Genomic DNA, 461,373 nt, shown 5'->3' on the forward strand with positions numbered 1-461,373 from the left:
GTTTTTTTGTGTGTCCGGATACGTTTGAGCAGGGTTCAGCACTCCTTTCGCCGCAGCTTACTGACAATGAGATCAAGGATGGAAGTTCTTGCGCTCTTCCCGCTCCCGCTTGAACACGACCGTTTCTTCTTTCCCTCCGCCCATGATCTTAACTTCGAAGTCGAGACCATTCAACGTTTGCGGCGGGATATTTTCGATGTCTATCTCGACTTCTTTGCCGATCTCGCCTTCGAGCGCTTGTTCCGAATCCTCAAAGTAAAGCTTGGCCGGGCTGCCTTCGTAGGCTTCCGCATTTTCGTTAAGTACGATTCGAAGCGTAGAACCTTCCGGCGCGGGCTTTGCGGATTCGACAGTTTTCAATTCGATCTCAAAGCTGTCGGACGTGCCGGTGTAAAAGGAACGATAATACGTTTCCGCTCCGGGAGGGGCGCAGGCGGTTAACGATAGGGTCAGTAAAATAAATAAGATGAATAGAATTTTGATTTTGGACATACGATCACCCTGGCATTTGACGTAAGAGAGAAACGAGGTTCCGCTCTGCTAGCTGTTTTGGCTGTAGGGTCAGGTTGTCGGATTAGGATGGGTGTTTTTACACCTTCTATAATTAGAACGTTCGATTCCTATGAAAAATTAGGACTCCTATCGAAAAACCTGAAGCTGCGCCGAAACACTGCTCCAGGTTTGGTTATGTGCTTATACGTTTATGAATCGCTTTTACGTTTCCGTCCTGTGAAAGCCGCGAATACTACGATATATACCAGAACAAAAGCATAAAAATTACGGTTTATCATATGCAAAAAGCCGGAGTCAGAACCGGGATCGATCCAGGTCAACATAAAAGCACCTGCTATAAGCCCCATATTTTCTTTCGCGTGATAATCGACTCCGTGACGCAGAGCCCGATATATGACCAACGCAAGAACGACGATCAACATGATACTAACAAAATAATCCATAAACCCCTCCCATGCAGGCCATTATAGGTGAAGCGTTTCGATTTGTAAAATTGGGAAGAAGACGGACAATTACTTTAAGTATCGAGTTCTTATAGCAGCGTAGATGATGTGTCTAGCCTCTTCCCCATTTCCATAATAGAATAGGAATATAGATGCAGAACAAGCACAACCTATCCTAAGCTGCATAACGGAGGCATTCATGAAAAAACATATTCACGTAGTTGGAGCAGTCATCATCGAAAATGAAAAAATCCTTTGCGCGCAGCGCGGGAATACGAAAACCCTATCTTACAAATGGGAGTTCCCCGGCGGAAAGATCGAAGAAGGCGAGACGCCGCAAGAAGCTCTAAAACGCGAGATCGACGAAGAAATGAATTGTACGGTGGAGATCGGCAAGTTCATCGAAACAACCGTGCACGAATACGAATTCGGCTTTGTTCATCTGTCCACGTTCTATTGTACGTTGATCGACGGACAACCTACGCTGACCGAACATGTCGATATCAAATGGCTAGCCGCTTCCGAGCTGATGACGCTGGACTGGGCTCCTGCGGATATCCCGGCCGTAGAGAAAATCCAGGAGCAGATGAAGAACTAATGGACAACTCGATGCAGCATTTGAACGACTCCCTGAATTGGGGATTCATCAATCATGAACAAGAATCGTTGGATCAATATAAACCTAAGCTGCTGATTAACAATAAAGAAACGGGCGATCACGTCCTTACGCCTTTGCTCGAAGAGCTTCAGCAATGCCAGAGCTTTACGTTCTCCGTAGCTTTTATCACGGAGAGCGGCCTGGCCGTATTAAAGTCTCAACTTGCGGATCTTAACGCCAAAGGCATTCGCGGCAAAATTCTGACCTCTAACTACTTAAACTTCAACCAGCCTAAGATTTTCCGAGAGCTGCTGAAGATTACAAATGTGGAAGTCCGCATTACTTATCTCGACGGCTTCCATGCAAAGGGCTATGTATTCCAACATCCGAACCATTCCACAATCATCATGGGAAGCTCAAACCTGACGTCGGCTGCTTTGAAAACAAACTATGAATGGAACGTGAAGCTAACTTCTTTCGAACACGGTGGATTATTGGGGCAGTTCCATACCGAGTTCGACAAAGCCTGGCAAACAGCGACCCCGCTCACTCCGTATTGGATCGAGGCTTATGAAGTTCTGTATGAAGAAGTTAAAAAAGCAAACGAGCAGATTCAGATTCCCGTTCCTTTCTTGCCGGAAGTCGCGGTCCCTTACAACACGCTTCGACGAATCGAACCCAACAAAATGCAAGTTCAGGCTTTGCAGAATCTCGGCGCATTAAGAGACAGCGGAGCCCGCAGAGGCTTGGTGATCTCGGCGACGGGAACCGGAAAAACGTATCTGTCTGCTTTTGATGTCAGAAACGCCGCTCCGCGTCGAATGCTTTTTATCGTCCACAGAGAGCAAATTCTTAAAAAGGCGATGAGCGATTATCAGAAAATCATCGGCGGACCGGATTCGGACTTCGGCATTTTCTCCGGTAATCGTCGGGAAACGGAAGCTAAATACGTATTCGCCACGATCCAGACCATATCCCGAGCAGACAATCTAAGTCACTTTGCCGCCGATGCTTTTGATTACATCTTGATCGACGAAGTACATAGATCGGGCGCAGATACCTACTTGAGAGTGATCAACCATTTTGAACCCAAGTTCCTGCTCGGCATGACGGCTACGCCTGAACGTACGGATGAATTCAACATCTATGAATTGTTCGATTACAATATCGCGTACGAGATCCGGCTGCAACAAGCTTTGGAAGAAGATATGCTGTGTCCGTTCCATTACTTCGGCGTGACGGATTTTATTCAAAACGGCGAACTGATCGACGATCCGACTCGTTTGACCCAGCTCGCTCAAGAAGAACGCGTGAACTATTTGCTGGAGAAAATCGTCTACTACGGGCATTCCGGAGAAACGGTTAAAGGTCTGATCTTCTGCGCGAACTTGAACGAAGCCGGCGGTTTATCCGATATGCTCAACGCTCGCGGTTATCGTACGGCAGCATTAACAGGCGACCACGATCAAGACGAACGCGAACTTCGGGTGACGCAGTTGGAAAACGGAGAGCTTGACTATATTCTTACCGTGGACATTTTCAACGAGGGAATCGATATTCCTTGCATCAACCAAGTAGTCATGCTGCGCCAAACGCAATCCAACATCATCTTCGTGCAGCAGCTCGGCCGCGGATTACGTAAGCATGAAGATAAAGAGTTCGTTACGGTGATCGACTTCATCGGAAACTACAAAAACAACTATATGATCCCGATCGCCCTCTCCGGAGACAAGTCGCAGAACAAAGATAATATTCGGCGCCATATGAAAGACACCAGCTACATCAAAGGCGTCTCTTCGATCAACTTCGAAGAAGTCGCCAAGCAACAAATTTTCAAATCGATCAGCAATAGCAACCTGACGGCACTTAAGGTGCTGCGCGAAGCATATATTGAGCTCAAAAATCGATTAAACCGTATTCCGCTGCTGCTGGATTTCATGGAGAATAACTCGCTCGACCCGTTGATCTTCGCCGACGAGTTCTCAAGTTATTATCATTTCTTATTGAAGATCAAGGAGCCGGTTCCGAGTTTATCCGAGCAGGATCAACAGTACTTGACGATGCTTTCTTCGGAAGTGCTGAACGGCAAGCGCCGACATGAGATTGTATTGCTGGACATGCTCATGAAGCAAGATCACGTGACCAAACAAGAATACGTCGAACGTCTTCGAGCAGAGAACTGCCGGGTAGGCGTAGACACGCTGCATTCGGTCATGCGCGTTCTGAGTATGGAATTCTTCACCGATCCGACGCGAAAAAAGTACGGTACCACGCCGATAGTCGAGCTGAATGACGATCAAAGGTATAGCTTCCATCCCGTGATGAAAGAAGCGTTGCAGCAACGAGAACACTTCAGAGAGCTTATCGTAGACCTGATCCAAACGGCCTTTTCCAAAAACGAACAGTATGACGGCCAAGCTCCTATGACTTTGCATAACAAATATTCTCGTAAAGACTCCTGCAAGCTGCTGAATTGGGAAAACGACGAGAGTTCGACGATGTACGGGTATAAGACCAAACACGGAACATGCCCGATCTTCGTGACCTACGAGAAACATTCCGATATCGAAGCCAGTACCAAGTACCAGGAAGAACTGATCAATCCGGAAGTCCTAAAGTGGTCGACCCGTAGCCGGCGTACGACGATGTCTCCGGAAGTTCGGATGATTCTGGATGCCGATCAGGAAGGAATCGAGCTGCATGTCTTCGTGAAGAAGGATGATGCGGAGGGTACGGAGTTTTACTACCTGGGCAGAGCGCATTATGACGGGAAAAGCGCCGTAGATAGCACTATGTCGGATAAAGATGGCAATTCAATTCCCGTTGTGCATATGAATTTGGTGTTGGAGAATGCGGTGGAGAGTAAGTTGTATGGGTATTTGGTTCGGAGTTAAATACTTTATTTAAGTAGTTGATAAGGAGATAAAAAAAGATGAAAGATAAAGTAAAAGGTATATTCATTGGGCTCGCAATCGGTACATTGTTAACAGGAGCTACTGCGGCTGCGGCTGGAACAAATATAAACGTTGTAATCAAAAAGCTTACTATGTACGTAGATGGTACAAAAAAGACCTCAGCTAACAGCCTCATTTACAATGGAACTACCTACGTGCCAATCCGCAGTACGGCTACTGCAATCGGAAAGTCTGTTTCCTTACACGACAACAATTTGTATATCGGGAAGCAACCCACTGCTCTGACAGAAGATCAGGCGCTTGATAAGTTGTATAACAAAATCAAAAAAGATGCTGACCGCTATAAGCTTCATTTTATGTTGGAAGAAGAAAACTCTGAAAGTTATTCAATAAGAGCCTTTGAAGATATGGATACTCATATCGCTACATACGGTTTCTATACCATCTACAAATATAGCGGTAAAATTACTAAGTTAGATATTGTCAGCGGAAAAGAAATAGAAATTTAGTTAGTCACAATGAATAAAAATATCTTAACTCAATCATTATAAAAGCAACTTACAAATAGCCAAGAGAATTGTCTAAACCATTCTCTTGGCTATTTCTTTAAATGCTATTGCTTCTTCCATCTTTGTAATTTTTCTAATATGTCTCCTCGTGCGATTACGTCTCCTGTAATCATCGCAATGTATTCTATTTCTTTAGCATCATAAAGAGTTAATTTAAATTTAAATTCTCGATCAGTAGTACCATACTCGTCTAGATTTAATCGAATAGGATCCGAGGATTCAAAACGTACGAATAGTTCCCCTACTGTCTCATGTGCAGGCAAGAGAGAAATTTGAAAATCTCCTCCTACATCTTCTTTCATTCCACATACCATATGCCTTGAAAGCTTGTTTCCTTCCAGGTCAAACACTGTCAGGCTTCCCGCTATGATAGTGACCGGTTTTTTTGTGTAATTGCTAATACGTACTTCTATAGACGCACAGCCTAACCTTTCAACTCGAGCAAATAAAAGATCATTGCGAAACGCTACTTCTACTTGTTCTTTACCTTCATAGATCAAATCCAAATCTCTTCGTTGAAGTCGGCTATTATGGCTTCCTTTTCTGATCCAAGAGTCTCCTACTTGAAGATAAGTCGCTTTTTTCTGAGAAGTAGCTTCTCCTTCCTTATGAAAAATGGCTTTATTTTTCTTGACTACATAAGGTCTATCCGTATTGCCAAAGATTTTGAATATGCCATATGCCTTACCTTTAAGTTCATATTTGAAATATTCAAATGCAATATCAGGCTCTACATAGCTACTTAATATAACAGCATACTCTGCCGAATCTCTAAATTCTTCAGGTGTAATTCCTATAAAATCTTTCCCTTCTTTCCGATCCTTTATTCCAATAATGATATATTTATCTTCGTCAGAAATTACATTGGCCATTGCTATTACATCTTTTATAAAATCTATGGTTTTATCTGGTGAATACTGTGTTTGCTTATAATCCAAGCATTCCCCTTCATGTCCATAAAGAATTAAATCATCTAATTCATTCATATATTCACCTCGTTAAGATTCGAAAATTCAAAAAACATAAGAAGCGTTAGCCTCTTATGTTTTTTAAATCATTTTTCATGTACCCGCCGCTCAAAATGCACATGCAGCCGATACTCGCAAACTTCCCGCGTCCAGCGATAGAGCAGCCCTTTATCTTCCTCCGCTACATCAAACGCCAACCGGAACTTTCCATCTACAAACTCCACCTGACTGCCTTTCGCCCCTGCCCACTTGCTCATCGGCATACCCGCGATCAGCTTCGCCACTTTGGTTCGCGTCTGCTCGCTCCAGTTCCACATCGCTTTCGCTTCTTTGCCCGAGAAGTCGATCCGTTTGCGGTATTCCTTCTCCGTCAAATATTCATGGAAAAAGGATGCTGCTTCCTCAGCCGCCACCGGATCGGTCCAACGCTCCGCGCCGCGCTCCAGCATATAGGCAAGCACGACCATTTTGTAGCTTCTCGCCATCGCTGTTTTTTCCGCGTCGATTAGCCAGGCTTCATACCGCTGGTATACCCGTTGCTCCCGTTCATCCAACAATCCGGCCCAGTTCAAGAACCCGACATACGAACCGAATTCATCCCGATAGCCTTTGCTCACTGACCGTCCCTGCAAATGCAGCTCCAAGTAAGTCGGTATACGCCCTAGCTCGCTTTTGACATCCAGAAAATCGCGGTGCAGCTTCTCCCGGTACGGCGCGCGTTTGCGGCTCAGTTCTTCCAACAGATTGACGACCGCCGTTTCCAGTTGGATCGAGCAGCTTTCCGGCACGGTCGGGATACCGGTCGGCCGTTCCTTTTTCCCGCCTTCGTCCTCGTCCCCGTGTTCCGCAAACAACCGCAGCTTTACGTCCGCATTCCGGTAGTTGCCGATCAGGTCGATAATGACGCAGTGCGACTTTCCTTCCGCCAAACGCAGCCCGCGCCCCACCTGCTGCGTGAACACGGTCAGCGACTCGGTCGGCCGGACAAATAGCAGCGTATCCACGCTCGGAATATCCGTGCCTTCGTTGAACAGGTCCACCGTGAACAGCACGTCCATTTCTCCCGCATCCAACCGACGAATCGCTTCTTCCCGGCTCATTTCCTTCGTGCGCGAGTGCAAGCTCAGCGTACGGCTGCTTCGAATGCGGAAGTAGTCCGACAAATAATCCGCCTGCTGGATCGACGAGCAAAACGCGATCGTACGCGTCTGCCGTCTGTCAATCCAAGCTTCGTACACGCGCTCCGCATACTCTTCCCGAAGCTGCGCCGCAAGCAGCTGCTCCTCGTCGTAATGCGTGCCCAGCCAGCGAATGTCGGAATAGTCCGTCTCATCATGCACACCGTAATACTGGAAAGGCGCCAGCCATTCCCGCCGAATCGCCTCGATAAAATGTATCCGGTACGCCACGTTCCCGCCGCACAATGCATATACGTCCTGCCCGTCCATCCGGTCCGGCGTCGCCGTGATGCCCAGCATGAAATGCGGCCGGAAATAGTCGAGCACCGACCGATACGATCTCGCCGCCGCATGATGGAACTCGTCGATAACGATCAGGTCGAAATCATCCGGGGAAAAGGCTTCGCGATGCTTTTTCATCCCCAGCGTATAAATAGAAGCAAATACGCAGTCGCTTTGGCTGTCTTTGCTCTGCCCATTGTACAGACCATGGCTTCGCTCCGGAAGCACATGCCGAAACGAACGCGCCGCCTGCTGAAGAATCTCCTCGCGGTGAGCGACGAACAGCACTCTTCGATACCGTTTCGCCAAAAAAGCGGCCAGATACGTTTTGCCTAGCCCGGTCGCCATGACCACCATTGCGCGGTCGTATTCTTCCTCGATCGTCGCGTCCAGCGCATCCAGCGCCATGGCCTGAGCCGGTCTGGGCTGGATGGTGGTGTCCGTGCTTTTTTCTTCCGCCGGCGCTTCAATCTGCGTCTCCCTAACGTCCGCTTCGGCTTCCTCCATCTGGATCACCTGACGCTGCAATTCGGGATTTTTTCGGTGATTGAGCAGGTACTCTTCTTCGTACAGCGTGATCGTATCCTCTGTCAGCGGCAGCGTAGCGTCATGATACAGACTCTCCATGAACTGATCCATCGCGTTCTGGAACGTATACGGCTCCGCCTGCGCGTTCATCGCCAGATTCCATTCATACCCCGTCTTCAACGCCGAAAACGAAAAATTGGAAGAGCCGACGATCAGCAGCCCTTCCCCGTTTTCATAGTCAAAGAGGTAAGCTTTGGGGTGAAAAGACGTCCCCATGCTCCGCCACAACCGCGCTTCCAGCCGATTGTCGATCGACAGCAGTTTGCGCAGCCCTTCCGGCTGAGTGATGTACAGATAGTCCCCCGCCAGCATCTTCACCTCGGCCCCGCGATCTAGCGCCTTTTTCAAATGCGGAGCCAGCAGATTAACGCCAGACTGCATGAGAAAAGACGTCATGATGTAGATCCCTGTCGCATGCTGCATCCCCGCAATAAGCTCATCCCCCAGGTTGCGGGTGATGAGCTTGACGTTAAGATTCGTGGACATCGATCAGGTAGATCCGCTGGTCGAAACCGCCGCGCTGGGCGGCTTTATCGGCACGGATCTGCTCTAACTGCTCGGGGTCTGCGCCGTGAGTAGCTGCGAGTGCGCGGATCACTTCGAGCATATCGGCGAGTTCTTCCAGCGCGTCAGCGTCGGAGGAAGCGGCGAAGTATTCGGTGGCTTCCTCGCGCAGCTTGGAGCGGAGTTCTATCGCATATTCGGCTTCGTCCAATATGCGGGTGGCAGTGGATTTTCCGGTGGATGCGATGATGTTTGGGATGAGATTACGGATTAGTTTGTTATAAGTTTTCATTTTAACCTTCTTTCATTGTACTTTTAGTGTTCCAAGAAAGATTTCCTCTTAGCTCTGGAGTATTATTTAAATATAAAAAAGGTGATTCTCTGGCTTCAATAAGATCTTTTTGCTTACTCCTGAAACGTTGAGTTCCTATCATAATAAAACAACAGGAAATCGCTCTGGTTACGCCTACATAAAAAAGGTTCAAAGACTGAGTATAATCTTCCTTTGTAACATGATCACCTTCAAATGGAAAAATCCATCTATAAAGATCCAGCAAAAAAACACATTTAAACTCTAAGCCTTTCGATTTATGTAACGTCATTATATTAATTTGTTCTTTACTAGCTGGCTTAAAACTGTTTAGTTTACTTTTATCACTTAAAATATTTATTAATTCCAAAAAAACTTTTTCATCTTTATGATTAGGGTGAATTAGCTCAGCAAATTTTTTGAAGATATTAGCGTTAAATGACAAGTTTTCCTCTTCTAATTCATAAATTTGAGTCAATAAATCAAGTGCTTTATAAAATCTCCTTTGTTCATATTCTTCATTAACATACACACTCACAAAGTCCAGCTTTGTAGAAGAACCTGACTTGTATGAGAAAAAATTAGACAATAAGTCATTGAAGAGAACTCCCCAATAAGAATTACTATGATCTAATGGTGTTTCAATAAATAGCTTGTTAGGAATATTTAAAAAGAAAGATGCTCTTCTGACGCTTTCATTTCCTCGACACAAAATGGCAAAGTCGCTATTATTCTCTAATCCAAGTCTATTTTTAATCAGCTCTATCTTAGATTCTATGGCACCCATAATAGCTTCGTCGTCTCCTAAAATATTAACTTTAAATACACGTGTTTGTTCTAATGGCTTTAGGTCAGGCACACCCATTAATGCTAATGAATAATTTGCTATACTCTCATGGCACCTATAATTCTTACTCATTCTTAAGTGGGTAAATCTTTTATCTGAGAGAAGTGCAAACAAATATTTCGAATATCGTTTACTAAAACCATAAATGGCCTGATCCAAATCACCTACAGCAATACCTGTAAGCCCTGAATCAACGATTTTTAAAAATATGTCATGTTGAATTTGACCACAATCTTGATATTCGTCTATAAAAACATGAGAATATTTTGATTTTAAATAGAGCATTGCTTCTGGAACGTTACTCAAAATATACATTGCTGTTTCACCGCATAACTCTAAATAAATTTCACCCTTTAACAAGGACTTTTCAAGTAGCTCATCTTTATTCAAAAATTCCTTCTTCTCTTTTAAATATTTGTAGATTGCATCATCTTCTAAGCCTTCTATTACTTCTAGCTCCACGACTTTACCAAGTAAAATTTTAGAAAAAGGAACTATGATCTCTGATATGTAAAATTTATCTATAGTCCCATAGAAATTATTTTTATTATTGATACCTTTCCTTTCGCATCTAGTCTTTAACTCTTCACTAGCCTTTTTAGTAAAAGAAATTGCTATTACTCCCTGATAGTCAAATAAATTTTTAGATATACGATTTATTTTTTCAACTATGGTAAAGGTTTTCCCGCTCCCTGGCTTTGCAGTCACTACTATATTATCATCTAGTTGTACTATTTTTTGCTGATCTGGACTAGGTTGTACAATCTTCGACACTTTCTCTCACAACCTTTTCAGCTAAATTTTTGACCTCCGTTAAAGGCTGAGTGATAGCATCATTTTTTAATACTTCTAAACTATCAAAGTTATCATTTAAATAAGAAAGCATATTTTCAGCTTTAGCTTTTTTCATTTTTTTAATCACCTTATCTCTCATGGTTGTACCATAAAATTCAGATAATGAAGAAAACAATATACTATTGGCAAGATCTTCTTCGAGATCTACTTTTGACAAAAAAATATTTTGTGTTTCCGCTTCTTTTTTCACATTATCCAATAATAAAAGAGTTTCTTTAGGTATTTCATTTTCTTTATTCCATTCATTTTGGTCTTTATTAAGATTCCAATATTCTAAGAGTTTTGGATTTGAATCTTTTAATAGTTCTTCATAAATCCCCATCACTCTTGAAACCCCAGCATAATACAGCAGATCCAAGGTAACTTCCTTAGATATTTTTTTAGTTTTCGAAAATATATCGTTATCTGTTCTAAAAACAAATGGGATATCTAGAGCAAGGCAAATTTTAATGTATGGTTTAAATCCAATACCATCAACTGGAATTATAGAGATATTCAAACGATCAAGGTCAATATCCAGTTTTTTAGATAAAGCTGTATAAAAAAGTTTTTCTGAAGGACCTTCTACTAACAATACAGCGTTCACAAAAAATACATCCGCAGTAATTGCATTCAGCCTATACCCAAAGTCATTAAAATCTATTTTTATTCTTTCACTACAACCTCCTTGAGCAACTTTTGTTTTTCTATTTTTAGAATACAATTTAACAATTTTATCCGGACGAAATTCAGAAGCAATATGTGGTGAGTGTGTTGTAATAAATATTTGATCTTCGAAATTACTTAGTAAGTAACTCGATAGTTTTTTTTGTTGATGGGGATGCAAATGTGCTTCTGGTTCTTCGATTGCAAAAAAAGTTACCTTCTCTATCGTTCTTCTTGTTTTCTGTTTAGCAACCCAAGTAGCAAGGAATATTTGATTACTTCTTCCGTCTCCTCCAAGAGTTAATTCTTCACCATCTGCTGCATAAACAAGTTCTAAGTTTTCTAAAAGTTTAGTCGTATTAGAGCTTGCATTTTTAAAACTCAACTTTTGCCCTTCATTATGAATAGCAAGTCCTTCTAACTCACTATTTACATTCTCTAAAGATTTTTTAACATAATTCAAATTATCAACTTTAGAATTTATAGTTTTAAGATTTTCTTTAAGATCATTTATTACACGCTCATCATCCGCTTTTAAGTCATCTATCAGGCTAATCTTAGCATCATCAAGAATCTGATTTTTCTCACGCTTCATAAAAGAAGATAAATTTCGATTAGTATTAACATACTCCATGTTAAGACGCTTTAAATAAAACCTAGAATTCTTGTTTTCCAGAACATCTTCTGCATGACCTGAGAGGAAAGTATGTTCACCATTTTTAGTGTTTTGGTACTGGATGTACACATTACCCTCTTTCAAGTCCCCTTTAAAAACACTTCTCAAGCAATCTTCCACTACATTTGTTAACTTTACAGTAATTTCTATTTCATCTGTTTTGGCATATACATTATAATCTCCATCTGATAGTTCTAAGTCTCTATCACTTAAGCTTCTATCAAACAAAATACGCAGAGCGTAAATCAAATTTGTTTTACCAACATCATTAGCACCAATTATAAGAGTTTGATTTGCCAGATTTATGCAACAATCATCAAAGTTCCTGAAGCCTTTTATTTTAATCCACTCAATCAACACTGTATTACCTCCATTAATTTTAATTATGAACATATTCATTTAAGATTTTTCAATTCATTAGTCATATCTTTAGACTGATTCGCTTCACACAACCACCCCGCAAACCCCTGCGCCTTACAATAACTCAAAAACAACCACTCCATCGCCCGCGTCATCCCGATATAAAACAACGAAACTTCCCGCTCCACGTTCTCTTCAAACTTAAACGGCATACTCTCCACGTTCACGATAAACACCGCCCGGAAATCCAACCCTTTCGAACTGTCGATCGTCGAGAGTTTCACCGTATCCGCCGTCCGGTCGTAAGCCCGCTTGGAGTGGACGTCTTCCGCGATCCAGTCATGCGGAATCTCCAACCGATCCAGCTCCTTACGCAGTCGATCCACGTAGGAATACGAGTACCGATTCCGCACCCGGTACAGGATCGCGATCTCCGAGTAAGGCACCTTCTTCTCTTCATGCAGCTTGCGGATCGCGCGGGCGACCCAAGCGGCTTCTTCATTGAAGTTCGCACACTGCTTGATGATCGGTTCCGGGCCTTTGCGTTTGGTGCTTTGAGGCGGGATGATCTCGACGCCGTCGACGCTGCTACCTTCTTTGACGCGGTCTTTCAGAGCGGAGTGCGTCCGGTAAAAGTCCCAGGCGAAGTTCACGATCTGCGCCGTATTCCGGTAGTTGATGCTCAGGATCTTGGACCGTCCGCGGAAATCGAGACCGGTGCTGGACGAGAGGCTGCTTTTGCGTCTGAAAATGTTTTGCGCTTTATCTTCAACCAGCAGCAGGGATTGCGTTTCCGGATTGAGCACTTTGCTCAGCAGCTCCAACCAGCTCGGTTCGAAGTCCTGGCCTTCGTCGATCAGGATCGCGTCATACGTCGGGAGGATCGCTTCGCCGAGTTTGACCTTTTCCAGCAGCGGCTCGATTCCTGCATCCGGGATGCGCAGCGTGTTTTTCAACCATTCGTGGAACGTCGCCGTCTCGATGTTATGCTTCTTGGCAGCCGGATTGCCGCTTTCTTCCGCGCTCATCGCCGCAAAGTCGAACAGATCTTCCGGTTCTTCCGTCATATTGTGGATCATGGACTTCAGCACGCGGGACAGCGGAATGCCGTAGCAGAGCACGAGAATTTTCCAATCGGGATGTTCTTTGGACAGCAGGCGTGCGCGGGCGGACAGAATGAGCGTCTTCCCGCTTCCGGCAACGCCGCGGATCAACCGGTTTTTGTCACCGAGCTGACGCGCCAGCGCTTCCTGATGCAGATCCATCGCTCGAAGATTATGTAACGACAACAGCAGTTGATCGTCGTGATGCACGGGAGGCTTGTATTCCGCGCTGATCCGCACTTCGGGGAACAGATGGTAGCGGATCGCTTTGATATCGTCGCGCGTCAGCATGAATTGCGGCTCGATCACCCGATGCAGCTGATGTTTGACGATATGCGTCTCCCGCATCTGGGTGAACACGACGCCGAAGCCGAACCGGAATTTGAGGTTGCCGCGGTACACGCCTTCCAACTGCACGAGGCTTTTATCTTTTTTGAGTTTGCTCGCGATGCGGAATGCATAATTTCGGGCCTGATGCAGCGGGTTGATCACCGTGCTCACTTCGCCCTGCTTGTTATAGATGCGCCATTCTTCGGGAAAAAGTTCGTACAGCGTGCTTTCGGTATAGTCTTTCACTTCCAGCACAAGCATGCCGAGGTCCGGGCCGATCACGACGAAGTCGGGACAGCGGCCGAAGATGCGGGGTTCGTAGTAGACGATGTAATCGTCGGGCAGATGTTCTTTGAGGGTGCCGAATAACAGGCGTTCGCCTGCGGTAACTTTCGCGCCTCGGGGAAGGGTCTCCGGGATCATATAAGCCATAAGGTGTCACTCCTTGATGCGTGCAGATCCCGTAGTAAGTCCGGTGCTTCCGGAATCTGGGCGAGATGGTGTATCGAACTGTCCAAAGACGATCGGTGCGTGAAAAGATACGATGTATAGTTCTATATCAGGAATGATTCGAATGTCATAGGCCGTAAGACTGCTTTGCTTGCTGACCTTATTGTACTTCGTCTGGACACAAATGGGAATAACAAATCAGTGAAGGATTGTTAATTTGTCAATTTGAGTGAGAGGAGTTACTTTCGGTAAAACGTAACTTTAATGATACTGAAGCGTTTAACAAGTAGCTTGAAGTCAATTGCATCTGCACGATTTTTATACCAAACTTGCTCAAGGAGCCTACCCGCTATGACAAACATCTTCTTCCCTCTGATCAGTGTGCTCTTCATTATCCAAATACCGCTTCGACTGTTTATCGTGGAAGGCAAAGCCGAATTCATCGACAAAAACCTGAAAAGGCGTTACGTCTGGACGCACACCGGGCTGACCGCACTGCTGATTATTGCGGCGCTGCTGTGTCTTTACCTGCTGCCAGATCAAGTCGCGCTGCCTACGGCGATTTTGGTGTTTGGCTCGATCTATCTGGCGAATGCTCTGGTCGAATTCAAGTACGTACGCGGCACGAAAGAACATGTCGTATCCGCGATCATGGCTGCCGTATATTTGGTGCTTGGGATCGCGCTGTATGTATTCGGCTGGACGGATTCGTTATAACAAAAACCGGCACCGGTGAAGACTGGCGCCGGTTTTTTGCTGTATTCAAATCGGAGTCTTCTCCGTTTATTTCCGCTTTCTTATCCCTACTTCTTCACCTTCACCAGCAGCGCATTACTCACCGGCCGCCCCGGCTTCGTAATATACTTCCCGTTCAGATACAGCCCGCTTGAAGCGCCGCCGTCCAGGTTCATCGCCTGATATGCCCCCGCCTGCTTCATGATCCGGGCAAGCTGCGGCATGGAAGCTTTCGGCGTCGTCACCATAATCAACTCATGGTTCCGCGTGATCCCGATCGCGCTGCGCGCCGCCTGCCCTCGCAGGATCGCCGGATCGCGGAAGCCTTCTCTCGGCGCGTTCACCGCGACGACGCCGTTTTGCACCAGCAGCGGACCCGCTTGCACGGCTCCTTCCACCTGTCCCGCAGCGTACGCCTGGCCGAATTTCAGACCCGGAATCAGACGCGTCATATGGTTCTGGTCATACGCGAATACCGTCAGGTTGGAACCGCCGTTGACGAACTTCATATTCCCTTTGCTGACCAGATACCCGTACGGCGCTCTATAGATCGCCGAGCTGTATGCGTCGAAATACGTCGCGTTGATCGCCGCATACGCGTAATTTTCCGAAGCGATCCATTTCAGATTCTGCACCGTTCCCGCTTTGTTATGGGCAAAGGCCGCATCGAGCGATACCCGGGGGTGCATCAGCTGCACGGTCACGATATTTGCCCGGAACGCGGCACCGCCGGAGTAGAAGACTTGCTGGCGGTACGTCACCGGCTTGTCCGTCAAGGAACCGCGCGCGATGATCGGCAGATCCATCGATTGTCCGCCGCTCGCGATCCGCATCGAGGAAGTCGATTCGTGCCATTTGACGTTCAGCCCCAGATGCTGCGCGGCAAAACCGAGCGGCACGTAAGTCACCCCGTCATAGGCAAAAGGCGCCGCGTCGATCTTCGTCTTTTTGCCGTCCACTTCCGCTTTCTTTTTTCCCGTATGGAGCACGATTTTCTTGTTGCCTTTCACAATTTCCAACTTGCTCGAATCCTGCGCCGCATTGACTTTCGCTCCGGCGAACGTGCTGAGCACGCGGATCGGAATATACGTGCGGCCCGCCGCCGGATCCGAGTATCCAAAAACTTTAGCCGAGGACGAGGTCGCAGCTGCCGCCGTGGCAACCTCCGTTCCCGGCACCGCGCCTGTCGTGATCGTTCCTGCAACCAGCGCGATCGCCAGCAGCGTTTTTAACCCCTTTTTCATGTGAGCCCTATCCCCTTTGCATCTGCTTATTCGTTGAAGGTTGATTTCCGTCAGCCGTTATGACCCTGTTTATTTCTTCCCTTTTATATATCTGTTTTTCCGGCGGCGGAATGAACCTTTTTCAAGAAAAACCCTCCTTCGGAATTAGATAAAAACCGTAACTTCACCATTCTCCCGAGAGTCTATTCAAAAGTAAGAACAAAGCCCCAAATCCGAAACGCACCGATCCGCTGCCGATAGGAAGATGTAGACGTATCGATGATAGGACGGAACTTTTTACGCAGCAAGGCTACATCTACATAAACTCGCAAAGGAAGGATGTTTCATTATGTTGATTTCTTCAGGTCGAATCGCACTCATGCTGGTTCTTTTCATTTTATTCGTCATTTTGCTTTACAAACAAATTCAAATCCGATCCCTGCATGAACTGCTCTTGTTTTCGATTTCTTTATTGCTGTTAGGCATCGCGTTACGCCTAATTAGCCTACAGCAAGACGTAGCTTTTTATTTCATTAGTTTCGTGTGTATCGTACTAGGTGGATTAACTGCGTTGATCTCGTTTTTTTTCAAAAAAGCACATTGAACGCAAATATGCACCGGCAAAAAGGCAGCACTTCGCGTCCGTGATTTTGTCGGTGCTCTACATCGGAACATCTGCGGCACTCTGCATAAATTTTTGAATCTATCACCCAACTAATTCCACTTATAAAGCGTTTATTAATATAGAGGTGAACGTTTATGGGAGATTACTCGAATTTTATCGTTATTGTATTGATTGTTGCTTTGCGATTTCTGATGGATCGGCTGATCGTTCGCGGCGAAGATCGTCGCAGGCTTACCGATCTGGATAAGCCGCGAATCTACTCGTTTATACTCAACGGAGTCGTGATCGCCTCGATAATCGCATTGATTATTTTCGTCAGAGATATGTCTTTATTCACGGGAATCGCGCTTGGCCTTTTCGCTTTGTACGGTCTGTCTCAATCGTGGCTGGAAAAGAAGTACCTGCCGAATACCAAGCGTCATATCGCAACCTTGCTTTCGATCGGGTGCGCGATAATCGTGCTCGGCTCTTATATGCTGTTTTATCCGATGACTTGATCCGCCAAGCTTATACGCAAAAGGAGGTCCCCTACTATGAACTACGCCGCTTTCCCGATCATCACGTTCGGTAATCTGGTCGTCGTGCTGCTGATCTATTTCGTCTTTCCGCGCTTTATCGTGACGGGGCCGGACCAGCGCAGGCTTCAAGACGTTCCGCGATTGGATCTGGCTGTGAAAATCGCTCTTGTTTCCGTGATCGTCATCCTGCTCATAGCGGCCGCCCTGAATATGAATCTCGACTTTGTCGGATTTCCGCTCGCGATCCTTTTCGGTCTTCTGATCCTGTTCATGGAGAAAAAATATCTGCCCGCAACGCGCCGCCACTTGGTCACGCTGTGCTGGATCGGCTTTACGTGCGTGCTTTTCGGCATTTATTTTGGAGTCTCTTATTTTTAAAAACATCAAATAGGAGGACTGCCGCATGACCCCGATCTTGTTCTCTGTCGTGCTTCCCGGCATCATTATCGTATCGCTACTGGCTTACGCCGTACTGCCGCGCTGGATCGTCGTTACCGGACCGGACAAGCTCACCCACAAAGACGTTCCTAATACCTTATCAACTCCTAATCAGAGGATTACGTTCGGCTGAAACGCACACGCTTTAGGTGTGTTTCAGGTGGGCGTAACCTTACCTTTAGTGTTGACAAGGTACTAAGCTTAATCGTTACCTGAATATCGTGGCTTGGACGCAGCTGGTGCTCATGTTCGTAACGATTGTTTTGGAACTTCCGCGACCGCAAATGGAACTGATCTTCTTCGCGTTGATCGCGGCGGCGGGAATCGCGTTCGCGCTGTTGGAGAAAAAATATTTGCCCGGCACAAGGCGATATTTGGTTACGTTATGCTGGGTCGCAGGGATATGCATCGTGTTCGCCATCTATGGATGGGTCGCTTATTTCTGAACGGCTCGATGATACAAAAATGCTATTCCCTTCGTCTTCTTTGCAAACCAATCCGTCCGAATGATCGAAGGGAGTCAAAAGCATGAATCAGACCGAACTTAAATCCGCGCCTCCGTCCAAAAAGTTAAAAAGAAATCGGCTGCTGTCATTAATCACCATCATCGTCTCCGTTTGCACGATCATCATCATTGCCACGCAGGCCTTCGGAATTCTTCACTCGATGCGCCCGCTCACCGTTACGTTGAAAAATAATACGAATTCCGAAATTATTTCCGTCGAGTTTCGTATGACCCATATGGACACTCCGTACGTATTCGAACGAACCATCCCCGCCGGCGAGAGCCGAAATATCCGACCGGAGTTCGAGAATCTGGTCGAAGGCGAGATGACTTTTACCGCCGCGGACGCCGAAGGGCACCGTTACACAGGCATCGCTTGCGGCTACACGTCAAGGTTGAGCGGGGAATCGACCATCACGATCGACGCGAACGGAGTTGCGATCCAAGCTGAATGCAGTTAAAAAAGGAGGAATATCAATGACACCGGAAGGTACAGCCGCAATGATTCTGCTCGCGATCATCATCGGAGCCCGGCTTTTATTCGGCAAACTGTTCGTCAACCGCAGCGATTCGCGCAAACTGCATCAGACGGTAAAAGGATACATCCTGACTACTCTCGGCAGTCTCACCGTTATCATTTTGGGCTTCAGCTTACGCTTTTGGGAATTGAACGTCGCGACTGCTCAAGGCATTCTGCTTGGCTTACTGCTGGTACTCGGCGGCTACTACGCGTTTCTCGAATGGCGGTATATCCGCGAATCCCGCAGGCATATCGCGACGCTGCTGACGACGGTTGTCGCAGTGGCGGCAGTCGGCGTGTACGTTTTAATACTGCCGATCGTTTGAATCCTAATTTTTTGAGTTATAGGATATAACCCTTCAGGTTTCTAAAATTATGACCGATTTAAAATCTAAAGACATTCGTGTCTTGAAATGGTTAAGTATCATCAAGAGTTTATCTATCTGTATCAGTTTCCTTAGTTATACCTTTGCTAATCAAAGATTTCTGAGTTAATATATGTTTATTGGAATTGATCGGAATTATTTCAAAGGAAGGTGGCATTTCAGATGGCTACCAAGAGTTTTACTTCAGAATTTAAATTTAACCAAAGAGCTAGTTCGAAACTTGCAGATGCAATCGACAATTCTCGAAAGGTTTCTCAGGTGAGTAATCAGACGGTGAATGATGTAGTTCGAACAGAAGCTATTCAAAAAATCATGGATAGCTTTTTAAGCAACACATCAAAATAATGGCACTAAATATCATTTCGCTTTACGACATGCTTCGATCAATTCCAATAGAGAGCGACATTCAAAAACTCCTTTCATCTTTTAAAAGTATGAACGCTCAAGATAGCACTGGAGCAGATGATGTGGAGTTTTTTTTGCATAACAAAGCTATTCAATTCGAAAAGATGGATTTGGCTCGTACATATCTAGTTATGTCTACTTATCAGTCTAAACCTATCCTTGTCGGATATTTCTCCATTTCTAACAAACCACTCACAATGCCTGGTAAGCAGTTTAGAAAACTTTCTAAAAGCTTGCAAAAACGCTTGACCGGAATGGGTAGCAGGGGCGAACAAAGTTCTTATATCATCAAAGGATATCTTTTGGGACAACTCGGTAAAAATTTTAGCACCGAAGCTCTGGCTGCTAATTGTTGTAGCGGAAATGACCTGCTTCAGATTGTATATAAAAAGGTGGCAGAGGCACACCGGATTGTTGGCGGCCGTATTCTATATTTGGAATGCGAAAACGTCCCAAAAATTATTGAATTCTATCGATCAAACGGTTTTAGTCAAATCGAAGGATTTGAAACGGAAAACGGGTACTGCATGATGGTCAAGCAAGTAAAAGATTTACTCTAAAAACTCAGAAACAAGAGACCTTCGATCATCGAAGGTCTCTTGTTCTTTCTAAAATTAAATCTACTCCACTTTCACCAACAACGCATTGCGTCGTGATATACTTCCCGTTCAAATACAGCCCGCTCGAAGCCCCGCCGTCCAGATTCATCGCCTGATACGCTCCTGCCTGCTTCATGATCTGCGCGAGCTGCGGGATGGTAGAGCCGCCGACGGTCAGCAGGATCAGCTCGTGATTTTGCGTGATGCCGATAGCGCTGCGCGCTCCGCCGCCTGTTAGAATCTTCGGATCCTGGAACCCTTCCGCGGCTGCATTTACCGCAACGTTACCGTTCTTGAGCAGCATCGGCCCGGCTTGCACGGCTCCTTCTACTTGCCTTGCATCGAACGCCGTTCCGAATTCGAACCCCGGAATCAGCCTCGCCAATTGATTGTCGTCATAAGCAAATATCGTCCGATTGGTGCCTCCGTTGGCGAACTGCACATCCCCTTTGCTGACCAAATAGCCGTAAGGCGCTTTGTAGGCAGCCGAGCTGTACGCGTCGAAAAACGTTCCGTTGATCGCTGCATACGCACCGTTTTGAGCCGCAATCGCACTCAAATCCTGCACGGCTCCGACTTTATGATTGGCAAAAGCGGCGTCCAGCGATACCTGCGGATGCATCAACTGCACAGTCACGACGTTGGCGGTAAAGGAAGAACCTCCCACGCGGAACGTTTGACGCTGGTGACGCACGGGCGTGTTCGTCAACGAGCCGCGGGCGATGATCGGCAGATCCATCTTCTTCTCCCCGTTCGTGACGCGCATGGAGGAGGTCGAGCTGTCCCATTTCAAACCTACGCCTAAATGCGTCGCGACCAGACCGAGCGGAACGTAGGTCACGCCTGCGTCGCTGAACGGCGCTGCGTCGATTTGGACCGATTTACCGTCGATCGTCGCCTGCTTTTTCCCCATCGTCAGCGTTATTTTCTTTTTGCCTTTTACAATATCGATCTTGCCCGAAGATGCTACCCAGTTCACCTTGGCCCCCGAAAAATCACTGAGTATGCGAATCGGCACATACGTCCGTCCTGCCGCCGGGTCCGAGTAGCCGAATGTTTTGGCCGTTGTCGCCGCTACCGCCGTTGTCGTCGCGATCGGAACCGATCCGACCGTTGTTACTCCCGCCGTCAGCGCAACAGCCAACAGCATTTTTATTGCTTTTTGCATGATGTATGTTCCCTTCTTCCCGGTTCTCCCACCAGATCCGGATTTTTGCTTGCTCACTCTCTATATATCTGCATGTTTCCCTTTAAAATAAACCTTTTGGGAAAGATTTCTCGACCGAATTTCGGGGTGAAAAGAAAGTAAGGGTGCATCTTAAGCCATATCAATAAAAAAGCAGCCATGCCAACCGTAACTTTTACCTGAACGTAGGAGTTATGAATTTATGAAGGGCAAAGGAGGAAGTATCCGATGAACCTGCTGGAACCTAAAGACCTGAAGCAAGAACCCGAAGAGTCGCTGGGCTTGAAGCGTTCGACGTCGTTTGAAGAATCGAAAACAAATCAATCTCCGTCGGGAGCGATTGTGCTCATTGCGGGTGCAGCCGCTTTTCTGCTTACCGCGGCTTTGATGGCTACCGTGAAACGAATCCGGCAAACCCGTGAAATCAAGCGATACTTTAGCGGCGAAACGACCGATCGTTTGGCGGCATCCGCCGATGCCATCGTGCAGCTGATCGAACGCGAATCGAACGAAGCGGAAGCTTTATCCGGGTCGGGTTATCCCGCGTCCTTCCTGCTGGAGTTGGAGAGAGAGCAGCACCGACTGGTCGAAGCTTACGGCAGTCTGTACCAGACGCTTGGCGTCAAGGAGCAGTCGGAACTGATCGATCCGAAACAGCTGCTGATCTTTAACGGAATCGAGGCTTTCGAAGCTCTGCCCGCAGCCGAGGGACGGCCTGCCGCCGTGCATCATCGCGGGCTTGCTCCGGAGGAACCGCAGTTTGCGGCGATAACCGATGGAGCGGCTCAATCGGAGGTTCGTTTTATCCCCGACATCGCTCAGGCGTCTGCGTTGGAACATCTATACGCGATGTGCCTCAACATTCGCGAATTGGCGAACGTGGACAACCGTTCTTCTTACGGCGCCGAACGATCCGAACAGTCCGCCGCCCGTCTGCTGGCTTCGATCGGACAGCAGTCCGAAGCGTGATAGGCAGAAGCCGAAGCAAAATTCGATACAAGAAAGGAAAAACCAAACATGTCCCGACGCATTACGGTGCAAGACAGCCCGGGCCTCGACGAAATCCGGGCCGAATACGACCAACTCTGGACGGACTTGCAGCATGCAAACGCAAAAAAAGCAGCCCGAATATTGAAACGCAGCCGACGCGCCCTATTGCCTTCGGGCCAACGTTTGGCTGAACGATTGCAGCCGTTTCGCAGTCGTCTATTATGGGCAATCCCGCTGGGAACGGCTGCTGCGGTAAGCGCTTCGTATGTGGCGTTTATTTGGGTTGCTTTGTGGGTGGAATAAGAATTACGAGGTATAACCGAATTTATTAGAGGTCGCCCGGTACTTGATGCCGGGCGATTTTTTATGAAGATATCTGTTCTAGAGCGTGTCTTCAAGCCTGCCCATTTGCATCTTTTGCGGCCTTTTCGCTCCTTCGAATCCGTAGTCAAAATGTTGCGAAAATCCAACAAATCGATGCCATCTATGCCTAATCGACGTAAATTGTTGCGAGTATCCATCATTTCAATAGGCAAAAGCTTTAATTCGTTCAAAAGCGTTGAACATGATGGATTCCTACAACATTTTTGATGAAATCGATAAATAAGAGCGAAAATGATGCATATCCGCAATATTTTATTTTAATCCGCGAAGGGTAAAAAGCCAGTAAAAGATACGCGTCAGCAGGCTTAAAGACACGCCCTGAAAAACTCGAAGTCGAATCATGTCTTTAAGCCAATCTAAACGTGCTGAGAATTCCTTATCCTAAAACCAAAAAGGGAAGAAGCTTAATACGCTTCTTCCCTTTTTACCGACAAACTCCACCATCCTACCGAGCCGGAGCGAAATCCTTCACCGGCTCCAAAATCCGCTCCATCTTCTCAAGCGTCTCCTCACTCAATACCACGCCGGATGCCGCCGCATTCTCGCGTACTTGCTCCGCACGGCTTGCGCCAATAATCGCGGAACTCACGCCCTTCTGACGCAAAATCCAGGCCAAAGCCAACTGCGACAGCTTCAAATCCAAGCTTTCCGCAAGCTGGTTCAACTCCTGCGTCACGTTCAACACATCGTCGCGCAAATAGCTGCCGATGACCTGATTCACCGAGCTATCCGCCGCGCGCGTGCCTTCGGCGGGCTTTTGCCCCGGCTTGTATTTCCCTGTCAAAATCCCTTGCGCCAGCGGCGAGAAAACAACCTGTCCCAAGCCGGCTTGCTCCGATACGGACAGCACTTCATCCTCGATATAACGCTCGAACAGATTGTAGATCGGCTGGTTCGACGCGAGCGGGCGCAGGTTGCGGCGGTCCGAGATCGCCGCTGCGGACGCGATCTGCGCGGCGGTCCATTCGCTGACGCCTGCATACAGAATTTTGCCCTGCGCCGTCAGGTCGTCGAGCGCGCGCAGCGTTTCTTCGACCGGAGTCTCATTGTCATAACGATGGCAGAAATAGACGTCGATATAGTCCGTGCCCAGCCGCTTCAAGCTGGCTTCGCACTGTTCGACAATATGCTTGCGCGATAGCCCGCGGTCATTGGGACCGTCGCCCATCGGGAAGAATACCTTCGTGCTGAGCACATAGCTCGAACGCTCGTATTTGCTCAGCGCCGCTCCCATCGCTTTTTCCCCTTCGCCGCGATTGTACGCATTGGCAGTGTCGAAGAAGTTAATCCCCTGCTCAAAAGCCGCTTCGATGCATAGATCCGCCGCTTTTTGCTCGGCTGCCGTGCCATAGGTAAGCCAGCTTCCTAGTCCGATCTCGCTGACTTTAAGACCCGTGCGTCCCAGATTCCGATACTTCATCGATTGTTCCTCCTCGAATCAAATAAGTTTCGTTATTCCTTAATCATTCCACTAAATATTAACGAATCATGTTCCGCTCCGCAACCGCTTTCTTTATTTTTTTGCGCGTTGCGGCGGAATATCGGAATACGCAAAAAGCCGTTCCTTGACACGCGTCTGCGTCCGGAACGGCTTCGGGTCATACCTGCTTGATTCTGCCGACGATTAGGCGATCTCGTCCATGTTGCTCACGAATTCGCCGCCGAAGTTCATCTTCTCCGCCGCTTCGCGAATCTGTTGGCGGGTCGTAGCCGACTTCGATTCGATAACGTACAGCTTTTTAAAGCCGATCGAGCTGTACATCTTGAACGCTTGTTCCAACATATCCAGCAGCGACGGCTCGACATTTTCCAATTTGGACAGATCGGCCACGAACGTGTACTCGCTCGTTTGACTCTGGATTTTGCTGCCTTCCATCAGGAAAGCCATCGCCAGCCCGCCTGCGTCACTTATTTGAAAAGAGCCGCCGACGGTTACCATGAAAAGTTTACGGGACGAGTCTACTTCGATTTTGTATGCGTTTGTCATAGGTTCCTCCTGAATTCATCGCGTAATACGAAGATTAGCTTGCTTTCGCAAGCCCTATTCAGTATACCAGCGGGCATTTGCGAAGACCAGCGACTTGACTCTATAGAAAACGCCATGACGAAAATCCAGCCGACCCGTCTTTTACTCCGTAATCGGCAGCTTGGCTCCGTTTTTCAAATACAAAGGAATTCGTTCCAACGGCGCGTCAACCTGAAGTGTCTGCCCGCCTGCAAAACTCTCCCCGCTATGCGCATCCGTCCATTCCGCCCCTTCAGGCAGATAGACGCTTCGGCTGCGCTGATCCGCGTGCAGTACAGGAGCAACCAGCAGATCCGGACCGAACAAGAACTGATCGTCCACGTCCCATGCCGCCGCGTCTTCCGGGAAATCGTAGAATATAGGCCGCATCGGCGGAGTGCCTTTTTCATGCGCGGCGGTCATCAGCTCGGTAATATAAGGACGCAGACGCTCCCGCAAACGCATATGTTCCGCAAAAATACCGTATGCTTCTTCGCCGTAACTCCAGACTTCGTTGTCCGCGCCGCTGCCCCATAGTCCGCCGCCCGGCAGCCCCGTATCCGCCTCCCGGTAAGGCGAGCGATCGCCGTGCAGCCGCATCACTGGGCAAAACGTTCCATACTGGAACCAACGGATGATACATTCGCGGAATGCCGGATCATCCGGGTTGCCGCCGTGGAAACCGCCGATATCCGTCGTCCACCACGGAATGCCCGCGATCGCCATATTCAGCCCCGCCCGCACCTGATGCCCCAATACTTCGAAGCTCGACGCTATATCGCCGGACCAGGCCAGCGCGCCGTAACGCTGACTGCCCGCCCAAGCGCTGCGCACGAGATTGATCACGTTCTCCTGTCCTTCGTTCGTCATGCCTTCAAAGAACGTGCGGCTGTACTGGCTCGGATACCAGTTGCCGACTTGCAGCGCCGGACCCGCGTCGTAGCGGTAGATATCATGGTCGTATACGGCGAATTCCGGCTCCGCCTCGTCCAGCCAGAACAACTTGATGCCTTTGTCGTAATAATTGCGCTTGGCCGTTTCCCAGACGAACTGCCTTGCACCGGGATGCGTAGCGTCGAAGATTTCATTTTGCCCGAGAAACTGGAACTGCGTGCGTACCCCGCGATCCGAGCGCACCAGATAGCCTTTTTCCACCATCTCGCCGTAGTTTTCGCTCTCCGTTTGCACGGTCGGCCAGACGGAGACCATCAGGTCGATGCCCATCTCTTTCAGCTCGCGCACCATGCCTTCCGGGTCCGGCCAGTATTTCTCGTCGAACTTCCAATCGCCTTGATTCGTCCAGTGGAAAAAGTCGATGACGATCACCGAGATCGGCAGCCCCCGGCGCACATGTTCGCGGGCAACGCTCATCAGCTCGTTTTGATCCCGATACCGCAGCTTGCACTGCCAAAAGCCCATTCCGAACTCCGGCATCATCGGCACTTTGCCTGTCGCATCCGCATACGCTTCCTCGATCTGCGCCGGAGTATCGCCTGCCGTGATCCAATAGTCGAGCTGCTTCGTTGAAGCCGCCGCCCATTCGGTCACATTGGTATTGAAGCTAGCCTGTCCGATCGCCGGATTATGCCATAACATGCCGTAACCTTTATTCGACAGTAAGAAAGGTACGCTGGTCTGACTGTTGCGATGGGTCAACTCCAGACGGCAGCCTTTCAGATTGAGCAGCGACTGCTGATACTGCCCCATGCCGTACAACTTCTCATCCGGATTGCTTTCAAAGCGCAGCGTGACCGCATAATCGCGACTGCCCGGGATCGGCACGATATCGCGGCCCCCGGATTTAAGCTGATAAGTCTTCTCCGTTTCCTTCAGCAGCACTTCGCCTTTGTCGTTAGTAAACGTGATCCGGCCGCTTTTTTCGACATCCGCCCGGATTTTCCCGTTCACGATCCAGGCACTGCGCCCGTCCTCCGCAACCGTAACGCCTGCGCCTAGCGAAGCCGCTCCCGCAGGAAGCAGCGCCCAATCGTCATCGTGCAGCTTGTCCTTGGAAGCCCGTACCCGAAACGAATTCGCTCCCCAAGGCTCAATCCGCAAAATTTCATGGTCATATTCCCAGATCAAAGCTTGCTCTTGCGCGTATAACATATTCAATCGTCCTCCTCCGAATTGTGCAGATCCCTCTGCATCACTGACCGTTAGGATATAATTACGTGCGACCAGCCATTCTTGCAAGCGTTATCTTTTTCTCGTGTCTATTATAGAGCGCCAGCAGGGATAGAGGGCAGAGCGTGGAATACGGAATACTAGGACTAGATTACGTTTTATCGTCAGGAGGTCTAGCAATGAATGAACACGATGAAGGAGCGACCATACACGAGTGGATCGAGGAAAATAAAGCGGCTGCGGACAAAACGGAGCTGCCTGCCGGCGACGGATCGTCAGAATCGGAACGCCCGGCCGGCAGTAACCCGCAACTAGCAGACCCGTCTTCCTGGCGGCGCGAACATACCGATATTCCCGACCGAACCTTTCCGCTTAACGTATTCCATATCCGCGAGACCGACCCCGACATGTTCTGTATTCCTCCGCACTGGCACGAGCATCTGGAATGGGTCGTCGTGCTCAAGGGACGCTTCAGCGTGCAGATCGGGGCTACGTTTCGGGAATTGGAATCGGGTTCGTGTCTATTCGTTAACACAGCGGAGCTGCATTCGGCGTTCCCCTTGGAGTCCGGCAGCGAGCTGTATGCGTTGGTATTCGGCGAGGCGTTGCTGCGCAACCATGCCTTGGATCATACGGAAACCCGTTATATCAGGCCCATGCTCGAAGGACGCTTGAGACTGCCTTCTTTTTATGAGGGAACAAGCGCTGCGGGGATTCGGGAAAGGCTGCTGGAGGCGGTGAAAGAGTATCAAGAAGCACAGCCGGGATTCGAATTGTTGGTAAAAGCAGGTCTGCTGAGCGTGCTCGGCTTTGCGCTGAGACAATCCGAGACTCCGGCAGAACACGCGGCAAAAAGCGGACGACACGCGGAGAGCGCCGTGTATCCGCTGCTGCTTCACCTCAGCGAACATTTTCGCGAACCGATCGGCGTGCGGGAAGCGGCCAAAATCTGCTGCATCACGCCGACGTACTTTTGCCATGTGTTCAAACGCACCACGGGCAAAACGCTGAGCGAATACGTGAATACATTGCGCGTCCACGAGGCCGAATCCCTGCTTCGCAGCAGCGGGCGCTCCGTGCAGGAAGTCGCCCGGCTGGTGGGATACGGCGATCCGGGATACTTTGCGCGCGTTTTCAAAAAATTTAAAGGCATGGCGCCCAGCAGCTTGTCTTAGATAAACGAAAAACCCGCAATCTCCGTTGGCGGAGACTGCGGGCCTGATCCTGTTATTTTCCGTCGCGCAGCAAAGACTTGAGTTTGCGTCCGCTGGCCTTCATGCTGCACTCGGGGTCATGTGCTTCTTCCTCCAGATTCACTTCGACGATTCGGGGCGCCGGATTATGCGGAAGCGGGAAGGGATGCGCTCCGTGTTCGGCTTCCTCGGAGAGTAAAATTCGAGTTCCGTCCGGCAGCAATCCGTACTCGCGCACCCATCCGTCTTCATGAATCGTAACCGTGCGTCCGGGCTTCGGCTTGCGGCGCTGGGCAGATGTTGCAGCCTGATCCGTACCCGGAAGCTTAAAGCGCAAAGCCGCAGCTTGAGCCCGCTGCACGCGTTGGACCGGATGAATCAGGGATGCGTTCCTTGTAGGATCGATCGGTGTAATCGCCATGTCGGCTTCCTCCTTCACGACCCGACCGTTTGGGCAATTTGTCGGGCGATTATGCTTCTGCTTTCTTTATCGACTTACCGAGCAAATATGTTAAATTTTAAATTTCCCTGCGGCTTCGCCGAGCTGTTGAGTCAAGCGCTCGATGCTCTGTACCATATCCGCCAGATGATTCACCATCGCCGATTGCTCTTGCACCGTTGCCGTTACTTCCTCAACAGATGCCGAGACTTCCTCGCCCGATGCCGACAGGCTTTGCGAAGCTTCCAGCACGGCGTCTTTGTCGCGTTCCATCGCTTTGAACTCGGAAGCCATATCGCGAATCTGTCCCGTGATCGCCGTTACGCTGTCCAGAATATCCTCGAAGGATTGACGGGTGCGATCCACGTATTCGTTTTGCGTGGAAGAGATTTGACGGATGGCACCGACGCTCTCGTTGCTCTTGTCGACTTGTTCCAGCGTCTGACGAATAATGCCGCCGATCTCATTGGCCTGATCCGCCGATTGCTGCGCCAGCTTGCGAATCTCGTCAGCAACGACCGCAAAGCCGCGACCGTGCTCGCCCGCTCTCGCTGCTTCGATCGAAGCGTTGAGCGCGAGCAGATTGGTTTGCGTGGAAATCTGGTTAATCGCGTCCGTGATCTGACCGATCCGCTGCGAGCTTTCGGCCAGCATTTCCGTCGTGGACGAGATGTTCTGGATCTCCAGCTCGTTTTTGGCATTGATATCGATCAGGGTGTTCACGACCGTGCTGCTGGATGCGAATACTTGATTGATCGAATCCGCGCTGCCTTGAATCCCGTCCGTTTTGCGGCCGAGGGAAGCGATGCGATCCCCGATCTCGTAGAAGCGGCCTACGATTCGTTCCGTATCATGCGACTGCGATTCCATCGCTTTGGCGATTTCCATCGTCGTGACCGAAGTTTCGCCGATCGAACGGGCCGTGTTTTGCGACGTGCGTTCAAGATCCGTCGTATTGGTGTTCAACACTTCGATCGAATGGTTCATCTGTCCGATCAAGTCTTTGTTGCTATCGACCATCGTATTGAAGCTGTCCGCCAGATCGGCAAACTCGCTCTTGTATTTGCCGTCCGCGCGAACCGTCAGGTCGCCGTCGGCCAATTGCTTGAACAATCCGGTCAACCGCACGATCGGCGAGGTAATGCTGCGGGAAATCAGAGTGCCTACGATGACAGCCAGAATGATCGAAGCGATCAGCGTAATCAGCATTTTTTGCATCAGATCGCCGAGCGGACGCTCGATGTCGGCATAGGAATCTTGCACGATGACAATCCAGTCCGCGACAGGAATTTTGGAATAACGAATATACGAATCCGCGTTATCCACGTTGCCTTGAATAATCGCGCCTTCCGTTTCTCGCGACAACAGATTTTCAAATCCGTCGGCTTCATACGGCTTACCGATCAACGTTTCGTCTTTCGAATGATAAATGATCGTGCCTCCGCGGCTGGTTACGGTGATAAAGCCTTCCGCGTTGATATTGATGTTCTGAAGCTGGCTGACGAAGAAGTCCGCCGCGATCGTGTTGATCGAGACGCCCAGCACCTCTCCGCTTGTCGATTTGACCGGTTGCGCGAAAACGACGATCAGATTGCCGGTCGTTTTCGATACGATTGCGTCGCTGACGAACGGTTCTCCGCTTTCCATTACCTTCTGGAAGTATTCGCGGTCCGAACGATCGCCCTTGAGCGAATCCGGATTGCTGGCGCCGACAACCGTGCCTGTAGTGTCCGCGACCATCATCGATTCGATTCCGTGCGCGCCTGCCAAGGTTTCCTGGAACTGCGTGTTGGCCAGTTGGAGTGCTCGGTTACTTGAAGCAAAAAATTGATCATCCGTCAGCGTGCCCGATTCCCGAAGGGTCAACAGATCGCGCAGCGCAGGAGATACGGAGAGAATATGTGAAAGCTGACCTTCCAAATCGACAGTAGTCGACAGACTTTCGCCGATCCGGTCCGCATTGGCATTCATTTCATCTTTGCTTTTCTTCGTCAAAAGGTCTGCGCCCGACAAATAAATCACGCTGCTGCAAGCCAGAAGAACGACGACCGTTAAAGCGCTGATTAATAATGGGAGTTTGATTTTCAACGATAAACGCTTTGATCCTCCAGGCCTAGTTTGTTGATTTGCATCCTTATTTTTCTTCATGATCAAATTCCCCTCTCTGAACTGGCAAGCCACTCTTGATGCCTATAAGCCGTTTATCGGCCTTTTTCGACAAAAAAATTACACATTTTCGTCAACGATTTTCCTCTTTTTTTCCAAGGAGGTCCTTGACACGCGGCTATCCATGATCGCTAACTTAATCAGTGTCTTCGAATCTTCCGCTGCCTGTCCGGTACCGCCGTCGGAATTTAAAGACGCGCGCCCGCTCCGAACGCCTATTTTTTTATGCAGTCCCGGATTTTCCGATCCTTCCCCCATGCGCGCCGTTTTTTGATACACTGTACAAAGCGATTGTTTTTCATTTTCTATACGGCATGGAGGCAGAACCTTTGAATTATATTGTGTTGGATATTGAATTTAACGGCCGCAAGTTCGCCAGTCCGCATCCGATGGAGGTCATCGAGATCGGCGCCGTGCGTCTGGACGAAGCCTTGCGGGATAGCGATACATTCTCGGCATTCATCAAACCCGTTTATTTTGCCAAGCTCAACTCGTTCATCAAAAAGAAAACCGGCATCCCGCAGGAATCGATCGATAGCGCGGCCCGTTTCCCCAAAGTCATCGCCGACTTCCGGGACTGGCTGGATGCCGTACCCGGACCGCTGACCTTCGTCGTCTGGGGCGGCGAAGATATTAAGCGAATCGTGCAAGACGTGCGCATGCACAAGCTGGAAGAGACGTATTGGGTGAAGACCCCTTCGCTCGATCTGCTCAAAGGCTTCCTGCTCACGCAAAACCTCAAAAACGATGTCAGCGTCGAAGGCGCGCTTGAGCTGCTGGGCATCGAAGCGACGGGTGCGGCGCACCGCGCGCTCGACGACGCCAAGATGACCGCCGATATTTTCCGCGCCGTCTACGACAAGCTCGACCTGACGCTCGCCAAAGAGTACAAAGACATGTTCTCGAACTCGAAGGAGCGGCGCATCGTCCGTTCCGCCGCCAAATCGCTTGCCTCGCGCCGCATCGTGCCGACGTGGGAACTGGCCGTGAAGCACTATCTGGACGGAAAAATCCCGTTCGACGATCCGCGCAAGGAAGCCGAGCTGCACGCTTACTTCGATGCGCTGCCGGAGTTTCCGATGCCGCCGAAGGCGGAGGAAGGTTCGGGAGATCCGGCTTCCGACGCAGAAAAAGCTCCCGTGCAAACGGAAGCTTCGGCGAACGAATAAATGCTCGAATTTCAATGCCGACTTTAATAAGGCAAAAAGCTGACCCGGCTCAAGTTACGAGCGGCGGGTCAGCTTTTTTTAAAGGAAAAGCAGCTTGGGACATGTAAGCAAACTTTGCGAAGCGCAGCTTAATCTGCTTTCCTCGCGGGTTGCCTCATCCATGCCCAAGCCTGGGCTTTATTTGCTGCTTATCGGATTTTTCATAAAGTAGTAACCGCCTTGCTCCGACATGTCGTTCACGAGCGCAACCCCGTTATCGAATTCGCCGACATGCACGTTGTTCGTTTTGAGATCCACGCGCACCTTGCCGAAACGGTCGATCAATACTTTAACGCCGTCCGCGCGCTGCGCGAAAGCTAATCCTTCCTTGAACGAACCGATCTCCGCGCCTTCGTCGCTGAACTGCGCCGGGATGACCAGCTTGCCCGTTACGCCGATATAGCCCCATTTGCCGCTGCGGTCGCTGATGCTGCCGCCGACTTTTACTGCCGCGCGCCCTTCGCTGAAGGCTTGACCGCCGGTGTACTGGGCTTTGACGATCACTTTGCCTTTCGTATTGAGGTAGCCGTACTTTCCGTTTTGCAGGAACAAAGCCATTCCTTCGCTGAAAGGCGCGGCTCCGTCGAACTGCGGCTTGATGACGACTTTGCCTTTTTTATCGATATAGCCCCATTTGCCGTTTTGCATGATCGGAGCCAGACCTTCGCTGAATACGTTCAACATGACGTACTTAGGCTTGACGATTTCTTTGCCTTTCGCATCGATAAAGCCTCCGACATACGACGTGCCTTTCTTTTTCCATACGGCTGCCATTCCGTCGCTGAAATCATGCGCTTCGTCGTAAGCCGCGTTGAATACGACTTTGCCGCTCTTGTTGATGTACGCCCATTTGCCGGAAGAGACTTTAACCGCGGCAAGTCCTTCGCTGAAGCCTTGACCGACCTGCTGATACTTCGGCTTCACGACGACTTTTCCCGTCTTGTCGACAAAGCCCCAAAGCGATTCTTTTTGCACGGCGGCCAACCCTTCGCTAAATGGCTTAACCTCGTCATATTGCGCTTTGATGATCGTTTTGCCGTTCGTGTTCGCGTAGCCGAAAAGCGTCGTTTTGCTGTCCCAGAACGAAACGAGTCCTTCGCTCAAATTGCCGACCATCGGATAGCTCGTCGGCTTTGCCGTTCCGTTCACGATACTCGTTGCGCTGTCTGCTGCATATGTAGTCGGCGTAATCGCTGCCGTCGAGACGGAAGCGGTCAGTGCCAGGGCAAGCAGGATCGATGCATGTTTTTTCAATGTCTTTTCCCCTCTCTGATGTCGATGCGCATAAGCACGATAGTTATTTACCCACGGCCGCCCGGTAAGCATCGATTATCGTCAAATTCTGTAAAAAGCAAAAAGCCCGATCTTCAATGACGAAGACCGGACTTACTTGAAGCCGTCGGTTCGGCTTATTTTTCGAACGGATACTTCAGTCCCCACTGCCCGCGCACGTTATCGAGCAGACGCATGATGCCCAGCGACTCGGCCAGCGTGATGACGGTGCTCTCGTGACGGCCTTCCAGCAGCGCGCGGCCCACTTCTTCCGCTTCGTACGCATAGCCTTTGATGCCGCGGTCTTCGCGATCGTCCGTGATTTTCACCGGCTCTTCGCCGTTGACGTACAGCGTCGCTTCCTTGGCGAACAGGAATTGCGGGATATGGATATACCCCTTCGTTCCGTGGATGAACGCGTCGTTCGGGAAGTTCACGCGCACGCCGCCGTGCAGCGAAGCCGTCTTGCCGTCGCCGTAATCCAGCAGGATCGTGAAGTGCTCGTCGACTCCCGTTTCGCCGATATGCGCCGTGGTCCAGACGTTATTCGGGTTCGGCCCGAGCACCATCGAGGCAAAAGATACCGGATAAATGCCCGCGTCCAGCAGCGCCCCGCCGCCCAGCTCCGGATTCAGCAAACGACCTTCCGGATTCCAGCCCGCATCGAAGCCGAACTCGGCTTTCACGATGCGCACGTCGCCGATCTTGTCGTCGTTCAACCATTGACGCACCTGCTCGATCGGCGGCAGGAAACGCGACCACATCGCTTCCATCAAGAACAGCTTTTTCTCGCGCGCCGTTTCGATCAGCTCGTCCAGTTCGCCCGCGCTCACCGTAAACGGCTTTTCGCACAGTACGGCTTTGCCTCCTTCGAGAGCGGTCAGAACGTTTTCTTTATGAAAAGGATGCGGGGTCGCTACATAGATCGCATCTACATTCGGATCATTCGCCAGTTCTTCGTAGCTGCCATGCGTAACCGGCGCTCCGAATTTTTCCGCAAATTTGTCGGCGCTCTCTTTCGTACGCGAACCGATCGCGTACAGCTCGCCGTTCGAAGCGTGCTTCAAATCGGCGACGAACTGCTCCGCGATCCAGCCCGTACCCAGAATGCCCCACTTGATCTTACCGTTTGCTGCCTCGCTCATCGTGAATCCTCCTTGAAATAGAAATCGTTTTCGGCTTACGTTTCGGCGCGACGCTTCCTTATAAAACCTAATGCGATCTGCGCCTTATGTAAGGCCTTTCCTTGTACACTTTACCAGATCACGACGTGAAAAAACAGCAGCGTGGGGAAAGAGCTTTCTTGTTGGCTTCGCAAAGGCAGGGGGAGCGCTTGGGTGGGGAGTCGTGCGGGGCGCTGCGGAGGGGATTCGTTTCGGTCGCGTGTTGCAATTGGGAAAATGGATTGGATTGTAGTAAGGAATTTTCCCAATTGCAAAGGCGATCGCTGGCGCTCCTACACTGAATCCCCTCCTCCGCTTCTGCGACGACTTATCCAACCACCTTACGGTCCCCCGACAGCAAAAGCCGCCTTGCGGCTTCTTCTTGGGGATAAGAAGAAGGGCAAAGGCGGCTGGTTTAAAAGGGTTCAGGGGATGGGTGAACAGGGAATCGGGATTAAGGTTGTTGCAGTTCAAACGATGTACGACGAACTTCAAGGTTATAAGATCGTAGAACTCTAAGTAGTTAAAGAGATACTTTAGCAAAAGGCTTCCGACAGAAAGCCTCCAGCCAAAGACCCTACCCAAAGATCAAACAGAATCTTCCGCTCTTAACCACTAAGCCCTACCCGCCGAGACGATCGGAAAGTCGAGGCTACTTTTCCCTACCCCTTTTTAAAGAGGTAGGCGGAAGTTCCGGTTTGGCCGAAGCGTAGCGGGCGGCGAAGGGGGAATTCAGTGAGAGACGCCTTTGAGCCGGGAAAGCTGTAAGCTTTCTCGACGAAACAGCGGCTCGAACGAATTCCCCCACAGCCGCCCGCCCAGCTTCCCCCAAACGAACAGGAACTTCAAGCTTACCCTCTTTTGCGACGAGTCATGACGTCGAAGATTACGGCTGCGGCCAGGACGCCGCCGCGGATCATGTATTGGTACGAGATGCCGACGCCCAGCAGGTTCATGCCGCTGGACAGCGACGCCATCACGACCGCGCCGATGATCGAGCCGGTGACTTTGCCGACGCCGCCTGCTGCGGATACGCCGCCGACGTAAGCGGCCGCGATCGCGTCAAGCTCGAACAGCGTACCCGCCGTAGTCGTCGCAGATTGCAGACGAGCGGTGTACATGATGCCGGACAGGGCGGACAGCATGCCCATGGAACCGAACACGATGTAGGTAATCTTTTTCACGTTGATCCCGGTCAGGTGAGCCGCTTCCGGGTTGCTGCCGACCGCGTAGATATGGCGGCCGAGGACCGTTTTGGTCGTCAGGAAGTGGTAGATCGCGACGACGAGCAGCGTGATCACGACCGTCCAGGAGAATCCGTTGTAGCCGGCCAGAATCCAAGTCAGGTACGCGATGATCGCGGATACGAAGATCAGCTTGATCGCGAAAATCTTGTTGGAAGGCACTTCGAATTTGTATTTGATCTTTTGATTGCGTTTAGAGATTTCGGCGTAGACGAAGTACAGGATGACCAGCGCGCCGAGGATCAGCGACAGCAGGTTCAATCCGGCGATGCTGCCCAGCGAAGGCAGGAAGCCGTTGCCGAGCGCATTGAATGTATCGTCGCGGACGATGATCGTGCCTGTTTTCTCCGTCACTTGCAGCAGCGCGCCCCGGAAGATCAGCATCGCCGCGAGCGAGGATACGAAGGCCGGGATACCGACGGACGCGACGAGCACGCCGTTGAACATGCCGATCACGATCCCGAGGACCAGGATGATCGGAATGGTGAAGTAGACGGGAACGCCGAGCTGCGACAGCATGATCGCGGCGATCGCGCCCATGAAGCCGGCAGCAAAACCGACCGACAAGTCGATATGCCGGATGACGATGACGAGCGTCATGCCGACCGCCAACACGGCGATATAGCCGGTAGCGTCAAGCAGGTTACTGATATTCCGCGAGGACATGAACAGTCCGTCGGTCAGAATGGTGAACGTGAGCATGATGACGAACAAAGCGATATACATCCCGTAATCGCGAATATTTACTTTGAGCAAAGATTTGGCTTCTTGAAAAAAGTTCACGGTTTTTCCCTCCTACGATTAGCTTGTCAGACGTGAATCAGCGGATTCGGAACGACTGAAACGCGCACTCTATACTTTTGACTCTGACAAGATGCTACTGCGTTGCAAACTGCATGATTTTCTCCTGATCGGCGTCTTCGGCCGCGATTTCGCCTTTGATCCGGCCTTCGGCCATGACGTAGATGCGGTCGCTCATGCCGAGCACTTCGCCGAGTTCGGACGAGATCATGATGATGCTCATGCCCTGGGCGATCAGCTTGTTCATGATCGTGTAGATTTCAAACTTGGCGCCGACGTCGATGCCGCGCGTCGGTTCGTCGAGAATCAGCAGCTGCGGGCCGACGAACAGCCATTTGCCGAGCGATACCTTCTGCTGGTTGCCGCCGCTGAGGTTGCCGACGAGCTGCTCGACGGAAGGAGCCTTGATGTTCATCGAGCTTTTGTACTCGTTGGCGACTTTGACTTCTTCGTTGTCGTTGATGATGCCGCCCGGCGCGATGCCTTTGAGATTCGCCGCGCTGACATTGCTTTTGATGTCTTGAATCAGGAACAGCCCGTCGCCTTTTCGGTCTTCGGTGACGTAAGCGATACCCGCTTTGATCGCGTCGCTGGTATGGCCGAAGCGCGTGCGCTTGCCGTCCACGTACAGCTCCCCGTCCAGTTTGTAATTTCTCGGATTGCCGAAAATGCTGAGCGCGAACTCCGTACGGCCCGAGCCCATCAGGCCCGCGATACCGACGATTTCGCCTTTTTTCACATAGAGGTCGACGTTCTTGACGATGTTACGTCCAAGCTGCGGATCGTAGGCGGTCCAGTTCTTCACCTCAAGGATGTGGTCGCCGAACTTCTTGTCAGGCCGCTTCGGATAGATGTCTTCGATATCGCGTCCGACCATGTTTTTGATGATCGAAGCTTCGGTGATTTCGCCTTTGGACGCATCCAGCGTGCAGATCGTTTTACCGTCGCGGATGACCGTCGCCTTGTCCGCGATCGCGATGACTTCTTTCAGCTTGTGGGAGATCATGATGCAGGTAATGCCCTGGCTTTTCAGCTCGCGCAGCAGCTCCAACAGGTTTTCGCTGTCGTTTTCGTTGAGCGCCGCCGTAGGTTCGTCGAGGATCAGCAATTTGACGTCTTTGCTGAGCGCTTTGGCGATCTCGACGAGCTGCTGCTTGCCAACGCCGAGATCGCGGATCAGCGTCTCGGGATTCACGTTCAGCTTCACCTTTTGCAGCATTTTCCGCGCTTCGATGATCGTCTCGTTCCAGTCGATCACGCCGCCGCGCTTGACCTCGTTACCCGCGAAAATGTTCTCGTACACGCTGAGATCCGGGAACAAAGCCAACTCCTGATAAATGATCGCGATGCCCGTTTTGACGCTGTCCGTAATTTTGCCGAACTGCTGCACCGTGCCTTCGTAAACGATGTCGCCCTCATATGTGCCGTACGGGTAGACCCCGCTCAACACCTTCATCAATGTCGATTTGCCTGCGCCGTTTTCGCCGACCAGAAAATGAATTTCGCCTTTTTTAACTTGAAAATTCACGTCGGACAATGCTTTGACGCCGGTGAAGTTTTTGGAAATATTGCGCATCTCCAAAATATTGCCGCCCGAACCACCCGATGTCGGCCCGTTCGTTTTTTGTAGGTTGGTTCCGCCCATTTCTATCGCACCCCTTATCGCCCGGTTTACTGAGAAACAGGAACGGGAGCGTCCCCGTCCCTGCTCTACAGCCGGCTGTTTGTTGAACTTACAGTCCTGTGAAGTCTTCCGCTTTGTAGTAGTCGGAATCGATCAGTTCTTTTTGCAGATTTTCTTTGTCGACTACGATCACGTCTGTTTGTTTTGCTTTGACGTCTACGCTGCCGTTGTTGTACGAACCTGTTGTTTCCGGCGTTTTGCCGTCCAGTACTTCGACTGCCATGCCCATTGCGTCTTTAACGAGCGTGCGCACGTCTTTGAACACGGTCATGGATTGCTTGCCGTCGATGATGTACTGGATCGAAGCTTGCTCGGCGTCTTGACCTGTAATCACGTAGCTGGTTACTTCGCTGTCGGAACCGAATACGTCTGCGATCGAGCGTGCCGTGCCGTCGTTCGGAGCCAAGATCGATACGTCGCCTTTCATGTCCGCGGCTGCTGCCGTCAGGTGGGTTTGAGCTTTGTTTTTAGCTTCGTTCGGGTCCCAGTTCGTTGTTACTTGGCCGATGATGCTGCTCATTTGGTCGCGGGACAGGTCTTTCGTGTCTTTCAGTTTTTCAGCTTCCGTGGAGTTCGCGATTTTGAACGTGCCGTCCGCGATTTTCGGTTGCAGCACTTCCCAAGCGCCTTGGAAGAACAAGAATGCGTTGTTATCCGTTGCTGCGCCGGCGTACAGGTACAGCGGTTGTCCGCTTGCTTTTGCGTTGTCGATCAGGTATTGGCCTTGAGCCGCGCCCACTGCCAAACTGTCGAAGGTTACGTAGTAATCGACTGCGTCGGTGTTCGTGATCAGACGGTCGTAAGCGATGACGGTTACGCCGTCTTTTTTCGCTGCTTCGACCGCTGCCGCCGCGGCGTCGCCGTCCTGCGGGCAGATGATCAGGATTTTGATGCCTTTGTTAAGCAGCGTTTCCACGTTCTCTTTTTCTTTCGCGGAAGAGCCCTGGCTGAACAAAATTTCCGTCGTGTAGTCGGTGCCTGCGAGCGCGTCTTTGAAGCGCTGCTCGTCCTGCACCCATCTCGGCTCGTCCTTCGTCGGCAGTACGATTCCGACGCTGACGCTGCCTCCGCTTCCGCTTGTTCCGCCGCCGTTGCCGCAAGCCGTCGCGACGATCGAGAACACCATGACCGCAACCAGGAGCACAATCCCCTTAAACTGTTTTCTCAACTGAACGATCCCCTTTCGGTTTATGTTGCTTAGTAGGTTGTGATACTTTGTTTTCTTCTGGCAAGATCAACTATAGCACCGCATCCGACAGGTGTAAGCGCTTATCATTAGCACTCTTTTGTTACCGTCTGTACTTTTTTAAGGCTAAATAGAAAGCGCTTGCAAAAATGTGCAGACGGGTGGATGGAATGGAGTCGTCATAAGACAATAATCTATTTAACCGAACCTTCGATCCATACGTCGACACAAAGGCTTGGACCCTTCAATATATCCGGGCAGCTTGCACGTGAAAAAGACCGCCGATCTCCATCATGCAGAGAAGATCGACAGCCTTGTTTTGCCACAGATTACAACCCGCACGCGCGTACTTTTTGTCCGATGAAGATAAAGTTACGCTTGTTCGAGATTTTTTTATCTAGGCGTGTACGCAAACCTGCTATTTGAGAGGGTACAGAGCATCGGCAGCTTGAAATGTTGACGTTTTGATCACATTTCAGGCTCGAAATTCGATTTCACTTCAAAATTGTGACGTGACGTCAACAATTTCTGCATCAACAGATGGTTTTGAGCGGATTCGGGCAAAAATGTGCGCAAAACGTCAACAATCGCGAAAAAAAGAGCCGAAAATCCAAGAAATGTTGACGTATTGCGTACATTTTAACGCAGGCGTCCACTTTTGAGACTTACGGTTTTCGAAAACTCAGCGTTCGCCTTTTCATTGATCCGCCGATTCATTAACTAATTCATCGATCCGCCGCCGCTCCATACACCTCTTCCCGCGAATGAAAGCCGTCCGCGATCACCGTTTCGTCGATATTCGACGCATCGACGGCGATCGGCGGCAGCAGGACGGAAGGCACTTCGATCTTGCCGTTGTTCACGCGTCTTGTTGTCGCAGGCTGCTCGCCTTTCGCTAACGCAATCGCAAGCTTCGCCGTCTCCTCCGCCAAACGCCCGATCGGTTTGTACACGGTCATCGTCTGCGTGCCCGCAACGATCCGCCGGATCGCGGCCAGGTCGGCATCCTGACCCGCGACCGGAATGCGACCCGCCAAACCGTTTTTCTCCAATACCTGAACCGCTCCCCCGGCAGTCGCGTCATTGGCGACGATTACGGCATCGATTCCGTCGCTGCCGTTCGCCTCCAATGCCTCGCGCATATTTTCCGACGCATAGACGGGCTTCCAATCTTTCGACCATTGATCGTAGACGACGCGGATATCGCCCCGGTCGATCGACGGCTGCAACGTGTTAAACACGCCTTCTTTGAATTGACGGGCATTGTTATCCGTGTCGGCTCCGCCAATATAGACGTAATTGCCCTTCGGCACAAGCTGCATAATCGCATCGGCTTGCAGCCGTCCCACCTCGATATTGTCGAACGATACGTACAAATCGACATCCGCATTAGTCACGAGCCGATCGTAAGAGAGCACCTTGATTCCGGCCTTGTGCGCTTTGCTGACTATGGCGGCGGTCGCTTCCGCGTTGTGCGGCACGATCACCAACACGTCGACGCCTTGGCTGATCATCGTCTCGGCTTGCGCGATCTGCCTGGCGTCGTCGCCGTTTGCCGATTTGACCACGACCTCCGCGCCAAGCTTCTCCGCCGCTTCCACGAACAGGTCGCGGTCTTTTTTCCAGCGTTCCTCCAGCAAGGTATCCATCGTAAATCCGATGACGAGCGGTTCGCCGGATGGCTTCAGACCCGGCAGCGCCGCGGAAAGATCTTCACCGCCCGAGCGGTTTGCCGCATCTGCCTTTTCGGCCTCTGTCTTTTCGACCCCTTCTTGCTCAACGTTCTTATCGCTTTGTTGCTCCGGCTCGCTGCTTGGACTTTCGGAAGCTTCGTCGATACCGTATCCAGCATCGTTGCCCTCTCCTGTTCCGTACTCTCTAACCGTGGTCGAACGGTCAGTCACGGACGGCGACGAAGGCGTATCGCCCGAGCAGGCTGTCAGCAGCATAAGCATCAGCGCCAGCACCGCCATGAGCGCGCCTAGCGAATATAGGTTGAAAAATGTTCGTTTAGCGTCTCGACCGTCCTGTCCGTTCCTCCGAGCCCCTCCGCTTCCCCGATCCCTCATTCGCCACCTCCCAGCAGCGCCTTCCGATATTCCGTCGGCGACAGGTCGCACATCTTTTTGAACACCTTGCTGAAGTAGTTCGGATCATGGTAGCCCACTTCGAACGTAATCTCTTTCAGGCTGCGCGCCGGGTCGCTCATCAACTTCTTCGCTTTGTCGATCCGGCATTCGGTCAGGAAGTCGATATAGTTCACGCCGACCTGTTCTTTGAACAATTTGCTGATATAAAAAGGACTGAGTTCGAACTTCTCCCCGATCCCCTCCAGCGAAATGTCCTCATGCGAGTGCTCGGCGATATACTGCTTGATCCGCCGCACCGTATCCGGCTTGATCCGCTCCAAATGCTCCGCATACGCCTGTTTGATCCGATCCAAAATCGCTCCCGTTTCCGCCCGCAACTGACGATAATCCTGCGCCTGAAACGAAAACGTCGGCGTTCCGATCTCCACGCCCATCTCCGCCAGCACGCGCGACGATACCCACAGACGTTCCGACACGCGCTGCTGCGCATGCAGGCGATCGGCCCCTTCGCTTTCGCAGCGGCGCAGGAAGTCGAGCGTTTCGGTACGAATGCCGTCCCAATCCCCTACCCGAATCTGCTCGAAAAAGTGCTGCTCCCAGCGCTTGTCCGGCAGGTCCAGCAGCGATTCGCCCGTCCCGACCGCGCCGGGCTCCGGCTTGTCGACATACAACCGATAGCGCACCGGCTGGGTGGGATCGGGCGTCGCCAGCAGCGCTTCGCGGTAGGATTGGCGCACCTGCGACAGCGATTCGCAGACGCTGCCTACGCCGACAAACCACCCGTCCCGAACATGGCGACCGCCTGTTTCGAGCACCATCTTCGCAAGTTCCGACGCCTGCGCGCGGAACGAACGGCTGCCGTCGCGGAACGCGATGATCGGAATCTGGCGGCCGTATAGAGCGCCTACCCATCCGGCGCCTTCCCTTCTCACCAGATCGCGAATCGAACCGTAAGCGCCCTCCGAGTTCTCGGGAACGAGTACCGACAAAGCAAAGGTCTCGCTGCCCGTATCTGCCCCGAGCCACGATACCAACTCATCCGAATGCACTTCGTGCACATGGTCGAACAGCAGCTGCGTCACGATATCCGTCTCGATCACCGGCATTACCCGCTCCAATGCGTTTTCCCGTAAACGGCTATGTTCGCGTTCCCGGTTTTCTTCCTGAATCTGCTCTAACACTCGACCTACGGTTTTCTTGATCTCGGTCGCTTTGCTCGGCTTGAGCAGATAATCTTTCACGCCCAGCTTGAGCGCGCGGCGCGCGTAATCGAACGTATCGTAAGCCGTCACCATCACGATCTTGATATCCGGGTATTTGTCGCCAATGATCTCCGTCGCTTCCAGCCCGTCCATGCCCGGCATTTTGATATCCATCAGAATGAGGTCCGGTCCGAAAGACTCCGCAAGCTCTACCGCCATTTTCCCGTTTTTCGCCTGTTCAATCATCAGATCCGGGAATCCTTTGCGCAAAATCGCTTCCAGCCCTTCACGGCCGACCTGTTCGTCATCCACGATCAATAGCTTTATCATACGTGTCGCTTCTCCTTGTCTTCGGTAATTTGAGCAGAACCCGCACGCCGCGGCCTTGTCCGCTATGAATCTCGATCACGTCCGATATGCCGTAGAATAATCTTAGACGCCTCACCACATTGCCGAAGCCGATTCCCGTCGAATGTCCTTCCGGCTGCATGTCGCGTTCTTCCAGAATGCCGATTATCTTCTCCTCGTTCATTCCCGGTCCGTCGTCGGCAATCTCCACCGTCACATGGTCGCCCGCATCCGCGATCGTCACCGTAATCGTTCCTCCGTCTTCCGCAGGTTCGATCGCGTGAATGACCGCGTTCTCCACGATCGGTTGCAGCGTCAGTCCCGGCATCTGCACCGACAAGCAGCGCTCGTCGATCTGCGTGACCAGATTCAACCGTTCCGTGAAGCGCGCCGACTGGATCTCCATGTACTGCCGCATCACGCGCACCTCGTCGTACAGCGTGACCGCGCGATCCAGCCGTTTGAGATTGTAACGCAGCAACCCGGCCACGCTTACCAGCAAATCGCTCGTCTCTTCCGCGCCTTCCAGAAAAGCCTTTTTGGACAGCGTATCGAGGATATTGAACAGGAAATGCGGATTGATCTGGCTCTGCAAACTGCGAAGCTGGCTTTCTTGAAGCAGCAGTTGGCTTTGTTGCAGTTCGCTTTTCAGCCGGGCTTTTTCTTTCATTTCGAGGATCAGATTGTTGATATTGACCCGCATTCGCTCGAATGTCGTTGCCAGAAAAGAAATTTCGTCCGACGAATTCACGACGATTTGCCGTTCGAATTTGCCTTTTGCCAATTCTTGTGCCGCTTTCGTCAATTGCTGAACCGGCCGTGTGATACTGAGCGAGAACCAATAAGTGAACAGCAGCAGGCCGAACGTGATCGCGAGCAATATCCAGATCCCGAGCTTTTTCAACTCTTCGGCTTGTTCGATGATGCTGCGGTAGAACCGCTCGTACGTATTCAGCTCGATATCGATCAGCTGCAGCGTCATCTCCGAAATGTAACGGGAAATGCGCGTCGCCTCCGCAAAAGCTTTCGACGACTCCTCGGTCTCGCGCTCGGACTTGAACATGACCGACCGGTCCGTTGTCTCGATCAGGCTGTCGATCAGGTTCATGTAGCTGGTTAGCGCAAAATCGTTCTCTTCGTTGCGCAGCACCCCGACCGAACTTTGCGCGTCCCGCAGCTGCTGCTCGCCGCGTCTCAAGCTGCTCAGATTGCCTTCCGTCGGCGTCAACAGATAGATGTTGAGCGCGTTGACGGTCTGGCGGCTGGCCGTTGTGACCTCGTTCATGATCAGGTAACGCTGAAGAATCTCGTTGTACTGATCTTGCGTTTTCTGATTATAGTAGGTGAGCATGATCCAGATCGAAGCCATGATAAACATGACAATCGCCGTCAACGTCCAGATTTTTCGCTGTATTCCGATCATTGGGCGCCCTCCGTCGTCAACATGCGGATATCGGTCAGATAGCCTTCGGCGTCAAGCGGAACGGTCTCGCCTTCCAGCCACTGCATCATCATGCGCACGCCGGTCTCTCCCATCTCCGACGGAGATTGTTGAATAACGCCGTCCAATTTCCCCTGCCGCAGCAAGGCCAAAATATCGGGATTGTCGTCGAACGAATAGATATGATACGGCTCAACTTGCGAACGTCGGCCAATCTCCTGAACCATGGCGGGCGTCAAATTGGCATCCACGGAGATGAAGGCGTTTACATTAGGAAAATAGTTCATCACGTTCTGCGTCGCGGCCACAATCTTCTCTTCTTCGTCCGAGCTGGTCACGTATTCGATGCGAATGCCGGGATGCCGATCCAGCACGCTGCGGATGCCTTCAACCCTTTGCCGCTGGTCATATTCTTCGCGTTGATCGCCCATCAGCACCACCGTGCCCTCGCCTCCCATATCGGCGATCAGCGTATTGGCGATCAGCTTTCCGGCCGCCAGGGCATCCGAGCCGACATACGTTTTGCGCATGCTTTCGGACATCGGCACATCGCTTGCCACGGTGATAATCGGAATTCCGTAAAAAGCAGCTTTCACCTTCGTCAGATTGTCGAACGCATCCTCGTCCATCCCCTGCACGATAATCCCGTCCACCTTCGAATCGATCGCGATCTCAAGCTGCTTCAAAAAGTCTTCCCGGTCTTCGCCGTACGTTCCCCATACTTCCAGGTTCGCGCCCAAGCGCCGGGCTTCCGCTTCCGCGCCCTCGCCTACATCGTTCCAGAACGGCGTGCCGAGATCCTGCGTGACGAGGACAAGCCGATAACGATCCTCTTCCCGATGCTGAAGCTGCGGCGGCTGCCAGGCGGATTGCACGAATCGAATCGCGGAGATCATGGTGAAAAAAAGAAAAATGGCGCAAATCGAACCCAACGCCAAGCTGATCGTCTTATGCAAGCTGTATCCCTCTCCCCTAATCCGGATAATCAAATTATAACATTTTATTCCATTTCACTAAAAGCTATATAAAGCTCATCGCATTATTTGGCAGTTTGTCTACTGTAGCAAATCAGTCGGCGCCTGAATAGATTTTTTTTGCAGAATTGCCTATGAAACTGTTTTTATCATTCGTTTCGGAGTTTTCCTGTACGGGTAAGGTGCAACGAAGAAACAATTGTCGGAACGTTCTCTGGATGTAAGGTAAAAGGAACTTAACCGAGGAGGAACCTGCCATGACGAAAAAGCCTTTAGGCAAAAAGCATCTGGTCGCTTCATTTGCATGCGGCGCCGTATTATTTTCCGGACTTTCCGCCGTAGCGGCCGATACGTCGGTATCCGCAATGATTTCCAAAGCGACTTTCTTCGCGTTCGGCGAAAGACAAGCGGCTCCCGCGCCGACAGGCAGCAACGGAACGACGTCTCCCGCCGCACTGACTTACAACGGCACGACGTACGTTCCGGTACGCGCGATCGGCGACATGCTCGACGTTCCGGTATATTGGGATGCCGCGAATAATGCCATCTCGACAGGCAGCGCCAAAACGATCGTGAAAAGCGCGGACGGAACCGTGCACGGCAGCATCGATTTGATGGAGGAAAAAGGCGGCGTGCGCGTCAAAGTAAGTCTCATGGATATTCCTGCGGGGCCGCATGGCATCCACGTCCATCAAATGCCGATCAAAAACAACGACTTCGCTACCGCGCTCGGTCACTTCAATCCTACTCAGCACGAGCATGGACATCATAATCCTCAAGGCGCCCATATCGGCGACTTCACCAAAAACCTGACCGCGGACAAAAACGGCAAAGCCGTGCAGGAGTTCTTCCTTGAAGGTGCCGACCTGCAACCGGACAGTCCGATGTCCATCGCAGGGCGCTCGATCGTCATCCACGCGGGACCGGACGATCAAAAGACCGATCCGGCCGGAGATTCGGGGGATCGGATCGCGGGCGGAAACGTGCCGAAGTAACGGATCGAATTTGCTTCGAAAAGTCAGCTATTCAGGTAGGCACAAAAAAGGAGACCGCCGATTCGATTCGGCAGTCTCCTTTTTCGCATATTCGGTTTTTCGTTTTCGCGCCGCTTATTCTTCGGGCCAGCCGTCCGAAAAACGACCGTCAGACCGGTCTTCGAAATGCCCGTACCGCTGCCAGCGAAGCTCCATCTCCCGCAAAATCTCCGGCGCCTGTGCGCCGAATCCCTGCATCGGAATATTGACCGGCATCGAGACGAGGCCCCGGTTGGCTTTCATCAATCCCCGCATAAAGCCGCTTCGGCGCGACAGAAAGTCTTGCGCGTTATGCAGATCGATTCCGATATACGGCTGATTCATCAGCACGTACGGTTCGATTTTGCTGATCTCGGTCCAAGCCACGAATCCTGCATTGGCCGCAGCCACCCGATCGTGCAGCCCTTTCTCGTCCAGCGTCAGGATCGGCGAGAAGCGAAAAGCGCGACGTATGCTGAATCCCATTCCCGTCACGCCCATCAGCAGCGCCAAGATGCCCATGATTCCGCCGTAGATCGAATGGTCCGGCCCCGGACTGAAGCCGAGAACCATCAGATAGATGCCGACGACGATAAACAGCAGGCCGTACAAGGCGATTTGCAAGGCTTTGCCCCGTTTCTGGTAAAAATGAAGCGTGCGCCTTCCCTGCATCATCGTATCGTGGTCCATGCCTGGTTCTCCTTTCTAATCATTCGGCCGATTTCAGCAGCCCTTTTTGCGTCAAATACTCCCGGGCCACGTCCCCTGCCGAGCGTCCTTCCGCGTTTACTTCATAGTTCATTTTCCGCATCTCGTCGTCGGTAATCTGCCCGCTCAGCACATTCAGCGTATCCGCCAGTTCCGGGTGCTCATCCAGCGTTTCCTGAAGCATCAGCGGCGCTCCCTGATACGGAGGGAACAGACCTTTGTCGTCTTCCAGTACGGTCAGTTCGTACTGCGCCAATTCGCTGTCCGTCGAGTAGGCGTCGAGCAGATCGATATCGCCGCTTTCGATCGCTTGATAACGCAGCTTCGGCTCCATCGTGGATACCGTATGGAATTGGATGCCGTAGAGCTCCTGTATGCCCAGATAGCCGTCTTCGCGATCCGAGAACTCCAGCGTGAAGCCCGCTTCGAGATTGTTTTCCAACGCCTTTAGATCAGAAATTTTCGTGACCTGATACTGGTCGGCGAGCCGCTTGGTCATAGCCAGCGTGTACGTATTGTTGTAGGCCATCGGTTCCAGATAAGCCATGTTGAATTCGCTTTTCAGACCGTCGCGCGCTTGAGCGTACACTTCGGCAGCATCGGTGCCGACGGCGGTCGTTTTGAGGAATTCGCTGATGGCCGTACCCGTGAACTCGGGATAAATGTCGATATCGCCGTTTTGCAAAGCCGCGAACACGAACGGAGTCTTGCCGAGACCCGGCTTCAACTCGACGGTCAAATCCGTGTCCTGCTCGATCAGTTCTTTGTACATGTTGATCAAAATTTCCGGCTCCGGTCCCAGTTTGGCTCCGAGCACCAGATCCGCTTTGGCGGCTTGACCGAAAAGCGGGATGATCAGGAAAGCCGCGATGATGACCGCAAATCCGCCGAGCGCCGCAAGCGAACGCTTGAGCGACAGCTTTTCCAGAAACCGCAGCGCGAAATCGAAAATGATCGCGAGAAGCGCCGCGGGGATCGCACCGATGAGAATCAAATTCGTATCGTTGCGGTCGATTCCGAGCAGGATCAGTTCGCCCAGACCGCCGCCGCCGATCAACGCGGCCAGCGTGGCCGTTCCGATAATCAGCACGGTCGCGGTACGAATCCCGGCCATGATGACCGGCATCGCCAACGGCAATTCGACCTTGAACAAGCGTTTGCGTCGATTCATGCCCATCGCGTCGGCGGCTTCAATTAATGAAGGATCTACGCCGCGCACGCCCGTATACGTATTTCGAAGAATCGGTAGCAGCGCATAGATCACGAGCGCCACGACCGCCGGTACGCGCCCGATGCCGAGCAGCGGAATCATCAGGCCGAGCAGCGCCAGGGACGGAATCGTCTGAAGCACCGCGGTTACGCCGATGATGCCTTCCGCGGCGCGCGGCGTTCTTGCCAGCAGCAGACCCAGCGGCACGGCAATCAAAGCAGCGATCAGCAAAGAAATGAACGACAAAACAATATGCTCGCCCAGCGTGCTCCATAATTGATCCTGCCGCTGCGAAAGAACGTCGAAGAAGGTATTCATCAGGCTTCGCCTCCTTCTTCAATCTCCCGAGCGATGCGTTTAAGCGTGCGTTCCCGATCCAGCAGGCCGATCACCTCGTCGCCCCGTCTCACCAACAAGCGTTTCTCGGCCGCAAAATGCCATAACAGTTCGCCCAGCGCGGTATCCGCGCCGATCGTCACCGCGCCTTCGTTGGCAATCCGGCTATCCGGTTCCAACGGCTCCGCCAATTCTTCCGCCGTCAGATGCGAAGTCATTTCGGAATGTTTTCCCGATCCGACCGCATCGCCCAAAAACTCCCGAACGAAATCGTTTGCCGGATGCTGCACGATCTCGTCCGGCGAACCGATTTGCACGATTTTCCCGCCGTTCATCAGACAGACGCGATCGCCGAGTTTGATCGCTTCGCGCATGTCGTGCGTCACGAAGACGATCGTTTTTCGAATCGAACGCTGAAGCTCCAACAGGTCGTTTTGCAGCCTTTCCCGCGTCACCGGATCCAGCGCGCTGAACGGCTCGTCCATCAGCAAAATATCCGGGTCTGCCGCCAGCGCCCGAACGACGCCTACGCGCTGCTGTTGTCCGCCGGAGAGCTCGGAAGGAAGCTTGTCGCGATAGACGTCCGGATCCAGTCCAACCATGCCCAACAGGCGATTGACCGATTTTTCGATCTCCTCGCGAGGTTTCTTCATCAGTTCGGGAACCAGCGCCACATTTTCACCCACCGTCATATGCGGGAATAACGCAATCTGCTGAAGCACGTAACCGATATTCCAACGCAGCTCGCTCAACTTGTAATCGTCGACGGGACGACCTTCGATTCGGATCTGTCCGCTACTCGCTTCGATCAGGCGGTTGATCATTTTGAGCACTGTCGTTTTGCCGCAGCCGCTGGGACCGATAAGAACGAAAAATTCTCCTTTTTCGATCTCCAACGATAATGAGTTAACGGCAGCACGGCCGTCGCCATACTTTTTGGTCACATTTTCAAAAAGGATCATATGTAGTCTCCCAGCTCGCTTGTCGTGGAATTGGTCTGTCATTCTTCTCTATCAATACCCGATTGCGGCGGCTTGGTACCACCGGGAGAGAAAAACAAACTTTTGCTACGTTCTAAAAATTACTGTTGTGGGGGGAAGCGAGAAAACTGCGAGAAAAATTCGTTCAAGACGCTGTCTCACTCGGAAAATGGATTCGATTTAACTAAGGAATTTTCCGAGTTCAAAGGCGTCTTTCACTGAATTTTTCTCTCCGTTTTCTCGCTTCCAGGTATGTTTGGTTTTTGGATAGAGAAAAAGCCCCGGAATTTGTTTTCCGGGGCTGCGTAATTTATTTTTATACGTTTAAGGGAGCAAATCTACTGCGTCTTGCGGGACGAAGAATTGTTGGCCGTTGTGGATGACGTTGCCGTTCAATTGAACGGCTTGGCCGTTCCATTCGGCTACGCTTTTGAATACGGACAGGCGCAGCGTGTTGTTGCCTTTGGTAACAACAAGTACAGGGTTGGACGCATCGCTATCGTCTGTTGCGACTTGAGCGCCTTTGGCTTTGAACGCGGCTTCGGCCGGGACGAATAATTGCTTCGTTACGGCTTCAAGATCGACGCCGAGCGCGGAAGCCATTTCGCGAGCAATGTCCGTATTTTCCAGTACGCCGCTAAGCTTCTGGCCGTTCGGGGCATAGGAATACAAGACGACGTCTCCGCCCGTATGGCCGCCGGACGTCCAGCCGATATGCGCGCGTTCGCTGATCATCGGACCGATCACGCCGTTCAATCTTCCTGTGTCCGCGCGGCGGATGGCTTCGACTTCCTTGTTCGTCAGGTCGGAGATTCCGTAGTATTCGGCCATGACCTGCTTGATGTTATTATTCGTGCGCGGCGTCGCAAGCTTCGCTTCCACGCCCTCGCCCGTCAGTTTGGCTTTGAGCAGCGGGGCGATGAACGTCTCCAGCGGCTCCGTGTCGTACGTGCCCGTCGTCGCGCGGTCGCCGATCGAGATGCCGCCGTTGGCGTGGTCCGTCACCGCGATCACCATCGTATTGCCGTCTGCTTTCGCAAATTCAAGCGCCTCGCCTACTGCATTGTCGAATGCGTTCACGTCGCTAATGATGCCGATCGGATCGTTCGCGTGTGCCGCCCAGTCGACTTTGCTGCCTTCGACCATCAGGAAGAAGCCGTCTTCGTTGCGATCCAGCACGTCAATCGCTTTTGAAGTCATCTCCGCCAAACTCGGCTGTTCGTCCGGATTGCGGTCCATCTCGTAGCTCATGGCGCTATCCGCAAACATTCCCCACAGCTTATCCGAGTTGGATGCGTTCAGTTCCTCCGGATTTTTGACCAGGTCATAACCCAGGTCTTCGATAACGGCTTGCAGATCCTCGCCGTCCTCGCGTTCCTCGGCCGTAAAGTATTTCGCTCCGCCGCCCAGAACTACGTCGATGCCAGCGTACACTTGTTGTTCGCTCAGCGCGTCGTAATTGCCGCGATCCGGATAATGGGCGCTGAAGGCTGCCGGAGTCGCATGCATGATTTCGGAGGTGGCAATAATGCCCGTCGATTTGCCTGCCAGACGCGCAGCTTCAAGCACGTTCGCGACCGGCTTCTTCTCGTCGCCGGACGCGATGGCTTCAAGACCCGGCATCGTGTTCTTGTCCGGCAATACGCCCACGTAGCCCGTATGCGACTTATGTCCCGTCGCGAATGCCGTGCCAGCCGGAGCCGAGTCCGCAATAGCCGCGTCGGCGGAGTATGTACGCACGAGTCCGCTCGCCATCTCGTCCATGGCCAAGGCTTCGCCGCCGTTATACCAGCGCGCCAACGTCGTTCCGTCCATGCCCATTCCGTCCGGAATCAGAATGATGACGTTCTGAGCTTCGATGTCCGGCTGTTCGGCGGCAATCGCCGATTGTGCGCCGGTTCCGAGCAGCATGGCTGCCGATAAAGCCCCCGCCATCCAAGCCGCTGCCTTGTTCTTTCCGCGTGCAGATTCAAGCTTTCGCAAATCGCTCCACTCCTCTTATATGATTTCCAAACCTCTCCCAGTTTAGGAAGAGAGCGTTTGCGCAGTATTAAGAACAGTTACGATTTGTGTAAAAAAACCCCCCCTTGCTAACTACTATGACTTACTTTTGCTTAATGATTCACTTCAGCTTGGAAATCATCTTTGTACGATTTGTCGGCATTGTAGAAGACAATATCGCCGTCCTGGACAGAAAATGTGTTTTTCCAGGAATCTTGCACGCTGTGCTTGAACCCTTCCAGTGTCCATTGGTTCATGAGCGGAGCGTTGATGTACTGCAAATGCGGCGCGTTCAGATTGCCGTTGCGAATGCTCTCGATATTGAAATTCAAGATGATATAGCCGTCCCGCAGGAAGATCGGATCGCGTTTGGTCAGCCCTCCGTGTGTGCGTCCATATTCGGCCAGGTTGGTTCCTTTGACGACGACATACGGATCGCCGGGCAGCGTATAATGTCCATACCACTTCTGCATCGCTGCATTGGCACGCGCAAAATCGACCGAACCGGGAAGGTTGGCCTTGGGTCCGATTAACGTGCGGGTTTGCTCCGGCAGCAACAGGAGGTCAAAACCGCCAATCGGCGTTTTTTCTTTGGTAAAGCGGCGGATGTAGTCGGCGATAAACATGTCGCGACTGACGCCGTTCATTTCCGAAAACGTATAATAGTTGTCGTACTTATATCTGGCGGTATCGGTCAATTCCTCCTCGGGTACGTTGCGCAGACGGTCGTTTAGAATGATGTAGCGCTCTTCCGTGTCTTCCGGCGAGCCGACCTTGATGAACGTTCGGTGGTCGTCGTTGTAGTACAGATCAACAGGCGTTTGGGTCTTGCCGTCTTTGCTGACGAACGTGAAGCTTGGGGTGATGCGGATGCCGTCGGTTTTGCCGAACATATTGCCTTTGGTTTTCAGATCGAACTTGATGTGGTAGCCGGTTTTGACCGTGATGTTTTTCATGCCTTCAAGCGGATTGCTGCCGGGCAGAATCGGGAGGGTGAACGGCGGATTGTTGCCGCGCGCGGCTCCGTCAATGCCTTGCAGTCCGGTCCAGTAAGTGTTGCCCGTGTGGACGGCGCTGCCTTCTTGGGTGCGGAAGACCATTTCCCAGTTGTAATCGGCGATATCGGTGATGTGGAAATCGTACAGCCGGCCAATGACTTCAACGTCAACCGTGTCACTTGCTACGTGATTGATCAGATCGAAGTTCGCATCTTGCTGCGTGGGTTGAATCCCCGGCGCATTCTCGGCGGTATTCCGGAACGTGACCGTATAGTCGCCTTCATCAACCCAAACGGGAAGGAAAAATTCCGTGACGATCTGCCCAACCGGGATGTTGATCCAGGTCCCTTTCGGATAGAAAATCGATCGATCGGATGAATACGTATCAAACGGGAAGTAGACTTCTTTACTTCGGAAATACTTCGCGTAATCGCGATTGCCGTACCCCGGATAGTTTTGATGCTGCCCGCTGGTTGGCATCGTGATTGTAAACGGCCGATCTAAGATGAACGCTTGACGACTGTAGTTCGGCGTCGTTTTTTGGTTGTGCGCGGCATCATCGGATGTGGACGAATAGTTGACGACCGGCGTGTGCACCGTAACCGGGTTGATGCCCGGGATTGGATACGTGTCGCCGTCTTCGACGTCGTAATTGTCGCTTAGCCCGGCATACGTGACGGTACCCATGCTCGGAGCCGCCATTCGGTTAGTCTTCGTTCGTGGAATCATATGATTCGGACTATAGAGTACGTCTCGGCTGATCATGGTCCCGTTTGGTATTTTGCTCGGGACTGGCGTTTGGACTTCGGCTTCTTGGTCACTCATAATCGTTTGACCGTTGAAGATGACTTTGTCGTTTTTGCCTGTAATTTGACCGACGACTTTCTCCAAGTATCCTTGTGCAATATCGATATCGTTGGTTGGCGACGGTCTTGATGTTCCACCATTAACGACAATCGGGGGATGTGGTGCGACAAAAGGTGCCGGTGTTTCGGGTTCGGTATACGAGCCATCTTTTTGAAGGACTAACGTTGGCGGTGTATACCCTTCGGGGTAGATCGTAATGCTTTCGCCCTCAAACGCATAGTTTTTGAGTTCGGCGCTATCGATTTGATAGATCCCTAGCTTTTCCACGGTCCAGTAGGAGAATAATCGTTCCGTTCGTACGGGATACGGAACCTCATCCGGTTCTTCTTGAGGGTCAGGGAGTTTAGCTGGAATCGGTGGTGTTGCCGGATTGTCTTTACCGGGGTCCCACTTGAGCGTGTATTGAAGCGTCACGGGTACCTCATAGATGCAAGTAACCTTGTGTTCCAAGAATTTGTACTGATTGAGATAATTTTTCGTTAGGACATTTCCGTATAGGCTTTCCGATGTCGGGATGCCTTGCAGGACGTCAAAGATTTCACGATCGCGCTGATCGGCTTTGATCATTGCGCTTGGCGTAGGTTGCATGTCTTCGCCTTCGATGGTGCGCCCTTCGCGTACGTTGCAGAATCCGATCGGGCCTTGAGTGTCACCTTTTTCGGTGTAGACCCAGTAGTGATCGGGGTATTGGTACGTAAAGGATTTCATGGCGAATTCATACGCCGCGTAGTAGAACGTCATGGCTTGAGCTTGTTTGGTCGTGTATGGAACCATAGGCCCGTTATCTTGACGAAGGTTATACTTAGCGCCATCGGGACCATGTTCTTGTGTAAATTTGATCGTAGCATAATCTAAGTTTCGAACAGCCGCATCTGGGTTTCCGTTTGGTTCTACGCCCAGTGTGAAACTTACAATTTTAGTTGAGTCATCATTTCTTCCTGTTATACCAAGATCGCCAGTTCTGACGTCAACTTGTTTGTTAACTACTACATTTGGATTATTTGTTTCTGGGTTTTCAGCTTTAATTGTTTCTTTGCTGTCATCGATAAAAGGTGTTGTAATTTGAAGTTTTTCCTCTCCGAATGATGCATAGTAGTTTGATGTTCTTGGGTATTTAACGGTTAGCTCAACTTTTTTATAGGGATATGTTTTGTAGTTAAATTCGTAAGGTGTCCCATTATTTACGGTTCTAATTCTTTCTGTTTCAGCACCTGGCATGTTTCCTAACTCTTGCCAATTATCATTTGCTCCGGCAGTCCATTCGGTCGATGTAATTCCTCGCGACCATGCGAACCACGATCCGGCTGAACCGTTTTCTTTGGATATTACAGGTATAGCTTTTCCTGTAAAGGTTTCTGTTCCTGTGTAACGTTGTGCGTTGACGTTAATTGTTTTAATTTCTTCGGTTCCGCGATAAAAAACAATCTTTTGAATTTTGTTGTTGGTACCTGCATTTTCGTTGATGGCTACTGTTGTTGCTGTTTTCTTTTTACCGAAACTCCAAGCGGTTCGTTGGGGTAGTGGTTTGACTCCGGATTCTGATGTGTAGTTTAGTTGTTTTTTCTGAACTGCCGCTTCAATGTTTCCCTGATTCGGAAAAAAAACACTCAGCACGCTGCCCGCTAGGAGTAGTGTGCTGAGTCCGACAATGGTTAAGCGTTGCCGGGTTTTATTCATTAGCGTGTACCACGCAGGCGAATAATGTCTTGATTGAAGAACAGTGATCCACTTGCAGGTGGTTGCAGTTTGATTGAGATGTCACTTTTTTGAACCCACCCCGTTTTCGGGATAATTACGCCTGGAATATCAAACCAGTTGTTTCGGTAAATCATAGCTGTTTGATTAAATTTCCCCGCAGAAAAGGCATCATCATTTGGTGAATCGAAACCTGATACTTCAAACTGCACGCGATTCCGTTCCGTGTATCTCTTCTTGTCTTTGTTGAAGACTTGACCGCCATCGAAATACAGCACGTAGCTGTTCAGGTTGTCCTTAACCATCAGATTCCCCATCGACAGTCGGTTATTCGACCATTTCAACGTATTCACATTCCCCAGCAGCGCGCGGTTCGGATCGTTCGGATCGGCCAGGTCGATCGCGATCAGGGCGTCAAGCTTGCCTTGATACAACCCGTCTTTCGACGTGATCGTCATGTTCTTTTCATTCCACATTTCCTCGATCGACGACTCGCCTTTATTCTTCCAATCCGAATCCGGTGTGACGAACATTTCCGGCATCACCGTGAAGATGTTCGTGCCGTGCCAGAGGATTTCGGCGGCGCCGGTTGCGTACAGGTCGGAATCAAGTTCGCTGCCCGTGTTGACGCTCAGGATGCGCTCGATGATCACGACCGATTGGGCACGCGTCGTGAGGCCTTGCGGAGCCAGTTGTCCTTTACCGACGCCTTGGATCAGTCCGGACTTGGTGGCGAGGTACATCCATTTGTCGTTCTCCGATGTTTTCTCGCCGATCGCACGTGCCGCGACGCGGGCCATTTCTTCGCGCGTCATCGTTTTGTTCCAACCCGAATCGTTGTTTGCGAAGTCGCTGCCGGCATACAGCCCGGCTTTCGTTGCGGCGTTGACGTATTGCGTGTACCATTTGCCGCTTGCCGGCGTGGTTTCCAGCTTCATTGCCGCGACAACCATCTTCACGAACTCGGCGCGGCTGACCGATGTGTCCGGCTTGAACGTCCCGTTGGTGTAGCCGTCGACGTAGCCCTTTGCTACGGCCTTCTGTACGGCGCTGTACGCCCAGTGACTCGACTTCACATCCGAAAAAGACGTACCTGCGGCTTGGACGCCAGAGGAGGCTCCGCTCCCCCAAAAGGCCCCCGCCAGAATTGCCGATGCTGCTGTAGCTTTCATCCATGTACTCCAAATCTTTTTCACTTCAAGTCCCCTTTCCATTCTTTGGTTTTAAATGTTCAGCATCCAGGCCTCCTCAATATGAACACACCCTTCTATTGTCGCTTGGTTGTAACTATTGGGAAAGTCCCATTTTTTTGTTTTCAAAGAACAATTTTATCTGTCGATCTCTTCGGAAACACGCAAAAAAGCGGACGTGTCCCTTCCTTAAAGGAAAGAATGCGTCCGCGTGCTTCGCGAGTATAAACGATACCTCTTTAAACTAATTGTTTTATAGATAGAAAGCAAGCTTTTTGAATTTATTTTCTGGAATTTTGTCTAACCCTTTCTATTTGCAATTTTTAAAAGTGGAAATTTGCTTGACCACTGCTGCAGCAACCTGTACACAAAGTTGAAACAATCTCGCCGGAAACGCATAATAGAAGAAGGCTCGTCGCTTCAATCGAAGAGCCTGCTCATTGAATTTTCAGGATCGATATAGATGGAGGGTCACATGAATCAATCCAAGCTCATTGCCGTGATCGGCGGAACCGGCAGCGTGGGTCGTTATGTCGTCAGCTGCGCGCTGCAACAGGGCTATCGGGTGCGCATGCTCGCGCGCAGCGTAAGAAGCATGCAATTGCCGCCGGAAATGGCAGCCCGGCTTTCTGTCATTCAAGGCGACGCGACGCGCTTCGATTCGCTGCGCGATCTGCTGAACGGCTGCTCCGCGGTGATCAACACCTTCGGACGTCCCCCGCAAGAAGAACCTCTATACAGCAGCGTCACGCGACGGGTACTCGAAGAAATGGAACGAGCCGGAGTTCGGCGCTACATCGGGGTTACCGGGTTGTCCCTGAAGCTTCAGGGCGACCATAAGTCGATCGGCGGACGCGTAGTCTCGCGCATGCTGCGTTCCCTGCATCCTCAGTTTGCCCAGGATCGCTTGGCCGAACTGGCCGTCCTTCAGAGCAGCTCCGTGGAATGGACACTCGTCCGACTGCCGGTCGTCAAGGAAGGTCAGGGCGGCTGCGCGATCAAAGCCAACGCGGATCGAATGACGGGAAACCGGATCTATAACGGAGACGTCGCCCGTTTCCTCGTCAACCAGATCGACGAAGCGGAGTATGTGCGCCGCTGCCCGTTTATCGGAAACTAAACATTTTAGTGCATCGGCTCGTACCCATAAACAAATAGACTTAGGCGCGTGCGCAAGCCGATCTTTTCCGATGCCGCTCCGGACGGAAGCATGTAGATCCGTTCGAAGCGGCGAGTTTGCGTCCGCGCCGATAAAAGGGGAGGAATCGGAGTCATGGACTTTGTGGCAATCGACTTCGAAACGGCCAACTCCAAACGGGCAAGCGTCTGTGCGGTAGGCCTGGTCGAGGTGCGCGGCGGACGCATCGTCGACGAATATTACACGCTCGTCAATCCGCACGATGATTTTGATTATTTTTGTATTGCGGTGCATGGCATTACGCCCGATCAGGTCGAGGATGCGCCTTCATTTGCTGAGATTTGGCCTGAAATGCGAAGCCGGATCGAAGGCCGCGTGCTGGTCGCGCACAACGCTTCGTTCGATATGAGCGTATTGCGCCGCAGCGCCGAAGAATACGGTCTGGAACTGCCTCATATCCAATACATGTGCTCCTTCCTGATGGCGCGCAAGATCTGGCCGACGATGCCGAATCATAAATTGAATACCGTAGCGAGCCAACTGGGTCTCAGCGCATTCAAGCATCACGACGCGATCGAGGATGCGCGAACGTCGGCCAAGATCATGCTGCGTTGTTCAACGGAAGGCGAAGCTTCGGATTGCGATGCCCTCGCGGCGCGTTACGGCTATCGCATTGGACAGATTACGCAAAATGGCGAGCATGTGACGTTCTCGGCTTCGGCTCCGAAAAGCAATCGGGGACGCGCCGGACAAGGCAGCTCTGCTGCTGCGAACGGTTCCTCAACGTCCAAAAAAAAGCCGCTTCCCGCATCCAATCGCGATGCTGACCCAACCAACCCGCTCTATGGAAAACGGATCGTATTCAGCGGCCGGATGAGCAGCATCAAGCGCGAAGAAGCGCTGCGACGTACCGCCAATCTGGGCGCATTCTGCACGGATTCGGTCGAATGGAAAACGGATTACCTGGTCGTGGGGCGCAACGATTATACAAAATACAGAGCGGGCAGCTACTCCAGCAGCAAGACGCAGTCGGCCGAAAAGCTGGCAGCCGGCGGCAGCACCATTCAAATCCTGTGCGAAGACGACTTCACGCCTCTGCTCGAAGAATTGGAATTCGACGCCATACGGGTTGCGAAGGAGCGCCGCGATGGATAATCGTAAACTTCAGATGCGTTTGCAGCAAAAAATGTTTTTCGACGTCGTGTTCGTAGCGCTGGCGATTGCCGCGATTTTCTACTTCGAGTTGTACACGCCGCTCGGGATTTTGCTGCCGCTGCTGCTTGCGGCGCTTCGCACGTATACATTCGCGATGAATATCAGGCGGTTTCGCCGGATTTCGGCGGAGATCCGAAAAGAACAGCCCAAGAGTCGGTTATATCAGCAGGAAGAAGACGATGAGCCGTAGTCGTGCGTGGCGCTGCGGGTTGAATTCGTTTCGGCCGCGTGTTGACTTGGGGAAGCCTGATTAGAATGGATATAAGGAAGCAAATAGAAAAAAAGAACCAGATCCTTTCTCGAAAGGGCCTGGTTCTTCGTTGGTTGTGAATTATTTGTTTTCAAACACATCAGCACGTTGGGCTCGATGGACATACGGTTGGCATCCTTTTACAGCTTCAAGAAATCAGGCTTCGCCGATCGATACCGGAACGCCGTCTTCCGTCGCATCCGGATCGCCGTAGATGAAGTGTTCGACGCTAATAATGTTCTCTTCGAGCGTCCCTTGCGAATTGTCGAAGTACAGAACCGAACGGCCCGGTAGCTCCCATTGGACTTCGGTGCGCTGCATGCGCTGCACGAATTCGTCCCAGTTCGCCAGTTTCCATTCGTCGGCTTTATGTCCGCGGTCTTCAATGCGTTTTTTGTACTGAGCCATGTCTTCCAGATAGACGTAAACGACTTTGACTTCAACGTCGTTCACGGTCGCGCCGATCTTGGCCAGTTCTTCATGAATCCAGTTCGGGTTGCGAATCTCGCTGGTGAACGGGCCGACCGCGAATACGTCGGAACCCAGTTCCAGGTTCTCCAAAGCCGAGTCCATCGTCAGACGATAACCCAAATCGCGGCACAGCAGCTTGTATGCGGCCGAATCTCGGTCATGCGGATCATGTCCCATCAGCTCCATGATCTTCTCGCTCGCCGGACGGGAAGCGGTGTCCATGTCCAGAAAGACCGGATGTTCCTTGATCGTAATGCCTTTGGCGATCGTCGTTTTGCCGCTTCCGGCTCCCCCTACGAAAAATACCAGTTTGCGCATAGCGTCTTTCATCCCCTTCACTTGCCTGCTTCACGGCTGATTTTTGTCATAAAGAAGCGCGTTTCATATTGAAATACGCGCTGCGAATTGATGTGTATTGGATAATTTTCATTTTAACATACTCATTTCGAAATGTTTAATGTTCGTCGAGAAAATGTTTATTCTTTTACCTATTGTATCGCGGATTCACCTTGCACTTGATTAGAGCCGATCGGATTTTTTAAAGTTTGAAAAAAGCTTTCGCCGTCTCTGTCGTCTGTTCCATGACTAATTCTGCGCTTCTGCCCGTGCATTCCGCGACAGCACGCGCAATATGCGGCAGATAAATGGGCTCGTTCCGTCCGTCTTTCGGCTTTGGCACCAGATCGCGAGGCGTCAAAAACGGCGCGTCCGTCTCGATCATGAGCCGATCCGGCGGGATCAGGCGCACCAGCTCGCGCAGATGTTTGCCGCGGCGTTCGTCGCAGATCCAGCCCGTGATCCCGATATGCAGACCCATATCCAGATAAGCGCGCAGTTCCGCTTCCGTGCCGGTAAAACAATGCACCACGGCCGGAAGTTCGGCAGGCTTCATCCGGCGGATGATCCGCGCGAAGTCCTCGTGGGCGTCCCGTTCATGCAGGAACAGCGGCATCTCCAGCTCCTCTGCCAACTCGACCTGCTTCGCGAACCATTCCAGCTGCGTGTCTCGCGGCGAGAAGTCGCGATTGTAATCCAGTCCGCATTCGCCGATCGCCACCACTTCATCTCCTGCTGCCAGGTCGCGGAGACTTTGCAGCGTGCGTTCGCCGCAGCTTTTCGCGTCATGCGGATGCACGCCTGCGGTTGCATAAAGCTGACCGGGATAACGTCGGGCATAATCGGCGGCCGCTTCGCTGCTCCGCACGCTCGTCCCGGTGATAATCATGGGAGATACCCCCGCTTCAATCGCGGCTTGCACCACTTGCTCGCGGTCGTAACCGAACGAGCGGTGCATCAGATTGATGCCGATATCGATTGTCTGTCGCAAAGATGACATATCCAACACTCCTTTTGCTGTTCATTGATCTGTACCTGAATACGTCCAGCCTTATTCGTTTAACGCTTCGAGCGCGGCTCCGGCTTGTCTTCATAGGTCTCGTCCAGTTGGATCAGGTTGGGAGGAATACATTCAGCCAACCAAACTTCGCTGCCCGCATCGTAAAAAATAATGCCTTCGTTCATTGCCGACGCGGAATCGATACGCAGCATGATGAGCTTACCCTTACGCCGTCCTGCCAATGCGGCAAAAGACGTTTCCGCCGACAGATGTACGTATTCCCGGCCCATGGGCAGCAGCCCGTGTTCTTCGATAGAAGGCAGCGCCTGTCGTCCCGTGCCGTGATACAGGACGGTCGGCGGCGTGCCTTGCGGATAAGTCACGCGTCCGAAACTATGACCGTAACGGGCGCGTATACGCGGCTCGGGCGCTTTTTCGGCCGATGCTCCCTTTTCCGCTTCGTCCACAGGCTCCAGGATTTCGAAACGCTGCTTGTCCGAACGACGCACCACGCCGCGAATGTCCTCTTCGGTCGTATCCGCGTAGCCGGTCCGGTTGCGGACGGCCGCCAATAGCTCGTCGAGTCCGCAAGATCCGTCTTCCGGATCAAGCGTCAGTCCGAAATCTTCCGGCGAATGCCGCAGCATCATGGACATCAGCTTGCTGATTTTTTTGTCCTGCTCGGCGGTCGACAACTTCGGTTCCCGGCTTTGTCCCCGGTAAGGATTGCCTCCGCCTTTGTTTTTATTGTTTTTGCTCATTGGTCATTCTCCTCGTTTCTTCTTGCCTTACGCCGGGCATACGCAGCCAACTGGCATACTCATTGCGGAGCCACGGGTCGCTTGCGGTAGCGATCTTCCGATGCAGCTCTTCGATCAAGTTCGAAGACGCGTTTTCATTAATCGCCATAGGGATGAAATCCGTAAGATCGTGCGCACCTGCACACGCCGAAGCCTTCGCATACAAATCAATCAACGCGAGTACGGCCCATTCTTCGTCCAAATGTTCGGTCAGCCGATCCAGACATTTGTACAGCTCGTGAATGTCCGATTCCATGAACCCGAACGCCTCCCTGCTATCTATATCAACGCAAATACAACCCCGTTTGTTTCCCCGGAGCTGCATTTTTGCTTTTTTCGTATCGCTGCGTTCGTCCGCTTCCGTTTAATCTTTATACGGATCAAACTCGTTCGCCCCTGCCATCGCGACGCCGATCGGCTTCAAGGTATGCAGCACGTCGATCGTTTCCGAATGCGCGTCCAGCACCTCTTGAAGCTTCCGATATACAAAAGGACTCTCGTCCGTGCCCGCGCCTCTCAGCTCGACATCGAACTGCTTGACCGCTTTCATCATGCGCTCTTCGGTAATCTCGCCGCCGATTCGCACACGCGTTTTCCAATTCATTTTCCCTGCGGCCTGCGTTCGGCTCATAATGCGACCTGCTCCATGCACCGTGCTGTAAAAGGACTCGCCGTTCTCCGCCGTGTTTTTCCCGCGCACGATCACCGAAATATCCGCCATGCTGCCTCCGATAAAACCGAGCTGACCCGGAGCCGAAGGCGTCGCTCCTTTGCGCACGACAATGCAGTCTTTGCCTTCGTGCTTTTCTTTCCAGGCGAAGTTGTGATGGTTGTGCACCTCGAAATCGCTTGTCGCGCCCAAAATACCCAACACCTGCTCGATGACGTAATCCCGCCCCGCATACGCGTAACGTCCGGCCAGCTTCATCGCGCGGTAGTACATGTCGCCCGTCTCGCTATCGAGATCGAATAGTACAGGGGGCTGATCCATGCTTTCGCCCGGCGCTTTGCCCAAGAAATCGCGGCCCGCCGCCACGTTCAGGAACCCGCTCGCCGTTTTATGACCGAAGCCCCGGCTGCCGAAATGGTTTCCGATCCAGATCCGCCCCGTCGACGGCTCTTCGAAAATATCGACGTAATGGTTGCCGCTGCCGACTGTGCCGAGTTGATCGCGCGCCAGCTTTTTCAGCTTGTCGTGCACATTGCCGCCGATCTGCCGATACACCGACCAGTCGGGATCGTCGAACAGCTCGTGATCCACCTTTTTCTGATTGACGCGGCCCACACCGAACTCCACGCTACGGGCGATCTGATCCATGACGGACTTGATGCGCGGTTTGACGTCTTCGGCCATCAGGTTCGTGCGCACCGCTTTGTTGCCGCAGCCGATATCATAACCGACGCCGCTCGGGGAAATTTGCCCTTCGTACGCGAGGACGCCGCCGATCGGCTGGCTGTACCCTTTATGATGATCGGCCATCAGCAGCGCTTGCACCACGTTCCCATGGTATGCGCAGGTTTGAGCCTGCTTCAGCGCGCTTTCGTCCACTTTTCCCCATACCCTTACCTTATCTATCGTTTCGTAACTCATGATGTTTCATTCCCTTCTTTTTCGTCCGCTAACCGATCCAAATCCATTCTCGCGACATGCGCACTCATGGAATCGAACCCGCGCGCCGCCGCCGAGATATAAGGCAGCACCTGATCGCTCCAGCCGTAGACGTAATGCGTGTTCAGGTCTTCCTTGGGCACCATCGCTCCGCGATACGGCGACAAATCGACGATGAACGCTTTGGCGTCGCGGTTGATTTTGGAACGATAACGCTGAAGTTCGGTATAAAAAGGACTGCCTTCGTTCTGCTGCTCGTCCGTCACGATAATGATCTGGTCGACGTTTTCCCGCAGCTCGTTCAGACGCCGCACCGGCAGGCCCGTATCCGTTCCGCCTCTGGCTTTGATCCGCGATGCTTGTCCCATGATGCTCGCGTTTCGCGAAGGCTGCGGGTCGTGCACTTCATGGTCAAAAGTGAGAAAAATCGAGCGTCCGCCCGTCTTTTTATACAGAGCCAAAGCGAAAACGGAACCCGTCCGCAAATAATCGCCTTCCATCGAACCCGAAATATCGAGCAGAATCGCGGTACGGCCCGGCAGATCCGGCAGGCTGGCGAAGGTCAGATCGACGGCTTCGGCCAATGCTTCCTTGATGACCGGATGTTTCACCTGACCGTAAGCCGTGGCGAACCGCAGCGGCAAAATCTTCGATTTGCGCAGCGCCGCCGCATCGTTCAGACGCTCGACCGCGTAGCGCAGATGCTGCGGATGCTCGAACAATCCTTCGCGCTCGAACGTGTTTAGATGGCGCAGCAGCGCGAAGATCGGCATCTGGTACAGCAGCGCTTCCCAGATTTTTTTGTTCGCCGTTACCGCTCCGGTCACCGTCTCGTACGGCAGCTTGCCTTCGCGGATCAGGCGGATGCGCGTTTTGTCTTTGCTCGCCTTTTTCAACTGTTCGACGGCTTGGATCTGCGGCAACCCTTCGAGCGTCGTCTCATGGCCGCGCAGATAACGGAACAGCGCCTGCTGGCGTTCGTCGGTTGGAATCGGATGCGCGGTCGCGATCGCGTCTCCCAAATTATACCCCCGACCGTGGCCGCCGTATTTGATCGCCCAATATTCCGACGTTTTTTGCAGGAAAGCCGCGATTTGCCGCTTAACCGCACGGCCTCCCTGACCCCGTCCCATGCCGCGCAGAATCGTCAGGAAGTCGGACAGGTCGGGCGGAATCAGAACTAAGTGCAGGAATACTTTGCGGAATAGGTCAGGGCGCGCTTTGGACAGTACCGCCAACCCGTAAATCGGCTGCAAACGCATAAAGCCTTTTGTTCTCGCGAACACCAGTGCCTTGGCCATGAATTCCGGGTTCAGCTCGACCATCGCTTCGTGCGTATCGGCAGCTTGAGCCAGCAGATCGTGAGCGTCCGCATAAAAGGTATTGCCGAGCGTGTTCGTCAGCAGCATCTGCACGTATTCTTCTTCGAAGCTGCGATTATGGGCACGGTACCCTTCGGCGTTGAACAGGGATTCGGTAAAACGTTGCACGGCACGACTCATGTCGATGGCCTCCTTCGGATGTTGGACTGCTTATATTGGATTGTTGGTAAGGGAAACGGATCGTTGTGCTGCTCACACGTGAGACGTTCATGTTTTTGCGCGACGACATGGATGAACGTCTTGCGTTTAAACAGCAGAGAATAGATGAACACGAATCGCCGGCGAAGAAAAACGGAGAAGGTCACGCGGGGCTCGAAACCCTTTACTGCCGTTTTGGTTCTCTTTTATGGTCGAAGGAACCCTCTCCCGCGCCTCGTCGGCGTTACGTGTTCGGTTAGTACTAGGGCATGTCCGAAGAAAAAGGTGGAAAGGAACAAGCTGCTCTACCGCTGAGCTATTCCGCCGCGCATGGCGGAAACCGGATTCGAACCGGCGACCTGCCGATTAAAAGTCGAAGTAACCCTTCCTGGCGCCTCGGACAATTCCGATCACGTTCAAAGCCGTTTGGCCTCGCCGCTCTCGTTTGCCTGGGTTCATCTTCGCATGGCCGGAGGGACTTCAACAGGGCGAAAGTATGGCAAACGGCAAAAATGCAGGGAAGATCCATTATTTTTGGACAGCGGTAACTTAACTCGATCGGATTGCGTTCAAGAAATAATCATTCGAATTTTGACCTTGATCTTCAATAAAGGGATGTGTATACCATGTTCAAAAAGAAACGTCTCGCCTGGACAACCGCCATTCTTCTCGCCGTGATCCTGAGCGGCATTTTGGTTTTTCGTTCGGTGCTGGACATGAACGAATCCGAACTGTCGACAGCCGAAATCGCGTTCAATCAGGTGGAATTGACGCCTAATGCTCTGAGAATCAGCGGAACGCTGGTGGCCAGCGCATTGAGCTATCGGGATTGCGAATACGAACAGGACGGCAGCAATCTGTACATCACGCTGCAAGGCGGATTGGTCACGAAAAAACATCCCGACGGCGATTTCGACATTTCGATCCGAAACGACGATTTCTCGAAGGTCGACCGTGTCTATCTCAAGCACGGGGAAGATCATGTTCTGATTTACCCGCAGCGCTGAAAAGATCATGCACGAAGCCGATCAAGCCATACGTCTTCCGTTCGCCATACTTGCGCCCTTTCCCCCACCCTCCCTTTCCGTTTAAAATATCCGTACCTGCAACACCCGGATTTTTACAAACCCGCTCCCTCTGTCTACAATGGAGAGTGACGAGAAACGGAGGAAAGACCTATGGCCAAAGAAAGTTTCGACAAAGAGATCCAGTTCCTGCGCCTGCTTGCCCTGACCGGAGGCGGTTATGATCGGCAGCAGTTCGCGGGACGCCTCGGCATCTCGGTACATACCTTCGACAAAACGGTCCGCAAACTGCGCGAGATCAGCGGAGACGCGGATTTTGCCGACCTGTTCCGCTACGGATATGCCGATTCGGCCGAGCCGGTGCTGCTGTTCTTGTACCGCGCCAAGTCGATGAAGGAATCGGAAAGCCGCCGCCTGCCGCTCATCCTGACCGCGCTCAAAGGCACGCCGCAGACCGCCGCCGAGCTGCTCGACGCCTGCTGCGAGCGCCTGCCCCTGGATGCCGCCATGCCGGACGAGAAAACGATCCGTTCCGACCTGCGTTATCTGGAAGAGATCGGCGTCGTGCGGCGCGAACCAGGCGGTCGTCCATACCGATATGTGTTGAACAACGACCTGACCGACTGCCTGTCCCAAAAAGAACTGATCGATCTCTACGAGTTCGTCGATATCATGGCTAACACGCAGATTCCTTCCGTTCAAGGATACCTACTGCGCGACAATCTCAAAAAAGCGCTCAAATCCGCCGTACCCGAAGAAGAGTGGGACGACGGTCTACTGGAGCCTTTTTCCTATAAATATCATTACGACGCGCGCATTCTGGACGAAGCCCATCTGTACACGCTGCTTCGAACCATCCATCTGCGCAAACGCATCTCGTTCCAATACTTTTCGCCGAAAAATCGCAAAAGCTACTCGGCCAAAGAAACCAATCCCCTGTTCGGCCGCGAAACGGAGGTTCGACGCGAAAGTACGCTGCCGCTTAAGGTCGTGTACGATCATCAATACGGCAGATGGTATCTGATCGGTGCCGCCGCCAAAGGTCGTTTCGTCAAGTTCCGCATGGAGGGCATGATCGATATTGCGGAAGAGCAGGAAGCGCCGGACGAATATTTCGCGCTCAAAAAGCAGCAGCTCGACGAACAAATGCGCCACAGTTGGCTGATCGATACCGGCGAGACCGTCACGGTACGCGCCAAGTTCTACCGTCCTCGCGGACAAGCCGACTTCATCGCGGAACGCGTGCGGCTGCAGGGCCAATGGGGGCAGATCGTGGAGGAGAACGAAGACTTCTTCATCTATGAGATTCAAGTCAACGGCGTAACGGAAATCCGGCCGTGGCTGCGGGGGTTCGGGTCGAGCTGCGAAGTGCTGGCACCCGCGGATTTGAGACAGTCGTTCATCGACGAATGGAAGGAGATCGGAGACTATTATGAATAATCCTTTCGAAAAAATATTCAACTACCAGCTCTCCTCGCGGCTTGAAGAAACGGGCGTCTACACGCTCACGTCGCAAGAACGCTCCTGGCTGAAGTCGATGCTGGAGCATCCGGCGGCGCACGAAGCTCTGGAGCCGCGCACGATCGCCAAACTGCAAGAGTGCGTGCTGGACGACGAAATCTCGAATCTGCTGGACGGACTGGAGCAAAAAGCGGGCAGCCTTGAAACCCAAATCGTCCATCCGCTGCTGTCTCCGATCCGCCGCATCCTGCGCAACCGTCAAGGAATGACCATCCAATGCCGCACCAAGAAAGGAAAGCTCAACGAGCCTCAGCCGGGCATTCCGTACAAGCTGGAGTATTCGATGGTCAAACGCGAATGGTATCTGCACTGGTACAATTCGTCGACGCGCTCGATCCTGCATACGCGGCTGTGCCATATCGTGTCGGTGGAGCAGTCGCGCGTATCCCGTACCTCTTACGAAGAACAAACGGTTCGCGCGCAGAAGCTGTTCGAAGCGCCGCGGCACGAAGCCGTCGTCGAGGTGATCCGCACGTTTAACGCCGAACTGACGCGGATTCTGCATGCTTTTTCCTGCTTCGATAAAAAGGTCGAGTTCGACGAGGAAGAACGGACCTACCGGATTCACCTGACGTTTACCGATAGCGAAGGCCAATTCGTGCTGACCAAGCTGCGTTTTCTGGGCAAGCGGGTCCGCGTCGTGGAGGGAAATTACCTGAAATACCGGATGCGGGAAACGGCGAGGAAGGCGTTGGCGCTGTATGGAGTGGAAGGAGCGAACGCGGTCGAAACTTCGGACAGCGATCAAAGCAAAGCAGCCGAAGGCTCGGCGGATGCGCAAAAGGCGGAGCAATCTTCGAACTCGAAAAACGCTGCCGATATCATCGCTCGAACGAAAATTCCGGGCTGATCACCGAACAAGATCGGAAGTCCATGCGTTCATATGTTGTAGATCCATCACGAAAGGAGCTTGCGGATGAACGTTTCTTGGATCAAAAAATCGTTGCTTGCCGCTATCGCTTCGGCGCTTCTGCTGAGCATTCTGCCTTATCCCGATGCTCACGCCGAACCTTCGCTGCGAACGCGCGCCGAAATCGCCTACTTCACGGACATCGACGGCATTTGGCTGCATCGGCTGGGGAGCGACTTCACGCCGGAAGAAGCGCAAACGGGCACGTTTTACGACAGTCGCTACGTCCCGGTCAAAGACCTGTTCGGCGGTCAGGTTGAAGCTATCCGTTGGAACGCGGCAGCCAAGACCGTCTTGATCGCAAACGAAGGGCGCACGGCGATTCTGAATTTTTCCGGTAAAAAGATTATAGCCAAAAAAGGAGAAGTCGTGCTCCCAGCCACTTGGTCGAAGATGGAGAACGGCAAAGCGCTGATCGATCTCTATACGCTGACATATGTGCTGGATCGTTACGGCGACGCGTTCGATGACGCGGAGCGCGCGGCCTGGGGCAAGAAGCTGGATTTCTTGGGCATTCAATACGCGGAGACCCTCCCGGTGATCCGCAGCTCGGACGTGATGATTTATGTGACGTTCGAAGATAAGTGATTGGAACATAAACGAGTATGAAAAAAGGACGCCTGCGCAAATTTCGCGCACGGCGTCCTTTTCGAATTTTCACCTTAGAGATCAAACGAACTTAATCTCCCGCTCCGTCCACTCTGTCTCTTCGTAAGCCTGCGCAATCCCGACTTCGCGAATCCGCGCTTTCGGCACATGCTTCTCGCGCAGCATCCCGACAAACTCGCCGTCAAACGGCGAAGGATCGGCCTTGACCGTCTTCTCGTCGATCCAGCTCAGCTGCACCAAGCCGCCACCCCCGAACGGCTCAGAGCCCGGTACGCCGTCTTTGAACCAAGGATGTTCCTCTTCCTTATCGATCCCCGGCGCATTGAGGCAGACATACAGCGACAACCCGTCACAGGTCTGCAAAATCTGGCGGTGGAGCACCAACGTCTCCTGTTGCACGCCGGTATATTTTTGACTGATTCGCTGTTGGCGTTCTTCCTCGTTATGCACGAACGCCACGCAATCTTCGCGCTCCGACGTCTGCAAATCTTCGAACACGCTGTAATACAGACTGCTTAGCAGCGCGGCATACGGATGCATCTCTTCCAATTCGTCGATTCCCATACGATAAAAAGTGACCTTCGGCAGCAGCGGGTACTCGTTGAACGAATACGGCGCATGCAGATGGTCGTCCCAGATCGGCGTATCGTCGGGACGAATCCAACCCCGGTCATGCTCCGTTACGCCGAGCACGATCGCTTCCTTCGTGACCGCGGGCATGCCCGGTGATTCCTCGACCCTCTCCATCATATAAAAACGATCCTGAAACCGAGCCGCGGCTTCTCCTGAAAACGCGGCGTGGTCATGCTGTTGGACAAGTACGAACGAATCTTTCGTTTCGCGTATAATCATCGACAAATCCCCCATTCTGATCGGCGCGGCGGGTGAAAACCTACTGATCTTACGCCGCATTGCTTTTTCTGTGGCTATAATCCCTATTACCCGAATTGCAAGTTGACCGTAACGAATAGCTTAGCCCGAACGTTTATAAACTGCAATGACTATTGAGAAAGGAGACCTGATATGAACCTGGAATCTACCGCCCGCACGTCTCCCAAAGCAACGCCGTGGATTCGCGATCCCAAGCGTTTCCGAAAAGCCATGATCCTAACCGGCATCCTGACGCTTCTATCGATCCGATATCCCGGCGTCAGACCGTTGTACGAGGAGGCACTGCTCCTGATCCGTTTACCCCTAACGATTCCGATCCCGGGAAACGGCAGTATCATGTACGCTAACTTCATCTTCATCGGCTTTGCGTTTCGCGCTTTGTATCTGATCTGGGACTCGCTCAACCGTCACCGAATCATTTTCTGTCTGGCTTTGCTATGGCTGCTGCCCATGCTCGGAAAATCCGCACTACTCGGCTATCAGGCCACCATTCCGCCAGGCGTGTATGCCGTAGCCGTCGATCAGGAACAAGCCGCTTGCAGCGTTAACCTTGAAAAAGGCGTAGCAACAGGCAATTGTAACTTTGTCGTCACCAACCGCGGCAGCCAACCGATCGATCTAAAATCCACAATCACGTTCGATATCGAGCTATCTCCGCGAGGCACATACACAATCGACGTCCCGCTCCAAGATACGCACATCGATACGCGCAGCATCGAAGTCATCGGAGCTCATTTTACCGAACCGATCCCCGAACTAGCCGATATCACAAGCAACATGAGCTGGAGACACGCACTTGATACCGAAACACTGAAGTTAACCATGAACGACGGCAAACGCGAACGCGTATGGGGCAATTAAAAGACGGGATAACCCCGTCTTTATTTATTTCTTCCCGATTTACCCGATTTGATCTATTCCCTCTTCCTTATTTAATCGTTTCGAAAAACGCCAACGTAGCTGGAAGCGAGAAGACGGAGAGAGAAATTCAGTGTAGGAGCGATAGCGTTCGCCTTTGAAATCGAGAAAAACCTATAAAAGTTTCAATCTATTTTCTCGATTTCAACACGCGACCGGAACGAATTTCTCTCGCAGTCTTCTCGCTTCCCCACCTGTGTAACTTTTTTTCGAAAACGATTTCCGAACATTTTATGTCGTTTGTCCGCACCCTATTGTAAACCGCTTACATCCCGATTATACTCGAGTTGTTTATGACCAATCGAGGGTTAATTTGAGAGGAGTTCACACGATGAAATTCGGTTACTTCGACGACGCTAACAAGGAATACGTCATTCAAACGCCTAAAACGCCTTACCCGTGGATCAACTATCTGGGGAACGAGCAGTTCTTCGGCCTGATCTCCAACACGGCGGGCGGCTATTCGTTCTATCGCGATGCCCGACTGAGACGTCTCACCCGTTATCGGTATAATAATGTTCCGCTCGACAACGGCGGCCGTTACTTCTATGTGCATGACGAAGGCGATTACTGGACACCGGGCTGGATGCCGGTTAAGCGCGACCTCGACTTTTACGAATGCCGCCACGGTCTCGGTTATACGTCGATTACCGGCGAACGCAATGGCCTACGTGTCAATCAACTGGCTTTCGTCCCGCTCGGATTCAATGCCGAAGTGTATCGCGTAAAAGTCAGTAACGTCAGCGATTCTCCGAAAAGGGTTTCGTTATTCTCCTATCTGGAATTCTGTCTGTGGAACGCGCACGACGACATGACTAACTTCCAACGCAATTTGAGCATCGGCGAAGTCGAGATCGAAGACTCCGTCATTTATCATAAAACGGAATACCGCGAGCGCCGCAACCATTACGCTTACTACTCCGTGAACCGCCGGATCGACGGCTTCGACACCGACCGCGATACGTTCCTCGGCGCGTTCAACGGACTGGATACGCCGCAGGTCGCTTCGGAAGGCAAGTCCGGCAACTCCGTCGCCAGCGGCTGGTCTCCGATCGCTTCGCACGGCATCAACCTGGAACTCGCTCCGGGCGAAGAACAGTCTCTCATCTTCATGCTCGGCTATGTCGAAAACCCGCAGGAAGAGAAATGGGAAAGCTTGAACGTAATCAACAAAAAGCCGGCCAAAGCGATGATCGAAGCCTTCGCGACGGATGCGCAGGTCGATTCCGCGTTAGCGGATCTGGCTGCTTATTGGGACGGACTGCTCGGCAAATATTCGATCCAAAGCAGCGACGACAAGCTCAGCCGCATGGTCAACATCTGGAATCCATATCAGTGCATGGTGACGTTCAATATGTCGCGTTCGGCGTCGTACTTCGAATCCGGCATCGGCCGGGGCATGGGCTTCCGCGACTCCAACCAGGATCTGCTCGGCTTCGTGCATCAGATTCCGGATCGCGCCCGCGAACGGATCATCGATATCGCCTCCACGCAATTCGATGACGGCGGCGCCTATCACCAATACCAACCGCTGACCAAGCAGGGCAACAACGAAGTCGGCAGCGGCTTCAACGACGATCCGCTGTGGCTGATTACCGGTACGGCCGCTTATATCAAAGAAACGGGCGATTACGGCATCCTTGACGAGGACGTGCCGTTTGATAGCGGACGCCAAGGCAGCGCGACGTTGTTCGAGCACTTGAAACGTTCCTTCGATCACGTGACCAACAATCTCGGCCCGCATGGCCTGCCGTTGATCGGACGCGCCGACTGGAACGACTGTCTCAACCTGAACTGCTTCTCCAACGAACCGGGCGAATCGTTCCAGACGACCACGAACCTGGACGGCAAAACGGCAGAGTCCGTCTTCATCGCCGGATTGTTTGTATTCGCCGGACCGGACTACGCGGAACTTGCACGCAGACGCGGTCTGGAAGACGAAGCAACGCGCGCCGAGCGCGAGATCGAGAACATGCGCAAAATCACCATCGAGCACGGATTCGACGGCGATTGGTTCCTGCGCGCTTATGACTACCACGGCGAAAAGATCGGCAGTCATGAGAACGAGGAAGGCCAGATCTTTATCGAGCCGCAAGGCTTCTGCGTCATGGCCGGTATCGGCGTCGAAGAAGGACTGGCGGAAAAAGCACTCAATTCCGTCCGCGACCGTCTGGAAACGGATTACGGCATCATGCTCCAGCAGCCTGCATATTCGAAGTATTATCTGAACCTCGGCGAAATCTCCACGTACCCGCCGGGCTACAAAGAAAACGCGGGGATCTTCTGCCACAATAACCCGTGGGTAACGATTGCCGAGACGGTGATCGGACGCGGCGACCGCGCGTTCGAGACGTACGCCAAGATCGCTCCGGCTTATCTGGAAGACATCAGCGAAGTACACCGCATGGAGCCTTACGTCTACTCGCAAATGATCGCGGGCAAAGACGCCGTGCGCGAAGGCGAAGCGAAAAACTCCTGGTTGACCGGCACGGCGGCCTGGAACTATGTCGCGATCACGCAGGCAATCCTCGGCATCCAGCCGGATTACGACGGTCTGCGTATCGATCCTTGTATCCCGCAAGCTTGGGACGGTTACAGCATTTCGCGTTCGTTCCGCGGGGCAGAGTATAAGATCGAGATCCGCAATCCGCATCACATCTCGAAAGGCGTGAAATCCGTGACCGTGGACGGGAAAGCGGTGGAAGGCAATGTGCTGCCGGTGTTCGAGGCGGGGACGAGCCATGAGGTTGTTGTGGAATTGGGTTAAAAAATTCTTTAACAACGACGTTAGACTGCTGAATTTCTCGGCAGTCTTTTTTTGTTCACAGAAAAACTCCGACAAAATATGCCGGAGTTACGTAAAAGTTCTTTAATTTTTTATAACTAATCAGCGTGTATTAAGAACTAAATCCACCCATTCTTCCAGCTTTTCTTTCTCCAAAAACTCTTTATCGTGTTTTGAGATTTTTATGTACTGTTGATTAGGTGTGAGTTTTTTAAATGCGTTGAAAACAACTGAATTGCTTTCGGGGCTTTCCAACTTGTCATAAAAATATAGAAGTTCGCTTTTTTTTGTGTACAGAACAACAAAACAAAAAACTGTCCTCGCTCGGCAAATCTCCCTATGTCCAAAATACCCAGAAATTCCAAGCACATGAGTTCCTTTTAGTTTATTAAGCTTATACATAAAACCATCAAGCTGAGCTTGGGTCAAATAATAATCAATCAAAGTATATTTTTGCGAAATCTTATTCGGATTAGTATCAAAGATTTCATAATTCAAAATAAAATCTGCATGCTTTTGAGAATTCGCATAAGGAACTAACAGGGTTTTTACCAAAAAATCCATATTGCTATGATCCAGGTCCGTCCCGTAACTGATGAGAAGTTCACGATGAACGACATTTTCGTTTGTATGATTAATCTGGTGCTCCCCATTTCGGTAAAGTATTATGCTTCAATTCAAAATTTCCTACATGCCAGTCAGAACCTTTTGGGTTATCCATTTCATGCCAGTGCCAGCTGGTAGAATTACCTGACTGGTTTTTGTTGACATGAATTTTTACATACAATCTATCATTACGATCATAAAGATCAATGATATGTTGTCCCTGACTAATATTATTTGGGGAGCCGCTACTTTCAGGTCCTTTACTTCCTTTGTACCCATGACGATCAAATTGCTTTTTAAGACCCGGTTCCATCTTAGGCCAGATTTGAGTATCGAATTGATCTCCGATTAGCTTAACGATTTTAGGACCCATTTTTTTCTTTATTGCAGCTTTAATAATTGCAGCAACTATAGCCCAAATCAAAATGGGAATAGCTTGAGGAGTTATATCACCTTGAATTTGGAGATCATTGGAAAAGAATTGAAGTTGATTAGATTGAATCGCATTTTTTTGAGAAATCTCTTGAAACGCCATGAGAAAAGCCTTTTCTCTGTCTTGTGAATTATATCGGCTCAATGCTTGATTCAATTCATCGTCCAAAAGAGCAGCCTCTTCAAGGAGAGCTAAATTCTCTCTAATTAGAGCAATAGCTTCATATTCTTCGGATGTACCTGAATCATTTTGATCTTGTTTATAAATTTTCGAGGGTTCTTCTGTTTGAATAGTTGCAGAAACCGAAAAAGGAGAGACTAAAACAGTTAATGTTAAAATAAAAGCTGTCAAAGCAGAAATTTTCATTAAAACTTGCTTCAAAACACCACTTCCTTATATGTTTTATTTAACTACAATTTAAACTTTATATGATAACAATTAATTAATTAAGTGTTATCATACCTATTTTTAGATATTAATATTTTATCTGTAAATTTTTTAATAAAAAAACTATTAGATCAATGAAAACCTTTAAAAAATTGATATTTTCTATTCAAAATTAGGTCTAAAGGATTAACTACAACGAGTCTATTTATACATTTTTTTTAAAAATTTTATGATGAGGCAGTACAGTTCATTATTTTTAAAGTTCAAATTGGCTTTTGGAGCAAATAATATAGAAATAGCCCAAGAAACTTATCTCAATTAGAACAAAGTTTCAAGAGAACGAACAGAAAAGCGAACTGAGGAGGATTTAAAATGAAAACAGTCGTCATCGGAGGTTCGGGCCATATCGGAAGTTACCTGATTCCCAAATTGATCTATGCGGGGCACCAGGTCGTCAATATCTCTCGCGGCAAAAGCAAACCGTATACCACGGACCCCATCTGGCGCGAAGTGCAATCGGTCGTGCTTGATCGCGAGCAAGAAGACAAAGGCGTGTTCGAGCAAAAAATAGCCGGATTGAACGCGGATATCGTGGTCGATCTGATCAACTTTTCGTTAGAGGATACAAAAACAATGACGCACGCGCTCCAAAACACGAATCTCTCCCATTACCTGTTCTGTTCGTCGATCTGGGCGCACGGTCAAGCCACCCGCCTGCCGATGCTCGAAGACCAACCGAAGTTCCCGCTGGATGAATACGGACGCCAAAAAGCGCACAGCGAAGAGTATCTGCACGGGCTGTATCGCCTGGAAGGCTTCCCGGAAACGGTCGTGATGCCTGGGCAAATTTCGGGACCGGGCTGGGCGATCATCACCCCTACGGCCAACGCGGATCATCGCACGTTCGGCAAAATCCGGCGCGGCGAAGAAATCGTGCTGCCTAACTTCGGGATGGAGACGCTGCACCACGTGCACGCCGACGACGTCGCTCAGGTCTTTTTCAACGCGATCGCTCATCGTCAGTCGGCTTTGGGTGAAAGCTTCCATGCGGTCGGCGACGAATCGATCACGCTGCTCGGCTACGCGCAAGCCATGTATCGCTGGTTCGGTCAGGAAGAACGGATCAAGCTGCTACCGTGGACCGAATGGTGTCGGCATACCGGCGAGCAGGAGTTGATCGACAGCAGCTACCATCATATCGCCCGAAGCGGTCATTTCAGTATCGAAAAAGGAAAACGGCTAATCGGATACGCGCCGAGACACACCCTATTGGAAACCGTGCAAGAAAGCGTCGGCTACATGGTGCAACACGGCTGGTTCGAAAAGTAACTTGCACGCATTGCCGCCAATATTCAATACTTCGAGCAATCCGCCGGGCTTTGCCGTCTCTATCGATCTTTCGATTGCTTGCCCTTTGCCGGACAGGTTTTCCTCTGACCCGCTATTTGGCTTTTGAGTCTGCTTTGCCCCTTACTTTTTCAAGTTCGGGGCTTTTTCTTTATTTTGAACCCTTCTTCTTTAATTTCAACTCTTTATGTAAAGGCTTTCATCGGATAGCTTAATAGGGAACTCCTTTCCAGTCGTCGGCGCTGCGGTATGTTCGTTTCGCGCTCCCTGCCTGAATGTTTGACCACCCACCGAAACGGAGGAATCTCATGAGCACCCGAAAAAGGATCAAGTCTTCCCGCCGTCCCCAGTCCCGTTTTCCGCGTAAAGCTGCTTCCGCCGCTCTCGCCTTGTCTTTGATTGCGTCCGCCCTGCCGCTGCAAGCCAGCGCCGGAGATACTTGGCCATTCACGGGCGATAGCGCCCAGGGCTTGAACCAACCGAGCGTGCACGGCTACACCAGCGGACATATTCTCGACTGGACGCCGGAGCGCGACCGCGATTCCGAGCTGCTGCGTTCGCGAGTGCCGCTTCAACCCCGGATCTCGCCTTTTGCCGCCACCCAAGCCGACCCGACGATCAGCTCCGACGTACATATGATGAACGTGGCGGGCGATTACGGGAATGCGTTTATCGAAAATGCGCCTTATACCAACAAATTCGCGCAGTACCATTTCAACTTCTGGCAGTACACGGACTATTATTCGTATTGGCACGGCACCGCGACCGCGTATACGCCGCCGGAATACTATGACGAACTGGCGCAAAAAGACTGGCAGCAAAAGTGGTTCGAGTTCGGCATGCTTAATATTCCGAATCCGACTTACACCGACGCGGCGCACAAAAACGGCGTATTGTCGCTGGCCGGCATCTTTTTCTCCAACAACGACCGCGGCCAGCAGACTTACAAGCAGATGATCGTCAAAGACGAAAACGGCAACTTCCCCGTCGCCGAAAAATTGATCGAAATGGCCGAATACTTCGGATACGACGGCTATTTCGTGAATCAGGAGGAGATCGGGCCGAACGTCGCCGTCGCGGATATTCCGGATTATCAAGAATTCGTGAAAACGCTTAAACAATCCGGCCTGTATATCCAATGGTACGACTCGCTTAATACGGATACTGGTTCAAACACGTTCGCACGCACCTTCCGAGCCAACAATATGATGTTCCTGCATGACTCCGAAGACGGGCAGCAGGTATCCGATTCCTTCTTCTTCGACTACGGCATGGGCAAAAGCCAGATCGACGCCGCAACGACCTTCCTGAACAATTGGAACGCGCAGTACGGCACCGATTTCAGTTTGTTCGAAAACGGCTACGCCGGGTTGGAAGCTGGCCGCGACCGGTTCAAAAACGTGCAAGGCTCGGCGCTGAACGCCAAGCTCGATGCCGACGGAAACATGCGTACCAGTCTAGCCACGCTCGGCGCGGACTTTGTGCATGCCGGACTGGACGAAGACATGAATCAAGGCTGGCCGAGCCGCAAACGCAACGAAAACGACTTCCAATGGATGACGGATATTCGCGAACGCCTCTGGTGGTCCGGACCGAACCTTGACCCCACGAACACGAACGTATCGGCACAAAACACGGCTTCCGACGTATATGCGGATACGCGTTATTGGCCGGGCATCGCTTCCGTGGTCGCGGAACGCTCCGTCGTCGGCGGCGATACGTTCTACACCAACTTCAACACCGGGCACGGCCTGGAGTACTACGTGGACGGCAAAGTGTCGAACGACGAAGAATGGTCCAACATGAGCTTGCAGGACATTCTGCCGAGCTGGCAATGGTGGCAGGAAACGTCGGGCAGCAAGCTTGACGTCGCGTTCGATTACGGGCGTTCGTACAAAACGGGCGGGTCCGACAAGTTCGATCGCGCCATGATCGGCGCGTACGAAGGCGGAAGCTCGCTTGCGCTGCGCGGCAAACTGGACGCCGAGACGTTCCTGCGGCTGTACAAAACAGACCTGAACGTCGCTTCCGGCTCCAAACTGTCAGTGACGTACAACAAGACGGTCAAAAGCGACGATTCCCTGATGAGCGTCGGCCTGATCTTCGCGGATGCGCCGAACGACGTCGTGAAGGTGCCGGTACCGAACAGCGGCGGCAAAACGCAAGGTTGGCAAAAGGCTCAGGTCGATCTCGGCGCGTACGCCGGACGCGAAGTCGCCGCTTTCGGCCTCGTATTCGAGCCGGGCGCAAGCCCGATCGCGGATTATCGGATGAACGTCGGCGAGCTGCAAATTTCGAACAGCACGCAAATCGCGCCTTCCGCTCCGGCGGGACTTGCGATCGAAGCCGTCTACCCGGAAAGCGGCGAGATGGTCGTCAATTGGAACCTGGACGACAACTACGATCAGGTCCAGCTGTACAACGTGTACGTCAACGATACATTCGTAGGCGGCAAATACGACGAAACGTTTTATATCAAAAACCTTCCGTCTCAATCCGGCGTCGTGAAACTCAAAGCGGTCGGACCCGACGGCACGGAAAGCGCGGCTGCCGAAGTCCCGTTCAACTTGAACACCGCGCCGAAGCAGTTAAAAGCAACAGCTGCCGAAAACGGCGAATTGACGGTCAAATGGACCGTACCGCGCAGCGTCAAAGGCGATACGACCGTAAACGTCCGCTCCGTCAACTGGACGACCGCGCCGCAGCCGGTTGACGAAACGCTGACGATCCCGCATGGCGATACGACAGCGGTATTCGAAGGTATGCCAGCGAACGGCGACGAGTACATCGTAACGGTGAAAAAAGACGGTTTGACCCCCGTTTCCGTCTCCGGCACCTTTGCCGATACGACAGCCGAGCCGTACGCGGAAGAATGGTCATGGAACGGCAATACGCTGAGCCTCCCGATGCCGAACACCCGCGATTGGCGTTATCTGTACGTGTACGAAGACGGCAAACCGCGCTCGTTCCCGACCACGTACAACGTCGGCGACCGCGATCGCATCATTCGCGGACGCACGACCAAAGCCAGCCTGAGCTTCGCCTCGACGGCGGCGAAAGTCGAAGTCGTGCTCGAAGACTACAGCGGCAACAAATCGGAACCGGTGGTGTTGAAAAACGAATAGACAGAAAGGCAAATAGTCGAAAGCGCATGAAGGTACAACAAAGAGAGTAATCGTGCAAAGAAACGTAGTTTGGTTCTGAAGACAGGGTACAAGTTGAATTCATAAAAAAGGCTGACACGAATACCGTTCCTCGGCGTTCGTTCAGCCTTTTTTGTGTGATGTGTTCGAAAAACAATGAAGGTTACCTTAGGGCGTGTACGCAAACTCGGGCGACGTGCATCTTTTGCTGCCGTCGGAGTTTGCGTACACGCCCTAAATAAATACGAATATGCAGTTATTTCGGTCTGATTTTGCGTTTTGAAGAAACGTACTTATTTTAATATTTGCATGAAAAAGAGATCAAATAACGGCATTCTCGCACTTATTTCATCGAGATCTGCTGCCGGCTAACCATTCGCCTTTCGGTGGCGTTCCGAAAGGCGTCCGGTTGCGGAGCAAGGTATTGAACAACTGCGAATTAAGGCGTCTCCGGAGTTGCCGCGTCGGCGTCTTCGTCCGCGCCGCTCCGTTCGCCGCGAGGGCCGCCGGGACGTTTTTGGCCTTCGGCCGGAACGGCGGCAGGGTCGATCACCCGCGCGATGCGTTCGCCGGCGTGCTCGCGCGCTTCGGCTGCGCGCTCGTCATACTGCGCTTGCGTAATGTCGCCTGCGGCCAGTTCTTCTTTGAGCTTCGATTCGCGGTCGGCTACCAGCAGGTCGATCACTTTCTGCTTGTCCGCGCCTTGCGCGGTCGCGATGGCTTCGAGCGACTCTCCCGCTTCCTGACGGGTTTTCAACTGATCCGACGTCAGGCCGAGCAGCGAAGCAACCGCTTCGCGTTCTTCTTTCGGTCCGATACCGGCACCGGGACCGCCGTGCGGCCTTTTGCCCGGGCCTTTTTTCGAAGCGTCGAAGACTTGTTCGATTTCTTTTTGCGCGCGTTCCTGCGCTTTCGCCAGGCGCTCGTCATACTGTGTTTGCGTGATCTCGCCTGCGGCCAGTTCTTCCTTGAGCTTCGTCTCGCGCTTCGATACGAGCAGGTCGATCACGGATTGCGGGTCCACGCCTTGAGCGGTCGCGATCGCGGACAGCGTCTCGCCCGCTTCCTGACGGGTTTTCAATTCGTCTTCCGTCAGCTTCAGCAGCGAAGAAAGTTCGGCCCGGTCGATTCCCGGACCGCCATGGAGGCCGTGTCCGCCGGGGCCGGGAAGCTTTTTGCCGGATTCGGATTGAAGCGGGTCGGCCGAAGAAACGGCCGGAGTCGTCGTCTTGCTGCCTGAAGACGGAGCTGCGACGGCGTCCGCGTACGTATGCGACACGACGGCGGTTCCTCCTGCCGCAAGAGCAAAAGCCAGTGCGCCGGTTGCGATTTTTTTGTTCATATCGTATTCCTCCTGGAAGATCGTCCGATCTGCGGCATGCCGCTTGGAATGTCCGGACGGATATTGGGGGTCGTGTTTCTTGCGTTACGGTTGCCGACGGGGTAACAAGCACCTTGTCCATATTAAAGGTACAAGGACATCTTATCCGGCTATTTTGTGAAGAACCTGAAGCGGGGCTGAATGTTTGCTGAAAAGTAAAAAACGAAAAAACCGACGCGGTTAAACGTCGGTTTCGATCGTTGCTTATGTCGTTTTTAACGCTCAAGCCCAATACTCATCCGGCTTATACGTAATTTCCGCCCCTGTACGAATCGTCAGCGTAGACGTGGCTTCTTCGTAGACGACATCATGCTCGCCGACATAGAACCAATGCTTGATCGGCGGAGCGCCCGGAGGCTCTTCGAAATGAAAAACGTTAAGCTCGCGCTGCACGCCGCGAATTTCCTCGGCGAGCCAAGGCGCGATCCCTCGGATACTGAGCACGGTGCTCCCGTCTTCGTTCAAACGTTCCAATTCGTACGTTACGTCATCGGTTCCGCTGTTAATGAACATACGCCCGGTAACCGCGTGTTTGACAAGAATACGTTCATGATCTTGCTGCGATTCAGCCATTATCGATTCCTCCTTTTCGCTCACGGCAGGTCGACCAGCATGTAGAAGACCGGACTGGTTCCGGTCAAAGCAAGCTCCGGCGCTTCCGTAATGCGGGCCGTATCCCGGCGTCCCAAATTAACGTCTTCGCCGGCGCCGGATACGGCCAGCTCCCCTTCGATCACGAACAGGAACATTCGGCGTCCGACAGCCTGTTTGAAATCAAGCTGCTGGCCAGCCTCCAAACGGCTCAAATAAATAGTCATATCCTGCCCCATATCGGTCACGCCTTCAAGTCCCTGGCCGGAAGCGACGGGTACCAATGCGCCGTCCAGCGCAGCGGTATCGAATTCGCCCGTCGTGTAGGAAGGTTCTTTGCCGCGTTCGGTCGGTTCGAACCAAAGTTGCAGAATATGCACGTCCTCGTGCTCCGAAGGATTATGCTCCGTATGAATCACGCCCGTGCCCGCGCTCATGCGCTGCACGCCGCCGAATCCGGTGACCGCCACATTGCCCAAACTGTCTTCATGGCGCAAACGCCCGGACAGAATAATCGAAATAATTTCCATATCGCTATGCGGATGCGCACCGAAGCCTTTGCCCGGCGCGATCACGTCGTCGTTGCATACGCGCATCGGACCGAACTTCACGTTCTCCGGATCGTAATATTCGGCGAAAGAAAAACTATGTCCGCCTTTCAACCAGCCTTTGTCATATTCAAAACGCGAACTTGCCGGATAGACCTGAATCATCGCTTGGCGAGCCCCTTTCCGATTACATAAGGATGGCGGATTGCTCCGCTTCTCTTTCTATTATTACTTTTAATTTAAAATTTTCAATAGGAAAATAAAAATAAAGTTAGATACTTTATAAAAATCAGCAATCTCAAAAATGCACGCTCTCGGACATGCGTTCCGTTTTCGCATGACTGCATCATTTCACGCGGAAAATCTCCACGCCGTAAGGCTCCAACTCAATCTCGCTGCCGTAACGTTTGCCGCTCAACAATCCTTCTCCCCGCGCCGCTTCGGCATAGGCCTCGGAAGATAGTTTAACCCGACGCGGCTCGCGTCCCAAGTTCAGCACGAACAGATATGCCCCGCTCTTGCCGCTGCGCACGGATACTTGAACGCCGGCCGGAAGTCCTTCCGCATGCGTCACGCCGCGCTGCTGCGCGATTCGCAGCAGCAGGCTGCGCAAATAATTCTCTTCGGGATGCGTGCCGAGATAATAGGTCTCTCCGCGCCCGAATTCATGCCGGGTAACGGCCGCTTCCCCCGCAAAAAACACAGTGCCGCCGTAACGGGCCAGAACTTCCGTGCGGCCCCCCTCGATCGGATCAAGAATGTCAGCCCACTGGCTGCATGCAAACTGCTCCCCGTCCTGATCGTCGAGCCGAACAACGTCGCTGCCCAGCGGGTCGTACTCGCGAACCTTCACGCCCGCGCAATCGGCCAGCAATCCCGGAAGAGGCTGCATCACGCAGACGTTGTTCATGTTTTTAACCCCTGTCCGCGCCGTAGTAACCAGCGTCCCGCCGTCCGCGGCGAAACGGGACAAGCGCTCTGCGACTTCGTCGTCCAACAGATACAGATGCGGCGCGACGACGACGCGGTAACCGTCCAGCGGCTGGCGCCAGTCGATGACGTCGCAAGTGATGCCGAGCTTGGTCAGTACCCGGTGATACGTCTTCAGGTTCTCGTAGTAGTCGAAGCTGTCCGTTTGTTTTTGCACGCGAAGCGCTTCGAGCTGCTCATGCGACATCAGAATAGCGACTTCGGCCTCCGGCGATGTTCCTTCCAGCAAAGAAGCAAGACGCTGGGCTTCGGCGCTCGTTTGCGCGAATTCCGCCAAGCGACGGCCCGGAACATTGCTGTGATCGATCAAGCCGTGCCAGAACTGCTCCGCTCCGATATTGGCGCTGCGCCAACGGAAGTGGACCACCGTGTCCGCGCCGCGAGCGATCGCCTGCCAGACGTAAGCACGGATATAACCCGGCTGCGGCATGCGCCACATCGGCATCCAGGCTCCCGGAGAGCCGCTGAGCTGTTCCATGATCCAGAAGTTTTTGCGCTTGATGCCGCGCGTCACGTCCAGCGACAATGCGCCGCTATAAGGAGACGTGGCGGCTTTATTCGGCGACGTATTCGGATAATAGTCGAACGAAGCAAAGTCCAAATCCGCGCCGACCTGATACAGATCGAGCCGCTGCGGATACGTGTGGAAATTATGCGTAATAAAATGCTCCGGACAGTGCTTGCGGATCGCGGCGATCTGACCCGCCTGAAAATCCGCGACCGTCTCCCACTGGAAACGCGCGAAGTCCAGCAGGAAAGAAGGATTCTGATACGGAGATCCGCCGAACGGCGGCGTCAATTCGCTCCAATCCGAATATTCGCCGCTCCATACGACCGTTCCCCATTCGCGGTTCAAGTTTTCCAGCGTCCCGTATTTCCGATAGGCCCAATCCCGAAAATCCTCGGCAGCCTGCGGGCTTTGGCTATCCAGCATGCCGAATTCATTATCCGTCTGCCAACCGATCACGGCCGGATGCTTGGCGTAGCGCTCGGCCAGCTTGTCGATCACCCGCTCGCCGAATTTGCGCAGCGAACGGCTGTTGAAGCAGCGATGCCCGCGAACGCCCGGCTGGTACACGCCGCCGCTCGGCGTAATCGGCAGCACGTCCGGATATTTGTCGGTCAACCATCTCGGCGGGGTATGCGTCGGCGTACCGATCACCACGTCGATTCCGTAGCGTCCGAATAAATCAATCGCGCGATCCAACCACCCGAAATCAAATTCTCCTTCTCGCGGTTCCATGCGGCTCCAGGCGAATTCGCCGACGCGCACGAGGGCAACGCCGGAATTTTTCATCAGCGCCGCATCTTCCTCCCACATCGTCTCGTCCCAATGCTCCGGGTAATAATCAACGCCCATGCGAATGCGTTCGTATATTGCTGTTTGCTGCGATTCTGTCATCCTGCCTGCCCCTTTCCGGATTCAAACCTCTGATCGTCTTAAACAGATTCGCGCTTCCTTCGTCGATCCCTGCCCTTCCGCAAACGTTTTCCGCAAACGCAAAAAAGAACCGCACGGAAGCTCGAAGCTCCGAACGATTCTCTGATCGCATGCGAATATTCCGGCGAACCCCTTCCCGAATCGCCCGATCGTCCGGCCGAAATGCGCCGCATGCATCGAAACGGGCAGGAAGGCGGATATCCCGCCGGCTCCGCGCTCCTTACAGAATGCCTTGCGCACCGGGACCCATGTCTATGCAGACCCGGTTGCGCCCTTCGTCTTTGGCCCTGTACAAAGCACGGTCGGCGCCTTCCAGCAGTTCTTCCTTGCTCCGTCCCCCGCTGCTCGTCGTGATGCCGAAGCTTGCAGTGATCCGATATTTGCGCGACGGCGATTCCGACTCCAGGATTTTCCTGATCCGCTCGGCGACGACCGCCGCTTCCTCGTGCAAGGTGTCCGGAAGCAGGATCGCGAATTCTTCGCCTCCGAAGCGTACCGGAATATCGCCGGTACGCACCTGCTGCTGAAGCAGTTGGCCGACGTGCTTGAGCACCAGATCGCCTTCGGCATGTCCCCATGTATCGTTGAATACTTTGAAACGATCGACGTCCAGCAAAATCAGGCTGAGCGAACGCCCGCCCGATTGCCCTGCCGCCTGTCTCGCCAACTGGCTGTCGAACGCCTGATCGAAATAACGCCGGTTCCACAGTCCCGTAAGCCCGTCGCGCATCGCCATATCCCGGATGCGGATCGTCTCGCTGGCGTTCTCCAGCGCGGTGACGATCATCGGCGACAACTTTTCCAGACGCTCCTTTTTTTGCGCGTTGAAAAACCCTTTTTCGTCCGACATTACATTCAGCACGCCGATCACGCGGGCTTCTTTGCGCAAAATGATATGCATGGACGACCGGATTCCGCCGCCGTAAAGCCGCTCGGCGATCGCTCCCTGCGCGCGATGCTTCGACCAATCGTCGTAGATCGTGGAAAACCCGCCGAGCAGCAGCTCTTCCACGTCCTCCGCTTCGTCCGGCAGCGGAAGCTCGTCCAACGAGACGGCGCCGTCGGCGCAGACCGCCTTGATCGTGTACAAGCCGTCGGGATTCTGCGTGATGACGGACATCCGATCGCACGACGTTAAGGCTCCGATCGATTTCAAAATATTGCGGTACGCGTCTTCCAGACTTCGGGATTGATGCAGCGTATTGATCATGCGGTACGTATTTTCCAGCGCCTGCTTTTCTTTTTCCATCTCTTCGTGCATGCGCTTGAAATTGAGAATGAGACGGCCGATCTCGTCATCCTCGCGGTAATCCGGCAATCGCTCCTGCATGTTGCCGTCCTCGTACGAGGATACGGCGCGGTCCAACTGGATAATGGGGCGCGTCAGGCGGAATAATCCTTTTTGCAAATAGTTCAGCATCAGGATCTGGACGACGACGAATAACGTGCCCATCGCCGCGAACAGCGCGTACAAATGGTTCAGCATCTCCGTACGGCGTTCCGCGCGCAGCACTTCGACTTGTTCGAGCAGTTCGGCCGCTTGAGTCCGGAAAAGGTCGAACTGCCGCTTGGCTTCCGTCAATTCCTGCTCCGTAATCGCCTCGCCGGCCATCGCTTTGCGGATCTGCGCGTCGCCGAACTCCGTTTTCCATCCTGTTCCGGCAGCCGTTAATTCAAGTACGGACGTCTCCAGCGAAACTTCGGCGTTCATGCTCCGCACCTGCGCGAACAGCGCTTCCGAAGCGGCATGGTAATTCAATTCGCCCCGATCGAACGGTTCCAGAAATTCCGTGCGCCGGCTGAGCAGATACCCGCGTTGTCCCGTTTCTTGATCGATCATCGCGTTCTCCAGCCGCAGCAGCTGCGTGCGCAGGTCCGCCGTTTGCCGAACTCCCTCATAGTTGGCGAAAAGCGAGTGAACGATGTAAGCGAAGCCCAGCGCCACGATCAACACGAACACGATCATGAAGCCGAGGCTTACCTTGACCAATCCCGATCCGACGAATTTTTTCCCCTGAAAAAGATCCTTGATCATCCTGTTCATTTCCCAAATCTCCTTAAGCCCGGCCGGATCGACGGATGCCCGATATGCCCATGATGCCCGATATCGAAAAGCACCTCCCCGGCGGCGGTTCTTCATTGACGACCCTCCTTATTATTATCTGCGTTTCGGGGGCTTTTGATTAGGGCGTGCATGCAAACTTCGAAGGCGCATCCAAAAAAGCCGCCGGGAACGAAAGTTCCGGCGACTTGATGCGTGCTGGGAAAACGGGACGGATTGAAGCCCGGAAATCAGATCCGTACCATGACCGATACGAATGTTGGATTTAATGCGGTCAAGGTACGAGATTCCAGAACATGACCGTGTTGGCGACCGTCACCAGCGTGAACAAGATCGTGTTCACGAAAGCCGGCAGCCAAACGTTATTGGTTTTCTCGAACAGTTTGCGCGCGTACACGGCCGCGATCACGAGCACCGGAACGAGAGCGAACAGCAGGATGCCGTTCAGCGCCTGCGCCGGGTACAGCGCGACGCCGCGGGCGAAGTCGAAACCGTACTGCGCGATCAGCCACAGGATCAGGCCGCCCACGTTCAGGAAGATCGCGAGCCAGTATCCGCCTTTGCGCGAACGCGTATCGGCGTTCAGCGCGACGGCGCTGACGAAGTAGTAGATCAGGAACAGCGGCATGTAGCGCAGCCCCGTCACGAAATGCTCGAACGTGAACGTGCGGACGGCGAACGTCCAGATGCGGAAGTCGGTGCCGAAGATCGCCTGCACGGCGAACAGCAGCAGGTACCCGATTGCGACGGCAATGACCGCCGTGCACAGGCTCGCGACGATCGCCATCGGCTTCAGGCTGATGCCGTAATCCGCGAAGCTCGCGCCGGAACGCTTTTTGTTGAAGTAATAGAAAGCGAACGTGACGAACGCGGTGATCGAAGCGGACACCAGCGCCCAATACACGATCTGGTTGGTCGTCGGTTCGTTGAAGAACGGGCTGAGCGGCGCGATGCCGTCGGCTTTGGCGAACAGGACCCACATGACCGCGGATACGACCGCAAGAATCAATCCGCCGATGCCCACGTGGCGCATGGCCGGGGAACTGCCGGAACGGGCGAAGCCGATCACCGCAGCCGCGACGGACAGCGCCAGCAGCACGATTGCGACGATCGTCAGCGTATGCAGGCCGCCCGGCTGTTTATCCATGAGCGTCGGGAACAGAATGGCCGGGATCAGGGCGCTGAACGCCACCGCGATCCAATAGGCGGCTTTTTGCCCGCCGCCGAGCGGCTTGGCGAGCGGCGCGGTGACGTTCGTCACGGCACGATTCAAGAAAGGCAGGCGAAGCAGCAGCGCCGACATCGGCACGATCAGCAGGAAGAACCCGATCATGGCCACGAAGTTGAACGCTTCTTTGAGCCACCAGATCTGATTGCCGGACGACAAACCGGCATCGGTCTGGCTCGGCGAAGTGACGCCTTCGAACGCGTGGGCGTAGAAGTCGATCAGGTAACCGGTCGTTTCCGGGGAGAAGTGGTTCCACGGGTGCGTCTGGTTCGGCGTGTAGATAATTCGCTCGCCGGTTTGCGACGGACGCGCGACTTGGTCTTCGACCTTCAGGTCGCCGGCGTCGACGCTGTAATATTGCCCCTGCTGCGCCTGTTCCGGATTATCCGCGCCGAGACCCAGGAAGGCGCGTCCCGACAACGTTTTGACGAAGTCTTTGCGCATGACGGTGCCTGCGACCGCTTTTTCTTCGGCCGACTTTTCCTCGTCCGATTTGTTGAAAAAGAATTCGTCGTAATGGCCCGCGATCATGCCGACCGTGCGGCTGCCGTAAGCGGCAGTCAGCTGATCCTGCGGAGCGACCGCCGCGGCGTACGAATAGTCGGAACCGACCGAGATGCCCGTGTAAATCATCCGGTGCCCGGCTTGCAGCGAATTCATTTCGTCCATGTACATGGCAAGCAGCGTGGAGAAGCCGCCCATGGAGTGTCCGCTGACCGCGAGGTACGCGTTGCCGTCGGCGTCTTTTTTCGTATACGGCTGGTCGTACATGTATTTGGCGGCGTCGAACTGCGAGTAGATCCAGAACGTCGAGAACTGCTCGCCGACCTTGATATCGCCGTCCCAACGGGAATCTCCGTGATCGTACATATCGAGCGCCAGCACGATATAACCGCGTCTGGACATCTCGATCGCCGGAGCGTCCTGCATTTCTTTGGTATTCAGATAACCGTGGGTGGTCACGATGACCGGACGGGGATCGTCCGGCCCGGCGCCTTTGGGCATGTACAGCAGGCCGTTCAGCGTGCCGTGGTCGGCTTTGAACGAAATCTCCTTGACGTTGACCTTGTAAAAGGACGTATTGAACATGCCGGCGAGCCAGCTGCCCAGCAGGATCAAGACCAGGGACAAAGCCAACAGGCCCGTCGGTTTTTTGAACAGATTAGATAAGTTTTTCACGCGTGCGTCTCCCCGCGACCTCTGTCGCATCAGTGTAAAATCAAAGTTGAATAGTTAAAATTTGAACTATAGCTTCTGCCTTCGCCATGCTGTAGAAACGTTTCGAAACGTCCGATCGAACGCCTTCGGAAGCAGGCGAAAAAAGCGGCGAGCCGGGTCATCCGTCTGCCGATTTTTCAAGCATCTTTTTTTGCCGCCGGGCAGTTCGGCCGCCGAACGCCGATCTTGCATGCGGCATCCGGCGGCTGAAAGCCGTTCTTTATTGCTTCGGGCCGAGATCTCGGCCGTTCTTACTTCAAGCTGTCCGACAGCGCCGTGAAGATCACGCCGAGACCGTGCGCGCCCGCGTCCGGATAACCGATGCTGCGTTCGCCCACCGTGCCCGCGCGTCCCATGCGCGCCACGATCTCTTCCGTCTTTTTCGCTCCCGCCACGGCCGCTTCCGCGCCTTTGGCGAAGGCCGTTTTCACGTCGTCCCCGGCAGCGGCGCTCGCCGTCCAAGCGTCCGCGCAAGGCACCAACGCGTCGATCAGCGTCTTGTCGCCGACGACCGCCCCGCGGCCGAAGGACCGCTCGCCGGTCGATTGGATGCCTTCTACCGCGGCCTGCATCAGCTCCGCGAACTCCGATACGTTCAGCTCCGTCTTGTCGCCTGCCGAACGTCCGGCCGCGCGGAACGCGGAACCCCAGATCGGGCCCGAAGCGCCGCCGCAGTATTCCATGATGACGAGCGAGCACTCGTGCAGGAAGCCGCCGATCGACTTGTCGTCATGCGACAGGATTTCTTTCCATTCGCGCTTGAGCTGCTTGAAGCCTTTGGCGATGCTCATGCCGAAGTCGCCGTCGCCCGCATGCGAATCCAGCTCGCAGAACGGAACTTCGTTGTCGATCACGACCTCGCTCATTTTGTCGATCAGATAGACCATATTGTCGCGCGTGATCTTGTCTGCCGAAACCTGGGCATATTCGGCCGGCGTTTCGACTTTGAACGAAGCCGGAACCTCTTCCGGATTGGAGCTGCGCAACTCCTCGTAGGCCGGCTGCACGACCGGGCCGGATACTTTGAACGCCGGCGTGTCGCTTTCGCTCGACAGCAGCGTTTTGAGCTCGTCGTCGAGCTTCATGAACGTGACCGAGATGCCGGCCATGTCGATGCTTGTCATGTAGTTGCCGACGAACGTGCGGTTGATTTTGACGTTTTTCTCCGTCAGTTCGCGCGTGACCGCGTGGTTGAACAGATACAGCTCTTGAAGCGGCGTCGCGCCGAAGCCGTTGACCAGCAGCGCGATCTCTTCGCCGCCTTCGAGCTTCATGTCGCGGATCAGGTCGGAAACGGTATGCGCGGCCAGTTCGTCGGCCGTGACCATCTTCTCGCGGCGGATGCCCGGCTCGCCGTGGATGCCCACGCCGTATTCGATCTCGTCTTCGCCAAGCTTGAACGTCGGCGTGCCTTTGGCCGGAACCGTGCAGGACGTCAGCGCAAAGCCGATGCTGCGCACGTTCGCGGCGGCTTTCTCGGCCGCCGCTTTGACTTCCGCCAAGCTGCGGCCTTCTTCGGCCGCGGCGCCCGCGATCTTGTGCACGAGCACCGTGCCCGCCACGCCGCGGTGTCCGACGGTGTACAAGCTGTCTTCGACCGCGATGTCGTCGTCGACGCGGACGTAATCGACTTCGATGCCGTCCTCGCTCGCCAGATGCGCGGCGTTTTTGAAGTTCATCATGTCGCCGCTGTAGTTTTTGATGATCAGCAGCGTGCCTTTATCGCTCGCGGTCGATTTGATCGCTTGGTAGACCTGGATCTGCGAAGGCGAAGCGAACACGTCGCCGCAGACGGCGGCATCCAGCATGCCTTTGCCGATAAAGCCGGCGTGGGCCGGCTCGTGGCCGCTGCCCCCGCCGCTGATCAGCGTGACTTTGTTCGTGTTCAATTCTTTCTTTTTGACCACTTTATACTTTTGCACGAATTCCAGCTCCGGATGCGCAAGCACCAGTCCGCTGCACATTTCCATGACCAGGTCTTCCGGTTTATTGATGATTTTTTTCAAAAGATGATCCCTCCTTAGTCGGTTTCGTCTTACAGCCCTTTGGACGCTTTGTACGCGCTGCCGATGCGGTCGGCTGCCTGAACGGCTGCCGCCACCTCTTCTACCGTAACCGGGAAAGGCATGGCGTGAATCGACTCTTCCGGGATGCAGGCTTTTTCCGCGACTTCCTGCAGTTCTTCGGCCGTCATCGATTCTACGCCGATATCCGCCAAGCAGACCGGAAGTCCAACGGCGAGGCAGAAGTCCATCACCTGGTTCAATTCTTCGGTCGGCGCGTTTTCGAGCACCAACTGCGCGATCGTCCCGAACGCGACTTTTTCGCCGTGGAAGTAGTGGTGCGTGCCTTCCAAGGCGGTCAATCCGTCGTGGATCGCGTGGGCTGCCGCCAGACCGCCGCTTTCGAATCCGAGTCCCGACAGCAGGATATTCGTTTCGACGATGTTTTCCAGCGCTTGGGTCACGACGTTCGCGTCGCAAGCCGCTTTCGCTTTGACGCCGTCGCGCAGCAGCATCTCGTAGCACAGCGTGGCGAGCGCCATCGCCGCATTCGTGCCGAATGCCGGAGCCGTCAGTCCTTCGCGAACGCCGCTCGGCAGTCCTGCGTTGACGCGGGAATAAGAACGGGACGTGGCGCGCGCTTCGAAGTACGTGGACAGCGCGTCGCCCATGCCGGACACGAGGAATCTCGTCGGCGCGTTGGCGATGACGGTCGTATCGACCAGCACCACGCTCGGGCTTTGTTTGAAGTACGCATAATCGTCGAACGCGCCTTCCGGCGTGTACAGTACCGCCGAGTGGCTGGTCGGCGCGTCGGTCGCGGCGATCGTCGGGCAGATGATCAGGGATTCGCCTTTCGCCACGCATTTGGCCGCGTCGATCGCTTTGCCTCCGCCGAGTCCGACGATGCAGTCGCAGTTGTTGTCGGCCGCGATCTGTTCGAGACGAGCGACTTCCTGACGGGAACATTCACCCATAAAACCGCTTTCAACGAAAGTGACTCCGAATTTTTCCGAAGTGGCATCCAGCTTGGATTTCACGCGTGCCGCGTCGTCCGGGTGCGCGATCAGCAAGGCCGATTTGCCGAAAGAAGCGACGAAGTAACCGAGGTTGAGCAGTTCGTTTTCGCCTTGCACGTATTTCGATGGGCTGATAAAAGCTTTTCTCATGGGAAAGACCTCCGTATATAGGAAATGGATGATGCGATCAAAGTGTCATTAACCGTCTTGGCGGCGCTTTCTTCCATCATAAGCTACAAATTTTAAGTTTACATTGGACTTTTTAAGCAATATATTATAATTTGCAATCGTAATTTGATGTCCTCTCGTAACCGAATGGTATCTTTTTGTCATCGCTTACATAGATTTTTACGATTCGGCTAGCAACCTCTACCCTATTTCCGAAAGAAGGAATGCGCGTGATCGGCGAACATCTGGGCATCCAGAACATTTTCGACCTGCAAAAGTGGGAACGTCTTCAAGACTCCTTGGCCTCCGTCACCAAACTCGCGATTTTGACCGTGGATTATAAAGGAAACGCGGTGACCGGCCATAGCGGCTGCCAGTCGTTTTGCCGGGCGGTACGACAGGACGAAGACCTGCTGCCCTACTGCCAAAAATGCGATTCGCGCGGCGGGTTGGAGGCGGTCCGCTCGAACAAGCCTTATATTTACCTTTGCCATTACAACATTATCGATATCGCCGTGCCCGTCATTATCGACGACAAATACGTGGGAGCCGTCATGGCGGGACAGGTGCGCCTGTCCGACCCTTCCGGCGCGGCCGAGCTGGAGCAGATCCTGACTTCGAAAAACAAAAAGCTGTACAGCGAAAAATGGGAAAAGCTCAAAGACCATTACGCCGATCTTCCCGTCATGTCGTATCAGGAAATCGTCAAGATTTCCGACATGCTGTCGCTGCTGTGCAGCTATATCGTGGAAGAAGCGCTCAACAAAAACATGATCGCGGACCTGTTCGAAAAAGCGTCCGCTTCGGGATCGACTCCGCGCCTGTCCGACATTTTGCCGGGTTACGCGATGCAGAATTTGGAGATTGCCCGCAAAGAAATGACGCATATCCTCGCAGGCGCCCATACGGATTCGGACGAAAGCGAACGCTGCGACAATCCCGTGCTCAAGCCCGCGTTCGACTATCTGTACGCGCACAAAAGCGAATCCGTTCCGCTCAAAAAAATGGCCGAGCTATGCCATATCAGTCCGAGCTATTTCAGCCGCCTTTTCGCCAAAGAAACCGGGGAAAGTTACTCCGGTTATACGGCGAGGCTGAAGATCGAATGGGCCAAGCGCCTCCTCGAAAATACCGATATGCCGATCGCGGTGATCAGCGGCGAATTGGGATTCAACGAGCCGGGCTACTTTATCAAAACGTTCAAAAAATACGAAGAACTCACGCCGGCCGTTTACCGGAAATATTACAAAACACCGCGATGAAAACCCTTGTTTACCACTCTTTACCTCTCTAAAGCGATTTCGCAAAAAAGGTTTTGAAACGCTTACAATTCTGTGTTAGACTACGACTGCGAACAGGAACGTGACCTTTTTTCGGGCGTAACCTAAGCTGATGCCTTGTGCATCGGTTTAGGTTTTTTTTATGCCCAATAGCTTGACCAAACTTATTCAGGGGCTTACCTTCATCTGAAACGCACACGCTTTAGGTTCATTTCAGATGAACGCAACCTTTCGTTTGACTCGGTCAAGATACAGCGCTCCTTTTCCGCATACCAACCAATCTCAAGGAGGGGTTCTTGATGAAACCGAAAAAATGGGGATCTTTGCTGCTTGCGTCCACGCTCGCGGCCGGAGTGTTAAGCGTTTACAGTGCGCCGCAGACATCGTTTGCCGCTGCGACAACTTCCAATCCTGCAACGCAAACGACCGTGCAAGCCGGGGCGTTCTCGCCGCAAACGCTCCAAACGACGCAATTCGGCCAGGTGCAAGGCTACCATGACGAAACCAACCGGGCGCTGATCTGGCAAGGTGTTCCTTACGCGGCGTCGACGGCAGGCGAGCAGCGCTGGAAAGCGCCTTCCGATCCGCAGCCGTGGAGCGGCGTATTGGATGCGACCAAACCGGGCGACATCGCGATTCAAGCTTCGGGGGCGAACATCGTCGGTACCGAGAACGCGTTGAATCTGGATATCTATCGTCCCGACAACGCGAAGGACAAGCTTCCGGTCATCGTCTACATACACGGAGGCAACAACCAGACCGGCAAATCGACCGAGATCACGGGCAGTTCGATGGTGAACGACACCAACGCGATCTTCGTCTCCGTCAATTACCGCCTCGGACCGCTCGGCTTCAACCCGCTTCCGGCGCTGAAGACCGGCACGGACGAAGAAAATTCCGGCAACTACGCCCTGCTTGATATCGCTAAATCCCTCGATTGGGTCAAAGCCAATATCGAACAGTTCGGCGGCGACGCGGACAACGTGACCGTAGCCGGCTTCTCCGCAGGCGGACGCGACGTGATGGCGATGCTGATCTCCCCGATTTTTGAAGGCAAATTCGACAAAGCGATCTCGTTCAGCGGCGGCATGACCGTAGCGGACGAAGGCGCAAGCGCCGCGACATTCGCCAAAGCCATCGCTCCGCTCGCCGTTGCCGACGGCAAAAAAGCAACGGAAAAAGAAGCGTCCGACTGGCTGCTCACCACAGGCTCCGACGTGCGCGACTATCTGTACTCGATCCCGGCCGACAAGCTGTCCAAGCTAATGGGCAACGCCGGCATTCGCATGAGCGTGTTCCCGCATCTGTACACGGACGGAACCGTTCTGCCGAAGGAAGGCTTTGACACGAAAAATTACAACGACGTCCCTCTGCTGATGCTGACGGGCGCCGACGAGTTTTCCTTGTTCGGACGCTTCGATTCGTACTTTGCGAAAAATATCGCGGACGGTTCGATCAACACCGACGCGAACGTTATCGCCAAATACAATTTCATCAACAAATACGGCGGCGAGCTGTACAGCCTGTTCAACGTGGAAGATTCCGCGCAAAAAATGTTCGGCAGCTACGGCGCGGACATTTACGGCATGCAGATCGACTTCGGCAGCGACGCTTACGTAGCCGGAAGCGCGATGAGCCCGCTGGGCGCGTTCCACGGCGTATTCGTACCGCTGCTGTCGCCTGACAACGCCAACTACGATTCGGTCATTGGAAGCGCGTATGATCTGCCGGGAGCGGTCGATCTGGGCAAAGTGTTCCGCAACTATATCTCGAACTTCGTGCATAACGGCGATCCGAACGGAAACGGCCTGACGCAATGGGACACTTGGACGCCGAAAGCTTCGCTCAACGGCGATTCCACGCTGATTCTCGACGCGAACCGCCGAAAAGCGATCGCTTACGCGTCTTCGCCCGAGTTCACTTACGAGCAAGTGCTGGCCGCCATGCGTGCCGACCGCACGATCTCCGAAGCCGACAAAGCCGAGCTGATCTCCAAAGTGTTGAACGGTCGCTGGTTCAGCGGCAAGCTGGACAAGAGCTTCGGCAATGCTTCGATGTGGGTTCAGCAATAAACGGTAACTTGGCGGTTTATCCGAATAAAAAAAGCTGTCCTGCTCCCTCTGTCAAAGGTTACGGATAGCTTTGAAATACAGGCTGCTGCGCCGTCGAGAATTCTCGGCGGCTTTTTTGTATGGGGGGGATGGAGGTGGGCGGCGCTGCGGAAGAAATTCGTTCAAGACGCTGTCTCGCGAAGAAAGCTTTCAGCTCTCCTCGTTCAAAGGCGGCTTTCACTGAATTTCTCCCTCCGCTGGTACCTCTATTTTTGTTTTAGGTTAAAAGATTAAAGTACGGTATTAGCGAATCGCGGCTTCGCTCTTTTGCACGGTGTCCAGCCAGCGTTTTGCCAGCAGGCCGTGGCCGGCTGTGGTGGGGTGGACGCCGTCCCAGATCCAGTAGGAGGCGGGGGCGGTTCGGCAGGCTTCGTCAAAGGCGTCTTGCAGCGGGACGAACAGGGCACCGAATTGTTGCGCGAGGCGTCGGACGGCTTCGGAGCAGGCGTCTGCTGCCGCTCTCCAGGCTTGCCAATCGGAGTCCGTGTGGCCGCCCGGAAGGATGAAGGGTTCGCATAGGATAAGTTTGGCTTCAGGCAGTTCGTTGCGGGTTTGTTCCAGCAAACGGCGATAGCCTTGTTCGTATCCGATCGGGTCGAAGCCGCCCGGTTCCGCGATCGACATTAGAATATCGTTGACGCCGACCAAGATGCTGAGGGTATCGGGCTTCAGTTCAATTGCATCTTCCTGCCAGCGGGCTTCGAGATCGCTTACGCGATTGCCGCTGATGCCGCGATTAATGAACTCTGGCTGGTCGGCTGCAAGTTTTAGGCCCAGTTCTGCGGCAATCCAGAAGGCGTAGCCGTGTCCGAGAATATGATTAGGGTCCGCATCGCGTCCCCGGTTGCCGTCGGTGATGGAATCTCCTTGGAATAAAATTCTGCGCTGCGCGTACTGCTGTTCCGATCTTTCGCTCATGTTGCTCTCTCCTCTTCGAAAACGTTTCAATTCCGAACGCAACATGTATTCGCTCTTTCCTGCTGATTTTCCTGCATGCTGCACTGAATACAAGATTAAGGCCAATAAACATCTATTTTGCTAATCCAAGTTGTAGGATTTGCAATAATATTCGCTAAATAGGACTTAAAAAGACCTGTCTTGATCCGAAATCTTGCATTTGCTGCAACTCCGGTTCAAATCCAGCACTTTTATGCGAAAAATGTTGTATATTGTGCAAGATGATGGCAAGGATCAGAGAAACATGCGCCATATCCTATTCCTAAAAGAAATTCCGCCGCGCTTAAAAGCCCTGTGTTCCCCGTCAAGGGGGCACAGGGCTTTTTCGCCTCCATGATCGAAGGTACGATAATACGCATAATGGCCTCTATTCGTCTTTGCCCCGCCTAATACCCGATCTTGATGGACTGTCCCTCAACCGCAATTCCTTCGGACAACTGAAGAGACAGTTGCTGCTCCGCAGAAAATCCGATCGTCTCTCCGTCTTGCAACTTGGCGTCGCAGTCCACTACATAGCCTGCAATATGGAAGGTGAGCTCAAATACATCGACGAGGTCGCGACTGGAGCGCAGCACTTCAATCTCGTCATGGCCAAAACGGCGCAGCCCTACCGTATACGATGAAATTCCCTGCTGCTCCTCGTATAGCCCGACGAACACCCACAATTGAACCGGAAGTTCGCCCTCCTTAAGCAGCATCGCGTTTTGGATATAAGCCTCCGCCGACATGACCATGGGAGACATGTACATCGCCAGCGCATGTTCCTGTTTCAGCATGCTGCATAATACTTGGGTGAACAACACATGTCCGCCCAGCAAGTCCGACGCGCCGGATACGGAGACGATAACATGAGCCTGATAGCCTTCGATCGACTCTTCCGCTTCCGGCCAAAGCGGATTCACGCCGCAGCATTCCTCCACGGTAGTACCGGGAAGCGGAGCACGCACTAACGAGCAGGTCACGCGCAATCCGTCGGCTTCAAACCCCAAGGATCCATGCTCCGGAAGCGCATCCGCCTCAATATCCCAATCATTTTTCAAATTACGGATAAAACGCGGAAAATCGCATTCCGGTTCGCTCAGCAATACAAATCCAACAAGCGTCTGGCCGGCTTCGGCAGGACGCCGCTTACGCTCCCTGCGTATCCGTTCTTCTCCAGGTCGTTCGAACAGTTCCATCTCCGCGCCTCCTTTTTTCATCGTTCATCGTTATATGTACAATCGAACATTTATTTACCCGATACCGGGCAACATTTAGCCCTAATTTACATAACTCCTGCCTAAGACTCAAAAAAAGCCCCCTCGAACCGGGAACTGGGAGCCGTTTACAGGTATCAAGAATCAGTTTGCGTGTCGCACAAACGCGGTAAAGCAAGATAGTCAATAACCAAAAGTCGAAGGCCGCAAGACGGATGTCCGGCGGCCTTCGACTTTTGGTTATTCCTTTATTGATTAATGGCTAGCCGCGAACCGGCACCACCCGATAAAGAGCTGCTTCTTCGCGTACGGCCTCGCCGCCTTGCGCTTCGATGATCCAACCGATCGACAGCACCGGAGACAGCATATCTCGCTCGGCTTGAGTCAGTTCCACGGCAACGCCCTCGGCCCCTTCTTCGCGCTCCACTTCGGACTCAAGCCCGAAGACGATGCGAATCCAAGTGTTGATGCCGCCCAGCGTATTGTATTTAATCCGATAACCCTGCTTGACGGCTTGCTCCAGAACTTCCGGCTGCTCGCGATGCAGAGTGAGCAGCGGGGCGAAGTCCGTTATGATCGAGCCGTCGGCAGGAGGCAGATTGCCTTCTGCCGCGCGACTCAGCAATTCTTCGCCATCCAACCCAAGCGCGCGGACGCTCTCCAGCACAATGGCATCCCATTGGGATAATCTGACCCGTTCCGTAGTTTGCGTGGTTTCGCTCATTTTCGATCTCCTTTCGTCGGCATGCGGGCATCCTGTTCAACTCCCAATCTACACTCCGCCAATCGGCTTAGACGGAATTGAGTTTATGCTCCAGAACAGATGATTGCCTCGCAGCACGTTTCTCCCTTCACTTTACCGCAAGGAGATCCTCCTTGTATAGAGGAAAGGCTTGCCAATGTACGACGGCGTCTCAAACAGATTATGACGTGCCGCTTTGATTTTTGATGGTATAATGAAACCCAATTCGTCACTATGCGAAAACCCGACCGAAAGAGGCTGAAGCCCTGATGATCGTCGAGATCCTGCTGAACGTCGTTCTTCCCGTATTCGTATTGATCGTTGCCGGTTCGTTAATGCAGCGACTGTTCCAACTTGATCTGTATACGCTGTCCAAGATCAACTTTTACTACATAACGCCTGCGGTCGTGTTCATGAGCTTGTACCAGTCCAATATCTCGCTTGAATTGCTGGGCAGCGTCGCTCTTTTTTACGGATTGTATATCGGGGTGTTGTACATTTTCTGCTTTATTCTCACCCGCTCGCTCAAGTATCCAAGCAGCATGAAGGCCGCCTTCACCAACAGCGTGCTGTTGGACAACTCGGGCAATTACGGGCTGCCGATTAATCAGTTAGTATTCGCAGGTTCGCCGCTTGCCGCATCCATCCAGGCTTTGCTTATGTCTTTCCAAAGTCTTCTGACCTTTACCTACGGCGTCATCTCGATTCAAGGGGCCAGACTTAGCGGCAATTACCGGAGCGTGCTTATCGGCTTTTTAAAAATACCTGTGCCTTATGCGCTGGTACTCGGCTTTCTCTTCCACGCCTTTGCTGTGCCGCTTCCGAATTTCGTCACGCAGCCGCTTGGCTATATTCAAAATTCGATGGTCGCCGTGGCGCTGTTGACGCTCGGCGCACAGATCGTGAAGTATCCGCTGCGGCTCGGACGCCCGGCGATTTACTTCAGCATGATCTTGCGCCTGATTGCGGCTCCGGTAATCGGATATCTGCTGATTTTGGCGCTCGGCTTAAAAGGCATTCCTGCGCAAGCGTTACTGATCGCCTCCGGCATGCCGACCGGGGTCAATTCCGCCATTTTGGCCGAAGAATACCGCAATGAACCGGACTTTGCCGCACAGACGGTACTGGTATCGACGATTCTGAATATTGTGACCGTGACCGTGCTGATTACGATCTCGGGCAATCTGTAAAAACAAACTCAAATTGAGACATCGCTCACAGACTTGCTTTTCTTCCGAATACTACAATAAGACAGTCCGCTACGAAAATAACGAAGCCGCAGCGAATGACCCGAATCATTCACTGCGGCTTCGTTATTTTCCTATCTAAAAGCTTATGCTTACATCCGGAACGCCGTCGTTTTGTCGAGCAGTCGTCCGGTCATCCGGTTCAACTCCTCCGAAGAGGTGGACAATTCCTCCATGATCGCAGACTCCTCGTGGATGGAACTTGCGATGCGCTTGGCCTCTTCCGCGAATAAAATAGCGCGTTCGCTGATTTCGCCGGCATGGCGATGCGCGAGGTCCACTCGGCCCGTTTGCTCGGAGATCATGGTCTCGATGCTGCGAACCGAAGTGACCATTCCATCCACGGCGGCGTCAAGACGCTCCAACTTCGCTTCGACAGCCCCGGTGTGCTGCTCTTCACGGCTTACACGCTCGCTTTGCTGCTGAATAAGAAGCACGGTATCGCGCACCTGATCTTGAATACGACGGATCCGATCGCCGATCTGACCGACCGAATCCGCGCTTTGCTCGGACAACTTGCGAATCTCGTGGGCCACAACGGCAAATCCTGAACCATGCTCGCCTGCACGCGCGGCTTCAATCGAAGCATTCAAGGCCAAGAGGTGCGTCTGCTCAGCAATATCGCGGATCGAACGGTTAATAACTTCGATGTCTGCGGCTTCGCGCTCCAGACGTCCAACCATCTCCTGAGAGCGCACGCTGGATTCGGACAGTTCGCCCATCCCTTCGCGCAGCGCCACAAAGATATTACGCGTAGTGCGTACGGATTCCTCCATGCCGCCCGATAAATCGATCATTTCCCGCGAACTGCTCTTCATCCCGCGGAACGCATCCAACATCTCGTCGGCATTGCGTCTCGAATTTTCGGTCGACTGTTGTTGGTGTTCCACGCCTTCGTGAATCCGGTCCACGCCGCCCGATATTTCTTCGATCTGCTGCGCGGCTTCGGAGATCGCGTCGCTCATCATCTGCACGTTCTCGGACGTGACTCCTGCTCCGGAAGCAATGTCCTCGACCATGTCGCGAAGATTGTCCACCATTTGGCGGAAAGCATCGTTGAGCACCGTGATTTCATCCTGCGCACTGCGCCGGGGAACTTCGACAGCCAGGTTCCCTGCCGAAACTTCTTGCGCGGCATTGGCCAGTTGCACGATAGGCTTTGTTAATAATTTGGAGACTAACCAGCCCAGAACGCCGCTCCAAAACACGCCCATCAGCAAAATGATCGTCGTGTACAACCAATCCGCCATGGAGCTCGCAATATATGCCTTCAAAAAGAAAATAAAAAAGGCGCTTGTTGCATACGTGATCCCGGAGATCAAAACAAACCCGGCAACCATTTTTGTTCCTAAATTAAGTTTCATCTGCGCTTTTCCCCCAACTCTTCGATTCCAGGTCTGTCGTCTGCGACTGCCCCAGTCATGCGCGGCACGCCAATTCCGCCGATCCCCCCGGAACGGCTGCTTTTAGCACGCGGAACGCTTTCCCATTTTCTCTTTATCGATTTTGTAACCGCTTCAATGAATAAAAACATAAAATTCTTTCTTTTTTAATGAACCCCCTTTGCTGCACGCCCCTTGCGCGCCTCTACTTGTTCAAGCAAGCTCTCTTGCCACAACCTGAGACGATTATCCCACATCGGCAGGGTAGTTTGAACCCCTTTGCCAAAAGAAAAAAGGGCCTTCCTCCCGGAAAGCCCATAAATATGGATTTAATCAGCGTTTATCATGCCAAAAATTAACCGGAGTCGAGCCTTGTTCAATTACTTCAAAAGTAAATCCTTCGGCACTCAGCGTTTTTAAAACTTCAGGCAGGACTTTAAGCGTCGCTTTTTGATCGTGCATCAACACAACCGGAACCGTTCCTTGTTTCTCGATTGTTTCGATCTGGTCGAGAACGCTGCGAATGACTTTCTGATGATCCGTTTTGTACTTCCAGTCCTCCGAATCGACGTTCCAGTCCCACAGGCGGAAGCCCGCGGACAACACTTTATCACGGTAACTTTGGGTAAAATAAGGTTTGCTGCCGTAAGGCGTGCGAATGAGAGTCGTCTTGACCCCCGCAGCTTTGTACAGCGCTTCATTGTCTTGCTTCATCTCTTCCAATGCCGATGCCGGAGAAGCGTAAAACTTGTTTTTCACATGGGTCATGCCGTGCAGGCCCGCCGCGTTGCCGGACTCGACGAGACGCTGAACAGCCTTAGGATAGGATGAAATACCAGGACCCAACATGAAGAAGGTTGCTTTGGCGTTATATTGATCCAAAATGTCCAGCAGCTCATTCGTATGCGCGGTCGGTCCGTCGTCGAAGGTCAGATAGATCGGTTTCGACGAAGCCGGTTTCTCCGTCTGCGGCTTCTCTTCCGTTTTCCCGCGATCCTTATTCAAGACCGTACGATTCTGCTCGACAAAACTCTGAAGACTCAACTTCTGCTTGCCGCTGGTGATCCGCACAACGGGAACACTTGCATCGTAAGCAATACCGAAGTTGAATGTCCCTTTAAGCAGCGAAGCGGGGATCATGGTACGGCCTGCGCTCACATAAGTCTTGAGCGGCGTCGATTTTTTGCCGTTTAACGCCGTTTGCTCGGACGGGACGATGACAACGCTATGTTTGCTTCCGGCAAGTACGATCTTATCGGTTGTTCCGCTGACTTTAAGATGCAGCCGCTGCGAAGTTTCGCGAAGCGGCACATATAGAGCGCCTGCGTTCATCTCCGCTTTGATTCCCGTCAGCTCATCATTGTACCCGAGCGGAAGCTCGCGAACGCTCGCCGCTTTCGTGATTTGTGGTACTGCCGCCAATAGCAAGATCGCCATCAACATCAACAAACCGCTTCTTTTCCACGTACGCTGCCATTCGATCTTTTTCATTTCGCTACCTCCGTTGTTTTCCGGGGGATCGGTCTGCCGCCTTGCTTCGAATACCGTCTGCCCGGATGCTACGGAATTTTCATGCGGGTGCTGCATTGCTTATGCCCGGCTCCAACTCCTGCGTCCCAGTATAGAGAATACGGCCGCACAATGTCTTTACACTCCGGTTAAAAAAAGTTACAAATTATTCGGAAATTCGCACTTTTTCGTACTAGGGTTTTTCTTAGTTCAATAGTCCCGAAAAAAATATTTGCAGACGTATCCTAAATGCTATACACAAATGAAAACGAACAGCCGAAATATCTATTAGACACAAGTTAGACACTTTCGAAACACCAAAAATAATCGCCGTCAGTCCGAAAAAACATTTTTAAAAATCGCATTTCCCTTGATTTCATTGATTTCTCTATTAAATTTCATATGTAAATATAGATTTAAGGAAAAATTAATGAACTTTTTGTGAAAGTGTGATATTGTAAATTTACATTCAACGAAGAGGTGACTTCACATGCCAATGCAAAACCGTGTACAAGAACTCAGAGATCTGCTGCCAACCGAGCACAAGGGTATTTCGTCCTATGTTGAGCATGCTCTCCAATCGATCGATCAACTCGTCGAAAAACATCGCTGCGACAACGCTGCTCTCGCCATTTACGGTGAACGGATCAACGGAAACGAAGAGCGTGTTTACTTCGATACTATTTCTCAAATCAAGGCCGATCTGCTGGAAACATTGGAAAAGACGGTTCAAGACGCCCTGCACACCGGCGACAAGAACTGGAGCAAAAACTATAAAGACGGCATCAAGGGTTAATTGCCCATGACAACCGACCCCCGACGTTTGACGAACAAAAAGACCTGACCTCCGAGATGACTTGGAAGCCGGGTCTTTTTATATGTCAAAAATTTAAGATTTTCGCCATTTCGCTTTCGTTGGCGTTCTATACCATCTCCAACGGGACCTTGCGCCCCGGAGCGGGAAAGGCTTCATTCAAGCGCGCTTCGTCTTCTTCGGTCAGATGCAATAAAGCCGCGGCCGCATTTTCGGCAACATGATCCGGGCTTGCCGCCTTGGGAATGGCGATGACGTCGCCGCCGCGGATCGCCCAGGCCAGCAGTACCTGCGCAGGCGTAGCCGACAATCGTTCTGCAATATCCCGCACTGCGGAATCGTTCATGAGTTCCCGGCGCAACGAACCTCCCTGCGCCAACGGACAATACGCCATGATCGGCATGCGAGCCTGCTGCTGCCAAGGCAGAAGATCGTATTCGATGCCCCGCGAGCCCAAATGATACAACACCTGATTCGTCTCGCAGCCTCTGCCGTTCGGCGCTGCCAGTAGTTCCTCCATGTCTCCCCGATCCAGGTTGGACACGCCCCACCGCTTGATTTTACCGTCCCGCTTCAGTTTCTCCATCGCTTCGGCCGTCTCGGCGAGCGGCACTCGGCCGCGCCAATGCAGCAAATACAAGTCAAGCACTTCGATCTCCAGACGACGCAAACTATCCTCGCAGGCTTGCACGATCGCATTGCGGCCTGCATGGTTCGGCAACGCTTTGCTCACGATAAAAGCATCGTCGCGCCGTCCCTTGATCGCGCGCGCGACGACTCGCTCGGCTCCTCCGTTCCCGTACATTTCCGCCGTGTCGATGACGCTCATGCCGAGGTCCAATCCGAGGCGAAGCGCATCTGCTTCGCGCGCCGCTTCGGAAGATATTTCGCCCATGTACCACGTGCCTTGGCCGATCGCGGGAAGCTTGGTGCCGTCGACGAGCTCAATGGTGCGCTGCGCTAAACCTTGATGAATTTGTTCGACTGAATAGGTACTCATGGATGGATCTCCGCCTTTCTTGTTCTCTTCTACTATTTATAAACCTAAATCGCAAACCCAAAATCCTGTTGCGTTAAAAGGGCAAATTTTGAAGATCACTTCTAGGGCGTGTACGCAAACTTCGAAGGAGGCAGATTTAGGCGAATTTTCGTTCTCGGCAAGGAAGGGTTCCGAAGGCGTGCCGCGGCACGTCTTCGGAAAATGACGCCGTCGTTGGCGGATGACTACACGCTTCAAGTAGACATCCGCAGAGGGCGAAAAGGCAGGTCAAGATGCACGGCTAAGCAAGTGTCAGATCTCATTAGGATTACCATTACGTATTAGCTGCAGCATTGTTGCCAACAAGCAACAATTTAGCGAGTTCTGTTCAAAAGCACCTTCATTGTTGCTAAAGAGCAACAATATTTGTCGTTCGCAGCTTTTAAAAGCGTGTATCGAGATTATTGTTGCTTATATGCACGAATGCGCTCGATTATGTCCTGAAACGCCTTAAATTCATGCTTATACGCAACAATCGTCTACGGTGCGATCGGTGTAGGCAACTATGCGTTTAGTACAAAATGAAGTTGAGGGAAGAGCATAACAACAATGACATCCTTCAACTTAATGCCATAATAAAAGGGCTGTCCCAAGCCATCATGTTGGCGTTTGGGGCAGCCCTTTTGCGGAGGGAGAGATTCAGATCAAGACGCCTTTGAAAGAATTTGTCCCGCAGCGCACAAACTTTCCCTCTCGCGAGCAGGAACTGCTCAGGCTCCGCGCTCCGTCATTTCTTCAGTCGATTCTTTTGCAGATTCAACATCCGTCGCGGAAGCTTCCGACGGTTCCGCCGTCATGCCTTGAGACGCATCCTCTTCATTCGGAAACAAATCACCCGCAGGAACCGGTCGGCTGAAGTAGTAACCTTGGAATTCCAAGCAGCGCTGGCCGGTCAGGATTTCGAGTTGGCCTTCGGTTTCGATGCCTTCGGCGATAACGTCCATGCCGAGGCTGTACGCCATCGCGATGATCGTGGTGACGATGGCGCGTTCGTTGCCGCTTTCTTCAAGACGCATGACGAAGGAACGGTCGATCTTCAAGCGGCTGATCGGCAGCATGCTCAGGTAACTCAACGAGCTATAACCGGTCCCGAAGTCGTCGAGACTCAGACGGATGCCCAGACGCTTCAAACGGTTCATGATGGCGATCGACAACGTCGCGTCCATCATCATGCTTTCGGTAATCTCCAGTTCCAAGTATTGCGGCTCCAGTCCGGTTTCGACGAGGATTCGCTCGATATCGAATTCAAGGTCCGGCTGGTGGAACTGTTGGGTGGAGAGGTTGACGGAAACGGGTACCTTCGGTTGTCCCTCCTCGTGCCAAGACTTCGTTTGACGACAAGACTGTTCCAGCACCCAACGTCCAATCTCCATAATAAGTCCGGTCTCTTCCGCAATAGGAATGAAACGGTCCGGCGGAATCATGCCGCGCACCGGATGTTTCCAACGCAGCAGAGCTTCCATGCCGATCAGTTCGCGATCCGGCATCCGATACTGCGGTTGGTAGTAGACCTCAAGTTCGCCGCGCTCGATCGCTTTTCGCAAATCCGCTTCGATCTCGATCTTGAACAGCAATTCCTCATCCAGATCCGGAGAATAGAACCGATATCCGTTTTTCCCTTCGCGCTTGACCTCATACATGGCGGAGTCGGCGTTCTTGATTAATTCTTCGCGATCTTCGCCGTGTTCCGGGTACATCGCGATGCCGATACTGGCGGTTACGTAAAAGTCGTTATCTTTAAGCGTATAAGGCACCTGAATAACGGATACGATCCGCTGCGCCAAGCGCGATACCTCGTCGTCCGACGCAAAGGAATGGTACATCAAAGCGAATTCGTCCCCGCCCATGCGCGACAGCACGACTTTTTCCGCATCGATCACTTCGCAAATCCGCTGGCCCACTTTCTGTAAAAAGGCATCTCCGTACGCATGACCCAGGGAGTCGTTAATCATCTTGAAACGGTCGATATCGAGTACCATGACCGCTATGCGTTCATGGCCTTCGGCGCGTTCGATCCGTTCCTCGACGAGCGAATTGAATTGTCTGCGGTTCGGCAAGCTGGTCAGTTCGTCATGATAAGCCAAATGTTCCACGGTGGCCTGCGTTTTTTTCTGCTGGGTGATGTCGCGCACGATAATATGCGTTCCGGTCGGTTTGCCGTCGAGGCTGATCGGCACGCTGACCACGCCCAAGTGTACGGTTTGGCCGTTCGGATGGAGGATCTGCGTCTCGTAAGCGACCGCGCTTGTCATGAACGCTTCGTCATGCCTCGAGCGGGCTGCGCGATAAGCGTCGGGATCGAAAAACCGCTGCAGCGCCGTGACCGGACGATCGATGAAATCTTCGCGGCATGAACCGGTCAAATCCAGCAAGGCCTGGTTCATGTCGACGATTTTGCCTTTCGTGTCGATCGATACGATGCCGTCAACGTTGTTTTCGTAAAGCGCCCGGTACCACTTTTCCTGCTCGCGGATCATTTGATCCTTCAGATTCAGGCGACCGTTGATGAACGCGCCGTAGATCGTGAAGCCGATCAGCAGGATGCTGCTGAGCGCGATGATCAAAGCCAAGCTATCCATATCGACCTGATCGCTGCTTAGGGAACTGACGCTGTGCTCGTGAATATGGAAACGGGCCGCCGCCATGCCGGTGTAATGCATGCCCGCGATTGCCGCCCCCATGATCAGAGCGCTCGCCCATTTATAAAGGAGGCGGCTGCCTTCCTGCCGAAGCTCCCGCATCAGCGCGAGCGCCGCCATCGAGGCGGTAATGGCAATGATGACCGATAACGTGACCAGCCAAGGATTATAACTGATCTTCATCGCCATCGCCGCCATGCCGGTATAGTGCATATCGATCACGCCCGAAGCAAGCAATAATCCTCCGATCAGCAATGCGCGTCGCGTCAAATTTTTCCGGGTCACGGTCCAGAGCGCGATAAACGAAACAAAGATCGGCACGACCATGGAGAGGATAACAAGCGGGATATTATAGGTCATCTGCATCGGCAACTGGAGCGCCAACATGCCGACAAAGTGCATCGACCAAATCCCGATTCCCATCGAAACCGCACCGCCGGCCAGCCAAAAGACCCGCAATCTGCCGTTCGCCAAGTGAATTCTGCCGGCCAAATTGAGCGCCGAGTATGAAGCGAGTACCGAGATGATGCAGGAGACAATGACAAGTCCGATATTATATGTGCCTTGTACGGTTTCCATGTTCTCCTCCTTTCATGCCTTCCGTTTTAAAAGCGTATATTTTCAACAATACGAAGCTATCCAATATATCGGTAGCCCGAGACTTTTTCTACAGCGCACAACCAATAAATCCCACTTTAGGACTGCCGGTTCGGGCAAAAGGGAAAAAGGTCCGGGTATTCAGTCAGCTAGGGCGTGTACGCAAACTCCGTCAGGAGCAGATTGAGCTGAATTTTCGTTCTCGGCAAGGAATTTTTCCGAAGGCGTGCCGGGGCACGTCAAGGGAAAATGACGCCGCGTCGCTGGAATCGTACACGGTTTAAGTACGAATCCAGAAGAGGGCGAAAAGGCAGGTCAAGATGCATGGCGTTGAGTTTGCGTACACGCCCTAGTACCCTTTCAACTCTTAATCATAGGATTACGTTTAGTGTTGACAAGGTACCCGCTCATCCTCCAGATAGAAGCGAAGCTCCGTGTAGATCCCGATGATTTCCCGCATCGGCATTCGAACCAATCCGCTGGAAGACGGTGCGACGAAGTCGATAACGCCGTCGACTGCCGATTCCGGCTGAAACCCCCAATCGGCTTTTTTGCGTCCGGTGAACTCGGCATAGACGCCTTTTCCTACGTAACAGGCTACTTTGGGCAGATACTCAGTCAGCTTGGCACGCAAAATTTTGCGGCCTTCCCGATATTCCTCGCGGTCGATATCCTCGACGCCGCGCGTCGGGCGGGCTACGATATTGGTAAAGCCGAAGCCGAGTTTCAACAGATCGCGATCCTCGGTCGGCGAGTAGCGGCGCGAGGTTAGCTTGGAGTCTTCGAGGATACGCCAGAAGTTGTTGCGCGGGTTCGCATAATGATGTCCGGTTTCACCCGAACGCAAGCTTGGATTGAAACCAATGAACAATACGGACAATCCGTAATCCAAATGATCTTCGATTTCCGGCATGGCAGCCATCCGCCCTTTCGTCGTTAAAAGTCGGTCAAGAATATTCGGCCGTAACGGCCTTCATGCTATCCGGAAAGTCACGTATGCGGGAGAGGCCAGAAGGCTTCTAGTACCTTGTCAACGCTAGTTGAAAGGCTTCTGGCCGCGTCGGACTTTCTCCGGCATGCTTTGCAAGTCTCCTATTTCGTATAACGCGGCCCGGGGCTCTGCGGTTCACTTTACTTTCGTTATTTTTAGAGTTACCGTTAAAGAATGAATGGCTTCAAATGAATGAACCTACCTATCATACAAGGAGTCGATCGAATGCACCAGCCGGATCAACCACTTCACGACTTTTCCGTTGAAGGCGATGCATCTTCGGCAAAAGTTCTTATCGTAACCGCCGTCGAGGCGGAACGGGACGCTGTATTGGCGGGCCTGGGAGGCGATGAACGCTTCGTTGTCGTCGCGGGCGGCGTAGGTCCGGCAGCAGTCGCTGCCGGAACTTCGCGCGCGCTCATGAACGGCGTTTACAGCCGCGTGATCAGCGCAGGCATAGCCGGCGGCTTCGCGGGCCTCGCCGCGGTCGGCTCGCTCGTCGTGGCGAGCCGAATGGTTGCGGCCGATCTGGGCTCGGATAGCCCGGAAGGCTTTATTTCCGTGGACGAGCTGGGATTCGGCTCGTCGATCATTCAGGCCGAGGACGCGGTCTCGGCCTCTCTTGCAGGCGCGCTTCGAAGCGCAGGGCTTCAAGCGTGCCTGGCTCCGATCGTGACGGTGTCCACGACGACCGGCACGCTTGAAGGCGCGCAATCTCTTGCCGCGCGCGTGCCCGGCGCGGCGGCGGAAGGCATGGAAGGCTTCGGCGTGGCGGAAGCCGCCCGGCAGTTCGGTCTGCCCGCGCTGGAACTGCGGGCGATCTCGAACGCGGTCGGCCCGCGCGATCGCGGAGCCTGGAAGATCGGCGAAGCGCTCGGTGCGCTTCGTCGGGCAAGCTCAATTTTACCGGAGGTGTTTTTCGCTTGAAGATTGCATTTTCCCCTTGTCCCAATGATACATTCGTGTTCCACGCTCTTGCGCATGGTCTTATCGACGGTGCCCCGGAGCTTGAAGTCACCTACGCCGACATCGACGTCACCAATAACTGGGCGGCGGCCGGCGAAGGTCCGGAGGTCATGAAGATTTCCTATGCCGCCCTGCCTTGGGTGCTGAACGATTACGCGCTTATTCCTTGCGGAGGCGCGCTGGGTCGCGGCTGCGGTCCGCTGGTTCTGACGAAGGACGCGGCAGCTCCGAGCGATCTGTCCGGCAAACGCATCGCGGTGCCGAGCGAACGTTCAACGGCTTATCTGCTTTTCCGTCTCTGGGCGGCGCAAAGTATTCCGGGCGGCATCGGCGAAGTGGTCGTCATGCCGTTCGACAAAATCATGCCCGCCGTGCAAAACGGCGAAATCGACGCGGGTCTCGTGATCCACGAAGCCCGTTTCACTTACCAAAATTACGGATTGCATAAGCTTGCCGACATGGGCGACTGGTGGGAATCCGATACCGGACTTCCGATTCCGCTCGGCGCGATTATCGCCAAACGCGGCGCGGTCGATCCGAAGTCCATCGCGGAATGGGTTCGCGCTTCCGTCGAATATGCGTGGGCGAATCCGGAAGCTTCCCGCGATTATGTGCTTGAACATGCGCAGGAAATGGATTCGACCGTGGCCGATTCGCATATTGCGCTCTACGTCAACGAATTCACGGCCGATCTCGGCGAAGACGGCTATGCCGCGATTCGCTCGCTGCTGACGCGCGCCGCTCGCGAAGGCCTGGTACCGGCGTTTGACGAGAAGTTGCTGGACTTCGTTTAATGATTTCATGTTCAAATGAAAAGACCTACGCTCTCCATAGGAGATCGCATAGGTCTTTTTTCAACAAAAGGAATTTTAAGGGTTGAATAAAGCAAGCAGCGTTTATTTATAAGTAGATCCATTTTTATCGAATCCCGCGGGGTGCGAAAGGAGGTAACGCCTCAAGCACGATCGTTTCGAAGTCAATCGACACTTGATCCAAGACGGATGTCGTTCAACTTTACCAAGAAACGGAGGCGTTTATCATTCTTATCCCTATCGTTCGAAATCAACGAAAAACAATACAATTAATTAGCTTTTGCGCACTTTTTTCATTAGTTTCTGTTGGCTTCCCCTTATCTTCCGTTCAAGCAACTGACTCAGCTTCCGCTGAACAACAAGCGAGCGGTTCGAAAACTTACGTTGCGTACATGCAAGGTTATCCAGACGGCATGTTTCGACCGGAAAAAGGACTCATGCGATCCGAAATCGCTTCCATCTTGCACCGCACTCTTATCAGCCCGATCGCAGCCAAGGAAATACGTTTCAACGACGTGCCTGCTACGAATTGGGCTTTCAAAGATATTGCTTTAGTCGTTTCAAACGGCTGGATGGAAGGAACGAGTCGTTCGAATTTTTCTCCCAACCAAGAGGTTACGCGGGCAGAAATGGCTCAGATTTTGATGAATGTGTACGATTGGACATCTGCTTCACCGAAAACTTTCGCTGACGTAAGTGGTCACTGGGCCGAAAAAGCTATCGGTGCAGCGGCCGCACAAGGCGTGCTTCCCGGCTATGAGGACGGTTCGTTTCGTCCGGATCAGCCGATCACCCGCGTTGAAACCGCTAAACTTTTCAACCGTTTGACGCAGCGTCCAGCCGGTCCGCAGTTGCCGATGACCTGGAGCGACGTCCCGGTTTCTACGCCGGATTACGGAGAGATCATGGCCGCTTCAATCGATCATCTCTTACCCGAATGAATCAGTGACCCTGCCTAACTTTCGGCATAAAAATCATATCGTTATTTGAAATAGCACCACTCAAGCCGATCCCGTAAGAGATCGGCTTTTTGATATAGCTTTTAAAAGAATATTTCCGTCTACTCGTACAACTCCGGCCTGCGATCTTCAAACACCGGAATTCTTCCCCGCGCCTTGATCACTTCCGCCATATCGATATCCGCGGTTAGAAATTCGTCGCTCTCGCCGGCTTCCGCAACGATCTCGCCCCAAGGCCCGATCACCATGGAATGTCCCGCGAAAACATTCGAAGGATCGCTGCCGCTCCGGTTGCAGGCGATTACCCAGCATTGGTTCTCGATCGCCCTGGCGATCAGCAAGGCGCGCCAATGTTCCAGACGCGCCAGCGGCCACTGGGCGACTACGAACAACGCTTCCGCTCCCGACGACATATGCGTCCGAATCCATTCGGGAAAACGGATATCGTAACAAACCGCGCCCGCGCTGCGGATGCTGCCCAACTCGAACAATCCTTTTTCGCTGCCGGACCGCAAATAGAGATGTTCGTCCATCAGCTTGAACAAATGGGCTTTGTCGTACTCGCCGATCGGCTGTCCTTCGCGGTCGTAAACGAGCAAAGTGTTATACACGCCGTCTCTTGTGCGCTTGGCGGTAGAACCTCCCACCAGATATACGCCGTAGCGCCGGGCCGCCTTTGACAGAAAATCTTTGGTACGCCCGGCTCCTTCCTCCGCAATCTCGTCCAGCCGCGTAAGATCGTAACCGATCGTCCATAATTCGGGGAGTACGATCACATCCGGCGCATCCTTCATCGCGCGTTCCAGCAATTCTTCCATTTTCGCATAATTAGCTTCCGGATTTCCGAATAGGACATCATGTTGAATACAGGTGACTTTCCGTTTATTCACGACGTTTCCTCCGTTTCGCATCAGGCTTTACTTTTACGGCTGGAGCCTTTATGATCTGGGGCTGTACACACTCTATTCGCAAAGAAGGTGTTTCCGTGAAAACCTTTACGTCTTCGGCTGCTTTGGATCGTCTGCCCCGGCAGTTTTTCGCATCGCTTGTGGCCGACGTCTCGCGCGTTGCTTCGCAAGGACACGATATCATCAACTTGGGACAAGGCAATCCGGATCGTCCCACGCCGGAGCATATCGTCGCAGCGTTGGAACAAGCAGGCCGTGATCCGCTGAATCATCGGTATCCGCCGTTTCGCGGGTTTGACTATTTGAAAGAAGCCGCCGCCGAGTTCTATCGACGGGAATACGAAGTCGAGCTGCACCCGGAAAAAGAAATCGCGATCTTGTTCGGCGGCAAATCGGGATTGATCGAAGCCGCGCAATGTTTGCTGAATCCCGGCGATGTCGCGCTGGTTCCGGACCCCGGCTACCCGGATTATTGGTCGGGCATCGAGCTGGCCGGCGGACGGATGCAGCCGATGCCGTTGTTAGCAGAGAATGGTTTCCTTCCCGATTACGATGCGATTCCGCCGGAAGCTCTTCAGCTTGCGAAGCTGATGTTTCTCAATTACCCGAATAACCCGACCGGGGCGACAGCTTCCTTCGAATTCATGGCCGAAACGGCCTCTTTTGCGCAGCGTCATGATCTCTGCGTCGTCCATGACTTCGCTTACGGCGCAATCGGATTCGACGGCACTAAGCCGCCGAGCTTCCTGCAAGCGCCCGGAGCCAAAGAAACCGGAATTGAAATCTACACTCTGTCCAAAACGTACAACATGGCCGGATGGCGGGTCGCTTTCGCGGCAGGCAATCCGAGCGTAATCGCAATGCTCAATCTGCTGCAAGACCATCTGCATGTCAGCTTATTCGGAGCCGTTCAAGCAGCAGCCGCCGAAGCTTTATTAGGGCCGCAACATTGCGTAAACGAACTGGTTGCTCGGTACGAATCGCGCAGGAATACCTTGATCGAAGGCCTGCGCGGCATCGGTTGGGACGTTCCGATGCCGACCGGCTCGTTTTTTGCATGGTTACCGGTTCCCGCGGGACATAACTCGACTTCGTTTGCTTCGCTGCTGCTCGAACGCGCCCATGTCGCGGTTGCGCCGGGCGTCGGCTTCGGTGCGCACGGAGAAGGTTACGTTCGCGTCGGACTGCTCACCGAAGAGGATCGGCTGCTCGAAGCCGTGCATCGGATCGGCCGATTGGACTTGTTCCAACGTTGACCGGGCCGTTGACAGCTACAGGTCAAGCATGGCATAATTCAGGCATATGCTTTACTTATACGTGATGAATAGAACATCTTATCAAGAGCAGGCGGAGGGAAAAGCCCGATGAAGCCCGGCAACCGACCCTTTACGGGGCACGGTGCTAATTCTTGCTCGTTCATTCGAATCCTGCTTATTTTTTGCGCGGACGAATGAACGGAGAGATAAGAAGAGACCTTCGCCCATTCGAGCCTCTTCTTGATGATAAGAAGAGGCTTTTTGATGTCTTTTTTTCAAAGGGACAAGCCTCTACAATCCGCGTAAGCCCGGCATTGCCGGTTCTTATATCGGGAAAAGCACGCGGTCCCTGCCGCAGGCTTTTCTCCGCGGACGCGTTCGGCTTATGCCGAATGCGTCCAGCTTGCCGAAATGTCACTCCGTCCCTTCACCGACGCGCATCCGGATCGGTCGCTCCGATCCCGGCTGCAAAAAACGACTGATTCCATCCTCAAATGCAATCATCCGGACCGTCGGTGCTTTCGGAATAGAGGCCTGCCCCGAATACGAGCTTTCCCGGCTCGTTTCAAGGCAGGCCTTTTTCCGCTGCTTATGCGTTTTGCCGCTGCTTATGCTTCGCTTTTCCTTTTGCCCGCATGGCCTTGCAAGCCCGGTTAGACTTCCCCCGCCATCTCCCGTTGGAACTTGGCAATGGCTTCGTATTCGTTCTCCAGGCTGCGTGAAACGGAAATGAAGATCGGCAGCAGATGCTTGTATACCCTCGCATGCTCGTCAACCGGCTCATGCCGATGCGTACCGCCGATCATCGACTCGACCACGTCGAGCGACGGCACGCGGCCAAGCGCATACAGACCCAGCACCGCCGCGCCCAAGCAGGAGCTTTCGAAGCTTTCCGGCACCATGACTTCCTGATCGAAAATGTCCGCCATCATCTGACGCCACAGCGGCGATCGGGCAAACCCTCCGGTCGCATGAATCTTTTGCGGGCGCCCGATCTGTTCTTCCATCGCCAACATGACCGTATACAGGTTGAAAATGACGCCTTCGAGAACCGAACGGATCATATGCTCTTTCTTATGATTCATCGTCAGCCCGAAAAACGAGCCTCTCGCATCCGGATTCCACAACGGCGCTCGCTCGCCTGTCAGATACGGATGGAACAACAATCCTTCCGATCCCGGACGAACCTGCTCGGCAATCCGCGTGAGTACATCATAAGGATCAATTCCGAGCCGCTTGGCCGTTTCCACTTCCGAAGCCGCGAACTCGTCCCGCACCCAACGGAACAGCATCCCGCCGTTGTTGACCGGACCGCCGATGACCCAGAGTTCCGGAGCCAAAGCATAACAGAAAAAGCGCCCTTTGGGATCGGTTACCGGACGGTCGACCACGGTTCGGATCGCGCCGCTTGTGCCGATCGTGGCCGCGACGACGCCGGGGCGAATCGCGCCTACGCCGAGGTTCGACAGCACGCCGTCGCTCGCGCCCACGACGAACGGCGTCTCCACGCCCAAACCCAGCTCGCTCGCGACCGCCGGCTGCAAGCCGCTGACCACGTGCGTCGTCGGTACGGGTTGCGACAACCGCTCCGGCGTCACGCCTGCAAGCGCAAGTGCTTCCTCGTCCCAGTCCAGCATTTCCAGATTGAATAGTCCCGTCGCCGACGCGATGGAATGATCGACCACATATTCGCCGAACAATCGGAAAAAGACATACTCTTTGATCGAAATAAACTTATCGCACCGCTCAAACAGTTCCGTACGATCATGCCGCAGCCAAAGCAATTTCGCCAGCGGAGACATCGGATGAATCGGCGTGCCTGTCCGCAAATAAATCTCGTGTCCGTTCAGCTCCGACTTCAGCTTTTTCGTCCAGGCCGCGCTTCGGTTGTCCGCCCAGGTGATGCACGCCGTCAGCGGATTACCCGTCTCGTCGACGCCGATCAGGCTGTGCATCGCGGAACTGAAAGCAACGAGCAGGATCTGATCGGGTTTGGCTTGCGCAACGCGTACGGCTCCCGCAACCGCTTGCACGACTGCCCGATAAATTTCGTCCGGATCTTGTTCAGCGATCGAGGGGGACGGCGTATGCAGCGGATATCCGACCGTTTCCTGCGCAATGACCTCCCCGTTTTCCTTGAAAAGTACAGCCTTCGTGCTTGTCGTTCCGATATCCACGCCGATCATCCATTGTTCGCTCATGCTTCAGTCTTCATCCTTTCGTATGCGGCAACCCGCCTTTTTCTCAAGACAAACTGCGTCCCAATGTTTCATCCGAATCGTCGAAATAAGCGCGAACGATCTGCCCGATTTGCTCTTCGTCGCCCGAACGCAGTCCTTCGATCACGGTCCGGTGCTTGTCCGCGATCCACTCCATTCGTTCGTTGCCCTGCTTAAAACCATTATCCGTCGTCAGCAAAATAACCGTCATGACGATCGGGCGGATATTGTTCCATAAATGCAAAATGCGGGTATGTCCTGCCCCCTGCACGATACGCTCATGAAAAGAAAAGTCTTGATAAGCAAATTCTACGCAGTCGCCGTGCTTGATCGCCAGTTTCATCCGATCGATCCCCTGCTCCAGACGCATGATCAACGCTTCATTGTCTTGCTTGGCCAACCGCTGCTGCGCAAAGCTTTCGATCAGATAACGCACGTCGTAAAGTTCTTTGATCGCCGCGAGATCGAGGCCGATCACGACCGCGCCCATGCGTTCCAAACGGATCAAGCCTTCGCCCGCCAACATTTTAAGCGCTTCCCGAACAGGTGAACGACTGGCGCCGAACAGCTCGGCTACTTTGTTTTCCGAAATCACTTCTCCGGGCCGGATCTCTTCGTTGATAATTTGCAGTCGCAGCCGACTCGCGATCGATTCGCCGAGCGAAACTCCTTGAAGCCAAGCCGAAGGATATTGCATCATTAAACGACTCCTTGTGAACGAAATCAATCCGGCGCGCGATGTGCAGTCGTCGACGCCGGATTTCGTTTTTCGGTTGTTCCCGCTTGTTGCCCGTTGCGGATCAGTCTTCCTTGACTACCGCGTGGCCGCCGAACTCGTTGCGCAGCGCCGCCACGACTTTGCCGTGGAACGTGTCGTTCTCCAACGAGCGGTAACGCATCAACAGCGACAGCGCGATAACCGGAGTGCTGACTTCGAGGTCGAGCGCTTCTTGCACGGTCCATTTGCCTTCGCCGGAGCTTTGCATCACGCCGCGGATTTCGTCCAGGTTGGGGTCTTTGGAAAAAGCGTTTTGCGTCAGTTCCATCAGCCAGCTGCGGATCACCGAACCGTTCGACCAAACGCGGGCCACGGCTTCGTGGTCATAGTCGAACGCGCTTTTTTCCAACACTTCAAAGCCTTCGCCGATCGCTTGCATCATGCCGTATTCGATGCCGTTATGCACCATTTTCAAGTAATGCCCGCTTCCGCTCGGTCCGGTGTACAGGTAGCCGTTCTCGACCGCCAGGTCTTTGAACAGGGGTTCGATCACGGCAAACGCGTCTTTGTCGCCGCCGATCATGAAACAACCGCCGTTTTGCGCGCCCGACATTCCGCCGCTCGTGCCGGCGTCGAAGAAGAAGATGCCTTTGCGCCCCAGCGTCTCGGAACGGCGGATCGAATCTTTGTACTGCGAGTTGCCGCCGTCGATGATGATATCTCCTTCTTCAAGCAGCTCGGACAGTCCGTCCAGTACGCCGTCAACGATAGGTCCGGCAGGAACCATGACCCAAACCACGCGCGGTTTCGGCAATTGCGCAACGAGTTCCGCTACGGATTCTGCCGCTACCGCGCCTTTCTGCGCCAGTTCGCGTCCAGGCTCAGGATTGACGTCGTTCACGACCACGCCGTGTCCGTTCTCCAAAAGGTTCAACACGAGGTTGTAGCCCATTTTGCCGAGTCCGATCATACCGATATTCATAAAAGTCCACTCCCTCTTCTATTTGTATGGTTTGTATACCTGTATACAAGTTACTTGTTTATCTTACTGCTGTATTACCCAACTTGTAAAGAGGGGAGGTCCTATTCGTTGGGTGAAGCGGGGGCGCTGCGAGAGAAATTCAGTTCAATTCGCTGTCTCACTTGGAAAAGTCGATTGAAAGTTTGAGTTGAAGTTTTCCAAGTTCAAAGGCATCTTGAACTGAATTTCTCTCTCCGCTAAGGCTTCAAATTAGAATAGGGTTTGGGGAATGAAATTAGGGCGTGTTTTTCTTCTTTAAGACAATTTCTCGCCTTTGCCGCTCAAGATTTTCATCGTTCCGTTCTCGTAACCGACTTCGTAAACGGATCGATAGGTCGAGTAGGTCATGCCGTATTCGCTGCTTTCCCAAGCCGTAAGGAAAACAGTGACTTCCACGTTGTCCTCGTTTTGCGCCGAATCGATCGAGTCGATCCATACGCTGTACGTATTGTCGTAGCCGGTGACGAAATCCGAATAACCGGTACCTTTTTGCCACCGGCTTCCCAGCAGGTCATACGCGTCGCTGTAGTACTGCATGGATATATGGTCGTAAAAAGCCTGAACCGTATATTCCGCTTGTTCCTGCGCGGCGGCTTGTTCGACGCGCCGGGTTTCTTCGGCCTCGGCCAGACGCTTGGCTTCCGCAGCTTGCGCTTCTTGCTCTTTTTTACGGGTTTCCGCTTCCGCTTTTGCCGATTCGATCAGGCCGTTCAGCGCAAGCAGACCGGAATCGGCAGGCGCATAATTCAACCCTTGTTCGACGGCTTTGGTCGCGGAGGCGAAACTTTGGTTTTGCAGAAGCGAATTGGCTTGCTTCGAACTTACTTCCACGATTTGCTTTACGATGATCGCGCGTACTTCTTCCGCTTCGGTCGTATCGATCTCTTTAATCTTATCGAGCAAAGGAGCAAGCGCCGTCACGTTGTCCAGGCTTTGTGCCTCTTTTCCGGTACGCATAACGGTCAAAAGATTCTTTTGCCGTAAAAATTCCGCTTTTTCACGATCCAACAATACGCTCGAACGTTCGCCCAGCTCCGTCTCAACCGTCTCAAGAAGTTGTTGAGCCCCGTTCAAATCGTCGCTTTCGATCTTGGCGCTTACCTGTTGAAGTTCAATTTGAATACGCTCAGCCGTCTCGAGATAGCCCAGATCCGTATCGACCGAAGCCTCGTCGTTATTTAAGGCAGAAACCTGATTCAGACTATCGCGAGCAGCCGTATAGTCTCCATTTATCGCAAATGCTTCGGCATCCGCTCGGAACTTGGCAGATTGCTCGCCGATATTCGCTTTGTATTGATTCCATGCGTAAATACCCCCAACAATCAACAAAACCAATAAAGCGAGCGAAAACCAAGAACCGTTCCGCGAAAAAAACGACGGTTTCGACTCCGGGTAGCGATAATTTTCGGCATTCGCGGAAGGTTTGCCTTCGGATAAAAGGACGGAAGGCAGAACCGCAGGAATCTGCTCTATAGGCTTCTCCGCAGGCTCGGGTTTCTTTTTGCCGAGATCGATAACGGGCCGTTCCGGCGTACTTGAGTTCAAACGGGTTCCGCATGAAAAACAATACGCCGCGCCTTGCGGCTGCTGCGCTCCGCATTTGTTGCAATACATATTTAGATCCCTCCCGGAAATAGGCGCTTCATCATGGTCGGTAAAGGCATTCCGGGACATAAGACCCCTTGATGCTTGTTCGACTGCTTCTAATGTAGCATATTCATGAATGTTTAGGACAATATTTCCTTACGCCCCAACTTCTTTATCGCCTTCTTCCTGTAGTGTCGCGCATTTTTCCCCTTACAGATTTGGCATGCAATCATAGAGCTGCTCCCTACGTCAAAAAGACTCCTTTTACTCGGCATGTTTGCCGGATCAAGGAGTCTTTCGCATGACTTTCTAATCTTACGTTTCGTACTGCACTTCATGATTTGCCCGGTCGGGTGCTCCTTCATTTTTCAACGCCCGAATCCCAAGCGCCAGCGCGCCTTTCAATCCCGATTGCGTGCCCAGCCCCGGACTGACGATATAATCGTCCAACCCTTCGGCAAGTTCCGGCGCGGCGACGTAGCCGTTCAGCAGCTCGGCGACGCGCCGGCGGATCAGCGGCAGCAAATGCTTCTGCTGCATCACTCCGCCGCCCAGAATGATTTTGCGCGGCGAGAGCAGCAAGATCGTCGTCGCGACGGACTCGGCGATATAATGCGCTTCGATCTCCCAAGCCGGATGATCCGGCGCAAGCTCGTGCCCCGGGACACCCCATCGTTCTTCGATCGCCGGACCCGAAGCCATGCCTTCCAGGCAATCGCCGTGATAAGGGCATCGGCCCGCGAACCCGTCGTTCGGATGGCGGCGAACCGGCACGTGTCCGCCTTCGGGATGCAGAAGACCGTGCAGCAACCGTCCTCCCGCATATACGCCCACGCCGACGCCCGTTCCGATCGTGTAATACGCGCAATCGTTCAATCCCCGCGCCGCGCCCCACATGGCTTCCCCGTAAGCGGCGGCGTTTACGTCGGTATCCCAACCGCAAGGCACGTCGAACGAACGCCGCAGCGTGCCCAAAAAGTCGAAGCCGCTCCAACCCGGCTTGGGCGTGGTGGTCACGAAACCGTACGTCTCGCTGCCCGTGCGCAAGTCGATCGGACCGAACGAACCGATGCCGATCGCCTGCACGTTTTTGCCTTCGAAATAATCGATCACCCGGCGCAGCGTTTCTTCCGGCTGCACAGTAGGAAAACTTATCCGGTCCGTAATATTGCCGTCCGGGGTTCCGATTCCGCAAACGAACTTGGTCCCTCCCGCTTCGATCGCGCCGATGACCGCGGAAGCGTCTATCGCGCGCTCCGTCTTGTTCGAATCTCGATCCGTCACGGGTCAGTCCTCCTTCGAAACCGGCTTGCAGTTGGCCGTTTCGGAAACGGCACCGTTCTCCGGAACGAATCCGGCGGAGCTTTGAATCTTCCGGATCGCGACAGTGCGGAAGACCATGCCGTCCTCGTCGCCGAATGCCGATAAGCGATCCGCTTCGGGTTCCGGAAAGATCAGGTCGGTCATCGCGAGACGTCCGTCGCCTTCGAACGCTTCCACCGAAGAGCGGTCGACGAAGATCCTTAGACACGTATCGGATGCGACCGCTGCGTACGCCTGACCGGATGCCTCCGAAGTTTCCGACTCCGACCGCGCCTTTTGCGCCGAAGCCGAAGGTACGGAAGTCCGAGCCGAATGACGGTCCGCGAAATGCTCGTAAAAATCGCTCTCGCCCGCTTCGCTGCGGTCGATATACAACTCGTTCGCGTCGGCATCGAACCCGACCGACGTGCCGCACCGCTCTCCTTCACGCAGCCGGAATCCGAACGATTGTCCCGCCTGCGCTTGTACCTCCAATTCGAACGCATCCAACCGCAGCGGCTTCAGCGCTCCGCGCAGTTCGCTCAACGATACGTTTTGCAGTTCCAATACCGGCACCCGCGCCGCTTCGACTTCCCGGGCCGGACGCTGCATCAACGTCTCGACGCCGCATACCGTCTCCAGCGTCAATTCTCTCGGCAGCGTCATCGCGCCGCGCCAACCGTCGGTCGGCGTCGAATTCGCGTAGCGCCAATTACTCATCCAGCCCACGTACAGCCGTCTGCCGTCTTCGGCCGGCATGTCCGACCAGCTCACGCCGGCATAATTGTCGCGTCCGTGATCAAGCCAGCGGACTTCGCTGGACGCTTCATCCGGCATGAACGTCTCGCCGTCGAAATCGCCCGTGAAATACTGCGTCCGCGACCCTTCTTTGCCCGATCCGTTGTCGCCGATGCTGACCAGCAGCACCCAGCGGCTGTTCGACGGATCGCCGTCGACGGGCAGCTCGAACAAATCCGGGCATTCCCATACGCCGTCGTGCGAACCGATCCCGTCGCCGAAGTCGCTGCCGAACGTCCAATTTTTCAAATTCGGCGACCGATAGAACGATACGATTTGCCCGCAGGCGAGCACCATGATCCACTGCCGCGTCTGTTCGTGCCAAAATACCTTCGGGTCGCGGAAATCCGGCCAGCCTTCGCGTTTCAGAACGGGATTGCCTTCATATTTATTCCAAGTACGCCCTTTGTCCCGGCTGTAAGCCAGACTCTGCGTTTGCACGGTCGGCATTCCCGGACGCTCGAGATGATGGGTGAAAATCGCGATCAACCCCGGTCCGTCCGGGAAAAAGCCGGTCGTATTGTGCGTATCCACTACCGCGCTGCCCGAAAAAATCGTGCCGTGTTCGTCCGGTTCGATCGCGACCGGCAGCTCCTCCCAATCGATCAGATTGCGCGTCACCGCGTGTCCCCAGTGCATGGGTCCCCATGTCGTGCCGAACGGATGATGTTGGAAAAACAAATGGTACTCCCCGTCGAAAAACACCATGCCGTTCGGATCGTTCATCCAGTGCTTTGCCGGCGAAAAGTGATAAATGCCCCGGTAATCGGGCGTTGTCGCTTGTATCGTCATCGTTGATAAGCCTCCCGTGCTTCTTTTTCTCGGATCTCTTTATCGCCCCGCCGACGATTCTTTAAGGCTGGGCGACGCTGCGGTCATAACCTTCCTGACGGATCTTGAGCCATTCTTGCAATCCCAAACGATCCAGCTCTTGCAGATATTCGTTCCACTCGCTGTCGACTTTGCCGTTCTGGTACCATTCCGTGCGTTTGCGCAGCATGTACGGGAACAGGTCGGCTTCGATCGTGGACAGCCGGTCCAGTTCGTCGATGCTGAAAAAGACGTTCGGATACGTGTTTTCGGCGGTCATATGCGGTACGAGCACTTTTTTCATCAGATCCATGCGCCATTTGGCATCATCCGGCATGGTCGTGTACGTGCCGAAGTATTCGTCGAGAATCGCCAGCGGTCCGCCGATGCTCGTCTTTTGGCGCACTTCGACCGGAGCCGAGCCTTCGAGCGGCAGATGCTTGAGCATTTGCTTGCTTTCGTCGAATTCGAAAATGTTCTGCTGATTCTCGTCGCCGTACGTGCCCCAGTTATCCTGAACGGATTGAAGCGGGTCGTAGAGCGCGTCTACCCATTTGGCCGTCGTTTCCAACTGTTGGTTGGTACTAGTGACGACCATCGAACCCCGCATGAAGCCCATGCCGTTATTGCGCGTCACATTCACTTCGCCGCTCGGCCCCGCCACCGGCGGCATCAGGTCGTATTTGTCGTTCATGCCCGTAATGTTCGCTTTGTCCCAAGTGAAGTACAACCCGTAACGGTCGTCTTTGCCTTTGGCGACGTACGTATTCCAATCCTGCTGGAACGATTCGATGTCGATCAGTCCGTTGTCGTACAGATCGTACACGTAATTGACCGCGTCTTTATAGCCCTGTTCCGTGCCGGTGAAGATCACTTTGCCGTCATCGCTCACGACCAAGTGGTCCGGATTTTCGCCCAGGCCGAACGCCGCGAACAGGAACGTCAGGTTTTCGCCGCCCGGCTTGTCGATAAACGACAGCGGAATTTCGTCGGCTTCGCCGTTGCCGTTCGGATCCTGCGTTTTGAAGGCGACCAGCGTCTCTTTGAGTTCCTCCGTGGTCGTCGGCATCTCAAGTCCCAGCTTGTCCAGCCATTCGACGTTGATCCACGGCATATTGTCGACCGCTTGGATGCGTTCTTTGTCCGCTCCGAGTTCTTCGATCCACGGGAACGCGTAGATATGGCCGTCCGGCGCCGTAATCATCGCCCGGTATTCGGGATTTTCGTCCAGCACTTTTTTGAGGTTCGGCATCTGCCCGTCGATCAGTTCTTCCAACGGCACGATCGCTCCGTCTTTCGCCAGCTTCAGCAGGTCATAGTCGCTATATTCCGCGGCAAAGACGGCATCCGGCAGATCGCCGCTGGCCATTGCCAGGTTGCGTTTTTCCACGAATACGTCGCTGGTGTAGCTGGTCCAATCGATATGCACGCCCGTTTTTTCTTCAAGCCGTTTGACGATCAGCTTCTCGTTCGGGTCGGCAGGAGCGAGCGGCGAGCTGGAGGTCAGCAGGCGCAAAATCGGTTTGCCGTCGGCAGTCTGCTGAGGTTCGGACGATCCGCCTCCGCAGGCGGTGACCAGCAGAACGGTCGACAACGCGGATGCGGCGAGCGCTTGTTTCCAGTGGGGCAGGCGAAGTTTTTTCATAACCAAATTCCTCCTTGGGATGATGGATGCGCAAGCGGCCTTATTTCAGAGAGCCGACCATGACGCCTTTTTCGAAATACTTTTGGAAAAACGGATACATGACGATCAGCGGCAAGCTGGAAATCACGATCGACGAGTATTTGATCATTTCCGACAAGCGCTTCAGTTCCGCCATCGCCTGCTGATCGCCGATCATCCCCGGTGCCGCCTGATTCTGGATCAGGATCGAACGCAGCACGAGTTGAAGCGGGAACAGTTTGGAATTTTCGAGATAAATCATGGCGTCGAAGTACGAGTTCCACTGCCCGACGAACGCGTACAGCGCCAGCACGAACATGATCGGCTTGGACAGCGGAATGACGATGCGCATGAAGATTTTGAATTCGGACGCGCCGTCGACGTTCGCGGCTTCTTTGAGTTCTTTGGGGATGCTTTTGAAAAAAGTCCGGGCCAAAATGATATTCCATACGTTGACGGCTCCGGGAATGATCAGCGCCCACGGCGTATCGAGCATGCCGAGCTGGCGGATCAGGAGGTATGTAGGAATCAGACCTCCTCCGAAAAACATCGTGATGAGGAACAGCGTCATGACCAGCTTGCGTCCCGCCAGCGTATCGTCGGCGAGCGCATACCCCGCGCAGATCGACACCAGCACCGTGAAGATTGCGAACGCGCCGGCATACAGCAGCGAGTTGAAAAATCCGCGGATCATGGCGTCGTTGCTCAATATTTTCCGATACCCCTCCAGGCTCCAGTCGGACGGATTAAGCGATAACCCCCGGTTGAGCAGCACGGTCGGGTCCATGAACGACGCGACGATGATATACACGAACGGAACCACCACGACCAGTACGGCCAGCGTCAGGAACAATCCGTTCAGTACCAGCAGGAAGCGGTCGAACGGCGTATTTTTGACAGTCATCGGATGTTCTCCTTTCCGCTTCTTTTAATAAAGCCCCTGATTGTCGTTGAGCTTTTTGACCACGAAGTTCACGGTAAGCAGCAGGATGACGTTGATGACCGAATTGAACAGTCCCACCGCCGCCGAGTACGAATAATCGCCCGATTGCAGACCGACTTTGTAGACGTACGTCGCAATGATTTCCGAAGACGGAAGGTTCATCGACGTTTGCAGCAGGTACGCTTTTTCGAAACCGATCGACATGATGCCGCCCGCTGCCAGAATGAACACGATCGCCATGATCGGCTTGATCGTCGGCAGGTCGATATGCCAAATTCGGCGCATCAGGCTTGCCCCGTCGAGGCTGGCCGCGTTATGCAGCTCAGGATCGACGCCCGCGAGCGCCGCCACGTAAATGATCGAAGCCCAGCCCGCCGTCGCCCAGATATCCGACAGGATGTACACCCAGCGGAAGTAAGCCGGGTCGGTCATGAACATGAGCGGCTGGCCGAAAATCCAGGTCGCGATCGCGTTGATCGGTCCGGTCGGCGACAAGAAAATGAACAGCATTCCCGCGATAACAACGACCGATACGAAATTGGGCGCGTACAGAAACAATTGAATGTTCTTTTTCGCTCCGGCTTTGCGCACTTGATTAAGCATCAGCGCGAGCAGGATCGGAATCGGGAACCCGAACAGCAATCCGTAAAAGCTCAATTTAAGCGTGTTCATGAAAATGACTTCGAAGTTTGGCGAGAGCAGGAATTTTTCGAAATACTTGAATCCCGCCCATTCGCTGTTCAGAATGCCCCGGATCGGGCTAAACTCCTTGAACGCGATCACGGCTCCGTACATCGGGACATACTTGAAAATCAAGGTCAATAAAAGCGCCGGCATCAGCAAAAGATACAAAAAACCGTTCTTTTTGAACGTTCCCCGTCCGCGGCTTGCCGTTTGTTTTTGTTTGATCAGCGGGCCGCTTTTCCCGGTTTGTGCCGAATTTTGCATTCCCCTTCCTCCATTTCCAGCTAAGGTGCATACGCGAAACTTTTGAAGTTCATCTTCGGCGCCGCGTACAGGCCCGATTAATTTGTCGGCGGAATCAGTAAGGGCTTACATTTCACATTTGACCTATTCCGCGTTTACAATTTACCAGAATAAATATTCATATGTCAATTAATTTTGTAAAAATAATTTTTACATTTGTTTATCCGGATACACATATCCCCTTTTAACAACTTTACAAATGTAACAATCAGATTGCTATTTAACACTTTTTACGATACATTTGACTCATGCGTTAAGCGTATCGAATCTATCGTTCGACGCGGCAAAACCTTCATAACGCGTGAAGGTTTCGATTCGTCCTTGGAAGGAAAGCCATATCTTCGCGCCGCTTTTCGACCGAAAATCCCCGTATTCAACCGAACCGATAAAGGTGGAAAACATCCCATGGCCAAAGAGAAAGTCACGATTCAACATATCGCCGACGCGCTGGGAATCTCCCGCAACACGGCGTCCAAAGCGTTGAACGATACCGGGGGCATTCCTGAAGAAACCCGTGCCCGCGTGATCAAAAAGGCGATCGAGCTGAAATACAAACAGTTCGCCTATATGGAAACCGACGGTCTGCTTCCCAAAAAGACGGGCAATATCGCGCTGCTGACCACGAATATGCCCAATACGTCACATTTCGGCTCTCCGGTCATCAGCGGACTCGAACAGAAGATCAGCATGGAAGGCTATAACCTATCGATCCATATCGTGCGTGACGACGAGCGCGGCGAACGGGCGCTTCCCGTCAACTTCGATGCCGCCGGCGTAGACGGGATCGTCTGCATCGAATTGTTCGACCCCGCGTATAGCCGATTATTGACGGAGCTTGATATTCCCGTCATTTTTATCGACTGCGCGGCCGACGCGTTCTATCCGGATTTCGGCGCCGACGTTTTATTGATGGAAAACGAGCACAGCACCTATGCCCTGACGCGCGATCTGCTTGCCGACGGCTTGACCGAAATCGGATTCGCCGGCGACTATAACCATTGCAAAAGCTTCCGCGAGCGCTGGATCGGCTACGGCCGAGCTTTGGCGGATGCCGGCTTGGACATTCCGCGCGAACAGTCCATTTTGGACGAAGACCGATTTTTCCTGTTCGAGACCGATTGGATGGAACGCAAACTCGAAAGTATCGGGCGGCTGCCGCAGGCCTTCGTATGCGCCAACGACTTTATCGCCGTGCGCCTGATGAAAGCCCTCAAAAACAGCGGCGCGTCCGTTCCCGGCGACGTGCGCGTCTGCGGCTTCGACGACTCGTCCGAATCGCGGATCGTCGAACCCCATTTGACGACCGTGCATATCTACAGCAGCGATATGGGCGTCAAAGCCGGAGAAATGCTGCTATCGCGCATTCGCAATCCCCGGCAGCCGTATCACGTCACGCATGCGTATACGAAGCCGATCTTCCGGGAATCGACGCAGGGCGAACAGATCGGCAATCAAGTTTGACAAGAATTCGGTTGTAACGAAAACTGCGAACAGAAACGGAGCGAATCTTCATGATCAAAAACGAAAAAATAAAAGCTGCCGAAGTCGACGTGACCGGTGTCAACGGCGAGGCGCTCGGCGTCATGCCGACAAGCGAAGCGCTCAAGCTGGCAAAAGAATTGGGCGTGGACCTCGTCTGCACCTCCCTCTACTCCAGCCCGCCGCCGTGCGCTCTTATCTCTTCCGGCAAAGCCAAAGAAGCGAAGCAGCAGGAGAAGAAAGCGGCGCGTCCGGCCAAGATCAAGGAAATCCGGCTGACGGCGAATATCGAAGAACATGACTACGACACGAAAAAGAACCAGGCGCAGCGCATTCTCGAAGGCGGCGATTCGGTTCAGTTCGTGGTCAAGGTATCCGGCAAAGAAGGCGCTAAGGGCAAAGAGCTGCTCGAGGAACTGCTGCGGGATTTAAAAGAAGTCGGCACGAAAAAAACCGGAATTCAAGTCAGCGGCAAACAGGTTGCGGTGCAGGTCGATCCGGTATAAAAGAAAACGAAAAACGCGGCGGCTGCGTCTATGGATTGAGATCAGCCGCTTTTGCTTTTGCATAGGCACAGAAAGGCGGGAGACGAATGAATCACGATCAACAATCCGTTTTGGAGGACGCCCTATATGCGCTGCTCGACGGCACGCGTCTCGGCGAAAAAACACAGATCGCCATGACTCTGCATACCGTCGATGCGAAAGGTTATCCGCATCAGGCCATGGTAAGCGCGGGCGAAGTCGTCGCGGAATCCCGCGAACGCTTGCGCATCGCGTTGTGGATCGGCACGAACACGACAACGAATCTGCTGCGGGACGGCAAAGCGCTGCTCGGCGTCGTTCACGGCGGCGTGTCGTACACGGTCCGGCTTCAAGCCGAAGCGCTGCCCGAGCTGGAAAACGCTAAGCATCCGCGTGCGCGGTTCGCCGCGCATGTGCTCGAAACCCGTGCCGACACCGCCAAATACGCGACGCTGACAAGCGGGATCTCGATTGAATTGAACGACCCGCAGGCCGTTGTCGTCCGGTGGGAAGAAACATTGGAGGAATTGAAAAGCGATGAACGAAACGAATGAAGAGAACGAAAAGACCGTTCGGCAAACGACGACGCCGACGAAAAGCGCCGGCCTGCCGTTCGACTGGAACGGGTTTCCGAAGCTGGACACGCCCCGCCTGATTCTGCGCCAAGCGGTTCACGGCGACAGGGAAGGCTTTTTCGCGCTTTACGCGGACGAAGAAGTAATGCGTTACATGCCGCTCGACCCGTTCGAATCGATTGAGGAAGCGGACGACGAAATGGGCTGGCACGCCCGCATTTTCCGCGAACGAACGGGGCTCCGCTGGATGATCGAAGAAAAGGACACCGGATCTTTCGTCGGCACCTGCGGATTTCTCGGCATCGAGCGACAGCATAACCGGATGGAGATCGGCTACGATCTGGCACGCCAGCATTGGGGCAAAGGCTATATGCCCGAAGCGGTCCGCGCCGTGCTGGGCTTCGGTTTCGGCCCGCTCGCGGCGAACAAGATCGAAGCCCGCGTCGACCCGGACAATGCGGCTTCCGTCCGCCTGATGGACAAGCTCGGGTTCGTGCGGGAAGGCCTGCTGCGCCAGCACGAGTTCGAAAAAGGGCGTTACGTGGACCTTGCGGCTTACGCCATGCTTAAAAGCGATTTCGATTCGCTTCCGTGCTTCTAACCACTTTAACGGTAAAAAACCGGGAACGTTCGCTTGTGCGAACGTTCCCGGTTTTCTTTTTCCACGGAATAACTCTGATTTCACTGTCCGTACCCGTCCGTTCCGCCTTTATATTTCCCGTACGCTCCATAGGCGATGTACGCCGCGCCGATCACAATATAGATATAACGCACCCAACTGAACCAAGTGCCCGGCTCGGCAAGGATTGAAGCCGCGACGCTCACGATGATCGCCATGGCCGCGTTTTCCGCCAAGTGATACTCCGCGCCGTAGCGAACGAGACGGAACGTGATGATTCCCGCCGAAACGAGCATTAATGCCAACATGATATATACGAGCAAATCGATGTTCCTCCTCCGTCTTCTCTTTTATCCCCATTATAGTCGATCTGACGTGCAGGGGCGATGAGCGGGACAGGGAGCATGGATGGATTGACGGCAAAAAAGCATCAAGCCTTTTTGAACCGCCGCTTTTGACCCGTTTGTTATTCGATCACTTCTCCGTGCCAAGCCGTTCGATCAGCGCGGCAAGCAGCTTCGTTCTCGGCACAAGCGTGTCGATGCGCAAATACTCGTCCGCTTCGTGCAGATTCCCTCCTCTTGGTCCCAGCCCGTCGATTGTCGGAATGCCGAGCGCGGAAGTCAGGTTGCCGTCCGAGCCGGAACCGACGTTTTTGCCTATGATCGTTTCGCCGAGCTTGGCCGCTTCTTCAACAACAATCGCGAACAATCGGTCGGAACCTTCCGTCCGGATCGTCGGAGGACGCGTGATGCCGCCGATCAACTCTGTGCTTGTGCCTTCGATGTCGACCGCCGCGGCGATCTCCCGGATGCGTCCATCGTATTCGATCGCCTGCTCCGCCGTTTCCATGCGCAGATCAATCTTGGCAAAAGCGTTCGGCGCGATCGTATTCCCCGATGTCCCGCCTGCCACGATGCCCACATTCACATGCACGCCCGAAGGGGCATCCGTCAGCGCGTGCAGCTTGACGATCTTGTGCGCCAAATCTGCGATCGCACTGCGGCCTTTTTCCGGTTCCGCGCCCGAATGAGCCGCGACGCCGCGGATATGCAGATCGTATTTGCCGCCGCCCCGGCGCCCCGTGACCAACGTCCCTGCGTCGTCGCTCGGCTCTACGATCAAGGCATAACGGCTTAGCTTCGCCTGTTCTTCGATCAGCCGCCTGGAGTGCACGGAACCGATCTCTTCGTCCGTATTCAATACGAGACGCACCCGCCGATACGCTTCGCTGCCGATCGCAATCAAATACTTCAGCGCGTACAGCGTAGTCGCCTGACTCCCCTTCATATCGACGACGCCCGGCCCATAAGCGCGCTGTTCATCCCGGGAAAAAGGTCTTGCCGCTACCGTTCCTTGCGGAAATACCGTATCCATATGCGCAACGATTAAGATATCGGGATCAACGGCGTCTTTATGCGTAATCAGCAAATTATCGCCGCGCTCGGTTTGTTCGTCTTTTTCCACCTTGAAGCCCAGCGCTTCGTAATGCTGCGCCAACACCGCTCTCACCGCATCGACGCCCGGCTTATCGAACGTTCCACTGTCGATATTGACCAGACGTTCGAGCAGCGCCAAAATTTCAGTTTCGGCCGTCTCCCAATTCCATTTCCCCATTGTTTTTCGCCCCTTTTCCGTATTCTCCGTTTCATTATAGGCACGGGTACGTTTGGGTCAGGTTATAGAATTCGTTGGATACGGGAAAAAAGATTCGATAAGCGCAAAGAAAACTTTCCAATATCCACGGTTTATGCCCAACAAAAAAGCCTGCCCGAAGGCAAGCTTTTTAACGTTGCGAGATAGATAGGCGTATCAGCCCGGACAGGTCTGCGTATCGAAACCCGCCAAGAACAGATAACCCACAGCGGCCGACGGTTCAATCTCCGGCTTCGCCTTCGATTCCCTGACCGTGATACAGCCCGCTATAGAACCCGCCCTGCTTCAGCAGCTCGTCGTGCGAACCGTGTTCGAGCAGGCCGCCGTCCTTCAAGACCAGAATCTGATCGGCTTGGCGAATCGTATTGAGACGATGGGCGATCACGAAGCTGGTACGGCCTTTCATCAGGCGTTGAAGACCCTGCTGAATCTTGATCTCCGTCACCGTATCGATGCTGCTCGTCGCTTCATCGAGCACGAGGATCGCCGGATCGGCCAGCATGGCGCGAGCAATGGCGAGCAATTGCTTTTGCCCCTGGCTGATGCCGCTGCCGCCGTTGTCCAGCATCTTGTCGTAGCCGTCCTGCAAACGGGCGATAAACGAATGCGCGTTGGCGAGTTTCGCCGCTTCCTCAATCTCTTCGTCCGTTGCATCAAGCCGTCCGTACCGGATATTCTCGCGGATCGTGCCTTCGAACAAGAACGTCTCCTGAAGCACGAACGCCATATGCGAACGCAGATTTTCCCGTTGGATGCTGCCGATCTCGCGGCCGTCGATAGTGATTTTCCCGCCGCTGGCATCGTAGAAACGCGACAGCAGCTGAATCAGCGTCGTTTTGCCCGCGCCCGTCGGACCGACCAAAGCGATCGTCTCGCCGGGCTTGGCTTCGAACGAGATGTCCGACAGCGTATTTCGCCCTTCGTCATAACCGAACGAAACGCTGTCGAACTTGACCGAGCCTTCGATCTTGTCGAGCTTGGCCGCTTTGCCTTCGTCTTTGTTCTCCACTTCTTCGTCCATGATCTCGAATACCCGCTCCGCTCCGGCAATGGCCGATAACAGCGTGTTCCACTGATTCGCCAGATCGTTCAGCGGACGGGTGAATTGGCGCGCGTATTCGACGAACACGATGATGACGCCGATCGTCACCTGACCGTTGATCGCGAGAATGCCGCCGATCCCGGCAACCAGCGCGAAGCTGAGATTGTTCAGGCTGTTCATCAGTTTCGGAATCATGCCGGAAATGGTCTGCGCCCAAAAGCCGGACAAACGTATGCGCTCGTTGCGGACCGCAAACTCTTTTTTCACTCGGTCTTCCTGGGAAAAAGCTTTGATGATGCGTTGTCCCGACAGCGTTTCTTCAATATAGCCGTTCAGATCGCCGAGATTGCTCTGGCGTTCCTTGAACAGCGGGCCGGTGCGGCGGGTGATCCAGCGCATCCCGACCGCCATCAGCGGCACCACGATAAACGTAAGCAGCGTCAGCAGCGGGCTGAGACTGAGCATGACGCCGAGCGTCCCGAACAGGATCAGCACGCTGGAAAAAATCTGGATTGCCGAACTGTTAAGCGTGGCGCTGACGTTCTCGATATCGTTCGTCACCCGGCTCATCAGCTCGCCTTGCTGGCGTTTGCCGAAAAACGGGATCGGAAGTTTATGCAGATGGGAAAACAGATCGACTCTCATCCGGTACACCGTTTCCTGCGCGATCTCGATCATCCAGATGCTTTGCAGGAACATGGTAATCGGTCCGAGCAGGTACACGACGCCGAGCACGCCCAGGAACCAGACCCAACCCAGTCCCCAGAACGCGCCGTCGCCGCTCAAATAATCGTCGACCGCGACTCCGATCATGTACGGTCCCAGCAGCGACAACGCCGAACTGATTAACACCATGAACAACACGAGTCCGAGTTTCAGCTTGCGCTGGGCTAGGTATTTCCAGATGCGGGCCAATGTCCCGGATACGTTTTTGGCCCGCTTTTTCTTCTTGTATTCTCCGCTTGCTTTCGACGGATCCGCGATGACCGGAGGCCTCGGCTGGCGGAAAGCTTCAGTCCATCCATTAGGCATGCAGCGCTTCCCCCTGTTCGAATTGGGATTCGTAAATATGGCGGTACAATTCCGACACGCGCATCAATTCCTGGTGCGTGCCGCCCGCAATCAAACGGCCTTCGTCCAGCAGCAGGATCAGATCCGCCGCCTGCGTGGAGCTGATCTTCTGCGTGATCAGGAAAGTCGTGCACGAGATGTCTTCCAGCGCGCCGAGCAGACGGCTTTCCGTCGCCAGATCGAGCGCGCTCGTGCTGTCGTCGAGAATCAAAATGGACGGCTTGCGCACCAGCGCCCGGGCAATCGACAGCCGCTGTTTCTGCCCGCCGGACAGGTTTACGCCGCGTTGGCCGAGCTGCGTATCGTAGCCGTTCGGCAGCTTTTCCACCGTTTCGTGGATCTGGGCGATCTTCGCGGCTTCCTCGATCTCTTCGAACGTTGCATCCTCGCGTCCCCAAGCGATATTTTCGCGGATCGAGCCGGTGAACAGCAGTACTTCCTGCGGCACGTAACCGATGCTGCGGCGCAGATGCTCGGTGTCCCACTCGTCAATACTTCGACCGTCGATCATAATTTCGCCTTTGTCCCGATCATACAGATGCGGGATAAGCTGAACGAGCGACGACTTGCCCGATCCGGTCGCGCCCATGATCGCTACGCGCTTGCCCGCGCCGATCTCGAACGAAATCTCTTCCAGCACTTTGATGTCGCTGGTCGGATATTTGAACGAAACGTTGCGGAATTCGACTTTGCCCGCGATCGCGGCGCCGCCGTAATGGGCGCTCGTCGCATCCGTCCGCGATTGCTCGAATGCAAGGGCGGAATCTCCGCTTTCGTGTCCGTAAGCCTTATTTTGCTTGAATTCGCCGTTTTCCGTATCCAGTACTTCCTTCACGCGCTGCGCCGAAGCCCCGGCACGCGAGAAGGTTACGGCGATCCAGGAAAAGGCCGACAGCGCGCCGATGGTACGCAGCGCATAGTTGGCGACCGCGACCACTTCGCCGACGCTGGCGCTGCCGGACGCGATATCCGCGCGGCCGAACCACAGCACGGCGATAATCGAAGCATTCATGACGAGCATGATGAACGGCATCGTCGTTTCGGTCAGACGCAGCGCGGCTACCGTATTCTTCATCAGTTTGCCGCTGGAAGCGGCGAAGCGCCCGTTCTCGTGCTTCATGCGAACGAATACGCGGATCAGGCGGATGCCGGTCAGGTTTTCCTGAATGACGCCGTTCACCTTGTCCAGACGCTTCTGCACGTTCTTGAACATCGCGCCCGCGCGGCGCATGATCCACAATACGAAGACCAACAGCAACGGCACCGTGAGCGCAAGCAGCAGACCCAGCTTGAAATTGACGATCATCGCCATCGCGACGCTGCCGATCACGACAAGCGGCACGCGGGTCATGAAGCGCAGGCTCATAAATATGGTGTCTTGCAGCATCGTGATGTCGCCCGTCATTCGAGTGATCAACGAAGACGTGGCGAATTTGCTGAACACCGAATACGAAAACGATTGCACTTTATCGTACAAAGTCTCGCGCAAATCGCTGGCGAATCCTTGGCTGGCATAAGAAGCGAAGAACGAACTGGCGATACCGGCCGCGAACGCGAACAGGGTACCGAGCAGCAGAACGCCGCCCCACATCCAAACGACGCTGAGGTCCGAATTGGCGATCCCGTCGTCGATGATCTTCGAGATGAGGTACGGCTGCGCCAGTTCGACCGTCAGCTCGATCACCATCATCAGCAGCGCGAGCAGCGATGCGGTGCGGTACTTCTTTAAAAAGGAAAAGACAAGCGACATAATCATTCCTCCGAACCCTACGACCGTATTTTCATAACCTTGCAAACAGACGATATTTCCAGTATACCGGATTCTTCCTGACATGAGCCTGACAGTAAGCCACAAATCGTTAACCTTTTTACAAATTGCTGATCTTCTTCTTACCGACATGATATGTTAAAAATTATTTACCCTTCCCTTAGGCGGAATAACTTGGTTTGCGCAGAGAAAGATAAAATTTCGTATATTTATGCGTGATTGATCAGGGATCGATTGGGTAACTATACCAACGAGCGAAGGCGGCGCGATGATCCGCAAGTACGCGCCGCCCTAAATCTAACTATTCGAAGGAGTGTATCCCTTGTCCTATTCTCCACGAATGAACGGCAAAGTCTCGGTCGTCACCGGAGCCGGTTCCGGCATCGGACGCGCCGCCGCGCTGCGGCTGGCCGAAGAAGGTTCCAAAGTCGCCCTGATCGATCTGCATGCGGACGCCGCCGACAAAGTTCGCGCGGAGATCGAAGCGGCAGGCGGACAAGCGCTGGCGCTGACCGTCGACATCTCCGAGCCGACGCAGTATCGCGACGCGCTGAAGCAGGTTGCGGCTGAATACGGCAAAATCGACACGCTGTTCGCCAACGCGGGCATTCTCGGCGTCGTCGGCCCGATTGAATCCATTGAAGACGACGATTGGGACAAGACGCTGATGAACAACGTCAAAGGCACGTTCACCAGCGTCAAATATGCCATTCCTTACCTCAAAGAAAACGGCAAAGGCAGCATCGTGCTGACCAGTTCCCTCAGCGGCACGCGCGTCTTTTCGCAAAAAGGATTCTCTGCCTACAGTACGTCCAAAGCGTCGATCGCCGCGTTCGGCCAGATGGCCGCTTTCGAGCTGGCACCGTCCAATATCCGGGTCAACATCGTCGCGCCGGGCACGATCGAGACGAATATCTCCGATACCGGCGATCAGGAACCGGAAGTCGAGAACATGAAAACGAAGCCCGTCGAATTCCCGGAAGGCACCGTTCCCCTGCCCGAAGGCAGCGGCAAGCCGGAGCAGGTCGCGAATCTGGTGCTGTTCCTGCTGTCGGACGAAGCGGATCACGTGAGCGGAGCGGTGGTGCATATCGACGGGGCGGAATCGTTGTTCGTGGGGTAAAGCCTGCCTTTAGATAGGCTCGGGATGTCGAGAAAGTCGCGTTGGCGCGCGAAGACAAAAGACTCCGAGAAAAATTCGTTCCGGTCGCGTGTTGAAATCGGGAAAAAAGATTAAAGTTTTATTGGAATTTTCCCGATTTCAAAGGCGAACACTATCGTTCCTTCACTGAATTTCTCTCTCCGTCTTCTGTCTTCCAGCTACGTTAGACTTTCTCGACACGTTCGCCTGCCTTTCGGCAGGCTTTTCTTTTTTCTTTTTCCAAAAATGCTTAGTCATGCCCTCTGGGATCATGTGAGCAGGATCGAAAATTGCCTGAATCAAAACTACGGTACGGTTTATAGCGCGAAGCATGCTTTTGACGTGCGGTATACCGTTCGCAAGGCCGGAGAAGGCTATTCGATCACCATGTCTTTGGACAATCTGACGGATATACGTACTCTGCTTCAGGACGATGGGGAACTGAGCTTGATGTCGCAAACTTATCTTTAAGATTGTTTTCGGACTTCCATAGTCGATCTGTTGAAAAAAGCTGTCCGCCGCAAATGGCAGGACAGCTTTTCGCTTTACTCTTTTTCGGCAGACCTGTCTAGGGCGTGTACGCAAACTCCGCCAGGAGCAGATTGAGCTGAATTTTCGTTCTCGGCAAGGAATTTTTCTGAAGGCGTGCCGGGGCACGTCAAGGGAAAATGACGCCGCAGAGGGCGAAAAGGCAGGTCAAGATGCATGGCGTTGAGTTTGCGTACACGCCCTAGGATGCGTTTGATCAGTGCTTGCTCGGAGCGATCTCTTTGACCGAATTCCGGAATACTCTTCGCCCGATCTCCCGCTTCCCGCCTTCGAACGCCAACCGGAACGTCTCCTCCGCCTTAATCTCCTGCGACGAGAAGCCGAGCATGACGTCAAGCTGAACGTTCTCAAGTACCAGCTTCAGATCGCGATCATGATAACCGATCGAATCGAACGCAATCTCGAATTCGAGCGATACTTTTCCGCCCGACGGAATGCTGACGCGTTTGTATGCTTTCAGCTCGCGTTCGGGTTGCAGCACGCTGGCGTACTTTTTGCGCACGTATACCTGCACCACCTGATCGCCTTCGCGTTCGCCCGTGTTCGCGACGTCCGCCGACACCTTGATCCCGTTTTCCGTCTGCTCGAAGCTGACGTTTTCGGCTTCGAACGTCGTGTAGCTCAGGCCGTAGCCGAACGGATACAGCGGCGCCAGGTCCATCTCCAGATATTTGCCGCGCCAGAATTGCTTATGCCCGGTCGCGAGCTGCGAATAATGTACCGGAAGCTGGCCCAGTGCTTTCGGCAGCGTGACTGACAGCTTGCCGCCCGGGTTGTAGGCTCCGGTCAGCGTTTCCGCGATCGCGTCGGCTCCGCGCATGCCAGGCTTCCACGCTTCGAGGATCGCGTCCATCGACTGGCTTTCTTCCAGCAATTCCAGCGGGCGCGCGTTGCATAATACCAGCACGACCGGGCGTCCGGTTTCGTTCAGCGCGCGCAGCAGCTTTTTCTGTTCATGCGATAGACAGATTTCCACGCGGTCCGTCGATTCGCCGCTGTCGTTCTGTCGTCCCATGCCGCTCGTGTCGCCGCAGACCGCGATGATGACGTCTGCATCTTGCGCCGCCTCGACCGCTTCTTCGATCTGGTAAAAGTCGGCTTCGCCGTTGTAGTCGGTCGTGTCTTTGATGCCCGTTTTGTAGACGACGTCGGCGTTCGGCAGCGCGCTTTTCAAGGCTTCGTAGACGGTCGGCATATCCTGATGGTACAAATCTTCATACCGCGTATCTTTCTTTTTGAAAAAGAGCGTGCGCGCCAATACCTCTTCCTCGGTCAATCCTTCGGAATGGTAGTACATGTCCTCGATATGCGCCGGGTACGAATAATCACTGTAGCCGAATTCCTTCACGTGGGCCAACGGGCCGATCACGGCGACCTTTTTCAAAGACGGATCAAGCGGCAGGATGCCGTTGTCGTTCTTGAGCAGGGTCATGGTTCGCAGCGCCATTTCCTTCGACAGTTCGACCATGTCCGGCGTACAGACGGAAGATTCGGTTGCCGCTTCGTCCACGTACGGATTGTCGAACAGCCCGAGGCGGAATTTAAGATCCAGCACTTTGCGCACGGCGGAGTCGACCAGCTCAAGCGCGACGTCGCCTTTTTCCACCAAACCCTGCAAATATTTCTCGAACATGAAGTCCAGCTCGCATTCAATGCCCGCTTCCAGCGCCAGCTTTACGGCTTCTTCCTGCGTCTCGCAGTATTCCTGGAACGACTGGATCAGCTGGATGCCGTTGCCGTCGGAGACGGTTAGCCCTTCGAAGCCCAGGCGCTCTTGCAGCAGGGTACGCAACACATGCGACGACGCGTGCACCGGCACATGGTCGATCTCGTGGTAAGCCGCCATGACCGACAGCGCGCCCGCGTCGCGGATCGCCGCTTCGAACGGCACGGCGTACTCGTCGAGCAGCTCGCGGTCCGTCACGTGCACCGGGCCGCAGTTGCGTCCGCCGTCGCTGATGCCCTGCGCCACGAAATGCTTGAGCGTCGCAATGATGCCTTGCGTCAGATCGTCGGATTGCAAGCCCTGCACATAAGCGGTTCCGTATTGGCTGACCAGATACGCGTCTTCGCCGAACGATTCCTCGTAACGGCCGTAACGGTGATCGCGAATCACGTCGACGACGGGACCGAGCGCCCAACGTTCGCCGGTGGCGATCATCTCGCGGCGCATCGCGTCGGCCATCCGGCGCACCGGCTCCTCGTCGAACATCGCGCCCGCACCGATGTTTTGCGGGAAGAGGGTGTGGTTCCGGCTGAGCACGCCCGACGTCGCTTCGGTCATGAACAGCACCGGGATGCCGAGACGCGTTTGCTCCACGAAATGCTTTTGGATCGCGTTCATCGCGCGCGCCATTTCCGCCGGGAGCAAATCCGTCGCGCCGCCGATCCGACTGATGTATCCGCAGCCGTGCGGAACTTTCTCGCTCGTCAGCTCTGCCGAGAACACGAAATTTTGCACGTCGGAGATCATGCTGCCGGTACGTGCCGAGGTAAGCTGGGCGACTTTCTCTTCCAGCGTCATCTGCGTCAGCAGGTTGTGAACGCGTTCTTGAGTCGGTCGGGTGTGGTCTTTGTACGTCATATCGGATAGCCCCCTTTGAGTATGTAGCGCAAAAATCCATTTTCATGTAACCGCTTTATTTCGACAAACCTATTATATAAAACCTTTTCGGAGAAAGCTACCGCAGCTTCCTTCAGGCTTGGGCAAACTTCGTATTTCAGTGAACCCGAACGAGGTTCGGCTTCGATAAAAAATGATTCGCAACCCTGTATTGCTAATTGTAACTTTATAAGTTACAATCGATTCAAGCGATTCACTCTACTATTCGAACTCCAAAGGAGCGTTATTCATGACACAGGAAAACAACGAACTCATCTATATATGGGATGCCTATTGCGGTTGGTGCTACGGCTTTTCCTCCACGCTAAGCAAGCTGCATGCCAATCATCCGGAACTGCCGTTGTCCGTTTGGTCCGGCGGTTTATTCACCGGCGACAACGCGCAGCCGATCGGCGCGTTTCCCCATATCGCTTCGGCTAATGCGCGGATCAGCGAAATGACGGGCGCGGAATTCGGAGCCGCGTACGACGAATTGCTCGAAAAAGGCGAAGCGGTGATGGACTCCGAAGCCGCAGCGGCCGGATTCGCGGCGCTTCGCGCTCAGGCGCCGGAGCGTTCCGCGGAACTGGCTTCGGCGATGCAGCGGGCTTTTTATCAGGATGGAAAAAGTCTGAGCGAACCCGATACGTACCGCGAAATCGCCGCACAATTCGGTCTTGACGCGGAAGCTGCCGTAACGTTCATGCATGCGCCGGAAGCGGCCGCTTCCGTCCGCAACGAGTTTATCCGCGTATCGCGGCTCGGCGTGCAAGGCTATCCGACCCTTCTGCTTCGCAAAGGCGATTCGTTGTACCAACTCGGCGGCGGTTCGACGACGCTTGCCGCATTGGAAGAGCGGTTGGCCGGGGTGCTCGGTTAACCAAAAAAATGTTGCGACCATCCATCATCTTGGGTGAATTTCCGCCTTCGCGAACGGAAATCCCAAAAGTAATGGACGATTGCAACAATAGGGGTCGTGGACTAACGCATTAAGGCAGCGTGATGTCTTCTTCGATCTTGATCGGCGTCATGAACGCTTCCTCTTCGAGCAGCGGAGCAATCATGGCGGCCATTTCGCTGCGCGTGACCTTTTTGTTCGGATTCAACGTGCCTGCGCTTGTTACTTCGATCAGACCCGCCGCGTAAGCTGCACCTACATCATCCAAAGCCCAGACCGGAATATTGCCTACGCCGCCGAGTCCTTCCGGAAGCGGCTGCGATTCCAGGTGGGCGGCGCGCGCGACCATGGCGGCCGCTTCGGCGCGCGTCACGGGAAGCTTCGGGCCGAATCTATCTCCTTTTTCCAAATACCCTTCGTAGATTCCGGCAGCAGACAATCCGCCCACGTAGCGAATCGCCCAATCGGGAATCGGGTCGGTGAAATACACATCGAAAATGCTCCCGTTCGCTTTCATCGCGCGTCCCAGGATGACCGTGAAGTCGGCGCGGCCGATTTCGGCTTTGGGACGGAACTTCCGATCTTTCGCCGCTTTGACGATTCCTTCATTATAAAGAGTCATGATCGCGTCGCGGTTAGGGTCGTTCACGATGTCGTAAAAAGGCTCCGGCGCTGCCGGCGTTGCGGCGGGCTGACCCGCGGCAGGCTTCGTCGCAGGCGAAGAAGCGGGCTTGGTCGGCGTAGCGGCCGGCGCTGTCGCCTGTCCGGCTGCTTCGGCGTCCGCTTCTCCGGAGGACGGCGATACCCCGGGCGCTTCTTCGGCTGCCGATTCTGCCGCAGGTTTCGAAGCCCCGGATACTCCGTCCGTCGCTTCGGAAGTCGAAGGCACGGCTGCGCCTTGTGCTTCCGGCTCTGTCGGCGCGGAAGCCGCAGGCGTCGTACTTGGCGCAGGCGCGGCGGTTGCTGCACCGGTAGCAGGCTCGGCAGCACTACTGGTTGCGGAGACGGACGTTTGCTCCGCATGTACAGCAGGCAGGCTAAACGACGGTGCCGCAAGCAGCGATGCCGCCGCCAAAATCAGAATTTTTTTGCGCGTGTTGCGAGTAGTCGATTTGTGCATGATTTCATTTCTCCTCCTTAAAAACGCTGGTTCCCTCTACTACCTTACAAAAAAACTTCTTTTGATGCAAAAGAGAGTTAAAAACCCTGCTTTATCCAAGTTACTTAGCTAGCATTTTTTTTAGTTCGAAATTGTGTTCTTAATGAAAAAAGCGGCCGCACTCCCTGGTTGGAGGCGGTCCGCTTCTTGTCGAACTATTGTGTCGATCCGGGATCGGCATGAATCAGGTTTAACCTTTTACGAGGTACTTGGCAATCAGACCTACCAATTGACCGCGCGTGACTTGTGCGTCAGCAGCGCCGACTTCGATCGTCGACGGCTGAACATTGGCAGCCAATGCGATCAATTCTGCGGCTTCGGCGTTCGTTACCGCTTTTTTGGCGCCGAAGGTCGGACCTTCGAAGCTGCCCAGCAATCCTTGTGCTTCCAGACCCGCTACATAAGCTGCTGCCCATGTTGGAACGTTATCTGTGTACGCGTGCTGCGAAGCGTCGCCTTCAGCGCCGACTGTACGAGCCAGGATCGCTGCGAATTCGGCGCGCGTTACGCTTGCTGCCGGACGGAATGTTCCGTCTGCATAGCCGTTAACGAAACCAGCGGCGTGCAGCGCTTCGATCGAAGCCGCATTCGCGTCAGTTGCGATATCCGAGAAAGCCGATGCCGGAGTTTCGCCCGACGGAGCTTCGGAAGCTGTTCCCGGAGCGTCCGTGATCCGGCCTTCCGTTGCTTGCTTAACCGTACCTACGCTATCGAGGTATTCACGGAATACTTCGTAGTCAACCAGGTTCAGTTCATAGAAACGTCCGTCTTCTTTGGCTGCTGCCATCGAACGGTAGAAGTCGCCGCCGCCTGCGATATACGAGTTCGTCGCTACGATGTAGTACGAGTTCGGCTCGATCGGCGCGTATTGGCCGTTTTCGCCCAGGATTTGAATATCGGTAATACGCGAACCTTCTTGCGTCACTTCGCCCGTTACGGAATCGATCTTCTCGCCCGGTTGCTCGGAATCGTAAGTGAACTTCATGCCGGATACTTGCGGGAAGCGGCCTTCGCCCGTTTCCACGCCGCTAACGCCGTTTTCCAGCGCTGCTTTGATTTCGGTGCCCGTCATTTTCAATGCGCTCAGGTTGTTGCCGAAAGGCATCGTAGTCAGCAATGCGCCCAGCGTAACGTCGCCGGAAGGAATCGTTGCGCGGATGCCGCCTGCATTTTGGATCGTCACGTAGCCTTTAGCGTCGCCGAGTTCTACGATGCTTTCGACTTTGGCTCTCATGCCGTCGGCCATGAAGTCGCCCAGGTTCGTTTCTTGCTTGCGCACGCTGTTACGCTCGCCGTCCAGCGTTACGTCGGACTTGCCGATAACCGTCGTTTTGAGTTCTTCCAACTTGGCCGCATATTCTTTCAGCTTGGTTGCGGAAGCCTCGTCGCCTTTGATCACGTAGGACTCGTCTTCGTTCTTCGCGTCGACGTTGATCAGTTGGCCTTCCCATTTGGTCAGGACGCCTTTGTCGTCGAACGTCGCGTCCAGCTTGCCCAGGTTCACGCCGTACTCGCCCGTTTGCACGATCACGACCGGTGCTTCTCCGCCTTCATATACGGTAGGTTCGTCCAGCTTCGTATGCGAGTGGCCGCCGACGATGATGTCGATCCCGTCCACTTCTTTAGCCAATACTTGGTCTTCCGAGTAGCCAAGGTGCGACAGCGCGATGATTTTGTTTACGCCTTTTGCCGTCAGTTCGTCGACTGCTTTTTGCGCGCTTTCGACGTCGTCTTTGAATTTCACGTTTTCGCCCGGGGAAGCCAGCGCGATCGTGTCGCTTGTCGTCAGGCCGATGATGCCGACTTTTTCGCCTTTGACTTCTTTGATGATCGCCGGATAGATTTTGCCTTCCGCTCCCGGTTCGCCGATCGTGGTGCTTGCGTAGCTGCCCAGGTCCTTATCCGCCGAGAAGTCGATGTTTGCGCTAACGAATGGGAATTTAGCATCTTTTACGAATGGAACCAGGCCTGCCGGCCCTTTGTCGAACTCATGGTTGCCGAACACCATCGCGTCATATTTCAATTGGTTCATGAAATACAGGTCGGCCAGGCCGCCGTATTGGTTGAAGTAAAGCGTACCCGAGAATACGTCACCCGCGTCCAGCAGCAATGTGTGGTCGTTGCGTTCCGCATTGATTGCCGTCACGCGGCGATCGATGTTGTCCAGGTGAGCGTGCGTATCGTTCGTATGTAAAACGCGCAGATCGAATCCGTTTGCCGGCGTCGTTGCAGCAGCTTGAACGGATTGGCCGCCCAGTGCCGGCGACAAGCCGGTTACGAGTACCGCTGCTGCCAGTGCGACGCGGACGTTTTTCTTCGCTTTGAATCTTTTCATGAATCTTTTGCCCCCTTGAGGAAAAGTTGTGATTGTTTTCATTCTATGTCTTTCTTGACAAAACACGAACAAAACTGCTTGTTCTCCTCCTTAATCATATATAAACAAGCAAGCAAAAGTAAATAGCTTTTACATAAAACGCTTTTTTGAAGCTCTTTTTTTACAAAACCCGAACAAAACCGTCTATCCGCATGTTCGTTGTATCCATTGATTTTAGATGTTTTGTGTCCCATAATAAATTAGATATATGTTTGTCGAATCAAGGGGGAATTTTCAGATGACATTAAAAAGCCGTTTTGACTTCCATACGCAAATCGACCGTTTGGAGAGTGCTTCCGAAAAATGGGACGGACGCGAAAAGATTTTCGGAGCGCCGAACGCCCTGCCGCTCTGGGTGGCCGATATGGACTTTGCCGCGCCGCAAGAAGTGTTGGACGCTTTGCACAAACGCGTGGATCACGGAATTTTCGGCTACACGTTCCGCACGCCGGCGTATTTCGAAGCCGTCATGAATTGGATGAAGGAACGCCATGATTGGGAAATCCAATCCGAATGGATCACGTTCACGCCGGGCGTCGTGCCCGCGCTGGCTTTTGCCGTAGAAGCATTTACCAAGCCGGGCGACAAGATCGCGATTCAGACGCCGGTTTATCCGCCTTTCTATAACATCGTGCGCGAAAACGGGCGCCAGTTGGTCACGAATCCGCTGAGCGTATCGGACGAAGGCGACTACGCGATGGACTTCGACGATCTGGAGCGCAAACTGGCGGACGACGTCAAAATGCTGATCCTATGCAGTCCGCATAATCCGGTCGGCAAGATCTGGGCGCGCGAAGACCTGGAAAAGCTGGCCGAGATCTGCTTGAAGCACGACGTGCTGGTGGTAGCGGACGAGATCCATGCCGACCTGATCTTCGAACCGAAAACGCATATCCCGTTCGCTTCCGTGTCCGAAGCGGCACGCGACAACTGCATCGTCTGTACCGCGCCGAGCAAAACGTTCAACCTGGCGGGGTTGTCCGTATCGAATATTATCATCCCGAGCCGCAAGCTGCGCGCGACGTACGAACGCACCGTAGCCAAAATGCACGGTTTGGGCTCGATCAGCACCATGGGCGCGACCGCGACCGAAGCGGCTTACCGCCACGGCGGCGAATGGCTCGACGAGCTGCTGGATTACGTTCGCGGCAACATGGAATACGTGCAGGCCCAGATTGAAGAGCATCTGCCGGAACTGTCCGTGAAGCTTCCGGAAGCGACGTATCTGCTGTGGATCGATTTCCGCGGGCTGAACTTGGACGCCAAGGAATTGATGCAGTTCCTGCTGCACAAAGCGGGCGTCGCGCTCAATGACGGGACGATGTTCGGCGAGGAAGGCGCAGGCTTCATGCGGATGAACGTCGCGTGTTCGCGCATCGTGATCGAGCAGGCGATGGAGCAGTTGAAGACGGCGGTGGGGGAACTGCGGTCAGAAAAATAACGGCTAGTACCTTGACCCAGTTAAAAGTAAGGTTACGTCCGTCTGAACCCCTCTAAAGCGTGCGCGTTTCAGGCGAACGTAAACCTCTGCTTTAGAGTTGACAAGGTATTGGAAAAAGCCTTTTCGGGATATCCCGAAAAGGCTTTTTTGCATACAAAAAACAGTCGTCGTCAACAAAAATCGTTCCGTATTCAAGAAAGCGCGAAACGACCGTTTCCGCGCACCTTCCTCATCTTGAACCGGCTTTCCGGCAGCGCGGGCATCCGCGACAGGCTCAAGCCCAGATCCTGCTCCGGCACTTCGTAATCCAGCCGCTTCGCCAGGAATTCCAGGCCGACTCGCATCGCGTCGATGGTCAGCCATTCGCCGGCGCAGCGGTGTCCGTCGTATCCGCCTCCGCCCTGCGGAATCAGGTCGAACGGTCCGCCGTCCCAATACTCGAACCGCTCCGGCCGGAAAACGTCCGGATTTTCCCACAGCTTCGGATCGTGCGTCGTGCCGTAGATATCGAGCAGCACCATCGTGCCTTCCTCGAATTCATGCCCTTTCCATTGAAAATCGCGAATGACCGAAGCGCCGAGGAACGGCGTGAACGGGTAAAAACGGCGCGTCTCCTGCACGAACCATTGGCGGTACTTGCTTTCGTCGGCAGCCAGCTTTTCGCGGTACTGCGGATGTTCGTGCAGCGCAATCGCGCCGAATACCACGTACCGTCCGATCGCCACGATCGGGCGGACGATATTGATCAGCTCGATCGCCGCCATCCGCGCGTCGAGTTCGCGGTTTTGCAGATCTCGGTGGAACGCCATCGCGTAAGCCGCCGTGTCTTCGGGCACTTTGAACTCGCCGGCCCGCAGGTCGAGGATAAAGCCTTCCAGCCATTCCTCCGTCCGCCGGCGCGCTCTTCGGCCCGCCGCGTGACGGGGACCGACCGCGCCGAACGCTTCGACCATGTCGCCCATATCGTCGGCTTTTTGCCGCACCGTCTCTTCGTCGATCGGCACGCCGGACCAGCGGCAGGCCGCGCGATGCAGCAGCTCCTGCGACTCGCCGAACAATTCGATCTCGTCGAGCTTTTCCCAACGCCGCGCCGCCGCTTCCCATTCTTCGCGCAGCAGCTCCGTGAATACGTCCAGACGCTCGCGCGACATCAGGGACATGAACAGCATTTTGCGGTGGCGGTGCGCGTCGCCGTCCAGCGTCTGAATCGCGTCCACGCCGAACAGCGATTTTTGGATCCTTTTCGGAATCGCGCCCGAGCGCTTGAACTTCGTCGTGTCGTAAAACAGCTCCGCCGCGTCTTTGCCGCCCATGCAGATCGCGGGCTGCCCGAGCAGCCGCGTGCGGAAGATTTCCGTATCCATTTCCCTGCGCCGCTTGAAAATGAAATCGTAGCCGTCTTTGAGCAGGGCGAGGCTGTTGTCCAACGTGTGCTCCTGCGGGGTTTGTTCGTTTTGCGTCATGATCGAAAGCCCTCCTTCGTTTCCGGCCGACCTTGTTTGCGCGACCGAAGAATCTCTTTGTCTATTACCTCTTCCGCGGGGAAAGCGAACCGAAAATTTTATCCGATACGCGCCTCCAAAATGTGAACCAAACAAGCAGCCGATGCGAAAAAATAATTAGCCGCAATACCGGTCATTGATCCGTTCGGCCTTATTTTAGACTATCGAGAAAGAAGGGAATTTCGGCCATGCCGACCAAATTCGAAAAACAAGCTTCCAAACTGATCTTTTATACGCTGGAATCGCTGCTGTTCTCCTTGTATCCGCTATTCGCCCTGCTGTGGCTGATCGGCCTCGTTCCATTGTCCAGCACGCTGGCGATCTTGGGCATCAACGTTCTGCTGATCATCGGCTATTACGCGCTGTACAAGGCTTCGGCCGACCGAAGCTGGGGCAAGTTCGCGCTCGTGATGGGCTGTTTCGTCGCAGGCGACATTTTGTTCCTGTTTATCCCGAGCACCGTCATCTGGGTTCCGATTTTTATTTACATGACGCTGTCGCTGATCTACCTATCCCGCTCCGTGGTAGTTGCGGGCGGAATCGCGGGTTTGCTGTCCCTGACATTCCAGCTGCTGCTTAACCCGCATATTCCGGCTTACGATGCGTTCGACGTGGTGGTCATATATGTGGTGATCGTCATGGTGGGCGTCGCCAATTTTGCGGTCTGCACGATCGGACGCGGCATGCTGGAAGAATCGGCCCGGCAAAAAAATACGATCGAGCAGCTGCTCGGCGAAGTGGAACGTTCCGCGTCCGAGCTTAAAACGTTCGGCGAGTCGGTCGCTTCGGGAGCGGACGAAACGTTCCGGATCGCGGAAGACGCTGCCGCAAGCTTCGACGAAATCTCCAAAGGGATCGAAGTGCAGGCCCAAAGCATTCAGGAAATCAACGAAGCGATGATCCGTTCCGGCGACGGAATCGAATTGATCGGCCGCGAAACCGAGCAAATGAACGAGCTGTCCCTTAGTACGACCCGCCTCACCGAAGAAGGCGGACGCAAAGCCGAAGCACTCCGCGGCGACATGTCGCTCGTTCGCGGCAGCATGAGCGAGACGGCTTCCCAGGTACAGTTGCTGAACCGGTACGCGGAAGAAGCGCAGGCCATTTTGACCGCTATTTCGGAGATCGCCAACCAGACGAACCTGCTGTCGCTGAACGCCAGCATCGAAGCGGCGCGCGCCGGCGAACACGGGCGGGGCTTCGCGGTCGTCGCCGGCGAAATCCGCAGCCTGTCCGGCAACGTGCAGTCTTCCGCGCAGGATATCGCCGGACTGCTTGAGCAGATCCGCAGCCAGACCGGAATCGTATCGGACGCCGTGCGCGGCAACCAGTCGGCGCTCGAAGGATTGGAGCGCCGCACCTACGAGACGGGCGACCTGTTCGAACAGATCACGCAGGACGCGAACCACGTGCTGGACAAATCGTCGGAAATCCGGCAAAACATCGGCAAGCTGCAAGAATTCAACGGAGGCATCGCGGTTCAGGTCGGAGACTTCTCCGCCGCCAGCCAGCAGACGTCGGCATCCGTGGAGCTGGCCGTGAGCGGCGTCTACCGCCAGCGCGATTCGATTCAGCAGATCGCAGGCAGCGTAACGCGGCTCGACGCCATGATTGACGCGCTGCGCGAATTGACGGAGCGAACGGAAACGGAAGACGGCGAAGCGCCCGGAGCGGAACGCATCGCTTGATTTTTTTGAAAAAGAGACAACTTTTCCCTATGCCTCCGCGTCTGAGAAGCAGAGGGGGAATGAGCGTGAAGAACAAGAAAAACCGGTCGGGGCGAACGTTTGCCGCGCTGGCGGTGGTTTGGATGGCGGCTCTGTTGTCCGGCTGCCTATCCGGTCATTCGGGAAACGATTCGGCGCAAGGCACGGTTGCGCGCGAGTTTACGATCTCCAAAAATGCCGAAAATAAAAATCGGACGGAATGCATGCCGACCATCGATTACGTCGACGCGCTTATGCTGAACGACATTCATTACTACAATCGCCAAAGCTACGACGAACGAAACCGTCCTCTTTCTCCAGAGCTGATCGGCGACGAAATTGCCGAAATTGCATACACGATGTCCGACGATGCCTGTACCGATTTTGTCATGCGAAGCGGCGACGCGACCTTCGTTCCGACCGGAACGCCTATTTATGAAATGAAAGATTACGACCCCGACTTCCGAGTCGTCGCGGAAGGACGCATCTTCGAAGTCGGCGACAATCCGCATGCGAAAACGGTCGGCGACCTGTACGATATCGAAGGCAAGGTGTCGAAGATCAGCCGCGTGAGCGGCAATGACGGAAGCGTAATGCGGGAGTTCTCGAAGGAGGATACCGAAGCTTTTATCTCGGACCTGTTGTCGTCGGAGTACGTGGGCTTCGATGCGATTTATAAGGATAACCCGCCGGAATACCGCATTTCGCTGCGGATCGACTTGAACGACGGAACGAATATCCGACTCGGATATTGGCCGAAAGCCAACGCGATCACGGAAGGGGCTTACGGGACGGAGCGGATGTTGGAGATCGTGCAAAAGGAGCCGTAACGCGGAGAAGTTCGTTGAAAACTTTCGTTTCGCCATAAATCCGGATCAAAAAAAGCTGCGGAACGCATCATGCGTTCCGCAGCTTTTTGACATGTTCTATCCGTCAAATGAAATCGAAATCTTGACACCCTCACCGAAAATCACTTCTCTTCGACTTTCCGCAAATCCTCCAAACGGATATCCCCGACGCTGTTCACGATCAGGTCCGCTTGGCTCAGATCCTGGTTGCCGGAGTTCGGATTAACGAAGCCGATGCAGTGCATGCCTGCGGCTTTGGCGGCAGCCACGCCGTGGCGGGCGTCTTCCAATACCGCGCAGCGCGCAGGATTCACCCCCAACAATTCGGCCGCGCGCAAATACACGTCAGGCGCAGGCTTGCCCTTCGGAACCTCTTCCCCGCTGACCACGACCTGAATCTCGTCCCGCAGCCCGAACTTCTCCAACACGGCTTCAATAAACACGGGCGGCGAAGAAGACGCGATCGCCCGCGGAATCCCGCCTTTTTTCAACTCCGCAAGCAATTCCCGAATCCCTTCGATCGGCTCCATCTCCGCTCCGCGCAGCACTTCGATCTTATGCCCGAGCTGGTATTCGATAATCTCCTCCACGGTCTGGCTCATCCCGAATTCCTCGCGGATCGACTTCCACAGCTCCGGATTCGTCATCCCCACGTAATCCTCCAACTTCTCCTGCGTAATCGGATGCCCGTAATACTCCATCACCCGAATATCCACGTCGAAGTGCATCGGTTCGCTATCGATAATAACCCCGTCCATATCGAAAATAAAAGCTTCGATCATGATATATAGCCCCTCTCTATGCTACTTATTTCCTTCACCTTAACTTGGGTAAAGGGTGTTATGCAACTTTGACGAGACTGTACTTGCTGCACTTGCACCTCCTACCACACAATAAAAGCTTGAAGATAAAGCTTTCGGTTTCAGAGAAGTTGTTATTCCGACGAAGCGCCAGGCGTAGGGGGAAATTCAGTGAAAGACGCCTTTGAACGCGGAAAGCCGCAGGCTTTCTGCGCGAGACAGCGTCTTGAACGAAATTCCCCCGCAGCCGTCCAAGCTTCCCGAGCGAATAGGAACTGGTCTGGTTGCGGAAAGCTTACTTTGAAAGCTGACCTTAAAAAAACGCTTTGGCAGCCTGCCTTTTTTCATCCGCACGATGGGTGATGGACCGAAAAAAGGGCAACCCTAGCCCGAGCGAACGGACGAATATTGTCATGGATTGGACAATTGCTCTTATCGGCCGGACTACGTATAATATTTCACATAGGGTATATTCCAAAATTACGTTATTCAAATTTGAAATCCGATCCGAAAGGACTTGAATCATCATGAGATTTTCTATCGGGATGCGGAACATCAAGACGGCGGTTGCCGTGCTGCTCTGCGTGCTGATCTCGTTTGCCTTGAAGCTCGAATATCCGTTTTACGCCGCGATCGCCACCGTTATCGCCATGGAAAGTTCGATCACCAGTTCTTACGCCGCGGGGAAAAACCGAACGATGGGCACGCTGGTCGGCGCCGCGTTCGGCGGTCTGTTCGCGTTTATCGAGCCGCATAACGCGTATCTGTCCGCGCTCGGGATCGTCTACGTCATCGCGGTCTGCAATTTGCTGAAATGGAACAAATCCGTCTCGATCGCCTGCATCGTTTTTCTCGCGATCATGCTGAATCTGCGCGACGGAGAGCCTGCCTTCGCTTATGCGCTGCACCGGGTACTGGATACGCTCCTCGGAATCGGGGTAGCCGTATTGGTCAACTACTTCCTGATCCCGCCCAAGCACGACCGCAATCTGGAAAAAGCGCGTTTGACCGTTCGCCGCCATCTGTCTTCGCTCGCCCGGCAGCTGCTGCGCCAGGGGGGAGGCATTCATATCAGTCCGCTCAAAAAAGACTTGGCTTCCCTGCAAAAAGCTTGCGATACGTATAAAGAAGAATTCGATCTTGCCAAAAATAAAAGTCATGACCTGGTGTCTCGCATCGAACAGGAGCTGGACGTTTATCGAAACACGTACTCCCATATGCGCATGATCCGTCTGCTCACCGATCCCGATCCGCAAGGCGTAGCAAGCCTGGGCACAAGCCTGCTTCAAGCTTCCAATCAGAAAGCCGAAAGCGCGCTTGCTCCTGAATCCCAGGCCGTTATTTATCGGTACCACGTTGCATGCATCCTGGGAGAGCTTCAAACGCTGGGGTTGATGGTACCGACCGATATTGCTTATCCGTTGGAGGATATTGCGCAGTCCGATACGTTTCTTTCAAGCGAGACGAGACAACAAACAAACTCCGAAAAAACCCTTGAAAACGACCGCTCGCCGGTTACCCAACGATCTTAGACCGTGATAACGTGTCGCATGCAAACAGGCCGCCCGATTTCGGACGGCCTGTTTCTTTTCTATTTCTATTTTCATTGGCTTGCGCCTGACCGTCTTACTGATATTGGCTCATGAACCGCTCGGCCATATACGTGAACGGCATATTGTAATAGCTTGAAAAATACATGTCGCTGCCATGCGTACCGAAAGGCATTTCGATCAGCGCCACCCGTTCATTGCCAGCCTCGCGGTATGCCCGCGCGAAGGCCTGGGCCGTTTCCAAACTCACGATACTATCTTTTTCGCCCTGATAAATCAGCGCCGGCGGACTGTCCGCGTTCACGAGCATGGAAGGATCGCCCAAAGCTCCGCCGTTGACGCCGACTTCGTTCGCTAATCCGTTCGCCGGATAATAAGGAATAATGCCTTTGACCGTTAAGCCGGGAGCCAACATATTCGCATAGTCGGCAGTCGTCGGAACCAGTCCGGCTGCCGCCGCCAACTGCCCGCCGGCCGATCCGCCCGCGATAAATACGGAAGCCGGATTCGCTCCGTATTCCTGCGCATGTTGTTCCAGGTAAACCGTGAACAGGCCGATATGCCGAACCATGTCGTCGATGCCGTAATCGCCCACCACTTCTGGCGACACGACAGCCGACTCCACGAACTTTTCGGCGTTGCTGAGTCCGTACTGCACGTCGAATACCACGTAACCGCGCGAAGCAAAATACTTGTTCATTTGAGCAAAATTCTGTGCGCCTTTGTCCCCGATCGTCCAGCCGCCGCCGTGAATCCGAATCAATACCGAACCTTTTCCCGGTAGATCGTTCGAATCTTCAGGCGGCATATAGGCGTCAAAAGCCAGCTTCAACCCGGCATCGCCGGTGCTTTCTTGCCCTTCGTAGTAAACGATGTCCGTCTCGACGCGATAATCGCCATTCGTTGCTCCGTAAAAATAGTCCGGCAGCGAAAAAGCCGTGCGCATGAATCCGTCGCCTTCCACGGTCATGGGATCTTTTCCGAACGCCTGCTGATAAGCATCCCGGGCTTCGCTGACGATCTTTGGCGCAGACGCCAGCGGTAACGCGCAAATCACCAAGATCAGCAGGCCGCATAAGCGAATGACGCCCCGAAATACCGAGATAAAGAAGCCGCGTTTATGCCCGTACATTTTCACCAATAAAGCTGCCGCTCCCAAAAACATCAGACCGAAGAACAATGCGTATTCAGGCAGCACCGTCTCCAGCAGCCCCGCATCGACCGCGCCCAAAAGAATCGCCGAGAAGTATAAGCCGAGCAGCAGATTGAACAGAAACCACAGCGTAAGCAGCACCTTGAGCACGACTCGGAGCCGACTTCCGCCGGAGCGTCCTCCCTGCGAAGAATATGGTGAATATCCCCGGTCTCTCCGCCGCTCCTCTCGCTCTTCCGTTCCGTCTTGAAGCCGTAAAAAAGCAACCCATGCGCCCAACGCAAACAAGGCCAGCATGATGACCATCGTACCGATGCTGCGGGAATCGTAATCGCGAACGGCTGCCGAAGCCAACGTGTTGAGAATCGGAACCGCCGTCAAACCCAATGCATGCAGCGCCAGGTAGCCATATTCCCAAGCTTTATGTACGCCTCTTCCCATCGTCAAATGCAAATTGCCGAGCAGCGTCAGCAGAAGCAACAAGCCGTACATATTCCACCAGCCGCCTGTTGCGTCGACAAGCAAGTAGGTAAGGCCAAGCGCCAATGACAACAGGTTTCCCAATAGTAACGCGATAATGCCGAAAGTTCGAAATCGAGAGCTTCCGCGACCGCCCGCGGAAGCCGAAAATCCGTAACCGCCCGTGTATCCCACTGCACTCTCTCCTTCCTTTAAACCTCTTTGTATCCTATTATCTTCGAACAGATTTGTCGAACCCCAGATTTTAGGTGAGCTATCCGGGACTTTTTGAACATTTTGTGACAAATGAGAAAGCAAGATTATTTAAAATCGCTTCCGACATAAATAATTCCTTAGACCTATCCGATAATGACGACGCAGGGTTTATTTAGTCACCAAAGTTATTCAAGCAAGGAGGGGGACATAAGAAGCTTCATACGGTTACGACAGGGACGATAACAACGCAGAAAAATGGAGATGAATGTATGAAAAAACCGAAAACGTTTAGGCTATCCGTCTGGGTATTGATTTGCTCTCTCTTATTGGGCACTTCCAATATTCCGCTCGCCAGCGTTCATGCAGCAGAACCCCAAGAAACACCCTCGATTACCGCAAACGACCCTCAATCTTCAACGAATACCACTTCAACGCAAAGCGTCACCGTCAATGTTTATTTCACTCCAATCACGGAAGATCAATTCGAATCCCCAGGCCAGACAGCTTCAACTCTGTACGGTCCCGGTATAGGCATTACGGAAGTCGATAATACCAACGGACAATGGCAGTACTATCACCCTGATCTTCACGTATGGTATGCCATAGATAGTCCGAATACGATTAGTGTTTTCGGTGCCAATATTGGGATTCGATTTGTACCCAAAGCAAATTGGAATGGCACAGCGCAGTTCAAATATCGGGACTGGACGCTAGACATCGCACCTGGATATCCAAACTGGCTGGACCTAAATAAAGACTACGCGAGTTTAACCACCCACTTCGGTAATGAAGTCAAAACAGCCGAAATCACAGTAACTCCGGTAAATGATATGCCTTTTGTCACTGAAACAGGCGGCACTTTCCACTATGAATTGGACGGAAAAAGCTATGCGACCTATCCGGATCTCGGCATTTATTCGAAATCCTTCACTTATGAAGGATGGTTGTATCCGACAAGCGCTCCAACGTGGGGACGATTTTTCGATACATCTTACGGCTACGATAACTTCAACGTGTTCTTGGGCTTTGAAGGGAATACAGGAAGAGTAAGCTTTGCCGCCCTTCCTCAAATCGGTCCACGAGCTATTGAATATAAGGTCATCACTAATGAACGGCTACCGCTCAATCAGTGGGTGCACGTTTCGATGGTCTACGATGATACGTTGAAAAAAGTGCATATCTATTGGAATGGCGTGCTTAAAGCTTCCGGCACAGCCGATATGAGTAAAATGGAACCTGCCAGCTCCCAAAATGGTGGCGGACCACGTCCTATCAATTTGATGGGCGAAAGCACCTGGACCCAAGACGCCAACTACACAGGCGGTATGCGAGACGTCCGCTTCTGGAGCAAAGCTCGGACGCAAGACCAAATCCGCAACGAGATGGGCATTCGTCTGAACGGAACCGAATCGGGACTTGCAGCCAACTATCATTTCTCTGATCCAACAGACGGAACCGTAGCCAAAGACTACTCGAATGCAGCTCGTAACGGTGACATCGTTCAAGGGTTCTGGAAGTCGAGCGATGGCTTCAACCGCGGAGTCAAAACAACCGTGAACACTCCGGCGACCAAGACCTTCACGGCTAACGATGTCGACGGCGACGAGATCGACGTTATCGTATCGTCTTCCAATCCGACTCTGATCCCGACAGGCAACATTTCGGTTGTCGGACACGGCAGCGAACGTCAGTTGATTCTGACTCCGAACCCAGATCAGAGCGGCACCTCGCAAATCACCGTTACACTGAACGACGGACAAGGGCTTCCAAATAGCACAAGCTCCGCTACGTTCCAGTTTACTGTTATCCCGGGAGACTACGACCTGACCTCCATCAAGCCTTCTGTCGGCACGATGGAACCCGCATTCAATCAGGCAGTCGCCAGCTATAAAATCCATCTTCCGGGCAAGACCAACAACAGCCCGACCCAGAGCGTCGATATTGACGTAGTGGCTGCTAACCCGGGCGAAGTGGTCGTTACGGCTCAAGCCGATAACGGAAGCGGTCTTACCGTGACCGGCAGCTATCCAACATTCACGGTAACGGGTCTTAAACCGGGCGTTACGCAATCGGTCAAGATTCGCGTCGCGGACAAGAATGGCGCAGGCGGCAAAGATTATCAGCTTGAACTCATTCGTTATCCGGGCAACGATGCTGGCCTCAGCGCAAGCAACGGATTGGCTCTGTTCGACGGCAACACGCCGATCGCCTTAAAGCCAACTTACTCCAACGACACGCCGAACTATACCGCCGAAGTTGAACAGAATGTCAGCAAGATTACGGTGAATGTCGAAAAGTCCGCCGCCGCTTCCACCGTTGAACTTAACGGAAGCCCAATCGGCTCTTCCAACAGTACAACGGCAAACGGCACGGTCGAACTCAAACCGGGACGCAATGTGATCGACGTCAAAGTAATAGCCGAAGACGGCAAAACGGTCAAATCCTACAGCGTAACCCTAATCCGTAAACTTTCTGCGGACGCCCGGCTCGTTAAACTGACAACAGGCCCAAGCGGTTTATCGCCTGTATTCGTCAGCGACAAAAGCGAGTACACGCTGAATGTTCCTTATGACGAGACGACCGCGACTTTCACCCCGACGGCTGTTCAACACGCCAAGATCGAGATCAACGGCGTTGAGCATGAAAGTAGCGAAATATTCACAACGCCGACTTTGAACAGCGGCAGCAATATTTTCAATATTAAAGTCACGGCGCAAGACGGCGTAACCACGCGGACGTATAGTTTGGTTATTGTCAAAGCTCCATCCGACGTCGCCGATCTTACGACTTTAACCGTGACGCCAGGTACGCTGTCTCCGGCATTCGACAATACAAATACGGCCTACAGCGTCACGCTGCCGAATGCCGATGACGAGATTGATATCACGCCTACACTGTCGGATTCGACAGCTACAATCACCATCGACGGAGACGTTCACACCGATGGAACTGCCTACACCAAGCCGTTAGCAGTCGGTATTAATACGGTTACGATCCAAGTTACTTCCGAGAGCTTGAATACGAAAAAGACAACGATCATCACGATCATTCGTGAAGCTTCTTCCAACGCCGACCTGGAATCCCTTGATGTAGACGGCGAGACGTTGTCGCCTGCCTTTGATCGCAATCAAACCGACTATGAAATTACGGTTGATTCCAGCACGGACGAGTTGGATTTCTTGCCGAAGGCCGACGATGATGCCTATGCAGAGGTTCTTCTGAACGGTATCCTGGTTAACGCCGGCGACAAGAAAACAGTGACCCTGAAAACCGGAGTCAACACCATCACTATTACAGTGAAGGCTCAAGACGGTAAAACCACGAAAACCTATACCGTTACGGTCGTGCGTAAAGCTTCTTCCAATGCGGATCTGAAAAACATCTTTGTGGACACCGACCCGCTTGCGAACTTCGATTCCGCAACGTCAGAGGTCTTTACCGATGTTCCTAATACCGTATCCGCAATACTCGTAGGCGCTGCAACCGTTGATCCAACGGCTACTTATAAAGTTAACGGCCAACCTGCAGCTCCACTTCTTATCGATCTTGCGGTCGGCAACAACAAAGTCGAATTCGTAACGCTGGCCCAAGACGGTCAGACGACCAAGACGTACACGCTGAACATCATTCGCGCCGCTTCCGGCAACGCGAATCTGGATGAGCTGTTATTGAAAGACGGCGACGAGGCTCCGATCGACATCGAGCCTGAATTTTCGCCGGATGTTTTCATCTACGATGTGACCATCGAAGATACCACCGAGACGGTCAAACTGGGCTTGCAACCGGAGGATGAAAATGCGGAGATCACCGTGACTCAAAACGGTATTCCGGTGCCTTCGCCGTACATCCTCACACCGACTACGGGACTCAACATCATCGAAATTGACGTCACCGCACAGGACGGCAGCAAGAAACGGTACACGCTCAACCTGATCAAAAACCCGAGCGCCGACGCGACGCTCAAGCAATTGATCGTGGATGCGGAGCTGCAAGAGCCGATTCCTGTTTTCTCTCCAGGGACGCGCGAATATGCTTACCATGTATCCAATAAGGTCGATACCTTCTCTCTCCAACCGAAAGCGAATGCCGATGGCGCCACCTATCAAGTCACTCAGGACGGACAGCCCATTGACCCAAGCAATCTTGAACTGAAAGAAGGAAACAACACCTTTACCGTCACGGTTACGGCTGCCGACGGTATCACAACGCTTGCGTACACCGTTAACATCTATCGTGAAATCCTGCCAAAAGACGCTTCTTTATCGTCATTGCAGGTCATTTCCGCTCGGGGAACGGAGTCGCTGTCACCAACCTTCCCGTCGGATGAACGCACGTATGAAGTTCAGCTTCCTTACAGTTCGAGCAAGGTAACTGTAGAAGCACTCGCCAACGATCCTCTTGCCAAAGTCACGCTAAATGGATTGGCAATCGACGGTAGTCAAGAAGTCGGTCTTCTCGAAGGCAACAATGTATTCGAGATTCGAGTGTTAGCTCAAGACGGCAAAACGCAGCAGGTTCACGCCCTTACAATCGTTCGTCAACCTGCCGCCGCGCCTTCTCCAAACCCTATACCTGTACCTGTACCTGTACCTATACCTATACCTGTACCTGTACCTGCACCAACGCCGACTCCGACTCCGATCAAAGAAAGCGTGACGATTCGTGTGGAAACCGGCGAACTGAATCAAGGTCCTCTGCTGACGCAGATTCCGATCGATCGTACGCGTCAAGGCGATAGCGTGCGCGACGTCATCACACTCAGCGAAGCTTACAGCGCAGAAGCGATCGCCAAACTTGCCGAATCTGGCAACAAGACCGCTCGCGTCGTTGTTCCTGACGACCAGGATGAAGTTACCGACCAACGCTTCAACGTCGATAAGACTGCCGTGCAAGCTCTTGGCGGCGCAGGCGTAGCTTTGGAGCTGTTTACGGAAAATGTTAAAATCATCGTCCCTCAAGGTTCCATGAATCAATTCGACGGCGATCTGTATTTCCGACTGATTCCGATCAAGAAAGAGTCTGAACGTATTGCAGTCGAAAATCGGGCAAAAGTGGAGAAAATCGTCCGCGAAGTTGCCCAAGACGATCGAATTACGGTAGTAGGACGCCCAATGACTATCGAGACCAACATGCAGAGCCGCGCCGTTACTTTAGTCTTGCCATTAACGGGTGTCACACTGCCGAATAATCCTGTCGAAAGAGAAGCCTTCCTGGCTGACCTCGCCATCTTCATTGAGCATAGCGACGGAGAGAAAGCCTTGATTCGTGCCAAAGTCGTCGACTATAAGCCGGGATTGAAAGGCCTTGAATTCGGTGTCAACAAATTCAGTACCTTCACCGTACTCGATATGAACGGTGCTGATCTGGAAAGCCTGCTAGGACCAATCAATACGGCAGACGGCTCCGGCGCAGACGGAAACGGAAGCGGAAGCGCCAATTTCCATGAGGCTTATATAAACGGCTTCACGGATGGCACATTCAAGCCGGAACGCACAATCAGCCGCGCCGAGATGGCTGCCATTCTGGCACGCAACCTGGGTTACTCGGAGAACATCGCTCCTGCCGCTTACCCGGATGTCCAAGCCACCCACTGGGCAGCAGCAGAAATCGCCTTCGTACAAAGCGTCGGCCTGATGGTCGGTGACGATCGCGGCCTATTCCGTCCGAATGCTCCGATCAGCCGCGGCGAAATGGCAACCATTGCTTCCCGCTACAAAAAGCTGGCCGTAACGGATTCCGCTTCCGGATTCCAAGATACAATCGGTCACTGGGCGGCAAAAGAGATCGAAGCTGCCCGTGCTGCCGGTATTCTGAACGGCTATACGGACGGAACGTATCGCCCGAACGGTCGTTTGACTCGCAGCGAAGCCGTTAAGATCGTTAACCGTATCTTCGATCGCGGTCCGCTGTACGGCACGTCGAAGCCAAGCTGGCCGGACGTACCGTCCTCGCACTGGGCTTACGAAGAGATCGAAGAAGCTTCCCGGAACCATAGCTTCGCCCTTCGGCCGGAAGGCGGAGAGAATTTCCAACCTTAGTCCGATCAAGTCGCAAGGGATTCAAGCCGAATAACAAAAACATGCAGAAAGAGCCTAACACCTTGGTGTGTAAGGCTCTTTTTTTATTTCTCTCACTTTTTCTTAAAATCGACCGATAAACTCAGAAAACCGGATTGCAAATTCCACAAAACCTAGTATAATACTTGGTAATAGAAATTGAAGGAGCTGACTTTTGTAATGTCCGTAGATGATTACCTTGACCTGTACAACTATGCCAAGTCCATCGGCGACGCCGAATGGCAGGCTTCCCTTACCGCATCACTGGCCGAACAACTTGCCGCGCCGGCACCTTCCGCCGAGGAAGTCAAGCTTGCGGCTCTATGGGAACGATTCGACCAGATCAACGAAGAATTAAAAGGTCTATTCCTGAAAATGCGCACGCAGTCCGCTTCCGCCTACTCGGGCCGTTTGGAAGAGCGCGTATGGGAACTCAAATTGGAACGCATCATCGTCTCGCAAAGTATCCGTTTCCGGCATGTCGGGGTGTAAGGTTCATTTACGCCCGGCAGCCGTTTCCCCAATAAAAAAGGCAAGCGGCAGACGTGGGTGAACCACGTGCAAACCGCATGCCCGATAGTCGTATATGTGCATTGCGAAGCCTAAAGCATGTGTACGCCTTACTTCGACATTTCCATTTCTTTGCGCATCATGGACATGCAAGAAGTCATCATTTCGTCGCACTCCTGCATTTTCTTCATCATCATGTCCATATCCATGTTCATGTCTTTCATGCTCATGCCGTCCATCCCCGACATTTTCTCCATACATGTCTTCATGGTGTTCATTTTGCACATCATTTCATCCATGCACATCGTCATCATCATTTCCATCGCCATCTTTTCCATTGTTTATTCCTCCTCAAATTATGTGTTGAAGATTTAAACCCAGTCAGACGGAACACCCTCATATATACCCGAAATCACGCTTAGAAACTCGTACGAAACCTCGCATCAAAGAGTTTTATCACCGCACGGAACAGGCAAAAAATACGTAATACCTAAAGTAGCCGGATAGGAATATTTTCGATACAACCCAGATTCTGTTAAGGTTCTTTTTTGTCGTGATCAATATAGCTTCCGATACTCGGTCGGCGTCATATTTTCCCGTGCCATAAATTGCCGATTGAAGTAACTTACGCTCGGATATCCGGCGTCTTCGGCGATCTGGCCGATATTCCGATCCGGATGCTCCAACAGCCATTGCTTCGCCATTTGCAGACGCGAACGCGTGATGAACTCCATCGGGGTCATTTTCATCAAGGTCTTGAACAGTTTGCAAAAGTAATAGTCGCTTACCCCTGCACGCTCCGACCATTCCCTCAGCAAAAAAGGCCGGCATGCTTCCCGCTGCATATCCGGCAAAAGGCTCAATACGCGGTTCTCTGCCTTGCCTGAACGGTTTTTTTTCAAAGGCACGGCTTGGTGCACGAATTCCGCCAAGACCGCATACGTCAGCGTGGATAAACGAGACTGATGCAGCATCCGATTCTGTTCGGCTTCTTCCAACAAATCCAGATGCGCCTGCTCCCAATCGTCGCGCTGCCTGAGCGTCCATAGCAGATGCCGATGGAATCCGCGCTCGATCATGTAATCATGCAGCCTTTCCCCGTAAAAATGTACCCAGCGCACGTCCCACGGATCCTCCTCGCTGCTGTAATAATGTTGACGCTGAAGCGGAAAATAAAGCACCGCTTGTCCGCTTCGCAATTCGTGCACCGTCCCCTCGATCTCCACATATCCTTTTCCCGACGCCACGTAATGGATATTAAAATTGTTCAAAGCTCCTTCTTCGCGCAATACGTGATGCTCCGGTTGGCGGCTGTAATGACCGACCGATTCCGGCAGGCAAAAGTAAGCTTGCCGCTGCAAGGTAAGCAGTATGCTTTGTCTGTGCATATTCTTCTCCTTAATGACAATATCGTGTTAATTCAATTCAATATATTATTATTTTCAAGCTCTCTTTCATTCATTATAATCGCATCATATAACAATATTCGAGTAGTCATAGGAGGAATATCATTCATGCATCCACGAAACAAACTGCGCTGGGGCATTCTCGGTAGCGCTAACATTGCGGTTCGTTCCGTCATTCCGGGCTTGCAGCAATCTGAACTCAACGAAGTAACCGCTCTGGCAAGTCGTACCTTGGACAAGGCAGAGCAAGCGGCCGCCGAACTGGGCATTGCCAAGACGTATGACAGCTATGAGCAACTGCTTGCCGATGACGAGATCGATGCCGTATACATTCCGCTTCCGAACCATCTGCACTACGAATGGACGCTGCGCGCCGCCGAAGCGGGCAAACATATTTTATGCGAGAAGCCGCTTGCGCTGAATGCCGACCAAGCCGCAGAAATGGCCGCTGCTGCTTCCAAAGCCGGAGTTCATCTCGCCGAAGCTTTCATGTACCGCCATCATCCGCGTTATGACCAGATTCGCGACGTGATCGCAAGCGGCGAGATCGGCGACGTGCGCGGGATTCATAGCACGTTCACCTTCAACAACAGCGGCTCGGACGGCAATGTGCGATTCCGCAAAGACTGGGGCGGCGGCTCGCTGTACGATATCGGCTGCTACTCGATCAGCGCGGCACGAATGCTGCTGGGCAAGGAACCGACCGCCGCGACCGTAATCGCCCAATTTTCTCCGCAGCATGACGGCGTCGATATGATGGCGAGCGGTCTGCTGGAATTTGACGGTCAGATCGGCGTGACGTTCGATAGCGGCATGTGGGCGGCTTTCCGCAATACGCTCGAAGTGCTGGGCAGCCAAGGAACGATCGAGGTCCCTTCCGCTTATGTAAGCCCGGGTGACGAACGCTCCAACTTCTTCGTAACCGTAGGCGACCAGCGTCGCGAGGTGCAAGTTTCTTCGCTGAATCAATATGCCGCGCAAGCGGATGCTTTTGCGCGTACGGTGCTGCACGGCGAAGCGCCGCTTTACGGTGCGGAAGATGCCGTGCGCAATATGCGCGTGCTGGATGCGTGTCTGAAGTCCGCCGAGCAGCGCCGACGCGTCACGCTGTGAAGGCAAAGTCCCGTTCTTTTCATAAGAAGCTGATCACGCATTTCCGTTTTTCAAAACCATTCCCGAAAGGATGAAGACTTCTATGAAACATATCGAAATCAAAGGCGCTGGCAAGCCGATCTCCAGACTGATCAAAGGCACGGATTACTTTACCCACGATACGTACGAAAAAGCCGCGACCAATATGAACGCATTCCTGGAGATCGGCGGCAACACGGTCGATACGGCGCACATTTATTGCGGCGGACAAAGCGAGGAAGTGCTTGGCCGTTACATGCAGGAACACGGCAACCGGGATTCCATCGTCATTCTGACCAAAGGCGCGCATCATGATCAGAACGGGCCGCGCGTGAACACCGACGCGATTCGCAGCGATCTGAACACCAGTCTGGAACGCTTGAAAACAAACTTTATTGAGCTGTACGCCCTCCACCGCGACGATGAATCCATGCCTGTCGCCGTGATTGTCGATGCGTTGAACGAACATATCAAGGCAGGCCGTATCGGAGCGATCGGCGCGTCCAACTGGACCTGGCAGCGCTTGAAGGAAGCGAATGATTATGCGGCTTCCAGCGGACTCGTCGGTTTCACGTTCAGCAGTCCCAACCTGAGTCTCGCCAAAGCCAACGAGCCGTTCTGGGCAGGTTGCGTATCGGCGGATCAACAGACGCTGGATTGGCATGCGGAGAGTCAACTTCCTTTGCTCTCCTGGTCGTCCCAAGCACGCGGCTTCTTCACGGGACGTTTCACCAAGGAAGTGCGGGATAACGCGGATCTGGTACGCGTCTTTTACAGCGATGACAACTGGGAACGCCTGGAGCGCGCCAAGCAGCTGGCTGCCGAAAAAAACACGACGCCAATCCAAATCGCGCTCGCTTACGTCCTGAATCAACCGTTCCCGACCTGCGCCCTGATCGGCGCGCAAAACCGCGACGAGCTGCTGTCCTGCGAGCAGGGCGCAACGATTACGCTGACGCAAGACGAGCTTAACTGGCTGGACCTGAGCGCGGCGAATCAACTTCGTTAACCCAGCGTCAAAATTGTTCGCGCACCGTAAATCTTGCCTGCTTTCGCAGTAGCTAGCCGCGATCTGATGGTATGATCCGGGATAAGAAAGCTTTTGCCAGAATCTTATCGAAAAGGGGATTGCCATGTCTCAGCTTGCCGCTTCCAAACCGCCCCGCCGAACTCGCAAAAGAGGGTCGAACGCGGGGCTGTTCCTGTCGCTGCCGGTGCTGTCCTGGGCGCTGTACGACTTTGCGAACACCATTTTTTCATCCAACATCGTCACGATCTTTTTTCCGCTGTATCTGCAACAGGTGCTCGGCGGAGACGCGCGGATGGACCAGATCGCCAGCACCTTTATCAGCTATGCCAACGCCGCGGCGGGGCTGCTGCTCGTCATTTTCACTCCGCTGCTCGGCGTCTGGATGGATCGGACGGGACGCAAAAAAGCTTTTCTTGTTCCTTTTGCGCTGGCAGCCATTATCTTTACGTTCTTGATGGGCTTTACCGCGTACACGAACAGTTCCTCATCCCTGTTCGGCCTGCCGCTTTCGATCGTGGTCGTGCTGATCTTTTTTACCGCGGCCAAGTTCTTCTATAACTCCAGTCAGCTCTTCTATGACAATATGCTGCCGGACATCGCGACCGGTCCTCAAGTTCCTCTCGTCTCGGGCTTCGGCGTCGCGGTCGGCTATATCGGCACGTTGATGGGACTGGTCGTCTACGGCATCGTGGGCAGCAGCGATTACCCGCTTGCCTTTATTCTGACCGCCGTGCTGTTCCTGCTTTTCTCGCTGCCGATCATTCTGCTGTACAAAGAAAAGCCTGCGCCGCCCGTCGCTCCCGCGAGCGGAACGCGCAAATCTTTTTTCAGCGGTTACCGGGATATTTACGAGACGTTCAAAGAAGCGAAGAAGCATCGGGCCGTGTTCACGTTCATGATCGCTTATTTCTTCTTCAACGATGCCGTCGCGACCGCGATCGCCATGATGAGCATCTATGCGACCGCCGTCATGGGCTTCAGCGCCGGACAATTCATTCTGCTGTATCTGGTGGCAACGGTGTTCGCGATTATCGGCTCGTTCGTCTTTGGCCATATTACGCGCAGAGTCGGGGGAAAAGTCTCGTCCGGACTCGTCGCGATCGTGCTGATCGCCGCGCTCGTTCTGGCGGCTGCCGCCTTCTCCGCTGCCGTCTTCTGGGCCGCCGCCTGCCTGTACGGAGTCGCGATGGGCTCGCTGTGGGTCACTTCGCGCACGATGATCGTCGAACTTTCGCCGCCGGAAAAAAGAGGCCAGTTCTTCGGACTGTTCGCGTTCTCCGGCAAACTGTCGTCCGTGCTCGGTCCGCTTGTATACGGCAGCGTGACTTGGGCGCTGGCGGGATACGGAACGCTCGCGAGCCGCGCGGCGCTACTGTCCCTGGTCGTGATGGCTGCCATCGGGCTGGTCGTGCTGCTTCGCGTGCCGTACGCCAAGCCGACCGAAGAAGTTCAAGCTTGATTCATGGCTCTTATCCCAACCGGAAGCTGCGTTTTGATGCGCGGCTTTCGGTTTTTTATATTCCTTTTTGTTGATTGCGATTGAACAAAAATCTGTGGGGTATCTTATACATGGACGCCTATGAAGCCGACCCGGGTTTTGAAGTCCGGTTGGTTGCGCGAAGAAAGTTTGTTATAATAAGTAACTGTATGGCGATGCTTCATTTGCGAAACATCTGCCCAATTTGTTGACGACAGAGGAGGAATTTTTCGATGACGACGAGTTTGAATGCAACCGTGAAACTGAACAATGGCGTGGAGATGCCTTGGTTCGGTCTGGGCGTATGGCAAGTAGAAGACGGCGACGAAGCCAAAAATTCCGTAACTGCGGCGATCAAAGCCGGTTATATCGGCATTGATACGGCAGCCGCTTATAAAAACGAAAAAAGCGTGGGCGAAGCGATCCGGGAATCCGGCGCGAACCGCGACGGCCTGTTCATCACCTCGAAAGTCTGGAACGGCGATCAAGGTTACGAAGAGACGCTGGCCGCTTTCGATGCGACGATGGAAAAGCTGGGGCTCGACGTGCTCGACCTCTATCTGATCCATTGGCCGGTTCAAGGCAAATATAAAGACACCTGGCGCGCGATGGAAAAGCTGTACAAAGACGGCCGCATCCGCGCAATCGGCGTCAGCAACTTCCAGCCGCACCACCTCGACGACCTGCTCGCCGATGCGGAAGTCGTGCCGGCGGTCAATCAAGTGGAATTCCACCCGCTGCTGACCCAAGCCGAGCTTCTGGACTACTGCGCGAAAAAAGGCATTCAAGTCGAGGCCTGGTCGCCGCTGGCGCGCGGCTTGCTGTTCGAAAACGAAGTCGTGACAAGCCTCGGCGAAAAATACGGCAAATCCCCGGCGCAGATCCTGCTTCGTTGGGTGCTGGATAAAGGCGTCGTGGTGCTGACCCGCTCCGTGAAGGAGAGCCGCATCGTCGAAAACGCCGACCTGTTCGACTTCACGCTGACGCCGGAAGACGTAACCGCGCTTGAAGCTTTGAACAAAAACGAGCGCACCGGCCCGGACCCGGACAATTTCAACTTCTGATTCGATCCGAAACGAATTCATTCGAATCGTGCGAGCAAGCCGTTTCCCGAATACGACGGGAAGCGGCTTTTCGACGTGCAATTTTCGGAATGCAGCGGGTGTCGGCCACCGGAACGCATCGTTTTTTCAGATCGGCTAATCCTTGATCCGCTTGCATTGATAACGATTTCGAAAATTTGAGACAAGATTCGACTGCGTCGTTTCACAAAGTTCGGTGTATGTAATAAGCAGTCAACCAAATTCGACAATTCCGCAAACTTATCCGAAACGGAAGTGACAACATTGAAGCAAGCAACCAGTGTATTTTACATATCCGCCTCGATTCTTGTCGTGCTGGTCGCGATCGGCGTTATCGCTCCCGCCGGGCTCGAACAAGGAACGAACTACGTTCAGTCCATTCTTACCGACACCTTCGGCTGGTATTATCTGATCGCCGTGACGGCATTTGTCGGCGTCTGCATCTATCTGCTCGTCAGCCCGCTGGGCCGCATTAAGTTGGGCAAGCAGGACGACACTCCCTCTTATTCGCGCCCGACGTGGCTTGCGATGCTGTTCAGCGCGGGAGTCGGCATCGGATTAGTCTTTTACGGCGCGTATGAACCGATCAACCATTACGCGGTCAGCTCGCCGACCGGAGAAACGGGAACGGAAACCTCCGTGCGCGAAGCCATGCAGTTCACCTTTTTCCATTGGGGCGTTCACGCGTGGGCCGTATACGGCTTGGTCGCGATGTCCCTCGCCTACTTCATGTTCCGAAGAGGAGAACCGGCGCTGATCAGCTCGACGTTGATCCCCGTTCTCGGAAGGCACGCCAAAGGGCCGATCGGCAAAACGATCGATATCGTCGCCGTTCTCGCTACGGTGATCGGGGTCGCGACTTCGCTCGGCTTCGGCGCGGTTCAGATCAACGGCGGCCTTTCGTACTTGTTCGGCCTGCCATCCAATATTTTGACTCAATTCATCATCATTCTGGTCGTGACGGTCATGTTCATGGCGTCGGCGCTCAGCGGGTTGGACAAAGGCATTCGGATTCTCAGCAACGTGAACATGATTTTGGCGGCCGCGCTTTGCGTCTTGGTCTTCGCGTTCGGCGCGTCGTTGTTCACGCTCAACCTGTTCACCGATTCGCTGGGCCGTTATTTGCAGAACTTCATCACGATGAGCTTCCGGATCGCCCCGCTCAATCCGGAGAACCGCGAGTGGATCAATACGTGGACGATCTTTTACTGGGCTTGGTGGATCTCGTGGTCGCCGTTCGTCGGGATCTTCATCGCCCGCGTCTCGAAAGGCCGCACGATCCGCGAATTCGTCGCTTACGTGCTGCTGGCGCCTTCGCTGATCGGATTTATCTGGTTCTCGGTCTTCGGCGGATCGGCGATCTCGCTCGAACGCAGCGGAAAAGCGATGCTGTCCCAGCTGGTTCCTGAAGAAACTCTGTTCGGCATGCTCGGCACGTTCCCGATGGGCATGGCGATTTCGATTCTGGCAATCGGCCTGATCGCGATCTTCTTCGTCACCTCGGCCGATTCCGGCACGTTCGTGCTCGGCATGATGACGACGGGCGGCGCGCAGAATCCGAACAACGTTTTGAAATTAGTCTGGGGAGTCATGCTGACCGCAATGGCGCTGGTGCTGCTGTATTCCGGCGGCCTTCAGGCTTTGCAAAACATGATGATTATCTCCGCCTTCCCGTTCTCGTTCGTCATCATCGCGATGGCGGTCAGCCTGATCAAAGTCTTGAACAAAGATTCGCACGAAATGGGACCAAGCAAACGCAAACCGCCGAAAAAAGCGGAAGCGAAAGCCTGATTCTATTCCGATTCATCATTCGGCCTATCCAAAGAACCTGTCGCACTTCGGCAGGTTCTTTTTTCGTGCATACGCATAAAACCAACTTGCCGGGAGCTGCTTCTCTCGTTGCAATGAGCAGGGATGCGAGGTATATTGAACACATTCACTACATCACGACGCGATATATGAGAAAGGAGCAAGCATGGACCTCGACAAAGTCCGTAAACGATTCCTGCCGATGAGCGAAACGATGTTCTATATTTTGTTTTCGCTAAGGGAGGAGCGCCACGGCTACGGTATTATGCAGCATGTGCAATCTCTGACGTCCGGCCGGATTTCGCTGGGAGCCGGTACCCTTTATCAAAGTCTGGCGAAGCTGGAAGGCGACGGCTTGATTATTCAAACTGCCGAGATCGAACGCAAGAAATTTTACCTCGCCACCGAATCCGGAACGATCATTTTGCAGGAAGAAGCTCTTCGCATCTCGGAACTCTACCGGAACGTCGCAGAACTGCTGCCGCTTGAACACACTTAATTTTATAAGGTAAAAAGGAGGAATTTCGATGTCTACGCTAGCTCGCGCAATCGCTCTTGCCGCTCAATACCATGAAGGCCAGACCGATAAAGGCGGCCGTCCCTATGTCTTCCACCCTCTTCGCCTGATGCTCAAAGCGCTCACCGAGCCCGAACAGATCGCCGCCGTGCTGCACGACACGATCGAGGACACCGACCTGACCCTGGACGATCTGCGCAAAGAAGGCTTTTCAGACGAAATCGTGGAAGCGATCGACCGTTTGTCCCGCCGCGAAGACGAGACTTATCACGAGTTTATTTTACGGATCAAGGAAAATCGGCTGGCTGCACGCGTGAAAATTCTCGATCTTCAGGACAACATGGACCTGACCCGGATCAAGAAGCCGTCGGAAAAAGATCAGAAGCGCCTGCTGAAGTACAGCCAAGCTTTGGATACGCTGCTTTCCCATGACGAGACGCAAGAAGCAGACGAGAAAGATCAGAACCGATTATAAGCGTAATAAAAAGAGCCTTCGACTCCGCTATAAGTGCGGAGTCGAAGGCTCTTCAGATGCTTCATTTTCGGCGCAATATCCTTTCGGAAGCCAGCAGCATAGTGAAACCGAAGATCAAGTCCCATGCCGTCATCGAGTAGACCGAGAGCCGCTCGAACACGGCGGGGTGACCGAATATGCGCGAGACCATGATCCCCAGAGCTACAATGCCGATGATCCCTAAGCCTATACCGCTCCAACCTAATCCGGCACGCGAACGCCGAATCGATACGCCTCCCAGAATCACCGCCAGATTCCCGCCGATGATTGCCAGACCCGCTCCGAGCAAGTGCGGACTTAGTCCGTCGTAAGATACGCCGGGAAAATAACCGATCATGACGTTCCCGATGCCGTGGATCACAGCCGCCGCAAGCGCGAAGAACTTCGCTTTTCCTTCGAGCAGCGGCAGCACGAGCAAGTACCCCAACGCGAATAACAGCCCATGCGCCATAAATCCGGCATTCATGACCCAGGCCAGCGGCGACAACACTTCCCGCCCGTTGATCGTCAGCGGTCCGGCAACGCCCAGATCGCTGATGTAATTATAGGCGTAGCGGTAATTCGGCTCCTGCCAGGCAGAGGCCGAGATTGCTTCCGTCAGCACGTAAACCGCGGCGCCAAGAATGAACAATACGGCACCCAACGCGATTCTGCGCGAATCTTTCTTTTCTTTGACTATAGATACTGGCATGTCAGCTTCCTCCGTCAACTTCGGATAAGGTCTGCGATCAAGTGTCGAAGCTCCTGTTCACACTAATCACAGTCGTCTTACTCATTATAAAGCATCCGTTACCCGTACACCCGCCGAATGATCTCCTCGAAGTCCGGCTCCCGCATCTCCACGTCCTCGATCTCGCCCCAATGCCCCAGCTCGCGCAGTGCATCCATCGTCCGAACCTCCTCCCGATTGACCTCGACGGTCAACGTAGACTCGGTTCGAGACACGATGCGCATCGCGAAGCTGCTGTCGGCCGCATGAAGGTCGCTCTCCTGATTCGGTTGGACATGCGCTCCGGTCTGCATATCGCCCGATACGATCAGATCGTCGCCTTGCCCGGCCAACACATATCCGGCCCGGTACGTCACTTTGATCTCGGTCGGCAGCCCGATCTCCCGCCGCAATCCTTCCACCGTTCCGTCATACGTCAACCGGCCGCCGCCGATCACCATCACGCGGCGGCAAAGCTGCTCGATATCGTCCATGTCATGAGTGGTGAGCAAGATTGTTTTGCCGAATTCCTCGTTCAATACTTTTAAAAAGCCCCGGATATTGCGCTTGGCATTGACGTCCAAACCGATCGTCGGCTCGTCCAGAAACAGCAGCTCGGGATCATGCAGCATAGCCGCCGCGATATCCGCGCGCATCCGCTGACCGAGCGACAGCTTGCGTACGGGCGTATCCCAGAACTCGTCCAAATCCAGCAGTTCCGCGAATTCGCCGAGCCGCCTGACTTTGTCCGCGTCATCCACCCCGTACATATGCGCCAAAATATCGTACGAATCTTTCACCGGCAGATCCCACCACAACTGACTGCGCTGTCCGAATACCACGCCGAGTCTCGAAGCGCAGCGCAACCGGTCGCGATGCGGATCAATGCCGGCCAACTTTACGCTTCCGGAAGAAGGATGCAGGATGCCGGTCAACATTTTTATCGTCGTCGATTTGCCTGCCCCGTTGGGACCGATATAACCGACGAAGTCTCCTTTTTCCACCGTAAACCCGATATCCCGCACCGCTTCCTTGGTCGTATACTCCCGCGAGAACAACGAACGAATCCCCGAGAATCTCCCCTGCGCCACGACCGGCGTTTTGAAGCTTTTGCACAGTCCGACCGCTTCGATTGCCGCTTCGCGTTCAGCTTGAACAGTCGGCATATCCCTACTCGTCATCATTTCCATGCTCATCCTCCTTTCAGCTTCCCGTGCTCTGATATTTGCTGATCCCGAATTTCCAGAAACGCAGCGCCAGCAGGACGGCCAGACACGAAGCAGCGGCGAGCACCGGAAATACCCACAGCCCCAGCTCTCCCCGCAAAATGTACAGCGCAGGCACGTATCCGACCAGTCCGACAGGAACCGCCGTTAACAGCAATCCCGACATCCAGCCCGGATACAGCGTCAGCGGATAACGCGCCGCTGTCTGCGCCGCGTCTTCGGTCATATTTTGAAGCATGGAGATCCGCGTCGTCCAAAATCCGCACGTCGCCGTCGCCATCCCGATTGCGAACAGCACTACTCCGCCCGTCACGATGGCAAAAAGCGTCTGCGGAATCGCCCACCACGTCACCTGTCCGGTGCGCAGCATCTCCCCGAGCGCCCACGCCAGGATCGCGCCGCCTTGCAGCAGTTCGCCGGGCATTAGGCGGAACCCGCGCGGCATCAGCGAAAGCAGCACGGGAAGCGGCTTGGTCAGCAGTTGATCCAACTCGCCTTCCACCAGATAACGCTCCAGGTTGTGCACTTCATTGCCGAACGTGCGGTACAGCGTCTTGGCGAGCGTCATCACGGCAAATAAATACCCGACCTCGTGCATCGTCCAACCGCGCACCGCGCCGAACTTCGCCAATACGATCGCGATCATCAGAAATTCGGACAGTTGAATAATCGCAGCCAATACCGTGCCGAAAGCAAAATTAAACCGATACTGCATCCGACTGCGAACGCTGGTGCGAATCAAAATGAGATACAGCTTTATGTAATTCTGCAGCGCAACCCTTCGATCCCCTATCGTTCGCTCGTTCATCCGCCCTGCACCTCCACCTTATGCCGCAGCAACTTCGTTGCCAGCAGGCACAGCAAAGTCAACGCGGCGCACCACGCCAGCGTTCCGAGCAGCAGCACGGGATCGCCTTTTCCCAAATAAAACTGCGTCGGCGCGTATAACATGAACGGATACGGCGACGCCCATGCTACGGTTTGCAGCCAGTCCGGCAGCCATTCCAGCGGAATAAAGAACCCGGCGAGCAGATTCATCAGCGCCTGATTGCCCCAATACAACCAGGAAGATTCCGTCGTCCATAACGCGCTGATCCCCATCATGTAATTCATGCAGATCGCCATGTACGCCGCGCCCGCGAGAGCCGTCAGCGCCAGAGGCAGCGTGCGTCCGCCGTCGATCGGAGTCAGGCCGAGCGCAAGCTGCATGACGATGTAGATGGGGATCGACTTGTACAGGAACTGATACGCGATCTGCCCCCATTCTTTCGCCATCAGATGCGTGAACAGGTGCACCGGACGCATCAAATCGAGCGCAATCTGCCCGGTGCGGACCGACTGCGGAATCCCGAGTCCCATGGTTGTGAAGCTCGCGACCCATAGGGAGGTCTGAGTAAAGGTGATATAGTGCAGCATTCCGATCGTCCCGTAATCGCCGAGCGAGTGGTCGCGGCCGAGTCCGATCCAGATGCAGGCGTACAGATAACCGAAAGCGGCGCTCGCGAAATTATGCAGCAGATGCGAGCCTCTGTACTGGATGTTGCGCGCGTAAGCCTTGGCGGCCAACGTCTGGTAAAGCCGGGTATTGCTCCTGAAAGAAATCATCTTACACCTCCGATAAGCTTTGTGTTGACGGTAAACGTCCACTTCAGACAAGGTGAGAAAAAAAGAGAAGGTCACTAATATATCAGGAAGAGTTCGGGGAATGCAAGCGTTATTTTCGGGGAAAATGAAAAACGAGCGGCGGCGCAGAGACGGAATCGAGAAGCGCGTCGCGGGCAGAGAGAAGCATTTTTTCCAAGAACTCACCTCATTTTCGCGCACGAAAAAGCCGCCAAAAGCCCATTTTCGACTTCTGCGGCTTGAACGCGCTTCAAGATCGCAAGGCAGTGAATGACGGACGTTGTTCGCTTATCCGATATCGTCTACGACGACATTTCCGTTTCGGTCGAGCAAAGGCGTGATGCCGCCGCTCGAATTGGACACGATCCAGGTATAGACATAATTCACGCCGGTCTCCCGATCGACCAAAATCGCAATTTTAGTATTTCCGGTTTCAGGCAGATATTCCGAAGACTTTTCATAGAACCGGTTCGGACGTTCCTCTTTATTTCGGCTGAACATTCAGATTCCTCCTTAAGTATTCGCTATCGAATAACTATCGGTTTATCGTTCGAATCCTGCCTAGTCTCTCAATCTTCGGGGCCCGCAGATCAGCCGTCCTTCATCGCTTTTCGGAAGCACAGATACGCGATCAATGCAGCTCCGGCCGTCCATACTGCCATAACCCCGAGCGACGTCCATGAACCGCCCTGATGCAGCTCAAGCGCCTGCATCACCGGGAATTGCCCCAATGCGCGTCCCGCGATTCCGTCTTCCGGGACGATATTCAATGCTCCGATCATCGGCGTGAAGCCGAACAGGAACGAGAACGGCATCAGCAGCCCCGTCGTGGCCGCGGTCGATTTCGAAAACAACGCCATCGAGACGCCGAGCAGCAAAAAGAACAGGAACAACAGGATAAGCGCCGCGAGCGTTTTGACGTTCAGGAATGTGCCGATGCCGACAATCAGGGCGGATACGATCAGGGACGCCGCCGTCGCGATCCCCGTCACCATGCTTTTTCCGATCACGATATCCAGCAGCGAAGCGGGCGATCCGATCAAGCCGCGCAGCGTCTTTTTTTCTTTTTCTTCCGACATCATCGACAGGATCGTACCCGACGTGACCACCGCGAACAGGCCTCCGATGATGATGTAAGCCGCCGCCGGCGGAAACTCGGGCGTCCGGGTGACCCGGTCGAACGTCAGCGCGAGAATGACCGGGATCAAGATCGGAATAAGCAGCATCGGATTCTTCAGCAGATCCTTCAGGTCTTTTTCGAAAATGGCGCTTATGCGTCGAGTGCTCATTGTTCCAGCTCCTTTCCCGTTACTTTCAAAAAGATTTGCCCCAACGTCGGATTGTCGGTATGCATCGCTTTGACTTCGCCGGCGGCTACAAGCTCCCGAATTCGATCCGCGCTTGCCGGTCCGTTGTCGATTACCAGCCGCTCGCCCGAAAAGGTCTCCACGTGAAAAGCATGCGTCGAATACTTATATCGAAGTGCTTCGGGGCTGTCCAACTCTTGAAATTCTCCCAGATGCAAAAAGGCTACCCGGTCGCACAGCAGTGCCGCTTCCTCCATATTGTGGGTAGTGAGAAAAATGGTCGTGCCCGCGTCGTTGAGCTTTTGCAGACCGAGATGGATATGCGCCGCGTTTTGCGGATCCAGTGCGGACGTCGGCTCATCCAAAAACACCAGGTCGGGCTTGTGAATCAGCGCCTTCGCCAGCAGCACGCGCTGCTTCATGCCTTTGGACAATTTGGATACGGTTTGTTTGCGCGCGTCCTGCAGGTTGACCTCCTGCAAAATCTCGTCGATCCGCTGAAGCGGGACATCGTACAGTCGGCAAAACAGCTTCAAGTTATCGTAGACGGTCAGCCGCTCGTACAAAGCGCTGTTGTCCGACAACAGGCCGATCCGCGATTTGAAATCCGAACTGCCGAACTCCGCGGGATGCTGGCCCAGCACTTGCACCTGTCCGGCGCTCGCTTCAAGTTCCCCGGTCAGAATCTTGATGGTAGTCGTTTTCCCCGATCCGCTCGGACCGAGCAATCCGAAGATTTCTCCTTTTTTCACATTGAATCCGATGCTTTTGATCGCGGTGCTTTCGCCGAACGCCTTGCTCACTCCTTTGACTTCGATCGCTTGTTCCATGGTGAATCCTCCCTTTCGTTGAACTGCCTTCATCGTAAAGGGAAAATGCCGGAAATGCAGTCATATCGCGGTCAGACGTACCCTGGAGAAGACGAAATGTACCCCGGAACGGCTGAAAAGCATACAGATTTAAGTTTTAAAAAGCGGAATCCTACCCTCTTCGGCCGCAACGACGCCTGCGCTTCGAACGACCGCCGAGGCTCACTCCAAACTGAACCTCTCCTGAATATCCTGAATTTTGGAACGCGAAAGCGGGATCGTGGACTGCTGCTTGTTATCGATTCGGAGCGAATAGGCATTTTTGGACCAAGTGATAATCTCGCGTACCTTTTGCAGATTCACGATATACGAACGGTGGCAGCGATAGAATCCGTACAGCTCCAATTTCTTCTCGATCTCCGCCAGCGTGCAGTCCATCATATACGTCTCCCCGTCCACGATGATCGCGGCTTTCCCGTCCTGGCTTTCGATATAGTCGATCTCCGGCGGATCGAACAAGATCATTTTGTCGTCTACTTTGGCCGGAATCCGGAATAATCTCGCGCTTGCCGGGACGTCGGTTTTGTCCGCGTCGGAAAGTGCCGCCGCCTCTTCGTCCGTCTCGATCGGCCGCAAACCGCTTGGCTGAAGCTTGTACGATAAGTCACCAAGCAGCAGCGCATGTTCCAGATTAGAGAGCAGAAGCAAAGCGGCTGCCGGCCGTTCTTTGATCTTCCTGAGCAGCCGCAAAAACACCCGAATCGTCAGCACGTCCACGCCTTGCACCGGCTCGCGGAACACCATCAAGTCGGCGCTGCGGATATAGGCTTTCGCGTAATGGACGCGGCGCAGCTCGGATTCGGAACATTTGCGCAGCGGACGCTCCGCGCAGCCTTGCAGTTCGAACAAGACCAGAAGCTCGGGTACGGTGACTTCGAACCCGAACCATTTGCGGTAAAAAGCAATATTGTCTGCTACCGTCAGACGTTCGTACAGGCCGTCTTCAAAATCGAAAACCGGGATTTGTCGCCGATGCAGCCCCTCGACCAGTAAAGCCTGCATATCCATGTCGCTGTAGACCGCCGAGGCTTGAGCAGGCCGAAGCTCCAAGGAGAAGCTCGGCAGTCCCTCTTCGTCGACGCCTCCGAAATCCATGTTCATATCGGTCATGAAGAAATCTCGCCCTTTCCGTAAACACGCATATCGGTAACATGACGCTCCAAAATCATTCGGATCGCGCGAATCCGCCGGGGATCGATGGGCGCCGAGGCTTTGCCGTCGAAGCGGGCCGCGGAGCCGATATGAATCCGCGCAGCGCTTGTTACATCGAGAAAAGAAGGTAAATTCTCCGCTGTCAAACCCGCACCGGCCAAAATCTCGGGCGGCTTGCCCGCCTTCGAGCCGCGCAGAAGCTCCGCGAGCCGCTGCGCTCCCTCGGGCGCGTTCGGCGCTCCGCCCGACGTCAGAATATCCGTCACCTGCGGGTAGACGGACAGTACATTAAGCGCGCGCCGGAGGTCTTCGGCCTCGTCGAACGCGCGGTGAAACGTGAACGCGAGGTCGGGCCCCGCGTTCAGCAGTCCCTCCAATGCGGACTGATCCACCGTCCCTTCCGGCGTCAACGCGCCGGTCACGACGTCAAGCCCGCCTGCGGCGGCGATGCGGCGAATATCCCGCCGCATCAGCTCCAGTTCGTCTTCGGCGTAGACGAACCCGCCTCCCCGCGGCCTGACCATGACGCGGATCGGCACTTGAACGGCGCGGCGCATCTCCGCCGCCAAAGACAGGTCCGGCGTCACGCCGCCGACCTGCGGATCGGCGATCCATTCGATCCGGTCCGCGCCTCCCCTTTCCGCTGCCGCGGCATCCTCCGGCGTGCAGGCAATCACTTCAAGCAGCATGATAGTTCCTCCGTTTCAATGATCGGAATCAGGTACTCGTCTTGTTGATGCTTCTTCATTGATTTCATTGTAACGCAAAAAGACTGCCGAAGGTTTGTCCCGGCAGTCTGGATTTTGAAACGTGCATTGATGCGCGCCTTGCTTACGGTTAACGGAATTCGGGCGGGATTCTGCGGGCTACGCCTGTTTTCATGGCGGCTTTGACGACGGCGTCGCGGATGCGGTCGACGACTTTGTCGTTGAATACGCTCGGGATGATATATTGTTCGTTGAGTTCGTCGTCTTCGACGACGGATGCGATGGCTTGGGCGGCGGCGACCTTCATGGCTTCGTTGATGACGCTGGCACGGCAGTCCAATGCGCCGCGGAACATGCCCGGGAAGCACAGTACATTGTTGATCTGGTTAGGGAAGTCGCTTCGGCCTGTAGCCAAAACGCGGACGTGAGGCTCGGCCAATTCCGGGTCGATTTCCGGATCGGGGTTTGCCATCGCGAACACGATCGGGTCGGGTGCCATCGATTTGATATGATCCAAGGTCAGCAGGTTCGGACGGGATACGCCGATAAAGACGTCGGCTCCTGCAACGACTTCATGCAGTTGGCCTTTTTCTCCGTTTGGATTGCAGTTGTCCGCGATCCATTCCCACATCGGATTGTCGTATTTGTCCGCCTTGTGCAATGCGCCGCAATGATCGACCGCGATCACGTTGCGAGCGCCTGCGGATAGCAGCATTTTGATACAGGCCGAACCGGCTGCGCCGACGCCCAGGAGCACGATTTTGGCGTCCTCCAATTTTTTTCCGACGATGCTCAAAGCATTTAACAAGCCCGCTAATACAACAACCGCCGTTCCGTGCTGATCGTCGTGGAAGACCGGAATATCCAGTTCCTCTGCCAGTCTGCGTTCAATCTCGAAGCAGCGGGGCGAGCCGATGTCCTCCAGATTGATGCCTCCGAACGCGGGTGCGATCAATTTGACTGTGCGAATAATTTCCTCGGTGTCCTTCGTATCGAGACAGATCGGGAACGCATCGACGCCGGCGAACTGTTTGAACAGCATCGCTTTGCCTTCCATAACGGGCATTGCCGCTCTCGGTCCGATATCGCCGAGTCCCAGCACGGCCGTTCCGTCAGAGACAACGGCCACAGTGTTGCGCTTGATCGTCAGCGTAAATGCTTTCTGGGGATCTTCATGGATCGCACGACATACCTTGGCAACGCCCGGCGTATAGACATGGGACAGATCCTCACGGTTTTTAACCGGCGTTTTTGATTGAATCTCGATTTTTCCGCCTAAATGCGCCAAAAACGTACGGTCCGATACGTTAACGATCGTTACGCCCGGCAGCGCTTCGACCGCCTCAAGTACCGCTTCGCGCATTTTTTCAGGCAAATTGACGGTTAGGTCGCGGATGGTGTGTTCAGGACTGGCATGAATCACGTCGATTGCGACAACGTCACCGCCGCCATCTCCGATTGCTCCCGCCACTTCACCGAACGTGACCTGTCTTTTATCCATTTGCAAACGTATAATCATGCTCGTTCCAAGGGCCATCGTCTACCTCCTGAGGATACGGAATGGGGAGAAGTCACAACACCTCGCCCGCTAACTGATAACGCTTACATCTAAATCCGCCATTATTATAGCACAACTATGTCTTCTCCGCTCGTACTGGGCCGCGTCAACAGCAAAGGCAAGGGTGCTTGGTTGATCCCCGCAAAAGATTAACGCAAGAATGGAATTATGTATTAGTTTGTTAACTCAAGGTCCGCCCGCCCTCGTCATGCTATAATGGGAGAGACAGAGAGAGCACCTAAACAGATAAATAACACCGCAGAAGAAAAAGCGAAAGCGCGGCAATCCAACATACTTGTCGCGACATCCGCATCCGGAGGGAAACGCACATGGAGAGAAGCATTATCTTTTTCGACCTTGACGGCACACTCCTGAACGACGAAAAGAAGATCAACGAATCAACCCGCGAAGCCGTCGCTTCGCTGAAAGAACAAGGCCACATCGTTGCCATCGCAACGGGCCGGGCTCCCTTCTTTTTCGATCATATCCGCAAAGAACTGGACATCGATACGTACGTCAGCTACAACGGCTCGTATGTCGTGCTTGAAGGCGAAGTCCTGTTCACGAATCCATTGAACGCGGAAGCCTTGCAAAGACTGACAGACACCGCTTTGCAAAATGAACACGCCGTCGTCTACATGGATCATGAAGACATGCGCGCCAATGTACCCGATAACGAACGCGTATCGGAAAGTATCGGCACATTGAATATCGGTACTTTGCCCGCACACGATCCGTCGTACTACAAAGATCGTTTTATTTATCAATCCCTGCTGTTCTGCGCGGAAGGCGAAGAACAACCTTACGAATCGCTGGTCAGCGCTTTCGATTTTGTGCGCTGGCATCCGTTTTCCGTCGACGTGCTTCCTTCGGGAGGCAGCAAGTTTAAGGGAATCGGCAAGATCACGGAGAAACTCGGCATTCCGCCAGAGCGCCAATATGCGTTCGGCGATGCGTTGAACGATCTTCAGATGCTCAAAGGAATTCCGAACAGCGTTGCCATGGGCAGCGGAATGCAAGAAGCCAAGGATGCAGCCAAGTGGGTCACCACTTCCAATAACGAAGACGGCATCGCGCAAGGGCTGAAGCTGGCAGGACTGTTGTAAATCAAGAGCTTATTATACAAAGAAGCGGGGGCGCAAACATGGAGCAAAGCATTATCTTTTTCGATATCGACGGTACGCTGGTAGACGAACAAAAAAACGTGCCGCAATCCGCCAAAGACGCGATCCGCGAACTGAAAAAGCAAGGTCATATCGTAGCGATCGCGACAGGTCGACCGCAATTCATGTTCAAAGAGATCCGCGAAGAGCTGGACATCGACACCTACGTCAGCTATAGCGGTCAATACGTCGTGCTGAACGGCCAAGTCATCTACACCAATCCAATCGACAAAGGTTCGCTCGAGCAAATGACGGATATTGCCATGAAGCACAATCATCCGGTCATCCTGATCGACGACGAGGAAATGAAAGCCACCGTGCCCAACGACGAATTCGTCGCGCAAGGCTTCGGCATGCTGTTCAATTACATCTCGCTCGCAACGCCGGACCCGGAATTTTATAAAACGGGCTTCGTGTATCAGGCTTCGCTATTCTGCAACGAAGAAGACCAAAAACTGTACGACTCGGTCTTCCCTGCTCTGTCCTTCATCCGATGGAGCCCGATCTCCGCAGACGTTCTGCCGGCAGGCGGGAGCAAACTCGAAGGCATCCGCAAAATTACGGAAAAACTCGGCATTCCGCCGGAGCGCCAGTATGCGTTCGGCGACGCGCTGAACGATATGGAAATGCTGAGCGGCATTCCAAACAGCGTCGCAATGGGCAACGGCCTTCCGGAAGTCAAAGCCGTCGCCAAGTGGGTAACGAAAACAAACGAAGATGACGGAATCGCGCACGGCCTCAAATTGGCCGGACTGCTTTGAGATCCTATTCGTTGGTAATGGCTTAGGGGCGCCGTGGGAATTTCGTTTCGGTCGCGTGTTGCAATCGGGAAGCAGGATGAGGTTTAAATGGAAGCTTCCCGATTGCAAAGGCGAACGTTTCACTCCTGCACTGAAATTCCCCCTCTGCCCTTGCCGTTTACCGACTCATAAACCTCAAAGCAAAAGGCGGCGAATTTGCCGCCTTTTTTATATAGGGAAAAGATTTTAAAACAGTTAAGTTCAAGTAGGGCGTGTACGCAAACTCCGCCGGGAGCAGATTGAGCTGGATTTTCGTTCTCGGCAAGGAATTTTCCTGAAGGCGTGCCGGGGCACGTCAAAGGAAAATGACGCCGAAGAGGGCGAAAAGACAGGTCAAGATGCACGTCGTTGAGTTTGCGTACACGGCCTAGAGAAGCGGAGAGAGAAATTCAGTGAAAGACGCCTTTGAACTTGGAAAACAACCCTCTAAAATTCCTATCCAGTTTTCCAAGTGAGACAGCGTATTGAACGAATTTCTCTTGCAGCTCTTGAATGGTTTAATCGAATAGTGTTTTTAAGGCGGCAGAAGAGTGCAACATGCTATACTAACAAAAGAATTACGGACGGGGCTTTGGCGGCCCGGTGGGTATTCGTTTATCAAACCTTTGGAGGTTCCTATTATCTATGCTTACTTTTGAACAAAAAATCGCGATCCTGGAGTCATTCTCGGCGCTTACGCGCAACGACGTGTCGATGGGACGAGTCAATTATCATTTTGAAGGAAGCGCGCACGAAAAGAAAATCGTCGGCTACCGCTTCCACCCGAACGGAAACGGCTTCGTGTTTGCGGGGCTGGTCGGGGATTACGATACGGACGACAAAGGCTTCGTCAACGTGCGCGACTTCACGGAAGCGCAGCTGCGCGAGATTGTCGATGCTTCGATCCGTTCGCTGTCGCCGGTCGGCGGAGCCGCTCCGTCCAAGCCCGTTTCGGCCGCTTCGGCGCAATCGACCGGGGACGAAATTTGGACGGACGGCGACGGGCAGGAACTGATTCTCCGCTTCGAGGACGATACGTTCTTCATCTATTCGGGATTCAGCCTGGAGATGGCGTTCGAGACGCGCGAAGAGACGGAAGAGTACTTGGCGGAAGAAGGCTTTACGTTCAACCGCAAGTAAAATCGGGCAAGTTCTCTCGGCGATCGCGCTTGTCGAACGAATTGCCCCGTAATCGCGAAAAAAGCCGCTTGAAGCACGTTCAAACGTGTCTTCAAGCGGCTTTTCGGCATCCTTGTCCTTCTCTTCCCATATGATCATAAAGGAACGATTCCGCTGATTGCGTTGGCGATTGCTTGCGGCCAAAAAGAACGCTGACCGCACAGCACTTCGATGCCCTGAATCACGGCCACCCATTCGTATTCGCTCACGCTGCCTTCCATCTGATCCTCGGTTTGCAGCCAATATTCATGGCCTTTTAACCGATGCTTTTTCATATCGACGAAAGCCGCTTCCTTGTTCGTTCCTTCAATGCGGTATCCGCCGATGTCTTGCTCGATCCGGTAATAACCGCGCAGGCCGGCATCGTATCCGTAATACGTTTCAAGACCGTTTTTTTCCCGGCTCAGACGCCCGACGACTTCTTCCCGTTCATCCCGGACTACCCATTTTTTCGATGACAGTTCCAGAGAACCCCGGTACAACACGTAATCGTCGCCGTCCAGCACGTACAGACCGTTTTCGCCTTCTCCTTTGTAATCGATCGAGCCTTTCCGGTTTCCGCCGATCTGACGAATGACGCCTTTGCCGAACGGCCTTTTTTGTCCGCAAAAATAAAGTTCCATGCCTGCCTCCCCCTTCGGTTCGATGCTGACAGCGTGTTTCGAATCTAAGTCCAATCGCCTCCGTCGCCATGCGCGTCGGCCAGGTCGGCCTGCATGTCTTCCGCAACCGATTGGATATCCTCCGGCGTAATCTGGATCAGCGGATAGCCTTCTTCTTCCCGCATCTGAAGCGCCGCTTCCCGGAAATAACGCGGACTGCCCGGTGATGCCTCGTCGTCGTAGACGAGCAGCATCCCGTCGCTTTTGCGCAGCAGCAGTCCGTCCCGCGCTTTGAACTGCCACGGCCCGCTGTAAGGCTCCTTGCTGACCAGTCCGTAGTAATCGATCTGTTTCTGCAAGGTCTGCCAATATTCTTTTTTCTCGTCGCTCCACTTCTCGTCCATTCCCGCGAATGCCGCAAGAACCGACAGCTTGAGCTGCGGATAATCTTGTTTGAGTTCGATCACCGCTTCGCACGCCCACAGATCGACGCCGTATTGGCCGGGCGTCAGCACCCACTCCAGCCCTTCTTCGATCAGCGGAATCAACCGGCGCTTGATCGCTTCGCGAATAAACGGGATACCCGGATGCTTTTGGTTGAAGATCCCGAGTTCGTTCGCGCGATAGCCGGTGACCAGCAAATTTTTCACGTTCGTACAGCCTCCCTGATGTCTTTCCCTTCAGTGTATCATATCGCGCGGATCGTTTTGTAGGTACGGTTAACCTCCGGAATTGGCTGACGAACTCTGACGCTTGCGGATCGCGTTGACGCCCATCACGACCGCGACCATCTCGTAATCGGACAGCCGCGAGCGATTGGAGAGCCGATAAGCGCCGCTGCGAATCCAACCGCTCGTACGGGCGAACCGCGCTACCTCGGTCCCGTTTTCGGTAATCACGTACTCTTTGGAAAAGTTCGGCGATTCGATCTCGTATATACCGCGCTCGCCCGCGTCGTATTCGAATTTTTTCGTGAACAAAGTAAATCTGGGACGCAGAAGGCCGATATCCCTCTCCCCCGCGTCCAGCACTCGCCAGCGGCGCAGCATCATTTGGAATCGTCCCGTATACAGCAGTTCGCCGCCCGGTCCGTACACGTCCAACGCCGATCCGATCATGCTTCTCAGATCCAGCCTTCCCGCCGCTTCGCCGGATTGATTCAAAATCTCGGTCTGTCCCGCGTTAAAAAAGTTATCCGAAAAATAAAGTTCCATTATTGTACGCCTCTCTTTCCCACTAACTCATCGTTCCTACGCATCATCGTTTCATGTCGCGCTGTACCTGATCTCGCCATGCTCAATCCCGAAGCAGCGTATTGATTCCCATCGCCACAGCCACCAGTTCATAAGCATCCAGCATCGACTCGTTGTGCAGCCGATAGACATCCGAGTTGCTCCAAAAGTTGTTTGTTTTGACCAATGAGGCCACCTCGCTTGGAGAGTCAGCATCCCCAACTCCTCCTTGGCCGGATTCATCACTTTCCACCAAAGCAGAAACGGCATCAGCTTGGCGGTATAACGCAGTTCGCCTTCCGGGCCGTAAATGTCGACGCGCGCTCGTGCCAGCCCGTGCAAATCCATCATGCCGACGTTCTCGCCCGCCTCATCCAGAATTCCGCTTTCCCCGGAACTGAAGAATGTATCTTTAAAATGCAAATCCGCATGCACGCTCATTGCTGTTTCCCCTCCCGCTTCGGTTCGCGTTCAAAGCTGGTCTTCTTCCCCTTGACACTTTGCTTGCCCGGTACGGTGCGCCCAAGCTTTTTTTACCCCTTTCAGGTTGATACATCACGTATGGACGCCAAACGTCCCAATTACTCGCCAAATCGTTTAACAGGAACAGGGGGTGGTTAATGGTTACTGCCGACCTTACATACTTCGATAGGTTCTGCTCCTTGTTTCTTCTTAGACGGTCGGTCATTACATTTTCGGAAGGATGAATTTTACCATGAAGAAAAAGTTAACTGCTGTCGCACTCGGTGCGGTACTTACGCTAACGGCATCGGCCGGCGTCTACGCAGGTGCCAATCTCCAAGAAATCCGCGCTTCCCTGAACAACGGTCTCGGCATCGTCGTGAACGGCAGCGCTTATACGCCGAAAGACGGCAACGGCAAAACGCTCGCTCCGATCACGTACAAAGGCACCACTTACCTGCCCGTGCGTTCGATCGGCGAAGCGCTGAACACCTCCGTAACCTATGATGCAAAAAATAGCCGCGTGGTGATCGGCGGCGGTATCTCTTCGGGTTCGACCGGCGGAAATACGACGACTCCTCCGACCGGATCGTCTTCCGTGCAACGACCAACAGCGATCCCGTCCGACTTCCCGCTTCCTTCCGATGCCAAGATCTACAATCTGGTGGAAGGCGTAGCAGGCGGAACGGGTACGCCGTCGGCAACGTTCAAGTATACGACGAAGCAGGATCTGCTGTCGCTCGGCAACCAGTACAAAGAATACTTCGCGAAAAAAGGCGCTACCAGCAAATCCGAGGAAGTCAGCGCATCGGCCATCTCTATTGTAGACGCGGGCGGATCGTTCGCCGTTACGATCGATGCCGAACCGGGCACGGGCAGCAGCAAAGGCTTCAACGTCGTAGACGTGGTATGGAGCGGCAAATAATAATCGACTTCGGTCGGTTAACCGCGGCGAATAAAAAGAAACAGCTTCGCTTTCCCAATCAGGAGAGCGAAGCTGTTTTTGCATGGAATCGTCCCATTAGCACGGTATCGTAGTAACGGCCGTCCGCGTGCTTCCGATCGTTTTTCAGTACGCCTTCTTTTTCGAATCCATGTTTGGCATACAGTCGAATCGCGGATTCGTTGGCAGCCAGCACCGACAGATTCACCTTCGCGATTCCGCTTCCGTCCGCCCAAGCCAGCGCATGCCGCAGCAGCTCGCCGCCGATTCCGTGTCCCCAATACGCTTTCGATATGCAGATGCCGAACTCGGCACGATGGGCGAATCTGCGCAAAGTACTCCCTTCGCATCTGGCGTAACCGACAAGGTTTCCGTCCGCTTCAGCGACAAGAAAAAGTCTGACGTCGCTCTCCGAGTCTGCCGCAATCAGCACCTTAAAGTCCTTTTCATCCATAAACCCTTCTCCGGCTTCGCGGTCCATATGTTCGGTCTCGCCGTCGATTTGTACGCGCAAAGCGGATAGCTCGGCGGCATCTCGCCGTTCGGCGCAGCGAATCGCGTATCGCAATCCTTTTCCGGCAAACGTCTTCGGTTCCATTCCTGTTCAGCTCCCCCTGCACAATACTCGGCTCAATCATGTTATTCTAACTTAAAGGATTAAAAGCTGAAAAGTAAAGGAGGCCCTCTCTATGGAACCGCCTGTCAAAAAATATCAAAGCGGCGTCGAAGCCACTCTCGATGTCATCGGCGGCAAATGGAAAAGCATCATTCTGTACCATCTGGTCACCGAAAAACGGCGCTTCAACGAACTGAGACGTCTTACCCCCAATATCAGCCATAAAATGTTGACCCAACAGCTTCGCGAACTGGAACGGGACGGACTTATTCTGCGCCACGACTACAACGAGGTACCTCCCCGCGTCGAGTACGAACTGAGCGAATACGGCCAAGGATTGATCGGCGTGCTGGACTTTTTTTGCTATTGGGGCGAAGCGCATGTGGAGCGGGTATACGGAGACAAAAGTCTCGCGCTGGAAGGCCCGTTCATGAGCGACGAAGAAGCTGCGCAATTCGCGAGCGGAGCAGGATTGAAGCAGGTCTGAGCCGATCCATAAGCGCGGTTACCGAAAAGTGCGTACTTACCAAATTTTTTGAACTCTCCTACAATGAGCCTTGTACCCGGATATCTTGTCAACGCTAAAAGTAAGGTTACGCCCCACTGAAACGTAATCCTCTGATTAAGAGTTGACAAGCTACTGACAACAGAATTCGGAAGGAGTGTTTGAAATGAAAACATTGGTAGTCGCCGCGCATCCTGCCTTGGAAACTTCGCGGATCAACCGTAAATGGCTGGAGGAAATTCGCAAATATCCGGAACAGATTACGGTCAGCTCATTATATGAGAAATACCCCGATAGCGTGATCGATATTGCCGCGGAGCAAGCGCTGGTGGAAGCCCATGACCGGATCATTTTGCAATTCCCGTTCTACTGGTTCAACTGCCCGCCGCTGATGAAGCAATGGCTGGACGAAGTGCTGCTGGAAGGCTGGGCGTACGGCGAAGGTTCCTGGTTGTTCGAAAACAAAAAAACGATCGGCCTTGCGGTATCGGTCGGCGTTAAAAAGCAGGATTACAGCCCGAGCGGCGAATATCTGCATGACATGAACACGCTGCTGCTTCCGTTCGAGATGACGGCGCGTTATTTGAAAAGCGGCTACGAAGAACCGTTTATCCATTACGGCGTGAATTCGCGGACGAGCGAGGAAGAGCTTCGGGAGAGCGCGGAGCGTTATGCGGGGCATTTGTTGAAGGCGACAGAAGTTAACGTTTAAAATTTGTGTTTTGCCGCTTCCTTTTGAATCGACGACAAAAAGACGCATTCCCGAAAAGGAGATGCGTCTTTTCATGTTAAGGCGAGTTCTCGTTACTGCACCTTCGTCTTGACCGACTGCGTCGTAATCAGTTTGCCCTGTTTATCGAAAGCAATGACCTCGATCGTGATGTTCTTGCCTTTATATTTGGAAAAATCGATTTCGGCCGTCCACGGCGGTGTGGTTGTCGCGCCTACCTGTTTGCCGCCGATCTTGTACACGACTTTGCCCAGCGTCGGCGACCAGGTTTTCACGTAGCCGGAGACTTTCAGCTTCTTGGCCGGAACGGTCGTCGTGATCGGATTGTAGGACAAAGTGGTGCTGCCGCCTACCGCGCTCAGGTAATACGGGTTCGCGATCGCTTTTTTGTACGTCGCCAGCATCTTGTCGTTGTTGGACAATCCGTAATATTTGACCCGATCTGTTGTTCCTTTGGCATCGACGTCGAACCAGAAAGCGGCCTTCACCTTCGGATACTTCATCGGCAGCGTCGCGTATAACTGCTGCGTCTGGTAGACGGACCATTCGGTCACGTCGCGCATTTTTTCCGGATACATATACGATACCGAACCTTCCGCGATCATGATCGGCTTCTTGTCGGCGTACCAATTATATACGGCATCCAGCTTTGCGATATGACTGCTGCGGTCGATGCCCTGCTTCAGCGGATCGGCCGTAGGATTGTAGATCGAGTACAAGCTGACGCCGACCCAGTCCACGTACTTGTCGCCCGGATAATAGCTCTGGATGTTGTCGATCGGATTGGCTCCCGGTGCCCACAGCATCGCGACATTGTTCGGCGCTTCCTTGTGGAAGACGTCGGCGACCAAACGGAACTTCTCGATATACGCCTGCGGCGTGCTTTTCCAAGGCGTCCAGTTCCCGTTCATCTCGTTGGCGAAACGCAGGAAGATCGGCACGCCGGATGCGGCCGCGTCTTTGGCGAGCTTGCGCAGATAGGCGTCGTCTTTCACCTCGGCCATCCCGCGAAGCGGCTGCACTCCAAGTTCGATCGCCGTGCCGTTGCGCTTGGCTGCATTGATATGGGATTGAATGGTCGAAAGCGACGTTCCGTAGGTAAAGTAGATCAGATAACCGGCGTGCTTTTTGCCCGTGAAGGTCGGATATTCGTCCGCGTAAAACTTGCCGCCCGCCGAGTTATGTACCTTCTTGTTTTGCTCCGCGTAGGCGCCGAGCAGGATCCCGTTCGCCGGTTCCAAAGGAGCCGAATCGCGGGTGCGGTTTTTGAGCGTCGCCGCGGACAGCCCCGTTTCGTAGTAGAGCTCGACAGAACTGCGCAGCGCGTCGGCTTTGCGCTGAACGGCGATGCTGTCCTGCACCAAGTTGATTTTCGCATAATACATCGCTTCGAGGTCCCAGCTGACGACGGCTTTATCGTATTGCTTCAGCTTGACGTAAGCTTCGCCCGCGTTGCGGTACATGCGTCCGGCATTGCCGTAATCTCGGCTCGCTGCCATTTCTCGTCCGGCCTGCTCGTATTTGGCAATGGCCTGCGCGTATTTCCCCTGTTTGTCCAGCCGCATGGCGTCGTTGTAAACGTTCCAGACGCTCGCCGCCTGCATGGTCTGCGGATGCACCGACGCCGCCGTCCCCGTCAGCAGCGCGGCAGCCAATAAGACGGCTCCCCATTTTTTGAATCCTGTTCGCGTTCCCCTCAACACGTTCATCCCCTTCTTCTCTTTGCTTCCTGCCCGTTTGCTTGCAGGCTATCTTTTCCTTTATCGGCAAAAAGGCCCCTTTCATGAAGGAAGGGGCGGGTTAAAATCCTGTTCGTGGGGGCAAAGCCGGGGGCGCTGCGGGAGAAATTCGTTCGAGACGCTGTCTCACCCGGAAAGTGGATTGGATTTGAATAAGGAATCTTTCCGGGTTCAAAGGTGTCTCTCACTGAATTTCTCCCTCCGCTGCAAGCTTTGCTGTGGAACACTCTTTAAACCGTGGAAGGTTGTAAAAATAACAAAGAGGAGCTATGCAATCAGCTCCTCTCTTTCGGGTCTTTAATAAATCCTGCTTGTAAGAAAGCGCAGAATGGAGGGAGAAATTCAGTTTAAAACGCCTTTGAACCCGGAAAACATACAACTTAAATTTCAATCAAGTTTTCCGGGTGAGACAGCGTTTTAAACGAATTTCTCCCGCAGCGTCCCTCGCTTTCCCGCACGAACAGGATTTTCAAAAGTAAACATCACAGTTTGAACTTGGCGCTCAAACGTTGGAGTTCTTCGGCCATCTCGGACAACGAGACGGCGCCGGCGGACATTTCCTGCATCGCCGCGGCCTGCTCTTCCGATACGGCGGAAACGTTTTGAATTTCTTCGGAGGTGCGTTCCATGCGGGAGCCGCCTTCCATGATCGCCGAAGCGACCGTTTCGACGACTTGAACCATCTCGCCGGAAGCTCGAACGGCCTGCTCGCTTTGCAAGCCGACGCGGCTGACGGTTTCGCGAATATGGCCGAACAGATCGCCGGTGGCATGAATGGCTTCGCTTCCCGCGGCCACGCGGTCCGAAGCTTCCCCGATCGCTTCGCTCAAGCGCGCAGTATCGGCTTGAACCATATCGATCATGCCGATGATCTGCGCGGCGGAAGCCGAAGATTGCTCGGCCAGCTTGCCGACCTCGGACGCGACGACGGCAAAGCCCCGCCCTTGCTCGCCGGCTCTCGCGGCTTCGATCGAAGCGTTGAGCGCAAGCAGGTTGGTCTGCTTGGCGATGCCGGTGATCAACTGGACAATGCCGCCGATTTCGGTCGAACGGCGATTCAGCGCTTCAACGGCCTCAGTCATTTCCTCCATGCCTCGGGAGGTAGACTCCATTTGTTTGACCGCTTCTCCGACGATCTCGACGCCTTGTTCCGACTGGGAGCCGGCACGCTCTGCCGCTTCCGACGTTTCGCCGACACGGTCGCGGATCACGACGATTTTATCCAGCATGCTCCCCATCATCTCGCCGCCCGATCGGGAAGTCTGAAGCTGCATTTCGCTCGATTCGGCCATTCGCTGCATGGAGGAAGCCGCGTGTTCCGCGCCGTCCGCGCTTTCTTGCGCCACCGATTTGAACTCTTCGGCAGCCGTCGCCAACGCTCCGGACGTCCGTCCGACTTCAAAAAGCACGCCGCGCTGATTTTCGCCCATCTGGCGCAGCGCCGAAGACAAGTCCTGCAACTCGCCTTTGAGTCCGGTCGGAAGTTCGTCCATTTTATCCAGCTCCCCGTTCGCCATGTATCCGACTTGACGGGTCAATTGTCCCAGCGGACGAGTGATGCTGCGCGCAATTACAAAAGATAGCAGAACGGACAACAATACGGCCGTGATCAATGCGCCGATCGAAATGACCAGAATTCGGCCGGTCTCGTCTCTTTGCGCAAAAGCGGAGTCGTTCATCGTTTGAATTTTCTGATCCATCGACACGCGCAGCGCGTCCGTCATTTGATTCACGATATCCTGCGTTTGTTTTTGCAGGGCCGCCGCTTCTTCGTCTTTATTTTCTTGAGACAGCAGCAGGATTTGCGTAACCGCCTGCTCGTAACCCGCAGCGGCTTGACGGAACATGTCGGCGCTCTCCTGTTCTTCGGCGGAAGTCAAAGTAGCCGTGTACGCCTCGATGGCCGCATTAAGTTCATCGATTGCTTTTTCGGCAGCCGCACGGCTCCCTTCCATATCGGCATCGTTTGTTTCCAAAATATTGCGCATTGTCAATTGATCGATCGTTTTGAGCCTGTCGTTCACTTGTTCCAACATCACGACATTGGGAATATCCCGGTCTTTCAACTCGTCTGCCCGATCCCGTAAATTCGAAGTCCCGATATTGGTCAAGCTGTTCAAAATAATAACCAAAACAATCATTGCGCCGAACCCGCCGAATAACTTCTGTCTGATCGTAAGCCTCATCTGGTTGCGTCTCCTCTGCTGTCCCTTTAAATTTCCGTAAATTGAATTGCATTCTGTATATTTCGGCAACTTGTTTGCTTTTATTAAGACTAAAGTCCTTGTTTCGACAAAAAAAGACCAAGCGGCTCGCGCCGATTGGCCTGTTTTGCAGGATGTAAATCAAAAGGTTCTTTTAGAATGCCGGATACGTATCCGTGTATTCTTCTTCCAGGAATTTCACGACTTCCGGCCCGCGCATGCGCTCGGCCAGCTTTTGGATCGCCGGGTCGTCTTTGTTGTCTTCGCGTGCCATCAGGGTGATGGCGAAGGCTTGCATGTCTTTTTCGACGATCAGTGCGTCTTTTTTCGCTGACAAGCCGAGAGGCTTCGCGTAAGCCGGGTACATCGTCACCAGATCGGCGTCGTCCATCATGCGGTTGAGGGTCAAGAGATCGACTTCTTTGAATTGGTAATTCTTCGGGTTCGACGTGATGTCTTGCAGCGTGGCTTTGATGCCGACGCCTTCCTTGAGTTCGATCATATCGTTCTGCTCCAGCAGCAGCAAGGAGTGCGCAATGTTCGGCGGGTCGTTCGGAATCGCGATGATCGCGTTATCCGGCAGCTCGTCGACCGATTTGTACTTTTTCGAATACCCGGCGTACAGGGCGTTGTAAACGGGTTGAACCGGCACGATGTTCGCGCCTTTCGCTTCGTTATACGCTTCGGCGTAAGGAACGTGCTGGAAGAAGTTCGCATCGACTTCTTTGTTGGCCAGAGCGTCGTTCGGCTGAATATTATCGGACATCTCGACAATCTCGAGGTTGATGCCGTCTTCGACGAGCAGCGGCTTAACCAGCAGCAGGATCGCGTCCATCGGCGCAGGCAGGGAAGCGACTTTCAGGGTAGTCAGTTCTTTGCTGTCCGTGTTTTCGGTGGCTGCCGTCGGCGCTGTCGTATCGTTTGCGTTGTTCGATGCAGTCCCGCCGCCTTGTCCGCAGCCGGCCAAAACGAGAAACATTGCAGTAAGAATAAGAAGCATGGACTTTTTCATGATCGTGTTGTACCCCCGTTGAATGATGTTTGGACTTGCCAAATTCCTGGTAGCTTGTTAACGTTTATCGATCTTGCGGGAAATCGTGCTGCCAACCACTTGCACGATCTGGACGAGCAGAACCATCAGGACGATCATGCAAATGGTGACGTCCATCTCGAATCGCTGGTAGCCGTAGCGGATCGCGAAGTCGCCCACGCCGCCGCCTCCGACGATGCCGACAACCGTCGAATACGAAATGAAGCTGACGATGGAAGTCGTGAGTCCCAATACCAAGCCCGAACGGGCTTCGACGTAGAGGAACTTCCATACGATCTCCAGGCGCGACGCTCCCATAGAGCGGGCTGCTTCGATAACGCCGCGCGGCACTTCGACCAGCGCTTGCTCGACGAGCCGCGAGTATCCGGCAATGGCGACCACCGCCAGCGGAATGGTTGCCGCCGTCGTCCCGATGGTCGTGCCGACGATCATGCGGGTCAGCGGGAACATGAACACGACCAACAGAAGGAACGGGAATGAACGAATGACGTTGACCAACGTGTTCAACAATACCGAAGCTGCCCGATTTTCCAACATGCCGCCGGGTCTGGTTACAAAGATTAGCGTCCCCAGCGGAATGCCCAGAATTACGGCCGCAACGGTGGACATGCCGACCATGTAGAACGTCTGGCCGATCGCTTCCCAAATCTGTTCCTGATACTGCGTCCAGATCTCCATGATCCGTTCGATGCTCATGGCGCGTCCTCCTTATGTACAAGGCCCAAAATCTGCTCCCGGTACGATAAATTCGGACGAACGCGTTCTTCCGAGCGCTTCGGCAGATCGAACGTATCGACGACCGCGCCCATTTCCATGACGGACACGCGCGTGCAAATTTGCCGAACCACTTCCATCTCATGGGTAACGATGACGATGGTAACGCCCAACGTTCGGTTGATATGCAGCAGGGTATTCAACAGTTCCTCCGTCGTCTGCGGATCAAGCGCAGACGTCGGTTCGTCGCACAACAGCAGCTTGGGATTGCTGGCCATGGCCCGCGCAATCGCGACCCGCTGCTTTTGTCCGCCGCTGAGTTGGGCCGGGTACTGCCGAACTTTGTCCTCCAAGCCGACGAAGCTCAGAACTTCCGTGATCCGACGCTCCCGGTCGCGTTTAGGCGTTCTCGCCAGTTCCAATGCAGCAGCCACATTCCCGTGCACCGTGCGGTTGTGAACCAGATTGAACTGTTGAAAAATCATGCCGATCGACCGCCGTGCTTCACGCAGCTCGCGCTCGCTTACCCGCATAAGGTCGCGTTTTTCGAAAAACACGCTTCCCTCATCCGGCCGCTCCAACAGATTCATCAATCGCAGTAGCGTGGATTTGCCTGCTCCGCTCGTGCCGATGATACCGTGAATACCGCCTGTCTCAATCTCCATACTAACAGGGAGAACAGCTTGAAAAGTCTGACCCTGCGCGGTATACGACTTGCTGACTTTTTGCAGGGATAGAATAGCCATGCCCTCCTTGTACCAGTATTTTAGCTTCACTGTTACATTCTTTAATCGACTAAATTATAAGGTAATCTATGCGCTGTGTCACCATTTTTACACATAATTTTAATATTATTTTTACAATCCGCGCAGTAATGGGCATGCTTGTTTACGCAACAAATCGAATAGAAACGTTTTCCCGGGATTGAAAAAGGCTATCCTTGGCTTTTCACACTTCGAGTGCGCTTTAGACGAATACGGAACACGCCCCCGATCAATAAACCGGACACTGCTCCATAGGCGGCATGAATCAATAACCACCAGGACCAAGCGGGCAGGCTCGCAATCGGAGGCGTGCCGCCCGAAGACAGCAAGGTCGTCGGATACAGCAGAAGACCGATTACGAAGCCGATTCCGGCCGTAACGCCTACCATCTTTTTCGGCGAATACGGCGAGCGGCGGAATTGATACTGCCACAATAGGCCCAGAACGACGCATAATACGACAGAGATCACCAAATGAATCCCAAACTCCGCCCCCTCGCTCAAAGAAAACTCTTTTAACACAGGCACGTAATCCGCATTCAAAAGCAACCGATAGACGCGATGGCCGCTCAAAGCCTGGATCAACTTAAGCACCAAACCGAGCCCGATCCCCGATATGAGCCCTGCAACCGCATATCCGAGCATCCCAAGCGCGGAGGTGTGCCAAGCCTGCTCCTGATTGAATGCGCGATCCGTGCTTCCGGACGTCGAGGCTGTGCGCTTGGTGGTTTTTTGCGAAAATTTTTTGTTCGTTCTGTTCATTCTGCGCCTCCGATCTATTTGGTTGGTAAGTGGATGTCTTGTCTTTCGGCCGCGTTTGCTTTACGTTTTGGAGAAAAGGACGGCTTCGGATACGTTTATCGGCGACATTCCTCTGGATCGTTTTGTAGGCGAAGGCTGCCTGCTGGATGTGTCCGGGCAGCTCCTTATCGACGACAAGCCGGAATATGAGCATTTGATTGTCGAACATAACATCGTGCTGCTGCATACCGGACACGGAAAGCTATTCGGTCATCCGGAATATTTTACCGAGTATCCCGTCCTGACCGAGAACTTTGCCGAGCACCTTGTTCGTAAAAAGGTCAAAATGATCGGCTTCGATACGCCCTCTCCCGATCAAGATCCGTACGCCATCCACCGAATCTTCATGACCAACGGGATTCTGATCGCGGAAAATCTGAAGAATTTGGATAAGCTGCTTGGGGCGGATTCTTTTGAAGTGATCGCGCTACCTCTTCTGATCCAAGCCGATGCCGCAATGGCCCGCGTGATTGCACGATTGAGGACGCGTTCTGCCGCCCAAAAAGGCGAATGACCTGTTCGGGCCATCCGCCTTTTTGCTTGCCAACTATTTCTCGGCAAATCAATTACGAATTCTCTTGTTTTTCCATCTCTTGACTCACCTGCCGCAAATATTCGGGAGCGTCCATATCGTCCGGAACGACCATCTCGATCAGGCACAACTTGTCCGAACGTTGCAGCTCGGCATCTCGGAACGCCCGTGCCAGCTCCCCGATCGTACGAACGCGCTCGGTATAGGCATGGCCGCCGAACGCTTCGATCAGCTTCAGATAATTCCAGCCCGGGATCTCGTTATACGTCTGCTGATAAGGCGGGGTACGGAAATTCAAATGCTTCTCGATCGTATACCCGCGGTTGTTCAGCACGAAAATGATCGGCTTGCAGCCGTATGCCATCATGGAGCTGAGTTCCTGCACCGTCATCTGGAGCGATCCGTCGCCCGTGAACAACAGGACTCGGCGCTTTGGCGTCGCTATGCATGCCCCGAGCGCAGCAGGAGTGGCATATCCGATACTTTGCCAGCCGCCTTGCGCAATATAGGTCGCTCCCTGCGGAAGCTGAACCTGCGAGAGCCCGTAAGCGAGCGTTCCCGTCTCCGCAATGACGATATCGCCCGGTTGCAGCAGACGCTGGATCAACGGGTAATACTCCTTCGCTTTTAACGGATGGCTGCCGTCCAGCTGCGTGCCGCTATTATACGGACGGTCTGCGGCAGGCACGGGCAGTTCCGCCGTCAAACCCAAAGCCGTCAGCTCGCGCAGCATGTCTTCGCCGCGGATGTCCGCATAAGCCTGCCCGCCGATAATTGTAGATTCCGGATGGATCACGATTGTTTTTTTCGGATTCGGCTCTGTTCCTTCGCCGCCCAGGTTGGTATCCGATGGAACGTAACCCGCGATAATCAGGCAGTCGGCTCCGTCTACCGCGTCGCGAACACTTTCGTTCCCCGTTTTGCCTCCATACGTGCCAATATGGTTCGGATGACTTTCGTCGAACCCGCCCTTGCCCATGATCGTCGACGCGACCGGAATCCGCATTTGTTCGACCAACGCACGCACCAACGGCTCCCATTTCCAACTTTTCACCTGAGTATCGCTGAGCAATAAGACTTGTTTCGCCGATTTCAGCAGTTTGCGCGCATGTTTGGAAGCTGATTTTAACGAGGACTCGTTGGTTTTCGGTTCTTCGAGCTTCGGTGCTTTCATTGCCAACGGCTGCTGCACGAGATCCAACGCGACCGATAGATAAACCGGCTTTTTGGTTCGTTTGGCAATAGATATGGCTTTGGGAATCTCGGCCATCGCGTTATCCGGCGTCAGAATCGCCGTATAGGCGGAGATCGGCTCGTATACGCGGCGGAACGCGTCGAAGTCGCCGTCCATCAGCGTATGGTGCATCAGCTTCTGCTGCTTTTGCTTCTGGGACTTCGGCGATCCGACGATATGAATGATCGGCACGTTCTCGCTATAGGCGCCCGCGATCGCATTGACCGCGCTCAACTCGCCTACGCCGAACGTCGTGATGAGCGCGGCGAGACCTTTGACTCTTGCATAACCGTCCGCCGCGTAACCGCCGTTCAGCTCGTTGCGGGCCGGAACCATTTTGACCCCTTCATATTCTTCCAACGTATCAAGCAGCGTGAAATTGTAATCGCCCGGAACGCCGAACACTTCGGTCACGCCTTCTTTTTTCAAACAATCGAACAAATAGGTGCCGAGCGTTGCTCCGCCCTCTCCCTGTGTGTTCGAACGAACTTTTCCCATAATCGTTTTTGCCATGCCGGCACTCTCCTTCCGTGATCGCTCGCTGCCCTCCGGCGCTGCGCCGAACGGTCAGCCTCTAACTATGATTACCCCGGAAGCGGGGCGACAGGTCAGTATTTTACGAAAATTACTCATACTTTGTCCCAAATGAATGTAAGGTTACGCCCGTTGAAACGTAAAGCCATCATAGAAACGGAAACAATGTACGGGTAACTTCTTCCGTAACCTTTTTTCCTTATGGGGCGTCTAATACCTCAGAGACCCTTATTAAAAAGGAGCGATTTCCATTACTGATTCCCCACGCGCCCGCAACCGAAAATTAGTCATCACCTACGGCTCCGATCTGGACCACAGCAACATGGATTATCTGGTCCACTCCCTGCTCGCCCCCTACGAAGGCCAGATGTGGCAAGCCGATCATCTAAATCCGATCCTGCGAAAAGGTGCTGACTTCATTGTAAACCTAGAGACGCTGGAGACCAACCCGAACAAACCTTTCGAAACCTACGTCTTCGCCGACTACCACCTGACTCAAGCGCAATTCGACGGATTTTTATATCAATTGCGAAAACTTAAAGGCAACCACGTTCTCGGTCATCCCAACATCCGCGGCCATGCCGAAGTATTGCGCGGCGATCTGGAATTTCAGTTCTTGGTCGTGCATACCCACAACCAAGAAGAGATCATCGTCTATTACCCGCGCCAGGACTTTGCCGCCGACGAACTTCTTTTCCCGCTAATCCCGCTACTCCCTCCCCAAGACCGCTATGTCCTCTTGCCTATAGGCGGAGACCCGTTCATTAAGCAGCAAACTCTGGAAGCCTGGATCGATCGGTTGCTGTCCTTGTCCAAACAAGACCTTTCCGCTTACATCCATACCACCCAGTAGCCAGTATTTAATATAGGCTTACTTGAAACAAGCTACTAGCGAGTGTTTTCAAGCCTCGATGGAAGCCGATGCATCGATCAAATCTTGACTAAACGTCAACAGTTCGAGGCTAAAAAAAGGATATGCGTGCAAGTGTTGACGAAAAGTCAGCATTTTCAGCGTTTTTCTCATTGTTCTGGCCTATATCTCATAAATTGTTGACCAAACGTCAGCATCTTGGTTCGAATCATCGAATAAAGAGCAAATTTGTTGACGCTACGTCAACATTTCCTGTAAATTCGCGAATATATCCAAATTTCAGGAACTCTTAGACTGAATTTGAAACGGGGGTTAAAACGAGTACGAGATTTGAAAACATGCCCTAGAAATTTTCAAGCTTTTGGATACAGAAAAAGCCTTGCTGAACACTCCATTCATCCGAGTCTTCAACTAGGCTATTTTCCCTCCACCCCCCGGTGAGCGCTTCACGATTTTCCTATTCCTTGAAGCTCCAGGCGGAGGGAGAAATTCAGCGAAAGACGCCTTTGAGCTCGGAAATTCGGAATCGGCATATATGACGATTCCGAATTTCCGGGCGAGACAGCAGCTTGAACGAATTTCTCCCGCAGCCGATCCAGCTTCAACCCACCTGAATAGGAACTGCCGCCGTCAACGCCTCACCCTTTTATCTGCTCCAATATTTGTGGGTCCTTAATCTTCGTATCCTCCGCCAATAACACGATCTTCGACAAAATCTCCGCCGTGCGCGGATCTTCGTCCAGGAACGGCAGGAAGAAACGACCGCGCTGACCCGCATGCACCGGAATAATATTAAGCGCGCCCGTCGCCTGCTTATAGGCGACTCCGCTGCCCAGATGCACCGCGTATTCGCCGAGCGTTCCGTCGACGCGCGCATAGCTTCCTTCCAGCCGCACGTTTTCGATACGAAGCAGAGACAGCGATTCGCGCACGATAGCCGTCCGCAATTCAACCGTCGTCAGACTCGCCTCCGGATCGACGCCGCCTACATGGGCCACGCTCACTACAAGATCGACGTCCCGCATGATTTCGGAGAACAACGTCGGAGGCACGTCGGTCAAAGCCATGGGTTTATGCGTACGGCGGTCCGAAAAGTGGATCGTTTCCAGCGTCGGCGCTTCCGTATCAGCAGGCGAGAACCAATCCGCCATCGCATACAGCGTCGCGATCACGTTATGGGTATAATCGACCTTTTGAAGACCTTCTTCGTAGCTGACCGTCCAGCCGCGTCCGCGCAGCAGGGCAACGGTCTTGCTCGGCTGTACCTGATGCCCAGCATAACGCGAAGACGACGTTCCCGCAGCTTTTTCGTCCGCGTTCGGCAAGTACAGTTCGCGGAAAATCTGTTTGAACGGCTGCTTCGAAGGAGCAAATCGTCCAGTCGCTTCCGCTTGCAGATTGCGTTCGATAAAGTCGCGTTGGAACAAATGCCACTGTCCGCTTGCATGCAGATCAACCGGATGCGCGATAACCAATTCCGCATCTTCGGCCAACGGCGTGCCTTCTCGGCTTTCGATATCGACGAGCGAACGCTCTTGCTCGCGGAAATATCCCAACGTCGGCTTCGTCGGTGAATCTTCTTTAACCCGGAAGACCAGCCCGGCAAGCAGAGGCGCCACGACCGGATTGCCGCACAACTTCACCAGCTCGCCAAGGCGGAAGACCGCTCCGTTCTCCATTGAACGCTCCAACTCTCGCACAAAGCGGCGATTCTGTTCGGTCAACTCGGTTTTGACCTCTTTTAAGCGTACGATATGCTCGTTTTTGTTCAGGCGCGAAGGGACGGACTTGAGTGCTTTTCCTCCCTTCGTCACCTCGATCTCAGGCAGGCCGCGGTCGTTGATCGCCAACTTCACTTCGACGTCGTCGACCTGGTGCAGCTCCGTATAGACCTTAAGCTCGTCCATCTTGCCCGCTTCCATATCCCATTGCAAACGGGTCGAGTCCGCATAGCCCGCGCTTCTCGCCAGATTGCCGAGCGCGATCTGACCCGCCGCTCCTTCACTGGCACGGCGCTGCGCACCGAACTGACGGCTTTCGAGCAGGAACTTCTGAATGAAATCGTAACGTCCGCGCAGATCCGGCTCCCGTTTTTTCGCGAGCGGAATCAGGCTGTACGCCAGAAGTTGGTCTTTGCCGCGCTTGGATTCCACCTGCTTGCGCGTATCTTCCAGCTTCAGCTTGCCTAATACCGCATCGGCAAACAGCTGCGACCGACGGTGGTTCGCGCCGCCCGAGATATACTTGGCGCAATCGTACAGCAGCTTGAAGCGTTCGGCTCCGATCTCCTGATACGCTTCCTCGAACCATTGCACGTCGAACGCCCCGTCGTTGAACTCTTGAGGCGTAATCGGCGAATAATGCGCGACGATCGTTTCTTTTTCCGCCGAGAAGCTTTCGTTGATATGCGCATGGAAATACCAGGCGGCGCTGCGCAGTCCCGGCCAATTCAGGTGCGCCGATACGATCTCGATCCACTGCGGGGCATACATGGCGGCTTCGAGCAAACGCTGCTCCGAAATTCCCGTGCCTTCGAGCTTTTGCGCAAGCGCGGCCGAGTCGTCGCCTTCCGCCGGATGGCAGACCTTAAGCAGGTGGCTGAGCGATTCCTTTTTCGTCTGGTTGTCGCCGTAACCGTAAATATACCCCCGCACGAACGTTTCCCCGCCGAGACTGACCAGAATGCGGATAAAAGCATCCAAGCCTTCGATTCGCTGTAAAGCCATCGTCAGCGGAGTCGCTTCGGTTGCCAGATCGCCGCGCGCCAGCTCGATCTCCAGCAGACGGCCCACGATGGACGCCATGATCGCTTGCAGCGATTCGCTTCGCTCCAGCTCTTCGGGCGGATGGCTCGTCAGATGGCGCATCATGTAATTGGCATTTTCGCCCAAAAGCTGCTTGTACACCTCGTTGTCGCCGATGAAGCCAAGCGTATGCGCTTTGAAAACCATTCGGATATCCAGCATCGAACGGAAATGGACCGCATCGAATTCCTGTTGTCTGCGGTCGTAACGGTAACACAGCGATACGTAACGTTTGAACGACGCATCGTCGTGCACGCTCCGGCGCAGGACGATCATCCAGTCGCCCGCAAGCGCCGCCCAAACCGGCTTTTCTTTTTGCGGCGCTTGCTCCGGAAACTCCGCCAAAAGCCGTTCCATGGCGGAAGCCGCCGTCTCGAAAACAGGTGCCGGGGCAGCGTCCGCGTAAAAGGCGCCGATCAGCGTGCAAACGGCATCCGCGTAACGGCACTTGTCCAACACTTTCCACAGATTTTTCAACCGTTCGAGCGGGTACAGACCCGAAACGAATTCTTCCCGCCAGCCGTCGAGCAGACGAATCCGCTGCATTTTCTGATAATCGTAATAATCGGAAAATTCGCTGTAGAAGTCGTCCAGCGTTCCCGACAATTCCTTGGTTTCCACGATCATGTACAGGTTCAGCAGCTCTTCCGCTCCGAATCCGCTGTTTTCCAGGTAAGCCGACCATTTTTCGGCCAACGGGTACAGTTCCAGCGCAGGGTCCCGGGCATAATCCGGTTCCAGCATCGGAATGTTCGAACCCGTGTTGTAAGCCGTCTGGCGAAGCTCGGTGCCGAGCAGCAGCTTCTCTTTGGAACCCGCGTAATATTGCACTTCGTACTCCGTATCTCGCAAGCTGTGCACCAATTCGTCCAACCCGCGAATGAACCCGGCCGCCCTCTCCTCGTCCAACGAAAAAACCCGATCGAAATCCGCCTGTTCGCCGCCCGGCTGCATCAGCCACTCTTCGGTCGCGTCGGGATCATACAACCCGAATCCTTTGGCCGCCGAGTATTCGCTGCGCGTGCCCGGAGAGTCCAACTTTTTAAGCAATTGCGATTCTTTCGGCGTCGGATCGCTCACTTTTTGCGCCAGCGGCAGCAATCGCTCATAGTCCTCCGCGCGCTCCTCGTCAGCCGACAGCTCGGTCAGCAGTTCCAAGCCGGCCAGACGCTGAAGTTCGGTTTTCGCGCCGAGCAAGCGGTCCAGAGCGTTTTCGAGCGAAGCCTGCGGTTGGCTCAACAACAGGCCGATCGCGCTTTGACGGAGCGATCCTGTTTTGAGCTTCAGCAGCGCTTCGACCCGCTGCAGCTCGGAATCGCTCAAATCGAGGCCGCGAGCGCGTTTCAAAGCCGTTTCGCGGTTATGCATGTTTTTATCCGACAGCATGGAGAAAATGAACTCCCGCTGCTTCACTTCTTCCGGATGGACCAAGAAGAATTTTAATAAATCATTGCGGCGGTCGGCATTCATCAGAGGAGACAAGTCGATCAGGCGGGATACCCATTCGCGATCCATGTCGTACGCCGTCAGATACATCATTTTGCGCAGGATTCCCGCAGGGTCGTAAGTGTAGGACAAGAAGTCGAGCGCACCCGACTTTTTGCTGATCGGCTTGGTCAGCCCATCGCTGAGCACCGAGGCCAAAGCTTCAAACTGCTCGCGGCGCGCTTCTTTGTCGTCGAGACCGGGAGCGCGATGGACCTTCAGTTTTCTCCGCTCATTTTCCATCCAAGAAATGGATTCATTTTCTTCGTCTTCGCTTATCCACTCCAAGGCGTAATCGTATGTATAGTTGTTCATCATCCAATACAGCAGCTCGGGATCGCGCTCGCCGCCGAGCAGAACATGCAGCGCCGAGACATATTTGAAATGTTCGTATTGGCTCATGGAAATCACGTATTGCGCCGCTACTTTGCGATAATGCGGTCCGTTTTCCATGATGCGGTTCACGCGCGCCGGAAGCTCGCTTTCTTCGATCAGCCCCTGGGTGAACAGCCCGACGAACACGTCCTGAGCGTTGCTCGAATCCAACCATTCCTCGCGCAGCTTGGCATCGTTCATTCCCGAGTAGATCTTTTCCAGCATCTTGGCGACCGCTCGTTCGTCGGACACGTCAAACGGCATTCCCGTCCATACGGCGGCGGCGCGCACGATCGAAGCGTACCGAACGAATCCGTTATCCAGAATCAATTTGAGCAAATAAGCAAAAGCCTCTGCCGTGCCGAAGTCCATGCTTTCCACGATCGATTGGCGCAGTCCTTCCTGCAGGCGCGCGGCGATCAGCAGATCCCCCACCAGCGCGTGCATATCGGATCGGTGACTCATCAGCATGCCGGAAATCATCTGCCGGGTAAGCAATGCAGTCTGGTTCTCGCCGAGAATAATGTCTCTCAGTGCCGCTTCGACTGTCGGATCATGGTCGTCCAGCTGCTGAGCGATCAGATCGGGCAGAACATGGCTGACGCGATAAAAATTGCTCGTATGGGCATTCGAATATTCGCGCTCCGTCAGGTACTTCTCCAACGTAAAGCCTGCCGCTTCCATCCATAACAAGCCGACGATCTTCGTCAGAACGCGAACCACATGCACAGACGGCTCAGAAGTGCGGAACGGACGTCGCATATACCCGTTGGCATACGGATATTCGGCGGCCTGATCGATCATTCGCTTCGCCCGCGAAGAGATCGCTTCTCCGGCCAATGCAAAAACGGCTTGTTCCAGCGGCTTCAATAAGGCATGCGGCTGCGTTTTGGATGCGTCGCCCAACAGTTGGCGCATTCGCTGCACGGGCTCGTAATGCTCATTCACGTAACCGTACTCCGCAATCTCCAACAGGCAGGCCGCAATCGATGCCTCCGGGCCTCCCATTTTGCCTGCGCGTTCTTTCAGCGTTTCAAAATACTGCTCTTCCCGCTTCTGCTGCAACTCTTCGTTCATCTTTCGTTCGCCTCCCTAAGTTTTGATTCGCCCTATGCGATGCGCGATTCAGATTACCTGCCCCATAGCCCGCCCGTCAGCATCGTAAAGCGCATGAACACAACTTCGTCGCCGTCTGCCAGTGTTAACGGAGCATCCAATCCGGTGACTTCTTCCTGACGCACAAAAACCCGATACAAACCATCCTCAAAGCCCAATAGCGCAGCCGCTACAGCCGAATCCTCATTAACCGGCTGCTCACCGTAAATCGCCTCAAAGCCGACTTTCCCGTCCTTTGCGCCACTGTCGATCTGCTGCTCGGTTAGCGCCCGAAGCAGATCGTCGCCCGTGCGCCGTTCTTCGTATTCACTTACCGTCAGTCGTACGATTTGTTCGATCAACTCGCGCAATGTGCGCGGCATGCCGGGCAAGTCCAGCTCGCGCCCGGCTATCCCGCGCTTGCGACCCGGACTTTTGACCAATGCGGTCAGCTTCATCGTTGTTCCTCCCTCGCAATTCGACTCCGTATGATCTTGCCTGGTCAAGAGTATCTTATCCAAAAAAGCGAATGCGTGTTCCCGTATTACTTAAGCTCTATTCTACCAGAATTCGCCACGCAAAAAAACCCGCCGCAAGAGCGGTCGGGTCTTAGGCGCAAAGTCTTGGATCTTGGAGAAGGTCTGCAAAAAGCCAGGTCTTCTGTCGTGAAGCCAAATTTCCTGTTCGAAAAAGCCGATCGAAGATTCCAAGCTTATTCGTCCAAAGCCGTCCGTGCCAACGATTGAAGAACCGCATCTTCCATCGGCGGATTATGCAAACCCGCCCGCACGTCCCGATAATACCGCTCCAACGGCACGCTTCTCGACAAGCTGGCTCCGCCCACGATCTTCATTGCTTTATCGACGACTTGCGCGGCAAGATGGGTCGCATTGTATTTGACCCAGCCGAATTCCGGCCGCATCGTCGCGCGTTCATCGGGCAGCCGATCCCAGCGATCGGCAATATCGTACAGAGCCGTACGGGCCAGGCGCAGCTCGCTATCTATCTGTCCGATCCATTGGCGAATATGAGGAAGCGTCGCGATCGGCTCCTTCAAGCTGTTCGGCGTATAGTTTTTGGCAAAATTCAGGGCATAATCGCGCGCAGCGTAAGCAATGCCCAAGTAGCAGGCCGGAATATGCAGCATCCAGCCGTCTCCGTCGTCCACGCCGCCTTTTTTTTCTCCGGGCGCGTAGATTCCCATCACCTGCTCATCCGGTACAAAGACCTCATTAAGCACAATATCGTGACTGCCTGTTGCCCGCATGCCGAGCGTATCCCAGGTTTCTTCCAAGGTCACGCCTGCCGCAGAGCGAAGCTCGGCCGCACGCCGCTCGGAAGCTTGCGCGCGGCGCACGATTTCCTCAAGCTCCGGCAACGACGTTCCGTCCGCATCGAACGGAGATCCGGCCGCGTATGCCGGTTCGTCGGCTTCGCCTCCCAGGCGAACAATGAAATCTCCGACTTCCGGTGAATTCTCAATACCCGCGCTCACGATATAATCCGTCAGCAGCGGACTAAGCGTACTGTACGTTTTACGCCCGCTCAGCTTCCAGCCGCCTTCAACGCGAACCGCCGTCGTCTGCGGGCGACCGCCGCGCGTCGGACTTCCGGTCGCGCGTTCGCTGGCGAACTTGTTGATCATCGCTCCCGAACCCGCCGCATCCCGGCAAAATTTTGAGTAGCTCGGCTCCGGCCAGATATCCGTCTCCCGGTAATGCAGCATCATCCCGCCGTGCCAGCCCGCGCTGAGCGCCGTCGAACCGTCGCCGCGCGCGATCCGCTCTTGCACCAACAGCCATTCGTACAACGATGCGCCGTCGCCGCCCTGCTCCTCGGACAGCGTCAGCTTGGCATATCCGGCCGCTTTCAGCTCTTCGAAGTTTTCGAACGGAAACGAACCTTCCTGGTCGTGCTTGGCGGCCCGTTCCGCAAAACGTTCGGCCAGTCGATCGGCCCACGCTACAAGCTTCGCTTCACGTTCGTTTCTGACAAATGCGTCTATCGCTTTTTTCCTCAATTCCGCTCATCCCTTCCGCTTTTCCGCTGTACGATTTCTTTCTCTCTATTATAGAGAAAAAAATACCCGCAAAGCAAAGCGAATGACTCGGATTTGTGAATGCGACCGATAAAATCCGTCGGCTCGGCTAACGGATTCTATGTCCCTTAGAAGCCGAAATCAAACCTCTTCGCGATTTTAACGGATCGTATTGCCGTTAGGTGCTCATTTCCCCGCTTTTTCCAACAAAATCAAGCCAATTCCTGCTCTAAGCGTCATCTGAATCCGTTAGAATTTTCAAACTGCTCAAAACAGCTTCTAAGCGTTATCTCGATCCGTTAAAACTACATACGACCGTGCCGCTGCAATCTTTTCGCCTCGTCTTCGCCCTCTTGCGAATTCGCACCGGAGCTTGCAGCGGTCGGAACGACGCCGATCGGCATCCTCCAAACGCATGTTGTTCATCCGCCGAGGGCTGCGCCGCCATCCCGCTTGACCCGCCGAGGCTCAGGATCAATCACAAAATGCTGGCTGTTTTTTCACAGCTTTTTAGCCATCGTATAATCCGTAATCGCATATCCGGCTTTCTGATACACATGCAGCGCCGTCTGGTTATGACCGAACACGTGCAACCCGATCGTCGCCGCTCCGAGCGAACGCGCCGTGTCATCCAACGCCTTCATCGCCGCCTGCCCGAACCCTTGGCCCCGATACTCGTCTTCAATGATAATGTCATACAAAAAAGCCCGCACTCCCGTCGGCTTATCCGAAACATCAAGCCAAACATAACCGACGCTCGCCTGCTGTCCTTCTTGGCGCACAACATATAAATATTGCTCTTTGCTATGTATCCCGTCCGGCAAATACTTCCGATACGTCTCTTCCGAAAGCTCCAACGCTTCCTCTTCCGTCCAACTCCCCGCCTTAACCTTATCCTCCGCATACTCCACGACCGAACGCGCCCGATACACACCGAACTCTTCCTCCGTCATCAACTCCAAAATCACTTTCCGCTCCATCTTTCCGCTCCTTTTTGTTTATATATTTTGTTTATGTATTCAGATACAACAAAAAACCGCCCTTCGAGCGGTTTAATCTTTTGAACTTCCTTACTTCTAAAAAAACGAGCGTACCCAGCGGAGGGAGAAATTCAGTGAAAAACGCCTTTGAACCCGGAAATTCAGAAACGGCATGTATGCCGTTCCTGAATTTCCGGGTGAGACAGCGTCTTTCACGAATTTCTCCCGCTGCGCCTAGTCACGCTCCAAACCGTGTCCGATACCCGCACTTCCGGCACAACTCCTCAACCGCCTCACGGCGAGAGAACCCGTACACGATATCATTGGCGCGCTTGCTTTCCACGATCTCGGAAAACTCCTGCTCCAGCACGTTGCCGAGCTTCATCACGCCTTCGCCGTCCAGGCAGCAAGGCACCACTGTGCCGTCGACCAGAATAGCCGCATGATTGCGCAGAGCGTGACAGAAGCCTTTTCCGTCATCCTCCGGCGCGCTCAGACTCGGCCATTGGAATTCATGATCCTGGTTGAGATAAACGTTGCCGGACACTTTCAATCCTTTGCCCCGTTCCACCTTTTCCTCGATCCGGTAATCCAAATTGTATTCGCGCTCGATCAGCTCCAACGTCTCGCGGTTGCGGCTGCGTGCGGCGTTGGTCATATTGTCCTCGGTCAGATTCCAGAGCCGGAACGAGAACAGCACCTTATTGGCCGCATCATCCCGGGACGCCTCGCGCACGAACGACAGAATCTCGTTCAGATAACCGTCGCGATCCGTCGAGCCCGCATGGCCGTCGAAACTGTGCAGCGAGAAGTTCATCTGGCGCAGCGCCGGCTTGCCGAGCAGCTTGTCGCGGTTCTTTTTGATCAGCGTGCCGTTGGTGGTGATATTGACTTTCAAACCGCGCTCGTGCGCCGCATCCAGCAGCAGATCGATCTTCGGATGCAATAGCGGTTCTCCTTTTACATGCAAATAGATATGGTTCGTATGCGGGTCGATCTTATCCAAAATCTGCTCGAACGTCTCCGGCTTGATAAACTTGGCTTGACGCTCCGTCGGCGGACAAAAGTGGCAGGACAGATTGCATACGCTCGTAATTTCGATATACACTTTTTTGAATGTTCGCAAAGGTTGACGCTCCATTTCCGGGTAAAATACATGTTCCACGATCCTTATGCACGATACGGATCATGTAAAAAGGTTCTGTGTCTATTATGTGTCCCGAGAAGCAAAAGCTCAACCCCGAATCCTTTTAAAAACGATCCATCCGCGCTCCGACCAAGCCTTCGACGATGATCGAGACCGCCACGACCGGCATTCCCGCCAGCTTTTCGACGCTTGTCTCCACATTGCTGCGAAGCTCGCGGCATACTTCCTGAATCCGTTCGCCGAAGCGCACATCGATGCGCAGTTCGACGTCCACGCCGTCTTCGAGCACCTTCAGCAGTATTCGGCCGCTTTTTCCCGCCGCGCGCAAACGCTCCGACAGATCAGCGGAATCGCCTGTTCCCAACGCCACGCCCTCCGTGTCTACCACCGCTCCGGCCACGATCTTGTGCAGCACTTTCTCCGTCATCGTGATGCGTCCGACTCCCGTTTCGATACTCATCGCCATTCCTCCCCTGAATATTCGTTATGATTGACGTTCGCCGGCTCCGAAACCCCTGCGTACCGTGCTTTCCACTAAGGCAGCTGCCTCGCTTGGAGTCAGGTTACCGCCGGCCATTCGTTCCCAAGCCAGAAAAAGCACCGACTCCGTTACGCTCCAAATCCACTCCGCATCGCAGTCTTGCCGCAAAATCCGCTGTTGCTGAAGCAGCTCGATCTTTTCCAGCACAGGCTGGCGAATATCCCGGTACGTATGCTCCATATCCGGATTACCGTCAATCGTGGCATCTCGGGTCAAAAAGTAAATCCGATCCCCGAGCGGAATCAGCGTCTCGATCAATCGGGGAATGTATCGCTCCGGATTGACCGCGTCTTTTTCCACCGATTCGAAAGCTTTCCGCAGCACATCCATCGCCCGAAATCCCAGATGCAGCATCAATTGTTCCCGGCTCTCGATATAGCGATGCAGCGTGGCAATTCCGATCCCGGCGCGCGTCGCGATTTCATTCAGCGAAGCCGTCGGCCTTTCCACCAACAACGACGTTGCCGCATCCAAAATCGCGTTCAACTTGGCTTGTTTGGCGGGCATCTGTTCCTTTTCCATTTCCGGCCCCCTGACCCGATCCTGTTGAGAACTGACAAGAACACGAATCACCGCTTTTTTTGATAGAACATTCTATCATCTCTACATCAATTTTAACCGCTGCTTCACGGAAAAACAAACTGGAATGTAGGCGTCAATCAATATTCGAGATTCTCGAATCGTTCCGCTTGATCGATATCGTAAAACATAAATTTCTGACCTTCAGCCTTGAAAAAGAAACCTAATCCTCTACTTCTTCGTCAACAACAGCGTAAAATTTCAAGAAGCACAGGCCATTATCAGCCTGTGCTCTATATTGCTTCTATTAAGATAATCGTTTATCTACACCATATTGATAGGGCACACCCAGATTTGCTCTTAATGTCTCTCCCTCATAATCTTTATGGAACACACCGCGTTCCTGTAAGATAGGGACCACTTCTTCCACAAAACGTTTCAAGTCGGTTTCATAAGCATCCGGTAGTATCCAAAAGCCATCTGCCGCGCCGCTTTCAAACATTTCGGTTAGATAATCCGCAGTTTCTTTTGCATCGCCTAATGTTGCAGGATGGTAATCAATCACAGAATGATAAATGATATCGCGTAATGTCCAGCCTTCGCGCGCCACCTTTAAAACATTCTCGGCGCGAGGATCAGAGTAACGGCCGATCTTTACCTTGTCTAAAAGTTCCGGTGCGATCGGACGCTCTAAATCTTCGGGGGTTAAGCTGATTCCTAATACCATTCCGATGTGATATGCACGTTGTTGTATTGTTTTTTCATCCATAAAACTTGCGTGACGATCTATGGCTTCACGTTTGGAATTTGCAACAACCGGCATGAGTCCTGCGATAAATTTAATCTCATCCGGATTTCGACCCGCGTCTATCGCAACTTGGCGTAGTGCATTTCTTGTAGCAATACCTTGTTCCATCGTCCACACTTCACCAATCATTGCACTCGCATAGCGTCCTGCAAACGCAATACTATTTGGAGATCCACCAGAGTGAAAAATGACCGGTTGTCCTTGCGGTGAAGGCGGAATGGGCAAAACTCCAATTGCCTGTATATATTTACCGGATATATGAACAGGTTTTACTTGGCTATAATCCGCAAATACACCGGTTTCTTTATCGGCTTTTAGAGCATCTTTTCCCCATGTTGCCCATAAGTGCTGTACAGCTTCTACGAACTCGTAATGACTTTCATAACGTGATCTATTATCCATTAGTTTTACACCAAAGTTCTCTGCTACCTTCGGACTTGATCCCGTAACCGCATTCCAAGCAATACGTCCACCACTCATTAAATCTATCCCTTTGAATTGACGTGCCAAAGTAAAAGGATTATTCCACTGAGTATGTACAGTTGACGCTACACCAATGTGTTTTGTTTGTTGTAATATTGCAGTGGCAGTAATGATAGGTTCAAGCGTCATCGATGGCACTTCCCTGTTATCATCGGGTATCGCTCCAGGGAAATCGCCTACAAATAGAAATTGAAATTTACCTTTTTCAGCAAGTTGAGCATAACGAATATCTGCATGAATATCTGGATAAGTAGTCACATGGACACCTTCGCTTTTCCAAGCTTTAGCATTTGCACCGTATGCCCCTGTAAACCCTAAACCAAGCAGCATTTGTTTTTTTTCAGGCATAACTTAATCCCCCTAATTTATTTTCGTTTTGATTAGGGCGTGTACGCAAACTCAACACCGTGCATCTTGACCTGTCTTTTCGCCCTCCGCGGCGTCATTTTCCCTTGACGTGCCCCGGCACGACTTCGGAAAAATTCCTTGCCGAGAACGAAAATTCAGCTCAATCTGCTCCCGGCGGAGTTTGCGTACACGCCCTAGACAGCGCTTGGGATATGTTTGTTTAATTGAAGTCTTGCATTAAAGTAACCACCACTTCTTTTACCGTCTTGATTTCTTTAATCGACGTGATTCCCGTACCCACGGAAATATAGCCGTCATCTAAATTGCCTTCTAGCATGCCGATCCGCATGCCGATCGATCCGCGCATAAGTTTTGCCGTTTCTTCGCGACTGGCGCCTTGTTCATCCATTTCGACTAGTTTTTTCGCCAACTTAGTGGGTAAAGAACGGTAGTATGCGGGTAAGGTACGGAACATTAGCAAATCTTCTGCCGTAGCGTCCACAATCATCTTTTTTACATTTTCGGCTGTCGGATTTTCTTTTGTCGGAATAAATACGCTGCCGGCAAATACACCTTCAGCACCTAAAGCAAATGCGGCACGCACGCCTCTAACGTCACCGATGCCGCCCGCTGCCAATACAGGAACATTTACGGCATCGACAATCATAGGAACAATCGAAAACGTTCCGATGACTTGTTCCGGAACCGTACCGCCTTCGTCAAATCCAGTCGCCACGTAAACATCTACTCCGAATTCTTCTGCCGCCCTTGCATTCTGGATAGTAGGAGTAATAGGCCTATAAACGATCTTAATGCCGTTTTCTTTCAATGGTTTAAAAATTCTTTCATCCAGCACATCGTTTATAAGAACAACAGGAACTTTCTCTTCAATAACTATTTTGATAAGCGGCCACGTATAATCCAAATCGCGATTGATAATCAAAGGTATGCCAAAAGGCTTATTTGTTAAGGCTTTTATTTTTCTTATCTCGAATTTCATTCTTTCCGTACTAATCTCAGGAGAGCGAGTTACCTCAACTTGTCCGGCATTAGGTCCCAAAAACCCCAATCCGCCCGCATTGCTTACGGCCGCGACAAACTCAGCGTTCGTAACCCAAGACATGGGACCCTGTATAATCGGCTTATCTATATTCAATGCTTCGCATACTCTGTTATTCATCTATATATTCTCCTTGTACGACTCGGATTTTATTTAGCCCGCTAAATATTTTTTCGAGAAAAATTCAATACAAATTTTTCTCCATCCGTTGTAATAAGTCTTTCATGATCAATCGCTCTTCATCCGAAATAGAGTTCAGCAATTTCTCTTGCTGTTGCTTCCATCTAGATCGCACCGGTTTTTCCAGCTTTTTTCCTTCATCCGTTAAATAAATGCGCATAACCCTTCCGTCTTTTTTATCGCGTACACGCAAGATGAAGCCGTTTTGCTCCAGCGATTTAACCATGTTTGTCACAGTAGGCGGTTCACATTTTAAATGTTCGCATAACTGCATTTGCGTTATTCCGTCACTGGTCCATAAGCGCGAAAGTAAATTATCTTGGCCTACGTAAAGATTAAGTTCCCTGAGATTCTCGTTATAATCCCGGCGCATTTTAGCAGAAATTTTATCTAAGGACATACGAATCTCACAGTCAAGACTAATCTCCAAGACTTATCCTCCCTTATCCAAAACATTTAGCCCGCTAAATATATCATGATCATTTTTCTGTGTCAATTTGATTGCATAACTTCTATCAAATTTTAAAAGCCTGCCTTTTCGCACATCCGCTATTCCATCTGCCTCACTGTTGATTTTCCCAACACCCAACCGATCAACTCCGTGCGCAGCGTCTGCGCGGCATCTCTGCGGTCCATCCGCATCTGCCGGCTCAGTTCCTCGATATCCGGTTCCAACAATTCGACGATTCGGCGCAACGCTTCCCGGTCTCCTTCGCGTGAACGCTTTAACAGTAACTCGAATTCAGCGTCCGCCGCAGATGATCCAACGATTTCCGCTTCCATTTGCTCACCCCCTGTTGGCTCATCCGCATCATCTCCGCCGTTTCCGCTTCGGTCCTGCCTTCGATAAATATCGATTCGATGATCTGCCTGCCTTTGTCAAAAGGAATAAGCTCGATATATTCGTCCAGTTCGCGCCTTGTTTCCCGCAAGTCGGGTTCCGCCTCGGCGCGTAAATATTCGACTTCAATGCCTATTCGTTCTTTTCGATACTGTGCCCTCTGATGATAAGCGACCCGCCAAGCGGTTCGTTGAAGCTCGCGACGATAGTTTTGAATGTTTTCCGACATTATTGTTTTCCTCCTCTTGAATCACTTCCAGAACACTTGTTCTTATTATTTATACTATAACCTTTGCCATTTGGATAGAACCATTTTCTAAAAAGGCACAACTATTGCGAAATAAGCGGCGTACATCGTAGTAGCTTGTCAACGCTAAAAGTAAGGTTGCGCCCGTCTAAAACGCAGCTAAAGCGTGTGCGTTTCAGCCAAACGTAATCCTCTGATCAAGAGTTGACAAGTTAGCATTATAGGGGATTTTACAAAAAAATTTGGGTGAACGGTTGTAAAACGTCCCTCCGTTTCTCCTTATCAAGTAACGGCGGAAAACAGCGAGTTTCGGCACGCTTCCGTCAAACCAAGCCAAAGGAGCGATACTGATGAAAAAGATCGTATATATCCCGCTGGACGACCGTCCGGCAAATCTCGACGACGTGATTGTACAAGGACATGCAGCAGGACTGGAGGTCGTGACGCCGAATGCTTCGATCATCCGCAACCGAATGGACGACACAGGGGAGATCGTAGGCACGGAGGTGGTCGGAACAAGCGGAGCCGTCTACGGCGATCCGGCAGCGGCCGGGCAGTTTTTGCAAAGCAAGGCGGCCGAAGCGGACGGGTTCATCATCTCGATCGATATGTTGGCTTACGGAGGCCTGATCGGCAGCCGACGCCTTCGTGCGGACGGCGGAGCCGATTATCCGACTTATGATCCGCAAACGACGTCGCTGCTCGATACCATTGTCGGTTTGAAACGCGATTATCCGAACAAGCCGATCTTCCTGCTGGATACGGTCATGCGGTTGGCGACGACCACGATGGCCGAAAGCCTCAGCATCGAAGCCTATAACGAATCGCGGGCGCTCATGATGAAGCCCCGGCTTCCGCAAACGGAATTCGATGCCATTCTCGGCGGTTACGATCTCCAGCCGGACGGAACGAATTATGAAGATACCGTTCATTTCGACAAGCAAACGTACTACAATGCCCGTCAACATAAATTCAAAACCAACCGTTACGTGCTGGAAGCTCTGGTACGCGATGCCGGCGTGGATTTCGTGGCTTTCGGCGTGGATGATGCTTCGACCCAAGGCGTGCAGGCCAACGAGATCGATTGGATCGAAGCCCATATCGATACCTGGCTCAGCGGCAGCGGCGGACAGAATCCGGATCGAGCGATCATCCTGCCGGACGCCGACGGTCTCGGCCATTCCCTGATGGCACGCATGGCAGCCAAGCTGCATGCGGAGGATTCGACGCAGCCGGTCAAACCCGTCGTGGCCGTTCGCTATTTCGGTCGTGACGGCTCGGAGATCGTGAACACTTACGAATACATGGATGTGCATACCAATATTCTGCGGCATATCGACATCGTGGGCGGTACGTATACGGGCGATGGTCGTTCGGTATCGAATCCGGATTACGAGTTGGAACTTGTAGCGTTGACGAGCGAGGATCAGATCGGTGCGGCGATTGCTCATATCGAAGACAACCGCGCGGCCAAGCTGCCGACGCTGGTCGTGGACTTCACGCGCGGCGGCTCGGCAGGCGTAGTCGTGACCCCGGAACTGCTGAACTCTCCGGCCACGGGCACGTTGTTCGGCTATAGCGCTTGGAATACGGCGGGCAATAAGATCGGCATGTCGCTCGGCATGGCGCTATCCCGCTTCTTTTTCCTCAAAAAAGAAACGCAGGAACGGGCGCTCGGCCTCGCATTGGATGCGCACGGCTCGCTGCTGTTCAAGCGTTTCCTGAAAGATTACTCGTACAAAACGATTGAGATCGCGAATATCCGTACGGAATCGCGTGCTCGTACGCCTTATACGAACGTGACGGCCGATCAGAACATGAAGATTTTCAACACGCCGCAGGACTATGATTACCTCGTGCAGCTGCTGCGTACCGATATGCAGACGCGTACCGCCGAATTGGCCGCGACGCCTGCTTTCGGGATCGGCACCGATGCTCCGACCTGCGCGGTTCGACGCTTTGGCGTTCCTCAGGGCGAACCCGGTCCGAACTCGCGCGACTGGCGCTTTGCGCAGTATGCCGGCGTCGTGCTTCCGCAAGACGACCCGGACTTCATCTGGTGGCGGGCGTTCGAGATTACGCTGAATCCGCAGATCGATCTGGAGCGGACTTCGCAGGGTGCATGTGAGTAACGCGTCAAGACGTGCTTAGCGTTTCGGGAAAGGCACGTAGGCGTGGGAAGCGAGAAGACTCCGAGGAGAATTCGTTCCAGTCGCATGTTGAAATGGAGAAAAAGATTGAATTTCCAGCGGAATTTTCTCCATTTCAAAGGCGAACGCTATCGCTCTTTCACTGAATTCTCCTCTCCGTCTTCTCACTTCCAGCTACGTTGGGCTTTCTCGAAACGTTCAAGCCCCTCTTTCTTCTAAGAGAAAGAGGGGCTTTTTTATGTGCTTATTGAAATAGGATGATTTCTACTTGGCATATAACCTTCGAGGATTTGATTCAAGAACTTTGATCGTATCCCTTACAACCGCGGATCGATCTCTTTCTCTCCGGCCACTTCGAACAGCAAATCTGATGCGGCTTCGCGGTATTCCGTATGATCCGGCGAGATTTCGTCGATCGGGACGTTCAGCATGCGCTGTCCCAGCTTATGCTCCGCGATCGAAGTACGCAGTTTGCGTTGAATGCTTTTTTGCTTGATGAGCTTGGCGTATTTGTGCGGGAAACGGTAATCGTAGCCGTACACGATCGTCAAATAATCCGGGTTGCGGATCTTCATGTTGGGCGCGACGCCGTCGGCCGGAAGCTCAGGCTTGACGACGACGCCTTCCATGCCGCGATCCAGCGTAAGCTTGCCGAAGAAGTCGGAAGCCTGCTCGTAAGCGTCAGCCGCCGACAAGTCGAGCGTCAAAGCTTCGTCGTCGGACAGCCATGCGTACAATTCGGACTGCTTGCGCGTCTCGCCCGGAAGCTCTTCCCGTCCGTCTTCGTAGACGATCTTGAGCAGTCCGAACGGCTTGTATTCGGCTTCGCCTTCGCCCGCATAGAGTCCGAGCTGACGGTCGTACACGGCGTAAGCTTCTTCATGCGCTTCCAGCGGCATACGAGCCTGGCGGATCTCATGCACGTATTTGTAGTTCTGGTAAGCGCCGTTGCCGTATTTGTCGATCAGCTTGCTTTTGGAATCGTGAATCCGGTCTTGCCCGAAGCCGCTATTGTCGTAGTCCTCGTTCAAGCGGTCGAGCGCCTGCTCGAAGCCGTGCTCTTTGAGGAATGACAACTCGCTGCTCAGCGCCGCGCCGATCGGACGGAACTGGCGCTCGATCAGACCTTCGCCAAGCGTGTGCCACGGCATCAACTCTCCGTCGAGAATCAGGATGTGGATACCGTTTTGCGCCATGTATTCGCCGAAACGTTCCAGCAGCTTTTCATACACGGCCGTCAGGTCGACCTGTTTGATCTTATAGCCGTTGCGGCTGACCGCGAAACTTTCTTCCGCCGTCCGATGCAGATACAGATTACAGCGCGAACCCATGTATTTCGGCTGCAAAATGACTTCGTTCACGCCATTTCCCCGGAAATAATCCAGCCCGCGGCGCAGCGATTCCAGTTCTTCCGCATTCATGTCTTTGTCCGAAGGAGACATGGTGCCCGAGATAAAATTGATTTTATGCCGCGAAATATAGCGCAATCGACGCACGTCGTCCTCGCTCAACTCGCGCGGCTGAACACGTCGTTCCTGACGGAACAATGTCGGCAGCTCATCCGGTACGCCGGCGACCGCCGATTTATGCGATTTGAAAAACGGCTTGTAGCCCATGCTGACCGAAGTGAGCATATTGCCGTGCGCCGCTCCCGTGTCCAGATGCAGTTTGTTGCGGATACGAAACGCCTGCTTCGCCGCCACGTGGCCGAACAGATGATACGGATTATTGCCGACCGCGTCGCGCTGCAAAAAGGACAATTGATCTTCTTTCGGCACATCAGGCATTAAACGGAACGTGCGCTGGTGGCGCTGCGCGTAGTTATCCAGCTTGCCGATGTATTTGTTCTCGCACGGCGCATGGGTCACGTAAAAGGACGGCTGACCTTCGCCTACGCCGACCCGGCGGTAAAACGGTTGGGATGCCTCCACCAGCTCGTCAAACTTGGCACGCAGCGCTTCGTCTTTTTGCAGAACCGGGATCGAATCGAAGTAATTGTCCAACAGTTCGCCGTCCACGCCCGCGATTTCGCCGCGCATGTATTTGTAAACGAAGTTCTCGTGGTTGCCTTTGACGAACAGGAAATGCTCCCGGTTCGCGTGCAAAAACTCGATGGTATCGCGCGTCCGTTTGCCTTTGTCGATCCAGTCGCCCGCCAGGATGAACGTCGTCCGTTTTAATTTATCGGGCAGTACCAACCGTTCGTCGTCCAGCTTGCAGCCGTAATCGAGCAGCAGGCCTCTAAGCGCATCCGTGCTTTCATGCACGTCGCCGATTACGATATAATCGCGTCCTTGCGGCAGAATGCAGTCGACGTACTCCGCTTCATTTTCAACGATAACGGAGTAGACGGTCGGTTCGTCCGATTGAAGATCGGCCTCGGAACCGGTGTTCGGCGGATCGGACTTCCGCGCGGACACGCCGCCGAAATCTTTCGCTTTTATCCGGTGGACCGCATCGTACTGCTCTCTCGCGAGCACCGGCAGAACGTCTTTTTTCAGCCGGTTGATATGGTTCGAGATCAGCCGCTTGGAGCGTTCGGACGCGTAATAGTCGCTGCGTTTGCGGTAATCGAACACGACGGCTTCCACGCGGTAATGATTGGCTTTCGCGATCGAACGTACCTGCTGACGGAAATCTTCGGACAATCCCGTCGTATCGACGATGACGAATTCGGCATTGATCGGGAACGTCGTGGCCAGCTTCAAGCGTTCGAACAATAGCGCAAAGGTCTGTTCGCTCGCCTCCAGCATCACCGAATCGTATTTGTCGTAATCATACCCGAGCATCTCCTGCCGAATCCGGTCGGACGCCAGCAGCTGCACGTTGCCTTGCAGGCCGCGTTCTTCGTTTTTCAGACGCAGCTTCGGCAGCAGAACGCGTTCGGCAAAGGTTGTTTTTCCGCATTCCGTCGGGCCGACCAACATCAGTACCGTATGCACCTTCGTGCGGATTTCCAGCGTTTTAGGCGTGGATTCGCTCATTGTTTTCTCCTCCTTTTCCCGTCGATTCAAGTTTGGTTTCCCGCACGAACAATACGCCCTGCGTCGTCGTCACGTCATTGACCCGGTCGCCGATCTCCAGCCATTCCGTGTGCAATCCGCGTCCTTTTTCCAGCTGTTCGATCCAAGCCCGGAACTCGGCCTGCTCCATCTCCCAATCGTGGTCGTCGTGCCTCATGCCTTCCAGCTCGTAAAAACGGTTGAAATCGGCATTCGGCGTCGTGATCACGAAACGGTCAAAGTCCACCTTGTCCAGCACCTGCCGAATCAGCGCCGCCGCTTCGTCTTTGCCCATATGCTCGACGACTTCGGTGAGAATGACGTCGACCTGCTCGCCGTTGTAGGTTTCCAAAAACAGCCCAAGCGAAGCGAACGGAACCAGGTTGTCGAGTTCTTTGCTTTCGGCTTTGCGGACGGTCTGCTGCAAGACTTCTTCGTTCACGTCGATCGCGTAATAGTTGTAGTCGTCCTTGATCCGGTCCGCGTAAGGAATGGCATAAAAGCCTTCGCCGCAGCCAATATCGAGAATGGATTTGTCGAAAGACAATTGCTCGGAAATGACGCTGCGCCGCTGATAGGCCGTGCCGCCGAAGTCGAATGCGATCTTGTAGCGGTCCGTCCGTTCCAGCTCGCCCACGTATTTGCGGAAACGCGATCGGGAACCGAGGAAGTTGCGGACGAACAGGCTGCGGATATAAAACGGCGCGTCGATGATATTCACGCTGCGCGCATACTTTTCCAATACCGCATCGCTGACGTCCAGAAATTCTTTGCCGAACATGGACAGGAATAAAAATAATACGCTCGCCGAGTGCAGCAGATAGTGAAGATTGCGCTCGGTCGTCATTTTCAACGAGTAACTTTTATGAGCCAGATGCGTGAGTTCGAATTGAATATCCGGCAGATGCTTGGCAAAAAAGTGAATGTAGCGGTCGCGCTCCACATGCACCATGTTGATGAACAGCGTCGAGGTGGCGCCGTCCGTGTCCCGTTCGTCGGGCTTGAGCGGATGCGAGAAAAACTCGTTGATCGCGTTCAGCGGAAACAGCGGCGTATTATAACGGGAAACGTTAAGATACTCGAACTCTTCCAGCTCGCTGCGTTTGTACGAAACTTCGTTGTCCGCGTCTTTGAAATACACGTTGAACGTCTGCGGATCGCTGTACCAGCCGTAGGCCAGACCTTTGCGGATCGGACGGATCAACATGCCGGTCGACGGATTTTTGCGGATTAAAAAAGAAAAATCAGGATGAGTCGAGCTTAGTTGGACGATAGCCATATTGATTTACGTCTCCCTCCAGGCCGCTCGCAGTACGGAAATAAATAACGGATCGAGCCGATCGTCGACCGACTGTCCGGAATCCGGCATGCGCGGGGCTTGCTGTTCATAATAAAAAATTTGAGTTTCCAGATATTGATTAATAACCCCGATTCGAGGCTCTGCTTTCAGTTCGATGCCTGATTTTTTGCGTTCCAGCAGTCGGTCGATCGCCGTTCGAAGTTCGCCGGGCTCCAGGATCGTGTCTTTGAGCGCGTCGAACTCCATAGGCGGCATATCGCCGAAACGTTCGATCCAGGCACAGGCGAGCAGCGGGCGCAGTACATAAAAATACTTTTTGCTGTGTACCGTCTCCCCTTGCAGGTAGTCCCGGTAATTGCCGCGAGCCATGTGGAGATAATGGAACGTGCAAGCTTTGGCGGAAAAGGATAGACCGGATAAGCTGCGGATTGGATTCGTCGCTTCCGGCTGATCTTTGTACACGATCGGCGATTGCAACCATTCAAGCAGCGGTGGATTGCTTTTACGGAATAAACGTAGTGCTTTGCGCAGATCCCAGCCGTTCACGTCGAGCAGATCGCTGATCGGCCGCTCGATCACGTCGCGACGGTTGAATACGGACAGATACCAATCGGGTTCGTGCACATATAGAAAACGCACGTCATAATCACTATCCTGCGAAGGAAACCCCCATGCGCGGCTGCCGGATTCGCAGGCGTACAGGATACGAACTTTTTCTTCGCGTTCGATCCGGGACAGCTCGGCTTGGATGTTGGACAGTACGACCGAATCAGTTAGGGTCATGTTCGGGTTCCTCCTTTTATTTGGTTAAGATTGTGTTTGATTGTAAAGGATCGGCGCAAGCCGCGGAAGGGCAAAAGTATGGCGATAAAAAATGAACGCATGCAAAAAAGCCCCGAACCGCTATGCGGTTCAGAGCTTCTTATACCGGAGATATCCGGGAGTATGATTAGAATTCAGAACAGACTTTTAGCGTTGACAAGGTATTATTCCGCTTTTACAGCCGTTTCGCCTGTTACTTTCGCGCCGTCTTCAAGTTTGAAAGCGTCCAGTTGTTCTTGCGTCGAGAAGTACAGGTTGCCTTCGACCGTAGCATCCACGACTTGGAAACCGTTAGCCGTTACGTATACGTCGCCTTTGAACGTTCCGCCTTGAATACGCGCGTTTTCGCTGTTTACCGTCAGTTTTGGAGCAGTCAGCGTGTAGCGTGCGGTTACGTTGCGATCGGCGTCTTGCGCGTACAGCGCGATTTTACGTGCAGGCGCGTCTTTATTTTCGAATTGTCCGTCCAGAACCAGATCCTGATCAATCGTCATGTCGTTCAGAACCGCGATGATCCAAGTTCCTTTCGCGCTAATTGCATTCAAGAATGCGTCGTTGTCGTTGACAATCGAAGCCGTTGTTTGTACGTCTGCTGCCGGAGTCTCAGTCGTTGCCGCCGGAGTTTCTGTTGCTGCTGGTGTTTCTGTCGTTGCGGCGTCGTTGCTTCCGCATCCTGCCAAGAGTGCAACTCCCAATACCAGGCCCATGCCTACTGCTGCTTTTTTCATGCGTAATTTCTCCCCTTATGAATGTCTTCTCTTTACTTTGTTCAATATATCACAATGTTAAATTTAATAAAGTAACATTTTTCACAAAGTTTTATCTATTTTTTGAACATCACAAATTCAGGGCGGCCTAGGGCATGTTTTCAAACCTGCCAATGTGCATCTTTTGCTGAGGTTTGAAGACACGCCCTAGCAGCCGATCCGAATTTCAAATAAGGGTTGCGATGAGCCTAACCCAACAATAAAAACCGGAATCCGTCTGTATTGAACGAATTCCGGCTCAGTATGAGCAGTGGCAAAGATTAAGCGTATAGCGCGTTCAAAATCACTCTCAACTCCGCTACCGCCAGTTGTCCGGGCGCAGAGGCATTTTTCGCCGCTCCGAAAGTCAACGCAGACCCGAAAGTCCCTCCGGCGATGCGACTCACTACGCCCGTCTGAGCCATCGACATCGTAATGATCGGGCCGTGTTCCTCGGAACTGACCTCGTAAGTTACCGCCAGTAGCGTCAATACATCTCCGGGATTCCGAGGCATCACCGCAATCTTCGGAACATCGGCGCCAAGCTCTCGTGCCAGGCGAAGCCGCGAAGCTAGTTCTTCCTGCGAAGGGGTCGCGTTAAAATCATGATTCGACACGATCGAAACGGCACCCAGCCGACGCACCTCCGCCGTTAATTCGCGCACGACCTCATCCCCGGTAAACAGCTCGATATCGATCACGTCCGCATGACCCGAAGCAGCCGCTTCGCGATTCAAGCGGGCATATGCTTCCGCATTCAGTTCACGCTGCCCGCCTTCGCGAGCACTGCGAAACGTAAAGATCAGCGGAATATTTCCGAGCAGATTGCGCAGTTCCGCAAGCTGCCCCAGTACGGCCTCTACCGAATCCGCCTTTTCAAAAAAGTCTACTCGCCACTCCGCAAAATCCAAATCGACCGTACGCAGCAGCCCGGCCTCCTCGCGCAGCTCTTCCTTCGTCCGTCCGGTCAGCGGCACACAAATTTTAGGTACGCCTTCGCCCAGACGTATCCCTCTGATTTCCACAATGCGGCTCATTCCCTTTTGCTCCTTTCACCAACGATCTTCCTGATGCTTATTCTTCTACGGTAACGCATATCCGCGTTAATTACTAGAGACAGTTGCAGGATGCGTTCGAACGCGATAACGGATATTTGGGTTTAAATACTTCTCAAGTGTCAAAAAGTCTTTACACCTTTCTGTTTTTTATCTATACTCAAAGTGTCAAATATATTTGACACTTCTTGATCCTACTATAGAAAGCGGTCCTGCCATGCAAAATCGTATCAAAGAACACCGGGAACAACTCGGCTTGTCTCAGGGACGCCTGGCCGAACTATGCGACGTCAGCCGTCAAACGATCAACGCGATCGAAAACGACAAATACGATCCCGGCCTCCAGCTTGCCTTCGACCTTGCCCGCATACTCGGACTTACGATGGAGCAATGCTTCATTCCGGAAAGGAAGGAATAAACCATGACCACCAAACGCATCCTCAGTTGGGTTGCCGGAACAACCGCCATCATTATCACCAGCTATACGCTGTACAAAGTGTTCTCCGGACAACCTACAGGCTTCAACGAAATACTCGCGATCGGCTCTACCCTAATGCTGTTCTTCTCAGTTGTAACCTGGGGTCGCAAAGGCGAAGACAACGGCATCCGCCAAGACGAGGAGTTGGGCAAGCGCATCTCCGAAAAAAGCGGCATGATCGGCTACTACATCCTGCTCGCCCTGCTGTTTCTTGCGTGCGTCAGCGAACAATGGTTCTACGGTACCCAGTCGCCTTTCCTCCTGATCCTGCTCGTGATCGGCCTGTTCCTGCATCCGATGATCGAATTCGTGCAAGTTCGGAAATACCGTTAAACAGAAGACCCGACTCAACGACTCACCCTCCATCTAAGAAAAATACCTTAAACAAACCGCAAACCTGAACCCAATACCTGCATACATCCATCTATTTCGCCCCAAACATCCTGTCCCGAAAAATTAAATACATATATACAGTTAATCACCGAGAATACGCAGAAAAACAGAACAACCAGACCCATTAACTGTATATATGCACTTATTCCCCGATCCTCTTCCCATACTCCCGAAAATAAATGTACATATCCACTTAATCAAAAAAGCCCCGATCCCACCGAAGTGGAAACCGAGACTTTTGATCTTCGTTCTTCTGATTTCTTCTCATTCACACATCAGAATCTGATTTAGGGCAATGCCCCTAAATCTCTTTCCCTTTCACCAACCCGAGAATGTTATTCTCCTGCCGAAGTCCCAGCGTAGCGGAGGGAGAAATTCAGGTCAAAACGCCTTTGAACCCGGAGGGTGAGACAGCGTTTTGACCGAATTTCTCCCGCAGCGCAGCGCCCTTACTTCGGCGCGATCAGAGAAACAACGTTCTCTTTCCCATACCATTTTACCGTATATCCCGACAGCTTCGACACGTCGCGCAGCGGAACGTACAACTTGTTGCCCACAAAGCGCGAAGCCGTCATGTTAACCGACTTGCCGTTCACTTTCGCAGTCTTGGACTTTGCGGTGTGAACGATCGTTTTTTTGCCGACCGTCGCGGTAACCGTCATGTTTTTGGCATTCCAGTTCACTGTTCCGCCCAGCATCTCGAACCCTTCGCGCAGCGGCACGTACAGCGTCGAGTCGATGTTCATGATCTTGTCTTCCATCTTTTGCAGTTTGCCGTTCACGAACACGCTGCCCGTGAATTCGCCGCTGCCGCTGACCGAGTAACCGTTGTTGGCCGCGATTTGCTCGAAGCTCAGGCTCGAAGTCGTGATCACGGCGTACGTGCCTTTATCGACTTTCTCGAACAGCCCGCGAATCTCTTCGTTGTGCATGCGAATGCAGCCCGCGCTCACATATTTGCCGATCGAATTCTCGTTGCTGTTGCCGTGGATCGCGTAAGTAGTGCCGTACGTGCTGCCTACTTCAAGACCGAGCCAACGATCGCCCAGCGGATTTTTCGGATCCCCGCCCGGAATGTTATCTTTATAGTAAGGACGGTTTTTGATTTTGTTGACGATCTTGAATTTGCCTTCCGGCGTCAAATCGTTCGTCTTGCCGGTAGCTACGGAGAACGTGGCATTCAGCTTGCCGTTATCGAAAAAGGCCAATTTGTTCGTCTTTTTGTTGATAATAATCAGTTGCCCCGTACTTTCGGCGGCCTGCGCGGCTCCTGCAAACGAAAAGCTTCCTACGAACAGAGCCAATAAAGTCAGCGCCGCCATCCATCTTTTTAAATTTTTCATGATGATCCCCTTCCTGGTGCGTCATGCGCTTCTGCGTTGCGAATCGGACGCTCTTCTTTACTTTAGACGTTAGCTATGCGAGACAAGTTGCACAAATCGACAAGGTTTTCCTCAATTGCTCATATGTTCACGTTTCGCAAAACGTCCTCGCCTTATTTTACCCGAAACTAAACCGCTTGCTATTGTTTTGCGCAAAAGCGTCAAAACTGTATCTTTTCTCATAACACCCGTCCGCTGCAACCCTTATTTTAAAGATTCGTTATTTCGAAAAGGCCGCTGAATTGTATCCGAATCGTAAACATTTTACCGGAACCATTCACGGAATTGATCGGCGATCGGCTTCAGCACTTCCTTTTTCAACCAGGATAACGGAGGCAAAAAAACGGTTCGCCACAGCCAGCGCAGCGGACGAACCACGATCATGCGCCATAACGCCGCCAACATTTTCCCGATCCATACCGCCGCAATCTCGCAAGCGCGCAGCACCGGTTTCAAAATATGCACGTAAAAACCCCGAAGCAGATACACCCAGAGAAATCGTAGCGGAACATAAAGAATATAGTAGAAAAACGGATAAACGATTCCTTTCCATATGAAAAGAAGCAGCGGCTTCAGCAGGTTTTTCCACAGCCAACGCCCCGGAATTTCAAACACGCACCGCCACAGCGGCTCCAGCAAAAATCGCCAGACCCAAGCCGTAATCGGCATTACGATCCGCAGCATGAGCCAGGAGGTTATCGGTTCCAACACTTTGTTCCACAACCAGCCGAATGCCGTTTGGATCAGATAGATCGGAAAGTACAGCACGAACACGAGACCTTTGAGCAGGTTTTTCATCAAATGCGGGACAGTCATGCGCCTTCTCCCTTCCTTTCCGATATCTAAAAGAAAAAGCCCGTACGGCCACTAAGGCTATACAGGCTTCAATTATACCGCTGTTCGTCGATCAGAACCAAACCAGGTAAATGATCGCCGCCAATACGATCCGATAGATCGCGAACGGAATCAGCTTGACCCGGTTGATCAGCTTCAGGAAGAAACGGATCGAGATGATCGCGAATACGAAAGCGCTAATGAATCCGACGATAAAGTACGGCAGCGCGTCGATCGTAAAGTACTCCCAGTTTTTCACGATGAACAACAGGCTCGCGCCCGCCATGATCGGCACGGCCATGATGAACGTAAAATCGGCGGAAGCGCGGTGGCTCATCCCGACCAGCACGCCGCCCGAGATCGTCGCGCCGGAGCGCGAAAAACCCGGCCACAGCGACAAGCATTGGAACAGCCCCATCGAGAGCGCTTTGCCGTATGTAATCTCGTCCACGTTCTCGATCACCCGACGATTCGATCGGCGCATCACGAGGTCGGCCACGATCATCAGGATCGCTCCGGCCACCAGCGCCCATAATACCGTTTTGAGCGAAAACAAATGCTCGTCGATGTAATCGTCGAACAGCAGACCCAGTACGGTCGCAGGCAGCAGACCGACCAAGATATGCAGCAGGTTCAGTTTCGGCGTGCCTTTGGGAGCGCCGGAATGCCGTCCTTTCAATCCGAGCAGTTCATAGAACTTTTCGCGGAACAAAATAACGACGGCCAAAATCGAGCCCAACTGGATCACGACCTTGAACGTGTTGGCCACGTAAGGAGAACCCAAAAACTCTTTCGACTTCAACCATAGATCGTCGACGATAATCATATGCCCGGTCGACGATACCGGCGCAAATTCCGTCATCCCTTCGACGAAGCCCAGAATCAGTGATTTAAATAATGAAAATAAATCCCAATCCACACTCTCACGCCTCTCTCCACTTTCTTTTGTCTGATTCAATTCAACTCATCTTAGCACGGCGGCAGCGGAATAAACCAGCGCGCGTCGAAAGGACTGAAAGCCGGAATTTTTCCGGTTTCCAGTTTTCTTTTGCCAAAGCCGACGACATCGTTAAATTCGTTACTTCGCGTACTCCAACAGCGCTATTGCCGCACGTGCACGAAGCTCCGAATTATCGCTGCGAAGCATGTCTCGCAAGACGGTAATCGCTTCACGAAGCGTCTCCTCATCCACCTGCGCACCCGAGCGTTCTTTGGCATGCGCGCCCGAACGATTCACGGCAGATTGAAGAGAGTGTATGCCGTGTGACTCAGCTTCTACTGCATTCGCAAAGCCAGAGACGTTGCCTCCGGGCGATTGCGCCGCGAACAATTCTAACCCAGCCAGATCAACCGGCAGCGGGAAAGAAGCGATATTCGCGACTTCTGCTTCATTAGATGTCGAGACGAAGTCTCGCAGCAACGGGTTCAGCGAAGATTCCGGCAGCACGCCGAGCCAGGTGACACCCCGCCGATGGCAAGTCGCTTCTTCCGGGCTATCGTAGTCGTCTCGGTAATAATAGTCGCCGAGATCGCCCAACCAGACATTCCCTTGAGTCGAAACGACCACGTAATCGCCGTCCTCCATGCCTTGTACGAAGATGTCCACGTCTGCAAGGGCACGCCGTAATCCGGTCCCTTCATATCCATACACCCGTTTAAGCCGCTTAGAAACCTCCGATTCGTCCGCATGTTCAAGATTCCCGATTCCCGGGTATCCCATGCTGACAAAACAGTCTCGCAGAAAGTCCTCCATACGGCTTCGTCCCTGCACGAACGGCGAGATTCGAAACAGATTCATGACCGCCACCTCCGCTGATGAATTAGACGTTCAAGCTTGCTTTGGCCCTGCGCGATTCTTGAATGGCGACTCCGATTCTGGAAATGATGTCATCCAACGAAGAAGGATCGTTTACGTCGTATTCGTCGATATTGAGACGCAATACCGGGCAAGCGTCGAAGCTGCCGATCCAATCCGCGTAACGTCCGTGCATCTTTTCCCAGTACGTCACTTCGGTCTGAATCTCCATCTCGCGGCCGCGCTCCGTAATGCGTCCGAGAATGGAGGGCAGACTGCCTTCCAGATAAATAAGGACATCCGGATGCGGGAAGTAAGGCGTCATCACCATCGCTTCGAACAGGCTCGAATACGTCTCGTAATCGACCGCGGACATCGTGCCTTGATCGGCGTGCATTTTGGCGAAAATTCCCGTATCTTCATAGATCGAGCGATCCTGCACGAAACCGCCGCCGGCTTCGAAGATCGCTTTTTGTTCTTTAAAACGCTCCGCGAGGAAGTAAATCTGCAAATGGAAACTCCAACGTTCGAAATCGTGATAGAACTTTTCCAGGTAAGGATTATGGTCAACCTTCTCCAGCGAGGTCCGGAAATCAAGGCGCTGCGCAAGAGCAGCTGTCAGCGTCGATTTGCCTACGCCTACTGTACCGGCTACCGTAATCAGGGCATCGGAGGGAATAGAGATTTGTGTCATCGTTAAAGTCAGACTCCTTCTGTTTGAATAACTTGAAATAGTACCTTGACCGCATTAAATCCAAGGTTTCCGATGAGCGTAACCTAACATCTTAAGCGGTCATGGTAATAGGCTCTACTTCCGATAAACGGCAAGCAGGCAATCAGCGGGGATGACCGCTGGAGATCCGCGATTTGACTTGTGAGACAATATGGGCAAAATGTTCCGGGTCCGCAACGAAATCCGTCGAATCGCCGTCAACCGTGATAATCGTAGTCTCCGGCTCCGTGACCGCAAGCGAAGACATGGCCGATTCGTAATCTTCGATCAACTGCTCCAGATAAGCGTGATCCATATCCTGTTCGAATGAACGACCGCGTTTGGCGATTCGGGCGAGCAGCGTTTCCAGGCTGGCCTTGATGTACACGATGATATCCGGCTTCGCCAAATCGTCCGTCAGCACATGATAAATCTGCCGATACTTCTCGCGTTCGCGCCCTTTGAGCGTGCGTTCGGAGAAAATCAGGTTTTTGTAAATATGATAATCCGACACGACGGGCTGCCCCTGCCGGATCAACTTGGATTCGGTATCGCCGAGCTGCTTGTACCGGTTGCACAGAAAGAACATCTCAAGCTGAAAACTCCACTCGTCCAGGTTCTGGTAGAACCTCTCCATGAACGGATTCTCCTCGACGATTTCTTTGAGCAAAGGCATATTCAACTCCGCGGCCAACATCGAAGCAAGCGTGGTTTTGCCCGCCCCGATCGCGCCTTCGACCGCGATAAAAGGAACTTGATTCATAAAAAGCCTCCTGCCTCCGCTACCGCCTTTGAACTTGCCTTGATCGGCGGCTTTCGTTTCGAAAAAATAAGGCGTCGATCTACTACCCTTAGCGTTGACAAGGTACTACAGACCGAACACCGTACAACATTGTATCACAGCCGACTACCAACCGGACCCCCCAATTCAAAAATCAAAAAAAGACCCTTCCGGGTCTTGGAAGAGTCGTAGAAGATCCTATTCGCTTGGGAAGAGCAGCCGGCTGCGGGTGAAAATTCGTTCAAGCCGCTGTCTCGCCCAAGAATGTATGATTTGAATATATTCAAATCATACATTCTTGGGCTCAAAGGCGTCTTTCACTGAATCTTCACCCTCCGCCTACCTCTTCGCCAAAACTCAAATCTTTCTACCTCTTCTTTTGAGTTAGCATTCAAAAATCTTTTTTCCCACCCAAAAAAAGAAATTCCTGTTCGCTTTTTCGAGCGTACTAGCGGAGGGGGAAATTCAGTGAAATACAGGATTTCGAAGAAAAACTGCGGTAACATTCAGTACGATGTTGACGCCTTTGAACGCGGAAAGCCGTAGGCTTTCTGCGTGAGACAGCGTCTTGAACGAATTTCCCCCGCAGCGCCTCCACGCACGAAACCTCCCCGAACAGGATATTCCTACCCCCCGAACCGACATATGAGCACGCTATCGTCGCGGTCGAAGTCCCAATCGATGTACAAGTCCGTCATCTGCCGCCCCAAGGCATTGCCGATTCTGGCGTCTTGCCATAGTAATTCTTTTTCCAGCTTGCGCTTGGCGGTTTTCAGAATGTCGGACTGTCCCAAGTCGTTGAATTCTTTTTCGAGCAGGATAGCAAGTCCTTTACGGAAAACGAACAGGTTATCCGGGTCGATCCACCAGGATAGAATAAGGTCCGGCGTTGTTTGCACTTTGCCCAACAACTCGGCGATCTGCTTGTGCACCGATTCCCGACCCGGATAATCCTGCGCGGCTTTCAGAATTTCAGACTCGTCGCGGATCAGACCTGTAATCATTCCCGAAGCCTGCCCAACATTCCAATCATAAAAGAAGTTCATGGGCGGAAGTCCAAGCTCCTCTTCAAAAAAGGTCTGGATATCCGGAACCAACGACTTTATCAACAGTTCGCGCGTGTATCGAAAGGTCTTCTCGTCTTCCCGGGCGAGCAGTTCGTCTTCGACCGGATTGGTGAAGCGATTTAGCGTAAGCACGACACTTTGTTTATCCAGAAAAACACTCAGCGCTTCGGGCCCCTTACCGAAACGGGCTCTGAGCAATTTTCCGACAAATCCGGTAATCGACTGTACGATTTCTTTCTTTTCCATAGTTCAAGCACCCGCATTCGTTTTCCGAAGATATACCCGGCGTTCAGAATCCAGTACACAGACGCATTCAATAAATCTTGCGAATCGTGATGTCCGGTGCACTTGGCTGCGGCAGTGTGGCAGAACGTGAGCATTCACCGCCATTATACGCCGATACCTTCCGATAATCGACTCCCCGCGCTACTGATCGTCCGCGGCTAGCAGGCTTTCCCGGATTTGGTGAACAAAGCTTTCCATGGCCAACGGTTTTTTCAGATATTTCCGAAATCCCGCATCAAGGCCACGCTGTACATCGTCATTCAGCGCACTGGCACTGATTGCCCATATTGGAATCATCGCTGTATTCGAATCGGAACGCAAACGTTCAAGCCCTTCGTATCCGTCCATGCCGGGCAACTGAATATCCATGAGGATCAGGCTCGGCCGATGCAGGTCCATGAGCATGATGCCTTCTTCCATCGTGACGGCTTCCAGCAATTGGAGTTCAGGCAGTTTTTTTCTGAAAATATGACGCATAAGCAGCATACTGGAGCGATCGTCTTCGATGTAAAGCACATATTCCGCATTTTTCCGCATTTCGACCATCCTTTCCGCATAAAAATAGGCCGAAGAAGAGGTGCGCGCACCTCTTCTTCGGCCCGATTAATCAGCGCATCCCGAAGGAGTCTGAACCGTTACCGATCCTATACGTTGTCGAATCTGTACCTGGTCAATACCAAAGGTACTATTCCTCAAATATGTAAATGACGATGCTGCGATCGAGATTGAAATCCCAATCCGCATACAGATCCGTTAGCTTCTTGTTCAAAATAATTCCCGCATCGGCGTCCTGTTCCAGCATCCGCTTTTCAAGTCTTCGCTTAGCCGCTTTTAACACTTCCGTATAACCGAGCTCGACCATTTCCTTTTCCAGCAGTACGGTTATACCCTGTCGAAAGACGGCAAGCATCCGCGGATTGACCCACCAAGAATCGATATGTTCCGGAACCTTTTGAATCGCGGCCGTCACTTCGGTCACTTTTTCGTGAACGTCTGCTTTACCCGGATAATCAGGCGAATCGGCAGGCGTAGGATCGAACATTCCGATGATCGCGCCCGAAGCGTTATGCACGCCCCAGTCGTAATAAAATTCGGATACGTTCATCCCTGTGTTTTCTCGCAAAAAATCGCTTAATTCCGGCAGCAACGACTCCATCAGAAGTTCGCGCGTGTAACGGAACGCTTTCTCTTCTTCCTGCGTGAGCAGAAATTTTTCGACCGGTCCCATGAAATTGCGCAAATGGAACACGATGCATCGCTCACTCAGGAAAACGCTCACGGATTCGGGGCCTTTACCGAAGCGCGTTCTCAGCAGCTTTCCGACGTAACTCGTCACCAGGCTGATTGTCTCTTTTTCGTTCATCAATAACACCGGCCCAGCTTATCAAGATATGCCCAGAATTCGGACACATCGGCTCTACGACCCAATAATGAGGCAGCCGAATATGAGCATTCCAATCAAGTATACTGGATCTTGTTTCAATATGCGATAGCAAAATGTGGGAAATAAAAAAATCAAAACACCGGTTATAAGCCAACATCGCGTTGCTTGCCTAAGATGTCGCAAGAGGCTTACAATAAAAATAGAGAGAATGCAACCCGGGTACGGACAAGCGAATCATCCAACACAGCTAGCGAGGTGAACGAATTGAATAGGGATAATCGGTATGGAACGAGCGCAGAAGGCATCCGTTATCTGGTGTCGGGAGATTCGATCTCCAAAGGCGTCATTTACGATGAAGCTCGCAGCAAGTATGTGATTTTAAAAGAAAATTACGTCTCCCTGTTGCAAGGCCGCCTTAAAGGTCCGGTCCGCAACACAGCCAGATTCGGCAACACTGTGCTCAAAGGCGTCGGCCATCTCAAGCGCGATGCGCTAGAAGATCGCCCTAATGTCGTATTGATCGAATACGGAGGCAACGACTGCGACTTCGATTGGGATGAAATTGCGCGCAACCCGGAAGCGGATCATCGACCGAAGACCGGATTCGACGAGTTCAGAGTGATGCTGACCGAATCGATCGAGTATCTCAAAAGCCTACAGATCACTCCCGTTCTCATGACCCTGCCGCCGCTGAATGCCGAGAGCTATTTTAAATGGGTTAGCAAAAACGATCCCGAAACGCAGCGCAATATTCTGCAATGGCTGGGTAGCGTCACTAAAATCTATTGGTGGCAGGAGCGCTACAATTCCACGATTCTCAAAGTATCGGCCGCAACCGGGACTCGATTCATCGATGTGCGCGGCGCTTTCCTGGAGCATCCGGATTTCACTCGCTTCCTCTGCTCGGACGGCATCCACCCCAACAAGGAAGGCCATCAGTTGATATGTGACAAAGTATTGGATTTTATGCGGACGGATTACGGACACCTGATTCATCAACGTTGAAAACGACTCGAATTTTGAACCTTTATGCCGAAAAGCAGGCTTATGCCCTGCTTTCGGCTTTTTTTATCGGCAAAATGTTTGAATTCTTCGCGAATCGGCAAATAAAGTATGGATTCCCGTGCCTGTCAGAATTAAAGTATTACTTATGGGACACTTTACGGGCAAGTTACGCGCAACATCGTTTCGCTTATCGCCGACATGGTCGATTTTTTTGCTTCTACTACTTATTTTGATGATGCTGTCGGGGCTTCGATTGATTTTGACAAATCCGTATTCGATGCAAGAAGCGCCGCGCGCTTCGCAAGGTATATTGGATCTCAGAGGAACGAAGCTCGACAACTGGCATACGCTGCGATTGGACGGCGAATGGACGTTTTACCCGGAACGATTTATCGGCACCGATCCTTACGGGTCAGCAGATCCTTCATTTATTCGGGTACCCGGGAGTTGGCAGGGAGCGCTGGAGACGGGCAAGCGTTCCCCCGAAGGTTACGGCAGCTATCGCCTTCGTATTTTGTTCGATCCGGTGCCGGACCGCTCCTACAAATTAATGATCAAGGACATCCAGACTTCTTTTCGGATTTATGCCAACGGGGAGTTGGAAGCGCAGTTAGGGCAACCGGGCGCAACTGCAGATTCCCATGTGGCCGAGGTGAACACCGAATTGGTATCTCTTCCGCGCGCAGCAGAGATTGACCTGATTGTGGAAGCTTCGAATTTCGAGAACGCGTACAGGGGAGGCATCGCCCGTTCGATCAAGTTCGGCTCTTCCAATGCGGTCAATTCCGAGCGTACGTACAATGTAGCAATGCAACTGATCACATTGGGCATTTTACTGCTTCACGCGATCTATATCGGCATTATTTATTTGTTCAGCCGAAAAGACAAAATCTTTTTGATGTTTACGCTGCTTCTTGTCGCGGCCGTATTCAGTATCTCGCTGGACGAGGACAAAGTGCTGCTTGCCGTCTGGCCGTTCGATTATGCCGCAGCCAAAAAGATTTCGTTGTTCGCGTATGCAGCCATGACGACGCTGATGCTCAAGATCGCCGTATCCTTTTGCTTGGAAAAAGCACGTCAGCGAAAATATAACGTTTACTTCGCCTTGGCCGGCCTTTACGGGCTGTTCATCGCGGTTGCTCCGATCGAAGCCGTGCTGCTTTCGGCCAAATTCGGAATTTTCACGATTGCGACGTTGTTCCCTTCGATCTGGGTTCCGTTGCTTCTGGTCCGTTACGTGCTTCAAAAAGACCGAAACGGCATTTTCTTGTTGATTGCCGCAGCCGGCATGACTTCCACGATGATCTGGGGCGGCTTCAAAAATTTGGGGTGGGTTGAACCGGGCTTCTACGCTTTCGATATTCTGCTTTCCTTCTTGGGAACCGTTGCGTACGCGGTGGGCCGATACTTCCGCAACAATAGGGAACTGGCCTCGCTCGCCGAACGGCTGCAAAAAGCGGATAAAGCAAAAGACGACTTTCTTGCCCAAACCTCGCATGAGCTGCGCACGCCGCTGCACGGCATGATCAATATGGCCGACGGCGTGCTGGCTATCGAAGGAGACGCCTTGACCGAACGTTCCCGCAAAGATTTGCAGCTGCTCGGTCAAGTGGGACGCCGCATGAGCCTTCTGCTCGGCGATCTGCTGGATGTCACTCAAATCCGGGAAAACAGGCTTTCTTTGCGCCTTGAATCGGTCAAAATCCAGTCCGCGGCCGCAGGCGTGCTCGATATGCTTCGATACATGACCGCAGGCAAGCCGTTGGAACTGATCTTGGACATTCCGGATGATTTTCCCTCCGTCTATGCGGACGAAAAGAGGCTGACTCAAATTCTGTTCAATCTGGTGCATAACGCGATTAAATTCACGCCTTCGGGTCAGGTCATCGTGAGGGCGAACATTGTCGGCCACCGCGCAGAAATTAGCATTGCCGACAGCGGAATCGGCATCGCAAAAGAAGATTTGGATCGAATTTTCCTGCACTACGAACAAGGCGATTCTCTTCAGAATGCCGCAGGCATAGGCCTCGGACTTGGAATCAGTCGCAGCTTGGCCGATCTGCACGGCGGAAAGCTTGAAGCCGAGTCGGAAGCCGGAAAAGGTTCTACGTTCTTTTTCTCTCTTCCTTTGGCGGAAACATCCGCTTGGGAAGCGGGTCTTGCGGAAAAAGCTTCGGCCTTAACCGCGCATGACATACAGAAGGATTCGAGAAGCGGAAAGCCGGACTCCGGCACCGCTGACGGGGCGCTTGCCTCCTATCCGGCAAGTTCGTTCGAATATCCGGATTCCGACGGATGGACCGACATCGATCAGCGTCCCCGAGTGCTGGCAGTGGATGACGATCCGGTCAATCTGCGCGCCCTTCGGAGCATGCTGCCGGAAGAACGGTACCAAGTCGATTTTGCTTTAAGCGGCGCGGAAGCGTTGAAACTGCTGGAAGAACGTCCCCGCGACCTCATTATCGCGGACGTCATGATGCCTCAGATGTCGGGATACGAACTATCCACCCGTATCCGGGAACGCTACTCCCGCGCAGAGCTGCCGATCTTGCTCCTTACCGCCCGAAGCCGTCCGGAAGATATCTATGCCGGCTTCGCTGCCGGCGCAAGCGATTACCTCGCCAAACCGGCGGATGCGCTGGAATTGAATTACCGGGTCAAAGCGCTCACGGATCTCAAGCGTTCGGTCAGCGAACGCTTGAGCATGGAAGCGGCCTATTTGCAGGCTCAGATCCAGCCGCACTTTTTGTTCAATGCGTTGAACTCGATCACGGCGCTGAGCGGCATCGATATCGATAAAATGAACGAAACCATCGAGGCCTTCGGCTCCTATCTCAAAATCAGCTTCGATTATTGGAGCGCCCGCCCTCTGGTTCCGTTGGAACGCGAGCTCGAATTGGTTCAATCCTATTTGTATATTGAATCCATGCGCTTTGAAGATCGGCTTCGGACCAAGGTGACGATCGCTGCTGACTTGGACACGGAATCCGTCTTGCTGCCTCCCCTCTGTATCCAGCCGCTTGTCGAAAATGCCGTTCGCCACGGTGTGCTCAGCCGCTCCAAAGGAGGCTCGGTCTCGCTCGATATCCGAATCGAAGGCGAAAGCCTTGCCGTTACCGTTCAAGACGACGGGGTCGGCATGGACCAACAAACGCTCGACAGCCTGTTAACTCCTGTCAGCAGCGGACGCCAAGGAATCGGAACCTTGAACACCGACCGTCGCTTGAAAAGAATGTACGGTTCCGGTCTGCTCATCGACAGTCTGCCCGGTGCGGGCACTACCGTATCGTTCCGTATTCCGCTGACGGGTTCGGGCTTGCCGCTCTCCGGCACGGCATCCGACTAAACGGAAAATCGCTAAAGAGGTGAATCAATCATGATGAAGGCTCTGCTGATCGACGATGAGAAGCTAGCCGTAATGCATATGGAAAAGCTGCTTCGCGAGCTGCCCGAATTCGAAGAAATCACGGCCTATACAGACCCGTTGGCGGCGATTGAAGCGGCGCGTCAAAGCCAACCGGACGTTATTTTCCTCGATATTGTCATGCCGGACCTTAACGGCATGCAAGCCGCGGAATTGCTTCAGCAGGCCAGTCCCGATTCGGATATCGTATTCGTGACGGGTTACGACCGCTACGCGATCGAAGCCTTTGAGCTGAATGCCCTGGATTACGTGCTCAAGCCGGTTCAACGGGCTCGGCTTGCCAAGACCGTGTCCCGTCTGAACGGAAGGCGAACGGAAAGCGAGAATTCGGAAAAGTCCGTTAAGGAGCTCATGATCGGCAGCTTCAAAACGCTTCGGCCTTCCGCGAATCCCGGAGCTTCGGCTCCGGCCTTTCGCTGGCGTACCAGCCGTGCCCAGGAAGCGTTCGCGTATCTTCTGCACCATCGGGAACGCTTTGTCGGCAAAGACGCGCTGATCCAGCACTTTTGGCCGGATTCGCCTTACAAGCAGGCATCTACGTACCTGTACACCACGATCTATCAGATCCGGCAATGCCTCAAACAAAGCGGTATTCCGGTCGAGATCGCGAATGCCAGCGGCGGAGAAGGCTATACGCTGCGCTTGAACGCAGTGGTGCTCGATACGGACCGCTTCGAATCGGGCATCCGATCGCTCGGCCCGGTAACGGAAGAAAACAGTGCGGAGCATCTGCAATTATCCGGGCTGTACATCGGCGACTACCTAGCCGACTACGACTACCCTTGGTCGGAAGGCGAAAAACAGCGGCTCCGGGCTATTCAGCTGCATCATGCGTCGGGCCTTGCTTTATTTTTGTTGGAAAACGGAAGAATCTCCGAAGCTACGGCCGAGTATAAAAAATTGACGGACATCCATCCTTACTCCGAGCATGCCCACCTGGGCCTGCTTCAAGCTTACGCCCTTTCAGGCGACAAAGGTGCCGTGGACGAGCATTACCGATTGGCGGAGCGTCTGTTCGAACAAGATTTGGATGTAGAGCTCCCCATCGTTTTGTCGGAGTGGTACGAGCGTTGGAACGCAGGCGTTTTTTCGTCTACAGACCTACAGATAGCGGCGTTACGCCCGCACGGGAAATAAGATTCCAGCTGATCTCCTCCTTTTTATGAATGCCGAAAAGCCATCCTCGACGCGCATGCACGCGTCGAGGATGGCTTTTTATTACTCATGGCTTGCCTGGTTAAAAGGTGGGGTTCGAACGTCATTCGGGTTTGCGGATCATTTTTGTTCGTTGAGATTTTTCTTTCGGATCATCATGAAGCCGATCGCTCCGACCAGAATCATCGCGAAGCCCAACGCCCGCATCGGGAACGCGCCGGTTTCGCCGGTTTGCGGCAGCAGACCGTTCGTAAATTCGGGCGATCCGGACGGAACCGAAGAATCCGGCGACTGCGTCGGCACATCAGGGACGGCCGGGTCCGGGTCGATATCCAGACCGCCTCTAGGCGTCTCGTCAAGCAGATTCAAGTCGCCATCCGGTACAGGCTGCGGAACCGGTTGAACCGTGGAAGGAACTTCGACCGGCACAACCGGAGCCTCCGGAGTCGGCGTAACCGGGTCCGGATCGACTTCAAGTCCGCCCGAAGGCGTACCGTCTTCCGGCAATACGATCAGAGGCGTCGGAAGCGGCAGTTGCGGGAAATACAGCCCCGGCGGCTTAGGCGTCGGCGTTTCCGGCGCCGGATCAACCGGAGGCGTTACCGGAGGATCGACCGGTGTCTCCGGAGGCGTAATCGGAGGACCAGGCGGCGTTACCGGAGTTTCCGGCGTGATCGGCGGGCCCGGAGGTGTTACCGGAGTTTCCGGAGTGACCGGAGGACCCGGCGGCGTCACCGGAGGTTCCGGATTTTTTTGATTGGTAACGGTTCGCAGGCTGTTGGCTTCTCCTCCGTCGCCGACGCTTTTGATCGTCAGCGGAAGCGGCTCGTCATCGAGCACGTATCCTGCGGGAGCTTTCGTTTCCGTCAACAGGTAGTCGCCCAACAACAGATTGTTGAATTCGATTTTCCCTTCCGAATCGGTCGTTTGGATGCCGATCAGACTGATCTTTCCTTTTTTTACGCGTTCAAGTTTGAATTCGGCACCCGCCAGAACGGTGCTTTCGGAACCTTCTTGAACTTTGAGGACGGTCAATCGGTAGTTTTCGCCGCTGCCCGTTCCTCCTCCGACGGATCTCATCACTTTTACTTTGCCTTCGTCCGTGCCGCTGATCTTGCGCGCGTTTTCCCCGCTGAAGACCGCATTGTTGAACACTTCGACTCCGCTCTGGGCGGTGGTCAACGTTTGATATTCCAACACGTAAGCCGTAGTGATGGTGCGAAGGAAACTCAAGGTGAAGGTTTCGGCTCCGTTTTGATCGGTTTTGAACTCGATCGTATAGTCTTTGCCGCGTTCGAGCATTTGGCTATCGTCTTTGGTCACGACTCCTTTTTCCGATACCTTCGTCGCGTAAAGCTTGAATGCATCCAGATCTTTCATAAACAATTGGTTGGCACTAGGTCGGTCTTCGAGCACGGCTTTATCTACCGTGGATTGTCCGCGGTTGATCCAGATGGTCCAGTCGATAACGTCCTCGTCTTCCGTGTTCTGCTTGCCTTCTTTCTTCACGAATTCTCCGCCCGTCGCTACCGGAGCGGAAGCTTTCAATTGCTTGGAAACCGGATTCGTACCGCTGTTCAGCACGGCCGTATTCGGTATGGAAGCCGTCGTCACGAGGTTTTCAAGGCTGGTGTCGAATGTAAGGATATAGCCTTTTCCTGCCGGGATGGCATTTTTGAACGTGACGGTCAGCGTTCCGCTTACCGTATCCTTTTCCGGGTCGTAATCGACTGCCGGAACGTATCGGACGGTGTATTCCGTATCTTCCACAAGATCGCCTGCGGCGATTTTATTGCCGGAGGAATCCTTGGCGTCGATCCGCATTTCGTGAATTCGAATGCTGCTTGGATCGGGTTTTTGCCCGTGAGTCAGCGTATCTACGATCGAAGCCGAACCCACTTCTTTCAAATTGTAATTGACGCCGATCGTCCAACTGATCTTTTTGTTGATCGCGTTATAGCTTCCGGACTTATAACCGTTGTTCAAAGCTTTTGCGTTCGGTTCGAAATCGTCTCCCGTGTTGACGGTATGGGATCCCGATTCGTCCGTCCAGGTTACGACGGCGTCGTTAAGAAACTTGGTCTTTCCGGAACTCAAACGATCCGTGTCGAACTTCGTCAAGTAAGTCAGGGTGTAGCTGTCCGAAGTTGTTGCATGGTCTCCGGTAAAGACGATATCGAATCCTTCAGGATTCCCTTGAGCATCGTTGCGCAAGGCAAACGTATAATCGTCTCCCACCTTAAGTTCGCCGTCCGGACCTTCGATCACGAAGGAGTTTTCGACCAGTTCAAGTCCCCGGTTCGTAAACGTATCTTGGATCGTTACGTTTTCCATCGTTCTTTTCGGATCGTTTTTATTGATTTCGATTTTCCATCCGATCGTTTTGTCTACGTAATTCGCGCTTTTATCGACGTAGTTTTTGATTCCGTAAACTTGGCCGATACCGACTTCGTCGCTGGCTGTCTTCCCGCCGCTTTCGACGGTATTGACGAATTTTCCGTTGTTGTTGTATACGGGATCGATCGCCTGCGTGGCGTATTCGATCATGTAAGCGGAGATAACGTCTCCTTTGAATCGGAGCTCGAAACCGTCCGAGCTTTCGTCGACCGTATACGCATCGTTAAGATCGACCTCGATTTTTCCGGACTCATCGCCGTTTTTCGCAGGAGCGTCGATCCGGTAAACCGTGATGCCGTTCGCGCCGTCGACCAGCTTCTGCTGCCCGTCAAACGTGTCTTTGAGCACGGCGTCGGCTTCGGCAATCGTGTTCAATCCGTAGTTATAGTAGATTTTCCATGTTGCGCTCTGCTTGACAGAATTGTAGCTGTTATCTACGTAAATCTTGTCCAGCAGCTTGCCGAATGAAGTCGAGACCGTCGCTGTAGCGGTCGGCGGCTCTGCCACTCCGTCTCCGTCGAGCGTGGCGGTATTGGTATAGCTCTGTTCTCCTTCGACATTTTCCGTGATGTTTGTTTTGTACACGACCCGGTAAGCCGAATCGATAGTTCCGAATTTCAAAACAAGATCCGATCCGTCTTCCGGAATCATGCTCGATACTTGTTCGCCCTGAGAGACCGAGCCGTCGAGGCCGACATTCAGTTTATAAATCTCGACCGAACTTTTATCCAATTCCAACCCGGACGGAATCGGATCGTTCAGGACGGCGTTTGCCACATTATCCTGCGTTTTATTGAAGTCGACCGTCCAGGTGATCACGCGACCGGCGAACTTTTTGTCGACCTCTCCTTTTTTCTCGATCGATTCTTTTACCGCCGATTTGATTTTGAATGTAAAAGGAGGCAGGTTTTCGTTAACAGGGAAAACGACGGTCGTTTCTTTGCCGCTTGAAAACTCCTGCAAATTGAAAGTCGTGCGTGCAAACAGTTCGCCTTTGATATTGTTGTAGTCTTTGACGAACCCGTTGAAAGTCATTTTGATTTTGCGATCAGACTTGCTCATTTCGAAAGTACCTACCGAATCACTGCCGAATTTCAGATCCCCTTGCAAGTCACGCTCAAGGATGAATTCTTTCGGCAGTTCGAACTCGTACCAGTCGCCTGCCTGGTACTCATGATCGTCAGGGATCGACCAAGTATATGCCAAATCGATAACCGCATTTTGCTCATACAGCGTATCGGGATCGTAGGCGATGAATTCGCCCTGCCCGTTCATAATTGTCAAGGACACGCTGTCGATCAGATTTTTTTCGATCGCCTGCGCAGGTCGTTCCTCCGCAGCTTCTTCAGCCTGAGTTTCCGCATCAGTATCTTTTTCCTCATTAGCGACATCTTCATCCGGCAGCGCATCGGCGTCTTCTTCGCCGAGCTCATCCGAACCCGGATTGTCGGTTGAGCTTTCTTCTTCCTGTGCATTTGGCGCAACCTCTGCATTCTCCGGCGCGACTTCTATCGATTCCGCCGTGATTGCCTGTTCTGCCGTCGCGGATTGCTCGGTCGTCGCTGCCGTTTCTTCGGCGCTTGCGATGCCCCCAAATCCGAACCCCTGCAAGATCTGCACCACGAATAACAGGCCGATCAGCAGTAGGCTGACTCTCCTCTTCATGTTCAAAAAACCTCCCTGGTCTATGTAAAAGTGCTTGCTCGGCTTTGCCTGAAAAACAATATAGCCCACGCACATATACAAAAAATGAACATGCAAGCAAGGAAGTCGAATCCGAGAGCATCCATGCAAAAAATTCAGAGCAAAATGAAGAAAAAGACATGATCTTCCATAGGCCGAAGGCCGGTTTCAGCAGAAGAATCCGACCGAAAAAAACCGCTAAATCACCGCAGCCGGATAGGGACTGGTGATTTAGCGATTCGCCTATAATGCATTAACGTCCAATTCAGCTTGGGCCAGCGCGCGTGCCGTTCCTCCCGCTTCTTTGAGAGCAGCCTCTTGCCGGGAACGGATTCCTGCCGAGAGACGTGTCAGCTCCGAAGCTCCGAGACTGAGCCTGCGCTCCAAGTCGCGCGTACGAGCTTCGACTGTCCGTTCGAGCGCGAGTATTTCGGCTTGGGGAATTTGACCGACTGTCGGATCGAATACGAATCGACGTTCGATTCGATCACGCCAGGCGAGCAGCATCCGGGTATTTGCCGGACCGAAGCCCGGAACGCGTGCCAGACGGTGCGTCTCGACCTCAAGCGCCGTCTCGATGCCGAACAAGGCGAGAGAAGCTTTGCGGCCCGGTCCGATTCCGTCGAGCTGAGCTTGTTCGATCCGGTGACGGCGCAAATGGATCTGCATCTGGCCGCTGCGCTGCTTGGCTTCGAGACGACGCAGTTCCGTCGCCTTGAAGACTTCCAAATCCATATACTCGCGCTTTGCCTGTTCCAACTCTCGCAACTTGCCCGCGAATGGCGCGAGGCGGCTGGCTTCCGCGTAGCGGAGGGATAATTCGTTCCAGCGCTCGCGCAGCCGATCGCGCTCTTCGCTGCGCGCGGAACGCAGCGAACGGCGACCGACGCCGGCAATCAACAAAAGCAAATTGACGCCGACCAATCCGCCGGCCGTGATCATCCAAAAGCCCGGCAGGAAAATCCATACCCCTGCCGCCGATAACAAAGACACTAACGAGAACGCGCCGCGCCATTTGCGCCTTCTCAGATAAGCAGCGACCGGAGCCGAAGGTTCTGCCGCGAGCGTTGAAGGTTCGGGCAACGTACGTGCCGGAGCCGGAGTCGGCACACGTTGGATTTGTGCCCAAATCTGATGCAGTTGGAACCCGGCGGCCGAATCAGCGGCAGTCCCTGAACCCGTTCCACCCATGGTTCCAGCCTGCGAAGCCATACGTTGCGAGGAGTCCGCCGGTCGGAATAAGAGTCCTCCGGTAGCGGCTTCCATCGCGCACCACGGGCAACCTTTCGCCTGCGAAGGATATTGATGGGCGGAATTGCGGGAACAAGGCATCAAAACGCCGCCCATGTCTTGCAGAGCAGCGATCCATTCTTGCGCGTCAGGCCTGCGCGTCATGGACTCCTGCGCAAAAGCACGCTCGAACAATGCCTGTACGGCAGGCGGAAGAACTTGCAGCGGCAGTGCTCCGGGGGGCGGCTGCATTTGTCTTGCGGACGCAGAAGAACCATAAGCAAAACGGAATTCGCGAATGGCTCGTTCAATCGGCATATCGCCTGTTCCCGAATATTTGCCGGCAAACGGATGGCGCCCCATGAACAACAGCATGAAAATAAATACGGCCAGTCCGAAGTTATCGTGATTGCGGCTGCGCACGACGCCTCGGAAAGACGTTACGCCCTGAAGCTCCGGCGGCATATACATCGGAATTCCCACGTCGCAGCCGAATCTCGTGCCTCCGGACTGCACCTGAAAGCTATCGCAATCCAGCATCAGAATCGTAGCCTGGTCGGTCACGTAAAAGTTGCTGTGATTGATATCCCCCACCACATGCCCCGCTTCGTGCACGGCGGCAAAGGCACGCGCCAAGTTGGCCGCGGTATGTACCAAAAACGAATAGCCTGCCTGCGGAAATTCCGCCAATCTTGTTTTAGGCCCATACAGCTTGTGAATCTCCTGTCCGCTTAGGCACGGCATCAAAAACCCCACCACTCGCCTACCGGCATCGCGCATCACGTCAACCGGCCAAACCGTAAAGCGAAGCAAGCGCTCCGTCTTCAGTCGAACCATCGCTTCGATCTTATCCTGCTTTTCTTTGGACAGCGGCTTATGATACAACTTGGCAACGAGATCGGAACGACCTTCGATCTCGAATACCGAACCTTCGCCGCCTCGACCCAACTCCCGACCGAAACGAATCTCTACGCCGCTTCCATTTACGATCCGGGCCGCCCGCTTCATGATCGTTCGTCCCGAGCGTCGATCCGGGTTGCCAACACCAAGGTTTTGTCGTCATCCGTGCGCTCGTTTACCCGCCCGGAATCAAGAAACGCTCGAAGCGAGTCGTCATAACGGTCATTCTGCGCCGTTTCCAGCTTTCTTAGCACCGAAAAGAAGGGACGGAAAAAAGGCTCGTAAGCCGTTTTCGTCTGATAGTGCAGCGCCAAACGCTGAAGACCATCCGTAAATACGGCGACTTCCTTGCAGGAACGACCGACATGCACGCTATGCTGCAAAAATTTCTTTGCGCTGCTTTGCGTCGCGAAATACGTCGTATTTTCATATTCGCCTTGCTGAGGCCAAAATTCCCACATGTAGGCACCCTCCTTCTCCGAGCATACGATTGCGCCGTCTCCGATCTGAACGAACACCGCCGTCTCTCCGCTGATGACCGCCGCCAAGAACGTACAGGCAAACTCACGGGAGCGACAGCCCGCCTTCGCCGCTCGGGTCCGTATCGCTCGCTGGAAACGGCCAAGCCAAGCCTCGCAGAACTCGCGGCTGAGCGCTTCGACGCTTCCTCCGTTTTTCAAGTGGCGCTCGATCGCATCCGCAAACGACGAACAAGCCAGTTCCGACCCTGCATCCGAACGCGAAGCGCTGCCTGCGCCGTCCGACGCAGCAGCGAGCAGCACTTCCGACCCCTTCGAATCGATAAACGTCCGACAGATCGAAAAGTCTTGGCAAGGTTTATCCGTCTTCGCATGCGAGGTACCGCGTACGGATGCATTTGCATACCGCCACATCAGATCAGTGCCCAGCCTTCGGGCGATGCCGGATTCTCCAAGCGAATCTGATCGCCGGGCGTCGAATGCGAGACCGAATTGAGCGAGTTCGACAACCAGGAGAACAGATCGGCAAACCGCAATCCTTTAAGTTTCAAAGGCGCGCGCGTCGCAATCTGGTTCAGCACGTTCATATCCGCATTCTCGACGCCGACCGCGAAGAACATAAACGACTTTGACGCTTCGCCTTCGCGAACGAGCGAAGCCGCGCGCTGCCAGTCGTCGGTCGGCGCGCCGTCGGTAATCAGGAAGATCCACGGACGGTAATAGGAAATTCCGTTTTGCTTGTATACGTTTTTGCGTTCTTCGAGCATCGAGACCGCTTTTTCGATCGCTGCGCCCATCGGCGTATTGCCGCTGGCAGTCAGCATCGGCGGATAAAAGTCGTCCGGCGTTCCGAAATCGGACGTCGCCTGTACGGGTCCAAAGCTGACCACGGCCAATTCCACGCGTTTAACCGACATGCTATCGGTCATCAGCTCTTCTTTAAACGAGGAGAGCCCGCGGTTCAGCTCATTGATCGGCTGCCCGCTCATCGAATACGAAGTGTCCAGCAATAAAATGCAGGGACATCTCGGCTCGGGATTTTCCGCAAATTCCGCGGCAAACGGTATCTGGTCGAATTCAAACATCGAAAGCAGCCCCTTCACTTCTGTAATTGTAGCCTTTTTCACCACTTTACCACGTATCGTCCACTTTGCGGCAGGTTATCTTGTCGGGAAGTTACTTAGGGGGAACTTCTATGCCCAGCGCTTCCGACAACCCTTCCAGCTCCTCCGCCTCTAAATCGCGCCACCGTCCGATCGCAAGACCGCCTAATCGGATATTCATGATCCGCTCCCGCCTCAGCTCTAACACCCGATAGCCCAATTCTTTGCACATGCGCCGAATCTGACGATTCAATCCTTGCTTAAGCACGATGCCGAAAACCTGCTCCGCGATGCGGTAAGTCCGGCATGGAAGAGTCACCGTATTCATAATCTCCACCCCCGCCGCCATCCGCTCCAGAAACTCTGCCGTAATCGGCTTATCCACCGCGACCGCGTACTCCTTCTCGTGCCCTTGCTCCGCACGCATCATGCGATTGACGATGCTCCCGTCATTGGTAAGCAAAATCAAGCCTTCCGAATCCTTGTCCAGCCGCCCGATCGGAAAAATGCGCACCGGATAATTCACGTAATCCGCAATATTCCCCGTAACGCCTTTGGCATGCGTGCAAACGATCCCTCTAGGCTTATTGAGCGCCAGATAAACGGGAGCTTCTTTCCGCGGAATAGGTTGTCCGTCAATCTTCACCTCATCAGAGGCTTCCACTTCCGCCCCGGCTGCGCATGTCTCTCCATTGATGGTGATCCTTCCCGCCGCGATCAATCGATCCGTTTCCCTGCGCGAACAATACCCCGTCTCGCTGATATACTTGTTGATGCGCATGCGATTGACCAACTTTCTAATGTTTCTTCTTATTATAGTAATAACCGCCGCTTGCCTTCTTAACTCCTTATTCCTTAAAAAGCGAAAGCGCCCCTATGAAGGAGCGCTTGTTGTTCGAATGATCCTAATTTGAAAGAGAAGCTTAGGCACTGCGGGAAAAATTCGTTCAAGACGCTGTCTCACCCGGAAAGGTCGATTGGAATTTAATAAGGAATCTTTCCGGGTTCAAAGGCGTCTTTCACTGAATTTCTCCCTCCGCTAGGGCTTCGCTGCCCTCAATAAATAGGATTTTCGAGAAAAAGTTTACTCGTAAACTTGATTAAATGCTTCCTCAACCTGAGGAATGATATCATCCCAACTTGCGTCAGGAAGCTTACTTACTGTAACAAAATCGCGCATACCGAAAATGTTGTCTACGCCGTCAATCGCAACAAGCGCTGCCGCAAGTGCATGGTCCGTAGCTTCTCCGGCTTTGACGGATGTGCTTTTCGGACCTTCGAAAAGAACGGAATCCGCTCCGATCCGGACCGAATTAGGATTAGGCGTCTGTTGAATATGAATTTGAACTGCGATGATCCTCACCTCTTTCAAAAGTATAATTGCCCATCTCATATGGATTGGCTTTATTGTAACATAGGCATGTGGGCCGATGCAGTGATCGTATCCATGAAATGTGCATCAAGCTCGATTTTGCAGCTCTTTCCATACCTTTTTATTGCTATACTCGCGCTTCGAACTGATATCTTCGCCGAACCAATCCGGAGGCGCGAAAGATTCCGCGTCCTCCATCGAATCGAATTCAACCTCGGCTACGGTCAGATTCAATTGATCGTAGCGATCCAGTTCGACTGTCAGACCCTGCCACTCCCCGGTCGTGCGCGTTTTGGTTAACGGTACAGCGCCCGAAGCCCGGAAAAGCTGCTCGTAAATGCTCTCGGTAATGGAATATTCGATCTCTTCCCGGCTCATTCCGTTCCCTTGTTTAAAGGTATGCGTATATTCAACTTCGCCCGTGTCTTCGTCCACCAATCGACGGACACGAACCTCCTGCTGTTCATCGAGTGCCAGATACGTCTGATCGATCCGATGCTGGGAAAGCCGGTTAAACGCGCCTTGGGCAATCAGTTCTTCCGGCGTGCGGTCCAACAAAAACTTGCGCTCAATTTCCATCGCCATATGAATATCCTCCTTCGATCCATCGCTCTCTGTTCCAGTATACCCCGAAAGCTTCAAGAGTCGAAAGCAGCAAGCAGCGAATCCGGAAAAAGCAAAAAGCGCGCAAAACGAGATGCGCGCGCAAAAGATGATTATGTATTTAGCCATTCAGCAAATATTCGCATAGAAAAAGAGAACCGTCCGTTGCCTTAATTATTTTTATGGCGCTCGTACTCGTTCAACCATTCGTCCAGCTTCTGCGATTGCACCAGAACCCGTTCATCCAAAAAGCCGAACTCGTCCGCCAACTGATGAAGAATCAGGCGTTGGCGCTCCATCTCGTTTTGAATATCTTGGCTGTTCATCGCTACGCCCTCCCGATCGAATCCTCTATACCTTAGAATCGGTAAATCAGCGTCTCTCCGAGAGAGAATTTTTAAAGTTTTATCCAATTTTTCTCTACTGCATCTCTTTATAAATCCGCTGAAGGTGCCGAAGTAATAAAAGGTTCAACAGAAACAAAAGTTGCAATCGCACTGTATTCCATGATTTCCCGCGTTTTCATTTTAACTTTTATAGATCCGCTCATCATACATGAAGTTGTAGAATTTGGACGAAATTTGAATCGTTTCGACTCAATTGTAACAAATTCGCACGTTTTTCCTAGTCTTAATTACAAATTTGTCACTTGTGTTTCATTTTTAGGCTGTTATAATCATGCGGTGTCGAGAAGTTGCGTGAAGGGTTTGACAAATCAGCAGGCAATAAGGTAGAGTATCAATAGTTACAAAATCTTAATAAATGCCGAATTTCTTTTTTGCAAGAAAACGGGGGAACCATTTCGGGTGAATTATTCTTGTTCCAGAGGGAGTATAGGGAAATTCCTACCACCGAACCCTTAGCTAACTCCGTAGGCATCAGGGGGAAAAATTTTTGAAGAAGCTTGTTATTTCCGTATTGGGTGCAGCAATCGTATTTACATCTGGGGCAGCAAGTACATACGCCGCCAGCTCCACTCCGATCAATTCCGCAGTCAGTCAAGTATCGGGAACGCCTTATAAATATGGCGGTACAACCACAGCAGGTTTCGATTGTTCCGGATTTACCCGGTACATCTTCGACAAATTCGGTGTGACCCTCGCCCGCACGGCGGCAAGCCAAGCACAGCAAGGCACAACGGTATCCAAATCCAATCTTCGTGTCGGCGATCTTGTTTTCTTCAATACAACGGGACGCGGCATTTCCCATGTGGGATTTTATGTAGGTAACGGCAAATTCGCAAATTCGTCCAGCAGCAAAGGCGTCAGCATTGCAAGCCTGTCCAACTCGTATTGGGCCAACCGTTATGTCACTGCCAAGCGCGTCACCAGCGAATGGACGTACGGACAAATGACGGACAGCTAACTTCAACGAAAATTTTAACCTTTCCATTTACCCGTTCCTTTCGGCGCATGAGCCGGGGAACGGGTTTTATCGTTTCCGGGAACCTTTTGTTATCTATAAGACGCGCGGGTTTCGGATTTAGTTGCATGTTTACGAAATTTTTTTAATTATTTTTCGGCGCGCAAAATCTGATATAGTAAACCTAACTTTTCCAAACGGGGTGAATCGGAGAATGTTCTGCCGCATCGTTCGAAGTAACTGAATTTCGGGCCGGATCAAAACGCGTACCGGCTATCAAGGGGGTAGTGGGCCTTTCGGGCCGCTCTGCCTGGTACCTTGTCTCGGATTCAGTTCTTTGTTCGACGTTCGACAGTCATTCTCTTTTTGCTGCGCCTTTTTTCGGTTCGCGGCGTCCCATCCTGTTTCGAAAGGCGGCTTTGCCATGTTAAAATCTTCGGTTTTCGCATTCAAAAAACTAATTCTTCTATATATACTTCTCGGATTCGCTTTGCAGTTCTTCAGTGCTTACGGTGTCCAGGCCTTTCAACGCTTGTTGGATTCCGTCTCCGCGTCGGCGGGGCTTGGCGAGCTTCGCGGACTGCTGGTCCTGTACGGTGCCCTGCTGGCGGCGTGCGCAATCCTCAACTATGCGTTGGAATATCCGGAGACGGCTCTTCCCAAAGGCATCGCCGAACGGCTCAAACTGCTGGCGCTCGGCCGCATTTCCCGCATGGATTACCGTGCTTACGGCAATCTCGGAACCGGTGAGCTGATCCAGACCATCGACAACGGCGCGCTCGCCGGATCAGGCATCGTGCATGGGTTCTACCTGCGCATTTTCTCCGAGCTTTTGCCGACTTTGCTGTTCAGCCTGCTCTTCATCGGCCTGTATAGCCCTCAGCTAATGTGGGTGATCGCGGGCGGCTACGCGGTAGTTTTCTTTTTGACGCGTATCCTGCTCCGCTTTCTCTATTCCATCAAAGAATCGCTGTTAATCAGTCAAGAAAAGTCGTCCCGTTATTCGGTACGCGGCTTTATGGAGTTGGTCGTATTCCGACTGAACCGTCGGTACGAACGAGAGATCCTGAAGCTGACCGGGACCGCGGAAGACATCGTGCGCAAAAATGTACAGATCCGCATGATCCATGAATCTTTTTTTGCCCTGTTCGAGTTGTTGGTCATTGTAGTCAAGATTGCGGTATTGGCGATTGGAATCACTGACATCGCTGCGGGACGTTCCACTATCGGGATTACGCTGGCGCTCCTGCTGCTGATCGACAAGGTGTATTCGCCCATCGCCATCTTCAACGTGATCTACGTCGACTATAAGCTGGATCGGCTCGCCTACGACCGTTTCGAGCGTCATATGGATGCGCCTTCGGACTCCAATCTGGAGCAAGGGGTCGACGTTGCGCGGATCAAAGGCGAGATCGTTTTTGAAAAGGTTTCTTTCGGCTATGGAGGCGATCAGCCTAACCTTTTGCGCGACGTCTCCTTCTCGCTGCCCGCGGGTTCGTCGACCGCTATCGTGGGACTCAGCGGCAGCGGGAAATCGACTTTGGTCAAACTGCTGCTGGGCCTGCTCAAAAAGAATTCCGGAAGATTGACGATCGATGGGACGGACATCGACGAAGTGAAGCTGGACAGCCTATATGCGCATCTCTCCTACATTTCGCAGGATGCTCCTGTGTTCGACGATACGCTGCGGGGGAATCTGGCGTTCGACGAGGCGATTGGAGACGCGCAGCTGTACGAGGTGCTGGACGACGCGCTGCTGGGCGAGAAAGTCCGCAGTTTGCCCGAAGGACTGGACACGCAGGTCGGCGAACGAGGCATGAAGCTGTCGGGCGGGGAAAAGCAGCGACTGGCTTTTGCCCGCGTGTTGGCGCAGAGTCGCGACATGATCGTGCTGGACGAGCCTGTCTCCGCACTGGACAACATCAGCGAGCGGCGGATCATGGAGACGGTATTGGATCGTTTTCGGGGGCGGACGCTGCTTGTCGTTGCCCATCGGCTGCACGCGATTCGGCAGGTGGATCGGATTCTGCTAATGCGCGGGGGCGAGCTGGTGGACCAAGGAGGATTTGAAGAGCTGCTGGGGCGGAGCGTTTATTTTCGGGAGTTGTGGAGTAAGGACGGGGAAAGTCCTATTCGTTAGGGAAGCTTGAGGGCGGAGGGGAAAATTACCAGCATAGGCTTCCGAAGTGCATTTCTTCGAAATGCTTCACAAGACGCTGTCTCACTCGGAAAAGTTGAATTGGATTTAAATAAGGAGTTTTCCGAGTTCAAAGGCCAACATTTTCATATATGTTACCGCAGGTTTTCTTCGAAAACCTGTATTTCACTGAATTTCTCCCTCCGCTTGTCGCTTATCTAGCGAAGGAACGTTTACCGTTCGATAGATAGGTCCGAAGGATAGAAAAAAGCTTCCGGCTGCTGCCGGAAGCTTCTTTCTTTTCCCGATCAATCGATCAACGGTTCCGCTTAAATCTTGAACTTCTCCACGATCTGCGACAGCGAATCCGCCATGTCGTTCAACTTGGCCGACGTGTTTTCCATCTCGATCATCGACGCGGACTGCTCTTCGCTCATGGCGGATACTTCCTGCGTGAGCGCGGCCATTTCTTCGGTCACGCGCGTGATTTCGCTCACCGATTCGCCGACGCTTTGCGAGCCTTGGGACATTTGTTCGACGTTCGCCGCGACTTCGGCCACCTGGGCGCTGAGCGAACCGATCCGCTCGACGATCGATTCGAACGAACTGCCTGCTTCGCCCAGCGATGCGACGCCGTGCTCCACGCTGCCGGTGCTGGATTCGACCAGCTCCACGATATCGCGGATGCCGGACGTCATGGCCGTAATGATCCGGCTGATCTCGCCCGTCGAACGCGACGACTGATCGGCCAACTTGCGAATTTCCGAAGCGACGACGCTGAAGCCGAGACCGTGCTCTCCCGCGCGGGCCGCTTCGATCGCGGCGTTCAGCGCCAACAGATTGGTTTGGCTGGACGTCTCGGAAATGTAGCCGGTAATCGACAGCACTTCGTTCGAGCGCTCCGCCAGTTCCGAGACGCTGCCCCGAATCGACGAGAAGGCGTCGGCGACGCTTTGCACTTCTTCCACGCTCTGCTTGATGCGGTATTCGCCGTCCGCCGCCATGCTCTGCGTCTGCTGCGCCAATCCCGCGACTTCCGCGGCGGCTTCGGCTACCTGCTCCAGCCCCGCGATCGTTTCTTTCATGACGGCGGTAATGTCTTCCGTTTGCACGACCTGCCGCTCCGAGCCTTCCGCCACGCGTTGGATCGACGTCGTGACTTCTTTTACGGCTCGCGAATTTTCCTGCGCGCCTTGACGCAGCGAAGACGAAGCGCCGGCCAACTGCACCGTATTGTTTTTCAGATCGCGAATCATATCCTGCAAACTGACCAGCAGCAGGTTGGTCGCTTCGCCCAGGTCTTTGACTTCGTCGTTGCTGCGGACTTCGATCCGTTTGGTCAGGTCTCCTCCCGAAGAAGCGATGTCGCCGATCGTGGCGGTAACGGATTTGAGGCTGCGCGCGATTCTCGAAGAAGTGAACCATGCCAGAAGCAGCGCCGCGATTACCACGACGGCGAGCAGCACGAACAGAAGATTTTTCAAGGTCTGATTGCTGTTATGCAAATCGTCGACGCGCTGGGTCGTCAAATTCTTTTCCGTAGTCGCGAACGTATCCACCAGTTCCCGGAAAGCATCCATGTCCGCCTTACCCGGATCATCCACGAAAAATTGGTCCAGAGCCGCGGAATCGTCCGCCCGCTTCATCGCGATCGTGGCTTCGCCGGCGACCTGAATCCAGTCTTCGATCTTCGCTTTGATCTGGTCCAACTTGTCCTGCTGGGCCGGATTGTCCGAGACCAGCTGATACAGCGCTTCATAATTTTCGTCCCATTGCGTTTTGCCCGCATTGTACGGATCCAGGTATTTGTCCTCGCCCGTGATAATGAATCCGCGCTGCCCGGTTTCCATATCGACGGCATTTTTAGCGATCTGATTGATACGGTCATTTACGTCTATATCGTGACCGGCGATAAAGTTCATTTCATCTTCCAGTTTGTCGATCTGGCCGCGGACGACCAGAATTATCGCCGCCAGAGTCAATATAACGAGCAAATAACCGAGACCGATTTTGGCTCCGATCGTGAACCTGACCTTTTTCATCTATGCTGCACGCTCCCTGTTGTAAATAAGTTCTATAAAACGATAAACAAATTGCAGTAATTTGTTTATCGGAAAAGCCTCCCCGAAAATAAAGCCCCTGCTTCAGATTTTTAATAAGCCTCTTTTTACATAGATCAAAACGACTTTTCAAAAATATTTCTTTTCCCGATAACGTTTTAAGTTCAGCGGCACGCTGTCGGGGTAAAGGATAAAGCGGTTACAAAATTTTGATTTTATACCGCCCATTTCTACATACCAAGGAGGCTCACATGTTCAAAAAAAGCTTTAAGCCCGCTTTTTCCATGCTGCTTGCCGTTATCCTGCTCCTTCCGCTTCTTCCGGCAGCGTCAGGCACGGCTTCTGCCGCGGAAAATCCGCCGAAAAGCAAAATGCAGACCTACGTGAACCAAATGCAGCCCGGCTGGAACCTCGGCAACACGCTGGATTCCGTAGGTGAAGACGAGACGGCCTGGGGCAACCCGCGCGTGACGCGAGAGCTGATCAAGCAGATCTCCCGGCAAGGTTTTAACAGCATTCGGATTCCGGTGACCTGGGACAACCATATCGGACCCGCACCCGAATACAAAATCGATCCCGCTTATCTCGACCGCGTCGCGGAAGTCGTAGGCTGGGCGCGCTCGGAGAATCTGTACGTGCTGATCAACGTTCACCATGACTCATGGGTATGGATCAGCAAAATGGAAAGCAATCATGACGAGACGCTGGCCCGCTACAATGCAATCTGGACGCAGGTCGCCGACAAGTTCAAGAACGAATCGGATAAAGTCTCGTTCGAGAGCGTCAACGAGCCTCGATTTACCGACGGCGGTACGACGGACGAAACGGTAGCGCAGGCGATGCTGGATGAACTGAACCTCTCTTTCCACGAGATCGTTCGTAATTCCGGCGGCAAAAACGCGACTCGCCCGCTCATTCTGCCGACGCTCGAATCGTCGCCGTCGCAGGAGCGCATGGACGAGCTGTACGAAACGTTCGAGCAGCTGAAAGACGACAAAAACCTGATCGCGACCGTGCACTACTACGGTTACTGGCCGTTCAGCGTCAATATCGCGGGCACGACGACATTTGACGACACGACGCGAAACGATATCATCACGACTTTCGACAATGTGTACGATACCTTCACCGCTCGCGGAATTCCGGTTATTCTCGGCGAATACGGACTGCTCGGCTTCGATAAGAATACCGATACGATCGAACAAGGCGAAAAGCTGAAGTTCTTCGAATTCCTGACCTATTATCTGAAAGAAAAGCATATCACCACGATGTGGTGGGACAACGGGCAGCACTTCAGCCGCACGCAGTATACTTGGTCCGATCCCGAACTGTACGAAATCATCCGCTCCGGTCAAAAGCAGCGTTCGTCCGTAGCCGAATCCGATCTGATTCAACTGCGAAAAGGCGAAGTCGTGACCGACAAAGTCGTGCAGCTCCAACTGAACGGCAACAAGCTCACTTCGCTGAAGGCGGACGGCAAACGTTTGACGAAAAACAAGGATTATAAACTAAGCGGCGAAACGCTGACGATTCCGGCAGCAACGCTCGAACGCTTAACCGCTTCAGGAAAGCTTGGCGTGAATGCCGTGCTGACCGCCGGCTTCACCAAAGGCCCGGATTGGAACTTCTACCTCACCGTTCATGAGACACCCGTACTGAGCGCCGCGACAGGCACGAACGCGGACTTCGCGATTCCGACCGTCTGGAACGGCGACAAGCTGGCGACGATGGAAGCCGTGTACGTGTCGGGTGGCAACGCGGGTCCGAACGACTGGACTTCCTTCAAAGAATTCGAGTCGACATTCAGTCCGAATTACAATGCGGGTGCAATCATCCTGCGCCCAGCCCTTCTCGATACGCTGCGCGACGGAGAAGCCGTGAAGCTGACGTTCTACTTCTGGAGCGGAGACAAGCTGACGTATACGGTGACGAAAAACGGTACAAGCGTAACAGGGCAACCTGCTTCGTAAGTTTTTCCATTGCATGCTAGCGATTGAACACTTCTTCCGAACAGAAAAGCCCCATAACGCAAAGCCAAAAAAGCCAGCCGCCCGATCCCGGATTTCCGGTTCATTCGGGCGGCTTTCTTTTTATGGGAAGACAACAGGGGCTTTTTATTTTATGATTAAATGAAGAACCCTTATTTCCGAATACGAAATCACCCATTTCCGTTCCGGTAGCGCTCCTCCTCTTTGCGGGGCCGGCCCGAAGAACGGATGCCCAGGAGGAACTTTTACCATGACCGATCCACGATTACGACAGCTTGCACGCACCGTCGTGCATTATTCGGCAAGTGTCCAACCCGGAGAAAAGGTACTCATCCGGGCGCTCGACGTGCATGATGCTGCGATCCTTGCTCCTTTTATCGACGAAATTCATTCAGCCGGGGGACATGCTTTTATCGACTATACCGATTATGCCGTAAACCGCCGGATGATGCTGAACGGCACAGAGGAACAATTCCGGATCGATGCCGCCATGAAGCTGGAGCAAATGAAGCAAATGGACGCGATCGTTCTGATCCTCGGCGAAGACAATATTTCCGAATACGCGGACGTCCCGGCAGCCAAACGCGACGCGTTCCGCAAATGGTATCGTCCGGTTACGGATGAACAAACGAAGAAGAAATGGATTTTGTTCAACTACCCGACCAAAGCCTATGCGCAATTGGCAGAGATGAGCACGGAAAGCTACGCTCAATTTCTCTATGACACCTGCACCATGGATTACAGCAGGATGTCCGCAGCCATGGACCCGTTAACCGAGCTGATGACGAACACCGACCGCGTGCGCATCGTCGCTCCCGGCACGGATTTGAGCTTCTCCATTCAAGACATTCCGGCTATCAAATGCGACGGAAAAGTAAACCTGCCCGACGGCGAAGTCTACTCGGCTCCCGTCCGCGATTCGGTCGAAGGCACAATCACTTTCAATACCCGTGCCTCCTATCTCGGTCAAAACTTCAGCGACGTCTCCTTCACCTTCGAAAAAGGGCGCATCACAGGCTGCCGCAGCGACAATGACGCCAAGCTGAACGAACTGCTGAATACCGACGAAGGCGCACGATATATCGGCGAATTCGCGATCGGCGTCAACCCGCATATCGACCGCATCATGAACGATATCGGCTTTGACGAAAAAATTAACGGCAGCATCCACTTCGCCCTCGGCCAAGCCTACGAAAACGCCGACAACCAAAACCGTTCCGACATCCACTGGGACATTGTCCTGCTGATGAAATCCGAATACGGCGGCGGCGAAATCTACTTCGACGACGTCCTGATCAGCAAAGACGGCCTCTTCGTCCTTGATTCCCTGAAAGGCCTGAACCCGGAAAACCTGATGTAGATTCCGCAAATCCAGCACCATTTCCTATCACAACCCCGTCCCTATACGTAAAACCCCAACTCTCCGGAAGCTGTTCCTCAAACGAACAGCTTCTTTTCTTTTGCCTTTTTCCTTGTGCCCTCTATTTTGTATATTTCTTCTTTCTTCTCCTCCCCACCATAAAATACGACTGGCGTCTTCTTCCGTGCGCGGAAGTTCTGTTCACCGGGAAGCCTAGCACCTTGTCAACATTAAAGGAATGGTTACGCCCACCTGAAACGCACCTAAAGCGTGTGCGTTTCAGTCGAACGTAAACCTCCGATCAAGAGTTGACAAGGTACTAGCGGAGAGGGAAATTCAGCTCAAAACGCCTTTGAACCCGGAAAGCCACTCCCTGAATTCCCTCCAGTCGCTTTCCGGGTGAGACAGCGTTTTGAGCGAATTTCCCTCGCAGCGCAGCCCCGCATCAAACAGAACTCCCCCGCACCGAACCCAAAGACACAAGACGTATTTTTTACATAACCCTCTAATTTTCACATGATTTTGTAGCTAATTCTCAGGGTGTTTCCAAATTATTTAATATGATATTTTAGTATCAGCAAACGCTTACATTTACATATTCGTTTGCATTACCTAATTACAAAGGAGATCGATCATGAAAAAAAGATCCGTTAAACCGATCGCTGCACTGGCTCTCGCTGCGGTTCTGCTCTTCTCCCTGCTTCCGATATCTTCCACGGCATCAGCCTCAGCCCCGCAAAGCGCTATGCAATCGTACGTCGAAGCCATGCAGCCCGGTTGGAACCTGGGTAACTCGCTCGACGCGGTAGGCGCCGACGAAACGGCTTGGGGCAATCCTCGCGTGACCAAAGAACTGATTCAGAAAATTGCGGCGCAAGGCTACAAAAGCATCCGGATTCCGGTAACCTGGGATGCTCATATCGGTGGCGCGCCGAACTATACGATCGACGCGGCTTACATGAACCGGGTCAAAGAAGTCACGCAATGGGCGCTCGACGCCAATCTCTACGTCATGATCAACGTGCACCACGACTCTTGGGTCTGGCTGAGCAAAATGGAAAACAACCATGACCAAACGCTGGCACGTTACAATGCGGCTTGGACACAAATTGCAAATGCCTTCAAAAATAGTCCGAACAAACTGATGTTCGAAAGCGTGAACGAACCTCGCTTCACGGACGGCGGCACGACAGACGAAGGCAAGCAGCAAGCACTGCTCAATGAGCTGAACAATTCGTTCCGCAATATCGTACGTTCTTCCGGCAGCGGCAATACGACCCGTCCGCTCGTCATCTCGACGCTGGAAGCTTCGCCTTCGCAGGAGCGCATGACGGCAACATACAACGAAATCTCCAAATGGAACGACAAAAACATTATCGCGACCGTCCATTACTACGGCTTCTGGCCGTTCAGCGTAAACATCGCCGGTTATACGACCTTCAATCAAGAAGTACAGAACGACATCACAACAACCTTCGATAACGTCTACAACACCTTCGTAGCTAAAGGAATCCCGGTCATTGTTGGTGAATATGGCTTGCTGGGCTTCGACAAAAACACCGGAGTCATCGAACAAGGCGAAAAACTCAAATTCTTCGAATTCTTCGGTCAGTACCTGAAACAAAAACAAATTGCGACTATGCTGTGGGACAACGGTCAACACTTTAGCCGTACCCAGCACACCTGGTCCGATGCCGATCTGTTCAATATGATCAAGACAAGCTGGAGCGGACGCTCCGCCACGGCTTCCAGCGATCTGATCTACGTTAAAAAAGGAGCTGCCGCGCAAGACAAAAATGTAACGCTCAACCTGAACGGACGCACGCTCTCTTCGCTGACGGTCAACGGCACGACGCTGCAATCCGGCACGGACTATACGCTGAGCGGAAGCAATCTGACGTTCAAAGCTTCCCGTCTGAGCCAACTCACCTCCTCCGGCAACCTGGGCAAAAGTGCTGTAATCACGGCCAAATTCAACGGCGGCGCGGATTGGAAGTTCAACGTCGTGCTGTACCAAACGCCGAAACTGTCGAACGCAAGCGGCACGACTTCATCGTTCTCGATTCCGACGGCGTTCAACGGCGATCAGCTTGCTACGATGGAAGCCGTGTACGCAAGCGGCGGCAACGCCGGCCCGCAAAACTGGACGTCGTTCAAAGAATTCGAGACGGCTTTCAGCCCGACCGGCAATGCGATCAAGCTGCAACCGGCTTTCTTCAACGAAACGAATAACGGCACGGTCAAACTGACCTTCCACTTCTGGAGCGGCGAAAAAGTGACGTACACGATCAACAAAAACGGCTCGAACGTAACAGGAACGGCTTCTTAAACCCGGCCATTCGATTATGAAAAAGAAAAGCGTAACGTTTCCGGCGGCATCCGCCGTTCGAAACCGTTACGCTTTTTTGTCATGCTTGGCGTATGGCCGTCGATACAAGGGTAATAAACGATAGCTTGCAGCATTTTCCAATCCATCAATCGAAGCCGCAACCAGGCAACCCCATCTACGAGGAGCTGAGCATGATGAACGACCGCAATCCCCCGACCACCGTCCCGCGCACGATCGGACGTATTTTGTTCGCGCTGTTATTCGTGGCGGCAGGCATCTATCATTTTCAGGAAACGATCGGCTTCGCCGCCATGCTGCCCGACTTCGTTCCGCTGCGAAAATGGATCATCTGGATCTCGGGCGTAGCCGAATGGATCTTGGCTATCCTGCTGTTCGTGCCGCCGATCCGCAAAAAGATGGGCATCATCATCTCGATTTTCCTGATCGCGATCTTCCCGGCCAACATCTACTCCGCGATCATGAACATCCCTATGCCGGGCCAGCACTATACGCCGCCGATTTATCTGTGGCTCCGCCTGCTCGTGCAGCCGCTGTTCATCTGGTGGATCATGTGGGCGACCTCGGTTCCCAAAGATAAGCGTTGAATAAAGCTTAGATCAAAAAAGCTGCCGGGCAGCTTGGGGCGTGTCTTCAAACCTCGACGGAAGCAGATTTTGCCGAATTTTCGTGCTGAACAAGGAACTTTTCCGCAGTCGTGCCGGGGCACGTCAAGGGAAAGTGACGCGGCGTTGCCGGAATCGTACACGCTTTAGGTACGAATCCGGAGCAGCGCGAAAAGGCGGCAAAAGATGCACGTTGGCAGGTTTGAAGACACGCCCTAAGCCCGGCAGCTTTTTATTTAAAACTGATTGTCAATTCTTTATCCATGGCTGCCGCGATTTCATCCAACAATTTCACGGATACATTCATGCTTCCATTTTCGATCCTGGCAATCGTAGACTGAGGTTTTCCTGTCTTCTCTGCCAACTCCCGTTGAGAAAGACCTTTTTCTTCACGGAGTTTCATTAAAGCTACGGCCGCTTTGAGACGAGTATCTTCCGTTCTGAACTCACGCTCGAATACAGCACTATCCTTTTTCCTCTGTTGAATTAATTTGTCGATTCTGCTCATTTTGATCCTCCTTATACGTTGCACGTAAATTTTTGGCATGCTCGATTTCAGAACGAGGCGTTTTCTGCGATTTTTTTGTGAATCCGTGTGTAATCACATAATGTGTTCCGACTTTCTGAAAGTAAATCGCTCTTTGAATATTCTTTCCGATTTGCGATCTTAACTCGTACAAGTCGCCCTCTAACTTTTTTACCCACTCCATTTTAATCGCTACAGCAAGTCCATGTTCCTCTGTATTTTTAATGACAGCCAACAATTTTGCTTGATCTTTTTCAGGTATCGAATCAAGAAAGTCTTCAAATTCACTTGATCCGTCTTCGTTGCGGATATAATCGAACTCCACTTTTTTATTCATACACCCATGATAGCATATACGCTATCAAAATCATCAAATAAACCTTAAATTTTCATACAAAAAAGCTGCCGGACAGCCTAAGCCCGGCAGCTTTTTATTTCAACGTCTCCCAGCGCTGCCACAGCTCAGGCGGGTTCAGTTCGTAAATCCCGTCCTCGCGGAACATGTACTGGTGCATAATGAACTCCCGTCGTAACGTAGCAAAGTCTTCGTGGAAAGTCTTGATAAACTCGTTAATCTCTTTCTCCTCGTACTTGCACCCCGGCTCAAGCCGCTTGACCATTTCTTCGAGCACGATCAGCTTTTTCTTGAGTTGCGCCGGGATGCTCTTCAGACGTCCGTCGGACGCGATGAAGCTTTTCAGCACGGAGGCACGGGTCTTCTCCTGCTGCTCGGTGATCGTAGGATCGACTTCGGCCGAAACTCCTTCCGCACCGTGACGATAGATCAGATCCGCCGTGGCCGAACCGCTGGTGCGAATAAAATAATCGTCCAGCGAAAAGTAAATCGTATTTTTATCCCGCCGCTCCCGGATCAGGCTCGCTGCCCTAAGCTTGGTTGCGTGATGCGTAATGGTAGCCGGCGTGACGCTTAACCGCTGAGCCAGCGCCTGCCCGTTCAATTCGCCTTCGCGAAGCAGGATCAACATTCGGATACGCGTGGGATCGGCCAGCGCCTTGTGATACGCGACCAATTTTTCTAATTGCATGCCAACCGAACTCCTCTCGGGTGGATTTGGTTCCCCTTCAATTAGAGCATGAATCCGACGAAGGAAGCAAGTTGGTCAGATGGCGCGTATCCGCGAAGATCCCTAAGCGATACCGGCCCTTTTCGACGATCAATTCCGTGACGGAGCATTCGGGAATCAAGAGGCTTTGGACAACTGTAAAATCGGGGTTTACCGCATTCAACTGCTCAACATCCAGCGTCAAAGCCAGGAAATCAGTGATCAATCCGCCGTGCGTGAAAAATACAATCTCGCTGCCCGTCGTATAACGTTCTGCCCAATCCTTAAGCGCTCTCTGCATTCGCTTTGCCGCCTGCCGAGCCGAATCGCTACCGTCCAGCGGCATATGATCCGGCTCACGTGTACAACGTTCCCACTCTCTAACAAAGTCTTCAAAAGACTGCCCCGGTACATCCCCCCAATTCGCCCGTTCACGCAAGCGGATATCTTCGAAAGGTTCAATCTGAACTTCGCGAGCCAGAAATTCCGCCGTTTCTCGGGCTCGTGTCAGAGGGCTAGTGACGATTGCGGAAATCGACTTACTTTTTAAAAAGGTGGCTGTTTCTTGGGCTTGGCATCTTCCTGTCGAGGTCAGCGAAACGTCACCGCAAAACGCTTCTTTTAATCCATGGCGAACCAACCAAAACGTAACGCTCATCCTGTCTTGCTCCTTTCAATTCCCGGATGACCTGTAGCCTGCGCATTCAATTGCCTTCGAAGCGGAAGCAGTACCAACGACGGGATGCAGGATGCGACGATCAAAAGTCCCGCGATCAATCCGATGACTCTGGCAGGCAGGTAGTCAAGCAGAACCCCCGCCGCCAGCATCGAAACGCCCATGGAGACATTGGATAACGTCTCGTTCAGCGCGAAGGCGCGTCCGTGCACCTGCTGCGGCACGGCTCGCATCATGAGCGTCGCCAGTGCCGTGTTGCCGACACCTCCGCCCAGCGTCGCAAGCAGGATACACGCTGCGCCCCAGAACAGATTCGGCGCACCGCTGACCCCGATATGCGCCAATCCTTCCACGGCAGCACCGAGAATGACCGCTTGTACCGGCCAACGTTTGAACGACGGCGCCAACAGACCGCCCAAAATAAAACCGATGCCCAGCGAACCGTACAAAACGCCGACTCCGCGATCGCCTGCGCCAAATACTTGATACCCGTAAACGCTGATCAGCACATTGATCGCCCCTCCGCCGATCGGCCAGGCGATAGACTGGACAGCAACGACCTTCATGAAGGACGAACGGCGAAACGTTCGCCAGAACGCGGAAGGATCATCTTCGGCGTTCCTTGAGTCAAACCCCTTTCCGCGGAACCGTCTATCGAGCTTATTTCCGAACTGTTGCCCGTCGTTTCCGTTCACCGGCTTGTACGGCATGCGCCAGACCCACAACCCGGAAATCAAAAACGTCGTCGCGTTCAGCAGAAACGACCACTGCGGCCCGAACGCTGCGCTCGCCACGCCGCCAAGCATCGCCCCGAGCGTCATGTTCATACCGCCGAGCGTCTGGTCGAACGCATTGGCCGCCTGAAGATTTTCGCCCCGTACGATCCTCGGAATAAGCGACTGCCGCGCGGGCAAAGACAGCGCCGAGAATACCACCAACCCGACCGTCGCGACATAAGCGATCCATACCTCATCCGGCGAATCGACCAATAGCAGGGACAAAGCCAGCACGATCCGCGAAAAGTCCGACACGATCAGGATCGCTTTTTTATTGCGTCGATCGGCAAGAATCCCTCCGACCGGACCCATCACGAGAAAAGGCAGCGTTCTTGCCGCCAAGGTGATGCCGACCGCCATTCCCGAGCCGGTCAATTGAAGCATAAGGCTCAAAATCGCCACGCTGCTGAACCAATCGCCGATGCCGCTGACGAAGTTGGCTGCGGCAAGCTTGCGGTAAGCCGGTTCTTTTTTTAACACTCCAATCAGTTCGTTCATTCTTCCCTCCTGCAAGCTTTCTAAGAAAGCTCCTCCCAGCGGCGTGCGGCCGACCGGGCATTGCGCCTATATACGTCATTTTCTCGGGTCATGAAGCCTTGCACGATGAATTCCCGGCGAATCGTGGCAAAGTCTTCGTGATACAAGCGGACATACGCATTGATCTCGCTCTCCTCGTACTCTCGTTCCCTATCCAGACGGTCAACCAAGTGCTCCAGCACGATCAGCTTCTTTTTCAGTTGGGACGGGATGCTTTTCAGTCGGCCTTCTTTATCGAAAAAGTTCCGGATAACGGAATCTCGTAACTTATGCTGCTGTTCGGACAGACTGATTAGGCTGGGAGAAATCGCTTGATTCGAATATTTTTCTACCATCTTGCTTACCTCCTGGGTAATGCGGATTGATCAAATCCGCCTATTTAATTTAACAATTATCTAATTAGTTATTTGTTAAAATAGATCATAATAGCTGTCCCCATGTTTGTCAACGCAAAAAAAGCGCCGGCTGCATCGCAGCCAACGCTTTCTTCTCTTTTTCACCTGCATGCCGTGCAAGATTTACGCTTCCGGCAGTAGCATCCGCCAGAACTGCCAAGCCGCTACGTATTCGTTCAGCTCGCTTCGATTCTCCGCAGCACACTGGCCCATCCGGCAGTAGACGCGCAGCAGCGCTTCCTGCACCAGTCGCTCTTGATCCACGGCTTTCTCGTCCAGCAGCGAATAAGCTTCGAACAGCACTTCCAGCGACAAATCATCCGGCGTCGAGCAGAAAGCCTGCACCAGATCGTACAGAACCGGACCCGCCGTCGGCTTCGCTTCCAACACGCCTGCCAGTTCTTTGTCTTGGAAAACGAAGCTCGATGCGTCCATGTTGCCGTGCAATAAGAATTTGCTTCCCGTATTCGCCAGCGGCTCAAGCAGCAATGCTACGCGTTCGCAATCTTCTGCGGGCTGCAAGCCGTTCAAATTCTCGCGCGCCTTCGACAGCTCGCGCTCGTTGAATTCGCTCCAAGACGAGCAGGGCTCGGTCAATCGCCCCCATTTGCCTCCGGCTTCGTCCGCTTCGTAACGGTTCAGCAGCTCGGTCACGAGCAGCGGCAGCCAGACTTTTTTCGAACCGCGGCCTTCCGCGTCGTGTCCCGTCGTTCCGGCAACGTAAGGCTGAACCAGATACCCTTTGACCGGATCGGCGTACAGAATCTTCGGCAGCAAAGCGCTGTCCGGATAAGCTTTGTGCAGCTGCTCGGTCATCGCGACGTTCTCCGGCGTGTCCATGCGCAGCGCGTACTTCGGCTTCCCGTCCGCCGTGAGCAGATACGTGCGCTTGCCTTCTTCGTCTTGTTCCGGCTTTTCCCGAAGCTCGACGGTCTCGATGATGCCTTTCATAAACAAATGCTGAATCGTGGCGTAAATGCGTGGTGCGAGTGTCATGCTTTCTTTTTCCCCCTAGTGCTTGGTTGCCTGTGTGTGTAGATAACTGACCCATTCTAACACGTAGAGGGAGGTTGGAAAAGGAATTTGTCTGCTGTTTGCGCTTGCATCACTGCACGATGATATTCTGGCTGTTTAAGCTGATCGAGATAACATCTTCTATAGGCAGTGTTTCGGGCGCCGTCCATATGACTGGGCCACCATCGTGTTGCGTAAAACCAGCCGTCGCCGAAATTTCAGTGCCGTCTTTAAAATGGACCACCAAATCGAGCTTCTGCACACGATCCGAAGTTGTCCAGTCGATTTTGTCAAAGTGATTTCCGCTCAATGTGACCCCAAGCGGCGATACTTCGACTTCGCGTACCTCCACGCCGTCCCAATCGAACTCTGTTCGCCCTTCAAGCTTCTGCGAAATTTGATCCAGATCAAAGGTCACTTCCCAATTCCCTTGAACCCAATCCTCATATTCGACGAAATAACCTTGAAGCTTCAGCTGTTCCAACTGTTTCATGCTCGAAATATCGAATACGTACTCTTCATAATCTCCAGCCCAACTCCCGTCAGCGTTATTATAGCGTCCTCTCGATATGGAATAGTCGTAATCCGTTTCTGAGCTTGTTTCTTTGTCAGAAAAATAGAAGTAGCCATGATTATACGGTGCCATCTTCCCTTCTCGATTCACTTGAATATGCAACTTGCCATCTACAAAGCCTATATTCGAAATCTTAATCCAAACCATTCCCGGTAAAGGCACGGACACCTTATTCAGTGGAAGTACATGCAGTTCGTCCATATCCTTTGCTTCGGGCATTTTCGGTCCTCCCATTCCTACGACGCCGTCCAAGTTTTTCAATACCTCATAAGACTGCGAAGATTGCGATTTCAACAAATGGGTTAGATCCAGCCGGGGATCATAATTTTCGTCCTTATGGGCTCCCCGCAAAAAAGAGGTGATTCGCAAGGTCATCCGATTTTGCATCTTTCCCGTAACCAAAAAGCGTACGGTTGCCTGTCCCGTTCGGGAATCATAATGAATAGTTTGCGCATTGTGTGAGGAAGCTCCTTCGACAAAGAAATCATAGATATCCAATGTGGGATCTATACGATGGCCGGCTTTATCCTGCAAACTCACGTAAATTTCTGCCGACTCTCCGTCTCGCACAGCTCCAAGCACATTCATTACGATTCCCTGATCCTCACTACTTTGATTGATCGATTTTAATAATCCCACTCGGTCTGCACCGATATACCCAAGAACGCGGCTAAGGTCGATCCAACCGGACGCATTGGCGGCTCCAGCTGCTACGACAAGTGCGAGCACGACTGACCCGGCAATTCCGGCTTTTCGACCTAAATTTCGTCTTGTTCGTTTAGATCGTACCGGTAATTTTACAGTGACCAGACCCGCACGTTGATAAACATCTTGCTTAATACGTTTCAGGTTTTCTGCCGAAAATTCTGCTTCTTTCCTTGCGCTCATAGATCCTACTCCTCTCCTCTTTGTTTCTTGACCCACCAATGCCTTAGTCTTTGCTTGGCTCTATACAATCGATTTTGCACCTGCCTGACGTCCAATGACATCATGTCGGAAATTTCTCCGGCTTTTTGCCCCTGGTAAAAACGTCGATTCACGATTTCCCGTTCCGGTTCCGGCAGTTCCTGTACAGCTTGTTTCAACGCTTTCGCTTCTTCTTCACGTTCCAAAGCCTCTGCAATATTCTCATTGTAAATGTCATTTTCACGCAGCGAAAAAGTAGAGTCGCGGCTCAATTTACGGCAGCGGTCGATCGCTTTGTAACGGATTGCCGTCGCCAGATAGGTTTTCAGGCTTGCTTTGGCGGGATCGTAAGCCTCCGGCTTTTGCCACAATTCGAAAAAGACGTCCGCCGCGCATTCTTCAATCTCTTGCGCCGAATCGGTATGTAATACGGATTGCGCCACGGACCACAGCAGTCCTGCATAAGCATCCATGACCTGTTCCAAAGCCTGCGGCTCCCGCGCAATTAGCGCCTGCCTGATTTTTTGATCATCGATCACTGGCCGACCTCCTCTCCTGTTCCTGTATCATCGTGCTCGTTTATGTATTCGTTCGCGTTTTTCCTTTTTCTCAATGATTCCCGAAAAAAGTTCGAAAAGCAAAAAAGACAGATTCTCGCTGATGCGAAAACCTGCCTTTCACGCGTTCTGCCGATTTACGACTCGAACAGTTCGGGATAATGCTCGGGGCATACGCAATTCCGGCTTGCGTCGGGCGGCTGGATCAACAGCTCCCGCAGCGGATGCAGACGGTCTTCCAGCCCTTCCGCGGCCGCATCGACGGTAGGCGCGCTAACCTCGTACGGATCGTCCGGATCGGACACGCTGATCGTCAAATTGTCGCGATAAATCCAGACGAAAGCCGGCACGCCTCCGATCTCCGTATGTCCGGGTTGTCCCAGATCGGGGTAACCTTTGACGGAGGGACGCCACACCGGATCTTCCTCGCCCGGCGCGAGCGGATGCAAAACGATTCCGAGCGCTTCGCAGACCGACTCCAACTGCTCGCGTCCTTCGAAGCGAATCGCCGCGGCAAGCCGGTCTCCGTCGCCCGCGTGTCCGCCGCTTGCCCGGCGATAGCGCAGATAACGCAGCTTTTTCCCCCATTGTACCAGCTCTTCCGGCGAATGCCGCTCGTACAAATAACGCAGCCAACGCTCCTCCGGCGAGACTTGGAAGTCGCCGCGCGGGTCGTCGGACCTTTTCCATAATCCGCTCATTCCGCGCCACTCTCCTTTTCTCCGGTTTGCTGCAAGGACAAAATAATCGCTTGCTGCACCGTCAGTAGGTAGCGCTTGAACGCATACCCAACGAACCGCTCAGACTCGATCGCATCGCCAGATACTTCTTCTCCTCGGTAAAAAGGAGGGCAAGGATTGAGCAGCACGCCCGGATTCGCAAGCCGCAAGCGTTCTGCCGTGACCTGATATTTTCCCACATAACCCGGCGTACGCAGACCATCCGGCAGGGAATCGGTCAGAATCACGTCGCTACCGTTTAACGCCTGTTCGATATCCGTGTAAAAAGCATAATTCCGAAGACTGGCGACTTCATTTCGGCACGCTTCGCCGGGTTCAAGCTCATAGCCTTCCGCGCAAACATGGCGAAACTCCAAATTCATCGCCTGTGCCGCTTCCGCCCAGCTTCGTCCAATATTGTTCATCGGCCCCACGTAAACGTAAATCAGGTTCCGATAATCCGGACGCCGCTGCTTTAACGCATACAGGTCGGCCAAAATTTCGCATGGATGGCTTAAAGAGGTCATGGCGTTGACAACCGGGATCGGCGAAGATTCGGCAAGCTCGCGCAGACGCGGCTCATCCGCATGCCGCACGATCAAGCCGTCCGCCCAGTTGGCAGCATACCCGGCGACATCCCGCAATTCTTCGCGTTTATCCAAAGTGGACGGCGGGAACATTACGCAATCCCCGCCCAGTTCCCGAATGCCGCGCTCGAACGTCAATCGGGTGCGCAAACTGGACTCCGGGAAAAACAGCAAAAACGTTCGCCCTTCCAGCAGTCGCTCACGCTTCGGGTGCGAACGCAAACGATCCGCCGACTCGAACAACGCTTCGATCTCGTCGGCGGTCCAATCGGACAGGTTAATCAGATGTTTCGTCATCCGTTCCTCCTTTTCGCCTATCCCCCAGGAACGGGTTCAAAGCCGCATCAAGAAAAATATTCGGGATAAAACTTCGGAGCCAGGCAGTGCTTGTCATTCAAAGGAGGATCGACGATCTGACTCGCCAGACCCAATTCCCCGAGTTTGACTTCGATCTTCTCCACGGCCTTGATCGTGCGCGGCGTGACGTCGAACGGCTTATCCGCATCCGAGATCGTAATCACCAGACGCTCGCGGCGAACCCAGACATGCGCGGGCAATCCGAACAGCTTCAGATGTCCGGGTTGACGCAGGTTGATATAACTCGGAATACGGAATCCGTCCGCCGCCGCACTCGCTTCGTCCGTCTCCGGTAGTTGTTCTAATGTAATGTCCAACTTCGCGCAAGTCTGCTCCAATTCCTCCAACGAGGTGATACGAAGCGCTGCCATCAGTCGATCGCGATCCCCCGTCTGGTCGGCATTGGCGCGGCAAAAACGAAAGATATGCAAACGGCGTGCCCATTCCTTCAGTTCGAGCCGGGGATGGGTTTCATAGAAATAGCGGAACCACAATTCTTCCGTCTCTTCCTTCGTTGGCACATGACGCTTGGGCTTCTTTTTCTCGGGTCTGATAAACAATCTCCACATGGACGATCCCTCCCGTTTCGGTTGATTCGGAAAAGGGGCCGGAGCGCCGACTCGCCTTCTTCCTCTTACCGTTATTGTACCCGCTACAGAGCGGATTACGAGGTTCTGCGCTCAATTTTACACAGAATATCGAATTTTCATGTTCTTCGATCATTGACCGTTCCAAGCCGTAAGCGTATTCTATTCGTGGAATCGAGACCCATCCATACAAAAGGCAAGCTTGGATTATATGGATTCAACCTAAAGCTTGCTCAACCAAGGAGGCTTTTATGACTATCAGTTTGAACCTTTTTCCCGGCGGACGGCACAAAGCTTTGACGTTCAGCTATGACGACGGGCGCGCGCAGGATCGGCGGCTCGTCGAGATTTTCAATCGCCATAAGCTAAAAGCAACCTTCCACCTGAACTCCGGTACATTCGATGAACCCGGCTATGTGACGTATGAAGAGATGGCTTCGCTGTACGCGGGTCATGAAGTGTCGGCTCATACGGTAACGCATCCGTTTCTGGAACGGATTCCGCGTGAGCGATTGATTATGGAAGTCATGGACGATCGCGGCGCGCTGGAGGAATTGGTCGGCTATCCGGTGCGCGGCATGTCGTATCCGTTCGGCACGTATACGGAAGAAGTCGCTCAGTTAGTCGGGTCGCTGGGAATTCGCTACTGCCGGACGGTCGAGTCGACCGGACAGTTCAATGTGCCGGTGCGTCCGCTGACGTGGCACCCGACCTGCCATCACAAGCAAATGCGCGAGCACGGAGAAAAATTCTTAGAGCTGTCGCCGCCTGCCCACTATGCGAATCTGACTTTGCTTTACGTATGGGGACATAGCTTCGAGTTCGACAACGACGACAACTGGCAGGAGATCGAACAATTCTGCGCCGATCTGTCTGGACGCGAAGACATCTGGTATGCGACGAATATCGAAATCGCGGATTATTTGGAAGCGCTGCGGCGATTGGAGTTTTCGGTAAGCGGGTCGATCGTACATAATCCGTCGGCGATTGCGGTATGGATTACGGCGGACGGGCAAGCGGTTGAGATTCAGGGCGGGGAAACGAAACAGTTGGACAACTAAAAGCGGAGAGGCAAAAGGCGTGACCGACACGCAACTTTTTCGCTTGGGCAGCGTCTTTTATGGAAGAATGTTCCTGGTACGAATTTGAACGTAAAGGAGTCTTCCTACATGATCGCTGCCAAAAGAAAAAAGATATCCAAAGCTCGCCTTGTGCTGATTGCCAGTCTTGTTTTGCCCGGTTCGTTTACCCAGGACTTTTCCGTAAAAGCTGCGACGCTCCCTTCTGCCATAACGGCTGCAGGAGCCGGAGCTTCTTCCGTGTTCGAGACCGAAGGCTTATCTTTGAACGGGCGCACTTTCGTTCCGCTTCGTACGGTGTCCGAGCATTTAGGCGCTAAAGTATTATGGAATGCGCCGGAACGAATGACGGAAGTTCGTTACGGAGGCACTCTTATTGCGTTTAGCGTCAATTCCAACCGGGTTCGCATGGGCAACCGCAGCGTATCGCTCGATACGGCTCCTCGAATCGTCGATAATCGTTTGTACGTGCCAATCAAGCCGTTTGTCCGTCAATTCGGCGGAACTTTGGCCTGGAACGCCAAAACTCAACAAACGATTTATACCTTGGGAGGGCGCACGGTACGGGTCAATTTTGCTCCTCGGATTTACGCGCCTAAAATTACCGATTCCCGCATCCAAGCATTGACTCAAGCCGCCGATCGAATCGCCGATCCTTCCGAATACACTCAGGTGCGCCGAGAATTCAGGCCTTATTTTACGGATCGTTATCTCAACAAAGTGATTCGTTCGGGCGGAACGGGCGGCTCCAAAGAACCGTTTACCGGCAAAGCCGAATTGATCGAATACGACGGACAGCCGGTGATCCGGCAAGGCGGGTTTCAAGATGATGCCGGAGGATTGTTCGTGGATCGGATGTTAAGGCTCGTTTACGAAAACGGGAAATGGGTGATCGAGGAAGTAAGCTTCCGGTCTTGGATGCCTTAAGGGATGAGGGGAAGCGTGGCGGGCTGCGGGAGAAATTGCCAGCATAGGCTTCCGAAGTGCATTTCTTCGAAATGCTTCACCAAACGCTGTCTCACTCGGAAAACTGGAATGAAATTTAAATGGAAGTTTTCCGAGTTCAAAGGCGTTTTGACCTGAATTTCTCCCTCCGCCTTGCGCTTCGTGGTGGGAGTTAGGAAAAAGAAAAGGCAAAAGAAATATAAAATCAAAAATTCAAGGGCGGCGTTCTAACGCTAGTTTCACGCCGAAGCCGAGAAGGACGAAGCCGGTGATGCCTTGCATGACGTTTTGTACGGTTGGGCGTTTGAGCCAGGCGCCGATGCGGTCGAGCAGGCACACGTAGAAGACCATCCAGATTACGGTCATGATCGTGTAGGTCAGGCCCATCAGCAGGAAAGGCAGCAGAGGCTTGGCTCCGGCGACAAGGAATTGGGGCAGGAACGTCAGGAAAAAGACGGCGACTTTCGGGTTCAGCACATTGGTCAGCATGCCCTGGAGCAGCGGCGAACGGCCTTGATGGCGGTTATGGCTTGCTGTTTGCGGGGTTTGTTTGGCTTTCCGCAGCGCGAGCAGCGACATGATGCCGAGATAGATCAGGTATAAGGCGCCTGCGTATTTGAAAATGGAGAACAGCAGCGCGGACTTGACGATTAAGGCGGATAGGCCAAGCACCGCAGCGACGGTATGCACAAGCGTACCACCCGCGCTACCCAGTACCGTCTGAAGCCCCCCTTTTCGACCGTATAAAATCGTATTCTGCGTAGCCAGCCCGGTATCGGGTCCCGGCAGCAGGATCAGCAGAAACGACATCAACATAAATAAGAAAAAGTGTTCCATCTCCGTACCTCCTATTAGCTTGTCTTGAATAAATCGAAGGTTTACGTTCGACGGGCGAAACCATTCATTAATCCGAAACAAGGTCAAAGTAGTGGTGAATTTTATCTGGTAGCATTTTATCACAGGAAAGCGAGAAAAATACGATCCGCGACGTGGTGAAGAATCGAAGATTGAGCAGTCCGCAAGACATACTTACAGAGAGATTGACCCCTTTGACGTCGGAAAACTGCTACAGCCCGCTCGTTTGTCCGGTTCAGGATTCGTCGCCGAGTACGCGCAAACTCTCCGGAAAAGCAGCCAACAGCTCCTTATTCGCCTGTACCAACTTGTTCTGATACTCCCGATAATCCGGGCTAAGCACGATCAGATTGGGAATGAAAACCTCTGCATATCCGCTCCGACGCTGGAACTCCCGCATCGCGCGCATCGCCTGCCCCGCCGGACTTGCTTGATATTCCGGGCTTTGTCGATAAACCAAATAGGCTTCGATGCTTTCACGTTGCTCTTCCAACTGTTGACGGGGATTGTCCAGCGTCCGCTTCATCGCTGCGTCCTGCTCACGCCATCCCTCTTCACTCCAGCCTTCCGACACGATCTGAACATGTTCCTCCGCTTCGTCAAACCATCCGTTCTCCTCCACCTGCTCCAGAAATTCGATGATGCGCAAATAAGCAGACGTCTGCTCGACGGTCGTCATTTTTATATCCAAAAAAGGACCGAAATGTACATCCAAATAGGCTCCGAACGCACCGGGAAAAGCTTGACGCAGCCGCTCCCGAACAGGGAATGCGTGATCCAACCGCTGTCTTATTCGCTCCTGCTCCTCCGCCGAAACAGACTCGTATCCATGCGTCAGCATTTCATCGAACACGTCTCGCTGGACCTGAAGACTACGCAGCGCAAGTTCTACACGATCTCGACATTGCTCCAGTACCATCCGTCGCTCCTCGCCTTCGGCTGCCAACACTTTTCGAATCTCCGCACTCCCGAGTCCCAACCGCCGAAACAGCGCAATCTCCCGCAACCGCGCTACATCCGATTCCGTAAAATTCCGATACCCGTTCTCCGCGTATTGCGGCTGAATCAGACCTTGCCGTTCATAATAATCCACCGCTTTTCGAGTCAACCCGCAAGCCTCGCAAACTTCGCGTAACTGCACATCGTCACCCCCATATCGAGTCTACTTTCATCCTAAACCCACTCCCCGGGGACAGGTCAATATCCAAAAAACCAACCAAAAAAGGAGCCGGATAACCGGCTCCTAGAGTGTCGAGAAAGTCCACGTAGCTGGAAGACAGAAGGCGTAGAGAGAAATTCAGTGAAAGACGCCTTTGAACTCGGAAAATTCCTTATTAACATTCAATCCATTTTCCGAGTGAGACAGCGTCTTGAACGAATTTCTCTCGGAGCCTTCTGTCTTCCCCCGCACACGTAACTTTCGAGAGCAACCTCAGAGCCGGTTGTCCGGCTCCTATCCCCCTTCAACGGTCGCGCTCCGCTCAAACGTCCACGTGCGCCCTTCAACCGTGATCGACCAACTGCGACCTACTCCGTCGGAGAGGCGCTTGGTTTTCCAGATCAGTCCGTTCAGTTCGCCCTGCTCGCTTTGCAGCGGATCGGACCAAGTCGCTCCGCCGTCGGCGGTTACATAGAATAATAACGGATTAACGTCATGTCCATCAGCGGCATAGCCGGTCTGTGCAATAAACACGCCGAGCTTCGTACCTTCAAACAGGATCGGAGTCTTCGGTTCGAACCAAGCTCCACGAAAATCGGCAGGAATTTTCAGTTCAGTCTTGTTCCAGTTGGCTCCGCCATCGTTCGTCTCGTAAAGATTCGGGTCACCCGACTCAAGCGCGTCGACCGCCACCCAGCCTCGGTTCGTATCTGCGAATCTGACGGCTCTGACTGCACCGGACGGGAATGAACCTGTTTGCGAATCGCCAATCTTTGCCCATGTTGCTCCTGCGTCTTCGGTTCGGTAAATCGTATTGTCTACATCCAATGCGTCATCCGCTTGCGATTCTATTTTCCAACCGGTAAGGCCGTTATCTAAATATATTTCTTGCGAAGGCTCCGGCTTGGCTGCCTCGGTCTTGCTTGATGTGGACGGTGCTTCTTTTCCTGCGGGTTCGTAGACCACCGAAGAAGGGGGGACGGGTAACGGCGAGGTGCTTTTTTGCGAAAGTCCGTCTCCAACCGTACAGCCTGCGAGCAGACCTCCTGCAAGAACCAAAGCGGCCAGCCAGCTGGCATTTATCGAAAAGCGATGTGGTGTATTCATGATGTTTAACCTCCTCGTTCGCCGCCAGTATAGCAAACTATGGAAGCCGGAAAGTGACAGCACGCACCTACATTGTCATTTTGAGGTTAAAATTCGGTAACAAGTGCCCAATACCTCATAACTTTTGAACCCGAAAGAGACGTTGATCGCAAAGGTCAAACGGATTCCCTCCCCTGCCATCTGCACGGTATAAGTCACCACATAAGGCGTTTCGATATAGCGCAGGGTTAGTTGTAGAACAGCCGTGCCGCCAACGATTCGTTCGACCGAAGTCACGACGCGTTGGCGGTGCAGCATCAAGTCTTTTACGAACACGCCTTCCGTCTCCACCGATCGGTCATATGCAAAGGGAAGGGTTTCGCTGCGTGCCTCTGTTCCTCCATACTCCATCCTCAGATCAAAGCCATCGGGCAGGGGGCGGAACGTAACAGCGTGCAGATTCGCAGGATTATCGTCCAACTCATACGTTTGGTCCATATGAAAAGGCAGTTCCGTGATCTCCCCCGACAACTCGAAAATCCGATCCAACAGCGTTTGCAGCTTGGTCATACTCGGAAAAGCACAATTAGCCGCGACAACGAGATCATACTTGGGCGAAACCAGACACAATTGACCGAACGATCCGTCTCCCCGGTATGCGCCAAAGCGGCAAAGATGGAACTGAAAGCCGTATCCCTGCCGGGAATCGATCCGCTGCGGCGAAACGCCGAGACGGTTGTCGCTTTGCTCCGCGGAAGCCAATGTGACGTATTCAGCCGACACGACCCGCTGTTCGTTGTAGGTTCCGCCGTTAAGCAGCATCTGCCCGAACTTCGCCACGTCCTCCGTAGACAAGCTTAAGCCCATCCCTCCGGCGGTCACGCCGAGCGGACAAGTTTCCCAGACGGGACGGGCGATACCCAGCGGTTCGAACAGCGTCGGCATCAGAAAATCGACCAGATTCATGCCCGAGACGCGTTCGACGATCGCCGACAGCATATACGCGGACATCGTGCTGTAGCGGTAATGCGTACCCGGCTCCTTTTCCACGGACTGCGCCAAAAAAGCCGATGCCCAGTCCTGCTGCGACACTACGATCGGATAAATATCCTCTTCGTGTCCCGCGGTCATCGACAACAAATGGCGGACGCGCATATCGGACAAGTAAGGCGTCATATCGTCGGGAAGCTTATCCGGGAAAAAGGAGATAACGGTATCGTCCAACTTCAACAGTCCTTGGTCGCACGCAATACCGACGGCGATTGAAGTGAAGCTTTTGCTGAGCGAGTAGAGCAATTGCGGCACGCCGCGTCGATAAGGCTCCCGATACCACTCCAGTAAAGTCTGACCTTTTTGCAGCAGAACGAGACCGTTGACTTCAAGCTTGGAACGTTCGATAAAATCGGGGAGTTCGGTGTACGGGTTGGTAGAGGTAGGCAATGAGTTCTCTCCTTCGCGCTTCATCTTACATCACCATGAAATTTCCGTACCGGTTCAGATACGCTTCGCGCTCCTTGTAATCCGGCAGCACGCTGCCCAGCTTGCGCCAAAACGAACGGTCGTGGTTCATATGGTGAAGATGGCAGAGCTCATGCACGATGACGTAATCGATCGCCTGCACGGGCGCCATCGCCAGCAGATAATTGAAGTTGAGCCTTTTTTTCGAGTCGCAGCTCCCCCATTTGGTCGTCGATTCGATGATTTCGATCGATTTCGGTTCGACCTTGAGTTGCTTGGCATAAGCGCCGATCCGCTCATTCACGACTTTTTTACAACTGGCAAAATAGAACTTCTTGAGGTCGGCGCGCAGCTGCTCTTCCGTCCGTCCTTCGGTCGGAATCAGCTCGTCCAGACGGCAGCGGCGGCCCAGATGCAGAAAATCCCCTTCGCTGCCTTCGCGGTATTCTTTCGGCTTGGGAGCTTCGCGCGCCTTGTCTTGCTTCGCTTTGTTTTGCAAAATCCAATCGGCTTGCAGCGCGACCGCCTGTTGAATCGCTTCTTCCGGCATGCCGTTCGGCGCTTTGACCGTGACGAGACCGCTCGGATCGATCTGGACGTAGATCTTTTTGCGTTTGGCGTATTCGACGTGGAATTCGATGGTTTGGTCGTTGTGTCGGATGTTCATGGGAGGCTCCTTTGCCGCTTTTTTTCGATAGACGGGACGTTCGTTCACTCGTTACTCTTAGCATAAAATGTTAAATACTTTACGGCAAATGTTCATCGATAAAAATATAAAGAAAACCGCTCGGGGCGTAAACCGATAAAACTCGATTTTTCTTGACGCCATGCGGGTTCAACCGAATATTTTAAATTGATTTATACGCAAAATATAGTATGCTCGACATAACTTCACACATGCCTATACGAAAAGAGGGGAATATGATGACTGCAAACTGGACTAGGCAAAAAAGGTTCCGGCAGTTCGGATTGATCGTGCTTTGCTTGCTGATCGGCTTGGGGACGGTCCATCCGGTTTACGCGGCGCCTCCCGGCGTGCCTACCGTGACAACCGGACAAGAAACGATCACCATCAGCAATTATACGTCTGGCGCCACGCTCAAAGTCTATCGAGCAGACGGCGGCTCTCCCGTATGGCAGGAAGCCAACGTTATCACCGCAACCAAAACGATTGCGTTGCTTCCGTATCCCAATTCTTATTACGTGACGCAAACGGTAGCCGGCGAAGAAAGCACGAATACGCCTTTTTTCAATACAACGCTGCGCACGCCTGTCGCGACCGCCGGCATCCGCTCGATCGACGTCACGAACGTTTCGGGCAATACGACATTGGAACTGCATCGCGTCTCGAACGGTTCGCTCGTCTCGACGACGGTATCCAATCAGGGCGGCGGCGTTTACCGCTTCGAAAATGTGATCCCCGACAGTTCTTTGTACTATATCGTTCAGAGTTATGGCGGACAGACCAGTACCAATACTCCGTTTTTGACTTCCAAACTCAATACCCCCGTAGCAACGGGCGGCACGGAATACGTGGACGTGACCAACGTGGATACCGATATCGGTTCTGTGCTCACATTGTATGATTCCGACGGCGTTCTGTCTTCGAATTCGTTGACCAACCTCGGTAACGGAACTTACCGTTTCGCCAACGTGCCCCCTGCGTCGGGTTATTACGTCACGCAGACGCTGAACGGAATGCAAGCCAGCTCCAATGTGGTAACCGTGTCTCCCGATCTGCCAGCCGCGCCCGTTATCGCGGCAGCGGACGAGTCCTTAAACGTCAGCGGTATCGTCCCGGGCGCCAAACTGAAACTCTATACCACGACAGGAGCTCCGGTTCGAGAGGTTCCCGGCGTAACCTCAGCCACCTACACGCTCGAAAACGTGCTGCCGAACACGATCGGTTACTATGTCACGCAAACCGTGAATAACAAAGAAAGCGTCAATTCCAACTTCGCTAATCCTACCCTGCACATCCCCGCCGCTGCGGCGGGAGTCGGCCACATCGACGTGAGCAACGCAACGGAAGGCGCGACGCTGCACTTGTATGACGCTTCGAACAGTCAATTGGTGTCTTCCGCGCCGGTCGATCAAGGAGGAGGCGTGTATCGGTTCGAAAACGTGGTACCGCGCAGCGGCTATTATTACGTGACCCAATCGCTAGGCGGACGCGAAAGCCTCAATACGCCGTTCGTGAACGCTCTGCTGCCGACGCCCGTCCTGACGGGCGGAATCCGATACGCCGACGTCAGCGACGTTTATCCGGGCGCGGCGATCACTTTGTATAGCGAAACGACCCCGATCTCGTCCAATCCCCAATCTCTGGGTGACGGAACATACCGCTTCAGCGATCTGGAAGCCGGCGTTCCTTACTACGCGGTGCAATCGATCAACGGCGTGCTGAGCCCCGCTTCCAATATCGTATCGGTACAGGAGCTTCTGCCGCCCGCCCCCCAAGCGTCCGGAGCGGAAGAATCGATCACTGTGAGCGGCTATTCGCCCGGCGCCACGTTGAAACTGTATCGGGCCGACGGAACGGAAATTCAAACTTCGGTCAACGTGATGGGCTCGGTGTACGCGATGGAAAACGTACTGCCCGATCCGCAGTATTATTACGTGACCCAGACCGTGGGCGGCAAAGAAAGCCTGAACTCGGAATTCGCGAATCCGACCTTGCGCACGCCGAGCGTGCAAGCGGGCGTCGAGTACATCGATGTGGGCAACGTATCTTCAAAAACGGCTTTGACGCTCTACGACGCCGAGAAAGGTACGGTCGTCTCGCAAACGTACACGATGCTCGATAACGGAACCTATCGTTTCAAGGACCTTGCGCCCCGGTCCGGCTTCTATTACGTCACCCAATCCGCGAACGGCATCGAAAGCGTCAACTCGATATTCGTGAATCCGGTTTTGCGCACGCCTTCCGCGACCGGCGGTCTGGAGTCGTTGGATGTCGGCAACGTCTATCCGGGCGCCGAGCTTAAGCTGTTCCGAAGCGGGCAGCTTCAACCGTTGACGCTGCAAGCGGTCGCCGTCGGCGACGGCACGTACCGCTTCGGCAATATTTCGGCGAAAGGAAATTATTATGTCGTGCAGTACGTCGACGGCGTAGCCAGTCCCCGTTCGAACGCCGTCGAAGTTACCGTCAGAAGCACGCAACCTCCTTCCGGAAACGACGGAGAAGCGTCTTCGGCACAGCCGCCGTTCATCCTGCCTTCCGCACCTTCGGCTGCGCCGAACGGCGTGGACATCCTCGTGAACGGCAAACTGCAAAAAGCCGGCACCTTGAGCGAAAGCATGCAAGGCGACCGCAAAGTGCAAACGATCCTGGTCGATCCCGAACGGGTACGCGCCGTGCTGGACGCCGAAGGAACGGGCGCGACCGTTACGATTCCGTTCGCGGGCACGAGCGATGCGGACGTGATGATCGGACGTTTGAGTGGCGAGCTGATCCGGGAAATGGCCCGGCGCAAAGCCGTTCTCGTCATCGACACGCCTCTCGGCCTTTATCGGCTGCCCGCCGAAGAGATTCCGGTCGCACCGTCCGAAACAACCGCTTCGGCAAACGAATCCGCGAATGTCCGGATCGAAATTTCGATCGCCAAAGCAACCGATGCGGATGCTGCGCGGATCCGAACTCTGGCGGCGCAGGAAGGCCTGACCGTGCTGCAAAATCCGGTCAGCTTCGAAATTTCGACGATCGCGAACGAGAAGCGCACGACCGTCGACCGGTTCGATCGGTACGTGGAGCGCCTTATTCCGTTAAGTTCGGGAACGGATGCGGGCGAAAATATCACCGCAACGGTTCTGGGCGATAACGAACTCACTCCGATTCCGACCCGCGTGATCGCGCAAAACAATCGAACGTACGCGGTCTTGTCGAGCTTGACCAACAGTACTTACGCTCTAGCGAAACTTGATCCTCAGTTGGCCGATATCCGCGGAAACTGGGCGGAAAACGCCATTCGGAACATGGCGACCCGATTCGTCGTCGAAGGGACCGGCAACGGCCGATTCGAACCGTCGCGCGCCGTTACGCGCGCGGAGTTCGCTTCGATCCTGACCAAAGGCTTGGGGTTGAAGCCCGGCATTGCCGTTTCTTCGTTCAGCGACGTGCCTTCTTCTTCCTGGTATGAAGGTTCGGTCGCGACCGCGGCGCAATACGGCCTGATCACCGGATTTGCCGACGGCACGTTCCGTCCGCAGCAAGCGATCACGCGCGCCGAAGCGATGGTCATGCTTTCCCGGGCCATGCAGTTGACCGGATTGGCAACCGGGAACGCCAGCGGCTCGGAAACGACGCTTGCGCCGTTCTCCGACGGGGATTCAGTGCCTGAATGGGCTCGCGACGCTGCCGCGGCCACGATTCGCGCGGACTTGTTCAATGGGCAAAACGGCAACCGTCTGGCGCCTCAAAAGCAAGTCATGCGTGCCGAAGTCGCTACCCTGGTCGAACGCCTGCTGCGTCAATCCGGCTTGATCTGAATATGAATATCCGTTTTGACGGACGGAACCAAAAAGAGCCTGATATTTAGCGCATCAGGCTCTTTTGATTTCTTCGGCTAAGCTTCGGGTAATAACGAACAGAGCAAACAAACGAGCCGAAAGGAGATTTTAAACATGGAAAAATCATTTGTTACCACCGCCGCAATCGGTGCCGCCGCAGGTGCCCTGATCGGGGCCGGAGCCGCCGTCATCGTCGCTACCGAGCGAGGCGAACGGATTCGCTATCAAGCAATGGACGCGATTGAAGCGCTGCGCGACAACGGGCCTGCCATCAACGAACGCGGTCATGCACTCGTGGAAAAAAGCCAAGAAGTGACGGGCGTCGTCAAGGAAACGCTCGGCGCGGTGAAAGAACTGAAAGAAGAATCCGTATCGGCTGCCCGCGATGTCAAATCCGACGTACAAGATTCTTTGCGTACCTCGGGCGTGGGCGGCAAGCCGACGGACGGAAGCGCGGGAAGCATTTAAAGACGGAAGCGCGATAATTCGTATCCGAATAAGCAGGAGCGCGTCTTGTCACAATAATGTCGCAAAAAAGTCCGCTAAAGGCGTTATTTGCCGATAAGCGGCTTTTTTTCGCCTAAAATCACAAAATCCCTGGCCTTTCAAGCTTCAGACCTTTACAATAAAAGCGAGGGGCTTTTCATCTCGGACCGACCGCTCATTTTGCCCCAATCAGCAAAGGAGGGATCACATGAGAGTACGCCGGAGCGTTGAGCTCACCCTTGTTGTCGCGATTGCCGCCCTGCTCTTTTCCTACTTCTTTATTTTCAACCTCTCCTCGAATCTGCGTACGTACGGCTTCCATGCCGACGATACGATCGTGGACGAAGGTTATTCGACGGATGCCGAACATCCGACCAAATTGATGTTGCTCGCCAATGAGCAGCAAATGGGTATTGTCGTGCTTGACGGTAAAGGCCTGGGCGTGTGGGAACACGACCCGATCGTCTCTATTCTTGAAAACCCGCAGGACGGCGAATTTGCGTCCGTCTATCTGCCGATTCTGAAGGATTGGGGCGAGCGAAGCTATACGGAAAAACACGTCTTCGCCAGCGCCTATGTTACGATCGACGAACGGCCTTTTGTTCCGAACGGACCTGATTTTTACGTGCATGCCGACTACTTCGACGTAAACGGCCGCACGCTGGTCTATGCGCATGCGATGTCGGATGAAGAAGTATTCGATCAAGAGATGGTCATTGCGCATCTGAAAGAGCAGTTAGGGATCGAAGAAGGTTGATCTGAATGACACAAAAACGGCAAAGAGCACGGAATCCGATCATCGTCGGATTCCGTGCTCTTTTTCATTCTTTTGCAAACCGGATCGGCTATAAGCCGCTCAAGCCCGCCGTTCCCGATTTACGTCAAACCGTCCGGCTTCAGCCTCAGTCTTGCGATGTCAGAATACGCGGGCCGTCTTTGGTAATCGCCAGCGTATGCTCGTACTGGGCGGAGTTCAGCCCGTCTTCCGTGCGGGCCGTCCAGCCGTTGTCGTCGCGCGAAGTCTGCCAGACTCCGACGTTGACCATCGGCTCGATGGTGATGACCATGCCTTCCTTCAGGCGCTGGCCTTTGCCCGGCTCGCCATAATGCAGCACCTGCGGCTTTTCGTGGATCGTCGGTCCGATGCCGTGTCCGGTAAACTCGCGCACCACCGAGAAGCCTTCGGCTTCGACGTAGCTTTGGATCGCATGGCCGATATCGCCGAGACGATTGCCTGCAACCGCCTGCTCGATGCCCAGCTCCAACGCGCGGTGCGTCACTTCCATCAGGCGGCGGTCCTGCTCGGAAATCTCGCCGACCGCGTACGTCCAAGCCGAATCGGCCAAGCCGCCGTTCAGGTTGACGACCATGTCGATCGTCACGATGTCGCCGCTTTTGAGCGGCTGGCGTCGCGGGAAGCCGTGGCAGACTTCGTCGTTGATCGAAGCGCATGTCGCGTACTCGTAACCGTTATAGCCTTTTTGCTCCGGCGTCGCGCCGTGCTGCTTGAGGAACTTCTCGACGAACCGGTCGATCTCCATCGTGGTCACGCCCGGTTTGATCATTTTGGCGATTTCTTTATGGCAGGCCGCCAGTACGTCGCCGGCCGCGTCCATTTTCTGAATTTCGCGTTCGCTTTTGAGTGTAATCATGGATTTATCGCTCGATTCCTTGTAGATTTGAGAGTTTGAAGCTGTCGCTTCTTGCTTCTACAAGGATAACGCGCATCGCGTACGCTTGCAATATTCAACCGTTCGCGGATACCCGCCTGTTCAATAACTCGGCCAACCGCCGGAATCCCAGATCAAGTCGCTGATCAGCAGCTTCGGTCTGCCTTCGTCTTCCGCGTCATAGGCATGGCGAACGATCAAATTGGCGTCGTACACGTCTTGACCGCCCGGACCTTTCCAGCGAGCATTGCCGGAATCGAGGATCGTGCCCCCGTTGTTCATCAGGCTTACGCCGTTTTTATCGACGTAGGGTCCGGTGATGTTTTTGGAACGCCCGTAAATGATTTTGTACGTGCTGTCCACGCCCGAGCAGCAGCTGTCAATCGAAGCGAACAAATAATAGTAACCGCCGCGATACGTGATGGACGGCGCTTCGATCGCTCCGTCGTTCACGGTGCGCCGCGCGATCGAATACAGGCTGCCTGTCGGCTTCATCGTGTTTTTGTCGAGCTTGGTCAGCTTCAGCCCTCCCCAAAACGAACCGAACGCCAGCCACGGGTCTCCTTTTGCGTCGATCACGAGTTCCGGATCGATCGCGTTATAGTTCTGCGTGCCGTTGGTCGAAACGACGACGCCTTCGTCTTTCCAATTGCCCGCTCCGACGCTGCTCGCCGAAACGAGACCGATCGCGGACGTGTTTTTGGTAAACGTCGATATCGAATAGTACAACCATACTTTGCCGTTGTAAGCTTTGACGTCGGGCGCCCATACGTCCATCGGCTCCTGCTTCGGTACGTACGTTTTCCACCAAGACGGCGCGCTCAGGAAAATCTGCGGCACGCGGTAAAAGTCCGTGCCGTTGTCCGAGCGCAATACTTGCAGACCTTCGCCCGTCGAAAAGACATACCAGCTGTTGCCCTCCTTGATGATCGACGGATCGTGCACGCCGACGTCCCCGCTCAAGCCCCAATGCGCCGCATAACTTCGGGCGTCGCTGAACGTGGTTGCCATGACGACCAGAGCCAATAACAAAATAACCAGTTTGCGTTTCATCTTCGCTCATTCCCTTCCGCAGTGAAATATACGCCGAATAGATAACGCTCTCATTTTTCCGGTAACTTCAAAGTTTCGCTTGATCTCCTCTCTGCAAAGACAGTTTACTTAAGTTAACTTTTATGTAAATTATTAAGTAAATTCTTTGCATAGACGATTTTAGGAGGACGTCGACGAAAAGTCAATATGATATTCTATAATTTGGAAAAAAGTTCGCATGCAAAAAAATGGATCGGCAGCAAAGCGTTATTCTTTGCGAATCCGCTTCGCTGCCGATCAGATCTTCCAAATTCCCGACTATAATAAATGCATCGCCGCCTCCGCTTCGTCCCACGGCACCGAATACCCTGCGCCTTTGGCGCAAAACATCGACGAAGACGTGTACAGCGGGTCGGCGTTTTTGTCGTACCCGCGGCGCGCGATCACTTCTTCCGCGTTATGGCAAGGTCGGTAGCCGCCGTAAGCCAAGCTCAGCATGCCTTTTCCCCGCGTGAACGAAGCCAGCTCCGTTCCGTAATTCATGAAAGTCGCCGCAGGCGCAATCCCCGTCAGCAACAGATGCGTCTCGCTCGTCTCCGGCGGGTCGAAAATGCCGTGCGCCTGCTGCACGTCGGCCATGATGCGCCCCATATGCTCAAGCTCGGCGCGGATCCGGAAACGGTAGCACGGTTCGAGCAGCACGTTCTCCGCCTTTTCCAACCCCTGTCGCAGCGCCCGGAACGTCGCTTCGCGGAAATCCCCGCCGTGGGTATGCTTGTTGTGCGCGCGTCCGGTCAGCAGCGTCACCTTGACGTCGGTCAACGGCGAACCGGTCAGCAGGCCGTGATGTTCGCGCTCCCGCACGTGCTGCCCGACCAGATTGCGGTAACCGACCGACAAATCGTCCGCATGGCAGGCATCCGCGAATATGACGCCGCTGCCTCGCTCGCCGGGCCGTATCTCCAGATGGACTTCGGCATAATGCTTCAGCGGTTCGAAATGTCCGTATCCCCGAACCGCGGCAGCTACCGTTTCCCGGTAGAGGATCTCCGGCGTGCCGAAAGTTACCTCCAAGCCGAAACGTTCCCGCAGCACGCTGACGAGGACTTCAAGCTGGATCGCGCCCATCACCCGGATCTGAAGCTCCTGCAATTCTTCTTCCCAGACCACGCCGAGCGCGGGATCTTCGTCCTCGAGCATGCGGAAAATCCGCAGGACGTCCTTGACCGGTATTTCTTTCGGAAACGATACGCTGGCGGTCAGCGTCGGCCTCATCTCGAACGGAAGCGGCTCGTCGGCGCAGTCTCCGACCGCCGCTCCGGCCCGCGTCTCCGTCAAACCGACGACCGCGAACAGATCTCCGGCATAGACGCGATCCGCCTGCGCATAGCGTTCCCCGTTATAAATCCGTATGCCGGTGACTTTTTCCTCCAGCAGGCTCTTCTCGCCGTCCTTTGCGCTTCCTTTGCTTGCGTACTGCACGAATTCCCGTACGCCGAGCGAACCTCGCAGCGCTTTGATGTACGTCAGCCGGGTACCGCTCGCGTCATGCCCGATCTTATAAACGTTTCCCGCAAACGATTCGCCTACCGCCTGCTCTTGCGTCGCATAATTCGTTACCGTGAGCCGATCGAACTTCTCCAAAAAATCGGAAATGCCGATATCCAGCAGCGCCGAACCGTGCAGGCACGGATAGATTCGCCTTTGCCGGATCATGTCGATCAGGGCTTGGTTCCACTCTTCGGACGTTAACCGTTCTTCCAGATAAGCTTCCAATAACGTCTCGTCCCGCTCCGCCAAAAACATTCTGAGCGAGTCGTCCATCAGCAGCGGTTCGCCGGCTCCGCCGATCCGGAGCGCATCCGTCAGGTCCGTCGCGTCCTCCGTCAGCAGGCTGCGAATCTCGCCCAATACCCGCTCCGCGTCCGCGCCTTCCCGATCGGTTTTGTTGATGAAAAAGAACGCCGGAATCCGGTAACTCTTGAGCAATTGCCAGACCGTCTCCGTATGCCCTTCGACGCCTTCCACCGCGCTCAGCAGCACCACGGCGTAATCCATCGTGCGCAGCGCGCGCTCCATCTCGGCCGAGAAATCGGCGTGTCCCGGCGTATCGAGCAGATAGTAGGTCGATTCGTCGTACCGCATCACGGCCTGCCCCGCGAATACGGTGATGCCCCGCGCTTTTTCGATCTCGTGACTGTCCATAAACGCATCCCGGTGATCCACTCGTCCCCGGCTCCGAATACTGTTCGTATGATAAAGCAGCTGCTCGGCGAACGTCGTTTTCCCCGCGTCGACGTGAGCCAGCATGCCGATCGTTTTGTTCATGACCAAGCTCCTTTTGGCAAAATCGTACTTGCTTATAACCGTACTAAGGAAACATTCCTGCGGTCAAGCGCGTTTATAAGGCAAAAGGAGGCGTTACTTCCATGAAAAAGGTTCTTAAAAAACGATCGGCTGCCTTCCCGGCCGCGCTTGTCCTCCTGCTTGTCTTCATATTGAATGCCTGTTCCAGCCCCTCATACCGCGTCGTCGCCGAGATGGATTGGCCCGATATCGTCGTAACTCCGGATGCGCTGTATACCGCTTTGGATAACGGCGTGCTGCGCGATCCAGATACGGTCACCGAAGAAATCGCGTTCACCGTCGAGCAAAAATTGTACGATCATATCGAAGATCCCGGTTACCGGGCCAAGCCGGGAGACGCCGCTTTTTTGGATAAAGGCACGAACCTCTACCGCGTGAACGGATTCGATCCGCAAGACCTTATAGCCGCACCGTCCGATCAGCACATCGGCGGATACCGGCTGTACGCGAGGGAAGGCTTCGACGCGCTGCCGAGTCAAGACTTGGATCGCATCCTGCAAGATCGCCCGGCTTCCATCGACGTCTATTCGGCGGGTGCGCCCGATCCGCTGCGCGAAACGTCCGGCGCGGAAGCGGCCGAATTCGCCGGACTGTTAAGCAGTCCGATTCGCGAAACCAAGCCCGGGGCCGTTGCCGGCAAAACGCCGATCGATTATCAGATCGTGCCGGATAACGGAGAGCCGATCCTGTATGCTTTTTGGCTGGCCGACGACGGAGCGGTTCGCCTGAAGGAAGGCTGGGTGCTGGACGGCGGGATTCGGAAGTTTTTGAGTCCGTGATCGAATAGGCGCGCGAAGCCTGCCGTAACCGAGGAGGATGAACGATGAAAAAAAAGATAAATTCGAAAAACAGCATCGCAATCGCTCTGGTGCTGCTGGCCTGCATGACCCTGATCGTCGGCTGCGCGGATTGGCAGCACCGAGCTACGGTGATCGATTGGGTCGACTTCGTCAAAACCGATGACGGCACATACACGAACGTATGGAACGGCGTGCTGCGCGATCCCGATACCGTGATGCAAGACGTCGTAGGCAAAGTCCGTAAAAAATTGGACGGCAGCGTTCATAATCCGGCTTACCGCAGCAAACCCGGAGACGCCGCTTTTTTGGATAAAGGCACGGAGCTGTATCGGGTGAAAGGCTTTGCGCCGGAGGACCTGGTCGCCGTGCAATCGGATGACGACATCGGCGGATACCGACTGTACGCGAACGACGAGTATGACGGACTGCCGAAGGCGGATTTCAAATCGATTGTGCGTGCCAAACCTTCTTCCGTCTCCGTCTACGCATTCGACGAAGTTCAGCCGAGCCGCGTCGTGTCGGGCGAGCAGGGCAAACTGCTGACCGAGATGCTTCGGCAGGCTGTCTACACGCCCGACTACTTATCCGATACCGAACAGGAACCCGCCTCGTATCAAATCGTTTTCGATACGGGCGAACCTGTCCTATACCGCTTCTATCTGACAGATGACGGCGACACGGTAAGGTTTCGCTCCGACTATCAAGTGAAGGATGATATCCGAGACTTTTTAAAACTCCCGTGAAGGAAAAACTTCAACCGCGATTTCCGCGCCAAAAAGCGAAAGTCCCTCGGAAACGGGGATTTTCGCTTTTTTCGTTTAATAGCGTTTGCTTGCGGATTTTCTCGGCGTTCGTCCCGACCTACTTAATCCTGCGTCACTTTCTCCCGGTCTTTGCCTTTATCCGACTCGCCCGCGTTTTTGTTCGCCGCGTCGCGGTCCTGCTGCATTTCCTCGACCGACTTCACTTTGAGGCGCGCCGCGCCTTGATTGCCTTCGCGGGTCGGGATGAGGTTGCCGGAAGCCAGCCGTCCCTTCGCTTCCGCGATGGCGTCGCCGTACTGAGGCAGCCATTTTTCCCCGGCTACCAGCATTTCGTCGACCATCTGCCAGATCTCTTTCGGATTGCAAACGGCGCCGACGAGCGGGTCCATCATGAAGGCCTGGCGCAGCAGCTTGTCGTCGCCGCGTACCGCCGCTTCCACTGCCAAACGCTGCACGGAGATGCTCACATTGCACACGGCAGCCGCTCCGAGCGGCAGGTCGCCCACGACCGGCATCGAGATGCCGTTGCGATCGACGTAGCCGGGCGCTTCGATAATCGCATCGGCCGGCAGATTGGTGATCACGCCGCCGTTGATCGTGTTGAAATGCCCCCGGTACACGCGTCCCGTTTCCAAGCCTTCCACGATATAGGAACCATGTTCCTCGCCGCGATGTCCCGCACCGTACTGTAGCGCCGGGTCTTTAAGCCAGTTGGGGAAATCGGTCTCGAACCAGTTGCGCCCTTCGGTACATACGCGCAGATAACCGCCCGTCTCGCCGTTGATCCAGCTGCCCAGATCGATCCATTCCTGAATCTCGTCGCTGCGTTTGCGGTACCACGGCACGTATTCGCTCAGGTGGCCGTTCGATTCCGTGCTGTAGTAGCCGAAGCGGCGCAGCATATCGATCCGGACTTTTTCTGTGCGGCTGTATTCCGGGTGTTTCTCGAACGCTTCCAGCAGCCCTTCCGTCAAATCGCGGCCTTCGTGCGCAGCGGAGATGTACCATGTCTGGTGATTGATGCCCGCGCAGATAATATCCACATCTTTTTTATCCAGTCCATATACGTCCGCGATCTGATGATGGCCGTGCTGCACGCCGTGACACAAGCCGATCGTTTTCACGCCGCCGTAGACGTTGCACGCCCAGGTAAGCATCGCCATCGGATTGGAGTAGTTAAGCAGCAACACGTCCGGCGCCGCCTTTTCCCGAATATCCCGACAGATCTCCAGCATCTCGGCGATGCCGCGCTGTCCGTACATGATGCCGCCCGCCGACAGCGTATCGCCGACGCACTGATCGACGCCGTACTTGAGCGGAATGTCCACGTCGGTCGCGAACGCTTCCAGCCCGCCGACGCGGATTGTACAAAATACGTACTTGGCTCCTTGCAGAGCTTCGCGCCGATCCGTCGTCGGACGTATCTTGATCGAAAGCCCGTTCTCGTCGATATCCCGTTGGCACAGTTCCGTCACCATGTCGAGATTGCGGCGATCGATATCCATGAACGACACGTCGATGTTCGCAAATTCAGGTACGCTGAGCAAGTCGCGCAGCAGTCCCCGCGTGAATCCGATACTTCCCGCGCCGATAAAAGCTACTTTGAATCTTGTCATGAAGATCCCCTCCGATTGTAAAAGTTACACCCTGCCGTCAAGGTTAACTTGCACGTTCATCTTAGCAGGAGGCGCCATGATAGCGTTATCAATATCGTGACTACTTTGGCGAAGAAGTGTCAAATATCCTCACCTTTTCATCAGGCATCACGAATTGGCGCGTTCAGGAAAAGGTCGATCCAAAGCAGCCGTTTTTCCACGAATCCGGTTCGGTACGTTCGCGGTATTCCGTAGGCGTGCACCCGCTGTATTTTCGGAAAAGCAGATGGAAATATTGCCGGCTGCCGATCCCTACATAATCCGCGATATCGGCAATCGGAATCACGCTGCCCGCGAGCAGCATTTTGGCTTTGTCCATGCGCAGACCGTTCAAGTAATCGGTCAACGTGCGCCCGGTGTGCTGCTTGAACAGCCGATGCAGATAGCCCGGATGCAGATTGACCGCCGCCGCGACTTCTTCGACCCGAATGCCGCGATCGTAGTTTTGGTGCAAATATTCCGTGACTTTGCGAATATAGTGGTGGGCGTGCTGGCGGCTCGGATTCAACTGCTCCCGGTGCAGCCGGGCCAGACGCAGCAGCAGCTCGGCGAACAGCAGGCGTACCATGACGTTCTGCTTGCCGTGCTGCCGGTCCAGTTCCAGCACCAACGACTTGAGCGTGTGCAGCACTTCTTCGGGATCGGGCAGCACCAGGCTGGCAAAAGGAGTTTGCAGCAATTCCGCCAGCGCCGCTTCTTCCTTGGCGAGCGCGCTGACGCTGATCGCCGCTTCGCTTCCAGCCTCCAGCGATATAAAAGAAAACTCCACGTTCAGCATCCGGCAGGTGACTTCGTTTTCGACGATCAGGCGGTGCGGCACGTTGGCGTCCAGCAGGATCAGCTCGCCTTTTTTCAACCGGTACCGTTCTTCGCGTTCGCCAGACATGACATCTACGATGCAGCTTCCGCTCATCAGATACATGATCTCGGTGGAGTTATGGCGATGGTAATCCATCTCGTAGGCGGACCATTGTTTATAATAGTAAGCGTGGAAACGGGGGCCGTATCCGTCTTCCAGCAATTGTTGTTGGAACAGGCTTCCGCCGAGTTCGGACATAAAGGGGCCTCCTTAAAAGATACAGAGCGTCTCAACGTGTCGAGAAAGTTACTTCGGCGGGGGAAGCGAGAAGACTGCGAGAAAAATTCGTTCAATTCGCTGTCTCACTTGGAAAATGGATAGGATTTGAATAAGGAATTTTCCGAGTTCAAAGGCGTCAACATGGTGCTGAATGTTACCGCAGGTTTTCTTCGAAAACCTGTATTTCACTGAATTTCTCTCTCCGTCTTCTCGCTTCCAGCTACGTTAGGCTTTATCGACATGTTGAGATGCAAGACATCTTTTAATAATATTGGGTTGGGAAGGAAAGGATTGAAATATGGAGTTCAATTTATTGCAAAAATTAAAATACACCTCTAATTTGACGACGCAAGAGAAGCATATTGTAGATTATATTTTAAAAGATCCCGAAGTTGTCTTTCATTCTACCGCGCATGAACTGGGTCAGCAAACGTTTACGAGTGCTTCGACGATCGTGCGGTTATGCAAAAAGCTGGGCACCCGGGGGTACCCGGACTTTCAGCTTAAGCTTGCGCTGGATTATAGGCAGAAGACTTCGGCGTTGCAGTCGGATCATACGGTTGAGGCCGAACGGGGAGACGTGTTGGCCGCGATCGAGTCGGTTCCGTATTTGTATCAGCAAGCTTTGAATGATACACGAAGTACGCTGAACGCTTCGAAGTTGGTGCGGATTGCGGAGTGGGTGAAAAATTCTACGCGTATCGATATCTATGGCAGCGATATGAACTATTATTTGGCGCAGCAGGCGTGTACCAAATGGAATGAGCTCGGGATTTCTGCCATTGCGCACAATGATGCTAATCGACATTATTTGCTGACCATGAAACCGGGCAGTGCGACGCTTTCTTTTGTCATTTCCCATACGGGCGAGAATCGCTCGATGGTCGAAGTCGTACGCATGCTGAACGATAAGAATATGAATGTGGTTGCGGTGACAGGTTCCAATGATTCGACGTTGTCGCGTTCTTGTACGGAAACCTTGCTTACGCACGGCTATAACGAACAATTGCGGCTAAGCAAAATGTCGTCGATGGTTTCCGTGCTGTATCTGTTCGATATTTTATATATGAGTAGTATTACGGATGCTTACTAAAGCTGATTTCAGCGTATTTTTCAACCCGGCGCTTGCGATCGGTAGCCGAGATCGTAACAATCAGGAGCGCTGATCCGCCGCAAACACGATGCCGGCGTTTTGGCGCGCTTGTACAAGCACATTCATGACGGATTGGCTATGGTCCAGCAGTTCGTAGCATCGATTGTGGTCTGCCTTAGCAATCATATCTCTAAAAGCTTCCCATTCGTAAAATAACCAATTAGCCTCTGTCTGTGCATTTAAGGTTTCGGCAGGCTCTTGTCCGAGTTGAAGCACGACCTCTTTGCAGCCGTTCGCGCCGCCTACGATCTGAAGATAGCCTTTTTCCCCTTGGATCAGAACGAAGTTCATGCCGGTCGTGTCTTTGGCGCCTACGCACTCGGTAATGAATTCCGGATATTTGAGCACGAGTACGCCGGATGTGTCGATGCCGTTCGTATGCTGGTTGGCGGTATACGCTACCGAATCCGGGCTGCCGAACAGGTTCATGACCAAATGCAGATTATAGATATTGATGTCCATCAGCGCGCCGCCGGAGAAGTTCGGGTTGAACACGTTCGGCGTCTCGCCGACCAACAGGTCGTTGTATTTGCGCGAGTATTGGCTGTAGTTGCATTGGATCATTTTGATCGGGCCCAGCTTATGCAGCTGTTCCTGTACGATCTTCATGTTCGGCAGATGGATATTGGAGATGGCCTCGAATAAGAACAGGTTATTTTCTTTTGCTAGCGCGATCAACTTCTCCGCTTCTTGCTTCGTTGACGTAAACGGCTTTTCACAGACGACATGTTTGCCGTGCTGCAAAGCTTGGTACGATTGTTCGTAATGCAGGCTATTGGGTGAAGCGATGTAGACCAAGTCGATGCTCGGGTCCGCAAACAACGAATCTAAATCCGTGTAAATAGTGCCGACTCCGTATTTGCTCGCGAGCAGCTGGGCCGTTTCTTTTTTCCGGGAGTACATGGCGGTGCACGTTACGTCTTCCAACTCGCCGATCGCCGCCAAAATGGCATCTACGATCGAGCCTGTGCCTATTGTCGCGATATTCATGATTGGTTCGCTCCTTCGTGGGCTTGTTTAGCCGCTTCGATTCCGTTGCTTAACACGTCCAATACATACAGTACTTCTTCGTCTTGAACTGGTTTGTCGCCTTCGCCCCGGATCGCCCGCAGCAACTCTTCGTATAAAAGCCCGTAATCCGTCGCTTCGGAAGGGACTTTCTCCGTTTGCGTGTTGCCTGCGTCGTCGATATAACTTAACGTTCCCCAGTTGCTGTCCGGTTCGGGCTTGATATCTACTGTGGTGCGCCCTTCTCCGTTTTTAGATTGATGGCCGCTGCTCATTTTCACAAAACTTCCCCGGTCGCCGTGCACCACGAATTTCGGATGCTCGATCTTGACCATCATGCTGCACTTGATCGTGGCTTTCATTCGGCCGTAGCGGAAGTCGATATCGATATAGTCGTCGGATTTCCCGGGCGAGACTAGACTGCGAACGTCGTAGTGAACCGAGTCTGCCGGACCGTACAAAGAGACCAATTGGTCGATCGTATGCACAGCCAGACCATGCAGCAGCCCGAAATCTTTTGCCGGATAGTGAGGATAAAAGTAATCGTAGTGCGATTGGATTTCCACGATATGGCCCAGCTTTCCGCTTTCGATCACCTTTTTCAACGTCAGGAAGTCGCCGTCGTATCTGCGATTCTGGTTCGCCATGGCGATCAGGTTTTTCTGCTTGGCAAGGTCGAAAATTTCTTGCGCTTCCTTCGAAGTGGCGGCAAAAGGCTTCTCCACCAACACATGCTTACCGTGCTCCAGCGCCAGCTTCGCATAATGGAGATGGCTGTCCACATGCGTGGCGACGACGATCAATTCGACGGCTTCATCATGCAGCACGTCGTCGAAGTCTGTTGAAAACAGGATTTCCGGATAGTAGGCTTCGCGCTCCGTGTCACCCACCCGATCCTCTTCGCGGCGAAAGATCGTTTTCACTTTGATATTTTCCTTTTTCTCCAGGTAAGGCAGATGGTAATTCACTACCGCGTTTCCGAACCCGACGATTGCGATATTCAACATTGCCGATCACTCCTTTGCCTGATTTGACCTTATGGTACTACGGGAAAGGCCGTCGTAGAGCGATTTGAACAGCGATTGGCAGGCAAGTGCGCAATTTGATTTCAGAGACGCGGAAGAGTGAAATTGAATTTCATAGGAGTTCAAAAAAAGGTGCATTTCAGACTATTGTGTTATATAATCTATCATTAACCTATAAGAAAATATCGATTTCAGTATAAAACCATCAATCATGTTAGGTTTTCGATTGTTTTTCGAAACGCTTCGAGTTACATTATGAATAGAGCAAGCACTTGGCTTTATTCATTTCTTCAAAGGAGTGTACGATTATGCAAATTAGAATTGACGATCTGCAAGGGCCTGAAATTGCCGCGCTGCTGGAGGATCATCTCCATAGCATGACGCTGCACTCGCCGCCGGAGAGTATTCACGCGCTGGATCTGGATAAGCTGCGCAAGCCGGAGATTACGTTCTGGACATTGTGGGAGAACGGGGAATTGCTCGGCTGCGGCGCGATCAAGGAGCTGGACCCGAAGCATGCGGAGCTGAAGTCGATGAAGACGGACAGCAAGCATCTGCGCAAAGGCGTGGCGGAGAAGCTGTTGGTTCATATTATCGAAGAAGCACGCGGGCGCGGGTATGAGCGGATTAGTTTGGAGACGGGATCGATGGATGCTTTCGTGCCTGCGCGGAGATTGTATGAGAAGCATGGATTTGAGGAGTGCGGGCCGTTTGGGGATTATGGAGTGGATGCGAATAGTTTGTTTATGGTGAAGGTGTTGTAAGCAACGTCTGAAAAGCTCGTCTATCCGGCTCAAGTGCACGAATCAGACGAGCTTTACAACATTTAAGTATTAAAAAGAAAGAATAGTTTTAAAACGACCAAGTTCAATGCTTTCATTGTGGCTGTTCGTAGTCTCTTCATTTATGTTTTCTTTACTATCATTCATCTGATTTTATTCCTGAATACATAATTTAAATGGGCTTTGCAAACTCCCTTCGCCGCTTAATGCACTCGTTCTTTTCAAATATAAAGCAGGCCTTACTCCGTTTGATTTTAAATAATTGTCTTGGCTGATTCTCCCGTCGTAGCGTACGCCTCGGATGTTCCCATCACCTAATAAAGTATTCCGTCCCCTAGCGGAAGAATCCCTTAGCCAATAGAAATCAATTTTTTCATTTTCAGTATGAAGATATTGAGGTTTTCTTGAGCAATACTTAACAATCTCAGGCATAGAAAGAAGGAAAATTTCATCCTGAGTTGTATTTTTTCTCAAATCAGAATAATTCGAACAACATTTCATTATATCTTCTTCATACTTACAATCCACAGGACTACTGAGCCATGCGTTACAAGCAGCACTTTCGAGAGTAACTTGAATAATGAGATCTCTCTCCTGAATCTTAAAATGCTTTAGAAATAGATGCGTAGTATTCAAAAATTTTCTTATTGATGATTCTTGCCAGTCTCTCTGTTCAAAGCTACTTTGCTTTACAACCCCTTCATAAAACAAAAGAAGACTTTCTTCTTCCTCATGAATGATTCGCCATTTCAGCCGATTGCCTTCATAACTTCCGAATTCCACGAAGTCCCCAGTTTTTAAAACAAACTTTTCCACACTTTGCGGAGCTTGGCTAGGCACAACAGGTTCAAAGTCGATGCTCCTCGTGCCAGAGACGATTTGAAGGTTCACCAGCAATTCCAACACAAAATCGTATACCTGAACCTCGCGATCGGATAGCATATTTGCATGTTGCTTCAAATATTGTTTGATGATCGATAATTTTAGTTCATGCGGTACAATCTCTATATTCGCCAGTTCCATCTGTTCGGCGATCGTCTCATAGACGTATTTTTCTTCGTCATTCAATTTAGAAGCTTTTTCAAGCGCTTTGACAATCGAAGCTTCGATCACTTCTACCTGCGGCAGCACAGTCAGATCGATATGTTCAAAGAGTCGGTCAACCAATCTTGAATCTCGGATTAATTCCGCAAAGAAATCTTTATAAGCAATCTTTTGCTTTGAATTCAAACCGATTTCCGCAAGCGTCGATTTGAGCAGCATCAAATCCGGCGTGCTCCATTTTTCAGCGGCAATGGTATAGAAATCATTGGTCACGCATATCAACTTTTCGATGTCGTTCAATTCGGAATATTCGCGTTCCCCAAACATCCGATACTCGATCGTAGCATTCCAATGCAGCAGATTCACGTTGCGTTCGAGCTTATCCAATCTGGCTTCCGCCTGCAGCATATCAGAGCGCGTTTTTTTGAAAAAGAGATTTAAAGCAGCATAAAGCCGGTTGATTTCTTCATCTGTTTCTACAGCCAATACATTAAGCTTGTTGTTAACGGCCGTAACCAGATCGAACGTAAACAGATTTTGCTCAGCAAGTTTCTGAATTGTCTGCTGTGCAGCATACTGGGAGTACGCGACGTTACGATCGATATCGGCACGAAGCTTGCTATTTTTACCTGACAAATTACCGATCAATCTTTTAAAGAATCCTTGTCCAGCTAATTCTCCTGCTCTTGATTCGCTAACTGCCAAGCAAGTTACGCTCTCCATCGTTAACTTATTGATCTCGGCACGATTGTCCCGATGGCTGCCGATCAATCGAGTTATCGATTGTTCAATATTGTCTTTCTCTTCCGCGGAGAGCCATTCCGACGACTTAGGCTGAAGAACCAACGTCATTACTAATTCCTCCTACAAATTCATTAAATCCTGCATCTCCTGCTGCAACTGCTCACGTTCCCCACGTAAACTCATACGACGCTCCGCAAAGGCCTCCTCACTCTTCGCCATATGCCGTATTCCTGACTGGAACTGCTGCTGCACCTTCCCCATCTCATAAATCGGCTTGAAGATATGAACGGTGTCCGTGTACCCTTCATTTATTCTTCGTTCCGCTCCGCTTGGCGAAAAATCGAGAGTCCCGTCAAACAGCCCTCCTTGGTGGTTGCGCGGCATGATTTCGATGAGATTTGCATCAGGGAATTTAGAACGGTCGACAACAGTTTCTCTATTTAAATGAACAAGAATTATCTGTCGATAACCTTCTTCATATAGCGGCCGGATAGGAAGATTATCCCTTAGACCACCGTCGATATATTTCTCTCCGTCGATTTCTTCAGCTCCATAAATGAGGGGCAGCGCGGAAGAAGCGAACAGTATCGACTCCAATCGCCGAGGATCACAATCATTTAGTTTGAAATATTCGGCTTTGAGCAGCGGTAAACGGCAGCAAGCAGCATATCCGCCCATGCGGGAGTAAGCGACACGATCTTTATCAAGAGAATCCGCCATAATTTTTTGTAGGCCTTCCCGTGAGAAAATACCATGCTGCGAAATGTTTAAGGCTACACGAACAAGATGGGCTTGAGGAAAAAAGCCTCTTAAACCTATCCCGGTCAGCATGGAAAGAACTTTCTTAGGACTCAGATTCAAAAGCTTGTCATGCGTAATGGATCGCCATACTTGCTCTGCGACTTCGTAATCGCCTTGCATGAATAGAGCCGCATTCAATGCACCTACAGAGGTGCCGGCCGTTGCCGATATATTTCTGTCTATTCCGAATTCTCGCAACGCCTTCCAGACTCCGATATGATAAGCGCCCTTTCCTCCGCCTCCAGCAAGGATCAACGCGATATCTTTCAAAGAACTCCCTTCTTTCTACTATAGTTAATTTATCAAATAATTTTAGGTAATTATGATCATTATTTCCAAAAAAAATTTATCCAACTAATGATTCCGTTTTCTAACTATATCATGCCGTGCTGCTAACTTGAATAATGAAGTTTTCAATATTTCACTTTCTCGCTTCTACAAAAAAAGCCGCGTTTATCTACTGCCTTTATGCAAGGCGATCAAGATAAAACTCGACTTTTGATGTTTTATTTTACAATTTCATCATCGTTCTACCGTCACCTGATCCGCATCGATCCAACTACTTGCTTTATAACGTACTCCTGAAGCCAGTGCCCAAAACGACACATCTTCATCAGATATAAACAATTCATTTTTACTATCCCAGTAAACCAGAATCCTTCCGCCGCTTACCTGCTTCACCTCTCCGTAAAAGAATCCTACCGACACTCGATCTCCTGCCCGGACAGCCTTGCCGTTCTGATCGATCGGTTTGTTATTTGAAGGTGATCCGTTGTCTGAAGGAGCGGAAGGCTTATCGTTTTCGTCACCAACCGGAATGAAATACTCACTGTAATCGCTTGGAATGCTGCTGAATTTCCCATGATACAAAGCAATGACCTGATTGTTTTTATCCCATACAAGCTTCAGGCCCAGATTCTCGCTGACAACTCGAAGAGGTACCATTGTTCTTCCATCAATCGTTTTAGGAGCGGCATCGAAAGTCACTTTGCTGCCATTCACAAATCCGACCCGACGATTCAAGTACATCACGACTTTATTTTTATCGAGGTTTATCGTAATCTTCTTCTCTGATGCGGCCCATTGTACGGAACCCCCAAATTCCCGAATGATATTGGAGACAGGCAGGTAAACACGATTGTCGATCACGGTAGGCGCGGCGTAAGTCGACGGATCAATTAACGTCGAATATTCAGCATCATCCACGAACATTCCACTATGATCAATCTTCAAAATAATACTTTTAGGAGTTGCTGCGGCCCAACCCAATTCTGGCATTGCGCTTACGCTTAGCATTACAATAATACCGAGCGCTATAACCTTTTGACTCCATCCTGTAAATCGTCGTACATTCTGTTTCTTTTCCAATCCTCTTCCCTCCGATTTATAAATATTATTTTGTTATCTTATTCAGTTAGCTTTGTTCGTGACGACAATCAGATGCGTATAGCTTCCACCCAACGTATTTTCGACTTCCGTGCGTCCGATCGGGTATCCGGTCATCGTCACGGTCTGACCAACTTGAATTCCGCCACTGGGTACCATAATAAAAAATTCGACTGTTGTCGTTCCGTCGTTCGCTGTTATGACTACATCGGATTGGCGTCCCGCTTGGTAATCTTCGCTGCCGGGCGGGAAATCCTGAACATCTTCAACCGTACCTGTAAAAATAAGCGCTCTCCCGTAATAATTCCAAGGTGTCTTGAGCACCTCTTGCGCCGGAACAGTTTCTCCGTCAGGTATAGTACCAAGCGCATTTACTAAATCGACCGCCAAGTAAAGGTTTCCGTTCTCCAGTGCATCGGGTTCTTCCATGTTCCACTCCGGCGTCAGCCGTTCATCTGTTGGAGCCTCAGCTGGTTCAGCATCTTCTATCGCAATTTCTTCCACCTCTTCTACTGGCTCAGCGGGTTCTGCAGGTTCCTCAAGTTTCTTTGCGTCATTTCGCTGTGTAGTCACAGCTTTGCTGTCTGTTGTCTGATTTTCCGTTGTTGTGCCAATTACGATAATTAATACAATCAAAGCCGCTCCGTAAGTCAACAGAACTTTTCCACGTTTCCTTTTCTCAGGATTTCCCCAACGAATTACTGCCGAAGGCTTTATAAGTCCAATCAAAATCGCTACAGCGCAAAACATAATCAATAACCCTAATACCGTAGTCACCTTTATCACATTCCTTTTCTTTGGTGTACTTCTCACTTAGATCTTCCAAGCTCCGACAATTCCAGCAGCATTCGAAAAATCTTATCGTACATCTGCTGTTCGCGAGGAGTCAGTTTTTTTAATTCTTCGGCGATTTTCTCGGGAATATCTCCCTCGTCGAAGTCAGAAGGATCTCCTTTACGTTTTTCCAGCAGTTCCCCTTCGCCGATGCCAAGTGCTCCTGCAATTTTCGCGACGATAAAGACGCTTGGAGACTGCCTGACTCCTCGTTCGATCTGTCCCAAGTACGAAGTATCGATCTCCGCTTTTTCCGCTAGTTTTTCCTGCGTCATATGCTGCTGTTTTCTGAGCTTGCGTATTTTTTCTCCCAAATGTGCATCTTTCGAACCAGAAATCCCCCTCACCGCCTACTTTACTTTGTGTCTTTCCTCATCATAGAATAAGAAGGAAATTTTACCCACGGACGAAATCCTCTGCCAACCGTGACGATCGTCACTATTCACTTTCCTTTCCGGCTTGAATCGAGTTTAGCATGGGTATTTTGGGGGTCTTGAAAAAGAGATTTGATTTTGCAAGAAGGTTTCCGGGATGCAAAAGCCGTTTCCGCGCGAAAAATTTCATTTCCCGTACACAGCGGACACAAAACAGACACATATTCATCAAGGCTTAACATCGCTTGCCAAAAGAAAGACACATATTGTTCACAATTAGACCTATATGACTTAAGCAAAGGAGCTTTACAGCGATGGGGAGAAGTCGAGCTTTACATAAGTTCATGATCGATACTTGCGATTTTCAATTTGAATTCATGGAAATTTATAAGGAGTGGAGCCTTGAAGCTATTCTGAGGGCGACAGATGTAGGACAGCCGCTGCGGGACGCCTGTTTGTACCTTGGGTTGGATACGGAGCTGGTCGAGCACGAGGTTAAAATCCATGCATTGCGTCAGTTGTACGAGGAATTTTCGCACTTGACCGTACGAGAGCAAGATTTGATGATCCAGTATGCCGATCATACGCTGCTCGGTCATGAACTCGGCGAACTGTTGGAAAAGAATCAGTTCATGGACCCGCGGGCCTGGCTGGAGGCTTTCGAGAACTCCATTTTATATTTGAACGATCAAGGGATCGGAGCCGGCGCGTTTCCGTCTTCTTCCGAATTGAGCGAACAGCAAAAAGAAGACGCCGTTAAGCGCCTCTGTGCGGAACCGATGCCGCTGGAGTTCGATATCGGACCGACAACGCCCGATCGAGATGCCAGATTGCAGTGGAAATGGAGCGAAATCGGCCGCCGTCACGGCTCCGGTTATCGCTTTTTCACCCGGTTCGTCCGACAGGATTGGCTGCTTCGTCCGCATCATCAAGATGTAGCCAAAGATAATCGGCGGGAGCGCCTGCGCGAACAACATGCTTATTTTCGAAGCGTCTTGAACGACATGGCAAGCGATCTGAATATTGAACGGGATCTGGAATTGTACGAAACCGAATGGAATACGCATTATCTGGAATACGCCACGGCATGCATCTCGCATGTAACAGCCTCCGTGAACGACGATCGCGAGGAGGACGAAGAGTTCGATCCGGCTCTGGAGAAGCGCAAATGGGCTGCCGTTGTAAAGATCGCTTCGCTGTTTACGCTGGTCAAAAGTCATAACCTTCGTCTATTACTACTGGATAATCTGGTACAGGACGTACCGTTTAATTTTGAAGACGCGGCCGAGCTGACCGGTGTAGAGTATAGCGACTATAAGATGCACTTTCTGGAACCGGAGACAGTCAAAGAAGATCGGCCCGCGCTTTATATGATCATTTTGTTTATCGCGGAGTTTGCTCTTCGGCCTTATCTTAGGGACCGGTTGCGTGAATCCTGCTTGTATTTCGGAGAAAAAGCGATGGATGCGACTCAAGATATCGAAGACGGCGACGAGGAAGAGTTGGTTGCGCTGAAGCGACGCCTGATTCCACTGGTACTGCTGAGTGACTTGTACGATGATGAAGAGGTTCAAAAAATATGGAATCCGGATACCGCTGCGGAAACGTTTGGCGAGGATCCTTTGCCGGACTCTGAAGAAATTTTTCTGAACCTTTATAAATGGACCTATAAGCTTAATAAGACCCATGAACGCGGCAAATTATTCGGCGCGGCTACCCGGGAATTTCTGTCTTACGGGCTGCATCGAAACATCAATACGGCAACCGGGTTAATTCATGCAGTCGAACCGTTCGAACAGGCGTTCAAGACATTCGTCGGCATCAAAGCGCGGGATTTGGACGTGGATGACATTGATAAGTTGATCGAACTCTTATAGAAAAAAGGATCGCACCCTGTTTGCCGGGAAGCGATCCTGATCAGCTTTCCCCTTCAATCCATGTACATCGCCCATCTCCGATCCATAATCATCATATACTCGGCATGTTCGTCTGCATCGAGTTTGGTAGAGACAAGGTGAATCTTCTCGGCGTCTTCTTGGCTTCCCGGCGGCAAATCCTTCATCGGATCGGTCAGCAGCTTTTTATTTTCCGAATCGTAGAAGTAATCCAGAAATCCTGAACCGGGCGAATCCATATGCTGATCTCCGTACAACTGGATCATTTCCTCCCGGGGCATGCCGACTTTGGCGCCGCGCGCCGTCCGGTACTGCTCTGCCGATCCTTCCAGCAATTCGATAGCGGCGACTTGATCGTTTCTGTAGAACACTCGGATCCCTTTCTCGTAAGAAACGTGATTCGGAGTAACTTCTTCGCCCGCATTCCCTGCGACAGCTTCTGCTTCTTCCCGGCTGTCTCCGTAACAAATCCGCGATTTCGAATTCTCCGCTTTTACGACGCACATATCCTTTTCCGAAAAAACATTGGGTTCGAATGAAGCTTCTTCCGATCCGCATCCGGTTACTGACAGCAAAAATGCACCAGCCAGCAGTCCTATTCGTTTCATCGCTTCCTCATCTCCTTATGTACGAACTTTAACCAAACGCCCTCAAGCCTACACCGATTTCCCGCAGGAATTGTCCGGTGTTCGTCTTGAGGGCGTATAGAGTCATATGCTAATCAGTTTTGTCGTAACCTGCTTACGGAGACACCATACCGCCGTTCGCATTCAGCGTCTCGCCCGTCACGTAACTGGACTCCTGGCTCGCCAGGAACACGTACGCCGGCGCCATTTCGACCGGTTGTCCCGGACGGCCGAGCGGCGTTTGTGAACCGAACTCAGGCAGCGCGTCCGGCGGTTGACCGCCCGCGACTTGCAGCGGCGTCCAGACCGGACCCGGCGCGACCACGTTCACGCGGATGCCTTTCGGACCGACCTGCTGCGCCAGCGCTTTGCTGAACGTGTTGATCGCGGCTTTGGTCGTCGCGTAATCAAGCAGGATTTCCGACGGGCTGTAAGCTTGGATCGACGACGTGTTAATGATCGAGCTGCCCGGCTTCATATGCTTGATCGCCGCTTTGCACAGCCAGAACATCGCGTACACGTTCGTTTTGAACGTCTCGTCAAACTGCTCCGTCGAAATCTCGTCGATGCTTTCGCGGAACTGCTGCTTGCCCGCCACGATCGCCAGAATGTCGATGCCGCCGAGTTCCTTCACCGCCGTCTCGATCAGGTTCACGCAGTAGCTTTCGTCCTTCACGTCCCCCGGCAACGCTACCGCTTTGCGGCCTTCGGCTTCGATCAGCTTCACGACTTCCTGCGCGTCCGCTTCTTCTTCCGGAAGGTACGACAGCACGACGTCGGCGCCTTCTCTCGCATAGGCGATCGCCGCGGCGCGGCCGATGCCGCTATCCGCTCCGGTTACGACCGCTTTGCGGCCGACGAGACGTTCCTTGCCGACGTAACTGGTTTCGCCCGAATCGGGGATCGGCGTCATATCTTTCTGAAGGCCCGGGCCTTCTTGTTGTTGTTCGAATTCGGGTCCGGCTTTCGTAAACTGGGTCGTCGGGTCCTGCATCTTGTAAATGTCGCTCATGTTGAAAGTCCTCCTCAGGTATACGAATTGGGTGTTCCGTCTTGTTCTCGTCTTTTATGTAACCTCGGCGCTCCCGATTTAAACGAGCATGTTTCGGGTATTTTACGCCGCCTTTATTTTTTCGAAAAAGCGTCACTTTATCCGGGTTTATCCGAACTTTCGCCTGAAACCAAGTTTATTCGCGGACCAAGACGTTTAAGGAAAAAGCAAACCCCGATTTCGGGAAAGGAGCGATTCATCATGTCCAACTTGCGCGAACATGCCACGACCTCCGATCCAAAAGCGGTCGAAACCGTACGCGATCTGATCGAAGATATCGAAACGGCGATGCTGACTACCGTGACCGACGCGGGTCTCGTATCGCGGCCGATGAAAACCCAACATATCGAATTCGACGGCGATCTGTGGTTTTTGACGAAAAAGGACACGGCGAAATACGATGAAATTCTCAAAGACCCTCGCGTCAATCTGGCCTATGCGGGCAAGTCGTACGTCTCGATCAGCGGACGCGCCGAATTCGTCGAAGACGACGCGCGCAAAAAGGTGCTATGGAACAAAATGTACGAGAAGATTCTCGATACGCCTTACGATGATCCGAATCTCGTGCTGATCCGAGTAACCGCGGAAACGGCCGAATATTGGGAAAGCGGCAGCGCCGTGAAAATGATCTCCCATCTGCTGAAAAAGGCAGTCGGCAAAGGCTCCGATCCGAAGTCCGAACCGGGTCTCAACGAGACGGTCGATCTGACTTCCGTGCCGAAGTCTTAAAGCAACGGATATTTCCGCACTTCGATAAAAGGCCGCAACATAAAAACGGGACCTTCGCGTATGCGAAGATCCCGTTTTGTCGTGCTTATCTGGCACATACCGCTCGTTTCATTCGCATCGACTCCGAACGAAGCTGGCTCAGCGGCTTGGGCCGCGAAAAATAATAGCCCTGCATGTGAATGCAACCGAGCGTCAGCAATAAGTGATGCTGTTCGTCCGTCTCGACGCCTTCGGCGATAACGGACAAATCCAATTCCTTCGCCATGGCGACCACGCCGCGAATCATGGCTCGGCTTATCCGATTGCTTTGCGCATTTTGCGATAGAATCCGGTCGATCTTCAACGTCGTGATCGGAAGTTCTTGCAGCAGGCCGATTCCCGAAGAGGATTGGCTGCCGAGGTCGTCGAGCGAGAAGGTTACGCCCAATTCACGAAGCTGAAGCAATTGGGGCAAAATATGCGAAGCGTCCAGACGCTGCGTCGTTTCGTTCAGCTCGATCTCGATTTTGCCGGGCGAACAGCCGGTCTCCGCGAACACGTTCATCGCTTGTTCGACGAAATACGGATCGCGCAGCGACTTGACCGTAATATTGACATGAATGCGTTCAGCGGGACGCAGCACATGCTGCGCCATGCAGGCTTCACGCAGCACCCATAGATCTACCTGTTCGATCAGACCGGCTTCTTCAGCCGCTTCGATCGCTTCAACGGGAGATACGCTCCCGCGCGTCGGATGATTCCAACGAAGCAGCGCTTCGTAAGCCAGCGCGCGCCCGAACTCCCCTTCGACGATCGGTTGAAAATGCAACTCCAACTCGCCGCCTTGCAGCGCTTGGCGCATATCCAATTCGGCCTGCTGGTCTTCGATCCGGAAAATGCTTACGCCGGCTTTGCCGCCTTTTTTGATCCGGTACATCGCGGTATCCGCCCGTTCGATGTATTCGCGCAGCGAATCGGCTTCCAGGCAGACGCCGATCGACAGCGTCGGCGGTTCCTCTTCGTCGGCCAAAGGCAGTTCTTGTTCCCGAAATTCCCGAACCAGGCGGTCAACCGCCTGCTGCACGCGCTGGGAGTCGTCGGTCGGTAACACGATCACGAACTCGTCGCCTCCGTAACGGCATAACAGCCAGTCGTCCCCGGCCGCTTTGCGGATCGATTTCGCAAGAGACTGAAGCACCCGGTCGCCGGTCGTGTGACCGTAACCGTCGTTAACTTCCTTGAAATTGTCCAGATCCATAAAGATCACTGCCGTCGGCAGATCGGCCAGTTCGCGTTCATATAACGATTCGAGCGCGCTATAACGTAAAAACCCGGTCAGATCGTCGAAATAAGTCGTCTCCTCCAATTGGATCAGACCCGATACGACGGACGCGACATGCAGCAACCTCTCAGCATCTTCACCGGTAAAAGCATGATCCCGATCAAGCGCGCAGATCGTTCCGTACAAGTCGCCGTTTTTCAGATGGATCGGTACGCCGAGAAAACTCGCTTTGCCAAGGTCCGAAGTGATCGGCATTTCCCGCGTCAGCGGCGAGCAGGTCGTGTCTTCGATCATAACGGGACCGTCTTCCTCGCCGACCAAACTACAATAAGATATCGAATAAGGCAGCACGCTTCCTTCTTGAACCAGCTCTTCGTCGCGGTTCGAGACACTCAGAATCGTATTTTGCCTGCCGTTGTTATAAGCCATAAAAAAGGTGTTCGCATCGATGACGGAGTGCAGCAGCGAGAACAGCGTCTTGGACGTAACCCGAATCAAGTCTTCACGCTGTTCCTTCATCGGTTTCATATTAAGCCTCCATGAGTCTAAGGATATAGTGATTTTAGGTACATAAGCCCATTATAAACCAAAAGCAGGAAAGCGTCATCTTTCATTTAGCCAAAATTTTCTACTTTTTTCGCGATTTTTCCTGTATTTTCGACTTCGGATGTTTAAATTCTTTTAAATTCAATTTTTTACGAGTAAATTGTGCGGTTTTCAGCGATTTCGCTTTAATCCTCCACTCATGACAAAGACCGTATTTCTTCCGTCAAAAACGGAAAAAACACGGCCGCTTTAACCTATTACCCTTTCAACTCTTAATCACAGGTTTACGTTTTCCTGAAACGCACACGCTTTAGGTACGATTCCGTCGGAGAATTCGTACATGGGTCAAGTACGAATTCTCAGGAGAGCGTATTCCTACCTTTAGTGTTGACAAGGGACTATTTGCTTGATTCCGATCCGAGCTTCGTCGACTTGCATAAAGGATTATGCCTTCGGCTTTCCCTTCTTATTCTTTTTCAATTCGGCTGCGGCAAGGCTTTCTTCTACGCGCAGTCGAACCATTCGTCTGATGAGTTCTTCGGGCAGCGGCTGATCGAACGGAAATTGGACAGATCCCTTCGCATTCTTATAGACAGCAAGCTCCTTCGCGAAGGCATCAATCCCGCTTGGCGTCGGATAAAAACCGATATGCCCTTTGAAGCCGCCAAAATGGACCAGATTACCATGCAAGGTGAACGTAGGCATGCCGTAACTGATCTTCTCTCCCGCCTCCGGAACTTCTTCCCGAATGATACGGCGCAGCTCCGAAAGTCTGCGCTGTACCTCTTCTGAAAAATCCGCAATATAAGCATTGACGGCAGCGACTCCAGGGTCGATCTCCTTCATATGATCTCCCTCCGTTTCTTTTCCCGATACTTGCTCGCTCTCTTGCTTCATTCCATCATAATCGAATACGATCAGGCGCTCAATCCATTCCTGTTATTCTTTTTCAAGATAGCAAAAAAGCCGTATTTGCCTTCATGCTAACATGGAAGCAAATACGGTTTGATTCTTCTTCGATGACTTAGCGCCTTTATCGCTTAGGTGATTGAAGCCTTATAAATGGACTCTACGGAACGTGCCAATGTTTCATTAAAGTCGGCTTCGGTTTGACCGAAACTCAGACCTTCCGCCAACGCCCGAGAGAAACTGGCAATAAGTCCGGGATTGCGCGCAAGATGCTCATTGGCTTCCTTCTGCGGAAATCCGCCTGAAAGAGCCACGACGCGCACGACATGCGGGTCCTGCATCAGCTCGCTGTAAAAGCCGTCCTCAACCGGAATCGATAGTTTCAGCATCACCCGGACATCAGGGTCAAGAGCAGCAAGCTGCCGGTTAAGCTCCGCTTTCAACAACCGTTCCGATTCTTCCCGATCTTCGCTCAAAATGTTGACCTCCGGCTCGATGATCGGGATCAGTCCCGCTGCAAAGATTCGCTTGCCGACTTCGAATTGTTGATCCGCGACCTGCTTGATTCCTTCCGCGTTCGCTTCATGAATAACGGAGCGCATTTTCGTGCCGAAAATCCGCTTGTCCGCGGCCCGCGCCAAAAGCGCATCCAGATCCGGCATCGGTTTCATGAGCTGCACGCCATTTTCCTGTACGTCGAGTCCTTTGTCCACTTTGAGAAACGGAACGACGCCTTTGTTTTCCCACAGATAATCCGCGGTCGATTTCCCGTCGATTTCGCGGTCCATCGTGTTTTCGAACAGGATCGCGCCCAAAATATGCTTGGAATCGAACGCCGGGCTTTGAATGATCCGCGTCCGCATCGTATGCACCGCGGTAAACATGCCTTCCTCGTCCGTATAGGCGTCTTCGGCGACTCCGTATTGCAGCAGCGCTTTCGGCGTACTGCCTCCGCTCTGATCGAGCGCTGCCACGAATCCTTTCCCCGTCCGCATCCGCTCCAACTGTTGCTCGTTCATTTCCAATCTCCCCTTTCGAATGTTCCGTACTCCGAATGCAATGCCCGCCGGTCGGGCTCCTCTATCCATTACCCGCCCAAGCCGCTTGCGCTACTGTTCGAATCCGTCTTTTTCCAACTGAGGATATGGTACACTTGAAGAAGGAGTTTTCTCCGACGAATTTTGAAGACAGGGGTGCAGTGATGAATCCGACAGACTTGAATCTACTTCAATTATTAGCAACCAACACGCAATCCGTCAAAAAGGAGTTCGCCTGGCACAACATAAGCATTTCAAGGCTTGCTGCCATGCTGTACGCCGCCGAAGACCGGACCGCCGATCCTTCGGCACTCCGAAACATCCACGATATGATCAAAGAAAATACAGGCGCCTTCTCGATATTCCGCGGCACGTTATCTGTCGCGATCGCAGCCATGCTGTCGTTGGCGGATGATCCGCAGCATCGCCTGGATGATACATTGAACACCTACGAACAAATGAAAGCACATAAATTCAAGCCTTCGGATCATCTCGCCATGGCTGCCTACGAAATCACGCAGCATACGAAGCCGGAACAACGCGAAGCGGTCATTCGGCGAACCCGAATCTTTTACGACGGCATGAAAGAAAATCACCGCTTCCTGACTTCCCACGACGACTATGTATTTGCCGCAATGCTCGGTCTATCCAATCTTGACCCGGAGCCGGCGTTGAAGCATATGGAGCAGCTTTATGCCGAATTGAAGCCCGAACTGCGCGTCAGCAACGGTTTGCAGTCCCTGACTCAACTGCTGGTGCTCGGCGATGCGGATTGGCATGCGACGGCTCGTCTGCACGAATTGCGCGAAGCGTTCAAGCAGCGAAAAATCCGGATGGATCGGGACTTTACGCTGCCGTCGCTCGGCTTGCTCGCTTTACTGCCGATCGACGTGCGGGTAATTGCGGACGAGATCGAAGAAAACATCGCCTATATCCGAACGCAAAAAGGCTACGGCGCTTGGTCGGTCACGGATCGGGAGTTGCTGCTGCTCATCTCGTCCTTGTATATCTCGCGCAGTGTAGGAGAAGCCCGCCAAGGCCTTTCCACTTCGACCGCGTCTACGGCGCTGACCAACCTGGTGATTGCGCAGCAAGCCGCGACGATCGCCACCGTAACCGCGATCGCGGCGGCAAATTCGGCTGCTTCGTCGAGTTGATCGGGTACTATTCCAGCACGCGAATGCGTTCTACGGTTTTCGTGCCTTCCGCATACCAGACCATAACAATCTGACCTGCTGTCAGTTCAGAAGCGCCGTCAGTCGCAGTATCCGAGGCTTCGCCTGGCGTTCTTGTCGATTCCCGTGAAGTTCCGGCGCGCGATCCGCTGTCTCTATCACCTTGGCGGCCGCCGGATCGATTCGACATGCCGGAGGAGATATCAACGTCTCTGCTCAACACAAGTTGCTGTTCTTCCCCTGTCGCCAGCCATTCGCTTTGCCCGTCAGCAGCTCCGCCCGGCGACCGCGCCCCGTCTCCGGTAGCTGTCGACCCCCGTTCCAGCAGTTCCAATGTCACGGTATCTCCGTTTACGGCCGTTATTCTGCCGATTAGATCCGAGTCAATCGCTTCGCGCATTCCTCCCGTATTTCCGCCGAAGCCGCCGCCCGGCATCCCCATTTGAACATTGGCGCCTCCAAGACCCGAACCGTTTCTAAAAGCTGTTGACGTCGTGCTCGGAATGTTTTGAGCGGTAATCGCGTCGCAGGCGGCAAGCAGCATGGAGAGCGCGAGTACGGAAGCCGACGCTCCGATTCTTTTTTTACCCATGGATCTCTTCCTCCTTATCCAGCGATAAACGTTTGCCGAATGCGGTGTTCGCCAGCAGCGCAAGCGTGTCCTTAAAGCCCAGGTACGACAAAATAAGCAGCAGCGGGTAGACCGGATACAGATAACGGGACTTGATCTCCCATAGCAGATAAAACGCGATAAAGCCCAGCAGCACGAGCACGAGCAGCACCTCCGCATAGCGCCGGGCGCGAATGCCTGTCAGCAATCGCGCTGCCGCCAACGCGTACATCGAGATCGTGGACGCGTACAGCACCCATAACAGACCGGAACGCGCGGCCGAATCGCCTTCGAACAGCTTGGTCAGCCAGGTATCGTAGCTGTAGCTGCCGGAGATCGGCGAAGCGCCGAAGCTTCTGCCGGATGACGAAGCATTCCCGATTCCGTAGCGGTCGATCTGGTAGGTGCCTTCCGTCCAGACCCAGACCAGCTTTTTGTAGTACATGCCGATCAGCTCACCCGGAGTCGCCTCCGATAGCTTTTCCCGAATCGAGGCTTTGTACAGTTCGGCGCTCTCGGCTTTATCGTAATCCGCTTCATTCTGGTAAATCCGATAACTCTCCATATTGTCCCAGAATCCGAAGCGTTCCAGATTAATGCCCATGTTGAGCCACATATAGACGGGCGCGGAATTGGCGGATGCCGATTCTTCGGTGGCTCCCGTCGCTTGAAGCGACAGATTTTGCGTCCATGCCGGCACGTTGAATAATGCACCCAGCACCAACAGCGACAGCAGGCTTCGGCGAATGCCGATCTTTCGAACCGCGAGCAAAATATAGATGGCCGAGGCAATCAGGATAAGCGTGCCGATCCCCCGGAAATAGTTGCCGAGCGCCAGCAGCACGGCAGCGAAAACGATATAGCGGAACCGTTTCGTTTTTACGAACCGAATGACGAAATAAATAGCCGAGGTCAGCAGCGCCGTGCCGATGACGTCGTTGTAGATGAGGTTGGGCATAAGCAGCGACGGCACGTAAAACGCGGCCAACGCCAGCACGACATAATCGTTCCCTTTTTCCCGGCCGACCAACTCCCGATGGATCAGGTAGATCATGAAAGTCGTCAGCAGCGAGAACAGAATATTGAAAACCTTGATCGTCACATAATTATCCGGAAAGATCGCCAGCAGCGTCTTCAAGTAAATCACGGTGGAAAAGTTGAACGGAAACATATGCAAATATCCGCCCGCGTCGAACGTCGAATAATCATTTCGGTACAGCATGTCGAGCGCTAATGACAATACTGTCTGCGAATCGTCGGTCGGCAGTCTGGGCAGCAGGAAGATCAACGCAAGCTGCAGCAGCAGCGATGCGCCCAGCACAATCGGCACGACGAGTGTCGCGCGATAGCGATTCAGCTTGCGGCAAAACCGATACCCGACCAGCGCCAGCGCAAATAAGACGATCATCAGCAAAATGAGCACGATCGGCTGTTGGGTATTCAGTATCGGATTATCGCCGTAAGCAGCATAATTATATTCGGCTCGGACGAAGAAAGACGAGACGACGAACAAGCCGAAGAATACGGTCAGAATCAGGTAAAAGGATTTTTTCAACACTTGCGGCATGGTCCAGCTCCTTCGCGGAAATTCGTTCGGTCAACGTTCAGTATAGGCAACGAGTCTGAAAATAAGCTGAAATTCAATGCGTTAAAATGAAAAAAGCGGCCCGCCGATGTAATCGGACGATGCCGCGAGTCCCTTGTCAACGCTAAAAGCAAGATTACGTTCAACCTTCCGCAGGCTCCAAACGGATCGTTTCCGAGCGTTTGCCGTTGTTCCAAATCAGCAAAAGTTCCACGCTGCCGGCATCGTCGGGTCTGTACTCCGTCGTGACCAGATCGCGAAGCAAATACACGCCGTTTTCCGGCGCTTTTTTCACGACCATGCCTCCGCTGCCCGATTCGATATCGACGCCGTAATACGAATATTTCACCTCGCCGACCGGCGCCGGGCCGGTACCTTCGTACGAAGCGGTCAAGCGTGCCCGCAAACGCCCTCCGTCTTCGGGTACGTACATCGAATATTCCGCCGACCAGGCTTCGCCTTCTCCTTCGTAATCCCGCATGTCCGACGTTTGCGCCGTATCGGATTTCGCCGTTTGAGCCTGCGGTTCGGATGCGTTTTCCGTCGCATTCCCGCAGCCGCCGAGCAGAGCCATGATTCCCAAAGCTGCCATCAGTCTTTTATACATATCGGTCTCCCCTCCGCGACGGCTCTTTCCGTTCCCCGATCATCGCGCCTCTTACGTTATTTGTAACCGTTTTGGCGCACGAAAAAACGAACCGAAAGTCCCATTTACGGTTCGTTTTGATTTTTTTCATACCTTAAGACCTATCCCGTCTACCCCATCATTTCTGCTGACATCCATTCCCCGTCAGCGCTTCGACGAACGCAGATCGAATGTCCCCAGAACAAATCGCCGTCTTCGTACCATAACGTCATTTCTTCGTCTTCATCCAACGTCAGCGATTCGAGCGTCATCCGTCCGGCAAAATCGTCTTCCGTCAATTCTTCTTCGTTCTCGTCCAGCCAAGAGTCGTTTTTAACTTCCAGCAGCTGCTCGGCCGCATAACGACGGGCTGCCAGATCCAACGAGGCTAGTTCTTCCGTTAGTTTCTGCAAGGCGGGAACAAGTTCGAGCGCCCGCTCCCTTTCGGCCGACTCCAGGTTGAGCGTAACCGCGCGATCTTCGAGATGCGTTTCTCCGCCGAACCATTGATACTCGGATTCGAAGACCAACGTACCGCCGTTCCACGGAATCGGCGGATTGTCGGCAGCGGTTCGCTTGACGGGAGGCGGCGGCACGACCGTTTGCTCCATGGCGTAAAAAGCTTGCTCGATCTCCTCTTCCGTCGCTCCCGTCATCAGGATGTCCAACTCGCGGAAAGCCATGCCCATCTGGCGCTGCGTCGCTTTGACAATGCGCCCTTCTTCCGATTCGAACACGAAACGTCCGTCTTCGCCTTCTTCGTCTTCCTCATACCCGATTCGCTTCGGGACAAAGGAAGGCGGGATCGGGATATGCGTCCAGGAAGATCCGCCCGAAGGAAAGCAGCGGTAAAGATCGGCGCATAGCAAAGATTCGGCTCCGGACTCCGTTTCTTTGTTCAGCACGCGGATTCGGCCGTCCGGTTGACGGAAAGCATGTTTGGGCTGAATCAGGACCACTTCGGCGTCGTCGGACGAGGAAGCATGCAGCGCTTGGATTTCGGAAAGTTTTTGGATGGCTTCAGGTTTGCATATGTAGGCGTTTTGGACGAGTTGCAGCGTTGCGGTTGTGTCGTGGTACATGGGGGAACACTCCTTTCTGGTTGTTATTATGATAGCACTTTTGCTCGGGGTGGCGCTGCGGGAGAAATTCGTTCGAGGCGCTGTCTCACCCGGAAAAGTCAATTGAATTTTTAGTGGAGTTTTCCGGGTTCAAAGGCGTCTCTCACTGAATTTCTCCCTTCGCTGGGCTATCGTTTTTTGTGGGGGAAGTAGGCAGGTCCTATGCGTGGTCAACCTGTTTTTTCTGATATAAAAATCACTTAACTCTCTACTTTCTTTTGCTTTCAAAAGTTTAAAAAGTCTTTAAATACTTAAACAACCTGCTTTGAGGCTTGTTTATGAGATTTTAGTGAAAAAATTCACTAACTATGTCGAATTTCGATGCTATACTCGGACCGACGAGAAGGAAGATGATTGGCCTTTTCGAAAAAGAGAGGTTCAGGGGGTAAGAATGATGGGACGAAAGAATAAGACTTTAACGATTCTGCTGATGTTGGCGTTGTCGGTGATGCTGGTGATCGCGGGGTGTGGCAGTTCGGCGGGGACGACTCAAGAAGCGGCCGGAGCGGATAGCGCCAAGGTAGCGGAAGGAACGGCAGCGGATAACTCGACGGCGGGAACGGAATCTGCCGATAAGGAAAAAGAAGAAGCGACGGAAGCCACTTCGGGGGCGTCCGAAATGGTCGGATATACGCCGCTGGATCAGCTTCAGGAGCGTTATGATATCGTTATTATCGGCGGCGGCGGCGCGGGGATGACGGCGGCGCTCGAAGCGAAAGCGGCGGGCATGAACCCGGTCATTTTCGAAAAGATGGAAGCCGCAGGCGGCAACACGCTCAAATCGTCTTCCGGCATGAATGCTTCGGAAACGAAATTCCAGAAGGAACAAGGGATTGAGGACAGCAATGATCTGTTCTTCGAGGAAACGCTGAAAGGCGGCCATGATACGAACAATCAGGAGATGCTTCGTTACTTCGTCGACAACTCGGCAAGCGCGATCGACTGGTTGGATTCGCAGGGCATCACGCTCGACAATATCACGATCACGGGCGGCATGAAGGAAAAACGGACGCATCGTCCGACGGACGGCTCCGCAGTCGGTCAATATCTCGTCAGCGGTCTGGTTGCCGATGTGCAGGAGCAAGGGATTCCGTTGTTCGTGAACGCTAACGTCAAAGAAATCACTCAGGAAAACGGACAAGCTAATGGCGTGAAAGTCGTATTCGACGGCAGCGAAGAGAAAACGATCTCTGCGAGTGCCGTTATCGTGGCGACAGGCGGCTTCGGCGCCAATCAGGAACTGATCAAGCAGTACAGACCCGATCTTGAAGGTTATGTAACGACGAACCAACCGGGCAGCACGGGCGACGGGATCACCATGATCGAAGCGCTCGGCGGCACGGCGGTCGATATGGACCAAATTCAGGTTCACCCGACCGTCAATCAGGAAAAATCGTATTTGATCGGCGAAGTCGTTCGCGGCGAGGGCGGCATTCTCGTCGACAAAGCGGGCAATCGTTTCGTGAACGAAATGGATACCCGCGATAACGTAACGGCGGCGATCACGAAGCTGGACAACCGCGAATCGTACCTCATCTTCGATTCCGGCGTCAAATCCCGTGCCAAAGCAATCGAGCAATATGCCAAAATGGGTCTGGTGCAAAGCGGCGATACGATCGAAGCATTGGCCGAAGAAATCGGTCTGCCCGCGGACGGCTTGAAAGGAACCCTCGACGCCTGGAACGAATCCGTAGCCGATAAAAAAGATGCTGCGTTCAACCGCGAAACCGGCATGGACCACGATCTGTCCGGCGCTCCTTACTACGCGGTGAAGATCGGTCCCGGCATCCACTATACGATGGGCGGCGTGAAGATCAACAACAATACCGAGGTGCTGAATACGACAGGCGAAGCCATTCCTGGACTCTATGCGGCCGGCGAAGTCACGGGCGGCCTGCACGGCCAGAACCGGATCGGCGGCAACTCGGTCGCGGAGATCGTGATCTTCGGCCGCGAAGCGGGCGTAAAAGCGGCGGAATTCGTGAAGGCGAATCCGTAATCGACACGAGAATTAATCGTTATACTCCAACAAGCTCGACACTTTCAAAAAAGTTCGGTTCAGTCTGTTCGCAGACGGAAACCGGGCTTTTCTTTTCGCCTTTTTTTACATAAGGCCATCCCTTAATCTCCCCCACGCCCATTGTGCCGCCCGAATCGCCTTTCCTCCGTTTACGCTTACGCTCAAGCTCCTTCTTCGACTGTATGCGAAAGTTCGACCGAGGCGGCTGGGCTTGGATGTCCGGCGAAAACAACGTGCGTAACAGAAGTTGCTGCTCCCGGTCCTTCCGCATTTGCCTCTTTTTCGACGTCCAAAGACCGCAGCGCATAAGAAGCCCTCAGCGCCATGCCCAGACCGATCAGCAAAGAGACGCCGCCGAGCAGAACGCCGATCAATCCGTTATACGTAGACATATCGCGTTCTTGCGCCACCGACAACAATGCCGTCTGCGTCAAAGCCAACGTAAACAGCGAGAACGCCAGATTCGTCAGCTTGATCGCCGTTACCAAAGGTTTTTTCGCTTTGCCCGCGACGAACATTCCGAACACTGCCACCCCGATCTCGGTAAAAGACACGGCCGCGATCAGCAATGCCGCATTCAGCGAATAGGCAGGCGCATGATCGAAGTGCCATACCGCTATGCTATACAGCAGAAAAATCAAACTGGAACCGCCCGTAATCAAGCCCATGTTCAAATAACACAACCATTCCTCTTCGTCTGTTGACTGTTCATCCGTTGACTCCGCTTCCCCAGACTGCCGGGCCTTGTTGTACATGCGATGACTCCGAACCGCCGCAAGCTTGGCCGTCGCCATCCCCGCATTGCAAAACGCATATAAACATAGCAGCAGCGAAGCTCCGAACAATCCGAGTGCCAGCTTCGCTACCGCAATCAGAATGTTAAATCCCGCCGAGCAAGCCGCAAAGCGGATCTGCCGCTCCAGTCTCCCCGCCGTCACCGCTGATCACCCGGGCCATAACGAAACGACGTTCCATCCCCATGCCAAAAAGGAAAGTCGGGCAAAACAAGCTGATCCAACCCGCCGGCCAATAGTCCTATGCCGCCCGCCAGCACTCCGGCCGCAAGCAAAATGGAGGCCAGTTTGAGACGCGTCCAAGCGAAGCGGCGTGGTTTTTGGGCAGGAGTCCCCAATGTTTCGTCCATGCCGGAGAGCCGAGGAACAGTTTTGCGAGGACGCCCGGAAGCCATCCGCATAAAGCCGCTTGCCGCGGCTCCCGCCCCGATCAGAAACAACATCATGATCCCCAACGCGAAAAAACCTCCGCCGAACGCCAGCATCGTCGCGCCCATCCCCTGTTCGCGGTTCGTCAGTCCCGTCCACAAGCCGCTTCCGCCCGCGATCGCCGATCCGGCCACCGCGCAATATCCGGTGACCACCATCCCCCATCCCCCCGCAAAAAAGAGCAGCCGCATCAACAGAAACATCATTTTGAACGGAAGCAGAAACGGCGCGAAGATCGACTTGATCACGATTTCCGGCTCTTCCTTTTCCGAGCCCTGCCAACCGCGCCCCTCTCGCTCGTTCTCCTCCATTCTCCAGTTATCCGCATGTCGCATAAGCCACTCTCCCTCTGTTTTTTTCCAGAATAACGCCGCATTATAAATCGAAAATAAACGCCTGCCCGGGATCCGTTTATCTTCCGTTTAGCTTGGCGGGCTATATAATGAAAAAAGAAAGGGGTGGGCGGATTTGTTCCATATTTTGATTGCCGAAGATGATCGCAACGCCAATAAATTGATGAGCGCCGTTCTGCGAAACGAAGGGTATACGGTGACCTGCGCTTTCGACGGACGCGAAGCGCTGGAGAAGCTGGAAAGCCACCAATTCGACCTGATCGTCGCCGACGTGATGATGCCGCATATCGACGGATACGAGCTGACGCGCATGCTGCGCGAGGCTCAGTACCGACTGCCGATCCTGATGGTCACCGCAAAGGAATTGCCGGAGGACAAGCACAAAGGCTTCCTGGTCGGAACCGACGATTACATGACCAAGCCCGTGGATAAAAAGGAGATGCTGCTGCGGATTCAAGCGCTGCTGCGACGTTCGCAAATCGTCAATGAGCGCCGCATCGCCATAGGCGGCGTGACGCTGAATTACGATGCGCTGAACGTATCGCGGGGAGACGAGGTCCAAGCGCTCCCGCCGAAAGAATTTTACCTGTTGTACAAGCTGCTCGCGTATCCGGGACAGGTGTTCACGCGCATTCAACTGCTCGACGAAATCTGGGGACTGGAAACGGAAAGCGCGGAGAACACGATTACGGTGCATATCAATCGTCTGCGCAAGCGCTTTGAAGCGTACTCCGAATTCGAAATTCAGGCAGTCCGAGGTCTAGGGTACCGTGCGGTGAAGAACGCGTGAAAAAAATCAGATCGTCCGCGTCCACGCTGAGCATGTTTTTGCTGCTGTCGATCAACTTGTTCGTCATCATCTTATTCCTGCTGACGGCTGCGGCTTTTACAAGTATGCTGTTGATCCGTTTGGGCTGGATTCCCGACAACTTCTACGAACAGCCTAGCGTGCCTCTTCTGGTCTTCGCCTATCTGATCAGCGTGTTCATCGGCGTCGCCATTCTGATCATGGTCAACAGCGTGCTGATCAAGCCGCTTCGGCGCATGATCGCGGCCATGAACGAATTGGCGAAAGGCAACTTCAGCACGCGAATCCGTCTGGGCAAAGGCTCGCATTCGCTGGAAATCAACGAATTCGCCAACAGCTACAACAAGGCGGCGGAAGAGTTGGGCGGCGTCGAGCTGCTGCGCAAAGACTTCATCAACAACTTTTCGCATGAGTTCAAGACGCCGATCATCTCGATCAAAGGCTTTGCCGAGCTGCTTCGCGAAGGCGCGGTAACCGAAGAAGAGCGCGACGAGTATCTGGATATCATGATCGCGGAATCCGATCGCTTGGCCCAACTTGCGAGCAGCATTCTGGAATTGTCCAGACTGGAATCAAGCCGCATCGAATCGGAAAAAGAAACCTTCTCCGTAAGCGAACAGGTCCGCCGAGTCATTCTGATGGCCGAAAGCAAATGGTCCGCGCGGGATCTGGACTTTGACTTGGAGATTGAAGAGGCGGACTATATCGGCAGTTCACGGCTCATGAACCATGTATGGGTGAACGTGCTGGACAATGCCATTAAGTTCTCGCCGGACGGCGCGAAGCTGACGATCCGGGTGATCAACGAAGCCAAAGCGGTACGGGTATCGATTCGCGATGAAGGTCCGGGAATGGACGAAGCCACATTGACGCGTATTTTCGATCAATTTTATCAAGGCGACACGTCGCACGCGTCCGAAGGCAACGGCCTCGGGATGACTCTCGTCTATAAGGTACTGCGGCTGCACGAAGCGGACATTCATATCGACAGCGCGCCTGGCACGGGAACGACGGTTACCGTAACGCTTCCCGCACCGTGACGAACGCTCAGCCCGGGTTCAAAGCATCAGCGGCGTTCCCGGGAACCAGATCATCCGCAAACCGTCCAGCGCCAATCCGATCCCTACTGCGGATAAGCCGCTGCCGAGCAGGATCAACACGCAGGTGTTCGCCAGACTTTTTCCGCTGCAGTAAGCTTCTTCCAACGTTCGGTTTTCGATGAATCGATCATTCGGCGACGAGGACGAGCCCTGCATTTTCCGTAAAAAACGACTGCTGAAGCGCAGCGTCAAGCGGCTCAACGGGAGTACCGCCGACAGCAGGATCGCGCCCGCTCCCAGACCCAACAGCATCGCGCCCGGCCCTCCGGCCATATTTTGGATGCCGGCATGGAAGCCGTAGGCGGACATCGAAGCCAAGACGGCCGTGACGAGACTGCCGGATATAATCAGCGCGACATTCAATAGAATATAAAAACTTTTCAGCGCGGTCGCGATCATGTAAAAAGGCAGCATCGGCGGAAGTTCGTTCGTTTTCATGGGTGATCCTCCTTCAGTTCTTCGGTTGATGCCCTTATGTTAACAGCGGAAAATAAATTCAAGGTAAACGATAGATGGGGGGGTTCGAAGCGGGGGCGCTGCGTTGGAGTAGGGGTAAGAAGAGCGAAAATGCTGAGGTTTCTCATCGTTCAACGTCTGCCTCATAGCTTGACCAAGCTACTGGAGGCAGGCGTTTTTGGTTTGTTTCACGGATCAAAACGGATTGAAAGCGCTCTTATTTTTTAGGGGATCGAGGTTGTTTTTCACAGTTTGAAATCGGTCGAAATTTTCTTCTTGACCTGCGTGCGTTTAACTGCGAAAATGAACCGCTGAAACGTTTGTTTGTCGCATTTCCGGCGCCGAAGCCGATATATAAGAATAGTACCTTTTCAACGCTAAACGTAAGGTTGCGGCCGCCCGAAATGCATGCAAAGCGCGTGTATTTCAGGCGAACGCAATCTTCCGATTAAAGCTTATTCTGTTAAGGAGAACCCGCTCATGAAAGCACTTAAAATCGCCGGCCTGTTGTCGCTGCTCATCGTCGGCGGATGCGGACGGATCGCTTCTCCGGGCGATCTGCTGCACGCTCCCAATCTCGCGAACGAAGAACAAGCTTTGTACCGGGCGGTGCAGCCTTTCCTGCCCGCAGGCTACCAGCTCACCACGCCCGACCAATCAGACCAGGGAAGCGCGATTCGCCTGGCCGACCTGGACGGCGACGGTGACGAAGAACTGATCGTTTCCTATAAAAAGCCCGATACCGATTACGAGGTCAACGTCATGATCTTGACCCAGCGCGGCGGCGCCTGGCAAAAGGCCGACCAAATTACGGGCAGCGGGATGAATCTCGATTATCTCGGAATCAAGCCGCTGACGGACCGTTCGTCGTCCGAACTGCTGCTCGGTTACGACAGCGGCGGCTCGGGATTGCCCCGAGAGCTGTTTGTCTACTCCTTCTCTGGCGGCCAAGCCGAAGAAATCTTCCATGAGTCGTACGACCAGATCGCGGTAGGCGACTTGATCGGCAGCGGCATGGAACAGATTGCGGTCGTCCCCCCTGCCGTCGATGCCGAAGATACGCATTCGCAGATTCGTCTGATCGGCGAAAAAAACGGCAAACTGTCCCTGTTGGCCGAGAGTCGAACCGACGGCTCCGTGACCAACATGCAGATCGAACGGGCCGCGACGAATATCGACGGCTTGTTCGCCCAAATCATGAGCACGACCCGATCCGGTTACGCCGTACTGCTGACCTGGGAAAACAATGATCTGGTGAATATCCTGTCCCTTTCGCAAAAGTCTTACGACGCACGCGTGTCCAGACAAGACTTGAAACTGGAAGCTCCCGACCGTAATCCCGATCTCTCCTCTACGGAAAACAAGTGGTGGATTGATTATCCGGCTAAAAATCGGGATGTCGACGGCGACGGCATTTTGGAAACGGCGCTGCCGACTCCGCTGCCGAGCGTCGAAAGCGCGTCCGGCACGCCCCAGCTTTGGAGCGATTCGTATTACCGTTGGAACGGGAATCAAACGATGGAATTCGTCGAAGACCGATTCTGGCAGTGGGGCTACGACCTGCGCATTCCGAGCCGCTGGCTGGGCGAATACCGGATCGAGCTTCCGACCGGCAGCGAAAACGCCGCCGGCGAAGTACGCTTTACCTATTCCGCGAAAAACGATACCGGAAATACCGTTGCTCTGCCCCTGCTGACCTTGCGCCAAATGACGAGCGAGGCGTGGAACGCATTAAAACCCGTGTTGGAAAGCCGGCAAAGCGAATATGTCGTGCTCGGCAGCACTGGCTCGGTGATCCCGGGCAACTCCTCCCTCGTTACGGTTGCTTTGCTTCCGGACGGCAACGGAGATTTGACCGGAAAGGCCGCGCGCGATTATGAAGCGCTCCGTCTCACGATTGCCGAAGTCCATCAGTTGGCGGGAATCAGCGCGGATGACGAAGAGGAGGCGAGCAGCGATGTTGAAAAGCATTAGGGGACGACTTCTGCTTCAGATCGGCCTGCTGCTTCTGACGATCGTAGTGCTGCTCGAAATGATCTTTGCCGCAGCCGTGTCGACGTATTACTTCGACAGTGCCAGGCAGATCGTTCAGTCCCGCGCCGTCACGGCGGCAACCTTGTCCAACCAGTTCATGGAAGGCTACACGCTGCCCGAGCGAGCCCGTTACATTCTGGAAAACCTGGTTCCGAGCGAAAGCAGCCGCGTCGAGGTACTGGATCTGCAAGGACGCACCGTCGTCGATTCCTACGGCTTCTCCTCGTCCAAACGGATCCGGACCGCGGATGTGCGTATTGCCCAACAAGGCGGAGTCGGCAGTTACTCGGGTTATTCCAATGCGTTCAAGCAGCGCATCATGGCCGTATCCAGCCCGCTCGTCAGCTACGGCGAAGTGATCGGCACATTGCGCTTCTCCGTGTCGACGGAACCTTTATACGACGAAGTCGCCAAACTGGTTGTATGGGCGATCGGGATCGGCGCCGCCGTGCTGCTGCTCGGCTTCGGCCTCAGTCTGATCATCGCCCGCCAGATCGTCGGGCCGATCAAGGAGCTTACCGTCATTTCCCGAAAAATGGCGACCGGAGACTTTACAGCAAAAGCCGTGCGCCAGAACGACGACGAAGTCGGCACGCTGGCCGATTCGTTGAACCATATGAACGAAGAATTATCCAAAAGCGAGAAGATGAAAAACGACTTCATCTCGACCGTTTCCCATGAACTGCGCACGCCGCTCACCTCGATCAAAGGCTGGGGCGAAACGCTGGTCGTCGGCGGATTGGATGACGACGAGACGACCCTGAAAGGGCTAAGCGTCATTACGAACGAGACGGATCGGCTGATCGGACTCGTCGAAGACCTGCTGGATTTTTCCAAATATCAAGCCGGGGAAATCAAGATGCGCTCCGTGCCGGTAGACTTGAACCTGCTGCTTCAGCAGTTGGATTTGCAGTACAGTTGGGCAGGCAACAAGCGGGGCGTTACGCTGAGTACCTACCTTCCCGACGAACCGCTTCCGATGCACGCCGATCTCAATCGGCTGAAGCAGGTTTTCGTCAATGTGCTGGATAACGCGATCAAGTTCTCCGATCTCAACGGCGAAATCCGCATGACCGCATCGTGCGAAGACTTGCAGGTCCACGTCTCCGTGCAGGATGACGGCGAAGGCATTCCGGCCGAAGACCTCGAACGCATCGGCCGCCGCTTTTACAAAGGCAGCTCCAAAATGTCCGGCAGCGGCCTGGGGCTTGCGATCAGCAAAGAGATCGTCCGCCTGCACGGAGGACGGATCAAGATCGAGAGCGAGTACGGCATCGGTACGACGGTGACCGTGACGCTTCCGCTCGCGGTCGAAGAATTCATGTCGGGATCGGAAGTTGCGACGCATCTGGCTTCGTCGGACAAATGAGGCGGAGAGGCTACTCGACTCGTATTGTGGAGAAGGTCTTGTTCCTGTCGCCGTCTCGAAGCTTTTCTTCGCGAGCCGTTTTGTCAGTAAGGCCGGCGGCTAGTACCTTGACTTGCCCCGGCACGACTGCGAAAAAGTTCTTTGCTGAGAACAAAAATTCGGCAAAATCTACTTCCATCGAGGTTTGAAGACATGCCCTAGCGGATTGCATGTCCGTTAGAACGCTGATTTTCAGGATTTTCAATGCGTAACGGATCGTACGGACGCTTAGACCGGAAAAATGGATGAATCGGGGCAAAAATCAGCTTTTTTCACCGTTAAGCGTCCTCTCAATCCGTTAAAAATCTCAACCTCCCGATTCGTGGCGTTAAGAGTCATATCGGTCCGTTACACGCCATCGTCTCCGGATCACCCTTGCTCGATCGGCCGAACGAACCGATGCGGAGTCGGGACTACGCTAACCTCTCGAAGCGGATATCATCAATCGATCAAAGGCGAACCCCAGCGTTCGCCTTTTTGTCGATTTTCCATATGACATCCACCCTATTCCAAACTGTTCCAAGCACGGACGGCCTTTTCGGCGCCGGTCGCAAAAAGACGGTCGCCTTGAAAGCACAAAGCCTGGATGCCGCCTTTGAGCCCTTGAAAATAACGGGCTTCGCCGTCCAAAGACAGTTCGATGATCGTGCCGTTGGCCAGGCCCAAAAGCAGGTGATTACCGTCCGGGTGCCAGGCGGCGGTGTAGACGGCGCTGCGGAATGTACCGTAGACCGGCAGGCGGTATACGAATTCGCCGGTATGCGCATGCAGCAGCGCGAACGATTCCGGACCGTGCAGGTCGTCGGCAAGTCCTCCGACGGCCAGGTAACGGCCGCACGAACTGAGCGCGAGCGCGTAGACGCGCATGCTCTCATGCAGGTTTCTTTTCCAAACGAACCTGTCTTCCGCGCGATCGAAGCAGGCTGCCGTCCAATAACCGTCCGATCCGTACAGCTTTCGACCGTCGGGCGAAACGGCCAATTCTTCGATCGCCGAACCTTCGTACGATCCGAACGCGTCGGCGAATACCTCTTGCGAGATGATCGTTCGCCAGCTTCGCGACCGATAATCGACTTCGATCAGGTGATGCGCCGCCGGATCGAGCGCTTCGCGCAGCCAGGGATATCCGTCGACGGCTTGGTCGGATATCCGCAATCGGCTGCCGTCGACGATCGCGCACGGCGAGTTTTCGTCGAAATCCCGGTCGCTCTGGTCTTTGCGCGGCACCGCGGCCAAAAACGATTCTTGCTCCGGTACCCATGCGAACGGCGGACTGAGCGGGAATGGCACGGCGGAAAGCAATTCCAGCGGAGACGGCCTGTACAGATTGACGTGCGCCCGGCGTCCTTGAGACAGCGGTCCGTCCGACAGCAGCGCTTCGCGGTCGGATCGCAGCGCAAGTATGCGGCCTCCTCCGGTCCGTTCGTCCGTACATTCCAGCGCATCGCCGCTTCGAAGCTGGATGCCGGGAACGCTGGAGATATAGGAGCCTCCTTTGTAACCGTGCAGCAGTTGTTCATCGTCCAACGCGATCAGCGCCGAGTAAGAAGCCCGAGGTTCGGACTTGGCGACCAGCCGTTCTTTTTTCCGGTAACGCATCGCCGAAGTTCCTTCGTTCCAAGCGATCAGATGAACCGGCACCGTCCCTTTGGCCGCCGTATCGGGCAGCGTATACAACGGCGCAGCATGCTCGGGAGGAAGCGGGCTGTAAATATCGCCGCTTTGCAGATCCAGTGCGCGCCAACCGAACAGGGCGGCGAGGCGAAGCCGAAGCTGCGCATACGCCCACAGCGCCCCGCGTGCTCGCAGATCGTTCCATGCCGCATGCGTGTCCAGCGCATTGCAGCCGGCTTCGCCGTCCGCGTCTCCTTGCGCATCGATATGCGACAGGTCGATACTCATCCAGCGGCCGTCCGACTCGTAGAGCCATTGACGTTCCGAGACTTTTTTCAAAACCGGAAACCCTTCAAGCAGCAGCCGGCATTCCTCTAACGTTTTCGTATCGGCATAATCCGGCAAAGCGCCGATTCTGACGTCCTGGCTCATGATTACATTCACTCCTTTTCCGCGAAGAATTAGGATAAAACCATCATATAACGGACGTTTCGCCTTGGGCAAAAGTCGCGCGTCAGCTATACTGCAAGTAATGGATTTTCGCAAAGGAGAATGGTTATGCCTACCCGACAAGCCGTTACGGCCGAGATCGAAGCTTCAATCGCATTCCTTGAAAACACCTCCCATTTCGAGCGCGAGCATGACGAAATCAGCCGCGGCAAATGGAACGGAGCCTGGTGGCATATGGCCGCTTTGTATGAAATGGGCGAGGTCCGGCGCATCCCGGAGTCCGCGATTGTTCAGGCGAAGCATTTGCTTCGGACGCGCATATGGCCCGTGTTCGTCATTCGAAGCAGCGATGCGCCCGCGCGCGAAGAAGACATGGACCGCTGGGACTGCTGCCACTGCGAACTTGCCGTTTTTTATCAGATTCTTGCCGCCTACGGCTGCGACGTCGATACGGAAATGCCTTGGATCCGCGAATGGCTGCTGAAGCATCAACTGCCGGACGGCGGATTGAACTGCGACCCCGAGGCCTATGTGCATTCCCGCAAAAGCTCGATCGTCTCCACCCTGCCGCCGCTCGAAGCGATACTGCGGCACACGCATCGGCCGTTCACGGAGCAGGAAAAAGCGTTTTTGGACGAAGGCGCGCGCTACTTGATCGAGCATCGGCTGGTCTGTTCCAAAACTAGCGGCGAAGTGATTAGTGCAGAATGGCTGAAGCCGTGTTTCCCGAGATTTTTCGAATATGACCTGCTGCGAGGGCTGTCGTTCCTGACGGAGTGGTCAAGGAAACGAGGAAAGCCGCTGCCGGACGGGTTCGTCGAAGAAGCGATGGCGCGTGTCGCTGATTATTCGGACGGGGAAAACGTACGGATCGGACGGCAGGTCTGGGACCCGGAAGGCGAATGGGGCGGCGAGACGTTCGGGTTGCTGGAAGCCCTGCCGGGAATCGGAGAAACGTCGGAACAATTAAGCCGGGAGCTGAAAGCCTCGGTAAACAGGTAGAACGTCGCGAAGCAAAAAGACCGCTCTTTGTAGAAGCGGTCTTCAGGCTGTCGGGAAAGTTACGGCTGCGAGTGAATAAAGAAAGCTGCGAAAGAAATTCGTTCAAGACGCTGTCTCACTCGGAAAATGGATTGAACTTAAATAAGGAGTTTTCCGAGTTCAAAGGCGTCTTTCACTGAATTTCTTTCTCCGCCTTCTTTATTCCAGCTATGTTGAGGTTTCTCGACACATTAAAGACCGCGCTCCATAGAGGCGGTCTTTTTGCTTCGCCTTATCCGGCTTGAACCGTTAACACCGCACATGCTTTCGCTTAAAGCCTACCCGATTTTTCTCGACGAATTTGCGGATGTTTTCCGAAGTATGCAGCTCTTTAATTTTGCCCGCTTCTTGTCCGACTTGCACCGGTTCCATTGCCCGCGCCGTCTCGACGGCCCGTTCGTGCAGCGGCGCATACGAGACGGCGACCGTGTACACGAAGTTGGCCATCGCGTATTTGGCGCGTTCCGGCGCTTCGTGAATGGTCTGCTCGACTCTCTTCAACATCGCATCCAACTTCTCCGTCTCGAATTCGCTGTCTTTCCGGCTCCCGAGCAGCCAGCAGTAACAGCTCCAGCCCGCCGACATCCGAAGTTCTTCTTCGCTGTCGATCCACTTGTCCGCCACCGCTTGCGCGATATCCGTTTCCGACAGCGTCACGGCCACGACGTAATCGGAGATCATGTAAAAATAAGCCGCGTCGATCCAGCGGTCGAAGTCTTGTTCCGTCATCTTCGCCGGATCAGCGATCACGCCCGCGAAATACATGGCGTCGTAATTGCCGGTCGCGTACAGCTCCTCGGCAAGCGCCTGATCTTTCTTGATCGCTTTCGACATGGGCTTCATCGCTCCGGTCGCCACGCCGAATACCGGCTCGCGCGCGCCGCTCGACGCATACCGTTTTTTCGTGCGTTCCGTGCCGAGCGATTGCAGTTCATTCATGACGTCTTCCCGATTCATGGACTTCCCTCGCTTTCCTTTTTGCAAGCATCGCGGTATCCGCTTTGCCCGCGTTTACGAAGAGCATACTCGGATTCGCGCGAAAAAGAAACCGACCGCTCCGATTGCGGAAGCGGTCCGTTTCTCCTGCCTTGCTTATTCGGTTGCGAGTGCTTCGTTCAGGTCCTGCGATGAATCCGCCGCGTAAAACTCCAGCTCGGCGATATTCCCGTTGCCTCCCGCGGGGCCGTAATAACGCAGGTACCGGTAAGATTCGCCGGCCGCGACGTCGACCGAGTTCCAGCCCGCCGCCGGTTGTTCGCCGATCGTATGCAGATCGACGAATCCTTCCGTCGGCGATACGTTGGACCCTTGGATTTTGCCTCCCGTCATGCGGGACTCCATGCCTTTCCGCGGATGGAACCGGACTTGGCCGAGAACGGCTCCTTGCCCTTCGCCGACGTCGATTCCGACGTAGCCGCCTTCGGCTTCTTTGTAATCGAAGAAGGTGTTGACGTCGCCGTCGAAAGCTTTGCCGTATTCGCTGCCGGCCGACCATGACGGTTCGGCTCCGAACGCCGTGCCCGCGACGACTGTAAGCTGGTTGGAGATGTCCACGATCCGTTCGCCCGTTTTGCCGCTTCCGTCCGACGCTTCGGCAATGACTTTGACCTGGCCGTTAAGTCCTTTCGAATTGCCGGACAGCAGTCCGTCCGGCGTGATCGAAGCCAATTCCGTCGCCGCTCCGTCCAGGTCCGTCACCGACCACGAGACTGAAACGTTCGAGTTGGCCGGCTTGATCCGCGCAAGAAGCTGAAGCGTGCCGCGGTTGTAGTCGATCACGGACACGCCGCCTTCGCCGCTCACCGCAATCTCGCCCACCTCCGCGAACAAAGCGATCCGATGCACCGCGTCCGCGATCGCGAAGCTTTCTTTTTGCGTATTGGCGTAGAGGATGTCCCGGGCCGTTACTTCGCTTGCCGCCGCTTCCGTTTCTTTGGCCTTCATGCGTACCGTGAACAGTTCCGATCCGTTGAACAAACGATTAGACGTTCCGCTCGCCGTCACGGCGACGGTTCCCGGCTGCTGCGTTTCGGCGGAGAAACTCAGCGCCTTCACCGGCGACTGCGCCGATACGAATTCCAACACCTCCGGATCGTAAGCCAGGTTCAAACTCAACTGACGCACGCCGTCCCCGGCACCGCCGAGCGCGTAAGTCAGCTCGAATTCGTCGCCCGCTTTGACGCGGTCCTCGCCTTGGACGGACAAACTTAACGCTTCCGTTTTGAGAATGACCGCATCCGTGCCGACGAATCGGTTGCCCGTGTCGGAGACGATGCCTACTTTCACGTCCACTTCTCCCGTTTGTCCGCCAAGCACCTCGACGAACGCTCTGCGATCCGCTTTGACGTCATAGCCTTTGCTCACGGATTTGATTTCCGCCGCCACGGTCCGTCCATTGATCGTAAGCGCGGTCGCATTCCCTGCCAAACCGACCGCATTGTCCGGGATACGGATGCCGATCTTCACGCTGCCGCTCAACTTGCCGGCCAATACGTGCGGGTCGATATCCACCGACGAAGGCACGATATAATCGGCGTTCGACGGAGGAGGCGCGTCCATGCCGTTCCCCAAGAAGTAACTCGTATGCGGAGGTTGGTTGTACGCGACGTTTTGCCAAGCGATGCCCAATCGGTAAACGGGATCGTGCATCAGCGTCGGAATGCGGTGCTCGGTCAGATCAGTCGTGGTGTACAATCGCAGCTCGGTACTGTCCAGGCTGCGCACGATCACTTCCTCGCGCCAGTCGCCGAGCAGATCAGCCTGCAGCGCAGGGGTGCCTTTGGTACCGTTGTTCGACGTCGTGCCTTCCATCTTCAACAGATTGACCAGTTCGCCGTTCTCGTAATCCCATTTGTCGATGCGAGGCGTTCCGATGCCGATGTCGTAATCGGTCCAGTCATGATCCAGCAGCTCGCGCGACAAGTCGCCGTCCCACCAGATCGCGAAGTTGGAACTCGGAATGTTTTCGCCGATCTTTTGGCCGTCCGCCGTATACATGCCGCCGACCCTGCTGTTCCATTCGCCCGAGATCGCCCACGCTTCCGCGCCCGGATATCTCGGATCGACGTCCGCCGCCAGCCCGCGTCCGGTGTCTTCGCCCGTATGATGCCCCCATAGCAGTTCGCCCGTCGCGGCGTCGCGCATGGTGAATCCGTACTCGCCCCACTCGTGCACCTGGAACACTTCGAGTCCCGGCCGGTTCGGGTCCAGATTGCCGACGTGCATCGCATCGCCGTGATTCCAGCCCGTGGAATACAGGCCTGTGCCGTCGTGGTCGATGACCGAGGCGCCGAACACGATCTCGTCCATGCCGTCTCCGTCCACGTCCGCGATGCTCAAGCTGTGATTGCCTTGTCCTTCATACTGCGGATTGCCGTCGTCGGTATCGAACGTCCAACGCTCCGTCAACTCGCCGCCGCGGAAATCGTAAGCGGTCAGCATCGTTTTTTCATAGTAGCCGCGCGTCATGACCAGGCTCGGCCGCTGCCCGTCCAGGTACGCGATGCCCGCCAGGAAACGGTCGCCGCGGTTGCCGTACGTATCGCCCCAATCGCCCATATTGCCGCGCGGCGGGGAAAAGTCGGTGCTGACCAATTCCCGGCCTGTTTCCCCTTCGAAAATCGTTAAGTATTCGGGCCCTTCCAAAATGTATCCGTTCCCGTTGCGATAATCGGCGTCCGGGTCTCCGATCACGGTGCCCGCCGCGTCTTTGGCTCCGTCGGCCGTTCGCATCGCCACTTCCGCTTTGCCGTCGCCGTCCAGATCGTACACCATGATTTGGGTGTAATGCGCGCCCGCGCGAATATTCGGCCCCAAACCGATCCGCCACAGTCTCGTGCCGTCGAGTTTGTAAGCATCGATCAGTACTTCCCCGGTGTAGCCGGAACGGGAGTTGTCCTGCTCGCCCGCGCTCCATTTCAAGATCAGTTCGTACTCGCCGTCTCCGTCCAGATCGCCGACGCTGGCGTCGTTCGCGACGTACTCGATCGTGTCTCCGCTCGGCAGCACGGCGTCGGCCGGCTTTTGCAGCGGGATCGATTTGTATTCATTTTTCCAAGTCTCCGCTTTAACCGAACGATCTCCTTCTTTGCCGTTCGAGATAGCGCTTACAGAATAGCTCGAATTTGCTTTTCCCGCAGCGTCCAGATAGTTGGTGCTCGACGAGATCGGTTCCGCGTTGACTTTGCGCCCGTTGCGGTAAAGGTTGAACGTCGTTCCTTCCGGGTCCGTGCCGAGCAGCCGCCAGCTGACGAAGACGCCTTCGTCGGTATTGACGGCGACCACGCCGCGCTCCAGATACTCCATCTGCCGCAGCCCGCTCTCTTGTGCTTCGGCAGCAGCGATAGGCGATTGTGCCGGGCCGACAAGCGCTACCCCCAGCACTGCCGCTCCGAATACCATCGCGCTTTTTCTCAATTTTCTTTTAAAACGTCCCAAATCGATCAAACCTCCTCATGATTTAATCAAAAACAGACTTTTAATTCTTTGAAAACCACATCCCTCACAGGCATCTTATCCGATATAAAACTTTTCCACAACTAGAATTAAGTAGTTTTCTGAAAATTTTCTGCTTGGTCGTCAACTTGGAAAACAAAAAAATGCCCGGAGTTTTCCGTTACCGGATCCTCCCGAGCATGTTGAGATCAGACCTTTAGGTCCGAGCTTTTTGCACCTTCAGCAGCTTGCCTTTGACCGTCGTTTCCTGCATCGCGTTCAGCACCTTCGCGCCTTTGCCGTTCAGGATATCCACGTAGGTGACCGTCTCCTGCACGCTGATGATTCCGATGTCTTCGGCCGTAATGCCTTCGATCCGCGCAATCGTGCCGACGAAATCGACGGGACGCAACTTTTTCTTTTTCCCGCCGTTGAAATACAGCTTCATGATGTCCGCGTTCAGTTCTTCGCCTTTGGTCTTTTTCGCCGCCGGGCGGTCGCGCAGCTTGCGGTCGAAGTCGGCCTGCGCTTCGGATACCGCGTAAGCGGACGGCTCTTCGGCGATCGGCAGTTCGAACCCGATATAGCTTTCGATATGACCCAGGAATTTGTCTTCGAACGGCGTAGCGAACGTGATCGCGATGCCGCTTTGACCCGCGCGTCCGGTACGTCCCGTACGGTGCACGTAGCTTTCTTTTTCCATCGGCAGATCGTAGTTGATCACGTGCGTGATCCGATCGATGTCGATGCCGCGCGCGGCGACGTCGGTCGCGACCAGATAACGGAACTTCCCGGCGCGGAATTCGTTCATGACGCGGTTGCGGTCGTCCTGTTCCATGCCGCCGTGAATTTTGTTCGCCGGATAGCCGAGACGTTCGAGTTGGTTCGCCACGGCGTCCACGTTGTCTTTGGTGCGGCAGAAAATGATGCAGCTGTCCGGATTCTCGACCACCGTCACCTTTTGCAGCAGCGCCGGTTTGGACTTTTCGCCCACCCGGTACAATCTGTGCTTGATCTGCGTCTGACGCTTGTCGCCGGGCGAACCGATCTCGATATCGACGGGGTCGTTCATGTACCGGTGGCACAGGCGTTCGACGTCCTGCGGCAGCGTGGCGGAGAACAACATCGTGACGCGCTCCGTCGGCAGCTCGCGGATGATCTTCTCCAACTGCTCGATAAAGCCCATGCTCAGCATCTCGTCGGCTTCGTCGATGACCAGATATTTGATGCGTTCGAGGTCGATCGTGTCTTTTTCGATATGATCCATGACGCGGCCCGGCGTGCCGACGACGACGTGGTTGCGCTGCATCAGCTCGCGTTTTTGCCGATCGAAAGGCTGCTTGCCGTAGATCGCCGCCGCTTTGATGCGTTTGAAACGGCCGATGTTCATGATGTCTTCCTTGACCTGATCCGCAAGCTCCCGCGTCGGCGTCAAGATCAGCGCCTGCGGACGGCTTTCTTCCCAATCGAGAAGTTGGCAGAGCGGAATGCCGTAAGCCGCCGTTTTGCCGCTGCCGGTACGGGATTTGACGGTGACGTCACGGCCTGCAAGAGCTTGCGGGATGACCTGCTGTTGGACGGGGGTCGGGGATTTGTAGCCTAACGTGTCGAGGGCGCGGGTGATTTCGGGGCTGAGGTTATAGTCGGAAAAAGAAGCTTGTTCGCCGTGATTTGCTGTATCGGTGTCGTTCATTAGTTCGTTGTTCGGTTGGTTCTCGTTCATTTGGGCTTTAACTCCTTCGGTCTCGCTTGTCGCCATGCGGATATCGGATAAGCGTACCACAGATCGTGAGAAAAGAGGATGGGCGTTTTGTGATCAAAGATAGAGGGGTTACGCAAAAAAGGTATCTAACTATTACTTTTTTACGTACACGTGATATACTAGTCAAGCAATAGAAAGGCTTATATGGGCGGTCGGCTAATCTCCCGGAAGGGAGGTGATGCTACGTGGAAGTATATCAAACTCTGATGTTGATGATTTCGTTCGCAACGTTGGTGATTCTGATTCTTTCTTTCCACAAAAAGAAATAGACCGCCCTCTGCAAGGGTAGCGGTCTATTCATGTGGCCCTATTCCGAAAGCCAACCGCCCTTAAAAGCGGCTATTGCATCGGGAGTCGTGTTAGCGCACGGCTCCTTTTGCGTTGCGTTCTTTATTCTTCGATTATAGCAGTGACCAGGAGCAAATTCAATTCAAATCATTGTCCGCTCAACGATTTGAATTACTTTTTCACTCCATGAACAAAGCGCTGAAGATCACCACATCCTGCCAAAAGTGAATGATCAGCGCCCAGAAGAACCCTTTCGTTTCCAGCATCGACTTGGCCAAAAACCATCCGATAAACGCCGCCATCAGCACGCCTACCATGCCGCCGGGATTGCCGAAATAATGCACGATGCCGAACACGGCGGCTCCCAATCCCTGCGCGAGGTACGGAGAGTATCCGCTGCGGCTTACGACCGCGACGAACGAAAAACGGAACAGGATCTCTTCGCAAAACGCGTTGACGAGCGCGAAGGCCAGAATGAGCGGGATGCCGGGAAAAAGATCGAAGCTGATCCTTTTCCCGTGCACGATCTGGAAGTAGATTACGATCGCCGTCACCAACGTGATCACGATCGCGAAATTCAACCCGAGGTGTCTCCACGTCTCGCCCGCTTTCGGTTTGATCCCGATCCACGGTTCGGGCCGGATGGTGCCGTCGCGCCTTTTCAAGCTCAAGTAGGACAGCCCTTCCCTGCCGGTCATGGCATAAACGAGGGCGATCATGACGGCGGCCAGAACCAGCGTCGTAAGCTGATATCCCAATTCGGCATTGTACCTCGCATGATCGAATACATCGGGCGATAGCAACGGACGGCTTCGGAACCAGAGCAGGAGAGGCGCGCAGGCAGCAGCCGCTACCGCGATCCATACGATGGGAGAGGCGCCGCCTACCCTTTTTTCGCTCATCATCATCTCGTTATTCCTACCCCTCTTCGTTCGATTGGTTTAACGTATCTAGCGCATGCCGGCACCAGTCGATCGTCATCTGCAAATAACGCTCGCCGTAATCGAGCGTCAGCAGCCAAAGCCGCGACTGCCGGTCGGCTCCCGCCGGAATGCTTGCTTTGATGCCCGCGAGCACCGCCGTGAGCTCTTCGGCAGACGCCAACTCCGCTTGGAGAAAGTCGACCAGCTGCGGAATTTGATGCTCTTCGGATACGAAAATCTTCATCAGCAGCTCGTTGCGCATCACGGATTCTTCGGGAGGAAGCGTCAACCAGGAATCCAGGCGCTCCCGTCCTTGAGCCGTCACGCCGTACACGATTTTTTTGCGTCCCGTCGCCGATTCCTCCACTATTTCGACGTCGCCCTCCGTTTCCAGGTTCTTGATGCTTTTGTGGATATGCCCGTAGGATTCGTTCCAGAACAAGCCGATGCTTTCTTTGGAAAACTTGACGAGTTCGTAAGCGCTCATGGGCTTGATCCGCAGCAGCCCGAGAATGGCGAAGTGGGTGGTGTTGATTCGCTTCATGGCTTCCTCCTTACATAATATATCTTTCGGATATATAATAAACCGACAGACAATGAAGCGCAACAAAAAAAGCTATCAAAATGCTTTCGATAGCTTTTTTCTGCTCAAATCCGTTCCTATTGTTCCGCCAAACTTTTCCTGGCGATTGATTTTATCCGTTATTCCGCCATTCCTTCAGTTCGAGCGTGAAGACGATCGTGGTGCCCGCTTCCGGCGAAGGCTCGATCCCGATCTCGCCGTTCATCCGCTCGACCAGCTTTTTGGAAATGGCCAAGCCCAAGCCGGTGCCTTCCACATTGCGCTTCAGCCCTCTGTCTACCTGGTAAAAAGGCTGGAATACTTTTCGCCAGTATTCTCTAGGAATCCCGATACCGGAGTCTTTGATTCGAAACTCCAGACGTTTGCGTTCTTCGCTGCCGTGGTTCGTGATTTCGGAGACGGATACCGCGATGACCCCACGTTCGGTAAACTTGATTCCGTTTCCGAGAAGATTGATCAGGATTTGCCGGATTCGACTTGCGTCGCCGATCAACATCCGGGGAATCCGATCTTCGATTGCGACCTCGATGACCAGATTTTTGTTCATTCTCGGGACTTGCAGCAAATCGACGACTTCGGTCACGCATTCCCTGATATCGAACGGTTCTTCGAGCAGCACTTCGCGATCCGAATCGATTTTCGAAAAATCCAGAATATCGTTCACGATCCGCAAAAGAGAAGTACCGCTTTGTCGAATAATTTCCACATAGGACGCCTGATTCTGATCAAGCGGCGTATCGGCCAGCAGATCGGCCATACCGAGCACCCCGTTCATCGGCGTGCGTATTTCATGATTCATCGTGGCGATGAATTCGCTTTTGGCTTGATTCGCGCGCTCTGCCGATTCTTTATCGATCAACAGCTGTTTTTGCTCAAGCAGCAGCTTTTCTTGCAGCAGCATGGAAGGATGGATAACCCGCTCTGCCTTCGCGTCTTGATACAGCCCCGAAACGATAAATTCCCGATCCGTCATCAAATACTCGTGCGAACGCATCAACGCAGTCTGCAAAGAGGCTGAAATTCGTTTGGCGTCATACGCGCAGACCGAAATCAAGTTTTGCTCTTTGACGCTGCAATCGGCCATCACTTCAAATTCTTCCAGCTTCGCATGAATATGCGCCTGAGGCTTCCACTGCACATGGGCCCAAGTCCGAATCGAGATATGGTTTTCCAAAAACGGCTGCATCACGGCTTCGAAATGAGTTCGCGTTACGCACCCCTGAAACTCCCCGTGCCGTTGGTAAAAATCGAAGTTGTCGACAAAATGGACATGTTCGAGGTTTTCGTCGATCAAATTCTCCGCAAGCTTCCGCTGGATCGCTTTTTTGCAACGTTCATTTTCGATAATCAAAATCTGATGTCCTTGATTCAGGCACGTCATCGCATACGAGGCAACACTTTCGACATAATGGCGCAAATCTTCATATAGATAGAGGATATGACTGCCGCTGATCGAGCGTGTCAAAGAACGGACCGGGTTGTCAAATTCAATCACTAGGATACGCCCCCTTTTTAGGTTCATGAGAGTGCTGCAGCTTATCCGTAACCGAAAACATGTCCTGAATTCGCATATGGATCAAAAAAATAATAATTCCAAATAATGTATGATAATTCGAGTATACCACGCCAATCGCAATCGCAGAGATCTATTTGGGGAAATTTTTAACCTCCGATAAAACAAACCGGCCAGCTTTTCATTTCTCGGCTGCGAGGCACCCAGCATTGCAGCCTCTATAGACATCTATGCCTCTTTTCCGTCATTATTTCAGTCAGATTGATAGAACATAATTCCAACATCTTGCTCTACAAAAACTCGATCTGCTCCATGCCATGTTCTTATCGCGAAATAACAAAAAAAGATTCGCGGCTCGGGGAATACCCGAAACCGAGAATCTCTCTTGCCTGCAAAATTCCAGTCATCAACAGACAGCACAGGATAAGCCATCAATTCACTTTATCTATTCGCAAATTCTCGAACTCCGCCAATCCCGCTCTCACTTCCTCCAACGATCTGGCTTCCATTAGCTTCGTTCTCAGCTCGTTCGCTCCCCGGAAGCCGCGGACGTAAATTTTGAAAAAGCGCGGCAGCGCTTTGAACGGGCGCGGATCTGCGTCGGTCGAATGCTGTTCATGGAGGTCAAGGTGCAGCTTGAGCAGGTTCAGCAGCTCTTCGCTGCCGTGGTCCTTTTTCTCCAGCTCGAACGCGAACGGATTATGGAAGATGCCGCGACCGATCATGATTCCGTCGACGCCGTATTTTTCCGCCAGCTCCAGCCCTTTTTCCCGATCGGGAATATCGCCGTTGATCGTCAGCAGCGTCTGCGGCGCGATCTCGTCGCGAAGCTGCTTGATCGCGGGAATCAATTCCCAGTGCGCGTCGACTTTGCTCATTTCTTCCCGCGTCCGCAGGTGGATCGACAGATTCGCGATATCCTGCTTCAAGATGTGCGTCAGCCAGTCCCGCCATTCGTCGATCTCGGTGAAGCCGAGACGCGTTTTGACGCTGACCGGAAGGCCTCCGGCTTTGGCGGCTTGAACGATCTCCGTCGCAAGCTCGGGACGACAGATCAATCCGCTGCCTTTGCCGTTATCCGCAACGTTCGGCACGGGGCAGCCCATGTTGATATCGATGCCTTTGAAGCCTTGTTCCGCCATGCCGATGCTCATACGACGGAAGAATTCTGGCTTGTCTCCCCAAATATGCGCCACGATCGGCTGCTCGTCTTCGGTGAACATCAAGCGTCTGCGCACGCTATGATGCCCTTCCGGGTGACAGTAGCTTTCGCTGTTGGCGAACTCCGTGAAAAAGACGTCCGGCTTCGCCGCCGCGCCTACGACATGGCGAAACACGACGTCGGTGACGTCTTCCATAGGTGCCAGTATGAAAAAAGGCTTCGGCAGGTCCTGCCAAAAGTTCTGTGTCATGTTTAAAACCTCTCTATTCTCAACGCACAAGCAAAGCAAAAGCAAAATGCCATTCAGCTTATACGTCTGATGTTCATATGAAGCATACAGATTACATGCGTTTCTTCCACACTGTAGTTTACAACAAATCACGGCAAAAAAACACAGCTTAACCAGCCGTGTTTTCAACATTCAGCTTCTATATTAGATTTAATTAAACTCTTTCTTCCGATAAATCATCACCGACACCCCATAAGACAAAACAAACATCACAATCGCCAACCCCAATGAAATCTGGTCCACGATGGTACTTTTGAAATTAATCGTGTCATCGGACAAGTACAACAGATACCAGATCAGAAAACGCAGTCCAACCGCTAATCCGGCCGCTACGAATAGTAAGGTGTCACTCTTTTCCGCTCCGATCTTCAAGATTAACGGATAAACGATGGCAATCGTAGTCAAAGCAAGCTGCAAACCGAAACTATAGCCGGTAAAGAGCAATTCCGCAGAAAGTTCTCCCCGCAATCTCTGAAGCGCTACCGTAACTAGACTCACCACTACCCCCATCATAATCAGCATCAAAAAGGAAATGTATTTGGCATTGATGATCGAATACCGGGTAACCGGCAATGTAATCTCGAACCGATTCCACTTGGAGGACTCGTCCATCTTCAGCGAAGTTCCAGTATTGGAAGCAAAAATAAATGTCTGTATCGCGATAATCATCGCAATCATACCAGGGTCGCCGATTAGAAGTGGAACGACGGAAATCGGCAGTGCGATTAACAGCGATAGCTTGATATTATCTTGCATGGAGTAGAAATTATTCGTGACCAAACCATTCATCTTACCGTCCCCCTTTTACCAACAGAAGCATGATTTCATCGATCGTTCCCGTGTCCATGACGATTCGCCCGTACTTTCGTTCAAAAGCTTGTCTATCGCTCACCAACACGTCGATCTGGTAATCTCGTTTCCTATACGCCAGCCGATCCGCAGGATCGATCTGTTCGAATTGTTCAGTCTTGCAGCGAGCGATTCCGTATTCGTAGATCAGACGATCCTTGCTCTCTGTCAACAGTACCTGTCCCTGATGAATAAACGTGATATAATCGGCTATTTTCTCCAGATCGCTGGTGATATGGGAGGACATCAGAATAGAATGATCTTCGTTTTCGATAAACTCCAAAAACACACTGAGGATTTCTTCCCGCACAATCGGATCAAGACCGGAAGTCGCTTCGTCCAAAATCAACAATTTCGGCCGATGGGACAACGCTACTGTAAGGGCGAGCTTCATTTTCATTCCTCGCGAATACTTGCCGATCTTTTTTCCCAACTCCAGATTAAATCTTGTTGCCAGCCGCAGAAAAAGTTCCTGATCCCACTGTTTGTATGTACCGGCCATCACCTTCGCCAGCTTGGACGGCGTGAGCAGTTCGGAGAAATTAGCCGCATCGAAAACGACGCCGACCTGTTCGCGAAGTTCTCGATCTTTGTCGCTCATTTCTTGACCCAGAATTTTAATCGTGCCGCTGTCTTTTCGAATAATATTCAGCACGGCGCTCATCGTCGTGGTCTTGCCTGCTCCGTTTTCGCCGACAAATCCCATAATCGTTCCGCGCGGGATGGAAAACGAGACATTGTCCAAACGAAAGTCGGAATCCGGGTACGTCTTGGTCAGATTTTCGATTTCCAAACTATACGTCATCCTCATTCCTCCTGATAAAAGATCGTCAATAACTCTGTCAGTTTCGCAAGCGGAATGCCTCCGGTTCGAGCCGTTTCCGCCGCCAGGCTCAAGTGTTCCTCGATTTTCTTCTGAATCTCTTCTTGAATGAAGTCCCGATTTCTGGCCGAGACGAAGCTGCCGCGCCCGACCGTCGTTTCGATAAAACCGTCGCGCTGCAGATCTTCGTACGCTTTTTGAACGGTAATGACACTGACATGCACAGACTTCGCCAATGCCCGCATCGACGGGATCGGATCGCCGGTTTGCAGCTCCCCGTTCATGATCATGGCTTTGATCTGCGAGGTGATCTGTTCGTAAATAGGCTTGCTCGTGTTGCTGCTGATAATTATCTCCACGTGGACCACCTTAATGATTCATAGTGTACTTGTACAATAAGTACACTATGACGCACTAGAAACTTTTTGTCAATAAAAATACACCTCTGAATGTTCGCTAGGGGTCCCAGATTGGCGCTAGCGTTCATTTGTGAGGTGTAGGGTTATTTTTTTAATTCGATACCTTCATTATTCATAATGCTTATATTTTCGCTGCTGATCTTGGTATTGATCGAAGCTTCGGTCACGGTATTCAAGATCTGATCGACAACCTCGTCAATATTGCCTGGTTTGTCTTGGAATGTCTCGTCCGTATTCAACACGACCGAGCAGGCGAGCTCGTAGATGCCGTCTTGGGCTTCAAGCGATGTTTGGGCAAGCTTCACAAGGACGTCTTCGCTGTTGAGACCGAGTTCCTCGGCTATAAGCGATTGGAGAGCGATTTGTTTTTGATCCAGTTGTTGCAGCAGCTCCCGGTCTAAAGGAACAGCGATCGAAGGCGGTGCCGAGACCACCCTGGTTTGGCCGTTCGGCAATTGTTGCGTCGTTATGCTGTGTGCGGTAGGCGGACTGCGAAAGAAACTGCATCCTGACAGAAGCGCCATAGCGGATAAAAAAAGCAGCAACGCGGACTTTTTATAAACAACCACTACAATCAACTCCGTTCTCGCCGAAAGGCATTTTATTGGAAAAATAACCCTTTTTCATTATAACAAGCTGTGTCTATGCTGCATAGAAAAAAGCCCGAACTCGACAAGTTCGGGCTTCTCTTTCGTTTTATTTCTTTACCAACACCGTTACGCACTCCACCTGACTCGTCTGCGGGAACATATCCAGCGGCTGTACCGATTGGATCTCGTACCCGCCGTCCAGCAGCACTTTGCAGTCTTTCGCCAGCGTCGACGGGTTGCACGACACATACACGAACTTCTGAGGCTTCGTGCGCAGCACCGTTTCCAGGAATTTGCGATCCAGTCCCACGCGCGGCGGGTCGGCGACGATCACGTCCGGGCTGTAGCCTTCCTTCGCCCAGCGCGGCAGCAGGTCTTCCGCTTCGCCTTCGAAGAAGTCCGCGTTATCGCGGCCGTTGCGCTCGGCGTTGCGACGCGCATCTTCGACCGCTTCCGGGATCACTTCGATGCCGCGGACTTCGGCCGCGTAAGGAGCCAACCACAGACCGATCGTGCCTGTGCCGCAGTAAGCGTCGACGACCGTTTCTTTGCCCGTCAGCGCAGCCCCGGCTTTGACCGTCTCGTACAGCTTGATCGTCTGCTCCGGGTTCAACTGGAAGAAGGCGCGCGGCGACAACGTGAAGTTCAGGTCGCCGAGCGACTCGTTCATCGCTTCGTTGCCCCACAGGCCGATCGTGCGCTCGCCGAAGACTAGCGGCGTTTTGAACGGATTCACGTTGACCGACAAGCCGCTCATTTCCGGGAGTTCCAGACGCAGGCGTTCGATCAGATCTTCCTGACGCGGCAGCTCCGCCGTCTCGGTCACGAGCGTGACTTGAATCTCGCCGGATTGGAAGCCGTTGCGCACGACGATGGTACGCACGCCTTTGCGCGTCCCGCTATCTTTGATGTCGCTGCGTCCGCCGCGGCTGTCGCCTTTGGACAGCGGAATATTCAGGTCGCCGAGCACGGCCTTGACGCGGTCGATCGCGCGGTTGACCTGCGGATGCTGGATCGGGCAGCCGCTGATATCGACGATCTCATGGCTGCCGATCTCGTACAAGCCGGCGATGACTTCGCTTTTCGCGCCCTTAACGTCGCGGCGCTCCACTTGAAGCTGCGCCTTGTTGCGGTAATCCCATGGGCGATCCATGCCGAGCGTCGGCTTGATCTTCAGATCGCTGAGGTTCGCGTAACGGCTGAACGCTTCGCGCACGATCTCCAGCTTCGCGATCAGTTGGCCTTCGTACGAAATATGCTGAAGCTGGCAGCCGCCGCAGATTCCGTATACCGGGCAAGGAGGCTCGACCCGGTGTTTCGATTTCTTTTCGATCTCGATCAGCTTGGCTTTGATGAATTTCGCCTGGGTTTCCAAAACTTCGGCTTTGACGACTTCGTTCGTGATCGCGCCGTCGACGAACACCGCTTTGCGGCGGAAATAACCGACGCCTTCGCCGTTGATGCCGATCCGCTTAATCGTCACGACGATGCGGTCGCCGACTTTGACCTGCTCGGCGTCCGCCGGAGCAGCCGTCAGTTTGCCTGCTGCCGCATTGCCGTTCGGGTACGGATTTTTGCCCGCTGCCGCAGGATCGCGCTGCGCGCGGCCGCTTTGCGTTTTGCCCATATCGGTGCCCGATACCGGCGCTTTGCTGCCCGCGTAAGGCTGGCGCGAAGCCGAAGTCTCGCGCTTGGCCTTTGTTTTCTTTTGTCCGGATGCTTGCTTGGCCGCCTCGGCGCTCGCCCGTTCGCTTTGACGCTTCTCGTAACGCTCGCTCGGGCTCAGGCGTTCCGCTTGATCATTCGATTCGGCCGGGCGCGCCGATGCCGAAGCACGGCCTCGTCCTGCCGAAGCTCCGCGTTCGCTCCGTTCTTTGCGCGGAGCGGGCTTTGGCTCGCGCTGTTCCCCTGCCGAATCCGCGCGCTCGCCCTGCGGCGCAGGAACGGTAGCCGTGACCTGTTCGCTTTTTGCTTCTCTGCCCGGCAGCGAACTGCGCTTAACGCCCGGTTTTTTTTTACCCGAAGGACGGTTCTTCTTTTTTTCTTCCTTGGCCGTCTGAAGCTTGCGCTCCTTGCGACTGATTCCTTCTGACTTGCCTTTTTGCTCGCTCATGTTCGTTAACTCTCCATCTATATTAAAATTGGATACTGCTCGCACTCGTCCATCCAACGTTCGTCCGCATTGTTTCCGTGTTCACTATACCATTTTACCGCAAAAAAAGAACCTTTTCGTCACCGGTAGCGCGCAACTTTCGAATCTCTTCCGCCAGTTCGGACAGAGCCGATTCCGTTGCGCCCGAACGAAAAAGTTCCCTCGGATGAGCGTGAAACCTGATTTCTTACTCGTACCGTCCGGCCGCGAACAGCAGAAACGCCAACCGTTCCCACTCCACGTCGGCCCGGCGCGAAACCGCGGCTCCCGGCAAACGGCCTTCTTTCTCGTCTTGCTCGTGCGCCCCGTCCTCTACCCAGGAAGCAATACTGAGCAAATAATCTTTCAATGTAACGTTCGCCCAGTCTTCCGGGTTATGCTCCAAATCTTGCGTCAATCGATGGACAAACGCGATAAACTCGTCTCTTCCCGTTACTTTCGTCAATTCCTCATGAATATTCATTGCCGTTCCTCCTGTCGCCTCTGCTTATTCCTAACTACCTTTATCGGATAAAAATCTTAGGTTAAGTAGAGAAAAAGGGCTATTCATGAAAATATGCAGTCCGCTTCAAAGCAAATGACCCGCCTTATTCAGGCAGGCCGTCGCGCCGATCCTTTATCTTCCATTTTAGTTCGCGATTCAGCTTTCCTCGTCTTCGCTATCCGATCGGTACTCCAACAAATCGCCCGGCTGGCAATCCAGCGCTTTGCAGATCGCTTCGAGCGTGGACAGCCGGACCGCTTTGGCTTTGCCGTTTTTGAGAATCGACAGGTTCGCCATCGTAATGCCGATCCGCTCGGATAATTCGGTCACGCTCATTTTCCGCTTCGCCAGCATCACGTCGATATTAATGATGATTGCCATGAAATCCTCCTCACACCGTCAGTTCGTTTTCAAGTTGGATCGCGATCGCTTCCTGAAGCAGCTTCTGAAGCACCGCGGCGAATACGGCGATAACCAGGCAGGCGAAAATGATGACCATGCCGATCACGATAATCCCCGGCGCGTCGTCGCGTTCGGCCATCAGGTAGAATAGCGGCATTCCGATCGCGAACAGCCCGCCTACCCCGATGCCGCAGTATTTGATCCTTTTCAAAGCCTGCACGGCAAGATCCGAAAACGCGCGCTTGCGCTCGATATGAATCAACAGCTTAAATGCCTCTGCCAGCGCAAAATAGAACGGAATCGCCGTCGCGTATAAATCGATCCACACCCATATCCGAATCGAAGTATACTCCGGGTACAGCTCCGCCGCAAAGTTTCCGATATTCGGCACCACGAAAATGTAGATCGCCAAAATCGGAAGCCCGATCAGGACAACCGCCGCCTTCAAAAAAAGTGTCGTGCCTCGTTCCATGCTTTTTCCCTCGCTTGTCTGTGGATTTGCTTCGATTGTAGCGTATAATTTATCGTTTTACAATAAATAAATAATGATAAATGATAATTATATACTTTTAAGCAATAAAAAACTCTTCCGGCAGAAGCCGAAAGAGCTTGGAATTCACATTTATTCGGAATACGAGATGCGATCAGTAAGCCGTCCAGCCCGCATCCGCCGCCAGCGTCACGCCGTTGACGAAGCTGGAATCGTCGGAGCCGAGGAAGAGCGCCACTTTCGCAATCTCGTCCGGTTCGCCGACGCGCGGGTTCAAGCCCATGCCGGCCATCGCGCGCTGCGCGCCGAATTCGTTAGGCTGCCCCATCGAAGCGGAGATATTCGTAGCCACGCCGCCCGGCGCGATCGCGTTGCAGCGAATGCCTTTTACCGCGTATTGGAAGCCGACATTTTTCGTCAAGCCGACTACCGCGTGCTTGGATGCCGTGTAAGCCGCACCCGCGCGCGAACCGTTCAAACCGCCTGCCGAAGCCACGTTGACGATGACGCCCTGCCCTTTTTCCAGAAAGATCGGGAGGGCTTTGCGGATAGCGCGCATCGGGCCGGTCGTGTTGATCGCGAAAACGCGCTCCCACAATTCGTCCGTCAAATCGCCTGCCGGCGTAAAGCCGTCCATGATCCCCGCGTTGTTGACGAGAATGTCGAGCGTGCCGTATTTTTCGACCGTGCCTTCAACGAGCGCTTGAATATCGTCCTCGGACGCGACATTCGTTTTAATCGCGAACGCTTCGCCGCCCGCGTCCTTGATCTCTTGGACTACTTTTTCCGCCGCTTCGAGATTAATGTCCGATACCGCGACTTTCGCGCCTTCCGCCGCATACAGAATCGCAATGCTGCGCCCCATGCCCGATGCTGCCCCCGTTACGATCGCCGTTTTGCCTTGAAGTTTCATGTTTGCGTCCTCCCGCGTTTGAAAAATGGCTTTTCGTCAACAAATGTTCATTATCTATTACTAAATTTAGTATAATCAATCATAGATAACGCATTCAATCGGTAAAAGCAGACCCTTTTGTTCGTTAATAAGCATCTGCTTGCTTTGCTGTTCATTAACTTATTTTGCTGCTGAAAAGGAGGACTTCCAGATGACCGATCCTGAGTCCGAGACGGCTGCGCCGGAGTCTTTGTCGCATGTCGACCGCCGTATTCGACGTTCCAAAAAGGCGCTCAAAGAAACGCTGATCGCCCTCATGCGCGAACGCGAGTTCAAAGACATCTCGATCACCGAGCTCGTGCGCGGCGCCGATCTGAACCGGGGTACCTTTTACAAACATTATCGGGATAAAGAAGAGCTGCTGGCAGAGGCGGTAGACGACGCGATGACCGACCTGATTGCCTCGTTCCGCGAGCCTTATGCCCATACGGATTACTTCGACATACGCAAATTGACCGCCTCCGGAATCACCATCTTCGAGCATGTGCATCGACACGCTTCTTTTTACGCGTTAATTGTGGAGTCGCAGGCTTTGCCCGGGTTCCCGGACCGAATTTGCGGCGTGATCAAAGAACTCAGCCTGCACGATCTGGAGGCCGCCGACATCAATCCCCGGATCGATCGCGGATTATATGCCGGATATCAGGCTTACGCGATATGGGGGATGATTTTGGAATGGATCAAAGGCGGTTACGCGCATACTCCGGAATACATGGCCAACCAGCTGTTGGAGTATATCCGCAGTCGTCCGGCGGGCCCGGACGTCGTGTATCGCAGCGATCGGAAAAAGACGCAGGATTAAACGGAGAAGGTTCCTTGATTAAGCAAAAATCCCCGCAACGACAAGAGTCGGCGGGGATTATTTTTATAGAAGAGCATAGGGGAATTTCGAGAAGAAGGCTAGCCGGTTCCCGCTCTGCGTCTCATCTTGGGTTTAGTTTGGGAAGGGATATACGGCGACACGCTCTGATCCATGCGGGTCATCCAAATGTAAATCAGCAATCCGAGGATCGGGATCAGTCCCAACAGGGCCATCGCTTGAGGCAACGAGCGTCTGCGAGATCCGGTGTAGATCGCATATACGGACAATAACGTCAGCAGCAAGAAGTCCAAAGTCATGACGTTGACGAGCATCGATGTGCCGAACGCTTCCCTGTACACGCCGAGATCGCCCAGCAGAAGTCCCCATCCCATCACAAGCAGCGTAACGGTAAACAGGATGCCGTGCGTGATCGAAGATTCCGTCGCTTTGCGCAGTCCTTGCGGATGGCGCAGATCATGCGAGCCGGCATGCGTATTCGAAGTAAGGATATAGTACGGCAGTAAAGCGAACGCACCCAATCCGAAAGACAAGATTACGAACAGCCAAGCCGGAACGGCGCGATCGTCATGTCTGAGCAGCATGCAGGCAAACGCCATCGGGAACAGTCCGAGTAAGCTAAACATGGCAAGCAACGACGGCTCATCCGCTTGAAGCGTCAGCAGCGGTCTCAACCACGGGTCCTCCCCGCCGCCCGCTCCGGGCGCGAAAAACAGCGCATACACGATGAAGGCCAGCCATACGACGAGCAGCAGCACGCGGGAGATGCGGGTCATGGCGGTCACACCTTTCTATGGGAAATGGGCGCAGGGAGTCGAAATGGAGACCTGCTTCCTTCTGAAGCGGCTCCTTCCCCTTTATTACCCGAAACGACCCATCCTGGCAAGCAAGCATTACAAAAAAGATGAAACAAATGAAAAGAAAACGAAAAAACACCCGCGCAGAGGAGGGTAGCGCGAGTGCTTCGGTCTTGCTCGAAACCTGGAATCGGGGGGGTGGTTTCGGCGGGGTTACCGACAGAGAGAGAGTTGGGGTTCTCTGCCGGGTTGCAACGAAATCAATATAGCACACGGTTCTGAACATTTTCTGAACAACCCCCGACTTTTTGGTCCATCACTATGTGTGGATGAAAAGTTTAGGGGCGCGTCAAGCGACTATTTTCGGTCGATGACTCCGTCCTGATGAAAATAGGTTCCCGCGCTAAGCGACTCTTTTAGGTCCATCACTATGTGTGGATGAAAAGCTAAGCGGATCTCAAAGAGAGCAAATCAGCTCTCTATCAACAATCAAAAGAAAGACGTTAGCCGAACAACCGGCTCAAACGTCTTCCAATGTTTTGAACTTGTAGCCTTTGCCTTTGTCTTCAGCATCCAAATCCTAATAAATTCCATCCAATCTAACCGAACAGGCGCGATTCGAAGAAGATAACGTGTAACGGATCGACAGAACGCTTAGCGCCTCGAATCAGGGAATTGAGATTTGTAACGGATCGAGGGAACGCTTAGCGGTGAAAAAGCTGCTTTTCGTGCCGACTTCATCCACTTTTTCTATCTAAGAGTTCCTACGATCCGTTACAAATTGCAGATCCCGAAAATGAGTATGCTAAAGGATATGCAATCCTTTAGCATCAGATCCACGGACAAAACGCTTCGTGAAAGAGTAGTTGAGACGACGAAGGGGTCGCTCTTTTCGCGCTCAACCCTCAGATGCTACTAGTCGTCTAACTTCAGGCCTTCGGCCTCTAAGCTTTGTAACCCCCGATCCTCACATAAAAAAAGACCGGGCCGCAGCCCGGTCTTCTCAACTTTTGCTTCTAATTTTGCTTCTGTCTTTAATTTTATACTGCAATTATTGTATTGAATTTCTTACCGCTGCATCGAAGCCGCGCGAACCGCATCGTAAGCCCAATACGTATCCGCCACGTCATTCCACGCCGCCGCGCCCGGCAGAACCATCGAACCGTCCAGCCCGATCAATCGGTTAATCATCGTGACCGCTTCGGCGCGCGTCACGTTTTGCTCCGGCTTGAAGCTGCCGTCCGCATAACCCGTCACCACGCCTGCTGCTTGCAGCTCCGCTGCCGGAGCCGCTGCCCAATGGCTTGCTGCCAAATCGCTGAATCCGGCCGCTTGGATACTTGCGTCCAATCCGCTTTGCGGCAGCAGTTTCGCCAAGGCCGCAGCCAGTTCGCCGCGCGTGATCGACGCGTTCGGCTTGAACGTGCCGTCGCCGTAGCCCGTCATGATGCCCGATGCCGCAGCCGGTCCGACGACCGTGGAAGCCCAGCTTCCGTTTTTCACGTCGCTGAATGCCGACGTGCCTTCCGTCACGCCCGTGATCCGGCCGACGATTGCCGCCAGCTCGGCGCGCGTGATGTTTTGCGCCGGTTTGAAGCTGCCGTTCGCGTAGCCCATGATGTAAGGCGATGCGATCAGCGTGCTTCCCCAGTTGCTCACGTTCACGATCGTGAACGTACTGAAGTGGTTCACCGTGATTTCCAGCCCTTGCTTGCCGTCTTCTTGAGTAACCACTTTGCCTGCGACCAGTTGCTTCGTACCGTCGCTGTGCTCAATGTAGACACCCAGCTTTTTCTGCTGCTGCGCCGTGAAGCTACTGCCTTCCGGAAGCGGCAGGGTCAGCGTTACCGGACGGCTTTGCAAATTCGTTTCGATCGTCATCGGACGGCCGACAACGGTGATATCGCCGCCGTTCGCTGCGGTTACGATTTCTTGATTGCCCAGCGCGCGGGATTGAATCTCGCTGCTGGTCGCCGTGCTTTTCACCGGAATCAGGCGGAAATACAGATCGTCCGTCAAATCTGTCAATGAGGATGCCGGTACGCTGATGCGCACGTTCGGGTTCAGGATCACCAGTTCCACGCCTTCGCCGACCAGCGTGTTCGAAGCTTCTCTCGGTACGTTCACGTTCCATTCCGAGATCTCGTCGGCGGAATCCGGCAGAACGATGGCAGCCGTTTTCGATCCGCTAGTTTTCAACAAATCAATGATTTCCTTGGCTTTAGCCGGAGTCAGTTGCAATTGATCCTTCAGCGAGCCGTCGTTGCCGCGGGTACGCGTGATCGCCAGCGAAGCGACAACCGAACCGTTGCTCGCTTTGTTGTTTTGCACATTTACGTTAATCGTCGTCGTGTTCGACGGCGCTGCCGGCGCGCTTGGAGCCGGAGCCGATGTACCGCCGCCCGTCGAAGGGTTCGAAGGCGTCGTCGGTACAGTCGGCGTCGGCGGCGTTTGATCTTTGGCAAAAGCTTTGAGCGTCGGGTAGCCGCCGCGTTTAGAATCTTTGGTTTGCAGCGTCCAGATCTTATTAAAATCCCAACCTTCAAACGATGCTTCGGTTTTCATTTGTACCGTAGTCAGCTTTTTAGCCAACTCCGAAGTTTCGTTCGATTGCGTTGGGAAGGTGCCGTCCCAATAGTTGGAGACGGAGCGAATAGCATTCGACTCGTAACTCGGACCTTCAAATGGCCAAGCTTCGCCAAACATATTCATACTGTTGAAGCCTTCTTCAATGCTGTCGATATGCGAGAAGGTAACGATTTCTGAAGAACTATAGTTATTTTTGAAAATGATCGGATTCACCGAACTTGTCGCTCCGCTCGGCAAGTAAGAGATGTAGCTGGCTTCTCCGACAAAGCCGCCCGAAGCCATATTCATGCCGCGAGCCAAAAAGCGTGGTGCATCAGGCGTTACTTTGGCCCAAGCATAATTGTTGGAGATTGAATGATCGCCTTTGGAACCGTTGATACGCAACGAACCGACCAAACCGCCCAATGTACCGTAACCTTCCACGTTTCCACGGAAGTAGCTTTCGCTTACCGTACTATCATATATTTGCCCAATCAAGCCTCCTGCGTATCCGTTGCCGCGCACAGACCCTTCGATACCTACTTTTTCGATAATCGACTGAGTCGCGGAACCCGCCAATCCTCCTCCGAGTTGCGATGGAGCGATATCGACATTAGTCAAACGGAGATTGCGAACAGTTGCATTATTCAAATAAGCAAACAATCCTCCGTCAAAAGATCCGCTTTGTTCTCCGTCAACCTTCAAACCGTCGATAGCGTAACCGCCACCGTCGAAGAAACCTGTAAACATTTGTCTTTCGTTACCTAACGGCTTCCAAGAAATACGATCTTGCGTATTCAAATACTGGTCCAACTTCTCTTTGGAAATGTTTTGGCTCAATAAATACTTGCCGTTCAGGTCATCGCGGATATGATCCAGATCAGCCGGCGTCTTTACTAAATTCCAAGTCTTTCCGTCCATTTCTTTTTGCTCGTAGACATATTTATTCGGACTCTCCAACTTCACTTTGTCCGACGCCCGCGAAACTCTGGACGTTCCTGCCGAATTGGAGGCTTTTACAGCAAACCTATAAAATTGATCATTTTGAAGATCGGAAACTGTATAAGTGGTCGAAGTCACACTTGCGGCCACTTCCACCCACATATTCAAATCTTCAGGCGCATATTCGCCCTGGAATTTATAAACGCTATAACTTGCTGCACCGTTCACGGCATCCCAGTTCAATTCCACCTTGCCGTTTTTGATTTTAGCCGTTACATTTTGCGGTACTTCTGGAGCAGCAATCGGCGCCGAATTTTCGTCTTGATAAGGTCTCAATAGAGGATAAGAAGAATTCGAGGAATCTTCCATCATCCAAACATCATCAAAGTTCCAACCTTTATCTGCGAATGTTGCTTTTGTTTGCATTTCTCCGTTTGTAAGACCGTATCCGTACAAAGAAGTTGTTTTCGCGTTTACGAATGTGTCTGTATTCCAGAAATTATTAATGAAAACGACTTCCAATGGTTGCTCATCTTCAGAACTTCCAAATTCCTCCCATTCTTCTATAGCATTTTGTACATGGTCAAATCCGATAAAGGGACCTACCCATGTTAATTCGGCTGAATCGTTTATTCTAACACGGCTCAATGTATTTGCTGCATAATTGTTGATGATCGTAGGAACCTGGATTTGATCTTCCTTGTCGTAAAAGCTGCTAATAGCACCAATAAATCCGCCGATCGCTTCATTTGAAAAAATCAGGTCTTGATTTCTGGGTTGATTATTAACGATTACATCGCTCTGCGTGTAATTGTCGTATAAAACGGTCCCGTGCGTCATACTCAAGTCGCCAATGAATCCGCCAATCGAAGCGGTGCCTACGACTTTGCCCATTACCGCGTTTTGACGAATGTCTCCGCCTGATACTTCACCGGACAATCCGCCAATATCGTAAGTGCCGTATATGCCGACTACATCTGCTTGAACGGCATTATAACGAATTTGATCGTAAACGCTCTCTCCAATCAATCCTCCCATGTATTTGGTGTTGTTCCCGTTCTCCCAATATGCCTCTGCCACACTCACTCTACCTGTTACTTTATTATTAATATAAGTGCTGTTTCCGGATTCCCCGACCAAGAGACCTAAATATCGTTGGCCTTCCACTTGTCCTTGGACTCGAACATTCTTGACTTCCGAATCGTACGCTTCTCCGGCCAAAGCTCCGATTCGACGTTTTCCTTTTATGCTCACGTCGGTCAAAGAAAGGTTTTGTACCGTTGCACCGTCCAATTCTTCAAAAAGTCCGATCGTACTTTCTTCGTTTTCGGTCATGGTAAACGTTAAGCCTGAAATCTTATGATTCCCGCCGTCAAACTTGCCCGAGAAAGCACCTTCGTTTCGTCCGATTGGATCCCAACCGTTCGTGCTGATTGCGGCTCCGGACAAAGAAATATCTTGAGTAAGCAAGTAATTCGCTCCCAGATCGTATTGTATATGGGTTAAATCGTCTATGCTTTTCACAAGATTCCAAGTGTCTCCGTTCGCATCTTGAATCTGCTCATACATGTTGTTTTGTGTAAGCTTTCGAATACGTTCTTCATCGCCGATATAAACGCTTCCCGACGTTGGATCGACGGCTACGCTCGTCGGATAGAAAAAGGAAGAAGTCGAATTCGTGATGGGTAGAAGTTCTTTATTCAAAAGATTGACTTTATTCACTTGATTGCTACCCGCATTCGCGATATATAGCAAATTGTTTTGATTATCCAGCGATATGGATTGCGGATTGTCTAGGTTTTCCGCGATCACTTCTACGTTTTGCGGATCCTGTAGACTGACCTTGACGACCCGATTTAATCCGGCGTCCGATACATACAGATTTGTACCGTCATAAACCACGTCCGTAAGTGTCGATCCAGACTCCTCGAACGACTTGATTGCGATTGCCTTATACGACGCAGAAGACGCCTCTTGAATATTCGTGTCGGAGTTCGCTACATTCATTTCCTGGAACTCGTAAGAGTTAGATACGTTTTCGTTCGTTTCGCTTTCTTCTTCGCTGCTGGAGGTACTGCCGTTGCTCGAATTCGAACTTTCTTCAACAGGACTTTCGCCGCCTGCCGTACCGCTTTGCTCATCGTTATTATCTTCTTCATCCGTCACGCTCATTGTGCTGTCAATTTGCTGAGTGGTATCGGAATCGTTGTCGGTACTTTCTTTTAATACCAATTTCCAGATTGTTTTATCACTACCGCCTGCAACGTACAGCGTGTGATGATCGCCCGCATCAATTCCCTGCGGATCTGCGATAGTCCCCGGATCCAACAAAGGCGTCCCAGTCATATCGCTTTTGATAGAAAACTCGTATACATTATTGCTTTGCGAAAGATCATCTTTTGCTGTTCCAAAAATTTCAGAGTCCAAATTTTCATCCCAAGTTCCCAAAACTAAATCTTTGACAGCTAATGGTCCCTTGTCGCCTTTAGTCTGTAAAGATAAAAAATTAGCCGAATTGTCAATGTCAGGAGTCAAATAAACAGTATTGTTCATATAGTCGCTGAATCCCATCATAGTAGAAGACCCGTTACCGTTTTTGTTCGGTGAAGTTTTTAAGAAGATGCCTCTAGGTTGAGCTGGATATTCCTCACCGTTTGGAGTAATAACGTTCACTTTTTGCAAAGTCATTCTATTTGCGTTTTGACCCGTTACCAAGTCTGATTCTGCGTAAATAACCTTGCTCATTGTCGGAAGTGTCCCCAGCACTGTAGCTCCGACCAATGAGCCTATAGCCATTTTTTTTAACAAGCCCCTTGCGTTGAAATGTTTCGTTTTCATCCACATTCTTCCCCTCTGTTTGTGAAATGCTTCATAGACAACTCCAATTTATTACAAAAGCAATATAGCATTTGATTCTGAACAAATTCTGAACAGCTTTGCGTTTTGAAGGATGTCCAAACAATTTCTGAACTTCATCTTTATATTTTTTTCAAAATGCGTAAAAAAAGATCGGGCTTCGGCCCGATCTTTCAGACTGTTGACAAAAGAGAGTTAGAGCCTGTGCTCTAACTCTCTTTTGTCAACAGTCTGCTTGTTAAGCTTAGGGACAAAGCCTTGTCAGCCCCTTTCTATACGTTGGGTGCAGGCTGCCACGTCCAATTTGCGAGCTTTTTCAGATTCATGGCTGCAAACGTAAGCATCGCCTGCATGGACAATTTTTTAAGCCCTCTTAGGGTCGTCCAACGCATGCCATGCTTTTCTTTGGCATCCGCAAAGACGCGCTCAATGGTTTCTTTGCGTTTGCTATAGATGGATTTCACGTCCAGTCGGTGTCTCAGATGGTTCGCTTCCTCCACGAAAGGCTCCCACACGTGGCGGGTCACCACTTTCTGTTTGGCCTGACTAGCGGTACACGAGCTTAGCCCGTCGCAGGCGCTACAGATCGCTGGGGTGGATTTGTATTCCCGATAGCCTTCCTTGTTGGTCGTTGAATAGCTTAGGATCTCTCCCGCGAGGCAGAGGTAACAGTCGTAATATTCGTCGTACACGTAGTCGCTCTTTTTGAAAAAGCCCTCTTTCGTATGCGGGCGCGTATACGGAAGAGCCGGTAAGATGCCGGAGTCGAACAAATACTTTGCAATCGCGGGCGTTTTGTAGGCAGCGTCTGCGGCCACAGCCTTCGGTTTTCCCACATGCTGCATGACTTGCTCAACGAGAGGCGGCAAGAGGTGGCTGTCATGGACATTCCCTGGCGTGACCCGAGCCCCGAGCACGAACCCACGACGATCCGAAACGGCATGAAACGAATAAGCAAACTGCCGGGTTCGCTCATCTTTTACGTAATAGCCGCTTTCCGGGTCGGTGAGGCTTTCCTTGATTTCCTTTTCTTCCTCTTGCGACGGAAACTTGTCCGGTGGGAAAGGCTTTTTCCCATGGTCTTCCCGATCCTGATTGATCTCCGCTTCGAGCAAGGATTGGTAGGCTCGCGTTTCTTTACGCACCACCTTCTTCTCGAACTTGCGTGTGTTGGCGCTGGCCTTGACATGCGTCGAGTCGACAAACACATGCTCGGCGCGCAGCAGGTTCTGGTCGGCTACGTTCTTGAGAATGCGGTAGAAGATCCGCTCGAACACGTCAGAATCTTGAAACCGACGCGCGTAGTTCTTGCTGAAGGTCGAGAAATGGGGCACGGGGTCTGAAAACCCAAAGCCCAAAAACCAACGGTATGCCAGATTGGTTTGGACCTCCTCGATGGTTTTTCGCATGGAACGAAGGCCAAACAGATATTGAATGAAGGTGAGTTTGATGAGAACCACCGGGTCGATGCTGGGGCGTCCTTTTTCCGAATACAAGTTCTGGACGAGCTCGTAGACAAAAGAAAAATCGATGGCCGCCTCCACCTTACGCACCAGATGCTCGCGAGGAACCAGCTGATCCAAAGCCACCAGTTCCAGTTGAGTTCGTCCATCCGATGATTGTTTCGTTAACATGAATGCTCACCTCACGTCGTTGATGCTTCTATTTTAAACGAAAAAAGACTGTCGACGCACTCAAATTCTTGAGTTTGTCGACAGTCTGAAAGATCGGGCTTCGGCCCGATCTTTATAGTCGATTTACATGTTTTAGTTTTCTTTTATGCTACATACTCAATCTCGCTCGATTCCGTGATTTTTCCGTTTCGCTTACCGCTGCATCGAAGCCGCGCGAACCGCATCGTAAGCCCAATACGTATCCGCCACGTCATTCCACGACGCCGCGTCCGGCAGAACCATCGAACCGTCCAGTCCGATCAAACGGTTAATCATCGTTACCGCTTCCGCACGCGTCACGTTCTGCTCCGGCTTGAAGCTGCCGTCCTCATACCCCGTCACCACGCCTGCTGCTTGCAGCTCGGCTGCCGGACCCGCTGCCCAATGGCTCGTTGCCAAATCGCTGAATCCGGCCGCTTGGATGCTTGCGTTCAAGCCGCTTTGCGGCAGCAGTTTCGCCAAGGCCGCAGCCAGTTCGCCGCGCGTGATCGACGCGTTCGGCTTGAACGTGCCGTCGCCGTAGCCCGTCATGATGCCCGATGCCGCAGCCGGTCCGACGACCGTGGAAGCCCAGCTTCCGCTTTTCACGTCGCTGAATGCCGACGTGCCTTCCGTCACGCCCGTGATCCGGCCGACGATTGCCGCCAGCTCGGCGCGCGTGATGTTTTGCGCCGGTTTGAAGCTGCCGTTCGCGTACCCCATGATGTAAGGCGACGCGATCAGCGTGCTTCCCCAGTTGCTCACGTTCACGATTGTAAATGTACTGAATTTGTTGACGCTGATTTCCAATCCTTGACGACCGCTATCCAACGTGACGACTTTGCCGCGTACCAGTTGCTTCGTACCGTCGCTGTGCTCAATGTAGACACCCAGCTTTTTCTGCTGTTGCGCCGTGAAGTTACTGCCTTCCGGAAGCGGCAGGGTCAGCGTTACCGGACGACTTTGCAGATTCGTCTCGATCGTCATCGGGCGACCGACAACGTTAATGTCCCCGCCGTTCGCAGCGGCCATGATTTCTGGATCGGCCAGCGCGCGGGAGCGAATCTCGCTGCTGCTCGCCGTGCTTTTTACCGGAATCAGGCGGAAGTACAGATCGTCCGTCAATCCTGTCAAAGAAGATGCCGGCACTTGAATGCGCACATTCGGGTTCAGCACGACCAATTCAATGCCTTGGTCCGTGAGCAATTTGGAAGCCGCGACCGGTACTGTAAAGTCCCATTGCGAAACTGCATCGCTTGCGTCGGGCAGCACGATCGCAGCCGTTTTCGAACCGGATGGCTTCAATAGGTCTATAATCTCGGTCGCTTTGGCCGGGGTCAGTTGCAGCGCATCCTTGATCATGCCGTCCGCGCCTGTGGTGCGCGTGATCGCAAGCGAAGCGACTACCGAACCGTTCGCGGCCGCGCTGCTTTGCACGTTGACGTTAATCGTCGTCGTATTCGTCGGCGCAGGAGCCGGCGGGGTAGCGACCGGAGTCGAAATTCCGCCGCCCGCAGAAGGAATTGACGGATTCGTCGGGTTAGTAGGGTTGGTCGGATTTGTCGTAGGAGGTCCGACCGGCGTCAGCGCTGGAGAAATAGCGAATACGGATGTACTGCGCAGTCCTTTGGCTTTGACTGCGAAGACGTAAGGTTGGCCGTTGGTCAATCCGGCTACGGTGAAGGAATTCGAAGACTGCGAATCGCCGTAGAGCGTCGATCCTGCGAGTTCCCAAGCCCGGGAATCAGGTTCGGCCGGAGGCACGCTGCCTGCGTATTTGTAAATTTCGTAATACAGCGCATCGTCGGCCGGGGTCCAAGAGAGATCGACCTTCGCGTTGCCTGCCTGCCCGTTCACTTCCGAAGCCGGCGATTGAGGCGGCGCGATCTGGATGACCCGGTGGTGGCCGGTATCGGAAATGTAGACCGTGCCGTCTTCGGCTATTGTTACGCCCTGCGGAGCGCTTAATGCGGTCTTGTCCGCCGGTCTTCCTTCGGAAGGATCGACAGCATCTTCTCCTCCCGCTACCGTAATAAGGTCGGGGTAGCTGGCGTTCGTATCATAAAACTGGACTACGCGGTTATTGCCCGTATCCGCTACGTAAACATCCTTGTCCGAGCTGACTGCTAAAGAAGTCGGCTGGTTCAGGCCTCCTACTTGAATCGGTACGGCTTCTCCGTCACTCATTTCAATTTTAGTGATCATAGTCGGATCTGAGGGAGGATTACTAAGCGTGTACATGAACCTTCCTTCAATAACAAAATCCTGAAAAACATGGGGTTGGCCAAAATTAAAACCGCTCATGTAACCTACATCCTGAGTCGTATAGGGTAAAACAGCATCCTGCGAAGGAAGAAACCGATAGCCTTGGTTAATCGTATCGTCATACGTATACAGATACCCTTCGTCATCGAAAGCCAGCCCTGCCGTGGAACTCAACAAATTCGGATCCAGAACCGCTTCAACTTCCACACTTATCACTGGGTTCGATGCATTCTGCGAATCGCTCAAGACTTTTTTGAATCTGAACACGTTGGGACCGTCAGCATTTTGCGCGTGACCCGTGAAATAAATCTGTTCAAAATCGGGAAGACTTTCGGAAAGTTTAGGATAAGCAAAGTCTTGCGCAATTACAGAGGCTCCGTCGCCGGTTTGGAAACGAAAAGGAATGTAGTCGCCCTGCAGCCTCGAATCAACTTCATTTCCGAATGCCAAACCGTTAGCAAAAGCGAACCAACTTTCTCCGTTAACGGGATCGTTCAATAATAACCCGTGAAGTTTGTCCATCGTGGAATCGATAGGCAATTCGATCAATTCCAGATCTGTCGGCATGTTCAACTCCGACCAGATCGCTTTGGGCGCTTTGCTGCTGCCCCCCGTGCCGGTTCCCGCCACCGTCTGCACGATTTTATCAACCGGGATCGCCCATGCTTTTCCTGTTCCGATCGTCGAGAACGTTCCGCCCGCCAACAAGGTTGTAAGCGTTATCAAAAAACCTTTCCTTAACCACCTTTTTCCCGTATAGGCCGCTGCCGTCTTCTTCATTCGCCCTCTTCCCCTCTGTATGCAAATGGATGCTTATACCGAGCAGTATAACAGCAAATTCTGAACAATTACTGAACAATCCAAAAATTCAACGTTGCGGCCCTTCATTTTTATCAAACTTCATTGCAATACGCTTTCTCGCCTATACATAGAACGTTTACATTGACCCGCCACCAAATCGCCATTTGAACCCTCCCTCCCGATCTGACATAATAACTCGTAACTTAACGCGCTAACGCATTACCGAATGCCGATAAACCAGCCGCATTCCATAGTCGCCAGCGCATGTAAACAAGGGGGATTTCACGATGAAAGGCATCATTACCGTACTCGGAAAAGACCAGGTAGGCATTATCGCCAAAGTCTGCACCTACCTCGCGGAGCAAAACGTCAACATTCTCGATATCTCGCAAACGATCGTGCAGGACTACTTCAACATGATGATGATCGTGGATATTTCCAACCCGGCCAAAGCATTCGAGAACCTGATCACGGACCTGCACGACTTGGGCCTGACCATCGGGGTCGAAATCAAGCTTCAGCACGAAGACATTTTCAACAGCATGCACCGAATTTAGGAAAGGAGGCCGACAACCCATGATCTCGAAATTCGAAGTTCAAGAAACGAACACCATGATTTCCGAAATGAAGCTCGACGTGCGGACCATCACGATGGGCATCAGCCTGATGGATTGCGGACACCCGGATCTGAAGACGTTCAATCAAAAAGTGTACGACAAAATCACACGTTTGGCCGAGCATCTCGTCAAAACGGGCGAAGACCTGGAGCGTCAATTCGGCATTCCGATCATCAACAAGCGCATCTCCGTCACCCCGATCGCCATCGCGGCGGGACCGACGGAAGCGACCAGCTACGTCAGCGTGGCCGAGACGCTCGACCGCGCGGCGCGCGAAGTCGGCGTCAACTTCCTCGGCGGATTTTCGGCTCTGGTGCAAAAAGGCTACACCAACAGCGACCGCATCCTCATCGACAGTATCCCCGAAGCGCTGGCCGTGACCGAACGCGTCTGCTCCTCGGTCAATATCGGCTCGTCGCGCAGCGGCATCAACATGGACGCGGTGAAAAAGATGGGCGAGATTATCCGGCAGACGGCCGAACTGACCGCCGACCGCGATTCGCTGGGCTGTTCTAAGCTGGTCGTATTCTGCAACGCCGTCGAGGATAATCCGTTCATGGCGGGCGCGTTCCACGGACCCGGCGAGCCGGAATGCGAAATCAACGTCGGCGTCAGCGGACCGGGCGTCGTGAAAAGAGCGCTCGAAGACGTCAAAGACGTCGATTTCGAAACGCTGTGCGAGACGATCAAGCGCACCGCATTCAAGGTAACGCGTGCCGGCCAACTCGTCGCGCAGGAAGCGGCAAAGCGCCTCGGCGTGCCGTTCGGCAGCATCGACCTCTCGCTTGCTCCGACGCCTGCAGTCGGGGATTCCATCGCCGAGATCTTCCGGGTGATGGGTCTGGAAGAAGCCGGCGCGCCGGGCACGACGGCGGCGCTCGCGATCCTCAACGACAACGTGAAAAAAGGCGGCGTGATGGCATCTTCGTATGTCGGAGGCTTAAGCGGCGCGTTCATTCCGGTCAGCGAAGATCAGGCGATGATCGAAGCCGTGCAGCGCGGCGCGCTGACGCTGGAGAAGCTGGAAGCGATGACCTGCGTCTGTTCCGTCGGCCTCGATATGGTCGCGATTCCGGGCGACACGAGCGCTTCGACGATTGCCGGCATCATCGCGGACGAAGCGGCGATCGGCATGGTCAACAATAAGACGACCGCGGTTCGGCTGATCCCCGTCATCGGCAAAGGCGTCGGCGAGATCGCGGAATTCGGCGGCCTGCTCGGCTACGCTCCCGTCATGCCGGTCAATCGGTTCGACTGCGCGCCGTTCATCAACCGCGGTGGCCGCGTGCCGGCTCCGATTCATAGTTTTAAAAACTGATCGGTATCTTTTGAAATCATGAGTCGAACCCGTGGCGGGCCGATCCCGCTTCGGGTTCTTTTTAGGTTTGAACATCATTTAGTTAACAGGTAAACGGTTCACTTTTTAGTCACAGTTTACATCGAGTAACTGGTTGAAATTCTTGAACCTCTTGGTATAATTTTTAACATTGATATTGAGAATCACTATCATTTAATGCGCTTCTCGCTCATTACCAAACAAAAAAGGAGTGCGGCTTGGTTTCAAGCTGTACCTGAGAAGCCATCATGATATAAAAGTGATTCCGTTCCGTACATAGCTTAGTCCGCAAGTAAATTCCATATCTTATCAGGGGGTTCAAATGAACAAATTCAAGTTTTCGAAATTCATGGTAATCGGTCTGGCTGCTTTCTCTTTGGCACTGAGCGCATGCTCCAATACAACCGATGAAGCAGCAACTTCCAATGCCGCAAGCTCCGCTGCCGCCGCAACGACGACGGACACGGCTGATTCCGCTACCAATGCCGCCAGCACTCCTGCAACCGTAGAAATTACGGATGCTCACGGAACGGTAACGGTCCCTGTAAATCCAACCAAGGTCGTGGCGCTGGACAACCGCACGTTCGAAACGCTTTCCGATTGGGGCGTTAAGCTGGTAGCTGCTCCGAAAGACGTCATGCCTCCCGACTCGCCTTACGTCAGCGACGATTCCGTTCAAAATATCGGCAACCACCGCGAACCGAACCTGGAAATTTTAGCGGCCGCCGATCCTGACCTGGTCATTGTGGGACAACGCTTTACCAGCTATTATGACGAGATCAAAAAATTGGTTCCCAATGCGGCCGTTATTGATTTTGAACTCGACGTGTCGGGAGAAGAAGGCTCGCCCGGCGAAAATCTGATCGCGGGATTTAAAAACGCGACAACGAATCTCGGCGAAATTTTCGAAAAGCAAACGGAAGCCGATCAACTGATTGCCGACTTCGATAAAGCCATTGAAGAAGCCAAAGCCGCCTATAACGGGACGGATACGGTGATGAGCGTTATTGTTTCCGGCGGCGACATCGGTTTCTCGGCTCCGCACTCCGGACGCGTATGGGGGCCTCTGTACGAAATCTTCGGCTGGGTTCCTTCGCTTGAAGTTCAAAATTCTTCTACCGACCACCAAGGCGACGATATCTCCGTAGAAGCGATCGCGCAAAGCAATCCGGATTGGATCTTCGTGCTGGATCGGGACGCCGCTATTTCTTCCGACGAAAAAGCGGTTCCCGCTCAAGACGTGATCGACAACGCGCCGGCGCTTCAAAACACGAAGGCCGTAACGAAAGGTCAAATCGTCTACGCGCCGAACGATACTTACACGAACGAATCTATTGAAACCTTTACGGAACTGATCAACAACCTGACGCAAGCTTTGTCCAAGCAATAAAAGGAGCCTAAAGCTGTGTCCAAAAATCTTATACCGAAATTTGCTGGGGTTGAGCATGCTCAACCCCAGCGTCATAAGCAAAAAAAGCTCTGGACCGTCCCTTTTGTCCTGGCAGTTGTCGCGACAATGATTTTGGGTACGGTCTCGCTGCTCACCGGCGTCTATGACATTCGCGGACAAGCGGACGGCATGGAGATGTTTTTCATCACGCGCGTTCCGAGAACGATAGCGCTTATGCTGACGGGAGCCGCTATGGCAATGGCCGGACTGGTCATGCAGCTCATTACGCAAAACCGGCTGGTCGAACCGACGACGACCGGAACCATCGAATGGTCAGGGTTGGGTTTGTTGTTCGTGTACCTCCTCTTCCCTGCTCCGTCCCTTTTGCTGCGCATGACGGGTGCCATCGTGTTTTCCTTTATCGGAACTATGGTATTCTTCATGTTTTTAAGAAAGGTCAAACTCCGCTCCTCTCTGGTCGTTCCGATCATCGGGATGATGCTGGGCGCGGTCATTTCAGCTTTTTCTACATTTATCGGATTGGTGTTCCAGGCGACGCAAAACATCGAAAACTGGTTTATCGGCTCCTTCTCTTCCGTGCAGACGGGTCGGTACGAATATCTATGGATCATTATATTGGTCACGATTTTGATTTTTATCTACGCGGATCGGCTGACATTGGCCGGACTGGGCGAAGATGTGGCCACAAGCTTGGGCGCGAATTATAACCGGATCATCCTGTTGGGTACGGCGCTGATTTCGTTGGCTGTAGGCATCGTGGCGGCGGTGATCGGCAATCTGCCTTTCCTCGGCCTGATCGTTCCCAATATCGTATCCATGTTCAGGGGCGACGATCTGAGGAGCAATCTGCCTTGGGTCTGCGTACTCGGCATGGGCACGATCATGGCTTGCGATATTCTGTCCCGGGTCATCATCATGCCGTTCGAAATCCCGGTTTCCATGATTCTGGGAACGGTAGGTTCTGTCGTATTCATTATGATTTTGCTTAAACAAAAGAGATCGAAAAGGATATCAAGATGAGCGAACTGACAAGTACCCCTTCATTACCGGTCAATACCGATCCCCGTCGTCCGTCCCGAAAAAGATCGGCGAGAGCTTTTCGGACCAAGCGCGAAGAACGGAACTACTGGGTTCTGCTGATCTCGTTATTCGGAGTCGGCCTTCTGTCTTCTTTTGGTTTACTGGTTTATAACAATCCGGTGCCGGTGACCTCGCCGTCTTTTATCCCCGTGGTGGAACGAAGAGTCGTGGCGCTGGTTTCCATGCTGGTTGCGGCGGTCTGTCAAAGTTTATCGACGGTCGCATTTCAATCCATTACGAACAACCGGATCATTACGCCGTCGCTGCTCGGCTTTGAAGCGATCTATTCGACGATTCATACCAGCACGATCTTTTTCCTCGGCGCGGCCGCGTTCGTGAATTTCAGCGGCGTCGATTCGTTCTTGTACCAAGTGGCCGCAATGGTTCTAATGTGCCTGATCCTGTACGGATGGCTGTTATCGGGAAAATACGGCAACTTGCAGCTTCTGCTCCTGGTCGGCATTATCATCGGAACGGGTTTGCGGTCGGTATCCTCGTTTATGCGAAGAATGCTGGCGCCGTCCGAATTCGATATTTTGCAGGCCCGGCTGTTCGCTTCCGTCAACAACTCGGATTCCGCGTATTTCCCTATCGCTATTCCGATCGTCATCGTTGTTGCGGGGCTTCTGCTGATCAATGCCAAACGACTGAACGTATTGGCGCTCGGCAAAGACGTCTCGACGGCGCTGGGAACCAAGCATAACGCCGGCGTGATCTACACGCTCGTGCTGGTGTCGGTTCTGATGGCGATCTCGACGGCGCTGGTGGGACCGCTGACATTTTACGGATTTTTAGTCGCGACGTTAAGTTACCAGGCAGCACAGACGTACGACCACCGCTATGTATTCCCTATGGCTCTGGCGATCGGGTTCGTCATTCTCACCAGTGCCTACTTCATCATGAATCACGTCTTCCATGCTCAAGGCGTCGTTTCGATCATTATCGAGCTGGTCGGCGGCCTGACATTTTTGATCGTGATTTTAAGGAAGGGTTCCCTATGATCGAAATCAATAATGTTAAAAAATCTTATGCAGACGAAGTCGAAATCGGTCCGTTGAACATCACGATTCCCAAAGCCGGCCTGACTTCGCTGATCGGTCCCAACGGCGCGGGCAAATCGACCATGCTGCTGATGATCGGCAGACTTCTGGATCTGGACGAAGGCCAAATCACCGTTGCCAATATGGACGTTTCCAAATCCAAATCGAGCGATCTCGCCAAAATCATCACGCTGCTAAGGCAGGAGAACCATTTCGTAACCCGGCTTACGGTCAGGCAGCTTGCCGGATTCGGACGCTTCCCTTATTCGAAAGGAAGACTCACCGACGAGGACGAAGCCATCATTTCCAAATATATCGACTTCCTCGACCTGACGGCTTTGGAGAATCGCTATCTGGACGAACTTTCCGGCGGGCAGCGTCAGCGGGCTTACGTCGCCATGGTGCTTTGCCAAGAGACGGAATACGTGCTGCTCGACGAGCCGCTCAATAATCTCGACGTGGCGCGCTCGGTGCAGATGATGGAACATTTGCGCCACGCGGCCTACGAGTTCGGCAGAACGATCCTGACCGTCATGCACGATATCAATTTCGCGGCCAAATATTCCGATCGAATCTGCGCGATGAAAGACGGGCAGATCGCAGCTTTCGGAACCGTAGCGGAAGTCATGAACCCGGAGATTCTTACTGACATTTTCGAAACGAAGATCGAGATTATTCAGGGGCCGTACGGGCCGATCGCGATCTACTAAGATGTGCGAGGGAAAGGAAAAGGAAGCTGGGACGCTGCGGGATAAATTCGTTCAAGACGCTGTTTCACGAAGAAAGCTTGCAGCTTTCCTCGTTCAAAGGCGTCTTGACCTGAATTTCTCCCTCCGCTAAAGCTTCCTTAAGGATGGGGAAATGTTACAGCTACTAAAAAAGCGCCTTTTCAGGGCGCTTCAATAGTATCGAAAGAGTTCAACGTAGCTGGAAACGAGAAGACGGAGAGAGAAATTCAGTTCAAGACGCCTTTGAACTTGGAAAACTTCCATTAAAAATTTCAATCCAGTTTTCCAAGTGAGACAGCGAATTGTGAAGCATTTCGAAGAAATGCACTTCGGAAGCCTATGCTTGCAATTTCTCTCGCAGTCTTCTCGTTTCCCGCATCAACGTAACTTCATCGGTAGACTCACGCACCCCAACAGGGTGCGTTTTTGCATACGCGTCTTTATTTAACAGATCGCGAAGCCATGCGATAAGGATTCATGGCGCGTCTTTTTCTAAGAATGATCCAGTACGTAATACCGGCCACGATGGCTTGAAGAATCAGCATCAGGACGCTCAGGAAAATAAGGGTTTGCTCGGGGGACAACGGTTTGAAAAAAACGGCGAGCGTGTCTCCCTGCATTTTGCCGACGAAATAGAAGGATACGGCGAATGAAGCGACGTTGCCAATCAAGAGTGCGTAGACCGAACCTAATTTGATGCTGGCAAAGGCCAGCAGGCCCATCGCCGCGACCATTGCGATGTAACCGATTGGCGATTGATGACTGTAATCCTGCTGCATGCCGAAATAAGCAAACGGCAAAGCATAAACGATAACGATCAATACGCTCCATGGATATCTTCCCATAGGATGGTGCTCCTCTCGGGCTTTGGGTTGGACAAGGCTTATGTATTGAACGGATTGACCCAACGATTCGTTAACAGACTTATTGATTTTCGTGCTCTAGCAGTGTTAAAGGTGGTAGCCCAGACTTTAGGAAAATGATATGATTATGGATGCCTGAAAACAGATAAAAAGGCAAATTAATCCGTTCGCTTCATACATATGCGTTGGCCAATTAGAGTCAGTTTGGAAAGGATGAATGGATGTATGTATTGCGCGAAATGCGGAAGTCCGGCCGAAGCGGGTTGGAAATTCTGCGAAAAGTGCGGGACGCCGCTGGAAACTGCACCGACTGCGGCTTCGCAAATTTCAGCGATGTCGCCGCAGGTTCAACGCAGCAACGAAGCTGCTCCGGCATCGACCGGCAAGCCGAAAACACCGATGTCCAAGAAAACTAAAGGATGGGCAGGAACAATCGCGGGAGTCGTAGTCTTGCTTGTTGCGGCCTTTCTGATTCTGCGAATGACGTATGGTCCATCTAACCCGGAAGCTTTGGCGGAAAAGCTGAATGCGGCGATCGACGCGAAGGATTCGGCAACAATCGCAAGTTATGTATTCGACGCCGAATCGCCATTGCTCGCCGAAGACCGGATGCAAGCCTTCCAAACTTCGCTCGAAGAGGAAGGGACCCGAACTTTTTACAAGGAAAGCATTCTGAACGCGATCGATTTGGCGGAAAGCCAGGCGCCTGCGGAATCGGGCGAAGAGACGTTCAGCGACAAGTTGCGAAAAGAACTCGACGGACCCAATGCTAACTTGCCGTCTGCGGCGATGACCTTCGTCGAAGAGCGCTCCTGGCGTGGCAGCAAATGGAGCGTGCACGTCACGCCGGTATCCCTAATGGCGGAAAGCACCGAGCCGACTTCAGATGTAAACACCTCCCTGCAACTCGGCGATCTCGCAGGCGATGACCGCGCAACCGTCGAAAATCTTTGGCCCGGCGTTTACGCTTATAGCGGAGCGCTGACCAGCGAATACGGCAGCCAGCCTTTTGACGGTACGTTTGAAACGTTCGAGTACGCGGAGCCCAATGTCATCTTGTTCGAAGCCTCCATGATGAATAAAGTTTCCCTGGAGTTCCCGGCTTTCGAATCGGCGGTAACGCTGAACGGCAAGCCGATCACGGGAACGCCCGGCAAATCCATCACCTTCCGTCCCGTTCCGCAGCAGTTGGATTTGAAGATCGAAGCGAACGCGTACGGCGTCGATCTGAGCGGAGAAACTTCAATTGACGTTGCGGAGTACCCGGAGTACCCGCTTACCGAATTGATCCGACAAGAAGCCGCCGAGAAAGTCGCTGATCTGGCCTACGCGACGATGAAAGATTGGGTGAAGGCGACGAATTCGGGCGATCGCAAGCAGCTTACGGGCTTTGATCCAAACGGTACTTTCGGCGATTACCTGACATGGAGTCTCGACAATCGGCCGGATACTCGCTACGCGCTCGGCAAAGTTGTCGTAAATCCCGTGAATATCCGATTTGACCAGAGTGATTTGAAGGTAAATGTCGCTTACGAATTCTCCGACTCGGATAATCCGGAGCTGACGACCCAAGAAGTGCACCAATTATCCATAGCGGAAAACGACAAAAAGAACGACTGGTGGATCAGCGATTATGCGTGGGGATACATCCCTGATGCAAGCACGAATATCGAGCGCGTGAATCCCGAGTTCGACAAAGAACGTGCGGCCTTATCCAAAAGTACCGCTGCCGATTCGCCAAGCAACGTCACCAACGCCGCGGCGTCGGGCAATGATCAGATGCAAGCGTCCGCTTCCGGCTCCGTGACTTTTACCGAGGATGATGCCCAAGCCTTCATGACGGACTACCTCAGCTCTTCGGTTACGGCGATAAACGGACGCGAATTTACCCAAGTCTCCCACTTGATGGACCCCGCCGGACCCGCAGCTCGGGAATCGGCCGATTATATCGAGTATTTGGATAGCAAAGGCATTACCGAAAGCTTTGAAGATGCGACCGTGACCGGATTCAAAAGTAACGGCGATTCAACCTATACGGTCAACACCCGCGAATCCTATATCATTTTCAACAAGGATAACGAAGCCGCCGCCAAAAGCTTCAACGCCGCGTATAAGCTGAGCGTGATCGACGGGCAGTTGAAGACGCATACGCTGATTAGCACGAAGGAGATTAAATAGCAGTCTTTCAACTCTTAATCAGAGGATTACGTTCGAACGAAAGGCACGCGCTTCAGGTGCATTTCATTCGAACGTAACCCTGCCTTTAATGTTGACAAGGTGCTTAAAAAAGTCTGCTGCAAACGATTAGGTCTCTGCATGGATCGTCTTTTTGCCCTGACTTTTACGCCGACGTACACATTCAACGATGATTAATGCAACGGCCTGCACGATCAGTAAAAAGCCCGTGTATGCAAACATGGCCTGAAGAAGCGACAGCGGCTCGAAAAACAGAACCTCGGCAGTCGTTCCGGACATGTTGGGAATAAAACGATAAGAAATAAAGACAGAGATGACGTTGCCGAGCAGCAACAGATAAATTGAACTGTAAACTCGTATCGTTACAGCCAAAAAAACCGCGATTGCTGTAACCAGAAGACCTCCCAAAACCAACACGCCCCGATAATGCATCTCCATCAGCAGCCACGCATACGGAAACACGTACAGGATCAGTGCAGCCGTAACCAATCTTTCTTTGCTCAAAAATCTTTTATCCGTATTGATCATAGATTTCCCCTCCCGCTCAATCCGCCTTCCTGCACTCTAAGAACGTCTCGGTCTTCGAAAAGGTTACTGTTTCTTGACGAATATCCTTTTCAACCTACCAAGGCTGCCCAGACCGACACCTCAGACCCGCATTCCGGGCAGGTCGCCTGTCCATCCAGCGAAGGAATGGTTACAGCCAAACGGTGTGCGCCGAGACGTCCCGCTTCATGCGCCAGCTTTTGCAACTCCGCGCGAAGCGAGGTCGCGGATATCGCTTGCACGACTGCCGAATCGCGATTCTCTTTTTGCGCCGTCACGGGATCATCCATGTATACCACCAAGACCTCGGCGTCGCCTTCCTTCGGCCACACATACCAATCCGCCTGACAACTTGGGCACGCTCCGCTATATTCGTCGCCTTCCGGAAAATTGAGCAGCAACCGCGCCACTTCAATCTCTCCGGCATAAGCTGCCTGCGCCGCCAATAGATAGACGGCTTCGGGATTTTCGTTGTCTTCCGGTTCACCGCTCGCGATTGAAGCTGCGTCGCCGGACTGTTTATTCCCTTTTAAATCAAATCCCGCAGCCTGCTCATACAGGTGACTCAAGCGCTCCAACCCGATTCGGTACCCCTCGACAATGCTTGCGATCGTCTCGTCCGGAAGCTTAGGCTGGCGCTCTCTGCGAAACTCGCCGGAGGATGCGATATCCAGTCGATCCGCACCATGCTCGCGCCCGCTCTCCATCCAACCGCAAGCGATATACAAATCGACTAAAGTCTCGGTATGTTCGGTCGTCTCGGCCATTGCGGCCAAATAAGGCATGGCCGCCAATGTAGCCGTATAGATCGTATCTTGATGCAGCAGCAGCTCAAATAACTCCTGTCTCAGCTCCGCGTCTTCCGCAGCCGTGACCAAGCGGCGCAGCAACTGCACAGCCTCTTCGCCGTCTCCGTAAGCGGTGGTCAGGCGGCTCCAGGCCGGATCGTTTAACTTCAGCATTTTTCCCCGCCTCCTCGTTCGCTACGCGTTCTAATCCCGATAATGCGAGACGTCCCCGTGCAGTTCCACGTTCATTCCGCCCGGTCCGTACACCACTTTGCACAGGCAAGTCGATTCCAGAATCGGCGGTTTCCACATTTCCGAGATCGCCTGTCCGTTGAACGCCGTCATGAGCAGATTCAGCACGGCGGCATGAGTGACGACCAAAATGCTGCGCCCGTGGTTTTCGTTCAAAATTCGCTCGATGGCCGGAACGACCCGATTCCCCAATTGAACAAAGGACTCCCCGCCGTTTGTCGGCTCATACCGATGCGGTTCCTTCCAAAATGCCTCGTATTCATCCGGCGACCCGACTTCGATATCCGCTCCGGTTCGACCTTCCCAATGCCCCATGTCCACCTCTTGCAAATCATCCGTCGTATGGAGTTGAATCGTTCTTTTTCCTCGCAAAATTTCCGCCGTCCGCATTGCGCGCGGGCTTGAACTGCTATAGATGACATCGAGCGGTACGCCTTCAAGCGATTCGCCGAGCCAACCCGCATGCCGTTCTCCTTTTTCCGTCAACGGCGAGTCTTTGCGCCCTTGCAGCCGGCCTTCCAGATTCCATTCCGTTTGACCGTGACGCGTTAAGTATAATGTCGTTATGCGATGTTGTTTCTTCATTATGTAGACCTCCTCATTCTGGCCGGTAACCGAACATCTCATCTTCCAGTACGGTTCCGCGCTCGGGCTCTGAAGGTTCGAATCCTGCCATCTGCCCAAGCTTGGCCTGAGCGGCACGCTTACCTCCAACCAGTATCCGATTGGTGATATCGCGCGGATCGTCAGGCGGCAGCGCAAATCCTTGAGTGTAGGCAAAAGTTTCCGACAGCCCCGCCCATATCGCGTCGATAAACGAATCTCGCTTCCCTCGGCCGAATACGTTCAGCAGAATCACGCCTCGTTCGCTCAACTTCCGATGTGCTAAACTCCAAAACTCCCGCGTAAACAGATGCCAGGGCGTTCCCTTTTCCGTAAAAGCATCCAACACGATATAATCCAATGACCCGTTCGCTTCCCGGTTCAGCAGCTGCCGTCCGTCGCCCACGTTTACTTCGGGTCCTGCGTATCCAAAATAAGTTCGGCTGATCGACGCAATCGCCGGGCTGATCTCGGCTGCCCGCATATCGCGATCCGCAAAATATCCGGCAATCGTTCCGATTCCGTGCCCGATGACAAAAGCGCGCTCGAAGTCAGGTTCGTTATGCTCCATCAGGTGAATGATCGCCCTTGGATACTCAAGCACGATCCGCCGCGGATCATCCAAGTCCATCGCTCCCTGCACGTCGCCGTCGGCGAAGCCAAGCACCCTGAACCTCCCTTTTTCTTCATATAAAATATTCGTATCCGTTACCGTAATTTCGCTGCCGTGTTCTTGGATTCGCGTCACGACCTCTTCCTGAATGTTCATTGATTCAACCCTCGTCTGCGTGGAGTCGCCTTTTCTTTCATTATAAATGATGCGGGCGATGAAGCTCAAACGGGCTGCCTGCTTCGAAACGTATCGCTTACCTGCTTTCTTTATTGCGATTTCGGCTTGAATTTGGTAAGATATTGACCGAACGTTCAGTATAGAACTGACACTTTTTATACTCCATACAGCCAAGCGCCCGCCCGGAAAAAGGTAGCGAACATTCCGGAACGGGGGCTTTTTATAAGGAAGCCAGGGTGAGGACATGTGAACAAGAAACAAATTCAAAGCGAGCAGACCCGTAAAAAGATCGCGGATGCCGCGCGCCATTTGTTCGTGCAAAAAGGCTATAAAGCGACGTCGATCGAAGAGATCACGGCCGCGACAGGCAGCAGCAAAGGCAATCTCTACTACCATTTTAAAAGCAAGGAAGGCCTGTTTCTGTATCTGCTGGATGAATGGGACCGGGACTGGATCGCCAAATGGAGAGAAAAAGAACATCTGCATACGACCGCGACGGAAAAAATGTACGGCTTCGCGGAGCAGATGGTACGGGAAGACTTGAATCATCCGCTGACCAAAGCGGCTGACGAATTTTTTATCGGCGATGACAAAACATGCGAGGTCGAGGATCGGTTGGCCGAGATGGTCGCCGAACATCTGTCGTTCAACCGCATGCTGATCCAGCAAGGAATCGACAGCGGCGAATTCCGCGAGAATGATGTCCAGGGCTTGGCTCTCGTGCTGGAGGCGCTCGTCATCGGGCTGAGTCAGGTGTCGAGGCGCGCCAATCTGACGCAGGCGCTGGAAACGTATCGGTTAGCGATTCAAGTCTTTCTGCATGGCATTTCACAAAATAAATAAAACAGAATAACGAAAGAACTTTGGAGGATGTCACTATGGCTTTGATGCTTCGTAATCGGGCGGCGCTGTTGCTGCTCATGTTCAATATTTTCCTTGTTTTCACCGGCATCGGGCTGGTCGTTCCGATCATGCCGACATACATGAACACGCTGCATATCGGCGGCAGCATCGTGGGTCTGCTCGTCGCGACTTTCTCGGTATCGCAGCTGATCTGTTCCCCTATTGCCGGGCGTCTATCCGATAAACTCGGACGCAAAAAAGTCATTATCGTCGGCATGATGATCTTCGCCGTCTCCGAGTTCCTGTTCGGCATCGCGAATGCGCCTTGGCTGCTGTTCGTCTCGCGCGTGCTCGGCGGAGTAGGCGCGGCCCTGATCATGCCGGCCGTCATGGCCTATACGGCGGATATCACGACGGACGAAGAGCGCGCGAAAGGCATGGGCTTCATCAATGCGGCCATTACCACCGGATTCATTATAGGCCCCGGAATCGGCGGCTTCCTTGCCGAATTCGGAATTCGCGTGCCGTTCTTCGCAGCCGGTATTGCCGCATTGATCTCCGGCGTGATTACATTGCTCGTACTGCCGGAGTCGCTCAGCGTCGAGCGTCGTGCCGAGATTGCGGCGGCCAACGTCGGCAAACGCGACAGCCTGTTCAAGCAGCTCATGACTTCGTACCGGACGCCGTACTTCCTCAGCTTGGTGATCGTATTCGTCAGCGCCTTCGGCTTGGCGAACTACGAGACGGTATTCGGACTGTTCGTCGACCATAAATTCGGCTTTACGGCACGCGACATCGCGATTATCATCACCTTCGGTTCGATCGCGGGAGCCGTGGTGCAAGCGACCATCTTCGGTTGGCTGTTGAACCGCTTCGGCGAGCAGCGCGTCATCTCGATCTGTCTGGCGGCAGCCGCAATCTTTGTATTGATGACGCTGTTCGTGCATGAATATTGGATGATCGTGACGGTCACGTTCATCGTGTTCCTGTCGATCGACATCCTTCGCCCGGCGATCGGCACGCAAATCTCGCGCCGCGCAGGCGAGCAGCAAGGCTTTGCGGCCGGACTCAACTCCGCGTACAGCAGCCTGGGCAACATCGCGGGGCCGATCGTGGCCGGATCGTTGTTCGACGTCAACATCAACTATCCGTACGTATCGGCGGCGATCGTCCTGTTCCTGTGCTTCCTGCTGGTGCTGGGAGTCGGACGCAGCGACCAAAAACGCGCGGAAAAGCTTACAGGCACGCAATCAGTCGAACATTCGTAAATCGAAAAACGCAGACGAAAAAGGACTTGGCTTTTCCGCTTGAAGGCGGATAGGCCAAGTCCTTTTTTTGATTTGCGATCCGATTGAATAGAAAAAACGCAAGAAGCACAAGCAGATTCGCTTATTGTTCCAGGTGCAACTTGCTGCAAACCAAGCATCCGGCGTTTGTCAGCTTTTTGTTTGAACCAATCGGATCTCCGGAAGCTGCCGCTTGCTCCGGGCGACATGCCCCATGCGGGACGCGACTTTGCGCAGCGGTCCGAAGCTGGCGATCCGGATCACGGTCCGGATCGTGCCGACGCCCATTTTCGTTTGCGGATAAAACAGGTCGGGCGTGCCGGGCGGCAGCTTTTGCGCGTCGTCCACGATCGGCCGCATCCACTCTTCGTAGCGTTCCAGCGCTTCGCTGATATTGAGATTGTCGGCTTTTTGCGTTAACGTCGAAGATTCGTCCGAAAACTGCGACAGGAAAGCCGCCAGCACGTATCCGCCGATCAACGCGAGCGACGATCCGCCTCCGCCCAGCGGCGTCACGCACCAAGCTGCGTCGCCGGTGACGCAGACTCTTTTTTTGGACCAGTCCGGCATCTTGATCTGCGTCAGATAGTCGAAATACACATCCTGCGAAGTCGAAAAGCCTTCGATCACGCGATCCGTTTGCCATCCGGCGCCCGCGAAAATATCGCGCAGTTCGGAGCGCGCCTGATCGGGCGACAGATCGGCGATGCTGCGCTCGCTGCCGTAAGCGAGCATCGCGCGGATCGTCCCCTGATTGTCGGGACGCAAGCAGACTTGGCGCTTTTCCGTGGCGGTATACCAACGCCACCAATCGTCGTCTTCCGGCGTCCGCGCGATCGTGCCGTAAGCGATATTGAGCTTAAGCTCGCGCCGCGACACTTCGTTCGCGAAAACCAGCTCGCGCGTTTTGGATCGCACGCCTTCCGCGATAATCAACAGATTATAGGTTTCCGTCGCTCCCGAGCGCAAAGCGACCTGCACATAATCGCCCGGATCGGACACGCTTTCGATCCGTTCGCCGTAGCGGATCGTCACGCCGGACGGCAACGCATCCAGCACGATGCGCGCCAGATCGCCCCGCAGGATTTCCAACTCCGCCGTCAGCCCGTCGGAACCTTCGACCGGGAACGCGCCGACGACCTCTCCTTGATCGTTCACGAATGCGGTGCCTTTTTCGGTCGTCGTCCGGGCGCGGACCTGATCTTCCAACTCCATTTTTCGCAACACTTCCCGCGCTGCGCCCCGCACGTCGATATTTTGCCCGCCGTCGCGAAACGCCTCGGCGCGTTCGATCAAGGTCACGTCCCAGCCCGCTTTGCCCAACCAAAACGCGGTGCTCAAACCGGCGATGCTCGCCCCGGAAATCAGCGCTTTCGGATTGCCCATATGATGTTCCCCTCCCGGAAGTCGATGATGGCTTGCTGCTTCTTTTTACCCGCGAATACAAAGCGACAAGCTCGATGCGCCATATATTTTCCGATCGCAAAAAAGAACCTCGGCTGTTCGGGGCTTCGGTTCCTTCGGTAGTTGCTTGACAGGATTATTCTTTCGGTTCCACATGGACGCTGACAAAATAAATCGCATGGTTCTCTTTCATTTCATGCTCGACCCGATCCGCGATATCATGGCCTTCGACGATGCTCAAGTCGCGCGGAACTTCGATGGTGACGTCCAGTACCGTCTGACTTCCGTTAACCCGGGCTTTCAGTTCGCGTACTTCTTCGACGCCCTGGACCTGCGCGATCGCTTCGCGAATTTCGGCCAGTTCTTTTTCGTCGAATCCGTCGGTCAAACGATGCAGCGATTCGCGTAAAATGTCCCAAGCCGTTTTGCAAATGATCAAGCCTACGACGAAAGCCGTCACCACGTCCAACCACGGCATGCCGAATTGCGAACCCAGAATACCGATTGCCGCGCCGATACTGACCAGGGAATCGGACAGATTGTCTTTTGCCGCAGCCATCAGCGCCTGGCTTCCCGTTTTGATCGACAGATCGCGGTTATACCGATAGACGCCGTACATCGCTACCGCGCAAACGAAAGCTACGGCCGCCACCCAAGCCTGAGGCGCTTCTCCCGTACCGCTCGCAATCGACTGCGCCGCCCCGACCAGCACCTCTAGCCCGACGAAAGCCATAATCACGGACGCCACGAGCGCCGCTACCGTTTCCGCGCGAAAATGACCGTAGGCATGGTCTTTATCCGGCGGTTTCTGCGAAATGCGCAGCCCGATCAATACTGCGATCGAGGCCACGATATCCGTCAAATTATTCAATCCGTCCGCTTGCAGCGCGCTGGACAGAAATACATATCCGACAGTCAGCTTAAGCGCGGACAAGATCAGATACGCAATAATGCTGACCCAGGCCCCCCGCTCGCCTTCTTTGATTTTTTCGTACACATCAACCATTTCGCTGCCCCCAAAACCCTTAGTTACTGAACGTTGTCCATCATAACAAGCAGGTTTGCAGTGGGTCTACAGAAACATTATAGCCGCAGGGGAACGTTGTAAGCCCCGCGAAATAGTCTGATAGCCGCCAAACTTTGTTGACCTTGGGCAAGAGTAAGGCGATCCCGCTTCCTGTCCGGGTTGAAAGAAGCGGCGGCGGGGAAACGGCTAATGTTTACCTGTAGCTTTAAAACGGCACGAACGATAACTTTTCTGAAAATAAAAAAAGACTCGCCCGCAAAATCGCGGAGCGAGTAAGGAAACAGAGTGAAGAAACGAAAAATCGAGCATCCAAACATTCGTGCGTAAAAGCAGCAATTTCCGGCTTAAAAAGTTGACGTCGACTCTATTCCTGCGGATAAGCAACAATATAGGCGTTCCATCGCTCCGTAATCCGATATGGCGATAAATTCTTGCGTTTTCGCAACAATGAAACGGAATATGCGACGAAGCTGAGTACATTGTTGCCGATCCGCAGGATTGATGCCACGTTACGAGGTACGCACCGGGCCGACTTCGACAATTTAAACGATCAATCTGCCGATATACGGATCGTTTGAAATCACAGCGATGCCACTTTGCCGATCACCGGCACTTCGGCAAGCCCTGTCGGGAACTGTTTTAGCGGCAAATAGTGCATGCTGCGGATGTAGCGCACGGTACGGCTGCTGGCGCGCATGATGACGGAGTGAGTCTCGGCGCGGTCTTTGCCGATCATGCGAACGCCGTCCAGGAACTCGCCGCTCGTCACGCCCGTCGCCGCGAACAACACGTCGCCGGTGCCTGCCATGTCTTCCAGCGTCAGCACGCGGGAAGGATCTTCGATGCCCATCGAGATGCAGCGCTGCTTCTCGAACGGGCCGTCCGGCAGCAAACGGCCTTGCATATCGCCGCCGAGGCAGCGCATGGCGGCGGCGGCCAATACGCCTTCCGGCGCACCGCCGGAGCCGAGGTACAGATCGACGCCGCTGTCCGGCAATGCCGCGGCGATCGCGCCCGCCACGTCGCCGTGACCGAGCAGCTTGATGCGTACGCCCGCTCCGCGCAGCCGGGAAATCAGCTCTTCGTGACGCTCGCGTTCCAGTACCATGACGGTCAGATCGGAGAGCGCGCGACCTGTATAATGCGCAGCCTTTTGCAGAGTCAGTTCGACCGGATCGTTCAGGCTTAACTTGCCCGCGAGTTCCGGGCCGCAGGCCAGCTTCTCCATATAGATATCCGGCGCGTGCAGCAGACTGCCTTTTTCCGCAATCGCGATGACGGCCTGCGCATTGTGCAGACCTGCCGCGACGACTTCGGTACCTTCCAACGGATCGACGGCAACATCGACTTCCGGGCCTTCTTTCGTTCCGACTTTTTCGCCGATGTACAGCATCGGAGCGTCGTCCATCTCGCCTTCGCCGATCACGACCGTGCCGTTGATCGAAACGGAATCGAACATGGAACGGATCGCGGTCGTGGCCGCGCCGTCCGCCGCATTTTTGTCCCCTCTGCCGATCCATTTCGCTGCTGCCAAAGCACCTAATTCCGTTACTCGCACAATCTCCAGGGTCAATTCGCGTTCCATGGTCAATCCCTCCATTCGATTCGTCGGATCCTTTTATGAATTGCAAGGTCTCCGCGTTAAAGCTATTAAGTGAAGAAGATCGCCGATATCGGATCTTCCGTACGGGCGTCTTCGCATTTCCTTCGTCAACGTTACAATTCGTTCAAAATCAAACTCGACGTCTCTTCGATCGCACGATCCGTGATATCCACCACTAGACAGCCAAGCCGCGCATACAGCGTCTCGGCGTAGTCCAACTCTTCCTTGATCCGTTCCAGGCTGTCATACTGCGAACCGACCGGAAGACCCATGGAGCGAAGTCGTTCGGAACGGATCTTGAGCATCGCCTCAGGCGCAATGGTCAAGCCGACCAAACGTTCTTTCGGCAAACTGAGCAGCTGTTGCGGCGGCGCGATTTCGGGGACAACCGGATAATTGACGACCTTTTTACCGCGATGAGCGAGAAAAATGCCCAGCGGCGTCTTCGACGTGCGCGAGATGCCCATCAGGACGATGTCCGCTTTAAGCATGGCGCCTAGATCTCGGCCGTCGTCGCTGGCTACGGTGAACTCGATCGCTTCCATGCGTCGGAAGTAATTCTCGTCCATCTTGCGCAGCACGCCGGGCCTGCGCGTCGGCGGCGCTCCGCTGAACGTGTCGATGAACGCTTGCATCATGGGCCCCATGATATCGACGACCCGCACATCCAACCGCACGGCTTCCTCGCGAATGGTCTCGCGAAGCTCCGGTTGCACGAGCGTGTACGCAACGAAGCCTTTATGCTCGGCGGCTTCTTCCATCAGTTTGCGCAGCTCGTCTTCATGCCGGACATTGCCGTAACGCTTAATCGAAACTTCCCGATGCTCGAATTGGTGAATGACGGCCTGCACCACGGCTTCTGCCGTATCGCCGACCGAATCCGAGCAAATGGTAATGAACGGCGTGCCTTGTTCCATCGTCTGCGTGTCCCCCTGTTATCCTGTCGTTTCGATGTCGAGGAGAAGCTGAACGATGGCCGTCTTCGTCAATCGTCCCACGATAGCCGGCTTGCCTCCCGTTTCTTCCGGATCGGCATCGACCACCGGCAAACTGTCTACCTCGTGCATAATCATCTTGTGCGCGGCCTCCAATACCGGTTCGTCAGGCGATGTGATGATGACTTTCGGAATCCGGGTCATGACCATGCTGACGGGCATTGAAGCCGAGCCCGGGTTGCCCAACGTGACTTTCAAAAAGTCTTTGCGCGACGCGACTCCGGCCAATTTCCCGTCGCCGTCGCAAATAATCAGCGTACCGACATCCTGCAAAAACAGCGTCACCACCGCATCTTGGATAGTCGTCGTCTCGCGGATAATAATCGGCACGTTCTGAATATCGCGCACCTTCGCTTCGCGCATGCGATCGCTGCCGTTGCCTCCGCCCGCCGACTTACGGCCGGGAAAGTAGCCGACCTTCGGCTTGGCGTCCACGTATTCCAGCATGACCAACAGCGAGAGATCCGAACGGATCGTCGGCCTGGAGAGCCCCAGGTTCTCGGCGATCTGTTCTCCGGTGATCGGCGCCTGCTTTTTCACGATATCCACGATCTTCAATTGTCTTGCCGTTAATTCGATCAAGGTTACCCTCCGATTTCTTGCTTGCGCTTAAAAAGAAGAGGTCGTCGCGTTCCTTCACGTCTGATTTCTTCTTCTGCGTAAACATATAATACGACACTAATCGCAAAAATGAAACATATATGACGTACTATTTCGCTATTATTTTTGCTTATAGAAGCGTTAAGCTGCAATTATAAGCGAAAAACCGCCGATTTATGCCTTCATTACTTTTATTATGACATACTTTATAACGTTTTCGGTTTATTATTTTTAGACGACATGTTCAAAAATACATAGCATACCGCGAATGGAAATGTTACCCTAATAGTCGGTAACTCTCTATACATAACAGAAAGAAACGCACAGGAGGGATTTTGAAATGGCTTTTTGCACGAACTGCGGGACGGAGATTCAGACTGGAGAAATTCACGTCTGCCCGCTTGATCCAAAAGAATCGCGCACGTCGGACGAGCACATAGGCGGAGTATCGCTTGAAAAACATTCAGCGGAAGGGCCTAGGGAAGAAGCGGCTCTACCGTTCCATGCAACTCATGCTGCATCCCCTACGCCCGCAATGCCTGCACCGTTACCGATGGTTGCTCAACCCGTAACTGAAGGTCCTTCCGGACAAGCAGGACAACCGGGTCAACCCGGACAGCCCGGCGCGGCCGCCGCAACGGCTTCGCGTTTTGCCGAAGCGGCAAAAGGCGAGTGGAACAAGCTGGATACGGGAAAACTGCTCGGCTTGTTGAAAAACCCTTTGTCAGCTCTTCGTTTGCGCGGAGATTCGGATCTCATGCTCGGGATCTTCGGGATCGTGTCTCCCATTCTGGGTTTCCTGATCTGGGCCTGGGCGTTGAAGCGCAGCATCGTGAACAGCGTTGCCGGCGGACTGTCGGATATCGGATTTTTCGGTGACGATCTCGGAGCGTTATCGGGCACGTTAAGCAGCCGAATGACGATCGTGGGCCCTTTGTTCGCCGCTTCGATCGTTTCGGTTATCGTCTTGCTGGCTGCGGCTTACGTGCTCGGGAATTGGCGCGGACAAGAAAAACAATCTTCGCGCGACGGCATGGTCCGCCTTGGCGGCGTGCAGCTATTCGCGGGGGCCGTATTCCTGATTAGTGCCCTGCTGGTCTTCATCTCGCCGTCCCTTTCCATGCTGCTGCTGACCGGAACGATGCTGCTGGCCTTCGTATACACGCAATATGCGGCGATTCGGATGTTCCGAATTCCGGAAGAGCGGGTTTCCCTGTTCTTGGCATTGACGGTTGCGATTCAACTGATCGCGATGGCAATCATCCTGGGCAGCTTTTCTTCTCAACTGGCCGATGGTTTGGAGCGGGTGATTGGCGGGTTCTGATCGCTCGCTCACTCATAAAAAGGAAGGAGCGCTATGATGGCGCTCCTTCCTTTCGTTTGCCCTCGAAAGTTACATTACACATAACCTTCTCGACAATGTGAACGGCCTTTCTTACAACTTGAACTTCTTGACCGAACTTGCCAAGGTCTCGATGCCTTGCTTCGAAGCGCGCACTCCGCTCAGCACATCCGAAGCATTTTCGGCAGCCAGGCTGGCTTTTTCCGCGATGGTTCCCGTGCCGCTTGCGCCTTCCCCGGCGGACATCGCGATCTCGTCCGTGGACTTGACCAGGCTTTCCATCGAAGCCAGCAGTTCTTCTGTCGTTGCGCTTAGATCCGTCGACAAGGCTTCGGTGTCTCCGGCGCCTTCCGCGTATTCCTCGGAGGCTTTGAGCATCAGGGCGTAATCGCCTTGCACGCTGCCCGCAAAGAACTCCAGCAAGCTCTCCGAGTTGGTCTTCAGGCTTCCCACGGAACGCAGTACCGCTCCTGTCACTTCCTGAATTTCGTCCGCAGCTTGCTTGGAATCTTCCGCAAGCTTGCGAATTTCGGCAGCAACTACGGCAAAGCCCCGTCCTGCCTCGCCCGCTCTTGCCGCTTCGATCGAAGCGTTCAGCGACAGCAGATTGGTTTGTGCGGTAATTTGGAGGATCGACTCGGCAAGCAGCGTGATGCGTTCAACCGCGCGTGACTCTTCCATCGCCAGTTCCAGATTGCCTTTAACCTCTTCGTAAGAAGCCGTTCCTTCGCGGTACGACTGTTGGAACGTGGATTTCAACTCGGCTGCGCGAATGCTGAGGCGTTCCGACGAACGCGCGCCTTCCTGCGCTTTCATGGCGATCGATTCGAGCGCTCGACCGATCTCGGCCGACGTCTCGCTCATGCTCAGCGTCGAAGACGAAGTCTCTTCCATTCCCGCCGACAACTGCTCGGTCGTGGCGGAAATGTCCTGCACGCTGTCGTCCAGTTCGGCCATCCGGCCCGCTACGCTGTCCATGACTTGTTCGATGCCGTGACTTTCGCGCTGCACATCCTCGATGATAACCCGGAATTCTTTGCGAGCTTCGGCTTCCGAACGGATCAGCAGGGCAAACTCGTCTTTTTCCTCCAAAAACCGCTCGTATGTCGGGTCATACTTCAAATCCAGTTCAGCCGTCTTGCGAATCAAACTGACCGCAACCTGCGTACGTTGGCGCACATTGCGAATCACGATTGCGCCGACCACGGCGGACACGGCCAGCGCCGCGGCCAAGCCGATCCACAACGTCCGTTGAATTTGAAGCTGGTAGGCCAAACTGTCGGCGATGATATCGTTGCTGTACGTATCGAGAATTTCTTCGATCTGATTGATATCGTCGCGCGCGGCATCGAATTGTTCCATCGTTCCGCCTTGCGCGTCCGCTTTCCAAGCTGCGAATTGAATCTTGAAGTCGTCAAACAATTCAAACGCGGTTTTGCCGGAATCCGGATGTTTATAACCTTCAATACGTTCCGGATGCGCCTTCATGATCGTCTCGGCTTTCAATACGCGCTCTTCCGTCTGCGCGACGTTTTCGTCAAAGTCGGCTTTGAGGTCGGTCAGCGCTTGGCCCGAAGCCGTTGCCATGCTCTGCTGCTCCGTCAGTGCTTGGTAAAAGTCGCGATCGGCGTTCAGCAGCCAAGTGACGCTTTGGTGAGATTCATTATAGAGGCGTTCAATCAATCGGTCAGACAGGCGCGACACGAGATTGACCGACAATGCAGACAGCAGGATAAGCGCGATCAACGGCGGCACAAGCGGCAGCAGCATCTTGAAGCTAAGAGGTACATTGTTAAAGCGCAGCCATTTGAACATATGGATCATCCTTCCGGTTAAAAGATCTTATTTCTACTTATCGGCATTTTCCGACAATTGTGAATAGGTCTTTTTCCGGAAATTTCTATTTTTTCGAAAAATATCGGACGATTCGTTATATTTTCGACATATATCGACTTTTAATAGCAAAAAAGCGAAACCGACGCCGAAGCGCAGTTTCGCTTTTTTCGATTTTCCGGTTGAGAAAACTCTCCGGTTCGGGGTGTCGGGACAGCTTTTTACTTGGGGGAATCTCCGTGCGCATTCGTCGACTTTTTCCCGATCCCGAACAGATAGTAGACGGCAAACATAATCAAAATGAATGCCGCGCCCACCCCGAGCGGGATACGCGTATCCGTGTTGATGACCATGCCGACCAGTACCAACAGCAGGAATACGATAACGAAGTAATTCGCCGCCGGGAAAAACAAAGACTTGAACGGATGGCTGTCCATCTCGCTCGCATGTTCGCGGCGGAACCGGAATTGTCCGATCGCCATCGCGAACCACGGTACCATGCCCGGCAGGATGCTGGCGCTGTAGATATACAGGAACAGCTTGGAATCCGGCATCAGATAGTTGAGCAACACGCCGATCAGCAGCAAAGCGATCGTGGTCATGATACTGTTGCGCGGCACGCCGCTTTTGGAAATTTTGCCGAAGAACTTCGGCGCTTGGCCGTTCTCCGCCAGCGTGAACAGCATGCGTCCCGCGCTGTAAATCCCGCTGTTGCAGCCGGACATCGCCGCCGTCAGTACGACGAAGTTGATGATGCCAGCCGCTGCGACAATACCGACTTTGGCGAAGGTCAGTACGAACGGGCTGCCGGTGACGCCGACTTCGTTCCACGGATAGATGGTCACGATCACGAAGATCGCGCCGACGTAGAATACGAGAATCCGCCATACGATATTTTTGATCGCGCGGCGCAATGTCACTTTCGGATTCTCCGCTTCGCCGGCCGTGATCCCGATCATCTCGATGCCCTGGTAAGCGGCGGTGACGATACAGAGCGCGAACAGGAAGCCTTTCAACCCGCCCGCGAAAAATCCGCCGTGTTCATACAGATTCGCGAAGCCGATCGGAACGCCGCCGTTGCCCCATCCGAAGAAGATCAGGCCCGTGCCGAGAATCAGCATGGCGACGATCGCGACAACCTTGATCATGGCGAACCAGAACTCGAACTCGCCGTAGAACTTCACCGCCGCCATATTCGCCGCCGCGATAATCCCCACGCCGACCAGAGCCGGAATCCACTGCGGGATGTCCGGGTACCAGTAACCGAAGTAGATCCCGATCGCGGTTACTTCGGACATGCCGACTGTTACCCACAGGAACCAATAACTCCAAGCCGTCAGATAACCCGCGACCGGATGGATATATTTATGGGCGAACGTGGCAAAAGATCCCGTGACCGGCTCGGCAATCAGCATCTCTCCCATAATTCGCATGACAAGGAACATCACCAGTCCCGCCAGCATGTACGCCAGCAGCACCGACGGTCCCGCCCACTGTATCGTGCTTGAGGACCCCATGAACAGGCCGACCCCTATGGTTCCTCCCAACGCGATCAGCTCGATATGCCGGGCTTTAAGCCCCCGGCTTAATTGTTTCTCTTCCACAACCAACGCCTCCAAAATTTTCACCGTTTCTTATTTTTCATGTGGATCGGCTCTGCTGCGCATCCAACGTCAAATTCATCTTACGTTAAAGCGTCGCAGAATCGCACCAGCAAATTCTATGCCAATCGTTTTGAAAAGACAACAGGAAATCTCACGGCTCTGACATGTCTACGGTATGTTCGGAGGACTGTAGTACGCCTATGAAGGACAAACATTCATTGCAAAAGAAAAAAGATCAAGCCTGTGCGGAAAAGCCTTCAGAGACAGTGTCCCGTTAAAAAGGACAAAAAAAGATTGTGATTTTTCGTGAAATGAAAAGTCACAATCTTTTTTCGCTTATGATTCAGGCAAATCCCATTTTAAAGAACTGCAATCCCAGTTTCCCGAAAAGTCCGTTCCATTTCGAATCGCTGAGTAAATAGGCATTAGAAAATCTTCAATTCTGCTCACTACACCATCAAAAGGGAGGTCGTCTGACGATAGTTGTTGGGTTTTCAAGAAGGAACTCCACATTCTAATCCGCTTTGCATCCTCTACAAAACTGGTTTGGAAGATAACAGACTCTTCTTCAATAGGGGTCTGTCTGCGACCAAAAGTTTCCGAGACCGCTCGATGTAAAAGATGTCCGTCAAAAGAGAATCGCTCTGCCAATGTGTAGACATCAAAGAAATCCTTCATTCGGCTATTGATAACGGACAACGAAATCATAGCTTCAAACTTTTCAGCAACTACTGAATCATTCGTATAAACGACAATTTTGGGCGAATCCATGGTAGACAGTAATGTCGGAAAGTCAATTTCTTGGGGGTTAGGCACAATCGCATCCCCAAACCTAATATCCAACTGTAGCGTCTCCTTCATCTTCCCCAATAAACAAGGAATCTTTATACGTACACCTTCATACTCGGAGTCTTCTTTGATGGTCACGGCAGTCATCTTTTCCAGCTCAAATACAATCCCGTCCTCACCGTCATCCGGCTGTATTTCACAAATCAAAGATATAATTTCTAGCATTTTCGCTGAATCTTGAGCTAGGCGACGTCCGGAAAAATCCATGTCCCTTGTAGGTCTAGATTTGAATTGAGTTACGGAGTATAAGTAGAGGCCGCCTTTCAAGATGAAATTTTCTTTGTAATCGGATAAAGACAGTCTTTTCAAAAAGCGTTCTTGGAAATAAAGAATTGTGATTAAATTGAATGGCTTATAATTGGCTCTGGCTACATTTTTCAACCGCTCAATGATTGAAGCAGAAATGTTCGACACCACTCTACAACACCTCAAAGTAACGACTTAGGATATTTTTTACACGAAGTTTTTCTGCATATTGAAAAAGCTTTGTGTAATTTTTCTTGCTGCTCTCCGCATAATTATTCAAGCTTTCCTTCAACACATTTGCATCAAAACGCTCCCGATATTTGACAATATCACAAATGGTGCGTTCTCGATCATACACCCTCACTCGGAAGTCCCCTCTTTGTTCACTCAAAAGACCGAGATCAAAAGTTTTATCGTCATAAGAGAACATTTTCACAGGTAAATAATCCGGGGGTGTTAGCTTTTTTCGAACTTTTCTTGACATTGCGATCTGATATTCACTGGGCGTATACGTCGTTAACTCATGGTGAGCCAGTGCGGAATACAAACATAAAACACCTTCCGGAATTAAAAGGGACACTTCGACCCATTCATCAAGTTGATCGTAGGCAGATTTAAGCGCATAAATTCGGCGGTTTATCGCTACGATTTCACCTTGCTCCTCCAGCTTTTTAATTTTGTAGCGACTAATCGCATTTTTTTGAAGCACATCCATAGAGAGAATCCCATTATGGCTTTTAAAAAATTGAATGATCTGCTGATAGTCTCTTGGCTTAGCTACAGAATTGTTTGTCTTTGAATCTATAGTGTGAATTAAATCTTCGATTCGAGTAATGTTCCGATTGGAATGAATAAGCTCAAAAAAATAAGGTTCATCTACACCCAAACTGTCACAGAGTTCTATGAATTTTTTTTTAGCAGGTGAGGAATCTATCGTTTTCACCTCTTTCATCATTTTTATTTTAAATACACACAATTCAATAAGTGTGATCATTTATTTAAAAATAATCATTAAAACACTGACTTATTTCAATTTAATCATACACTTTTTAAAAAATGAGCGCAAAAATCAAAATTTTATCTTAGCTACTTCCAAAACGATTCAGCACGTTCAATCCACTCTTCCGGACGATGCACGCTAAGTTCTCCATGGCCGTAGCCGGGAAGTTCGAGCCATCGACAGTCTGGCATGGAGCCGCATAGTAGCATGGCGGAAGGATTTGATTTCTTGCAGGTACATGCGTAGGGTCTATTCCGGCATGCGGTGCTCGGGAGCGATGCTGCGGTTGCTTAATCTTCCGAGCACACCGGTACGTTCGATGGCCCATTTGAGAGGATGCAAAGGTCGGGCGTATCGCAGCATGGTTGGCTGCGGAATCCAGCACGAGCCGTCGATAATCGCAAAGTCGTCTACATGCTCACGGCGGCTCAATAGTTCGACCACGATCTGGCCGCCTAACGAAACGCCACAAAGCGCGAACAGCATACCGTTGTGATGCTCGTCGATATAGGCTAACAGGCCGTTTGCCGACTGTTCGGTAGATGAATAGATTGTCGTTTCGCCGCCATGACCGTCCAGAATCGGCAAAGTGACATGATAGCGGTCTTGTAAAAGTTCAGCTTGAAGCAAATAGGCTCCGGCCCAAGATATACCGTGGATTAGCATAATGGCAGGGTGGGCGGGGTCACCGTAGGTTCAAAATTTCATCGGGGTTCCTCCTCGGTTTAGCAGTTGATGAATCGTTACTTCGGACGCAATTCCTGCATAAAAAAACAAAACTTCTGCCTGGATCGGAGTCCATGCAGAAGTAATAATAGTGAGACTTACGATTTGATCTCTTCTTTGTCCGGCCGTGTCATAATGAAAAATGCAGCCGCGCCGATCAAAGCCGTCACGAACAGGATCGCGCCCATCGGGACAGGCGTCGTCTCGTCCAATCCGACGAGCGGCGATACGATCGAGCCGATCAGCAGCGGGAACAGTCCCAGTACCGCGCTCGCGCTGCCGGCCCGATGGCCTTGGCGCGCGATGGCGAGCGTGAACGTGCTGGTTGCCGTGATCCCGATCGTGATCATATAGATGAAGAGCGGCACGACGATCGTGTATAGAGGCCCTTGGATGATCGAAGCGATCAGCAGCACCAACGTGGCGCTTGCCGCCGTAATGACGCCGATCCGAAGCAGATTCCGCTCGGGCACGAAGCTGCTGAAGCGCCCGATAATGAAGCTGCCCGCGATAATCGCGATACCGTTAATGCCGAACAAGATACTGAATGCCTGCGGCGATACGCCGTAAATATCCTGATACACGAACGGCGTGCCGGACACGTAAGCGAAGCTGCCGCCGTGGATAAACCCGAGCGTTAGGGCATAGCCCATAAACGATCGGTCTTTCATCAGACTGCCCATGGTGCGTAGAGAATGACCAATGGAGCTTGGCTGTCTTTTTTCCGGCGGCAACGTTTCTTTCAGTCTGAAGCCGACGATGAGCAAAATGATGAAGCCGAGCAATCCGAGTACGTAGAAAATGGTGTGCCAACTTGATCCCGGCAGCAGCAGCACGGCTCCGCCGATGATCGGGGCCAACAGCGGCGCGACGGCGTTGATGACCATCAGCAGCGAGAAGAATTGCGTCAGTTCGCGGCCGCTGAACACGTCGCGCACGACGGCCCGGGACAGCACGATGCCGCCCGAAGCGGTCAGACCTTGCAGGAAACGGGCAGCGATCAGCATCTCGATGCTGGTCGACAGCGCGCACATGACCGAAGATGCGGCGAATAGCAGCAGAGAGATCAGCAGCGGGCCGCGTCGTCCGCGAGCGTCGCTGATCGGGCCGACGATGATCTGACCGATCGCAAGACCGATCAGGCAGGCGGTGAGACTGAGCTGCACGAGCGAAGCTTGCGCGCCCAGATCGGAAGCAATCCCGGGGAAGCTGGGCAGGTACATATCGATGTTGAGCGGACCGAGAATGCCGAGCGTGGACAGCAGCAGCGCAAGTCCGAGCCGCTCGCGGCCCGTGGGGTTATGCAGCATGGTTGAATGGTTCTCCTTTTTCGTACAAGCGATGTATATTCATAGAAGAAATTGTATAAGCCACGCAAAAGGGTGTCAACGACGCATGTCCTTTTTCGACAAAAAAGTTACGCCCGTCCGCAAAAAAGATATCCCGGCCATCGAACAAACGAATCTCTATGCCCCTCCGCGTCAATCGTATGCAACACAATCAGCAAATCCCTTTTCGCCGCTCAGATGTTTCCGCTCTCTTCCTTCCATACAAAAAGACCTCTCTATAAAAAAGAAAGGTCTACAGATCTATCAACTCCAACCTACCTGGAAGCGAGAAGACGGAGAGAGAAATTCAGTGAAGGAGCAATAGCGTTCGCCTTTGAAATCGGGAAAATACAACTAAAAGTATAATCTCTTTTCCCGATTTCAACACGCGACCGGAACGAATTTCTCTCGGAGTCTTCTCGCTTCTCCCCTCATTTTACCGCCCCCTCCGTCACCCCTTTAATGAAGTACTTTTGCAGGAACAAATACAGCACGATAATCGGAATAATCGACACCAACACCGCCGGGAAGATCAGTTCCCACGGATTGCTGAATTGGCCGGACAGCATTTTGGCGTAATACAGTTCCAGCGTCAGCGTTTTGTATTCGGCATTGCCCAACACGAGAAACGGCAGCAGGTAATCGTTCCAGATCCAGAGCGAATTCAAGATGATGACGGTGACCGTGATCGGCTTGACGAGCGGGAAGACCACTTTGAAAAACAATCCCAGTATGCCCGACCCATCGATCAGCGCCGCTTCTTCGAGCGCCAGCGGCACGCCGCGGAAAAAGCCGTGGTACAAAAACACCGACATGCCGAGTCCGAAACCGCCGTACATCAAGATGAGTCCCGGCAGGTTTTTAAGCCCCAGCGTCTCGAACTCGTGAATCAGCGGATACATGACCGATTGGAACGGAACGAGCATCGCCGCCGTCAGGCCCAGCAGCACGATCCGGCTCGCCGGCGAATCGTTGCGCACCAGCATCCATGACAACATGGACGCGCAAAATACGATTAACGCGACGGACAGCACCGTGATGCCGGCCGTGATGAACACCGCCTGCCCGAAATGGATCTGCCGCATCGCGTCGGACACGTAAGCGGCGGACCAACTTCTCGGCAGCGCCATCGGCTCGGCGACGATTGCGCCCTGATCCTTGAACGAGTTGACGAACAAAAACAGCAGCGGGAATAATGTGGTTAGCGCCGAGATAATCAATATAAGGAACACGGCGATTTTACCCGGACGAAGCTTGAGCGAAGAGCGACCGGCTGCGGTCGTTGCGGCGGCGCGGGTCATGCGTCCACCTCCTTTTTCTTCGTGATATACACTTGCGCAAGTCCGATGATCGCGACCAGTACGAAGAACACGACGGCTTGCGCCTGCGCTTGCCCGTAATCCGGCGGCTGCGTGTAACGGACGGTCCGCAGGATTTGCAGCGACAGCATGGACGTGTTGAACGAACCGTTGGTGAGCGCGACGTTCTGGTCAAGCAGCTTGAGGCAACCCGCCAGCGTTAGGAACAACACAATCGTGACGGAAGGCATCAGCATCGGCAAAGTGATATAACGGAATCTTTTCCACCCTCCCGCTCCGTCGAGCGCTCCGGCTTCGTACAGGTCGCGCGGGATATTGTTGAGTCCGGCCACGAAAATGATCATCATGTACCCCGCCATCTGCCAAGTGACCATAATGACGAGCGCGAACAGGTTTTTCGTCGTATCCTGCGTCATATTGGTCAGGAACGGAATATTCAGCCCGTTTTCGCCGAACAGCAGCGTGAACACGTTTTGGAAAATGAACTGCCACACGAAGCCCAGCGCAAGACCGCCGAGCAGGTTGGGCAGGAAAAAGATCGTGCGGAACGCACCGACGCGTTTGCCCGCGAAATCGAGCATCAACGCCAGCAGCAATGCGGCGACGCTGACGACAACGACGGCGATCGCGGTGAATTGCAGCGTATAGACCAGCGCGTGCACAAATTGCCGGCTTTGAAAAATGCGCGCGTAATTGTCCAGCCCGACGAACGACGTCCAGACGCTGCCGCCGACGAAATACGTGCCGCGCCAAGCCGTGAACGAGTACAGCAGGCCGATCAGGAACGGCACCAGCACCACGGCTGCGAACAGGATCAAGCCGGGCAAAGCCAGCGGCCAAAACCATTTTTTATAATAACCCCTCATCCTTAACAGCCTCCCGTAAACTCAAGCTTCGAAACCGACCGCCGATCAATACATCACGTCTTTCCAGCCTTGCACCGCTTCGCGCGCGATTGTCTTGTAATCGTCCGCCGTCCAGGCGCCCGCGCGGTTGTAGTACCGTTCCTGAAGGATCGATCCGAGCACTTCCTGCCCCCAGTAACCGCCTCCGGCGGGCGAACCGTTGAACGGATTCGACAGCGTGTCGCCGTCCAGCTTGTATTGAATCAGCGAATTGTTCAGCTCGTTGTCGAATTGGACCGTATCGTCGACGTTGTACGGAATAAACTGAAAGTCTTCGACGATCGCCGCCCGCCCTTCTTTGCTGGTATTGAGCCACACGAGAAACTGCTGCGCCAACTCCTGCTCGAGCTTCGTCACTTTGGCGTTGATGGCGTAATACGAAGGTACGAACTCCGGCACGGAACGGTTGAACTTCTCGACCGTCAGGCCGTCGACTTGGATATCGCTTTGCTCCAGAGGCAGCTTGATCGGCAAGAACGTCAGCGTCGGCAAAATGTCCGTGTTCAGCTTGGCGATATTCGGATACACCCAGTTGCCTTGCTTGAGAAAAAGAGCTTTGCCGCTTGAAAACAATTGCACCGACACATCGTAACTAGCCGTCGTCGAGTTGATGTATGAAGGGCCGCGCTCCATAGGTCCGTCCGGTCCTGCGGCGTGCGTCGAGTACAGATCGAGCGTCCGCGCCAGCTTCGCAAGCGGCGCTTGCAGTTCGTCGACCTGTTCTTCCGTCGCGGTTCGGGCCGCCACGGCGCTGCCGAATACCGCGTTCAGCGCCATATTGCCCATATGGTCGCCGTACGTCCATTTTTCCGCGCCCGCTTCGGCGAACACGCCGGTCAACTGCGAGGTCAGCTCCGTTTTTTGCGCGACGAACGCGTAGGATCGGCCGTTCAGTTTAACGCTCGGTGCCGCTCCGGTCGCGATATAATCGCCGACCGCTTTCACCAGTGTCTCGAACTCGTCGTACGTGGCCGCTTTGAAATCGTTGAGGAACGGCTGCGTCTGATCGGCGCCGAACAAGTCGCGCACCATCCGCGTATCGACGATCAGCCCGTAGCCTTCGATATTGTACGGGATGCCGTAATTTTGCGTCCCGTCCACGCTGAGCCGTAGCGCTTCCGGCACGTCTTGTGCAAGCGCCTTCAATTCCGGGTCCGAAGCGTCGTTCAGATCGAGGATCGCGCCGCTTTCGGCCCATTCCGTCACGCCGCCGATATTGGTGGAAAAAATAGCCGGGCGTCCGCCCGAATTCATTTCGGCCCGCAGCGTTTCGGCGCTGTCGGTCGTGCCGAGCGAGAACACTTTGACCGTCAAGCCGGTTTCCTGTTCGTAACGGTCGACGACTTTGTCCAACGCCTCCGCGTTTTCCGTTTTGCCGTTGAAGATATAAAAGTCGTAATCGGTCGGCGCTTTCGCTTCGCGGCTGCCGCAGCCCGAAAGCAGCGAAGCGCCGAGCGTCAATACAGCGGCGGCGACGGTCCATTTTTTGCCGGCGCGGTGCCGGTTTCGGCTGTTTACGTTCATGCCTATTCTCCTTTTTCCGGGCCGCCTGCTTCGAAAGCCGACGCCCGGATCTCGATTCATGCGAAGCCGCGATAGTAATCCATCTGCTGTTGGTACGAAGCGGGAACGCAGGCGCGAGTCATATTCGGCGCACGCGTCCGGTTACGTCTGCCGCGTTCCGTTTCAAGATTTTCGCGCGTATACGATCTCGTAAGATTTTACGATTCGATCAGTACGACGGAGCGGTATGACGCAAGTCGCAGCGAAGCGTTCGGCGTCGATTCGGCTTCGCCGTTCGCGAACAGGATGCGGCGATCCGCCGACGCGCCGAAATCAAGCATCAGCTCGCCGCCGAAGTTGTTCAGCACCAGCAGCGTCTGCCCGTCCAAACGGCGCCGGTAAGCGATCAGGCCCGGATGTTCTTCATACGCCGGTTCGAAACTGCCGAACGCCAGAATATCGCCCCACAGACCGTTTTTTCGAAACGCGATCAGTTCTTTGTAAAACGTCCAGACCGATTCTTCGTCCGTTTGCGCCTGCTCCGCGTTCACGCTCGGATAATCGGGATGCAGCGGCATCCATGGCGTTCCCGTCGTGAATCCTGCGTTCGGTTCGGCGTTCCACGGGAACGGCGTGCGCGCATTGTCGCGGCCGTATTCGTTCAGCTCGCGCAGCATCTCTTCCGCCGAACGGCCTTGTTCCAATCCTTCATGCCATTGATTAAGCGCGGACACGTCGTAAAATTCGTCGATTCCGCCGCGGAATCCGTTGGTCATGCCCAGCTCTTGACCCTGATACACGAACGGCGAACCTTGCAGCAGCATGTACATCGTCGCCAAGCAGGTCACGCCGTCGCGATGATGGTTGGCTTTGTCCAAAAATTTGTCCGGTCCCCGCGCTTGATCGTGGTTTTCCAAAAAGATCGCGCTCCACCCGTACTTTTGCGTATGCAGCAGACTGTCGAACATCCGCTTGCGCCACGACGCGATCGAATCCGGTTCGTTTTTGAGCGGCACGTCTTTGTTATGATCCCAGTTGAAATCGAAAATCATCGAAAAGTGGCCGTCCGGTCCCGCGTATTCGGCAAACGTGTCCGGCGACACGCCGGGCGCTTCCGCTACCGTCACGCAATCGTACCGGGCGAACGTTTCGCGTTTCAGCTCGTCCAAAAACTCATGAATGCCCGGGTAGTTCTGGAAATGGTCGATCGGGTACAGTTTGCCGGGTTCCGCGGGGCGCGAAGCGAACGTCAGGTCTTTTTTGATAAACGTGATCGCGTCGACCCGGAAACCGCCTACGCCTTTGTCCAGCCAGTAATTGACCATGTCGTACAGTTGGCGGCGCAGCTTCGGATTTTCCCAATTGAGGTCCGGTTGTTCTTTGGCAAACGTATGCAAATACCAGCGGCCGTCTTGCGTTCGGGTCCAAGCCGGTCCGCCGAAAATGGAACGCCAGTTGTTCGGCGGCCGATCATTGTCGGTATCGCGGAAATAAAAGTACCCCGCTTCTTCGCTGTCCTGATGTTCAAGCGCGGTTTGGAACCACCGATGCCGATCCGAGCAGTGATTGATGACGAGATCGAGCAAAATTTTCATTCCGCGCTTGCCCGCTTCGGCGATCAGTTCGTCCAGATCGGCGTCGGTGCCGAAAATCGGATTGACGCTGCGGTAATCGGCCACGTCGTACCCGTTATCGATCATCGGTGAGTCAAAAATCGGGCAGATCCACAGCACGTCCACGCCGAGTTCGGCCAAATAGTCCAGTTTGCTTGTAATCCCTTTCAAATCTCCGATGCCGTCGCCGTTCTCGTCGTTGAAGCTTTGCGGGTAGATCTGGTAAAAGACCGCGCGCTTCCACCACTGCCGCTGCGAGGTCGCAAGCAGAGATTCCTTTTGCTCAAGTTGCTTATTCAACGTATTCATCGACTCCATCGCCACCTCCATGGAACTGTTCCATATTTGTGCAAAAAAATAATCTTCTAATCCGCTTCCCTTACGAGTGGAACTGTTCCATAAAGTCGTAAAAAAAATCAGTCCTGCCGACTTTCGCGTTACTCGTTCCCGATTACGCTGTGGAACAGTTCCATTGGAAATCAGAATACGCTCTTTTTCGGAAAAGGTCAATGGATTTGTGGAACTGTTTCTTAAAAAAATAAAACGGCAGGCGTCAACGATCAGGTCGTTGCGCCTCGCCGCAGCGTAACGGGCACCGTGACCGGCTCGTCGCCGACCGCTTGTCCGTTGATTTTTTTGAGCAGCACCGCTACCGTTTGACGCGCGATCGTCCGCACGTCCTGCACGATTACGGTCGGTTCGGCCGCGTTGAAGTCGGTCACGAACGTGCCGTCGTACGCGATGATTTTCAGCCGGCCCGGCACGTCGATGCCCAGTGAAGACGCGGCTTTGAAAAAAGCGGACGCTTGAAGATCGGACGCCAACACGCCGTCGACGTCGGAATGCGCGGCCAGCAGCTTTTTGGACAGCTTGAAGCACTTGGCGTAGTCGGTCGTATCGTCCCACGACACTTCGCGCCGCACCGTCTCCGCCCCGCCCGCTTGCAAATGCCGTTCCAACGCGAGGTCGCCTTCGTGCGATTGCAGCCGATGCCGTTGATCGCCGACGGTAAGCAGCACTTTGCGGCAGCCCGCTTCGAGAAAGGCCTGCGCCGCAAGCTCCCCGCCCTGCCGATGGTCCGAACTGACGACGGGAATGCCCGGCAGCACCCGGTCCAAAAACACGATCGGCTTTTCCAGTTTCGCGTAGCTTTCGTCCGGCAGCATCGCCGCGCCGTCGATCACGCCGTCGAATAGATTGCGTTCCAGCGTATCGAGATATTCACGCTCCCGCTGATGTTCGCCGCCCGTGCTGCACAGCATCATGTTATAGCCGAATTTGCGCAATTCCAGCTCCAGATGGTTCCACAGCGACGAGAAAAACGGATGGATCAAGCCCGGTGCGATCACGCCGATGATGCCCGTGCTTTGGCGGTACAGATTGCGTATCCACTGGTTGGGGACATAATCCAGCTCCGCCACTGCCGCTTTGATCTTTTCCCGCGTCTCGTCGGCCACGTACCCGCTGTTGTTCAGCGCTCTCGACACCGTGCTCGGCGCGACCTGCGCCAACCTTGCAACTTCCCTTATGCTTGCCATGATCTTGCTCCTTCCGCTCCGCGTGCGTTTTCCGCAATCGGGAACCAGTATAGCAGTTGGGGAAGCGTTTCACAACGTTCTGTTCAGCTTCTTTTGCACCCATACCCCCGCAACGATCAACGCAACCGACACCCCGAGCAAAATCGTCGCCTCTTTTCCATAATCGAGCAAACTTCCTGTCCCTGCCCACACTCCGCGCATCATCTCCAACCCGTACACGATCGGATTGAACAGATAGACGAACTTGCGCAGAAAATCAGGGAACATCTCGGGAGGGAACGTTAGGCCGCCGAGGAAGATCTGATAGTAGAACAGCAACTGCGAGACCGCCTGATACGTCACCGTTTTATGAATGATCGACGTCAGAGCATACACAAGCGCAAACTGATAAGCGTTGATAAGCAAAAAAACGACCGCGATTGCAGGCAGGCTTTGGTACGGAAGCGTAATTCCTTTTAACACGGAGGCAAACGCCACCAGCAGCACAGAAGCGGCAATCTGGAACAGGAAGGTCGCGATATACAGCCCCGACGATACCGTCAGTCCCGAAATGCCCAACAGCTTGAACTTCAATAAATTCCCTTGTTCTTTATACTGCAAAAAGGTCTGTCCGTAGATAACCAGCACGCCGTTGACGATAATGATCGGCAAGTAAGCGGGGATAAGCAAGTCGACAATCGGCGTCCCTTCGCCTACCGTATAACCGCCGAGCAAATTGCTGAAGATGAAAAACATCGCGATCGGCAGCGAAAATCCGAGGATCAGGCTTTTGGCATTGCGCATCAGCAGCTTGATCTGGTATCCCGAAAGCGCGATCAGATTATCCATGCGACATCTCTCCGTTCTTCACCAATGTATAGCCGAGCATGTTCAGAAACGCATCTTCGAACGTGTAATTTTTGATCGAAATATCGTATCCGCCCAACCCTTTCACTTTTCGATACACGTCTTCCTCGTCTTCCTCTTGATACTGGACGCATAACATTTCCCCGCGACCGGATAATTTACTGCCAAAAGAACGTCCGAAGGCTTCGCGGTCATCCGTGCGGAATTCGATTTTTTTGGCCCGGTCGAATTGTTCGCGCACGATATCCGATACCGTTCCGATCCGACTGACCTGCCCTTGGTCCAAAATCACTACCCGGTCCGCCAGATATTCCACTTCATCGAGAAAATGACTGGTCAGAATGATCGTTATTCCTTTTTCTTCATTCAAACGCTTGATGTAGTCCCAAGTTCGACGGCGAGCCATCGCATCCATTCCGGTAGACAATTCATCGAAAATGATCAACTCCGGCTCCCCGATCAGCGTCAGCAGAACGGACAACGATTGACGCTGACCGCCGGACAGATTTTTGATGTACAGATTACGGCTCTCCGTCAGTCCGAAGTCCGCAAGCAGCCGATCGAGATCGACGGAGCTTTTGAGAATTTTGCGATACAGCTTGCAGACCTCATGCACTTTGGCTTCTTTTTCATACGACGAAGATTGCATCTGGTAGCCGATCTTCCGGTACAACAACTTGCGGTCAAAGCCGTATTCGATCTCCCCCTCGTAATCCGTGAGATTCATGATCGAGTTGATCAGCGTCGTCTTGCCTGCCCCGTTATGTCCCAGCACCGCCACGATACTTCCGCGCTCCACGCTGAAACTGACATTATGTAAAGCCGCCTTTTCCCCGTATATCTTCGATAAATGATCCAGTCGAACCATGCTCATTCGATTCCCTCCCCGAATTCCCGATCTGCTCGTCAGTCGTTCTTATGGTTTCAGTATAGGACGGAAGGAAGCGGAAGCATTGTTTTGCTCGTAAACGAACGGTTTTTACTCCGAATCGTTCCGAGGCGTGTAGGCAAACTCAACAAAAAACGCCTCGCCTCCGTCACCTTACAGCAACGAAAGCAAAGCATTATCTGACTCTTTTCCTGCAAACTCCCGTTACCGAAAAGCTTTCAGCGCACGAATAGACACCAGACAGACCTCTTCGTTCACCATCTCGATCTCGCGCTTGGCGCGGTCGATGCTTTTGATGTTATCCCGATTCACGACGAACGATTTATGGCAGCGGTAAAAGCTTTCGCCCACCTCTTCCAGCTCTTTGATCGACCCGTAAAATTCGAGCTGGCTGTTGTCCATATGCAGCACGATCTTATGCGGAACCGGAGACGACTCGAAAAACATGATATCCCGGTGATCGATAGATCGGGTCTTTTCGCCGACTTTGACTTTAAAACGCTTCTGCTGCGGCCCGCCTTCGTTCAAATGACGCTTCTGCGCCACCTGAATACATTCGCGCACCCTGCGCTCGATCTCTTCCGGTTGATCCTTCACGATGTAATCCATCGCTTCCACTTTATAGATAAAGGTCAGATAAGAAAGCTCTCCGTGCGTAGTCACGAACACGATCTTACCCGAATCGTCGCGCTCCCGAATCTCGGAAGCCAGCGCGATCCCCGACATTTCATGCTTCAGATCGACGTCGAGAAAATACAATCCCGTCGTCTTTGGATGCTCCTCCAGATACGTCAGCACTTCGATCGGATTGTCCGCGCTCAGCGTCAATTCCATGTCGAGCGCTTCGATCATGATGTAATCGGCGACGATCTTTTCCAACCGTTCGCGCTGTTTCGGATCGTCTTCGCAGATCAATACGGACAACATGCTATCACCTTCTAAATATGATTAATGACGAGAATTTGCTTGAATACGCCTGGTTCGACGACCGTCTCCGATACGGCATTGGGAAGCTGTCCGATCAGCTCGGTCAAATTCGCAAGACCCAGTCCCCGATTGCTTCCTTTGGTCGAAAATCCGGCTTCCTTCAATTTGTGGACTCTCGGCAGATCGTCGCGGCAGTCGTTTTGCACGATGATATGGACCGCTTTGCGGTCTTGGATCATCCCCACCGTCATGCTTCCGCGCCGGATCTGCTGTAGTTCTTCGATCGCGTTATCCAGCAGAATACCGAGCGCGCGCACCAGCACGACCGAATCCGCAGCAATGACGCCGATCTCTTCTTTGGCTTCGAAAGTCGCGTCGATTCCCAGCTCTTGCGCCCGGATCAACTTGGCAGCCACGAGACTTTTGACTTCTTTGACCTTGATCCGGCTTAGATTCTCCAGCTTGAAATTATTGCTTTCCAGATGCTCGGAGGTGCGCTTCAGCTTTTCCCGGTAATACCGCTTGAGTCCGTCGAAATCTTCTTCTTGAATAAAAGCGTCGAGCGAAGACAGAATATTCTGATGATCGTGGCGGAATTTGCGAATCTCGGTGTACTGCCGTTCCAACTCGTCGGTATAGCGCTGCATGGTGCTGTATTCCGCTTCCTTTTGCTTGACCTCGTACGACTTGCGCAAAGACTGCGAATACACGAAGAAGGCCGCGAATGCGATCAACAAATATACCGCGAAAAAGAACAGATTGAGCTGGATCAGTTCGATCGTCTCGCCAATATACGCACTGAGGTAAATACATAGATAGTAGACAACAACCAGCATCGCGCCCAGATACACGATCATTCGTTTCAAACGATCGTCGAGGTTTCTTTTCCGACGAATGTGTTGTTTGAGACGACGCATACCCAAGCTGAACATCAGGCTGCATAGAGCTAAAAAGACTAAATAAACAAACATAAGCGTCTGACTTCCGAACGGGAAAAACGGTGTCGCAAGCAGCGTGATGACCGGATCGAGGAGCAGCATGCCCAATGCCCCGTACGAAATCCCTCCCAGTACACGCAGTGCATCGCGTTCGGACGTGTACAGAATCGCAAAAGAACCCAGCAGCATAAAAACAGAAACATAAACGCCGATCCATTGAAATAAAAAACCGCTGAATAGCGCGAATAGGATCGCGACCGCTTTATTTTTCGCAGACAACGTTCTGCTTTCGCTCACGATATGTCCCGAAGCCAACATAATCAGAAATTGAAGTCCTGCACCCACAAACATCATCCGTCATCATTCCTTATGTATTCTAGCGTGCCAAGCTCCGCAAAACTCACCTTGATCCGCAACCCTCTTTTTTTGATCGGAATCGTTCATATCTGATGATTCAGGCATGATGAACGACCAGAATCTGCGTAAAACGTCCTTCTTCCACTAGTGTCTCGGAAACCACGTTAGGAAGCTGAGTGACCAGTTCGGCGAGATTCGCAAGGCCAAGTCCGCGATTGCTGCCTTTGGTAGAGAATCCGGCCTCTTTCAATTTATGGACGCGGGGCAGATCGGGACGGCAATGGTTTTGCACGATAATATGTACGGCTTTCCGGTCTCCGATCAAACCCACGGTCATGCTGCCATGCTTGATCGCTTGTAGTTCTTCGATCGCGTTATCCAACAAAATGCCGATCGCCCGCACCAATGCGACCGAATCGGCGGGAATCGAGTGAATGTCTTCTTTGGCTTCGAAGGTCGCGTCGATTCCCAACTCTTGCGCACGGACCAGTTTGGCCGCGATCAGGCTTTTGATTTCCTTGACCTTGATTCGGCTTAGGGCGTGTCTTCAAACCTCGACGGAAGCAGATTTTGCCGAATTTTCGTGCTGAACAAGGAACTTTTCTGAAGGCGTGCCGGGGCACGTCAAGGGAAAGTGACGCTGCGTTGCCGGAATCGTACACGCTTTAGGTACGAATCCGGGGCAGTGCGAAAAGGCGGTAAAAGATGCACGTTGGCAGGTTTGAAGACACGCCCTAGGTTCTCCAGCTTGAAATTATTGCTTTCCAGATGCTCGGAGGTACGCTTCAGCTGTTCTTCGTAATAACGCTTCAAGCCCGCAAAATCATCTTCTTGCACGAACGCGTCCAACGAGGAAAGGATATTCTGATGGTCATGCCGGAACTTGCGGATCTCGGTATACTGCTGCTCCAACTCTTCCGTATACCGCTGCATCAATCGAAATTCGCTTTCCCGCCGCCGTACTTCGTAGCTTTTGCGCAGCGACTTGGCATAGATGTAGAGCGAGACGAGCGAAATGACCAGATATACGCCGAAAAAGAACAAATTCAACTGGATCAGCTCGATCGTCTCACCAATATAAGCGCTCAGATAAATACACAGATAATAAACGATGACCGTCGCAACTCCGAATCCGGCGACGATTTTTTTCAACCGAACATCGACCTTCTCGTCCCACCGGAAACGTCTCTTCAACGCTCTCAGCACCAAACTACCCGATACGGTAAGAATACTGAGCGAGATCATATAGATCACGTCAAAAGCTGCATTCGTCGGTACATTCAGCGCCGTCTCGATCGTTACGGTAATCGGATCGCTTAACAGCGTCAGAAGAACGGAAGCCGACAACGCAATCAAGACATCCACAATATTCCGATCAAAAGCAGCGATAACCGCAAATAAGCCAATCAGCATAAACGCCGACGCGTAAACCCCAACCACCCCATACAAGTAAATCGACATGAGCGAGACAAGAAAAAATAAAGACATTTGCTTCAAACCTATGACTGCCTTGTCGTTAATAATATGAGTATTGACGAACATCAAAAAAATTTGCAAAAAGCCCGCGACAATAACCAAAACTGCCACCCCTTTTTCAGAGAAAACAAGTTTATTCTATCATCTTTTGGAATCTTTATCTGTTTATCTCCACAAAATAAATAAGCCCTTAGTTCTCCACAGAGAACTAAGGGCTTATAACGTGTCGAGAAAATCCAACGTACCTGGAAGCGAGAAGACGGAGAGAGAAATTCAGGTCAAGACGCCTTTGAACTTAAAAAATTCAACTAAAACTTTAATCAACTTTTCCAAGTGAGACAGCGAATTGACCGAATTTCTCTCGCAGTCTTCTCGCTTCCCGCGCACACCCGACTTTCGAAGGCACGTTGAAAGCCCCCAGCTCTCGTTAGAGAACTAGGGGCGTATTTCACCTACATCAATTCCAACTCCGTCAACAATCGACGAACCAGCAGCGTCATTTCCGCGCGCGTGACCGGAGCTTTCGGCTCCAGTTTGCCTGCGGATTTGCCTTGGATCAGGCCGAGCTTCACCGCTTGGGCGGCGCTGGTCGTGGCCCAATCGGACAGGCTTGCGGCGTCCGTGTAGCTGTTCAGCGCGGACGCTGTATCGGCTGCGGACGGCGCTGCTTTTCCGGCTAGTTCATAAGCGCGCATCAGCATGACCATCGCCTGCTCGCGCGTCATGACGTCCTTCGGACCGAAGCGGCTGCCGCTGTAGCCGGACATCAGGCCGTATTCCGTCGCGGTGCGTACCACATCGTTGTACCAATCCGTCGATTTCACGTCGGCGAACGACGCGTTCGAATCCGCGACCGACTTCAAGCCGAATGCGCGTGCCATCAGCGCCGCGAGTTCGGCGCGCGACATACTGCGCGAAGGATCGAAGCGCGTCGCCGAGACGCCGTTGACGATCAGGCGCGAAGACAGATCGTTGATCGTTTCTTCTGCCCAATGTCCTGCCAGATCGCGGAAGGCCGCGGTGTGTTTGACCGGCAGATAAACGCTGTTGGTCAACGTGCTTGCGACCGCGTACATGATACCGTCTCTCGCTTCGAAGCGGGTCGGCACATGACGCAGACTGCCGTCTTGTTCCATCACGACGACGGTAGATACCGTACGGTCGTCTTCGCCGACCGGAAGGCGCAGTTCCTTCTCCGTCATCTTGGCAAAGCGCTTGATCGATACGGAACGTTTACCGTTGCTCGCCGTCATGTCGAAGGCTACCGGAACGCCTCGCGGCACGGTAATTCCTTCGGCGGTCAGCTGATCGGCAAATTGAGCGTACAAATCGGCGGCTTGACCGACGTTCAGTACGATCTTGATATTTTCCGCGTTTTCGCCGGGGAACGAAGACACTACCGCGTCGGTATCGATCGCGTCGAGTCCCAGACGATAACTTCCCCAATCGCTTTCCAGATTCAGCGATACGCCTTTCGCGGCAAGCTGTTTGACGAGATCGGCATCCAGTTCGATGCCCAGACGCTCCAACTCTCCGGTTACATTCAGCGTAATCTGTTGTCCCTGCTTGATCGTGCTCAAAAGCGCTTCGCGCACCGGATGCGCAAGGATCGTCGGACCGTTCGCTCCCGGCGTAACGTCAACGAGCATTAGGCCGTCCGTTTGCGTGCCGTCGAGTTGCAGCGGAACCTTGATGTCCTTGCCGCCGACCTTCGCATCGACCGCGATACCGCCGATGGTCAACGGTCCCTTAGGCACGTTGGATGCCGGCTTCGTGATCGTGCCCGATCCGCCGCCGCCTGTCGAAGCCGGAGCGATCCATTCGTTCACGGCGACAGCCGCCGAAGAAGCTGTAACGAGCTTCGGCTGAGCCGTCGTACGCTTCACCACGACGATCCGCTCGCCCGGCTTCGCCTTCACGACCTTATCGGCCGGAAGCGCGGTCCAACTGCTTACATTCTGTTCGAATGTCGGCAGCAGCACTTGCGCGGCATCCGAGAACACTTTGTATGCCCATTCGCTTCCGGCCATATTGCCGCCGTGACCGGCGGAATTGATCGAGACGCGAGTCTCGCCTGCTTTGCCTGTACCGACGGTCGAGGCTTTTACCGTGTCCATGTAGTCAGGCGGAGCGCTTCCCGCTTCCGGCGCGGTGACGGACACCACGTCGGTCACGCTAAGCTCCGTGCCCTGCCAATCGTAATCGGCTTGAATCAAGGCTGCGCCGACACGTTTACCGGCTACGGCACCGTTTGCTTCAACACCCGCATTGGCTTCGCCCATGACTACGCTATAGGCGATATCTGCGTTATCCAACAGTTCGCGGGTGCCGTCCGTGTATTCGACATACGTCTTCAGCGTTGCGGTCTGGCTGCCCGCCACGACCGCTTCCGGCATTTCGAGCTTCAATCTGCGAGGCAGCTTGAAGTTGTCGTTCAACACTTCGACCACGGCACTGTTGACGTTACCTGCCGCGTCTTCCGTCTTGATACGCAGACGAGTCTTCAATTTATCCCCGCCGAGCGCGATATTCTGCTTAAACATGCCGTTCTCGTCCGGCGTAAACTGCGCCAACTCCTCGTCGGTATCGGCATCCGTGACCGTCACGGTAGCATCGGTCATCGTCGTGCCTTCCAATAACGCTGCGCCGTTTACTGCGCGGGCGCCCGGTAGCGGAGCATCCAGATAGATCATCGGCGCGACCTTGTCGATCGTCACGTAGAGCATGGTGACCGACGTGTCGCCCGTGGTCTTGTTACGGGATTTCAGTTGAACGGCGTAGGCGCCGTCTACCTCGAACTTGAGATCCATCTTGTTCGTTTTCGACAAATCATACGTGCCCAGCACGCCGTCGTCCGTGGAGGCTTCCACGATTACGCCCGATTGCGGCGAAGTTACGCCGACGCTGATTTCGTTCGAATTTGCGATCACTTCGTATTTGTTATCCACGACTTTTTTGCCGTCCAACGTCAGTTCCGGCCCTTGCGGCACAGGAAGCAGCTTCGGAGCGGAATAAGTCGCCGCAGACAAACGCATGTTGGCATTCGCGTCCGATGCCGGCTTGCGGGCTACCATCACGCCCATTCGGTAGGTCTTGCCCGGCTCCAGTCCGGAATAGCGCACTTCGCTTTCTTCCATCACGATCGTGCCGTCCGCGTTGCGCAAAATTTTGCCGTCCGCGCCCAACTTCGGCGTGCCCAGCTCATTCCAGCCGCCTACCGTTACATGATAACGACCATCTTGCAAGGTAGCTTGCAAGTCGGATTCCGTGTACCCTTCTTCGCCGAACGGATCGTACAAGACGTTCTGTTCGTCCATGGCCGTCAAGACATAGGTGAACTCATCGTCTTCCGCTCCTGTCGGTTTCACCGAAGCCGGGAAAGAGACGTCGAACATGCCGTTACCGATGCTTGTCGCGTCGACCGAGTCCACTGCGCTTGGAGCCAGCGGATCGACCAGCGTGTACGCCTCTTGCGAGGACTTCGCGTCGAAGGCCGATTCGGTCTTCAGTTCGGCGCGCAGATAGTAGTCGCCTTGTTGAATCAGACCGCGCAGATCGGCTCCGCCCAGATAATCGATTCCGTTCACGTCGAAGCTCATCTCGCCCGAGGCGCTGCCGTCGGCCGCGATATCGCCGCTCGATACTTCGATGCCTTTCGCGATCATGATGCCCGGATCGATCGATTCGTCTGCTGTAGGAACCGCCTGCAATTGGTCGGCGGAGAGATACAGATCGACCGTATCGCCCGGCGAAGCATTGGCTACCGTCCAGCGCGCCGTGAATTTGTCGCCGTCTTGCGCGTCCGTGGCAAGGCTTGCTGCCGACAGACTAGGCAGAACCGGGATATTCATCAGCTTGGACTTCACCGATTGGCTCGAAGTCAAGGTCCAGTCGCCCGTGTTCGCGTCCGATTGCGGAAGCGCGATATAGACGCGGCGCGTGTCCGTGCCTTGCTGCTCTTCTTTTTTGGTGACTTGGGTGCCGTCGCTCTTCAGATCGCCTTCTTTCGGCGCTTTGATGATCTGTTCGAACGCCGTCGCCGTTTTGTCGGACGCTTCGCCGAACACGATGTCGTAAGAAGAACCGTCGGCGCGTTTGAGCGTCAAGGTAGGGCGCGTCGTCGTGAAGTATTCCACTTCGAGCAGCGCGTTGCCCGTGATATCGGAAGTCGGGACGATATGCTTTTTCCCGCCGTCCGACGTGCGAATACCGCCGATGCCGAGGTTCTGCGAGCTGTCCTCGATCATGTCGATCCCTTCCGCAACCGCCGTATAACGGATCTCGTAACGGTCTGTTTCTTCATTTTCCCACGAAGTCGCGAGCGTCTGAATGCCCGTGCCGATTTGCAGCAGTCTAGGTCCTTGTTCCGGATCATTAACCGCCAGATTGATCAGCGCGTCGTTGTCCAGATGCGAACCGTCCGTCATGAACGAGATGCCGCCGCCCCAGTAGTATTTGATGCCCAGCGTCAGGAACAGCAGCGAGATCCCCGCCCAGAGCTGGTCGTTATTGGCGCCTGCACGCACGCCGAAGCCCATGCCGCCGACTACGGGCACCGAGCCCGGAATCTGGATTTTGGAGCTGACCATGCCTTCGAAGTCGACGCGGCCCTTCTCCAAATTTTCGCCGATGAACAGACTGGCGCTGCCGATGATGATATCCCAGCCGCCCACGTCGAGCTGGGCTCTGGCGCGGATAAACATCGGACTAACCCACTGCGTCTGCACCAACGCTTCGGTCAGCATCGGAAGCGTGTCGTCGCCCGAACCGTAGTCCAGAGTGCCGAGAATTTTGAAACCGGTCGCTTTGAGCGTCAGATCGACCGCGCCGGTGAATACCGCAGGCTTTTTGCCGAGTTCCATATCGACGCCGGCTTCCAGCGTCAGCGGAATACGCTCGGTACCTCCGGCGATCGTCATCGCCAATTCGCGAATCGCGCCGCGCAATGCGGAAATCTTGATCGCCGGATTGATCATGATGCCCGGTTCCGGCAGATCGGAACCGAACGCGATCACGTCGGGAATGATCCGTCCGTCCGGCACGCGCTTGAACGCAAGCTCGGCGCTGATCGAGAACAGGTTTTCCAGCTTGCCTTCGAAGTTAATGCCGTACGAGTTCATCACATCGTATTTGTTCGGATCTTTGTAATGGACGATATTGATGCCTCCGGCAATCTTCTGATCGCCGTCGTCCGACTCTTTGATCAAGCCGATGCCTTCGCCGAGCTCGAAGTTCAAAGCCGAATCGATGCCCACGAAGCCCGACTGATTGAACATGACGCTGTTCACTTCGCCGTTGACGATGTACATTTTCACCGCACCGCCGAAAGCGACCCCGTCTTCGCGCAGCACGAAATCGTTCAGCTTCAGCCCGAAGCCCGCCACCGAGAACGTCGGCGTCGAGAACAGCGTATGCTTGTTAAAATACACGTAGGAAACGAGCAGCGTGCGATACGGATTGAGCGCGTCGGCCACCATGCCGTTCGCCCAGCTCAAGCTGCCGTTCAGCGTCGGATCTTCCGGATTGCGGCCTTCTTCCCACGCCTGTTCTTCGTCCGACAGACCCGATTCCGTACCGAGCGACTTGTCGAAGCCGTTGTAGAAATCGACGGTCCATTCGCCGGAGTGGAACACGAAGCCGCTGTTCGCCACGCTCAGCGTACCGTCGCCGCCCACGAACAACGTTTGCAGGAACGGCGTTTCCGTGTTGGCTTTCAGTTCTTCGGCCAAAGCGAATTTACCGAACGACAGCGTCAAATCCTTGCCGCTGTAAGCCACGCTCTTGTTGAGGATAACCGGCTCGGTATCCGCGCGGATCGTGTACTGCGCGTTGGCGCCCGTACCGGATTGCACGATCTTGCCGCGGGCTTCCAACACGATCTCCTGCCCCGCGTCTTCGTCGAGTTCATCCGCGAATTCCTCGAACTGCTTCTCGGTCTCGAATGTCTTCACCGTATACACGGGCGAAGCCGACGGATCAAGCGCGCCCGCGATGTCCAGCGCCGGATCAAGCTTGCGGGAGGCCGCAACCATTTCCTGTTTCGCCGCCGTGAATTTGGCACGATCCTGATTGAGCTTCGTATTGAAGTCCGCGTCCGACAGATTACTGTAGCCGAACGGAAGCGCATCTGCGAACAAATCTTTATCGCCTGCTCCCGCATTCAAATCGAGCGCTGTTTTGTAAACGGCCAAAATACCGGCCTGGCGCACGCGGTTTTCTTCGTTTTGCGTCACCGCAAACGTCTGCTCCGTCGTAAAACTCAACGCTTCCGAGACTTCCGGAATGGTCTTGTCCCGATAGTCCAGCTGGACTTTATACTCACCAAGCGGCAGCGTCGAGTCTTCCAGCGTCTCCAGTGTCGTGCCGTTGGCGTCGACCTTTTCCCCGCCGCGGTATACGAGCTTCAGGTCGCCCGCGAAGCCGTTGCCGAGTGCCTGCGCCGTAACGGAGCGCGTCACGGGAACTTTGTAACGGTCGCCGTTTTTCGCATTGACCAGATACATGTCGAAATTGGCGGCCGTCGAGGTCGCTTCGCTGCCGACATTGTACGCCGCGATATTGGATACGTTCAGGCTGATATATTTTTCGTCCTTGTCGAACGTTTCTTCCGGCGACATGGCGTATACCAGCGTCTGGCGCAGCTCGCCGACCGGCGGCAAGAAGATGAAGTTGGCGCGGGACGATTCGTAGATCGCGCGGATCTCCGTTTCCGGCATGCCTTCGCTTTCGCTGATCGCCGTCTCCAGCTTTTTCTCCGTCTCCGGACTGCTTACCGTTACCATGTACTGACGCGTAGACGGCCAAGCTTTGCCCGTGCCTTTGATCCGCCACTTCGTCGCGACGGTCTCGCCCGGCTTGTACGGAATGTTTTCGATGCCTTTCGCCGCGTCTTCCGGGGAAATATCTTTGCGGAAGGTCAGCTTTTGACTGGATGAACCTAAGGTCTGCCCGTTCTCGTCGACGAAGCTTAGACCGTTCTCCAGCGTCAGCGTTACGTCGATCTGGCTGTGGCTCAAGCCGAACAGCTCCAGATTCTCGATCTCGGTATTCACTTCGAAAATGCCGTCGTTCACGTAGCCGCTCTCGTCCGCGTTGGTTTCCAGTTTCTGCGTCGGATCAAGGAAACGCACGTCGAACACTTTCTCCGGCGCGATGATTTCGCCCAGGCCGTACACCAACTCGAACGAATGCTGCGCGCCCGCCGCGACTTTGTCCGGATTCCAATAGTAAGCGACAGCCGTATCGGCCGTGCCGTAGTCATTGGTGTCCAGCGTAAAGTCGAGGTTCTCGTCCGGCTCGTAATCCCATTTGCTGCCCGCCAGATTTGCCCAGTGCCCGACTACCATCTCGTCGACGATATTGATTCCGCCTTCGAACAGGTTATTGAAGCCGTAAGCGATCACGTTGGTCGCCAGCGGATTGGTCGGATCGAGCTTGTCGCGCATGACCCAATAAGCCGGCAGTTTGTGCAGATTATACGCCTGCTCGTCGACCGTCTTGTCGTAGCCGAGCGTCTCCGGTTCGTGAACCAGTTTGCGCTCCACCGTCAGCGGAACGGAATAGTTCTGGCCGATCTGGAACGCCGGGCCGTCGTTGCCGCCGACCGAAGTGTCCAGCAGCACGCGCGAGCCGATCTCGACCGTCGAAGTCGATTCGTTGTCCACGACGTACTGAACCCGGACGTTGCCGCCTTGTTCCTTATCGTCCTTCAGGATCAAAGTAATGACTTGACTGATTCTGATGCCTTTGATCGTCCAAACGGTCACCAGACTTTGCGTGCCGTCGGTGCCGGTTACGGCTTTCGGCGCGTCCAGCTTGGACTCCCAGTTCGGAGCCAATTTGTACGGATTGCCGAAAATCAGATCCGTGCCGTCGATGCGGAACGTCGTGAACGACGTCTCCGGGTTATCGCCGCCGTAGATCATGTCGACGCCGTTGTCCTTTTTGCGGATCGGTTGGCCTTCTTCGGTACGAATGCTGAAGCGTCCGGTCTTGTTGTCCACCGTCGCTTGAATAAATCCGTTGCGAATAGAGGTTGTGTCCTCCGTATTGATGACCTCCGCCAGCGCCTGCAAAGGCAGCGAGACCAAGAGCATGATCACGGCCGTAAAGGCCGCGATCGCTCGAATGATAGGTTTGCGTCGCATGGATGAACTCCTTCCGTCTTCTAGCTATTAATTGACCCGATTGACGAGCAGCGTGGAATAGACACGTTCGCGTTCCTGGTTTTGCACGACGACGGTATACCAGCCTGCCTTCGGCAAAGTGACTTTGAAGTTCTGGCTGACCAACTGCTCGTACGTCACTTTGGTGGCGATATATTTCAGTTGGCCTTCGCGTACAAGACCCGGGAAGTAATAAACGTCGTACGTGCCTTGCTCATTTTCAAGCTTGGTTCCGTCGCCTGTCGTAATCGTACGGAAGTTGTTCACGTTGAACGTAACCGTGCCCGTGTTCAGGATCGCGGTCTCCGATTCGGTATCGGACAGCGGAACGCCGTTGGCCGTCACGAACATGCCGTCCGTCGAGCGGACAAACACCGTTTGCAGCGCGTAACCCGCGTTGCCCAACTGGTCTTTTGCCGTATAACGAATCGTGTGCTTGCCGGTCGTGGACAGGTTCAGCGGTTTCTCGACATATTGACCGCCTTCCAGCACATATTCGGCAGCCGTTACCGTGATATTTTCCGAAGTCGACAGATTGTCGTTCGTCTCGTAACCGCCGAGGTCGGCTGCCAGGTCGAAGTTCGGTTTGTTTTGCAGCACGGTCGCCGACGCTTTGTTCAGACGGATCGTCGGCGCGGTATTGTCGAGATCGGATACGGTAAAGTTGATCGTGCGTTTGTTGCCGAGCACGTCGGAGAGCAGGATCGACTTGGCGCCGCCGCTCGCGTACTCGATGTTGAATGCGGACACGGGAACATTGCCTGCATAGATCGTGTTGCCCGCGACTGAAGATGGCTGCATGTCCAGGCTGACCCGGACTTTGCCGCGAGAATAATCCCGATCGCCGATGCGAACAATCTCGTTGCCCGCAATCTCGCGGCCGTCGTTATCCACGCGAACCAACTTGATCTCCTTCACGTCCGGGATCGAACCGACCAATGTCGAGATCTCTTCGGAAGCCAGCTTCGCGTTATTGCCTGCGGCATCGACCAGCGTGAATCCTGCTTTTCCGTTAGCCGTCATCACGAATGAAGCCTGATTGTTGCCCGCGCCGTTCGACACGACCTGATAATCCTGGACCTGTCCTGCTTTCGGCAGCACTTGAGCCACGACCAGATTGGACGCGATCACGTTGTCCTTGGTCGGAACCGCGAAACGCGTAAACTCGCCGTTCGCATTGTAGCCGTCACCCGCGCTGTCCACCAGGACGGTTCCGCCGTTATAGCGAATGAGCGCTTTGAGGTCGGGATGGTTATAATGCAGCACGATATCCGCTTCCGGCGGCGTGGTGTCGATGTTGTTGACCGTCGCTGTCGCGCTGCCCGTAAATCCAACCGCATCCTCGTACTCGAACGTAAACTCGCCGTTTTCCTTAAACGTCTTGGACGACGTCTTCAGGTTGGTGATCCGGATCGCCTCGCTCGATTGCAGGTTCACCTTCACTGTCCCGTTGGTCGCCGCGATCGTGGAGTATTTAACATTGACGATCGGCGGCGTGTCGTCGAAATTCGAGACCACGATGAACACGATCGATTCGTTCTCGCCGTCTTTCACGTTGAAGGAATAGCTGCCGTTCCGATAAATCTTGAAGCGCTCGTTCGGCTCCAGCGTCTCCGGCATTTCCGGGTTGCCTTCGGTCGGGGTTACGGTCTTGCCGTCCGCCTGATCGAACAAGATTTCCTGGCCGATATTCTGACCGCCGTCTTCGAGTTTATCGCCGCCGCGAATCGGAATGATCTGTTCCAGCGAAGCCAGCGCGTAAGCCGGGGCATCTTGGATTTGTACCGTCGGCGTTACGATGTCGCTCACGTTGTCGTAGTAGCCTTTGAATTTCACCCGGATCTTCGACTTCAAGTTTTCCGGGTCATCCGAATCAACGGGAATGCCCGCGTAGTTCGTGTACGGCATCCAGGTGCTCCAGTTATCTCCGCCGTTCGTGGAAACCGAGTAGAAATACCCTTCCTGCGCCGGAACGTCGACATTCATTTGCAAAATGGCGAGATGGCCGTCAGCTCCCGCATCTTCCGTGCGAATCAAGCTCGCGCTGCCGACAGGCGGATCGCTGCTCAGGTAAAAGGCCGCAAACAGACCGCTTGTGCGATACAGTTTGCCGTTGCCGAGACTGTCTTGCGCATGGATGTACAGTCGGTAGTTGCCGTTATCCTTCTTGTCGTCGACTTCCAGCACGGCAGTTCGGTCGGCCGGAATCTTGCTCCAGCCTTTGCCTTCCGGATCGGGTTCTTTCTCGTCTTCGCCTTTCACGACTTTGATCCATTGGTAACGGATATTCGCGTCGGCTACGCCGCCGAAGTCGGCCAGCGTGTCATGCACCGCTACTTGAACGGTCTGTTGGGCCATCGGATACAGATAGCCTTGCGAACCGAACTTCACTTCAGGCGGCAGGTGGTCGAATTTGTACTCTTTATAATAGTAGTAATAGCGTCCGGTATCCTGCTGCTTGATGCGCACATGCGCGTACCAGGTGCCGTTGATGTCCTTGTCCGCCGGGAATTTGTAGCGCGAAGCGGCTTCGTCGCCCAGCTTCGTTTCCTTCGGCTCTTCTTCGAACGCGGTCCAATCCGCATTGCCTACCGGACGCTCGGAGCTTTGGGTGTACTGGTACTCGGCCGTGTCGATCGGAACGCCGGCGATGGTGAAATCCGGTCCGTCGTTGATCGCGTAGTCCGTCGTATAGCTTTTAAAACGGGTCGTAATGACCAGCACGTCGACGGCTTTCGGCTCGGCGATTGCGGAGTGGCCCGCAACGTCTTCCGCCTTGGCGTGCAGCTCGTAACGTCCGCCTTTGGCAATCGCCGGATCGTTCAGCGTAGATACTTCCGCTTGTCCTTGCGCGTTCAACGGGGCATCTTGCCAGCCGGAATCCGTAGGCTGTCCGCCCACTGCCGTAAACTGGTACTGGATCTTATCGTTCTTGATCGAAGACGTCGGATCTGCGGCCTTGACCGTGATCTTGACGTTGTCGGAATTGTTGTCCGTCACATCGGCGATTTCCACGGTCGGATCGTCGTTATCGATCTTGAGCAGACCGACGCTGTACGACCAGTTGGAATCGTCGTTTTTAAAATCATTCAGAGGCCATTGCGAGACGTTGCTGTAGTCGGACAACGTCGGCAAAATGTTGCGGCGGTAGTTGTCTTCTTGCTCGGCCACCGTCGCTTCCGGATTTTGCGCCAGATAAGCCGCGCGTTCCGTGCTGCCTTTGTCGTACTGCATGCGCTGGCGGGCGGAATCCCAGCTCATGTCCGCCGTCCACACATGCAGATACCAATTGCCGTTCAACTGCGAAGGATCTCCCGGCAGTTCGATCTTCGCGCCGTTCTGGGCAGCCGACAGTTCGATGCCGTCAAAGCCCGACGGATACAATTCTTCCGAAGGCTGCTTTTGCGTCAGCGAGTAACGCTTCACTGCCGCGAAGTTGTCGTTTTGTCCGGCTAACGGATCTGTCGGATCTTGGTTGAGAATGTAATAAACGAGACCCGAACCGCTGCCCGGACGGAACAATCCTTGGCTGTCCGTGCCGTTCAACTGCGGATCGAAGGCGTTGACGATAATCGATCCGTTGCCCACGTATTGCCCTTCCGGGATCACTTCGCCGTCCTGGTTCTCGTAGACGAAGTTCACTTGAGGCGCCGTGTTATCCACGGACAGTCCGGCCCAAGCAATCGACTTGACCGGCTCGACAAGCAGGTTGCCCGCATAGTCAGTCAGCGCCTTACCGTCACCCGGATTGGAAAGGTGCTCAAGCGCCGCGGTTTCCAGCAACGCCGTCTCTACGGTCTGCCCCGCAGGCACGTTCATGCGGAACGTCCAGGTGTTGGTGTTCTGTCCGCTGACGTAAGCCGCAGTCATGCCGTTGGTGAATCGCAGCTGCGTATTTTCGGTCGGCGCGTAGGCGCTGACGACCTGCTCGTTGAGGTACACGTTGAAATCGACGACGTCGCCTTTGTTCAGCACGAGTCCCGTGAGGACTTCGGGCTGCACGCCGTTGCGGGAAGCCGAGTATTTCGGTTCTCGCGCGTCGATGATCGTGCGGTAGGTGCCATTGCGATAGGCATTGTCGGCGAAAGGAACGGTGCCGATGCCCGTGAAGTTCGCAACCGGGTTGCCCGCGCCGTCGACAAAGCCGGCGGCATTCAAACGCTCCAGCAGCGTCGGACGGTCCGGCTCGGAAGCGGCGATCAGGCGCTGCGGGTCGAGCGGTACGTTGCCGGTGCTGTCGTTCTGCGCGGCTTGGTAGCGCAGGTTGAAGGTGGAGCGCGAATTGTTGGTTACGTTCAGACTGTTCAATCCGAAACTTCCGTAGCCGGGATCGCTGCTCGTCAAGTAGTAGACGGACGGATCAAAGCCGTCACCCCCCGGATTGCTGAACAGTTCCGTGCGCAGGAAGCTGAAGTTGTTATCTACGCGCTCCGATGCGTCTTCTGCAAGCCACGGAAAGACCGGTTCGCTGAAGTTCAACGCCAAATTAAGCGCACTCCCCTGCTTCAAGAACAACTCCTCTTTTTGAACAGCGGGATCGCCGTTATAACGTACAACTCCGCTATGGGTAAGGTTGCTGCTGTTAAAAGCTGGAGGAGTAATATCAGCGAAGAAAAGCTCGACATTATCGATGCTTTTTATAAAACTTCCGGTTAAAGTAATCTTAATCACGTCGTCCGGTCCGAATGGAATCCACGAAGAATTGAACTTTCCTCCTTCCGGAACAGATGCACTATATTTCTCTTTGTTGTTTACAGTCACAATGGCAATGGCGTTCCAGGCATCAGCTTTCCCCGTTCGAAAAAGCATTTGGGCGCCACCGCCTGCTGCTAAACGTTTGAGTTGCGGGTTCGAATTCACATTGATCGTACTTTCCAATTGATTGATAATAAAGGAATCAAAGACTACGCTTTCTGGCCCCAACGTTCTCAAACGCTCCGATGTATGGGATGTGCCCGGTGCTTTTCCGCGGAAAATACCGAAGTTGTTCCCTTCATCGTTTTTCACGTTTTTATCCCAATCGCTCATATCCCCGCGGTTCAAAATCTTCCCTCCGCCGTTCGGAATATACACGTCCTGATACTCCGCAGCCGCCGAAGCCTTAGGCAGCGGCGACCAGCTCGCGGACGTCAATACGAGCACCGCAGCAAGCAAGCAAATGCCAAACTTTTTCAACATGCAAAAACTCCCCTTCTCTTTGTTATGCCTTCCAAGTCTTAAGCAAATTGCGAATCTCTTCCGCGGTGACGCAGATATGGATGCCGCTCATCGTTCGAAATGATCCCGAGATCAGCCCGATCACGCGACCGTCTTCGCTAAGCAGCGGCCCGCCGGACATGCCGGACGATACTTGAGCAGAGGTCAGCAGTCGGATCTCGCCGTTCACCTCGGCTTTCGGCGCGTTGACGATCCCCTCCGTAATGATCTTGCCGTCCTTCAACGGATAACCGATCGCGAACGAGCGCTGACCGTAACGGGCAGGCGACTTTTCAGCCGCGAGCGCAAGCGTCGTTCGTTTGCCCGCGTTCGCGACCGACAACAGCGCCACGTCCGCTTCTTCGTCCGACTTCAGAACGGTTACCTTGCGCACGGCCCCGTCGTCGAACACGGCTTCGAACGTCACGCCGTCTTCCACCACGTGAGCCGCGGTCAGCGCTTTACCGTTTCCCGTCAAAAAGCCGGAGCCGACCGTCTTGAGCGTCCCGTCCTTCCGATAAGCTTTCAAGTAAAAAACGGCCGGAGCGCTGTCTCGATAAGCCTTTTCCGCTCCCGAGACACTCTCCTGCCCGACTGCTTCAGCGCGTGCCTCGGTCGCATGGACCGTTCCGCCCAGCACGCTGACTGCGATCACGGCGGCTGCAATGCCCCCGATTCTTCCCCTCATGTTCCAACCCCCGTCTTTCCATGATTTATGCAAATGTAGTACGAATTCATCTTCGAACATTGCGCATGCTGCGATACTGCTCGCTTGCTTCACAGTGTACTTCATCACAATAAACAAGCAATAAACAGACGATTCCGCGAAATGTGATTGCGCCGCCGAAACATTATCCGCTACAATGCCCATATCGCATCAGACACCCAGATTCTCTTTGCCAAAGGAGCTTAATTCGTGTTCTTAAAACTATCCGGCGTTCTTCTGACTGCCCTGCTCGCCGCCACCGTCCTGCTCTTATCCACCTTCAACGAGCCTCAGCCGGCAGCGCTTCATGCTCAAGAAGGGGTCATGGATTTATCCGCCTGGAATCCCGAACGCGATCCGCGCATCCGATTGGACGGCGAATGGGCGTTTTATTGGGAGCGCCTGCTTCCTTACGAAACTCCGGCCCGAGCCGGACTGCTTCCGAATCCCGATACGTTCGCTGATGTACCGGGCTCTTGGGGCGGCTTGGAACCGGACGGACGCTCCCTTCCCGCGCACGGCTTCGCCACCTATCGCCTCGTCCTGAAAAACGCGCCCTTCCACGGCATGCTGGCTTTGAAAAAAATGAATATCCGTTTTGCCAGCGAAATCTACGTCAACGGGGTTCGCTTGCTCGAAGACGGACAGGTAGCGGACACAGCCTCCGATTACCGGCCGGGCAATTCGCCTCAGATCGGCTTTTTCCCGTACGAAGGCGGCGATATCGAAATTCTGATCCGCGTCGCCAACTACGATTACACCGATTCCGGCATTCCGGGACCGCTGTTTTTCGGCAAACAAGGGGCGATGCTGGCTCAGGATCAATCCGGCAAGGTCGTCGAATTCGGCGTTCTGGCAGTACTGACCACGATCGCCATCATTTTCTTGATTAGTTACATCGGGTCGGCGGTATACCGCAATCGCGACGATTCCCTGCTGCTGTTGGGTCTGATCTGTCTGTTCTACGCGCTGTACAACGGCATGATCAGCGAGCGCGTCTTGTCCATGCTCGGCAGCGAATTGTCGTTCAGTACCTTTTACAAACTCAAAGACATCTGTTCGGTAGCTTGCCTGGGACTGCTGACCTTGTACTTCTATCGATTCAAAAAAGGCATCTTGTCAAAGCCGTTCGCGGTCGTTGCATTGTCCATATTCGGAGCGTACATCGCGCTTGTCGCGCTGCTGCCGATCTCCGTGTATACGCTCGCGGCCCCGTTCGTGATCGTGCTCTATACCTTAATGCTGCTATGGCTGCTGTACAAATGCGCGCGGCAGTTCATAACCAGCCGGCCCGGCGAGCAATTCCCGGCCTTCCTGTGGTACGCGTCGATTCTGTGCATGACGGCATACTGTTTGGACATTAATCTGTTCTCGATCTCCCTCAAGGAAAACATGAATATCGGACAGGCCTGCATCGTGCTGTTCAGCGTATTGATGCTGTTCTTGGCCGTACTGCGCTTTTTCGAAGCCTATCTCACCGTTCGCACGCTCAAAGACCAATTGCTGCTGCTCGACAAAGTAAAAGACGATTTCCTGTCGAGCACCTCCCACGAGTTGAAAACGCCGCTGAACGCGATCGTCAACATCGGCGAAAGTCTGCTAAAAGGAGCCGAGGGCTCCCTCACCGATCAACAGGCGCATAATCTGGCGATTGTGACGGGAAGCGGACGGCGCCTTACCTATCTCGTGGACGAACTGCTGGACTATTCCAAAATGAAACATGGCGACATCCCGATCCATCGCTCCGCCATTAATCTGTCTTCGTTTGTCGAATCGGTCGTTCGCATGCACGCCTTCCTGTTGGGTTCGAAAAAAATCGAGCTGCAAAACCGTATTCCGTCCGACTTTCCCGCGATTCAAGCAGACGGCAACCGATTGATTCAAATTCTTCACAACCTGGTCGGTAACGCGATCAAGTTTACGGAAAGCGGTACAGTGAGCATTCAAGCGTCCGTCGTTGCAGGCCAGGCCGAGATTCGCGTGTCCGACACGGGTCGCGGGATCGCTGCCGAAAAGCTGGAGCATATCTTCCTTCCATTCGAACAAGAAGGAGCAGCCGGCCCGACGGGAGGCACGGGGCTCGGGCTTAGCATCACCCGCAAGCTGGTCGAGCTGCACGGCGGAACCATCCATGCGGAATCCTCGCCGGGAAAAGGAGCGACCTTCGTGCTGACGATTCCTCTAGCAGACGGCAAAGGGGAATCGTCCGCCAAAGCACCTGTACTCCCCGAAGCTGCGACCGATTCTCCGAATCGCATGCTCCGATACGCCGAGCCCGTGATCGTATCGGGACGACGCGGCGAATGGATCGTGGTCGTGGACGATGATCCGGCCAATTTGCAAACGATCGTCAATCTGCTCAAACTTGAAGGGTATAGTTATGCCGTGACTTCGCGTTCTCCATCCGTGCTGGAGCTGCTTGATCTGCTTCCGGAGGTTCATCTGGTCGTGGCCGATATCATGATGCCGGACATGTCCGGGTACGAGCTGCTGGAACGGATTCGCACGCGGTATTCCCCTTCCGAACTGCCCGTGCTGATGCTGACGGCAGGCAATAAAGCGCATCAATTGAAGCTGGCTTTGGAAAAAGGAGCGAACGACTTCGTCGCCAAACCGTTCGAGTCGGAAGAATTATTGGCGCGAATCGGCAGTCTGACGCGGATGAAGACATCGGTACAGGCCGCTCGGGCGGCGGAGATTTCATTTTTGCGTTCGCAGATCAATCCGCACTTCCTGTACAATGCGCTCAACGCGATCGCGGAACTATGCATCGATGCTCCCGACCAGGCGGAGCAGTTGATTCTCCAATTGTCGAGTTATCTGCGCCGCAGCGTGCATTTCAAGCACCTGGATTCGCTCACCAGCCTGCATAACGAGCTGGAGTTGATCCATGCCTATGTAGCGATCGAACAGGCCCGATTCGGTTCTCGCCTTGAAGTTGTAATCGACGTGGATGTCGACGTGGAACGAGGCATGAATATCCCGCCGCTCACGCTGCAACCGCTGATCGAAAACGCGATTCGCCATGGTTTGATGTCCCGGATTAGCGGCGGGCGCGTGACGCTGTCGATTCGCAATTTGAACGAAAACGAGACACGCTTTACGATCGAAGATAACGGATGCGGGATGACCGAGCAGCGGATCGAAGAAGTGTTCGAGAGCGCTGACGGAGCACGCGGCGTGGGGCTGTGGAATATTTCCAGCCGCTTGAAACTGTTGTACGGCCGAAAGCTGCGCTTGGAGAGCACGGACGGGGAAGGCACAATCGTTGCATTCGACCTGCCCCGATAAGTCACGCATGGAAGGAGATGAACGCCATGATGAAAGTGCTGATCGTGGACGATGAAGATTTGTCGCTCAAGCGGCTGAACCGTATTTTGACGGCGAGCGGGGAAGTCGAGATATGCGGCGCTTTTCATGATCCGGAGGAAGCCGCCGAGTATGCCAAAACGCATCGGTTCGACGCTGCCTTTCTCGATATTACGATGCCGCGCATCTCGGGAATGACATTGATCGGCGAGCTGCGCAAATTCCACCCTTCGCTTCCGATCGTGTTGGTCACGGGGTATGAAGAATATGCGGTGCAGGCTTTCGATTACGAGGTGATTGATTACGTCATCAAACCGGTCACGGCCGAGCGATTGAATCGCAGCATCTCCAGACTTAAGCAGCGGCTGGAGGAATCGTCTGCCGGGTCGCGGGAACCGGAACTCGAAACGGAAAGCACAGAAGCGGACGGCCCCGCCGTAGACGAAACACGATTGACCGTGCGGTTATTCGGCGGTTTTTCGGTACATGGCGGCGATGGGACGGACGGTCCGCTCAAGCTTCGCACGCCGAAAACGGAGGAATTGCTCGCTTTTTTACTCTATAATCGCTCGACTACCCGGGATGTGCTGACCGACACGTTATGGAAAGACCTCAGTCCGCAAAAAGCTTCGACCAACCTCAATTCCACGCTATACTATGTGAGGCGCGCGATCGGAGACGGCGGCGATACACCGATTATTCGCAAAGATCGCAGCGGCATTCGCGTGGACCGGGAAGCGATCGACTGCGATTTGTACGAGTTCGAAGAATTGTTCCGACAGATGCGCCGAACGCCGGAGAACCGGCATGATCCGGAAAGCTTCGAACGGATGGACGCCTTATATACGGGAGAGTTTTTGAAAGATCGACATTACGAATGGGCTTTTGCCCGAGCCAGACAGTTGGAGATGGATTTTATCGCGATGCTGGATACGGCCGCCCGCTATCATGCGAAGATCGAGCAGCCGCTGCGGGCTTTGTATTATTTCGAACGGATTTTGCAGCTTGATCCGATTCGTGAGGACGTGCATCGGGAAATCATTTTGTTGTATTTGTCGCTTGACCGCAAGTCGGATGCGAAGCGGCAGTATCGGACGCTGGAAAAGGTGTTGGACGAAGAACTGGGGTCGCGGCCTTCGGCGGAACTCCAACGACTCATCCGCGCCGCACAATTATAGAGGCAAAGGAGTTTATCGAACGTGGACATTATTTTGGATATGATGAAGGACAAAGTGGAATGCTTGCAGGCTTACGACTTTCGCGAGTTGGAGCGTGCGGTCGAGGAGCGAATGGAAATCAATAAAGCGCTGGCGCTGCGGGTGAAAAACGTTCAGCATCAGGTGACGTTCGATCCGGTGCGGAACAAGATGCTGTACAGTGCGGTCGTGCATTTTATTGCGGGTTGAATGAGGAGGTCCTATTCGGGGTGAACCAAGCTGGGGGCGCTGCGGGAGAAATTCGCTCGAACCGCTGTCTCACCCGGAAAGTTGAATTGGATTTGAATAAGGAATCTTTCCGGGTTCAAAGGCGTTTCGATCTGAATTTCTCCCTCCGCTGGAGCTTGGGAAAGAATAGGACCGTTTTTTTGAGGGTAGGAGTAGAGATTAGGGAGCAAAGGCCCTGAATCGGGCTTTGGGCATGTTTAGCAGTTCGCGCACTGGCGCGGGCTGCTTTTTGTTTAGAATGAAGTGTCTGTATGCGTGTTGAAGAAACGGGCTTGGCTGTGCGATATGGGATTGTTGACATTTTGTGCGTATTTTGAAGGTTTTGAGGGCTGAATTTAAAGAATGCTGATGAAACGTCAACAAATTTGCGGATTTTTGCCCATTCGGAGACTTATGGAGGCGAAATGTTGACGAAACAGCAGCATTCGTAGCAAAAATGAATGAAACGGGCTTGGTTTGTTGACTTTTTGTGCACATTTGGCAGGCCATAACTAGGGCGTATACCAGATAAAGACAACATTGCGCTTGAACGAATCGCACTGGACTCGCGTATGCTTCGTTCAAACGCAAACCTACTATTTGAGAGGGGATCGAATGCTAAGCGCGCGAGCTATTTTACGTCTTCATCGTTGCTCTTCTCTTTATGACTCGAGCGCTCTTTTTTCCTCAGTTCTTTTACCGTCGCCAACGTCGAGCCTTCCGGGATGGTTAGCAGGCGGCTTTTGGATATGCCGATGCGTTGGGAGGTGTAGATGCCGCTGTGGCCGGAGAAGACGTAGCTGACCAGACAGGCGATGAACAGGTAGACGGCGGCCTCGGAACCGAACAATTCGATGCCCATGATGAAGCAGGCGATCGGGGTGTTGGTGGCTCCGCAGAAGACGGCGATGAAACCGAGCGCGGCCAAGAACGGTGCGTATAGGCCGAACAGGTGAGCCAGGCTATGGCCCATCGTAGCGCCGATCGCGAACAAAGGGGTCACTTCGCCGCCTTGGAAACCTGCGCCGAGCGTGACGGAGGTGAACAGTAGTTTCCATAAAAAGGCGAGCGGCGAGACTTCTCCCTCGAAAGACTGCTGAATGAGAGGAAGGCCGAGTCCCAGATAGTCACGAGTTCCGACGATTGCGACCAAAGCGATGACGGCGAATCCGCCGACGGCGCTTTTGAGCATCGGATTACGGAATATGGCCGTGAAGCCGCGCTTGAGCGCATGGGTCAGTTCGCTGAACAGCAAGCTAACCAGGCCGAACAAGATCGAAGCGACGACGACTTTAAGCACGATGGACATTTCAACGCCGGGAACGATGCCGATTCGGTAATGAATATGGTGAGCGCCCCAGATCCGCGTGGCAATCAGGTCACCGACGAAACTGGCCGCAAAACACGGCAGCAGCGCCCGGTGGCTGATCAGTCCGATCGCGATAACCTCGAGTCCGAAGATCGTGCCGGCAAGCGGCGTGCCGAAGATCGATCCGAAGCCGCCGCTGATGCCGCACATCAGCAAAATTTTGCGATCCGCGGCGTCGATCCGAATCATTTTCCCGAACCATTCCGCCAAGCTTCCTCCCATCTGCACCGCCGTTCCCTCGCGTCCGGCAGAGCCGCCCAGCAGATGCGTCACCAATGTCCCGAACAGGACCAAAGGAGCCATGCGCAGCGGAATGGTTTCTTGACCTTCGTTGATTTGTTCGAGGATGAGGTTGTTGCCTTTTGCGCTATTTTTGCCGAATTTCATGTAGAGATAGCTGACCAAAGCCCCGCCAAGCGGCAGCAGGAACAGCAGCCAGCCGTGGTTCATGCGTACGTCGGTGACGTAATTCAGGCTTTTGAGGAAAAAGGCAGACGCCGTTCCCGACAATACGCCGACCGCTCCCCCCAGCACGATCCATTTTAAAAAGGTGCTCCATAATGCAACATGGCTCGTTTGCTCGGCCAATCGAGTCCATCTCTTCGATCCTTTTCGCATACCCGTATCCCTTCTTATCTCCGAATTCAGTTCCGAAAACAAAACAGACTCCTACCCACGACGTATCATGGGTAGGAGTCATTAGCCCCGAAAGGCGGTTATGGCGAACTCCATCGCCGTATTGAACTGTTGTCATAATAATCCGAATCGCAGACGGTTGTCAATGACGAAATACAGGCCGGGCAGGCCCGCGTTTCTTAGCGCTGGCGTTCCTCGCTTTTCTGCACGTTCAGCGTTAGCTTCATCCCGTCGTGGCTGGCTAAGAAACCGAGCCGTTCGTAGAAGCGATGGGCGTCTTTGCGGCTTTTGTCCGTGGTGAGTTGGATCATCTCGCAGCCCGCAGCCGCCGCTTGGTCGATCGCGTAACGGAATAACGCTTCGCCGATCCCTTTTCCGCGATGCCCGCGCGCCACGCGAACGCCTTCGATCTGTCCGCGCGTCATGCCGAGTCTCGTGAGTCCGGGGATGATCGTGAGCTGGACGCAGCCGATGACCTCATCGTTTTCCAGAGCGACGATGATCGAATTTCCGGCCTGCCGCTCGATCTGCTCGAAAGCATCCAAATAAGCTTGCGGCAGCGGGTCTTCGAAACGTTCCCGTGCCGCTCCCAGCTCGTCGTCCGCTAACAGTCGCACAATTTGGGGCAGATGATGGATCGCGGCTGTTTTAAATTCCATAGCTTTCTCCTCCTTTCGACCGGATCAAGCGTCCCGCCGCAGCTCGTAAAAATACTGCACGATCGGATGCTTCAGCTTGATCTGCTCGGACATGTTCAGGATGCGCTTTTTGCCGACGCGGCGATCGACCAGGGCGAGAATGTTCAGCAGGATATCGTTGCTTTCCAGGCTGGTCTCGATCGGGGTGGTCAGAAATTTGTTCGCGTCTTTGGTGAAGTTGGATTTGGTCAGCGCGGCTTGGGCGTTCATCATGTCTTTGGCATGCTCGCCGGCTTTGCGACTACGGGCCATGATCTTGAGACGGTCTTCCGGGATCGGGCCTTTGGCGGACTTGCGCACGGCTTCGATGTCTTCGGGTTTGACCGGAATGTAGAGCTCGGGATCGTTTTTGATCTCCAGTTCGCTTTGGAACCAGCGGATCGGGTTGGTTTTGTCGCTCATGTTGAGGATATTCTTTTTATCGACGGAAATATGGCAGGTACCGGACTTATCGAGCAAGTAACGGTAGCTGGTGGCTTGGTATTCGACTTTGCCGCTCAGCGACGGGGAGAGGAAGCTCTCCAGTTGTTGTTGCAGTTTGCTCCAGGACATGAGGGTCCTCCTATGTTCGGCTTATTCCTAAGGCGGTTACGCGCCTTAAGGCTGTTGAGAGAGTCACGTTAGCGCGGGAAGCGAGAAGACTGCGAGAGACATTCGTTCAATTCGCTGTCTCACTCGGAAAACCGGATTGAAATTTAAAATGGGAGTTTTCCGAGTTCAAAGGCGTCTTTCACTGAATTTCTCTCTCCGTCTTCTAGTTTCCAGTTACGTTTGACGTTCTCAACATTTTTAAGGCATTTAAGCCCTAGTTTTCTTTGTTTAAAGGAACTTCGAAAGTCGCGCTCAGGCGGTGAGGTTCCAATGCGCTTTTTCGGGATAGGATATTGATTTTCAAGTTCAGGCGATCCGGCAGGTCGGAGACTTCGTCGGTGTCCGCTGTCAAATAGTAATGTTGATCTCCCAATTCATACATCTTGCCGCTGACGGAGGAAGCGAATCGATGTCCGTCGTTGTAAAATTCGTAGGCCAAATCGTTTTCGACTTGTCCACCGCCTTTCACTTCGATTCCGAGCGATACGCCGTCTTCGGTGTATGCGGCGTTTCGCAGCGAAAAGGTCAGACCGTCGAACGTTCGGGTTTGAACCGGAATATCGGGAGCAGGCATTTGCCATACGGGCTGCTTCTGATGTCCGTGAACGAAGTAAATCGTCGATAAGGCGATTACAGCAGCGATCAAGATGATGGACGATAGGACTACACTTTTTTTGCTCATGATAACCTCCAAACAAACAAGACATACCAACATGCATCTTTTCATTATACGTCATTTTGCCTGTTTCCATAACAAAAGACCGTTCATCCAAGATTCGGATCAACGGTCGGTCTAACTACGATCTCTATTTCAATCCCTGCATGAAGGCTCGGACACCCTCGGCGATTTCTTGCGGATGCGAGCGGTACAGATAGTGGTTCGCATCCAATAATATAACTTCGGCGTGCTCGGAATTCGCGATTTGTTTCTCATGTTCGGCTACCCACTGCTCCACGACCGGGTGATGTGCTTGAACAAACAGTAGCACCGGCAGATCGGTAGGGAAAGTCTGCTGCTTTGCTGCCTGGAAATTTTCGTACATGTCGACCGCTTCACTGAGCTGCATGTCGTTGTACATGTTTTTGCGCGTCAAAATGTTCAGCTGCGCCTTCGTTTCCTCGTCGTACGGCAGTCCCTCATAAGGATCGGCGCTCATTTTCAACTGTATGCGATGGAAGCCCAAATCCCGGAACCACTTGATCGGCGCGATATCCGAGGCTTTCACCTGCTGCTCGGCCAGCGACGGTACACTGTGATCCAGACCGATAAAGGCCATGACTTCATCCGGGTATTCGTTCACGTAATCCAGACTGTACAGGCCCGAGATCGAATGCGCCATCAGCATGTAGCGGTCAATATGTAGGCTTTGCAGCGCGGTATGGATCTCGTTCACGATATTCGCGGTGCTGCGCTCCTCCTCCGTGCGGTCGCTCAATCCGTAGCCGAAAGGCTCGACCACGACAACTCTATAATCAGGAAGCAATTCGGAGATCAGCGGTTGAAAATCAAGAGCCGGCGACGCATTACCGAAGCCGGGCAGAATCACGATTGTTTCGTTGCCGTCTCCCTGAATCATGACGTTCATTTGCTTACCTTTTACTGTTACCTGTTGACCGTAAGGTTCCAGTCTTTTTTGCTCGGAAGCGCTGCTGATTTTATTGACGGTATAGACCGTAGCGATGAACAGCAGGATCAGGATCGCCGCTGCGATAAAAAGTTTTAGTAAGATGCGTAGCGCTTTCTTGACCAATCCGTTCAGCTCCTTTTATGGGAATACGTTAAGTCTAGCGAACGGGCATGACTTCTCGATGAATGGAGTATGAACGGAGGATGAACTGTTTTTTTGCATAGTAAAAGGAGCGGTCCCGTCTAACTCGGGGCCACTCCTTTTTACGTTAAATTATTTTCCGTCGACGACTTCTTTTAAAATCTCGAATGAACGCTTCAGCTTGTCTTCCTCGTAAATGAACGAATTGACGATCAGCTCATCCACGTTGTAAAAGCTTTGGAAATGGGTCAGCTGCTGCGTAATCGTAGCTTTACTGCCTTTAAAGGTCACTTTGGACATGGAAGAAAGAACTTCTTTTTCCTGTGCGTTAGGTTCTGTATTTACGTTCGCGATAGGCGGCTGCATGAGCTGTTGCCCGCCTCTGATGATGTTTAAGAACACCCGGTCCATCGTCGATGCTAAAAACAATGCTTCGTCGTCCGAGTCCGCTGCTACTACATTCGCCGACGCCATGACGTAAGGCTCCGACAAATGTACAGAAGGCTGAAAATGCTGACGATATACGGAAATGGCTTCCCCTAGACGAGTTGGAGCAAAATGGGCACCGAACGCATAAGGCAATCCAAGCTTCGCTGCGAGATACGCGGAATCGGTGGAAGAACCCAGAATATATAGTGGAACCTTGGTTTCGATGCCAGGATAGGCTTTGACTGCTCCTTGATGTTGTGCCAGACCCAAATAGGTAAGCAGCGACTTCACATCATCCGGGAACGAATGGGCAGAATCGCCCTGGGAACGACGGATTGCAGCCGCGGCCGCTTCGTCGGTTCCCGGAGCACGACCGAGGCCCAAGTCGACGCGATCCGGATACATCGTCGCCATCGTGCCGAATTGCTCGGCTACGATCAGCGGGGAATGGTTCGGCAGCATGACCCCGCCCGATCCTACTCGGATGCTGCTCGTATGCTCCAACGCGTGCTTGACTAAAATCGACGTTGCTGAGCTGATCAGCGTGGGCGTGTTATGGTGCTCGGCGATCCAGTAGCGGGTGTACCCTAGTTTTTCTACGGTTTGCGCAAGGCTGACCATTCGTTGGATGGCTGCGCTTGTATCGCTTCCTTCCCTAATCGGCAGCAGGTCCAGTACGGAGACGGCTATATTTAGTTTTGGCATGAGTGGTGTTCCTCCTACGAATTTTTTTCCAAGTAAAATATAATTTAGATAATATTTCTTTAATATATTTATAGTAAGGTATCTTTGAGTTTCGTACAAGCGCGTCGTTAACGGTAAGGCTTTTTTCTGAAAATTATAGACGTAAAAAGAGGACAGCCGCTTGGTGTTCTCTCTTGCTTGTATCCCATGACTATTATTTTTTAAGGCTCAACATGCTTTTTTGCGTCTTACGCAATCGTAAAACGGTGATCGCGTGAAGCTTCTTCGAGGTTTGAAGATATGCCTAGGCGCTACGTCAGGGAATGTGCGATCTATAACGACAGTTGATCGATCATAGCCAAGCAGCGAAGCCACCCTGGATCTGACTTAGCAGCTCTTGCAGATTGCCGCCTTTCCAGCTCCGAATCATGAACGTACTGAATTAATTAATTGTAAACTCAAGCCCTCTTCGCCATCCGTCATAGTCGACAACCGTGCCGCAACGCAAAAAAGAGCTGTCCCCGGCCATGAATTGCGGCTCTGAGACAGCTCTTGCTTAACCTAGCTTTGCTCTTTTAATCAAATCGCTCAACGCTGGTACAAATTCGGATCATGCTTCATCACGCGTACTTGTCCATCGAGGAAATAGTTGACGTAGATCGCACCCGTACTATCTACAGCGAGCTTGATTTCCTCAATCGGTGTCGTGGGAATACCGTCATATTCGACGGGAATCCAATTTCCATTTTCGTATTTGATGACTTTTACCACTGGAACTTTTGGATTTTTAACATCGCGATAAGCGACATAAGGTGCCCCGTGACCGTCGATAGCTAAGCTTGGCGTAATCGTATCAGCGCCGACCCCTATCGATGCGCCAGTAGTACCTACCGTTTCCCAGGTAGAGCCTGTATATTTAGCTACGGTCACCTCTCTGTTTCTAGAAAAGAAGACGACATAAGGTATACCCTGCGGATCAAGCGAGAACGAGTAAGCCAAGCCTACATCGATTGACGCTTCAGATCTGCTTGGATCGTTCCCTTCCGATCCCTCGCCGTTCTGCTCATAACGCACAACATGAGCTGTAATTGTCGTAGTTGTTCCATTGTAAACAAAAGTTTTGTAGAACATATAAAGATTGCCGTCCCGGTCAAAGTCCATCGAGATCTCCCGGACAAATTGCTCGTTCGAAATACGATCGATCTCTTCCCATTCTCCTTTGTTGTACTTCACGATCCGAACATAATCATTCGGATGATTCCCAAGCATGAGATACGACAAATAAGGCGTATCATCCTGGTCAAAAGCAAAAGCTAGATTGTAGAAATCGGAGGGTTTCCCCGCGCCCTGTACATCCGGCATTCTCTCCCAAGCACCGTCGGCATATCTCATGACAATGAGTTGGGAGGCGTTGTCCAAGAAACTGCCGTAAGCAAGGTAAGCCGTGCCCTTGCTATCTATAGCGAGCGTTGGAAACGTCAAGTTCTTGGTTGAGCGAATGCTATCTCCCGGTAACCACTGCTGATCGAAGTCGGTCGGTTGACCGAATGTTTGCCATTGGCCATCCTCGTATTTCATCACAAATATCTCTTTTTCCGCGGTCACAAGGATCATATAGGGAACTCCTTGGCTATCCAGTATGAAATCAGTCTGATAATACACGCCTGCATCCATTGCATCCCCAACTTGCAGCCACGCCGTCATCGTCCACTTCGCATACAACGTGACATCTGCCGTCACTGGCGTTGTAAAGACATAAGCCTTCGTGAAGGTATTATCCTGGTACCAACCATCGAATCTATACCCTTCCCATTTCGGTGCAGGAGGGGCCGTGGCGTTAGCGCCCGTAGCTACAATCTGACTCTCGACGGACGAGCCTCCGCCACTTTCGAAACTCACCGTGTAAGTGATCAGTTTCCAGCTTGCATACAACGTGATGTCGCCGGTCACGGAAGTCGCAAAGTTATAGATTTCGTTTAATTCGGCGTCGCTATACCATCCGATGAACGTGTAGCCCTCTTTCGTCGGCGTATTCGGTCGTATAGCCGTACCGTCATATTCAACAGTTTGGCTAGCCACCGATGATCCGCCTTCACTATTGAAACTTACGGTATGGAGCGCTGTCCACTTCGCATACAACGTCAGGTTAGCCGTCACCGCCGTCGTGAAGCTATAAGGGGTCTGTAAGCCAATATCGCTGTACCAACCGCTGAACTTATAACCGTCTTGCGTCGGATCAGCTGGCGCTATCGCCATATTTCCCTCTTCCACGGATTGGCTACTTACCGTTGACCCTTGGTTACTATTGAAAGTCACCATATAGCTCTTTTTCGTCCAATTTGCGTACAGCGTAATATTCGCCGTTACGCCTGCCGTAAAACCGTATGGAGTTGCGAAATACTCATCGCTGTACCAACCGCTGAACGTATAGCCGTCCCGAGTCGGATTAGCCGGCGCCGTCGCCACAGCACCTTCGCTCACTGTTTGGGGTTCCACGCCGGACCCACCATTGCTCTCGAACGCTACCGTATAGGTATTAGGCACATAGACGGACCATTTCGCATACAAGGTCAGATCCGCTGTCACCACTGAAGTAGTGAAATCATAAGGACTATTCAAGTCGCTGTCGCTATACCAACCCCCGAATACGTAACCGTCCCGTTCGGGAGCGACAGGTACCGAAGCTTTCTCTCCTTCATTGATCGTCTGAGCATTTACTGCGGACCCTTCATTGCTCTCGAAGCTCACGGTATAACGAAGCAGCCACTTTGCGTACAAATTGAGGTCTCCTGTGATCGGCGAAGCAAAGTCGTAGGCTGTCGTCGGATCGTTCTCATTATACCAACCCCCGAACACATAGCCTTCCATAGTCGGTTCAATCGGAACGCTAGCCGTTTCCCCGTATGCTATAGTCTGACTCTCCGTCTCTGCGGCTCCGCCATTGCTGTTGAAGCTTACCGTGTAAGCATTAGTCGTCCACTGCGCCGTAACCATAATACTCTCTTCCGGCATAATGGTCGGAGGCGTCGGTAACCATCCGGCAAAGACATGGCCCTGCCAAGCTGGCGTGCCCAGGTGGAGTTTTGTCGTCGCACCGGTTGGAACTTCCAGGACTCTCGTTGATTGACCGGAACCATTGTAATCAATCGTCAAGGTATGGGCATCCCGCTTGTAGTACAGTTTCAGCGCCGTTTTGCCGTTGCTTGCGATTTGACTCTTCAATACACTTCCCTCAATATCCTCATCAAATTGGAATCCTTGATAGGATCTTAGCGTGACATTTTCAAGAGTTGCTTCCGCATCAGTCACTCCGCGATACGATTCCGTATCCGCGACCGTGTACGTATCGCTCCCGATATTTTGTAGCAAATAGACCACCTGATACGGCGTATCCTCGCGCCCTTTCCATTTTGCGGTATAGGTCGTGTCCGAGCTTGGCATCGTGCTTGGGACACTCGGTTCCCACCCAGCGAAGGTATAACCTTGTCTAGTCGGAACAGGTACGCGAGCGGCGATATTCTTGCCCATCGCCTCCGTCAACGAAGTTGCCGGCGCTCCGACATAATCCCAATCGAACGTGAGCGTGTGATTGTTCGGATAATATTCGACTCGGACGACCGTAGATCCGTCGCCTTTGATCCGCACTCCGCTTACCGTTCCCGCTCGATAACCTTGATCCTTGTATTTATCGGAATTGATCCGAATTTCAGTGTCCGTTGTTCCTGTCAACATTTCGGTATACACCGGCGGAGCCGTTGATACTCGGCTATTCGGATCTACCAGATAGTGCTCGACCATATACGGTGTATTTGTATTCGCGGTCCAGTGCGCGTAGAGTTCATAGTCATCCTTAGGCATACGGCTTGGAATGCTGAATTTCTCTCCACCGACAGCCTCTGTGTACCATCCGTCAAATGTATAGCCCGGATAGACCGGATTCGATACTTGAACCGCTGCATTATACACGTAAGGAAGAACTTGAGTCACTCCGCCGTTTCCAGGGTGCAACTGGAAGATATATTCACCTTCCGTTGTGCGCCACGTCAATGGAAGAGTCCGTTTAATCGGATCTGCTGTAAAGGACAGTGGCGCTCCTTTCCAGGTAATCACGACACTTCCTTTGCTTACCGGACGTTTCGTGTCAACCACCTTGATTTTCCCAGTGCCCTCGTCATACTTGAAATTCGGATTATCCACTTGAATATCGAAATTCGAATGACCGTACGCCCGAGTATCCGTGTCGCCTGTCTTCAAATCAAGCGTGCTCATCGTTAGCCACGACTCTGGCACCGCAATGGACGATACGGAACCTGCCATGGTAAACCCAAGCGCTTCATCTTCGTCATAAGCGAAGTCGTACACATTATCTTGTTGTCCAAGCGTATACAATGGCCACTCCTCAGAAGCTAATTCTATGCTGTCCGAGAGCGCTCCGTCACCTAATTGTGCACCGAGCTCAGCCTCCAGATAGATGCCGATCTCGACGAACAAAGCGCCCATCGACTTGGTTGTCTTGACTCCGCTTATATTTTTCAACTGATAATAGAAGTAGCCCCATAGATTGATATAGACCCCAGGCTCAACCGCAACCCCGACGCTGTTGAGATCGACGCTGCCGATCCCGGCCTTCACCTCCATATGAATGCCCGCCCTCAGACCGAGCGTACCCATGACGTAGAAGGTGAACTGGTAGTCGCCGTCTTCCGGCAAACTCACCGTGTTGCTCGATCCAGAGAAACTCAAGACGCGCACCGTGACCGAATAACGCTTCGCCATCTTATAGTAGAAGTCTGCGCCGATCGTCAGATTGACTTGAGCGTTGACGACAAACTCCGCTTCGAATTTGACCTCGACGATACCGAGCGCCACGCGCACGCTCTTCTCGATCAGCGTCTCCTTGATTAACGTCGCCCACTCCGTCTCTTGCTCCAGCATCTCTTTGTACTGTTCCCTGAGCGAATCTATATCGACGTCGTCCGTATCTTCCGGGCCGTTTAGAACCGCTTCGATCTCCTCCGCGATGTTCTTGACTTGACTCAGTTTGCCGGAGGTCCGTGCATCCACCCAATCCTCTAAGATATCTTCCAATTCATCAGGTTCAGCGAATCCAATCTCTGCTTTAATATTCATGCCCGTGTAGCTATAGGCGTCCAGGTTGGCCGTAATGACATAGTCGTCGATAACCGGGAAGATCGGAATATCGCCCAGCCAAGTCGAGATTGTATACCAATGCCAAGACGTATCCGAGTTGATATTGAGATCCAAGCTGATTTCCTGTACGAATGTACCGGTCATGTGGATGACCATACTGGTGTCGTCATTGACCTCCACCACAATGTCCGCGCTCACTTGCAAAGTCGCGCTCACACCGGAAGTCCGTCCTTTGATATTCTTCAGCTTCGTACCGAGATCGGCTACAACCTTCAGATTCTTTACACTTACCTTATCTTCGTCGCCTGCCAAGAAAGTCTGCGCCTTGAATTCTTTCGTCTCCATCGCGACATCTGACAGATAATCCGCTGCTTGATCGACGAATCCGCTTGTCTTGGCTTGCTGCTCGATCTGCGTCTCCAGCTGGACGATCTGCTCCTCCGTCAAAAGCTGCTCGCCGTCGATCGTTTGTTTCTGATAAAGGTCAAACGCGCTCGTGACGTCTTCGACCGTCGCATCCGTATACGTAATAATGTCCATCTCCGCCGCTGGCGTGATCGACGTGATTCTTCCGTAACCTACCGACTTGAAGTCTTCTTTGGCAAATTCTCCTTCGTAGAAACCAATAAAGTCGCCGACATCGACCGTTGTCAGCTCATCCAAACCTAAAGGTTTATATTGCTCGTCGCTGTAATTCATTGCGACATGCTCGACAGTAATGGAATAATTCGTCGAATCCTTGTCCGTATCCGCTTCGACGCTCACTGGCAACACGTCCGGCTTGAACACGACTTGATCCGCTTCCGCCCGGCCGTATGAATAGGTACTGTCGTCTACTGCCGTAATCTGCACATAGGCAACCTCGCCTGCTTCGATTCCGTCTGTGGCAACAGTACGCTGATCCGGACGAATTCCCGTGTAGATTGCGACCGTATCCCCGACTTGAATCACAGCACTTTCGTCATATTCGAATGTTCCGCTTGCCGCATTAGCTTCGGCCAACGAAGTTCCGCCGCCTCCGACCATCGTCGTCATGACCGGGATCGAGGGCGAACCTACTTCTTCACCGTCCAAGACCATATCCGAAATATCCGAGAAATGAAGATAAATCATATTCGGATTCAGGGGAACCTGCAAAATTTCTTGTTTAGACACACTGAAGACGTAAATGTCCGTCGTCGAGTCTTGACCGACAAACGTCAGGTCATCGTTCGTCAGTGTCAATTGATACGTGTGACCTTCAACGAACTTTCCATCTTCGGCTGCGGACGCGACTGTGAACTGTCCGTTGCCACCCGTGACTTTAATACCCGCAAGATCGGAATTTGCGGTATCTACAAATTTCATACTCTCTTTCACTTGCTCCGCGGTGAGACTATTCGTCGTATCCGCAATCTGAATGGTGTAGTTCGGCGCAACATCCAACACCGAATAGCTCGGCACACTTTCTACCGCCTTGTCCACACTATCCGTATATTTCGCATACAACGTCGTATTCCCGCTCAGCGTGCTTCCACTGGCGAAGATCAACGTCAAATCACTATCCGTGAACCACCCTTGGAAAATGTACCCGTCTTTCGTTGGAGCAGGCAGGTTAGTTAGCACTTGTTCCGATCGTACCGTCTGCGCCGCGATTGCCGAACCGCCGTTGCTCTCGAACGTCAGCGTGTAGCTCGTCGAGCCGCTCCCTGGGTTGCTTCCGTTGCTGTTGCCGTTCCCGCCACCTGTTCCGCCGCCGTTATTGCTGCTATTCCCGCCCGTCGTCGGATTCGGCGTCGGGCTAGGGGTTGGCGTTGGTGTAGGAGTCGGTGTGGGCGTTGGCGTCGTCGGGTTCTGCGCTTGCCACGCTTCCACCACTTCGACATTGCGCATGAACAGCGTCGCCGCTTCCGCGCGCGAGGCCTGATTCTTCGGATTGAAATTCCCTTGATCGTCTCCGCTGAAAATACCCGCTTGCCACAGCTTCAGCACCGCGTCCGCCGCCCATGGCGAAACGCTGGACAGATCGCCCGGCTGCGTCGTCACTGGATTCGACGTCTGATACGGAATCTCGTAACTCTCGAAATACCGCAGCGTCATCGTCGCCATCTGCTCGCGCGATACCGTACCGTTCGGCGAGAAGCTTCCGCTTCCCGTTCCTTCCGTAATGCCTTGCGCCACCGCCCAGGCAATGTACGGCGCATACCAGCTATTCGCGGATACGTCCGCGAAACTCGACGTCGTATAGGCACTTACATCCACGCCCGCCATCCGGCCCAGCGCCGTTACGTACATGGCACGCGTCATCGTGCCCTTCGGCGAGAAGTTATTCGCGTCCGTTCCGCTGAAGATCCCCTTCTCCTGCATCTTCACGACCGCGTCGTAATACCAATCTGTCGGACTCACGTCCCGGAACGGGATCGTGATCGTCGTGACTGTAGTCGGCTGGATCGGCAGCTCAGCCGCTGCCGCCTTCGGCGGCGGTAGCATCGGCACGATCAGGCTGATCACGAGTAACCAGACGAGCACCTGCACCTTCGCTTTCCAGGCTCGCTTTATTGCTTTCTTCACATTCATACATCCCCTCTATTTATGGATCTTGCCGAAAACACAACGAATTTAAACTTCTTTGCTTTTCGAAGTTTACCATGCTGGATCGGCCGCTTACGGTTTATAAAGAAAACTTTAAATAGGTACCTTGCCAACTCTTAATCAGAGGATTACGTTTGGCTGAAATCCGCACGTTTCAGGCGGGTTTCAGCCAAACCCAAAAAAGCGATGCAAAGAGTCGAGTCTTCGCACCGTTTTTCCTAATTTCCATTATCCGCAACCAGCATATACCCGATCCCGCGCACCGTAACAATTCGCTTCGGATCGGTAGGATCAGACTCGATTTTTTTGCGCAAATGACTAATATGCACCGCAACCGTTCTCGCGTCCTCCAGACTTTCCATCCCCCAGATGATCTGGAACAACCTATCGACGCTGATCACATGGTTCGCGTTCTGCGCCATATAGGAGAGCAGGCTGAACTCTTTTTTCGATAAAAAGACCGTCTTGCTCTCCGTCGTCGCCGACTGCGCACAATAGTCCAGCGTCAGGCCCGGCAACTCCAGCAGTTGTTCCTTCCGTCCCGCCGATACCCGACGCAGATGCGTCTTGACCTTCGCCATGAGCACGCCCGGGCTGAACGGCTTGATCATGTAATCATCGCCGCCGCAGGTCAAAGCGCGACTCTTCACCTCGTCCTCTTTTCGGCCGCTTAGAAACACGATCGGCACATCCGTCAGACGGCGCGCGTCCTTGCACCAGTCGATGCCGCTTTCTCTCGTCAGCATGACGTCGAGCAGAATCAAGTCCGGCTCGAACGAGACCAGCAACCTCATCGCTTCCGCCCCGCTCCGGCTGTAAGCCGAGTCGAAGCCTTCCTTTTCGCAATACAATTGCACGATCTCGCAGATATGCGGATCATCGTCGACGATCATGATTTTCTGCGCATTCGTCACCTCTTCACCTGCCCTTGCGGCCTATGTTTCCACGGCGTACCGCTCTGTTTTGAAATGTAAAAGAAAATGGAAATGAAAAACAAGTGACCCGGATTTGGATCACTTGTTCCTTCGAACCAGGCCTGCTCAATATATTGGGGGATCAAGCGGAGGAAACGGCCTTGCATGATTCGATCTGAAGTTCCCAAGCTGTTTGAGGGGAAGCCCGGGATCACGGTGGGGGGATTTTCTCTTGCTTTTGATACGAATGCAGAAAATTTGAAATTCATTTTCCTGCTCGAAGTGTACCATGCCGGATCGGCCGCTTACGGTTTATAAAGAAAACTTTAAGTAAGGGATAGAATCCGAAATCTTCGCTGATCCTCAAACAAAAAAGCGGTGCAAGGAGTTTATTCCCTGTACCGCTTCTGCCCTACGTCTGGCTATCCGCCACCAACATATACCCGCTCCCCCGCACCGTAATAATCCGCTCCGGATTGGCAGGATCGGACTCGATCTTTTTACGCAAATTACTGATATGTACCGCAACCGTCCTCGTATCCTCCAGGCTTTCCATTCCCCAAATAATTTGGAACAACGTGTCGACGCCAATGACGTGATTCACGTTTTGCGCCATGTAGGATAACAGACTGAACTCTTTTTTCGATAAAAAAACGGACGTGCTTCCCATACTGACGGACTGCGCATAATAATCCAACGTCATGCCCGGCAGTTCCAGCAGTTGTTCTTTTCTTCCGGCCGAGATTCGGCGCAGATGCGCCTTGATTTTCGCCATGAGGACGCCCGGGCTAAACGGCTTGGTCACGTAATCGTCGCCGCCGTAAGTCAATGCGCTGATTTTGATTTCGTCTTCGTCCTGGCTGCTCAAAAATATAATCGGCGCATCCGTAAAATGACGTGCCTGTTTGCACCAATCGATGCCGTTTTCGTTAGCCAGCAGCACGTCCAGCACGATCAAATCCGGTTCGAAGGTACGAAGCAGCGTCATGGCCTCCGTACCGCTCTGACCGCAAGCCGAGATAAAGCCTTCTCTGTCGCAGTACACTTGGACAATCTCGCAGATATGAGGATCATCGTCGACGATCATGATTTTTTGCGCATCCATTCTACTCTCCTCCTTCATTCCCGATCCAAGGAAGCGTTACGTAAAAGGTCGCGCCCCGTTCGCCGTCGCTCTCCGCCCGAACCGCTCCTCCGTGCCCCTGCACGATCTCCCTGCAAATCGCAAGCCCTAAGCCGCTGCCCTGCACGCCTTTGTCCGCGCTCGGCTGATCATATCTATAATTGCGGTCGAAAATTTGCTCCAACTGCTCGGGCGGAATCCCCATGCCGGAATCTTGGATGCTGATCGTCGCGGCGCGAGCACCGTCTTTTTCATCCAGGGTCAATCCGATCCGCACCGTGCCTCCCCGGGAGGTGAACTTCATCGCATTCGACACCAGATTGAACAACGCCTGCTCCAAGCGTTGCGGATCGATCTCCACAAGAGTCAGATTCCTCGGTTGATCTTCCAACGCGCCGACATCCAAGATGAAATCCAACCCCGCATCCCGCACCACCAACTCATATTGTTCAAAAAAGCTGTGTAAAAATTGAACGATAGAAACAGGCTGCATGCGGTAAGAGACTTGCCCGGTTTCCAAATGCGACAGAAAGGACAATTCCTCGATCATTCGGTTGATTCTGATCGTGTTTTCGCGAATATACTTGAGGTATTGGTCGTTACGCTCCGGCTTCACATTGTCTTGTACGGCCTCCACGTATCCCAGCATGCTGGATAGCGGCATCCGCAGATCGTGCGTGATATAAGCCAGCAGCTTTTTCCGCCCTTGCTCGGAGTTCAACAGCTGATCGTAGGATGTGCGAAGGTCATGGTGAGCGTTCGACAAAGCCTGAGTCCGTTCCTGCACCGTCTGCTCCAGATTCGTATTCATTTCGATCAGTTTGTCGTTCGCAACCTGAAGTTCGCGCGCGATGCGCTCTTCGTTCGACGCCGCCTGCGTGAATCTCGAAGAGAGCAAGATCATCTGCGCCACCGTAAAGACCAACAAGCCCAGCGGCGACGTGTTTTCGATCAAAGACCAGCCGTTGTAATATAAAAAGTCGTTGACGACCGTCACCAACGTCACCACCGAGGCCAGAAGGAAAATCAAAGCTCCGCCTTTGCGGCGAGCAGCCAGTCTGACAAGTCCAATCATCAGATACACCATATGCGCAACGACCAGAATACCGATCGGCAGCAGGAACTGGGTGTAGGTCAGCGCCGGCGTCACGATGATCAGGATGAAAAACGCGCCGGTCGCGATCTGCGAGCACAAACGGAACCACCGCGATACATAATTCGGGAAAATGCTATCAAAGTACATCATAATGATAAAGCCGCTGACGCTCAAAATCAGATACTCGATCTTGAACTGCAACTCCCAAGGAAAATGAGGCAGCCACTGCGTAAAAATCACTTCGCCGTTGAACAAGGAGCGAATGCCGAGCAGCACCGTGAACAAGCCGAAATATAAAGGGGCCCGGTCTTTGCGTCTCAGCATGAACAACAACAGATTATACAGACCGATCACGACCAAGCTCGCCGTGATAAACATATCCGTGGCCAGGTTCAGATTGGTCTTGATTGCGAGCACGTCACTCCCGCCAAGCTCGATCGGTTTGGTGATACCGCCGCGATTATGATGGAAGTTGGATACCTGCATCACCAGTTCGACCTTGTCGCTCTCAGGCTGGAAAAAAAGGAGCTTCGTCGCCAAGCGAGGACTCATGCCGGCCTTATCCTGCCCCACCGTGCCGACTTGCGCCAACAGCTCGCCGTTCACCCATAACTTGTACGCATGAAAGATGCCGGGCAGCCTTAGAGCAAGCCGCTCGTTACGATCCTTTTCGCTAAGTTCGATGACCAGCCGATAGGTTGCATAGCCTGCCCCCCCAAGCTTTTCCCCATCCCACCGATAACCCGACCAGGAGCTTGGAATATCGATCCAATGCTCGTCTTGCCCAACTTCCGCCGATCGCATCCGAATATCCTCGGGCGATAACAACTCTTGCCAAAAAAACGCCCACTCTCCGGCCAACTTTTGCGGATTCTCCCGAACCTCGACCTGCCTTAAATCGAGAACCCCTTCCCGACTTTCGAACTTCGGAGAATCCAGCGCGGAGATCACCACATAACTTGCAGTCAGCCCCACGACAATGGCCGCCGCAACATAAAGCCAAACCAGGCGCGAACCGAACTTGAACATCCCCCTCATGATGAAGCCAACCCCATTCTTTAAAAGCGCAGCGAATATATTGATTACTCAAATGATAGCATTATTGGAGGAGGTTGTGGTTTGCTAATTTCCGGGAGCAAAAATCTCCGGCTGATCGCTGCGCCAAGTCCCGATGCAGCCGATCAGGCAGAACGTGCAGCTTCTCAAACGAGCCCCTTCTTCATATTCCGTCACGATATTGAGCCCGGGCTTTCGCCAAGCCAATATCCGACCCGAGAAGCCCGGCCATTCCGTAAACTCGTCCATCGCGGGTGGGCCGTAGGCCGATATCGCAGCCTCCGGGGGAGCATCCATCGCGACTCCTTCGGGAAGCAAGCCGGGAAAAGGAGCTTTGATCCGGTCGTCCGATCCCGGTGCGAGGAAATGAACGGAGCCGATGATCCATCCGTCCTCTGCGGCGTAGTTTAGTCCGGTGAGGTCGTTTATTTTCGGAGCGCGGTAGATGTCCAGACGCAGAGAAGCCTTTGCCGACCAGATGATGTCGTCGTTGAAGTAGCTGTTCGGCGAAGGCATGCGTTTGACGCCGAAAGGTTGGAGTAGGGCTTGGATAGATTTAGAGTCGTAAGGGCGGCCGAGAAGCTCGATTAGGTGATCGGATGGTACGTTCATGCAGGGTTCATTCCTTTCGGTATGTAAGTCAAAGATCAGACATAGAAAATGCGGAAGAAGAACCGTACGGGTCCTTTTTCATCGTACATCAGCCATCCGGATTTTCAAAGTTAGCCGTGTTGATCATTCATTTGGATTACGGATCGAGTTGACAGCTTTTTCTTTATATCGTATTATTCGAATATAACGATTTAGGAGAGATAAAATGACGATTCCCGCTTTTGATAAAAACGATCTGAACCAATTCGACGAACCCGCCAATCTGTTGAAAGCTTTGTCTCACCCGATTCGCTTATGTATCGTACGCGGCTTGATGCGCAAAAAGAAATGTAACGTTTCCTATATGCAGGAGTGCCTGGACATCCCCCAATCGACGATCTCCCAACATTTGCAAAAGCTGCGCGGCGCAGGGGTCGTCACCACCGAACGCAAAGGTCTGGAAGTCAATTATATTCTGGCCGACCCGCGGGTCGAAGCCATCGTGAACGCTTTATTCGGAGAGGAAGAGTGCGAAGCATGAGCAAAAAAGTACTGATTGTCGGCGGCGTGGCCGGCGGAGCATCCGCAGCGGCCCGTTTGCGCCGACTGGATGAGCATGCCGAAATTATCATGTTCGAAAAAGGCCCGTATATCTCGTTCGCCAACTGCGGACTGCCTTACTATATCGGAGGGTCGATCGCCGAGCGCGAGCGGCTGCTCGTTCAGACGCCGCAAGGCATGCAAGACCGATTCCGGATCGACGTCCGCACGCACAGCGAAGTGATCTCGGTCGATACGCATCAGCGCACCGTTCAAGTGCGGAGCGCGGAACGCGGCCTATACGAAGAAAGCTACGACGAACTGATCTTGTCCCCGGGAGCCCGCCCTGTCGTGCCCGATCTGCCGGGCAACAACCATCCGCTGATCTACACGGTTCGCAATATCCCCGACATCGACCGCATCAAGGAAAAAGTAACGGCGGGCGGCGGACGATCCGCGATCGTGATCGGCGGCGGATTCATCGGCGTCGAGATGGCGGAGAATCTGAAAGAAGCCGGACTGGACGTTATGCTGGTTGAAGGAAATCCTCAATTACTCGCTCCTTTCGATCCGGAACTGGCGGCATCGCTGGCGCAGGAAATGCAGCAAAAAGGCGTAAACTTGCTGTTTTCGCAGCGCGTGCAAGGCTTCCGTTCGACGGATCGGGGCATCGGCGTCGAATTGGGCGGCGAACGGCTGCTGACCGCCGATCTGGTCATTCTCGCGATCGGCGTTATCCCGGATACCGCCTTCTTGCAAAGCAGCGGCATACAACTGGGCGCGCGAGGCCATATCGCCGTCAACGAAGCGCTGGAGACTAACCTTCCGCACGTGTATGCGGTCGGCGACGCCATCGAAGTGCGCGATTACGTGCACGGCGGCAAAACGTCGATTCCGCTGGCGGGACCGGCCAATAAGCAGGGCCGAATCGTCGCGGACCGGATCGCCGGACTGGACTCCGTGTACAAAGGCACGATGGGAACGTCCGTCATCAAAGTATTCGACATGACGGGCGCTTCCACGGGCAGCAGCGAAAAAACGCTGAAGCGGCTCGGCATCGACTACCGCAGCGTCATCGTGCATCCGTCTTCCCACGCTTCCTACTATCCGGGCGCCAGCGCGATCGCGCTCAAGCTGCTGTTCACGCCCGAAGGCAAAGTGCTGGGCGCGCAAGCCGTCGGCTACGAAGGCGTGGAAAAACGCATCGACGATATCGCCGTTGCGATTCATTTCGGAGGTCACGTGAGCGATCTGACCGAGCTTGAACTGAGCTACGCCCCGCCGTTTTCTTCCGCGAAAGATCCGGTGAACATGGTCGGCTACGCGGCAGAAAATATCGTTGCCGGGCGCGTTCAGTCGTTTACGTATGACCAGCTCGACGCGCGCATTCCCGAAAACTCCATCCTGCTGGACGTGCGCAGCGATCTGGAGCATCGCGGCGGCCATATTCCCGGCTCGATCTCCATTCCGGTCGACGAGCTTCGCGGGAGGTTGAACGAGCTCGACCCTGCCAAAAAAATTTGGGTTTACTGCCAGGTCGGCTTGCGCGGGTATACCGCTTCGCAAATTTTGCGGCAGCATGGATATGACGTTCGGAACCTGAGCGGCGGTTATAAAACGTATCGGCAAGCGCTGTTTGTTCCGGCGGATGTTGCGGACGGTGACGATGGAGAACCTGGCAATGAAGGGCAGAGCGGAAATGAAGGACAACGCGAAAAAGCAAACCACAATTCGCCGCTTTCTTTTATACAAGAAACGGCCCCAGCTCCTCTCGTCCCCGCAGCCGATCAGCCGCTGACCGTCGACCACGAACTGGACGCGCGCGGCTTGAGCTGCCCGGGTCCGCTGATGCAAGTCAAAAAGAGCATGGATAAGCTCGAACACGGACAAACGCTGCGCGTACAAGCTTCCGATCCGGGCTTTTATGAAGACATCAAAGCCTGGGCTAAAATGAACGGTTCCGACTTGCTGAAGCTGGAACGTCTGAGCGGCGGTGCGATCGAAGCGGTATTGAGCAAAAAGACGGCGGAACAACGAAACTCTCCGTCCTCAGCCGTGACGCCGACTGCTGCCGCGGAAGATCCCGCCAGCACGATGGTCGTCTTCAGCGGGGATCTGGACAAAGCGATCGCCTCCTTCATTATTGCCAACGGAGCAGCAGCCAGCGGGCGCAAAGTGACCATGTTCTTCACCTTCTGGGGGCTAAGCGTCATTCGCAAGCCGGAACGGCAATCCGTAGTTAAAAGTAAAATGGGCCGCATGTTCGATCTGATGCTTCCCCGCAGCAGCCGCAAGCTGGGATTGTCTCGCATGAATATGCTGGGCATGGGGCCGAAAATGATCCGCGGTTTGATGAAAAGCAATAACGTGGACTCGTTGGAATCGCTGATCCAAAGCGCAACCGACCAAGGCGTCGAACTCGTCGCCTGCCAGATGTCCATGGATCTGATGGGGATTCAGCGGGAGGAATTGATGGACGCGGTGAAGATCGGCGGCGTCGGTTATTACCTGGGTCAGGCTTCGCAGGCGAATCATAATTTATTCATTTAGAAACGCTCAAGTGTTGAAAAAGAAAAACGACCTTATTTTCTGCATTCAAGCAGAAAATAAGGTCGTTTTTGATTTGGTAACGTATTGAGTTTAATCTATTAGATGTTGCGCAAGCATGAGACGACTGTTTTATACGAGTCTTTCAAGCAGCGCCACAGCCTCCACATGCACCGTCTGTGGGAACATAGGCGGGTTGGTTGTGGTGTGAAACTGTATGGTAATGCCAGTGTTTATGGGGATTTGAAATTAGGTATTCATGTCTTTTGGGTTCCTTTTGAATAGGGTTTGTTGGATTTCGTCCCCAATTCGTCCCCATGGTTACGGCTGGTCTTTTGAAATCCTTCGCATTAAATCTGCTATTCTTTTTTTCAATCTCAGCACGCTGTATCGGAGACATTTGCTCTTTTCTTTTCTTTATAAAAGCTGTCACTTCTTTATCAATAACTTCTTGTGAATCTGTAGGTGGAACGATCATCACACCACTTATAGGATAAGACATATAACAATCTCTTTCGGAACACATATCAAGTTTCCCTAAAAAAGGTCGACTGCCTTTAACAATACTTGAAGGGAATCTTTTAATCTTTCGAATATACCCTCCATGTTTATACTGCTTCTAACTTGATGTTAAACTCAGAAGTTTGCCTCATTGTGCCCTACTATTCCACTACTATAAATTCTTTCTTGTATGCATCCCAAGCCAGCTTTCCCTTTTGTTATTATCTGAGTAGTCTTTCACACATAATACGAAGTTTTTAATCATTTCATTATTTTTACCGTTTGAGAAGTTGCGTATAAATATTTCTGTATCTTCATCTGAGATATTTCCTCGTTTCTCACATTCAATATCAAAATAATACGCAGCCATATTAATATTTTGATCTCCCAAGGTTATATAATTTAGAAGCTGGTTTGCTATTCCCCAACTTTGAGAGGCTCTTGAACTCAGAACGTTGTAAGTATAGGTGCCAACTTCTAAAGCTCCCGTACCCAACCTAACACCGAGTTCCTCAAGGTTATTTTCATTAAAAGAATTTAAATAAAGCGAACATTTTCAAAAAAATATCAAAATCTATTTTTTTGCATTTATCCCTGTTTTCCGCTTCTCCATATCCTAACGGAAGCATACGATATGTTATCGTTCATTCGTTTTTTTGTACCAAAATAGGCATCATCCTTTATAACATAATTATTCTTATCTCCCAGCCCCGCTAAAAGCTCATCGAAATACGTCAGATGCTCAAATATGGCTTGTTCGGTCCTATCATGCAATAAAGGCTTGACTGACAGCTGCTTTGCATATTTTCTTGCGACCTCAATAGTTTCTTTGTGAGATTTTTGAAAAATATCTGCTCGGTAATCATTAATAATATTAATAAACAGTTCATTTTCTTCTGATGACCAGCGTTTTGCCACGTCCAATCCTCCAAACGTTAATTCTTTTTTATCGATTAGTCTTTTTCCTTAGGATAAATAATTTCTTTAACTTCTATTGCACCTATGTCTTAAATTGCATATTTTTTATTCCAATACTTTGGATGTAGCGCGAGATAGTCAATACCAGAATATATCCCTTGTCTAAAACATAATTCCCCTACCTTCTCACCAAGCTCATTAAATCATGCCGATCTAGCGGCTAATTCATGCGCCTTCATGACGAGGGCATAGCCCGTCTCTACTACGTCGAACCCCGATAAGGTTTCTGCGTACCGGTCAAGGTCAGCTTGGATGCGTGAGTCTACGTCGTAAGTCCAACGCGATCCGACCAATCTAAAAACCGCATTGTTGATAGTTCTGATCTCGCTTCGTTCTGACAACCGCTTTTGACAGTCCACTATCCTGCAGATTGAGTTATCACCAATTAGCTCGACTATTGCCTCATAAAATGGATTAATATGCTCCGCTTGAAGATTAATTCCCGATAACCGCTCGATGTCGAAAGTACGGTTGGAGCCGCTATTTGTATAAACCTGATGACTGTCCTTCAACATCGTATTGTATTTAATGAAATAATACTGCCAATCCTCAATTGTCCATTTTCCAGGATTAATAAGTGACTCAACTTTTTCCTTCATGGACCTCCCTTGTGCATTAATCAAGGCTGCTGTAAACCTCGTGAACAGAGGTTTAAGAGAGTTTTCGGAAAGTGTCCATAAATATTCACGGTTTGCACGTTTTCCGCCAAAGAGATACCTTGGCCCCAAGTTACTCCAACCAAGTTGTACTTGATATGATTCTAAAGATAACATTGCACGGGACACAAACGCTGCATTTACCTTGTCCAGCTCTACGAGTGTATCAGTCAACTGATTTGAAAACGCGACAAAAGCATCGAGCCATTGGTGTACTGCCCCTTTAAGTCTTGGCATATCTTCAAGAGTGTGCAGTGACTGTTTTAAGTGTGGATGTTTATTGAGAAGCTCTGCTTTCTCCTTCTCCTGGCCCCAATTCGTGCTAGTGAAACCAGGAATGGATGACTCCTGAAGTAGCGCCTCATATATGGGCTTGTTGAAGTTTACCATATAGTCAACCCCGCTCAGTATCGATCCAATGTTCTCTACGCGTAGGTTACTGTTATAAACGCCGCTGTTGCCTTGGCGAACACGAATAAGTAAATTACGCACCACACGCAGTGTGTCAATCAGATCCGTTTCTTGCATCGCTATCTTCTTCGCTACAATGGTATATAAGAGTACTCGTTCATCCAATTGTAATGAGTTGTTTAAACACTTTTCCATCAGTTGGATATCGTTATTAAATAAAGGCAGCTCCTCAAAGATTACTGTAAACTGCTGATGAATATCGCGGCGGGTTTTCCATAGTGACAATGCGTCAAATAAGAAGGAGACATTCTCCTTCTTATTATAAACCGACGCCAAATCATGGATTCTGCTAAATTCCTGAATAAGAAGACTAGCGTTTCGTTCAAACGGGTTAGCTTTAAGGTACAATGCACTGCTAATAAAAGTAAATAACCGCATGAACGCTCGATCGATCGTATTGTCCTCATCACGATATTCCCATAGTAAGTATGTCCATTCCTGCTCTATTCGTAAAGAGAATTGCTTGCTCTCCTCAATAAAGCCATTTTTCTCAAGCACCTGCTCGAACTGTGCCTTAAAATTCTCGAAAGTAGATAATGGCTTACCTCTGGAATTCATCTTAATATATAGCTCATCACTTAATCCAAAGCGCTCTAGCTCTAGGAAGCTAAACGTGATTGGACAATCTTCGCTAGTGAGGCTTTCCAAGACAGGTTGGTCTACTTCGCAAAAAGATTCGTGTATGGAGTTCAGCATGACAAGCATCGCTTCGACCGTCGGGTCCGCTTGCCAATGATACTGAAACCATTTCTTGTTCCGGATTACAGATGCAGGAGTATCAACGGAAAAATCGCTAAAAGGAATCTTCTGCTTCGCCAATTGTTCACAGAAGTCACGAGCGCTGATCCTGGTCTCATATGAGAATTTGACCATGATCTCCGACACGTCCTTATTCTCCTTGACCGCGAAATACCAATGGAGTAGGAACAGCGTCGTCAAGCGTTGCTGGCCGTCTAGAAGGAATAGCTCATCCTCACTAACAGAACCGTAAATGAAATCAAAATCTAACTTTTTCTTCCGAAGAATCGCTTCTGTTATATTTTCAAGTAGGAGCTCACGGATTTCTTTCGTCTGCTCGTCGCTGCGACCTTGTGCGTAATCACGCTGAATCATTGGAATGCGAACCTTATATTGCCTCAGGAGCCGCCAGAATGTGTTCGGTGGGTTCATCTCGTATCCCCTTTACTGAAAGACCTTTAAAGACTCTTCTATCGCCGATAGGTATCCATTACGATCAGATTCATTCCACAACTGGAAATGATCAACCTTATCGCTGTAATACTTCATAAATGCGTTTCTCGTACAGATAGGAATGAAATGTCCCTTTTTGTCGTGCTCAAGCAACTTTCGATACTTGACAGGGTAGAAATGATTGCCCAGCGCGCTATTAGTCCCTTGGTCCAGCAATGCCAAGTTATCAATCGTGTTTAGATCTGTACCAAACCTCTCCATATTTTCAGTTACAATCTCTGTAAACAGCTCTTCAAACTCATTCTGTGATAGATTAGGATCATTCAGGCGAGTTTTAAGCTTTTTGACGATTGATTCGTCAGTGGGCTCGTTAAGCTGCTCAAATAGAGAAATCGTATCGCGAATCCATGCCTGCCACTGCTCCCTCGTTCTTAGCCCCTCTGTATTTTGAGCATGAATATGCTCGATACTCCATCTGCCCTTAGAATACGTATCGAAAGGAAAGCGTGCCTCATGGTTTTGCTGGGTCAAGCTCGTTGCAATATTAAACAAGAGCAACACGTTCTTGATTCGATCATTATCCACTCCATACTGCAGCTGGCTGATGTCAATCCCTTCAATTTGTTTATTCAATAATTGCTTCAATACTTTACGGAAAGTCTGCTTGTCTGCGGTGTTAGCATGATCATAGAGATCGATAATCTCGGCAATATGTCTGCGTTGCGTGAGATAGCCAATATAGTGGTACAACTCTCGATCCTCGAACCATTCCTCAATCAAAGCAAGGTAGCCCTTAATTTTTTGCCACACATCACTTAAATCCGGCTGCTTTTGAATTTCATAGAAAGTGAAAAACTTATCCGGACTTGCGGCCTTCGTATTCTTCGTATATAGGTCGAAAAGTAACTCAATACGGCTAGAGTAATCTTTCTTCGGATTGACGAAGTACCATAATCGATCGTTTCTTAGTTTGCGCTCGATCGAATCCCACTCATTCGCCCGCTCCAGCTTGCGCTTTTCGTCAGATGTTAAGATGAGCGCCTTAATAAGTTCAGCATTCGTAAGTGGAATTTTACCTATGTTCAGGCGACTAAAGACTTCCCGAACCTCTATCTCTGGATCGACTTCGTACCAGATGATTTTTACGTTTTTACCTAAAGCGATATGAAACTCATCTTCCAAAGTCACTCCATTCTCACGTGGCCCGTTAAACCATTTCTTCACAGTGTCGTACGCTTTCTTGAAGAAATAGTAATCGATATTTTTGTGGTCCTGTACACTCTCCAGATCGTTTAAAACCACCTCGCTGTCCGGTCGTATTTCATAGGTTATCGAGTAATTCACTCTTTTTAAGTATGACAAGATGATTTTTATTGTAGTTAATCGTTGCTGCCCGTCTATAACTTCATATTTCTTATGTCCAAATACATCCTGATCGTCGCACTCCCGTACTACAATCGGCTGTAGGCAATAAAATTCAGACGAACCGGATTGCATGAAATCATAAATATCGTCAAGCAGATTCAAAACCTGCTGTTCATCCCAACGATAGCCCCGTTGATAAGAGGGAATAAAAAAAGATATATCTTTACGAAGCTCATTAACCGTTCTCAATTGAATCCCGCTGCTCATACTCGGCCCCTCTACCCTTAAAATAAAGTGAAAATTACGATGACAGATCGTCAACCGTTCCTTATCACAATCATAATTGAGTAAACCATCGCTGTTTATGCCTTAAAACCACGATGTATACCCTATCCTACAAACTTTGCTACACCGTTTTGTAATAATACTGCTCCTCTAACAACGCCAGAGCCTCATGATATCGTTCCCGCTTTGCTAATTGTACCCCAGCTTGAATACTCATGGTCTTGTTCTTCCTCTTTAAAACGGTAAATCCTCATCAGATATATATATCATTGTGTCATCGCTTTGTTTTCCACGAAGTAATTCAATTTCTATCTCGAGAAGCGTGATACGCTGCTCATACTCATCTTCCATCTTTTTGATTTTCGAAGACATGGAAGTTACCATTCTTTTTAATTTCAACAGTTCTTCGTTTGATGACGAAGACACTGAAGACCCCCGGTCTAGCTTGCTATTGATTTGCTGCAGTAGTAGCTTCGTTTCGTTATCCGTAGTATTGGAAGTCTTCGTAGTACTTTGCTTCTGCGTAATTATTTTCTTTAGCTGCCCCTCCAACTTTTGGTTTTGTCCAGCAACCTCTTTTTGAATGATGTCCTTTAAGTTGTCCAGCACCTGAAGCTCATTGAGGCTTTTTAGCTCCTTTAGCCTTGCTACCGCTTCTTTTGAGAGCTTCTCTATTTCTTTAAAGGAATGCGTATGATCAAGCACCTCTAGGGTTGCTTTAAAATCATTCGCTAGCTGCGAAAAGTTGGAAACGGTTGAGTCTAGTTCCTTCGTGTTTTGAGAAAGCTCATGAAACCGGTTTAAAAGGACTTCCATCGATTTATTTTCGGCCTTTGTCGCCATCTTTAGCTCGTCTCCTTCTTAGTCCCATTAGTAAAGATGTTCTTCATTTCGTTTGATGTCGCTTCAATTTGTTTCAAATGCTGTAGATAGGACTTCAATTCCCGATCCAAGTACTTCGTCATCAGTGCATCATCATTAAGGTTTACAAGCTCCTGTAGTGGATTGGTTTCGAGCTTCTCCATCTCTTTTGGGATATCATAGTGTTCATGCCGATCAGAAGATAATAAAGCCTGCAATAGAAGCCTTGGCTCCTTACTTTTGCGTAAATACGTAATCGCCCCGTCGAATTCCTTTAGCTCCATTAATTCACGACCGCAGCGAACAGGATCCCGGTGGATGTCATAGTCCTTCTTGATTTTGCACCTTTGTAAGCCTTGTTGAGCGAGAATGGTATAGTCACTGTGGTCTTTCTTCAGTAAGTTCTCGTACAAAGCGATAGCATGCTCGTATGTTTCGTCGTACTCAAATTCTTCTGCTTCTTTCAATAGCTGGTCGAGTGTCGAGCCTTCACTTAGACCGAGTTCAACAAGGTCGAACTGTTCAATCACATCAACCTGACTTAGTAGCCAATTACTTTCGTTCTCACCCAGGTGATCCTCTATCATACAAAATACATCTCTAGCTCGCGTAACAGCTACGTATAGTAAATTAAAATAGTATCTGTACACCTCGTGGTTTAGCTTTAAGTTCTGAGTGAAGATCGCTCGCCATTCCTCATAAAACGCGGACATCATATTGTAACTTACAATATACTTCCGCTCGATGCCTTTAATTTCGGAAACTGTCAACACCCTAGACTCCAGTTCGGGATAAGAATGGACAAGCTCCGTTTTCGTCATCTCATTAGGAACAACTACCATAACGTAGCTCTTATCGGCCACGCTTTGAAATAGGCTGTCCTTTTGCCCCCGATACAAAAATGGTTTTCTGGTATAATCCCGAATCGCCGTTTCTGTCCATACTAAGTTTTGTTTCGTACGAATCTTTTCATTCCGCAGTGCTGATACGTTATTCGCAAATTCCACAATACTCCGGCTAGAGCGGTAATTATTAGTCAATGTTTTTAAATGATTAAAGTGGCCGCTTCCATTAACGAATTTAAAAATACTAGCGATTCGACCTGCGCTGAAAAACGTGGGATTAACATTTTGATGAAAATCTCCACAAACAAAGATTTGGGAGTTTTTTTTCATTAGCTGACTAAGGTAGTAAATTTGAACCTCTGTTAGATCCTGTACCTCATCAACCACCATATAGTTGTAGATGGGCTCACTTAGTGCTAAAGCCCTCCTTACCCAATCGCCTTCTTCATAATAATCTTGGCTATTTCGGTGCTGCACAAATGTCTTATATTTCTTAAATAACTGAATAACTCGTTTCCGTTGTTCATTGTTAAACATAGTGTAAGTCTGATTCAACTGCAGATATTCGTCTTCAGAGAGCTCCCTTTTCAAAGAGATCGCTCTCTTAAAAGCTTGAAGAACCGTCTCATGAAACGAAACCGAATTATCGGTTCTATACTGAAGAAACGAACAAATGTCCTGTAGCGGTGCTTTTAAGCAGAAAAAACCTTGCTGATCTGAAAAAGTGATATAGTCTTGCTCCCGAAGTAAGTCGAGTGTTCCGGCATCAAAAAATTTGTCATTTAACCGAATTTCGTACTGCCAATTCAGTCCGATAATCCCCTGTATAATCCCGCGGCGTTCCTTCCATAAAGAAAGGGAATCGTACTGAGCGTGGTTCATGCCCGGCTGAGAGGCATACCACTCTTTGAATGCTTTATACGTCAGGAGACTTCCTTGTCGTCCGTCAATCTCCAAGCCCTCTAAATGTTCCTCGAGTGTGAAGAAATGGATCTTCCCTTCATACTCCTTCGCATCCATGCCATAAAGCTTTGTAGTAATATCGCGAAATAAACGTTCAACCTTTTCCTTCAAGCGTCTTGAAAACGTAACATAAGCAAGTTTGAAATCCTTTCCTCGATGCTCCCTGACATAGGTAGCAAGCTTGTACGCACCAATGGTCGTTTTTCCGCTACCAGCTGAACCCAGTACTAACTGACCTTGGTCATTATCGATGACACATTCCTGCTGATAAGAGTCCAAATAGTATAAATAGCCTTCTTCCCCAAACAAATGATCAAGCTCGTCATGGCTTATGATCATTGGGATAGATTTGTTTAAAGAAAACTGTTCTAACTGCAGTAGTACTTGGTCTGATTCTACTATTGGTGGATACTCACTTTTGCTAGCGTTATCCTTCAAACTCCGTATACCTTGTTTGCTAAAATTTCGGTTCTTCGCTGTGATAATCTGCTTATCATGGGTGCAGTATTCTAGCAATACAAGACTATTTTTATATTCGTCTCGGATATCGTCATAAAACTTCCCTGCAATCGTGCAAAGAATCCGGTCACCCTCGTTAAATTTAAATTTATATATATGCGGGTGCACATTTTCTAGCTTTCTTAGGCTATTTCCCTTTGGTAAACGTTCGAAGTCATATTTACTGTCCTCTAGTTGCTTCACAAGGGATTGTACCTTTGTCGTTACCTTATGTTCTTTGTCTTTGGGTACCGATTTATAAAACTTATCCAAAACCAATATATTCATGACGGTCTCCTATTAGCGAATTGAACAAGCATTTAAAAGGGTTTTCATGGAATATGACTCCAAACAAATTTCAATCACTGACAAAGTTTTATCTAATATGACGAATATACCATGTAACATTCAAAAATTAGTTAAGGAAATTCATGATACACGCTGAGCAATAGTATAATACCGCGCAAAATGGAGGTGCCGTAATGAAAAATCACTTTAACGGTTAAAGAGGCTGCAAATCTGATAGGTTTATCAACAACTGCGAATTACAATATGTGTGTGGCAAGACAACTACCGCATATAAAGGCAAGGAGTAGAATCTTACTGTATCGATCGATTCTTGGAAAGTAGTTGGCTGGAGAATCACTAGATTTAATGCATGTTTAAAATTTCTACACTAAACATATTTAACTACAAGTAACAAAGCGGATCAGTACGCTTTGCTACTTGTGCAATTTAGCCATATAATTTCGAAATGTCATTTTGTAAAAAAAGAAGACGTGAATTATACTAAACTCGCTAACTATCGTCAACGCCGCAAGAACTCATGGGAACTTACCATCAGCCTTGGACGCGGCGTGGACGGCAACTACACGCTATAACCCCAACCCTATCCATAATTTGTCGTCTTTGATATCGATTGACTTGATGCTGCCGAGCGGCACTTTTTTTACGGCTTCCAGACCGTTCAAATCCAAGGCAACGACTCCTTGTGCGTAAGAAACTAATGGTGGCTAATCGAGCACTTTTTTCTTCACCACCTCCAGATTAGCCGGAGTAAAGGCTACCACTTCGAAATGGAGAACCCGGCCTTCGGCGCGTTGCGGCTTTAGAGAAATCTGAAAAGGAACGGATAGAAGCATCTTCTTGGCTTTTCCTTGAATCGAAAGCGCTCCGTCCACAATTCTGACATCCAGTTTCTCGACTCCGGCGATCGGTTCTTTCTCAAACAGGTATTGCAGCATTGCAGCCGTTATTGGCAGTTGTACCGTTTGCTCGTTTGCAGCCTGCGCCGCTCTGCCGATCATTTTTTTGAATAAGCCGCCCATAGGATTCCTCCTGAATTTTATTCCGCTTTAATCCTCAATCCCGTTGTCTTGATCGTATTTGACGACCGACTTCACTTCTTCGACGGTCCATCCCCAAGCGTTTTTCTTTTTGTTGAAACGCCGCTTTTTGATATATTCGATTTTGTCTCCGGCGCTTAACCGATGCCGATCGACAAGCGCCGCGGGGATAAATACGTCATTTGCAAAAGCAAACGGATTTCGGTCTTCCTTTTCCACATAGCCGCTTTCGTTCCGGATAAAATCCGCAAGCGATTCCTCGTCGCCGAGAGCTGCTGCATGTACGTGATATCGGTTCGGACGTTTGGAATCTTCGCTCATTTTCAACTTGTAGGTGCGATCGGCCTTCCATTCGACGGCTTCTTTGATCGAATCCATGCGGAAAAATCCTTCTTTAAGAGAACTGGCCGGGCTTTCCGAAAAGACTTGCGTGCTCCGGCGGTTCGGAAAATGGATAAACTCCGCGAAACCTTTATCCCCGTTTATACGCGTAACAAACACGGTCTCAAAAGGAAGGTTTTTGTATAAGATCGCTTCTGCTTCTTCGGCATATTTTTTCAATCCGTCCCGATTTGAGACAGCTTTCGTCCGTTCATACCATTCTTGTTTTCTCAAACCGCTCAAAGAAGAAGGCGCAGGACGTCCCCTGCTTTCTTTGATTTTGATGTAAGCATCCAATTCGAACTTTGCGTTTTCGTACAAATTCAATTCCAGAAGATGCGGAATGATCTTTTCCTGCAGCTTGACGAGCATTTCCGGTTTCGCTTTGCACAGAAGGCCTTTGCACAAATGTCTGAATTCTTCTTCACGCGGCACCGTCTCGCTCATCAATCCCCATATCCAGAATTCCCCACTTTTTCTTCTAGCGAACTCCGTCAAATCGCTTAACGCTTCCTCTTTGCGGCCGCTCATGAGGAGCAGCTTGATTTTATGATACGGAAGCCACTCATAGTTCGGAAACTTGGAAATATTCCGCTCTAGAACCGAAATATAACGGTCAATTTCAGATTTGTCGACGGCCGAATCCAGCGCGATCAATTTTTTGGCGTGCGAACTCAATATTTTTTCCGCGAACGGCCTGTTTTCGATCGTTTCTCCTTGAGCATTTTCGAACGTCGAAGCCTGATGATCGAAACGGTCGAACCAATCAAAACCGATCCAAGAAGTGAGGCGCAGATAATTTCTTGCGTTCAGCGTGGCTATTAGTTCTTCAATCAGCAAACGGGCCGGGTCCTTCTCCTGTTCCTTGCCGAAGGATCGCCTTTGTTCGAATATCGTCTCTTCATCTTTGCATAAGTTTATGAACAGTTCGAATACTTTGTTCGCGTTCGACTCGTCCCGTTGGACAACCCTGCGGATCGACCACAAAAACGAATTTTTCAATCTTGTCATCATTTCGCTGCCGGAATGGAAATCGATGTACGCATAGTCGTTGAAGATTTTCAGGTTTACGCAGTACGCTTCGATGTCGTTTTCCGTATGCTTCAAAAAATCGTGCATTACCCACCCGAAACCAATCACAGCATCTTCGTCTTTCGAATTCGACTCCACCAACGGAAAAACAAGATCGTAGGCTTCTTTTAACTTTCCTGCTTTTCTGAGCTTATTTGCTTCCTTTAACGGATCTGGATCCAGCTTGCCACCGTTATGGCGAATACGACTTACAATTTCGTCAAGGCGAGCCAAGATTCCGTCGATTTCGTCATCCCCTTTTTGCTCGGACAACTCTTCAATAAAATCTTTGCGGTTGATGCGGTTATAAACATAATCGGCGAGCATTTTATATTTCACGTAATGCGTGCTGCAAATGTGATACACATCTTTTTGCAAGTCTTTTTCCGTATACATGACTCACTCTTGCCCCAATCCATAAGTTATTCGGATCATGCCTACCACCTGTTCGAATATATCGAGGCTGCCCTGAAGAAAATTGAATTTTGAAACCATTCCGCCGCCCGTGTACCAAACTTGAACGTCCACCTGTTCGTCCGTGCGGGAAAACCGAAGAACAGCATGCCAACTATGCGAAGATTTGATTTTGGTTTTGATGTTTTCTTTGTCGAGAATGTCGACGAGCTCGGTAAAGCTGCGTTGAATCTCCACCGACTCGCCCAGCACTCCCGCATCTTCGCGATCCAAGGCTTCCAAAACGGAACGGAAACTTTCTTCGGATCCGCTCTTCAATCTCGGCACCTTGATTTCTCCGCGTTTGTTGTAGTCGAAAAATAGCTGTATCTCTTCACCTTTGACTTGGACGGTCGCGATTTCCAAATAAGGCCTCGACACGAGAGCGACAACGTTTCCTTCAGCGGGAGAAAGGCGTTCGGATAAGAAGCTTTTAAGTTCGTCGCCTGCTTGTTCCGTACCATTCGAAAGCGTCATGACTACCTCTTTGTTTTTCGGAACATTCGTCGGTGCTTCGTCGCTGAATTCGGTGTGCAGAAACGGGGAGATCGGCTGCCATTTGATCAGATTGACATGATTTTGACCGATCGCAAGACCCGTGTACAGCCACTTGAAATAATCGGCGTTAGTTTTTCCCCTATTCTCTCCCTGCTCGGTGTCGAAGAATACCGTATCGAATTTGTACGCCATGGCCTTGTTGACAGTCATGCACCAGGCAAACTTGATTTTCGCGGCATTCAATAAATCGAAATACTGGCTTCCTCTACGGTTCAACTTGGCTTTGATTCTTTTGCGATAAGCTCTTTCCTGGCGGGTCAGCTTTCGTTTATCGTCTTCGTCGCGATAGAGAATCCGGCCTCCTTCGTCTTCATGATCTTCTTTTATGACATAACCGCCATCGCGGAACATCTCGGCGTATTCGACACTTTGTTCGAAAGGTTCCCGCGCCATCGCTTCTTTTTCCAATTCGGACAATACGATCTGATAAGCCGCTATTTCGCCAGTATTCAGTTCTCCTTTATCCGTGGTCAAGAAATTATCGAAGACCAGCAGTTCAACAACGGTATCGTCCTGCAGCTTGACCTGTCCGGGGACGAACCTCAATTCGACCGTGGTTCCATTGTTCAAAACGACGGACTTGATTAACGTTTTGCCCGGATCGACGGCAGTTACGGTTCCGAACATTCCGTTATCGATTCTTCGAGGTTCGTCGACGAAATCGAAAGGATCGTTGTTCGTTCCGGCTTCCGAATAGACATAGGCGCGAATCGAAGAGTTAAAGATCACGAAATCCTTCACATTGACCGTATCGCCGTTTTGCGCAAGCTTCTGCTTGATCCAGCGGTTCACCCGGTTCGCGTGCTCGTTGGTATAGACGATTACCCGGTGGGTATTCGGATTGAGGTAGGTGTTTCGTAGTGCTTGCGTCTGCTCGGATTTATCGCCGATTCGAATGCCGCCTTTACTCGAAAGCATCAAGTCGTTAAACCGATTCTCTTTCAGATTGACGGCTATTTTCTGGCAGCTCTTGACGATTTCGGACTCGGATTCCGCGTTTGCCAATTCGATCTCTACGACTTCGGAGAAAAGATTCTTGCTTTCGAGAAGCGATTGCAAGTAAGAAGGGTTCAGTGCATTTTCGACTTTCGATCCGTAAGACAGCTTATTCTTGTCTCCAATAAACACGATTTTATCGTTTTTGTTTTTTTCTAGATCCAAGAAGGACAGGAGATCGTCAAGCAAATGACCCGTACCGAACTTCAGAAATTCGGAATCGCTTTTGGAATTGGAGATCAATTGGCTGTCGTCAATCATGTACAGTGTCTTACACGTTTCGTGCTCACGGTCGTCTTCACTTGTTTTCAAAGGAATCTGCTTTTGGTAATGTTCATCGATATGCTCGTCTTTGAAATCGAAAATCGTGCTAAACAGCGATTCCACGTCTTCGAGTTCAGGATTATTTTCCAACATGTTTCTTCGCAACCGCGCGGAATAAGCAAACACTGGAGTATCAGAAAAGCCTTTGTCGAATCCCCTTTCCCTGATCTTCGGGATCAAGCTCGTTTTTCCGCTTTGCGTCGTTCCCGACAGCACCAAAATCCGGCTTTCCGAGTCTAGGAAAGAAGCGATCTTGTCCATGACTTCCTCGTTGGTCTGCTGAAGCTTTTGCGCGGAAACCCCAGGCTCGGGAGCCGTGGTCCATGCATGTTTAGGATCATAAGCTTGAGCATTGAAGACGGTCTGTTCGAACACGTTTCTGCCGTTTGCGGACAGATAGTCGCGGCCTTCGGCAGAAACGTCCAGGAAATCGAACACTTTTTCGACATAATTCCGAGCATCCGCAATACCGAAGTTCAATCTGTGTCTGCCCGGAATTTCTCCAATGACCTTCATTTCGTTTTGAAAGCAAACCATCGTATAGATGGATCTACGTTCGAAACCAGTAAGCCGGTCCGTTAGTTCTTCTGCCAATCTACTCCGCTGCTTTTGCAGCTGTTTGAACGGATTGGGAGAGCTACCGCCTCGTACGATCACGCCGCTCGCGAGCTTCCAACTTCCATATTCGAATTGGCTTTCTTGAGGTAAAATAACTTCCCCTTTATAATTTTTAAAATCGATAATGATGATCCAATGTTCCGTTACTAAAAGCGCATCGATTTGGAGGTCTTCCCGGGTCACGCATTCGGGCATGCCGAAAAGCATTCCGTTCCACCCCCGAGCGTCGAAAAGCCGGGACAGTGTGTTCGAAATTTGTCTAAAAAAATCGTTCTCGTACACTCGGGAAGATTTTCCTTTCCTGATTTCTAACATTTCTTCATTCTCCTTCATAGTCAAGGCTTTTATTTATTTATATTTATTTATATTTAGTTATTAGTTTACCATATTTTTATTGAACTTATTCTGACATTCCTGCTTTTTGAAACAAGACAGCTGGCCGAATAAATAAAATTAAGAACGCGAGCAAACTCGCGTTCCCTATTCGTCCCCATTACTATCACCAATCCTCAAAATTACGTTTAGTTTTATTAGCTCAATGCGAATATTCAGAGGTAAATTAATTTATGGTCTTTGAGCATTTCGTCCTTTCTATTTTACCATTCTTAATTTCAACTTCGCCTTCTGTGACAACACCTCAATGCTAGTTTTCAAAGATGTTTTTCTGTTTTCACTTTCAGTTATTTCCCGGCGAGTATTTTCGATCTCTTCCATCTCCGTATCGTAAAAGTCTCTTACTTCCTTTGCGATACCCGACTCATATTCATTTCTCATTTCCTGAGCAATTGTCCGGTATTCATGCCTAATATCAGCTCGTGCATCCCTAAGCTTTTTGGTCTGATCTTCAACGTCTTTCTCACCTTTGAGAGTCAGGAATACGTCAAGTGCTACACCGCTTATAGACAATAATGGGCCAAGCTTATTAATCATTTTAGTCAATTTTATAGCGCCCCATGGTTTAAATTTCCCACCAAACATCTTTACAAGCTTATAGACTGTATCCTTAGAGATCCTAGCCGCCATTCCGCCCAAATTCCCCAGAGCTTGGGGTCCTTTACTAAGCCATTTCAAAGAATTTTTGGCATCGATATCACGCTCATTAATAGAATGATTATGCTCAACCCATTCAGCCTGAATTTGCTTTCTTACAGTCGAGCCTAGTTCAGAGTCATTTAGCTGATCCAGTTCATCTTGGAGTCTGCTCATTTCACCTTCTATGATTTTGGATAAAGTATTCAACGCTTCTTTTGACTTCAACTCAATCATACGCTCTGAATTTTTTATAGCCTTATTGATTTCTTCTGAAGTATGGTGACCGTCTACACTTGCTGCAACCGTCTCTCCTTCCATAAGCACCTCATGCTCAAGAGCGCTAAGTTCCGCTTTATACTGGTTGGTAAGCCTCACCTCCGACGAACGCAAAATAAGTGATTTACGACGGAGTAACTCCATCATATTTCGGCCTAAAGGAGTTTCTGTCGCAACTAGGTTGTACACCTGATCCAAGATGTCGACGAGACGATTTAAAGGTGTGGCCAATTTGGCCGTATATCTGTTCCTTTCCGTGAGTAACTGCAGCCCGTTCCACAGCTCAGCAAAATTCGACTTGTCTAATAAATACTCTTTCTCATCTTCGTCTTCTTCTGTTTGAGCTGCCAAATACGAATCGGAATCGATGAAGCAAGTATAGTAATCGTCCGGATGAGTGGGCTCCATCACTTCCAATAAAGATTTTGTTAACGTTTCAGGACTCCCAGATTCGCGCGCCATCTTATTAACGACCAGAATCATTTGACCTTGACGCTGTAATTCGAATGCTAATTTACGGAAGAAAGCTCCTCCTTGTGGATTAAACAATTCATTAGAAACAACAAATACAATCAAATCCGATTTCGAAATCTGATTCAGAGTCACTGCATCATGGTCGTCGCGCCCTGCAAAAATTCCGGGTGTATCAATAAGCAACACTTCGTCCCACAAATACTGCTCCGCTCGATCCGTAAGAATTTGAGCCCCAATCTTGATTTCTTTATCTTCAGCTTCGTACACCATGATTGTTTTGGGACCACTTTCCGTTCCGACCACCTCTTTCCGATTGAACGAAGCGCCTGTTATAGCGGCTATTGTGGTCGATTTCCCTGCATTATATTGGCCAACGAAAGCGATAGTGAGGTGTGTTTGGCTTTCATACTCTCCCATAAACTGCTCTAACTGTGTTAAAAGCGGTGCAATTTCTACACTTTCTTCACAGTTCTTCAGCAACTCGATTGCACAGTCATAAAGCTCTTGAACTTCCTCTGCCAAAGTATGAAATTGAAAAGACAAATTTATCGCTCCCTTACGTATATAGACTTGTCAATTGGGAATGTGGTTTAAATCTGTGTCTCTAGGGAATTATGAGCTTAACTCCGGTTATCTCGCTAGCCAATCGAACATTGATCCCCTTTTTACCTATTAATTTCCCTTTCTCCCGTGTAGGGACAGTGATCGTTGCTTCTTGTTGCCTGCTTTCGACAACTTCGCTAAGCTGAATCATGTCTGGAGTTACATCGGCAGGATAAAGTGCACGACATATCCGTTCCGTTATATTGGGAGTATCACTAAATAGATGAACTTGTTCCCCGCAGATAATATCTATATTCGTTTTGATGCCTCCAACCATCTGCCACTCATTAGGAACCATGATTTTCGTGCCACGACCTTGTTCTCTAGAAAGAGCAATCATTTGCGATTCCGTGCAATTTACCCCTTCGAAGCTAAGCAGCTTTGCAAAAAGCTTTTTGTTCATATTCATCTTTCTCAATCTTATTTCAGACGAAAATACTTTCAGCTCATTGGCAATTCCAAAGAGCCCATTAATATAAACAGATACCTGACCTAACATTTCTTTCTTCCCCTTACGAATAATTTGCCGGTCGAACCACCCCAAATAGGATTCAACAGCCTTTTTATGGGCATCATCAATCATCCTTGTCAACTGCTCTTTTGCATCATGCTTTGCTTTATTCCACTTCTTTTCTTCCCAATCTCCGAACAACCAACTGAATAGACCCGCCCCTGCACTAACTCCCATTGCAATCCAACCTACCGGATTCCAAAAGTTTGCAATTCCAACTTGAGCAAGAATAAAAGCAGTTGCCGATACTCCGCCTACGACAACACCTCCCCATTTAGCAATTCGCCCGACTTGCCCTTTCTTTAGACCATTCATCTCTACTGGATCAGTCTCTAAAAGCTCTAAGTCAAATTGATATTGCTTCGTAAACTCCGCTAGTTTTTCCTGAAGTTCACTAACAATGCTCTGAAGTTCCCCCTCCATCTTGGATTTCAGCACATCTTGCTCCTCCTTCAACCTGGAAGTAAGCAAATTATCGATATTAGATGAACCCAAATTGGTATCAACAAAATCTGGTATCCATTGTTTGATCCGATCAAAATGCTTCTTGCAAGCGGTATTAATCCGACCTTCACCGTCCGATGAAAATCTATCAAAGAAGGCCGATAATTCCTTTCGTTTCTTAACCATAAACTTGGCTTGGGTTCTGATCGAGAGTTGCTCCTCAAACATCATCTTTTCCAAGGTATCTGCAAAGTAGATCACACTGTCGTAAAACGTGAGTAATCTCCTTTGTTTGCCTCGCTTTTGAACCTCAGCACTGATTGCATTATGGACTTCATCTAAATTACTTAATCTCCACAGATCGGCATTATACGCCTCATACGCCGGTTGAGTGCTTTTAAAACCGGCATCCGCATGAATATTAACGATTTTGACGTAAGGAATATTCATATGTTGCTTGACGTATGATCGGATATGCTTTTGATGCTCATCCAGACGTTCATTATCAAAAATTTTATGAGGTATACGAACGAATCGCTTCAGTTCCGCTTCATTATTAATATTGTATTTTACATTAAGTAAAATCATAAAGGGCTTGTTGATCTCTTGTAGCCTTACCATATGGTCAAATTCTCCAGGCTGAATAGAATCGTCCGATGCTAGAAACAAGATAAAATCGGATTGATCGATGATATCATGAGCTTTGGCTGTGTCATCATCTCCTTTAAAAGCTTCAAATCCTGGAACATCCAGAAGACGAAGTCCGTTCCAATGATACTCCCTCACATCCCGGGTCGTTCTCTGGGCTCCCATGCCTATCGTTCCACCATCCCCACAGGTCAAAGCTTCACGGATAGTACTTTTACCTGCTTTTGTTCGTCCGAACAAAGCAACAGTGAAATCATTTAAATGCTTCTTTTTCAACTCAATGGAGTGCCTAAGATCTTGCATGCTTTCTGAGGTTTGCATCTCTAACTTACGAGCAATTCCGCTCAACACAGGGAAGAAACTAAAGTTTTCCGCGTCCTTTTCCCGAAGTAATGCATCTGTTTGAACTCGAATATTCCGAGTAAGTTCCTCAACTTGATACTTGACCTCATCGGCAAAAAATAGACTTTCTTTATAAGCCTCTTTAGCAGTTTTTCTACTAGCCTGCAAGGCCTCTTTAAATCGATCATTGTGTGCATTTTCCAAGAAGATCCACTCCACCTTTGGGAAAAAGATGATTTAACATTATTGCTTAAACACATTTAAAATCCATTTTTTCTCAACTACCTAGCTTGCCATTTTTGTCGACATGCAAATCGTATTTCTTTGAAGCTATACTCTAACACTTTCTAATGAAACCCTGAGAACTTTACAGCCGCCTCTTGCTCAAACGCGGCACCACCCTTTTTTTCTCAAATATGACGGATTGTTAAGCTAAGTGCAACACTTTCTTATGAAAACATTCATAAAATCAAAAAAGCAAGCCGCTCTCCTCCTCGTGGGTTTCTCGAAAAACCTACGATCCTGGAAATACGGCTTGCTTTCTATTCTTTTATGTTAGAGGTTGTTAAGGACATATTGCGGCAAAGAGTCATAGCGCATTATAGCTGTTTTTAACTAAATACTCACCTAATAACTCATTCCACACCTAACGCCTTAAACACTGCCTCTTGCGGAGTTGAGTAAAATATCAGACTAAATGCACCAATAAGATCGGACGGTACAGAACCAAGTTCGGGAGCTGACGTTATAGGTAACAATACTTTTTTCGCGCCGCTGTCTAGACAGACTTGCAAGGTGCTCGCCAGTTCCTCGACTTTGAGTATCGTACCACTGATGCTTATCTCACCAAGTACCACAAGGCTCGAAAGCATCGGTTTGTTCAAGGCACCGGAAGCGATCGCAATTACAGATGGCAACGTAAGGAATTTCGTTATTCCGATGCCATTCAGATCTTGGTAGTTGATAATATAGTTTTTCGTCGTTGTGCTGATAGAACTGCTTATTAGCGAACCGTTTGCTTTGAGGAAATTGAAGGCTGTATTGGCCGCTTCCTTTGCATCACGGTCGGAACCAAGTCCTGTGCGCTCAAACTTACCATTACCAGGGAGTATTTGCGTTTCGAGGCGATAAACTCCTATCATGCCACTCTTACCTTGCGAAACGGTATAGACGTTCCCTGGATTAGTCATCCCTTCCGGGATGATCTTGCCACCACCTTGTTCCGGCACAGCCACATAATGTTCCTCGAATGTCTCGTTATCGATATACGAAAAGTTAACATCATAGAATTCCATACCACCGATTTTCTTGAGTTGCTCCTTAACACGCCGACGCATTTCGAGGGCAATGGTAAGGATCTCCCTAATATCCTCCTTATCAAACTCACCATTAGGATAGACAAGTTTGGTCAAGCCAGACACGATTTTACGGACAGCGATAGCGTCCCGTTGGTTAAGGTTGCTGCCAAAACGGAAATATTTATCGCAAACATCACCGAATGGCTCTTTTCGCATCTCTCGCATAAATTCGGCGAGATAGTCCGTGATCAATCCATAATCGTTGGTGAATGATTCTGGGCGATACTTTGGAATCTCCCAACCTGGTACATAGCAATGCATACGGTCAAGAAAGGCCGTGTCATATGACATCGCCTCCGGAAACGGATCAAACAAATGCGATGTTTTCAGCAGAACATCGACACTCTGATTAATGTTTCCGACAAAAACCATAGAAGCAGTAGCTGCTTTTTCTTCTTTGCCTCTTGCAAATGAGCCAGAAGCCATATAATCCTTCATGATCTGAACGCCATCTTTGTCCTTAAAAGTGATACCTGCAACTTCGTCAAATGCAACGCAGTCCCATAGCCCAACAAGTCCAACCGTCTTACTCGACATATTGTAGAACAGATTCGCGACTGTGGTCTGTCCGCCCGACACGAGGATACTGTTTGGTGAAATTTCTTTGTATAGGTGCGACTTACCCGTGCTACGAGGACCAAGTTCGCACAGGTTAAAGTTGTTCTCAATCAGCGGTAACATACGAGCCAGTTGCAACCACTTCTCACGCTCTGAAAACTTATCCGCTTCCATCCCCGTGGAGCGGAGCAGGACGGTTATCCACTCGTCCTTTGTAAAAGCTCGGCGACCTTCCTTTATCTCGTCCATATCAATGTGCGGCATCTGAATAGGTGTTATTTTCATGATACGAATAGGTGTAGAATGCTTATCTTCCTCGATATATTCATATTCAAGTCCAACGATGCACCAGATCCCACCGCATAATAGACGGTCGTACTTAGAGACATAGTCTGAAGATATCGGAATATTACCAACACCAAGATTAGAGAAGTCCGCTTCATAACGGTCGCGTTTAATATTCAAACTTACTGTTATGCGGTCAATGACCGTATAACTGCCACGTTCGCGCAGTGAAGACAGTACCTTTTGCGCTTCGTCAGGACGCACGAAGTTATCGGAAAGTATTCGCTTGACGTTCTTCACACCATCTTCGATTATTGTCGGATCATCAGAACCGCAATACTGTCCGAGCAAAAATTCCAAGACGTAGACGGGAACGTTCGCCCCCTCCTTGATCGCTTTGGTCAGATCTTTACGGACAATCTTGCCATCGAAATGCTTACGCAATTTATGATGGATGATAGTGTTCGCATCATCCGTATCCGGTATATATGAGTTTGCCTCTAATTCCATTGCGAAGCCCTCCTATAGGTCAAATCCAAAATCATCGGCAAACGCTATGTCTATGCGGAACTCTGTCTCTTCAGGCACATCCGTGTTATTTGCAATAACAAGGCGGTATATTTTATTACGATCAAATTGCATTTGTTTAAGGGTGAACCTGACACGGAATACACGCTCAGAAGCATTATCGCTTGTCCTGTCTGCAATCACCGTCTGTGTGTCGCTAACAGAAACACCACTTTCATCGGTAAAATGCAAACTATAGTTACAAACCTGCACTTTGTCATCAATCGGCTGTTTTTGCAAAAAGTCGAGAGAGAACATCAGGTTCGACACTTTACGACTTTCGCTGATAAGTGAAAGCCCCGGATTTTGAACTTCAACATACTTCTTAGATCCCGAACGCATACCTTTATAGACAATCACAGGTACGACCATTTCCTGTAGGCTGATGCCGCCGTGGACGTAGTTCTCGCCACCACCCTGAACTTTAATGCGGACGATGTCCCGTGGAGTATAGCCTTTCATCGGAATTCCACTGATTTCACGCTCCGTTTTTACGGGAAGAAGGTAATCGGATGTCGCTTGAGGATCTACCAGGGCGTAACGTCGACCGAGTTCATAAATTTCACCATTAAAAGTCTGACGACTGATTTTCTGGCTTTCTTCAAGTGGTTTATAGGTATACAGAAAACCATGATCGGCAGTAATCAATACGTTAGTGCCACTTAGGTCATTAACGATTACTTTAACGATTGCATTCAGTTCGGAAATTGCCGAATCACAGGCTTCAAATACCTTAGTCTCGGTAGCGTGTTTGTCGCCGAGTGCGTCAATCGTGTTGTGGTAAATATATACGATTTCTTTACCTTGCACTAAGGCCCGACGTTCCGTTTGTTTCATCTGCAGTAGGTCATTATAGGTCACGGCTACACTATCGGGGTTAGTTATGCTTAGAATTGCACCTCGTCCTACAGTGCTACTCGTTGAGCTACCGTCAACGGATACTTCCATCTTTTCATTTACCGACAACTCTTTTCCCGAGAGCAAGGCCGCCATACCGAATTTGGTAATGCTCGGGAACACGGATTGTACAGCCTCAAGTGCAGCTACGCCCTTGGTGGTGTGACCGAGCGTTTCAGAAAGTTCAGCGGCAACTTCAAAACGCAGGGCATCAGAAATCACTATAAATACACGATTGCCTTTGCTCAGATTCGGAGATACGTATCTTCGGTAAAATTCTCGCTGTTTGTTCACTTCAGAAACATAGCCAAGTGCCTCTAAGTCACTTGCTATAGCGTTCGTCCAATTTAAGGTGAGTTCTTTCAAGAACCATTCACTGTATAAACCCTCAACCACATCGGTGCACTTCTTTAATGCGTCTTCCAAGAGAACGTGAGGGGACTTCAGCGTATTTCCAAAAAAGTAATGGAAGTGTCTATAATAGCTGTCCATCTTATAAGCATCAGTCGTATAGAGTTTCCAGACCTTAACGGGCTCGACAAGGTGGAACCCTTCGATATGAGCCAAATAAAATTCTTGCAGCTTAGCTATCCAATAAAGACTTTCGAAGTAATCTGCAGACAAGTGATACCATGCTGCAGTGCGGCGATTCTCTACTACTTCAAGAATAACGTCTACCTTAATTACATGCTGGATGATTTCAGCATAAAAGCGTTTTAAGATGCTTTCGTTGATCGCAGGAAAGGTGTCACTTTTTAAAAGACCCGTTATTTCTATCTTATCAAATCGGTCGGAAAGGCGAAGTTCATGTTCCACGAAACGACAAATTTCAATTAAGTCCTCATTGTTTTCGCTACGTTGCCACTCATGAACGAGCTGATAGCAGTATGCTTTAGAGGAATCAGAAACATACCGCTCCAAGCCGCGCAAGACGGAGGCAGAAATCGTCTGTGACAGGGCAGTTATTAGAATATGTGCAGCGAGATCAGAAATCGGGCTGTCTTCGGCATTGACATACCCTGTATACTTCTGAATTAACTGCCAGAACGCCTCGAGATTCCCGAACTTCTCGATATTCGCAAGTAGCGTGTTGTTTTCTTTGTCCAAGCCAGCCGATAGCACGGCAATGATTATATCTTGCGCTGAACCACCAGGGACATTACACAGCACTGCCATGACGTCGATGTGTAACTGAAGCGGTGTTTGGTATGTCCTGCCGATTTTGCGAAGTTTGGCTTTGCGTTCTTTACTTTCAAGGAATTTGGCGTATAGCTTCATCGTCTTACGCATTGCAGAAGACGGCTCGACAAGCAGTTCCTCCATTTGAAGCGACACGAGGTCAGCTCGGAACTCTTCGCTATACAGCTTGATGTCAAGCAGCCAGTCGTCCTTCCCATCCTTGTTATAAGAGAGTGGGTCATAAACAAGGTAGTCGCCTGTCAAGTCATCCGCCGCTAGTAATTTCTTAACGGCAAAGTTATTCTTACCGTTAAGTTTTACGAGCGTCACGTCGCTAATAGTCAGTTCATCAATCGCCTCGGCAAACTCGCTGTCCTCATCGTGCCAGAAAACGATACGACGTTTATGAAATTCCGGCAAGGGAGCAGCGAACCGCTCCACAAGCCTTGATTTTATTGTATCTGACAGCATAGTATCCTCCATTAAATCTTAGCTAAAATGTCAGTGAATAAGGCGTAATTCTTCTTCACACCCTCGTCGAGGTCGATCGTGATTTTTTGGTCGGCGAGGTGGTGAAGCTTTTCTTCAAAAGCAGTAATTTCTAGTAGCTGCTCTGTCAGTTTGACCTGTCGCTTTAGTAACCGTGCACGTTCCGTGCCTGTCGCTGTGTTCAACGTGCCGGCGGTGTGCGCAAGCTGTGTTCGATACCTCTCTTGCTGTTCATGAACATAATCCGTGCGCAGTTTGGCAAAAAGGTCACTTGAATAGCGGTGCATATAGATAAGCGCCTTAAAGCCGTTTTTCTTACCGCTATCGAACATCCAGTAAATTGGACGTTTCTGATAGATTCTCACGTGGTCCTTGTAGAAGTCGTTTAGGAAGTAATTTCGAATGACTTCACGCGACGTCCCTCTGCCGCCAAGGGCATCGGCGATAAAGCGTAGGTTTTCCTCTAAAGTATCCAATCCGTAAACTGTCTTGACGAACTCTACGAACCGCCCTACGATATCATCGTCGAAATATTCATCTTCACAAATAAGGAGGATGTTATCTAGGTCAGCAGGAAACGTCTTATACTTGTCCGCGTCCCAATCGCCACCAGCGTATGCTAGACCCTCACCATTTAACGAATACCGCCCAAACATACAGCCTATTGCATAACTGATAAGTGAGCGTATTTCACGCCTTAAATCGGCGCGACGTACGGTTACGTTCTTGTCCTGGACCTCCGGCGTGAGTTCATCCTGTAGACCATAAATGTCGATGAAGATTCGGTTGAGTTCTTCCTCATTGACTTTAAGCATATTAAACCGCTCCGCTGCTTCGCTTTCCCACTTTCTGAACGCGGCCGCAATCGTTTGTTCATCACAAATTAATGGATGTTGCTGGAAATCCCAAGAAGTTTCAAATGCGTCCCAATCTGTGCGGGCAAGAGCTATGTTTGAAGATGCAATTGAGTTAACTTCTATTTCTCGCTCATATAATACTGGTACTCGCTCCAAGTCGTATACATTAAGCGCCATCGTCGGGCTAAGTATTTTTCCGAAATAATTAATTAGCACAGAGTTAAACAGTGCCATGAAATAATATAACTGTGATTCTTCAATGAAAATGCTACGCATATTAACATCAAAAATCGACCCTTTCGGATAGTATCTGAAACTATTTTGCGCAGATGTTAATGCAGAACAAGAAATAGATTGTTCAAAATAATAGCGGGTATTTTGAGGTCTAGAACGTAACTTGCCTTTATCGTCATATAAGTTTTTAATTTCATATCCATCATTTTCCCAGTTCACAATATAATCTCTATTCCCATACCACTTTCGATTATCTCCACCTTTAATAAAGGGATACCATTTACTCGTGCTTACTTCACATAAACCGATATCATTTATATTTATTTCGTGCCACAAACGGGTAAATCTATCGTTATCGCCAGATTGCAAACCAACTTTTGGATTTGTTATGTCACCAAACTTTTTCTTTCTGAAAAGCTTTATAATGCTTTTTGGAGCCCAATATGATAAGGGGCAACCTGTTATCTTCTCAAAGTTTTCCTTCTTTGCAATATAACGGTCGTCGCCAGATAGGAATGCTTCCTCCTTTGCTTTTTGGCTGTTATAGTCCACCAAACGAACATATGTTGCCTCAAAGTCAATACTATTTTGTTTCGAAAGCACAAAGGTGGTCGTCTGTACAACTTCGCCGCCGATCTCCTCAAACGCTCTTGCACCAAGGTGTGCCATATTCACAATGCCACGATGAATCAGTTTACCGCGCAGTTTCTCGTAGCTCGACAGGAACATCCAGGCATGTTGCGTAATCATTGCCTGATAACCTGTGGGTTTCAGCAGTTCGCCGCACTTTTCAATGAACACGGCGAATAGGTCGCTCTTACTGTCTGGGTAGTTCATCTTCACAAAATTCGACATTTTCACGCTTATACCAGATGCACTCATATACGGCGGGTTGGTCACAACTATGTCGTATTTCTGCGCAAGCAGTCTACGGAAGTTCCAAGCGTTCAGCTTTGTATCGTAACTTTCGTCAAATAAAGTCAGCTGACCTTCCGGTTCCTCCGGCATCGTTTCAAGCTTGTCCACCCGAATAAGCGATCCGTATTCCATGCCTTCCATATAGCCTGTCGGCTCGTACACTTGCGGGCACATACTTTGAGTCAGGATACGACGATTATACTGCCTTGCTTTCATCATTAAAGCGAAGTAAGCAAGCTGATAAGCGCGGCGGTCTATCTCTAAACCGTAGAGGTTCTTTTCCAGTATCAGTCTCGCCGCATCTCGCTCGGAATAGCCCTCAGATGTATAAATTTGCATCAGCACATCAAAAGCGTACACCAAGATATGACCGCTACCCATACAAGGATCTATTACCTTAATGTCTTCTGGTGACTTGATGGTATTTTCACTACGCAAGACGCGAAGACGCTCTGCAACTTCCGGCGTTTGCTCCGCCTCGTCAAGGTAGTATTTCCAGTTTTCACGGAGCGAGCTGTCAGGGCGCGATTCTAGCCATAGCCTACCGAGTGAGTTCTCCACCATATACCGCACGATCCAGTCGGGCGTGAAGAGCTGAGTGGCGGCAGGGATGTTCTCTTTTGTGATTTTGACGTTCTTCTTGAGTCCGTCAAAAACCGTTTGTTTTAGCTCAGTGTTGTAATACTGGTATAACCAGCCGATGATCTGCACGGCGTCGTGGAAATCTTCTTCTGGTATGTCTTTTACAAGTCGCCCTATAACGCCTTCCGGTTTCAAAATATTATTCGGCAAGAGAATTTCGGTATACGCCCCCAAACGCTCGAACATCTCCGGTAGGAGCGAGTTTAGAGCGTTGCATTGCGTCAATAAAAGATAGCGATAGAGTTCATCCGTTTTATTGTCGTTCAGTAGTTCGGATACTTTAGCCCTGTCTAACCCTTCAAGGTCGAGGTGCAGAACATTTTTTAGAATTTCTGGATTAAAAGCGCCATTCGAATCTGAAAACACACGGACGTGAGTCGGGAGGAAGTCGTTCACTTCCATATAGCGAAGGGCGACAAATCGGTTGAACCAAGTGTATGCTACTTCTTCGACTGTTTGGTTGAATCCGTTTGCTTTTATAACCTCAATAAAAGACTGTCGCTGACGCTTCTCGTTAGGCTCCAACACACGCCCTGCGATAACAGTAGCGTGCTCGTCGCCGTAACCTTTTTCAGTAATGTCATATTGGAAGGCGCGTTGCTTTACCTGTTCAATGAGTTCAGTACGCGCCCAGATCGCGTATTTTTGAATAGCGTTCTTATTCATATTCTCACCCTTGCTTAGTTAATTTGAATACCGTCGTTTGATTCCAGCGTGTCGTACAGCTTTTTGCGAATACCTTCAAGATAACCATCTACATCCTCGCGAGATGCCAGCCGCTTGACGGGGAATACGTCATATCGGCGTACTTGTGCAATTTTCTGTGGTTTCGGAGGTGTGGTATTGCCCGGTATAGTCGGCTGATCGTAGAGCATAGATTCAATCCGTTTGCACACTTGGTCTTTATAATTCAGTACTTGTGTAATCATCGCATCAAGCATGGTCAAGTTTGTGGCGTCGTCAACTTTCCGTTTGTACTCGACAAAGCGGTCATCTGCCTTCT

General features: G+C 52.6%; 365 protein-coding genes, 1 tRNA gene, 1 pseudogene and 3 riboswitches (1 of these 370 cut by a window edge). Of the genes and pseudogenes, 112 read left to right on the forward strand and 255 right to left on the reverse strand.

All coding sequences use genetic code 11. The annotated features are described in order from the left end of the window. Nucleotides 1-72 precede the first annotated feature (72 nt). Together SACSAC_RS04470 and SACSAC_RS04475 are read right to left on the reverse strand one after the other, a co-directional pair. Nucleotides 73-492, reverse strand: a complete 420-nt coding sequence (locus tag SACSAC_RS04470) for a hypothetical protein (RefSeq protein WP_037283876.1) — start codon at nt 490-492, stop codon at nt 73-75. Between the two features lie 209 nt (nt 493-701). After that, on the reverse strand, nt 702-956 hold the full coding sequence (locus SACSAC_RS04475; protein ID WP_037283878.1) for a hypothetical protein: 255 nt from the start codon (nt 954-956) through the stop codon (nt 702-704). Between the two features lie 199 nt (nt 957-1,155). Here SACSAC_RS04475 and SACSAC_RS04480 point away from each other — a divergent pair, with 199 nt between their 5' ends. Genes SACSAC_RS04480 through SACSAC_RS04490 form a run of 3 tightly spaced genes read left to right on the forward strand, consistent with a single transcriptional unit; the run spans nt 1,156 to nt 4,978 of the window. Further along, the gene (locus SACSAC_RS04480; protein ID WP_037283880.1) at nt 1,156-1,554 is read left to right on the forward strand and encodes a (deoxy)nucleoside triphosphate pyrophosphohydrolase; all 399 of its coding nucleotides are present in this window, start codon (nt 1,156-1,158) and stop codon (nt 1,552-1,554) included. Then, nucleotides 1,554-4,448 carry a DEAD/DEAH box helicase gene (locus SACSAC_RS04485; protein WP_037283881.1) on the forward strand — a complete coding sequence of 965 codons (2,895 nt, stop codon included), beginning with the start codon at nt 1,554-1,556 and terminating at the stop codon, nt 4,446-4,448. The genes SACSAC_RS04480 and SACSAC_RS04485 overlap by 1 nt, the downstream gene beginning before the upstream one ends. Nucleotides 4,449-4,486: 38 nt before the next feature. Continuing rightward, complete coding sequence (locus SACSAC_RS04490) at nt 4,487-4,978, forward strand: stalk domain-containing protein (RefSeq protein WP_037283882.1); 492 nt, start codon at nt 4,487-4,489, stop codon at nt 4,976-4,978. 104 nt (nt 4,979-5,082) lie between these two features. On the opposite strand, the gene SACSAC_RS26780 is transcribed toward SACSAC_RS04490, so the two are convergent. The 6 genes from SACSAC_RS26780 to SACSAC_RS04525 form a co-directional block, all read right to left on the reverse strand. After that, nucleotides 5,083-6,024 (reverse strand): AlbA family DNA-binding domain-containing protein, encoded by a 942-nt coding sequence (locus SACSAC_RS26780; protein WP_051506861.1) that lies wholly within the window; start codon nt 6,022-6,024, stop codon nt 5,083-5,085. Between the two features lie 68 nt (nt 6,025-6,092). Next, nucleotides 6,093-8,540, reverse strand: coding sequence for a DEAD/DEAH box helicase family protein (locus tag SACSAC_RS04505; protein WP_037283883.1), 2,448 nt, complete (start codon nt 8,538-8,540; stop codon nt 6,093-6,095). Continuing rightward, a complete protein-coding gene (locus tag SACSAC_RS04510; RefSeq protein WP_037283886.1) occupies nt 8,524-8,850 on the reverse strand; it encodes a nucleoside triphosphate pyrophosphohydrolase in 327 nt (108 codons plus the stop codon). Before SACSAC_RS04510 ends, SACSAC_RS04505 begins: the two co-directional genes overlap by 17 nt. 1 nt (nt 8,851) lies before the next feature. After that, nucleotides 8,852-10,489 (reverse strand): UvrD-helicase domain-containing protein, encoded by a 1,638-nt coding sequence (locus SACSAC_RS04515; RefSeq protein WP_037283888.1) that lies wholly within the window; start codon nt 10,487-10,489, stop codon nt 8,852-8,854. Beyond that, nucleotides 10,467-12,251 carry an ATP-dependent nuclease gene (locus SACSAC_RS04520; protein ID WP_037283890.1) on the reverse strand — a complete coding sequence of 595 codons (1,785 nt, stop codon included), beginning with the start codon at nt 12,249-12,251 and terminating at the stop codon, nt 10,467-10,469. Before SACSAC_RS04520 ends, SACSAC_RS04515 begins: the two co-directional genes overlap by 23 nt. Nucleotides 12,252-12,286: 35 nt before the next feature. Next, nucleotides 12,287-14,116: a DEAD/DEAH box helicase gene (locus SACSAC_RS04525; RefSeq protein WP_037283892.1), complete on the reverse strand. Its 1,830-nt coding sequence runs from the start codon at nt 14,114-14,116 to the stop codon at nt 12,287-12,289. A 369-nt stretch (nt 14,117-14,485) separates the two neighbouring features. On the opposite strand from SACSAC_RS04525, the gene SACSAC_RS04530 reads away from it, so the two are divergent. Continuing rightward, complete coding sequence (locus SACSAC_RS04530) at nt 14,486-14,851, forward strand: DUF4181 domain-containing protein (protein ID WP_037283894.1); 366 nt, start codon at nt 14,486-14,488, stop codon at nt 14,849-14,851. A gap of 86 nt (nt 14,852-14,937) precedes the next feature. Here the strand turns inward: SACSAC_RS04530 and SACSAC_RS04535 are convergent, their stop codons facing one another. Continuing rightward, complete coding sequence (locus SACSAC_RS04535; RefSeq protein ID WP_037283895.1) at nt 14,938-16,113, reverse strand: phosphodiester glycosidase family protein; 1,176 nt, start codon at nt 16,111-16,113, stop codon at nt 14,938-14,940. Nucleotides 16,114-16,851: 738 nt separating this feature from the next. Between SACSAC_RS04535 and SACSAC_RS04545 the strand changes: the two genes are divergently transcribed. From SACSAC_RS04545 to SACSAC_RS04575, 8 genes are all read left to right on the forward strand, one after another. Further along, nucleotides 16,852-17,214 carry a DUF4181 domain-containing protein gene (locus SACSAC_RS04545; protein ID WP_037283898.1) on the forward strand — a complete coding sequence of 121 codons (363 nt, stop codon included), beginning with the start codon at nt 16,852-16,854 and terminating at the stop codon, nt 17,212-17,214. Nucleotides 17,215-17,250: 36 nt separating this feature from the next. Further along, nucleotides 17,251-17,613 (forward strand): DUF4181 domain-containing protein, encoded by a 363-nt coding sequence (locus tag SACSAC_RS04550; protein WP_037283900.1) that lies wholly within the window; start codon nt 17,251-17,253, stop codon nt 17,611-17,613. Nucleotides 17,614-17,638: 25 nt separating this feature from the next. After that, nucleotides 17,639-17,806, forward strand: coding sequence for a hypothetical protein (locus SACSAC_RS27890; RefSeq protein WP_156950945.1), 168 nt, complete (start codon nt 17,639-17,641; stop codon nt 17,804-17,806). Nucleotides 17,807-17,918: 112 nt separating this feature from the next. Continuing rightward, nucleotides 17,919-18,119, forward strand: a complete 201-nt coding sequence (locus tag SACSAC_RS04555) for a DUF4181 domain-containing protein (protein ID WP_156950946.1) — start codon at nt 17,919-17,921, stop codon at nt 18,117-18,119. An 82-nt stretch (nt 18,120-18,201) separates the two neighbouring features. Then, nucleotides 18,202-18,639 (forward strand): hypothetical protein, encoded by a 438-nt coding sequence (locus SACSAC_RS04560; protein ID WP_037283904.1) that lies wholly within the window; start codon nt 18,202-18,204, stop codon nt 18,637-18,639. Nucleotides 18,640-18,655: 16 nt separating this feature from the next. Continuing rightward, complete coding sequence (locus SACSAC_RS04565; RefSeq protein WP_037283906.1) at nt 18,656-19,024, forward strand: DUF4181 domain-containing protein; 369 nt, start codon at nt 18,656-18,658, stop codon at nt 19,022-19,024. Nucleotides 19,025-19,246: 222 nt separating this feature from the next. Further along, nucleotides 19,247-19,429, forward strand: coding sequence for a hypothetical protein (locus SACSAC_RS04570; RefSeq protein WP_037283908.1), 183 nt, complete (start codon nt 19,247-19,249; stop codon nt 19,427-19,429). Beyond that, nucleotides 19,429-20,049, forward strand: coding sequence for a hypothetical protein (locus SACSAC_RS04575; protein ID WP_037283910.1), 621 nt, complete (start codon nt 19,429-19,431; stop codon nt 20,047-20,049). Before SACSAC_RS04570 ends, SACSAC_RS04575 begins: the two co-directional genes overlap by 1 nt. 25 nt (nt 20,050-20,074) lie before the next feature. On the opposite strand, the gene SACSAC_RS04580 is transcribed toward SACSAC_RS04575, so the two are convergent. Continuing rightward, nucleotides 20,075-21,256, reverse strand: coding sequence for a phosphodiester glycosidase family protein (locus SACSAC_RS04580; protein WP_156950947.1), 1,182 nt, complete (start codon nt 21,254-21,256; stop codon nt 20,075-20,077). A gap of 246 nt (nt 21,257-21,502) precedes the next feature. Here SACSAC_RS04580 and SACSAC_RS04585 point away from each other — a divergent pair, with 246 nt between their 5' ends. After that, nucleotides 21,503-22,243 (forward strand): hypothetical protein, encoded by a 741-nt coding sequence (locus SACSAC_RS04585; protein ID WP_037283911.1) that lies wholly within the window; start codon nt 21,503-21,505, stop codon nt 22,241-22,243. Nucleotides 22,244-22,291: 48 nt separating this feature from the next. Then, entirely contained in the window at nt 22,292-22,567 is a 276-nt protein-coding gene (locus SACSAC_RS04590) for a hypothetical protein (RefSeq protein WP_037283913.1), read from the forward strand. A gap of 526 nt (nt 22,568-23,093) precedes the next feature. On the opposite strand, the gene SACSAC_RS04595 is transcribed toward SACSAC_RS04590, so the two are convergent. The 3 genes from SACSAC_RS04595 to SACSAC_RS04605 form a co-directional block, all read right to left on the reverse strand. Further along, a complete protein-coding gene (locus SACSAC_RS04595) occupies nt 23,094-24,068 on the reverse strand; it encodes an aldo/keto reductase family protein (protein ID WP_037283915.1) in 975 nt (324 codons plus the stop codon). A gap of 204 nt (nt 24,069-24,272) precedes the next feature. Further along, nucleotides 24,273-24,635, reverse strand: coding sequence for a hypothetical protein (locus SACSAC_RS04600; protein ID WP_037283917.1), 363 nt, complete (start codon nt 24,633-24,635; stop codon nt 24,273-24,275). A 141-nt stretch (nt 24,636-24,776) separates the two neighbouring features. Next, entirely contained in the window at nt 24,777-26,762 is a 1,986-nt protein-coding gene (locus SACSAC_RS04605) for a glycoside hydrolase family 31 protein (RefSeq protein WP_051506862.1), read from the reverse strand. A gap of 197 nt (nt 26,763-26,959) precedes the next feature. Here SACSAC_RS04605 and SACSAC_RS04610 point away from each other — a divergent pair, with 197 nt between their 5' ends. Further along, nucleotides 26,960-27,955 carry an AraC family transcriptional regulator gene (locus SACSAC_RS04610; protein ID WP_037283921.1) on the forward strand — a complete coding sequence of 332 codons (996 nt, stop codon included), beginning with the start codon at nt 26,960-26,962 and terminating at the stop codon, nt 27,953-27,955. Nucleotides 27,956-28,007: 52 nt separating this feature from the next. Here SACSAC_RS04610 and SACSAC_RS04615 read toward each other — a convergent pair whose 3' ends face one another. Both SACSAC_RS04615 and SACSAC_RS04620 read right to left on the reverse strand, forming a co-directional pair. Then, on the reverse strand, nt 28,008-28,394 hold the full coding sequence (locus tag SACSAC_RS04615; protein ID WP_037283923.1) for a hypothetical protein: 387 nt from the start codon (nt 28,392-28,394) through the stop codon (nt 28,008-28,010). 90 nt (nt 28,395-28,484) lie between these two features. After that, entirely contained in the window at nt 28,485-30,560 is a 2,076-nt protein-coding gene (locus SACSAC_RS04620) for a methyl-accepting chemotaxis protein (RefSeq protein ID WP_051506863.1), read from the reverse strand. A gap of 347 nt (nt 30,561-30,907) precedes the next feature. Between SACSAC_RS04620 and SACSAC_RS04630 the strand changes: the two genes are divergently transcribed. Further along, the gene (locus SACSAC_RS04630) at nt 30,908-31,747 is read left to right on the forward strand and encodes a 3'-5' exonuclease (RefSeq protein WP_037283928.1); all 840 of its coding nucleotides are present in this window, start codon (nt 30,908-30,910) and stop codon (nt 31,745-31,747) included. Nucleotides 31,748-31,924: 177 nt separating this feature from the next. Here the strand turns inward: SACSAC_RS04630 and SACSAC_RS04635 are convergent, their stop codons facing one another. The 9 genes from SACSAC_RS04635 to SACSAC_RS04680 form a co-directional block, all read right to left on the reverse strand. Beyond that, nucleotides 31,925-33,040 carry a WG repeat-containing protein gene (locus SACSAC_RS04635; RefSeq protein ID WP_051506864.1) on the reverse strand — a complete coding sequence of 372 codons (1,116 nt, stop codon included), beginning with the start codon at nt 33,038-33,040 and terminating at the stop codon, nt 31,925-31,927. 155 nt (nt 33,041-33,195) lie between these two features. Further along, the gene (locus SACSAC_RS04640; protein ID WP_037283929.1) at nt 33,196-34,203 is read right to left on the reverse strand and encodes a Gfo/Idh/MocA family protein; all 1,008 of its coding nucleotides are present in this window, start codon (nt 34,201-34,203) and stop codon (nt 33,196-33,198) included. 869 nt (nt 34,204-35,072) lie between these two features. Next, on the reverse strand, nt 35,073-36,248 hold the full coding sequence (locus SACSAC_RS04650; protein ID WP_037283934.1) for a sugar ABC transporter permease: 1,176 nt from the start codon (nt 36,246-36,248) through the stop codon (nt 35,073-35,075). Nucleotides 36,249-36,342: 94 nt separating this feature from the next. Then, a complete protein-coding gene (locus SACSAC_RS04655; protein WP_051506865.1) occupies nt 36,343-37,911 on the reverse strand; it encodes a sugar ABC transporter ATP-binding protein in 1,569 nt (522 codons plus the stop codon). A gap of 88 nt (nt 37,912-37,999) precedes the next feature. Continuing rightward, entirely contained in the window at nt 38,000-39,076 is a 1,077-nt protein-coding gene (locus SACSAC_RS04660; protein ID WP_425414832.1) for a sugar ABC transporter substrate-binding protein, read from the reverse strand. Nucleotides 39,077-39,861: 785 nt separating this feature from the next. Continuing rightward, nucleotides 39,862-41,205, reverse strand: coding sequence for a D-xylose ABC transporter substrate-binding protein (gene xylF, locus SACSAC_RS04665; RefSeq protein ID WP_245608575.1), 1,344 nt, complete (start codon nt 41,203-41,205; stop codon nt 39,862-39,864). Continuing rightward, nucleotides 41,202-42,758: a response regulator gene (locus SACSAC_RS04670; RefSeq protein ID WP_037283939.1), complete on the reverse strand. Its 1,557-nt coding sequence runs from the start codon at nt 42,756-42,758 to the stop codon at nt 41,202-41,204. The genes xylF and SACSAC_RS04670 overlap by 4 nt, the downstream gene beginning before the upstream one ends. Further along, a complete protein-coding gene (locus tag SACSAC_RS04675; RefSeq protein WP_037283942.1) occupies nt 42,733-44,199 on the reverse strand; it encodes a sensor histidine kinase in 1,467 nt (488 codons plus the stop codon). Before SACSAC_RS04675 ends, SACSAC_RS04670 begins: the two co-directional genes overlap by 26 nt. Continuing rightward, a complete protein-coding gene (locus SACSAC_RS04680) occupies nt 44,196-45,173 on the reverse strand; it encodes a sugar ABC transporter substrate-binding protein (protein ID WP_037283944.1) in 978 nt (325 codons plus the stop codon). The genes SACSAC_RS04675 and SACSAC_RS04680 overlap by 4 nt, the downstream gene beginning before the upstream one ends. 275 nt (nt 45,174-45,448) lie before the next feature. Here SACSAC_RS04680 and SACSAC_RS04685 point away from each other — a divergent pair, with 275 nt between their 5' ends. Continuing rightward, nucleotides 45,449-46,186: a superoxide dismutase family protein gene (locus SACSAC_RS04685; protein ID WP_037283947.1), complete on the forward strand. Its 738-nt coding sequence runs from the start codon at nt 45,449-45,451 to the stop codon at nt 46,184-46,186. Between the two features lie 114 nt (nt 46,187-46,300). Here SACSAC_RS04685 and SACSAC_RS04690 read toward each other — a convergent pair whose 3' ends face one another. The 6 genes from SACSAC_RS04690 to SACSAC_RS26785 form a co-directional block, all read right to left on the reverse strand. Further along, nucleotides 46,301-46,894 (reverse strand): STM3941 family protein, encoded by a 594-nt coding sequence (locus SACSAC_RS04690; RefSeq protein ID WP_037283950.1) that lies wholly within the window; start codon nt 46,892-46,894, stop codon nt 46,301-46,303. A 19-nt stretch (nt 46,895-46,913) separates the two neighbouring features. After that, complete coding sequence (locus SACSAC_RS04695) at nt 46,914-48,440, reverse strand: ABC transporter permease/substrate-binding protein (RefSeq protein ID WP_037283953.1); 1,527 nt, start codon at nt 48,438-48,440, stop codon at nt 46,914-46,916. Then, entirely contained in the window at nt 48,440-49,420 is a 981-nt protein-coding gene (locus tag SACSAC_RS04700; RefSeq protein WP_037283955.1) for an ABC transporter ATP-binding protein, read from the reverse strand. Before SACSAC_RS04700 ends, SACSAC_RS04695 begins: the two co-directional genes overlap by 1 nt. Nucleotides 49,421-49,762: 342 nt before the next feature. After that, complete coding sequence (locus SACSAC_RS04705; protein WP_037292030.1) at nt 49,763-51,373, reverse strand: alkaline phosphatase; 1,611 nt, start codon at nt 51,371-51,373, stop codon at nt 49,763-49,765. A gap of 179 nt (nt 51,374-51,552) precedes the next feature. Next, the gene (locus SACSAC_RS04710; protein ID WP_084777907.1) at nt 51,553-54,981 is read right to left on the reverse strand and encodes a DUF5704 domain-containing protein; all 3,429 of its coding nucleotides are present in this window, start codon (nt 54,979-54,981) and stop codon (nt 51,553-51,555) included. Further along, nucleotides 54,981-56,171: an S-layer homology domain-containing protein gene (locus tag SACSAC_RS26785; RefSeq protein WP_156950948.1), complete on the reverse strand. Its 1,191-nt coding sequence runs from the start codon at nt 56,169-56,171 to the stop codon at nt 54,981-54,983. Before SACSAC_RS26785 ends, SACSAC_RS04710 begins: the two co-directional genes overlap by 1 nt. 493 nt (nt 56,172-56,664) lie before the next feature. On the opposite strand from SACSAC_RS26785, the gene SACSAC_RS04720 reads away from it, so the two are divergent. From SACSAC_RS04720 to SACSAC_RS04730, 3 genes are all read left to right on the forward strand, one after another. Further along, on the forward strand, nt 56,665-57,309 hold the full coding sequence (locus SACSAC_RS04720; RefSeq protein WP_037283958.1) for an NAD(P)-dependent oxidoreductase: 645 nt from the start codon (nt 56,665-56,667) through the stop codon (nt 57,307-57,309). A gap of 153 nt (nt 57,310-57,462) precedes the next feature. Further along, on the forward strand, nt 57,463-58,482 hold the full coding sequence (locus tag SACSAC_RS26790) for an exonuclease domain-containing protein (protein ID WP_051506868.1): 1,020 nt from the start codon (nt 57,463-57,465) through the stop codon (nt 58,480-58,482). Further along, entirely contained in the window at nt 58,475-58,732 is a 258-nt protein-coding gene (locus SACSAC_RS04730; RefSeq protein WP_037283961.1) for a hypothetical protein, read from the forward strand. The genes SACSAC_RS26790 and SACSAC_RS04730 overlap by 8 nt, the downstream gene beginning before the upstream one ends. A 216-nt stretch (nt 58,733-58,948) precedes the next feature. Here SACSAC_RS04730 and SACSAC_RS04735 read toward each other — a convergent pair whose 3' ends face one another. From SACSAC_RS04735 to SACSAC_RS04770, 7 genes are all read right to left on the reverse strand, one after another. After that, on the reverse strand, nt 58,949-59,581 hold the full coding sequence (locus SACSAC_RS04735) for a P-loop nucleotide/nucleoside kinase family protein (protein ID WP_037283964.1): 633 nt from the start codon (nt 59,579-59,581) through the stop codon (nt 58,949-58,951). A gap of 220 nt (nt 59,582-59,801) precedes the next feature. Then, nucleotides 59,802-60,599, reverse strand: a complete 798-nt coding sequence (locus SACSAC_RS04740) for a TatD family hydrolase (protein ID WP_037283967.1) — start codon at nt 60,597-60,599, stop codon at nt 59,802-59,804. A 59-nt stretch (nt 60,600-60,658) separates the two neighbouring features. Then, nucleotides 60,659-61,360: an RNA 2'-phosphotransferase gene (locus SACSAC_RS04745; protein ID WP_084777909.1), complete on the reverse strand. Its 702-nt coding sequence runs from the start codon at nt 61,358-61,360 to the stop codon at nt 60,659-60,661. Continuing rightward, nucleotides 61,344-61,655, reverse strand: coding sequence for a hypothetical protein (locus tag SACSAC_RS04750; protein ID WP_037283970.1), 312 nt, complete (start codon nt 61,653-61,655; stop codon nt 61,344-61,346). The genes SACSAC_RS04745 and SACSAC_RS04750 overlap by 17 nt, the downstream gene beginning before the upstream one ends. Before the next feature lie 108 nt (nt 61,656-61,763). After that, complete coding sequence (locus SACSAC_RS04755) at nt 61,764-62,990, reverse strand: RtcB family protein (protein WP_037283973.1); 1,227 nt, start codon at nt 62,988-62,990, stop codon at nt 61,764-61,766. After that, nucleotides 62,987-64,510 carry a TROVE domain-containing protein gene (locus SACSAC_RS04760; protein WP_037283976.1) on the reverse strand — a complete coding sequence of 508 codons (1,524 nt, stop codon included), beginning with the start codon at nt 64,508-64,510 and terminating at the stop codon, nt 62,987-62,989. The genes SACSAC_RS04755 and SACSAC_RS04760 overlap by 4 nt, the downstream gene beginning before the upstream one ends. A gap of 349 nt (nt 64,511-64,859) precedes the next feature. Beyond that, a tRNA-OTHER gene (locus SACSAC_RS04770) sits at nt 64,860-64,917 on the reverse strand. 237 nt (nt 64,918-65,154) lie between these two features. Here SACSAC_RS04770 and SACSAC_RS04775 point away from each other — a divergent pair. From SACSAC_RS04775 to SACSAC_RS26795, 4 genes are all read left to right on the forward strand, one after another. Continuing rightward, a complete protein-coding gene (locus SACSAC_RS04775) occupies nt 65,155-65,535 on the forward strand; it encodes a hypothetical protein (RefSeq protein WP_037283982.1) in 381 nt (126 codons plus the stop codon). 171 nt (nt 65,536-65,706) lie between these two features. Continuing rightward, the gene (locus SACSAC_RS04780; RefSeq protein WP_037283985.1) at nt 65,707-66,993 is read left to right on the forward strand and encodes a helix-turn-helix transcriptional regulator; all 1,287 of its coding nucleotides are present in this window, start codon (nt 65,707-65,709) and stop codon (nt 66,991-66,993) included. Further along, entirely contained in the window at nt 66,986-67,924 is a 939-nt protein-coding gene (locus SACSAC_RS04785; protein WP_084777910.1) for a WYL domain-containing protein, read from the forward strand. The genes SACSAC_RS04780 and SACSAC_RS04785 overlap by 8 nt, the downstream gene beginning before the upstream one ends. A gap of 66 nt (nt 67,925-67,990) precedes the next feature. After that, a complete protein-coding gene (locus tag SACSAC_RS26795; protein WP_051506869.1) occupies nt 67,991-68,572 on the forward strand; it encodes a stalk domain-containing protein in 582 nt (193 codons plus the stop codon). A gap of 81 nt (nt 68,573-68,653) precedes the next feature. Here SACSAC_RS26795 and SACSAC_RS04795 read toward each other — a convergent pair whose 3' ends face one another. Then, a complete protein-coding gene (locus SACSAC_RS04795; RefSeq protein WP_037283987.1) occupies nt 68,654-69,445 on the reverse strand; it encodes a DUF3891 family protein in 792 nt (263 codons plus the stop codon). A gap of 171 nt (nt 69,446-69,616) precedes the next feature. Between SACSAC_RS04795 and SACSAC_RS04800 the strand changes: the two genes are divergently transcribed. Both SACSAC_RS04800 and SACSAC_RS04805 read left to right on the forward strand, forming a co-directional pair. Continuing rightward, nucleotides 69,617-70,345: a hypothetical protein gene (locus SACSAC_RS04800; protein ID WP_037283989.1), complete on the forward strand. Its 729-nt coding sequence runs from the start codon at nt 69,617-69,619 to the stop codon at nt 70,343-70,345. Nucleotides 70,346-70,733: 388 nt separating this feature from the next. After that, nucleotides 70,734-73,169: a glycoside hydrolase family 94 protein gene (locus SACSAC_RS04805; RefSeq protein ID WP_037283992.1), complete on the forward strand. Its 2,436-nt coding sequence runs from the start codon at nt 70,734-70,736 to the stop codon at nt 73,167-73,169. Nucleotides 73,170-73,289: 120 nt separating this feature from the next. On the opposite strand, the gene SACSAC_RS26800 is transcribed toward SACSAC_RS04805, so the two are convergent. Both SACSAC_RS26800 and SACSAC_RS04815 read right to left on the reverse strand, forming a co-directional pair. Continuing rightward, a complete protein-coding gene (locus SACSAC_RS26800) occupies nt 73,290-73,751 on the reverse strand; it encodes a hypothetical protein (protein WP_051506870.1) in 462 nt (153 codons plus the stop codon). Between the two features lie 70 nt (nt 73,752-73,821). Beyond that, complete coding sequence (locus SACSAC_RS04815; RefSeq protein WP_051506871.1) at nt 73,822-74,607, reverse strand: YpjP family protein; 786 nt, start codon at nt 74,605-74,607, stop codon at nt 73,822-73,824. 378 nt (nt 74,608-74,985) lie between these two features. On the opposite strand from SACSAC_RS04815, the gene SACSAC_RS04820 reads away from it, so the two are divergent. Then, entirely contained in the window at nt 74,986-75,942 is a 957-nt protein-coding gene (locus SACSAC_RS04820; protein ID WP_037283995.1) for an NAD-dependent epimerase/dehydratase family protein, read from the forward strand. 326 nt (nt 75,943-76,268) lie between these two features. Beyond that, nucleotides 76,269-79,085: an endo-beta-N-acetylglucosaminidase gene (locus SACSAC_RS04825; RefSeq protein WP_037283998.1), complete on the forward strand. Its 2,817-nt coding sequence runs from the start codon at nt 76,269-76,271 to the stop codon at nt 79,083-79,085. 457 nt (nt 79,086-79,542) lie between these two features. Here the strand turns inward: SACSAC_RS04825 and SACSAC_RS26805 are convergent, their stop codons facing one another. From SACSAC_RS26805 to SACSAC_RS04870, 8 genes are all read right to left on the reverse strand, one after another. After that, nucleotides 79,543-80,445 (reverse strand): hypothetical protein, encoded by a 903-nt coding sequence (locus SACSAC_RS26805; RefSeq protein WP_051506872.1) that lies wholly within the window; start codon nt 80,443-80,445, stop codon nt 79,543-79,545. Between the two features lie 261 nt (nt 80,446-80,706). Continuing rightward, nucleotides 80,707-81,057, reverse strand: coding sequence for a hypothetical protein (locus tag SACSAC_RS04835; protein ID WP_037284001.1), 351 nt, complete (start codon nt 81,055-81,057; stop codon nt 80,707-80,709). Between the two features lie 20 nt (nt 81,058-81,077). Continuing rightward, on the reverse strand, nt 81,078-81,788 hold the full coding sequence (locus SACSAC_RS04840; RefSeq protein ID WP_037284003.1) for a pirin family protein: 711 nt from the start codon (nt 81,786-81,788) through the stop codon (nt 81,078-81,080). A 181-nt stretch (nt 81,789-81,969) separates the two neighbouring features. Continuing rightward, the gene (locus SACSAC_RS04845) at nt 81,970-84,015 is read right to left on the reverse strand and encodes a beta-galactosidase (protein WP_051506873.1); all 2,046 of its coding nucleotides are present in this window, start codon (nt 84,013-84,015) and stop codon (nt 81,970-81,972) included. Nucleotides 84,016-84,274: 259 nt separating this feature from the next. Further along, nucleotides 84,275-86,194, reverse strand: coding sequence for a sensor domain-containing diguanylate cyclase (locus SACSAC_RS04855; protein ID WP_245608576.1), 1,920 nt, complete (start codon nt 86,192-86,194; stop codon nt 84,275-84,277). A 196-nt stretch (nt 86,195-86,390) separates the two neighbouring features. After that, nucleotides 86,391-88,523, reverse strand: a complete 2,133-nt coding sequence (locus SACSAC_RS04860; RefSeq protein ID WP_037284009.1) for an alpha/beta hydrolase — start codon at nt 88,521-88,523, stop codon at nt 86,391-86,393. 290 nt (nt 88,524-88,813) lie between these two features. Continuing rightward, the gene (gene dhaK, locus SACSAC_RS27475; protein ID WP_037284012.1) at nt 88,814-90,568 is read right to left on the reverse strand and encodes a dihydroxyacetone kinase subunit DhaK; all 1,755 of its coding nucleotides are present in this window, start codon (nt 90,566-90,568) and stop codon (nt 88,814-88,816) included. A gap of 29 nt (nt 90,569-90,597) precedes the next feature. Next, nucleotides 90,598-91,734 carry a glycerol dehydrogenase gene (locus SACSAC_RS04870; protein ID WP_037284014.1) on the reverse strand — a complete coding sequence of 379 codons (1,137 nt, stop codon included), beginning with the start codon at nt 91,732-91,734 and terminating at the stop codon, nt 90,598-90,600. Nucleotides 91,735-91,982: 248 nt separating this feature from the next. On the opposite strand from SACSAC_RS04870, the gene SACSAC_RS04875 reads away from it, so the two are divergent. Then, a complete protein-coding gene (locus SACSAC_RS04875) occupies nt 91,983-93,014 on the forward strand; it encodes a PocR ligand-binding domain-containing protein (RefSeq protein WP_037284017.1) in 1,032 nt (343 codons plus the stop codon). 317 nt (nt 93,015-93,331) lie between these two features. After that, complete coding sequence (locus SACSAC_RS04880; RefSeq protein ID WP_037284019.1) at nt 93,332-95,104, forward strand: carboxylesterase family protein; 1,773 nt, start codon at nt 93,332-93,334, stop codon at nt 95,102-95,104. Nucleotides 95,105-95,386: 282 nt separating this feature from the next. Here the strand turns inward: SACSAC_RS04880 and SACSAC_RS04885 are convergent, their stop codons facing one another. From SACSAC_RS04885 to SACSAC_RS04895, 3 genes are all read right to left on the reverse strand, one after another. Beyond that, nucleotides 95,387-96,061 carry an SGNH/GDSL hydrolase family protein gene (locus SACSAC_RS04885; protein WP_037292057.1) on the reverse strand — a complete coding sequence of 225 codons (675 nt, stop codon included), beginning with the start codon at nt 96,059-96,061 and terminating at the stop codon, nt 95,387-95,389. 425 nt (nt 96,062-96,486) lie between these two features. Continuing rightward, on the reverse strand, nt 96,487-97,278 hold the full coding sequence (locus SACSAC_RS04890; protein WP_051506874.1) for a DUF4261 domain-containing protein: 792 nt from the start codon (nt 97,276-97,278) through the stop codon (nt 96,487-96,489). A 280-nt stretch (nt 97,279-97,558) separates the two neighbouring features. Then, nucleotides 97,559-98,020 carry a hypothetical protein gene (locus SACSAC_RS04895; RefSeq protein WP_037284021.1) on the reverse strand — a complete coding sequence of 154 codons (462 nt, stop codon included), beginning with the start codon at nt 98,018-98,020 and terminating at the stop codon, nt 97,559-97,561. Nucleotides 98,021-98,307: 287 nt separating this feature from the next. On the opposite strand from SACSAC_RS04895, the gene SACSAC_RS04900 reads away from it, so the two are divergent. Next, nucleotides 98,308-99,228 carry an AEC family transporter gene (locus tag SACSAC_RS04900; RefSeq protein WP_037284023.1) on the forward strand — a complete coding sequence of 307 codons (921 nt, stop codon included), beginning with the start codon at nt 98,308-98,310 and terminating at the stop codon, nt 99,226-99,228. A gap of 149 nt (nt 99,229-99,377) precedes the next feature. Here SACSAC_RS04900 and SACSAC_RS04905 read toward each other — a convergent pair whose 3' ends face one another. Then, entirely contained in the window at nt 99,378-100,649 is a 1,272-nt protein-coding gene (locus tag SACSAC_RS04905; protein ID WP_037284027.1) for a methyl-accepting chemotaxis protein, read from the reverse strand. A gap of 351 nt (nt 100,650-101,000) precedes the next feature. After that, complete coding sequence (locus SACSAC_RS27480; protein ID WP_245608577.1) at nt 101,001-102,158, reverse strand: polysaccharide deacetylase family protein; 1,158 nt, start codon at nt 102,156-102,158, stop codon at nt 101,001-101,003. Nucleotides 102,159-102,666: 508 nt separating this feature from the next. Here SACSAC_RS27480 and SACSAC_RS04915 point away from each other — a divergent pair. Then, the gene (locus tag SACSAC_RS04915; RefSeq protein WP_051506876.1) at nt 102,667-102,972 is read left to right on the forward strand and encodes a hypothetical protein; all 306 of its coding nucleotides are present in this window, start codon (nt 102,667-102,669) and stop codon (nt 102,970-102,972) included. 127 nt (nt 102,973-103,099) lie between these two features. On the opposite strand, the gene SACSAC_RS04920 is transcribed toward SACSAC_RS04915, so the two are convergent. From SACSAC_RS04920 to SACSAC_RS04930, 3 genes are all read right to left on the reverse strand, one after another. After that, on the reverse strand, nt 103,100-103,990 hold the full coding sequence (locus tag SACSAC_RS04920; RefSeq protein ID WP_037284034.1) for an aldo/keto reductase: 891 nt from the start codon (nt 103,988-103,990) through the stop codon (nt 103,100-103,102). Between the two features lie 749 nt (nt 103,991-104,739). After that, nucleotides 104,740-107,247 (reverse strand): bifunctional diguanylate cyclase/phosphodiesterase, encoded by a 2,508-nt coding sequence (locus tag SACSAC_RS04925; protein WP_084777913.1) that lies wholly within the window; start codon nt 107,245-107,247, stop codon nt 104,740-104,742. A gap of 403 nt (nt 107,248-107,650) precedes the next feature. Then, nucleotides 107,651-108,178 (reverse strand): mismatch-specific DNA-glycosylase, encoded by a 528-nt coding sequence (locus SACSAC_RS04930; RefSeq protein WP_037284037.1) that lies wholly within the window; start codon nt 108,176-108,178, stop codon nt 107,651-107,653. A 303-nt stretch (nt 108,179-108,481) separates the two neighbouring features. Between SACSAC_RS04930 and SACSAC_RS04935 the strand changes: the two genes are divergently transcribed. From SACSAC_RS04935 to SACSAC_RS04945, 3 genes are all read left to right on the forward strand, one after another. Next, nucleotides 108,482-109,183, forward strand: coding sequence for a futalosine hydrolase (locus tag SACSAC_RS04935; RefSeq protein ID WP_037284040.1), 702 nt, complete (start codon nt 108,482-108,484; stop codon nt 109,181-109,183). Continuing rightward, complete coding sequence (locus tag SACSAC_RS04940) at nt 109,180-110,016, forward strand: 1,4-dihydroxy-6-naphtoate synthase (protein ID WP_037284042.1); 837 nt, start codon at nt 109,180-109,182, stop codon at nt 110,014-110,016. Before SACSAC_RS04935 ends, SACSAC_RS04940 begins: the two co-directional genes overlap by 4 nt. Before the next feature lie 410 nt (nt 110,017-110,426). Beyond that, a complete protein-coding gene (locus SACSAC_RS04945) occupies nt 110,427-110,975 on the forward strand; it encodes an S-layer homology domain-containing protein (RefSeq protein ID WP_084777914.1) in 549 nt (182 codons plus the stop codon). Between the two features lie 119 nt (nt 110,976-111,094). Here the strand turns inward: SACSAC_RS04945 and SACSAC_RS04950 are convergent, their stop codons facing one another. After that, nucleotides 111,095-111,883 (reverse strand): carbon-nitrogen family hydrolase, encoded by a 789-nt coding sequence (locus SACSAC_RS04950; RefSeq protein ID WP_245608579.1) that lies wholly within the window; start codon nt 111,881-111,883, stop codon nt 111,095-111,097. Between the two features lie 95 nt (nt 111,884-111,978). Between SACSAC_RS04950 and SACSAC_RS04955 the strand changes: the two genes are divergently transcribed. Beyond that, a complete protein-coding gene (locus tag SACSAC_RS04955) occupies nt 111,979-113,157 on the forward strand; it encodes a pyridoxal phosphate-dependent aminotransferase (RefSeq protein WP_037284048.1) in 1,179 nt (392 codons plus the stop codon). 75 nt (nt 113,158-113,232) lie between these two features. After that, nucleotides 113,233-113,370, forward strand: a riboswitch (SAM riboswitch). 440 nt (nt 113,371-113,810) lie between these two features. Here the strand turns inward: SACSAC_RS04955 and gntK are convergent. The 9 genes from gntK to SACSAC_RS05000 form a co-directional block, all read right to left on the reverse strand. Next, complete coding sequence (gntK, locus tag SACSAC_RS04960) at nt 113,811-115,358, reverse strand: gluconokinase (RefSeq protein ID WP_037284050.1); 1,548 nt, start codon at nt 115,356-115,358, stop codon at nt 113,811-113,813. Nucleotides 115,359-115,401: 43 nt separating this feature from the next. Beyond that, entirely contained in the window at nt 115,402-116,073 is a 672-nt protein-coding gene (locus tag SACSAC_RS04965; RefSeq protein WP_037292066.1) for a GntR family transcriptional regulator, read from the reverse strand. Nucleotides 116,074-116,176: 103 nt separating this feature from the next. After that, the gene (gnd, locus tag SACSAC_RS04970; RefSeq protein WP_037284052.1) at nt 116,177-117,076 is read right to left on the reverse strand and encodes a phosphogluconate dehydrogenase (NAD(+)-dependent, decarboxylating); all 900 of its coding nucleotides are present in this window, start codon (nt 117,074-117,076) and stop codon (nt 116,177-116,179) included. A 294-nt stretch (nt 117,077-117,370) separates the two neighbouring features. Then, complete coding sequence (locus tag SACSAC_RS26815; protein WP_051506877.1) at nt 117,371-118,729, reverse strand: zinc ribbon domain-containing protein; 1,359 nt, start codon at nt 118,727-118,729, stop codon at nt 117,371-117,373. A 288-nt stretch (nt 118,730-119,017) separates the two neighbouring features. Beyond that, a complete protein-coding gene (locus SACSAC_RS04980) occupies nt 119,018-119,986 on the reverse strand; it encodes an ROK family protein (RefSeq protein ID WP_245608580.1) in 969 nt (322 codons plus the stop codon). A gap of 3 nt (nt 119,987-119,989) precedes the next feature. Next, nucleotides 119,990-121,594, reverse strand: a complete 1,605-nt coding sequence (locus SACSAC_RS04985; protein ID WP_084777915.1) for a glycoside hydrolase family 32 protein — start codon at nt 121,592-121,594, stop codon at nt 119,990-119,992. A 61-nt stretch (nt 121,595-121,655) separates the two neighbouring features. After that, the gene (locus SACSAC_RS04990) at nt 121,656-123,257 is read right to left on the reverse strand and encodes an extracellular solute-binding protein (protein WP_037284054.1); all 1,602 of its coding nucleotides are present in this window, start codon (nt 123,255-123,257) and stop codon (nt 121,656-121,658) included. Nucleotides 123,258-123,297: 40 nt separating this feature from the next. After that, nucleotides 123,298-124,179: a carbohydrate ABC transporter permease gene (locus SACSAC_RS04995; protein WP_037284057.1), complete on the reverse strand. Its 882-nt coding sequence runs from the start codon at nt 124,177-124,179 to the stop codon at nt 123,298-123,300. Between the two features lie 24 nt (nt 124,180-124,203). After that, nucleotides 124,204-125,055 (reverse strand): ABC transporter permease, encoded by an 852-nt coding sequence (locus tag SACSAC_RS05000; RefSeq protein ID WP_229714154.1) that lies wholly within the window; start codon nt 125,053-125,055, stop codon nt 124,204-124,206. A 555-nt stretch (nt 125,056-125,610) separates the two neighbouring features. Between SACSAC_RS05000 and SACSAC_RS05005 the strand changes: the two genes are divergently transcribed. From SACSAC_RS05005 to SACSAC_RS05020, 4 genes are all read left to right on the forward strand, one after another. After that, nucleotides 125,611-126,666 carry a LacI family DNA-binding transcriptional regulator gene (locus SACSAC_RS05005; protein WP_037284060.1) on the forward strand — a complete coding sequence of 352 codons (1,056 nt, stop codon included), beginning with the start codon at nt 125,611-125,613 and terminating at the stop codon, nt 126,664-126,666. Between the two features lie 50 nt (nt 126,667-126,716). Continuing rightward, nucleotides 126,717-127,190, forward strand: coding sequence for a translation initiation factor IF-3 (gene infC / locus SACSAC_RS05010; RefSeq protein ID WP_037284063.1), 474 nt, complete (start codon nt 126,717-126,719; stop codon nt 127,188-127,190). 86 nt (nt 127,191-127,276) lie between these two features. After that, entirely contained in the window at nt 127,277-127,762 is a 486-nt protein-coding gene (locus SACSAC_RS05015) for a pyridoxamine 5'-phosphate oxidase family protein (RefSeq protein ID WP_037284066.1), read from the forward strand. Next, nucleotides 127,746-128,384, forward strand: coding sequence for a GNAT family N-acetyltransferase (locus tag SACSAC_RS05020; protein WP_084777916.1), 639 nt, complete (start codon nt 127,746-127,748; stop codon nt 128,382-128,384). Before SACSAC_RS05015 ends, SACSAC_RS05020 begins: the two co-directional genes overlap by 17 nt. Nucleotides 128,385-128,464: 80 nt before the next feature. On the opposite strand, the gene SACSAC_RS05025 is transcribed toward SACSAC_RS05020, so the two are convergent. The 4 genes from SACSAC_RS05025 to SACSAC_RS05040 form a co-directional block, all read right to left on the reverse strand. Then, on the reverse strand, nt 128,465-128,725 hold the full coding sequence (locus SACSAC_RS05025) for a hypothetical protein (protein WP_037284069.1): 261 nt from the start codon (nt 128,723-128,725) through the stop codon (nt 128,465-128,467). A 151-nt stretch (nt 128,726-128,876) separates the two neighbouring features. Then, entirely contained in the window at nt 128,877-130,019 is a 1,143-nt protein-coding gene (locus SACSAC_RS05030; protein ID WP_037284072.1) for a M20 family metallopeptidase, read from the reverse strand. Between the two features lie 259 nt (nt 130,020-130,278). Then, nucleotides 130,279-132,132, reverse strand: a complete 1,854-nt coding sequence (locus SACSAC_RS05035) for an ABC transporter ATP-binding protein (RefSeq protein ID WP_037284076.1) — start codon at nt 132,130-132,132, stop codon at nt 130,279-130,281. Further along, nucleotides 132,125-133,921 carry an ABC transporter ATP-binding protein gene (locus SACSAC_RS05040; protein ID WP_037292076.1) on the reverse strand — a complete coding sequence of 599 codons (1,797 nt, stop codon included), beginning with the start codon at nt 133,919-133,921 and terminating at the stop codon, nt 132,125-132,127. The genes SACSAC_RS05035 and SACSAC_RS05040 overlap by 8 nt, the downstream gene beginning before the upstream one ends. Nucleotides 133,922-134,279: 358 nt before the next feature. Between SACSAC_RS05040 and SACSAC_RS05045 the strand changes: the two genes are divergently transcribed. Both SACSAC_RS05045 and SACSAC_RS27895 read left to right on the forward strand, forming a co-directional pair. Further along, complete coding sequence (locus SACSAC_RS05045) at nt 134,280-135,062, forward strand: SDR family oxidoreductase (protein WP_037284079.1); 783 nt, start codon at nt 134,280-134,282, stop codon at nt 135,060-135,062. Nucleotides 135,063-135,353: 291 nt separating this feature from the next. Next, on the forward strand, nt 135,354-135,551 hold the full coding sequence (locus SACSAC_RS27895; protein WP_156950951.1) for a hypothetical protein: 198 nt from the start codon (nt 135,354-135,356) through the stop codon (nt 135,549-135,551). Between the two features lie 274 nt (nt 135,552-135,825). Here SACSAC_RS27895 and SACSAC_RS05055 read toward each other — a convergent pair whose 3' ends face one another. Then, nucleotides 135,826-138,213, reverse strand: a complete 2,388-nt coding sequence (locus SACSAC_RS05055; protein WP_037284085.1) for a glycoside hydrolase family 3 N-terminal domain-containing protein — start codon at nt 138,211-138,213, stop codon at nt 135,826-135,828. Nucleotides 138,214-138,481: 268 nt separating this feature from the next. On the opposite strand from SACSAC_RS05055, the gene SACSAC_RS05060 reads away from it, so the two are divergent. Continuing rightward, nucleotides 138,482-139,111, forward strand: coding sequence for a DsbA family protein (locus tag SACSAC_RS05060; RefSeq protein WP_037284088.1), 630 nt, complete (start codon nt 138,482-138,484; stop codon nt 139,109-139,111). 109 nt (nt 139,112-139,220) lie between these two features. On the opposite strand, the gene SACSAC_RS26820 is transcribed toward SACSAC_RS05060, so the two are convergent. Together SACSAC_RS26820 and SACSAC_RS05070 are read right to left on the reverse strand one after the other, a co-directional pair. Further along, on the reverse strand, nt 139,221-140,249 hold the full coding sequence (locus SACSAC_RS26820; protein WP_051506878.1) for an S-layer homology domain-containing protein: 1,029 nt from the start codon (nt 140,247-140,249) through the stop codon (nt 139,221-139,223). Between the two features lie 229 nt (nt 140,250-140,478). Next, nucleotides 140,479-142,623, reverse strand: a complete 2,145-nt coding sequence (locus SACSAC_RS05070) for a 5'-nucleotidase C-terminal domain-containing protein (protein WP_037284091.1) — start codon at nt 142,621-142,623, stop codon at nt 140,479-140,481. 277 nt (nt 142,624-142,900) lie between these two features. Between SACSAC_RS05070 and SACSAC_RS05075 the strand changes: the two genes are divergently transcribed. Then, on the forward strand, nt 142,901-144,103 hold the full coding sequence (locus SACSAC_RS05075) for a MalY/PatB family protein (protein WP_037284094.1): 1,203 nt from the start codon (nt 142,901-142,903) through the stop codon (nt 144,101-144,103). Between the two features lie 191 nt (nt 144,104-144,294). Here SACSAC_RS05075 and cypC read toward each other — a convergent pair whose 3' ends face one another. Then, complete coding sequence (cypC, locus tag SACSAC_RS05080; protein ID WP_037284095.1) at nt 144,295-145,566, reverse strand: CYP152 family fatty-acid peroxygenase CypC; 1,272 nt, start codon at nt 145,564-145,566, stop codon at nt 144,295-144,297. 227 nt (nt 145,567-145,793) lie between these two features. On the opposite strand from cypC, the gene SACSAC_RS26825 reads away from it, so the two are divergent. Further along, the gene (locus tag SACSAC_RS26825) at nt 145,794-147,293 is read left to right on the forward strand and encodes a methyl-accepting chemotaxis protein (protein ID WP_051506879.1); all 1,500 of its coding nucleotides are present in this window, start codon (nt 145,794-145,796) and stop codon (nt 147,291-147,293) included. A gap of 65 nt (nt 147,294-147,358) precedes the next feature. Further along, nucleotides 147,359-148,141, forward strand: a complete 783-nt coding sequence (locus SACSAC_RS05090) for a hypothetical protein (protein WP_156950952.1) — start codon at nt 147,359-147,361, stop codon at nt 148,139-148,141. A 140-nt stretch (nt 148,142-148,281) separates the two neighbouring features. On the opposite strand, the gene SACSAC_RS05095 is transcribed toward SACSAC_RS05090, so the two are convergent. Continuing rightward, a complete protein-coding gene (locus tag SACSAC_RS05095; protein ID WP_037284097.1) occupies nt 148,282-148,941 on the reverse strand; it encodes an HAD family hydrolase in 660 nt (219 codons plus the stop codon). A 545-nt stretch (nt 148,942-149,486) separates the two neighbouring features. Between SACSAC_RS05095 and SACSAC_RS05100 the strand changes: the two genes are divergently transcribed. After that, a complete protein-coding gene (locus SACSAC_RS05100) occupies nt 149,487-150,491 on the forward strand; it encodes an FUSC family protein (RefSeq protein WP_051506881.1) in 1,005 nt (334 codons plus the stop codon). A 94-nt stretch (nt 150,492-150,585) separates the two neighbouring features. Here SACSAC_RS05100 and SACSAC_RS05105 read toward each other — a convergent pair whose 3' ends face one another. Then, nucleotides 150,586-152,316: an alpha/beta hydrolase gene (locus SACSAC_RS05105; RefSeq protein WP_037284099.1), complete on the reverse strand. Its 1,731-nt coding sequence runs from the start codon at nt 152,314-152,316 to the stop codon at nt 150,586-150,588. Between the two features lie 290 nt (nt 152,317-152,606). Between SACSAC_RS05105 and SACSAC_RS26830 the strand changes: the two genes are divergently transcribed. Together SACSAC_RS26830 and SACSAC_RS05115 are read left to right on the forward strand one after the other, a co-directional pair. Continuing rightward, the gene (locus SACSAC_RS26830; RefSeq protein WP_084777917.1) at nt 152,607-158,375 is read left to right on the forward strand and encodes a cadherin-like beta sandwich domain-containing protein; all 5,769 of its coding nucleotides are present in this window, start codon (nt 152,607-152,609) and stop codon (nt 158,373-158,375) included. Between the two features lie 198 nt (nt 158,376-158,573). Next, complete coding sequence (locus tag SACSAC_RS05115) at nt 158,574-158,885, forward strand: hypothetical protein (RefSeq protein WP_037284101.1); 312 nt, start codon at nt 158,574-158,576, stop codon at nt 158,883-158,885. Nucleotides 158,886-159,013: 128 nt separating this feature from the next. On the opposite strand, the gene SACSAC_RS05120 is transcribed toward SACSAC_RS05115, so the two are convergent. Then, entirely contained in the window at nt 159,014-159,241 is a 228-nt protein-coding gene (locus tag SACSAC_RS05120) for a hypothetical protein (protein WP_037284103.1), read from the reverse strand. A 219-nt stretch (nt 159,242-159,460) separates the two neighbouring features. Continuing rightward, nucleotides 159,461-160,291 (reverse strand): AraC family transcriptional regulator, encoded by an 831-nt coding sequence (locus tag SACSAC_RS05125; RefSeq protein WP_037284106.1) that lies wholly within the window; start codon nt 160,289-160,291, stop codon nt 159,461-159,463. Nucleotides 160,292-160,417: 126 nt separating this feature from the next. Between SACSAC_RS05125 and SACSAC_RS05130 the strand changes: the two genes are divergently transcribed. From SACSAC_RS05130 to SACSAC_RS05160, 7 genes are all read left to right on the forward strand, one after another. Further along, entirely contained in the window at nt 160,418-161,422 is a 1,005-nt protein-coding gene (locus SACSAC_RS05130; protein ID WP_037284109.1) for a Gfo/Idh/MocA family protein, read from the forward strand. A gap of 82 nt (nt 161,423-161,504) precedes the next feature. Beyond that, nucleotides 161,505-162,449: an aldo/keto reductase gene (locus SACSAC_RS05135; protein WP_037284111.1), complete on the forward strand. Its 945-nt coding sequence runs from the start codon at nt 161,505-161,507 to the stop codon at nt 162,447-162,449. A 124-nt stretch (nt 162,450-162,573) separates the two neighbouring features. Continuing rightward, complete coding sequence (locus SACSAC_RS05140) at nt 162,574-163,929, forward strand: MFS transporter (RefSeq protein WP_037284114.1); 1,356 nt, start codon at nt 162,574-162,576, stop codon at nt 163,927-163,929. 251 nt (nt 163,930-164,180) lie between these two features. Further along, nucleotides 164,181-165,011, forward strand: coding sequence for an aldo/keto reductase (locus SACSAC_RS05145; RefSeq protein ID WP_037284119.1), 831 nt, complete (start codon nt 164,181-164,183; stop codon nt 165,009-165,011). Nucleotides 165,012-165,293: 282 nt separating this feature from the next. Next, nucleotides 165,294-166,820, forward strand: coding sequence for a glycine betaine uptake BCCT transporter (locus SACSAC_RS05150; RefSeq protein ID WP_037284122.1), 1,527 nt, complete (start codon nt 165,294-165,296; stop codon nt 166,818-166,820). A gap of 184 nt (nt 166,821-167,004) precedes the next feature. Beyond that, a complete protein-coding gene (locus SACSAC_RS05155) occupies nt 167,005-167,337 on the forward strand; it encodes a PadR family transcriptional regulator (protein ID WP_037284126.1) in 333 nt (110 codons plus the stop codon). A 28-nt stretch (nt 167,338-167,365) separates the two neighbouring features. Then, nucleotides 167,366-167,830 (forward strand): HD domain-containing protein, encoded by a 465-nt coding sequence (locus tag SACSAC_RS05160; RefSeq protein ID WP_037284129.1) that lies wholly within the window; start codon nt 167,366-167,368, stop codon nt 167,828-167,830. 61 nt (nt 167,831-167,891) lie between these two features. Here the strand turns inward: SACSAC_RS05160 and SACSAC_RS05165 are convergent, their stop codons facing one another. The 10 genes from SACSAC_RS05165 to SACSAC_RS05215 form a co-directional block, all read right to left on the reverse strand. Next, a complete protein-coding gene (locus SACSAC_RS05165; RefSeq protein WP_051506883.1) occupies nt 167,892-168,560 on the reverse strand; it encodes a DUF998 domain-containing protein in 669 nt (222 codons plus the stop codon). A 98-nt stretch (nt 168,561-168,658) separates the two neighbouring features. Continuing rightward, nucleotides 168,659-169,744: an ABC transporter ATP-binding protein gene (locus SACSAC_RS05170; protein WP_037292094.1), complete on the reverse strand. Its 1,086-nt coding sequence runs from the start codon at nt 169,742-169,744 to the stop codon at nt 168,659-168,661. 37 nt (nt 169,745-169,781) lie between these two features. Then, nucleotides 169,782-170,612 (reverse strand): ABC transporter permease, encoded by an 831-nt coding sequence (locus tag SACSAC_RS05175; protein WP_051506884.1) that lies wholly within the window; start codon nt 170,610-170,612, stop codon nt 169,782-169,784. After that, the gene (locus SACSAC_RS05180; protein ID WP_037284132.1) at nt 170,609-171,409 is read right to left on the reverse strand and encodes an ABC-2 family transporter protein; all 801 of its coding nucleotides are present in this window, start codon (nt 171,407-171,409) and stop codon (nt 170,609-170,611) included. Before SACSAC_RS05180 ends, SACSAC_RS05175 begins: the two co-directional genes overlap by 4 nt. Before the next feature lie 306 nt (nt 171,410-171,715). Then, nucleotides 171,716-171,928, reverse strand: a complete 213-nt coding sequence (locus tag SACSAC_RS05190; protein ID WP_037284138.1) for a DUF6440 family protein — start codon at nt 171,926-171,928, stop codon at nt 171,716-171,718. Nucleotides 171,929-172,017: 89 nt separating this feature from the next. Continuing rightward, the gene (locus tag SACSAC_RS05195) at nt 172,018-172,716 is read right to left on the reverse strand and encodes an ABC-2 transporter permease (protein WP_037284141.1); all 699 of its coding nucleotides are present in this window, start codon (nt 172,714-172,716) and stop codon (nt 172,018-172,020) included. Beyond that, complete coding sequence (locus SACSAC_RS05200; protein WP_037284144.1) at nt 172,713-173,564, reverse strand: ABC transporter ATP-binding protein; 852 nt, start codon at nt 173,562-173,564, stop codon at nt 172,713-172,715. The genes SACSAC_RS05195 and SACSAC_RS05200 overlap by 4 nt, the downstream gene beginning before the upstream one ends. Nucleotides 173,565-173,765: 201 nt before the next feature. Further along, a complete protein-coding gene (locus SACSAC_RS05205; RefSeq protein WP_037284145.1) occupies nt 173,766-174,713 on the reverse strand; it encodes a response regulator transcription factor in 948 nt (315 codons plus the stop codon). Next, nucleotides 174,710-175,444: a copper homeostasis protein CutC gene (locus SACSAC_RS05210; protein ID WP_051506885.1), complete on the reverse strand. Its 735-nt coding sequence runs from the start codon at nt 175,442-175,444 to the stop codon at nt 174,710-174,712. The genes SACSAC_RS05205 and SACSAC_RS05210 overlap by 4 nt, the downstream gene beginning before the upstream one ends. 148 nt (nt 175,445-175,592) lie before the next feature. Continuing rightward, on the reverse strand, nt 175,593-176,999 hold the full coding sequence (locus tag SACSAC_RS05215; RefSeq protein ID WP_037284148.1) for an NAD-dependent malic enzyme: 1,407 nt from the start codon (nt 176,997-176,999) through the stop codon (nt 175,593-175,595). Nucleotides 177,000-177,349: 350 nt separating this feature from the next. Here SACSAC_RS05215 and SACSAC_RS05220 point away from each other — a divergent pair, with 350 nt between their 5' ends. The 3 genes from SACSAC_RS05220 to SACSAC_RS05230 all read left to right on the forward strand — a co-directional run bounded on the left by SACSAC_RS05220 (nt 177,350) and on the right by SACSAC_RS05230 (nt 180,102). Further along, a complete protein-coding gene (locus SACSAC_RS05220) occupies nt 177,350-178,126 on the forward strand; it encodes a Cof-type HAD-IIB family hydrolase (RefSeq protein WP_037284151.1) in 777 nt (258 codons plus the stop codon). A gap of 38 nt (nt 178,127-178,164) precedes the next feature. Then, the gene (locus SACSAC_RS05225; protein ID WP_037284154.1) at nt 178,165-178,944 is read left to right on the forward strand and encodes a Cof-type HAD-IIB family hydrolase; all 780 of its coding nucleotides are present in this window, start codon (nt 178,165-178,167) and stop codon (nt 178,942-178,944) included. Between the two features lie 663 nt (nt 178,945-179,607). Continuing rightward, nucleotides 179,608-180,102 carry a hypothetical protein gene (locus SACSAC_RS05230; RefSeq protein WP_037284157.1) on the forward strand — a complete coding sequence of 165 codons (495 nt, stop codon included), beginning with the start codon at nt 179,608-179,610 and terminating at the stop codon, nt 180,100-180,102. A 134-nt stretch (nt 180,103-180,236) separates the two neighbouring features. On the opposite strand, the gene SACSAC_RS05235 is transcribed toward SACSAC_RS05230, so the two are convergent. The 4 genes from SACSAC_RS05235 to SACSAC_RS05250 form a co-directional block, all read right to left on the reverse strand. Beyond that, nucleotides 180,237-180,764, reverse strand: coding sequence for a hypothetical protein (locus SACSAC_RS05235; protein WP_037284160.1), 528 nt, complete (start codon nt 180,762-180,764; stop codon nt 180,237-180,239). A 44-nt stretch (nt 180,765-180,808) separates the two neighbouring features. Beyond that, on the reverse strand, nt 180,809-181,393 hold the full coding sequence (locus SACSAC_RS05240) for an SLOG family protein (protein ID WP_037284163.1): 585 nt from the start codon (nt 181,391-181,393) through the stop codon (nt 180,809-180,811). Nucleotides 181,394-181,462: 69 nt separating this feature from the next. Next, nucleotides 181,463-181,957, reverse strand: coding sequence for an LURP-one-related/scramblase family protein (locus SACSAC_RS05245; RefSeq protein WP_037284165.1), 495 nt, complete (start codon nt 181,955-181,957; stop codon nt 181,463-181,465). Between the two features lie 51 nt (nt 181,958-182,008). Further along, nucleotides 182,009-182,416, reverse strand: coding sequence for a hypothetical protein (locus SACSAC_RS05250; protein WP_037284168.1), 408 nt, complete (start codon nt 182,414-182,416; stop codon nt 182,009-182,011). 274 nt (nt 182,417-182,690) lie between these two features. Here SACSAC_RS05250 and SACSAC_RS26835 point away from each other — a divergent pair, with 274 nt between their 5' ends. Beyond that, a complete protein-coding gene (locus SACSAC_RS26835; RefSeq protein ID WP_051506886.1) occupies nt 182,691-183,362 on the forward strand; it encodes a stalk domain-containing protein in 672 nt (223 codons plus the stop codon). A gap of 58 nt (nt 183,363-183,420) precedes the next feature. Here SACSAC_RS26835 and SACSAC_RS05260 read toward each other — a convergent pair whose 3' ends face one another. Then, on the reverse strand, nt 183,421-183,978 hold the full coding sequence (locus SACSAC_RS05260; RefSeq protein ID WP_037284171.1) for a GNAT family N-acetyltransferase: 558 nt from the start codon (nt 183,976-183,978) through the stop codon (nt 183,421-183,423). A 91-nt stretch (nt 183,979-184,069) separates the two neighbouring features. Between SACSAC_RS05260 and SACSAC_RS05265 the strand changes: the two genes are divergently transcribed. Beyond that, a complete protein-coding gene (locus SACSAC_RS05265) occupies nt 184,070-184,483 on the forward strand; it encodes a winged helix-turn-helix transcriptional regulator (RefSeq protein ID WP_037284174.1) in 414 nt (137 codons plus the stop codon). A gap of 184 nt (nt 184,484-184,667) precedes the next feature. Further along, on the forward strand, nt 184,668-185,213 hold the full coding sequence (locus tag SACSAC_RS05270; protein ID WP_037284177.1) for an NAD(P)H-dependent oxidoreductase: 546 nt from the start codon (nt 184,668-184,670) through the stop codon (nt 185,211-185,213). A 92-nt stretch (nt 185,214-185,305) separates the two neighbouring features. On the opposite strand, the gene SACSAC_RS05275 is transcribed toward SACSAC_RS05270, so the two are convergent. The 6 genes from SACSAC_RS05275 to SACSAC_RS05300 all read right to left on the reverse strand — a co-directional run bounded on the left by SACSAC_RS05275 (nt 185,306) and on the right by SACSAC_RS05300 (nt 192,464). Next, nucleotides 185,306-186,940 (reverse strand): glycosyl hydrolase, encoded by a 1,635-nt coding sequence (locus SACSAC_RS05275; RefSeq protein ID WP_245608582.1) that lies wholly within the window; start codon nt 186,938-186,940, stop codon nt 185,306-185,308. Between the two features lie 512 nt (nt 186,941-187,452). After that, nucleotides 187,453-189,156: a methyl-accepting chemotaxis protein gene (locus SACSAC_RS05280; protein WP_037284180.1), complete on the reverse strand. Its 1,704-nt coding sequence runs from the start codon at nt 189,154-189,156 to the stop codon at nt 187,453-187,455. A 172-nt stretch (nt 189,157-189,328) separates the two neighbouring features. Further along, nucleotides 189,329-190,186 carry a MetQ/NlpA family ABC transporter substrate-binding protein gene (locus SACSAC_RS05285; protein WP_037284182.1) on the reverse strand — a complete coding sequence of 286 codons (858 nt, stop codon included), beginning with the start codon at nt 190,184-190,186 and terminating at the stop codon, nt 189,329-189,331. A gap of 57 nt (nt 190,187-190,243) precedes the next feature. Continuing rightward, on the reverse strand, nt 190,244-190,921 hold the full coding sequence (locus SACSAC_RS05290) for a methionine ABC transporter permease (RefSeq protein WP_037284186.1): 678 nt from the start codon (nt 190,919-190,921) through the stop codon (nt 190,244-190,246). Next, a complete protein-coding gene (locus tag SACSAC_RS05295; RefSeq protein ID WP_169833803.1) occupies nt 190,918-191,679 on the reverse strand; it encodes a methionine ABC transporter ATP-binding protein in 762 nt (253 codons plus the stop codon). Before SACSAC_RS05295 ends, SACSAC_RS05290 begins: the two co-directional genes overlap by 4 nt. Before the next feature lie 194 nt (nt 191,680-191,873). Next, on the reverse strand, nt 191,874-192,464 hold the full coding sequence (locus tag SACSAC_RS05300) for a hypothetical protein (RefSeq protein WP_051506888.1): 591 nt from the start codon (nt 192,462-192,464) through the stop codon (nt 191,874-191,876). 67 nt (nt 192,465-192,531) lie between these two features. Here SACSAC_RS05300 and SACSAC_RS05305 point away from each other — a divergent pair, with 67 nt between their 5' ends. Further along, the gene (locus tag SACSAC_RS05305; protein WP_169833747.1) at nt 192,532-193,017 is read left to right on the forward strand and encodes a cyclase family protein; all 486 of its coding nucleotides are present in this window, start codon (nt 192,532-192,534) and stop codon (nt 193,015-193,017) included. A 52-nt stretch (nt 193,018-193,069) separates the two neighbouring features. Here SACSAC_RS05305 and SACSAC_RS05310 read toward each other — a convergent pair whose 3' ends face one another. Continuing rightward, nucleotides 193,070-194,782 carry an alpha-keto acid decarboxylase family protein gene (locus SACSAC_RS05310; protein ID WP_037284189.1) on the reverse strand — a complete coding sequence of 571 codons (1,713 nt, stop codon included), beginning with the start codon at nt 194,780-194,782 and terminating at the stop codon, nt 193,070-193,072. A gap of 343 nt (nt 194,783-195,125) precedes the next feature. Here SACSAC_RS05310 and SACSAC_RS26840 point away from each other — a divergent pair, with 343 nt between their 5' ends. Continuing rightward, nucleotides 195,126-195,656, forward strand: a complete 531-nt coding sequence (locus SACSAC_RS26840; RefSeq protein ID WP_051506890.1) for a hypothetical protein — start codon at nt 195,126-195,128, stop codon at nt 195,654-195,656. A gap of 656 nt (nt 195,657-196,312) precedes the next feature. Here the strand turns inward: SACSAC_RS26840 and SACSAC_RS05320 are convergent. From SACSAC_RS05320 to SACSAC_RS05375, 12 genes are all read right to left on the reverse strand, one after another. Next, nucleotides 196,313-201,415 (reverse strand): DUF4132 domain-containing protein, encoded by a 5,103-nt coding sequence (locus SACSAC_RS05320; protein ID WP_037284192.1) that lies wholly within the window; start codon nt 201,413-201,415, stop codon nt 196,313-196,315. Nucleotides 201,416-201,468: 53 nt separating this feature from the next. Beyond that, nucleotides 201,469-201,891: a hypothetical protein gene (locus SACSAC_RS05325; RefSeq protein WP_037284196.1), complete on the reverse strand. Its 423-nt coding sequence runs from the start codon at nt 201,889-201,891 to the stop codon at nt 201,469-201,471. Between the two features lie 254 nt (nt 201,892-202,145). Further along, nucleotides 202,146-203,453 carry an acyl-CoA dehydrogenase family protein gene (locus SACSAC_RS05330; RefSeq protein ID WP_037284199.1) on the reverse strand — a complete coding sequence of 436 codons (1,308 nt, stop codon included), beginning with the start codon at nt 203,451-203,453 and terminating at the stop codon, nt 202,146-202,148. Between the two features lie 518 nt (nt 203,454-203,971). After that, nucleotides 203,972-204,451 (reverse strand): GNAT family N-acetyltransferase, encoded by a 480-nt coding sequence (locus SACSAC_RS05335; RefSeq protein ID WP_037284202.1) that lies wholly within the window; start codon nt 204,449-204,451, stop codon nt 203,972-203,974. A gap of 238 nt (nt 204,452-204,689) precedes the next feature. Then, the gene (locus tag SACSAC_RS05340; RefSeq protein WP_037284205.1) at nt 204,690-205,577 is read right to left on the reverse strand and encodes a radical SAM/SPASM domain-containing protein; all 888 of its coding nucleotides are present in this window, start codon (nt 205,575-205,577) and stop codon (nt 204,690-204,692) included. A 124-nt stretch (nt 205,578-205,701) separates the two neighbouring features. After that, a complete protein-coding gene (locus SACSAC_RS05345) occupies nt 205,702-206,058 on the reverse strand; it encodes an Asp23/Gls24 family envelope stress response protein (protein ID WP_037284206.1) in 357 nt (118 codons plus the stop codon). Nucleotides 206,059-206,082: 24 nt separating this feature from the next. Continuing rightward, nucleotides 206,083-206,661 (reverse strand): TetR/AcrR family transcriptional regulator, encoded by a 579-nt coding sequence (locus tag SACSAC_RS05350; RefSeq protein ID WP_037284209.1) that lies wholly within the window; start codon nt 206,659-206,661, stop codon nt 206,083-206,085. A 304-nt stretch (nt 206,662-206,965) separates the two neighbouring features. Next, nucleotides 206,966-208,297, reverse strand: coding sequence for an NtaA/DmoA family FMN-dependent monooxygenase (locus tag SACSAC_RS05355; protein ID WP_037284212.1), 1,332 nt, complete (start codon nt 208,295-208,297; stop codon nt 206,966-206,968). Nucleotides 208,298-208,517: 220 nt separating this feature from the next. Beyond that, nucleotides 208,518-209,477 (reverse strand): NAD(P)H-dependent flavin oxidoreductase, encoded by a 960-nt coding sequence (locus tag SACSAC_RS05360; protein ID WP_037284215.1) that lies wholly within the window; start codon nt 209,475-209,477, stop codon nt 208,518-208,520. A gap of 64 nt (nt 209,478-209,541) precedes the next feature. Next, on the reverse strand, nt 209,542-209,967 hold the full coding sequence (locus SACSAC_RS05365; RefSeq protein WP_037284218.1) for a MarR family winged helix-turn-helix transcriptional regulator: 426 nt from the start codon (nt 209,965-209,967) through the stop codon (nt 209,542-209,544). Nucleotides 209,968-210,086: 119 nt separating this feature from the next. Next, nucleotides 210,087-210,320 carry a hypothetical protein gene (locus SACSAC_RS27485; RefSeq protein ID WP_037284221.1) on the reverse strand — a complete coding sequence of 78 codons (234 nt, stop codon included), beginning with the start codon at nt 210,318-210,320 and terminating at the stop codon, nt 210,087-210,089. Then, entirely contained in the window at nt 210,263-210,607 is a 345-nt protein-coding gene (locus tag SACSAC_RS05375) for a sigma factor-like helix-turn-helix DNA-binding protein (RefSeq protein WP_037284224.1), read from the reverse strand. Before SACSAC_RS05375 ends, SACSAC_RS27485 begins: the two co-directional genes overlap by 58 nt. A 368-nt stretch (nt 210,608-210,975) precedes the next feature. On the opposite strand from SACSAC_RS05375, the gene SACSAC_RS05380 reads away from it, so the two are divergent. Next, complete coding sequence (locus SACSAC_RS05380; RefSeq protein WP_037284226.1) at nt 210,976-212,757, forward strand: DUF4127 family protein; 1,782 nt, start codon at nt 210,976-210,978, stop codon at nt 212,755-212,757. Nucleotides 212,758-213,092: 335 nt separating this feature from the next. Here SACSAC_RS05380 and SACSAC_RS05385 read toward each other — a convergent pair whose 3' ends face one another. The 5 genes from SACSAC_RS05385 to aroD form a co-directional block, all read right to left on the reverse strand. Beyond that, complete coding sequence (locus tag SACSAC_RS05385; protein WP_037292113.1) at nt 213,093-215,735, reverse strand: AAA family ATPase; 2,643 nt, start codon at nt 215,733-215,735, stop codon at nt 213,093-213,095. 4 nt (nt 215,736-215,739) lie between these two features. Then, the gene (locus SACSAC_RS05390; protein WP_051506891.1) at nt 215,740-217,056 is read right to left on the reverse strand and encodes a class I SAM-dependent methyltransferase; all 1,317 of its coding nucleotides are present in this window, start codon (nt 217,054-217,056) and stop codon (nt 215,740-215,742) included. A 6-nt stretch (nt 217,057-217,062) separates the two neighbouring features. After that, nucleotides 217,063-217,860, reverse strand: a complete 798-nt coding sequence (locus SACSAC_RS05395) for a nucleotidyltransferase domain-containing protein (RefSeq protein WP_211251329.1) — start codon at nt 217,858-217,860, stop codon at nt 217,063-217,065. Nucleotides 217,861-218,063: 203 nt separating this feature from the next. Beyond that, a complete protein-coding gene (locus SACSAC_RS05400) occupies nt 218,064-218,627 on the reverse strand; it encodes a hypothetical protein (protein WP_037284230.1) in 564 nt (187 codons plus the stop codon). Nucleotides 218,628-218,926: 299 nt separating this feature from the next. Beyond that, the gene (aroD, locus tag SACSAC_RS05405) at nt 218,927-219,682 is read right to left on the reverse strand and encodes a type I 3-dehydroquinate dehydratase (protein WP_037284234.1); all 756 of its coding nucleotides are present in this window, start codon (nt 219,680-219,682) and stop codon (nt 218,927-218,929) included. A 235-nt stretch (nt 219,683-219,917) separates the two neighbouring features. On the opposite strand from aroD, the gene SACSAC_RS05410 reads away from it, so the two are divergent. Beyond that, complete coding sequence (locus tag SACSAC_RS05410; RefSeq protein ID WP_037284238.1) at nt 219,918-220,118, forward strand: helix-turn-helix transcriptional regulator; 201 nt, start codon at nt 219,918-219,920, stop codon at nt 220,116-220,118. A 3-nt stretch (nt 220,119-220,121) separates the two neighbouring features. Beyond that, complete coding sequence (locus SACSAC_RS05415; RefSeq protein ID WP_037284240.1) at nt 220,122-220,511, forward strand: hypothetical protein; 390 nt, start codon at nt 220,122-220,124, stop codon at nt 220,509-220,511. Between the two features lie 509 nt (nt 220,512-221,020). On the opposite strand, the gene SACSAC_RS05420 is transcribed toward SACSAC_RS05415, so the two are convergent. The 9 genes from SACSAC_RS05420 to SACSAC_RS05460 all read right to left on the reverse strand — a co-directional run bounded on the left by SACSAC_RS05420 (nt 221,021) and on the right by SACSAC_RS05460 (nt 228,790). Then, complete coding sequence (locus SACSAC_RS05420) at nt 221,021-221,914, reverse strand: L,D-transpeptidase family protein (RefSeq protein ID WP_037284243.1); 894 nt, start codon at nt 221,912-221,914, stop codon at nt 221,021-221,023. Between the two features lie 303 nt (nt 221,915-222,217). Beyond that, nucleotides 222,218-222,769, reverse strand: a complete 552-nt coding sequence (locus SACSAC_RS05425; protein WP_037284246.1) for a hypothetical protein — start codon at nt 222,767-222,769, stop codon at nt 222,218-222,220. Nucleotides 222,770-222,860: 91 nt separating this feature from the next. Beyond that, complete coding sequence (locus SACSAC_RS05430; RefSeq protein ID WP_037284249.1) at nt 222,861-223,706, reverse strand: undecaprenyl-diphosphate phosphatase; 846 nt, start codon at nt 223,704-223,706, stop codon at nt 222,861-222,863. Nucleotides 223,707-223,865: 159 nt separating this feature from the next. Beyond that, nucleotides 223,866-224,585 carry a hypothetical protein gene (locus tag SACSAC_RS05435; protein ID WP_037284253.1) on the reverse strand — a complete coding sequence of 240 codons (720 nt, stop codon included), beginning with the start codon at nt 224,583-224,585 and terminating at the stop codon, nt 223,866-223,868. Between the two features lie 22 nt (nt 224,586-224,607). Next, complete coding sequence (locus SACSAC_RS05440) at nt 224,608-225,276, reverse strand: deoxynucleoside kinase (protein WP_037284255.1); 669 nt, start codon at nt 225,274-225,276, stop codon at nt 224,608-224,610. 142 nt (nt 225,277-225,418) lie between these two features. Further along, the gene (locus tag SACSAC_RS05445; protein ID WP_037284258.1) at nt 225,419-226,057 is read right to left on the reverse strand and encodes a deoxynucleoside kinase; all 639 of its coding nucleotides are present in this window, start codon (nt 226,055-226,057) and stop codon (nt 225,419-225,421) included. A gap of 644 nt (nt 226,058-226,701) precedes the next feature. Further along, on the reverse strand, nt 226,702-227,388 hold the full coding sequence (locus SACSAC_RS05450; protein WP_037284261.1) for a Na-translocating system protein MpsC family protein: 687 nt from the start codon (nt 227,386-227,388) through the stop codon (nt 226,702-226,704). Nucleotides 227,389-227,568: 180 nt separating this feature from the next. Continuing rightward, the gene (locus SACSAC_RS05455) at nt 227,569-227,964 is read right to left on the reverse strand and encodes a response regulator (protein ID WP_037284265.1); all 396 of its coding nucleotides are present in this window, start codon (nt 227,962-227,964) and stop codon (nt 227,569-227,571) included. 148 nt (nt 227,965-228,112) lie between these two features. Beyond that, nucleotides 228,113-228,790 (reverse strand): Na-translocating system protein MpsC family protein, encoded by a 678-nt coding sequence (locus tag SACSAC_RS05460; protein ID WP_037284268.1) that lies wholly within the window; start codon nt 228,788-228,790, stop codon nt 228,113-228,115. A gap of 285 nt (nt 228,791-229,075) precedes the next feature. On the opposite strand from SACSAC_RS05460, the gene SACSAC_RS05465 reads away from it, so the two are divergent. The 3 genes from SACSAC_RS05465 to SACSAC_RS05475 all read left to right on the forward strand — a co-directional run bounded on the left by SACSAC_RS05465 (nt 229,076) and on the right by SACSAC_RS05475 (nt 234,377). Further along, nucleotides 229,076-229,816 carry an SGNH/GDSL hydrolase family protein gene (locus tag SACSAC_RS05465; RefSeq protein WP_245608583.1) on the forward strand — a complete coding sequence of 247 codons (741 nt, stop codon included), beginning with the start codon at nt 229,076-229,078 and terminating at the stop codon, nt 229,814-229,816. Nucleotides 229,817-230,069: 253 nt separating this feature from the next. Then, nucleotides 230,070-233,162 carry an ATP-binding protein gene (locus tag SACSAC_RS05470; protein WP_169833748.1) on the forward strand — a complete coding sequence of 1,031 codons (3,093 nt, stop codon included), beginning with the start codon at nt 230,070-230,072 and terminating at the stop codon, nt 233,160-233,162. Nucleotides 233,163-233,192: 30 nt separating this feature from the next. After that, nucleotides 233,193-234,377, forward strand: coding sequence for a response regulator (locus SACSAC_RS05475; protein ID WP_051506893.1), 1,185 nt, complete (start codon nt 233,193-233,195; stop codon nt 234,375-234,377). Between the two features lie 138 nt (nt 234,378-234,515). Here SACSAC_RS05475 and SACSAC_RS05480 read toward each other — a convergent pair whose 3' ends face one another. The 8 genes from SACSAC_RS05480 to SACSAC_RS27490 form a co-directional block, all read right to left on the reverse strand. After that, nucleotides 234,516-238,457 (reverse strand): collagen binding domain-containing protein, encoded by a 3,942-nt coding sequence (locus SACSAC_RS05480; protein ID WP_037284271.1) that lies wholly within the window; start codon nt 238,455-238,457, stop codon nt 234,516-234,518. A gap of 261 nt (nt 238,458-238,718) precedes the next feature. Further along, nucleotides 238,719-240,713 (reverse strand): helix-hairpin-helix domain-containing protein, encoded by a 1,995-nt coding sequence (locus tag SACSAC_RS05485; protein ID WP_037284275.1) that lies wholly within the window; start codon nt 240,711-240,713, stop codon nt 238,719-238,721. Beyond that, nucleotides 240,710-241,498, reverse strand: coding sequence for a PP2C family serine/threonine-protein phosphatase (locus tag SACSAC_RS05490; protein WP_037284278.1), 789 nt, complete (start codon nt 241,496-241,498; stop codon nt 240,710-240,712). The genes SACSAC_RS05485 and SACSAC_RS05490 overlap by 4 nt, the downstream gene beginning before the upstream one ends. Continuing rightward, on the reverse strand, nt 241,498-242,169 hold the full coding sequence (locus SACSAC_RS05495; protein WP_037284281.1) for a vWA domain-containing protein: 672 nt from the start codon (nt 242,167-242,169) through the stop codon (nt 241,498-241,500). Before SACSAC_RS05495 ends, SACSAC_RS05490 begins: the two co-directional genes overlap by 1 nt. A 91-nt stretch (nt 242,170-242,260) precedes the next feature. After that, on the reverse strand, nt 242,261-242,968 hold the full coding sequence (locus tag SACSAC_RS05500) for a pseudouridine synthase (protein WP_037292128.1): 708 nt from the start codon (nt 242,966-242,968) through the stop codon (nt 242,261-242,263). A 303-nt stretch (nt 242,969-243,271) separates the two neighbouring features. Next, nucleotides 243,272-243,580, reverse strand: a complete 309-nt coding sequence (locus SACSAC_RS05505) for a NifU N-terminal domain-containing protein (protein ID WP_342666447.1) — start codon at nt 243,578-243,580, stop codon at nt 243,272-243,274. A 66-nt stretch (nt 243,581-243,646) separates the two neighbouring features. Then, nucleotides 243,647-244,144, reverse strand: coding sequence for a CYTH domain-containing protein (locus tag SACSAC_RS05510; protein WP_037284285.1), 498 nt, complete (start codon nt 244,142-244,144; stop codon nt 243,647-243,649). A 188-nt stretch (nt 244,145-244,332) separates the two neighbouring features. Beyond that, entirely contained in the window at nt 244,333-244,488 is a 156-nt protein-coding gene (locus SACSAC_RS27490; protein WP_084777926.1) for an aspartyl-phosphate phosphatase Spo0E family protein, read from the reverse strand. Between the two features lie 427 nt (nt 244,489-244,915). Beyond that, nucleotides 244,916-245,055: riboswitch (cyclic di-AMP (ydaO/yuaA leader) on the forward strand. 1 nt (nt 245,056) lies between these two features. Here SACSAC_RS27490 and SACSAC_RS05515 point away from each other — a divergent pair. Continuing rightward, nucleotides 245,057-245,527, forward strand: a complete 471-nt coding sequence (locus SACSAC_RS05515; protein ID WP_037284288.1) for a C40 family peptidase — start codon at nt 245,057-245,059, stop codon at nt 245,525-245,527. A gap of 421 nt (nt 245,528-245,948) precedes the next feature. Then, entirely contained in the window at nt 245,949-247,664 is a 1,716-nt protein-coding gene (locus tag SACSAC_RS05520) for an ABC transporter ATP-binding protein (protein WP_037284292.1), read from the forward strand. A 326-nt stretch (nt 247,665-247,990) separates the two neighbouring features. Here SACSAC_RS05520 and SACSAC_RS05525 read toward each other — a convergent pair whose 3' ends face one another. Further along, nucleotides 247,991-249,703 (reverse strand): methyl-accepting chemotaxis protein, encoded by a 1,713-nt coding sequence (locus SACSAC_RS05525; protein ID WP_037284296.1) that lies wholly within the window; start codon nt 249,701-249,703, stop codon nt 247,991-247,993. Between the two features lie 269 nt (nt 249,704-249,972). Here SACSAC_RS05525 and SACSAC_RS05530 point away from each other — a divergent pair, with 269 nt between their 5' ends. The 4 genes from SACSAC_RS05530 (at nt 249,973) to SACSAC_RS05545 (ending at nt 256,003) form a co-directional block, all read left to right on the forward strand. Then, nucleotides 249,973-251,691: a cellulase family glycosylhydrolase gene (locus SACSAC_RS05530; protein WP_037284300.1), complete on the forward strand. Its 1,719-nt coding sequence runs from the start codon at nt 249,973-249,975 to the stop codon at nt 251,689-251,691. A gap of 268 nt (nt 251,692-251,959) precedes the next feature. Next, the gene (locus SACSAC_RS05535; protein ID WP_037284305.1) at nt 251,960-253,069 is read left to right on the forward strand and encodes an aminopeptidase; all 1,110 of its coding nucleotides are present in this window, start codon (nt 251,960-251,962) and stop codon (nt 253,067-253,069) included. Nucleotides 253,070-253,703: 634 nt separating this feature from the next. Further along, complete coding sequence (locus SACSAC_RS05540) at nt 253,704-255,398, forward strand: cellulase family glycosylhydrolase (RefSeq protein WP_037284307.1); 1,695 nt, start codon at nt 253,704-253,706, stop codon at nt 255,396-255,398. Nucleotides 255,399-255,589: 191 nt separating this feature from the next. Continuing rightward, nucleotides 255,590-256,003, forward strand: coding sequence for a DoxX family protein (locus SACSAC_RS05545; protein WP_245608584.1), 414 nt, complete (start codon nt 255,590-255,592; stop codon nt 256,001-256,003). Between the two features lie 250 nt (nt 256,004-256,253). On the opposite strand, the gene SACSAC_RS05550 is transcribed toward SACSAC_RS05545, so the two are convergent. The 12 genes from SACSAC_RS05550 to SACSAC_RS05605 all read right to left on the reverse strand — a co-directional run bounded on the left by SACSAC_RS05550 (nt 256,254) and on the right by SACSAC_RS05605 (nt 265,278). Continuing rightward, the gene (locus SACSAC_RS05550; RefSeq protein ID WP_037284309.1) at nt 256,254-256,529 is read right to left on the reverse strand and encodes a helix-turn-helix domain-containing protein; all 276 of its coding nucleotides are present in this window, start codon (nt 256,527-256,529) and stop codon (nt 256,254-256,256) included. Further along, a complete protein-coding gene (locus SACSAC_RS05555; RefSeq protein WP_037284312.1) occupies nt 256,486-256,884 on the reverse strand; it encodes a type II toxin-antitoxin system RelE/ParE family toxin in 399 nt (132 codons plus the stop codon). Before SACSAC_RS05555 ends, SACSAC_RS05550 begins: the two co-directional genes overlap by 44 nt. 94 nt (nt 256,885-256,978) lie before the next feature. Then, nucleotides 256,979-257,593: a DUF2087 domain-containing protein gene (locus SACSAC_RS05560; RefSeq protein ID WP_037284314.1), complete on the reverse strand. Its 615-nt coding sequence runs from the start codon at nt 257,591-257,593 to the stop codon at nt 256,979-256,981. Nucleotides 257,594-257,630: 37 nt separating this feature from the next. Then, nucleotides 257,631-258,269: a histidine phosphatase family protein gene (locus SACSAC_RS05565; RefSeq protein WP_037284317.1), complete on the reverse strand. Its 639-nt coding sequence runs from the start codon at nt 258,267-258,269 to the stop codon at nt 257,631-257,633. Beyond that, entirely contained in the window at nt 258,266-259,561 is a 1,296-nt protein-coding gene (locus tag SACSAC_RS05570) for an MFS transporter (RefSeq protein WP_037284320.1), read from the reverse strand. Before SACSAC_RS05570 ends, SACSAC_RS05565 begins: the two co-directional genes overlap by 4 nt. Nucleotides 259,562-259,581: 20 nt before the next feature. Beyond that, nucleotides 259,582-259,887 carry a DUF2087 domain-containing protein gene (locus SACSAC_RS05575; protein WP_037292135.1) on the reverse strand — a complete coding sequence of 102 codons (306 nt, stop codon included), beginning with the start codon at nt 259,885-259,887 and terminating at the stop codon, nt 259,582-259,584. Between the two features lie 231 nt (nt 259,888-260,118). Further along, nucleotides 260,119-260,991, reverse strand: coding sequence for a hypothetical protein (locus SACSAC_RS05580; protein ID WP_051506895.1), 873 nt, complete (start codon nt 260,989-260,991; stop codon nt 260,119-260,121). A 109-nt stretch (nt 260,992-261,100) separates the two neighbouring features. After that, nucleotides 261,101-262,471: a hypothetical protein gene (locus SACSAC_RS05585; protein WP_037284323.1), complete on the reverse strand. Its 1,371-nt coding sequence runs from the start codon at nt 262,469-262,471 to the stop codon at nt 261,101-261,103. Nucleotides 262,472-262,476: 5 nt separating this feature from the next. After that, a complete protein-coding gene (locus SACSAC_RS05590; protein WP_037284326.1) occupies nt 262,477-263,028 on the reverse strand; it encodes an RNA polymerase sigma factor in 552 nt (183 codons plus the stop codon). Between the two features lie 155 nt (nt 263,029-263,183). Next, on the reverse strand, nt 263,184-263,747 hold the full coding sequence (locus SACSAC_RS05595; protein WP_037284329.1) for a hypothetical protein: 564 nt from the start codon (nt 263,745-263,747) through the stop codon (nt 263,184-263,186). Further along, nucleotides 263,744-264,649 (reverse strand): ornithine carbamoyltransferase, encoded by a 906-nt coding sequence (locus SACSAC_RS05600; protein ID WP_037284332.1) that lies wholly within the window; start codon nt 264,647-264,649, stop codon nt 263,744-263,746. Before SACSAC_RS05600 ends, SACSAC_RS05595 begins: the two co-directional genes overlap by 4 nt. Nucleotides 264,650-264,696: 47 nt before the next feature. Beyond that, the gene (locus SACSAC_RS05605) at nt 264,697-265,278 is read right to left on the reverse strand and encodes a hypothetical protein (RefSeq protein ID WP_037284335.1); all 582 of its coding nucleotides are present in this window, start codon (nt 265,276-265,278) and stop codon (nt 264,697-264,699) included. Nucleotides 265,279-265,547: 269 nt separating this feature from the next. Here SACSAC_RS05605 and SACSAC_RS05610 point away from each other — a divergent pair, with 269 nt between their 5' ends. Together SACSAC_RS05610 and SACSAC_RS05615 are read left to right on the forward strand one after the other, a co-directional pair. Beyond that, nucleotides 265,548-266,357: a polysaccharide deacetylase family protein gene (locus SACSAC_RS05610; RefSeq protein ID WP_037284338.1), complete on the forward strand. Its 810-nt coding sequence runs from the start codon at nt 265,548-265,550 to the stop codon at nt 266,355-266,357. Nucleotides 266,358-266,465: 108 nt separating this feature from the next. Continuing rightward, the gene (locus SACSAC_RS05615; RefSeq protein WP_037284342.1) at nt 266,466-267,302 is read left to right on the forward strand and encodes a copper amine oxidase N-terminal domain-containing protein; all 837 of its coding nucleotides are present in this window, start codon (nt 266,466-266,468) and stop codon (nt 267,300-267,302) included. A 231-nt stretch (nt 267,303-267,533) separates the two neighbouring features. Here SACSAC_RS05615 and SACSAC_RS05620 read toward each other — a convergent pair whose 3' ends face one another. The 5 genes from SACSAC_RS05620 to SACSAC_RS05640 all read right to left on the reverse strand — a co-directional run bounded on the left by SACSAC_RS05620 (nt 267,534) and on the right by SACSAC_RS05640 (nt 272,545). After that, nucleotides 267,534-268,157 (reverse strand): LysE family translocator, encoded by a 624-nt coding sequence (locus tag SACSAC_RS05620; RefSeq protein ID WP_037284344.1) that lies wholly within the window; start codon nt 268,155-268,157, stop codon nt 267,534-267,536. Between the two features lie 253 nt (nt 268,158-268,410). Beyond that, entirely contained in the window at nt 268,411-269,316 is a 906-nt protein-coding gene (locus SACSAC_RS05625) for a MerR family transcriptional regulator (protein ID WP_037284346.1), read from the reverse strand. A 312-nt stretch (nt 269,317-269,628) separates the two neighbouring features. Next, nucleotides 269,629-270,441: a WD40/YVTN/BNR-like repeat-containing protein gene (locus SACSAC_RS05630; RefSeq protein WP_037284350.1), complete on the reverse strand. Its 813-nt coding sequence runs from the start codon at nt 270,439-270,441 to the stop codon at nt 269,629-269,631. Between the two features lie 75 nt (nt 270,442-270,516). Continuing rightward, complete coding sequence (locus SACSAC_RS05635; RefSeq protein ID WP_051506896.1) at nt 270,517-271,860, reverse strand: serine hydrolase domain-containing protein; 1,344 nt, start codon at nt 271,858-271,860, stop codon at nt 270,517-270,519. A 25-nt stretch (nt 271,861-271,885) separates the two neighbouring features. Continuing rightward, nucleotides 271,886-272,545: a M48 family metallopeptidase gene (locus SACSAC_RS05640; protein WP_037284353.1), complete on the reverse strand. Its 660-nt coding sequence runs from the start codon at nt 272,543-272,545 to the stop codon at nt 271,886-271,888. 257 nt (nt 272,546-272,802) lie between these two features. Here SACSAC_RS05640 and SACSAC_RS05645 point away from each other — a divergent pair, with 257 nt between their 5' ends. The 3 genes from SACSAC_RS05645 (at nt 272,803) to SACSAC_RS05655 (ending at nt 277,630) form a co-directional block, all read left to right on the forward strand. Next, complete coding sequence (locus SACSAC_RS05645) at nt 272,803-276,366, forward strand: S-layer homology domain-containing protein (protein ID WP_037284356.1); 3,564 nt, start codon at nt 272,803-272,805, stop codon at nt 276,364-276,366. Between the two features lie 135 nt (nt 276,367-276,501). Beyond that, entirely contained in the window at nt 276,502-276,855 is a 354-nt protein-coding gene (locus SACSAC_RS05650; protein WP_037284359.1) for a hypothetical protein, read from the forward strand. A gap of 226 nt (nt 276,856-277,081) precedes the next feature. Continuing rightward, nucleotides 277,082-277,630, forward strand: a complete 549-nt coding sequence (locus SACSAC_RS05655; protein ID WP_037284363.1) for a hypothetical protein — start codon at nt 277,082-277,084, stop codon at nt 277,628-277,630. Nucleotides 277,631-277,775: 145 nt separating this feature from the next. Here SACSAC_RS05655 and map read toward each other — a convergent pair whose 3' ends face one another. The 3 genes from map to SACSAC_RS05670 form a co-directional block, all read right to left on the reverse strand. Beyond that, nucleotides 277,776-278,525, reverse strand: a complete 750-nt coding sequence (map, locus tag SACSAC_RS05660) for a type I methionyl aminopeptidase (protein WP_037284366.1) — start codon at nt 278,523-278,525, stop codon at nt 277,776-277,778. Nucleotides 278,526-278,645: 120 nt separating this feature from the next. Next, the gene (abnA, locus tag SACSAC_RS05665; RefSeq protein WP_051507465.1) at nt 278,646-279,554 is read right to left on the reverse strand and encodes an arabinan endo-1,5-alpha-L-arabinosidase AbnA; all 909 of its coding nucleotides are present in this window, start codon (nt 279,552-279,554) and stop codon (nt 278,646-278,648) included. A 339-nt stretch (nt 279,555-279,893) separates the two neighbouring features. Then, nucleotides 279,894-281,903 carry a GTP-binding protein gene (locus SACSAC_RS05670; RefSeq protein ID WP_037284371.1) on the reverse strand — a complete coding sequence of 670 codons (2,010 nt, stop codon included), beginning with the start codon at nt 281,901-281,903 and terminating at the stop codon, nt 279,894-279,896. Nucleotides 281,904-282,004: 101 nt separating this feature from the next. On the opposite strand from SACSAC_RS05670, the gene SACSAC_RS05675 reads away from it, so the two are divergent. Both SACSAC_RS05675 and SACSAC_RS05680 read left to right on the forward strand, forming a co-directional pair. Then, the gene (locus tag SACSAC_RS05675; RefSeq protein ID WP_037284374.1) at nt 282,005-282,721 is read left to right on the forward strand and encodes a hypothetical protein; all 717 of its coding nucleotides are present in this window, start codon (nt 282,005-282,007) and stop codon (nt 282,719-282,721) included. A gap of 44 nt (nt 282,722-282,765) precedes the next feature. Continuing rightward, nucleotides 282,766-283,485, forward strand: coding sequence for a hypothetical protein (locus tag SACSAC_RS05680; RefSeq protein WP_037284377.1), 720 nt, complete (start codon nt 282,766-282,768; stop codon nt 283,483-283,485). Nucleotides 283,486-283,607: 122 nt separating this feature from the next. Here SACSAC_RS05680 and melA read toward each other — a convergent pair whose 3' ends face one another. After that, a complete protein-coding gene (gene melA, locus SACSAC_RS05685) occupies nt 283,608-285,122 on the reverse strand; it encodes an alpha-glucosidase/alpha-galactosidase (protein ID WP_037284381.1) in 1,515 nt (504 codons plus the stop codon). A gap of 163 nt (nt 285,123-285,285) precedes the next feature. Beyond that, complete coding sequence (locus tag SACSAC_RS05690; RefSeq protein WP_037284383.1) at nt 285,286-286,218, reverse strand: helix-turn-helix transcriptional regulator; 933 nt, start codon at nt 286,216-286,218, stop codon at nt 285,286-285,288. A gap of 334 nt (nt 286,219-286,552) precedes the next feature. Between SACSAC_RS05690 and SACSAC_RS05695 the strand changes: the two genes are divergently transcribed. Further along, entirely contained in the window at nt 286,553-287,332 is a 780-nt protein-coding gene (locus tag SACSAC_RS05695; RefSeq protein WP_245608585.1) for a MurR/RpiR family transcriptional regulator, read from the forward strand. A gap of 60 nt (nt 287,333-287,392) precedes the next feature. On the opposite strand, the gene SACSAC_RS05700 is transcribed toward SACSAC_RS05695, so the two are convergent. Then, on the reverse strand, nt 287,393-288,382 hold the full coding sequence (locus SACSAC_RS05700) for a Gfo/Idh/MocA family protein (protein ID WP_037284390.1): 990 nt from the start codon (nt 288,380-288,382) through the stop codon (nt 287,393-287,395). Next, complete coding sequence (locus tag SACSAC_RS05705; RefSeq protein WP_037284393.1) at nt 288,379-289,407, reverse strand: Gfo/Idh/MocA family oxidoreductase; 1,029 nt, start codon at nt 289,405-289,407, stop codon at nt 288,379-288,381. The genes SACSAC_RS05700 and SACSAC_RS05705 overlap by 4 nt, the downstream gene beginning before the upstream one ends. Nucleotides 289,408-289,733: 326 nt before the next feature. Here SACSAC_RS05705 and SACSAC_RS05710 point away from each other — a divergent pair, with 326 nt between their 5' ends. Further along, on the forward strand, nt 289,734-290,189 hold the full coding sequence (locus SACSAC_RS05710) for a GNAT family N-acetyltransferase (RefSeq protein ID WP_037284396.1): 456 nt from the start codon (nt 289,734-289,736) through the stop codon (nt 290,187-290,189). 171 nt (nt 290,190-290,360) lie between these two features. Here SACSAC_RS05710 and SACSAC_RS05715 read toward each other — a convergent pair whose 3' ends face one another. The 5 genes from SACSAC_RS05715 to SACSAC_RS27495 all read right to left on the reverse strand — a co-directional run bounded on the left by SACSAC_RS05715 (nt 290,361) and on the right by SACSAC_RS27495 (nt 295,363). Next, a complete protein-coding gene (locus SACSAC_RS05715; protein WP_037284398.1) occupies nt 290,361-292,103 on the reverse strand; it encodes a DUF6273 domain-containing protein in 1,743 nt (580 codons plus the stop codon). A gap of 12 nt (nt 292,104-292,115) precedes the next feature. Then, nucleotides 292,116-293,066, reverse strand: a complete 951-nt coding sequence (locus SACSAC_RS05720; protein WP_037284403.1) for a patatin-like phospholipase family protein — start codon at nt 293,064-293,066, stop codon at nt 292,116-292,118. Between the two features lie 252 nt (nt 293,067-293,318). Further along, entirely contained in the window at nt 293,319-294,164 is an 846-nt protein-coding gene (locus SACSAC_RS05725) for a stalk domain-containing protein (RefSeq protein WP_037284406.1), read from the reverse strand. 42 nt (nt 294,165-294,206) lie between these two features. Continuing rightward, nucleotides 294,207-294,959, reverse strand: coding sequence for a hypothetical protein (locus SACSAC_RS05730; RefSeq protein ID WP_037284409.1), 753 nt, complete (start codon nt 294,957-294,959; stop codon nt 294,207-294,209). Nucleotides 294,960-294,991: 32 nt separating this feature from the next. Continuing rightward, nucleotides 294,992-295,363, reverse strand: a complete 372-nt coding sequence (locus tag SACSAC_RS27495; RefSeq protein WP_281175753.1) for a helix-turn-helix domain-containing protein — start codon at nt 295,361-295,363, stop codon at nt 294,992-294,994. Between the two features lie 341 nt (nt 295,364-295,704). Here SACSAC_RS27495 and SACSAC_RS05740 point away from each other — a divergent pair, with 341 nt between their 5' ends. After that, complete coding sequence (locus tag SACSAC_RS05740) at nt 295,705-297,267, forward strand: hypothetical protein (RefSeq protein ID WP_037284412.1); 1,563 nt, start codon at nt 295,705-295,707, stop codon at nt 297,265-297,267. Between the two features lie 53 nt (nt 297,268-297,320). Here the strand turns inward: SACSAC_RS05740 and SACSAC_RS05745 are convergent, their stop codons facing one another. Beyond that, on the reverse strand, nt 297,321-297,893 hold the full coding sequence (locus SACSAC_RS05745) for a hypothetical protein (protein WP_037284415.1): 573 nt from the start codon (nt 297,891-297,893) through the stop codon (nt 297,321-297,323). Between the two features lie 133 nt (nt 297,894-298,026). Next, complete coding sequence (locus SACSAC_RS05750) at nt 298,027-298,923, reverse strand: SDR family oxidoreductase (protein WP_037284419.1); 897 nt, start codon at nt 298,921-298,923, stop codon at nt 298,027-298,029. A gap of 240 nt (nt 298,924-299,163) precedes the next feature. Between SACSAC_RS05750 and SACSAC_RS05755 the strand changes: the two genes are divergently transcribed. Then, nucleotides 299,164-299,691, forward strand: coding sequence for a pyridoxamine 5'-phosphate oxidase family protein (locus tag SACSAC_RS05755; RefSeq protein ID WP_037284422.1), 528 nt, complete (start codon nt 299,164-299,166; stop codon nt 299,689-299,691). 85 nt (nt 299,692-299,776) lie between these two features. On the opposite strand, the gene SACSAC_RS05760 is transcribed toward SACSAC_RS05755, so the two are convergent. From SACSAC_RS05760 to SACSAC_RS05770, 3 genes are all read right to left on the reverse strand, one after another. Next, nucleotides 299,777-301,480, reverse strand: coding sequence for a bifunctional diguanylate cyclase/phosphodiesterase (locus tag SACSAC_RS05760; RefSeq protein WP_037284425.1), 1,704 nt, complete (start codon nt 301,478-301,480; stop codon nt 299,777-299,779). Between the two features lie 462 nt (nt 301,481-301,942). Beyond that, nucleotides 301,943-302,344 (reverse strand): iron chaperone, encoded by a 402-nt coding sequence (locus SACSAC_RS05765; protein ID WP_037292143.1) that lies wholly within the window; start codon nt 302,342-302,344, stop codon nt 301,943-301,945. Nucleotides 302,345-302,538: 194 nt separating this feature from the next. Beyond that, nucleotides 302,539-303,426 carry a fructose bisphosphate aldolase gene (locus SACSAC_RS05770; RefSeq protein ID WP_037284428.1) on the reverse strand — a complete coding sequence of 296 codons (888 nt, stop codon included), beginning with the start codon at nt 303,424-303,426 and terminating at the stop codon, nt 302,539-302,541. Nucleotides 303,427-303,608: 182 nt separating this feature from the next. Between SACSAC_RS05770 and SACSAC_RS05775 the strand changes: the two genes are divergently transcribed. Next, complete coding sequence (locus tag SACSAC_RS05775; protein ID WP_037284431.1) at nt 303,609-304,601, forward strand: DUF4003 family protein; 993 nt, start codon at nt 303,609-303,611, stop codon at nt 304,599-304,601. Nucleotides 304,602-304,608: 7 nt separating this feature from the next. Here SACSAC_RS05775 and SACSAC_RS05780 read toward each other — a convergent pair whose 3' ends face one another. The 4 genes from SACSAC_RS05780 to SACSAC_RS26845 form a co-directional block, all read right to left on the reverse strand. Then, on the reverse strand, nt 304,609-305,211 hold the full coding sequence (locus SACSAC_RS05780; RefSeq protein WP_037284434.1) for a hypothetical protein: 603 nt from the start codon (nt 305,209-305,211) through the stop codon (nt 304,609-304,611). Next, nucleotides 305,204-306,796 (reverse strand): glycosyltransferase family 39 protein, encoded by a 1,593-nt coding sequence (locus SACSAC_RS05785; protein WP_037284436.1) that lies wholly within the window; start codon nt 306,794-306,796, stop codon nt 305,204-305,206. Before SACSAC_RS05785 ends, SACSAC_RS05780 begins: the two co-directional genes overlap by 8 nt. A 160-nt stretch (nt 306,797-306,956) precedes the next feature. Further along, entirely contained in the window at nt 306,957-307,421 is a 465-nt protein-coding gene (locus SACSAC_RS05790) for a hypothetical protein (protein WP_037284439.1), read from the reverse strand. A 149-nt stretch (nt 307,422-307,570) separates the two neighbouring features. Next, complete coding sequence (locus SACSAC_RS26845) at nt 307,571-308,521, reverse strand: DUF2262 domain-containing protein (protein ID WP_051506897.1); 951 nt, start codon at nt 308,519-308,521, stop codon at nt 307,571-307,573. Between the two features lie 430 nt (nt 308,522-308,951). Here SACSAC_RS26845 and SACSAC_RS05800 point away from each other — a divergent pair, with 430 nt between their 5' ends. Continuing rightward, nucleotides 308,952-310,559 (forward strand): flavocytochrome c, encoded by a 1,608-nt coding sequence (locus tag SACSAC_RS05800; RefSeq protein WP_245608586.1) that lies wholly within the window; start codon nt 308,952-308,954, stop codon nt 310,557-310,559. A gap of 182 nt (nt 310,560-310,741) precedes the next feature. Here SACSAC_RS05800 and SACSAC_RS05805 read toward each other — a convergent pair whose 3' ends face one another. Next, on the reverse strand, nt 310,742-311,518 hold the full coding sequence (locus tag SACSAC_RS05805) for a hypothetical protein (protein WP_037284443.1): 777 nt from the start codon (nt 311,516-311,518) through the stop codon (nt 310,742-310,744). Beyond that, nucleotides 311,515-312,138, reverse strand: a complete 624-nt coding sequence (locus SACSAC_RS05810) for a hypothetical protein (RefSeq protein WP_037284447.1) — start codon at nt 312,136-312,138, stop codon at nt 311,515-311,517. The genes SACSAC_RS05805 and SACSAC_RS05810 overlap by 4 nt, the downstream gene beginning before the upstream one ends. A gap of 133 nt (nt 312,139-312,271) precedes the next feature. On the opposite strand from SACSAC_RS05810, the gene SACSAC_RS05815 reads away from it, so the two are divergent. Next, nucleotides 312,272-312,946, forward strand: coding sequence for a response regulator transcription factor (locus SACSAC_RS05815; protein WP_037284450.1), 675 nt, complete (start codon nt 312,272-312,274; stop codon nt 312,944-312,946). Beyond that, a complete protein-coding gene (locus SACSAC_RS05820; RefSeq protein WP_037284454.1) occupies nt 312,943-314,004 on the forward strand; it encodes a sensor histidine kinase in 1,062 nt (353 codons plus the stop codon). The genes SACSAC_RS05815 and SACSAC_RS05820 overlap by 4 nt, the downstream gene beginning before the upstream one ends. Before the next feature lie 18 nt (nt 314,005-314,022). Here SACSAC_RS05820 and SACSAC_RS05825 read toward each other — a convergent pair whose 3' ends face one another. Continuing rightward, a complete protein-coding gene (locus SACSAC_RS05825) occupies nt 314,023-314,502 on the reverse strand; it encodes a hypothetical protein (protein WP_037284457.1) in 480 nt (159 codons plus the stop codon). Nucleotides 314,503-315,000: 498 nt separating this feature from the next. On the opposite strand from SACSAC_RS05825, the gene SACSAC_RS05830 reads away from it, so the two are divergent. Continuing rightward, nucleotides 315,001-316,494 (forward strand): hypothetical protein, encoded by a 1,494-nt coding sequence (locus SACSAC_RS05830; protein WP_037284460.1) that lies wholly within the window; start codon nt 315,001-315,003, stop codon nt 316,492-316,494. Then, on the forward strand, nt 316,478-317,923 hold the full coding sequence (locus SACSAC_RS05835) for a sensor histidine kinase (protein ID WP_051506899.1): 1,446 nt from the start codon (nt 316,478-316,480) through the stop codon (nt 317,921-317,923). The genes SACSAC_RS05830 and SACSAC_RS05835 overlap by 17 nt, the downstream gene beginning before the upstream one ends. A 543-nt stretch (nt 317,924-318,466) precedes the next feature. Here SACSAC_RS05835 and SACSAC_RS05845 read toward each other — a convergent pair. Beyond that, nucleotides 318,467-320,008, reverse strand: a complete 1,542-nt coding sequence (locus tag SACSAC_RS05845) for a WD40 repeat domain-containing protein (RefSeq protein WP_037284466.1) — start codon at nt 320,006-320,008, stop codon at nt 318,467-318,469. Nucleotides 320,009-320,134: 126 nt separating this feature from the next. Here SACSAC_RS05845 and SACSAC_RS05850 point away from each other — a divergent pair, with 126 nt between their 5' ends. Next, entirely contained in the window at nt 320,135-321,028 is an 894-nt protein-coding gene (locus SACSAC_RS05850) for a prenyltransferase/squalene oxidase repeat-containing protein (protein WP_037284469.1), read from the forward strand. Nucleotides 321,029-321,316: 288 nt separating this feature from the next. Here SACSAC_RS05850 and SACSAC_RS05855 read toward each other — a convergent pair whose 3' ends face one another. From SACSAC_RS05855 to SACSAC_RS05865, 4 genes and pseudogenes are all read right to left on the reverse strand, one after another. Then, on the reverse strand, nt 321,317-322,024 hold the full coding sequence (locus SACSAC_RS05855; protein WP_037284472.1) for a DNA alkylation repair protein: 708 nt from the start codon (nt 322,022-322,024) through the stop codon (nt 321,317-321,319). A 135-nt stretch (nt 322,025-322,159) separates the two neighbouring features. Further along, entirely contained in the window at nt 322,160-323,626 is a 1,467-nt protein-coding gene (locus SACSAC_RS28360; RefSeq protein ID WP_245608726.1) for a cohesin domain-containing protein, read from the reverse strand. Beyond that, nucleotides 323,603-325,468 (reverse strand): annotated as a pseudogene (locus tag SACSAC_RS28365) (rhamnogalacturonan lyase); the annotation flags it as partial. The pseudogene SACSAC_RS28365 and the gene SACSAC_RS28360, both read right to left, overlap by 24 nt. A 250-nt stretch (nt 325,469-325,718) precedes the next feature. Further along, complete coding sequence (locus SACSAC_RS05865; RefSeq protein WP_037292156.1) at nt 325,719-327,194, reverse strand: DEAD/DEAH box helicase; 1,476 nt, start codon at nt 327,192-327,194, stop codon at nt 325,719-325,721. Nucleotides 327,195-327,448: 254 nt separating this feature from the next. Here SACSAC_RS05865 and SACSAC_RS28730 point away from each other — a divergent pair, with 254 nt between their 5' ends. Continuing rightward, nucleotides 327,449-327,532, forward strand: a complete 84-nt coding sequence (locus SACSAC_RS28730) for a putative holin-like toxin (RefSeq protein WP_425414833.1) — start codon at nt 327,449-327,451, stop codon at nt 327,530-327,532. Nucleotides 327,533-327,730: 198 nt separating this feature from the next. On the opposite strand, the gene SACSAC_RS05870 is transcribed toward SACSAC_RS28730, so the two are convergent. The 13 genes from SACSAC_RS05870 to SACSAC_RS05930 form a co-directional block, all read right to left on the reverse strand. Next, complete coding sequence (locus SACSAC_RS05870) at nt 327,731-328,459, reverse strand: CPBP family intramembrane glutamic endopeptidase (RefSeq protein WP_245608587.1); 729 nt, start codon at nt 328,457-328,459, stop codon at nt 327,731-327,733. 10 nt (nt 328,460-328,469) lie between these two features. Next, nucleotides 328,470-329,018, reverse strand: coding sequence for a PadR family transcriptional regulator (locus SACSAC_RS05875; RefSeq protein WP_037284475.1), 549 nt, complete (start codon nt 329,016-329,018; stop codon nt 328,470-328,472). Between the two features lie 151 nt (nt 329,019-329,169). Further along, complete coding sequence (locus SACSAC_RS26850) at nt 329,170-330,552, reverse strand: MEDS domain-containing protein (RefSeq protein WP_051506900.1); 1,383 nt, start codon at nt 330,550-330,552, stop codon at nt 329,170-329,172. Nucleotides 330,553-331,001: 449 nt separating this feature from the next. After that, on the reverse strand, nt 331,002-331,982 hold the full coding sequence (locus tag SACSAC_RS05885; RefSeq protein WP_037284478.1) for a tRNA dihydrouridine synthase: 981 nt from the start codon (nt 331,980-331,982) through the stop codon (nt 331,002-331,004). A gap of 189 nt (nt 331,983-332,171) precedes the next feature. Next, nucleotides 332,172-332,810 (reverse strand): ABC-2 transporter permease, encoded by a 639-nt coding sequence (locus SACSAC_RS05890; RefSeq protein ID WP_037284481.1) that lies wholly within the window; start codon nt 332,808-332,810, stop codon nt 332,172-332,174. A 1-nt stretch (nt 332,811) separates the two neighbouring features. Beyond that, on the reverse strand, nt 332,812-333,675 hold the full coding sequence (locus SACSAC_RS05895) for an ABC transporter ATP-binding protein (protein ID WP_037284485.1): 864 nt from the start codon (nt 333,673-333,675) through the stop codon (nt 332,812-332,814). Between the two features lie 2 nt (nt 333,676-333,677). After that, nucleotides 333,678-334,052, reverse strand: a complete 375-nt coding sequence (locus SACSAC_RS05900; protein ID WP_037284488.1) for a GntR family transcriptional regulator — start codon at nt 334,050-334,052, stop codon at nt 333,678-333,680. Nucleotides 334,053-334,195: 143 nt separating this feature from the next. After that, nucleotides 334,196-334,681, reverse strand: coding sequence for a hypothetical protein (locus SACSAC_RS05905; RefSeq protein ID WP_037284491.1), 486 nt, complete (start codon nt 334,679-334,681; stop codon nt 334,196-334,198). Nucleotides 334,682-334,808: 127 nt separating this feature from the next. Continuing rightward, a complete protein-coding gene (gene rlmD, locus SACSAC_RS05910) occupies nt 334,809-336,815 on the reverse strand; it encodes a 23S rRNA (uracil(1939)-C(5))-methyltransferase RlmD (RefSeq protein ID WP_084777931.1) in 2,007 nt (668 codons plus the stop codon). A 226-nt stretch (nt 336,816-337,041) separates the two neighbouring features. Then, a complete protein-coding gene (locus SACSAC_RS05915) occupies nt 337,042-337,317 on the reverse strand; it encodes a DUF7660 family protein (RefSeq protein ID WP_037284494.1) in 276 nt (91 codons plus the stop codon). 177 nt (nt 337,318-337,494) lie between these two features. After that, on the reverse strand, nt 337,495-337,719 hold the full coding sequence (locus SACSAC_RS05920) for a helix-turn-helix domain-containing protein (protein ID WP_037284496.1): 225 nt from the start codon (nt 337,717-337,719) through the stop codon (nt 337,495-337,497). A 10-nt stretch (nt 337,720-337,729) separates the two neighbouring features. Then, entirely contained in the window at nt 337,730-338,212 is a 483-nt protein-coding gene (locus SACSAC_RS05925; protein WP_037284499.1) for a DUF2975 domain-containing protein, read from the reverse strand. A gap of 172 nt (nt 338,213-338,384) precedes the next feature. After that, the gene (locus tag SACSAC_RS05930; RefSeq protein ID WP_037284502.1) at nt 338,385-339,143 is read right to left on the reverse strand and encodes an SDR family oxidoreductase; all 759 of its coding nucleotides are present in this window, start codon (nt 339,141-339,143) and stop codon (nt 338,385-338,387) included. Between the two features lie 190 nt (nt 339,144-339,333). Here SACSAC_RS05930 and SACSAC_RS05935 point away from each other — a divergent pair, with 190 nt between their 5' ends. Continuing rightward, complete coding sequence (locus tag SACSAC_RS05935) at nt 339,334-339,984, forward strand: TetR/AcrR family transcriptional regulator (RefSeq protein ID WP_051506901.1); 651 nt, start codon at nt 339,334-339,336, stop codon at nt 339,982-339,984. Between the two features lie 98 nt (nt 339,985-340,082). Here the strand turns inward: SACSAC_RS05935 and SACSAC_RS05940 are convergent, their stop codons facing one another. The 4 genes from SACSAC_RS05940 to SACSAC_RS05960 form a co-directional block, all read right to left on the reverse strand. Further along, entirely contained in the window at nt 340,083-340,778 is a 696-nt protein-coding gene (locus SACSAC_RS05940) for a hypothetical protein (protein ID WP_051506902.1), read from the reverse strand. A 1,089-nt stretch (nt 340,779-341,867) separates the two neighbouring features. Then, the gene (locus tag SACSAC_RS05950; protein WP_169833750.1) at nt 341,868-346,637 is read right to left on the reverse strand and encodes an S-layer homology domain-containing protein; all 4,770 of its coding nucleotides are present in this window, start codon (nt 346,635-346,637) and stop codon (nt 341,868-341,870) included. Between the two features lie 800 nt (nt 346,638-347,437). Then, nucleotides 347,438-348,799 (reverse strand): IS1182 family transposase, encoded by a 1,362-nt coding sequence (locus SACSAC_RS05955; RefSeq protein ID WP_037284512.1) that lies wholly within the window; start codon nt 348,797-348,799, stop codon nt 347,438-347,440. 192 nt (nt 348,800-348,991) lie between these two features. Next, nucleotides 348,992-351,808, reverse strand: a complete 2,817-nt coding sequence (locus SACSAC_RS05960; RefSeq protein ID WP_169833751.1) for an S-layer homology domain-containing protein — start codon at nt 351,806-351,808, stop codon at nt 348,992-348,994. A 362-nt stretch (nt 351,809-352,170) separates the two neighbouring features. On the opposite strand from SACSAC_RS05960, the gene SACSAC_RS05965 reads away from it, so the two are divergent. From SACSAC_RS05965 to SACSAC_RS05990, 6 genes are all read left to right on the forward strand, one after another. Beyond that, on the forward strand, nt 352,171-352,440 hold the full coding sequence (locus SACSAC_RS05965) for an ACT domain-containing protein (protein ID WP_037284518.1): 270 nt from the start codon (nt 352,171-352,173) through the stop codon (nt 352,438-352,440). 19 nt (nt 352,441-352,459) lie between these two features. After that, nucleotides 352,460-353,818, forward strand: a complete 1,359-nt coding sequence (locus tag SACSAC_RS05970) for a DUF711 family protein (RefSeq protein WP_037284520.1) — start codon at nt 352,460-352,462, stop codon at nt 353,816-353,818. Nucleotides 353,819-354,158: 340 nt separating this feature from the next. Beyond that, the gene (locus SACSAC_RS05975) at nt 354,159-355,226 is read left to right on the forward strand and encodes a siderophore ABC transporter substrate-binding protein (protein WP_037284523.1); all 1,068 of its coding nucleotides are present in this window, start codon (nt 354,159-354,161) and stop codon (nt 355,224-355,226) included. Between the two features lie 15 nt (nt 355,227-355,241). Beyond that, a complete protein-coding gene (locus SACSAC_RS05980) occupies nt 355,242-356,267 on the forward strand; it encodes an ABC transporter permease (protein WP_037284525.1) in 1,026 nt (341 codons plus the stop codon). Continuing rightward, nucleotides 356,264-357,328: an iron chelate uptake ABC transporter family permease subunit gene (locus SACSAC_RS05985; protein WP_037284527.1), complete on the forward strand. Its 1,065-nt coding sequence runs from the start codon at nt 356,264-356,266 to the stop codon at nt 357,326-357,328. Before SACSAC_RS05980 ends, SACSAC_RS05985 begins: the two co-directional genes overlap by 4 nt. Further along, nucleotides 357,325-358,077 (forward strand): iron ABC transporter ATP-binding protein, encoded by a 753-nt coding sequence (locus SACSAC_RS05990; RefSeq protein ID WP_037284529.1) that lies wholly within the window; start codon nt 357,325-357,327, stop codon nt 358,075-358,077. Before SACSAC_RS05985 ends, SACSAC_RS05990 begins: the two co-directional genes overlap by 4 nt. A 458-nt stretch (nt 358,078-358,535) precedes the next feature. Here SACSAC_RS05990 and SACSAC_RS05995 read toward each other — a convergent pair whose 3' ends face one another. Then, on the reverse strand, nt 358,536-358,940 hold the full coding sequence (locus tag SACSAC_RS05995) for a hypothetical protein (protein ID WP_051506903.1): 405 nt from the start codon (nt 358,938-358,940) through the stop codon (nt 358,536-358,538). A 243-nt stretch (nt 358,941-359,183) separates the two neighbouring features. On the opposite strand from SACSAC_RS05995, the gene SACSAC_RS06000 reads away from it, so the two are divergent. Then, a complete protein-coding gene (locus tag SACSAC_RS06000; protein ID WP_037284531.1) occupies nt 359,184-361,136 on the forward strand; it encodes a TcaA NTF2-like domain-containing protein in 1,953 nt (650 codons plus the stop codon). Between the two features lie 126 nt (nt 361,137-361,262). Here the strand turns inward: SACSAC_RS06000 and SACSAC_RS06005 are convergent, their stop codons facing one another. The 4 genes from SACSAC_RS06005 to SACSAC_RS06020 form a co-directional block, all read right to left on the reverse strand. Further along, complete coding sequence (locus tag SACSAC_RS06005; protein ID WP_037284534.1) at nt 361,263-361,682, reverse strand: hypothetical protein; 420 nt, start codon at nt 361,680-361,682, stop codon at nt 361,263-361,265. A gap of 89 nt (nt 361,683-361,771) precedes the next feature. Further along, complete coding sequence (locus SACSAC_RS06010; protein WP_037284537.1) at nt 361,772-362,662, reverse strand: hypothetical protein; 891 nt, start codon at nt 362,660-362,662, stop codon at nt 361,772-361,774. 30 nt (nt 362,663-362,692) lie between these two features. Then, the gene (locus SACSAC_RS06015; protein WP_037284540.1) at nt 362,693-363,325 is read right to left on the reverse strand and encodes a histidine phosphatase family protein; all 633 of its coding nucleotides are present in this window, start codon (nt 363,323-363,325) and stop codon (nt 362,693-362,695) included. 13 nt (nt 363,326-363,338) lie between these two features. Beyond that, nucleotides 363,339-364,112 (reverse strand): spermidine synthase, encoded by a 774-nt coding sequence (locus SACSAC_RS06020; RefSeq protein WP_051507467.1) that lies wholly within the window; start codon nt 364,110-364,112, stop codon nt 363,339-363,341. 267 nt (nt 364,113-364,379) lie between these two features. Here SACSAC_RS06020 and SACSAC_RS06025 point away from each other — a divergent pair, with 267 nt between their 5' ends. Continuing rightward, nucleotides 364,380-364,976: a TetR/AcrR family transcriptional regulator gene (locus tag SACSAC_RS06025; RefSeq protein ID WP_037284543.1), complete on the forward strand. Its 597-nt coding sequence runs from the start codon at nt 364,380-364,382 to the stop codon at nt 364,974-364,976. A gap of 35 nt (nt 364,977-365,011) precedes the next feature. Next, nucleotides 365,012-366,244 (forward strand): MFS transporter, encoded by a 1,233-nt coding sequence (locus SACSAC_RS06030; protein WP_037284545.1) that lies wholly within the window; start codon nt 365,012-365,014, stop codon nt 366,242-366,244. A gap of 168 nt (nt 366,245-366,412) precedes the next feature. Here SACSAC_RS06030 and SACSAC_RS06035 read toward each other — a convergent pair whose 3' ends face one another. The 5 genes from SACSAC_RS06035 to SACSAC_RS06055 form a co-directional block, all read right to left on the reverse strand. Further along, nucleotides 366,413-367,648, reverse strand: a complete 1,236-nt coding sequence (locus SACSAC_RS06035) for an FAD-dependent monooxygenase (RefSeq protein WP_037284548.1) — start codon at nt 367,646-367,648, stop codon at nt 366,413-366,415. A 154-nt stretch (nt 367,649-367,802) separates the two neighbouring features. Further along, the gene (locus SACSAC_RS06040; RefSeq protein ID WP_037284551.1) at nt 367,803-368,672 is read right to left on the reverse strand and encodes a cation diffusion facilitator family transporter; all 870 of its coding nucleotides are present in this window, start codon (nt 368,670-368,672) and stop codon (nt 367,803-367,805) included. A 601-nt stretch (nt 368,673-369,273) separates the two neighbouring features. Then, nucleotides 369,274-370,278, reverse strand: coding sequence for a class II fructose-bisphosphatase (gene glpX / locus SACSAC_RS06045; RefSeq protein WP_037284554.1), 1,005 nt, complete (start codon nt 370,276-370,278; stop codon nt 369,274-369,276). 131 nt (nt 370,279-370,409) lie between these two features. After that, complete coding sequence (locus SACSAC_RS06050; RefSeq protein ID WP_037284557.1) at nt 370,410-371,213, reverse strand: pyruvate, water dikinase regulatory protein; 804 nt, start codon at nt 371,211-371,213, stop codon at nt 370,410-370,412. 18 nt (nt 371,214-371,231) lie between these two features. Next, nucleotides 371,232-371,873: a helix-turn-helix transcriptional regulator gene (locus tag SACSAC_RS06055; RefSeq protein WP_037284560.1), complete on the reverse strand. Its 642-nt coding sequence runs from the start codon at nt 371,871-371,873 to the stop codon at nt 371,232-371,234. 358 nt (nt 371,874-372,231) lie between these two features. Here SACSAC_RS06055 and SACSAC_RS06060 point away from each other — a divergent pair, with 358 nt between their 5' ends. Further along, complete coding sequence (locus SACSAC_RS06060; protein ID WP_037284563.1) at nt 372,232-373,215, forward strand: hypothetical protein; 984 nt, start codon at nt 372,232-372,234, stop codon at nt 373,213-373,215. Between the two features lie 111 nt (nt 373,216-373,326). Here the strand turns inward: SACSAC_RS06060 and SACSAC_RS06065 are convergent, their stop codons facing one another. From SACSAC_RS06065 to SACSAC_RS06165, 20 genes are all read right to left on the reverse strand, one after another. After that, entirely contained in the window at nt 373,327-375,048 is a 1,722-nt protein-coding gene (locus SACSAC_RS06065) for a methyl-accepting chemotaxis protein (RefSeq protein WP_037284565.1), read from the reverse strand. A gap of 239 nt (nt 375,049-375,287) precedes the next feature. Then, entirely contained in the window at nt 375,288-376,670 is a 1,383-nt protein-coding gene (locus tag SACSAC_RS06070) for an amino acid permease (RefSeq protein ID WP_037284568.1), read from the reverse strand. Nucleotides 376,671-377,006: 336 nt separating this feature from the next. After that, nucleotides 377,007-377,933: a nucleotidyl transferase AbiEii/AbiGii toxin family protein gene (locus SACSAC_RS06075; RefSeq protein WP_245608588.1), complete on the reverse strand. Its 927-nt coding sequence runs from the start codon at nt 377,931-377,933 to the stop codon at nt 377,007-377,009. Nucleotides 377,934-377,937: 4 nt separating this feature from the next. Continuing rightward, complete coding sequence (locus SACSAC_RS06080) at nt 377,938-378,759, reverse strand: type IV toxin-antitoxin system AbiEi family antitoxin domain-containing protein (protein WP_051506904.1); 822 nt, start codon at nt 378,757-378,759, stop codon at nt 377,938-377,940. Between the two features lie 255 nt (nt 378,760-379,014). Then, nucleotides 379,015-379,431: an alpha/beta fold hydrolase gene (locus SACSAC_RS06085; protein WP_425414795.1), complete on the reverse strand. Its 417-nt coding sequence runs from the start codon at nt 379,429-379,431 to the stop codon at nt 379,015-379,017. A gap of 158 nt (nt 379,432-379,589) precedes the next feature. Then, complete coding sequence (locus SACSAC_RS06090; RefSeq protein ID WP_037284573.1) at nt 379,590-380,801, reverse strand: Bcr/CflA family efflux MFS transporter; 1,212 nt, start codon at nt 380,799-380,801, stop codon at nt 379,590-379,592. A gap of 449 nt (nt 380,802-381,250) precedes the next feature. Next, a complete protein-coding gene (locus tag SACSAC_RS06100; RefSeq protein WP_084777935.1) occupies nt 381,251-382,120 on the reverse strand; it encodes a carbohydrate ABC transporter permease in 870 nt (289 codons plus the stop codon). Further along, complete coding sequence (locus SACSAC_RS06105; RefSeq protein ID WP_037284579.1) at nt 382,117-383,004, reverse strand: carbohydrate ABC transporter permease; 888 nt, start codon at nt 383,002-383,004, stop codon at nt 382,117-382,119. The genes SACSAC_RS06100 and SACSAC_RS06105 overlap by 4 nt, the downstream gene beginning before the upstream one ends. A gap of 45 nt (nt 383,005-383,049) precedes the next feature. Continuing rightward, nucleotides 383,050-384,567 (reverse strand): ABC transporter substrate-binding protein, encoded by a 1,518-nt coding sequence (locus tag SACSAC_RS06110; protein WP_037284582.1) that lies wholly within the window; start codon nt 384,565-384,567, stop codon nt 383,050-383,052. A 197-nt stretch (nt 384,568-384,764) separates the two neighbouring features. Next, nucleotides 384,765-386,477, reverse strand: a complete 1,713-nt coding sequence (locus SACSAC_RS06115) for an alpha-glucosidase (RefSeq protein WP_245608589.1) — start codon at nt 386,475-386,477, stop codon at nt 384,765-384,767. Between the two features lie 242 nt (nt 386,478-386,719). After that, on the reverse strand, nt 386,720-387,697 hold the full coding sequence (locus tag SACSAC_RS06120) for a LacI family DNA-binding transcriptional regulator (RefSeq protein WP_037284586.1): 978 nt from the start codon (nt 387,695-387,697) through the stop codon (nt 386,720-386,722). 69 nt (nt 387,698-387,766) lie between these two features. After that, on the reverse strand, nt 387,767-388,525 hold the full coding sequence (locus tag SACSAC_RS06125; RefSeq protein ID WP_037284588.1) for an ABC transporter permease: 759 nt from the start codon (nt 388,523-388,525) through the stop codon (nt 387,767-387,769). Next, the gene (locus SACSAC_RS06130; protein ID WP_037284591.1) at nt 388,518-389,417 is read right to left on the reverse strand and encodes an ABC transporter ATP-binding protein; all 900 of its coding nucleotides are present in this window, start codon (nt 389,415-389,417) and stop codon (nt 388,518-388,520) included. Before SACSAC_RS06130 ends, SACSAC_RS06125 begins: the two co-directional genes overlap by 8 nt. A 219-nt stretch (nt 389,418-389,636) precedes the next feature. Then, entirely contained in the window at nt 389,637-390,359 is a 723-nt protein-coding gene (locus tag SACSAC_RS06135) for a LytR/AlgR family response regulator transcription factor (RefSeq protein ID WP_037284594.1), read from the reverse strand. An 11-nt stretch (nt 390,360-390,370) separates the two neighbouring features. Further along, the gene (locus tag SACSAC_RS06140; RefSeq protein WP_051506906.1) at nt 390,371-391,651 is read right to left on the reverse strand and encodes a sensor histidine kinase; all 1,281 of its coding nucleotides are present in this window, start codon (nt 391,649-391,651) and stop codon (nt 390,371-390,373) included. A 100-nt stretch (nt 391,652-391,751) separates the two neighbouring features. Next, the gene (locus tag SACSAC_RS06145; protein ID WP_037284597.1) at nt 391,752-392,126 is read right to left on the reverse strand and encodes a GHKL domain-containing protein; all 375 of its coding nucleotides are present in this window, start codon (nt 392,124-392,126) and stop codon (nt 391,752-391,754) included. A 152-nt stretch (nt 392,127-392,278) separates the two neighbouring features. Continuing rightward, nucleotides 392,279-393,142, reverse strand: a complete 864-nt coding sequence (locus SACSAC_RS06150) for a hypothetical protein (RefSeq protein WP_156950958.1) — start codon at nt 393,140-393,142, stop codon at nt 392,279-392,281. Between the two features lie 440 nt (nt 393,143-393,582). After that, on the reverse strand, nt 393,583-401,277 hold the full coding sequence (locus SACSAC_RS06155; RefSeq protein WP_037284603.1) for an S-layer homology domain-containing protein: 7,695 nt from the start codon (nt 401,275-401,277) through the stop codon (nt 393,583-393,585). Nucleotides 401,278-401,304: 27 nt separating this feature from the next. Continuing rightward, nucleotides 401,305-406,473: a hypothetical protein gene (locus SACSAC_RS06160; RefSeq protein WP_037284606.1), complete on the reverse strand. Its 5,169-nt coding sequence runs from the start codon at nt 406,471-406,473 to the stop codon at nt 401,305-401,307. A 22-nt stretch (nt 406,474-406,495) separates the two neighbouring features. Then, the gene (locus SACSAC_RS06165) at nt 406,496-407,179 is read right to left on the reverse strand and encodes a S1 family peptidase (RefSeq protein WP_169833752.1); all 684 of its coding nucleotides are present in this window, start codon (nt 407,177-407,179) and stop codon (nt 406,496-406,498) included. A gap of 228 nt (nt 407,180-407,407) precedes the next feature. On the opposite strand from SACSAC_RS06165, the gene SACSAC_RS06170 reads away from it, so the two are divergent. From SACSAC_RS06170 to SACSAC_RS06180, 3 genes are read left to right on the forward strand one after another with little or no spacing between them, the layout of a single operon-like run. Further along, nucleotides 407,408-410,488, forward strand: coding sequence for an ATP-binding response regulator (locus SACSAC_RS06170; RefSeq protein ID WP_037284611.1), 3,081 nt, complete (start codon nt 407,408-407,410; stop codon nt 410,486-410,488). 26 nt (nt 410,489-410,514) lie between these two features. Next, a complete protein-coding gene (locus SACSAC_RS26855; RefSeq protein WP_051506907.1) occupies nt 410,515-411,684 on the forward strand; it encodes a response regulator in 1,170 nt (389 codons plus the stop codon). Nucleotides 411,685-411,705: 21 nt separating this feature from the next. Next, nucleotides 411,706-411,912: a DUF2536 family protein gene (locus tag SACSAC_RS06180; protein WP_037284614.1), complete on the forward strand. Its 207-nt coding sequence runs from the start codon at nt 411,706-411,708 to the stop codon at nt 411,910-411,912. A 649-nt stretch (nt 411,913-412,561) separates the two neighbouring features. On the opposite strand, the gene SACSAC_RS06190 is transcribed toward SACSAC_RS06180, so the two are convergent. From SACSAC_RS06190 to SACSAC_RS06225, 8 genes are all read right to left on the reverse strand, one after another. Then, on the reverse strand, nt 412,562-413,917 hold the full coding sequence (locus SACSAC_RS06190) for a voltage-gated chloride channel family protein (protein WP_037284619.1): 1,356 nt from the start codon (nt 413,915-413,917) through the stop codon (nt 412,562-412,564). A 65-nt stretch (nt 413,918-413,982) separates the two neighbouring features. Next, a riboswitch (Fluoride riboswitch) is annotated at nt 413,983-414,044 on the reverse strand. A 70-nt stretch (nt 414,045-414,114) separates the two neighbouring features. Then, nucleotides 414,115-414,594 carry a GNAT family N-acetyltransferase gene (locus tag SACSAC_RS06195; RefSeq protein WP_037284621.1) on the reverse strand — a complete coding sequence of 160 codons (480 nt, stop codon included), beginning with the start codon at nt 414,592-414,594 and terminating at the stop codon, nt 414,115-414,117. A gap of 24 nt (nt 414,595-414,618) precedes the next feature. Then, the gene (locus SACSAC_RS06200) at nt 414,619-415,185 is read right to left on the reverse strand and encodes an SF0329 family protein (RefSeq protein WP_037284624.1); all 567 of its coding nucleotides are present in this window, start codon (nt 415,183-415,185) and stop codon (nt 414,619-414,621) included. A 253-nt stretch (nt 415,186-415,438) separates the two neighbouring features. Further along, the gene (locus SACSAC_RS06205; RefSeq protein ID WP_037284626.1) at nt 415,439-415,906 is read right to left on the reverse strand and encodes a hypothetical protein; all 468 of its coding nucleotides are present in this window, start codon (nt 415,904-415,906) and stop codon (nt 415,439-415,441) included. A 124-nt stretch (nt 415,907-416,030) separates the two neighbouring features. Continuing rightward, nucleotides 416,031-416,975, reverse strand: a complete 945-nt coding sequence (locus SACSAC_RS06210) for an alpha/beta fold hydrolase (protein ID WP_245608590.1) — start codon at nt 416,973-416,975, stop codon at nt 416,031-416,033. 150 nt (nt 416,976-417,125) lie between these two features. Continuing rightward, nucleotides 417,126-418,127: an LLM class flavin-dependent oxidoreductase gene (locus SACSAC_RS06215; protein ID WP_037284630.1), complete on the reverse strand. Its 1,002-nt coding sequence runs from the start codon at nt 418,125-418,127 to the stop codon at nt 417,126-417,128. A gap of 567 nt (nt 418,128-418,694) precedes the next feature. After that, nucleotides 418,695-425,807 carry an InlB B-repeat-containing protein gene (locus SACSAC_RS26860; RefSeq protein ID WP_169833753.1) on the reverse strand — a complete coding sequence of 2,371 codons (7,113 nt, stop codon included), beginning with the start codon at nt 425,805-425,807 and terminating at the stop codon, nt 418,695-418,697. A 239-nt stretch (nt 425,808-426,046) separates the two neighbouring features. Next, the gene (locus SACSAC_RS06225) at nt 426,047-426,742 is read right to left on the reverse strand and encodes a response regulator transcription factor (RefSeq protein WP_051506909.1); all 696 of its coding nucleotides are present in this window, start codon (nt 426,740-426,742) and stop codon (nt 426,047-426,049) included. A gap of 165 nt (nt 426,743-426,907) precedes the next feature. On the opposite strand from SACSAC_RS06225, the gene SACSAC_RS27905 reads away from it, so the two are divergent. Then, on the forward strand, nt 426,908-427,060 hold the full coding sequence (locus tag SACSAC_RS27905; protein WP_156950959.1) for a hypothetical protein: 153 nt from the start codon (nt 426,908-426,910) through the stop codon (nt 427,058-427,060). Nucleotides 427,061-427,154: 94 nt separating this feature from the next. On the opposite strand, the gene SACSAC_RS06230 is transcribed toward SACSAC_RS27905, so the two are convergent. From SACSAC_RS06230 to SACSAC_RS06240, 3 genes are all read right to left on the reverse strand, one after another. Next, entirely contained in the window at nt 427,155-427,847 is a 693-nt protein-coding gene (locus tag SACSAC_RS06230; protein WP_037284633.1) for a response regulator transcription factor, read from the reverse strand. Nucleotide 427,848: 1 nt separating this feature from the next. Continuing rightward, on the reverse strand, nt 427,849-429,990 hold the full coding sequence (locus tag SACSAC_RS06235) for an ATP-binding protein (protein ID WP_245608591.1): 2,142 nt from the start codon (nt 429,988-429,990) through the stop codon (nt 427,849-427,851). Between the two features lie 93 nt (nt 429,991-430,083). Then, complete coding sequence (locus SACSAC_RS06240) at nt 430,084-430,629, reverse strand: hypothetical protein (RefSeq protein WP_037284640.1); 546 nt, start codon at nt 430,627-430,629, stop codon at nt 430,084-430,086. A gap of 205 nt (nt 430,630-430,834) precedes the next feature. On the opposite strand from SACSAC_RS06240, the gene SACSAC_RS06245 reads away from it, so the two are divergent. Continuing rightward, nucleotides 430,835-431,149, forward strand: a complete 315-nt coding sequence (locus SACSAC_RS06245) for an ArsR/SmtB family transcription factor (RefSeq protein WP_037284642.1) — start codon at nt 430,835-430,837, stop codon at nt 431,147-431,149. Continuing rightward, nucleotides 431,146-433,698, forward strand: coding sequence for an FAD-dependent oxidoreductase (locus tag SACSAC_RS06250; RefSeq protein WP_037284646.1), 2,553 nt, complete (start codon nt 431,146-431,148; stop codon nt 433,696-433,698). The genes SACSAC_RS06245 and SACSAC_RS06250 overlap by 4 nt, the downstream gene beginning before the upstream one ends. Nucleotides 433,699-433,840: 142 nt before the next feature. Here SACSAC_RS06250 and SACSAC_RS06255 read toward each other — a convergent pair whose 3' ends face one another. The 16 genes from SACSAC_RS06255 to brxC form a co-directional block, all read right to left on the reverse strand. Then, nucleotides 433,841-434,197 carry a hypothetical protein gene (locus tag SACSAC_RS06255; RefSeq protein ID WP_037284649.1) on the reverse strand — a complete coding sequence of 119 codons (357 nt, stop codon included), beginning with the start codon at nt 434,195-434,197 and terminating at the stop codon, nt 433,841-433,843. Nucleotides 434,198-434,368: 171 nt separating this feature from the next. Beyond that, nucleotides 434,369-434,692 carry a hypothetical protein gene (locus SACSAC_RS06260; protein ID WP_037284652.1) on the reverse strand — a complete coding sequence of 108 codons (324 nt, stop codon included), beginning with the start codon at nt 434,690-434,692 and terminating at the stop codon, nt 434,369-434,371. Nucleotides 434,693-434,784: 92 nt separating this feature from the next. Continuing rightward, complete coding sequence (locus SACSAC_RS06265; protein WP_037284656.1) at nt 434,785-435,114, reverse strand: hypothetical protein; 330 nt, start codon at nt 435,112-435,114, stop codon at nt 434,785-434,787. 203 nt (nt 435,115-435,317) lie between these two features. Further along, nucleotides 435,318-437,471 carry a DUF262 domain-containing protein gene (locus SACSAC_RS06270; protein WP_051506910.1) on the reverse strand — a complete coding sequence of 718 codons (2,154 nt, stop codon included), beginning with the start codon at nt 437,469-437,471 and terminating at the stop codon, nt 435,318-435,320. Between the two features lie 12 nt (nt 437,472-437,483). Continuing rightward, complete coding sequence (locus SACSAC_RS06275) at nt 437,484-439,124, reverse strand: DUF262 domain-containing protein (protein WP_037284659.1); 1,641 nt, start codon at nt 439,122-439,124, stop codon at nt 437,484-437,486. Nucleotides 439,125-439,376: 252 nt separating this feature from the next. Further along, nucleotides 439,377-439,985 carry a hypothetical protein gene (locus SACSAC_RS06280; protein ID WP_037284662.1) on the reverse strand — a complete coding sequence of 203 codons (609 nt, stop codon included), beginning with the start codon at nt 439,983-439,985 and terminating at the stop codon, nt 439,377-439,379. Nucleotides 439,986-439,987: 2 nt separating this feature from the next. After that, nucleotides 439,988-442,597: a UvrD-helicase domain-containing protein gene (locus tag SACSAC_RS06285; protein ID WP_037284665.1), complete on the reverse strand. Its 2,610-nt coding sequence runs from the start codon at nt 442,595-442,597 to the stop codon at nt 439,988-439,990. A gap of 725 nt (nt 442,598-443,322) precedes the next feature. Continuing rightward, nucleotides 443,323-443,637, reverse strand: a complete 315-nt coding sequence (locus SACSAC_RS06290; RefSeq protein ID WP_037284668.1) for a hypothetical protein — start codon at nt 443,635-443,637, stop codon at nt 443,323-443,325. 27 nt (nt 443,638-443,664) lie between these two features. Beyond that, nucleotides 443,665-445,503 (reverse strand): DUF7017 domain-containing protein, encoded by a 1,839-nt coding sequence (locus tag SACSAC_RS06295; RefSeq protein ID WP_037284671.1) that lies wholly within the window; start codon nt 445,501-445,503, stop codon nt 443,665-443,667. Between the two features lie 3 nt (nt 445,504-445,506). After that, nucleotides 445,507-448,263 carry a nuclease-related domain-containing protein gene (locus SACSAC_RS06300; RefSeq protein WP_169833754.1) on the reverse strand — a complete coding sequence of 919 codons (2,757 nt, stop codon included), beginning with the start codon at nt 448,261-448,263 and terminating at the stop codon, nt 445,507-445,509. A gap of 384 nt (nt 448,264-448,647) precedes the next feature. Continuing rightward, the gene (locus SACSAC_RS06305) at nt 448,648-450,381 is read right to left on the reverse strand and encodes a GTPase (protein ID WP_037284677.1); all 1,734 of its coding nucleotides are present in this window, start codon (nt 450,379-450,381) and stop codon (nt 448,648-448,650) included. Nucleotides 450,382-450,442: 61 nt separating this feature from the next. After that, nucleotides 450,443-452,590 carry a GTPase gene (locus SACSAC_RS06310; RefSeq protein WP_037284679.1) on the reverse strand — a complete coding sequence of 716 codons (2,148 nt, stop codon included), beginning with the start codon at nt 452,588-452,590 and terminating at the stop codon, nt 450,443-450,445. Between the two features lie 431 nt (nt 452,591-453,021). Then, nucleotides 453,022-455,097, reverse strand: a complete 2,076-nt coding sequence (gene brxL / locus SACSAC_RS06315; RefSeq protein WP_037284682.1) for a protease Lon-related BREX system protein BrxL — start codon at nt 455,095-455,097, stop codon at nt 453,022-453,024. 12 nt (nt 455,098-455,109) lie between these two features. Next, nucleotides 455,110-457,701, reverse strand: coding sequence for a BREX-1 system phosphatase PglZ type A (gene pglZ / locus SACSAC_RS06320; protein WP_037284684.1), 2,592 nt, complete (start codon nt 457,699-457,701; stop codon nt 455,110-455,112). Between the two features lie 11 nt (nt 457,702-457,712). Beyond that, complete coding sequence (gene pglX, locus SACSAC_RS06325) at nt 457,713-461,036, reverse strand: BREX-1 system adenine-specific DNA-methyltransferase PglX (RefSeq protein WP_037284687.1); 3,324 nt, start codon at nt 461,034-461,036, stop codon at nt 457,713-457,715. Between the two features lie 14 nt (nt 461,037-461,050). Beyond that, nucleotides 461,051-461,373: the end of a BREX system P-loop protein BrxC gene (brxC, locus tag SACSAC_RS06330; protein ID WP_037284690.1), read on the reverse strand. The gene runs 3,199 nt beyond the window's last position; only the last 323 of its 3,522 coding nucleotides appear in the window; the start codon falls outside the window, past its right edge; it ends in the stop codon at nt 461,051-461,053.

Source organism: Saccharibacillus sacchari DSM 19268 (assembly GCF_000585395.1).
In the GTDB taxonomy this organism is placed as follows: domain Bacteria; phylum Bacillota; class Bacilli; order Paenibacillales; family Paenibacillaceae; genus Saccharibacillus; species Saccharibacillus sacchari.

Coding starts and splice junctions, on each gene's coding strand:
- SACSAC_RS04610 (WP_037283921.1), top strand. CDS start 26,960: ATGAATGAACACGATGAAGGAGCGACCATACACGAGTGGATCGAGGAA.
- SACSAC_RS05525 (WP_037284296.1), bottom strand. CDS start 249,703: ATGAAAAAGGTCAGGTTCACGATCGGAGCCAAAATCGGTCTCGGTTAT.
- SACSAC_RS06135 (WP_037284594.1), bottom strand. CDS start 390,359: ATGTTGTCCGTATTGATCTGCGAAGACGATCCGAAACAGCGCGAACGG.
- SACSAC_RS04530 (WP_037283894.1), top strand. CDS start 14,486: ATGACAAACATCTTCTTCCCTCTGATCAGTGTGCTCTTCATTATCCAA.
- SACSAC_RS06240 (WP_037284640.1), bottom strand. CDS start 430,629: ATGAACGTACCATCCGATCACCTAATCGAGCTTCTCGGCCGCCCTTAC.
- SACSAC_RS04670 (WP_037283939.1), bottom strand. CDS start 42,758: ATGATAAAGCTATTGATCGTGGATGACGAACAGGTCGGCCGTGAAGGG.
- SACSAC_RS05875 (WP_037284475.1), bottom strand. CDS start 329,018: ATGAAGCGAATCAACACCACCCACTTCGCCATTCTCGGGCTGCTGCGG.
- SACSAC_RS05320 (WP_037284192.1), bottom strand. CDS start 201,415: ATGAACGAAGAGTTGCAGCAGAAGCGGGAAGAGCAGTATTTTGAAACG.
- SACSAC_RS05155 (WP_037284126.1), top strand. CDS start 167,005: ATGGACCTCGACAAAGTCCGTAAACGATTCCTGCCGATGAGCGAAACG.
- SACSAC_RS26780 (WP_051506861.1), bottom strand. CDS start 6,024: ATGAATGAATTAGATGATTTAATTCTTTATGGACATGAAGGGGAATGC.
- SACSAC_RS05510 (WP_037284285.1), bottom strand. CDS start 244,144: ATGGCGATGGAAATTGAGCGCAAGTTTTTGTTGGACCGCACGCCGGAA.
- SACSAC_RS05985 (WP_037284527.1), top strand. CDS start 356,264: ATGAGCGAACTGACAAGTACCCCTTCATTACCGGTCAATACCGATCCC.
- SACSAC_RS05850 (WP_037284469.1), top strand. CDS start 320,135: ATGCCTACCCGACAAGCCGTTACGGCCGAGATCGAAGCTTCAATCGCA.
- SACSAC_RS04800 (WP_037283989.1), top strand. CDS start 69,617: ATGAACCTGGAATCTACCGCCCGCACGTCTCCCAAAGCAACGCCGTGG.
- SACSAC_RS05260 (WP_037284171.1), bottom strand. CDS start 183,978: ATGGAACCGAAGACGTTTGCCGGAAAAGGATTGCGATACGCGATTCGC.
- SACSAC_RS04555 (WP_156950946.1), top strand. CDS start 17,919: ATGTTCGTAACGATTGTTTTGGAACTTCCGCGACCGCAAATGGAACTG.
- SACSAC_RS05500 (WP_037292128.1), bottom strand. CDS start 242,968: ATGCGCATCAACAAGTATATCAGCGAGACGGGGTATTGTTCGCGCAGG.
- infC (WP_037284063.1), top strand. CDS start 126,717: ATGATCAAAAACGAAAAAATAAAAGCTGCCGAAGTCGACGTGACCGGT.
- gnd (WP_037284052.1), bottom strand. CDS start 117,076: ATGAATATCGGTATGATCGGACTCGGCAAAATGGGCTACAACCTCGTG.
- SACSAC_RS04825 (WP_037283998.1), top strand. CDS start 76,269: ATGAGCACCCGAAAAAGGATCAAGTCTTCCCGCCGTCCCCAGTCCCGT.
- map (WP_037284366.1), bottom strand. CDS start 278,525: ATGATTACACTCAAAAGCGAACGCGAAATTCAGAAAATGGACGCGGCC.
- SACSAC_RS06040 (WP_037284551.1), bottom strand. CDS start 368,672: ATGGTTGATGTGTACGAAAAAATCAAAGAAGGCGAGCGGGGGGCCTGG.
- SACSAC_RS04840 (WP_037284003.1), bottom strand. CDS start 81,788: ATGATTCAGGTCTATCCGGCAAGTTCGCGTTTTGAATATGACAAAGGC.
- SACSAC_RS05170 (WP_037292094.1), bottom strand. CDS start 169,744: ATGCCGACTGTTCAAGCTGAACGCGAAGCGGCAATCGAAGCGGTCGGA.
- SACSAC_RS06200 (WP_037284624.1), bottom strand. CDS start 415,185: ATGTCCTGGAGCAAACTGCAACAACAACTGGAGAGCTTCCTCTCCCCG.
- SACSAC_RS04930 (WP_037284037.1), bottom strand. CDS start 108,178: ATGCCGGAAATCGAAGATCATTTGGATTACGGATTGTCCGTATTGTTC.
- SACSAC_RS04890 (WP_051506874.1), bottom strand. CDS start 97,278: ATGGAACTGTTCGAACGACCTGGAGAAGAACGGATACGCAGGGAGCGT.
- SACSAC_RS06250 (WP_037284646.1), top strand. CDS start 431,146: ATGAGCAAAAAAGTACTGATTGTCGGCGGCGTGGCCGGCGGAGCATCC.
- SACSAC_RS05560 (WP_037284314.1), bottom strand. CDS start 257,593: ATGCAATTAGAAAAATTGGTCGCGTATCACAAGGCGCTGGCCGATCCC.
- SACSAC_RS05300 (WP_051506888.1), bottom strand. CDS start 192,464: ATGAACAGAACGAACAAAAAATTTTCGCAAAAAACCACCAAGCGCACA.
- SACSAC_RS05760 (WP_037284425.1), bottom strand. CDS start 301,480: ATGAAACCGATGAAGGAACAGCGTGAAGACTTGATTCGGGTTACGTCC.
- SACSAC_RS04640 (WP_037283929.1), bottom strand. CDS start 34,203: ATGAGCGAGGCAGCAAACGGTAAGATCAAGTGGGGCATTCTGGGTACG.
- SACSAC_RS05130 (WP_037284109.1), top strand. CDS start 160,418: ATGCATCCACGAAACAAACTGCGCTGGGGCATTCTCGGTAGCGCTAAC.
- SACSAC_RS04620 (WP_051506863.1), bottom strand. CDS start 30,560: ATGAAGAAAAATAAGGATGCAAATCAACAAACTAGGCCTGGAGGATCA.
- SACSAC_RS05600 (WP_037284332.1), bottom strand. CDS start 264,649: ATGACGAAACATCTGATTAACCTGTCCGATTGGACCGCCGACGAGATC.
- SACSAC_RS05555 (WP_037284312.1), bottom strand. CDS start 256,884: ATGAATAAAAAAGTGGAGTTCGATTATATCCGCAACGAAGACGGATCA.
- SACSAC_RS06115 (WP_245608589.1), bottom strand. CDS start 386,477: ATGGAGTCGATGAATACGTTGAATAAGCAACTTGAGCAAAAGGAATCT.
- SACSAC_RS05745 (WP_037284415.1), bottom strand. CDS start 297,893: ATGAAACGAATAGGACTGCTGGCTGGTGCATTTTTGCTGTCAGTAACC.
- SACSAC_RS05520 (WP_037284292.1), top strand. CDS start 245,949: ATGTTAAAATCTTCGGTTTTCGCATTCAAAAAACTAATTCTTCTATAT.
- SACSAC_RS04600 (WP_037283917.1), bottom strand. CDS start 24,635: ATGACAAACGCATACAAAATCGAAGTAGACTCGTCCCGTAAACTTTTC.
- xylF (WP_245608575.1), bottom strand. CDS start 41,205: ATGAGGGATCGGGGAAGCGGAGGGGCTCGGAGGAACGGACAGGACGGT.
- SACSAC_RS05920 (WP_037284496.1), bottom strand. CDS start 337,719: ATGGCAATCATCATTAATATCGACGTGATGCTGGCGAAGCGGAAAATG.
- SACSAC_RS05190 (WP_037284138.1), bottom strand. CDS start 171,928: ATGTTCAGCCGAAATAAAGAGGAACGTCCGAACCGGTTCTATGAAAAG.
- SACSAC_RS05180 (WP_037284132.1), bottom strand. CDS start 171,409: ATGATTTCTTTCAGGAGCAATACCCGGCTTTACCAGACGTTGGCCGCC.
- melA (WP_037284381.1), bottom strand. CDS start 285,122: ATGACAAGATTCAAAGTAGCTTTTATCGGCGCGGGAAGTATCGGATTC.
- SACSAC_RS27480 (WP_245608577.1), bottom strand. CDS start 102,158: ATGAAAAAGATCGAATGGCAGCGTACGTGGAAAAGAAGCGGTTTGTTG.
- SACSAC_RS04835 (WP_037284001.1), bottom strand. CDS start 81,057: ATGGCTGAATCGCAGCAAGATCATGAACGTATTCTTGTCAAACACGCG.
- SACSAC_RS06295 (WP_037284671.1), bottom strand. CDS start 445,503: ATGTATACGGAAAAAGACTTGCAAAAAGATGTGTATCACATTTGCAGC.
- SACSAC_RS05435 (WP_037284253.1), bottom strand. CDS start 224,585: ATGAATCTGTTTCGAATCTCGCCGTTCGTGCAGGGACGAAGCCGTATG.
- glpX (WP_037284554.1), bottom strand. CDS start 370,278: ATGGAACGCGAATTGACCCTGGAGATTGTGCGAGTAACGGAATTAGGT.
- SACSAC_RS06130 (WP_037284591.1), bottom strand. CDS start 389,417: ATGAGCATGGTTCGACTGGATCATTTATCGAAGATATACGGGGAAAAG.
- SACSAC_RS05310 (WP_037284189.1), bottom strand. CDS start 194,782: ATGGCAAAAACGATTATGGGAAAAGTTCGTTCGAACACACAGGGAGAG.
- SACSAC_RS05480 (WP_037284271.1), bottom strand. CDS start 238,457: ATGAAGAGGAGAGTCAGCCTACTGCTGATCGGCCTGTTATTCGTGGTG.
- SACSAC_RS04905 (WP_037284027.1), bottom strand. CDS start 100,649: ATGAAACTTAATTTAGGAACAAAAATGGTTGCCGGGTTTGTTTTGATC.
- SACSAC_RS05325 (WP_037284196.1), bottom strand. CDS start 201,891: ATGAAGCTGACCGCATTGGTCAAAAGTCCGGGTCGCAAGCGCGGGATA.
- SACSAC_RS05550 (WP_037284309.1), bottom strand. CDS start 256,529: ATGAGCAGAATCGACAAATTAATTCAACAGAGGAAAAAGGATAGTGCT.
- SACSAC_RS26825 (WP_051506879.1), top strand. CDS start 145,794: ATGCCGACCAAATTCGAAAAACAAGCTTCCAAACTGATCTTTTATACG.
- SACSAC_RS04920 (WP_037284034.1), bottom strand. CDS start 103,990: ATGAGTACCTATTCAGTCGAACAAATTCATCAAGGTTTAGCGCAGCGC.
- pglX (WP_037284687.1), bottom strand. CDS start 461,036: ATGAATAAGAACGCTATTCAAAAATACGCGATCTGGGCGCGTACTGAA.
- SACSAC_RS06105 (WP_037284579.1), bottom strand. CDS start 383,004: ATGAGGGGTTATTATAAAAAATGGTTTTGGCCGCTGGCTTTGCCCGGC.
- SACSAC_RS05220 (WP_037284151.1), top strand. CDS start 177,350: ATGGAGAGAAGCATTATCTTTTTCGACCTTGACGGCACACTCCTGAAC.
- SACSAC_RS05680 (WP_037284377.1), top strand. CDS start 282,766: ATGAAAAAAAAGATAAATTCGAAAAACAGCATCGCAATCGCTCTGGTG.
- SACSAC_RS05965 (WP_037284518.1), top strand. CDS start 352,171: ATGAAAGGCATCATTACCGTACTCGGAAAAGACCAGGTAGGCATTATC.
- SACSAC_RS04605 (WP_051506862.1), bottom strand. CDS start 26,762: ATGTTATACGCGCAAGAGCAAGCTTTGATCTGGGAATATGACCATGAA.
- SACSAC_RS05565 (WP_037284317.1), bottom strand. CDS start 258,269: ATGAGCGTTACGTTTTGGTTGGTTCGCCATGGATTAAAAGAAGCGTTT.
- SACSAC_RS05040 (WP_037292076.1), bottom strand. CDS start 133,921: ATGTCGCTTGTCTTTTCCTTTTTAAAGAAGTACCGCACCGCATCGCTG.
- SACSAC_RS05655 (WP_037284363.1), top strand. CDS start 277,082: ATGAGAGTACGCCGGAGCGTTGAGCTCACCCTTGTTGTCGCGATTGCC.
- SACSAC_RS04945 (WP_084777914.1), top strand. CDS start 110,427: ATGCAAGGTTATCCAGACGGCATGTTTCGACCGGAAAAAGGACTCATG.
- SACSAC_RS04755 (WP_037283973.1), bottom strand. CDS start 62,990: ATGAGTTACGAAACGATAGATAAGGTAAGGGTATGGGGAAAAGTGGAC.
- SACSAC_RS05035 (WP_037284076.1), bottom strand. CDS start 132,132: ATGCCTAATGGATGGACTGAAGCTTTCCGCCAGCCGAGGCCTCCGGTC.
- SACSAC_RS05870 (WP_245608587.1), bottom strand. CDS start 328,459: ATGATGATGAGCGAAAAAAGGGTAGGCGGCGCCTCTCCCATCGTATGG.
- SACSAC_RS05075 (WP_037284094.1), top strand. CDS start 142,901: ATGACATTAAAAAGCCGTTTTGACTTCCATACGCAAATCGACCGTTTG.
- SACSAC_RS04965 (WP_037292066.1), bottom strand. CDS start 116,073: ATGCAATATCCTTCGGCTTGGCTTCAAGGAGTTTCGCTCGGCGAATCG.
- SACSAC_RS06020 (WP_051507467.1), bottom strand. CDS start 364,112: ATGAACATTCAGGAAGAGGTCGTGACGCGAATCCAAGAACACGGCAGC.
- SACSAC_RS05225 (WP_037284154.1), top strand. CDS start 178,165: ATGGAGCAAAGCATTATCTTTTTCGATATCGACGGTACGCTGGTAGAC.
- SACSAC_RS06050 (WP_037284557.1), bottom strand. CDS start 371,213: ATGGAACAAGGCACGCCGTTCATTACCATTTGCTCGGATTCGGTCGGC.
- SACSAC_RS05345 (WP_037284206.1), bottom strand. CDS start 206,058: ATGAGTATCGAAACGGGAGTCGGACGCATCACGATGACGGAGAAAGTG.
- SACSAC_RS05460 (WP_037284268.1), bottom strand. CDS start 228,790: ATGAACGAAAAAGAGACAATCAGCCTGGTGACGAGTTACGTCGGAAAG.
- rlmD (WP_084777931.1), bottom strand. CDS start 336,815: ATGAGCGAGCAAAAAGGCAAGTCAGAAGGAATCAGTCGCAAGGAGCGC.
- SACSAC_RS04745 (WP_084777909.1), bottom strand. CDS start 61,360: ATGAGCAAAAACAATAAAAACAAAGGCGGAGGCAATCCTTACCGGGGA.
- SACSAC_RS05055 (WP_037284085.1), bottom strand. CDS start 138,213: ATGACGTACAAAGACCACACCCGACCGACTCAAGAACGCGTTCACAAC.
- SACSAC_RS26795 (WP_051506869.1), top strand. CDS start 67,991: ATGAACGTTTCTTGGATCAAAAAATCGTTGCTTGCCGCTATCGCTTCG.
- SACSAC_RS06245 (WP_037284642.1), top strand. CDS start 430,835: ATGACGATTCCCGCTTTTGATAAAAACGATCTGAACCAATTCGACGAA.
- SACSAC_RS04485 (WP_037283881.1), top strand. CDS start 1,554: ATGGACAACTCGATGCAGCATTTGAACGACTCCCTGAATTGGGGATTC.
- SACSAC_RS05195 (WP_037284141.1), bottom strand. CDS start 172,716: ATGAGCACTCGACGCATAAGCGCCATTTTCGAAAAAGACCTGAAGGAT.
- SACSAC_RS06290 (WP_037284668.1), bottom strand. CDS start 443,637: ATGGGCGGCTTATTCAAAAAAATGATCGGCAGAGCGGCGCAGGCTGCA.
- SACSAC_RS04475 (WP_037283878.1), bottom strand. CDS start 956: ATGGATTATTTTGTTAGTATCATGTTGATCGTCGTTCTTGCGTTGGTC.
- SACSAC_RS05855 (WP_037284472.1), bottom strand. CDS start 322,024: ATGAATCGGGAAGACGTCATGAATGAACTGCAATCGCTCGGCACGGAA.
- SACSAC_RS06015 (WP_037284540.1), bottom strand. CDS start 363,325: ATGAAGAAACAACATCGCATAACGACATTATACTTAACGCGTCACGGT.
- SACSAC_RS26805 (WP_051506872.1), bottom strand. CDS start 80,445: ATGAACAAAAAAATCGCAACCGGCGCACTGGCTTTTGCTCTTGCGGCA.
- SACSAC_RS05200 (WP_037284144.1), bottom strand. CDS start 173,564: ATGGAACAAGCGATCGAAGTCAAAGGAGTGAGCAAGGCGTTCGGCGAA.
- SACSAC_RS05885 (WP_037284478.1), bottom strand. CDS start 331,982: ATGACACAGAACTTTTGGCAGGACCTGCCGAAGCCTTTTTTCATACTG.
- SACSAC_RS05415 (WP_037284240.1), top strand. CDS start 220,122: ATGACCACCAAACGCATCCTCAGTTGGGTTGCCGGAACAACCGCCATC.
- SACSAC_RS05630 (WP_037284350.1), bottom strand. CDS start 270,441: ATGAATACACCACATCGCTTTTCGATAAATGCCAGCTGGCTGGCCGCT.
- SACSAC_RS05940 (WP_051506902.1), bottom strand. CDS start 340,778: ATGACCCGCATCTCCCGCGTGCTGCTGCTCGTCGTATGGCTGGCCTTC.
- SACSAC_RS05780 (WP_037284434.1), bottom strand. CDS start 305,211: ATGGGTAAAAAAAGAATCGGAGCGTCGGCTTCCGTACTCGCGCTCTCC.
- SACSAC_RS04895 (WP_037284021.1), bottom strand. CDS start 98,020: ATGAGCGAAACCACGCAAACTACGGAACGGGTCAGATTATCCCAATGG.
- SACSAC_RS05640 (WP_037284353.1), bottom strand. CDS start 272,545: ATGAACATCCGACACAACGACCAAACCATCGAATTCCACGTCGAATAC.
- SACSAC_RS05335 (WP_037284202.1), bottom strand. CDS start 204,451: ATGGAGCGGAAAGTGATTTTGGAGTTGATGACGGAGGAAGAGTTCGGT.
- SACSAC_RS26845 (WP_051506897.1), bottom strand. CDS start 308,521: ATGTACCACGACACAACCGCAACGCTGCAACTCGTCCAAAACGCCTAC.
- SACSAC_RS04575 (WP_037283910.1), top strand. CDS start 19,429: ATGGCACTAAATATCATTTCGCTTTACGACATGCTTCGATCAATTCCA.
- SACSAC_RS04590 (WP_037283913.1), top strand. CDS start 22,292: ATGTCCCGACGCATTACGGTGCAAGACAGCCCGGGCCTCGACGAAATC.
- SACSAC_RS26785 (WP_156950948.1), bottom strand. CDS start 56,171: ATGAAAGCTACAGCAGCATCGGCAATTCTGGCGGGGGCCTTTTGGGGG.
- SACSAC_RS04775 (WP_037283982.1), top strand. CDS start 65,155: ATGTTCAAAAAGAAACGTCTCGCCTGGACAACCGCCATTCTTCTCGCC.
- SACSAC_RS27490 (WP_084777926.1), bottom strand. CDS start 244,488: ATGAACAGCCAAGATATTCAAAACGAGATGGAGCGCCAACGCCTGATT.
- SACSAC_RS05095 (WP_037284097.1), bottom strand. CDS start 148,941: ATGATCGAAGCTTTTATTTTCGATATGGACGGGGTTATTATCGATAGC.
- SACSAC_RS04565 (WP_037283906.1), top strand. CDS start 18,656: ATGACACCGGAAGGTACAGCCGCAATGATTCTGCTCGCGATCATCATC.
- SACSAC_RS05570 (WP_037284320.1), bottom strand. CDS start 259,561: ATGAACGAACTGATTGGAGTGTTAAAAAAAGAACCGGCTTACCGCAAG.
- SACSAC_RS04805 (WP_037283992.1), top strand. CDS start 70,734: ATGAAATTCGGTTACTTCGACGACGCTAACAAGGAATACGTCATTCAA.
- SACSAC_RS05265 (WP_037284174.1), top strand. CDS start 184,070: ATGGAACCGCCTGTCAAAAAATATCAAAGCGGCGTCGAAGCCACTCTC.
- SACSAC_RS04990 (WP_037284054.1), bottom strand. CDS start 123,257: ATGAAAAAACTTCGCCTGCCCCACTGGAAACAAGCGCTCGCCGCATCC.
- SACSAC_RS05490 (WP_037284278.1), bottom strand. CDS start 241,498: ATGTGGCGGTATGCAAATGCATCCGTACGCGGTACCTCGCATGCGAAG.
- SACSAC_RS05030 (WP_037284072.1), bottom strand. CDS start 130,019: ATGGGGAAATGGAATTGGGAGACGGCCGAAACTGAAATTTTGGCGCTG.
- SACSAC_RS05955 (WP_037284512.1), bottom strand. CDS start 348,799: ATGTTAACGAAACAATCATCGGATGGACGAACTCAACTGGAACTGGTG.
- SACSAC_RS04510 (WP_037283886.1), bottom strand. CDS start 8,850: ATGAAAACTTATAACAAACTAATCCGTAATCTCATCCCAAACATCATC.
- SACSAC_RS05020 (WP_084777916.1), top strand. CDS start 127,746: ATGAACGAAACGAATGAAGAGAACGAAAAGACCGTTCGGCAAACGACG.
- SACSAC_RS04795 (WP_037283987.1), bottom strand. CDS start 69,445: ATGATTATACGCGAAACGAAAGATTCGTTCGTACTTGTCCAACAGCAT.
- SACSAC_RS05825 (WP_037284457.1), bottom strand. CDS start 314,502: ATGAAAACGAACGAACTTCCGCCGATGCTGCCTTTTTACATGATCGCG.
- SACSAC_RS05475 (WP_051506893.1), top strand. CDS start 233,193: ATGATGAAGGCTCTGCTGATCGACGATGAGAAGCTAGCCGTAATGCAT.
- SACSAC_RS04735 (WP_037283964.1), bottom strand. CDS start 59,581: ATGCGCAAACTGGTATTTTTCGTAGGGGGAGCCGGAAGCGGCAAAACG.
- SACSAC_RS04685 (WP_037283947.1), top strand. CDS start 45,449: ATGACGAAAAAGCCTTTAGGCAAAAAGCATCTGGTCGCTTCATTTGCA.
- SACSAC_RS04855 (WP_245608576.1), bottom strand. CDS start 86,194: ATGAAGAACCGCCGCCGGGGAGGTGCTTTTCGATATCGGGCATCATGG.
- SACSAC_RS28360 (WP_245608726.1), bottom strand. CDS start 323,626: ATGGACGCGCCTCCTCCGTCGAACGCCGATTATATCGTGCCTTCGTCG.
- SACSAC_RS06000 (WP_037284531.1), top strand. CDS start 359,184: ATGTATTGCGCGAAATGCGGAAGTCCGGCCGAAGCGGGTTGGAAATTC.
- SACSAC_RS05215 (WP_037284148.1), bottom strand. CDS start 176,999: ATGGCCCTTGGAACGAGCATGATTATACGTTTGCAAATGGATAAAAGA.
- SACSAC_RS04760 (WP_037283976.1), bottom strand. CDS start 64,510: ATGAGTCGTGCCGTGCAACGTTTTACCGAATCCCTGTTCAACGCCGAA.
- SACSAC_RS06150 (WP_156950958.1), bottom strand. CDS start 393,142: ATGTCTTTATTTTTTCTTGTCTCGCTCATGTCGATTTACTTGTATGGG.
- SACSAC_RS06275 (WP_037284659.1), bottom strand. CDS start 439,124: ATGAGCAGCGGGATTCAATTGAGAACGGTTAATGAGCTTCGTAAAGAT.
- SACSAC_RS05210 (WP_051506885.1), bottom strand. CDS start 175,444: ATGCTGCTTGAAGTGATTGCCTGCACGCCGGAGGATGCCGCGGCAGCG.
- SACSAC_RS04695 (WP_037283953.1), bottom strand. CDS start 48,440: ATGAATACCTTCTTCGACGTTCTTTCGCAGCGGCAGGATCAATTATGG.
- brxL (WP_037284682.1), bottom strand. CDS start 455,097: ATGGAATTAGAGGCAAACTCATATATACCGGATACGGATGATGCGAAC.
- SACSAC_RS05895 (WP_037284485.1), bottom strand. CDS start 333,675: ATGACGTATAGTTTGGAAATCGAAAATCTGACCAAGACGTACCCGGAT.
- SACSAC_RS26790 (WP_051506868.1), top strand. CDS start 57,463: ATGGACTTTGTGGCAATCGACTTCGAAACGGCCAACTCCAAACGGGCA.
- SACSAC_RS06140 (WP_051506906.1), bottom strand. CDS start 391,651: ATGATGTTTGTGGGTGCAGGACTTCAATTTCTGATTATGTTGGCTTCG.
- SACSAC_RS06160 (WP_037284606.1), bottom strand. CDS start 406,473: ATGTTGAAAAAGTTTGGCATTTGCTTGCTTGCTGCGGTGCTCGTATTG.
- SACSAC_RS05060 (WP_037284088.1), top strand. CDS start 138,482: ATGACACAGGAAAACAACGAACTCATCTATATATGGGATGCCTATTGC.
- SACSAC_RS04505 (WP_037283883.1), bottom strand. CDS start 8,540: ATGTCCACGAATCTTAACGTCAAGCTCATCACCCGCAACCTGGGGGAT.
- SACSAC_RS05000 (WP_229714154.1), bottom strand. CDS start 125,055: ATGCCGGCGCTTTTATTGACCTTGATTTTCAAGTATGTCCCGATGTAC.
- SACSAC_RS05275 (WP_245608582.1), bottom strand. CDS start 186,940: ATGAACGTGTTGAGGGGAACGCGAACAGGATTCAAAAAATGGGGAGCC.
- SACSAC_RS06285 (WP_037284665.1), bottom strand. CDS start 442,597: ATGAATATATTGGTTTTGGATAAGTTTTATAAATCGGTACCCAAAGAC.
- SACSAC_RS05935 (WP_051506901.1), top strand. CDS start 339,334: ATGACCGATCCTGAGTCCGAGACGGCTGCGCCGGAGTCTTTGTCGCAT.
- SACSAC_RS04595 (WP_037283915.1), bottom strand. CDS start 24,068: ATGAAGTATCGGAATCTGGGACGCACGGGTCTTAAAGTCAGCGAGATC.
- SACSAC_RS06165 (WP_169833752.1), bottom strand. CDS start 407,179: ATGAGGGGAAGAATCGGGGGCATTGCAGCCGCCGTGATCGCAGTCAGC.
- SACSAC_RS26830 (WP_084777917.1), top strand. CDS start 152,607: ATGAAAAAACCGAAAACGTTTAGGCTATCCGTCTGGGTATTGATTTGC.
- SACSAC_RS05420 (WP_037284243.1), bottom strand. CDS start 221,914: ATGAAAAATTTAAAAAGATGGATGGCGGCGCTGACTTTATTGGCTCTG.
- SACSAC_RS04580 (WP_156950947.1), bottom strand. CDS start 21,256: ATGCAAAAAGCAATAAAAATGCTGTTGGCTGTTGCGCTGACGGCGGGA.
- SACSAC_RS05440 (WP_037284255.1), bottom strand. CDS start 225,276: ATGACACAAATCTCTATTCCCTCCGATGCCCTGATTACGGTAGCCGGT.
- SACSAC_RS05925 (WP_037284499.1), bottom strand. CDS start 338,212: ATGGAACGAGGCACGACACTTTTTTTGAAGGCGGCGGTTGTCCTGATC.
- SACSAC_RS04780 (WP_037283985.1), top strand. CDS start 65,707: ATGGCCAAAGAAAGTTTCGACAAAGAGATCCAGTTCCTGCGCCTGCTT.
- SACSAC_RS05830 (WP_037284460.1), top strand. CDS start 315,001: ATGAAAGCACTTAAAATCGCCGGCCTGTTGTCGCTGCTCATCGTCGGC.
- SACSAC_RS05445 (WP_037284258.1), bottom strand. CDS start 226,057: ATGAATCAAGTTCCTTTTATCGCGGTCGAAGGCGCGATCGGGGCGGGC.
- SACSAC_RS04480 (WP_037283880.1), top strand. CDS start 1,156: ATGAAAAAACATATTCACGTAGTTGGAGCAGTCATCATCGAAAATGAA.
- SACSAC_RS27485 (WP_037284221.1), bottom strand. CDS start 210,320: ATGGAAGCGGAAATCGTTGGATCATCTGCGGCGGACGCTGAATTCGAG.
- SACSAC_RS05125 (WP_037284106.1), bottom strand. CDS start 160,291: ATGCACAGACAAAGCATACTGCTTACCTTGCAGCGGCAAGCTTACTTT.
- SACSAC_RS04470 (WP_037283876.1), bottom strand. CDS start 492: ATGTCCAAAATCAAAATTCTATTCATCTTATTTATTTTACTGACCCTA.
- SACSAC_RS05390 (WP_051506891.1), bottom strand. CDS start 217,056: ATGGCTATCGTCCAACTAAGCTCGACTCATCCTGATTTTTCTTTTTTA.
- SACSAC_RS05230 (WP_037284157.1), top strand. CDS start 179,608: ATGCTTACTTTTGAACAAAAAATCGCGATCCTGGAGTCATTCTCGGCG.
- SACSAC_RS05505 (WP_342666447.1), bottom strand. CDS start 243,580: ATGAGATGGGCAATTATACTTTTGAAAGAGGTGAGGATCATCGCAGTT.
- SACSAC_RS05175 (WP_051506884.1), bottom strand. CDS start 170,612: ATGAACGAGCGAACGATAGGGGATCGAAGGGTTGCGCTGCAGAATTAC.
- SACSAC_RS05790 (WP_037284439.1), bottom strand. CDS start 307,421: ATGTATAAAAGACTGATGGCAGCTTTGGGAATCATGGCTCTGCTCGGC.
- SACSAC_RS04490 (WP_037283882.1), top strand. CDS start 4,487: ATGAAAGATAAAGTAAAAGGTATATTCATTGGGCTCGCAATCGGTACA.
- SACSAC_RS06255 (WP_037284649.1), bottom strand. CDS start 434,197: ATGTCTTATCCTATAAGTGGTGTGATGATCGTTCCACCTACAGATTCA.
- SACSAC_RS05610 (WP_037284338.1), top strand. CDS start 265,548: ATGACTATCAGTTTGAACCTTTTTCCCGGCGGACGGCACAAAGCTTTG.
- SACSAC_RS05355 (WP_037284212.1), bottom strand. CDS start 208,297: ATGCCTGAAAAAAAACAAATGCTGCTTGGTTTAGGGTTTACAGGGGCA.
- SACSAC_RS05700 (WP_037284390.1), bottom strand. CDS start 288,382: ATGAATATCGCGACAATAGGCACAGGCTCGATCGTAGATGCCATTTTG.
- SACSAC_RS06215 (WP_037284630.1), bottom strand. CDS start 418,127: ATGCCAAAACTAAATATAGCCGTCTCCGTACTGGACCTGCTGCCGATT.
- SACSAC_RS04935 (WP_037284040.1), top strand. CDS start 108,482: ATGCACCAGCCGGATCAACCACTTCACGACTTTTCCGTTGAAGGCGAT.
- SACSAC_RS05270 (WP_037284177.1), top strand. CDS start 184,668: ATGAAAACATTGGTAGTCGCCGCGCATCCTGCCTTGGAAACTTCGCGG.
- SACSAC_RS05290 (WP_037284186.1), bottom strand. CDS start 190,921: ATGAGCATCGAACGGATCATGGAGATCTGGACGCAGTATCAGGAACAG.
- SACSAC_RS05280 (WP_037284180.1), bottom strand. CDS start 189,156: ATGAGGCTTACGATCAGACAGAAGTTATTCGGCGGGTTCGGCGCAATG.
- SACSAC_RS05580 (WP_051506895.1), bottom strand. CDS start 260,991: ATGACACTCGCACCACGCATTTACGCCACGATTCAGCATTTGTTTATG.
- SACSAC_RS05690 (WP_037284383.1), bottom strand. CDS start 286,218: ATGTCCGAACTCGGCGGAAGCCTGTTCCAACAACAATTGCTGGAAGAC.
- SACSAC_RS06270 (WP_051506910.1), bottom strand. CDS start 437,471: ATGAACCCACCGAACACATTCTGGCGGCTCCTGAGGCAATATAAGGTT.
- SACSAC_RS05455 (WP_037284265.1), bottom strand. CDS start 227,964: ATGCGGAAAAATGCGGAATATGTGCTTTACATCGAAGACGATCGCTCC.
- SACSAC_RS05400 (WP_037284230.1), bottom strand. CDS start 218,627: ATGAAAAAAGCAGCAGTAGGCATGGGCCTGGTATTGGGAGTTGCACTC.
- SACSAC_RS04925 (WP_084777913.1), bottom strand. CDS start 107,247: ATGGAAACCGTACAAGGCACATATAATATCGGACTTGTCATTGTCTCC.
- SACSAC_RS06125 (WP_037284588.1), bottom strand. CDS start 388,525: ATGGATAATCTGATCGCGCTTTCGGGATACCAGATCAAGCTGCTGATG.
- SACSAC_RS05235 (WP_037284160.1), bottom strand. CDS start 180,764: ATGGAACTTTATTTTTGCGGACAAAAAAGGCCGTTCGGCAAAGGCGTC.
- SACSAC_RS05770 (WP_037284428.1), bottom strand. CDS start 303,426: ATGAACGAGCAACAGTTGGAGCGGATGCGGACGGGGAAAGGATTCGTG.
- SACSAC_RS05545 (WP_245608584.1), top strand. CDS start 255,590: ATGATGAACGACCGCAATCCCCCGACCACCGTCCCGCGCACGATCGGA.
- SACSAC_RS05785 (WP_037284436.1), bottom strand. CDS start 306,796: ATGCCGCAAGTGTTGAAAAAATCCTTTTACCTGATTCTGACCGTATTC.
- SACSAC_RS05100 (WP_051506881.1), top strand. CDS start 149,487: ATGAGATTTTCTATCGGGATGCGGAACATCAAGACGGCGGTTGCCGTG.
- SACSAC_RS06110 (WP_037284582.1), bottom strand. CDS start 384,567: ATGAACGTAAACAGCCGAAACCGGCACCGCGCCGGCAAAAAATGGACC.
- SACSAC_RS05535 (WP_037284305.1), top strand. CDS start 251,960: ATGACCGATCCACGATTACGACAGCTTGCACGCACCGTCGTGCATTAT.
- SACSAC_RS05375 (WP_037284224.1), bottom strand. CDS start 210,607: ATGTCGGAAAACATTCAAAACTATCGTCGCGAGCTTCAACGAACCGCT.
- SACSAC_RS05015 (WP_037284066.1), top strand. CDS start 127,277: ATGAATCACGATCAACAATCCGTTTTGGAGGACGCCCTATATGCGCTG.
- SACSAC_RS06035 (WP_037284548.1), bottom strand. CDS start 367,648: ATGGGCAATCCGAAAGCGCTGATTTCCGGGGCGAGCATCGCCGGTTTG.
- SACSAC_RS04560 (WP_037283904.1), top strand. CDS start 18,202: ATGAATCAGACCGAACTTAAATCCGCGCCTCCGTCCAAAAAGTTAAAA.
- SACSAC_RS05115 (WP_037284101.1), top strand. CDS start 158,574: ATGTCCGTAGATGATTACCTTGACCTGTACAACTATGCCAAGTCCATC.
- aroD (WP_037284234.1), bottom strand. CDS start 219,682: ATGAGCCGCATTGTGGAAATCAGAGGGATACGTCTGGGCGAAGGCGTA.
- SACSAC_RS04690 (WP_037283950.1), bottom strand. CDS start 46,894: ATGGACCACGATACGATGATGCAGGGAAGGCGCACGCTTCATTTTTAC.
- SACSAC_RS05380 (WP_037284226.1), top strand. CDS start 210,976: ATGAAAAAGATCGTATATATCCCGCTGGACGACCGTCCGGCAAATCTC.
- SACSAC_RS06030 (WP_037284545.1), top strand. CDS start 365,012: ATGGCTTTGATGCTTCGTAATCGGGCGGCGCTGTTGCTGCTCATGTTC.
- SACSAC_RS04705 (WP_037292030.1), bottom strand. CDS start 51,373: ATGGCGGGGGCTTTATCGGCAGCCATGCTGCTCGGAACCGGCGCACAA.
- SACSAC_RS04730 (WP_037283961.1), top strand. CDS start 58,475: ATGGATAATCGTAAACTTCAGATGCGTTTGCAGCAAAAAATGTTTTTC.
- SACSAC_RS04900 (WP_037284023.1), top strand. CDS start 98,308: ATGATCGTCGAGATCCTGCTGAACGTCGTTCTTCCCGTATTCGTATTG.
- SACSAC_RS05865 (WP_037292156.1), bottom strand. CDS start 327,194: ATGAACGACACCGATACAGCAAATCACGGCGAACAAGCTTCTTTTTCC.
- SACSAC_RS05765 (WP_037292143.1), bottom strand. CDS start 302,344: ATGAAGGAGATCGACCCTGGAGTCGCTGCCGTCAATGCTTATATTGCG.
- SACSAC_RS05775 (WP_037284431.1), top strand. CDS start 303,609: ATGAATCCGACAGACTTGAATCTACTTCAATTATTAGCAACCAACACG.
- SACSAC_RS05740 (WP_037284412.1), top strand. CDS start 295,705: ATGGGGAGAAGTCGAGCTTTACATAAGTTCATGATCGATACTTGCGAT.
- SACSAC_RS06280 (WP_037284662.1), bottom strand. CDS start 439,985: ATGGCGACAAAGGCCGAAAATAAATCGATGGAAGTCCTTTTAAACCGG.
- SACSAC_RS04740 (WP_037283967.1), bottom strand. CDS start 60,599: ATGTCATCTTTGCGACAGACAATCGATATCGGCATCAATCTGATGCAC.
- SACSAC_RS26835 (WP_051506886.1), top strand. CDS start 182,691: ATGAAGAAAAAGTTAACTGCTGTCGCACTCGGTGCGGTACTTACGCTA.
- SACSAC_RS04545 (WP_037283898.1), top strand. CDS start 16,852: ATGGGAGATTACTCGAATTTTATCGTTATTGTATTGATTGTTGCTTTG.
- SACSAC_RS05245 (WP_037284165.1), bottom strand. CDS start 181,957: ATGGAACTTTATTTTTCGGATAACTTTTTTAACGCGGGACAGACCGAG.
- SACSAC_RS04585 (WP_037283911.1), top strand. CDS start 21,503: ATGAACCTGCTGGAACCTAAAGACCTGAAGCAAGAACCCGAAGAGTCG.
- SACSAC_RS05205 (WP_037284145.1), bottom strand. CDS start 174,713: ATGACCGATATGAACATGGATTTCGGAGGCGTCGACGAAGAGGGACTG.
- SACSAC_RS04750 (WP_037283970.1), bottom strand. CDS start 61,655: ATGGAATCGGACATTCACGAGCTGTACAAATGTCTGGATCGGCTGACC.
- SACSAC_RS04915 (WP_051506876.1), top strand. CDS start 102,667: ATGCCAATGCAAAACCGTGTACAAGAACTCAGAGATCTGCTGCCAACC.
- SACSAC_RS27890 (WP_156950945.1), top strand. CDS start 17,639: ATGACCCCGATCTTGTTCTCTGTCGTGCTTCCCGGCATCATTATCGTA.
- SACSAC_RS05120 (WP_037284103.1), bottom strand. CDS start 159,241: ATGGAAAAGATGGCGATGGAAATGATGATGACGATGTGCATGGATGAA.
- SACSAC_RS06235 (WP_245608591.1), bottom strand. CDS start 429,990: ATGTTCAAGTTCGGTTCGCGCCTGGTTTGGCTTTATGTTGCGGCGGCC.
- SACSAC_RS05605 (WP_037284335.1), bottom strand. CDS start 265,278: ATGTGGAGATTGTTTATCAGACCCGAGAAAAAGAAGCCCAAGCGTCAT.
- SACSAC_RS06195 (WP_037284621.1), bottom strand. CDS start 414,594: ATGGAATTTAAAACAGCCGCGATCCATCATCTGCCCCAAATTGTGCGA.
- SACSAC_RS04550 (WP_037283900.1), top strand. CDS start 17,251: ATGAACTACGCCGCTTTCCCGATCATCACGTTCGGTAATCTGGTCGTC.
- SACSAC_RS26800 (WP_051506870.1), bottom strand. CDS start 73,751: ATGGATTTTTTGGTAAAAACCCTGTTAGTTCCTTATGCGAATTCTCAA.
- SACSAC_RS26815 (WP_051506877.1), bottom strand. CDS start 118,729: ATGTATTGCAACAAATGCGGAGCGCAGCAGCCGCAAGGCGCGGCGTAT.
- SACSAC_RS04655 (WP_051506865.1), bottom strand. CDS start 37,911: ATGGGCGGAACCAACCTACAAAAAACGAACGGGCCGACATCGGGTGGT.
- SACSAC_RS05585 (WP_037284323.1), bottom strand. CDS start 262,471: ATGAGCGCAAGGAAAGAAGCAGAATTTTCGGCAGAAAACCTGAAACGT.
- SACSAC_RS04535 (WP_037283895.1), bottom strand. CDS start 16,113: ATGAAAAAGGGGTTAAAAACGCTGCTGGCGATCGCGCTGGTTGCAGGA.
- SACSAC_RS05140 (WP_037284114.1), top strand. CDS start 162,574: ATGTCTCAGCTTGCCGCTTCCAAACCGCCCCGCCGAACTCGCAAAAGA.
- cypC (WP_037284095.1), bottom strand. CDS start 145,566: ATGACGCAAAACGAACAAACCCCGCAGGAGCACACGTTGGACAACAGC.
- SACSAC_RS05070 (WP_037284091.1), bottom strand. CDS start 142,623: ATGAAAAGATTCAAAGCGAAGAAAAACGTCCGCGTCGCACTGGCAGCA.
- SACSAC_RS05540 (WP_037284307.1), top strand. CDS start 253,704: ATGAAAAAAAGATCCGTTAAACCGATCGCTGCACTGGCTCTCGCTGCG.
- SACSAC_RS05165 (WP_051506883.1), bottom strand. CDS start 168,560: ATGCCAGTATCTATAGTCAAAGAAAAGAAAGATTCGCGCAGAATCGCG.
- SACSAC_RS04525 (WP_037283892.1), bottom strand. CDS start 14,116: ATGGCTTATATGATCCCGGAGACCCTTCCCCGAGGCGCGAAAGTTACC.
- pglZ (WP_037284684.1), bottom strand. CDS start 457,701: ATGCTGTCAGATACAATAAAATCAAGGCTTGTGGAGCGGTTCGCTGCT.
- SACSAC_RS05755 (WP_037284422.1), top strand. CDS start 299,164: ATGTCCAACTTGCGCGAACATGCCACGACCTCCGATCCAAAAGCGGTC.
- SACSAC_RS05990 (WP_037284529.1), top strand. CDS start 357,325: ATGATCGAAATCAATAATGTTAAAAAATCTTATGCAGACGAAGTCGAA.
- SACSAC_RS05975 (WP_037284523.1), top strand. CDS start 354,159: ATGAACAAATTCAAGTTTTCGAAATTCATGGTAATCGGTCTGGCTGCT.
- SACSAC_RS05715 (WP_037284398.1), bottom strand. CDS start 292,103: ATGACGTTGGTTCTTCAGCCTAAGTCGTCGGAATGGCTCTCCGCGGAA.
- gntK (WP_037284050.1), bottom strand. CDS start 115,358: ATGAGCGAACAATGGATGATCGGCGTGGATATCGGAACGACAAGCACG.
- SACSAC_RS04880 (WP_037284019.1), top strand. CDS start 93,332: ATGAAACCGAAAAAATGGGGATCTTTGCTGCTTGCGTCCACGCTCGCG.
- SACSAC_RS04820 (WP_037283995.1), top strand. CDS start 74,986: ATGAAAACAGTCGTCATCGGAGGTTCGGGCCATATCGGAAGTTACCTG.
- SACSAC_RS05670 (WP_037284371.1), bottom strand. CDS start 281,903: ATGAACAAAACGATCGGCATGCTGGCTCACGTCGACGCGGGGAAAACG.
- SACSAC_RS27905 (WP_156950959.1), top strand. CDS start 426,908: ATGATTCGATCTGAAGTTCCCAAGCTGTTTGAGGGGAAGCCCGGGATC.
- SACSAC_RS04660 (WP_425414832.1), bottom strand. CDS start 39,076: ATGGTGTTCTCGATCGTCGCGACGGCTTGCGGCAACGGCGGCGGAACA.
- SACSAC_RS04720 (WP_037283958.1), top strand. CDS start 56,665: ATGAATCAATCCAAGCTCATTGCCGTGATCGGCGGAACCGGCAGCGTG.
- SACSAC_RS05410 (WP_037284238.1), top strand. CDS start 219,918: ATGCAAAATCGTATCAAAGAACACCGGGAACAACTCGGCTTGTCTCAG.
- SACSAC_RS04985 (WP_084777915.1), bottom strand. CDS start 121,594: ATGACGATACAAGCGACAACGCCCGATTACCGGGGCATTTATCACTTT.
- SACSAC_RS05160 (WP_037284129.1), top strand. CDS start 167,366: ATGTCTACGCTAGCTCGCGCAATCGCTCTTGCCGCTCAATACCATGAA.
- SACSAC_RS06060 (WP_037284563.1), top strand. CDS start 372,232: ATGGCTTTTTGCACGAACTGCGGGACGGAGATTCAGACTGGAGAAATT.
- SACSAC_RS05620 (WP_037284344.1), bottom strand. CDS start 268,157: ATGGAACACTTTTTCTTATTTATGTTGATGTCGTTTCTGCTGATCCTG.
- SACSAC_RS06120 (WP_037284586.1), bottom strand. CDS start 387,697: ATGGCAAGCATAAGGGAAGTTGCAAGGTTGGCGCAGGTCGCGCCGAGC.
- SACSAC_RS05835 (WP_051506899.1), top strand. CDS start 316,478: ATGTTGAAAAGCATTAGGGGACGACTTCTGCTTCAGATCGGCCTGCTG.
- SACSAC_RS06190 (WP_037284619.1), bottom strand. CDS start 413,917: ATGCGAAAAGGATCGAAGAGATGGACTCGATTGGCCGAGCAAACGAGC.
- SACSAC_RS05485 (WP_037284275.1), bottom strand. CDS start 240,713: ATGAAGCGGGCGGCCCGGATCGTAAATGGAAGCGGCGTAGAGATTCGT.
- SACSAC_RS06010 (WP_037284537.1), bottom strand. CDS start 362,662: ATGCTGAAGTTAAACGATCCGGCCTGGAGCCGCCTGACCACCGCTTAC.
- SACSAC_RS04570 (WP_037283908.1), top strand. CDS start 19,247: ATGGCTACCAAGAGTTTTACTTCAGAATTTAAATTTAACCAAAGAGCT.
- SACSAC_RS06090 (WP_037284573.1), bottom strand. CDS start 380,801: ATGCTGCATAACCCCACGGGCCGCGAGCGGCTCGGACTTGCGCTGCTG.
- SACSAC_RS05750 (WP_037284419.1), bottom strand. CDS start 298,923: ATGAGCGACATTTACAAGATGCAGGACCCGACGACCCAGTTTACGAAA.
- SACSAC_RS05650 (WP_037284359.1), top strand. CDS start 276,502: ATGGAAAAATCATTTGTTACCACCGCCGCAATCGGTGCCGCCGCAGGT.
- SACSAC_RS26840 (WP_051506890.1), top strand. CDS start 195,126: ATGGATTATCTGGTCCACTCCCTGCTCGCCCCCTACGAAGGCCAGATG.
- SACSAC_RS06100 (WP_084777935.1), bottom strand. CDS start 382,120: ATGACCCGCGCCGCCGCAACGACCGCAGCCGGTCGCTCTTCGCTCAAG.
- SACSAC_RS05645 (WP_037284356.1), top strand. CDS start 272,803: ATGACTGCAAACTGGACTAGGCAAAAAAGGTTCCGGCAGTTCGGATTG.
- SACSAC_RS05710 (WP_037284396.1), top strand. CDS start 289,734: ATGCAAATTAGAATTGACGATCTGCAAGGGCCTGAAATTGCCGCGCTG.
- SACSAC_RS05970 (WP_037284520.1), top strand. CDS start 352,460: ATGATCTCGAAATTCGAAGTTCAAGAAACGAACACCATGATTTCCGAA.
- SACSAC_RS05450 (WP_037284261.1), bottom strand. CDS start 227,388: ATGGAAAAGAAAGAAATCGTACAGTCGATTACCGGATTTGTCGGAAAA.
- SACSAC_RS04615 (WP_037283923.1), bottom strand. CDS start 28,394: ATGGCGATTACACCGATCGATCCTACAAGGAACGCATCCCTGATTCAT.
- SACSAC_RS04995 (WP_037284057.1), bottom strand. CDS start 124,179: ATGACTGTCAAAAATACGCCGTTCGACCGCTTCCTGCTGGTACTGAAC.
- SACSAC_RS05250 (WP_037284168.1), bottom strand. CDS start 182,416: ATGAGCGTGCATGCGGATTTGCATTTTAAAGATACATTCTTCAGTTCC.
- SACSAC_RS26855 (WP_051506907.1), top strand. CDS start 410,515: ATGATGAAAGTGCTGATCGTGGACGATGAAGATTTGTCGCTCAAGCGG.
- SACSAC_RS05530 (WP_037284300.1), top strand. CDS start 249,973: ATGTTCAAAAAAAGCTTTAAGCCCGCTTTTTCCATGCTGCTTGCCGTT.
- SACSAC_RS05285 (WP_037284182.1), bottom strand. CDS start 190,186: ATGAAAAAGTCCATGCTTCTTATTCTTACTGCAATGTTTCTCGTTTTG.
- SACSAC_RS04845 (WP_051506873.1), bottom strand. CDS start 84,015: ATGACAGAATCGCAGCAAACAGCAATATACGAACGCATTCGCATGGGC.
- SACSAC_RS06300 (WP_169833754.1), bottom strand. CDS start 448,263: ATGCTTTTCGGCATGCCCGAATGCGTGACCCGGGAAGACCTCCAAATC.
- SACSAC_RS04870 (WP_037284014.1), bottom strand. CDS start 91,734: ATGAGAAAAGCTTTTATCAGCCCATCGAAATACGTGCAAGGCGAAAAC.
- SACSAC_RS06005 (WP_037284534.1), bottom strand. CDS start 361,682: ATGATCAATACGGATAAAAGATTTTTGAGCAAAGAAAGATTGGTTACG.
- SACSAC_RS05930 (WP_037284502.1), bottom strand. CDS start 339,143: ATGAAACTTCAAGGCAAAACGGCGATCGTAACGGGGGCAGCATCGGGC.
- SACSAC_RS05810 (WP_037284447.1), bottom strand. CDS start 312,138: ATGCGACATGCGGATAACTGGAGAATGGAGGAGAACGAGCGAGAGGGG.
- SACSAC_RS05595 (WP_037284329.1), bottom strand. CDS start 263,747: ATGAGCGGATTATGGAAAAGGTCCGACGACCCGCGCGGCGACTTCCAA.
- SACSAC_RS26820 (WP_051506878.1), bottom strand. CDS start 140,249: ATGCACAAATCGACTACTCGCAACACGCGCAAAAAAATTCTGATTTTG.
- SACSAC_RS04785 (WP_084777910.1), top strand. CDS start 66,986: ATGAATAATCCTTTCGAAAAAATATTCAACTACCAGCTCTCCTCGCGG.
- SACSAC_RS04885 (WP_037292057.1), bottom strand. CDS start 96,061: ATGAGCGAAAGATCGGAACAGCAGTACGCGCAGCGCAGAATTTTATTC.
- SACSAC_RS06085 (WP_425414795.1), bottom strand. CDS start 379,431: ATGCTAATCCACGGTATATCTTGGGCCGGAGCCTATTTGCTTCAAGCT.
- SACSAC_RS05135 (WP_037284111.1), top strand. CDS start 161,505: ATGAAACATATCGAAATCAAAGGCGCTGGCAAGCCGATCTCCAGACTG.
- SACSAC_RS05995 (WP_051506903.1), bottom strand. CDS start 358,940: ATGGGAAGATATCCATGGAGCGTATTGATCGTTATCGTTTATGCTTTG.
- SACSAC_RS05800 (WP_245608586.1), top strand. CDS start 308,952: ATGATGGGACGAAAGAATAAGACTTTAACGATTCTGCTGATGTTGGCG.
- SACSAC_RS04700 (WP_037283955.1), bottom strand. CDS start 49,420: ATGATCCTTTTTGAAAATGTGACCAAAAAGTATGGCGACGGCCGTGCT.
- SACSAC_RS05360 (WP_037284215.1), bottom strand. CDS start 209,477: ATGAATAACAGAGTATGCGAAGCATTGAATATAGATAAGCCGATTATA.
- SACSAC_RS05145 (WP_037284119.1), top strand. CDS start 164,181: ATGACGACGAGTTTGAATGCAACCGTGAAACTGAACAATGGCGTGGAG.
- SACSAC_RS05425 (WP_037284246.1), bottom strand. CDS start 222,769: ATGACTGTCCCGCATTTGATGAAAAACCTGCTCAAAGGTCTCGTGTTC.
- SACSAC_RS05005 (WP_037284060.1), top strand. CDS start 125,611: ATGGCCAAAGAGAAAGTCACGATTCAACATATCGCCGACGCGCTGGGA.
- SACSAC_RS06155 (WP_037284603.1), bottom strand. CDS start 401,277: ATGCGACGCAAACCTATCATTCGAGCGATCGCGGCCTTTACGGCCGTG.
- SACSAC_RS05890 (WP_037284481.1), bottom strand. CDS start 332,810: ATGAATGGTTTGGTCACGAATAATTTCTACTCCATGCAAGATAATATC.
- SACSAC_RS04675 (WP_037283942.1), bottom strand. CDS start 44,199: ATGATCGGAATACAGCGAAAAATCTGGACGTTGACGGCGATTGTCATG.
- SACSAC_RS06065 (WP_037284565.1), bottom strand. CDS start 375,048: ATGTTCAAATGGCTGCGCTTTAACAATGTACCTCTTAGCTTCAAGATG.
- SACSAC_RS06205 (WP_037284626.1), bottom strand. CDS start 415,906: ATGAGCAAAAAAAGTGTAGTCCTATCGTCCATCATCTTGATCGCTGCT.
- SACSAC_RS04710 (WP_084777907.1), bottom strand. CDS start 54,981: ATGAATAAAACCCGGCAACGCTTAACCATTGTCGGACTCAGCACACTA.
- SACSAC_RS05395 (WP_211251329.1), bottom strand. CDS start 217,860: ATGACCCTAACTGATTCGGTCGTACTGTCCAACATCCAAGCCGAGCTG.
- SACSAC_RS06230 (WP_037284633.1), bottom strand. CDS start 427,847: ATGGATGCGCAAAAAATCATGATCGTCGACGATGATCCTCATATCTGC.
- SACSAC_RS05845 (WP_037284466.1), bottom strand. CDS start 320,008: ATGAGCCAGGACGTCAGAATCGGCGCTTTGCCGGATTATGCCGATACG.
- SACSAC_RS05045 (WP_037284079.1), top strand. CDS start 134,280: ATGAACGGCAAAGTCTCGGTCGTCACCGGAGCCGGTTCCGGCATCGGA.
- SACSAC_RS05915 (WP_037284494.1), bottom strand. CDS start 337,317: ATGAATATTCATGAGGAATTGACGAAAGTAACGGGAAGAGACGAGTTT.
- SACSAC_RS05615 (WP_037284342.1), top strand. CDS start 266,466: ATGATCGCTGCCAAAAGAAAAAAGATATCCAAAGCTCGCCTTGTGCTG.
- abnA (WP_051507465.1), bottom strand. CDS start 279,554: ATGGCAACCACGTTCAGCGACGCCCGAAGTTATGCGGCGCATTGGGGC.
- SACSAC_RS05495 (WP_037284281.1), bottom strand. CDS start 242,169: ATGTTTGAATTCGACCAGATACCGTTTGCCGCGGAATTTGCGGAAAAT.
- SACSAC_RS06080 (WP_051506904.1), bottom strand. CDS start 378,759: ATGATCACACTTATTGAATTGTGTGTATTTAAAATAAAAATGATGAAA.
- SACSAC_RS05350 (WP_037284209.1), bottom strand. CDS start 206,661: ATGGAAAAGGAACAGATGCCCGCCAAACAAGCCAAGTTGAACGCGATT.
- SACSAC_RS05705 (WP_037284393.1), bottom strand. CDS start 289,407: ATGTTGAATATCGCAATCGTCGGGTTCGGAAACGCGGTAGTGAATTAC.
- SACSAC_RS05675 (WP_037284374.1), top strand. CDS start 282,005: ATGAAAAAGGTTCTTAAAAAACGATCGGCTGCCTTCCCGGCCGCGCTT.